This window comes from Paenibacillus sp. 203 (genome assembly GCF_037027525.1).
In the GTDB taxonomy this organism is placed as follows: Bacteria; Bacillota; Bacilli; order Paenibacillales; family Paenibacillaceae; genus Paenibacillus; species Paenibacillus polymyxa_B.
The window spans coordinates 1-409,537 of the sequence record NZ_JAXCHD010000006.1; the positions used below are offsets into that span (position 1 = coordinate 1).

At 45.7% G+C, this 409,537-nt stretch carries 391 protein-coding genes, 16 tRNA genes, 1 rRNA gene, 10 pseudogenes, 5 riboswitches and 1 other annotated feature; of the genes and pseudogenes, 306 read left to right on the forward strand and 112 right to left on the reverse strand.

What is annotated here, in order from left to right; all coding sequences use genetic code 11:
• The first annotated feature begins 35 nt into the window (after window positions 1-35).
• The 14 genes from WA407_RS14800 to WA407_RS14865 all read left to right on the forward strand — a co-directional run bounded on the left by WA407_RS14800 (window position 36) and on the right by WA407_RS14865 (window position 1,366).
• Window positions 36-127: transfer RNA gene (locus WA407_RS14800), tRNA-Ser, on the forward strand.
• Between the two features lie 17 nt (window positions 128-144).
• Window positions 145-216, forward strand: a tRNA-Glu gene (locus WA407_RS14805).
• 68 nt (window positions 217-284) lie between these two features.
• Window positions 285-360: transfer RNA gene (locus WA407_RS14810), tRNA-Val, on the forward strand.
• Window positions 361-386: 26 nt separating this feature from the next.
• Window positions 387-463: transfer RNA gene (locus tag WA407_RS14815), tRNA-Met, on the forward strand.
• 15 nt (window positions 464-478) lie between these two features.
• A tRNA-Asp gene (locus WA407_RS14820) sits at window positions 479-555 on the forward strand.
• Between the two features lie 37 nt (window positions 556-592).
• A tRNA-Phe gene (locus WA407_RS14825) sits at window positions 593-665 on the forward strand.
• 22 nt (window positions 666-687) lie between these two features.
• A tRNA-Thr gene (locus tag WA407_RS14830) sits at window positions 688-763 on the forward strand.
• Window positions 764-768: 5 nt separating this feature from the next.
• Window positions 769-854, forward strand: a tRNA-Tyr gene (locus WA407_RS14835).
• Window positions 855-861: 7 nt separating this feature from the next.
• Window positions 862-935, forward strand: a tRNA-Trp gene (locus tag WA407_RS14840).
• A 17-nt stretch (window positions 936-952) separates the two neighbouring features.
• Window positions 953-1,025, forward strand: a tRNA-His gene (locus tag WA407_RS14845).
• A 10-nt stretch (window positions 1,026-1,035) separates the two neighbouring features.
• A tRNA-Gln gene (locus WA407_RS14850) sits at window positions 1,036-1,110 on the forward strand.
• A 7-nt stretch (window positions 1,111-1,117) separates the two neighbouring features.
• Window positions 1,118-1,189, forward strand: a tRNA-Gly gene (locus WA407_RS14855).
• 12 nt (window positions 1,190-1,201) lie between these two features.
• A tRNA-Cys gene (locus WA407_RS14860) sits at window positions 1,202-1,276 on the forward strand.
• 11 nt (window positions 1,277-1,287) lie between these two features.
• Window positions 1,288-1,366, forward strand: a tRNA-Leu gene (locus WA407_RS14865).
• Between the two features lie 257 nt (window positions 1,367-1,623).
• Here WA407_RS14865 and WA407_RS14870 read toward each other — a convergent pair.
• A complete protein-coding gene (locus tag WA407_RS14870) occupies window positions 1,624-2,121 on the reverse strand; it encodes a tyrosine-type recombinase/integrase (protein WP_231109440.1) in 498 nt (165 codons plus the stop codon).
• 697 nt (window positions 2,122-2,818) lie between these two features.
• Window positions 2,819-3,064 (reverse strand): hypothetical protein, encoded by a 246-nt coding sequence (locus tag WA407_RS14875; RefSeq protein WP_336077665.1) that lies wholly within the window; start codon window positions 3,062-3,064, stop codon window positions 2,819-2,821.
• A gap of 159 nt (window positions 3,065-3,223) precedes the next feature.
• Between WA407_RS14875 and WA407_RS14880 the strand changes: the two genes are divergently transcribed.
• The 14 genes from WA407_RS14880 to WA407_RS14945 all read left to right on the forward strand — a co-directional run bounded on the left by WA407_RS14880 (window position 3,224) and on the right by WA407_RS14945 (window position 14,946).
• Entirely contained in the window at window positions 3,224-3,745 is a 522-nt protein-coding gene (locus WA407_RS14880; protein ID WP_023990248.1) for a MarR family transcriptional regulator, read from the forward strand.
• On the forward strand, window positions 3,726-4,502 hold the full coding sequence (sufC, locus tag WA407_RS14885; RefSeq protein ID WP_023990247.1) for a Fe-S cluster assembly ATPase SufC: 777 nt from the start codon (window positions 3,726-3,728) through the stop codon (window positions 4,500-4,502). The genes WA407_RS14880 and sufC overlap by 20 nt, the downstream gene beginning before the upstream one ends.
• Before the next feature lie 23 nt (window positions 4,503-4,525).
• A complete protein-coding gene (gene sufD / locus WA407_RS14890) occupies window positions 4,526-5,833 on the forward strand; it encodes a Fe-S cluster assembly protein SufD (protein WP_442952036.1) in 1,308 nt (435 codons plus the stop codon).
• A 43-nt stretch (window positions 5,834-5,876) separates the two neighbouring features.
• Window positions 5,877-7,274, forward strand: a complete 1,398-nt coding sequence (sufB, locus tag WA407_RS14895) for a Fe-S cluster assembly protein SufB (protein WP_336077666.1) — start codon at window positions 5,877-5,879, stop codon at window positions 7,272-7,274.
• 325 nt (window positions 7,275-7,599) lie between these two features.
• On the forward strand, window positions 7,600-7,839 hold the full coding sequence (locus WA407_RS14900; RefSeq protein ID WP_336077667.1) for a NifU family protein: 240 nt from the start codon (window positions 7,600-7,602) through the stop codon (window positions 7,837-7,839).
• A gap of 261 nt (window positions 7,840-8,100) precedes the next feature.
• The gene (locus tag WA407_RS14905) at window positions 8,101-8,652 is read left to right on the forward strand and encodes a TetR/AcrR family transcriptional regulator (protein WP_039272741.1); all 552 of its coding nucleotides are present in this window, start codon (window positions 8,101-8,103) and stop codon (window positions 8,650-8,652) included.
• Window positions 8,653-8,765: 113 nt separating this feature from the next.
• The gene (locus WA407_RS14910; RefSeq protein WP_336077668.1) at window positions 8,766-10,031 is read left to right on the forward strand and encodes an MFS transporter; all 1,266 of its coding nucleotides are present in this window, start codon (window positions 8,766-8,768) and stop codon (window positions 10,029-10,031) included.
• 127 nt (window positions 10,032-10,158) lie between these two features.
• On the forward strand, window positions 10,159-10,470 hold the full coding sequence (locus WA407_RS14915) for a LiaF transmembrane domain-containing protein (RefSeq protein ID WP_013311898.1): 312 nt from the start codon (window positions 10,159-10,161) through the stop codon (window positions 10,468-10,470).
• A gap of 83 nt (window positions 10,471-10,553) precedes the next feature.
• Window positions 10,554-11,225 (forward strand): PspA/IM30 family protein, encoded by a 672-nt coding sequence (locus WA407_RS14920; protein WP_061829900.1) that lies wholly within the window; start codon window positions 10,554-10,556, stop codon window positions 11,223-11,225.
• A 7-nt stretch (window positions 11,226-11,232) separates the two neighbouring features.
• Window positions 11,233-11,721 (forward strand): PspC domain-containing protein, encoded by a 489-nt coding sequence (locus WA407_RS14925; RefSeq protein ID WP_013311896.1) that lies wholly within the window; start codon window positions 11,233-11,235, stop codon window positions 11,719-11,721.
• The gene (locus tag WA407_RS14930; protein ID WP_336077669.1) at window positions 11,721-12,425 is read left to right on the forward strand and encodes a PspA/IM30 family protein; all 705 of its coding nucleotides are present in this window, start codon (window positions 11,721-11,723) and stop codon (window positions 12,423-12,425) included. Before WA407_RS14925 ends, WA407_RS14930 begins: the two co-directional genes overlap by 1 nt.
• A 149-nt stretch (window positions 12,426-12,574) precedes the next feature.
• A complete protein-coding gene (liaF, locus tag WA407_RS14935; protein ID WP_061829897.1) occupies window positions 12,575-13,222 on the forward strand; it encodes a cell wall-active antibiotics response protein LiaF in 648 nt (215 codons plus the stop codon).
• A 16-nt stretch (window positions 13,223-13,238) separates the two neighbouring features.
• A complete protein-coding gene (locus tag WA407_RS14940; protein WP_023990236.1) occupies window positions 13,239-14,318 on the forward strand; it encodes a sensor histidine kinase in 1,080 nt (359 codons plus the stop codon).
• A complete protein-coding gene (locus WA407_RS14945; protein ID WP_013372995.1) occupies window positions 14,296-14,946 on the forward strand; it encodes a response regulator in 651 nt (216 codons plus the stop codon). The genes WA407_RS14940 and WA407_RS14945 overlap by 23 nt, the downstream gene beginning before the upstream one ends.
• 75 nt (window positions 14,947-15,021) lie before the next feature.
• Here WA407_RS14945 and WA407_RS14950 read toward each other — a convergent pair whose 3' ends face one another.
• Complete coding sequence (locus WA407_RS14950) at window positions 15,022-15,486, reverse strand: hypothetical protein (RefSeq protein ID WP_336077670.1); 465 nt, start codon at window positions 15,484-15,486, stop codon at window positions 15,022-15,024.
• Between the two features lie 247 nt (window positions 15,487-15,733).
• On the opposite strand from WA407_RS14950, the gene WA407_RS14955 reads away from it, so the two are divergent.
• From WA407_RS14955 to WA407_RS14965, 3 genes are all read left to right on the forward strand, one after another.
• The gene (locus tag WA407_RS14955; RefSeq protein ID WP_336077671.1) at window positions 15,734-16,498 is read left to right on the forward strand and encodes a YwmB family TATA-box binding protein; all 765 of its coding nucleotides are present in this window, start codon (window positions 15,734-15,736) and stop codon (window positions 16,496-16,498) included.
• 187 nt (window positions 16,499-16,685) lie between these two features.
• Window positions 16,686-18,242, forward strand: coding sequence for a glucose-6-phosphate dehydrogenase (zwf, locus tag WA407_RS14960; RefSeq protein ID WP_069290361.1), 1,557 nt, complete (start codon window positions 16,686-16,688; stop codon window positions 18,240-18,242).
• A gap of 308 nt (window positions 18,243-18,550) precedes the next feature.
• Window positions 18,551-20,131, forward strand: coding sequence for a peptide chain release factor 3 (locus WA407_RS14965; RefSeq protein ID WP_013311888.1), 1,581 nt, complete (start codon window positions 18,551-18,553; stop codon window positions 20,129-20,131).
• 151 nt (window positions 20,132-20,282) lie between these two features.
• Here WA407_RS14965 and WA407_RS14970 read toward each other — a convergent pair whose 3' ends face one another.
• Window positions 20,283-20,516 (reverse strand): small acid-soluble spore protein SspI, encoded by a 234-nt coding sequence (locus WA407_RS14970; RefSeq protein ID WP_016819939.1) that lies wholly within the window; start codon window positions 20,514-20,516, stop codon window positions 20,283-20,285.
• A gap of 160 nt (window positions 20,517-20,676) precedes the next feature.
• Between WA407_RS14970 and WA407_RS14975 the strand changes: the two are divergent.
• The 4 genes and pseudogenes from WA407_RS14975 to WA407_RS14990 form a co-directional block, all read left to right on the forward strand.
• Window positions 20,677-21,342 (forward strand): annotated as a pseudogene (locus WA407_RS14975) (potassium channel family protein); the annotation flags it as partial.
• Between the two features lie 78 nt (window positions 21,343-21,420).
• Complete coding sequence (locus WA407_RS14980) at window positions 21,421-22,209, forward strand: TrmH family RNA methyltransferase (RefSeq protein ID WP_061829893.1); 789 nt, start codon at window positions 21,421-21,423, stop codon at window positions 22,207-22,209.
• 635 nt (window positions 22,210-22,844) lie between these two features.
• Window positions 22,845-23,138, forward strand: coding sequence for a hypothetical protein (locus WA407_RS14985; RefSeq protein ID WP_209940431.1), 294 nt, complete (start codon window positions 22,845-22,847; stop codon window positions 23,136-23,138).
• 276 nt (window positions 23,139-23,414) lie between these two features.
• Window positions 23,415-23,750, forward strand: a complete 336-nt coding sequence (locus WA407_RS14990) for a hypothetical protein (RefSeq protein WP_209940430.1) — start codon at window positions 23,415-23,417, stop codon at window positions 23,748-23,750.
• Between the two features lie 138 nt (window positions 23,751-23,888).
• On the opposite strand, the gene WA407_RS14995 is transcribed toward WA407_RS14990, so the two are convergent.
• The 4 genes from WA407_RS14995 to WA407_RS15010 all read right to left on the reverse strand — a co-directional run bounded on the left by WA407_RS14995 (window position 23,889) and on the right by WA407_RS15010 (window position 26,028).
• Window positions 23,889-24,299 carry a hypothetical protein gene (locus WA407_RS14995; protein ID WP_336077672.1) on the reverse strand — a complete coding sequence of 137 codons (411 nt, stop codon included), beginning with the start codon at window positions 24,297-24,299 and terminating at the stop codon, window positions 23,889-23,891.
• Window positions 24,300-24,363: 64 nt separating this feature from the next.
• Window positions 24,364-25,464, reverse strand: coding sequence for a recombinase family protein (locus WA407_RS15000; protein ID WP_336077673.1), 1,101 nt, complete (start codon window positions 25,462-25,464; stop codon window positions 24,364-24,366).
• A gap of 186 nt (window positions 25,465-25,650) precedes the next feature.
• Window positions 25,651-25,818 (reverse strand): hypothetical protein, encoded by a 168-nt coding sequence (locus WA407_RS15005; protein WP_155985470.1) that lies wholly within the window; start codon window positions 25,816-25,818, stop codon window positions 25,651-25,653.
• A gap of 99 nt (window positions 25,819-25,917) precedes the next feature.
• Complete coding sequence (locus WA407_RS15010; protein WP_336077674.1) at window positions 25,918-26,028, reverse strand: JAB domain-containing protein; 111 nt, start codon at window positions 26,026-26,028, stop codon at window positions 25,918-25,920.
• Here WA407_RS15010 and WA407_RS15015 point away from each other — a divergent pair.
• The 3 genes from WA407_RS15015 to WA407_RS15025 all read left to right on the forward strand — a co-directional run bounded on the left by WA407_RS15015 (window position 26,021) and on the right by WA407_RS15025 (window position 29,107).
• Complete coding sequence (locus tag WA407_RS15015) at window positions 26,021-26,509, forward strand: GmrSD restriction endonuclease domain-containing protein (RefSeq protein WP_336077675.1); 489 nt, start codon at window positions 26,021-26,023, stop codon at window positions 26,507-26,509. The genes WA407_RS15010 and WA407_RS15015 overlap by 8 nt on opposite strands.
• A gap of 21 nt (window positions 26,510-26,530) precedes the next feature.
• Window positions 26,531-27,247 carry an SMI1/KNR4 family protein gene (locus WA407_RS15020; RefSeq protein WP_336077676.1) on the forward strand — a complete coding sequence of 239 codons (717 nt, stop codon included), beginning with the start codon at window positions 26,531-26,533 and terminating at the stop codon, window positions 27,245-27,247.
• Window positions 27,248-27,691: 444 nt separating this feature from the next.
• Window positions 27,692-29,107 carry a helix-turn-helix domain-containing protein gene (locus WA407_RS15025; RefSeq protein ID WP_442952037.1) on the forward strand — a complete coding sequence of 472 codons (1,416 nt, stop codon included), beginning with the start codon at window positions 27,692-27,694 and terminating at the stop codon, window positions 29,105-29,107.
• A gap of 636 nt (window positions 29,108-29,743) precedes the next feature.
• Here the strand turns inward: WA407_RS15025 and WA407_RS15030 are convergent.
• Window positions 29,744-31,426, reverse strand: a complete 1,683-nt coding sequence (locus tag WA407_RS15030) for an amidase family protein (RefSeq protein ID WP_254329934.1) — start codon at window positions 31,424-31,426, stop codon at window positions 29,744-29,746.
• A 720-nt stretch (window positions 31,427-32,146) separates the two neighbouring features.
• Here WA407_RS15030 and WA407_RS15035 point away from each other — a divergent pair.
• The 4 genes from WA407_RS15035 to WA407_RS15050 all read left to right on the forward strand — a co-directional run bounded on the left by WA407_RS15035 (window position 32,147) and on the right by WA407_RS15050 (window position 34,257).
• Complete coding sequence (locus WA407_RS15035) at window positions 32,147-32,485, forward strand: deaminase domain-containing protein (RefSeq protein WP_336077678.1); 339 nt, start codon at window positions 32,147-32,149, stop codon at window positions 32,483-32,485.
• Window positions 32,486-32,508: 23 nt separating this feature from the next.
• Window positions 32,509-32,859, forward strand: a complete 351-nt coding sequence (locus WA407_RS15040) for an Imm3 family immunity protein (RefSeq protein ID WP_254329931.1) — start codon at window positions 32,509-32,511, stop codon at window positions 32,857-32,859.
• Window positions 32,860-33,454: 595 nt separating this feature from the next.
• Window positions 33,455-33,592: a hypothetical protein gene (locus WA407_RS15045; RefSeq protein WP_209940425.1), complete on the forward strand. Its 138-nt coding sequence runs from the start codon at window positions 33,455-33,457 to the stop codon at window positions 33,590-33,592.
• 11 nt (window positions 33,593-33,603) lie between these two features.
• Complete coding sequence (locus WA407_RS15050; protein WP_209940424.1) at window positions 33,604-34,257, forward strand: hypothetical protein; 654 nt, start codon at window positions 33,604-33,606, stop codon at window positions 34,255-34,257.
• Window positions 34,258-35,010: 753 nt separating this feature from the next.
• Here WA407_RS15050 and WA407_RS15055 read toward each other — a convergent pair.
• The 5 genes from WA407_RS15055 to WA407_RS15075 are packed head-to-tail and all read right to left on the reverse strand — an operon-like array spanning window position 35,011 to window position 39,688.
• Window positions 35,011-35,460 carry a GNAT family N-acetyltransferase gene (locus WA407_RS15055; protein ID WP_336077679.1) on the reverse strand — a complete coding sequence of 150 codons (450 nt, stop codon included), beginning with the start codon at window positions 35,458-35,460 and terminating at the stop codon, window positions 35,011-35,013.
• A 44-nt stretch (window positions 35,461-35,504) separates the two neighbouring features.
• A complete protein-coding gene (locus WA407_RS15060; protein WP_209943531.1) occupies window positions 35,505-36,692 on the reverse strand; it encodes an aminotransferase class I/II-fold pyridoxal phosphate-dependent enzyme in 1,188 nt (395 codons plus the stop codon).
• Entirely contained in the window at window positions 36,692-37,720 is a 1,029-nt protein-coding gene (gene dmpG, locus WA407_RS15065) for a 4-hydroxy-2-oxovalerate aldolase (RefSeq protein WP_209940422.1), read from the reverse strand. Before dmpG ends, WA407_RS15060 begins: the two co-directional genes overlap by 1 nt.
• Window positions 37,717-38,616 carry an acetaldehyde dehydrogenase (acetylating) gene (locus tag WA407_RS15070; protein ID WP_209940421.1) on the reverse strand — a complete coding sequence of 300 codons (900 nt, stop codon included), beginning with the start codon at window positions 38,614-38,616 and terminating at the stop codon, window positions 37,717-37,719. The genes dmpG and WA407_RS15070 overlap by 4 nt, the downstream gene beginning before the upstream one ends.
• Window positions 38,617-38,668: 52 nt before the next feature.
• Entirely contained in the window at window positions 38,669-39,688 is a 1,020-nt protein-coding gene (locus WA407_RS15075) for a ThiF family adenylyltransferase (protein WP_209940420.1), read from the reverse strand.
• A gap of 199 nt (window positions 39,689-39,887) precedes the next feature.
• Between WA407_RS15075 and WA407_RS15080 the strand changes: the two genes are divergently transcribed.
• The 4 genes from WA407_RS15080 to WA407_RS15095 are packed head-to-tail and all read left to right on the forward strand — an operon-like array spanning window position 39,888 to window position 43,085.
• Window positions 39,888-41,045 (forward strand): aminotransferase class V-fold PLP-dependent enzyme, encoded by a 1,158-nt coding sequence (locus WA407_RS15080; RefSeq protein WP_209940419.1) that lies wholly within the window; start codon window positions 39,888-39,890, stop codon window positions 41,043-41,045.
• A gap of 37 nt (window positions 41,046-41,082) precedes the next feature.
• On the forward strand, window positions 41,083-41,637 hold the full coding sequence (locus WA407_RS15085) for a hypothetical protein (protein WP_209940418.1): 555 nt from the start codon (window positions 41,083-41,085) through the stop codon (window positions 41,635-41,637).
• A gap of 25 nt (window positions 41,638-41,662) precedes the next feature.
• Window positions 41,663-41,938, forward strand: coding sequence for a MoaD/ThiS family protein (locus WA407_RS15090; protein ID WP_209940417.1), 276 nt, complete (start codon window positions 41,663-41,665; stop codon window positions 41,936-41,938).
• A gap of 43 nt (window positions 41,939-41,981) precedes the next feature.
• Complete coding sequence (locus tag WA407_RS15095) at window positions 41,982-43,085, forward strand: threonine aldolase family protein (protein WP_336077680.1); 1,104 nt, start codon at window positions 41,982-41,984, stop codon at window positions 43,083-43,085.
• Between the two features lie 101 nt (window positions 43,086-43,186).
• Here the strand turns inward: WA407_RS15095 and WA407_RS15100 are convergent, their stop codons facing one another.
• Entirely contained in the window at window positions 43,187-43,453 is a 267-nt protein-coding gene (locus WA407_RS15100; RefSeq protein WP_209940415.1) for a hypothetical protein, read from the reverse strand.
• 210 nt (window positions 43,454-43,663) lie between these two features.
• On the opposite strand from WA407_RS15100, the gene WA407_RS15105 reads away from it, so the two are divergent.
• The 17 genes and pseudogenes from WA407_RS15105 to WA407_RS15185 all read left to right on the forward strand — a co-directional run bounded on the left by WA407_RS15105 (window position 43,664) and on the right by WA407_RS15185 (window position 64,235).
• On the forward strand, window positions 43,664-44,902 hold the full coding sequence (locus WA407_RS15105; RefSeq protein WP_209940414.1) for an MDR family MFS transporter: 1,239 nt from the start codon (window positions 43,664-43,666) through the stop codon (window positions 44,900-44,902).
• Complete coding sequence (locus tag WA407_RS15110; RefSeq protein WP_336077681.1) at window positions 44,895-46,106, forward strand: ATP-grasp domain-containing protein; 1,212 nt, start codon at window positions 44,895-44,897, stop codon at window positions 46,104-46,106. Before WA407_RS15105 ends, WA407_RS15110 begins: the two co-directional genes overlap by 8 nt.
• A gap of 22 nt (window positions 46,107-46,128) precedes the next feature.
• Window positions 46,129-47,382, forward strand: a complete 1,254-nt coding sequence (locus tag WA407_RS15115; RefSeq protein ID WP_209940412.1) for an ATP-grasp domain-containing protein — start codon at window positions 46,129-46,131, stop codon at window positions 47,380-47,382.
• 2,001 nt (window positions 47,383-49,383) lie between these two features.
• A pseudogene (locus WA407_RS15120) lies at window positions 49,384-50,057 on the forward strand (hypothetical protein).
• A pseudogene (locus WA407_RS15125) lies at window positions 50,054-51,399 on the forward strand (phage baseplate assembly protein V). Before WA407_RS15120 ends, WA407_RS15125 begins: the two co-directional pseudogenes overlap by 4 nt.
• 62 nt (window positions 51,400-51,461) lie before the next feature.
• On the forward strand, window positions 51,462-52,754 hold the full coding sequence (locus tag WA407_RS15130) for a pentapeptide repeat-containing protein (protein ID WP_209940410.1): 1,293 nt from the start codon (window positions 51,462-51,464) through the stop codon (window positions 52,752-52,754).
• 14 nt (window positions 52,755-52,768) lie between these two features.
• Window positions 52,769-53,275, forward strand: a complete 507-nt coding sequence (locus WA407_RS15135) for a hypothetical protein (protein WP_336077824.1) — start codon at window positions 52,769-52,771, stop codon at window positions 53,273-53,275.
• A 15-nt stretch (window positions 53,276-53,290) separates the two neighbouring features.
• A pseudogene (locus WA407_RS15140) lies at window positions 53,291-53,706 on the forward strand (DUF4280 domain-containing protein).
• Window positions 53,707-53,782: 76 nt separating this feature from the next.
• A complete protein-coding gene (locus tag WA407_RS15145) occupies window positions 53,783-56,752 on the forward strand; it encodes a contractile injection system protein, VgrG/Pvc8 family (RefSeq protein WP_336077682.1) in 2,970 nt (989 codons plus the stop codon).
• Between the two features lie 20 nt (window positions 56,753-56,772).
• Complete coding sequence (locus WA407_RS15150) at window positions 56,773-57,294, forward strand: hypothetical protein (RefSeq protein WP_209940409.1); 522 nt, start codon at window positions 56,773-56,775, stop codon at window positions 57,292-57,294.
• 595 nt (window positions 57,295-57,889) lie between these two features.
• The gene (locus WA407_RS15155) at window positions 57,890-58,438 is read left to right on the forward strand and encodes a DUF1643 domain-containing protein (protein WP_209940408.1); all 549 of its coding nucleotides are present in this window, start codon (window positions 57,890-57,892) and stop codon (window positions 58,436-58,438) included.
• A gap of 224 nt (window positions 58,439-58,662) precedes the next feature.
• Window positions 58,663-59,277, forward strand: coding sequence for a hypothetical protein (locus tag WA407_RS15160; RefSeq protein WP_336077683.1), 615 nt, complete (start codon window positions 58,663-58,665; stop codon window positions 59,275-59,277).
• Entirely contained in the window at window positions 59,278-61,941 is a 2,664-nt protein-coding gene (gene drmA / locus WA407_RS15165) for a DISARM system helicase DrmA (protein ID WP_336077684.1), read from the forward strand.
• Window positions 61,942-61,943: 2 nt separating this feature from the next.
• Window positions 61,944-62,231 carry a hypothetical protein gene (locus tag WA407_RS15170; RefSeq protein WP_336077685.1) on the forward strand — a complete coding sequence of 96 codons (288 nt, stop codon included), beginning with the start codon at window positions 61,944-61,946 and terminating at the stop codon, window positions 62,229-62,231.
• Window positions 62,218-63,342 carry a DNA cytosine methyltransferase gene (locus WA407_RS15175; RefSeq protein WP_336077686.1) on the forward strand — a complete coding sequence of 375 codons (1,125 nt, stop codon included), beginning with the start codon at window positions 62,218-62,220 and terminating at the stop codon, window positions 63,340-63,342. The genes WA407_RS15170 and WA407_RS15175 overlap by 14 nt, the downstream gene beginning before the upstream one ends.
• A gap of 467 nt (window positions 63,343-63,809) precedes the next feature.
• Window positions 63,810-63,989 (forward strand): stalk domain-containing protein, encoded by a 180-nt coding sequence (locus tag WA407_RS15180; protein ID WP_336077687.1) that lies wholly within the window; start codon window positions 63,810-63,812, stop codon window positions 63,987-63,989.
• Window positions 63,990-64,052: 63 nt separating this feature from the next.
• Window positions 64,053-64,235 (forward strand): stalk domain-containing protein, encoded by a 183-nt coding sequence (locus WA407_RS15185; RefSeq protein ID WP_336077825.1) that lies wholly within the window; start codon window positions 64,053-64,055, stop codon window positions 64,233-64,235.
• Between the two features lie 858 nt (window positions 64,236-65,093).
• Here WA407_RS15185 and WA407_RS15190 read toward each other — a convergent pair.
• The 3 genes from WA407_RS15190 to WA407_RS15200 all read right to left on the reverse strand — a co-directional run bounded on the left by WA407_RS15190 (window position 65,094) and on the right by WA407_RS15200 (window position 66,373).
• On the reverse strand, window positions 65,094-65,627 hold the full coding sequence (locus WA407_RS15190) for a DUF4238 domain-containing protein (protein ID WP_336077826.1): 534 nt from the start codon (window positions 65,625-65,627) through the stop codon (window positions 65,094-65,096).
• Window positions 65,593-65,745, reverse strand: a complete 153-nt coding sequence (locus WA407_RS15195) for a hypothetical protein (RefSeq protein ID WP_336077688.1) — start codon at window positions 65,743-65,745, stop codon at window positions 65,593-65,595. The genes WA407_RS15190 and WA407_RS15195 overlap by 35 nt, the downstream gene beginning before the upstream one ends.
• Before the next feature lie 295 nt (window positions 65,746-66,040).
• Window positions 66,041-66,373 carry a hypothetical protein gene (locus WA407_RS15200; protein WP_209940402.1) on the reverse strand — a complete coding sequence of 111 codons (333 nt, stop codon included), beginning with the start codon at window positions 66,371-66,373 and terminating at the stop codon, window positions 66,041-66,043.
• A 1,539-nt stretch (window positions 66,374-67,912) separates the two neighbouring features.
• Here WA407_RS15200 and WA407_RS15205 point away from each other — a divergent pair.
• The 17 genes from WA407_RS15205 (at window position 67,913) to yunB (ending at window position 90,556) form a co-directional block, all read left to right on the forward strand.
• Window positions 67,913-68,677 (forward strand): hypothetical protein, encoded by a 765-nt coding sequence (locus tag WA407_RS15205; protein ID WP_336077689.1) that lies wholly within the window; start codon window positions 67,913-67,915, stop codon window positions 68,675-68,677.
• Entirely contained in the window at window positions 68,674-70,752 is a 2,079-nt protein-coding gene (locus WA407_RS15210) for a Mu transposase C-terminal domain-containing protein (RefSeq protein ID WP_336077690.1), read from the forward strand. The genes WA407_RS15205 and WA407_RS15210 overlap by 4 nt, the downstream gene beginning before the upstream one ends.
• On the forward strand, window positions 70,749-71,690 hold the full coding sequence (locus WA407_RS15215; protein WP_209940399.1) for a TniB family NTP-binding protein: 942 nt from the start codon (window positions 70,749-70,751) through the stop codon (window positions 71,688-71,690). The genes WA407_RS15210 and WA407_RS15215 overlap by 4 nt, the downstream gene beginning before the upstream one ends.
• Before the next feature lie 56 nt (window positions 71,691-71,746).
• Window positions 71,747-73,585 carry a TniQ family protein gene (locus WA407_RS15220; protein WP_209940398.1) on the forward strand — a complete coding sequence of 613 codons (1,839 nt, stop codon included), beginning with the start codon at window positions 71,747-71,749 and terminating at the stop codon, window positions 73,583-73,585.
• Window positions 73,586-73,609: 24 nt separating this feature from the next.
• Window positions 73,610-75,709 carry a TniQ family protein gene (locus WA407_RS15225; protein WP_209940397.1) on the forward strand — a complete coding sequence of 700 codons (2,100 nt, stop codon included), beginning with the start codon at window positions 73,610-73,612 and terminating at the stop codon, window positions 75,707-75,709.
• A gap of 468 nt (window positions 75,710-76,177) precedes the next feature.
• Window positions 76,178-77,107: a hypothetical protein gene (locus WA407_RS15230; protein WP_336077691.1), complete on the forward strand. Its 930-nt coding sequence runs from the start codon at window positions 76,178-76,180 to the stop codon at window positions 77,105-77,107.
• Between the two features lie 1,583 nt (window positions 77,108-78,690).
• Window positions 78,691-80,130, forward strand: coding sequence for a 6-phospho-beta-glucosidase (locus WA407_RS15235; protein WP_336077692.1), 1,440 nt, complete (start codon window positions 78,691-78,693; stop codon window positions 80,128-80,130).
• Between the two features lie 276 nt (window positions 80,131-80,406).
• A complete protein-coding gene (gene licT, locus WA407_RS15240; RefSeq protein ID WP_061829908.1) occupies window positions 80,407-81,237 on the forward strand; it encodes a BglG family transcription antiterminator LicT in 831 nt (276 codons plus the stop codon).
• Window positions 81,238-81,487: 250 nt separating this feature from the next.
• Window positions 81,488-83,377, forward strand: coding sequence for a beta-glucoside-specific PTS transporter subunit IIABC (locus WA407_RS15245; protein WP_061829881.1), 1,890 nt, complete (start codon window positions 81,488-81,490; stop codon window positions 83,375-83,377).
• Between the two features lie 218 nt (window positions 83,378-83,595).
• Window positions 83,596-85,086, forward strand: a complete 1,491-nt coding sequence (locus WA407_RS15250; RefSeq protein WP_336077693.1) for an alanine/glycine:cation symporter family protein — start codon at window positions 83,596-83,598, stop codon at window positions 85,084-85,086.
• A gap of 188 nt (window positions 85,087-85,274) precedes the next feature.
• Window positions 85,275-85,880 (forward strand): bifunctional transcriptional activator/DNA repair enzyme AdaA, encoded by a 606-nt coding sequence (locus WA407_RS15255; RefSeq protein WP_336077694.1) that lies wholly within the window; start codon window positions 85,275-85,277, stop codon window positions 85,878-85,880.
• On the forward strand, window positions 85,861-86,403 hold the full coding sequence (locus WA407_RS15260) for a methylated-DNA--[protein]-cysteine S-methyltransferase (protein WP_061829878.1): 543 nt from the start codon (window positions 85,861-85,863) through the stop codon (window positions 86,401-86,403). Before WA407_RS15255 ends, WA407_RS15260 begins: the two co-directional genes overlap by 20 nt.
• Window positions 86,393-87,208 carry an SPL family radical SAM protein gene (locus tag WA407_RS15265; protein ID WP_336077695.1) on the forward strand — a complete coding sequence of 272 codons (816 nt, stop codon included), beginning with the start codon at window positions 86,393-86,395 and terminating at the stop codon, window positions 87,206-87,208. Before WA407_RS15260 ends, WA407_RS15265 begins: the two co-directional genes overlap by 11 nt.
• 63 nt (window positions 87,209-87,271) lie before the next feature.
• Window positions 87,272-87,889: a DNA-3-methyladenine glycosylase family protein gene (locus tag WA407_RS15270; RefSeq protein WP_336077696.1), complete on the forward strand. Its 618-nt coding sequence runs from the start codon at window positions 87,272-87,274 to the stop codon at window positions 87,887-87,889.
• Window positions 87,890-87,908: 19 nt separating this feature from the next.
• On the forward strand, window positions 87,909-88,598 hold the full coding sequence (locus WA407_RS15275; RefSeq protein WP_061829875.1) for a DNA alkylation repair protein: 690 nt from the start codon (window positions 87,909-87,911) through the stop codon (window positions 88,596-88,598).
• An 89-nt stretch (window positions 88,599-88,687) separates the two neighbouring features.
• Window positions 88,688-89,620: an aldo/keto reductase gene (locus WA407_RS15280; protein ID WP_254326693.1), complete on the forward strand. Its 933-nt coding sequence runs from the start codon at window positions 88,688-88,690 to the stop codon at window positions 89,618-89,620.
• A 129-nt stretch (window positions 89,621-89,749) separates the two neighbouring features.
• Complete coding sequence (gene yunB, locus WA407_RS15285; protein ID WP_442952038.1) at window positions 89,750-90,556, forward strand: sporulation protein YunB; 807 nt, start codon at window positions 89,750-89,752, stop codon at window positions 90,554-90,556.
• A gap of 46 nt (window positions 90,557-90,602) precedes the next feature.
• On the opposite strand, the gene WA407_RS15290 is transcribed toward yunB, so the two are convergent.
• Window positions 90,603-91,709 carry a M23 family metallopeptidase gene (locus tag WA407_RS15290; RefSeq protein ID WP_336077698.1) on the reverse strand — a complete coding sequence of 369 codons (1,107 nt, stop codon included), beginning with the start codon at window positions 91,707-91,709 and terminating at the stop codon, window positions 90,603-90,605.
• 247 nt (window positions 91,710-91,956) lie between these two features.
• On the opposite strand from WA407_RS15290, the gene lipA reads away from it, so the two are divergent.
• Both lipA and WA407_RS15300 read left to right on the forward strand, forming a co-directional pair.
• Window positions 91,957-92,859 carry a lipoyl synthase gene (gene lipA / locus WA407_RS15295; protein WP_069290345.1) on the forward strand — a complete coding sequence of 301 codons (903 nt, stop codon included), beginning with the start codon at window positions 91,957-91,959 and terminating at the stop codon, window positions 92,857-92,859.
• Between the two features lie 24 nt (window positions 92,860-92,883).
• The gene (locus tag WA407_RS15300) at window positions 92,884-93,735 is read left to right on the forward strand and encodes a YutD-like domain-containing protein (RefSeq protein ID WP_336077699.1); all 852 of its coding nucleotides are present in this window, start codon (window positions 92,884-92,886) and stop codon (window positions 93,733-93,735) included.
• Window positions 93,736-93,793: 58 nt separating this feature from the next.
• On the opposite strand, the gene WA407_RS15305 is transcribed toward WA407_RS15300, so the two are convergent.
• A complete protein-coding gene (locus WA407_RS15305) occupies window positions 93,794-94,597 on the reverse strand; it encodes an NAD kinase (RefSeq protein ID WP_336077700.1) in 804 nt (267 codons plus the stop codon).
• A gap of 66 nt (window positions 94,598-94,663) precedes the next feature.
• On the reverse strand, window positions 94,664-95,962 hold the full coding sequence (ylbJ, locus tag WA407_RS15310) for a sporulation integral membrane protein YlbJ (RefSeq protein ID WP_336077701.1): 1,299 nt from the start codon (window positions 95,960-95,962) through the stop codon (window positions 94,664-94,666).
• 412 nt (window positions 95,963-96,374) lie between these two features.
• Between ylbJ and WA407_RS15315 the strand changes: the two genes are divergently transcribed.
• A complete protein-coding gene (locus WA407_RS15315) occupies window positions 96,375-96,752 on the forward strand; it encodes a globin domain-containing protein (RefSeq protein WP_023990208.1) in 378 nt (125 codons plus the stop codon).
• A gap of 42 nt (window positions 96,753-96,794) precedes the next feature.
• Entirely contained in the window at window positions 96,795-97,505 is a 711-nt protein-coding gene (locus tag WA407_RS15320) for a DUF2225 domain-containing protein (protein WP_172828271.1), read from the forward strand.
• 93 nt (window positions 97,506-97,598) lie between these two features.
• On the opposite strand, the gene WA407_RS15325 is transcribed toward WA407_RS15320, so the two are convergent.
• Together WA407_RS15325 and WA407_RS15330 are read right to left on the reverse strand one after the other, a co-directional pair.
• Window positions 97,599-97,835: a hypothetical protein gene (locus tag WA407_RS15325; protein WP_023990206.1), complete on the reverse strand. Its 237-nt coding sequence runs from the start codon at window positions 97,833-97,835 to the stop codon at window positions 97,599-97,601.
• Window positions 97,832-98,002: a YycC family protein gene (locus WA407_RS15330; RefSeq protein WP_013311864.1), complete on the reverse strand. Its 171-nt coding sequence runs from the start codon at window positions 98,000-98,002 to the stop codon at window positions 97,832-97,834. The genes WA407_RS15325 and WA407_RS15330 overlap by 4 nt, the downstream gene beginning before the upstream one ends.
• Before the next feature lie 97 nt (window positions 98,003-98,099).
• On the opposite strand from WA407_RS15330, the gene WA407_RS15335 reads away from it, so the two are divergent.
• Both WA407_RS15335 and WA407_RS15340 read left to right on the forward strand, forming a co-directional pair.
• Window positions 98,100-99,887 (forward strand): M3 family oligoendopeptidase, encoded by a 1,788-nt coding sequence (locus WA407_RS15335; RefSeq protein WP_235308409.1) that lies wholly within the window; start codon window positions 98,100-98,102, stop codon window positions 99,885-99,887.
• 261 nt (window positions 99,888-100,148) lie between these two features.
• A complete protein-coding gene (locus WA407_RS15340; RefSeq protein WP_013311862.1) occupies window positions 100,149-100,550 on the forward strand; it encodes a hypothetical protein in 402 nt (133 codons plus the stop codon).
• A gap of 122 nt (window positions 100,551-100,672) precedes the next feature.
• Here the strand turns inward: WA407_RS15340 and WA407_RS15345 are convergent, their stop codons facing one another.
• Both WA407_RS15345 and WA407_RS15350 read right to left on the reverse strand, forming a co-directional pair.
• Complete coding sequence (locus tag WA407_RS15345) at window positions 100,673-100,909, reverse strand: alpha/beta-type small acid-soluble spore protein (RefSeq protein WP_013311861.1); 237 nt, start codon at window positions 100,907-100,909, stop codon at window positions 100,673-100,675.
• Window positions 100,910-100,999: 90 nt separating this feature from the next.
• Window positions 101,000-101,965 carry an aldose 1-epimerase gene (locus WA407_RS15350; RefSeq protein WP_235308410.1) on the reverse strand — a complete coding sequence of 322 codons (966 nt, stop codon included), beginning with the start codon at window positions 101,963-101,965 and terminating at the stop codon, window positions 101,000-101,002.
• Window positions 101,966-102,416: 451 nt separating this feature from the next.
• On the opposite strand from WA407_RS15350, the gene trpS reads away from it, so the two are divergent.
• A complete protein-coding gene (gene trpS / locus WA407_RS15355; RefSeq protein ID WP_061829859.1) occupies window positions 102,417-103,406 on the forward strand; it encodes a tryptophan--tRNA ligase in 990 nt (329 codons plus the stop codon).
• A 43-nt stretch (window positions 103,407-103,449) separates the two neighbouring features.
• On the opposite strand, the gene WA407_RS15360 is transcribed toward trpS, so the two are convergent.
• Window positions 103,450-103,617 (reverse strand): hypothetical protein, encoded by a 168-nt coding sequence (locus WA407_RS15360; protein WP_007431986.1) that lies wholly within the window; start codon window positions 103,615-103,617, stop codon window positions 103,450-103,452.
• 121 nt (window positions 103,618-103,738) lie between these two features.
• Between WA407_RS15360 and WA407_RS15365 the strand changes: the two genes are divergently transcribed.
• Complete coding sequence (locus WA407_RS15365) at window positions 103,739-103,960, forward strand: alpha/beta-type small acid-soluble spore protein (protein WP_013311857.1); 222 nt, start codon at window positions 103,739-103,741, stop codon at window positions 103,958-103,960.
• Window positions 103,961-104,212: 252 nt separating this feature from the next.
• Here the strand turns inward: WA407_RS15365 and WA407_RS15370 are convergent, their stop codons facing one another.
• Window positions 104,213-105,196: a metal-dependent hydrolase gene (locus WA407_RS15370; protein WP_061829858.1), complete on the reverse strand. Its 984-nt coding sequence runs from the start codon at window positions 105,194-105,196 to the stop codon at window positions 104,213-104,215.
• 203 nt (window positions 105,197-105,399) lie between these two features.
• Here WA407_RS15370 and cyoE point away from each other — a divergent pair, with 203 nt between their 5' ends.
• Window positions 105,400-106,344, forward strand: a complete 945-nt coding sequence (gene cyoE, locus WA407_RS15375) for a heme o synthase (protein WP_013311855.1) — start codon at window positions 105,400-105,402, stop codon at window positions 106,342-106,344.
• A gap of 86 nt (window positions 106,345-106,430) precedes the next feature.
• Here the strand turns inward: cyoE and WA407_RS15380 are convergent, their stop codons facing one another.
• Both WA407_RS15380 and WA407_RS15390 read right to left on the reverse strand, forming a co-directional pair.
• The gene (locus WA407_RS15380; protein WP_235308411.1) at window positions 106,431-106,775 is read right to left on the reverse strand and encodes a toprim domain-containing protein; all 345 of its coding nucleotides are present in this window, start codon (window positions 106,773-106,775) and stop codon (window positions 106,431-106,433) included.
• 420 nt (window positions 106,776-107,195) lie between these two features.
• Entirely contained in the window at window positions 107,196-108,368 is a 1,173-nt protein-coding gene (locus WA407_RS15390; RefSeq protein WP_235308412.1) for an MFS transporter, read from the reverse strand.
• A 221-nt stretch (window positions 108,369-108,589) separates the two neighbouring features.
• On the opposite strand from WA407_RS15390, the gene WA407_RS15395 reads away from it, so the two are divergent.
• The 7 genes from WA407_RS15395 to WA407_RS15425 all read left to right on the forward strand — a co-directional run bounded on the left by WA407_RS15395 (window position 108,590) and on the right by WA407_RS15425 (window position 117,738).
• On the forward strand, window positions 108,590-109,072 hold the full coding sequence (locus tag WA407_RS15395; protein WP_029518209.1) for a hypothetical protein: 483 nt from the start codon (window positions 108,590-108,592) through the stop codon (window positions 109,070-109,072).
• 16 nt (window positions 109,073-109,088) lie between these two features.
• Window positions 109,089-110,240 (forward strand): transglutaminase domain-containing protein, encoded by a 1,152-nt coding sequence (locus WA407_RS15400; protein ID WP_336077702.1) that lies wholly within the window; start codon window positions 109,089-109,091, stop codon window positions 110,238-110,240.
• A 20-nt stretch (window positions 110,241-110,260) separates the two neighbouring features.
• Window positions 110,261-112,342 carry a peptidoglycan D,D-transpeptidase FtsI family protein gene (locus tag WA407_RS15405; RefSeq protein ID WP_235308415.1) on the forward strand — a complete coding sequence of 694 codons (2,082 nt, stop codon included), beginning with the start codon at window positions 110,261-110,263 and terminating at the stop codon, window positions 112,340-112,342.
• 181 nt (window positions 112,343-112,523) lie between these two features.
• Window positions 112,524-114,602 carry a peptidoglycan D,D-transpeptidase FtsI family protein gene (locus WA407_RS15410; protein ID WP_336077703.1) on the forward strand — a complete coding sequence of 693 codons (2,079 nt, stop codon included), beginning with the start codon at window positions 112,524-112,526 and terminating at the stop codon, window positions 114,600-114,602.
• 82 nt (window positions 114,603-114,684) lie between these two features.
• Window positions 114,685-115,434 carry a Cof-type HAD-IIB family hydrolase gene (locus WA407_RS15415; RefSeq protein WP_061829851.1) on the forward strand — a complete coding sequence of 250 codons (750 nt, stop codon included), beginning with the start codon at window positions 114,685-114,687 and terminating at the stop codon, window positions 115,432-115,434.
• A gap of 51 nt (window positions 115,435-115,485) precedes the next feature.
• A complete protein-coding gene (locus WA407_RS15420; protein WP_061829850.1) occupies window positions 115,486-115,965 on the forward strand; it encodes a DUF456 domain-containing protein in 480 nt (159 codons plus the stop codon).
• Window positions 115,966-116,103: 138 nt separating this feature from the next.
• Entirely contained in the window at window positions 116,104-117,738 is a 1,635-nt protein-coding gene (locus WA407_RS15425; protein WP_336077704.1) for a putative polysaccharide biosynthesis protein, read from the forward strand.
• 17 nt (window positions 117,739-117,755) lie between these two features.
• Here the strand turns inward: WA407_RS15425 and WA407_RS15430 are convergent, their stop codons facing one another.
• On the reverse strand, window positions 117,756-119,045 hold the full coding sequence (locus tag WA407_RS15430) for a DUF2515 family protein (protein WP_336077706.1): 1,290 nt from the start codon (window positions 119,043-119,045) through the stop codon (window positions 117,756-117,758).
• A 236-nt stretch (window positions 119,046-119,281) separates the two neighbouring features.
• Between WA407_RS15430 and WA407_RS15435 the strand changes: the two genes are divergently transcribed.
• The 8 genes from WA407_RS15435 (at window position 119,282) to WA407_RS15470 (ending at window position 127,363) form a co-directional block, all read left to right on the forward strand.
• Entirely contained in the window at window positions 119,282-119,626 is a 345-nt protein-coding gene (locus WA407_RS15435; RefSeq protein WP_013311844.1) for a thioredoxin family protein, read from the forward strand.
• A 219-nt stretch (window positions 119,627-119,845) separates the two neighbouring features.
• Window positions 119,846-120,775, forward strand: coding sequence for a COX15/CtaA family protein (locus WA407_RS15440; protein ID WP_165179076.1), 930 nt, complete (start codon window positions 119,846-119,848; stop codon window positions 120,773-120,775).
• Window positions 120,776-120,904: 129 nt separating this feature from the next.
• Window positions 120,905-122,671 (forward strand): UbiD family decarboxylase, encoded by a 1,767-nt coding sequence (locus tag WA407_RS15445; protein ID WP_336077707.1) that lies wholly within the window; start codon window positions 120,905-120,907, stop codon window positions 122,669-122,671.
• 51 nt (window positions 122,672-122,722) lie between these two features.
• Window positions 122,723-123,448 (forward strand): Cthe_2314 family HEPN domain-containing protein, encoded by a 726-nt coding sequence (locus WA407_RS15450; protein ID WP_336077708.1) that lies wholly within the window; start codon window positions 122,723-122,725, stop codon window positions 123,446-123,448.
• 125 nt (window positions 123,449-123,573) lie between these two features.
• Window positions 123,574-123,713, forward strand: a riboswitch (SAM riboswitch).
• 136 nt (window positions 123,714-123,849) lie between these two features.
• Window positions 123,850-124,872, forward strand: coding sequence for a methionine ABC transporter ATP-binding protein (locus WA407_RS15455; RefSeq protein ID WP_254329243.1), 1,023 nt, complete (start codon window positions 123,850-123,852; stop codon window positions 124,870-124,872).
• Window positions 124,869-125,537, forward strand: coding sequence for a methionine ABC transporter permease (locus tag WA407_RS15460; RefSeq protein WP_013311839.1), 669 nt, complete (start codon window positions 124,869-124,871; stop codon window positions 125,535-125,537). The genes WA407_RS15455 and WA407_RS15460 overlap by 4 nt, the downstream gene beginning before the upstream one ends.
• A 74-nt stretch (window positions 125,538-125,611) precedes the next feature.
• The gene (locus WA407_RS15465) at window positions 125,612-126,454 is read left to right on the forward strand and encodes a MetQ/NlpA family ABC transporter substrate-binding protein (RefSeq protein ID WP_254329242.1); all 843 of its coding nucleotides are present in this window, start codon (window positions 125,612-125,614) and stop codon (window positions 126,452-126,454) included.
• A 144-nt stretch (window positions 126,455-126,598) separates the two neighbouring features.
• Entirely contained in the window at window positions 126,599-127,363 is a 765-nt protein-coding gene (locus WA407_RS15470) for an SDR family oxidoreductase (protein ID WP_336077709.1), read from the forward strand.
• A gap of 92 nt (window positions 127,364-127,455) precedes the next feature.
• Here the strand turns inward: WA407_RS15470 and WA407_RS15475 are convergent, their stop codons facing one another.
• Complete coding sequence (locus WA407_RS15475; RefSeq protein WP_013311836.1) at window positions 127,456-127,701, reverse strand: NifU family protein; 246 nt, start codon at window positions 127,699-127,701, stop codon at window positions 127,456-127,458.
• Window positions 127,702-127,788: 87 nt separating this feature from the next.
• On the opposite strand from WA407_RS15475, the gene WA407_RS15480 reads away from it, so the two are divergent.
• A complete protein-coding gene (locus tag WA407_RS15480; RefSeq protein ID WP_023990179.1) occupies window positions 127,789-128,046 on the forward strand; it encodes a YuzB family protein in 258 nt (85 codons plus the stop codon).
• A 111-nt stretch (window positions 128,047-128,157) separates the two neighbouring features.
• Here WA407_RS15480 and WA407_RS15485 read toward each other — a convergent pair whose 3' ends face one another.
• Both WA407_RS15485 and mqnE read right to left on the reverse strand, forming a co-directional pair.
• Window positions 128,158-129,225 carry an NAD(P)/FAD-dependent oxidoreductase gene (locus WA407_RS15485; RefSeq protein WP_254329241.1) on the reverse strand — a complete coding sequence of 356 codons (1,068 nt, stop codon included), beginning with the start codon at window positions 129,223-129,225 and terminating at the stop codon, window positions 128,158-128,160.
• A 204-nt stretch (window positions 129,226-129,429) separates the two neighbouring features.
• A complete protein-coding gene (gene mqnE / locus WA407_RS15490; RefSeq protein ID WP_336077710.1) occupies window positions 129,430-130,536 on the reverse strand; it encodes an aminofutalosine synthase MqnE in 1,107 nt (368 codons plus the stop codon).
• A 372-nt stretch (window positions 130,537-130,908) separates the two neighbouring features.
• Between mqnE and WA407_RS15495 the strand changes: the two genes are divergently transcribed.
• The 5 genes from WA407_RS15495 (at window position 130,909) to WA407_RS15515 (ending at window position 134,321) form a co-directional block, all read left to right on the forward strand.
• Window positions 130,909-131,268 (forward strand): HesB/IscA family protein, encoded by a 360-nt coding sequence (locus WA407_RS15495; RefSeq protein WP_013311832.1) that lies wholly within the window; start codon window positions 130,909-130,911, stop codon window positions 131,266-131,268.
• Window positions 131,269-131,493: 225 nt separating this feature from the next.
• Window positions 131,494-132,528, forward strand: coding sequence for a tyrosine-type recombinase/integrase (locus tag WA407_RS15500; protein WP_336077711.1), 1,035 nt, complete (start codon window positions 131,494-131,496; stop codon window positions 132,526-132,528).
• A 140-nt stretch (window positions 132,529-132,668) separates the two neighbouring features.
• Window positions 132,669-133,643 carry a tyrosine-type recombinase/integrase gene (locus WA407_RS15505; protein ID WP_336077827.1) on the forward strand — a complete coding sequence of 325 codons (975 nt, stop codon included), beginning with the start codon at window positions 132,669-132,671 and terminating at the stop codon, window positions 133,641-133,643.
• A gap of 8 nt (window positions 133,644-133,651) precedes the next feature.
• Entirely contained in the window at window positions 133,652-133,933 is a 282-nt protein-coding gene (locus WA407_RS15510) for a type II toxin-antitoxin system HicB family antitoxin (RefSeq protein ID WP_336077712.1), read from the forward strand.
• 121 nt (window positions 133,934-134,054) lie between these two features.
• Window positions 134,055-134,321 carry a hypothetical protein gene (locus WA407_RS15515; RefSeq protein WP_336077713.1) on the forward strand — a complete coding sequence of 89 codons (267 nt, stop codon included), beginning with the start codon at window positions 134,055-134,057 and terminating at the stop codon, window positions 134,319-134,321.
• Between the two features lie 471 nt (window positions 134,322-134,792).
• Here WA407_RS15515 and WA407_RS15520 read toward each other — a convergent pair whose 3' ends face one another.
• Window positions 134,793-135,002 carry a hypothetical protein gene (locus WA407_RS15520; protein ID WP_149034894.1) on the reverse strand — a complete coding sequence of 70 codons (210 nt, stop codon included), beginning with the start codon at window positions 135,000-135,002 and terminating at the stop codon, window positions 134,793-134,795.
• A 333-nt stretch (window positions 135,003-135,335) separates the two neighbouring features.
• Complete coding sequence (locus WA407_RS15525; protein ID WP_336077714.1) at window positions 135,336-135,596, reverse strand: helix-turn-helix domain-containing protein; 261 nt, start codon at window positions 135,594-135,596, stop codon at window positions 135,336-135,338.
• Between the two features lie 416 nt (window positions 135,597-136,012).
• Here WA407_RS15525 and WA407_RS15530 point away from each other — a divergent pair, with 416 nt between their 5' ends.
• From WA407_RS15530 to WA407_RS15540, 3 genes are all read left to right on the forward strand, one after another.
• Entirely contained in the window at window positions 136,013-136,294 is a 282-nt protein-coding gene (locus tag WA407_RS15530; RefSeq protein ID WP_336077716.1) for a hypothetical protein, read from the forward strand.
• 93 nt (window positions 136,295-136,387) lie between these two features.
• Entirely contained in the window at window positions 136,388-136,588 is a 201-nt protein-coding gene (locus WA407_RS15535; protein ID WP_336077718.1) for a hypothetical protein, read from the forward strand.
• Window positions 136,589-136,590: 2 nt separating this feature from the next.
• Window positions 136,591-136,947 (forward strand): hypothetical protein, encoded by a 357-nt coding sequence (locus WA407_RS15540; RefSeq protein WP_336077719.1) that lies wholly within the window; start codon window positions 136,591-136,593, stop codon window positions 136,945-136,947.
• A gap of 60 nt (window positions 136,948-137,007) precedes the next feature.
• Here the strand turns inward: WA407_RS15540 and WA407_RS15545 are convergent, their stop codons facing one another.
• Window positions 137,008-137,226, reverse strand: a complete 219-nt coding sequence (locus WA407_RS15545; protein ID WP_336077720.1) for a hypothetical protein — start codon at window positions 137,224-137,226, stop codon at window positions 137,008-137,010.
• A gap of 486 nt (window positions 137,227-137,712) precedes the next feature.
• On the opposite strand from WA407_RS15545, the gene WA407_RS15550 reads away from it, so the two are divergent.
• From WA407_RS15550 to WA407_RS15630, 17 genes and pseudogenes are all read left to right on the forward strand, one after another.
• On the forward strand, window positions 137,713-138,006 hold the full coding sequence (locus WA407_RS15550; protein WP_336077721.1) for a hypothetical protein: 294 nt from the start codon (window positions 137,713-137,715) through the stop codon (window positions 138,004-138,006).
• 67 nt (window positions 138,007-138,073) lie between these two features.
• Window positions 138,074-138,535, forward strand: coding sequence for a hypothetical protein (locus WA407_RS15555; RefSeq protein WP_336077723.1), 462 nt, complete (start codon window positions 138,074-138,076; stop codon window positions 138,533-138,535).
• Window positions 138,536-138,939: 404 nt separating this feature from the next.
• Window positions 138,940-139,239 carry a helix-turn-helix domain-containing protein gene (locus tag WA407_RS15560; RefSeq protein ID WP_336077828.1) on the forward strand — a complete coding sequence of 100 codons (300 nt, stop codon included), beginning with the start codon at window positions 138,940-138,942 and terminating at the stop codon, window positions 139,237-139,239.
• Between the two features lie 412 nt (window positions 139,240-139,651).
• Complete coding sequence (locus WA407_RS15565) at window positions 139,652-140,587, forward strand: hypothetical protein (protein ID WP_336077725.1); 936 nt, start codon at window positions 139,652-139,654, stop codon at window positions 140,585-140,587.
• Window positions 140,588-140,836: 249 nt separating this feature from the next.
• Window positions 140,837-141,118 carry a hypothetical protein gene (locus WA407_RS15570; protein WP_336077726.1) on the forward strand — a complete coding sequence of 94 codons (282 nt, stop codon included), beginning with the start codon at window positions 140,837-140,839 and terminating at the stop codon, window positions 141,116-141,118.
• Window positions 141,118-141,471, forward strand: coding sequence for a hypothetical protein (locus tag WA407_RS15575; RefSeq protein WP_336077727.1), 354 nt, complete (start codon window positions 141,118-141,120; stop codon window positions 141,469-141,471). The genes WA407_RS15570 and WA407_RS15575 overlap by 1 nt, the downstream gene beginning before the upstream one ends.
• The gene (locus WA407_RS15580) at window positions 141,468-141,788 is read left to right on the forward strand and encodes a cold-shock protein (protein WP_336077728.1); all 321 of its coding nucleotides are present in this window, start codon (window positions 141,468-141,470) and stop codon (window positions 141,786-141,788) included. The genes WA407_RS15575 and WA407_RS15580 overlap by 4 nt, the downstream gene beginning before the upstream one ends.
• A gap of 20 nt (window positions 141,789-141,808) precedes the next feature.
• Window positions 141,809-142,510 (forward strand): hypothetical protein, encoded by a 702-nt coding sequence (locus tag WA407_RS15585; protein ID WP_336077729.1) that lies wholly within the window; start codon window positions 141,809-141,811, stop codon window positions 142,508-142,510.
• Window positions 142,511-142,739: 229 nt separating this feature from the next.
• Entirely contained in the window at window positions 142,740-143,186 is a 447-nt protein-coding gene (locus WA407_RS15590) for a hypothetical protein (RefSeq protein WP_336077730.1), read from the forward strand.
• A 66-nt stretch (window positions 143,187-143,252) separates the two neighbouring features.
• The gene (locus WA407_RS15595; protein WP_336077731.1) at window positions 143,253-143,630 is read left to right on the forward strand and encodes a phage tail assembly chaperone; all 378 of its coding nucleotides are present in this window, start codon (window positions 143,253-143,255) and stop codon (window positions 143,628-143,630) included.
• A gap of 174 nt (window positions 143,631-143,804) precedes the next feature.
• Complete coding sequence (locus WA407_RS15600) at window positions 143,805-144,149, forward strand: hypothetical protein (protein ID WP_336077732.1); 345 nt, start codon at window positions 143,805-143,807, stop codon at window positions 144,147-144,149.
• Window positions 144,150-144,224: 75 nt separating this feature from the next.
• Window positions 144,225-146,234, forward strand: a complete 2,010-nt coding sequence (locus WA407_RS15605) for a phage tail tape measure protein (protein WP_336077733.1) — start codon at window positions 144,225-144,227, stop codon at window positions 146,232-146,234.
• A 54-nt stretch (window positions 146,235-146,288) separates the two neighbouring features.
• Window positions 146,289-146,792, forward strand: coding sequence for a hypothetical protein (locus WA407_RS15610; protein WP_336077734.1), 504 nt, complete (start codon window positions 146,289-146,291; stop codon window positions 146,790-146,792).
• Window positions 146,789-147,241 (forward strand): phBC6A51 family helix-turn-helix protein, encoded by a 453-nt coding sequence (locus WA407_RS15615; RefSeq protein ID WP_336077735.1) that lies wholly within the window; start codon window positions 146,789-146,791, stop codon window positions 147,239-147,241. The genes WA407_RS15610 and WA407_RS15615 overlap by 4 nt, the downstream gene beginning before the upstream one ends.
• A gap of 777 nt (window positions 147,242-148,018) precedes the next feature.
• Window positions 148,019-148,117 (forward strand): annotated as a pseudogene (locus tag WA407_RS15620) (iron-sulfur cluster assembly accessory protein); the annotation flags it as partial.
• 640 nt (window positions 148,118-148,757) lie between these two features.
• Window positions 148,758-149,174, forward strand: coding sequence for a hypothetical protein (locus WA407_RS15625; protein ID WP_336077736.1), 417 nt, complete (start codon window positions 148,758-148,760; stop codon window positions 149,172-149,174).
• Between the two features lie 142 nt (window positions 149,175-149,316).
• Entirely contained in the window at window positions 149,317-150,894 is a 1,578-nt protein-coding gene (locus tag WA407_RS15630; protein ID WP_336077737.1) for a sigma-70 family RNA polymerase sigma factor, read from the forward strand.
• Window positions 150,895-151,135: 241 nt separating this feature from the next.
• Here WA407_RS15630 and WA407_RS15635 read toward each other — a convergent pair whose 3' ends face one another.
• Window positions 151,136-152,014, reverse strand: a complete 879-nt coding sequence (locus WA407_RS15635; protein WP_322160397.1) for a LysR family transcriptional regulator — start codon at window positions 152,012-152,014, stop codon at window positions 151,136-151,138.
• 148 nt (window positions 152,015-152,162) lie between these two features.
• On the opposite strand from WA407_RS15635, the gene WA407_RS15640 reads away from it, so the two are divergent.
• The 6 genes from WA407_RS15640 (at window position 152,163) to WA407_RS15665 (ending at window position 155,444) form a co-directional block, all read left to right on the forward strand.
• Entirely contained in the window at window positions 152,163-153,092 is a 930-nt protein-coding gene (locus WA407_RS15640) for a DMT family transporter (RefSeq protein ID WP_235308427.1), read from the forward strand.
• Window positions 153,093-153,176: 84 nt separating this feature from the next.
• Window positions 153,177-153,791, forward strand: coding sequence for a hypothetical protein (locus tag WA407_RS15645; RefSeq protein WP_235308428.1), 615 nt, complete (start codon window positions 153,177-153,179; stop codon window positions 153,789-153,791).
• 9 nt (window positions 153,792-153,800) lie between these two features.
• Window positions 153,801-154,145, forward strand: coding sequence for a YkvA family protein (locus WA407_RS15650; protein ID WP_235308429.1), 345 nt, complete (start codon window positions 153,801-153,803; stop codon window positions 154,143-154,145).
• 29 nt (window positions 154,146-154,174) lie between these two features.
• Window positions 154,175-154,501 (forward strand): hypothetical protein, encoded by a 327-nt coding sequence (locus tag WA407_RS15655; protein ID WP_254326715.1) that lies wholly within the window; start codon window positions 154,175-154,177, stop codon window positions 154,499-154,501.
• A gap of 18 nt (window positions 154,502-154,519) precedes the next feature.
• A complete protein-coding gene (locus tag WA407_RS15660) occupies window positions 154,520-154,810 on the forward strand; it encodes a hypothetical protein (RefSeq protein WP_013311821.1) in 291 nt (96 codons plus the stop codon).
• 313 nt (window positions 154,811-155,123) lie between these two features.
• Window positions 155,124-155,444 carry a hypothetical protein gene (locus tag WA407_RS15665; RefSeq protein ID WP_014277849.1) on the forward strand — a complete coding sequence of 107 codons (321 nt, stop codon included), beginning with the start codon at window positions 155,124-155,126 and terminating at the stop codon, window positions 155,442-155,444.
• A gap of 157 nt (window positions 155,445-155,601) precedes the next feature.
• Here WA407_RS15665 and WA407_RS15670 read toward each other — a convergent pair whose 3' ends face one another.
• The 3 genes from WA407_RS15670 to WA407_RS15680 form a co-directional block, all read right to left on the reverse strand.
• Window positions 155,602-156,459 (reverse strand): 1,4-dihydroxy-6-naphthoate synthase, encoded by an 858-nt coding sequence (locus tag WA407_RS15670; RefSeq protein WP_336077738.1) that lies wholly within the window; start codon window positions 156,457-156,459, stop codon window positions 155,602-155,604.
• Window positions 156,460-157,122, reverse strand: coding sequence for a futalosine hydrolase (locus WA407_RS15675; protein WP_336077739.1), 663 nt, complete (start codon window positions 157,120-157,122; stop codon window positions 156,460-156,462).
• Between the two features lie 201 nt (window positions 157,123-157,323).
• Window positions 157,324-157,569, reverse strand: a complete 246-nt coding sequence (locus tag WA407_RS15680; RefSeq protein WP_007431922.1) for a hypothetical protein — start codon at window positions 157,567-157,569, stop codon at window positions 157,324-157,326.
• 307 nt (window positions 157,570-157,876) lie between these two features.
• Between WA407_RS15680 and ppk1 the strand changes: the two genes are divergently transcribed.
• On the forward strand, window positions 157,877-159,985 hold the full coding sequence (ppk1, locus tag WA407_RS15685) for a polyphosphate kinase 1 (RefSeq protein WP_025724043.1): 2,109 nt from the start codon (window positions 157,877-157,879) through the stop codon (window positions 159,983-159,985).
• Here the strand turns inward: ppk1 and WA407_RS15690 are convergent.
• On the reverse strand, window positions 159,945-161,480 hold the full coding sequence (locus WA407_RS15690) for a Ppx/GppA phosphatase family protein (protein ID WP_069290324.1): 1,536 nt from the start codon (window positions 161,478-161,480) through the stop codon (window positions 159,945-159,947). The two genes, ppk1 and WA407_RS15690, sit on opposite strands and share 41 nt — an antisense overlap.
• Before the next feature lie 217 nt (window positions 161,481-161,697).
• On the opposite strand from WA407_RS15690, the gene WA407_RS15695 reads away from it, so the two are divergent.
• A complete protein-coding gene (locus tag WA407_RS15695) occupies window positions 161,698-162,354 on the forward strand; it encodes a YheC/YheD family protein (protein WP_336077740.1) in 657 nt (218 codons plus the stop codon).
• Window positions 162,355-162,636: 282 nt separating this feature from the next.
• Window positions 162,637-162,780: a sporulation histidine kinase inhibitor Sda gene (locus tag WA407_RS15700; protein ID WP_007431918.1), complete on the forward strand. Its 144-nt coding sequence runs from the start codon at window positions 162,637-162,639 to the stop codon at window positions 162,778-162,780.
• 160 nt (window positions 162,781-162,940) lie between these two features.
• On the opposite strand, the gene WA407_RS15705 is transcribed toward WA407_RS15700, so the two are convergent.
• The gene (locus WA407_RS15705; protein ID WP_023990157.1) at window positions 162,941-163,945 is read right to left on the reverse strand and encodes an NAD(P)/FAD-dependent oxidoreductase; all 1,005 of its coding nucleotides are present in this window, start codon (window positions 163,943-163,945) and stop codon (window positions 162,941-162,943) included.
• Between the two features lie 244 nt (window positions 163,946-164,189).
• Between WA407_RS15705 and WA407_RS15710 the strand changes: the two genes are divergently transcribed.
• Entirely contained in the window at window positions 164,190-165,380 is a 1,191-nt protein-coding gene (locus tag WA407_RS15710) for an NAD(P)/FAD-dependent oxidoreductase (RefSeq protein WP_025724040.1), read from the forward strand.
• 202 nt (window positions 165,381-165,582) lie between these two features.
• Here the strand turns inward: WA407_RS15710 and hemQ are convergent, their stop codons facing one another.
• A complete protein-coding gene (gene hemQ / locus WA407_RS15715; RefSeq protein ID WP_023990152.1) occupies window positions 165,583-166,362 on the reverse strand; it encodes a hydrogen peroxide-dependent heme synthase in 780 nt (259 codons plus the stop codon).
• A gap of 344 nt (window positions 166,363-166,706) precedes the next feature.
• On the opposite strand from hemQ, the gene WA407_RS15720 reads away from it, so the two are divergent.
• The 4 genes from WA407_RS15720 to uvrC all read left to right on the forward strand — a co-directional run bounded on the left by WA407_RS15720 (window position 166,707) and on the right by uvrC (window position 171,900).
• Window positions 166,707-168,224 carry a helicase DnaB gene (locus WA407_RS15720; protein WP_336077741.1) on the forward strand — a complete coding sequence of 506 codons (1,518 nt, stop codon included), beginning with the start codon at window positions 166,707-166,709 and terminating at the stop codon, window positions 168,222-168,224.
• Between the two features lie 40 nt (window positions 168,225-168,264).
• Window positions 168,265-169,212: a primosomal protein DnaI gene (dnaI, locus tag WA407_RS15725; protein ID WP_235308437.1), complete on the forward strand. Its 948-nt coding sequence runs from the start codon at window positions 168,265-168,267 to the stop codon at window positions 169,210-169,212.
• Window positions 169,213-169,337: 125 nt separating this feature from the next.
• Entirely contained in the window at window positions 169,338-169,655 is a 318-nt protein-coding gene (trxA, locus tag WA407_RS15730; protein WP_010347861.1) for a thioredoxin, read from the forward strand.
• A 160-nt stretch (window positions 169,656-169,815) separates the two neighbouring features.
• On the forward strand, window positions 169,816-171,900 hold the full coding sequence (uvrC, locus tag WA407_RS15735) for an excinuclease ABC subunit UvrC (protein ID WP_336077743.1): 2,085 nt from the start codon (window positions 169,816-169,818) through the stop codon (window positions 171,898-171,900).
• Here the strand turns inward: uvrC and WA407_RS15740 are convergent.
• Window positions 171,869-173,599 carry a CPBP family intramembrane glutamic endopeptidase gene (locus WA407_RS15740; RefSeq protein WP_061830112.1) on the reverse strand — a complete coding sequence of 577 codons (1,731 nt, stop codon included), beginning with the start codon at window positions 173,597-173,599 and terminating at the stop codon, window positions 171,869-171,871. The genes uvrC and WA407_RS15740 overlap by 32 nt on opposite strands.
• Window positions 173,600-173,860: 261 nt before the next feature.
• Window positions 173,861-174,013, forward strand: a riboswitch (cyclic di-AMP (ydaO/yuaA leader).
• A 408-nt stretch (window positions 174,014-174,421) separates the two neighbouring features.
• On the opposite strand from WA407_RS15740, the gene WA407_RS15745 reads away from it, so the two are divergent.
• The gene (locus tag WA407_RS15745) at window positions 174,422-175,762 is read left to right on the forward strand and encodes a TrkH family potassium uptake protein (protein ID WP_061830111.1); all 1,341 of its coding nucleotides are present in this window, start codon (window positions 174,422-174,424) and stop codon (window positions 175,760-175,762) included.
• A gap of 18 nt (window positions 175,763-175,780) precedes the next feature.
• A complete protein-coding gene (locus WA407_RS15750; protein ID WP_028541455.1) occupies window positions 175,781-176,458 on the forward strand; it encodes a potassium channel family protein in 678 nt (225 codons plus the stop codon).
• Between the two features lie 5 nt (window positions 176,459-176,463).
• Here WA407_RS15750 and WA407_RS15755 read toward each other — a convergent pair whose 3' ends face one another.
• On the reverse strand, window positions 176,464-177,369 hold the full coding sequence (locus WA407_RS15755) for a LysR family transcriptional regulator (RefSeq protein ID WP_028541456.1): 906 nt from the start codon (window positions 177,367-177,369) through the stop codon (window positions 176,464-176,466).
• Between the two features lie 226 nt (window positions 177,370-177,595).
• On the opposite strand from WA407_RS15755, the gene WA407_RS15760 reads away from it, so the two are divergent.
• The 9 genes from WA407_RS15760 (at window position 177,596) to WA407_RS15800 (ending at window position 187,204) form a co-directional block, all read left to right on the forward strand.
• Window positions 177,596-178,270 carry a succinate dehydrogenase cytochrome b558 subunit gene (locus WA407_RS15760; RefSeq protein ID WP_016820038.1) on the forward strand — a complete coding sequence of 225 codons (675 nt, stop codon included), beginning with the start codon at window positions 177,596-177,598 and terminating at the stop codon, window positions 178,268-178,270.
• A gap of 93 nt (window positions 178,271-178,363) precedes the next feature.
• Window positions 178,364-180,109, forward strand: a complete 1,746-nt coding sequence (gene sdhA, locus WA407_RS15765; protein ID WP_013311796.1) for a succinate dehydrogenase flavoprotein subunit — start codon at window positions 178,364-178,366, stop codon at window positions 180,107-180,109.
• A 19-nt stretch (window positions 180,110-180,128) separates the two neighbouring features.
• Complete coding sequence (gene sdhB / locus WA407_RS15770; protein WP_013311795.1) at window positions 180,129-180,896, forward strand: succinate dehydrogenase iron-sulfur subunit; 768 nt, start codon at window positions 180,129-180,131, stop codon at window positions 180,894-180,896.
• A gap of 161 nt (window positions 180,897-181,057) precedes the next feature.
• On the forward strand, window positions 181,058-181,867 hold the full coding sequence (locus WA407_RS15775; RefSeq protein WP_254329222.1) for an aminoglycoside N(3)-acetyltransferase: 810 nt from the start codon (window positions 181,058-181,060) through the stop codon (window positions 181,865-181,867).
• A 65-nt stretch (window positions 181,868-181,932) separates the two neighbouring features.
• Complete coding sequence (locus tag WA407_RS15780) at window positions 181,933-182,877, forward strand: metallophosphoesterase (RefSeq protein WP_336077745.1); 945 nt, start codon at window positions 181,933-181,935, stop codon at window positions 182,875-182,877.
• Window positions 182,878-182,982: 105 nt separating this feature from the next.
• Window positions 182,983-183,723, forward strand: coding sequence for a metallophosphoesterase family protein (locus WA407_RS15785; RefSeq protein ID WP_025724028.1), 741 nt, complete (start codon window positions 182,983-182,985; stop codon window positions 183,721-183,723).
• Between the two features lie 51 nt (window positions 183,724-183,774).
• Window positions 183,775-184,383 (forward strand): GNAT family N-acetyltransferase, encoded by a 609-nt coding sequence (locus WA407_RS15790; RefSeq protein ID WP_165179098.1) that lies wholly within the window; start codon window positions 183,775-183,777, stop codon window positions 184,381-184,383.
• A 182-nt stretch (window positions 184,384-184,565) separates the two neighbouring features.
• Window positions 184,566-185,570, forward strand: a complete 1,005-nt coding sequence (locus tag WA407_RS15795; RefSeq protein ID WP_235308443.1) for a helix-turn-helix transcriptional regulator — start codon at window positions 184,566-184,568, stop codon at window positions 185,568-185,570.
• Between the two features lie 182 nt (window positions 185,571-185,752).
• Window positions 185,753-187,204: an MFS transporter gene (locus WA407_RS15800; protein WP_336077746.1), complete on the forward strand. Its 1,452-nt coding sequence runs from the start codon at window positions 185,753-185,755 to the stop codon at window positions 187,202-187,204.
• 98 nt (window positions 187,205-187,302) lie between these two features.
• Here WA407_RS15800 and WA407_RS15805 read toward each other — a convergent pair whose 3' ends face one another.
• Window positions 187,303-188,190: an NAD-dependent epimerase/dehydratase family protein gene (locus WA407_RS15805; protein WP_336077747.1), complete on the reverse strand. Its 888-nt coding sequence runs from the start codon at window positions 188,188-188,190 to the stop codon at window positions 187,303-187,305.
• 97 nt (window positions 188,191-188,287) lie between these two features.
• On the opposite strand from WA407_RS15805, the gene WA407_RS15810 reads away from it, so the two are divergent.
• Window positions 188,288-189,043, forward strand: a complete 756-nt coding sequence (locus WA407_RS15810; protein ID WP_069290312.1) for an alpha/beta fold hydrolase — start codon at window positions 188,288-188,290, stop codon at window positions 189,041-189,043.
• A gap of 173 nt (window positions 189,044-189,216) precedes the next feature.
• On the opposite strand, the gene WA407_RS15815 is transcribed toward WA407_RS15810, so the two are convergent.
• The 3 genes from WA407_RS15815 to WA407_RS15825 form a co-directional block, all read right to left on the reverse strand.
• A complete protein-coding gene (locus WA407_RS15815) occupies window positions 189,217-189,957 on the reverse strand; it encodes a GTP pyrophosphokinase (RefSeq protein ID WP_254329217.1) in 741 nt (246 codons plus the stop codon).
• Window positions 189,958-190,116: 159 nt separating this feature from the next.
• Entirely contained in the window at window positions 190,117-190,926 is an 810-nt protein-coding gene (locus tag WA407_RS15820; protein ID WP_235308446.1) for a histidinol-phosphatase, read from the reverse strand.
• 60 nt (window positions 190,927-190,986) lie between these two features.
• Window positions 190,987-191,889, reverse strand: a complete 903-nt coding sequence (locus WA407_RS15825) for a LysR family transcriptional regulator (protein ID WP_023990132.1) — start codon at window positions 191,887-191,889, stop codon at window positions 190,987-190,989.
• Window positions 191,890-192,318: 429 nt separating this feature from the next.
• Here WA407_RS15825 and WA407_RS15830 point away from each other — a divergent pair, with 429 nt between their 5' ends.
• The 5 genes from WA407_RS15830 to WA407_RS15850 all read left to right on the forward strand — a co-directional run bounded on the left by WA407_RS15830 (window position 192,319) and on the right by WA407_RS15850 (window position 197,101).
• Complete coding sequence (locus WA407_RS15830; RefSeq protein WP_061830098.1) at window positions 192,319-192,777, forward strand: chemotaxis protein CheX; 459 nt, start codon at window positions 192,319-192,321, stop codon at window positions 192,775-192,777.
• A 39-nt stretch (window positions 192,778-192,816) separates the two neighbouring features.
• On the forward strand, window positions 192,817-193,596 hold the full coding sequence (locus WA407_RS15835; RefSeq protein ID WP_254329216.1) for an SDR family NAD(P)-dependent oxidoreductase: 780 nt from the start codon (window positions 192,817-192,819) through the stop codon (window positions 193,594-193,596).
• 122 nt (window positions 193,597-193,718) lie between these two features.
• Window positions 193,719-195,110 (forward strand): DEAD/DEAH box helicase, encoded by a 1,392-nt coding sequence (locus WA407_RS15840; RefSeq protein ID WP_336077748.1) that lies wholly within the window; start codon window positions 193,719-193,721, stop codon window positions 195,108-195,110.
• Window positions 195,111-195,128: 18 nt separating this feature from the next.
• Window positions 195,129-195,875, forward strand: coding sequence for an ABC transporter ATP-binding protein (locus tag WA407_RS15845; RefSeq protein WP_013311782.1), 747 nt, complete (start codon window positions 195,129-195,131; stop codon window positions 195,873-195,875).
• A 2-nt stretch (window positions 195,876-195,877) separates the two neighbouring features.
• A complete protein-coding gene (locus WA407_RS15850; RefSeq protein ID WP_061830125.1) occupies window positions 195,878-197,101 on the forward strand; it encodes an ABC transporter permease in 1,224 nt (407 codons plus the stop codon).
• A 116-nt stretch (window positions 197,102-197,217) separates the two neighbouring features.
• Here the strand turns inward: WA407_RS15850 and WA407_RS15855 are convergent, their stop codons facing one another.
• The gene (locus WA407_RS15855; RefSeq protein ID WP_216637468.1) at window positions 197,218-197,334 is read right to left on the reverse strand and encodes a YjcZ family sporulation protein; all 117 of its coding nucleotides are present in this window, start codon (window positions 197,332-197,334) and stop codon (window positions 197,218-197,220) included.
• A 206-nt stretch (window positions 197,335-197,540) separates the two neighbouring features.
• On the opposite strand from WA407_RS15855, the gene WA407_RS15860 reads away from it, so the two are divergent.
• The gene (locus WA407_RS15860) at window positions 197,541-198,818 is read left to right on the forward strand and encodes a sensor histidine kinase (RefSeq protein ID WP_061830091.1); all 1,278 of its coding nucleotides are present in this window, start codon (window positions 197,541-197,543) and stop codon (window positions 198,816-198,818) included.
• 101 nt (window positions 198,819-198,919) lie between these two features.
• Here the strand turns inward: WA407_RS15860 and WA407_RS15865 are convergent, their stop codons facing one another.
• Complete coding sequence (locus WA407_RS15865) at window positions 198,920-200,218, reverse strand: aminotransferase class I/II-fold pyridoxal phosphate-dependent enzyme (protein WP_061830089.1); 1,299 nt, start codon at window positions 200,216-200,218, stop codon at window positions 198,920-198,922.
• Window positions 200,219-200,397: 179 nt separating this feature from the next.
• Between WA407_RS15865 and WA407_RS15870 the strand changes: the two genes are divergently transcribed.
• Entirely contained in the window at window positions 200,398-201,183 is a 786-nt protein-coding gene (locus tag WA407_RS15870) for a helix-turn-helix domain-containing protein (RefSeq protein ID WP_061830088.1), read from the forward strand.
• A gap of 156 nt (window positions 201,184-201,339) precedes the next feature.
• Here WA407_RS15870 and asd read toward each other — a convergent pair whose 3' ends face one another.
• Both asd and WA407_RS15880 read right to left on the reverse strand, forming a co-directional pair.
• Window positions 201,340-202,152: an archaetidylserine decarboxylase gene (gene asd / locus WA407_RS15875; protein WP_235308450.1), complete on the reverse strand. Its 813-nt coding sequence runs from the start codon at window positions 202,150-202,152 to the stop codon at window positions 201,340-201,342.
• 88 nt (window positions 202,153-202,240) lie between these two features.
• The gene (locus WA407_RS15880) at window positions 202,241-203,368 is read right to left on the reverse strand and encodes a YheC/YheD family endospore coat-associated protein (RefSeq protein ID WP_250266596.1); all 1,128 of its coding nucleotides are present in this window, start codon (window positions 203,366-203,368) and stop codon (window positions 202,241-202,243) included.
• A 205-nt stretch (window positions 203,369-203,573) separates the two neighbouring features.
• Here WA407_RS15880 and WA407_RS15885 point away from each other — a divergent pair, with 205 nt between their 5' ends.
• Both WA407_RS15885 and WA407_RS15890 read left to right on the forward strand, forming a co-directional pair.
• On the forward strand, window positions 203,574-204,737 hold the full coding sequence (locus tag WA407_RS15885) for a glycosyltransferase family 4 protein (protein WP_336077749.1): 1,164 nt from the start codon (window positions 203,574-203,576) through the stop codon (window positions 204,735-204,737).
• Between the two features lie 113 nt (window positions 204,738-204,850).
• Window positions 204,851-205,630 carry a WIAG-tail domain gene (locus tag WA407_RS15890; RefSeq protein WP_336077750.1) on the forward strand — a complete coding sequence of 260 codons (780 nt, stop codon included), beginning with the start codon at window positions 204,851-204,853 and terminating at the stop codon, window positions 205,628-205,630.
• Between the two features lie 130 nt (window positions 205,631-205,760).
• Here the strand turns inward: WA407_RS15890 and WA407_RS15895 are convergent.
• Window positions 205,761-205,982 (reverse strand): annotated as a pseudogene (locus WA407_RS15895) (M4 family metallopeptidase); the annotation flags it as partial.
• Between the two features lie 280 nt (window positions 205,983-206,262).
• A complete protein-coding gene (locus tag WA407_RS15900) occupies window positions 206,263-208,041 on the reverse strand; it encodes a M4 family metallopeptidase (protein ID WP_235308453.1) in 1,779 nt (592 codons plus the stop codon).
• 561 nt (window positions 208,042-208,602) lie between these two features.
• On the opposite strand from WA407_RS15900, the gene WA407_RS15905 reads away from it, so the two are divergent.
• From WA407_RS15905 to WA407_RS15990, 18 genes are all read left to right on the forward strand, one after another.
• A complete protein-coding gene (locus WA407_RS15905) occupies window positions 208,603-209,541 on the forward strand; it encodes a glycosyltransferase family 2 protein (RefSeq protein ID WP_235308454.1) in 939 nt (312 codons plus the stop codon).
• Window positions 209,538-210,473 carry a glycosyltransferase family 2 protein gene (locus WA407_RS15910; RefSeq protein ID WP_165179110.1) on the forward strand — a complete coding sequence of 312 codons (936 nt, stop codon included), beginning with the start codon at window positions 209,538-209,540 and terminating at the stop codon, window positions 210,471-210,473. Before WA407_RS15905 ends, WA407_RS15910 begins: the two co-directional genes overlap by 4 nt.
• Complete coding sequence (locus tag WA407_RS15915; RefSeq protein WP_336077751.1) at window positions 210,470-211,270, forward strand: glycosyltransferase family 2 protein; 801 nt, start codon at window positions 210,470-210,472, stop codon at window positions 211,268-211,270. Before WA407_RS15910 ends, WA407_RS15915 begins: the two co-directional genes overlap by 4 nt.
• Entirely contained in the window at window positions 211,267-211,998 is a 732-nt protein-coding gene (locus WA407_RS15920) for a sugar phosphate nucleotidyltransferase (RefSeq protein ID WP_165179112.1), read from the forward strand. Before WA407_RS15915 ends, WA407_RS15920 begins: the two co-directional genes overlap by 4 nt.
• A gap of 72 nt (window positions 211,999-212,070) precedes the next feature.
• The gene (locus WA407_RS15925; RefSeq protein ID WP_336077752.1) at window positions 212,071-213,531 is read left to right on the forward strand and encodes a glycosyltransferase family 2 protein; all 1,461 of its coding nucleotides are present in this window, start codon (window positions 212,071-212,073) and stop codon (window positions 213,529-213,531) included.
• Window positions 213,532-213,650: 119 nt separating this feature from the next.
• On the forward strand, window positions 213,651-213,938 hold the full coding sequence (locus tag WA407_RS15930; RefSeq protein ID WP_013311765.1) for a hypothetical protein: 288 nt from the start codon (window positions 213,651-213,653) through the stop codon (window positions 213,936-213,938).
• 29 nt (window positions 213,939-213,967) lie between these two features.
• The gene (locus WA407_RS15935) at window positions 213,968-214,300 is read left to right on the forward strand and encodes a hypothetical protein (protein ID WP_029518277.1); all 333 of its coding nucleotides are present in this window, start codon (window positions 213,968-213,970) and stop codon (window positions 214,298-214,300) included.
• Window positions 214,301-214,305: 5 nt separating this feature from the next.
• Complete coding sequence (locus tag WA407_RS15940; protein WP_254350177.1) at window positions 214,306-214,650, forward strand: hypothetical protein; 345 nt, start codon at window positions 214,306-214,308, stop codon at window positions 214,648-214,650.
• Window positions 214,598-214,957 (forward strand): hypothetical protein, encoded by a 360-nt coding sequence (locus WA407_RS15945; protein ID WP_061830076.1) that lies wholly within the window; start codon window positions 214,598-214,600, stop codon window positions 214,955-214,957. The genes WA407_RS15940 and WA407_RS15945 overlap by 53 nt, the downstream gene beginning before the upstream one ends.
• 181 nt (window positions 214,958-215,138) lie before the next feature.
• Entirely contained in the window at window positions 215,139-216,230 is a 1,092-nt protein-coding gene (locus WA407_RS15950; RefSeq protein WP_061830075.1) for a CgeB family protein, read from the forward strand.
• A gap of 33 nt (window positions 216,231-216,263) precedes the next feature.
• Window positions 216,264-217,397 carry a CgeB family protein gene (locus WA407_RS15955; RefSeq protein WP_165179117.1) on the forward strand — a complete coding sequence of 378 codons (1,134 nt, stop codon included), beginning with the start codon at window positions 216,264-216,266 and terminating at the stop codon, window positions 217,395-217,397.
• Window positions 217,398-217,457: 60 nt separating this feature from the next.
• Window positions 217,458-219,119 (forward strand): glycosyltransferase, encoded by a 1,662-nt coding sequence (locus WA407_RS15960; protein ID WP_336077753.1) that lies wholly within the window; start codon window positions 217,458-217,460, stop codon window positions 219,117-219,119.
• Window positions 219,120-219,240: 121 nt separating this feature from the next.
• Window positions 219,241-220,332, forward strand: coding sequence for a non-hydrolyzing UDP-N-acetylglucosamine 2-epimerase (wecB, locus tag WA407_RS15965; protein WP_336077830.1), 1,092 nt, complete (start codon window positions 219,241-219,243; stop codon window positions 220,330-220,332).
• The gene (locus WA407_RS15970; RefSeq protein ID WP_069290300.1) at window positions 220,325-221,311 is read left to right on the forward strand and encodes a polysaccharide biosynthesis protein; all 987 of its coding nucleotides are present in this window, start codon (window positions 220,325-220,327) and stop codon (window positions 221,309-221,311) included. Before wecB ends, WA407_RS15970 begins: the two co-directional genes overlap by 8 nt.
• A complete protein-coding gene (locus tag WA407_RS15975; protein WP_165179120.1) occupies window positions 221,308-222,162 on the forward strand; it encodes a dTDP-4-dehydrorhamnose reductase family protein in 855 nt (284 codons plus the stop codon). Before WA407_RS15970 ends, WA407_RS15975 begins: the two co-directional genes overlap by 4 nt.
• Window positions 222,123-223,121: an NAD-dependent epimerase/dehydratase family protein gene (locus WA407_RS15980; RefSeq protein ID WP_336077754.1), complete on the forward strand. Its 999-nt coding sequence runs from the start codon at window positions 222,123-222,125 to the stop codon at window positions 223,119-223,121. Before WA407_RS15975 ends, WA407_RS15980 begins: the two co-directional genes overlap by 40 nt.
• Window positions 223,118-223,834, forward strand: coding sequence for a glycosyltransferase (locus tag WA407_RS15985; protein WP_336077755.1), 717 nt, complete (start codon window positions 223,118-223,120; stop codon window positions 223,832-223,834). The genes WA407_RS15980 and WA407_RS15985 overlap by 4 nt, the downstream gene beginning before the upstream one ends.
• 28 nt (window positions 223,835-223,862) lie before the next feature.
• Window positions 223,863-225,062 carry a glycosyltransferase family 2 protein gene (locus WA407_RS15990; protein ID WP_235308466.1) on the forward strand — a complete coding sequence of 400 codons (1,200 nt, stop codon included), beginning with the start codon at window positions 223,863-223,865 and terminating at the stop codon, window positions 225,060-225,062.
• Here the strand turns inward: WA407_RS15990 and WA407_RS15995 are convergent.
• On the reverse strand, window positions 225,059-225,436 hold the full coding sequence (locus WA407_RS15995; protein WP_029518289.1) for a hypothetical protein: 378 nt from the start codon (window positions 225,434-225,436) through the stop codon (window positions 225,059-225,061). The genes WA407_RS15990 and WA407_RS15995 overlap by 4 nt on opposite strands.
• A gap of 136 nt (window positions 225,437-225,572) precedes the next feature.
• Between WA407_RS15995 and WA407_RS16000 the strand changes: the two genes are divergently transcribed.
• Genes WA407_RS16000 through WA407_RS16015 form a run of 4 tightly spaced genes read left to right on the forward strand, consistent with a single transcriptional unit; the run spans window position 225,573 to window position 229,538 of the window.
• The gene (locus WA407_RS16000) at window positions 225,573-226,853 is read left to right on the forward strand and encodes a sialidase family protein (RefSeq protein ID WP_336077757.1); all 1,281 of its coding nucleotides are present in this window, start codon (window positions 225,573-225,575) and stop codon (window positions 226,851-226,853) included.
• Window positions 226,853-228,079 carry a sialidase family protein gene (locus tag WA407_RS16005; protein WP_336077758.1) on the forward strand — a complete coding sequence of 409 codons (1,227 nt, stop codon included), beginning with the start codon at window positions 226,853-226,855 and terminating at the stop codon, window positions 228,077-228,079. Before WA407_RS16000 ends, WA407_RS16005 begins: the two co-directional genes overlap by 1 nt.
• Window positions 228,080-228,112: 33 nt before the next feature.
• Window positions 228,113-229,333, forward strand: coding sequence for a glycosyltransferase family 4 protein (locus tag WA407_RS16010; protein ID WP_336077759.1), 1,221 nt, complete (start codon window positions 228,113-228,115; stop codon window positions 229,331-229,333).
• A gap of 31 nt (window positions 229,334-229,364) precedes the next feature.
• A complete protein-coding gene (locus WA407_RS16015; RefSeq protein ID WP_180984648.1) occupies window positions 229,365-229,538 on the forward strand; it encodes a hypothetical protein in 174 nt (57 codons plus the stop codon).
• An 87-nt stretch (window positions 229,539-229,625) separates the two neighbouring features.
• Here the strand turns inward: WA407_RS16015 and WA407_RS16020 are convergent, their stop codons facing one another.
• Entirely contained in the window at window positions 229,626-230,021 is a 396-nt protein-coding gene (locus WA407_RS16020; RefSeq protein ID WP_336077760.1) for a hypothetical protein, read from the reverse strand.
• A gap of 25 nt (window positions 230,022-230,046) precedes the next feature.
• Window positions 230,047-230,394, reverse strand: a complete 348-nt coding sequence (locus WA407_RS16025; RefSeq protein WP_165179127.1) for a hypothetical protein — start codon at window positions 230,392-230,394, stop codon at window positions 230,047-230,049.
• Between the two features lie 236 nt (window positions 230,395-230,630).
• Between WA407_RS16025 and WA407_RS16030 the strand changes: the two genes are divergently transcribed.
• The 3 genes from WA407_RS16030 to WA407_RS16040 all read left to right on the forward strand — a co-directional run bounded on the left by WA407_RS16030 (window position 230,631) and on the right by WA407_RS16040 (window position 232,961).
• Window positions 230,631-231,278, forward strand: coding sequence for a DUF1796 family putative cysteine peptidase (locus tag WA407_RS16030; RefSeq protein ID WP_134903945.1), 648 nt, complete (start codon window positions 230,631-230,633; stop codon window positions 231,276-231,278).
• A complete protein-coding gene (locus tag WA407_RS16035) occupies window positions 231,271-231,897 on the forward strand; it encodes a DUF1796 family putative cysteine peptidase (RefSeq protein WP_254329198.1) in 627 nt (208 codons plus the stop codon). Before WA407_RS16030 ends, WA407_RS16035 begins: the two co-directional genes overlap by 8 nt.
• A 131-nt stretch (window positions 231,898-232,028) precedes the next feature.
• On the forward strand, window positions 232,029-232,961 hold the full coding sequence (locus WA407_RS16040) for an NAD-dependent epimerase/dehydratase family protein (protein ID WP_061830060.1): 933 nt from the start codon (window positions 232,029-232,031) through the stop codon (window positions 232,959-232,961).
• Between the two features lie 68 nt (window positions 232,962-233,029).
• Here WA407_RS16040 and WA407_RS16045 read toward each other — a convergent pair whose 3' ends face one another.
• The 5 genes from WA407_RS16045 to WA407_RS16065 all read right to left on the reverse strand — a co-directional run bounded on the left by WA407_RS16045 (window position 233,030) and on the right by WA407_RS16065 (window position 238,625).
• Window positions 233,030-233,356, reverse strand: coding sequence for a PTS sugar transporter subunit IIB (locus WA407_RS16045; protein ID WP_061830059.1), 327 nt, complete (start codon window positions 233,354-233,356; stop codon window positions 233,030-233,032).
• A 30-nt stretch (window positions 233,357-233,386) separates the two neighbouring features.
• Window positions 233,387-234,823: a glycoside hydrolase family 1 protein gene (locus tag WA407_RS16050; protein ID WP_336077761.1), complete on the reverse strand. Its 1,437-nt coding sequence runs from the start codon at window positions 234,821-234,823 to the stop codon at window positions 233,387-233,389.
• Between the two features lie 70 nt (window positions 234,824-234,893).
• Window positions 234,894-236,189 carry a PTS sugar transporter subunit IIC gene (locus tag WA407_RS16055; protein WP_336077762.1) on the reverse strand — a complete coding sequence of 432 codons (1,296 nt, stop codon included), beginning with the start codon at window positions 236,187-236,189 and terminating at the stop codon, window positions 234,894-234,896.
• 18 nt (window positions 236,190-236,207) lie between these two features.
• Window positions 236,208-236,531 carry a PTS lactose/cellobiose transporter subunit IIA gene (locus WA407_RS16060; RefSeq protein ID WP_043882570.1) on the reverse strand — a complete coding sequence of 108 codons (324 nt, stop codon included), beginning with the start codon at window positions 236,529-236,531 and terminating at the stop codon, window positions 236,208-236,210.
• Window positions 236,532-236,699: 168 nt separating this feature from the next.
• Entirely contained in the window at window positions 236,700-238,625 is a 1,926-nt protein-coding gene (locus tag WA407_RS16065) for a BglG family transcription antiterminator (protein WP_336077763.1), read from the reverse strand.
• Window positions 238,626-238,783: 158 nt separating this feature from the next.
• Between WA407_RS16065 and WA407_RS16070 the strand changes: the two genes are divergently transcribed.
• Together WA407_RS16070 and WA407_RS16075 are read left to right on the forward strand one after the other, a co-directional pair.
• A complete protein-coding gene (locus WA407_RS16070; RefSeq protein WP_254329194.1) occupies window positions 238,784-239,188 on the forward strand; it encodes an Rrf2 family transcriptional regulator in 405 nt (134 codons plus the stop codon).
• Between the two features lie 105 nt (window positions 239,189-239,293).
• The gene (locus tag WA407_RS16075) at window positions 239,294-240,199 is read left to right on the forward strand and encodes an NAD(P)/FAD-dependent oxidoreductase (protein ID WP_336077764.1); all 906 of its coding nucleotides are present in this window, start codon (window positions 239,294-239,296) and stop codon (window positions 240,197-240,199) included.
• Between the two features lie 111 nt (window positions 240,200-240,310).
• On the opposite strand, the gene WA407_RS16080 is transcribed toward WA407_RS16075, so the two are convergent.
• Window positions 240,311-241,339 carry a LacI family DNA-binding transcriptional regulator gene (locus WA407_RS16080; protein ID WP_336077766.1) on the reverse strand — a complete coding sequence of 343 codons (1,029 nt, stop codon included), beginning with the start codon at window positions 241,337-241,339 and terminating at the stop codon, window positions 240,311-240,313.
• Window positions 241,340-241,583: 244 nt separating this feature from the next.
• Between WA407_RS16080 and WA407_RS16085 the strand changes: the two genes are divergently transcribed.
• Genes WA407_RS16085 through WA407_RS16100 form a run of 4 tightly spaced genes read left to right on the forward strand, consistent with a single transcriptional unit; the run spans window position 241,584 to window position 246,912 of the window.
• On the forward strand, window positions 241,584-242,864 hold the full coding sequence (locus tag WA407_RS16085; protein WP_336077767.1) for an apiosidase-like domain-containing protein: 1,281 nt from the start codon (window positions 241,584-241,586) through the stop codon (window positions 242,862-242,864).
• 33 nt (window positions 242,865-242,897) lie between these two features.
• The gene (locus WA407_RS16090; RefSeq protein WP_336077768.1) at window positions 242,898-243,932 is read left to right on the forward strand and encodes a Gfo/Idh/MocA family protein; all 1,035 of its coding nucleotides are present in this window, start codon (window positions 242,898-242,900) and stop codon (window positions 243,930-243,932) included.
• A gap of 11 nt (window positions 243,933-243,943) precedes the next feature.
• On the forward strand, window positions 243,944-245,053 hold the full coding sequence (gene eutH, locus WA407_RS16095) for an ethanolamine utilization protein EutH (protein ID WP_336077769.1): 1,110 nt from the start codon (window positions 243,944-243,946) through the stop codon (window positions 245,051-245,053).
• 5 nt (window positions 245,054-245,058) lie between these two features.
• Window positions 245,059-246,912: a beta-glucoside-specific PTS transporter subunit IIABC gene (locus WA407_RS16100; protein ID WP_254329282.1), complete on the forward strand. Its 1,854-nt coding sequence runs from the start codon at window positions 245,059-245,061 to the stop codon at window positions 246,910-246,912.
• A gap of 83 nt (window positions 246,913-246,995) precedes the next feature.
• Here WA407_RS16100 and WA407_RS16105 read toward each other — a convergent pair whose 3' ends face one another.
• The 4 genes from WA407_RS16105 to WA407_RS16120 form a co-directional block, all read right to left on the reverse strand.
• Window positions 246,996-248,090, reverse strand: a complete 1,095-nt coding sequence (locus WA407_RS16105) for a glycosyltransferase family 4 protein (protein ID WP_235309843.1) — start codon at window positions 248,088-248,090, stop codon at window positions 246,996-246,998.
• A gap of 51 nt (window positions 248,091-248,141) precedes the next feature.
• Window positions 248,142-249,236: a tetratricopeptide repeat-containing glycosyltransferase gene (locus WA407_RS16110; protein ID WP_336077770.1), complete on the reverse strand. Its 1,095-nt coding sequence runs from the start codon at window positions 249,234-249,236 to the stop codon at window positions 248,142-248,144.
• A gap of 58 nt (window positions 249,237-249,294) precedes the next feature.
• On the reverse strand, window positions 249,295-250,386 hold the full coding sequence (locus WA407_RS16115; protein ID WP_235308480.1) for a glycosyltransferase: 1,092 nt from the start codon (window positions 250,384-250,386) through the stop codon (window positions 249,295-249,297).
• 191 nt (window positions 250,387-250,577) lie between these two features.
• The gene (locus WA407_RS16120; RefSeq protein ID WP_336077771.1) at window positions 250,578-251,663 is read right to left on the reverse strand and encodes an NTTRR-F1 domain; all 1,086 of its coding nucleotides are present in this window, start codon (window positions 251,661-251,663) and stop codon (window positions 250,578-250,580) included.
• Between the two features lie 884 nt (window positions 251,664-252,547).
• Here WA407_RS16120 and WA407_RS16125 point away from each other — a divergent pair.
• The 4 genes from WA407_RS16125 to WA407_RS16140 are packed head-to-tail and all read left to right on the forward strand — an operon-like array spanning window position 252,548 to window position 256,714.
• A complete protein-coding gene (locus tag WA407_RS16125) occupies window positions 252,548-253,663 on the forward strand; it encodes an ABC transporter ATP-binding protein (protein WP_336077772.1) in 1,116 nt (371 codons plus the stop codon).
• Window positions 253,660-254,382, forward strand: a complete 723-nt coding sequence (locus WA407_RS16130; RefSeq protein ID WP_013311725.1) for an ABC transporter permease — start codon at window positions 253,660-253,662, stop codon at window positions 254,380-254,382. Before WA407_RS16125 ends, WA407_RS16130 begins: the two co-directional genes overlap by 4 nt.
• Window positions 254,383-254,387: 5 nt before the next feature.
• The gene (locus WA407_RS16135) at window positions 254,388-255,779 is read left to right on the forward strand and encodes a GldG family protein (RefSeq protein WP_336077773.1); all 1,392 of its coding nucleotides are present in this window, start codon (window positions 254,388-254,390) and stop codon (window positions 255,777-255,779) included.
• A complete protein-coding gene (locus WA407_RS16140) occupies window positions 255,776-256,714 on the forward strand; it encodes a DUF4340 domain-containing protein (protein ID WP_336077774.1) in 939 nt (312 codons plus the stop codon). The genes WA407_RS16135 and WA407_RS16140 overlap by 4 nt, the downstream gene beginning before the upstream one ends.
• Window positions 256,715-256,787: 73 nt before the next feature.
• Here WA407_RS16140 and WA407_RS16145 read toward each other — a convergent pair whose 3' ends face one another.
• Window positions 256,788-256,985, reverse strand: a complete 198-nt coding sequence (locus WA407_RS16145; protein WP_442952041.1) for a hypothetical protein — start codon at window positions 256,983-256,985, stop codon at window positions 256,788-256,790.
• Between the two features lie 192 nt (window positions 256,986-257,177).
• Here WA407_RS16145 and WA407_RS16150 point away from each other — a divergent pair, with 192 nt between their 5' ends.
• Genes WA407_RS16150 through WA407_RS16160 form a run of 3 tightly spaced genes read left to right on the forward strand, consistent with a single transcriptional unit; the run spans window position 257,178 to window position 258,432 of the window.
• Window positions 257,178-257,534, forward strand: a complete 357-nt coding sequence (locus WA407_RS16150) for a sigma-70 family RNA polymerase sigma factor (RefSeq protein ID WP_336077776.1) — start codon at window positions 257,178-257,180, stop codon at window positions 257,532-257,534.
• A complete protein-coding gene (locus WA407_RS16155) occupies window positions 257,477-257,719 on the forward strand; it encodes a helix-turn-helix domain-containing protein (protein WP_081330688.1) in 243 nt (80 codons plus the stop codon). Before WA407_RS16150 ends, WA407_RS16155 begins: the two co-directional genes overlap by 58 nt.
• A 53-nt stretch (window positions 257,720-257,772) precedes the next feature.
• Entirely contained in the window at window positions 257,773-258,432 is a 660-nt protein-coding gene (locus WA407_RS16160) for a hypothetical protein (RefSeq protein WP_336077778.1), read from the forward strand.
• Window positions 258,433-258,547: 115 nt separating this feature from the next.
• Here WA407_RS16160 and WA407_RS16165 read toward each other — a convergent pair whose 3' ends face one another.
• Window positions 258,548-260,125 carry an esterase/lipase family protein gene (locus tag WA407_RS16165; RefSeq protein WP_336077779.1) on the reverse strand — a complete coding sequence of 526 codons (1,578 nt, stop codon included), beginning with the start codon at window positions 260,123-260,125 and terminating at the stop codon, window positions 258,548-258,550.
• Window positions 260,126-260,320: 195 nt separating this feature from the next.
• Here WA407_RS16165 and WA407_RS16170 point away from each other — a divergent pair, with 195 nt between their 5' ends.
• A complete protein-coding gene (locus tag WA407_RS16170) occupies window positions 260,321-261,334 on the forward strand; it encodes a YhcN/YlaJ family sporulation lipoprotein (RefSeq protein ID WP_336077781.1) in 1,014 nt (337 codons plus the stop codon).
• A 105-nt stretch (window positions 261,335-261,439) separates the two neighbouring features.
• Here the strand turns inward: WA407_RS16170 and nagA are convergent, their stop codons facing one another.
• Genes nagA through WA407_RS16185 form a run of 3 tightly spaced genes read right to left on the reverse strand, consistent with a single transcriptional unit; the run spans window position 261,440 to window position 264,253 of the window.
• Window positions 261,440-262,660, reverse strand: a complete 1,221-nt coding sequence (nagA, locus tag WA407_RS16175; protein WP_336077782.1) for an N-acetylglucosamine-6-phosphate deacetylase — start codon at window positions 262,658-262,660, stop codon at window positions 261,440-261,442.
• Window positions 262,657-263,385, reverse strand: a complete 729-nt coding sequence (gene nagB / locus WA407_RS16180; protein ID WP_235308488.1) for a glucosamine-6-phosphate deaminase — start codon at window positions 263,383-263,385, stop codon at window positions 262,657-262,659. The genes nagA and nagB overlap by 4 nt, the downstream gene beginning before the upstream one ends.
• A 1-nt stretch (window position 263,386) precedes the next feature.
• The gene (locus tag WA407_RS16185; RefSeq protein WP_069290270.1) at window positions 263,387-264,253 is read right to left on the reverse strand and encodes a MurR/RpiR family transcriptional regulator; all 867 of its coding nucleotides are present in this window, start codon (window positions 264,251-264,253) and stop codon (window positions 263,387-263,389) included.
• Between the two features lie 357 nt (window positions 264,254-264,610).
• Between WA407_RS16185 and WA407_RS16190 the strand changes: the two genes are divergently transcribed.
• From WA407_RS16190 to WA407_RS16245, 12 genes are all read left to right on the forward strand, one after another.
• On the forward strand, window positions 264,611-264,889 hold the full coding sequence (locus WA407_RS16190; RefSeq protein WP_013311713.1) for an acyl carrier protein: 279 nt from the start codon (window positions 264,611-264,613) through the stop codon (window positions 264,887-264,889).
• Between the two features lie 49 nt (window positions 264,890-264,938).
• Window positions 264,939-266,132 (forward strand): radical SAM/SPASM domain-containing protein, encoded by a 1,194-nt coding sequence (locus WA407_RS16195; protein ID WP_061828875.1) that lies wholly within the window; start codon window positions 264,939-264,941, stop codon window positions 266,130-266,132.
• Window positions 266,133-266,187: 55 nt separating this feature from the next.
• Window positions 266,188-267,564, forward strand: coding sequence for a peptide ligase PGM1-related protein (locus WA407_RS16200; RefSeq protein ID WP_336077783.1), 1,377 nt, complete (start codon window positions 266,188-266,190; stop codon window positions 267,562-267,564).
• Window positions 267,565-267,581: 17 nt separating this feature from the next.
• Window positions 267,582-267,827, forward strand: coding sequence for an acyl carrier protein (locus WA407_RS16205; RefSeq protein WP_023990061.1), 246 nt, complete (start codon window positions 267,582-267,584; stop codon window positions 267,825-267,827).
• 37 nt (window positions 267,828-267,864) lie between these two features.
• Window positions 267,865-268,950, forward strand: a complete 1,086-nt coding sequence (locus WA407_RS16210; protein ID WP_254326768.1) for a hypothetical protein — start codon at window positions 267,865-267,867, stop codon at window positions 268,948-268,950.
• 62 nt (window positions 268,951-269,012) lie between these two features.
• Entirely contained in the window at window positions 269,013-270,005 is a 993-nt protein-coding gene (locus tag WA407_RS16215) for an ABC transporter ATP-binding protein (RefSeq protein ID WP_336077784.1), read from the forward strand.
• On the forward strand, window positions 269,977-270,801 hold the full coding sequence (locus tag WA407_RS16220; RefSeq protein ID WP_237166303.1) for an ABC transporter permease: 825 nt from the start codon (window positions 269,977-269,979) through the stop codon (window positions 270,799-270,801). Before WA407_RS16215 ends, WA407_RS16220 begins: the two co-directional genes overlap by 29 nt.
• A 1-nt stretch (window position 270,802) precedes the next feature.
• Complete coding sequence (locus WA407_RS16225) at window positions 270,803-271,615, forward strand: ABC transporter permease (protein ID WP_235308495.1); 813 nt, start codon at window positions 270,803-270,805, stop codon at window positions 271,613-271,615.
• 49 nt (window positions 271,616-271,664) lie between these two features.
• Window positions 271,665-273,203 (forward strand): hypothetical protein, encoded by a 1,539-nt coding sequence (locus tag WA407_RS16230; RefSeq protein ID WP_336077785.1) that lies wholly within the window; start codon window positions 271,665-271,667, stop codon window positions 273,201-273,203.
• Window positions 273,204-273,220: 17 nt separating this feature from the next.
• Window positions 273,221-274,381 (forward strand): UDP-glucuronosyltransferase, encoded by a 1,161-nt coding sequence (locus WA407_RS16235; RefSeq protein WP_235308499.1) that lies wholly within the window; start codon window positions 273,221-273,223, stop codon window positions 274,379-274,381.
• Complete coding sequence (locus tag WA407_RS16240; protein WP_336077786.1) at window positions 274,378-275,466, forward strand: Gfo/Idh/MocA family protein; 1,089 nt, start codon at window positions 274,378-274,380, stop codon at window positions 275,464-275,466. Before WA407_RS16235 ends, WA407_RS16240 begins: the two co-directional genes overlap by 4 nt.
• A gap of 83 nt (window positions 275,467-275,549) precedes the next feature.
• Entirely contained in the window at window positions 275,550-276,998 is a 1,449-nt protein-coding gene (locus tag WA407_RS16245; protein WP_336077831.1) for a type III PLP-dependent enzyme, read from the forward strand.
• A gap of 97 nt (window positions 276,999-277,095) precedes the next feature.
• Here the strand turns inward: WA407_RS16245 and WA407_RS16250 are convergent, their stop codons facing one another.
• The 3 genes from WA407_RS16250 to efeO are packed head-to-tail and all read right to left on the reverse strand — an operon-like array spanning window position 277,096 to window position 281,191.
• Window positions 277,096-278,919, reverse strand: coding sequence for an FTR1 family iron permease (locus WA407_RS16250; protein ID WP_336077787.1), 1,824 nt, complete (start codon window positions 278,917-278,919; stop codon window positions 277,096-277,098).
• 24 nt (window positions 278,920-278,943) lie between these two features.
• A complete protein-coding gene (gene efeB / locus WA407_RS16255; RefSeq protein ID WP_336077788.1) occupies window positions 278,944-280,308 on the reverse strand; it encodes an iron uptake transporter deferrochelatase/peroxidase subunit in 1,365 nt (454 codons plus the stop codon).
• A 4-nt stretch (window positions 280,309-280,312) separates the two neighbouring features.
• A complete protein-coding gene (gene efeO, locus WA407_RS16260) occupies window positions 280,313-281,191 on the reverse strand; it encodes an iron uptake system protein EfeO (protein ID WP_235308507.1) in 879 nt (292 codons plus the stop codon).
• A 306-nt stretch (window positions 281,192-281,497) separates the two neighbouring features.
• Between efeO and WA407_RS16265 the strand changes: the two genes are divergently transcribed.
• Window positions 281,498-281,725: a helix-turn-helix domain-containing protein gene (locus tag WA407_RS16265; RefSeq protein ID WP_007431813.1), complete on the forward strand. Its 228-nt coding sequence runs from the start codon at window positions 281,498-281,500 to the stop codon at window positions 281,723-281,725.
• Between the two features lie 216 nt (window positions 281,726-281,941).
• On the opposite strand, the gene WA407_RS16270 is transcribed toward WA407_RS16265, so the two are convergent.
• The 3 genes from WA407_RS16270 to WA407_RS16280 form a co-directional block, all read right to left on the reverse strand.
• Complete coding sequence (locus WA407_RS16270; RefSeq protein WP_254350211.1) at window positions 281,942-282,190, reverse strand: hypothetical protein; 249 nt, start codon at window positions 282,188-282,190, stop codon at window positions 281,942-281,944.
• A 128-nt stretch (window positions 282,191-282,318) separates the two neighbouring features.
• A complete protein-coding gene (locus WA407_RS16275) occupies window positions 282,319-282,720 on the reverse strand; it encodes a retropepsin-like aspartic protease (RefSeq protein WP_103050086.1) in 402 nt (133 codons plus the stop codon).
• Window positions 282,717-282,977, reverse strand: coding sequence for a hypothetical protein (locus WA407_RS16280; RefSeq protein WP_023990050.1), 261 nt, complete (start codon window positions 282,975-282,977; stop codon window positions 282,717-282,719). Before WA407_RS16280 ends, WA407_RS16275 begins: the two co-directional genes overlap by 4 nt.
• A 492-nt stretch (window positions 282,978-283,469) precedes the next feature.
• Here WA407_RS16280 and WA407_RS16285 point away from each other — a divergent pair, with 492 nt between their 5' ends.
• The 3 genes from WA407_RS16285 to WA407_RS16295 all read left to right on the forward strand — a co-directional run bounded on the left by WA407_RS16285 (window position 283,470) and on the right by WA407_RS16295 (window position 285,153).
• The gene (locus WA407_RS16285; RefSeq protein WP_165179168.1) at window positions 283,470-283,952 is read left to right on the forward strand and encodes a hypothetical protein; all 483 of its coding nucleotides are present in this window, start codon (window positions 283,470-283,472) and stop codon (window positions 283,950-283,952) included.
• Window positions 283,953-284,118: 166 nt separating this feature from the next.
• Window positions 284,119-284,610 carry a hypothetical protein gene (locus WA407_RS16290; RefSeq protein ID WP_013311697.1) on the forward strand — a complete coding sequence of 164 codons (492 nt, stop codon included), beginning with the start codon at window positions 284,119-284,121 and terminating at the stop codon, window positions 284,608-284,610.
• A 156-nt stretch (window positions 284,611-284,766) separates the two neighbouring features.
• Complete coding sequence (locus WA407_RS16295) at window positions 284,767-285,153, forward strand: hypothetical protein (protein WP_180984650.1); 387 nt, start codon at window positions 284,767-284,769, stop codon at window positions 285,151-285,153.
• Window positions 285,154-285,222: 69 nt separating this feature from the next.
• Here the strand turns inward: WA407_RS16295 and WA407_RS16300 are convergent, their stop codons facing one another.
• From WA407_RS16300 to WA407_RS16320, 5 genes and pseudogenes are all read right to left on the reverse strand, one after another.
• Window positions 285,223-285,837, reverse strand: coding sequence for a methyltransferase domain-containing protein (locus tag WA407_RS16300; RefSeq protein WP_336077832.1), 615 nt, complete (start codon window positions 285,835-285,837; stop codon window positions 285,223-285,225).
• Between the two features lie 123 nt (window positions 285,838-285,960).
• Window positions 285,961-286,092 (reverse strand): annotated as a pseudogene (locus WA407_RS16305) (putative RNA methyltransferase); the annotation flags it as partial.
• A gap of 244 nt (window positions 286,093-286,336) precedes the next feature.
• Window positions 286,337-287,692, reverse strand: coding sequence for a dipeptidase (locus tag WA407_RS16310; protein ID WP_336077789.1), 1,356 nt, complete (start codon window positions 287,690-287,692; stop codon window positions 286,337-286,339).
• 190 nt (window positions 287,693-287,882) lie between these two features.
• A complete protein-coding gene (locus tag WA407_RS16315) occupies window positions 287,883-288,059 on the reverse strand; it encodes a YjfB family protein (RefSeq protein WP_235308518.1) in 177 nt (58 codons plus the stop codon).
• Between the two features lie 56 nt (window positions 288,060-288,115).
• The gene (locus WA407_RS16320; protein ID WP_336077790.1) at window positions 288,116-290,095 is read right to left on the reverse strand and encodes a methyl-accepting chemotaxis protein; all 1,980 of its coding nucleotides are present in this window, start codon (window positions 290,093-290,095) and stop codon (window positions 288,116-288,118) included.
• Window positions 290,096-290,259: 164 nt separating this feature from the next.
• Here WA407_RS16320 and WA407_RS16325 point away from each other — a divergent pair, with 164 nt between their 5' ends.
• Window positions 290,260-290,676, forward strand: coding sequence for a hypothetical protein (locus WA407_RS16325; protein ID WP_023990042.1), 417 nt, complete (start codon window positions 290,260-290,262; stop codon window positions 290,674-290,676).
• A gap of 224 nt (window positions 290,677-290,900) precedes the next feature.
• On the opposite strand, the gene WA407_RS16330 is transcribed toward WA407_RS16325, so the two are convergent.
• Entirely contained in the window at window positions 290,901-292,028 is a 1,128-nt protein-coding gene (locus WA407_RS16330; RefSeq protein WP_336077791.1) for an SGNH/GDSL hydrolase family protein, read from the reverse strand.
• A 259-nt stretch (window positions 292,029-292,287) separates the two neighbouring features.
• Entirely contained in the window at window positions 292,288-293,001 is a 714-nt protein-coding gene (locus WA407_RS16335) for a GT-D fold domain-containing glycosyltransferase (RefSeq protein ID WP_235308526.1), read from the reverse strand.
• A gap of 216 nt (window positions 293,002-293,217) precedes the next feature.
• Here WA407_RS16335 and WA407_RS16340 point away from each other — a divergent pair, with 216 nt between their 5' ends.
• From WA407_RS16340 to WA407_RS16360, 5 genes are read left to right on the forward strand one after another with little or no spacing between them, the layout of a single operon-like run.
• Entirely contained in the window at window positions 293,218-293,925 is a 708-nt protein-coding gene (locus WA407_RS16340; RefSeq protein ID WP_235308528.1) for a glycosyltransferase family A protein, read from the forward strand.
• A gap of 19 nt (window positions 293,926-293,944) precedes the next feature.
• On the forward strand, window positions 293,945-294,925 hold the full coding sequence (locus tag WA407_RS16345) for a polysaccharide biosynthesis protein (protein ID WP_235309846.1): 981 nt from the start codon (window positions 293,945-293,947) through the stop codon (window positions 294,923-294,925).
• Window positions 294,926-294,927: 2 nt separating this feature from the next.
• Complete coding sequence (locus WA407_RS16350) at window positions 294,928-296,277, forward strand: nucleotide sugar dehydrogenase (RefSeq protein WP_235308530.1); 1,350 nt, start codon at window positions 294,928-294,930, stop codon at window positions 296,275-296,277.
• A complete protein-coding gene (locus WA407_RS16355) occupies window positions 296,270-297,145 on the forward strand; it encodes a class I SAM-dependent methyltransferase (protein WP_336077833.1) in 876 nt (291 codons plus the stop codon). The genes WA407_RS16350 and WA407_RS16355 overlap by 8 nt, the downstream gene beginning before the upstream one ends.
• On the forward strand, window positions 297,142-298,257 hold the full coding sequence (locus WA407_RS16360; RefSeq protein WP_336077792.1) for a tetratricopeptide repeat-containing glycosyltransferase family 2 protein: 1,116 nt from the start codon (window positions 297,142-297,144) through the stop codon (window positions 298,255-298,257). Before WA407_RS16355 ends, WA407_RS16360 begins: the two co-directional genes overlap by 4 nt.
• Here the strand turns inward: WA407_RS16360 and WA407_RS16365 are convergent.
• Window positions 298,249-299,127, reverse strand: a complete 879-nt coding sequence (locus tag WA407_RS16365; RefSeq protein ID WP_336077793.1) for a DUF72 domain-containing protein — start codon at window positions 299,125-299,127, stop codon at window positions 298,249-298,251. The two genes, WA407_RS16360 and WA407_RS16365, sit on opposite strands and share 9 nt — an antisense overlap.
• Before the next feature lie 343 nt (window positions 299,128-299,470).
• Between WA407_RS16365 and WA407_RS16370 the strand changes: the two genes are divergently transcribed.
• The 5 genes from WA407_RS16370 to WA407_RS16390 all read left to right on the forward strand — a co-directional run bounded on the left by WA407_RS16370 (window position 299,471) and on the right by WA407_RS16390 (window position 303,757).
• Entirely contained in the window at window positions 299,471-300,256 is a 786-nt protein-coding gene (locus WA407_RS16370; RefSeq protein WP_039272606.1) for a class I SAM-dependent methyltransferase, read from the forward strand.
• Window positions 300,257-300,278: 22 nt separating this feature from the next.
• A complete protein-coding gene (locus WA407_RS16375; RefSeq protein WP_039272604.1) occupies window positions 300,279-301,289 on the forward strand; it encodes an MBL fold metallo-hydrolase in 1,011 nt (336 codons plus the stop codon).
• A 77-nt stretch (window positions 301,290-301,366) separates the two neighbouring features.
• Window positions 301,367-302,002: an NAD(P)-dependent oxidoreductase gene (locus tag WA407_RS16380; RefSeq protein ID WP_336077834.1), complete on the forward strand. Its 636-nt coding sequence runs from the start codon at window positions 301,367-301,369 to the stop codon at window positions 302,000-302,002.
• A 219-nt stretch (window positions 302,003-302,221) separates the two neighbouring features.
• Window positions 302,222-302,860: a TetR/AcrR family transcriptional regulator gene (locus WA407_RS16385; protein WP_061828860.1), complete on the forward strand. Its 639-nt coding sequence runs from the start codon at window positions 302,222-302,224 to the stop codon at window positions 302,858-302,860.
• 105 nt (window positions 302,861-302,965) lie between these two features.
• Window positions 302,966-303,757 carry an SDR family NAD(P)-dependent oxidoreductase gene (locus tag WA407_RS16390; RefSeq protein WP_103050104.1) on the forward strand — a complete coding sequence of 264 codons (792 nt, stop codon included), beginning with the start codon at window positions 302,966-302,968 and terminating at the stop codon, window positions 303,755-303,757.
• Window positions 303,758-303,900: 143 nt separating this feature from the next.
• Here WA407_RS16390 and WA407_RS16395 read toward each other — a convergent pair whose 3' ends face one another.
• The gene (locus WA407_RS16395) at window positions 303,901-304,338 is read right to left on the reverse strand and encodes a GNAT family N-acetyltransferase (protein WP_235308545.1); all 438 of its coding nucleotides are present in this window, start codon (window positions 304,336-304,338) and stop codon (window positions 303,901-303,903) included.
• Between the two features lie 77 nt (window positions 304,339-304,415).
• Window positions 304,416-304,973, reverse strand: coding sequence for a phosphatidylglycerophosphatase A family protein (locus WA407_RS16400; RefSeq protein ID WP_039272599.1), 558 nt, complete (start codon window positions 304,971-304,973; stop codon window positions 304,416-304,418).
• A gap of 151 nt (window positions 304,974-305,124) precedes the next feature.
• Here WA407_RS16400 and WA407_RS16405 point away from each other — a divergent pair, with 151 nt between their 5' ends.
• From WA407_RS16405 to WA407_RS16415, 3 genes are all read left to right on the forward strand, one after another.
• Complete coding sequence (locus WA407_RS16405) at window positions 305,125-306,183, forward strand: GerMN domain-containing protein (RefSeq protein ID WP_023990027.1); 1,059 nt, start codon at window positions 305,125-305,127, stop codon at window positions 306,181-306,183.
• 93 nt (window positions 306,184-306,276) lie between these two features.
• A complete protein-coding gene (gene rph / locus WA407_RS16410; protein ID WP_013311675.1) occupies window positions 306,277-307,038 on the forward strand; it encodes a ribonuclease PH in 762 nt (253 codons plus the stop codon).
• A complete protein-coding gene (locus WA407_RS16415; RefSeq protein ID WP_013311674.1) occupies window positions 307,038-307,670 on the forward strand; it encodes an XTP/dITP diphosphatase in 633 nt (210 codons plus the stop codon). Before rph ends, WA407_RS16415 begins: the two co-directional genes overlap by 1 nt.
• Window positions 307,671-307,839: 169 nt before the next feature.
• Here the strand turns inward: WA407_RS16415 and asnB are convergent, their stop codons facing one another.
• A complete protein-coding gene (gene asnB, locus WA407_RS16420; RefSeq protein ID WP_254329161.1) occupies window positions 307,840-309,684 on the reverse strand; it encodes an asparagine synthase (glutamine-hydrolyzing) in 1,845 nt (614 codons plus the stop codon).
• 163 nt (window positions 309,685-309,847) lie between these two features.
• Here asnB and WA407_RS16425 point away from each other — a divergent pair, with 163 nt between their 5' ends.
• The gene (locus WA407_RS16425) at window positions 309,848-310,207 is read left to right on the forward strand and encodes a hypothetical protein (RefSeq protein ID WP_013311672.1); all 360 of its coding nucleotides are present in this window, start codon (window positions 309,848-309,850) and stop codon (window positions 310,205-310,207) included.
• A gap of 319 nt (window positions 310,208-310,526) precedes the next feature.
• Here WA407_RS16425 and WA407_RS16430 read toward each other — a convergent pair whose 3' ends face one another.
• Window positions 310,527-310,820: a DUF4870 domain-containing protein gene (locus WA407_RS16430; RefSeq protein WP_016324668.1), complete on the reverse strand. Its 294-nt coding sequence runs from the start codon at window positions 310,818-310,820 to the stop codon at window positions 310,527-310,529.
• 174 nt (window positions 310,821-310,994) lie between these two features.
• Between WA407_RS16430 and WA407_RS16435 the strand changes: the two genes are divergently transcribed.
• The 4 genes from WA407_RS16435 to WA407_RS16450 all read left to right on the forward strand — a co-directional run bounded on the left by WA407_RS16435 (window position 310,995) and on the right by WA407_RS16450 (window position 313,515).
• Window positions 310,995-311,068 (forward strand) — tRNA-Arg (locus WA407_RS16435).
• Window positions 311,069-311,453: 385 nt separating this feature from the next.
• Window positions 311,454-311,678, forward strand: a complete 225-nt coding sequence (locus WA407_RS16440; protein WP_235308547.1) for a hypothetical protein — start codon at window positions 311,454-311,456, stop codon at window positions 311,676-311,678.
• Window positions 311,675-312,280 carry an IS4 family transposase gene (locus WA407_RS16445; protein ID WP_235308549.1) on the forward strand — a complete coding sequence of 202 codons (606 nt, stop codon included), beginning with the start codon at window positions 311,675-311,677 and terminating at the stop codon, window positions 312,278-312,280. The genes WA407_RS16440 and WA407_RS16445 overlap by 4 nt, the downstream gene beginning before the upstream one ends.
• Before the next feature lie 332 nt (window positions 312,281-312,612).
• A complete protein-coding gene (locus WA407_RS16450; protein ID WP_235308551.1) occupies window positions 312,613-313,515 on the forward strand; it encodes a PhzF family isomerase in 903 nt (300 codons plus the stop codon).
• Between the two features lie 162 nt (window positions 313,516-313,677).
• On the opposite strand, the gene WA407_RS16455 is transcribed toward WA407_RS16450, so the two are convergent.
• A complete protein-coding gene (locus tag WA407_RS16455) occupies window positions 313,678-315,021 on the reverse strand; it encodes a 6-phospho-beta-glucosidase (RefSeq protein WP_013311670.1) in 1,344 nt (447 codons plus the stop codon).
• 186 nt (window positions 315,022-315,207) lie between these two features.
• Between WA407_RS16455 and WA407_RS16460 the strand changes: the two genes are divergently transcribed.
• The 3 genes from WA407_RS16460 to WA407_RS16470 all read left to right on the forward strand — a co-directional run bounded on the left by WA407_RS16460 (window position 315,208) and on the right by WA407_RS16470 (window position 318,224).
• A complete protein-coding gene (locus tag WA407_RS16460) occupies window positions 315,208-316,182 on the forward strand; it encodes a LacI family DNA-binding transcriptional regulator (RefSeq protein WP_061828852.1) in 975 nt (324 codons plus the stop codon).
• A 140-nt stretch (window positions 316,183-316,322) separates the two neighbouring features.
• Window positions 316,323-317,759: a helix-turn-helix domain-containing protein gene (locus tag WA407_RS16465; protein ID WP_442952039.1), complete on the forward strand. Its 1,437-nt coding sequence runs from the start codon at window positions 316,323-316,325 to the stop codon at window positions 317,757-317,759.
• Window positions 317,760-318,056: 297 nt separating this feature from the next.
• On the forward strand, window positions 318,057-318,224 hold the full coding sequence (locus WA407_RS16470) for an aspartyl-phosphate phosphatase Spo0E family protein (protein ID WP_080682975.1): 168 nt from the start codon (window positions 318,057-318,059) through the stop codon (window positions 318,222-318,224).
• On the opposite strand, the gene thiE is transcribed toward WA407_RS16470, so the two are convergent.
• The 5 genes from thiE to WA407_RS16495 form a co-directional block, all read right to left on the reverse strand.
• Window positions 318,169-318,882: a thiamine phosphate synthase gene (thiE, locus tag WA407_RS16475; protein WP_254329151.1), complete on the reverse strand. Its 714-nt coding sequence runs from the start codon at window positions 318,880-318,882 to the stop codon at window positions 318,169-318,171. The genes WA407_RS16470 and thiE overlap by 56 nt on opposite strands.
• Window positions 318,879-319,709, reverse strand: coding sequence for a bifunctional hydroxymethylpyrimidine kinase/phosphomethylpyrimidine kinase (gene thiD, locus WA407_RS16480; RefSeq protein ID WP_061828849.1), 831 nt, complete (start codon window positions 319,707-319,709; stop codon window positions 318,879-318,881). Before thiD ends, thiE begins: the two co-directional genes overlap by 4 nt.
• Window positions 319,706-320,548, reverse strand: coding sequence for a hydroxyethylthiazole kinase (thiM, locus tag WA407_RS16485; protein ID WP_336077797.1), 843 nt, complete (start codon window positions 320,546-320,548; stop codon window positions 319,706-319,708). The genes thiD and thiM overlap by 4 nt, the downstream gene beginning before the upstream one ends.
• A 74-nt stretch (window positions 320,549-320,622) precedes the next feature.
• Complete coding sequence (gene tenA, locus WA407_RS16490) at window positions 320,623-321,312, reverse strand: thiaminase II (RefSeq protein WP_254329149.1); 690 nt, start codon at window positions 321,310-321,312, stop codon at window positions 320,623-320,625.
• Between the two features lie 138 nt (window positions 321,313-321,450).
• Window positions 321,451-321,553: riboswitch (TPP riboswitch) on the reverse strand.
• Window positions 321,554-321,645: 92 nt separating this feature from the next.
• Window positions 321,646-323,367: an NAD-dependent malic enzyme gene (locus tag WA407_RS16495; RefSeq protein WP_336077798.1), complete on the reverse strand. Its 1,722-nt coding sequence runs from the start codon at window positions 323,365-323,367 to the stop codon at window positions 321,646-321,648.
• 397 nt (window positions 323,368-323,764) lie between these two features.
• On the opposite strand from WA407_RS16495, the gene WA407_RS16500 reads away from it, so the two are divergent.
• Genes WA407_RS16500 through WA407_RS16515 form a run of 4 tightly spaced genes read left to right on the forward strand, consistent with a single transcriptional unit; the run spans window position 323,765 to window position 328,237 of the window.
• Window positions 323,765-324,886 carry a glycosyltransferase gene (locus tag WA407_RS16500; RefSeq protein ID WP_061828845.1) on the forward strand — a complete coding sequence of 374 codons (1,122 nt, stop codon included), beginning with the start codon at window positions 323,765-323,767 and terminating at the stop codon, window positions 324,884-324,886.
• Between the two features lie 4 nt (window positions 324,887-324,890).
• Window positions 324,891-326,156, forward strand: a complete 1,266-nt coding sequence (locus tag WA407_RS16505) for a transporter (protein ID WP_336077799.1) — start codon at window positions 324,891-324,893, stop codon at window positions 326,154-326,156.
• Window positions 326,140-327,366: a glycosyltransferase family 4 protein gene (locus WA407_RS16510; RefSeq protein ID WP_336077800.1), complete on the forward strand. Its 1,227-nt coding sequence runs from the start codon at window positions 326,140-326,142 to the stop codon at window positions 327,364-327,366. Before WA407_RS16505 ends, WA407_RS16510 begins: the two co-directional genes overlap by 17 nt.
• The gene (locus WA407_RS16515) at window positions 327,326-328,237 is read left to right on the forward strand and encodes a glycosyltransferase family 2 protein (RefSeq protein ID WP_336077801.1); all 912 of its coding nucleotides are present in this window, start codon (window positions 327,326-327,328) and stop codon (window positions 328,235-328,237) included. The genes WA407_RS16510 and WA407_RS16515 overlap by 41 nt, the downstream gene beginning before the upstream one ends.
• Here WA407_RS16515 and WA407_RS16520 read toward each other — a convergent pair.
• Window positions 328,205-328,909, reverse strand: a complete 705-nt coding sequence (locus WA407_RS16520; RefSeq protein WP_069290230.1) for a response regulator — start codon at window positions 328,907-328,909, stop codon at window positions 328,205-328,207. The two genes, WA407_RS16515 and WA407_RS16520, sit on opposite strands and share 33 nt — an antisense overlap.
• 45 nt (window positions 328,910-328,954) lie before the next feature.
• Here WA407_RS16520 and WA407_RS16525 point away from each other — a divergent pair, with 45 nt between their 5' ends.
• The 3 genes from WA407_RS16525 to WA407_RS16535 are packed head-to-tail and all read left to right on the forward strand — an operon-like array spanning window position 328,955 to window position 335,615.
• Complete coding sequence (locus WA407_RS16525; protein WP_235308568.1) at window positions 328,955-329,404, forward strand: hypothetical protein; 450 nt, start codon at window positions 328,955-328,957, stop codon at window positions 329,402-329,404.
• Window positions 329,401-331,134: an ATP-binding protein gene (locus WA407_RS16530; RefSeq protein WP_336077802.1), complete on the forward strand. Its 1,734-nt coding sequence runs from the start codon at window positions 329,401-329,403 to the stop codon at window positions 331,132-331,134. The genes WA407_RS16525 and WA407_RS16530 overlap by 4 nt, the downstream gene beginning before the upstream one ends.
• A gap of 50 nt (window positions 331,135-331,184) precedes the next feature.
• Window positions 331,185-335,615: a hypothetical protein gene (locus WA407_RS16535; RefSeq protein WP_336077803.1), complete on the forward strand. Its 4,431-nt coding sequence runs from the start codon at window positions 331,185-331,187 to the stop codon at window positions 335,613-335,615.
• A 42-nt stretch (window positions 335,616-335,657) separates the two neighbouring features.
• Here the strand turns inward: WA407_RS16535 and WA407_RS16540 are convergent, their stop codons facing one another.
• Window positions 335,658-336,353, reverse strand: a complete 696-nt coding sequence (locus WA407_RS16540) for a response regulator transcription factor (protein WP_336077804.1) — start codon at window positions 336,351-336,353, stop codon at window positions 335,658-335,660.
• Between the two features lie 159 nt (window positions 336,354-336,512).
• Between WA407_RS16540 and WA407_RS16545 the strand changes: the two genes are divergently transcribed.
• Entirely contained in the window at window positions 336,513-337,871 is a 1,359-nt protein-coding gene (locus tag WA407_RS16545; RefSeq protein ID WP_336077805.1) for a sugar phosphate nucleotidyltransferase, read from the forward strand.
• A 196-nt stretch (window positions 337,872-338,067) separates the two neighbouring features.
• Here the strand turns inward: WA407_RS16545 and WA407_RS16550 are convergent, their stop codons facing one another.
• From WA407_RS16550 to WA407_RS16565, 4 genes are all read right to left on the reverse strand, one after another.
• Entirely contained in the window at window positions 338,068-338,583 is a 516-nt protein-coding gene (locus WA407_RS16550; protein WP_336077806.1) for a thioredoxin family protein, read from the reverse strand.
• Window positions 338,584-338,721: 138 nt separating this feature from the next.
• Window positions 338,722-340,578 carry a beta-glucoside-specific PTS transporter subunit IIABC gene (locus WA407_RS16555; RefSeq protein WP_336077807.1) on the reverse strand — a complete coding sequence of 619 codons (1,857 nt, stop codon included), beginning with the start codon at window positions 340,576-340,578 and terminating at the stop codon, window positions 338,722-338,724.
• 234 nt (window positions 340,579-340,812) lie between these two features.
• Window positions 340,813-341,655 (reverse strand): BglG family transcription antiterminator LicT, encoded by an 843-nt coding sequence (gene licT, locus WA407_RS16560; protein ID WP_235308579.1) that lies wholly within the window; start codon window positions 341,653-341,655, stop codon window positions 340,813-340,815.
• A 233-nt stretch (window positions 341,656-341,888) separates the two neighbouring features.
• The gene (locus tag WA407_RS16565; protein WP_336077808.1) at window positions 341,889-342,860 is read right to left on the reverse strand and encodes a LacI family DNA-binding transcriptional regulator; all 972 of its coding nucleotides are present in this window, start codon (window positions 342,858-342,860) and stop codon (window positions 341,889-341,891) included.
• Between the two features lie 259 nt (window positions 342,861-343,119).
• Here WA407_RS16565 and WA407_RS26760 point away from each other — a divergent pair, with 259 nt between their 5' ends.
• The 3 genes and pseudogenes from WA407_RS26760 to WA407_RS16575 all read left to right on the forward strand — a co-directional run bounded on the left by WA407_RS26760 (window position 343,120) and on the right by WA407_RS16575 (window position 345,423).
• Window positions 343,120-343,233, forward strand: a complete 114-nt coding sequence (locus WA407_RS26760) for a family 1 glycosylhydrolase (protein WP_442952040.1) — start codon at window positions 343,120-343,122, stop codon at window positions 343,231-343,233.
• A pseudogene (locus WA407_RS26765) lies at window positions 343,223-343,489 on the forward strand (family 1 glycosylhydrolase); the annotation flags it as partial. The gene WA407_RS26760 and the pseudogene WA407_RS26765, both read left to right, overlap by 11 nt.
• Before the next feature lie 166 nt (window positions 343,490-343,655).
• Window positions 343,656-343,732: riboswitch (glycine riboswitch) on the forward strand.
• Between the two features lie 18 nt (window positions 343,733-343,750).
• A riboswitch (glycine riboswitch) is annotated at window positions 343,751-343,845 on the forward strand.
• Between the two features lie 159 nt (window positions 343,846-344,004).
• Entirely contained in the window at window positions 344,005-345,423 is a 1,419-nt protein-coding gene (locus WA407_RS16575) for an alanine/glycine:cation symporter family protein (RefSeq protein ID WP_235308583.1), read from the forward strand.
• Window positions 345,424-345,522: 99 nt separating this feature from the next.
• Here the strand turns inward: WA407_RS16575 and WA407_RS16580 are convergent, their stop codons facing one another.
• The 6 genes and pseudogenes from WA407_RS16580 to WA407_RS16605 all read right to left on the reverse strand — a co-directional run bounded on the left by WA407_RS16580 (window position 345,523) and on the right by WA407_RS16605 (window position 350,772).
• Window positions 345,523-345,663, reverse strand: coding sequence for a hypothetical protein (locus WA407_RS16580; RefSeq protein WP_268820006.1), 141 nt, complete (start codon window positions 345,661-345,663; stop codon window positions 345,523-345,525).
• 36 nt (window positions 345,664-345,699) lie between these two features.
• Window positions 345,700-345,840, reverse strand: a pseudogene (locus WA407_RS16585) (NADH-dependent alcohol dehydrogenase); the annotation flags it as partial.
• Between the two features lie 211 nt (window positions 345,841-346,051).
• Window positions 346,052-346,879: a carbohydrate ABC transporter permease gene (locus tag WA407_RS16590; protein WP_061828831.1), complete on the reverse strand. Its 828-nt coding sequence runs from the start codon at window positions 346,877-346,879 to the stop codon at window positions 346,052-346,054.
• 22 nt (window positions 346,880-346,901) lie between these two features.
• Entirely contained in the window at window positions 346,902-347,777 is an 876-nt protein-coding gene (locus tag WA407_RS16595; protein WP_235308586.1) for a carbohydrate ABC transporter permease, read from the reverse strand.
• Window positions 347,778-347,810: 33 nt separating this feature from the next.
• Complete coding sequence (locus WA407_RS16600; protein ID WP_336077809.1) at window positions 347,811-349,094, reverse strand: ABC transporter substrate-binding protein; 1,284 nt, start codon at window positions 349,092-349,094, stop codon at window positions 347,811-347,813.
• 196 nt (window positions 349,095-349,290) lie between these two features.
• Window positions 349,291-350,772: a PTS transporter subunit EIIC gene (locus tag WA407_RS16605; RefSeq protein WP_336077810.1), complete on the reverse strand. Its 1,482-nt coding sequence runs from the start codon at window positions 350,770-350,772 to the stop codon at window positions 349,291-349,293.
• Window positions 350,773-351,089: 317 nt separating this feature from the next.
• Here WA407_RS16605 and WA407_RS16610 point away from each other — a divergent pair, with 317 nt between their 5' ends.
• Both WA407_RS16610 and glpK read left to right on the forward strand, forming a co-directional pair.
• On the forward strand, window positions 351,090-351,914 hold the full coding sequence (locus WA407_RS16610; protein WP_061828828.1) for an MIP/aquaporin family protein: 825 nt from the start codon (window positions 351,090-351,092) through the stop codon (window positions 351,912-351,914).
• A 32-nt stretch (window positions 351,915-351,946) separates the two neighbouring features.
• Window positions 351,947-353,440 carry a glycerol kinase GlpK gene (gene glpK / locus WA407_RS16615; RefSeq protein ID WP_336077811.1) on the forward strand — a complete coding sequence of 498 codons (1,494 nt, stop codon included), beginning with the start codon at window positions 351,947-351,949 and terminating at the stop codon, window positions 353,438-353,440.
• An 85-nt stretch (window positions 353,441-353,525) separates the two neighbouring features.
• Here glpK and WA407_RS16620 read toward each other — a convergent pair whose 3' ends face one another.
• On the reverse strand, window positions 353,526-354,566 hold the full coding sequence (locus tag WA407_RS16620) for a LacI family DNA-binding transcriptional regulator (RefSeq protein WP_235308593.1): 1,041 nt from the start codon (window positions 354,564-354,566) through the stop codon (window positions 353,526-353,528).
• Window positions 354,567-354,861: 295 nt separating this feature from the next.
• Here WA407_RS16620 and WA407_RS16625 point away from each other — a divergent pair.
• The 5 genes and pseudogenes from WA407_RS16625 to WA407_RS16645 form a co-directional block, all read left to right on the forward strand.
• Window positions 354,862-355,364: pseudogene (locus WA407_RS16625) on the forward strand (carbohydrate ABC transporter permease); the annotation flags it as partial.
• 23 nt (window positions 355,365-355,387) lie between these two features.
• Complete coding sequence (locus tag WA407_RS16630) at window positions 355,388-356,734, forward strand: GH1 family beta-glucosidase (RefSeq protein WP_336077812.1); 1,347 nt, start codon at window positions 355,388-355,390, stop codon at window positions 356,732-356,734.
• Window positions 356,735-356,772: 38 nt separating this feature from the next.
• On the forward strand, window positions 356,773-357,213 hold the full coding sequence (locus WA407_RS16635; protein WP_336077813.1) for a hypothetical protein: 441 nt from the start codon (window positions 356,773-356,775) through the stop codon (window positions 357,211-357,213).
• A 49-nt stretch (window positions 357,214-357,262) separates the two neighbouring features.
• The gene (locus WA407_RS16640) at window positions 357,263-358,273 is read left to right on the forward strand and encodes a hypothetical protein (RefSeq protein WP_336077814.1); all 1,011 of its coding nucleotides are present in this window, start codon (window positions 357,263-357,265) and stop codon (window positions 358,271-358,273) included.
• On the forward strand, window positions 358,260-358,409 hold the full coding sequence (locus WA407_RS16645) for a hypothetical protein (RefSeq protein WP_336077815.1): 150 nt from the start codon (window positions 358,260-358,262) through the stop codon (window positions 358,407-358,409). Before WA407_RS16640 ends, WA407_RS16645 begins: the two co-directional genes overlap by 14 nt.
• Window positions 358,410-358,528: 119 nt before the next feature.
• On the opposite strand, the gene WA407_RS16650 is transcribed toward WA407_RS16645, so the two are convergent.
• Together WA407_RS16650 and WA407_RS16655 are read right to left on the reverse strand one after the other, a co-directional pair.
• Window positions 358,529-359,293 (reverse strand): exodeoxyribonuclease III, encoded by a 765-nt coding sequence (locus tag WA407_RS16650; RefSeq protein WP_061828824.1) that lies wholly within the window; start codon window positions 359,291-359,293, stop codon window positions 358,529-358,531.
• A gap of 405 nt (window positions 359,294-359,698) precedes the next feature.
• Window positions 359,699-359,772 (reverse strand) — tRNA-Arg (locus tag WA407_RS16655).
• A gap of 257 nt (window positions 359,773-360,029) precedes the next feature.
• Here WA407_RS16655 and WA407_RS16660 point away from each other — a divergent pair.
• The 46 genes from WA407_RS16660 to WA407_RS16885 form a co-directional block, all read left to right on the forward strand.
• On the forward strand, window positions 360,030-360,938 hold the full coding sequence (locus WA407_RS16660; protein WP_013311626.1) for a hypothetical protein: 909 nt from the start codon (window positions 360,030-360,032) through the stop codon (window positions 360,936-360,938).
• A gap of 143 nt (window positions 360,939-361,081) precedes the next feature.
• Window positions 361,082-362,395, forward strand: coding sequence for a trigger factor (tig, locus tag WA407_RS16665; protein ID WP_028541569.1), 1,314 nt, complete (start codon window positions 361,082-361,084; stop codon window positions 362,393-362,395).
• Between the two features lie 410 nt (window positions 362,396-362,805).
• Complete coding sequence (gene clpP / locus WA407_RS16670; RefSeq protein WP_016324659.1) at window positions 362,806-363,396, forward strand: ATP-dependent Clp endopeptidase proteolytic subunit ClpP; 591 nt, start codon at window positions 362,806-362,808, stop codon at window positions 363,394-363,396.
• Between the two features lie 12 nt (window positions 363,397-363,408).
• Complete coding sequence (gene clpX, locus WA407_RS16675; RefSeq protein ID WP_013311623.1) at window positions 363,409-364,665, forward strand: ATP-dependent protease ATP-binding subunit ClpX; 1,257 nt, start codon at window positions 363,409-363,411, stop codon at window positions 364,663-364,665.
• A gap of 110 nt (window positions 364,666-364,775) precedes the next feature.
• Window positions 364,776-365,894, forward strand: coding sequence for a flavodoxin-dependent (E)-4-hydroxy-3-methylbut-2-enyl-diphosphate synthase (ispG, locus tag WA407_RS16680; RefSeq protein ID WP_025718670.1), 1,119 nt, complete (start codon window positions 364,776-364,778; stop codon window positions 365,892-365,894).
• Window positions 365,895-366,109: 215 nt separating this feature from the next.
• The gene (gene lonB / locus WA407_RS16685) at window positions 366,110-367,837 is read left to right on the forward strand and encodes an ATP-dependent protease LonB (RefSeq protein WP_336077816.1); all 1,728 of its coding nucleotides are present in this window, start codon (window positions 366,110-366,112) and stop codon (window positions 367,835-367,837) included.
• 110 nt (window positions 367,838-367,947) lie between these two features.
• Entirely contained in the window at window positions 367,948-370,284 is a 2,337-nt protein-coding gene (gene lon, locus WA407_RS16690) for an endopeptidase La (RefSeq protein ID WP_134903684.1), read from the forward strand.
• Window positions 370,285-370,302: 18 nt separating this feature from the next.
• Window positions 370,303-370,914 carry a ribosome biogenesis GTP-binding protein YihA/YsxC gene (gene yihA, locus WA407_RS16695; protein ID WP_061828820.1) on the forward strand — a complete coding sequence of 204 codons (612 nt, stop codon included), beginning with the start codon at window positions 370,303-370,305 and terminating at the stop codon, window positions 370,912-370,914.
• A gap of 289 nt (window positions 370,915-371,203) precedes the next feature.
• Window positions 371,204-371,791 (forward strand): non-ribosomal peptide synthetase module, encoded by a 588-nt coding sequence (locus tag WA407_RS16700; protein ID WP_336077817.1) that lies wholly within the window; start codon window positions 371,204-371,206, stop codon window positions 371,789-371,791.
• A 269-nt stretch (window positions 371,792-372,060) separates the two neighbouring features.
• Window positions 372,061-372,459, forward strand: coding sequence for an adenosylmethionine decarboxylase (gene speD, locus WA407_RS16705; RefSeq protein WP_025365654.1), 399 nt, complete (start codon window positions 372,061-372,063; stop codon window positions 372,457-372,459).
• 249 nt (window positions 372,460-372,708) lie between these two features.
• Window positions 372,709-374,103 carry a glutamyl-tRNA reductase gene (hemA, locus tag WA407_RS16710; RefSeq protein ID WP_069290219.1) on the forward strand — a complete coding sequence of 465 codons (1,395 nt, stop codon included), beginning with the start codon at window positions 372,709-372,711 and terminating at the stop codon, window positions 374,101-374,103.
• A gap of 16 nt (window positions 374,104-374,119) precedes the next feature.
• Window positions 374,120-374,947, forward strand: coding sequence for a cytochrome c biogenesis protein CcsA (gene ccsA, locus WA407_RS16715; protein ID WP_235308606.1), 828 nt, complete (start codon window positions 374,120-374,122; stop codon window positions 374,945-374,947).
• Entirely contained in the window at window positions 374,944-375,603 is a 660-nt protein-coding gene (locus tag WA407_RS16720; RefSeq protein ID WP_237166291.1) for a precorrin-2 dehydrogenase/sirohydrochlorin ferrochelatase family protein, read from the forward strand. Before ccsA ends, WA407_RS16720 begins: the two co-directional genes overlap by 4 nt.
• Window position 375,604: 1 nt before the next feature.
• Window positions 375,605-376,531, forward strand: coding sequence for a hydroxymethylbilane synthase (hemC, locus tag WA407_RS16725; RefSeq protein WP_336077818.1), 927 nt, complete (start codon window positions 375,605-375,607; stop codon window positions 376,529-376,531).
• 4 nt (window positions 376,532-376,535) lie between these two features.
• On the forward strand, window positions 376,536-378,092 hold the full coding sequence (cobA, locus tag WA407_RS16730) for a uroporphyrinogen-III C-methyltransferase (protein ID WP_061828814.1): 1,557 nt from the start codon (window positions 376,536-376,538) through the stop codon (window positions 378,090-378,092).
• A 47-nt stretch (window positions 378,093-378,139) separates the two neighbouring features.
• On the forward strand, window positions 378,140-379,138 hold the full coding sequence (gene hemB / locus WA407_RS16735; protein WP_235308613.1) for a porphobilinogen synthase: 999 nt from the start codon (window positions 378,140-378,142) through the stop codon (window positions 379,136-379,138).
• A gap of 30 nt (window positions 379,139-379,168) precedes the next feature.
• Window positions 379,169-380,473 (forward strand): glutamate-1-semialdehyde 2,1-aminomutase, encoded by a 1,305-nt coding sequence (gene hemL, locus WA407_RS16740; RefSeq protein ID WP_235308614.1) that lies wholly within the window; start codon window positions 379,169-379,171, stop codon window positions 380,471-380,473.
• Window positions 380,470-381,384, forward strand: coding sequence for an RluA family pseudouridine synthase (locus WA407_RS16745; RefSeq protein WP_250266510.1), 915 nt, complete (start codon window positions 380,470-380,472; stop codon window positions 381,382-381,384). Before hemL ends, WA407_RS16745 begins: the two co-directional genes overlap by 4 nt.
• Before the next feature lie 126 nt (window positions 381,385-381,510).
• Window positions 381,511-382,839 carry a LysM peptidoglycan-binding domain-containing protein gene (locus tag WA407_RS16750; protein ID WP_336077819.1) on the forward strand — a complete coding sequence of 443 codons (1,329 nt, stop codon included), beginning with the start codon at window positions 381,511-381,513 and terminating at the stop codon, window positions 382,837-382,839.
• Window positions 382,840-383,248: 409 nt separating this feature from the next.
• Complete coding sequence (locus WA407_RS16755) at window positions 383,249-385,915, forward strand: valine--tRNA ligase (RefSeq protein WP_336077820.1); 2,667 nt, start codon at window positions 383,249-383,251, stop codon at window positions 385,913-385,915.
• Window positions 385,916-385,951: 36 nt separating this feature from the next.
• On the forward strand, window positions 385,952-387,328 hold the full coding sequence (locus tag WA407_RS16760; protein WP_336077821.1) for a bifunctional folylpolyglutamate synthase/dihydrofolate synthase: 1,377 nt from the start codon (window positions 385,952-385,954) through the stop codon (window positions 387,326-387,328).
• A gap of 6 nt (window positions 387,329-387,334) precedes the next feature.
• Window positions 387,335-388,714, forward strand: a complete 1,380-nt coding sequence (gene murC / locus WA407_RS16765) for a UDP-N-acetylmuramate--L-alanine ligase (RefSeq protein ID WP_013311605.1) — start codon at window positions 387,335-387,337, stop codon at window positions 388,712-388,714.
• Window positions 388,715-388,880: 166 nt separating this feature from the next.
• A complete protein-coding gene (locus WA407_RS16770; protein ID WP_235308619.1) occupies window positions 388,881-390,074 on the forward strand; it encodes an SPOR domain-containing protein in 1,194 nt (397 codons plus the stop codon).
• A 121-nt stretch (window positions 390,075-390,195) separates the two neighbouring features.
• Window positions 390,196-390,438 carry a DUF4321 domain-containing protein gene (locus WA407_RS16775; protein ID WP_023989955.1) on the forward strand — a complete coding sequence of 81 codons (243 nt, stop codon included), beginning with the start codon at window positions 390,196-390,198 and terminating at the stop codon, window positions 390,436-390,438.
• A gap of 22 nt (window positions 390,439-390,460) precedes the next feature.
• Window positions 390,461-391,069 carry a Maf family protein gene (locus WA407_RS16780; RefSeq protein WP_061828812.1) on the forward strand — a complete coding sequence of 203 codons (609 nt, stop codon included), beginning with the start codon at window positions 390,461-390,463 and terminating at the stop codon, window positions 391,067-391,069.
• 13 nt (window positions 391,070-391,082) lie between these two features.
• Window positions 391,083-391,775 (forward strand): RadC family protein, encoded by a 693-nt coding sequence (radC, locus tag WA407_RS16785; protein WP_025722728.1) that lies wholly within the window; start codon window positions 391,083-391,085, stop codon window positions 391,773-391,775.
• Between the two features lie 105 nt (window positions 391,776-391,880).
• On the forward strand, window positions 391,881-392,915 hold the full coding sequence (locus WA407_RS16790) for a rod shape-determining protein (RefSeq protein ID WP_013311600.1): 1,035 nt from the start codon (window positions 391,881-391,883) through the stop codon (window positions 392,913-392,915).
• A gap of 55 nt (window positions 392,916-392,970) precedes the next feature.
• On the forward strand, window positions 392,971-393,792 hold the full coding sequence (gene mreC / locus WA407_RS16795; RefSeq protein ID WP_023989952.1) for a rod shape-determining protein MreC: 822 nt from the start codon (window positions 392,971-392,973) through the stop codon (window positions 393,790-393,792).
• The gene (mreD, locus tag WA407_RS16800; RefSeq protein ID WP_023989951.1) at window positions 393,792-394,322 is read left to right on the forward strand and encodes a rod shape-determining protein MreD; all 531 of its coding nucleotides are present in this window, start codon (window positions 393,792-393,794) and stop codon (window positions 394,320-394,322) included. The genes mreC and mreD overlap by 1 nt, the downstream gene beginning before the upstream one ends.
• Before the next feature lie 82 nt (window positions 394,323-394,404).
• On the forward strand, window positions 394,405-395,067 hold the full coding sequence (gene minC / locus WA407_RS16805; RefSeq protein ID WP_254329127.1) for a septum site-determining protein MinC: 663 nt from the start codon (window positions 394,405-394,407) through the stop codon (window positions 395,065-395,067).
• A gap of 3 nt (window positions 395,068-395,070) precedes the next feature.
• On the forward strand, window positions 395,071-395,868 hold the full coding sequence (minD, locus tag WA407_RS16810) for a septum site-determining protein MinD (protein WP_061828810.1): 798 nt from the start codon (window positions 395,071-395,073) through the stop codon (window positions 395,866-395,868).
• 255 nt (window positions 395,869-396,123) lie between these two features.
• A complete protein-coding gene (locus WA407_RS16815; protein ID WP_254350257.1) occupies window positions 396,124-396,969 on the forward strand; it encodes a peptidoglycan DD-metalloendopeptidase family protein in 846 nt (281 codons plus the stop codon).
• Window positions 396,962-397,840, forward strand: coding sequence for a M50 family metallopeptidase (locus WA407_RS16820; protein ID WP_165179233.1), 879 nt, complete (start codon window positions 396,962-396,964; stop codon window positions 397,838-397,840). The genes WA407_RS16815 and WA407_RS16820 overlap by 8 nt, the downstream gene beginning before the upstream one ends.
• Window positions 397,841-397,888: 48 nt before the next feature.
• Entirely contained in the window at window positions 397,889-399,073 is a 1,185-nt protein-coding gene (locus tag WA407_RS16825; protein WP_061828807.1) for an Rne/Rng family ribonuclease, read from the forward strand.
• A 98-nt stretch (window positions 399,074-399,171) separates the two neighbouring features.
• Window positions 399,172-399,259, forward strand: a sequence feature (ribosomal protein L21 leader region).
• 13 nt (window positions 399,260-399,272) lie between these two features.
• Window positions 399,273-399,584, forward strand: coding sequence for a 50S ribosomal protein L21 (rplU, locus tag WA407_RS16830; protein WP_013311592.1), 312 nt, complete (start codon window positions 399,273-399,275; stop codon window positions 399,582-399,584).
• A gap of 13 nt (window positions 399,585-399,597) precedes the next feature.
• Window positions 399,598-399,936, forward strand: coding sequence for a ribosomal-processing cysteine protease Prp (locus WA407_RS16835; RefSeq protein ID WP_013311591.1), 339 nt, complete (start codon window positions 399,598-399,600; stop codon window positions 399,934-399,936).
• A 5-nt stretch (window positions 399,937-399,941) separates the two neighbouring features.
• Window positions 399,942-400,259, forward strand: a complete 318-nt coding sequence (gene rpmA, locus WA407_RS16840; protein WP_039272574.1) for a 50S ribosomal protein L27 — start codon at window positions 399,942-399,944, stop codon at window positions 400,257-400,259.
• Window positions 400,260-400,404: 145 nt separating this feature from the next.
• Complete coding sequence (locus tag WA407_RS16845; protein WP_061828886.1) at window positions 400,405-401,142, forward strand: Spo0B domain-containing protein; 738 nt, start codon at window positions 400,405-400,407, stop codon at window positions 401,140-401,142.
• A 13-nt stretch (window positions 401,143-401,155) separates the two neighbouring features.
• Entirely contained in the window at window positions 401,156-402,466 is a 1,311-nt protein-coding gene (gene obgE / locus WA407_RS16850) for a GTPase ObgE (protein ID WP_322160120.1), read from the forward strand.
• A gap of 157 nt (window positions 402,467-402,623) precedes the next feature.
• On the forward strand, window positions 402,624-403,061 hold the full coding sequence (locus tag WA407_RS16855) for an ACT domain-containing protein (RefSeq protein ID WP_013311587.1): 438 nt from the start codon (window positions 402,624-402,626) through the stop codon (window positions 403,059-403,061).
• A 43-nt stretch (window positions 403,062-403,104) separates the two neighbouring features.
• Window positions 403,105-404,391 (forward strand): homoserine dehydrogenase, encoded by a 1,287-nt coding sequence (locus WA407_RS16860; RefSeq protein WP_069290208.1) that lies wholly within the window; start codon window positions 403,105-403,107, stop codon window positions 404,389-404,391.
• Window positions 404,392-404,418: 27 nt separating this feature from the next.
• Window positions 404,419-405,387 (forward strand): homoserine kinase, encoded by a 969-nt coding sequence (gene thrB, locus WA407_RS16865; RefSeq protein ID WP_069290207.1) that lies wholly within the window; start codon window positions 404,419-404,421, stop codon window positions 405,385-405,387.
• The gene (pheA, locus tag WA407_RS16870; RefSeq protein ID WP_029518431.1) at window positions 405,384-406,283 is read left to right on the forward strand and encodes a prephenate dehydratase; all 900 of its coding nucleotides are present in this window, start codon (window positions 405,384-405,386) and stop codon (window positions 406,281-406,283) included. Before thrB ends, pheA begins: the two co-directional genes overlap by 4 nt.
• Before the next feature lie 17 nt (window positions 406,284-406,300).
• Window positions 406,301-407,185 carry a branched-chain-amino-acid transaminase gene (gene ilvE, locus WA407_RS16875; RefSeq protein ID WP_061828802.1) on the forward strand — a complete coding sequence of 295 codons (885 nt, stop codon included), beginning with the start codon at window positions 406,301-406,303 and terminating at the stop codon, window positions 407,183-407,185.
• 159 nt (window positions 407,186-407,344) lie between these two features.
• Window positions 407,345-408,931: a LysM peptidoglycan-binding domain-containing protein gene (locus tag WA407_RS16880; RefSeq protein ID WP_336077822.1), complete on the forward strand. Its 1,587-nt coding sequence runs from the start codon at window positions 407,345-407,347 to the stop codon at window positions 408,929-408,931.
• Between the two features lie 490 nt (window positions 408,932-409,421).
• Window positions 409,422-409,537 (forward strand): 16S ribosomal RNA (locus tag WA407_RS16885); the annotation flags it as partial.

Here is a 409,537-nt window from a genome sequence, read left to right on the forward strand (position 1 = left end):
TGTCACAGGTTCGAGTCCTGTTCGGGGAGCCATATGGAGAGGTGTCCGAGTTGGCCGAAGGAGCACGATTGGAAATCGTGTAGGCGCCAAAAGCGTCTCGAGGGTTCGAATCCCTCTCTCTCCGCCAGAATTATTTTATTGCATGGCCCGTTGGTCAAGGGGTTAAGACACCTCCCTTTCACGGAGGTAACAGGGGTTCGAATCCCCTACGGGTCATAAAAATATCATAAAAGGGCTTGCAATAAAAAGTTCATTATGGTATAATATGAGAAGTGCTTAATTGTGGAGGCTTAGCTCAGCTGGGAGAGCATCTGCCTTACAAGCAGAGGGTCGGGGGTTCGAGCCCCTCAGCCTCCACCATTTGAAAAATTAATATTTATTATTGTCGCGGGGTGGAGCAGTTCGGTAGCTCGTCGGGCTCATAACCCGAAGGTCGCAGGTTCAAATCCTGCCCCCGCAACCAATTAAAATTTATTGTGGAACTGTGGTGTAGAGGCCTAACATGCCTGCCTGTCACGCAGGAGATCGCGGGTTCGAATCCCGTCAGTTCCGCCATTAGTATTATAACGTGTAATGAAGAGCCTTATTCTAAGGCTCGGTAGCTCAGTCGGTAGAGCAGAGGACTGAAAATCCTCGTGTCGGCGGTTCGATTCCGTCCCGAGCCACTTTTAATTGAATATTTTATGTGCCGGTGTAGCTCAACTGGTAGAGCAACTGACTTGTAATCAGTAGGTTGGGGGTTCAAGTCCTCTCGCCGGCACCATTTTTGGAGGATTAGCGAAGTGGCCAAACGCATCAGACTGTAAATCTGCTCCCTTACGGGTTCGGTGGTTCGAATCCATCATCCTCCACCAGTTTTATAGGGGCATAGTTTAAAGGTAGAACAACGGTCTCCAAAACCGTTGGTGTGGGTTCAATTCCTGCTGCCCCTGCCAATCATTCATTACTTGCGGCGGTCGTGGCGAAGTGGTTAACGCACCGGACTGTGACTCCGGCATTCGTGGGTTCAAGCCCCATCGGCCGCCCTTTACTTATTGGGGATTAGCCAAGCGGTAAGGCAACGGACTTTGACTCCGTCATGCATAGGTTCAAATCCTATATCCCCAGCCATCTTTATGCGGACGTGGCTCAGCGGTAGAGCATCGCCTTGCCAAGGCGAGGGTCGCGGGTTCGATTCCCGTCGTCCGCTTTGTTATACTCTGGCGCCATAGCCAAGTGGTAAGGCAAAGCTCTGCAAAAGCTTTATTCCCCAGTTCAAATCTGGGTGGCGCCTCCATAATTAAATATGCCGGCGTGGCGGAATGGCAGACGCGCTCGACTCAAAATCGAGTGGGAAACCGTGGAGGTTCGAGTCCTCTCGCCGGTATTAACTAAAAGAGTTCATTAGAGATAGTCTCTAGTGGGCTTTTTTTATTTGAGCTTTAGTACCCCACTCATTGTTTGAGCTGAAGATACTTTCGAGTTGTATTCCAAATGCGAATAAATATTGGCTATTATTGCGTAATCACTGTGACCCGGCCATTCCTGAACTTCTTTCATGCTTACCCCTAATACATCTACATAAATATAATCCAGGTATTCAAGACAATAAGAATTGTCAGAAGATAAGCGATAGGATTCCTGTTATTCCTTCATACGGATCAGAAGCTCATAGAACGTGTCCACCAGTGGCAGTATACGGCGACTGGCTTTATTCTTGATTCGGTCCTTTTCAATTTCAATATATCTATCATTCAAATTGCCCGATGTGACGGTATGTTTAATATTAATAGTCCAATTCAATAAATCAATAGCCGACCAGTTTAATCCTACGACCTCGCTTCGGCTTAGCCCATAAAAGGCAGCCAGGATAACGGAAAGCTCAATTCTTTCGCCTCGGATTACTGCGAGGAGTTGATTCAGCTCCTCGGCATTGTAGAAGTTCACGTCGTAATTGTTCTTTTTTGGGCTTTCAACTAAGTCAGCGAGATTCGCCACAATCGGCTTTATTTTCACGGCATACTGAAGGGCTCTGCAAATGTTCGCGTGGTAATGAATAACGGTATTGGCGCTGACACCTTGCACATTCATTTCATGGGTATACAAGGTCTGAAAATCCTCTGTAGTTAAATCATCAAGCAATACATCCCTTCTTTCTCTCGGAAAAAGGATCTACGCGGCCTTTTACAATGTCGGAATAGGAGATATAGGAGATAAGCCCGATACTGTTTTTCATCATCTCTAGCCATTGAAGCATAAAGTCTCCGAACAGATGGAGTAGCCGCTTTTACTCTTACAGCATATCTTCGTTTTCAACCGCGAGTGCTTGTCCTTTCATATGATAATTCTTCCTGGCTTCCTGAAGCAAGATTTCGGCTCTTTTCTTGGTTCCTTTTATCTTAAGCCCCATTGGGATCCATTTTGGTTATCGTTTACCATTCTCATCTTTACAGTTAGGCTGATGTCCCGTTGCGCTTTCTCCTCTTCCAATAACTCCAGAGGGTGAACCCGATCCTTTTTCAAATACCGGTTGGGCTTCGGAATGGATTTGCTACAAAAGTGGTAGCTGAATCCGCCGATGGATTGCTTTAGCGCCCAGAAGGTGCATTTGATTTTGAATCGGGCGGTATAAAGTTCGATGATCTAGGTCGCCTCCAGTGTCAGATCGGTGCTGGCTAGAATGGAGCATCGCCTGTTCGGATTCACCAGCAAAAACTACAGTTTTTGGTATACTCTTTGGCCCCATAACATATCCAGACACAGGTAACTGACGGATTATTCATTGCCATACATGCTCACGATAGCGTACCCAAACGCGACGGTACGGCTTTAAAACAGCTCAGCCAAGCACCACCTTTGTCGTCTTTTTACGGTAGCGACCCCGGTCTGTGGCAGGTGTACCATGACGTTCATAGGCAACGGTATTGGACTTGGCTTCGGTTACCAGATCCATCCGGGTGCTGCCGAATGGGTTCCATTGTTCAACCCCCGCAAAGCAGGATTGATCAGAGTAGGCAAAACCATTTCCGGGACGTGCCCTAGTCAAAACACAGCATGAGGCCGATGACAATGACAACAAACCCATGAAAAGCGCCTCCAAAATTGCGTCACATTTAACACAATTGATATTGATTATCAATATCAATTGTGTTAATATGATTTTGTTCACTAGTGAACAAAAAATAATCTAATGGTGACACTGATCTTGGTCTGCAACTACTACAAGAGAGGGGAGATTGGGAAATTGGAGTTTCAAAATCATTTTAAAGGTCATCTTTACGAGCAATATATTAAAATGCTACATCTGAATGAGCTGTATACTGAACAAGAATTTAACTCGTTTCGGCAACAGGCCAGAAAGTACCAGATTGACATGCTCTCTAACAATATTACTAGTGTACACGTTATTGATTGCATTGGTGATTATGAACCGATAAATCATACCGGGATTGTGGAGAAGATGGGGTTGTCCAAAGCTAGCATTACTAAAATTAGTGCAAAGCTGCTGGAAATGGGCTTCATTATGAGAAGTCAACTGAACAGCAATCGTAAGGAGATATACTTTAGTTTAACGGATAAGGGAAGACACGTTTATCATTTGCATAAAGAACTGCACAAAGAAAAAGAAGAAAGGTTTTACCAATTCATTGAATCCTATTCAGAGGTTGAGCTGCAGACTATTGGAAAATTTATGAGTGATTTGGTGGCGCGTGCCGAAGAATACTCCGAAGGGAAGTTTACGATAAATGACGACATTAAAGATTGAGGAATTAAGATCCAAGATTGAAGGGAAAGAAATTTTAAAAGGGCTCACACTGGAGATTCATGGCGGAGAGATTCATGCGATTATGGGGCCTAATGGGACGGGAAAAAGTACATTGGCTTCAGCTTTAATGGGCCATCCCAAATATGAGGTTACTGGCGGTAAGGTGACATTGGACAATGAAGACCTTCTGGAGATGGAGGTGGATGAGCGTGCCCAGGCAGGCTTGTTCCTCGCTATGCAATACCCAAGTGAAATTGCTGGCGTGACCAACTCGGACTTTCTCAGAAGTGCCATCAATGCACGGCGTGAAGAAGGCGATGAGATATCCTTAATCCGTTTTATCCGTGAAATGGAGAGCAAAATGAAGGGGCTGGAGATGAACCCGGAATTTGTGCATCGTTATTTGAATGAGGGATTCTCTGGCGGTGAAAAAAAGCGGAATGAGATTTTGCAAATGATGCTACTTGAACCCAAGTTTGTGATCCTGGATGAAGTGGACTCAGGGCTTGATATTGATGCACTGCGTATTGTGGCCAATGGCGTAAATGAGATGCGCAGCCCGGATAGAGGCTTTTTAATCATCACCCATTATCAACGACTGTTGAATTATATTACCCCGGATTTTGTGCATGTCATGATGCAAGGCCGGATAGTTAAATCTGGCGGTCCGGAGCTTGCACACCGTTTGGAGGCTGAAGGGTACGATTGGGTGAAGGAGGAACTTGGAATTACGGATGAGACGGTAAGGGAAGCTTAAAAGCCGGAGAGGAGGAACAGCACGTGGATATACAAGCTAGAGTTTCAATGAATGTGGACGATTTACGCGCATGGTCAAGCGCTAAGGATGAACCCCGTTGGCTGATTGAACGCCGCGTTCACGCACTCGAACTGGCAGGGACGCTGGAGTTGCCTAAAGTGGAGAAAATCAATCTCGAAAAATGGGATATCTACGAAAGTGGAGATTACAAAGCTGAGAATGCGTGGTCTAGTTTGGAGGAAGCGCCGGAGGTTGTTCGAGGTTTGGTTGCTTCTCCGGTGAAAGGCGGACTAATCGTTCAGTTCAACTCGGATGTAGTGTATACGAAATTGTCCGAGAGCTTAGCCGCCCAGGGAGTCATTTTAACGGATCTGCATACTGCGGCAAAAGAGCATGAGGAGCTGGTTCAACGTTATCTCTTTCAGGCAGTAAAGCCAGAAGAACATCGTTTATCTGCTGCACACAGTGCCTTATGGAGTGGTGGCGTTTTTCTATATGTCCCAGACGGTGTAGAGGTTGAAGCACCTATTCAAGCTATCTTTCTTAACGATACAAGCGGTGTGTGTTTTGCTCCTCACGTCTTAATTGTGGCAGGGAGCAACAGCAAGATCACTTATGTGGATAATTGTGTATCGAGTGGTGATGATGTCAAGGTATTGCATAACGGTGTGACGGAGGTCTTCGCGGGGGCGGGCTCAAAGGTGCAAGTAGCTTCGGTTCATCAGCTTGCTGCAACTACAACAGATTTCACCCAGCGACGGGCGGTGGTTCTTGCTGATGGGGGTGTGGAATGGATTATCGGTGAGATGAACAATGGTTATACCGCCAGCGATACCAAGACTTTGCTACAAGGCAACGGGGCGGTCTCCGACAATAAGGTGATTGCTATTGGCACGAGCAATCAAAAATCGAGCTATACAACTCAAGCTCAGCATTTTGGCAGAAGCTCGGTAAGCCAGATGATTACGCGTGCAGTCATGCTTGAAGAAGCTACGGCCATTATCAACGGCATTACAAAGATTGAAAAAGGTGCAACCCATTGTGATGGTCAGCAAACAGAACGCGTGCTTATGCTAAGTCCTAAAGCTCGCGGCGATGCCAATCCGATCCTGCTGATAGATGAGGATGATGTAACCGCGGGTCATGCTGCATCCGTGGGGCAAGTAAATGCAGAGCAAATCTATTATCTGATGTCGCGCGGGATATCACGGAGTGAAGCCGAACATCTTGTTATTTTCGGATTTCTCGCTCCTGTCATTTCGGAGATCCCGCTGGAAGGTGTTCGCAGTCGCCTAAAAGATTTAGTGGAAAGCAAGCTCGGCAGATCATAGCAAATCAAAATGAATCTTGAAAGGTTAAAAAGGAGTGATACTAATGGCTAAAAAAGCACCAGATATGGGCGAATATAAATATGGGTTTCGCGACAAGCACCAGTCTATTTTTCAATCTGGAAAAGGTCTGACGGAAGAGATTGTCCGGGAAATTTCCCGGATCAAGGAAGAGCCGGAGTGGATGCTCAATTTTCGGTTGAAAGCTTTGAATCAATTCTACAAAATGCCGATGCCTGAATGGGGAGCGGATTTGACCGGGCTAAATCTTGATGACATCCAGTATTACGTTCGTCCTTCTGAAAAACAGGGAAAGACCTGGGAGGAGGTTCCTTCCGAGATCAAAGCAACCTTTGACAAGCTGGGAATCCCTGAAGCGGAGCAAAAGTTCCTGGCGGGCGTATCCGCTCAATATGAGTCGGAAGTAGTTTATCACAGCATGCGGAAAGAACTGGAGGATCAGGGCGTTATTTTCCTTGATACGGATAGTGCATTAAAGCAATACCCTGAAGTGTTTAGGCAACATTTTGGGACGATCATCCCTCCCGCCGACAATAAATTTGCGGCGCTTAATAGTGCGGTTTGGTCAGGCGGTAGCTTTGTATACATTCCGAAGGGTGTTCAGTGCAAGGTTCCTATACAAGGTTATTTCCGTATTAATTCTGAAAATATGGGTCAATTCGAGCGGACATTAATTATTGCCGAAGAGGGCAGCTTTGTCCATTATGTTGAAGGATGTACAGCACCTATTTATAGTACCAGTTCTCTGCATAGTGGAGTTATTGAAATTATTTGCCGGAAAGATTCCCGTGTCCGTTACACGACCATTCAGAATTGGGCTCCTAATATCTACAACTTGGTAACCCAAAGGGCTGTGGCAGAAGAAAATGCGACAATGGAATGGGTGGACGGCAACATCGGCTCCAAGGTAACAATGAAGTATCCGGCAGTATTATTGAAAGGACGGGGAGCCAAGGGGTCCATCCTGTCTATTGCCGTAGCCGGTAAAGATCAGCATCAAGATGCTGGCGCGAAGGTAATTCACCTTGCTCCCGAGACAACATCAACGATTATATCCAAATCCATCAGCAAGCAGGGCGGAAAAGTAAACTACCGAGGGTTGTCCAGCTTCAGCCGCGATTCCGCAGGGTCCAAGTCCAATATTAAGTGCGATACGTTGATATTGGACAACATGTCAACATCAGATACGATTCCGTACAATGAAATTAAAAACGATCAGATTACTTTGGAGCACGAGGCAACAGTATCCAAAGTGTCCGAGGAACAATTGTTTTACTTAATGAGCCGCGGGCTTACAGAACAAGATGCTACACAAATGATTGTAATGGGCTTTATTGAACCGTTTACCAAAGAATTGCCAATGGAATATGCCGTTGAAATGAATCGGTTGATTCAATTTGAGATGGAAGGGAGCATCGGTTGATTCATTAATTTAATAGATCAAACCTTTATCATTCTTTAAAGAAGTGCGAGGTGCGTGCTAGTAATGAAGAAAAATAATTCGGACGATTCAGAACTAGCTCAAATTGCCCGAGAGATACGAAAACTTCGGTTCTGCTTCTATATGCTGTCAGGATTGAGCGCAAGTTGTGGTGTGATGATACCTTTAGACTCTATTTATACGCTTATAAGGGAACTTTCGGATCAAGAGGTCACTCTTAGGCAAAAAGCAAAGGATCACTCAGACGATCTAGGGTGAAAAAAGGTCTGAATTGACGGTTGGTAAAACAATGGGAGGAGTTGACATAATGGATGAAAATGGAGTTTTATTCGATGAAGTATCGGAAATTCTTCTCAAACTACGTCCTTTCTTACTGCGTGACGGTGGAGATGCTGAACTGGTCGAGGTTGAGAACGGCATAGCAAAATTAAGATTTTTGGGAGCTTGCAATGGTTGCCCAAGTGCTACGATTACGTTAAAGGTTGCTATTGAGCGCGCAATTCTTGAGGAAATTGATGATATTAAAGAAGTTGTACAAGTATTCTAAAATTCTTACTTCATCAAACAAGGTGTTATCAAGATTGTATTCGACATCGAGTGGGAAACCGTGGAGGTTCGAGTCCTCTCGCCGGTATACACAAAAGGGTGATAAAATGCTTAAAGGCATTTTATCATCCTTTTTATTATATATTCATGATTTTGGCAACAAGGTTAACATGGATTTGACCAGATCTTTGATCTTATAGTAAGATGGTGGTACTGAAAAAACATTTTCAGTTTATTAAGTACGAGAGAAATGAGGACGAATATGCAGGAAAGAATTTTGGAGGCTTTTGTAGATGAAGTTCATGAAAATGGATTGAAATTTACTATGGATGATCTTGCGAAAAGACTCGCTATTAGTAAGCGTACATTGTATGAAAATTTTTCGTCTAAGACGCTTATTTTAGAAACACTTATTGAGCGTACAAATGATGATATGATTCGAAAAACTGAGCAGATTATCGAAAATAATGAGTTATCTTTGTTAGACAAGATTAAGCAGTCGATTAGGGTCATGCCTCTGTATTATAAGTTTTACGATTTAAGAATATTGGACCAGATGAAAAAGTATTATCCTGAGCAATGGAAAAGGGTACATGCCGATTTAAATGACTGGTCTCCGATTAGAACATTAATTCAGGAAGGCATCCGAGAAGGAATTATTGTGAACAAAAATGAGGCTCTGATCATGAAGCTTATTATTGAATCTGTAAATTTAACGCTTGATCAGCGTTTCTTTCTGGATAACAGTGTGACGGTAGAGGAAGCAACTTATTCTATTGTAGATATTTTGTTGTTCGGATTGGTCGAAAAATAAAAAATAGCCTCATCAATATGCTGCATATTTGAAGAGGCCATTTTTTTATATGAAAACTAAGAAAACAATTTTAGTTTCAATTGTTTTTGAAAAAGAATAATGAAGTTTACCTAATGTTGAATAAAGAGATACGGAAAAGGAAGGGTGGAAATATGTCTATACTCACAAGAAATCGAGGAGCAATGCTGTTATTGATGCTTAACATTTTTTTGGCATTCATGGGGATTGGATTGGTTGTCCCTGTGTTACCTAAGTTTATAAGTGAGCTAGGGATGACTGGTTCCTCGATGGGACTGATGGTAGCAGCTTTTGCGTTGACACAGCTTTTGTTATCACCATTGTCAGGAAAGTTGTCTGATCGTTATGGACGTAAAAAGTTAATTGTTTCTGGGATGTTCATCTTCATGTTATCAGAGCTTGTTTTTGGACTGGCGAATTCCATTCCTACCCTGTTCATAGCACGAATCATGGGTGGAGCAGGGGCAGCGTTACTTACTCCTTCTATTATGGCCTATGTTGCTGACGTGACCTCGTTTGAGGAAAGAGGCAAGGGAATGGGAATGATCAATGCAGCGATCAACACAGGCTTCATAATCGGGCCAGGGATTGGCGGATTGCTTGCCACATATGGAATACGCATTCCCTTTTTTGCGGCAGCAGGAGCTGCGGGAATAGCAGCTATCTTGTCTCTGTTAGTACTGCCTGAGTCTTTAAGCAAGGAAAAGCAACAATATAATAGAGAGCTTCCACGTCAAAAAGAAAATCTTTTGCAGCAATTTGCCAAGTCATATCAATCTCCATATTTCATGGGTTTACTCATTGTATTTGTCGTTGCTTTTGGGTTAGCGAACTTTGAAACAGTATTTGGACTGTTTGTTGACCATAAATATGGTTTTACACCGATGGATATTGCCATCATCATAACGACAGGCTCCATTTTGGGAGCAGTTGTCCAAGCGACTATATTTGGATGGATCATTAATCGTTTTGGAGAGAAAAAAATAATTCACCTCTGTTTGGCTATTGGGGGCCTGTTCATTTTTCTAACCCTATTTGCTGAACAGTACGTGATGATTATGCTGACGACCTTCATCATTTTTCTGGCTATGGATATCCTTCGTCCGGCAGTAAGCACTTCTCTATCGCGGCAGGCTGGAGATGAGCAAGGCTTTGTGGCAGGCATGAACTCGTCCTATACCAGCTTGGGTAATGTGATTGGACCGCTTGTTGCGGGATTGCTATTCGATGTTCATATTAATCTGCCTTATATGGTTGCAGCTATAGCGTTACTGGCTTGTCTCGTCCTTTCACTACGTTCCAAGCAAGCGGGTGAGCAACACTCGATAGCCCATGCAGCAGAACAGCATAGAGGAGGATAGCCGCAGGTCTATACTCATCCCCGACTTAGGTCTAGGTTCAAAAACCGTCTGGGGTCCGTTTTGTCAAACGCTTGTTCAGCGTACAATAAGGACATAAGCAAGACACAGTGAAAGGCGGTGAGAGATGATGAGAGTTAACAAAGGGAATGGGTTAGCCATTGTACTGATCGTGTTGGGTTCGATTATGCTGCTCGGTAAGTTTACTCCGTTTTTCGGTCACTTTTTAGGACATCTGATTGGTTACTTAATTCCGATAGCTATGGTCATGCTAGGCTACTACGGTGTGAAAAAAGGAAATGCGCTCTTCGGCTGGATCGTACTTGTACTTGGGGTACTGATTTTGCTTGGCAAACTGTCCTGGCTTCTGGGACCGCTACTGGCAATCGGGTTAATCATATTTGGTGTTTCCCTGCTGAGTGACCGCAGAAGACGTTACTGATTTTAGCAGTTTGGCGAATGAAGAAAGATTACAGCAAGAAGTGATAATTATGGGGATACGAATTGTGAAAGGAGCAGATGCAAATGAGTGTTTTTCGAAGAATGCGCGATATCACGGTAGCGACCTTCAATGAGCATTTGGAACAAAGTCAAGACCCAGTGCAACTGATTGACCAGTTCTTGTATAATACCCGCCAGGAAATTGCCGAAGCGGAAAAACTCCATCAACAGTATGCGATGCATACAAGACAGATGAAGCAGCAGTTGGATCATGCATTGTCCATGCAGACCAAACGGGAGGAACAGGCGCTACTGGCTTTGAAGGCTGATGAAGAACATATCGCGAAGCTGGCCCTTCAGGAGAAAATGCTATATGCAGAAAAAGAAGAGCAGTATAGAGAACTGTGGGAGCAGAGCCGTGAATCACTACGTGAGCTGGAACAACAGCTAGATACATTAAAGACAGAATATCAAACGGTACACAGCAAGCGTCAGTATTATGCGGCACGTGTACAAACGTTGAGACTCCAGCAGCAAATGAACGAACGGGCTGGTACATACGGTGGACGGAATGTTCCCCGAATGTTCAACCGCTTGGAAGACCGGGTAGCCGATATGGAAGCAGAAACGATGAGTCTGCGTGATTTACGTCGGAGTGAGGGCGACCATGCACAGGATGCCCAAGGCGGTGGATCGCTGCTCGAACAAGAGTGGGCGAGACTGAAAAGCAAGCTGAACAACAGCGGGAAGGAGTAATTTGATAATGACCCGAATTTACAGATCAAGCCGGGATAGAGTAATAACAGGTGTATGTGGCGGTCTTTCTGACGCAACAGGAATGGACTCAACATGGATTCGTATTCTGGTTGTGATCAGTTTCTTTATTACAGCAGGAACCACATTTATGATTTATGTGATTGCGGCCCTAGTTATCTCCAAGGAGCCGAGATCTCCTTTCGATGGAGGATTTGGCCCTGACAGCGGTCCCTACAATCAACAGGATCCACGCTATTATGGCAGTAACAATACAAGATCGCAGTATGGGCAGGGAACTGGTTACAACCAGGGCGGTGCATATGGAAATTCGAACCCGTTTTTTGGTCAAGATGCCCGCAACTCATCTAAATTTAACACAGGTCAGAACAGTGACCTGGATTCCATGATGGAAGATATCGAGAAAAAGGCAATGAAAAAAGAATTGGCAGAGTTACGCAAAAAAGTAGAGCAATTTGAGAAGGGAGATCGTAAATAATGGGGATCTTTAAAAGAATGAAGGATATGACAAGAGCATCGGTGAATGAAGTGTTGGATAAAGTGGAAGATCCGATTATTATGTTGAATCAATATCTGCGCGATATGGAGGCGGAAATTCACGAGGCTGAGGTAACGGTTGCCAAGCAAATGGCGAATGAACGACGTATGAAACAGCGTTTGGAGGAAGCGGTACGTGTATCCAATGAGCGTGAGAAACAAGCTGAATTCGCATTACGAAATGGTCAGGAAGAAGTAGCGCGCAAGCTGTTGGGAGAGAAGATTTATTTTGTGCAGAAGCAGGACGAATACCGCGACTTGCATACACAAGCTGAGCTTCAAGCAAAAGAATTGGTACAGCAGCTTCACGACATGAAAGATGAATTCTATAAAATGCGCAACAAGCGCAATGAGTTGGTATCCCGTGCTCAAATGGCGAAAGCCAAAAAGCAAATGTCTCAAATCAATAGTTTGCACACGATTGAAAGTGGGTCTGCTTCATTGGGCTTCCACCGTATGGAAGAAAAAATCATGCAAATGGAAGCTGAAGCTGACGTACTGCGTGCTCCTTACCGTCAAGCTCCAGGAGAAGCATATGTTAATCCGGCTGAGGCTGAAAAACAGTTTAAAGTGGATGAGCAGCTTCAACAGCTTAAGTCCAAAATTCAGACAGGTGCTAAACCAGTCGATATGAAGAAGGACTGACTACTCGGAAACAAGACATTATGATATGCTGTATGGAATGGACATTGGTCGATGATCGTGCCTAATCTGTATGGTTCAGGAAAGCCATATGGCGGAATGTTGCGCCACTATGGCTTTTCCGTCCTGTATAAACAAAAAGGGGGTGCAGCATGGAGAGAAGAAAATCAGCCTTGGCACTGGCAGGGATTGGCATCGGGATTATCATTTTATTCGGTCAGTGGATTGGGTTCCTCTCCGTGGTTGCACTGATCCTAATGTTGGCCGGAATATATAAGATCCGCAATTCCAAAATCAAAAAGGGCTACACGATGCTCGCGATTGGTGCTGGATTGTTAGTGCTGGATCATTTGTTCCTGTTTGTTGTAGTTACACTAGCATCATTAGCTGTATTCTATTCACGTTCAAGGAAGCTGCATAAAGGTCAAAGCTCCATATTCAAGCACAATTTTATATCCAATCATAAATGGGATGAAGTGCCTTGGAGCCTGCGCAGCACAAGCATATGGCATGTGGTGGGGGACGTGGATGCCGACCTGACGTTGGCTCTCCCAGAGGAACGTGAGCCCGTCATATTTTTGCAGGGGATCTTCGGTGACATTGACATCACCCTACCGGATAATTACGGTGTAGAGGTGGAGATGTTCATATTGTTCGGACAGATTCAGTTTGACCGGGATCATGAGGCGGGGATGCTCAATCGACTGGTTTGGAAGTCTCCCCATTTTGAGCAGAGTGAGTATAAAGTGAAGTTTGTCGTTTCGTACTTGGCGGGCGATGTCCGCGTCCGATTTTATTGAATCAGGAGGAGCCGGGATGAATCATAAAAAAACGTCCAACATGGTAACCCGCAGTATGGGTGAAGGTATCCTCCTGTGTGTTGTTGTGGGCGTAGTTGTCTTTTATATGCTGTATACATATGGATATGTGAAGTCGTTCCCAACCTGGGGAATGATATTGAAAGTTGCAGGAGCCGTTATACTGGTGTTGATTGGTACAGGGGCAATGTACGGATTTTATGAAAGCTACCGCTTTAAAAGCAGACTGGAAATGTTGAGAGAGACGTTGCTGATGTGGGAAAAGGGAACGCCTGCACGTGAGTTGCCACCCCTAGGGCATGATGAGCTTGGCAGGTTGGGAGAGCAGCTGGAACGGATTGGGCGTAAATGGCAGGAACAAGTTACGTCTTTACAACGCTTATCCACGGATAATGCTCAGCTGGCAGAACAGGCACGGATGACTGCGATTGTGGAGGAGCGACAGCGGCTGGCCAGAGAGTTGCATGACGCCGTATCACAGCAATTATTTGCTATTTCAATGACGGCGACGGCTGTGGGGAGGACGCTGGATAAGGATTTTGATAAAGCGCAGCGGCAAGTTGCGCTAATTGAAGAAATGTCTTCCGTGGCACAATCCGAAATGCGGGCGTTACTACTTCATCTGCGGCCTGTCTATCTGGAAGGGAAACGGCTTGAGCAGGGTTTGCGTGATTTGGTACAAGAGTTGCAGGCAAAGGTACCGATGGAGATTGATTTTGAGATTGAAAGCGGAGTACAGTTGGTTAAAGGCATTGAGAACCACTTGTTTCGTATTGTTCAGGAAGCGATGTCTAATACATTGCGCCATGCCAAAGCAACCCGCATGGAAATTCGTATCGTGCAACGCCCGGATTCTATCAGGCTGACGATTCGGGACAACGGTATTGGTTTTGAACTGGATGAGAAAAAGCAGACTTCATATGGATTATCCACAATGCAGGAGCGGGTCAGTGAGATTGGGGGAGCTATTCAGTATATAACGGCTCCGGGAAAAGGAACACGGATCGAGGTGTCCGTGCCAGTTATTAATGATGAAAGCGGAAGGAACGATGATCATGGAAACGGAATTACCGATTAGCGTACTGCTGGTAGACGACCATGAAATGGTACGGATTGGTCTTGCGGCGGTGCTGGGGACGGAAGAAGGTATTGAAGTGGTCGGCGAGGCCGGAAGCGGAGAAGAAGGCATACGGTTGGCTTCTGAATACAAGCCAAATGTGATTTTAATGGATCTGGTCATGGATGGCATGGATGGCATCGAAACGACACGCCAAGTAACTCGCCTGCTTCCAGAGACCAAGGTGATTGTGCTGACGAGTTATTTGGACGATGAGAAAATGTATCCGGTCATTGAGGCAGGGGCATTCAGCTACTTGCTCAAAACGTCTCGTGCTTCCGAGATAGCGGATGCGATCCGTGCAGCTGCACGTGGACAGTCCGTACTAGAGTCACAGGTGGCCTCTAAGATGATGAATCGATTCCGCCAACCACAGGCTGAGGCACCCGCGCATACGGAGCTGACTGATCGTGAGATGGAGGTGCTTCGCCTGTTGGCACAAGGGAAGTCTAACCAGGATATCGCAGATGAGCTGATTATCGGGATTAAGACGGTAAAATTCCATGTCACGAACCTTCTCGCTAAATTAGGAGTGGAAGACCGTACACAGGCGGCGATCTATGCCTATAAGAACGGATTAGCAGAGTAGAAGTAGAATAAACGAATACAAAGAACCGGAGACGACAATAGTCCTCCGGTTTTTTTGTGTTCCATAACAAGTTGTTTAGATCAGGAGGAATAAAAAGGCGATTAAAGCCAGATCTAATGCAAGCCCTGCCCCGTATCCATATCCGCCGTACCCACCGCGATAGCCTGTTCTGCCATTTCCATAATTACTATAGCCATTTCCAGCAAATCCGCCTGCGTCATAAGGAAAGGATGGACTCAGAGGTGCGTTGGGCGGCTTAATTAAGGCATTTAGTTTGGCCGAGGTACGAGCTTTGTTTTTAGGATTCTTTTTTTTCTTTTTAGAGGAAACCTTTTTCGGGGATTGTTTTCCTTTGTTACTGTAGCTCCCGGCATAGAGACTGCCAGGAAAAGAAGGTGGATATCCGTTCAACATCAGCTTGCCTTTGCTACACCCACTTAAGATGCCGATGTGTCGTGTACCATCACGCATAACGGCACAGACCAGACGTCCACCATGAGGTGCCACATTGGCTTCATTTACAGGATAAATCGGAAACATGATTTCACCTCTTTTGGTGTAAGATGCATTGTGATCATAGTCTATTCTTACGGTGCCTACGATGTATGGTCGAACACCCAGTAGGCAGATGAATATTTTAGAAGGGCTTGGCCGTAGTGCTGTGTGTATAAAACCTCTGACAATGGGAATGCTATTGATAGATTCATAGATTTCAATCCAGCCGAAAAAGAAAGTATCCAGAGCGTAGGTGTGGGAATCGGATGGTTGTGGAGCGGGGGGAACGATAATGTTAAAATCAGAGCTGATTAAAAAGGGGATTATTGCAATTTTGGTATTAGGAACGGTGCTGGTACTAGCTGGCTGGCGTTACGGAACCTTTCAGACAAACCGAAATGACTCCCGCGAGGCAGAAACGGCTTTACGCTCATTGTTAATCATCTCGGATCAGACCCCGGGTACGTTGGATAAGCTGGTTGTGAAGTGGCAAGGCGATTGGATTTCTAACCATGAAGAGCCAGCAGATGTGGCGGCACAGATAGCTGATCAGCTGAATATACCCACAGTAAACAAACTCGTAGAAAATGGACACACGGTTTATCGTTCTGTTCGTGATAGTGAGGATCTGAGAATCCGCTTAAATGTGATGGAACGTCAAACTGGACAATGGTATGTAGTTGTTCAACTGGAGAGCAATGATGCAGGACGTGAGCGGTTGATTCAGCTTCATAAGCTTTGTGCTGAGCAATTAAAGTCTATGGGAATTCAAGCACAGTGGAACACGGCCCTTCAGCGTTCGCTGCATACAGAGGAATCCAAAGATCAACTGTTGAAACTGACAGAGGCGAGCTTAGCATGGAATATCTCGATGCAGGCCAAAGAAAGATATACGGATGCGACTACTGTGGCTATATCCTATGAAGCTCCAGAGCTGCCGTTAATGATTCAAAGCGGTGAGCATCAGGTCCGGATGCAGATGGCTGTACATGAAGATAGGGAGCAGCAGGATACACGTATAACACTCGGTTTCCCGCTCATCACGATTGAATACTGACTTATAAGGTAAATTTATGATTCATCGGATAGCTTATCCATGTAGGATATGATAAAATATCATCAAATCTTTAGTTCCATGTTTTTCGAAAATCAAGTATGATCTTGTATAAATATACACAATACTACATGCAGATTTCGGGGATTGTGGATTGCGGAATCTTGACATGGGAAGAATGAGGTACTTCATGGCTGACATACCTGTTAAAGAATCTGTTGTGACGCAAGGCGCAGTTCTGTTTATTTTTGGCGCTACGGGCGATTTGGCTCGTCGCAAGCTTTTTCCTGCTATTTACAGCTTGTACCGCGAAGGCAAGCTTGCTGACGATTTTGCCGTTATTGGTGTAGCAAGGCGTCCTCGCACAGAGGAAGAATTCCGTAATGACCTGTACGCTTCCATACAGGAGTTTAGTCGCTACAAAGCAGAAAATGATCAAGAATGGCAGGCATTTGCCGAGCATTTTGAATATAAATCGCTGGATATCAACAATGTCGAAGGGTTCCATGAGCTGAGACAGCAGACGGAGTCTATAGAAAGCAAGTTTAACATACCGGGAAATCGGTTGTTTTATTTGGCCTTGGCTCCTGAGTTATTCGGAAGCGTGTCGAAGAGTTTGAAAGATGGCGGCATGATGGATGGAAAGGGCTGGAATCGCCTGGTGATTGAGAAGCCATTCGGTTATAACCTCGAATCTGCACAAGAATTGAACGTTGAAATACGAGAAGTATTTGCCGAAGAAGAAATTTATCGGATTGATCACTATCTTGGCAAGGAAATGGTACAAAATATTGAGGTGATCCGCTTCGCGAATGCCTTCTTTGAACCACTGTGGAATAATAAGCATATTGCCAATGTGCAAATTACGCTTAGTGAAACGGTAGGGGTGGAGGAACGCGGAGGTTACTACGATCATTCCGGCGCCTTGCGGGATATGGGACAGAACCATATGTTGCAAATGCTAACGATGATTGCGATGGAGCCACCTAGTCGTTTGTTGCCTGAGGATATCCGTGATGAAAAGGTAAAAGTGTTGCGTTCGCTGCGCCCTTTTGAAACGTCTGAGGATGTGAAAACCAATGTGGTGCGTGGTCAATACACCGAAGGCAGTTATCGCGGTCAGCAGTTGCCGGGGTATCGCCAAGAAGACAAGGTTGATCCACAATCGAACACAGAGACTTATTTTGCTTCACGCGTGTTTGTTGATAATTTCCGTTGGTCTGGCGTACCGTTCTATATCCGTACGGGCAAACGTCTCCCTGTAAAAACAACGGAGATTGTTGTGGAATTTAAGAGCATGCCAACGAACGTGTACCTCGGTCAAAAGCATAAGCTGGAACCGAACTTGCTCGTGATTCGGGTCAATCCAATGGAGGGCATTTACATTAAAATCAATGCCAAGAAACCCGGTTCGGAATCAGATATTGAGCCACTGGCTATGGATTTTTGCCAAAGCTGTATGGTGGGTATCAACTCACCGGAGGCTTATGAACGGTTGCTGATGGATGCAATTGAGGGTGATTCGACGTACTTCACGCGTTGGGATGAGGTTGCCACGGCATGGGGATTCGTCGATCGAATCGCCAAAGCATGGCAGCAGACCCCGGATACGCTGGAAACCTATGCTGCAGGTTCATGGGGACCGGAAGGTGCTCACAAGCTATTGGAGCAGGATGGCTTCAAGTGGTGGCCGGTTAGCGGTCAGGATGAAGATAATGTCATCTGGCGAGTAGGCGGCGTTCAGTAATCCCGATTTGTCCTGCATCCCCCTATGTCCTGTTCAGGACGTAAGGGGATGCTTTGCGTTCGGAGTGTGCTATAATAGCTTAGTCTCAGGTTTTCAGTTTGCAACTGATTATAAGTTAAAGGCAGGCTAAAACATGTAAATAGATCGTATTTTTAATGAATATGGTAACGGAGTACGCCGAATACTGGAGCTAACGGCAATATAGCCGATAGAGCCGATGAACTTATGAAAACAGGCGTGCATCATGGCCTTTTTATGAATAGCTTGAGCAGTAATGCAATGGATTTGATCATGAAGGGATATGTGAAATGAGTAAAACAACAGATATACTTCAACAGGAAGTCGACAAACGGCGTACGTTTGCGATTATTTCTCACCCGGATGCGGGTAAAACGACACTGACGGAAAAGCTGCTGCTGTTCGGGGGCGCGATTCGTCTTGCGGGTTCAGTTAAAGCGCGTAAAGCAAGCAAACACGCTACGAGTGACTGGATGGAGATTGAAAAACAGCGGGGGATCTCTGTAACATCCTCAGTAATGCAATTTGATTATAATGGTCACCGCATCAACATTCTGGACACCCCAGGTCACCAGGATTTCAGTGAAGACACGTATCGTACATTAACAGCAGCAGATAGTGCAGTCATGCTGATTGACGTGGCGAAAGGTGTGGAAGCACAAACGATTAAACTGTTTCAGGTTTGTGCGAAGCGTGGAATTCCGATTTTCACCTTCATTAATAAACTGGATCGTGAGGGACGCAGTCCTTTTGATCTAATGGAGGAGCTGGAGCAGGTGCTTGGCATCCGTTCGGTGCCTATGAATTGGCCGATTGGTACAGGCCGTGAGCTGTGTGGTGTCTATGACCGTGTCAAAAATCAGGTCGAGCTGTTTCAGGGAGATGACCATTCCACGATCAAAGTACAGAAAGTGGAAGATTACAATGATCCGATCATTCGTGAGATGGCGGGCGAATATCTGCATGACCAATTATGTCAGGACTTGGAGTTGCTTGACGTTGCGGGTGACCCTTTTGACATGGAGAAAGTACAGCGCGGAGAATTGACACCTGTATTCTTCGGCAGTGCGATTAATAATTTTGGTGTACAAACATTTTTGGAAAACTTCCTTCAGCTTGCTCCTAAACCGGAGCCGCGCCGTAGTACAGCTGGGGAAATTGAGCCAACAAACGAAAAGTTTACCGGCTATGTATTTAAAATTCAAGCAAACATGAACCCGGCTCACCGTGACCGTATTGCATTTTTGCGTATTGTCTCCGGTAAGTTTCAACGCGGGATGAGTGTTAAGCATGTACGGATGGGCAAGGAAATTAAGCTGTCCCAGCCACAACAGTTCCTGGCACAGGACCGTGATATTGTCGAGGAGGCTTTTCCTGGCGATATTATAGGATTGTTTGACCCGGGTATTTTCCGTATTGGTGATTCACTCAGCCAAGGTAGTGAGGTTGTGTTTGATGAATTGCCGACCTTCTCGCCTGAGATTTTTGCCAAGGTAACGGTGAAAAATGCCTTGAAGCACAAACAGTATCTGAAGGGTATTGATCAGTTGACCGAGGAAGGTATGATTCAGGTGTTCCGTACGGTAAGCTTTGACGATACGCTATTGGGTGTTGTCGGTCAACTGCAATTTGAAGTATTTGAGTACCGAATGAAGGGTGAATATGGCGTTGATGTACAGCTTCAGCGTATGCCATTCCAATTTGCACGTTGGATTGTGGATGATCAGATTGACCCAAGCAAGTTCCGTATTAACTCTACGCTGGTAAAGGATAAGAAAGGCAATTATGTCGCCTTGTTCGAAAACGAGTATGCGATGCGTACGGCTATGGAGAAAAATCCGACAGCTAAGTTCTTAGAAATGGCTCCATAAGATTGAATAAGCAGAACAGTTTGATCTCAGTCATTTAGTGTATACCACGAATAGTCCACTCGATGTTAATGCGAGTGGACTATTCTCATTTTCGAATACCGGTAAAATAATGAGCACAATTAAATCGGAACCAAATGTTAAATAGCTAGAGCTAGGTTAAGGGTACGGGTTTGATTTTATCGATTTGTTCATGTGCCAAATGGACGAAATCGTGCTGCTGGTTTGGACTCATATGCTTCCAAGCAATTTCAAGAATGACACCCAACCCAGGCAAAGCGGCCTCCGGTCCGTCCACTGACCCAATAATCATGTCCGTAAGATCAGCTTCTGATTTGCCGTGTACTTTGTGAACAATTGCTTGTCGTAAATCCATTGTAATGGGCATGTGTACCTCCCGTATGTTGTAGTAGTGGTCGAATGTATTATGGCTTGGGCTGTTGTCCAGTATACATGGAGAAGCATTTGGCATAAGTATGTCAAAATTTATGTTTGTAGCATGATATGCTATACTATGACGGACAGTATGGTGATCGGGAGGTAAAGAAGGAATGGCAAAAAAACAGTATGCGGTCATTGGTATGGGCCGTTTTGGTTCCAGTGTTGCCAGTGCGCTGAGTGAGATGGGTTTTGATGTGCTGGCTATTGACTCGGACGAGCAGCGTACACAGGAAATGTCGAATATTGTGACGCATGCGGTGTCTGCCGACTCGACGGATGAGGAAGCGCTGCGAGCGCTGGGTATCCGTAATTTTGACGTAATCGTGGTTGCGATTGGTGAAGATATACAGGCCAGTATTCTGACAACATTGATTCTCAAGGACATGGGCGTACTCGCTCTTGTGGTCAAGGCACAAAATGAACTGCATGGGAAAGTGCTGCAAAAGATAGGTGCGGATAAAGTCGTTTATCCTGAACGGGATATGGGGTTGCGGGTAGCCCATCATTTGACATCTCCCAACATTTTGGATTATATCGAGCTGTCCAAGGACTACAGTATTTTGGAGATGAGAGCTGCCGATTCCATGATTGGCAAAAACCTGAAGGAGCTCGACATACGCGCACGCTTCGGCTGTAATGTGATGGCGATTCGCAGAAATCAGGAAATGAACATTTCACCTTATGCCGAAGATCGTCTGGAGTCGGGTGATGTGCTGGTCATTGTAGGCCACAAGGATGATCTGACCAAGCTGGAGCTGGCTTTTGCAGCCTAATGAGGCTTGGTGTTAAAGCAAAAGTGATACATCATTTATGTTTAAAGAAAAGGACCAAAGAAACGGAAGGTTAAACGAATGGAAATCATTTCACCGAATAATGCGCGTGTAAAAGAGTGGGCGCAACTGCTCGAGAAAAAGCATCGCACACGGCAGCATAAATATATTGTCGAAGGTATTCATTTGGTGCAGGAAGCGCTGCGTTCGGACGTGGCTGTCGAAACCGTCGCCTATGATTTGGACAAGGGCATTCCCGCCGAGCTGAATGGCCTTGATCAAGCCGACCAGCCGGTGGAATGGGTTCCCGTGTCAGCGGCGGTCATTGCAAAATGCACCGATACGAAGACGCCGCAGTCGGTCTTTGCCATCGTGCGTAAGGAGGAGCGCAGTGCATTCCCGGCATTGCTGGAGCAGCCGGATGCACTGGTGATGGTGCTGGACGGGGTGCAGGACCCCGGCAATGTAGGCACTATCATCCGCAGCGCGGACGCTGCTGGAGCCGCAGGCGTAATATTGGGTCATGGCTGCGCCGACCTGTACAATCCCAAAACGATCCGCTCCACGATGGGATCGTTGTTTCACCTGCCGGTGATTGAAGGCAGCCTGGAGGAGCTTTTACCGCAGGCCAAAAGTAAAGGTGCCCGCTTGCTCAGCACCTCGCTGGATGCGAGCTTGTCATGCTATACCATAGATTTGCGCGCTTCCACTTGGCTTGTGATCGGAAACGAAGGCCAAGGTATTTCTGCTGCTACCGCGCGCATGGTGGATGAGTCGGTATTCATTCCGATGCAGGGGCAAGCGGAATCACTAAACGCAGCGATGGCTTCTACAGTGCTATTATTTGAGGCGATGAGACAACGAAACTAAGAGAAGAACACGGGTGCATGTGTGTGGGTTATAACATCAATTGAGACAATTTATAATACTAAATGAGACTGTTTATATCATCTAAATGAGACAGTCAATATCCCCGAAAACCCAGTGAAAACGGGAATAAAGACTAAGTAAAATCAAAATTATCTGTTAAGATTGATCTAAATTATCTTATTTTATGGTGAAAAAGGACAGCCATTTTTTATAACAAGAAGTGAGACAAACATTATCTAAGGGAAAATTACCTTTGCTCGGCTATAATAAAATTTATATACATTCTTACCTACAGGACAATTTAATATCTAAAGTAAACAGTCTCGATGAAAGCTCTTTATTTCGGGGCTGTTTTTACGTTATGGATGGCAGGTGAAATGATAACCCATTTTTGGGAAAGTGTTACCCTCATTCAAATCTCTTTCTGCTTTTTGGAAGATACATCCGTCGATACTCAGACAAAGTTTGTCTTTAGCTTTTGAGGATATTTAGATAATTAGCAAACCTGTTTTTAGATTGTATTTGTTAAGCTAGGATGAAAAAGTACCCATCTGTTATTTCATTTTGTTTATTAATTTCTGAGAAATATTATATTGATGTAAATTGTCTATTTCGTTTGATATACGGGTATACTGATGATGAAAATAAAAAGGGAGGAGATTAAGATTAATTATAAAGATATATATAATTTACATATTCAGCTTCTTGATGTATATGAGAGGAACCAAAAGGATCGCCACCCTTATCAAAAGGATATTAATTTTTATAATCGACAGCTCAACTTTTTCAGTGAAAATATTGTACAAAAGATTTTTGTTTTAAACCAACTAATAAAAATTTATGAGAAGAATAGAGAGCCTCAAATTAAGTGGTGCTCAGAGATTTATTATTCAAAAAAACATAAGGATATTGAAAAAATAACAGATTGAAAGATGGTAAGTCCAGTGAGTGGTATCATTTCATCGTAATTGAAATGTGATTCTACATGAAATAAACAGACAAGCCAAAGGAAAATATTCAAGAAAGCAAGATCACAGATGAGTTCCCAGTTTGGGATCGATTGTGTGATTTTTCTTTTGTTTCACGAATAAACCCTAACTAAATAATGAATTTACAGCTTCATAATGTTCGAATATGAGGACTATTATAAAAATTTACAATAAAAGTTACCAATACCAGTATGCGAAATTGCTGCCTAAGACTGTATGCTTCTAAAAGAGCAGAATGAGGATGATTCACCTGGGTTATTAATTACGGATAACATGTTTGGGGAAATGTCGGGGCCGGAATTGATTGAACCACTCTTCGTTGCACTTGAGTTGCTCAAAGTTCAAGGGATTACATTATGTCCGCCGAACATCAAGCTGGACCTTACCAGCAAATTTAATACCGTATATAGCCTCGACATTGAAGCTAAGAACGGAGTGAACAGTATTACCAGCAAGGTACAGAAATATCAGATAAAGTATTTACATTCTCGTTCAGCAATCAGCCAAGCGAAAATGGAACAACAGCTCGACGTGGATGAAAGTGTTTCGTAGTAGAGCCATCCGTCACAGCTAAAGACAATTGATTTTAATATAAGATCGAAATTGATATGAAGACACGAACTGGTTCAGGTCAAAGGAATCTACACTCGGAAGTTTATTTGTCCTAGGATGAAAAAGTTTAAACTTTACTTAACCTAACTTTTTCAAAATGAAATCAATATGTGGACTCCCCTCGCCTCCATCGATCAAATCCACAACTTGTAGCTTAAAGATGACTTCTACGTGTTCTTTGTAGACGATCACCTTTTCTACATAGCTGCCGATGAACTTCTTGATCTCAGGAAGGTTCCGGCTGGTGATGTGGTCCTGAAAGCCAGAAAGCAGTTGTCGCAGAGCATCCTCTGTGATGGCTGCTTTTTCTTTTACCTGCTGAGCCTCAAGCAGTTTCGTTTCTAGCTCAATCTTTTGCTGTTCCAGTGAGGACAACTTTTCAAGAATGGTAGGATTGTTCAGACCGCCAGCCACCGCATTTACAATGTTATCAATCTGGCGCTCCACACCTTCCAGACTCTTGGTCAGGCGTTGTTGATCGGCTTTCACATTTGTTTGCTTGGATTTCTGGTAATCATTAAGCTGTTTAGCCAGAACAGGGATAGCTTCATCGTTAAAAATCTTCTCTTGGGAGCTGGGCTAGTACATAGGCTTCAATATATTCGCGGCGCAGCTCAGGGTTTTTACATGCCTTTGTCCGATCACGGTTGCCGCAACGGTAGGTGACATATTTCAGTTTGCTTCTACCACTGTATTTGGTATTGCCCATCATGGCATACTGAATACCTACGTTTTTTAAACATTCCCCACAAACAATGAGTCCGCTAAGCAGGTACATTTCTTTTGCCTTGTAAGCACCAGGCTGACGTTTGTTTTGATTCATCTTTTCCTGTGCTTTCTGGAAATCTTCCTTGGTTACAAGTTGTGGCATACCACCTTCGACACGAATTACGTCTTCACTATTTTTATGCCGATTGCCGTTTCGTTTACCAGCCGCATCCTTGCTATCGGTGAGGTTGAAAATGTAAGTGCCTGTATACTTTTCATTGCGAAGAATGGTACCTAAGGTTCCTTTGCTGATCGGTTTCCCATAACGTGATGTGTAGCCTTGCTCCGTCAGTTCCCGAATGATCTGATTATAGCCGTGGCCAGCGAGGAACATAGAAAAAACAGTTTCGACGATGCCGCGTTCCTCTTCATTAATGATGTACTTTTTTGTTACAGGATCTACAGCATAGCCGATGGGAGGTAAGCCGCCTGTATGTTTACATTGGTATGCTGTTTCTTTCATCCCCTTCATGACCTCACGGGCCAAGTTTTTGGAATAGTACTCAGCCATACCTTCCAGCAAAGATTCCATAATGACACTTTCGGGAGAGCCATCTAGGTTTTCGGTGACGCTGTACAGTTTAATACCGTTCAATTTCAGTTTGCGTTTGTATTTAGCACTGTCGTATTTATCCCGGCTAAAACGATCCAGCTTATGAACGATGAGCACATCAAAAAGGCCTTTTTCACTATCGACAATCATTTGCTGGAACTGTGGGCGTTTGTCTGTGGTGGCGCTTTTGGCGCGGTCGATATAGATTTTAACGAGTTCAAAGCCTTTTTGTTTGCAGTAGGCTTCAATGGCTCGAACCTGAGCGTCGATGGATTCATCCCGTTGGTTGTCACTGGAAAAGCGAGCGTAAGCTGCGGCGCGTTGAATAGTCATTGGTATGATTACCCCTTTCAATGTAGGCGAATGATGATGGTGATGAATCTGATATAGCCCCTCTGTAAAAAGGAGAGGCCACAGATTGATATAGCGAAAAAAAGCGTTAAAGTATTAAAGTGTATGGATGTGTTCGCGTTCTGAAAAGTCTACCGCTTAGGTATCATCAGGAACGTAACTGTGAGCCTATCGTTTTCGCTTCAAAATGGTATCCAGCATTTCAACGGCAGGTTGGTAGTATGAAATAGTCGTTTCCCGTACCTGATCGGCAGTAATCCAGGAAGAGGCATCGGGATCAGTGCAAAATTGTTTGAGCTTGCGTCTGGAAATACGAGTCGAGTAATGCATTGGCATGAGAACAAAAACTCCTTACTTATCTTTTTTTAGATTGGGCGATGATTTCGAATGCCAACTGAGCAGCAGCGACGATCAACGTGAGTATGGCTTGATTCATTACATGAGCCCCCTTTGCTTGAGGCTGACAAACGAGTTATCGCCCAAAATGATGTGATCCAGCAGTTCAATACCTAAAATAGCACCGCTTTGTTGGAGCCGCTTGGTCAAAACTGGGGGAACGGATGGAGTTGGGACTCCTCCTCGCTATGGTGAAAGAAGGATTTCTAAGGAATTATACAAAAAGCTTAGGTCTAAAACCCCGACAAAAGAGTTACAGGATAAAATGAATGAAGGTGTTATACTACCAATAGATGATCCTGTACTAGCAGGTAAAAAAGTTGAAACAGCATTAGAGGCTGATCATATTGTGCCAATGGACAAAATAGCCAAAATGGAGAATTTTGATAAACTCACTTTTGAACAACAAGTTAAGATTCTGAATAATCCTGAGAATTTCACAGCTTTAAGTAAGTCGGCAAACACTTCTAAAAAGGCAAAATCTTATGAAGATTGGACACATTATAAAAAAGGAAAACCGGGTGAGATCGAAGTCAATCCAGATTTTAGAAAAGAAATGATAAAGAAGGAGAAAGAGCTGGAACGGAAAATACAAAAGCTAATAGATGATCTTTTAAATACGGATGAGTAAAAAGGGGGATAAACAGTAATCATGGTGCAAAATGGAAAATTAGACTATCTAAGAAAATATACAAAGAAAAAAAATGGATCTGTAAAACTGATAAGCGATATGGATCTTCACAATTTGGATGTGCTTACGAAAGAATGGTATAAAATATTTGAAGAGAAGAGTGTTGAAAAAAGAATTAAACTTATTCTTCAACGATGGGAGCAATATGTTGGAAGTGAACTAAGAAATACAATCTCATATTTGAAAGAGTATTTAGATAATGTTGAGCTTATTGAAGTTAATGAGCGAATATCTGTGTTGTATACGGTAAAAGATAACTCAGGTCAGGTTGCTTATTATGAAGGAAGATTACCTCAAACAGAAATCGTGAATAACGAAATAAAAAATGTATGGGATAAACTTCCAGTATCAGTTCGTTCCTTTTATGAAAATGTACACAATGGTTTTTATTATTATGCTAGTGGTTCAATGGGGTTAGTATGCTTGGAAGAAGTAGCCTTCTTAGGCGATGATGATTTTGATTGGAGTATTATTGATGACCTAGATGAACCCTTGCAAATTAATTTGGATACTTCATTTGGTTTTTTCAGTAATGGAATGGGTACTTATGTTGCGATAGATTATAATAATTGTGAAAATGATAATGCTACCCTGTGGTCAGCAAAAGATGAGCCAGAATACAATCTTAATTTTTGGGATGTAGTGGATGAATGGATCTTAATAGGACTTGAAGGGTGATTGCCTGTCTAATTCATTATAAATTTTTGGTGCAGGTTGATGTCAGACCAAGGTGATAAAATCCTTAATTGGTTCTTAAATAAAGGTGTTTCTTTGACAATTGTTAATTATATGCGGAATGTTTCTACGTTCTCAATAAAGTTGATATGTTATAGAGTTCATCTCCCCTATATGTATAGAAAGAAAGCGACGATACTGACTTTGGCGTAGGTTGACGCTGTCGTCGGTATCGTCGCTTTTTGAGTTAAAGGGGTACTTTTCTGCGAGCTTGAGCTTAATTAAAGAGTGGAAACGAACATAAAAAGTAATCTATTGAAAGGTATATGACAATATTCCAAAAGATGGTATGATGGATTGCGGAAGGGCTGTTCTCTCATTGAATTGCATTAGTTTCACTTGAGATCGGTTACTTCCTTATACAGTTACTTTAAGGGGTGGTCTATGTTGTCCAATACAACCGCGATACTCACAGAGATAACGAAATATATGGAAGATAATCAGTTGATCCTTAGCGATTTAGCCAGAAAAGCAGACATGAATCCAGGTACCATGAGTAGCATTATCAATGGGAACCGTACGCTTTCAGTTGACCAGTTGGATCGAATTACGGAAGCGATGGGTCATCCTGTTGGCCATTACTACGAACGATATGTGACTGAGTATTTAACGGAGGCCAATCCAAATTGGCGACGAATGAGTCCTTTTATACATAATTGTGCGAAACTAAATAAATTGGACTGTATTCATGAAGTAGTCAACCTATTAATGGATAAACTGGGCTATTTGGAATCTTTATTTGAGCTTGCTGAAGAACTATTTAAAGAGGAACTTCACGAGGCAGCAGCCATACTATTTGAAAACGTAGCAGTTAGTGAAAAGAAGCAATATTCGGAGCGGTTGGCGTTTTGCCAGTATCGCTTGTTTACAATTCGTATTGGGAACGATCAGAGCCGAAATTTCGAAGTTGCATGTTATTTTCAACCTTATGTGGAACGATTGGATGAAGTCGATCAGCTGGATGCGCTGAAGGATTTGACAAATGTGTATCGTTCTCTACGTGAGTGGGATAAAGTTGAGGAAAACGCTAAAAAAATAAAGATAAAAGCGGAAATCCAGTACACACTCAGTCATGAGGAGAAACGAAATCATAGGGGGCCTATAAAGAAGACAAGGGGCCTACTATTTGGATATATCGCCTATGCGGATCTGTTGTGTGCAGCTTCCTGTGAAGCCCGAGAAGATTATGAACGGGCATTGCAATATACATATGCTTACACGGATTTAGGCTGGGTCAAGGAAACAGATGCGGAAACTCGACACTGGGTCAGCTTATTCCAACATTGGGCACAAGGGAACATGTATGTTTACAAGCTTTTGTCAGGGGATACTAGCGTACTTCAAGAATATGTGGAGTACGTAAATACTTCGTCAAATGAATCAGAAAGAGAACTGATTGCCAAGCTAATGAACATTATGATCGTAGCTAACCAGCATGGGATTAAAGTGGATGATATACTTCAGCGATTTAAAACGAAAATTGATTCTTTCATGCATCAATCGACTTCTACTGGTATGTATGCTCAGCAGGTTGTTCCAGAACAGTTAGCGCGTTTGGAGTATGAACTAGCTTACTACTACTTGAATCAAGGAATGTACAGTGATGGTTTTAAATATTTGATGAATGCTTTAACAAAAGCGAATATACTAAAGAATGAGGCATATCTTATAAATTGTATAGGATTGTTTTCCCATTTCTGGGCTCAAGCGGTTCCTGAGACTAAAGAAGAGTATTTCAAATTTATTGAAGAGGTGTGGTTGGGTAATGCTAAAAAGATCGGTTCTACTCGTCATCGCAACTAGCTTTTTGTTTATGTTGACTGTACCTATACAAAATTATAGTCATGATCCAATAGTACAACTTCAAGAAACGATTGGAGGGTTTTAAGCTGACTAATGGATAAGGAATTTGTTAATTATTTGTTTTGTAGTATATATTTTGAATGTTAGACTGCTATTTAAATCAGCAAAAGAAAAAAGTGACGGTACCAACATTGGCGTTAAATGACGCTTTTGTCAGTGCCGTCGCTTTTTGAGGTTCAAAGAGTATGAATACTTTCCTAAAGAGCGCGGTTATTCTAGTGCGGTGTCGTGTTAAATGATTTGGACATAAAGATGGCTGTCGAGACTTTCTCGACAGCCTAAAGACCTGCCTTCCGGCAGGTTCAGAGTGTCGAGAAAGTCTAGAGGACTTTTCGACACTTCTATATTTATATGGGGAGACGCATCTTTTAAAACAAAAATCGATTTAAAACGATCTGAGGACCCTAGTTTTTAGACCACTAAGACAGTTTTAAACCCCCTGCAAAAAAACAGGGGGTTTCTCGACAGCCTGGACCTGCCTTCCGGCAGGTTTTTATTTTGAACGATAAAGTGAAGACAAAATAGATAACCAAGCAGGGTCCGTTTGTTCTTGAGCATTAAGAGCAGTTAATAAGATTATGGCGTCGTCACTAAAGAAGAAGTGGTGAGACGAGGTGTATTATCAGGTATGGTTCTTGCCTTAGTCGCTTGCTCAAAGGAATAGGCAAGATTTAATAAAGACTGTTCGCTGTAAGCCGTTCCCAAGAAGGAAATGCCTACAGGCACCTTAGCCTCCGATACGCCAGCTGGAACGGTAATCTCAGGATAGCCTGTTGCAGAAGCAACATACCCTGCGGCGTAAGTATCAAATGCGTCGCATGCGTAGGTCGGATCCTGGATATCGAAACGAGGAGAGGCAGGGCAGGACATCGTAGGAAATACAATCGCATCCAAATTGTTAACCTTCATCAGCTTTTGTACCTCTGCTCTTGCAGCCGGAATATCTTTGCTTATGATCGATTTATAGCTTGCCGATTCTTTCTGGCTTACCGCCTTGATTGCGTCTTTCATTCCTTCAAGGCGCGCAGGATTGACAGGTGTAGCCGAGTTAAGGACCTCCGGTGATTCACTGATCTGAATAATCTCCTCTAAAGTTTTTGGTTGATCTTGTCGGAGGAGGGTGAGATATTTCTCTAACTGAACCTTGAAGTCAGCATCGCCGATTGGTCCAAGAATCGGCGTCCACAAATACTGCGTCTTGTCCGTGAACGATACCTGTACGAATTGAGCACCTTGTTCCTTCATAGCAGCTATAGCCCGATTGGTTATCGCGTCAACCTCACTGTTTTCGCCAAAGAAGTCACCCGCAATACCGATACGAGCGGTTTTAAGTGCATCGGTACTGAGTGCTTTACTATAATCCGGCTCAGCGAGTTTATCCGACATTCTTGTTGAATAATCATTCTTGTCCGTACCGGCCATATAACTGAGCGCGATAGCTGCATCCTTGACACTCCGTGCCATTGGTCCGGTTGTGTCAAACGTCAGAGAAGAAGGGATGACTCCGCTGCGGCTGGTTAGACCAAGCGTAGGTCGAATTCCGACGAGCCCGGTGACGTTCGCCGGTCCGCGAACTGAACCTGAAGTATCCGTACCGAGCCCGAAAACAGCAAAGTTGGAAGCGACAGCGGCGGCGGAACCGCTGCTGGAGCCCGATGCGTCGCGATTAAGATTGTACGGGTTCAACGTCAGCCCCCCGAGGGAACTATAGCCAAGTCTGCCGTAGGAAGCAGCAAATTCGGACATATTCGTCTTGGCAATCACGATAGCTCCGGCATCAATCAATTTCTGGACCACAAAAGAATTTTTAGAAGGATATGCGTTTTTCAGGGCAACAGAGCCGGCCGTAGTCGGCATGCCCACCACATTATAATTATCCTTAACGACGATTGGGATTCCGTGAAGCTCGCTTCTAGGGCCTTTCAACTTGCGTTCCTTATCCAGCTCCTTGGCCAATTCAACGGCTTTAGAGTTTATTGTAATGACCGCATTTATTTTTGGCCCTGCTTTGTCATAATCTTCAATTCGATTCAGATAATATTGAACTAATTGTTCGGAAGTGGTTTGACCGCTATTCAATGCATCCTGAATTTCCTCAATACTTTTCTCAAACGGGTCGAACGTATGTACCTCCCTCTCTTGCGCAACTGGTGTCGCTGTTTCTGCAAGAGCAGAATCGGTTGCACTTAAGCTGACCACGATCATCGAACCTACCATTATTGAGATCGATAGTACTAGCCTTGTCCATGTTTTCCTCATGTTAAGACCTCCTTGATGATGTTCTTGTCATATTATATACCATAGATTAAATCAAATTACTTAAATAATCAATATTAAAAATTTATATATCAGGATAATGGGATTTAACTTGAAGATAAAATCTATAATCATACTCTTTTATGCATAAATGTGATTTTATACTATTTATTATGATATGAAATATGACATGATCGAATGCGCCTATAACCGGCCAAGAATTCATTATTGATGCCGGCAAATATGTGTTACCTAAGTTCGCCAAACGAGCTAATTCTAATAGAGGCCGGCTAATGACGGTGGATCTCAAGATTGAGAAGATCAATATATCTACCATAATATATATATTTTGTATTATAAGGGAAAAAAGTAATTGTTGGATGGTTGGACTAGACACCGGCGGCGAAAAGTGCAGCAAGCAGCAGTACAGGGGGAAGCTCCAATTCAAGCGTTACATCGAAAGATAGGGGAGTCGTTAAGTCAGCTGTAAACACTCCTAGCTCACCGAAGTAGTCTACTGGATGGTTTATTGGGATTAGCCCAGAAAGTATGTGATGTAGCTGCGTCTATTCCTGTATTGGGGGCCATTCCGAAGGCAGCAAGTCAAAAAATAGCTTCGATTCGTTCCGAGGTCGCTTCCTTTGGACCGTCATCCATAGTTAAATATGCGGTAGCCGGTTTGTCCATGATTCCAGCGTACCTTCCCATGGTTGGGGAGTGGTGTTGGGGAAGACGGCCAAGGTTGCTGCTCAAACCTTACATGCGCACACGGAGGAACAGAGGGCCCGTGAACGGCATGCGATGATGGATTTTCTTGGTAAGGTATGGACGAGTGCCAGAGGGTATGGAGAAGTACAATCCGCACATGACTTCATCAACTATGTAAAGGGAGTCAATCAAGCTTCCGTACAAGCCTATAGCGATATTCCCAAGGGGACAATTAATCTATTTACTGAGCGTCTTACATGCCAGAGTTGTACTGATGTAATTATGGACTTTAGAAGAGAGTATCCAAACATTACAGTAAATGTTCTTACAAACGACGGAAAGGTAGTAAAATAGGAAGAAAGGGAAGGGGGGACTGTATGCAAGAATGGGATTATAACGAACTAAGCGAATATGTCAACGAGGTCTTCTCTAATTCTATAAGCGATGGACTAAACGCTCTTCAAGCAGGGGGGCGATGCTTATATGAGTTTGCCAATGTAATTGAGGAGGGGGAAACCGAGAAGATTATATTTTATATTACCTTAGCTTTTTTGCAGATTGAAAAAGGGGTACTATCTCAACGAATCTATGATGAAGTGAAAAGCATTACTAGGGAGTTTGATATAGATAAATTCGTCAGCGAGTTAGGTTTTGATGATGCTAAAGACTTAAGTAAGCGTGTCAAATCAGTAGAAGCAAAGTTTCATATTGTTGAGGTTATTAGTTGACTAGTGTTTTTTCTTGATTTGGGGAATTGTTGTGGGGCTACCCAGTGCCGAATGAATCACTTCACCTCATGATTGCAAACATAACCCTTGTTCTACCTATACAATATTTTTCGTGAAATGAGATGTACGCACATAAAGTCTTGAATAAGTACACCTAAATAACGTAATACCGTTACGACAAACAGGTTGATTATGGTCAGATACCACCATGATTGACCTGTTTTTTGTTATCTTCGTTTTCTCACAGGTTTTTCAAAATGCTACGCAACTGTAGAATACTCCTGACCCTAGAGGATATGCTTATAAATGGAAAGACTCAGAAAGATTTGTGGCTTATATTGGTGAGAGAGTAATCAGTTTGTCAGAAAAGGGAAACGTATTCTTCTCAAGTACCGACAGTACTGATATTTAAAACCTTATTACTAAGCTGCATCCCCAAATAATCTCAACATCATCACCCGCCGAATTGTGGATTTACCGTGCCACGGTTCGCCTCCATTTAAAAAACCCGCTCACTGAGTGAAGTGCACCCCTTAGAATAGACATTGGAATAAACCCCTAGTTTATCCGATGAAATCTAGGGGGTGCATTTTTTATGCCAGCGAAAAAAGGAACAAAGTTTAATGAGTATACGTTTGAAACCAAGGTAGAGGCTATACGACTCCATATCGAAGAAGGTTGGACGTATCGTAGACTCATGGAGAAGTTTGGGATCGCAGATCGACATATTTAAGGGATTCTGGCGTGCCTGATGTTTTAGTTCTAGTTTTCGTTAAACTGATTAAGTGTAAGTGTGGGTATGGAAGACATGCGAGGGATGGAAATAATCCGGATGCCAGTATTTTTGATGAGCAGGATGATGTGTACACTAATCAAGAGGTTGAAAGCATGCTTGGTTTTGAGATAGAAGCTTTCTCGGAATTTGCGGAGAAATATGAAGAAAGTATCTCTGAAAAAGATTTGTTGAAATTTCGGGATGTCCTCAGAAAGCAACCAATGCTGGCGTTTAAGAATAAGACAGGAGCAGCCATATACAATGTTCTAAAAAAACATTACGATGCTGGAGAGTACGACATATTAAAAGCTTCAGAAGTAAAGCTATTTAGAGGTAGAACAAGAGCAGTGGACTCCAGTAAGGCTTACACAGTTGAGGAGTTGTGGATAGCTCTGCTAGGCAAGCCTTCACATGGTCGGTATAACTCTATTGGTGTACCTGTACTGTATGTAACGAATCAAGAACGCGCCATTCCTTATGAGATTAATCCTTCACATGATCAACTTATTGATATCGCTACTTTTGATATTCTCAAGAAGAAACTAAAACTGTTTAACTTGGGGGCGTTTGATTCGAACTTCGAAGTTTTTTTAGCGAAGTTAATGAAGATACGAATATCGTAAAAACAGCATATTTATTACCCAATTATATTGGAGCATGTTGTAATGAGTTCTGGCGGATCATTATCAGTGAGTCCAGCACACGCAATTGGTAATTTCGGTTGTTTCCTATGTTCTATGCCATTCCAATAATAATTCGCTGGGTTTTTGAGACATTGGAGCTTGCCATGCAATCCGAACCGAAGGGGCGTCCACTGCTCACGGCGACCGTGGATATCAGTATACTTCTTTGAAATTTAAGGAGAGGTTAGACGAATCGAGGCTGGAACAAGGCATGTCCCGAGTGAGCTGTTGTATTGATAACGGGCCGATGGAGTCCTTCTGGGGGATATTGAAATGTGAGAAGTACTACCTGCATAGTTACCGAACCTTTGAAGAACTCCAACGGAGTACATCCATTTTTACAATAACGAACGATTACAGGCCAAACCAAACGGCCTCAGTCCGTGGAATTCAGGACCAAGGTCGCTTAAATATCTCTTATTATTTATACTGTCTACTAGACGGGGGGCAGTTGAAATTGTATTGAAACCAGAAATATGGCATGACACATCGAAATATTTAAAGTAATTTGTCAATAATATACTCCAGACTTGGAACAGACATATCTTTGTATGGTTATATACTCATACCTTCATCAGAACGATAGATATTGACAGGCTGCACTTGTATATAAAGAAAAGAGAACAACAGGGGAAGGTTACCTGTTTCCCACTTTGCTTGCTTTGGTGTGTATATACCAAGTATTCATATTTTTTATAGAGGTAATTTATGCGTGTAATGTTCTGTTTGCGGATCAAAGATAAAGCCTAATGAATGATAAAAAGCTCTTCCTTCATTTGTTAATGTTCTTAAGACCAGTATTTTAAAATATTGTCTGGCGTGGGTGATAATATACTCCACTAACTTACGGCCAACTCCATGGCGTCTGTAAACAGGTGATACATAAACTCTGCGTAAACGCGATACATACTTATCATTTAGGAAAGGATCTTGATTCAACCCACATATGCCAATCAACTTTTCTGAATGATATGCACCGATTAGTAGTTCGCCTTTTTTATCAAAACGGTTAATGTTATGTTTGTATTCTTCAGTTAACCGTCTTAAATAGGAAAAACCCTCTAATTCACTTGATTTTACCAAAGGTAGAATTTCTGAAGCGACTAAACAGTGTATGATTTTGATTTCAATAACTTTTAGCATCACTATACCTCCTTGTAGCATTTTAACTTAAGAAAAAAAGGCAATTAATATAAGTGTAGCTTATCAATACGGTGAACGGCTTCTTCAAGAAGTTTGTCCGAGCTCACAAGACTGAATCGAACAAAACCCTCACCCGAATTGCCAAAACCAGAACCCGGAACAGTTACCACATGAGCTTGGTTTAGCAATATCTCACTAAAATGCATAGAAGAGAATCCTTTAGGTGTAGGGATCCAGCAAAAAAAAGACCCTTTTGAAGGGATTGCTTCACAATTGATGCTATGAAGAGCATTATAAAATACATCTCTTCTTGTTTGATAAAGGGATACTAAATCTTTTACACAATCTTGTGAGCCGAGCAGTGCCTCACAAGCTGCTTTTTGAATAGGTCCAAAAATTCCACAATATTGGTGGTTCTGAAATTTATTTATCATGTTTATAATTTTGGAGTTTCCTATTATAAATCCTATTCTCCAGCCAGCCATATTGTATATTTTAGAGAGTGTATATATTTCAACTCCTACTTTCTTGGCACGGGGATGCTTAAGAAAACTCTCAGGCTTCAGTCCGTCGAAGACAATGGGACCATAGGCAAAATCACTGGCAATCACGATATTATGATAGAGTGCAAATTCTATCAACCTGTCGTAGAATTCTGAAGTTGCTACAGCTCCTGTCGGATTATTCGGATAATTCACAAACATTAGTTTACTTCGCCTTGCTTGCTCGTATGAAATAAGATCTAAATTCGGCAAATAATTTGAATTTTTATCTAGTGGCAATGAAATCATTTCTCCACCTGTTAGATCAATTCCTGACCAATAGTCAGTATATCCTGGATCTGGAACTATGCATGCATCTCCTTGATTTAGCAGGCACTGACAGAGTTCTATGATCCCGGTTTTCCCTCCGGGGATCACTGCTATTTCATTTTCTGGATCTAAATGAACTTTGTAATCTTCCCAATATCGTTTTGCAACAGCTTGTTTCAAAAAGAAATAGCCTTCAAAGGGCGGATACCGATGATTTTCACTCAATTCAGCTTCTTCCTGGAGTTTTCTCACAATATGTGTAGGCGTTGGGAGGTCATGATTTCCCGTACTCAGATTAATTATATCCGCGCCACTTTCTTTCATAGTCGTGGCATTTCGTATAATCTGCTGAAAAAAATGGACGGGTAGTCTTTCGAATGCATTGGAAGGTACTATTTTGAATTCACTTTTGGTCCTCATCACTGTAATACCTTATCCTTGATAATTAGCGGCGCACTCTGCAATTGAAGAGCAACCTCAATAATTGTATCTTCCTGACCAGCGACGACTTTCCTTTTGCCAAGTTCCAGGAAAAGCTCTAGCGGATTAACGTGATACTCTTCGGCAGCTCTTTCAATTGGTTTTAAGAATGTGGATACGACACCGGAAATTCCACACATTATAGCATTTGGGGCAATCAGCGGGTGCTCAATTTCTAGGATTTTACGCAATTCGGGAATGCGTTCAATCAACAGATTGCTGTTAATACCTGTAGTGTATTTCATTTTATCCAGTAGCATAACTAATAACTCTATTTGGGTGTTGCCTGCACCAGCACCATATCCTAGAAGTGTTCCATCTATGATTGAAGCTCCTGATTCAATTGCTGCAAGAGAGTTAGCGATGGCCAAACCAAGATTGTTATGGGCATGAAAGCCAACAGGAATGTTTAGCTGGGAGGAAAGCAGTGAAATTCTTTGCTTCACTTCATCCGGTAACAGAGCACCCGCTGAATCCATTAGAACAATCCCATACGCTCCGTAAGACTCCATCTTATGCGCTTCCTGAAGTAGTCTTTCCGGTTGAGCCATATGGCTCATCATCAGCACTCCGTAAACTTCGGAATTTCTCTTTCTTACAAATTCAATATGTTTCTGAGTAACATTTGCTTCGGTACAATGTGAAGCGATTCGAAAAATATCAACGCCTGCTTCGAATGCTGGTTCCAAATCTTTATGAATAGTTGCAAATCCAGGTATGACATGCACTGCTAGTTTAGAAGTAGTTAGCATAGCGCGTGCTGCTGTCAGCATTTCATAATCAGAAGTTAATGATTCTCCTAATTGTAAAGAAGAGGCCCCAATACCACAGCCATGCCCTACTTCAACTACAGGAATACCAATAGAATTTGCAGCTTTGCAGTATTCTTCAATTTGAAATGGGTTAAACCGATGACTGTTAGCATGTGAGCCGTCGCGTAATGTGGGATCATAGACAGTAACATTCATTGACCAACCACCTCGCTTCTATAAGAATTGAGTACATATTCTTCAGCTATTTTGATTGCCGCACAATTAATAATATCTAGATTGCCGGAATAGGAAGGGAGAAAATCTCCCGAACCTTGAACCGAGGCCATCAATACTATTCGCTCATTATCAATTACAGGAGGAGATATGATACGGTATCCACTTGCGTACTCTTGGATTTTGGCTACCATAGTTTGGACTTCCTGATTAAGTTTGTCCAAATGGTAATCTTTAACTTTAGCAAAAACTGTAGTTTGCATATTAATCGCAGGAGAAGCCGGATTAAGAATTAGAATAGCTTTGACTTTAGTGCAGCCCGTAAAATATTTTAACGCCTGTTCTGTCGTTTCGATATATTCATCTAAATTTGAACGAGTAGCATTACCTGCACTTAAAGAAGAAATAGTTGTAACTACTTCTATATATTGAGTATTTTTGTGGGTTTCGCTGATTGCATAAGCCAAGGGAATCGACACTTGTCCCCCACACGTAATCAGTCCCACATTATTATGTAGAAGACTTTCAGCAGTGTTTAGGGCAGGAATACAAGGAAACCCGAGATTTGACGGAGTAATATCAATTATTTTTTTATTAAGGGCTTTTAAAATCGGGGCATGCTTGAAATGGTTTTCTGCCGAGCTTGCATCAAACACCAGGTTACAAGAAGAAGGATTCTCAATAATCTCCTGAATCCCCCTATGGGAGGTTTTTATACCAATCTCTTGAGCGGTTCTGAGACCATCGGATTCTGGGTTTCTGCCTATAAAGACACTGCATTCAAGATATGGCGACTTTATAATTTTCCTCAGTAGATCTGTACCTATTTTCCCACTACCAATTATTGCACATTTTAATTTTGGAAATGTAGTTAGCATAAGTTTCTCACGTCCTTTCAATAAACTGTAAATGGTTTCTGCGGGTCTAGCATTACATACCGACGTACTTGGAATAAAGCGATTTTGCTTGAGAAAGATCGCTTGTACCCTGAACTAGTACACGACCATCTTCAAAATATATCAACTGATATGAATCTACATGAAGCTTTACAAGAAACTTATTGTAATCAACAGTCCCCAGATGTCCAATTTTATTTGATAGTGCTTCTAAGTTTACCTTTTTAGGATTTGATGGAGTGATTTGAATGGTATTTCTACCGCAAAGAGAGGTGAAGTTATCATATGTTTTCGCTGGGTCTAGAAAATTAAATTGATGCTTTCCGCAACATGGACACTCTGGGTTTATTGGTCCAATCTCGAAATGTTCAACTTCATTATGCCAAATATCAAGATGTTGAATAAAAGAGCTAAGCATATGCTCATTAGCTGTCAGAATCTTCAGAGCCTCAGTGGCTTGATATGAAGCTACAATGTTTACTAAAGGTCCCAAAACCCCTGAAGTATCACAAGTTTCACCGTGGTTAAGATCAGAAGAATATTCATAAAGACAGCAAAAGCAAGGTGTAATATGAGGGCGGATCACAGAAAACATTCCGTTTGAGCTAACTGCACCGCCATAAATCCATGGCGTATTACTTTTTACGCATACATCATTAATGAGAAACCGTGTTAAGAAATTATCAGTTCCGTCCAATACGAGATCAAATCCATCCAAAAGTAATTCGGCATTACCGGAATTGATGTCAGCGACAACAGGATCTATTTTGACAGAGGAGTTAATTAAGTTTAGTTTGTTAAATGCTGCAACTGCCTTTGGCAAAAACTGCTCAACATCGGTTTCATCATAGAGCATCTGCCGTTGCAGATTACTGGTTTCAACGAAATCCCTGTCAATAATTCGAATGTACCCTACCCCCGATCGAACCATATGGTTGGCTAACACCGAGCCTAACGCCCCCAAGCCTACAATCGCTACTCGGCTACTCAAAAGCTTGCTCTGTCCTGATTTCCCAATAGGTGAAAATAGTGTTTGTCTTGAATACCTGTCCATAAAGCTACCTCCTAGTATCTTTTAAATGACAAGATGGTTCTACAAGAAGAAATAAAAAATTTCTGGAAATTTAGTATGGTAAAAATCCCCTCTCTATGATAAGCTAACTAAAAAAATACGTCAATCTACTATAAATGTTAAAAATTTTAAATTATTAAAAAATTTATAAGTGTAATATTTTAAGAGGATGGTTATTTATATGGAAATTATTTATTTAGATAATGCAGCTACGACTTGGCCTAAACCCCAGAGTGTAATTGATGCAGTTCATGGACATCTCTTATACGGCGTTAATCCTGGAAGAGGAAACTACAAAATGTCGGTAAAAACTGGGGATTTATTGTCTGAAACGAGAATTAAATTAGCAAAATTGTTTAATATAAACAATTATAATTCCATTATATTCACCTTAAATGCCACTCACGCTTTAAATCAGGCAATCCATGGTTATCTCAAGGCTGGTTCCCATATTATTACGACTACTCTTGAGCACAATTCTGTTAGACGTCCTCTGGAAAAATTGCGAAAAAGCGGACTGATTGAGATTACTTATATTTCTCCTGAGAAAGATTGGACATGGGATTTAGATAAATTTAAAGCTGAAATTAGAAAGGATACCGCACTTATTATCGTTTCCCATGTTTCTAATTTGACTGGGTCCATTACACCGATAGAGAAAATTGGTTCTCTATCTAAAGAATTTAATATTCCTTTTTTAGTGGATGCTTCGCAGTCTGCAGGGGTTATTAAGATAGATGTACAAAAAATGCATATTGATATGCTTGCCTTTCCTGGACACAAAGGTTTGTATGGCCCACAGGGAACTGGGGGGTTATACCTTAATCCGAAATTGAAGTTGGAACCATTAATGCAAGGGGGAACAGGTAATCATTCCGAAGATTCAGATCAGCCACAATTGTTGCCTTTCCGGTATGAGAGCGGTACACAAAATACTTTAGGTATCAGTGGACTTTTAGCGGGTGTGAATTTTGTAATGGAACATACGGTAGAGTACATATATGAGAAGGAGATGGAATTAGCCAAACTTCTAATTGGAGAATTGAAAAACATAAAACAAATAAAAGTATACGGTCCAGACGATTTACGAATGCGTACGGGAGTTATTTCCTTTAATGTGAATGGAATTGAGCCTATTTTGCTAGGGCAATTGCTTGATGAGCATTTTGGAATTGCTCTTAGAACAGGCTTCCATTGTACCCCATTAGCCCATCAAACAGCTGGTTCGTTCTCAACAGGTTCGCTTCGGGCTAGCTTTGGTTTTTATAATACGAAAGAAGACGTATATGCACTTGTGACTGCCTTAAAAGATATTATTGAAAGCTTCAATATTGTATGAAGTAGCTTAAAAGAAGTTTGGAAAGGAGGTGAGAAAGTTGGACATGATGAAGGTTGCTAATGTTATTTTTATGGATAAAATGGTGGAAAATGAAATATACTCACACTGCATTCGAAAGCTCAACTGTCATTATATGCCTGAAGAAACCATGGAACAGCAAGCTTTTGGATTGGTTGGAGGAAGGATAGACAATAATGTGCTTTCGGTACAAATGGTTATACCATTATGTGAAAATTTTCGCTATGACCAATCAATGCGAGATGATATGAATGAGGCGATAATAAACTATTCAATTCCTGCTGAACTTGCTGTCGAAGAACGTGCATGGACTGCATCTCCGAAAGAAGTGCAGAAGGCGTTGGCATTATTTGATAAGTACGACTTATCTTTAATCGGCTCGTATCACATGCATCATGAAAATTCGTGGAATGGAATTCAATCAAAAGAACTTCCGTCGAAGTTAGATGAATACTTGGCTCGTGATTCTGAAATGGTAATGTTTATTGTCTATATATCTGATACTGGAGAAGCAAAGGTGCGGGCATTTTATGAAGGTAAGCTTGGAGAAGAAATTAAGATTTTCCTTAAGTAATTTGAAAATGGGGGAGAAAAACTCGATGGAAATTACCGTTAAGTATTTAACTGCAGTGAAAAAAATAACAGGAATTTCTTCGGAAAAATTTAAAGCTCCAGTAAATTGTAATTTGGAAAATTTGTTTCTTGATCAAATATGTAGTAGTTATGGAGCATTCAAGGGTTATGTCGATAATATGTTAAACAGCAATGGAAAAATATTGTTTTTTTTGAATAACAATATTGTCAATGATTTGCGGGGAACGTTTTTGAACGACGGAGATGTGATTACTATTATGTCGCCTATTGCAGGTGGTTAATTTGTGAACCAGCATAATGAAAAAATTAGAGGGAGTGAGAAAGTTGAACAACCATAAAATCGAGTATGTTGATCTGAGAAGCGATACCGTTACTTCTCCAACTCAAGAAATGCGTCAAGAGATCTATATGGCTAGAGTTGGGGACCACGGATACGGTGAGGATGAAACGACCATTGAGCTGGAACAATATTGTGCCAGATTGTTTGGTAAAGAAGCTGCGCTCTTTATGCCTTCAGGTACAATGAGTGATCAGGTATCTATTCGATGTTGGACAGAATCAGGAGATGAAGTCATACTTGACCGGAGCTATCATATTAATTACTTCCAAGCAGGTCCATCAACTGATCTGGGGAAAATACTATTACATACGTGCGAAACAGAAGATGGAGTACTCGGAGTTGAACAGATTGATAATGCTATCACGCAAAGAATCCGAGGCAATTTATTTAGTAGGCCAGCTTTGATTTCCTTAGAAAATACAATTAACGGACATGGTGGACGTATCTTTCCTATAGAGGCTTTAAAGGATGTTTACAGCTATGCCCAGGCCAAAGGGATACCAGTGCATATAGACGGAGAACGATTCTTAAACGCTTGTGTGGCTACTAACATTCCTGTAAATGAATATGCCTCATTCTCTGATAGTATTTCTTGTTCATTTTCGAAGGGATTGGGTGCACCGTTTGGATCGATCATTATGGGGAAATCAGAGTTTATTGAAAAGGCAAAAAAATACCGCAGATGGTATGGAGGTAGTCTCCATCAATCGGGATTCATGGCTGGAGCTGCTTTGTATGCTATTACCAATAATATTTCTAGATTGAAAGAAGATCATGATCATGCAAAATTATTGGCAACTTTGATCCAGTCCAATTGTGAATGTGAGTTAGATATAGAGCCTCCAGAGACGAACATGATTATGCTGGATACGAGAAAATTAGGAATTAAAGCAGTTAACTTTGCAGGAAAATGTAAAGAAATGGGTGTTTTGGTCTACCCGTGGGCCCCATACACTATTCGGGCTGTAACCCACCTCGATATTAATACGGAAAAGATCAGACTGGCATCTAATGTAATTGCTAATTTATGTTCGCAAGCAATGCAACATAGCCAAACAGAAAGAAGATTACAAGGTGTTGAACTTTAAAATCCTATATTCGGCACACTTGCTTGGAATATTGTTTTTGGCATACTAATTAGTAGGATCGCGTTCTTTATGAGTATGCTGTTTATTTAAATTGATCATACTCAAATTAAAGGAATATCACCTCCAATGACAGGGCTAATTTTAGGCTCAAGTTCACTTGGAGGTGTAATAGTAAGTTTTTCTGCTGATAAGTCTATTCCTATAAGTCCTGGAACAAAAAATAATGTTGCTATCTTCATATTTGAAGAACCTATTCTGTCATGTGGAGCGCCTAAAAGATGACCATGATAATACAAAGCTATTTTCAAAGCGAATAAATCTAAATTTTCAAAATTAGAGATTAGTGATACAGAGATAAAAATTGTCATGATTCATACAAAAACTTAGGAATGACGGCCATGTAGTTGGTATAGTCCTTAAAAAAATAAATTTATGGTTATATCCCTATGGAGAATATGTTGTGAGGTAGATTATAAGTGTTAATGTAAACGGAGAAGATATTGTAAGTGTTGCAAATTTAGTGAAAAATGCACTTCAGAAAATTATAGTTACTGAGAGTGTGAGTAAGGGGGCGTAAGGTGATTAATAAATTTCTAACGATACGACCAATAACTTGGAATATCTTGATAGGAACTCTATTTAGCCGCATTGCATATTTTATGTGTATGCCATTTCTTGCTATTTATCTCACGTCAATAAAGGGAATTCCAGCAAGTGTAGCAGGGATAATTTTAGCGTCTAGTGCTTTGGTGGGAGTCATCACAAGCTTTTGGGGCGGTGTATTGACCGATCAATATGGTGCCAGAAAGATATTAATTAGTACAGCAGTGGTCTGGGCTTTAGTCTTTTTTTCATTTACGGTAGCAAGCAGCGCATTACAATTTTTTATAATAAATGTTTTAAATGGTATTTGTTATTCCATATTTGAGCCAGCAACGCGGAAGGTTTTATCTGACTATGCCAGTGAAGGAAATAAGCTAATGGTTTTTAATTTCCGATTGACGGCATTGAACTTGGGCGCCATTATAGGTCCAATACTCGGTATTGCTCTTGGCAAAAATTCGAGTATCCTGCCATTTGTGTTATTAGGCACTATGTATCTGCTATATGGCTTTTCGATTTTGTTGACATTGAAGGAAAATGGCACAGTAGAGAAGGGCACTCAAAAGAGTGAAGTCAAGCTAGTACCTGCCCTCAAGGTTATCTTTACAGATAAGGTGTTCATGTGGACTTTAGTGGGGACTATTTTTACATTTACTGGTTACTCGCATTTGACGTCAACACTCCCTCAATACTTTAGCGAACCCAGCATTTTTACGAAAGGTGTAGAGACATTTTCAATTTTGCTCTCTGTAAATGGATTTGTGGTGATTTTAATTCAATATCCTGTCGTTAACCTCATGAAGCGCTTTACACCCTTCATATCTATTGCATTAGGTAACGTACTAATCAGTTTAAGTTTAGTGATGTTTTCACTATCCCATCATTTTGTTTATTTGATTGCGACCATGGTGGTATTTACTGTAGGTGAGCTTTTGTTGGGGGCAATGATAGATTTTCTGATTGATGAGCTCGCTGTAGAGTCGCTAAAAGGCACCTATTTTGGTGCTATAAGTTTTATGAGGTTAGGTAATGCCCTAGGACCGATGCTCGGAGGCGTTGGTATCAGTGTTTTAGGATTTGGGAAATCAACCCTTCTATTTTCTATTCTTGCAGTAATTACATTATTTGGAGTTTTGGCTCTATTAGTATCAAGGAATTTGTATTTAAGAGAAAACGATATGAAGATAATGGAGGCTCTGAGGAAAAATGCATAGTAAAAAACGATTGTTTCTAGTGGGAATTGCACCAGATTTAACAAAAAGAGCTGTTTTGAGAGCAAAGCAAATGAATTATGAGGTTATAGTTGGTGAGACGCCTACAGAAATGCAGAAGAATAGGGCTCTGGTAGAGGCGGCAGATCAAGTTATTGAAGTTAATATTAATGATTTTAATGCTCTGTATTCTGTGGCAGAACAACTTCATCATGAGAAAAAAATTGATGGGATGTACACGTTTAGAGAATTTTCTTCTGAACCGACGGCTAAAGTGATTGAAAAGTTGGGATTGTATGGCTTGCCGTTTGACGTTGTAGAAGCCTGCAACGATAAATTTAAAACAAAGGCTAATTTTGAAAAGCAGGGTGTTTTATCTGCGAAGTATCAATTGTGCAGCACTTTAGAAGAAGTAGAGGACTTTTTTAAAAGTATAGCTGCACCTATCATAATTAAGCCTTTAAAAATGCAAGGAAGCTTAGGGGTATTTAAAATTACCAAAGAAGAAGAAATTCATCTTTTTTTTGAGCGTTGCAAAACAGAAGGCAATGACGGAGTTGTCTTAGCAGAAGAGTTTATTGAAGGGCAAGAGATTTCATTTGAGGTCGTCGTGTGTAATGGTAAAGTTTACGTTTTAGGCGTGACTGAAAAGTTATTATTCCCAGGGACATTCGTTGAGAGGGGGCATACCACAGCCTATGAATCAGAAGTGTTAGATGCTGAAGACTTCCAAAATATCGCTGAAAACATTGTAAAAGCTGCAAGTGTTTTTTTTGGTGCCATGTTTATAGAAGGATTTGTTACACCAAAAGGTTTTTATTGTGGTGAAATACACACACGTTACGGTGGAGATCAAATTAGCACAATTACAGAGTTAGGGAATAAGTATGATCTCATTACGCCTATTTTTTCAGAGCTTATGGGAGAAGTAGTTGAAGTTGTACCAGTGGGAGAGAGAGAGATTTCTGGGGCGAGATTTATTTCTGCAAAGCCAGGAAAGATTGTTGAAATAGAAGGTGTTGAAGCGATTAAACGGATGGACGGAGTACATTCTATCGATTTATATTGCCAAGTAGGAAATGTTGTAAATGAATTATGTTGGAATCGTGATCGATTAGGGTGTGTGGTTGCCAAAGCCCCATCTAGGGAGGCTCTTGAATCGATTTTTAATGATGTATTTAACGTTTTAAGAATTGAAACGGTTTAAAGGGGAAGAGAGGAGAGTTATTATGAAAAATATTTTAATTATTCATCTACCTAACCCAAGTCGAAAAATGCATTTTCAGCAGGCAAAGGTCTATGGTGCAACATTATATTTGATGATGGAAAACCCAACATGGGAACTTGAATATGTGGACCACGTCGTATGTGCCAACGTTAGAAAAATAGAAGAGGCGGTACAAAGCGCTAAGGCTTTATCGCAAAAAGTTGCCATAGATGGGGTTGTCACATTTGTAGAACATGCAGTGCCTACTGCAGCGGCAGTTGCTGAAGCGCTAGGTCTGCCTTTTATTTCTCAAGAAGCTGCCTATAAGTCGAGAAATAAATATGAAATGCGTCAGCAGTATGAAGCGTTTGGTATAAAGTGTCCCGAATATGCTCTTGTAGATAGCGTTGATGAAGCAAGAGCATTTACTAAGCAATCTGGGTATCCTGTTGTGGTTAAGCCAATAATAGGGGGCGGCAGCCTAGCTGTTCTTAAAATAAATAATGAAAAGGAATTGAGAGCGCATTTTGAAAGTATGAGGCTTTCAGTATGGGCGACTTTTAAGGAGGATGCGGTGTATCCTAAAGCGTGGGCAGTTTATGGTGGAAAGATACTTATCGAGGAATACATAAAAGGGATAGAAATTAGTGTCGAGTCATTAACTTATGAGGATGTGACTGAGGTATTGGCGATACACGATAAGCAAATGCCAGAAGAGTCCAATTTTTTTCCAGAGGTGATGTTTTCAACACCAACCTCCTTCCCTCAAAATATTGAAGAAAAAGTCATTCAGACGACTCAAATAGCCAATAAAGCGCTTGGAATTCATTGTGGTGCAACGCATACGGAATATAGAATTACCGATGATAATGAACTGTACATCATAGAAACAGGGGCGAGAATAGGGGGCGGACCTATCTTTTTATCCGTCCTGAACTCTACAAAGATTAATATGATACACAAAATTATGGATATCGCTCTAGGGATAAATCCTAAAATCAAAAAAATCCAACCAGACCCAATTGCTTTTTATCAACATTTCATTGATGCAGATGGGATTGTGGATGAGGTTGATGTTGTGGGTATTGAACGTATTCATCAAAACCCTAATCTCGTAGAGCTACATATTTATAGAACAAAAGGCGATCGAATTATTTCAGAAAGGCGAACCTTAGCGCATGCCCATGTTATTGCTAAAGGCGAGACGGTTGAATTGGCCTTAAAAAATGTGTGTGAGATGGCGCAAAATATTCATTTTAGACTTACAGACGGGTAAATATGAAAGGGTTGATGGGCGTATTCAAGGGAAAAGTGCTTGAATGTTGCGATTATAGGTACGGGCAATATAGGAGCGAGTCTATTGTACAAAGTACAGAAAAGTTCTTATTTACATTGCACGCTATTTCTCGGAAGAAGAGAAAGCTTCCCAAATCTTCAAAATGCTGAACGTATAAATCATTTGATGAAACTCGAAGATACATGCGTAATGGGAAACATGCATAATTGTATCTCTTATTTACAATCGACTTTTAGACGTGAATTGTCTCAGAATCTCTTTAACATCATTGGATTCTTAAACACATAATAGGTGAAATCACCAGATTAAATTTTATTCACCACGAAGAATTACGAATAGCTAGGTTAGACCGAGGAAATTGCCCGTAATTGCGGTTCCAAGCGAACAAAGTCTCTCTGAGTGGTTTATGAAGGCACAGAAAGAGTGCTTAGTAGTGATAAGATTTTTAATGATAAACAACAAAAGGAACTATTAAAGCAGTTTCGATATCATGAATAATTTATTTATGCAAAAAGGTATAATCCGTTTTCAGACTAAGCTATGTGCACTCTTAATCGACCAATTAGAATTCGACAAGGATTTTTGGGAATATTATTTTTTAATTGGTTCCCTTGTGACTTTTGCCACTTTGAGGACCGGTGGAAAATTCAATACTTATCAGGAACCACGTTGCACATAACAAGTTGATTTATAATTAATTGTTTGGGAAATTTAAAACTAGCATGGGCCAGTTATTAAAAGTTATTACCGAGGTTGAAGAGAAACTCTTAACTTATCTGGAAGATGAGTTAAGAGTTTTTCAATTAATTGGAATAGATATATGAAGCCGTTTCCTTTCATGGAGACCTTGATTCAATAAGTCTTATCAAGGAAAAAACCGTGTTAATATTCTCGAATCCGATTCGATAGTGAAATATTTTAAGAATATATTATTTACACTTTGATAATCCTCTAAAACAACAACTATATTACAGAGCTACTTTAGAAGGCACTTTTTTGCAAAACTATCAGTAGGAGATTCAAATTGTTACCGGATTGCCTCGAGTTGCACTTAGCGCAGGAAGGAAATTGATATAGGGATACTAAAGGGAGAGCCAGTTTGATCTTCATATAGTGAGCTATCATGGTTGTCCTGTGAAATTTATAGTCCTCTCTGTTTCATTTGTGCAGACATCAAAAGCTAGTCACATGATTTTTTTTGGGATATTGTAACGGGTAGCTATTCATATTTCAATCTAGATCGTAAAGGCTCTTTAGAGTATAGATTGTGGTTACTGTCATTAATGTAACTGAGAAATAAGGGTGTATTATTAGTTACCAACATTAATGTAATTCAAAATATTGATGAATTACCCGAAATTACTTGTAAGTATGGGATTTCTCAGTTACCAACTTTAATGTAACTAAACACATGAAATTATTAAGGGACAAATTGTACTAGAACTTGTAGACATCATGTCTACAAACTTGGATTATAAATTTTATGCACTGCATATAACTGAATAGTATTGATTTTTCATTTACATAAGTTTAATTTGAAAGGGAAAAGAGCAGGTAGAAAGAATGCTTGGCAAGCAGTTTGAAAGGGAATTTGTTCCATTTCTTAAAGAAAAATAGCGACAGTACCGATGTTGGCGTAGAATGACGCTTTCGTCGGTACCGTCAATTTTTTTAGGTTCAATGGGGATGATTATTTGCCCTTAAAAAAGAAAAGGAACATCTGGTGTGTGCTCTCATGATAATTTCTTTTTTTTTGGCTAAGACGGATTTAGTTTGATCGGTAGTCCGTTCCTATTCATCCTCATTTCTATATTAATTTCAGAAATATACATTGAAAATAACGCTTCGTATGGTTCTTTCTGTAAACATAATCTCTATTCTGGCCGATACATACATAAGATGGGCTATTGTTAAATATCCCCTCTTACTTTCGTATTTTGAAGTAAACTCTCATCCTTTTAAGAAGAAGGGACTACCTCTATGAACTATATGGACGAGCATATCCTAAGTCTCAAAAATAAGCTTAATCATGATGCAGCATCAATAACGTAAATACGAACCTATCTCAAGCTGATGTACCCGATCAGGACAACTCCGTTGCTGAACAAAACAGGGTGCTACGGATGGGTGATGAGCTGATCCCGTTGGAATGGAAAACGATTTTGGATGGACAAATGGCGGTTAGCATCCCCAAATTTTTTAGCCTGATGCCACTGGAGCAAGCCCGATTTAAATATCCCTCGGAACAACGTCCGCAGATCATTTATACCTCTTTGGACGGTACGGTGAACATCACCTTTAATCCGACAGAATCGGCTTTGGAGGTGGACGAGCTTCTCGAGTTTGTAGAACAAATGGCAGATGTATTGCGGTCTGTACAACCGATTCGTAACTGGATCGGTACGGAAATGATTGTGAATCCTTCCGGGCTGGCCATCGGGCTGATTCGTTTTGTGGCAGCAGGTGTGGACGTTAATCTGTACAACGAAATGCTGTTGTTTGTCCATGAGGGACAGGTGACGATGGGTACGTTTAACTGTATGGAATCGGACATGGAAGCGTGGTTGCCTGTGGCAGAAAATACAGTGCAATCGCTCCATATTGTTCCGTCACCTTCGGATTCCACATTTGAGAAAGGAGTGGCTTTCCTATGAGCCTCGGTTACGATCAAATTCAAATCTATCCCTTCGAGTTGGTTGAGCTGGAGCAGCTTACCCTCACAAAAAAATCAATGAGCATACCCGGCTCTATTTTACAGGAATTATCCCCGAGGATATGCAGGACAGCTATGTGGAAACAACGGAAAAGAACACCGCCATTCAGGTGAGCCAACGGGATGAATCGGGCGAAAGCAAGCCGCTCTTCAGCGGAATGGCTCTATCAGTCGAAGTTAAGGTCGTGCGGGACGTGTACTATCTGGAAGTGGAGGCAATCTCCCATACCTACAGGATGGATATCCTAAAGCGTACTCGCTCTTCAATATACCAAAATGACCATTCCTCAGATGCTGGAGCAGATTGGCAAGGACTACGAAGGGCTGGATGTGATTGATGGAGCGACAGGTGGAGAGCAAATCGGAAGGCTTGCCATCCAGTATCAGGAGACGGACTGGGCGTTCTTGAGACGTATAGCCTCCCGGTATCATACGAGCCTGATGCCTGTGGCTCGTTTTGACAGTCCTAAATTTTATTTTGGCATTGAGGATAGCCCTGCACAGGTCGTGCTGGATCATACCCGTTATACCGTGCGCAAGCAGATGCTGCCTTTCCGTTATTTTCAGGAAAATGAGCAGGCGATGGTGACAGAAAATGACTTTATTTTATATGAGGTAGAAACGGACGAGGTACTGGATTTGGGAGCTCAGATGGCCTTTCAGGGACACAGCTTGTATGTAGTGGAAGCCTATACCGAAAAGGGCTGCTGCGGCATCAATATGTGCTTGCCTCGTACAAAGGCTTACGGCAAAAAAGCTACTACCAGGAAAAGCTGGCGGGAGCCTCTTTAAGCGGTATGGTTGTGGACGTCCGCCAGGATCAGGTGCGCATCCATCTGGATTGCGATGAGAAGCAGGATGTAGATAAGGCACACTGGTTCAACTATTCGACGGTGTATAGTGCTGGGGGCCATACTGGCTGGTATGTGATGCCGGAAAAAGGTGATCCGGTTTCACTCTATTTTCCGGGCAGTCGTGAAGAAGATGGGATAGCGGGGAGGGCGGTTCGACGTGCAGGCAGAGGGGACGGACACAACAAGTTTTCCAATCCGCAGATGAAAATATGGCGAACACCCCATTTTATCAAGCTGGACGACAAGGAAGGCATTCATATCGTAAGCAGCAAGCAAGTAAGTATCTCAGCGGGTGGAAATTTGAGTCTATCTGCTGGGAAAACGATGAGTCTGTCCGCAGGCAGTGAGCTGCGTATGGATTGCAACGGCAGTCATATTCAATTGAGCGGATCAGTGGATATGAAGGGCAGTGAAGTGAAGTCGAATTAGGCTGTAGTGCGGCAGTATGATGATATGACATATGAAGAGCTTCAACTAGTGGAGGAATGCAAATGGAGAAGCCTATAGATGAGCTAAACCCGCAGCAGCAAGTCATCTTAAATCAGGCGTGGTTCCTGATCCGCAGAGACTGGGCGCTGAAGTTCAAAGCGAAGCAAGATCAGCGGATTCAAGCCTGTGTCGAGGAGTTTCGGGGATATTGCCGGGACATTCGGCAAGAGCAGCTTCAAGGAAGAAAAGAAAAGATCGGTTATATCACGTACTCCATGCTACGTACCACATGGTTGGAGGAGCGGCCTACCTATCTGGTGGAGGCAGCGAACGCTTTATGGGTACTTGATCCTGAACCGATCCGATTCGAATGGGATACAAGCTGGACATATTCCTATTGGACCGATTTGCAACAAAAATTGCGAAGGGAGGTAGAGAAGCAGCATGTTTCTCTACCGGAGCTTGAATGGGAGCAGGTCATGCTGGAGGCAGCGGTACATATTCATGTACTTGTTGTAAATATAATGCGGCTGGCGATGAAATATGCGGTGCACTTACCTGAATTTCAGGAGCTGGATCGGGAAGAAACATTTGAGATTCGTGTGGGGGAATATATGGACCACACTGTATCGGTGTATAAAGAAGATCGCAGAGCGTTGGAGGCGAGCGAAATCCGGTCGTGGCTGGAGGAACAAGAAGAGCATGCCTATAGCTATCAGGCGTTGGAGAAAATCCAGCTTTCGGACGGAGATTATAGTCAGTTGGATTTCCGCTATACGGCTTTTCGCCAAATCGAGATGGAACATAGTCGCTTGCATGGCTGTGTCTTGGTTGGAACGATGTGGCAGGAAAGTCAACTCGATGGAATCGACTTAACGTACAGCTTGCTTCATGGAGCCGATTTTAGCGGATGCTCGATGAAAGGGGCGATACTGGATGTCGTTATGGGTAACGCCGGATATGGCTCGGATGCTTCTTTAGATTGGGAGCCATTGGGTTTTGCTGGCGTAGATTTCACAGGGGCGAGTTTGCAGGGGGCCCGTTTTCAAGATGCACAGTTGCGAGGAGCCGTATTTCAAAATTCGTTACTACAAAGGGCGTTCTTGAACGGGGCGGATCTTACGGATGCCTGCTTTGCTGGAGCGGATGTGTCAGGTGCTTCCTTTAAAGGGGCTTGTTTGATCGGAACTGATTTTACGGACGCCAATGTACAAGGAGTCATATTTACCGATGCACAGCGTAGAGGAGCCATTGGATTGGAATGGGCAACTCTTGAGGCTTCCCTTTCATACAAAGAGCCGTCTGCGTCTGCACAGGCGAGGGATGCCGTTAGAAAAAGGGAGTGGCTGCATTGAGATATTTTCGACTGATGGTAGACGAGCGGGTAAAACATCGGGTGGAGCCTGCTGCGCTGACTCCTCTGCAAGTAGAAGACATCTTGACAGAGACCCAGGGACAGAAACAGCAGGATGATCCTCTTTTTCTGGCTGTACATACCGATTCACGAACAGTGTACCCGGACTTGTTGGAATTTCCTCTGCCGCTGGTGTCGGATCGGCTGAAAGCATTATTGGAAAAATATATGCCGGGACTGAAATGGAAAGCGGCCGTCCTTACTAATTTCCAGCAGGTCAGACAGGAGGTGTACTGGGTGCTTCGTCCGCCGATGGTGGACTGTTTGTCCGCACAAACGGAATGGTACCCCAATGATACGTTGAAGCATTTAGTGCTCAAACCGGGAGATATCCCATCGTCCGTTTTTCGGATTGTGGGATTGATCGAACCTCATATCTATATCGATTTGGCTGTGGCAGAAAGTCTGCTGCGTCGATCTTTTACAGGCATTCGAGTACAAAGAATCGAGATGGAGCACTAAGGAGGAAGGAGTAAGGTGGGAGAAGCCCAAGTGAAACCAGGAACGAGTGCAAAAAAGAGCTATGTCGTGGCAGGAGCAATTTTAAGCTGTAGTTATGGCACGCAGCCTACCCGTTTGAAACGACCTTTTAGCCCTGGGGTCTACGTGAAAAACAAAGCGCAAATGAACATTGGAGATTACGTGCCTAGAGTGAACATTCAGTCTTTTGGGAATTGCTCCAGTCTTCTAAATCCAGCCGTACAGGCTAGTGAGATGGTGGACATCTATGGCGTGAAGAAGGCTCCGTGTGTTCCGGTCCTGACCATGCCGTGGCTGAACGGGAAAAGTGACGTGAAGATCGAGGGCAGCCCGCCTTGACACAGAACTGTACCCATCAATGTCTGTATTGTGGTCATATCCGAATTGAAAATGACGGGCAGGAGCTGGATTAAGGGCCTGTTTCAAAGCCGTTGGGTTTCGGAAGCGGCCTCGCGGCTTTAAGCCGCCTGAAAGGAGACATGAACTCACTTGAGTGTATTACAAAACGGAATCGGGTATGAAAGCCTGCGTTTTTACGGTTCCTTTCAGCCTCAACATATAGAGAAGCTTCAAATTACAAGAGCCATCAACGATCATGCATATTTGATGGTAAGTGGCATGCTGTCGGAAGAACAGGGAGCCGCGTGTATTGGGCAGAACATGGAGGAGGAGCCGATTGTCATCCGCCAATTGGATGAGCAGGGACAGTCGATAAGACGATTGTTCCATGGGATTGTTAGACGTATGTCGGTGCATTGCAGGCGAGGGGTGTATACCTTTGAACTGGAGGCAGCTTCACATTCGTATCAGATGGATATCAAGCTGAAAAAGCGATCCTATCAGGATATTCATCGTACCTATGATGATCTGGTCACAACAATGGTTCGAAAATACCAGTATGGAGATGCCATTGATACCGTCACGAACTATGCCAAACTAGACACTTTTGTTTTACAATATGAGGAGACAGATTGGGCGTTTTTAAAGCGCCTTGCCTCTCGCTTTGGGTCGGTGCTGGTGCCGGAGATCACCGCAGCTTCGCCCAAGGTTTTTTTCGGGATGCCGGAAGGCAAACCGTACAGGGTGGAACGGGATGTATTTTACCGGGTACGGAAAACGTTTCATGAGTTGGACGAGGGAAAGCCGGGAAAACGTGCAGGCTCGTATGTGACTTACGTGATCGAAAGCCTGCAATACTATGCGCTAGGAGATCTCATTACGTTACCGATTGGATCAGGAAAAGAACTGGTTGTCGTTCGGGCGGTGACACGGTTAGAGGATGGCTTGTTGCTCACTCGTTACGATCTCCAGGCCGAACAGGATATCCGCTATGCCCGTTATGAAAACGATAAGGTTACGGGCATTACACTTACGGGTAGTGTGTTAAAGGTACAGCAAGACTTTGTACAGCTCCAGCTAGATATCGATCCCAAACAAGACCCAGCTAAAGCATGCTGGTTTCCGGTGGTCACTCGTTATGTAGCGGAAGAACACAGCGGCTGGTATGATATGCCGGAGATCGGGGAGCGTGTGGAGCTTTACTTGCCGACGAGCCGGGAACATGAAGCGTATGTGACGGATTCGCTACGGCAGCAGCGACACGCAACGGGGCAGCCAGACGTCAAAGTATGGAGACATGCGCAAGGAAGTGGCGTGGACATGTCGGAGCAAGAGCTAACTCTGTCCACCTCGGGGGCATTTTCCATTACACTCCATGAAGGGAGTGGTATAACCGTCAGCAGTCCGGGAAATGTGCAGATTCAAGGCGGTCATGTGAAGCTGGATGCAGGTCAGGAGCTGTCACTTGAGGCGGGAAGTGCATTGTATCTAAAGGGCGGAGCCAGCAGTATGGTGCTGGATGGTGAAACGGATGTTAAAGCCCCAGTGATTGATCAAGAGGGTACGGTGAAGGCTCCAGTGTTCGTCATGGATCTTCCTCCCGTGCCGGAACCGCCGCTGATGAGTATTAAGGCATATGAAGCAGCACAATCCGAAGCAGCGAAGGTTTCATCCAACAGCACAGCAAAGCCCCCGACCGCGAAAATCACGAGCCCGGCAGCTCAAAAACAAGCCGATGCGATGCTGGGTACGGTGTCCAAGCTGTTAGGCTCCATTCCGGTGATGGGAGTAGTGGCGGGAGTTGCGATGGGAGCAGCAGCGCTAATCGGACCTATGGGAATAGCAGCGGGTTCGATTCTGCTCGCAACCGCAGCTATTCCTGTTCGTAGCACAGGAACGAGTCGTGCTGGAGGCGGAGGTGCTAAAGGTGGGTTGCACCCGCTGAAATATTTGGCTGGTTTAGCACTGGAAGGACTCATCAGTCAGTACGAGCACGAGAAAGCCAGGGATGCCTATTATAGCAAGTGGATACTGGGGAAGGTGTTTACGAGTGCACGTGAATTAGGGTTACCCACATCAATGGAGGATATAGTACCCTATATACGGCGGCTTGCAAATGAAGTGGGGGAGGCATACCAACAGATTCCTGCGGATTTGAGACAACGCTGGAAGGTGAATTCCGAAAATTACATGGCCCAACAGTCGAAGCCAAAGGAAGAAGAAAAAGAGCAATCATGGTGGGATCTTATGACGGCAGGCCAGCTCCAGAATGCCGAAAATGAAGCCATTATGGCGAAGCAGATGGCGAACGAGTTGGAGTATACGGCAGATGTGAGTGGAGAAGTGGTATTAGGAGCAGGAGCAGCGGTTGTAACAAATTACTCGTTTGGAATAATGAATAAGGAATATGCTTCAGATCATCCGAAGGCGCGTAAAACAGGTGAAGTGATCGGACATGCCTTGACAACTGTAGCCGGAGTCGTAGAAATGGCTGGTGCTGTGGGGGAAGGATTCTTAGGTGGTTTGGTAACGACCACGGGAGTAGGGGCACCTGTAGGCGTCCTTGCTATGGCACAATCTGCCCTTTTGGGAGCACATGGGGCAGCGGTAACGTATACCGGAGCATCCAATAGTGTGGAAAGTACTAAGGATCTTTATCGAATGTTTAAAAGCGAGGGGCCAAGTAGCTCAGCGCCGTCTAAACCCTCTAGTGCGAAGTCAGGCAAGAGTGAAGGCACACCTTCCTCGGAGAAACCAAGTAAACCAAACGAAAAGCTTCCTGAAACTAAAACTACTGGTGAAGTTGGAAAAAATGTAGTTACTGCAGGTAATAATTTCAAAAAGCATTTTCTCAAACACAAAACACTTTTAGAAAAGAAGCTAGGTACAAAATATCCTAAACTCGAAGCAGATGGGCCTAGATTTTTGCAGGATATTCAAAAAAATATTGATAATGGGACATTTGAATTTGTTGGTAAGGGGACAATAAATAGAGATTCTGGAGTACTTAACATATATAGGGGAGAGGGGCTGACAGTGGTAACAAAGCCTAATGGTGAATGGGTCACGCTTCTTGAACAAGGTAAGGCAATGGACCTGAATATAGTTTTTGTCCCATAAAAATTGGAGGGTATTATATTATGTTAGAAAAAATGAAAGAACTGATAGGGTATAATTCAATAGATGATATCCATTTAACTGGTGTTGTACATGTGGAAGAGGATGGGGTTTCTGAATTTGTTGCTAATACGAATTTTGTATACTTTGAGTTTGGTGATCAGTTTATTGAACTTGAAGCAATAGATGGTTATGGTAGACTTCGTATCACAATAGTTGATTCCTTCAAATATGAAAATGATATTGAAGATATGACTCCTAGTAAAGCTAAGATCGGTGATTTTATATTCACGAACCCATTAGCAACTAATGAAGTGAGTTGTATGATATTTTTCAATTTGGAGATGGAGCATGATGCGTTAATATGTGATGTTTTGCATATTAAATTGATTAACGGGCAGGATTTATTTATTGATCCCTCATTTCTCGGGATTAATATAGGTGGTATAGAACAGAAGCATTTTTGGGAAGAAAACTTTGTGGAGAGAGTCCTGCCAAGAGTGGGGGCTTACCCAAAAGAAACTTGTATTGAATTTAATCATTAAAGACGGTGGAATTGTTTTGCATCAATATGAGTTAGCCGCATGATGGTATCTTTTTTATGTAACGTACGTTATTTAAGTAGGCCCAGTTTTGACCAATTCAGGTCGAAGCTTGTTAGTGTTTCTAATGGACACATGTGATAAATAGCAAAAGAGAAGCTAGATAGATGCGTGTTCTACCTCCTTTTTCCATTAAGAGTAAGAATGACGGGACTCTCTCCATTTCTACAGAAAGAAAGCGACGATACTGACTTTGGCTTAGTTTGACGCTTTCGTCGGTATCGTCGCTTTTTGAGATTAAAAAGGGGATGGTTATTTGTCCTTAAACAAAAAAAAGGGTCATCTTGTGTTGTATTCTGCATGAATATGATACGTTGCTATGACGTATGGATCGGCTACACTAAGTTGGACAGAAAAAATAAGGGCTTGTAGAATAAGGTTTTGGGGAAACCTTAACAGGGTTCGACTCCCTTCGTCTCCATACTAAAAGCCCTCTCATAGGGCGGATTTTTTTCATTGTTAGTATTAAGACTGTAGACATCTTATAGACCAAAGATGGTAAGATACAATCATAAATATGAATTAAGGAGAATTCAGTGTGAGGTTTTGGTCTGAAGAAGAAAAGGAAAATGTTAATGTAGTTTTTGACACTAAACTAAAGTCTAAACGCAAATACAGATATTATTTTGAATATGCTTGGAGCGAGTCTTCCTTAAATAAAATAACTACTTTAATAATGCTCAATCCTAGTAAAACCGACGAAGATGTTGTTGATCCGACAATTGATAAATGTATTAATGCTATCCATAGACACTTAAATTGCAAAGCTGTAATTATTGTGAATTTATATCCCTGGATAACCCCTAAACCAACTGAGTTATTTAAGCTCAATTACAAACAGATTAGTGGTGGGAATAAGAATAACATGGAGATAATTGAAAAATCTATAGCTAAATCAGATTATGCAATTTTAGCGTGGGGTAAAGATGGGGAGAAATTTCATATGAATCATAAGGTTTTACGTCTTCTAGAACAACAAAAAGAAAAAGAAATTATGTGCTTTGGAGAAACAAAATTCGGTCACCCAGTCCATCCAGGACGCTTGCCAGATAGTATGTTGATACCCCAACCGTTTAAGTTGAAGTGATTTAATGTTAAAGACTACATAAAAATGTATCGATTTGGTTGAAAGCGCTTATTATGATTGGTTTTTTTGATATGGAAAAAGACTTTGGTTTGATAGGTTTGAAAAAAATAGGGTATAAAGTATGGTTTTTTAGAACTAATTTATACTATTCAGTGTTATACTCAATCATATAACATACAAATCGTACCATTCTGGGTGAATTTTTATTAAGGTGGAATAGAACTATGAGAGATGGATATCGAAAGCTAAGAGAAGAGTTTGTGGAAAATTTAAGGAAAGACTTGATTGGTCCTTATGAAGAAAATGAAGTGCTTTATGAGAGTCCTACATCAAGTTACATCATGGGAAGGCTAAGTCCTATTACAGAAAATGTGATAATTGATGAAGTAGATGATAGTTTCTTTGAAGAAAATCAAGAAGAAGATGACGATAATGAGTTTGAATCTATAGAACTTTCAGAGGAGCTATATCCAAGTAAAAATAAACAGAGTTCTGCAGGATTGAAAGTATTTTTACCAAAGGAAACAGATGTAATATTGGCGAAAATAAGATGGGCTGATTATATAGTGCAAGAAACGAATGGGGAAGAATCAAACTCTCGTAAATATAAAAGAGTACCTAAAGAATTCGTAAGAATAATAAACATTACAAATGGAAATATTGAAGGTGAATTGTTAGAGAAAGATGTATATATAAGTTGGATAACTCATAGGTTGCATAATAATAATAAAATGATCTCGATTTACGTTGAAAATAGAAGAAGACAAGAAGAAATTAATGATCCTACTAAGCATGTTTATCAAATTGAACTAATATTAGAATCTACCGATAATACATAGGTGTTTTTATCCGAATCTCTTGCATATTCTAAGACCGAGGAAGAGGATTATTTTTATAATAAAAAGCCTATTTTCTCTAGAGGATATGGATGTGCTGCTGTATGGGAAGATGTAATTGGTCATACGGCAAAAAGAATATTAACAAGTTTTGTTCCATCCAAGGAGATCAATGGAGTAGATGCTGAGATTTCTAAATTCAGTGGTTATTTTTCAATGTTAAAATACTCAGAGAGCGATAATAAGGAAGAAATTATAAGGGAGTTGCTTGATCTCCTAGGAGACTACAAGATTTGGATTGAGAGACTAAAATCACACGAGTATATGAAGGACCCAGCATACAAGGACATTGGAGATAATAAAATAAAAATCTGCGAAGAGAACTTATCTAGAATGTCAGAGGGGGTTAATATACTCCAAACTAATGATAAGGCATTTTATGCATTTATTTATATGAATAAGTCATTACATTTATCTAGAAGCATGGGAGAGTATTCGAAAAGTACAGAGGAAAATAAAAAATTTAATTATTACAAATATAATCATTCTTTTTGGAGACCTTTTCAAATTGGTTTTGTTCTTCTTAATATTCAAGGGATTGTTTATCCAGAAACACCTGACCGTAATATTTTAGATTTGCTATATTTTCCTACTGGCGGTGGTAAGACTGAAGCCTATTTGGGTGTTATTGCTTTCCTACTCTTTCATAGAAGAATTACTAAAGAAAATTCTGCTGAGTTTGAGAAGGATGGTGGTGTTACAGTAATTGTTAGGTATACACTTAGACTTCTAACAACTCAACAAAGAGATCGGATGTTAAGACTAATCTCTGCATGTGAGATGTTAAGAAATGAAAATACTATGTCTTTCGGAGATAAAGAATTTTCAATAGGATTCTGGGTAGGGAGCACTGTTACGGTAAACAAGTATGCAGATTTAGTTGAAAGTAAATTCAATCAGTCCTATAAAATTGAAAACAAAATAAAAAACTTGAAAGGACAGATACTTAAATGTCCATGCTGTGGTTCAAAACTTGATAATGCATCTTATAAACTTGACATAATTAATAAGAAATTTGAAGTTTTTTGCTCAAACAACGATTGTTATTTCAATAATACCCATATTCCTGTCTATTTGATAGATGAAGACATTTACAAAAAAACGCCTACTGTAATAATTGGCACTGTTGATAAATTTGCTAGAATTACTTTTGAAGAGAAGACAAATCTGTTGTTTGGAAAAAGAAAAATGGAGTGTCCAGATTGCGGAAGTATGTTGGATGCAGAATCTATTAAAAGTTGTACTGACAAAGGCCATAAAATAGGAGACAAACAAAAACAAGCCCAACCATTTTATCCACCAGAACTTATATTACAAGATGAACTTCATCTAATTACAGGACCGCTAGGAACTATTTACGGTAGTTATGAAATGGCTATCGACGAGTTGTCGAAAGTATATGAAAACAAAAAAGTGATTCTTCCTAAGTACATCGCTTCAACAGCAACAATAAAAAATGCTGATAAGCAAATCACTTCTTTATATGCTAGATCAATGTTTAATCAATTTCCTTCTAATGGCCACGATTCTGACGACTCTTATTTCTCGCTTGAAAAAAGTATAAGCGAGCATCCATTTAGAGAATACATAGGAATCAGCTCGCCATATACATCTATGAAAACAACCATTTCACGGGTATATGCTGTTTTACTACAAACAGCGGAAAGATACAAAAACGATCCTACTTATAAGGATTTCATTGATCCTTTTTGGACGTTGGTCGGTTATTACAACAGTAAGAGAGAACTAGGAGGAGCTGTGAGATTAATACAAGATGACATTCCGGCTAGAGCTCTTATATTAAAACAGAGAAATGGTGATAAGTGGGCTAGAAATAGTTTAGTCTACGATGAAATAACCTCACGAAAGAACTCAAGGGAGATTCCTAAAGTTTTGGAAAGATTAGAAACTTCTTTCAACGGAGATGGGTATCCCTATGACGTCGTAGTGGCGACTAACATGATACAAGTAGGTATGGATGTTGAAAGGTTAGGGTTAATGGCGGTAACAGGACAGCCGAAAACAACAGCAGAATATATACAGGCTACTTCTAGAATAGGAAGGAAGACACCTGGCCTAGTGGTAACTATTTATAATGCATATAGATCGAGAGATTTATCGCATTATGAAAACTTCACAACCTATCATTCTCATTTGTATAGGTATGTTGAAGGTAATTCAGCCACGCCTTTCTCTGCAAGATCTAGGGAAAGAAGTTTGCATGCAGCGTTAATAGCAATTTTAAGAGGGAGGTTTGATGAATTAAGGGACAATAAAATTGGCGCTAGAGCTATTGAACGATTAAGTCAAGAAGATATAAATGAAGTTCTCCGTATAGTTAAAGATAGAGTTACAATAGTTGATCATAATAACTGGGAAAAAACATTAGAAGATATTAGATATTTCTATGACGAGTGGATTAACTTGGCTAGAAAACACAAAAATTTATATTATCATGTGTCTTCGTTTAATAGAGGATATAAAATGAAAACCGTCCACCGTTTATTAAAAGTGTTTGGAGAAAACGGTGTTAACCATGAAAAATCAACATTGAATAGCATGAGGAACGTACAAAAAGAAGTAGGGCTTTATTTATGGGAGGAATAAAGGTGGATATCGGAGAACTCAGTCAAAGTCAAATTATTACAACATTCGGTCCTGGTTCAATAATAGATGCAAAGTTAGACTCTGTTGTACCACTCGACATAAGTTATTGGTATAACATTGGAGAAAAAAATGGTAAGAAAATATATTTTAATAAGCTTGCATCTTACCTGAATGTTAAGTATTTTATGGAACCCAAGCAGGGGAAGTCCTCAATACCAGTTATCATTTTTCCTGACTGGCATGTTTGTTCGAAAGACGCGTGCAGCCTTTCATTATTTGAAACAAAATAAGCAACTTGATTTTTATTACGCTTATCTAAGAGGCGAGATAGATCAAGATAAACTCTATAGTGAAGTAGATGCTAGGATTATAAATTCTGTGATGAATATGGAAATCTCAGATTCAACTATTGATGAAATCTTCAAAATCATTGACGATAATCTTGTAAGTAATGGGATAAATTCAATTGATGTTCTTATAGGAGGACCACCTTGTCAAGCATATTCGTTGGTTGGTAGGGCTCGTGACCCATACAAAAAAGAAAATGATCCACGAAACTATCTTTATCAACAGTATGTTAAATTTCTTAGAAAATATGAGCCAAAGTTATTTTTATTTGAGAATGTCCCTGGTATTTTAACTGCTGGAAAAGGACATTTATTTGAAGATGTACAGAGGATTATGAATGAGGCTGGATATAATATTGAAGCAAAAGTTCTTGACGCAAGTTTTTTCGGTGTGTTACAAAAAAGAAGACGTGTTATCTTAGTTGGATGGAAAAAGGGCAGTGATCTCTTTTATCCTAAATTCAATAAAGTAACCCATAATTTTTCAGTAAACGATTTGTTGTCTGATTTGCCAGCACTTAATCCGGGCGAAACTAGAGATTATCACTATAAATCTTCTCCCAGTAGATATCTTATAGATTTCGGTATTCGTGATGATACTGATATTTTAGTGCAGCATATTAGTAGAAATCACAACAGTCGGGATAGGGATATATATAAATCAGCGATTGAGAAATGGAACAAAGAAAAAAAACGGTTGAAGTATACTGATGTACCCGAGGCTAAAAGAACTCATAAAAACGTTACTTCTTTCTTAGACCGTTTTAAAGTGGTAGCCGGTGATATTGGCTATTCACATACTATGGTTGCACATATAGCAAAAGACGGGCATTACTATATTCACCCAGACATTAATCAATTACGTTCTTTGTCCGTAAGAGAAGCAGCTAGAATTCAATCCTTCCCTGATAACTTCTTTTTTGAAGGGCCGAGAACAGCGGTGTTTACGCAAATCGGAAATGCAGTTCCACCTCTTATGGCAGAAAGTCTTGCCAAAAAAATAAATTTATTATTGCAAGGCAAACTTCCCAGACAAATTGAGTTAATTATATGAAACGTTAATTGGTAAGTTTCGGATATACATTGTGGTTCGAGGGCCATTAAGAAGGGTATCTTGAGAATTCTCAAGATACCCTGTTTTATTTGTTTTGAATGAAAGGAGAAAATTATTATGAGTATAGTTGATGGAGAAATAATGAGTTTATTATCACAAGCTTTAATGAAAGAGGCGAACAGTAGAATTATATATTGACAATTAAGTAATTTCCCTACTTTGCTAAATTTAATGGATACATTCGAATCAGAACTTAGTAATATTGCTGGTATAGATACCGAACGAGCAAAATAAATTATTTTATAAATTTAGGTGATGATGTTTGGAATCATGGTGGAGAAATTGATTATGTTAAAAATTCTAGCCGTATAGATAAGTACACTTTCTACAAATAATGAGTATTATTCAACTAGAAAAGGAATAATGTTGTATGTTAAAAAAAAGCAGTTAATGCGATACTCTTTGCAGTGATTTTCTTTGTAACAGCAGATCAGACTAATGCTGCTCTTCCTAAGTACTTGTTTAATCTTATTCTTAAAGTAAACAATGTTGAAGTCACATCTGATGCAAATCCTTATATCGAACGAACAACAAATACAACGTATGTTCCAATTAGATTTGTATCAGAGAATTTTGGAGGGAAGTAAGTTGGAATAGAGGAAAACAGGAGGTTACAATCCGTTCCGAAAAGGTAATACGTAAGTCTGACTATTAGAAGTAAAGTGGCGTATGTAAACGATAAAGAAAAGTTGATGCCTAGTTCACCTGTTATGCCAGTATTGCCTAACCGTGTTATGGTGCTTCTCAGATTTGTTTCAGAGGTTATGGGCGCTACTGTCGACAGTACCAAAAAGGATGAGACTTTGTGTATAAACATTACTAAGCCTAATTAATTATATTGCTCCTGTATTTGAAACGTCAGGTATAAAAATGGATAAACAAATGATAAGTTAACAGGGTAATCTCAATTAATAGGAAGGCAATTTTATTAAATGTCCCGTCCGTTTCTGTAGACGAATAATAGACCGGAGCCTCAATACTTTCTAAAATATTATAAAGTTCATTAATGTCGAATAACGAACTGATTTCCCTCAATGCCTTACCCCGTAAGACTTGAAGGAGAATGATGACTTTATTTAATTCAAGTTAAAAAATGAGGGACAGGGGTTCGACTCACCTTACTCCATATTCAGTACCAGACGGACACCATTTGGTGTACTTTTTTCTCGTTCGTACTACCACCTCAGGCTCTAGGGTTTTGTCTTATCTGACGTCGAATGGGACAGATTTCTAATGAGGTACATGGTAGTACCTCTGAATGCAGTAGCCCCGTCGCTAGATTTCCTTCGGGTCAGTCTGTTTGTCTTCTTTTGTCTTTCTCAGTCGAAGACAAGTCAGCGCTTCCCGCCTAACAGTGCGGCTAGGGCTTCTTCATCGTCTTAGTTGTCCCTGTTCTCAAGTATTGTTTTGGTTAAATCATCTGTTGCTCCAATACAATTGTTTCTTGTATACCAAATAAAATCCCTGTCACTCGAATATACATATCTTTGAGAGTCGCTAGCGGTATAGCTGTTCATGATTGCAATAGCCTAGCTTCAGGCGAAAGGTACTGAGTTGGCAATTCTTCTTCGAATCTTCCAAGCAACAAGACATTCTTGCTTAGCGGTGACATCAGTTTTTCTTAATCCAAAGCCCGGCCCCCAAATCGTTTCTTGAGGTATTGTACAGTGCAAATTCACGGGAGAATCAGATCAAATGAAATATCCGGTCTGTTCATCCGCCAGAAGAACAGACCATTTTCGTTCCAGAAGCAAAGGAATGATGGTATTTAGAGAAGTCATCATATTGTTTAAATGGATATGGTTATGGAACGAAATTGTGTATTGGGAGTTGGTGTTTACGAGTTCTTTCATTTCCTCATATATTGTTGAGTTATCTACTTCATTACCGGATTCAATCATCTTTGTACGGTAGGACTCGTAATGTTCAGGACTCTGGAAAATCATCTGCATCCACACCTGCATCGCATCACTCATTGCTTCATCAAAAACTTCACGCCTTGAAGGAACTCTGCATGCCAACAAAGCTATGAAGTTGATAAGAATGACATAGTCATCCCCTTCAGGCATTGTTTGGTTCTGAATCAGATTTTTGATTATGGGTCCTCCCATAGTCTCAAATTGAGCAAGAGCCTTCTCAAAATCATCGGATTCACCGTCTGGAACTTCAACACGGTAAAAATTGTTCTGATTATGCCACGTTTCGAGGTTTAGCTCCCCATTGATTTACCGTAGTCTGATCAAACACCCAGAAAAGACTATCCTTTGCTCCTAAATTGGTGAAACCGGCCAGATAAAACTGCGGCAAGAAATGATGTTTACGCGCGGTTTGTTTGCCATACATAACACCTCGTTACATTATGTTTTCATACCAAGTTCTTTAAAAGGCTGTATTGGTAGTAAATTTACACAAAATCTATTGACTTTGTCTCTCTACCTCGAAGTTTCTTTATTTTACTATGTCTAGGGTTCTTCATTCTATATAAAGTAATATGAGAAGAACATAGTATCTGAAATGTAATACAACTCCTATATGAAGAGAACGACAATTCCTTTGACAGTGAGTTCACGTTATGGGAATATGGGTGCATCTCGTTTCAGAATATTGAATGTTTATCGTCCGAGTTTTAAAAGGGAAATCATTTTTTTAAACGTAATACTTGTTGTCTGACTTTATTTCGTTGTGATTCATATTGTTCTGTCACTTCGTGATGATGTCTTTTTTGCTCGTTGTGATTCCTGTTTTTAAAGCTTTCTATGGCTTTACTGATTTCAGAACGGTAGCCATCTGGATCAAGTTGTTTTTTCATCTCATTCTTTCCCCAAGACTCTCCATCTAACCAAGCCATTTGAAGTTGCACAGCGACTTCATCCGCAAGTGCTTCGGTTGGAAGCTCTATAATTAATTTTTCAACGACCCCATCTCTTAACACCACACAGTACCTATTGTTTTCAACTATTGAATAGTACAATAATAGTTCCTCCTTTTAGAATGTTGTTTATCGCACGAAAATCTCAATAAAAGACAAAATTCAATATGATAGCTGATTTTATGCAATTAAAGTGTTAAATACATTCTTGTGGTGAATCATCCAATATTATTGCCATTCGGAGATTCTAATATTTAATGAATATAAAAAATCCTATTGTCAATAAATAGAGACGTAAGCTAAAGGGAGAACAATGATGCCCCTAAAATCGGATTCTTTAAAAAATGTATGATTATGCTTCGGTGACATCCAGTTTCAGCATGTTAAATTATACTTGTTCTAAAGCGATACGAGAAGGTTGGTTTGAGATTGCCCAACATAATGGGGCATGAAACGTTTGTATTAGGTAGAACCCAAAAGGATATGAAATCTATTTATACTTGACAGAGTGTGTGGAGGGAGAAGATTGCAGGGGTCTTCAGGGTTTAGACCAAGAGATTTATTTGCAAAGTTCACCTTATGAAGTTGGCAAACAGATGATGGAATAAATAACGGATTCTTTTTTTTGGTTATGATTTGATTTCTACGGAGACATTGTACTTTAGGAGGATGAAAGGTGTATCTAGTTTAGCTTCAATTATTTATTCTGAAGGGAGAATTCAAAAGCTAAAAAAGGTGCCTTGCATCCTGAATATCAGGGGAGGACTGGATTAGAGAGCAAACATAGGAAAGCAATGGTTGTTGGAATGTCTACTAAAGTGCACATCTATCAGGAATATTAAGATCGTCCGTAAAAGGAAGTGTGATCGAACATTTGGATAGTGGATTTGTTTACGAAAGGAGTATTCACGAGATCCAGAAATCAATGTATCATCAAGGAGCTTCTAAGTTGTTGGACTACATCCACTGATTAAAGCTATCATCATTATGGAGCAATTGAATGTTTCTGGTTTAAGCCGTTCGGGCTCTGTTAATTATGAAAAGGTAATGTAGTTTGCAGCAAAAAGATACTTTAATAAAACTGAAATTGATCAATACCGCGAAGCTAAAAATATATCTACCGGATACAATTACACTGTGCTCTATAAGAAAATAAAAGGCATGAATTTTTAAAAGATAAGTAAGAATATTGTCTGAATTGAGTCCGTATCGTTAAATTACTTTAGATATTCTGAGGAAATAAAGATAAACGTGTTTAATTCAAGCTATATGTGGTTAATAACCGCCATAAGACGCTTTGAAACAACAATTAAAAATAACACTAACAAGACGACACTGCAGAAAATATGTAGTGTCGTTTTTTTAGAGGTTACATGTGAAAATCTCTATTCTTAATTTTATTTATGAGAAGATAAAAATAGATCAGCTAATTAATTCGTTTCCCGAAAGGAGAAGGAGATATATTTCCAAAGAGGAAAACCGCATTTTCAGCACGGTGTTTCTTGTCGAGCAACCATATCTGATAACGGACTGTGGGCCAGAAGTCAAACTTAGCATTGGTTTTTATATCGATTATTATAGCCGAGTGATTTACGCTTTGGAGGTTGGTAATATTGATTACCAGGAAGGTAGGTTTTCTTCATGGAATCTTTGATGTGGAATAATAAAAACTGGCTACAAGAAGACCAAGAATTCTCACCAAAACGGAGAGTAGATAATAAAATCAGCTGGCAAAGGCCTCACATCATCGGAAGTTTTCACAGTAGAAAGATGAAGCGTACTGTCGAGTACCACTCATTGAATGAGTGTTTATTTTATTATTTTCTAGAGGTGGATGTTTCAACATTATATTACTATGTTCAACCCATTGAAGTCCCCATTCCATGTAAAACAAAAAAATTAGAGGGGGAATTTTGGTTACATGTGCCTGATGTTCTGGTATTTCGAAATGGTTGTCCTCCTTTGTTATATCAGATAAAAGAGGCACCAGACGACCCTAGTAAAACGTTTCAGCAATGCAATGAGTTTTGTGAGAAGTTTGCTGCCCATAAGGGCTGGAACTATGATGTGATTTATCCTAAAATTTTGCCGCAAACAGTGCTAAACAATATACAAATGCTTCAAGGCCATCTTCGGGAGCGCAGACTATATCCATCAATTAGAAAGGATGTCATGTTCAAGATGATGATGAATGGTCCCGTGTCAATTGAAGAATTATCTTGTAGCTTTCCTTCGTATTCTTCAGCTGATATAAAACCATTTTTGTACCACCTGATTGCAACAGGAGAGGTGGAAACAAATATGAATATAGTCATTTCTCAACATACCGTAATCGAGCTAAATGTAGCTACGACCGCCCATCCCTTAAATGAGTTATATCAAATAGCTTTTGGTAATCGAATATGAAGATTACTTTGAATGTGAATGAAGAAATCCACTTCATGGGAAGGAAGCATAGATTAATTGCTATTAAGGGGAGTCATGTTGTACTGCAGCGTTCGGATGGAGATAATGAAACCTTTAAATATAGTCTTGAAAAACTTGTTTCCGATTCGACCTTTCGGGGTGGGAAAACGATCGCTCGTGTCGAACAGAGAAAGTATGAATCCATACTTGAAAAGTTACCTGAGCATAAGCGCGAAGAAGTATCGTGGAAGTACGAATTAATCCGTCCCATATTACTTCTTTCCAGAATCAAGCAAAATGATATGAAAGCACTGCTTGAGTTTTCAGATAAATACCTAAAAACATACGTGAACAAAAACGAGAACATTACAAAGTTGTCTCAAGAGGAGCTGGCTACAAGAATATTAGTGAACAGCAAGAACGAAGGGAAAAAACTGGCACGTTCAACGCTCATGAGGTATGTGAAGGCTTACCGCGATGGAATGAAACAGGGTGTACCCATGGCATTGGAGTGTTTTGTTAAAGCTACAGATATTAATTACATACAGAGAAAAGACACAATAGCTATTGAGATCTGTAGCCCACGACACCCTGAAGTTGTGGTCGATGTTGTCTATACCAAGTATGCAGATGAATACCACTCCATTATTAAAGAAACGATTGAGAAAGATTATTTAAACACTAGACGTCTTAAAGCTAGTGCGATATTTCGCATTATGGAGGCTAAATGTACAAAAAGTGGTTTGAAACCGATTCCCGAAATTACAGTTCGTTCTCTTTTAAAACAGTTAAGTCCAAAGACGGTTGCAATTTTTAGAGACGGAAAGAAGGGAATTGAGTCTTACAGCACAACGCAACGTGGGTATTCGGAAACCGCAGCCCAGTATCCTCTACATATGGTACAGATCGACCATACGAGATTGGATATTATTGTGGTTGATGAAAAGACAGGTTTGGCTATTGGTAGACCTGTTATCACGCTGGGCATTGATGTTTTTACAAGGATGATCTGGTGCATGCATTTGTCATTTGATGAGCCGTCAGCCAATAAAGTTCGAAAAGCGATTGAACATGGTATATTCCCTAAGGGGGCCAAAGAACGCTATGGCACGACCAATGAATGGTCTATATTTGGTATCCCTTCAGTCATTTTCTTAGATAACGGTTCAGACTTTACAAGTGTGAACGTTAAAAGAATGATAAACGAAACGCTTGAATCGGAAGTCCGCTATCGTCCTAGAAAAACTCCCCATTATGGTGGAGTAATTGAACGACTGATGGGCTCAATCAACACACAGATTATTCACAACCTCCCAGGTTCCACAGGTTCTAATGTCATGGACAAAGGTGATCGGGATCCAGTTAAAGAAGCGAAACTTACACTAGCTGAATTGGAGAAGATCGTAGCCAAGTATATCGTTGACATCTACCATTTTGAAAAACATAGGGGCTTGCCGGATGACTGCAACGTTCCTATCCTCAAGTATGAAGATGGTGTGGACATTTATGGTAATCCACCTATTGTAGAACCTCAACTAAGAGAATTTTACCACATCGAATTGTTACCAACCGAGCTTAAACCCTATACCCGCAAAGATGGAATCACAATGGATCATATCCATTATAGGGCCGATCATTTGGCACACCTTGTGAATAAGAGGGAGGTCAAATATAAAATTAAATACGATGATGATGATATATCACATATATTTATTCAATTACCTGACTCGAAAGAATATGTTGAAGTGGTTGCTTCCTCTCCTCCTCCAGAGGTGCTTCAAGATATAAACCGCTATACCTGGAATAAAATCAAAGACAACCTTCGGAAAACAGGTTATCTAAAACGGAAAAATCGATTGGATAATGAGACAGTTCAAAAAGCCAAAGAAGAATTACAGGATTTAATTGCTAATTCTTACAAACCAAAACTTACTGCGCGAAAAATGAATGAACGAATGGGGGGGGAAATAGCGATCTCTTTAACGAATAATTTAATCTTAGAAGGAAACAACGATTTGGATGAATTACTATTGGGGGCTAAAGCCATTTTTGCCGAGATGGAGGATATAAAATGAAAAATATAGTAGAACAAAAGGAAACTCAATCTTTAGCCTATAGAGTTGCGAATCTACATGTTCGTTTTCCGAAAATTGAACAAGTATGGTATGTACTCGACTCCATCCGAACTCAAAACAAGTTTAAACAAGGTACAACACAGTATGGTAAGCGGCATATATCTGTTATCGGTCCCTCTGGAGTTGGAAAGTCGCAAGCATTATTAAAATATGAAGAGCTCAACATGGGATACACCGAGGTGAGTCCAGATAACTCTAAAGAAGTTGATATTAAGCCAGTTGTATATATGGAGTTGCCAGATCCCTTCACCATTAAAGAGCTATATCAGCAGATCTCCTATGCTTTGGGTTTTCCAGAAATGCCACGACGCATATCTATTGGTGATGCACAACGTCAGGCATTTCATTTGCTTATGGAACAAAAAGTAGAAGTACTTATTTTAGATGAGATGGACTATATTCTTACCTCCAATGTCCCTCATAAAGCAGCCATGAATGCACTCAAGAAAATAGCCAATAAAGCAAACATCACTCTTGTACTGGCAGGAACTCCTGAAGTGGAGACTCTACTAAAAATAAACTTTCAGAACTATCGACGGTACCCTAAATTGTACATTAACCGGTTTGAAAGGTGTGATGAAGAGTGGTGCCGATTACTGTCAAGAATAGAGGAAAGTCTGGCACCTGAAAAACCTATAGGTTTGGGGGACCCTGCGACAAAACTGCCACAGATTTTACACACCATGAGTTCTGGATTGATGGGGATCCTCACGCCCGTACTTCAAGAAATGTACAGCCTCCTTGGTGTATTCGACGGAGAATATGCGGATGTAACGTTCACATCAGAAACGATAGAAGTACTCAGGAGAGCTTATCAGAATATAAATGGTGATTTACCAATAGAAGAGTTTAAAACGATGTTGGCTAAAGGCTATTAATATATGCTTTCTGGGAAATAATGATAGTATCATTATTTTCCGGAAGGTGATTTTTCTTGAAAACTAAAGGTAACTGTGCACTTCCCTCTAGAACTTTTTATATTGAAGGAGAGTCTCTGTTTAGTTATCTCCTACGAACTGCCGAAAACAATGGAGTTACATTGATTTTATTGATGAATATGATTAGAAAAAATGAGAAGTACTTACTTCACGCAGGAGATATTCGTAGGATTGATTACTATCCTGAAAGTGTATTTAATATTGAAAAGTTATCTAAACTTACAGGCATCAGTCAATCTGATGTGAACAAAGGTAGCTTCACGAATGTTGTAAATACCTTTGGATATTCTACAAATGGAGAGCAAGCTCGTTTTACAAACGATATGATACGTGCAACTCTTCATTTCTGCCCTCAATGCTTGAAAGAAAATCGAGGTTACGATTTGTTATGGAAGGTAGAAGGAATTGATTCTTGTCAAAAACACAATCAAAGGCTCGTAAATAAGTGCAGTTACTGTAATCATCGGATAAATTATAACGAGATTACGAGCTTGAGACGCTGTCCCCACTGCGATCAACTTTTAACAGACATACCAGCAGAGCCTACACATGAGGGAAATAGTATAGCACGTCAGAAATCCGTACGAACCAATATGAATCAACTTATCTACGGGGATAAGTTGCATTTTGAAGTTCAGAGTCTTGCGCAGAAATTGTTATTTTTGTTAAATGATTCTCAGTCTATGTATCATCCTGAAATAGTTAAAAAGTCATTGGATGGATACACTTTAGCCCACCTTCTCCAATACGCACGAAATACTATTAAAGCCAAAAAGATTTTAAAACTAAATTTTGTATTCAACGTTCTATACAAGAATAAGGTATGTATAAACGACCTGTACAAAATGAAAATACCTCCAGAATTCTTAGAGTCATTATTAAAGGATACATCTACTCAGTGGACTCGAGGGCATATGTGCATAGCCCCATGGTGTAAACAAAAAGATCAACCAGGTAGCCTTGTATCTACAAACACTAAACATACCCATAAGTCAGGCAAAGGTTTGTCCCATTATTTAATTTGTAAAGAATGCTTCTGTGAGTATGCTTTTAATCAGGAGAAGAAATTAATTGAACGAACCAGTTTTATTGCTGTGTATGATGTTTTGACCAAGCGTGATATAAGCAATATGAGTTGGTTGGATAAAAAGAAATGTTTCTTTATGAATAAAGAGCGTATTAGGCGAGGAGTGGCATATTTTAATGTAAGGCAAATCTTATTGGAGAAAACGGCTAAAGCTCAATATGAAGTCAACGAATTATTGTTAGAAATGTTCATATCAGCGTTGAAACAAGGACAAGATATAGCCCAAATCCGATTTTGGCCGAAATGGAATGGGTATGGCCAATATCTTTTGCACCGATACCATCCAGCAGTGATGAGAGAATTATTTAATAGAAGATATAATAAAGAGAAAATGATATTCAGTGATCATACCTTTGAACATGAAGTTCAATTTATATGTGAACAACTAATTGTCTTGGATATTTCTATTACTCTACCTAATGTATCTAAAGAGTTAGGAATCTCCACATCCACCCTCTATAAAAGAGGTGGAGCAAGGGTAGTGCATAATCATAAAGAGATTCAATTGAAACGAAGAAGAGAACATTTGTTCTTGAATATATCAAAAAAAGCAATTTCATATATCGGTGAATGTTCAGAACATGTTTATTCGCAAAAACTATACGCTTTTCTTGGTATAAGGCACGGTTACCTAAAAAAAGTTATACCAGAGCTAGTTGAGCAAATTGAAGAATGGCGGGAGGAGCGTAACAGCGAGATACAAAGGTCAGGGGATTTGGTTTTCTCAATAAACATTCCAGATTATTAAAATATCTAATGATGAGGGAGAGAGATGAAGGACAAAAATATTTTCCCAATCAGACCGAGAATCGAAGAAGGAGAGGCGTTAACCAGTTACTTATTTCGAATAGCAGAAGCCAATCGGACAACATTTCACCAGATACTTCAAGTCATTCACAATCAGAAAAAAGAGAAAATTACATCTAGAGAGTATCGTTATTTGGATTTGCTGCCCCAATGCCAAGCGGATATATATCTATTAGGAAACTTATTAGGTATGAGTGAGGATGAAATCCTTTCTCATACCTATTATTCAGCAGTAGAAAAAATTTCAAAAATTTCTGGTGAAGAGCTAGACATCACTTTACATCAACTGAGCTTGTTAGTGGAAACGAAAAAACGATTGTTTTGCAGAAAATGCTTAGAAAATAAAAAAGGGTTTAGTTTAATATGGCAAATTAAAGGTTTACAAATATGCGAGATTCATAAAACAAATTTGGAATCCAGTTGTATAAATTGCGGAAAACTACAGCCGTATACAAGGGACCAAATGAAGGAATCCTGCTGTGTGCTCTGTTCTTATTCACTTAGTTATGGAAGTATCGACGGAAAAATAGCAGAAGAACAAGAAACGGAGTACACACACCAATTGAAAAAGTATAAAATTTGGAAACAACTATTAGGAAATAATTGTTTGTCACCACAACAAAGTATCAGACAATTCAATTTAAAACAAACGCTGGCCTTAAAGTTGATATTTCTTTCTCAATCAAAGGAAAGTAGATATAGATCGAATCGAGTAAAGTATTTAACTCGAGGTAATATAAAAATTTTAATGCGGTTAATAAGAGGGAAAAGGGATAAGCATTATTCAATTGTGGGTATGTTAATTCGTTTTTTTTTAAATAGTAACAATTCTGTTGAGGACTTAGAAAGAGTCGAAGTGAGTCAGGAGTATATTCAATCTATTCTTGAGGATAAGCCAACTAAGGAGCATGGCCCTTGTTTAACGCCTTGGTGTAAATATAAAAATACGAATGTTCATATGACAAACCATTATTTTAAAGCTAGTCACACTCATCGGGAACCATCAATTTGTACTTCTTGCTTCATACCATATGGGTATGACCGGAATTCTGGAAATTGGTGTGAAATTGGTAATACAATTAATTTGGTTTCCAATCATTTTTTACTACTCTTAAAATCTGGAGTATCCAGAAAAAGGATACAACATATACTCAATATTTCATCTCAAAAGGTTAATGATGTTATCGGTTATATGTACAACCAGAATTTAATTCCCGAAGGTTATAAGTTTGTAACAAGACCAAAATCTGAATCAGATCTTATAAATAAGTTCAAAACATTAAGTGAGCATGTTGGTGGTTTATTTAGATTTAAAATGATTCCTGCAGCAAAAAAAATATTTAATTGGAACGTATTAGAATTTCATCAGTATTACTATACTTTTGAGATTCAGATGTATTGGATTCATAATAAGAAAAAGGTGGAAAGGATACCGAGGTATCATAAGAATTTATCAAAGCAAATTGTGGAATATCGAGAATTGTGTCGACAACAGGGAAAATCATTCTCAAAAAAGGATTTCGAACAAATCTATGGGGTATCGAGAGGTGTCCTAAAGTATCATAATTTACATGATGAGGCTACTTCTGCTCGCCAACTCCAAAACAAGTCGATTTTGTCATATCAAATTCAAACTTGTTGGTTTTTGGCTAGGGATTACACAGAGAAATTACTTAGGGAGGAACGGGCTTTCAATTGCCAAAATGTATACAGTTATATTAGAAGGAATCGAAAGTGGCTAACGAAAAATTGCCCAGAATTAGGAGAGTGGATACAAGAACAAGTTGTTGTTTCAAAGGAGCAACAAGCTACAAAGAAATTGAATGAAGAAAAGAAAAAGCTCAAAGAAACCATTCACTACTTATTCAAACATGACATCAATTTGTCTAAATCTAATCTTGGTAAGTATTCTAATATTAATGTAGGTAAGTTGTGGGGGCAAACAGAACTGGGACTATTTTGCGATAAAACTATTGAAGAATTAGTCTGGGAGACAATGCCTTTGAAAGAGGTTGAGTCTGAATTTTCAGAAGACTTTATAGAACAAATTTATGAAAATAATTAACCATTAAAGTGAGCTTGCCAGAGGAACGCGAGCAGCATGGTTTCATGAAGAGATGGATACCGGAGCGTTCCTCTGTTTATAAGTGTTACTAGGATCAAAAGCTTATCAGGAAATACTAAATCGAGTCACCCATACCGTGGTGATTGATAGCAACGTCGTAAATCTCCTACGTCTGCGGACGGATGAAAAAAAATTTGCTACAAGATTGAGGAGAGGGTTCCACAAAACTAATCACTAGCAGATTGAAAATACTTCAAGCTTGGAGAAAAAGTGCCTAACAATAAATTTTTATAAGTTGATTAAATAACTAACTATAGTTTTAGTCCATATGTACCAATTAGCCTGGTGCAATGTCTTGATGAGCGCTTATAGCATAAGACTATATTTATAAGCTAGGAATACAAAGTTAGAATGTCTGAAGCTCAATAGCAAATGATATCTATGATCAAAAGATGGGGAGTGACCAATATGCAAGACGAAAATCCGAGACGTTTAGAAGGAGATGAAACTTGGTTTAGACTGAAAGAATGGACTAAAGGGCAAAAAGCTGCTGAGCGACTAGCAAGCCATATTTTGAACTCAGAAGGCTTTGAATCCATTGATCCATCTCATCCATTAGGTGGAAGGGACGGGACAAAAGACTTTATATGTTTTAAAAATAATGAGAAGTGGATAGGAGCAGTATACTTTCCAAGAGGGCAAAAAACATATAAAGTTATCAAAGAAAAATGCATTGAAGATATTAGAGGTATTAGTAAGAATGGGGCTTTTGGGTTAGCCTTTATAACAAATCAAGAGATAACAGTTTCTCAAAGAGAAGATTTAATGACCAGTACATCATATGAAATAAAAATCTACCACTTGGAAAGGTTAGTTAATATTTTGAATAATCGTCTGAATTATGGCGTTAGAAGAGAGTTCTTAGGTATTTCACTAACGACGGATGAAAAATTTGCGTACTTAGCAGATTCGAATATAGAGGTTAATGGAATAATAGACCAAGGGCATAATTACTCCAAGAAGATGTTCATAATTAAGGATCTAATAGATAATTTACAGGAAATTTGGGAAGAAATTGATGATCCAGTTAGTTTGTATGATGACGATTTAGCATGGCTTACTGTAGTTGCTCATAAATCATATTTATGCAACGTTAAAAATGTAGTTTTAAATGAAATAAGTGATGATATTGCGCTTCATTTATACGACCACTTGCAAATTATTTCTTCTATAAATAAAATGCAAAGTGATATTGAAGAAGCAAAGAAATATGGACATAAACATTTACGAAGCAAAAAACAACTTCAGGATCACTACTCTCAGGTAATTCAAAAAGCTTTATTTAATATTATATCGGATCTAGATAAATATGAAGATCACATTACAAAAGGTGCATAAATAAAGGACTGCTCTCAGAGTGGAAAAACTTGTACTCATAAGAAGGCGTGATAATCGCGTTTTTTTTTGATTTAGCGTTATAGTTCTTGTCCAGACCTATGGACAGGGACATAAGTTCAAAACCAATTTGTCATTGCTCAAATTTTTAAAAAATATATAATTCCAAAAGGTGAGTTTGAAATTAAGTTTGAAGGTGAGTGGATATATCAAATATTATCGCAGGCATCTATCTATGAAAATTAGAAACAGACGGGTATCTAGTCGGTTATTACGACTATAAATTAAGAAAAGCAACTATTGTTTGTAATAGTGATGCATAAAATGACTCAAAGCAAAGTAGGAATAGATTTCATAGGGGCATGTATGAAAATTTGACTTTAGGAAGAATGGACACGGAAAAAATATTTATGTGAGGGAGTAGTACTTTGTTCTGTATGCATCATCTAAAATGAGTATGCTTGATCGTAGTCAAGTGAATTAATTTCACTGATAGATCTATTCATTTTCCAAAATCAATATTACTTAACATTTACGTATTGGTAACAATTAATGGAAAATACTTATCTCAGTTTATTTTATAGAAAAGGTACGTTTATCCTACTAGATGTTATAAATATCTTTGACTAATGTTATAGAAACAACGATTGTAAGCATGTTATAGTCTCAATTGATGATATAACCCACAATGTGTGCGGTTAACATCAATTGAGACTATTATATTGTCAAATGAGATTAGGAACATCTACGCTTATATAATATATTTGCTCTTATCATAAACAATTGGAATTTTGAATAAATATTCTAAAAAGCTATTTCATTTGAATTCCAAATAGAAAGGTATTTGATTATGATATTCATTAACAAAAAAACTATTAATAAGCTAACTGAATCGCATAGAGAACCTAACATGCTTATCTGCTATTCAACTCCTCAAAGCCTTTCGGCTTGGACAAGTCGAGCTATATTACTCCTAAATAATGATAAAATTATTATCCTTTTCCTGAATCTATTTTCCACTAAAGTAGTACAAAAAGTTGAATTTGAAGTAGCTGATTTACAAGAACAAAAATATCATTCCATATATCTGTCTTCTGCAATATGGTCATTTAACAGTAAAGGACAGCATTGGAGGTTCAAGATAATCAAAAAAATTATACCTCTTGGCTCTATGCAAAGGGATTTTCTAAATTTCTTGCAACAAAATATTTTAAATTAGCGACTGAGTAGATCGCCGATCTTCGAAAACATGTGCCCTTCCAGACGAAGGCGAACAGCCAGGTATCTTTCGTAAAGTCGTTTATCTGAGGTCTCTTTCATGGTTCTTTTCATTACCCAATAGGCGATTGAAATAATGTTGTTGGTTTGTTAATTGCGTGTTATTATATCAAATGAATTTGACAGGTTCCCAAATCTTTGTTAGAGTTTCAATCAAATACGTATAACCTTTTCATGGGATGTTACCGATAGGGCATAACCTGAATTGGCTTGTTTACACTTTAAGTGTATACAGGCTGGTTTGGGTTTTTTTATTGTCTATCACCCTTCGCTACCCCTTTTATCACACATTTGGAAGGAGAATGTTTATGTCCAGTTATATTTTTCCTAAAGACTTTTTATGGGGCGGTGCTCTTGCTGCCAATCAGGCTGAGGGTGCTTATTTGGAAGACGGTAAAGGATTGAGTCTGGTGGATCTGCTGCCTACCGGAGAGAAGAGAAGAAGCATAATGAAAGGAAATGTTCCCTCGCTGACTCCACTTGAAAGCGAATTCTATCCTTCCCACGAAGCCATTGATTTCTATCATCACTATCGCGAGGATATTGCGCTATTTGCAGAAATGGGCTTCAAGGCGCTGCGTGTTTCCATTGCCTGGGCTCGTATTTTTCCAACGGGAGAAGACGCAGCTCCTAATGAAGCAGGTTTGCAATTCTACGATGATTTGTTCGACGAGTTGCATAAACATGGCATTCAGCCAGTCGTTACCCTCGCTCATTTTGACGTGCCGGTAGATCTGGTCGAGAAATATGGAAGCTGGCGGAGCCGGAAGCTGGTAGGCCTGTTTGAAACCTATGCCAAAACAGTATTCACCCGCTATAAGGATAAAGTGAAATACTGGATGACATTCAACGAGATTAACATGCTTCTCCATTTGCCGTTTCTCGGTGCCGGGCTTGTTTTTAAAGAAGGTGAAAACGTTAAACAAATTCAGTACCAGGCTGCACATCATCAGCTTGTCGCAAGTGCGCTGGCTGTTAAAGCGTGTCACGAGATTATCCCGGATGCCCAGATTGGCTGTATGCTTGCTGCCGGCAGCTTCTATCCGTATACATGTAATCCCGAAGATGTATATCAGGGCATGGAAAAAGACCGCGAGTCCTACTTCTTTATTGATGTACAGTCACGCGGCGAATATCCTGGTTATGCGAAGCGCTTCTTCAAGGACCATGGATTAAACATTGAGATGGAATCAGGCGACGCAGCCATTCTGAAAGATCATACCGTTGACTATATCGGATTCAGCTATTATTCGAGCCGGACGACCAGCACAAACCCGGAAATCGTCAAGAACATGACCAGTGGTAATGTATTTGGTTCCGTAGCCAATCCATATCTGGACAAGTCCGAATGGGGCTGGACGATCGATCCCAAAGGTTTCCGCATCACAGCCAACCAATTGCATGACCGTTACCAAAAGCCACTGTTCGTAGTGGAAAACGGTTTTGGTGCCAATGATGTGGTTTCGCCTGAAGGAGAAGTTAACGACGATTACCGGATCGACTATCTCAAGCGGCATATTGCCGAAATGGGTGAGGCTCTTCAAGATGGAGTCGAAATTATCGGTTACACAAGTTGGGGACCTATTGACATTGTCAGCGCTTCCTCAGGAGAGATGAAAAAGCGCTATGGTTATATTTATGTGGACCGTGACAACGAAGGCAACGGTTCGTTGAAACGTATTAAAAAGAAAAGCTTCCACTGGTACAAAAATGTAATTCATTCCGACGGCGAAAATCTGGGCGAATAATCGTACTACAAGTAAATAGGATCGGACGTCCCGGGCCCACGGGGATTTCCGATCTCCGTTTCTTCATTGAAAGCGTTGACAATCGTTCCTCTTCGGGCTATACTTGACGCAATTCCATCATTTTTAGGATTGTTACTGCGTAGCAGGCAAAACCTAAGCCACGAATAAGCGGATGTTACAGTCTTGTTTATTTGGCGTGCTTCGGTTTTTTTCTGTTTACAATAAAGAGGATGGAGCATGTGTGGCTCTTGCTGGCATATGGAACGGGGGATCGAGATGAACATAGCAAAGGTCATTAACAACAATGTAATCAGCGTCTACCAGACGGACGGCACCGAACTCGTGGTGATGGGTCGGGGGATTGCTTTTAAGAAAAAGCCTGGAGACAAAGTAGACGAAACCAGAATTCAGAAGGTATTTGCTCTGAAAAACAAGCAGACGTCCGATAACTTTAAAATGCTGTTGCGTGAGGTACCGCTTGATTTGATTGTGATTGTGGAGGAAGTCATTAATGACGCCAAGCATAATCTGAATAGAAAGCTGAACGAAAATATTTATGTTTCACTGACCGATCATATCAATTTCGCTGTTGAAAGATACCGGGAAGGATTGGAAATCAAAAACGCGTTATTGTGGGAAGTCAAGCAACTGTACAAAGAAGAATTCGCGATGGGTCTGAAAACGTTGGAACAAATTAAACAAAGGCTCGGTATTGAACTGCCTGTGGACGAAGCGGCTTATATTGCGATTCACATCGTGAATGCTGAAATGAACGAGGAAGTCATTACGACCATGAGTATCACAAAGTTTATCCAGCAAATTATCAATATCGCAAAATATCATTTTAAGGTGGAGTTCGACGAGGACTCTCTGAGCTATTTCCGTTTTATTACGCATCTGAAATTTTTCGCCCAGCGCGTATTTAAGGGAAATCACTACGAAAATAACTATGATCATTTGTATGACATGATTAAGGAAAAGCATAAGGAAGCGGCTGCTTGTACAGAGAAAATCGGAGCTTTTGTGCAAAAAGAATACAACCACGAATTGACGAACGAAGAAAAATTATATCTAACCGTGCATATTGAACGGGTGGTGAACAGATAAGTCGAACGTTTTCAACGAAAAAGGACCAAGAATAGACGATTAAAAGTTTTTGTTGACAGATATGGTAGAATGATTATATTATGAGAGTAACAGGAATTTAATAAGTTTTAACTGGGATTGTTACTGGTTATGCAGGCAAAACCTAAGTCATGAAAAATTGCGGGAATAAAGTGCCCACCATTTTTCAAGGCTTAGGTTTTTTGTGTGCCTAAATATGTAAAAAGCCCCTTAGAACATGGAGGTGTCCATCATGAGTTATGAAAAACTGGCTAAGGAAATTGTACACCTGGTAGGTGGCGAAAAAAATGTAGTATCGCTCGTTCACTGCGCCACACGCCTGCGTTTTGTGCTAAAAGATGAGGCAAAAGCGGACAAGGGAAAGTTGGAAAAAACCGACGGAATTATCACTGTGAAGCAGAGCGGTGGTCAGTTCCAGGTTGTAGTCGGCAACAAAGTACCAGAGGTATATAATGCAATCGGCAATGTATCCAATATCTTGAATGAAACTGGAAAAGAAGATCATTCAGCTAAAGGAAACAAAGGATTTGGTGCCGTAATCGACGTGATTTCCAGCATTTTTGCACCTTTGCTCGGAGTTATGGCGGGGTCCGGTATTTTGAAAGGTCTGCTGCTGATTGCGAGTAACCTTGGCTGGTTGCTACCGAAAGACACTACCTATATGATTTTGTATGCTGCGGCCGACAGCTTGTTTTATTTCCTCCCTCTCTTGTTAGCGGTTACAACGGCACGGAAATTTGGAGGTAATATCTTCGTTGCCCTGACCATTGCCGGAGGGTTGCTTTACCCGACCATTGTCACGCTAAAAACGGAAGGTACACCTACGGACTTTTTCGGTATTCCTATTGTTATGATGAGTTATTCATCTACCGTTATTCCGATCATTTTAGCCGTCATCGTCATGAGTAAGCTGGAAAAATGGTGCAATCGAGTGATCCACGAGAGCGTCAAAAACTTTATTACACCTTTGATTCTACTTGTAATTATGCTTCCTCTAACCCTGATCGTGTTTGGTCCAGTCGGGGTGTATGTGGGCAACGCGATCGCTACTGCACTCGTTGCTGCATTTAGCTTTAGTCCATTGCTAGCTGGAGCAATCCTTGGTGCTTGCTGGCAGTTGCTCGTTATTTTCGGTGTTCACTGGGGTCTTGTACCTGTATTCATTAATAATATTGCTGTTAATGGCAGAGACGGAATCAAGCCTTCCGCTGCGGCTTCCATCTTTGCTCAAACCGGCGCTGCGTTCGGTGTTATGCTGAAAACCAAAAATAAGAAGCTGAAAACTTTGGCGGGTTCCGCTACACTTACCGCTTTATTCGGCATCACGGAGCCAGCAGTTTATGGGGTTACGCTGCCGCTGAAACGTCCGTTTATTGCAGGTATTATCGGTGGTGCTGTCGGTGGTGCCATTATCGGTCAAGCGGGAACGCAAGCATTTGCCTCCGGCGCACCTGGATTGCTAACCTTGCCGATCTTTTACGGCCCTGGTGGACAAGGATTCCCGGGATTGATTTTAGGGATTACCGTTTCATTCCTGGTGTCGGCCATCTTGACTTATATTTTAGGTTTTGAAGATCCAGTTGAAGAAGAGGAAACTACTAACAATTCGGCTAAAGAATCGACCTCTACAGTTGTTGTTTCTAATGAAGAGGTACTCAGCCCAATTGAAGGAACTGTGGTCGCTTTGTCGGAGGTTCCCGATCCTGCATTTGCTTCGGAAGCTATGGGCAAAGGGATCGCCATCCAACCGACAACGGGCAGAGTCGTGGCCCCGTTCGATGGAACCATCACCGTGGCGTTCAAGAAAAAACATGCGCTTGCAGTTGTTTCGCATCATGGCGCAGAAGTTCTGATTCACGTCGGAGTAGATACGGTCAAGCTGGACGGTAAACATTTTACGTCCCATATCAAAGAAGGCGATCAGGTAAAAGCTGGGGACCTACTGCTTGAGTTTGATGTTGAGCAAATCAGGGCAGAGGGTTATCCTACGATTACGCCAGTTATCATTACGAATTCTTCTGAATATACTGAAGTCCTTCCAATCGCTCAAGGAGAGGTAACGGAGCAGGCCCCGCTGTTGAAACTGTCTAGCGCTCTGAATGAGAAAGAAAGCATTGCCTAAATGTCTTAAGGACAAGGCTCTGATGATCCATATTCTCGGATCATCAGAGCTTTTTTGTCGTCATTTTATGTACTGGTAAGCCTACTTGTAATTGACAATATGTCAATTAAATTAACTTGTATGGGGGTAAAAACTAATCTATAATTTTTTGTAATTATGCAAATTTTCTGAAAACGTAGACTAGAAATCAATTGATTGATCAGGGGGAAATACAAGGAATGTTAGAGCAGTGGGCAGAGGCAGTAAACGGCGTCATTTGGAGCAATCCTGTGGTATATGTCTGTTTGGGTGTGGGACTATTATTTTCGATCATGACTCGATTCCTGCAAATCAGGCATTTCAAAGAGATGATCCGCCTAGTATTTAAAGGGAAAAGTTCCGAGGCAGGTGTATCCTCCTTTCAGGCCTTTACGATGGCACTATCGGGGCGTGTAGGGACGGGGAATATTGCTGGGATTGCTTTGGCGGTTGGTATGGGTGGACCTGGGGCGATATTTTGGATGTGGGTCATGGCCTTTATCGGGTCGGCTACAGCTTTTGTAGAATCCACACTGGCTCAGGTGTATAAGGTAAAGCGCGATGGTCAGTACCGGGGCGGTCCAGCCTTTTATATTGAAAAAGGGACAGGCTTAAAATGGTTTGCCGTCATTTTTGCGGTTACTGCGTTGGTCGCGATGTGTTTACTGATGCCGGGAACTCAATCGAACTCCATTGCTGTAGCTTTTCACAGTTCGTTTGGCATGGATATGAAGGTTTCGGGGATTTTAGTAGTCGTGTTGCTGGCGCTTATCATTTTTGGTGGTGTAAAAAGGATTGCCAATGTGGCTCAGGTTGTCATTCCGTTTATGGCACTCGGTTACATCCTCGTTTCTTTCTACATTATGATGACGAACATTACTGCACTTCCCGATGTATTTTCGCTGATCTTTCGTAGTGCCTTTGGCGTGGATTCTGTGTTCGGCGGTATGGCAGGGACGGCGATTGCTTGGGGTGTAAAGCGGGGGATTTATTCCAACGAAGCCGGACAAGGCTCTGGTGCGCATCCGGCAGCCGCCGCAGAAGTGTCCCATCCAGCAAAACAGGGGCTAGTTCAGGCGTTTTCCGTGTATGTGGATACCTTTTTAGTCTGTACGTCTACGGCTTTTATGGTCCTGTTTACTGGTATGTATAATGTGAAGGGACCTGGTGGCGATTTTATTGTGCAACATCTTCCGGGTGTTGAAGAGGGAACCCAATATACACAGGCTGCTATTGAATCGGTATTTCCCGGTTTTGGATCGAGTCTGCTGTCCATTACCTTGTTCTTTTTCGCATTTACGACCATTATCTCTTATTATTACATCGCAGAAACAAATATGGCCTATCTGGTTGCAGATTATAAAGCAAAGTGGCCCATGTTCGTCTTAAAGCTGGTTATTCTGGGTTCGACGTTCTATGGAACGGTCGTCAAGGAATCGGCTCTGGCGTGGACACTGGGGGATATGGGTGTCGGCATTATGCTTTGGGTGAATCTGATTGCTATGATTCTGTTGGCCAAGCCTGCTCTTCTTGTGCTTAAGGATTACGAACAGCAGCGGAGGCAAGGGCTGGACCCGGTGTTTGACCCGAAGAAGGCAGGTATTTCAAATGCCGAGTACTGGTCAAAGGAATATCAGCCTCCTTCAGATGAGTTGACGATCACCGCCAAACCGAGCAAGCTTCAAGCCTAAATATAAGATAGATAAGTAAGATCAAAGGTGGCTCCGCGGGGAGTCATCTTTTTTTCGTTATCTTGCCTTTACATCCCAAGAAGGGTACATATGTTCACTATTTAGTCTATAATTTAGACAGAAGGATTTTGAATAATTCTGCCATGGATATGTGGGGAGGCCACATTTGCATTAGAGAGGTGATTTGAATGAGTACATCCGATTTATCCATAACTGACGACAAGTGGAACGCTATCGTAGAAAACGACAAGTCATATGATGGGGTATTTTTGTACGCTGTGAAGACAACGGGAATATTTTGTCGCCCCTCCTGCAAATCCCGACCTCCCAAAAGAGAGAACATCCGTATATTTAAAACAGTAGAGCAGGCATTGGTCGAGCATTTCCGTCCATGCAAAAGATGTAAACCGACAGGACAACGATTGCCTGATTATGAATGGATCGCACTGGTTACAGAATACGTGAATTCTAACTATATGAAGGATTTAACATTGCACATCCTAGCTGAAATAAGCCATGGAAGTCCGTATCATTTACATCGTACCTTCAAGCGGATCATGCATCTAACTCCAATGGAATATATACAGCAGACCAGGTTGGAACAAGCGAAGAAGCTGCTCATTTGTTCAGATATATCTGTTGCGGAAGTGGGGGAGAACGTAGGTCTGTGCAATGCACCTTACTTTATTACGTTATTTAAAAAGAATACAGGCTACACCCCATTGCAATATCGCCAACTCAAATTGAAAGCAACACAAAATGGAGGTACACAGCATGGCACAGCAAATAAATAAAACGATCTATTGGTCATTGTTGACACATGAGGATTGGAATTTATATATTGCAGCTACATCGGAAGGACTATGTTATGTAGGTTCGCCCAATCAACCTGTAGAGGAATTGTTTTCATGGGCGGGAAGACGATTTCCCGGCAGTCCTTTAGTTGAAGAGGATGCTGCTTTACAGCCCTATGCCAAGGAGTTGATTGAATATCTCCAAGGGAAGCGCGCCCAATTTACATTGCCCTTTGATTTTCATGGGACTGCGTTCCAGATGGCGGTTTGGAATGCGTTGTGTGATATTCCGTATGGGGAAACACTATCCTATTCAGACATTGCCAACGCTATTCAAAAGCCAGCCTCTGTTCGTGCGGTGGGGGCTGCCATCGGTGCTAATCCGATTTTGGTCACAGTCCCTTGTCATCGGGTCATCGGTAAAAATGGAGCTATGACCGGATATCGTGGTGGTTTGGACATGAAGGTGAAGCTTTTGCAGCTCGAAAAGGAAAGTGTGGCATCGGTTCAGTATGAAAAATGAGTATTACAAATCCCCCAAGACTCTTTTGAATAAAGGGACCGGCTTCTTGTCAGGATATACACATTCGTTGAACCCGTATACAGGTTGTACCTTTGGTTGTTCGTATTGCTATGTACGCCAATTGCCAGTCTCCACATTTCGGAAGGAAGCGTGGGGGACATGGGTTGATATTAAAAATCAGGCGGCAGATATTCTTCGCAAGGAGCTTCGTAGAGCCAAATCCAAAGGTAAAGTCACGATTTTCATGTCGTCAAGCACAGATCCTTATCAGCCTGCCGAGTATAAGGAAGAGGTGACCCGGTCTCTGCTGGGGGTGATGGTGGAGGATCCCCCGGATTTTCTCTTTTTACAGACGCGCAGTCCACTGGTACGGCGGGATACTGATTTACTGCTCCGATTGGGGGATCGTGTTCGTGTGAGTATGACTGTAGAAACAGACCGAGAAGATATACGCAAACATTTTACCCCGGAGGCTCCTCCCATCCAGGCTCGTCTCCAAACGCTACATCTCTTAAAGGAGGCAGGTGTGCCTACGCAAGCTACGATTGCTCCGATGCTTCCAAGCAGTGAACATTTTGCAGACAAGCTTTTGCCTCTGGTCAACCGTGTCTGTATTGATGATTATTTTATGGGAGATGGGAGTGGGGGGAGACGAACGCGTAGCTTGAAAATGGGTGTGCTGTACGAGTCATTGGGGCTGGAAGAATGGTATCATCCTGCTGCCTATAAGGCGGTTTATGAGCGTTTTCTTCATGTTTTTCCGAAGGAACAGCTCTACGTGAGCAAAGAAGGTTTCGAACCTTGATGTAAAAGCAGTCCATGCCATTGAATCAAGAGTGAACCATATAAGGGGGCAGCGGGAGAACGAATGCAAACCGTAATGACCAAAAACTTTGACTATGGGGAAAAGGAAATCAGTTATCTAAAAAACGTAGACACCGTACTTGGTGCAGCGATGACGCAAATGGGCAAGGTAGAACGTGTGATCATTCCCGACCTGTTTGCAGCGCTCGTTCATGCGATTGTGGGACAGCTTATATCGGCCAAGGCGGTTCAGACCATATGGGCAAGGATGCAGGAGAAGTTAGGCGTGATCACTCCACAAAATATAGCTGTTCAGTCGGCTTTAGATATTCAAAGCTGTGGCATCACCATGAAAAAGGCCACATGTATTCTTAATATAGCCCAAACGATCGGGCAGGGCCTGTTGGATTTACAGGAATTATATGAGCTTTCCGATGCACAGGTGATTCAGAAATTGTCCTCGCTGCAAGGAATAGGACCTTGGACGGCTGAAATGATGCTGATTAATTGTATGGAGCGTCCAGATGTCGTCAGTTGGGGTGATATGGCTATTCGACGGGGAATGATGAAGTTGTACCATTTAGATACCTTGACCAAGCAGCAATTTGAGGAGTACCGCCGAGTCTATTCGCCTTATGGTTCGGTGGCCTCCATTTATTTATGGAGTATTTCATCTCGTTAAGAATCAGGGAGTGGAAATGATGGAGAAAACAATTAGAGAACAGATACTGTCATATGTGGATGCAGATTTTCAGAAATTTACGGCTGCATTGCTTCCGACGATTAATAATGTGCTGGGTGTACGTCTGCCAGTGCTGCGTAAGCTTGCTCAAGATATTGCCAAAGGGGATTGGCGCCTCTACCTGGAGACCGCTGAAAGTGAACACTTCGAAGAAGTAATGCTGCAAGGTATGGTGATTGGTTCTGTAAAAACGGATATAGAGGAAGTTTTGAGTTATACCGCCAAGTTTGTTCCTAAAATTGATAATTGGTCCGTATGTGATAGTTTCTGTGCCGGATTGAAAATCACGAAACATCATAAAGAACGGGTGTGGGAGTTTATTCAGCCCTATCTATTCTCCAAGAAAGAATATGAAATTCGGTTTGGTGTAGTTATGCTTCTTAATTTTTATATTGAGGAACAGTATATGAAGCGGGTGTTTACTTTACTGGATCAGACCCATCGCGAGGATTATTATGTACAAATGGCGGTAGCATGGGCGATATCGATCTGTTATATCAAGCTACCAGAGGTAACCATGGCGTATTTAAGTCATAATACATTAGATGATTTTACCTTCAATAAAGCACTGCAAAAAATCACGGAATCATATCGGGTGGATCAGGCCACAAAAACGACCATCCGCAGTATGAAGCGAAAAAGAAAATAGGATCGGGCTCAGCAGCCAGGTACGCACTTTGCTTTTTTTGGAATCTAATAATAAAATGGAAGTAACTTTCGAAAAGGAGATGACGTGAATTGGCAGAGCAAGTGCGTCTTGGTAAAACAGATTTATATGTAAAACCAATCGGTTTGGGTGCAAATAAAGTGGGAGGACATAATCTCTTTTCCGATTTGAATGATGAAACGGGCAAAGAAGTTGTTCGCACAGCTTTGGATAACGGCATCAATTTTCTGGATACGGCTTTTATTTATGGACCTGAGCACTCGGAACGGTTGATTGGTGAGGTATTGAAAGAGCGTGGTCAGCGTGATAAAGCTGTTATTGCCACGAAGGGTGCCCACAAATTCGTAAACGGAGAGGTCGTTTTTGACAACTCGCCTGCTTTTTTGCGTGAATCCGTCGAATCCAGTCTGAAAAGATTGCAGACCGATTATATTGATCTGTTTTATATCCATTTCCCGGACGAAACTACACCAAAGGCAGAGGCAGTCGGAGAACTGAAGAAGCTCAAGGACGAAGGCAAAATCAAGGCCATTGGTGTATCTAACTTCTCCATTGAACAACTTAAGGATGCGAATAGTGACGGTTATGTAGATGTGCTTCAATCCCAATATAATTTGTTTCAACGGGAAGCTGAGAAGGATCTGCTGCCTTATACCAAGGAAAATGGCATTTCGTTTGTGCCTTATTTCCCGTTAGCTTCGGGATTGCTGGGGGGGAAGTATACGAAAGACATGACCTTCTCGGACATCAGAGCGAAAAATCCATTGTTTCAGGGCGATGCATTTGCTCGTAATTTGGACAAAGTGGAGCAGGTACGGGAGATTGCCAATGCGTTGAATGCAGAGGTTGCTCATGTTGTACTCGCATGGTATTTGACCCGTGATTCGATTGATGCCCTCATTCCAGGCGCGAAGGGGCCGGAGCAGGTGCTGGCGAATCTGAAGACGCTAAATGTCCAATTGAGTCAGGCTGATATCGAAAAAATTGACCATATTTTCAAATAATGAGTGCACCTTATATTTGCAATTATATATTTGTTCCATCTAGAGAAGCTGCCGGACGGGCGGCTTCTTTTTCGTGTACAACTCGCATATCCTTGTAGGGTAAGTTCAACGCTGCGGGGGGATCGGATGATGAGAAGACCGCAATGGCACAGCGCACCCAACAGAAGGCGACGCGGCAGACATAGGTTTTTTTTTATTGTGGCACTGGCGCTGCTGGTAGGGATCATACAAATGGCTGCTTATGTGGAGCAGCATTTGAAGCCGCCCATGATGCACCTGGCAAAAGTGCGGGTTAAACAAATGGCGACGGAGGCTATTAATTCAGCAATTACAGCACAGGTAGAGCAGGGGAAGACAGCTGATAATTTGATCGAATGGAGAACGGATGCACAAGGGAGAACCTCCGGTTTTGTTCTGAATTATGCGGAACATATGAGAATTACGTCAGACACGCTCAAAGCAGTCAAGGCAACGATGGACAGCATGAGCCATTTTGATGAGAGTGTTCCGATTGGTCAGGCATTGGGCAGTCCACTGTTGGCAGCTTATGGACCAACGGTCCCCCTAAAGGTGGAGCCGCATGGAGCAATCAAGGTGGATTTAAATACCCGTCAACAGGATGCGGGCATAAACATGATCTTGGTGGAAGTGTACATTCGGATTACGACGGAAGTGTCCGTGGTTATACCGTTTGAGATGCAACCTCAGATTGTGGAGACGGAAATTCCGGTTTCTTATTTATTAGTGGTAGGCAACGTTCCGATGTACTACTATGACAATCAGGGTAAACCAGTGGGTAAAAATGGTGCAGCCGCTCCGCAGTTGGCGTTGCCTCCCCATTCCATAGAGAGTAGCGGCGCTATAGATCCCACCATAGTAAGTGTTCCAGAGGCACAGGAAAACCAAAACACCTCTAGCCAGTCCCCAACGCCATAGAGCGGAGGAGACTGACGCGAGCTGCCTAGGAAAAACAAAAGGGCCCCTATGAGGAGGGCCCTTTTGTTTTTCCTGTTTTGAGCGCTTTGCGTTCGGACTGCTCCCACTGTCTTAATAACGGATACGGGTCAAAGGACCAATCTGCCCAACCATTGTCCCGATATATACCATAGTGCAGATGCGGTGGAAACTTGCCTTGGGTACCGGGTTTTCCATAGCCCGAGCTTCCGACCCAGCCAACCGTCTGGCCGGGTGTAACGATGTCACCGTTGTGGACGGTTTTGTCAAAGCCGGAAAGATGCGCATAGTAGTGATAGCGGTTGTTGAGATCTCGGATTCCGATTCGCCATCCGCCGAAGGGATTCCAGCCCTTCATTTCAACTACACCGTAGCAGGTACTGCGAACTGGAACTCCATAGCCAGCAAACAGATCAGTTCCTTCATGTATCCGGAAGCCGCCCCAGCTGCGACGGCTTCCCCATGTGCTACGGTAGCTATAAATGCTGCCTAAAGGAAGGGGGAAAGCTTGACTGACCAGATCCAGCTTGCCATACGTCCGATACAGCTTAGCAAACTGCTGAACTCTTTGAACTGCGCGGCTGTTATGGTAATATTCCCAAACGGCAATACCAAATTCATCCTCGTTGTTTCCATAATTTCCGAGATAAGAAGCGATGCTAAACAGCAAATCCTTGTCATTATTGCGGTCAGCGATTCCATCACCCGAACCGTCTTGTCCCAGCCCGGAAAATAGTTCAATGGAACGCGGATTTTGATCCTCCGAATCAGGGTTCATCAGGCCGGACCAGACTGGTCCCGTGATGAAAATACCTATGATTCGTTCCGCATGCTTCCGATCCTTGGGATGGGCCACCGTAAGTGTGCGTTCATACTGGTCGATGGCGGCCAGCCTGTACCAAGGAACTCCAGTCAGGGCTTCGATGGAATGATATAAAGCCAGCCTGGACGTATACGACGAAGACTGAGCATGTGAAGCATCTACATTTGCGGTCAGGCTGCTTCTGGCGGACGAGGACTGTAAGTGATTGGCAAAGGCATGGGCAGGAAGCGGACAGGCCGTTGTCAGTGTAGTAGCACATAACAGCAGCGATAACAAACGAACAGCTCGGGCTGTCCGCGTAGGGTAAGGCACGTGAACCGACCTCCTATAGAAGGGCTTGATCGCCCGATAAATTCTAGGCCCGTATACAATAGCGTGAATAGGGCGCTTTTGTTTAGATTGAGCCATATCCGCCGCTTTTATCCATGTAAAGAGTTTACTTTTTCCGGCATCAATGTCATATCAAAAAGGGAACAATGAATGGAGGTTTTTCCATGGCTTTCATGTTATAATGTATGGCAATGACAGCTTAAGCTTATCAGAAAGAAGGTCTATGCCATTGTCTAGAAAAGTAAAGGAAGCTAAGCCCGACTGGATTCGTATTAAACTTACGACAGGCGATAACTATCAGGAAATCAAGAGCATGATGCGTTCCAAGACATTACATACCGTATGTGAGGAGGCACGATGCCCTAATATATATGAATGCTGGGCCAATAGGACAGCTACATTTATGATTTTGGGTGATATTTGTACGCGTGCGTGTCGTTTTTGCGCAGTAAATACGGGAATGCCTACGGAACTGGACTTGCAGGAGCCTGAACGCGTCGCGGAAGCGGCTGAAAACATGAATTTGAAGCACTGTGTCGTTACCAGTGTGGCTCGCGACGATTTGAAAGATGGGGGCGCTACTATATTTGCAGAAACGGTTCGTGCGATTCGCCGCCGATTACCTCTTTGCAGTGTAGAAGTACTGATTCCCGATTTTATGGGCGATATTGAATCGCTGCGAATCGTCATGGATGCCAAACCAGATATTCTGAATCATAATATTGAAACGGTGGAGCGTATGTCCGACAAGGTTCGGGCTAAAGCGAAATACCGTCGCTCTCTGGAGCTGCTTCAACATGCGAAGCAATTAAATCCGGCTATTCCAACGAAATCAAGCATCATGCTAGGTGTCGGAGAAGAGTGGGACGAGATCTTACAAGCCATGGATGATCTGCGTAAAGTCGATTGTGACATTCTGACAATTGGTCAATATTTGCAGCCGTCCGAGAAACATTTATATGTGCAAAAATATTATCCACCGGAAGATTTTGCGAAGTTAAAGGAAGAGGGATTACAGCGGGGATTCAGCCACGTTGAATCTGGACCGTTGGTCCGCAGCTCCTACCAAGCGCATGAGCAGGTGAAGTCAGCCGCTCAGCATAAGGAAGAAGGCGCCCTTTCGCAGGCTTGATCCGGGAAAGGCGGTCAGAATAGCTTGTTTCAAATCGGTGGTAAAAACTATGAATTGTTGCAGGATCACAAGAACGGGTGGAATCCCGAAGCGTTTCGTGATCGGTATAGTGAAGTGCTGGATCGCTATGATTACATTATTGGTGATTGGGGTTACAATCAGCTACGTCTGAAGGGCTTTTATCGAGACGGTCATCCCAAAGCAAATAAGGATACATCTATAGTGGTACTGGACGATTACATTAATGAATACTGCAATTTTGGCTGTGCCTATTTTGTGTTGCAAAAAAGCCGTGAAGTGGTTAATAAAAACGGCGTCAATGATGAAATCATTGCTCCAGATATTCAGCAGTTGGTAGATGCTCAAAGGGAACAAGCGGGAACGTTAGAACCCGAAGAGCAGCAAGAAGTATTGCAACATACAGCTGGAGAACAGGAGTGGCCGCAACCACAGCAGGATTCCACAGCTACAGAGGAATCGCGAGTGGAGCAGCCTCGAGAATCCCGAGAACCACGTGAGTTGCAACGTCGGGAACCGAAGGATGCCCAGGAAGTACGTGAACGACAGCCGCGTGAAGCTCGCGAAAGCCGTCCATCCAGAGAAAGACGTGAAGCAAAGGATGGACGGAATCCGGGTGAAGGGCAGCAAACCCGTGAACCACGTAGACAGCGCAATCAGCAGGGAAGTTTCGATAAAAAAGAATCCCGTGGATCACGCTATGAGCGCCAATCAAAGGAAAGTCGGGAGGGACGGCAAGTTCGTGTCTCTCGTGAACCTGAGGGCCAGCGTCAGACCCAGCCAGCTGCTAAAGCCGAAAGAGCTGAGGGTAGTAAAAAGAATAAACCATTTACAGCTCCACAACAAAACGGTTCCTGAATTTTCAGGAACCGTTTTGTTTGTAAAAAAAGAGCCAGAGTCGGCTCTTTTATAGGTTCTAATTAAGAAAAGCGTTGCGTACTCGATCCCAAAATGGGAAAGGACGGTAACGAGCGAAGCTGATCTTCTGACTTGAGACCTGACATCGAACAGAGATTAAGTCATCGACAGGAAAGTTCAGGTGATCTACTGTCAATAAAAGACGCTGATCTTTCCGTGAAAAAATATCACAATGATGGTGTTTGGGCAGTAGCAATGGCGATCCCAGTGTCCGATACACGCGGTTATTAATGGAAGCGATCTCAGTCAATTGCAATGCTTCAATGGTGGGGTGAACCATAGCTCCGCCAAGTGCTTTATTATAGGCGGTCGTTCCTGAGGGGGTAGAAACACATATACCGTCACCGCGAAACATTTCAAAGGTGATATCGTTAATATCTACTTGGGCAACGACAGTGCCATCCACCCCTTTTAACGTAAACTCATTCAAGGCAATAAAAGAAGCATTGCCTGACTTCTTGTGAATTTCCAACTCAATCAGTGGATACTTAACGATTCTCGGGTTAAGCGGTCCCTCAGATCCGCTTTGGCTCATCAGGTGGATTAGCTCCTCCAGCTCGTCCGCACGCCAATCAGCATAAAAGCCCAGATGACCGGTATGTACACCAACAAAGGCAATATCCGGAATGCGGTCGATGAAGGTATGAAACGCATGAAGCATCGTACCATCGCCTCCAATAGACACGACGATTTCCGGCGATTCGGCATCCAGCTTGAAATTCTTTTCTTGGGCAAGACGGTGAAATTGCTGACTCAAGTCCATGGAGTGCTGATCCCCGCGATCCAGAACATAATATCTCAAGATGAAAAGCTCCTTTGTCATGGGTATATATCGATCATAATCAATTATGAGCAAGAACACAATCGTTCATTGCCTATGTGTTCTTCTCAAACGTACGTATAAGCGACTTGTACCCACACTCAACCATGAGAGACTAAGCATTCCAGCCAGTATAAAGGCAAGAACTAGCAGACTTTGCAACAGCATGGCGGACGAGAAGCCAGGAGACCACGCGATGTCGTATATTGGAGAAAAGACGGGAGAGCTTCCCTGTCCCATCAGAGGTCGCCATAACACGAGAGCTAGCAGTGCTGAGATGATGCCATGCGCAGCCCGGGCCAACAAAAATGGCATATAGCGGAGATTTGTCATATTTAAAATACTTGCAACCTGCGCATGAACCGACAGCCCGCCCCAGGAGAGAACAAAAGCGGCTGCGGCTACCTTGAATGGTAACGCTGCTGCCGTGGCTTCACCTGCGGCTTGCGCTCCTAAAGTGACTTCGAAAATACCACCCACGATGGACTCCGTTAACGTAGGAGGAAGACCACATGCAGTCAATAGGCTTGCCGTAAGCAGATGAAGCCCGCTCATTAAACCGGAGTTCGTCAAAGCTTCTAAAATGACGCAGAAGAATACAACTAGCCCTCCTACGACAATAATAAGGCGTAGGGAGGAAGTAATCGCCTGACGAAGTAACTCACCCAATGGGCGACCATCTTCCAAACGAGCTGTATGCATGGCATATAATGCTTGGCGTAGGGGGCCAGGCTGCCTATTGCGACCTGCTGCTTTTGTATTCGTGGACTTCGACCAGGCTTTTTGAGTAGGTTGAGGCCGGTCGCTGCGAGTATCTGTTTCTCCTGAACGGGAACCGTGGAAGCGCATAAGCAGCCCGATGATGAGCACGCCACCATAATGGGCCGCGCCCAGTACGAGTGCAATTTCTGGTTGATGGAAGAAGCCAACGGAAACCGCACCGATTAAAAATATCGGATCAGAGGAAGTGGTAAACGCGACCAAACGCTCTCCTTCAATGCGTGTGATCCATTTTTGCTCCCACAGCTTGGCTGTTAGTTTAGCTCCAATCGGGTAACCGGATGCGCAGCTGACCGCAGCGACAAAACCCCCACAGCCAGGTACACGGAATAGGGGCTGCATCAGCGGATCCAACAGCGCACCTATGAAATGAACAATTCCGAAACCGAGGAGAAGCTCGGAAATAACGAAAAACGGGAATAAAGACGGAAACAGCACGTCCCACCAGATGGCAAGCCCCCGAAGTCCGGCATTCAGAGAAGATTGCGGGTATACAGCTATAAGCATAAATAGGAATAGCAGTGTAAGGATGAGCAGAGGAAGCGAGTAACGACGGTATAGCGACATAGAGGCCCCTCCTTTGGAGTTGTACTAATATACCTATGTCGGGGATGGACAAAGAGTACAAAAAAATCAAAGAAAACGATTACATCTAATGCTGTATTTTTGTAAATAGTATGTTAAAATAGGAAAACAACGATCCCATAACCTTAAGGATGGAGTGATCAGGATGAGTATCGTTGCCGGTCTGTTCGTATGTGCTTTTGTGTATGTTATTCGTGTCTCTCTCGTCCATCCCGGTGAAGAGGATTGGCGGAGTTATTAGTTGTGTTTATAGAATGACGAAGCTGTGTGCAACGAAGCACACCCTCTTCATATGTTAAATTGATAAAATGACGCTTATTTTTAGCGTCATTTTTTGTTTTTTGTTATAATACGGGTGTATATTTATTACCATAGCACAGAAAGTTGGAGAAAAGTGAATCCTAGCCTAAGCATTTATGACAACCTTGGGGGTGCGGAAGGTGTTCGTGCTATTATTGAGGCCTTCTACCCGAGAGTTTATAAAGATCCGTTGTTAAGTCCCCTGTTTCCTAAAGACATGGAACCGGTTAAGGAAAAGCAGTATATGTTCCTGAGCCAGTTTTTTGGAGGACCGTCTCTTTTTTCTGATGCATATGGTCATCCGATGTTACGTGCCAGACATATGAAGTTTCCCGTAACGGAGGAGCGAGCAGAGGCATGGTTGTCTTGTATGGCAGGTGCGTTAACGGATACGGGCATTGAGGAGCCGCTTCGTTCAATCATACTTAACCGTTTGTCTGGTCCTGCGCATCATTTTGTAAATACCCCGTAAGCTTTCGGGGATTGCCGAATTTTGGAGAGGGTTGTAAAAACATTGGAACTTGAACCGTTATATCAGATCAAAATCGCTTGCCCACATTGCGAAGAAGAATTTCAGACATCCCGTGTCAGACCAAGCCTAAAGAAGGCCATTCGTACGGATTCAGATTTTTGTGCTTATTATAAGAATGAAAATCCGGATTTTTATGTCGTAAGGGTCTGTCCTCATTGTGGATTTACCTCGACAGAGCACTCTACCGTTCAGTTAAGCGATCAGCAAACCAAGATATTTAAGGATAAAATCGGTAACCGCTGGCAGTCTCGCGAATATGGCGGGCATCGTAGCTGGGAAGAGGCATTAGAAACGTATAAACTGGGTTTACTCTGTGCCCAGGTCATCGGAGAAAAGGAACGCGTAGTAGCCAGTCTATTACAGCATATCGCATGGATGTACAGATACCAGGGAAATGAGGAGCAGGAGCTTCGCTTTCTCAAATTTAGTCTGGATTCGTATGTTCGGGTCTATGAGCTGGAGGGTGTCGGGGCGAATAATGCCAAACTGCTTTATCTGATTGGTGAACTGCATCGACGTACAGGCAACTTTCACGAAGCGGTACGCTGGTTTTCGCGTGTCATTAATGACAAAAAGATTATGGATGCAGCCATGATCCGGGCTTCCCGTGAACAGTGGTCTGTACTGCGAGAACAAATGTTGGCTAAAAATTTCCAACTGCCGGAGGAAATGCAGGACGCAAGCTCCTCTTGAAGAAATAAAGGTGTGCACTATGGCCGATTTAGGCTCATGGTTCACACCTTGTTTGTAAAACGGGTTATCTTATCTTAACAACTGCCTCATGAATTAATGATGACGCAATGTGGTATCTGACAGCAAATAATCGTCATCACAATCCACCAAAGTAACCTTGTTATGGCAGCATGGAAACACAAGCAACTTTTTCATACCTTCGTGTATGAGCTTAAGTTCTTTTGGCTTCAGGGGCAGCAAAACATTATCATGGTCGCAAAATGGACAAGACTGTACATAAACGTCTCCCATGACGATGTCATAAGGCCAGGTTTTATGAAAAGGGATCATGATTTGTTCGATTCTCCGCCGTTCGGGTCAGCGGTTTCTTCTTTAGCCAGTTCGGCCAGCTTTTGCATCAAAATGTGCTGGGGTGTATGCATAAGGTGTTCCAGCGGAATGCCGAGCTTTTCGGATAATTTCACAGCCGTTTCCGGCGAAATTTGTAAGGGTCTCATCCTGTTTTCCTCCCAATTGTAGTGATTTACTATCACGATGTAGCTTTATTGTATATGAAACCACATGAATTCGCCAAAAAAGAAAGGTGGAACTATTATGAAAACGCCGTTAAAGCAAACATGGGATCTGGAATCTATTTTTAGCGGAGGATCTTCCTCTGCCTCATTTCATGCATTTTTGGAAGAAATGGAGAGCAAGGTTCAACAGCTGCAATCCCAGCTTAAAGCAGCCAAAGTACCACAGACGGTATTGGATACCGAGCGTCTGGATAGTGTACTGAATAGCATACAGGAGCTGTTTAATGGTGCGTCGCAGGCGGGTTCCTTTGTCTCTTGTCTAACTGCTCAAAACCAGCACGACAAGCTGGCTGTTCAATTGGGGGCGCGTGTCAACACGCTGTATGCCCAAGGGAAAAGTGCTTTAGTATCTTTCCAGAACTTGCTGGCACAAACCAGTGAAGACATTTGGCAGAAATGGATGGAGCGCGAATCTATCCAGCCGATTTCTTTTGTCCTGACTGAATATCGGAACGAAGCACGTGAAAAAATGGCTCCTGAGCTGGAAAGCCTTGCATTGGATCTCGCAGTGGATGGCTACCATGGCTGGGGTGACTTTTATGATACCATTGTCAAAAATATGACGATCCCCGTGCCGGAAAATGGCGAGATCGTAAACCTGTCTGTAGGTCAGGCTGCTAATAAGCTGGATGAAGCAGATCGCAGCGTACGTAAAGACGTGTTTGCACGTTGGGAAGAGGCATGGACTCAGGTAGAGGACTATTGCGCGGATACATTGAATCATTTGGCAGGCTTTCGTCTGAAGCTATATGAAAAACGAGGCTGGACAGATGTGCTTAAGGAACCGTTGGAAATCAGCCGTATGTCTGCACAAACGCTAGATACGATGTGGCAGGTTATTAATGAAACAAAGCCTATTGTAGTCCAATACTTGGAGCGGAAAGCAAAACTGCTGGGCTTAGAGAAGCTTTCCTGGCATGACGTTGAAGCTCCGCTGGGGACGTCAACTACTAAAATCCCTTACGACGATGCTGCTGTAACGATTGTTGAGCAATTTGGTAAATTTAGCTCAAGAATGGCTGACTTTGCCCAAATGGCTTTTGAGAAAAGCTGGATCGAAGCAGAGGATCGTCCAGGCAAACGTCCGGGCGGTTTCTGTACATCTCTGCGTCTGAGCAAAGAGACCCGTATTTTTATGACCTATGCCGGATCACCATCCAACGTTTCGACACTGGCCCATGAGCTCGGACACGGTTATCATCAGCATGTGATGAATGAATTGCACCCATTGAATCAAAACTATGCCATGAACGTAGCTGAGACGGCATCAACGCTGGCAGAACTAATTGTATCAGATGCTTTGCTGGAAGCTGCGGAGGGTCAGGAGAAGGTCGCTTTGCTGGAGGATAAAATTCAGCGTGGTGTAGCCTTCTTTATGAACATTCATGCTCGTTTCCTGTTTGAAACCCGTTTTTACGAGCTGCGGAAAAAAGGAGTTGTAGGAGCGCAACAATTAAGCGAGTTGATGGAACAAGCGCAGCGTGAAGCGTTTAGTGGTATCCTGGATGAGGCTCATCCTCATTTTTGGGCATCCAAGCTACATTTCTATATTACGAACACTCCTTTCTACAACTTCCCGTACACATTCGGGTATATGTTCAGTGCAGGAATTTACGCTTTTGCGAAGGAAAATCCTGACGGCTTCGCCGACCAATATGATGCCTTGCTGCGTGATACGGGGCGCATGACAGTCGAAGAATTGGCTTCCAAGCACTTAGGTACCGATTTAACACAGGCTGACTTCTGGCGTAATGCTGCGCAAGTTACTGTTCAGGATATTGAGCAATTTTTACAAATGACAAAATAACGGATTTACACTTTTGAAAGGTCTCCTATAAGGGAGGCCTTTTTTGTGATTTTTGCAGAAGATGATGAACAAAGTCGCAAAATGTCGAAGTATAATTAACATTACCTGTTGGCGAAATTTAAAATGATGGATATACTTAGAAAATAGTTATAAATACCCAATTATGTTGGTTTTGATTGTAAGGTTAAAAATCTTCGCATATAATTGAGCCGTAAGACCTATTAATTATTTCTTGATAAGGTATATAGGAGGGTTTTTGTAATGGACGAAGTAGGTCAATTGTCGTTAGCAAGGCAGATGGATATCGTTTTAAAAGAACTGGATAATGAACTCGCAGGTTTGTCGTCAGGTATCGTATTTGTACAAATACGTAACAATGTAGTTGGGAAATTTGGGATTCGTCATAATCCGCTTGCAGGTAAAGGGGGCACATTTGCAGCAGTAGAACCGGGGTTATCAGCAAAGCATCGGGAGGATTTTCGGCGTATGGCTCTAGAAACGCTAAATCATAAGCGTAGCTGGACTCATGGTGAGATTGCTTTCGATTTTGCCATTAGACAAGGAACGATTTTGGTAGATGCAACACTGGAGTCCAACTACAACATGGCGAATCTCATGATCCGCTACAACAAGCCTACATACCGAGCGGCTAATTCCGAATAATTCAATTAAAAAAAGTAAAGAAAAGGCGGCCTTCCTAAGGGAAGACCGCCTTTGTTATATACCCGTTATAACACATTTTGGTAAATTACGATGAACGGAATGCTCATGTGGAATAATGACGCTTATTGACCTGAACGACCTGATAATTGCTGTTCGGCCAGCTGTACCAAGCGTTTAGTGATATAGCCTCCCAGAGAACCAGCTTCACGGGATGGCATGTCACCGTAGTAACCATCTGCCGGAATGGTGATGCCCAGCTCTTGTGCAGCTTCATATTTCAATTGTTGCAATGCGTTGTTGGCTTGAGGAACAACTAGGTTGTTACTGCGACGGCTTCTGCCTTGATTAGCTTCATTCATGTGTAGTCACCTCCTTCGGCTGTGATGAGGTTAGTATGCGACAGAGTTATGAAAATATGCGCCGAAGGAAGAAAAGTGACTAGAGGAAAATTACGGATATATGATATGAATCTGAGTTTTGAGATCGATGGATTGCTGAGGCTCCAAACGGATCAGTCCGGCTTCCCCGGCAGGATCAGGTGAATTGGGCGCATCAGGCAGACAGGTATAAGGCTCAATGCAAAGATACTGGTCGCATTCACCTTTGGTATATAAAACCCAATACTTATAGTATAGCTCATCTGCTGTGTAGCGGATTTGATAACCGTCGTCACGAGTCAAAAGGGCTTCAGCAGGGCCTTCCGTTGCCCGCAGCAGAGTGTCTAGATTTGTTCCTTTCAGAGAAAGTCCCGAAGAGAGCTGTTCCAAGTCATCTAACGAAGAAATGATACCTGTAGGTAGCTGTTCAGCATCCTGCTCATATACGCCGTTCACAGGTAGCTTTAGGCGCCAGCGCTCAGGTTCTCCGTCCACCATAAACCAAGTGTGATATCCCAAGCCAAATGGGGCTGCTTTTTCACCCAAATTCGTTACGCGCAGCGTTTGACTTAATACAGCTCCCTGCAAGCGATACGTCATCTCCAGACGTAAAGGAATGGGGAATTGTTCCATCCAGTGCGGATCACTTTCTGTTAAAAGCTCGGTAGTAACACTGCAACCTTCTTCATCCTCTTCAATATCACTGCAGCGCCAGGACTGATTACGATGCAGACCGTGTATATGATTGTCATTGGCTGTATTTCGGTCGAACTGATATGGAACACCGTCAAACTCAAATTGTCCCTTGCGAATTCGGCCTGGAGGAATCAAAATGGGCAAGCCAAAATGATAAGGCTTTTGTAAATAGAAAGCCAATTCTTCCTCACCGGGCCGACGTACGATATCCCGGTTGAGCTTCAGATCACGCACTGAAATAATATTATTCCCGAGGCGAGGGATCATCGTAACTTCCAGTTCACCACTATGTAGAACATACGTGTCGTAACCGTTCCAGTGTTCTTTGGTCACTTGTTTCATATCCATGCTCCTTTGTCCACTATAATCGGTTGAAGCTTCGTGTCATTATGATAACAGATTTTTGGTCGTAGGGCACAATCGTCATTTGACAATAACATTATGCGGAATTATCATTAATGTAGTTTAGAAAGTAATGACATGGATAACGCGATGATGAGGACAAGTAAGCTTTCGCATAAGCTCTTCAGAAAGCCGGTGGTGGATGGGAACCGGTGAGCCTGCACTGCTGAATGGACCTTGGAGTGCCGCACAGAACAGGAATTTACTGTCCTCAGTATGACGGCCGATTGCTCCCCGTTAACGGAGCTTTAAGATTGCAGGCAGCCACGGAGCATAGCTCCGACAAGTAATAGGCTGACGGCAATGAATAAGGGTGGTACCACGGTCTCGCGTCCCTTGAGGATGCGGGGCCTCTTTGCGTTCTAATTTTGAAATACTGAGGAGGAAGAATATGAAAACTGTACTTTCAGGTATTCAGCCTAGCGGACAACTTACTTTGGGCAATTACATTGGTGCCATGAAAAACTTTGTCAAATTGCAAGAGGATCATCAATGTTACTTTATGGTCGTAGACCTTCATGCAATTACCGTACCGCAGGAACCGGCTCAATTACGTGAGCAGTCGGAGGCGGTAGCAGCATTATTTATCGCAGCAGGTATTAACCCGGAGAAATCCAATGTCTTTTTACAATCCCATGTTCCTCAGCACGCTGAGTTGGGATGGTTGATGACAACACTGACGAATATGGGCGAGTTGGAACGTATGACTCAGTTTAAGGACAAAGCAGCAGGCAAGGACTCTGTAGGAGCAGGGCTGTTCGTATATCCATCGTTGATGGCAGCTGACATTTTGCTCTACAATGCGGATCTCGTCCCGGTAGGTGACGATCAGAAACAGCATCTGGAGCTGACACGCGATTTGGCGGGTCGCTTTAATCACCGTTATGGAGATTATTTTACTGTTCCTGAACCGTATATCCCTGAAGTAGGGGCGAGAATTATGTCCCTGGATGATGTATCCAAAAAAATGAGCAAGAGCAATCCGAATGCAGGCAGCTTTATTGCGCTACTAGACGAACCGAAAGTCATACGCAAGAAAATCAGCCGCGCTACTACCGATTCCGGTAGTGAGGTTAGATATGATCCGGCCAATAAACCGGAAATTAGTAATCTGATGGGCATCTACAGCCAGTGTTCCGGTTTGTCACTCCAAGAAGTGCAGGATCGCTATGAAGGTCAAATGTACGGAACATTTAAAAAAGAACTGGCAGAGACCGTTGTAGCTATGCTTGAACCGATTCAGCAACGCTATCGCGACATCCGGGAATCCGGTGAGATTGGACGTATTTTAGCCCAATCCGCAGAGCGTGCACAAGAAGCGGCTGAAGTCACGCTGTCTGCGGTCAAAGAGCGCATGGGCTTTCTGCCACGTGTACGCTAAAGCATATTGAGACGAAACGGATTAGGCCTTTTAAAGGATTGGATTAGGAGCGGCGTTGTCGAGCTTTGACCACGAAACCCCAGCCGATATTGCCGACAGATAATAGCCCCAGTAGAATGGCAAGCCATGCGGAATAACTAATGGATATTGCGGCCGCGGTCAGCAGGACAATGGATGAAACGGCGAACCATAGGGATAAACCTTTGCTCATTGGTAAAAACCTCCAGTGTTCGAATGTTGAATTTCAGGAATAAGTAGTTGTAAGCGAGCCATAATAATCTTGCAAGCTTGCAATGAACCTCACTCACAAAGAACTGAAAGGAGATTCAAATATGAGCAGACGTCGTTCAAACAACCTGCAAGTACCGCAGGCCAACGCCGCTTTACAACAATTAAAATATGAGGCAGCTCAAGAACTTGGCATCACGATCCCTCAGGACGGTTACTTCGGTAATGTCGTTTCCCGCGAAACAGGTTCTCTTGGGGGATATATCACGAAAAAGCTGGTCCAACAAGCAGAACAATCCTTGTCGGGCAGCAGCCGTTTGCAGTAATACACATAAACACTCCATCTTGGAAGCTGTATTATGAGCAACTGTGATGAAGAAAATCCGGAGCGATCATGCTCCGGATTTTTTTACGCATGGCTTATCACCATTTTGAATCACGCAAGTCCGCTTCGTCAAGAGGGCGCTTTCATGAGAAGTGATTTTTTACGCGAGTGGCCAAAAAAACAGCAAGCTCCAGATGAAGGGAGACTTGCTGTCTGTTGTTCATACGGCTTGTTGTTAGCTTGTAGGCAGGTTTTAATTCGTATGCAGGGAAAGGCGTTTTTGCATCTTTTCGTCACTGAGCCATCCAATATAGCTGTTGATCAGTCCGAACTGCTTATCCATCGCGACCACAGCCACGAATGGATATTGTCTCCGGTGTCGATACCTGACGTCTCCCCATCGCACAATGTAGCCCCATTCCAGTTCCTCCACCTCGGCAACGGCAAAGGAGGAAAAATAGCGAAATGCCTGCACATCGCGATAGGATTTGGATGCTTCTACGGCAGGATGTGTGGATGGAATCGCATGTTTAGTCCAAAATAAATGTTTGCCATTTAATCCGCCAATGTCATAACTTCCATTCTGATGAGCTTTTACCACATGCCACCGGTTCCATGATACGGTGGGAATGATATAATAGATGTCGCCCTCCTGACGCTCATTGTCCATATCACGTACCGCTTTTCTGGTTATAAAATGACTCCAGGTTCGCCAAATGTAATATAGGCCAATAATAACGTACAGCGTAATAAATAAGGGAGCGGGTGGAATCAATCCGGTGACCCACAGCATAATCGCAGCAACATGGGTGCCAAAAATAAAGGGATCGAAAATATGGATGATATTCCAAGATATCCACTTGTTTGTAAACGGGCGGAATGCCTGTGTTCCGTACGTATTAAATAAATCTGTGAATACATGCAGGCAGACAGCAATCGTTACCCATAATGCTACATGACCTGGGGGCACATCTCTGAAGATCAGGCAAATCAGTCCTGTTATGGACAAGATCCATATCAACCAGAAGGGAATTGAATGCGACAGTCCACGGTGATTGCGAATGTAGGCTGCATTGTTTTTCAACCGAAGCAAAGTGTCAAAATCCGGAGCTTGTGACCCTACGACTGTAGCGAGCAGTACGACTGCGGCCAACTTTGGATCTCCGGCGACGACAGGATCAGTGTAGGCCAGCCCGGCCAATCCGATTCCCATGACAAAGTGTGTGGCTGTATCCATATCTGTCGCTCCTTTTGTATTGTTTCCTGTACTTATTACTACCCAAATTTACTGTAAACGATCAACAGGGGCGATTTGCCATCGGAATTGTGAACGTTTTGTGCGTTTTCTGTCAAACTTTTTGGGGTAGGTATATGATAAAATTTATATCGGAGTTCAACTTACTCCCGAATTCATACATCTCTAAGGGGGAGTTACTCACAATGGATAATATAAGTTATAAGACTTCTTCGGATGCGGCTACCTATTCTGTAAAATCTAAACCACCCGGCAAAGCGGGCACTTGGAAAGATTTTATTACAGTTACCAAGCCAGGCATCCTTCGTACCAATCTGGTTGCAGCCTTTGGTGGTTTTTGGTTAGCATCGCAATGGGACGTTGATTATATAAAGCTAATTCTTACACTTTTAGGTACAATGCTGGTTATGGCGTCTTCTTGTGTTTTTAACAACTATTTTGACCGTGAGCTGGATTTGAAAATGGAACGTACACGTAATCGCTCACTGCCAACAGGGCGTCTGACCCCTACAACGGTGTTGTCATACGCTATTATTTTGGGTGTTGTCGGGTTAGCTGTTCTATTCTTCTTCTCTGGTGTAAAGGCAGGATTACTGGGATTACTTGGTATGTTCGTCTACGTCGGTATTTATACACTTTGGTTAAAACGTTCGTCTACATGGAGCACATCCATCGGCGGTATTTCTGGTGCAATGCCTCCTGTGATTGGTTATGTGGCCGCTTCAGGTCGTATTGATATGGGCGCTTGGCTCTTATTCGCTCTCCTGTTCTTATGGCAGCCGCCTCACTTTTGGGCACTTGCTATTCGCAGAGTCGAGGAATATCGCGCAGCAGGATTTCCGTTGTTGCCAGTCGTAAAAGGTATCCATCGGACCAAGATCCAGATGATTCCTTATATTGTATTGCTGATTCCGGTACCCATCCTTATGTATGCTTATGGATATGCCGGTATGATTTTTATGATCGTGTCCGTGTTATTGTCCGTGCTGTGGGCATTCTACGCCTTTAAAGGTTTTACGATTAAGGAAGAAGAAACGGATTCCTGGGCAAAAAAAGTATTTTTCTTTTCCATTAACCATCTGACACTCAGCTTCTTGCTGATGATCGTCGATACGGTTCATAAGTTCTAATATTATTTTAGAGGCATTTTATAGTGCACCATATAGCTGTCCAACAGGCAAGCAGCCTTAGGACAGCTTTTTTGTTATTTTCAAGACTAAAGAACAGGTGGCGGGTATATAATATATTCTTCCAACCCTGCTTTTTCCAATTGAGCGATCACATATTCGTCTGGAGTGCCTTCTACGCCAGCGTATCCTTTGCGGGTATACATATGGCAGGCATCCGGAAAAGAGTCTGCAAGCACACCCCTTATTTTCTTCCCTGAGCTGTCATTGTCCATAAATAAAAATATTTCGTCGTGCTTGGCCCGCTTGTGGAGGGATTCCAGTTTTATAGAGTTGAGTGTACCGAAGGTGCATAAAATGTGGACCTCCGGGTCAAGTAATCGGCGAAGTTTGCTGCGGTCATTTTTCCCTTCAACAATCACGGTTATCGCCATTTAAGCTCACCCCTTGTATGATACATATGCTCGAAATTCCCCGGGAAATGAAGAATATGTGTATAGTGTAGCTCCAAATAGGGTTCTCATGCAAAAAATAACAAAACAGCCTGCCAGAAGTGGCAGGCATGGGTACAAAGGGACAACATGTTAGGGCAATTCAGACATTAAATCCAGCAAGTACGGAGAATGATGACGAGCAAAATATAAAGAACAAGAATGGTGCCAGTTGAAGTTCCAAAAACAGGGCAAGGGCTTACAGGATGACAGTGGCTCACAGGCTGCACCTCCCTTTGTTAGTGAATGTTCAGTCAAAATAGTCTATGTGGATAGGGGGATAGTGTACTGTGCATTTGCCCTCTGAAACGACATTTTGGGCTTTAAAGGTAGCATATTAGCATACCACTGCCCTCAGACTAGCTAGGAATGATAAGGTCCTGAGGCAGACAGTGGCGGCGTCGGAGATAATCGCTTAATAGGAACGAATAGCAGGCCAGCCATAAGAATTAGAAATGCGATGAAAAAAGGAGAAATGTGATCGGGTAGCTGACCTGCCAGTACAGGCCCGGCAAAGGAGCCGATAGATGTTGCAATAGACTGTAGTGCAAAGGTTTTGCCCAGTCGCGCACCTCCAATTCGTATGAAAAGGGAGGCTAGCGCTGGGAAAATGATACCTTTGGCAGTTCCCAAAATAAAAAGTATAATGCCAATCGCCGCTTCGGGCGTGGTGGCGAGTGCGTAAAAACTTAGAGACATCAAAATAATGCCACAAAGTAGTCGCACCATTGGTGAATATTTGTTCAGAAACAGCAAGCTGAGCGTACAAAGTGCTCCCAAACTGATGATGGAAAAGAGCAATCCGGTGGACATCATGGAAGCAGAACCGTTATTCCGTAATGGAATTTCGTAAAATAAAATGCCTTGTGCACACGCCAAAACAAAAGGCAGGAGCAGGTAACGCCAATTGAATGGTAAGCGAGTCTTTTGTGCTCCCGATAGCGGAGTAGGTGTCGCATGACCATCAGATAATTGGGCCTGTGGAGCGGGTGCTGTTTTGGGCAAGGTGAAATAAGCCATAAGCCCCGTGACTACGAGAATGATGCCAAGGGAACTAAACGTCTCACTAAAGCCGAAACTGGCTACGATAAAAGCGCCGGCGGCTGGAGACAGGACAGAGGCCAACGTATGAACGACACCATGTCCCGACATATATTTGCCCTGCGTAACTGGATGATCGGATAGCTGTGCCAACATGGCTAGACAGGCCGGAGATAAAAAGGCTAACACAAAACCGCTAATCGCCCGAAGAAAAAGTAATTCCCACGGTGTGTGGATGTATGATTGAATGACAAGAATGATGCCTGCGGCTGTTAGGCTGAACATAATATATCGGCGGCTGCCGTGTTTGTCGACCTTGGGGCCGGCCATCAAATTACCAGGCAGATGAGTTAGGGAGTAAATCCCCATCATCCAGCCAATAAAAGTAGGTGCCGCACCCAAGGAGATAGCGAATGGTGTCAAAATAGGATATTGTGCATGCAGATCGAAAAAAGCAATGAATAAAAAGAGATACAGCCAGAGGGCTGTTTTCATGGGATGACCCCCTTCCCTAATGTAAACTTTCATGTTACTTCGTATTGGCCCTTCCTAAGTTGTACGCTGGATTGGACGAACATAGACCACTTTGTATGGACAAGAATTGAAAGACAAGGTATGTATAAGACCTAAGCTGACAGGACATTGCGTAATCATGTATAATTACAGAGACAATTTTGCAATTCGAATCATGTAGTTGAAAACGGGAGTGTAGCGAAATGGATAAGGGCGTCTGGAGAGAGTTTTTGGAACATAATTGGCAGATTGTTCAAGATAATTGGCTGTATATATTAATTGGGCTTGTCCTATTGTTAGTCATATTGAAGGTTGTAAGAACTCTCATAAAATGGCTGATTGTCATCGTCGTAATTGCAGGCTTACTTATCTACAGTGGCATTTCCTTTGAACAGGTCGGCAAGGTCGTTACTCAGGCAAAGGATGATGCGATTAACAAGGTTCAGAGCGAGGCCTTGAACATGATGATCAAAGAGGGACGGGATGCCCAATACACATCCAACGCGGATGGTACGTTTTCGGTAACCAGCTCCAACTTGGAAGTTAAAGGTCCATTTGATGGTGACAAGGTCAAGGTATGGTTTCAGGGGATGTCGCTGGGCGAGTGGAGTATGGGCGATACCGTCAAGAAATATATCGAAGGTGCGAAAGGCTCGGCTGTAACACAGTCGCCACAGTCGCCGTAGAGACAGGAGGAACACAATGAAACCATCCTGGCTGGAGCCTATTCTTCATTGGAATGGCGTGACGGTGTTTTTGATTGTCATTGTACTGCTGTCGTTGATTCAGGGCTGGAGACGAGGAGCTTCCAGATCTGTAGGGGCGCTGTTCAGTCTTATTGTGGATGGCATACTGACTGTGGCGGGTATTTTGTGCTCGCTCGGATTAGCCATGTGGCTTTCACCGAAGGTACAACAATGGCTGGCGGCTTACATGGAACATTTGCCTCAGCGAGAACTAAGTGGGATTGAGCAATTTTATTATACGTTGGTGGCGGGGTTAGAGGGGTTTCCCCTGCTGCGGTTCGCCGTATTGTTTATGCTCAGTTATGCGATCGCCCAATTTGTACTACGTGCAATTTATGTGTTGATGGTAGGTGGCAAGTCAGATTCTTCTTTCCATGAGCATGAAAAAAAATCAGGCTTTTTCAGCAGGGTGGCAGGGGCTGGAATAGGTACTCTTATTGGTGGAGCACGCGCTATCATGGTTATAGCCCTGCTATTCATCGGCGTAAGTCTGTATCCAGACAGCGGGTTTAGCAGCTACGTCCAAGCTTCACCGATTTATAAGCAAGGTGCGCAATCGGTCATTGAACCGTTGTCCGGGACTCTGATTAAGGATAAGCTGCCCGTATTTACGCAGGCTGTTACCAAGGAACTGAATGGCATCATGCAGCGCAAATATGAAATAATCGACCGGGACATTCCAAGCGATATCGTTCAGGCAGCGGCCAAGATTACAGAAGGGGCTAGCGGTGACGAGCAAAAAGCTAGAGCGTTGTATGAATGGGTAGGCACCCGTATTAGCTATGATTACAGTAAGGTGGAAGCCTATGAGCAACGTGGTGACTGGCATGAACAGACTCCTAGAGATACGTTTGATACACGTAAAGGAGTGTGCATTGATTATGCCCGCCTTTACTCAATGATGGCTCGTTCGCAGGGGCTACAGGTCAAGGTGGTGACAGGGCTTGGTTATAACGGACAGGGAGGCTACGGTTCCCATGCATGGAATGAAGTATATTTGAGCGCACAGGATCAGTGGGTACCGCTAGACCCGACCTGGGCGCAAAGTGGGGACTGGTTTAATCCGCCTGGTTTTGCCCAAACACATATCAAGGATAAAGTGATTTAATAAGGAGTGGAAAAGGGCACATGAGAAAGATAGACAACGAGCAGGGAAAAGACAATGAGACGTCTGATCGGAAAAGATTTAGCTTTCGGATCAATCTGTTCTTTTTCAGCTCGTTCATTATATTTACGGTCATTATTGTAAGATTGGCGATACTTCAATTTGTAGATGGACCTCAGCTTAAGCAGCAGGAGGCCAGTAATGTTACCAAAAATGTACCACTTACGCCGATTCGCGGAACGATTTATGATTCCACCGGGCAGAATAGACTGGCGTATTCTACACCTGTACAATCGCTGTATATCACGCTCTCCAAGAATTATAGTGACAGCCTGGAAGAAAAGCGTAATCCAGATAAAAAGCTGTTGCCTGAGCTGGAAAATATGACACAAAAGCTAGCAAATCGGTTTGCTCAATATGGTAATAAAGATGAGCCGAAAATGACGGCAGAGCAAATTATGGACGCTATGGACCGAAACTATCAGAGATTTAGCGGTTTTACGCCGCGTCTGATTAAAACGAATCTTAATAAAGATGAAGTTGCCTATTTTATGCAGCATAAGAGTGAGTTCCCGGGCGTAGATGTCGTAGAGGAAACGGTACGTCATTACGATCCAGATACGGTGGCTGTTCAAACGGTTGGCTACATTAAAAGCTATAAAAGTGCGCGTGAAACGTTGGATAAATATAGAAATATTCAAAAGTCTATGTCAGCTGAAAATGATCCGGGTCTCATCTATATGGACAACGAATCGGTTGGCTTTGATGGGCTGGAATTCCAATATCAGGAACAGTTACGAGGGAAAAACGGATATAAAACAGTTCCAATTGATCCACGGAATATGCCGGAAGGCGTAGATTCTGTTACACCTCCGCAAAAAGGGGATAATGTCTATTCCACGATTAACAAAGAAATTCAGGTGAAGACTGAAAATGCTATTATGGATCAATTGAGATGGCTTCATACACACGCTGTATCTGGCAGGACTCATCCTTATGCTAAAACAGGCTTTGCTGTGGCTATGGAAGTGGATACAGGAAATGTGGTGGCGATGGCTAGTATGCCGGATTATGATGCGAATTATTGGCAAACGGGTACGATTTCAAAAGACAAATATGAAGAAATAAAACATGTGTATCAAAACGCTACAATTAAGAATGTTGGCTCAGGCCAATCTGGACAGCACCCAGATTCTACCGTGCTTCTCGGATCAACTATTAAACCGCTGTCTGTTCTTATTGGATTGGAAGAAGGACTGTTTACAACAAATACGTATTATCAAGACACAGGAGCAGCCTATTTCGGACGTAACAACTCTGCACGGGTGCGGAACTCATCTGGTCATGTGTACGGTTCAATGGACCCGGCTACCGCTATACGTCATTCCTCTAATGCTTTCATGGTCGATATGGTTGGCAAGCGCTTATATAATAAATACAGAAATAATGCTACAGAAGACCAGGGCGTTAACGTATGGGATCGTTATATGAAGGAGTTTGGATTAGGTGTTTCTACTGGAGTAGACTTGCCCGGTGAGTTCAAGGGGCTTTTAGAATATACGAAAAAAGACGAGTCAGCCCTCTCCAAACTGGCATATGCTTCCTTTGGTCAACAAGGTAAATATACACCTATGCAACTTGCCCAGTACACAACGATGATTGCAACAAAGGGCAAACGGATGGAGCCACATTTGGTCAGCCAAATTAAAGATACCAACGGTAATGTAGTTCAAACGTTTAAGCCGAAGGTGCTGAATGAAGTGAAATTCCCAGATGCTTACTGGAATGAAGTCATACGCGGGATGGCAACAGATGTTAGCGCATTTAAAGGTTTCCCTTACGACTTTGCTCGCAAAACGGGGACATCGCAGCAAAGTGTTGGCAGAGAATTGAAAGATAATGGAGTATTTATCGCCTTTGCACCACGTCAGAATCCCAAACTTGCAGTAGCGGTTGTTATTCCTGAAGGGGGCTTTGGGGCCTGGAGTGCTGGGCCTGTGGCACGCAAAATCTTTGATGCCTACGATGAAGTATATGGTTTGGACGGGGTACCTAAGAAAAAGGTTGAAACAGCAACCGATTCTAACGCAATCAAACAGCCATAATCATTTTATACGATATCATTTCATTAAAGCTTCCCTTAGCCTTTGGGCTGAGGGAAGCTTTTTTATGTTTTTTCTACGTTTTCTTACAAAATTGTCATCTTAGAATTCATCGTTTATTGCTTTCGATATGGTAGGATCAGGAATATGGAACCCTAATCGGAAGGAGTAATGACCAGCTAATATGGACAGAGGTAGTTTGGATAAAAAGTTTTCATTTAAAAAGAAAAATGTTGAAGAGAATGAAGGGTCACGAAAAAAACAGACGGTTTTACGAACCAACCTACTGTTTTTTAGTGCTTTTGTGCTGTTTGCCCTGATCATTACCAGACTAGCTGTATTGCAGTTTGTACAATCGGAGGAGCTGAAAGGGCAGCAGCAATCTGTAAATACGAAAAATGTCCCGTTAGCCCCGAGTCGCGGCACGATTTATGACTCCACAGGTACGGTTAAGCTGGCGTATTCGACTTCAGTACAGTCCTTGTATGTAACTTTATCTAAGGATTATAGCAAACGTACGGAGAAAGATCGCAAGCCGGGGGAAAAGCTGCTCCCTGAGCTCAATGCATTTGCTGCCAAGCTTGCTGCCAAATTAAACGAACTGGGTCGTACCGAAGGAGAGCAGCTTAATGCAGAGGAAATAAAAAAGAGACTGGACCCGGACTATAATCAATATAGGGGATTTACCCCACGTTTGGTCAAATCCGACCTGAGTCGGGAGGAAATCGCTTATTTTCTGGAGCATCGGACAGAGTTCCCTGGTGTAGAGGTTGTAGAAGAAAGTGTACGCCATTATGACCCGGATCGGGTGGCGGTACAAACGATTGGATATATGTACAAGTTCAAAGGAGCTCGAACGAACCGGCCCAAATATAAAGAGCTCTATGAAGCGAATTCGGAGGTTTTAAAACCGGCACAGGTTTATTCGGAAAGTGAAACGGTCGGATATGATGGCTTGGAGCTTCAGTACCAGGACGAGCTGAGAGGAAAAAACGGATATAAAACGGTAGAGGTCAATCCTCGCAGCATGCCGGAGGGCATTGAATCCATTACTCCTCCTGAAAAAGGACATCATTTATATTCCACCATCAACAAGGAAATTCAGCAGAAAACCGAACAGGCCATTATGGATCAGCTTCGCTGGCTTCATACTCATGCCGTATCGGGGAAGCTTCATCAAGACGCAACCACTGGCTTCGCTGTAGCGATGGAGGTAGAGACCGGAAATATCGTGGCAATGGCTAGTATGCCGGATTATGACTCTAATGTATGGAAAAGTGGAAGTACCTCACCTTCGGTATATGACGAAATTCAGCACAAAATGGGAAATGGAACAATTAAATCTGTACCTAGCGGAAAAGCGGGTCCACATCCAGAATCCTCGGTGCTTCTGGGTTCAACCATTAAACCGCTGACCGTGCTGATCGGGTTGAAGGAAAACCTGTTTTCTCCCGGACAGACTTATCAGGATACGGGAAGTGCGTACTACGGCAAAAATCGCTCCAGCCGGGTTGGGAATTCTAGCGGACATGTGTATGGTTCTTTGACACCTAGCAGGGCAATTGAGGTCTCGTCGAATACGTTTATGGTAGATATGATCGGCAAGCCAATGTATGACAAATACGGAAGTAATGCAGGGGTGCATCAGGGAATTGACGTATGGGACAAGTATATGAAGGAATTTGGATTAGGCGTACCGACAGAAGTAGATCTGCCGGGTGAATGGGCGGGGAGACTTGAGTATACGAGCAAGCATGAAAGTGCGCTGACACGATTGGTGCAGGCATCCTTTGGTCAGCAGGGAAAATATACAGCCATGCAGTTAGCCCAGTATACAACTGTGCTGGCAACAAAGGGCAAGCGTATGCAGCCTCATTTGGTCAGCAAAATTGTAGATGATCAGGGGAATCTCGTACGTGAGTTTAAGCCGCAGGTGCTGAATGAGGTCGCCTTTTCAGATACGCACTGGAATACAGTGATTCGGGGTATGGCTACGGATGTTAAAGCCTTTAACGGATTTCCTTATGATTATGCCCGCAAAACGGGAACTTCTCAGCAGGTGGTGGGGCGTACGGTTAAAGATAATGGGGTGTTCATCGCTTTTGCTCCCCGTCAAAATCCGAAGCTGGCGGTAGCGGTCATCATTCCTGAAGGGGGCTTTGGTGCGACGTGCGCGGGGCCAGTTGCACGTAAAATATTTGATGCGTATGACGAAGTATATGGGCTAGATGGTACTCCTAAAAAGCCTCTGGTAGCAAAGTGAGGACTTGAATACTTTTGTGGGCTTCTCTTTTTCATGGTAAAATGTCGTTGGACATAAGGGACATACAGGAGGAAGAGAGACTATGGGAGAAAACCAATATAAATACAAACTGCTTGCGCTCGACATGGACGGAACTTTACTGAATGATAATCATGAAATTTCCTTGGAAACGATTAACTGGATTAACAAGGCGATTCAGGAAGGGATTCATGTATGCTTGTCCACCGGACGTGCAGCCATGCATGCTCTGCCGTACGGTCAGCAGCTCGGTTTGGAGACGCCAATGGTAACCGTCAACGGCAGTGAGGTGTGGAAATCACCCCACGAGTTGTGGCGCCGTTATTTACTTGATAAGGAGCTCGTTCGCAAGATGCACCAGATTGCTGTAGAAACAGGCTCCTGGTTCTGGGCGTACTCAACAGAGGAATTATATAACAGGGATCGTTGGCCGGATACATTGGACACACAGGAGTGGCTCAAATTCGGTTATAATACGGAAAATGACGAAATTCGCCACCAAATTTTGCTTAAGCTTCAGGACATGGGTGGACTTGAAATTTCCAATTCTTCGATGACAAATCTGGAAATTAACCCGGCTGGTATATCCAAAGCCAGTGGAATCGCTGAAGTGTGCGATCTGCTTGGCATTACTCTGGAGCAGGTGGTTGCCGTTGGCGACAGTCTGAATGATCTGGCAGTGATTCAAGCGGTTGGACTGGGTGTAGCAATGGGAAATGCTCAGGATACGGTTAAAGAAGCCGCTGATGTGGTCGTGGCTTCGAACAATGACGACGGTATTGTAGAAGTGATCCGTGATTATGTGCTTGTGTAATGAAACGAATGATGCAGCAAGCAGGATGAATGAACGAGAAGGAGGAGGCCCATGGACGTTGTAGGCTGGATTGTTGTCATTGTGCTGTTCATTGTGGGCATGGCTGGGGCGGTATATCCCGTATTGCCGGGGGCGCTCGCCATCTATTTTGCATTTTTTGTTTACGGCTGGTTTTTCTCGTTTGCTCCATACAATGCATTGTTTTGGATTATACAAACACTAATCGTGGTTGCCCTTTTTGTTGCAGATTATGCTGTGAATGCCTGGGGAGTCAAGCGATTTGGCGGCTCGCGTCTGTCGGCGATCCTCAGCACTGTCGGAATTATTATTGGTCCCTTCGTTATTCCGGCATTTGGTCTGATTTTGGGGCCATTTATCGGCGCTGTACTGGGTGAGCTAATTGGCAAAGCCCCGCTGGACCGAGCTATTAAAGTGGGCTTTGGCTCTGTATTAGGCCTTTTTACCAGCACCGTGATGAAAGTGATTTTGCAGCTTGCCATGATTATTGTATTCTTGATTTGGGTGTTATGACCCGAGATTCGTTTTCGTTTATTATGATTTGCAGAGACAGAATCGACATGCGGCTCCGCACCGGTGATGGCTCAGGCCATGACTGTTTGTGCGGGGCTTTTGCATGCGTGTGAACAGCAAGAAAGAAGGGAACGTATTTTGTCCAATAAAGAAACATTCCTTAAAGGTACGCTTATTTTAGCCGCTGCTGCCTTGGTGGCCAGAGTGCTTGGTCTGGTACAGCGTGTTCCATTGGAGCATCTGCTTGGTTCCGTTGGGAACGCCTCGTTTACCATTGCGAACAACGCTTATTTGATGCTGCTCACGGTGGCTACGGCCGGTATTCCAAGCACATTGAGCAAAATGGTTTCAGAACGTTATGCACTGGATCGGCCTTCGGAAGCACGACGTGTGTATCGTGCGGCTTTGATATTCGCGGCAGCGGCAGGCATTATCATTACAGCGCTACTGTATTTTGGAGCACCTTACTTTGCCGAGCATGTAGCAGGGGTTCCGCAATCCGCTTTGGCCATTCAGGCTTTGGCACCAGCATTACTGCTGTTCCCTGCCATTGCCATGATGCGTGGATACTTCCAAGGGCGCGGTAATATGACCGCAGGCGGTATTTCACAAATTGTGGAGCAGGTTGCACGTGTAGCGACTGCTATTGTACTCGCTTTTATTATTTTGAAGCTGGGTTATGGAGATCGCGAGGTTGCGGCCGGGGCCTCCTTTGGAGGTGTCATGGGAAGTCTTGGCGCTCTAGCGGTCATGTTGTACTACACGGTGAAATTGCGCCGCCAGGATCGACAGGACCGCCAAGATCAATTCCAAGAGGAAAGCTCCGCGCTACCGATGATGCGCATTTACAAAGATATTTTCAAGCTTTCCATTCCCATTGTATTGTCGTCTCTGACAGTTCCGGCGGTCAACTTTATTGATACGTCGATTGTGGTGAGACTGCTATCTGGTCAAGTGGGATTGGATCAGGCGACTACTCAGTTGGGTTATCTAGGCTCTCGGGCACAGAGTGTGGCGGGAATTCCGCCGATTTTGGCCATTGCGCTCAGCCAATCGCTCATTCCGATCATTTCAGCGGCATTTGCCCGTAAAGATGAGCAGCATTTACAAAATCAGATGACGCTGGCCTTGCGTATCTCTATTTTGACTGGAATGCCAATTGTGCTAGCTTTATGTGTAACCGCCTATTCTATTAATGGTTTACTGTTCAGCTCGCTTGGAGGCAGTGGTATCATCGCTGTTCTGACACTCGGAACGATATTTCAGATTACGATGATGACTTCTAATTCAATACTGATCGGTATGGGCAAGCCGCGTATTTCAATGGTTAATGTCATGGTCGGTATCGTCGTCAAGTTTGCAGTGAGCTGGCTGCTGGCAGGTTGGCTTGGGATTTACGGGATCATTGCCGCAACCGGATTATGTTTCCTCGTGATCACGTTGCTGAATTTGCGTGTGCTTAAAGGGATCGTCTCCTTTTCCATCATGGGCCGTCGCTGGGCAGGGTTCTTAACCGCAGTCGTCGTCTCGGGAGCTATCGGATACGGTGTAAATGAAGCCTGTATTCTGCTGGTGCATCTGATGCCTGCGCGTGTGGCCTTCTTGATCGCGTGCTGCATTGCCGGGGCAGCTGTACTGGTATGCTACTTGCTGTTGCTGGTTGTACTGCGCGTATTGCGCAGGGACGAGCTGGGGAACTACCCACGTATGTTGCAAAAGGTACTGCGTCCGTTAATGCGCCTACAGCGTGAATCCACAGGACAACAAGGCTAAAAGAGTCCTCCAGTCTATCAGTGGAAAGGTTGCAAGCTGTTATGGGCAACGTGGGCCATTGCTGTTTTTTGGATGCCGTGGCGATGCTCATGGCGCATGGCAAATAACAGGGGTCGCCTTGGTTCGCTCAGATGCCCAAGTGTGGAGCCGTCCTGAAACCAGTCATAACGGGGGATTGGATCATAAGCTGTATCGGACCAGACGGCGTTCAGCTCCGGGCTGTATAGACGTTGTCCTGGCGGTAGCCATTCATGTGCTAAAAGCGTTGCACTTTCATCTGGAGAGTGCAGCGCTTTTTGTTCATTCGGGGTGAACAATCCGGGCCAATAGTCGCTGCGTGAACCCGTATGTGGCACACTGTTAGCGAATGCTGATACCTGGTCCAGCACCTGCTGATGGCCGAAGAGCATAGCATAGAGACTTTTGCCAAAGCCGATCCGCTCGTCCAAATGGCCGAAACGCTCCATCACTAGTCCAGCAAGTCCACCGTTCAGCCCAAGTGGAAATATAACCTGATTAAGCTGGAGCCAGTCATGCAAATAAAAGCCCGGCTTGTGTGTCACAAATTTTTGAAAATACGGATCTTTTACCACACGTCCTTCAATATAGTTTTGTTCATTAATGATGAGCGCCACAGTTAACAGAGAGCTATCCCGCCAAGCCCAAAAACGTTCCCAAAAGGGCTTCATGAATGGCGAAACATGAAAATAAGGCAACAAATGAAAGCAACTCCGACCCAAATGACGGCTGTGCATGTAAAGTTGCAACTGCGGATAAGCGTCTTGAAAAATAAGGGCATTACAGCGCTCCAGTAGCCGATACAGCCATTCCTTTTCCTGTTCGTCGAACAGGTTGCCAATTAGTCCCCCTTTCAGATCGGTCATATTATAGCCGCCATTACGAGAAACCAGGTGGGCCAGTAATGCCCAGTGTAACTCCGGGTAGCCACGATAGCATTCAAGGTAAGCGGCCGTGCGGGTGACGTTGCTGCGATTCTCCTGTGCTGTATCATTTTTGATCCGCTCCAGCAGCTCACAGTCTGTTTCGCATAAGGGCATATTCAGAGAAGATGGACGCGTAGCGGGTCCGTTCACCAGCATTAACGCTTCAGCTTCATTCATAGCGGCCTGTGCTGTATGATAATCCCACGCTAGTTCACGCAAGGGGTAGCGTAATTTGCGGGATTCGGTCCAAGCCGCCCGTTTGCCCTCCCAAGCTTCCTCTGCAACACGGGGAACGGAACCCAGTAGTTTTAGCCCTCCTTGAAGCTGTCGAGATGCTGTATGGAGCCATTCGGTAAGAGACATGACTAAATAACCTCCTTTCCAATCGCAAGCATCCCCGTATCCTGCCAAGTATGTTGGGTATGCTGTTAGGATGTCGTCGCTTATGTGGATTCTTAAGTATATCTTTAGTATGCCTCAATGAGAGGGCTTCCAATCGGCATGTGAGCAGAATGGGGGAGTGTGCAAAAGCTTCACTTGGCGTTACAATAGAAAGTGCAATCTCTACAGCATAAAAAGAATTTAAGGAGGAATCATCCATGCAAAAAATCGTCTCTCATGAAGACTTTAATAAGGCAATATCTACTTCCGGCGTAACGGTGGCTGTATTTAAGGCGGACTGGTGTGGGGATTGTCATTTCATTGATCCGTTCATGCCTGATGTGGAACAACAATATGCAGATAAGCTTACATTAATTGAGATTGATGTAGAACAGGCTGAAAGCGTCAGTCAAGAGCAGAATGTATTGGGTATTCCTAGCTTTATCGCTTACAGTGAAGGCAGGGAACTGGTACGTCTGGTGAACAGACTGCGCAAATCCCGCGAGGAGATTGAGCAATTTTTGGATCGGGCTGTTGAAGTCCATGCGAGCTTGGCAAAATAATGAATGCTGTGCATGCATGCATGAAGGTTACAAAGTGAATTTTAAACATCAAGACATTCAGAAAGCCGCTTCCTTCTAAGGGGGCGGCTTTCTCACGGACACGTTCACATTTTGTCAACAAAGCTCGTATGTCAAGGAACGATATATCAGTTATAATTACTATAAGTGATCATTTCACAACATATAAAGTGAATAAATATTATATTTGGAAGGATACGGGTGAATTTGAATAACAAAATTAGAATATTAAAATGGCTGGCACTCGTAACATGTATTGTCATGTTTTTGGCTACCTTCGGTGGAGGTGTCGTGACGCGGACGGATTCGGGTCTTGGCTGTGGCCGGGAATTTCCGCTTTGCAATGGCAAGCTGGTTCCGGCACACACGATTGCATCCCTTATTGAGTTCTCTCATCGCTCTGTCAGTGCCATGGCCGGGATTCTTTCTATCGCCTCATTTGTTGGCTTTTTGCTGTTTATGAAGCATCGGAAGGATTTACAGCTATTCTCGCTGCTCACGCTCTTGTTTGTCATCATACAAGGTGCCATGGGGGCGTTGGCTGTCATCTTCTCCCAATCGGCTGCTGTCATGGGACTGCATTTTGGCTTTGCGCTTATCGCCTTTGCCAGTGCAACTATGATGACGCTGGGGGCCTGGCAGGAGCACGCGGACTCACGCCACACTCCGCGTCTGATTCCTGGGCGTGTCAGTCGGGGCTATCGCAACTTTATATGGCTATCGACGATCTATACCTATATTGCTGTTTATTCAGGGGCGTTGCTTAGTCACTCGGTCATCCAGAAGGTTGTAAATATTGGGGGCTTCATATCTCCACTGCTGCTTCATCAGATTTCAGCCGGTCTGCTGTTCGTCATTATCTTGGCTGTGGGTCACTACTCATACCGTTATCACCCTAATCACCGAGATATCCGTATATTGGGTGTCGTATCGGTCTTGTTAATTTTGCTTCAAGTGGTGATTGGAATTATCTTGTTGTACGTCAACAGACCTGAAATCTATATGTTTATCGTGCTGGGACATATGCTGGTGATTGCATCGTTGTTCTCCATTTTGGCTTATCTGAGCTATCGTGTATGGCAATTGTCACCAGACCGCAAGCTTGTTCCGACCCAAGCACAACGTACCTAAGCATTTCATAGATCATAGTGAAACGGATTTTTGCCCAAGAGGCGTTTAAACACGTATAATAGCATATAAGAAACAAACCAGGCCCACGAGTTTCTCGAGGGCTTGATTTGCTTAGGAGGAGTCGTCCAGTTGATCTACCAGAATTTGCGCCAATTTATTGAAGCGCTGCGTAAAGAAAATCATCTTAAAATTATAGAGGCACCTGTCGATCCTTACTTGGAGCTGGCTGAGATTCATCGAAGAGTCATTGAGGAAGAAGGGCCGGCACTGCTGTTCACGAATGTAAAAGGAACCCCGTTTCCTGTAGCCAGTAATCTGTTTGGCACGAATCGCCGTGTGGATATGGCTTTTGGCCCGCGACCAGAGCAACTGATGGATGCGATTGTCGGAGCCACCAAAACATTGTTTCCACCTACACCCAAAGCATTGTGGAATGAACGTGGCCTGATTAAGGACATGCTAAAAGTAGGGCTAAAAACAGTATCTCATAGCGAGGCCCCTGTATTGGGAGTTCGCCGTACAGAGGCTCCGTTAGCGCCACTGCCTAAAGTGATCAGTTGGCATGAGGACGGGGGGCCGTTTATTACGCTTCCACTTGTGTATACCGAGAAGCCAGGTCAGCCCAAGGATCATAATCTGGGGATGTACCGCATTCAGATTTATGATGATCAGACGACGGGCATTCACTGGCAAATTCATAAAGGCGGCGGTTTCCATTATCATGAAGCGGAGCTGCGTAATGAGCCATTGCCTACGACGATTATCATTGGTGGCCCGCCTGCCCTGATTGCGTCTGCCATTGCTCCAGCACCAGAAAACTTACCTGAGCTGCTGCTGGCTTCGCTTATTATGGGAGACAAGCTGCCCATGACAGAAGATCCGCTTGGGGGTCACCGGATTCCAGCAGAAGCAGAATTTGCAATCAGCGGTTATGTGCCGCCTCATGAACGCCGTCCAGAAGGCCCGTTTGGTGATCATTTTGGATATTATTCATTACAGCATGATTTCCCTGTATTTCATGTCAAACATATGCATCACCGCAAGGATGCCATTTATCCGGCAACCATTGTAGGTAAGCCTCGGCAAGAAGACTACTATCTCGGTGAGTTTTTGCAACGTCTGCTGTCGCCTGCTTATCCGCTTGTGATGCCTTCCGTAAAGTCCCTGTGGGCGTATGCGGAAACGGGCGTACATGCGCTGGCAGCGGCAGTCGTACGAGAAAGCTACTCCCGTGAAGCGCTTGTATCCGGTTTTACTATTTTGGGTCAAGGTCAATTATCCTTGACCAAGTTCCTGATGCTGACGGATCGAGTAATTGATTTATCTGACTTTAACCTGCTGCTGGAAACCATTCTGGAGCGATTTAATCCAGCAACGGATTTATTTATTTTCAATCACACGTCACACGATACACTCGATTACACAGGCCGCAAGCTGAATCATGGTAGTAAGGCGATCCTGATGGGGATAGGTGAGCCTGTACGTGAATTGCCTCGTGCTTATGAGGGAGGCGATCTGCCGGGAATTCGTGAAATTGAGCCCTATTGCGGAGGATGCCTCGTCGTATCGGGTGCGTCCTTTGAGCAGGAGCCTGAGCTGGCGGCACGTGTTTTGGAGCGATTAGCCGCAGGTGAGCAAGAGTGGCCGCTCGTCTTCATTGTGGATGATGCCAAAGAAGTTGTTCGCTCTCAAGCCTCGTTCCTGTGGACGGTGTTCACACGCTTTAACCCGGCTACGGATATGTACGCGGACAGCGAAGTGCGTTTGCATCATCTGAACTATAAGCTGCCGATTGTAGTGGATGCGCGTATGAAGCCGGGGTATCCGGATGAGGTGTTACCGCGTGAGGATATTGTTAAGCTTGTAGATCAACGATGGACGAGTTATTTCGCTTGACGCCCTAATGAAACCTACAGCCGGATTTTACATTTATAAGGAGGCGTAAGCATGATACGCAAGCTACTGGGTGAGCCGCCACGTGTGAACAAGGGCATCTTGCTGGATGCCATGAATAGCATGTCAGATATGTTGAACCTGCTGGAGCGGCAAATTCAGGCTGGTGGAGATCCGACCCACGATTTTCGGAAGGCGGATATTTTGACACGCGGTCTAATGTCATCTCTGGATGAACTGGAGCAGAGCCATCATGCTGCCGCCTTTTTCCGTATGAATGTGAAAGCCGGATATGCTGAAGATATGAGCGAGGATGAAAAATCCGACTATGCATTATATGTTTTCTTTTATAAAGATGGGTTTGTGAGGGTATTCTCCATTTTAGATAAGCTGGGCAACTGGCTAAATGATCTGTGTGATTTAAAAACAGGGCAGTATAAGGCTCATTATTCGTATTTTACCGTGTTGCGGCAGCTCAAATATCTCAAAATGCATCCTGTATTGACCGATAATTTAATTGATATCAAGGACACATACAACGATGCCATCAATCGGCTGCGTAAGCGTCGGAATACGGAGATACACTATATGAATACGGAAATGCAGGATGATCTCTGGCAACGACACCGAGCTTTGTATGGAAAAATCCAACTGGAGGACCTCAATCACCATTTGGAAGATTTGCAGCAGGGCTTGGAAATGGTGTGTCGGTCGCTGTCAAACGCCTTTACTTATACTGCGAAACAATGGGAGAACCGGGCAGTACGCCCAAAAATATGATAGAAAATATCCTTTGACAAAGCTATGTAAACTATCTATACTGAAACCTAGTTTCAGAAAAATGCTTGAATTATATTTTTTTATATAAACTTAACGGACAGCTAAAGCTGGAGTTTAACATATTTTTCTTATCCAGAGAGGTGGAGGGACTGGCCCGATGAAGCCCGGCAACCCGTTCTTTCCCGGTGTAATACACTGGGAGGGAACATGATGGTGCTAATTCCTACAAAACCGCTAGAGTTATAGCGATTTTGGCAGATGAGAAAAGGTTCGCAAGGTGGGGCCCTTTTCATTCTGTGAAAGGGGCTCTTTTTTGTATAAATAAATAGCGATTTTATACAATCCTGAGAGATGACAACTGGTTAAAAGGGTAAGGAAGAAGTGAAGGGGGTCGCAGCACGTTGATAGAGCTTAAGCAGTTAACCAAGCATTATGGCAAAGGCAACCGACGCGTTAATGCGCTGTCTGGGTTGAATCTTTCTATAAAGCGTGGAGAAATATTCGGAGTGATTGGTCACTCCGGGGCGGGGAAAAGTACATTGATCCGCTGTATTAATTTATTGGAACGCCCTACTTCAGGTGAAGTATGGGTAGACGGGGTAAACCTCACCACTGTGAGTCAATCCCAGTTACAGAAGCAACGTCGAAAAATCGGAATGATTTTTCAGCATTTTAATTTGTTGTCTTCGGCGACGGTGTATGACAATATTGCATTTCCATTGCGTCTCGTAAACACTCCCAAGCAGAAGGTGGACATGAAGGTTCGTGAGCTGCTGGAACTGGTGGGTCTGGAAGAACATAGTAGAAAGTATCCGTCACAGCTCTCAGGTGGACAGAAACAGCGGGTAGGAATTGCACGGGCGCTGGCTAGTGATCCTCATGTATTGCTGTGTGACGAAGCGACTTCTGCGCTTGATCCGCAGACGACGGGGTCTATCCTGAAATTGCTGCTGGATATTAATCAACGTTTTAATTTAACCATCGTGCTGATTACACATGAAATGCATGTCATTCAAAGCATTTGTGATCGAGTTGGTGTTATTCATCAGGGCGACATCGTGGAGCAAGGTCCGGTAGCGGAAGTATTTTTGAAGCCGCAGCACCAGGTAACCAAGGACTTTATTCAACGGGAGTCAGAACATCCCGAGGAGCTGCAAGCAGCGATTGCGGCAGCAGGTGGCGGCGAGTCAGCGCAGGTGGTGCGTATCTCCTTCTTGGGCAGCAAAACATATGATGCGATTCTGTCGCGTACGGCTCGAAGTACTGGTGTTGATTTTGCGATCTTGCAGGGAACTATATCTACGATTAAAAATGTACCCTATGGACAGCTAATCGTTCGTTTTGAAGGAAATCATGAGGATATAGAGCATACGTTGCGCGAAGTGTCTGGGCAAGGGCTTGATGTGGAGGTGATTGGACAATGAGCGAACTTGATTTTTCACAAGTGAGTTGGGAAGAGCTAGGGAATTCTACGCTGGAAACCCTTCAGATGCTTGGGGCATCTGCATTGTTCACCCTCGTTATTGGTTTGCCGCTTGGTATATTATTGTTTCTGGCGAGCCGCTCCTCGTTGACTCTGATGAAGGTGATATACATTGTATTATCATTTATCGTTAACATTTTACGTTCCGTACCCTTTATCATTTTGATCGTTGCACTTATTCCTTTTACACGATCGCTGGTAGGTACCTCGACCGGGGTGCTGGGAACCATTCCGCCATTGGTTATCGGGGCTGCCCCATTCTTTGCACGTCTTGTCGAAACGTCTCTGCGTGAAGTGGACAAGGGCGTCATTGAAGCCGCACAAGCGATGGGTGCCTCGACAGGACAAATTATCCGGCGTGTGCTGTTACGTGAGGCACTTCCGGGTCTGCTCGCCGCATTAACCATTACCGTCGTTACACTCGTATCCTACACGGCAATGTCCGGGATGATCGGGGGCGGTGGACTGGGTACACTGGCTATCAACTACGGCTATTATCGTTATGAAACGGCTGTCATGATCGTTGCGGTCGTGCTGATGGTTGTATTGGTACAATTGCTGCAAATGGCGGGAGATCGGCTCGTGCGGCATTATACTCGAAAATAGGGAAAACATATAGATATCCTTATTGATCAGGACGTCTGCTCCTGAATATTACAAATTATTGGAGGGGTAATAACATGAAGAAATGGGTATTGGCTATATTAAGCTTGACATTAATTGCGGTGCTGGCTGCTTGCGGCACAAAGAGCACAACATCGGATACAAACAATGCGAACGAGAATACAGGCGGATCACCACGTGAAGTGGAACTGAAAGTTGGAGCTTCTCCTGTGCCGCATGCGGAAATTTTGGAAGCGATCAAGCCTCAGTTGGAAAAAGAAGGGGTTCGTCTCCAAGTCGTTCAGTTTAACGACTACGTACAGCCGAACGTTCAATTGTTTGACAAGCAGCTGGATGCTAACTTCTATCAACATGTACCTTACTTGAATGTGATGAACAAAGAGCGCAAAATGGATTTGGTTTCTGTGGGCGCGGTTCACCTGGAGCCTTTCGGCATCTACTCCCAAAAATATAAAAAGCTTGATGAACTTCCAGATGGCGCAACTGTAGCCATTCCGAACGATGCGACAAACGGAGGCCGTGCTTTGCTGTTGTTGGAAAAACAAGGTCTGATCAAGCTGAAAGACGCAAGCAACATTGAAGCTACGGTAAAAGATATTACTGAAAATAAGAAAAACCTGGAATTCAAGGAGCTGGAGGCGGCTATGCTGCCACGTCAGTTGCCTGAAGTGGATATTGCGTTGATCAACACGAACTACGCTTTGGAAGCGAAGCTGAACCCTACGAAAGATGCACTGGCACTGGAAGACAAGGATTCTCCATATGCTAACGTTCTGGTAGCACGTCCTGATAATAAAGATTCCGAAGCGATTCAGAAGTTGCTTAAAGCTTTGCAATCTCCAGAAACTAAAAAATTCATTGAAGATAAATACCAAGGCGCAATTATCCCGGCATTTTAAGTAGGGAACGAGAACGCATTGCACGCAACCCCCAGATTCTCTTGAACAAGAGGACTGGGGGTTTCTTTTTGGATGGAGTTGTAGGGGAAGCTTAAATATTTTATACTTGGGGGTGACCGTTCTCTGTGAACAGGAGGAAAATTGTTGAGAGATAAAGTCGCATTCATAACGGGCAGTGCCAAAGGTCTAGGTAAAACGACCGCTCTGCGTCTGGCGGATGAAGGCTGTAATATTGCACTGAATTATGTGCATAGCCAAGCAGAAGCTGAAGCGCTTAAGCGGGTGATTGAGTCTAAGGGAGTACGCTGCTTGTCTTTACAAGGGGATATCTCTGTTCAGGAAGATATTAGGAGGCTGATTGGTGAAGTACAGGATCGGCTAGGCGGAGTCGATATTATGGTGAACAATGCCGGACCGTTCATCCGGGAACGCCGTCTGTTTGCGGATTACAGTGTAGCTGAGATTCATGCTATGATACAAGGGAATCTGGTCGGTACCATGTTGCTGGATCATTTGGTATTGCCTCACATGCGTAGCCAGCAATGGGGACGTATTATTCATTTTGGCTTTGGTCATGCTGGAGAAGCAAGGGCTTGGCCTCATCGCGCCGTCTACGCAGCCGCTAAGGTGGGGCTGGTGTCTTTTACGAAATCACTGGCTGTGGAGGAAGCTCCTTATGGCATTACGGTCAATATGATCTGTCCAGGGGATATTCGAGGAGCAAATAAGGAAATGTCAATTGCCGATGTTATCGGCATGCAGGATAAAGAGACACCGCGTGGACGTCCGGGGAGTGGAGAGGACATTGCGCGAGTGATCGCCTATTTGTGTGAGGAGCATTCGGATTTTATAACAGGTAATATTATGGATGTATCGGGAGGATTGGACCCCATTCGGCCAACCATATAAGCTTGAGTGCTCCCTCAGACGCTGTAACACAAAAAAGAGTCTTGAGCTTCGTTACCGAAGTCAAGACTCTCATGATCATTATGCATCAAGCATTAGAATACTTGTACCACTTCTTGGACGCCGTCGACTTCTTCGAGAAGAGCACGTTCAATCCCTGCTTTCAGCGTGATTGTGGAACTTGGGCAACTGCCGCAAGCGCCTACCAGCTTCAGCTTAACGATGCCGTCTTCAACGTCAACCAGCTCAACGTCGCCACCATCGCGTTGCAGGAACGGACGGAGCTTATCCAGTACATCAGCTACTTCATCATACATTTGAACGCTTTGTGTTTCGCTCATTAGAATTCAACTCCTTTCCTATACCTTTATTATTATATTACAAAGCGGGCCAAATTAAAATGCCCGTCATCCAAAGCAGGTGAAAAAATGTTAAGACCTATTATTGAGTTTTGCACCAGTAATATGCATTGGGGTACCGATGAAATCATGTCCAAGCTGGAACAGAATCCAGATTATGATGTGATTGAATACGGCTGCCTAAGCAATTGCGGTCAGTGCAACGCCGAACCCTATGCGATGGTCAACGGCGAGATTGTATCCGCAGATTCAGCAGAGCTTCTGTATGAAGTGATTATGAACAAAATTAAGGAAGCTGAAGCATGGGATAACCTAGATTTGGATTGAAAGGCTCTGTTAGCCAGCTCCTTTTTGTAGAGAATATACATGATGCAAACAATCAAGAAACAAAGAAGACCTGCTCTGAGAGCGGGTCTCCTTTGTTTGTTTAGCATACGTTTAGCCAAAATGGCGTTTGGACTTCCAGAGCACACCGCTTTTAAGCAGGCGTGGTACTCGTCCACGCAATGAGGTACTGCCCATAAAGCCATAGCCGAACCCGGCCTTCTTGCCAAGCGCGCCTAATGTACCGCGCAGCTTTAAAGGATGCGGATGAGGCGTTTGACCTTTCCACAGGTCGCGTACAATGTGTGCGATCTGCTCCCCTTGCACTTCTGCCGCTTGAGCGCTTGGAGAGTAGGGAAGGCTCGCACAGTCTCCGACCACATACACCTCAGGATGGTCCGGTATTTGATAATATTCGTTGAGCACGATGCGGCCCTGAGGGTCTTTAGGGACGGCTAAATCCTGCACAATTTTTACCGGCTGAATCCCCGCTGTCCATACTACTGCATCCGTTACAATTTGCTCGTCACGGTTATAAATAGCCCCCGGCTCAATACGGGAAACCGCAACATGATTCAGGGCATTAACCTGATGCTCCTTGAACCAAGCATGTACATAGGCAGACAAACGTTGCGGGAATGCCGACAGCACCCGCTCGCCCCGATCCATAATGGTAATATTCAAATCCGTACGGCTTTCGCGTAACTCCGCAGCAATCTCAACACCGCTAAGACCACCGCCTACAATATGAACATGTCCATATGGCTTGATTTCGTTCAAGCGCAGATAGGTTTGGCGGGTATGGTTAAACGACTGGATTGTACAGCTGTATTCTTCAGCCCCGGGTGTATTGTGAAAGCGGTCGGTACAACCCAACGCAATGACAAGCTGATCATAGGGCAAGGGTTCACCGTCTTGAAAATGGACCATTTTATTCTCCAGATCCATCGAGGTGACTTCTCCATATTTGCGAATAAGACGTTGTTCATCTGGAAAATGCACCCGCAAATCAAAATCAGATACCGTACCTGCCGCGAGGGCATAGTATTCTGTTTTCAACCCCTGAAAGGGCATCCGATCCACTAAAATAACTTGAACATCGTCGGGAATGTGTTTATCCAGCAATTCTTTGGCAATGGTAAGGCCGCCATAGCCGCCTCCCAGAATAACGAAATTTTTCATCAAAATCCGCCTTCCTTTCGCTACCGTGTCCCCGGCAAATGGTCTGGTGTCTCGTTGATCTAACACAAGCTTTTGTTGTTATAAAACCCGAGAATCGGGCCTGCCTTTGGCAGGCAGACCAGCGTATTCCGAGGCAGCATGATGCTGCATGGTGTGAGTAATGGGGATGAAATGCTCGCGGGAAATCTGAATCCGATATTACATTTATTCGAAAACTTCGATTTCGTTATAGAAGGTGTCCCGTTCTACAGGTATGCGTCCGGCACCTTTGACCAGCCAGATCAGCTCTTTACGGGTCAATCCGGCAGGGGTCAACGCACCTGCGGCGTGGCTGATTTGCTCGCGTACAATCGTACCATGGACGTCTGATGCGCCAAAGGTGAGAGCGACCTGCGTCAATTGCGGGCCAATATTAATGAAGTAAGCTTTGACATGGTCGATATTGTCCAGCATCAGGCGGCTGATCGCAATCGTTTTGAGATCCTCGTAAGCGGAGTTGCGGCGCATGATGTTGGCATTTTTGCTTTTCGGCTGCATGGACAGTGGGATAAATACCATGAATCCGTTCGTTTCGTCCTGCAATTCACGAATTTGCAGCATATGTTCAATACGATCCTGGTACGTTTCAACGGAACCGTACAGCATGGTCGTATGAGTTTTCATGCCGAGATTGTGGGCCGTGCGATGTACTTCGAGATAGCGGTCCACGTTGGCTTTCGTAACACGCATCTTCTTCCGATATTCGTCGGACAAGATTTCTGCGCCACCACCAGTCAGGGATTGAAGTCCAGCCTTTTGCAGCTCCTGAAGCACTTCTTTAATACTCAAGCCGCTTATGCGTGTGAAAAAGTCAATTTCCGCTGCTGTATAAGCTTTCAGTGTAACGTGGGGATATTTTTCATTCAGAGCCTTCAATGAGTCTACATAGTATTGGAAAGGCACATGATTATTATGACCACCGACGATATGGAATTCTCTTACTCCCGGATGGATGTGTTGCTCTACATAATCAATCATTTCCTGCCCGGACAACGTATAAGAGCCGTCCTCCCCCTGATCCTTGCGGAAATTGCAGAACGCGCAGCGCGCTTCGCATACATTGGTGAAGTACAGGCTCATGTTTTCGATAAAATAAACCTTTTTTCCGTTCTTGCGTAAATTAGCTTCGTTAGCCAACTGACCCAGTGTGAGGATATCGTCAGTTTCATACAAATATATACCGTCTTCAAGGTTCAAACGAATACCGTTCTGTACCTTTTCTACAATTTCCGCCATTCTGCGGTCTGTAAAAGGTGTAACTAATGTGGACATGCCTATTCCTCCTTCAAGTTGCTCTGTGCGAGGCTGTCCGCCAAATCAGCGGCACAAGCGCTAAGTGCGCACAGGATGTCCCGTTCCGTCGGTAAGAATCCGGCAGCGCGGATATACGATATGTGAAAAATGTTACAATGCCAGGCTACAATGATGAATATCTCAAAATATCGCCTTTGAAATGACAAATTTCCGACAGTTTCTTTTACACACTCTTCACCTATTATAAACCTCACACCACCGGTGTTCAATACAAACGAATAGAAAAACAGGTCTTTAAGCCTGTAAGGGAAGGACATTCCATGACTTGAGCACCTGCAAATAGTGGAGTATACTGAAGGGGAACATGAAGTAAAAGAGGAGGATGGAGCTATGATTAACATCACCGATTCCGCTGCTGAGCGTTTGAAGGATATGCTGGAGCAGCAGGAAACGCCGAATATGTTTTTACGTCTGGGTGTTACGCCGGGCGGTTGCACCGGATTTTCGTATGCAATGGGCTTTGACGACAACGAGACGGATCAGGATATATATATGAACGTACAGGATATGAAGATTGTAGTGGAAAAGGAAAGCATCCGCTACCTGGACGGTCTGGAAATCGACTTTGAAGAGTCTGGAATGTCAGGCGGCTTCACGATTCATAATCCGAATGCTGTAGCTACATGCGGCTGCGGTTCAAGCTTCCGTACGGCTACGGATGCCGGAAAACCGAACGAAGAGCCTTGTTAAACCGCGCTATATCAACGTTTTGTCTTCCGATGATCTGTTCGGTGGCCGACACGTTAGCCTAGCGGAATAGATATTCGGGATTGCGGATTGTAAGCGGGAATTTGAGCGTTAACAATCCCGTATGATGAACGTTAACAACCCCAAAACATGCGATTTAGGGTTGTGGATTACGGCCTCTACGGCGGTATAGTTACGTACTATACTTATGTGGAGGTCTTCTTTATTATGGCGTTAAAGAAACGTGAAAGACGGGTACCGGCTGGCGGAAGGTTAGCGCGCGAGTATCCGCAGATATCGCTAGAGCAAGCGATAAATCTCGTTATAAGTACGAAGAAGTCGGAGGGCTTACGTGAACGTTCGCTCAAGGACTACGCGAAGCACTACGGGTATTTCGTCGATTGGCTACGCGAGAAACATCCGGATATTCAATATGTCGAGGATATTACGACAGAGATTATCCGTGACCACGTTGCGTATATGAAATTTGACAAGGTGCGTTATTCCGGTCATAAGCACATTCCTACGGAGAATCAACCCGTCGGACTGTCCGATACAACGGTCAATATACGCCTTCGTACGTTAAAAGCGATATTTAATCAGTTGGAACGAGATGAGCTTATTGAGGTCAATCCGGTCGGTAAAGTGCGGTTATTGCGTCAGGACGTTGACCTCACGAATTGTCTGACTGACGACGAAGTAAAAGCGATATTGGCGCAACCTAAACAGCGGGATTTCGTTGGGTACCGGGATTACGTGGCAATTGCGCTACTACTTGACTCGGGTTGTCGCGTATCGGAAATGCTTAGTCTCCGTATATCTGATATAGACTTTCAAACACGATTTATCACGTTGAGCGGTGAAGTGAACAAGAACCGTAAGCCTCGGATGGTCCCTATATCCGCGCATGTGGCAAAATTGTTATTACAGTTAATAGAGGAGAACCGCCAGTATTTCACAACGGATCGCATATTCATGTCTTGTTACGGTGATCCGGTAAGCGCGAACCACTTCAATAAACGACTGAAACATTATGGAGAAAAAGCGGGTGTAGCCGGTAAGAAGATGACGGCACACGTTTACCGCCATACTTGGGCTCGTGCGATGATACTTAACGGGGCCGATCCATTCACCGTACAGAAAATGGGCGGGTGGTCCGACATACGTACGATGCGTCGGTACATTCAGATGGATACGAACGATATACGGCGAAGTCATGACGAGTATTCGCCAACATCACGCTTTATTAAGAAGCGAGTTTGATAACGACGCTCATCTCTTCGGAGGTGGGCGTTTTTCTGTTATCATTAACCCCGTATTTTATATCAGGGGGAGTAGAGTTGGATAAACGGATAGGAAAGAATTATAAGTTTTCGAGAGCAAAAAAAGCGCCTAAAAATTCATTGTGGGAGTTATTCGAAATATTTCATAATGCAAAGGTATCGGAAGGGCGCTCACCTCGAACGTTGGAGATGTATGGAGATTGTTTACGATATCTATGCGAATATATGGAGTTAGAGTGTTTAGAACTTACGATAACTGCGGTTACTCCGGAGGTGATTCGTTCATATATGAGTTGGCTTCTACACAGTAAACGCAAATGGGAAGGACACGCACATAAAGGGGAAGCGGACAAGACTGTCGGACTGTCACCGGTTACTGTGAATACTCGGATTAAAGGATTGCGGACAATGTTTCGGTTCTTGAACGAAGAAGGTCATATTTCTTCGAATCCGTGTTCGCGTGTGGGAAAAGCAAAAGAGCCAGTCAAGAAGATACGAATATTAACGGTAGATGAGCTTAAGCGGTTGCTCGCTGTCCCTGACCGCCGTTCGTACGCGGGATTTCGGGACTACGTGGCTATAAACGTTTTGATTGACTCTTTTGCGCGCATCGGAGAAATTCTGTCACTAAAGAAATCCGATATTGATTTTAAGCTTGGTATGGTGTGGCTGGATGAAACGATAGTTAAGACACGACGAGGTCGAGGCATCCCATTAACTAAACGCACTATACGTCTTTTAAAAGAGTTAATTGAGGAAAATGCGGACTTTAGTTCAGAGTATGTTTTTCTAACCAATTATGGAGAACCGATACGTGACGATCGACTACGGGATCGTATCAAACAACACGCGAGGGAAGCGGGGATTGAGGTTAACGTTCATCCGCATCTATTTCGTCATACTTCAGCGACAATGTTTCTTGAAAAGGGTGGTGACTTACGTCATCTTGCGTCTATACTAGGACACACGGACTTGCGAATGGTGATGAAATATACGCATCTATCTGACCGCTCAATCAAAGCGCAGCACGAAGTATACTCGCCTATTCACGATGTAGTTGGGAAACTCGGTCAGGATCGCAAGACAAGACGATAGAAACGGAGGTGTCACTTATTAAAAACAGATACGTATACCCGGCCATATTCGATTACCCAGGCGAAGGATCAGACGACGGGATCTTCGTCAGCTTCCCGGACTTACCTGGCGCCTACACTTGCGGCGGCACAGACGAAGAAGCGCTATATATGGCGAAGGATTGTCTTGCGTTGCACCTTTACGGAATGGAAGCGGATGGCGACGATATTCCAGAGCCTTCACGCTTGGTAAGCGTCGTAACAGAGGCGAACCAGTCCGTCGTGTTGATTGACGTATGGATGCCGAAATAATGGTGATAACAACGGACTCATTTATGCAGAGATGGGTCCGCTTTTTCGAATATCCGTAGTGACAGAGGCCTAGTCCGATGGTATTATTTAGGTAAACGTTAGATGGCGGAGGGGATACGGTTTGATTAACGGTGTCGTAAAGAACGATGCGCCGACGGAAAGGCAAGAGCAGCGAAAGGGAAGTGCGCTCGCGTTCCTCGGCTGGACGTTTGTTGTACTCTCGTTGTTGTGGCTTCCTGTGGTAACGTCGCCGATTGCGGTTATTCTCGGGTTCCTTACGAAAAAAGTCGAAGGTCGCGATATACAAGGGCCGGTAATTATGATCGCGGCGATTGCGTGTGGTGTGCTTGGGGCGTTGGGCGGTCTTTATGCTATTACCAAGGGGTGATTAAGTGCTACAAGAAACTAATATGAAAGAAACTGAGTCAAAGAATGCAAGCGAAGAGGAAGTCAATAACGATCCGAGTTTTTGGGACATGTTTCCGGTAGATAAACAAGTTGCGAGATTAATTTCCGGTTTGATAATCGGAGGCATCATACTGTGGTTCTTGTACGGGCTATTACGTTATGGGCTCGTATTCAATGTAATAATAAACTAGGTAGTTTTACCCTTCTTTCACCGTATATCAGCGTTGTTTTAGCATCTTGAATACATACGTAAGCAACACGAATAGAAAGCCTAATTTCACGTTAAAAGCCCGTGTCCTCAACGCGAGGGATTACGGGCTTTTTCGTCGTTTATAATGATAGTATTCGCTCTAAGTTTCTTAGTGCGTTCGTAGTCGACCTCCGCTTTTTCCGTGCTTCACGCTCCGCCTTGAATGCTTGATTTCGGCAGTTATCGTAGGTAATTCGGGAACTATGGAGTAGTTAGAAAAACGTGATCCTTCATCTCGTAAACTGTCCCATTAACGACAATAAAGTTAGCATCTGCGTTTGGTTGTTCTATGAAACCCGAATCAATGGGATTTTGTAAATCTTCAAGTGAAAAAACATAGATAATGATATTAGCGGCATGACAGAAAGCAATATCCTCTGGCTTTTGTAATTGCTCAGGCACTTGTTTCAAGACGGCACCTCCTATTCTTCTAACAAGAGTATACCACACTTGATGAATGTTCTGTCGCAATGTTTACCATAAAATCAACGTGTATCAGGACACTAAAGCCTGCGTTAAGGGATACGGAAGGGTACGATTGGGGGCGCTAATTTAACGCTGATTTCACGTAATTACAAAGGGAATTGATTTCGCGTATGCCCTCGCTTATTGAGTCTATGCGTGCGTTAACGTTGTCGATCTTATTTATCGTAACGCGTTGCTTGTGATTTAGTTCGAGGACGAGTGCGTGAATTTCGTCGTTCATTTCCATAATAGGCCTCCTACGTAAAAAAGACCGCGAGATTAACGGTCTTCTTTTTTTGGTTCGGTACTTTCTTTGGTACTCGTTATGTATTCAATACGAATTAGCTTTGCTATATCGTCTATTTCCAGAACGTTAATAATTTTCTCTAGTACCTGACGTGGAAACATTTTATTCTTGTTTCTAACCATCTCCGAAATTGTCGCCTCTCGAATACCAGTTAATTCAGAGAGCTTTTTCTGCTCCCATCCTTTCTCAAGTAGAAGATTTTTCAAATCACAGACAAGTGTCCTATTACTCAAAAATTTCCCCCTCTTTCTTTTATAAACGTTGATTTTAAAATATCGAAAAACGTAATTTAAGTATTGACAATAACGAAAAACGTAATTATAGTTAAATTACGAAATACGTAATCGAATATAAAAAGTTTCATTTACTTACCGAGCAACATCGTACCGTAACGAAGCATCACGCAATTCATACTATATATCCCGCTAGGAGGCGCAATTATATGTCAATCACGTTAGGTTTCATCCGTAATCGTCGCGAAAGTAACGTCATCCTCACGGTCGGAAGCGGCCGCACTCGCCAAGAACTCCGCGTTACATCGGAATTATTCTTCACCATTATACCGCAAGCTAATCCGTATCTCTACGGTGACATTGTCCGAGCTACCCCGGCACAACTCGTCGAACTCGGCTTTGAGTTGGACGCAGAAATGAAGCGCGAAGTCTTCCGTGTTGTACGCCCGCTAGTTACTCCGGCTCAAGTTCGCTACGTACTCGATCCGATCACAGGGAACTACATAGTTCGGTACGTCGGCACACGTCAGGAACTCGTCATACAGCCGCGGGCGTTCTCGAAGATAACCGGAGTCAGTCGGCGGTCACCACTCGGGAGTTTAACGCTATCAATGGACGTAATGAAGGAACTCGGATTCATCGTCGGGAAGGGAGGCGTGCAGATTGAACGCAGTAAGCAATTTATTAACTATGCGTAACATCGTACTATCGCGTAAGAACCGCAAACGTATTGTCGCAATTCTTAGGTTTATTTACGCTGTCGTGTTGATAGCGCGAGAGGTGTTGACGTAATGTCTTACTTGGAAATTTTCACGGATTATCGGCTGGGTTCCGAAACGACGGGCGAGGCGTTAATGATCGCGTTTCGGTTCTATGTTCTCGCGGTCGGCAACGTATTAGGGAGTCCGCATTTCACCGATGCCGAACGAATTGAGACGTTAAAAGAACTAGATACGGCATTTAACAACGTATTTCCGAATGGAGGCGTTTGAGTATGAATGGTATCGCTGTTCTCGAAAAGATCGTTATTTTGCACGTATGGGAAGACGATGACCTCGATTACGACATGAGCGAGGGCTTCCTCGTCAAACCGGGATACGCCGCTTTTGTACTGGAGGGAACCGTCTATCTATCGAAGGTTGAGCGGATATATCAGACGGGTATCAGTCGGTTTTATATCGAAAACCGAAACACGTCTAGCGTTAGACTCGCAACCAACGTCACGCGAGATCCGGCTGTAGTCATACCGGAGATCGTTACCAAACTGCAAGGCCGTGATGTCATCGAATGGTTGACGCAAGACGTCCTCAATCATATGGTCGGAGAGTTTCCGTTTCAGGTTCTCCGATGAACCTACGTTTTGTTCGAAATGACGCCAATCATTTCGGGCATTCAATGGGGAGGAGACGGTTTAATATCCTACCAGGTCGGCTGCCTCGCGCCAACGAGCGGTCAAATCTAATGTCCGTACTTTCCGACGCCAATCGGAGGGAACAATCGCTGAGTAACGCCAATTGCTCGGTAAACTTCGGTCGGTAGCGAAAGGACGCGCCAACGTCCCAACTACCGGCCGGCTTCGATAATTCCTACGTCCGGATACGGCAATATCCGTCAGGCAGGCGTAGTTCATATAGATTTTTTCACACTAGGACGATCGGCCGGTAAATCCGGTTCAGGCACCGGTCGTCTGCTTGTTATATCGAGTAATACGAACGTAGGTTCCATTGGTTTCAGAAATTGCAAAAAAGTTATTAGCGTGCCCCATTTTGGCGATTTTGTGTCCTTATCATATATAGGGGGAAAAATTCTCACAGGACTGTGCGGAATCAAAATTCGTTGTAGATAATACGGTATCCGATGTGCGAAACGGCCATCGACCAACGTGTTATCTATGACGGACGAAATAAATTTCCGCAAAAGTGTGTCACGAGAGGTTGAGCGGCGTTGAAGTAGGTGTAAGGCGGAAAACATTACGCTCAACTGTGTGAAACTCATTCCGCCGGAAACAAACGTAGTGTAAGTGTGCATAACGACGTCGCGTATTCGGTTAAGTAGGTAGACCGCGGTTAACCGCATCTCATAAAACCAAACGAAAAGGGAGCGATTTTATATGTTTATGAACATCAAACAACGCAAAAACGGAAAAACAACGGTGTATATCTATACAGGATACGCAAGCGATACCGTCCTGTCTGATATCCTATCCCAAAGCAGAAACGCAGGTGTGTCGATACGTCCGCTACGTTCCGGCAAAATTGCTATTGATATTCGTAACACGCCTGAAGGAATACGTTTGGTTACTGAACTCCTCCGGAAGTACGGTGACTATGAGGAGGCGGTATACGCAGCGTATGAGGCAGAAGACCAACGGCTAAGGGAAAGCGGTCTCTACCTTGTTTCGGAAAGATGAATAACATTAAATGCGGCGGCTCCGTTGTGGGCTGCCGCTCAATTATTTTACGGGAGGGAGGTACGCCATGGAACCGGGAGAAGGCGCAGTCGATTACGCAAAGTCATTAACGGAAGGGCTGACGCGAGAGGAAGCCGCTTCTATTATACATACCATAATGATAGGACCGTTTGAGGACCCGCGTGTTAAACGGTGTGCTGTCTGCGGATATCCATTTTACGATAGAACAAGAAACAGGTGGGCGGAGGTATGTGGACCATCGTGCAAGACAGTTCGTAAATCGGCGCAGAGAAGGGAGCAACGCCAAGTCAAATCGGGACGAAGCGTCTCAATTAAGACGAATAAACCAATACGTTATCTGTGGTGGTTGGAGTATCCATATTGGACGTCGGAACGCTGGATGAACTCACATGTCGGAAGCTACGAGCGTCCACACGATCCAGACAAGTTGTTGACTATAGCTGCGGCCAAACAACGATATGAGATGATGGGCGGACGGCGGAAACCCGTGCGGAAGGCTGAATATTAGGTGGCGACATTCTCCTATATATGAGAGAACCGCGTAAATTCCTCCGTTTTATGGTTGTTTTTTTAGAGGTTTCATGACTATATACATTGAGGAAGTAGAACGCTGCGGATAAAATCCGAATGTCTTTTTCAATTGTGAATTTTGTGTGACTTTTTTAGTTTGTACCCTGTATTTTCTGTCGTTTTGCGGCTATACGTTATGAGGGAGTAGAATGTTGCGGGTACACTCGCGAATCTCTTTCTAATTGTGAATTTTATGTGAACATTCAGTCTTTCACCCTGTTTTTTATGCCTTTAGTTATCCTCTTGTTATGAGGAAACTTTTTAGGTTGAGGTTGTTTTTCTTGTAATTTCAAAGACATATACGTAGAAGTAGAATCGCTCTCGTGTCGATTGCCTAACGACATGACGGCGATCTTTTTATTTACACTACACGCAAGAAATCTTGCGCAATTAAAGGAGGCTGACGTAATGATTATCGACTTTACCACCGTCAAAAAGCTGCGGCTGATCTACCGTCTATCCCTTGCGGAAATGGCGGCCTTACTCGGCGTGTCCGAATCGCATCTATGGCGCGTGGAGAAAGGAGAACGCCCGATTAATGAAACGATGCGCCAGCGCTGTGTTGAGGAACTCGAACTTACGTCCGATAAATTAACGCGCCTACTCGATATGTACCAGGATACGTTACTACCGGGAAAGTAGACGCTACAACGGTAGATATGACGTGCTCATTCGCTTTACCTTCCGCGTCGCTACGCTCCTGCGGACATCCGCCCCTACCGGGACGTCTGTACATATTCTAAACGCGAGAAAGACTTTGGTAGAGATACACTTTCATCGTGCCATCTTTTGGGCGCGGTGAGGCAACGACCGAAGGGAGGCGGCAGCATGGTGTTATGGTATATTCACATGTATTCTGCGCGTCCAAGAAGAAAAAAAGAATAAGACTTACTATAGGGATAGAATCTCCGAAAAGTCGATAAAAACAGAGGAAAGCCGCGCCAGACGTGGGTTTTTAGCCTCTAATCACCAAAAATTTATGTAACTGAAAAGCATGATATCTTGCCGATTTTGTAACTGAAAAGCATGATATTTTTTATCTGGGAGGGGTAACATGAGCAATTCTGATAAAAGATCACGTGCCAATCGAGTTTGGAGAAACCTACCGCAAAAGACGAAGGGGGCTGCGATCGTAGCGCAGGAGCGTGCCGATAAACTGCTAGCAGAAGCCGGACTTTCCTCTACGATTGACACAGTCATCCGGACAACTGAGGCGCAGGCACGCGGGGCGCGTAACGTCACAGTACTCGGCCAATGGGCGGAGGAGCACGGCGGTTTTGTGTTCGCGCTCTTTAAAGGCTGCGAAACATTTATCGAGCGGTTCCCGTCGCTCAGTCAATCCGATTATGCTCGTGTAATGTTCCTCGGGACTTATACGAGTTACGACGGCGGCAGGCTCCAGCACGACAACGGGCGGCCCATTAAACGCGCCGGCCTTGCCAATCTCCTCGGCATGCACCGTGTTAGATACTCCGAACTACACAGGAAGCTGGTCGCGGAATCAATCATCTCGGAGGACGAGGAGACCGGGGACTTATACATGAACCCGTCAATATTCTATCGTGGCGAGATCAAGAAAGAGAACACATACGATCTTTCCGAGTACCGCTATATCTGTATGTTCCGCAATACTGTACGCGGCTTGTATGAGACTTACGGAAAAGGCCGTGAAGTCAAACAATTAGCGATCCTCTACGCGGTGCTTCCGTTTATCAACTTCAACACTAACATCGTATGTTTTAATCCTGAAGAGACGCAGGAAGACCGGCTGCAACCGATGGACGTCGAGAGACTCGCGGCATTACTCGGTTATAAGGACGCGCAGAAACTTCGCAAAGCACTCGACGCGGTTAAGCTCAACGGCAAGAACGTTTTCCTGCTCGTGCCCGACGTCCATGATAAACGGAAGCGCCGGGTTATAGTTAATCCGCGTGTTGTCTTCGCAGGGTCAGCGGAAAAGCTGACGGCGATTAAAGTTCTCTTCAATTAAAAACGCATCACCAAGGCGGCCCGAATTTCGAGGCGGCTTATTTGTCGTGCTTTCAGGAGGTGAAACAGATTAGCGCTAAAGATGACGCGAAAGCCTATTGCCCGTATTTCAAACCGGATTCAAGCTGTGTGCTACTCCACGCGATGGCGAAAACGGATAGGCGCTGCAAGGTGTGGCGCGGAGACTCTTCAATCCCGTGTCGCTATCTAAGTACGCAGGTTGCTAGACGATAATGAGGAGGCAACGAGTATGAAAACCAAATCACTAAACGTGAGGCACACGCTAATTAAAGTTGGCCCTCAATGTAACGAGCGTGTCGAAATATTCCGCGAAGGCCAGGCGGAGCCCATTCACGTACTGGATCGGGCGTTTCCCGTTCAATTTGGGGACGAGGTCGAATGCGCAATCCAAAGCCTGACGTTCGGCGGAGTCGTTGCGAGAAAGCTGACGAAGAAGGACGAGGCGATCGAGTACGAGTCGAATGTGCCGGAGGCTGTTGCGCTATACCTAGCCGCAGAGGAGGCGATTTGATGAAAGCGACCGTTTATCAGCATGTGTATGTATCAGGCGACAAGACGATGACGCTCGTTATTCTCGCGGACGAGAACGGCAGCGTCATAGATCGCCATAACGTAACTTACGAAGCTTATCCGCTTATTGACGTTGCTTGGTCTAATTTTGAGCATGTGACGCGCATAGTTCATCGATGCCTCGGAGCAGATATCGTCGACTATCACTGCAATGTACTCGGCCATTATCACCTTACCAAAAGAGGGAGCGGATATGGTCGCAAGCTTGTACAAAATCGGCTGACGGGAAAGCAGAGTACAAAGATATCATGGTCAAACGCGACGGAGGAAGAACAAGAGGAGGAATCAGCGTGAGTAAATTCATCAATTCAAAAACGTGGACAGGCGGCATCGGTACGGGTGATGAGATCGCCAACATCGGCCCGTCACTCGGATATAGTCGCCGCCAGTCGGACGAGCCAGCGAAGGTAAAACGTAAATCCGGTGTAGTTTCGTACTTTAGCGATCGCGGCTACGGATTCATTTCGTCCGGTGAGGATCGCGTGTTCTTCCACATAGCCGACTGCGAATCTTTCGATACGGCGGAAGTACCGGTCGGCTTGCGCGTGAGTTACGTGCTAACGGAAGGTAGGGGCGGCAAGCCTGCGGCGAAGGACGTACAAGCAAACTAAACTAAAAGGGGAAATGAACAATGACAACTTACAACGATACTATCCAAAAAGTAAAAGATTTGATTTATGGAGATGGCTCCATCATAGCCTCTCATGATATCTTCACCCGTGTAAAAAAAGAGGTTAAAGAAGCGCAAGAAGACCCGACTTTATCGGGCATAGGCATCGCACAAAAGGCGCGCGGAATACGCGAAAAAGGGGCTGTCGAACTGGCAAAGATTATCCGCGCCAATAAAGCCGCTATAGATGCCGAGTTGGACGTAGCGGAAAAGAGCGTTCGCGCTGTGATTAGCGCTCCGAATCCCCAACCGTCCGCCGAGCAATTACGGGAGTTCACCGATAAGTACGGCTCTCTAAAAACGGAATTGCTCGTATTCAATAACAAACGCGCTGCCCAACAGCTCCTAGAATTTATGGAGGACATCCGCGATCCGTACATTGCCAAAATCATCGTAGACGACTTTGCAAATACCGGGGTCGAGCTGAACAAACACATAACCGATCCGTTACGATTGCGGACTTCATATGAGCAAATAAAGGCTACGGCAGAGACTGACGCGAAGACACAGGCAAGACAGAATCTTGACGAGATTGCTCGACTTAGGGCTGCGCAGCCTGTTAACTCAATGGTCCGATTAGGAGCCGCCCCTACATTGGGCGAAGAACTCACGGACAAGGTGTTGCGGGATCACGAGTCGTTTTTACAAGTACATGGAGAGTGACCGGATAGTAGAGAGGATGGTTTAAATGGTTAAATTACCGCAGAAAGTACAAGACGCAATTAAAGCGTATCATGACGTCAAGGCACAGATAGACAGGGTAGTGGAGGCTCATTATTCCCATGCCGTCGAGCTGTCTACAGAACTCGAAAAAACCAACGCAGAACTTCGGAAAGCGGGGGACGCAACGCTAGACGATCCGACACCCAGAAATGTACATCGTGAGGCCGAGTTGCAACGTAAGGTTGCCGAACTCACCAGTGATCTCGCGGCGGCCAAAGCACGAGCGTCTAAGGCGTCCGTACGGTCATCCGATGAGAGGAGCGCACTTGCGGAAGTGGCAATGCGTACCGGGCGGGCTGAGGCGCTGGACTATTTCCAACGACATTATGACGATAAATTGAGAGCAATTGAGGATGCCAAGTATGTGTATTTGAGGGCGCTCTTAGACTTGTATACTCTGAAAAAAGATGCATCTGATATCTACAAGAATACCGTAGAGGCGACAGAGCCCGGTCGAGAGAAATGGGAAAACCGGCCCAGCTTTCCGGAAACGGCGTTGCACTGGCGCGGAGGCGGACGTCAGGTGTGGGGGATTTCCGATATGGAGATCACGAGGGCATACAATTACGGCAAGATACTTCGGACAAGCGTAGCGCCTGGCAGAGAAATCGAATAGCGATAGCACGGAGGTCCTTCGGGGCCTCTTTTTGTTTCCCAAAAATACCATACGGAGGCTGATTATATGACAACAAGCAGACTTGAAGCGTTACTCGGAGCCACTACGGATTTACAGGAAGGCGTGTATATTCCGCGTTTGGGTACGGACTTCATCGTCAAAGCACTAGACGAGGATATGCTCGAAAAAGCTCGCGCACAGGCAACGACGGGTAAGGACGGCAGTGTCGACGAGTCGCTATTTAACCGTTTGCTCATCTCAAAAGCCGTAGCTGATCCGGATCTTAACGATAAGGCGCTAAGGGACCATTACGAAGCTTCCGACGCAGCCGACGTCGTTAAAAAGGCGCTGTTACCCGGGGAACAATCCCGCATCGTACAAGCGTTGCTGAGACTGTCCGGATTCGTGGGAGACGCGGAGCTTATCCAAGACGCAAAAAACTAATCAAGTCGGGCGGAGAAGCTTACGTGCTGCATGAAATCTTTCAGCGTCACGGCATCCCGCCCGACGAGGTTTACGCGAAAGACCGGAGACACCGGATGTTTATGTACGCGTCGATGATGCTCCAGTTCGAACGGGAAGCGAAGGCGGCGCAACAAAGATAAAGGGGGAATACGAATGAGCAAGTCTAAACTACCGGACAGCGTTCTCGCAGATATGGAGCGCGTAACGCCCATAATTCGGTTGATTGAATCGGTCTTAACGCACAAGCGTCCCGGTTCGTATGATTTCGCAGATAGTTTTCCTGAGCAGGCAGCGATATGGAACGAAGTGGCCGCAAAGTTTGAAGCTTCAGACATGGTGCGTGTACAAGCAATGGGCTTCCGCATGAGGAAGCTACTTCCCGCGATCGACGACGTAGACGAAGCTGTCCGGGCTGGAAAAGGCGTAGTAGGACCGGCTATGGCGGTTTACAAGGTGTTGGGACTCCTGGTGCGTGCGATCGAAAGGACGGCGATTTAAATTTCATTCGATCTGGTAGGACACTTACGTTTAGTAGATGACTTGAGCCGCCCGCTACGTAAGGCATTCGGTAATATGACGAAATTTGGCGTGGCAGCAACGGGGATTGGTGTTGCGACTACGGGGATTGCTTTCGCGGCGGATTCCGTTAAAAAAGCGATGGATTTCGAGTCGCAGATGAAGACGGTTCAGGCGTTAACAGGCGCGACCGACGAGCAAACGAAAGCCATGCAACAACTCGCGCTCGAGCAGGGGGCGTTAACAAAATATAGCGCGCTCGAGGCCGCACAAGGGATCGAGGAGCTTCTGAAAGCGGGCATGTCCACCGCGCAGGTCCAAGCGGGCGGACTTAACGCAGCGCTCAACCTCGCAACAGCGGGCGGACTCGGCCTAGCGGAGTCTGCGGAAATTATGTCGACCGCGCTTAACTCGTTTAAGAAAGACGGCTTAACTGCGGCGCAGGCTGCTGATATCTTGGCGGGCACAGCGAACGCCTCAGCTACGGACGTACACGATTTACGATATTCCCTAGCTGAGGTTGGCTCCGTAGCTGACGGTGTTGGTATGTCGTTTAGAGATACGAATACGGCGCTCGGTTTGTTTGCGAATAATGGTCTGAAAGGGGCATCCGCAGGTACATCGCTGAAGACGATGCTATCGAACCTGACTCCCATGACTGATAAGGCATACGGCTTGTTCGAGGACTTCAACTTACTGACTGTTAATACTACGGATGCTCTGGCGTTCATGTCCAAAAAGGGAATCAAATCTACGGGAATGTCTGTACAGGCGGTTACGAAGGACATCGAGAAATACGTTGCAGCTCAGACGGGGCTCAAGGTTGGGACGGCTAAGTCGGCAAAGGAAACGAAGAAGTTCCTGACAGCGAGTAACCTCATTCACTCCGCGTTCTACGATAATAAAGGCGAGATTAAAGACCTGGCACAGGTAGCGGATTTGCTGAGAAATCGGTTCAGTAAATTAACCGCTGAACAGCGTCAAACCTACATGTATGATATGTTCGGGTCCGATGCGATTCGTGCGGGTAACTATCTATTCAAAGAGGGTGCGGCCGGCGTTAAGAAATTCCAACAAGAGATGGCGAATGTCACCGCATTACAGGTCGCAACCAAGAAGATGGATAACGCAGCTGGTGCGGTCGAGCAGTTCCAGGGCGCGATTGAAACGTTGCAAATATCTGCGTTGCTTCCGACGATGCCGATCTTAAAACGACTGGCGCAAGCTGCCGCAGACTTCGTCGTTAAGTACACTCCGCAGATTACCGCAGCGGTAGAGAGCGCAGTAACAACCGCTAAAACGTTCCTCAAGGATAACTTTATTAATAACCCTGAGTTTACGAAGCTTCCAGACATTAAAAGTAAAGTCGCGTTCGCCTTCGAAAAGATAGAAAAGGCGTTCTCCAATTGGTGGAATGGTGGGGGGCGAGACGCTGTAGAGAAATTGACAGCACAGGTCGTTCAGTTCATGGCATCGTCTCTCGAAGCAGCCGTACCAACGTTTGTGAGTGTCGGGTTAAAACTTGGGTCTGGATTAATTGACGGGATACAGAAAGCGATCGCTAATGACCCTATCGCTAGTGCGGTGCTTAACGGTGGTGGCGGGGCAATAGTCGGAGGTTTATTTGGTCCTGGTGGTGCACTCGCGGGGGCTGCAATAGGAGCAGGGGGCGGTGCATCTAATGTTTACATTGGTCAGGGAGCGAAGTCTCTTGGATCGAGCGACGCTGTGAATGGATTCTTTGACTGGACGAATAAGCACTTGCCTACGTGGATGGGCGGTGTTCCAGACGACCAGTTGGCGGCACATAATGCGGAGCGGCGGAAAAAGCTTGGCAATAAGCACGCGGGCGGACTTGACCGGGTACCTATGAACGGTTATCCCGCTACACTTCACCGTGATGAGGCGGTCTTAACGAAGCACGAAGCATCCGAATGGCGCGACCAGCAGCGTGGTAAGGGTGGTTCAGGAGGCGTGAACATATATCTCGGCGGAGTCACGATTAACAATGATTCTGACATCGAGGTACTGTGTGGGCGGCTTGTAAAGGCGCTGTCACGTGCTTAAACTTACGGGCGTGCTTCGGCTCGCTCTTTTACTTACGAAAGGGGATATGATTGTATGAACGGCGTCACACGTTTAACGGAGCGCATACGTAAACTCCGTATTGAACAAGGGTTAGACCCGTACCCGAAACCATTACCCGAGCTCGTCAGCACTCCGCTGGCGCTCGCTATAATTGACCGACTCAAACCTTTTACCGCGATCATGGTCAAGTACGCGCGGATACTGGCCGAGGGCGAGGTTACACGTATTGATACGGATAGACTATCTCAATACGTGGTTTATGCGAAGCTACTGAAACACGCGGGGGAGAAGCTTTGCAGCATACCGGGCTTGGGCGTTGAGCTGTCTCTTGGAGTTATTAACCGCGTAAACAACGCAATAGACGAGGATAAGCTGGATACACTCGACATTAATACTCAAGTGCGGAGCCTTCATATTGCGCTCAATTGGTTGACGAGTAGGGACACATTGAAAAAGGCGGAAGCGTTTAGCGATGAGGAAACGTTTCAAGCCGCAATAGCTGATGTGAGGAAGCGTATAGAGGAGGAGTCCGAATGAGTTCACAGCGTATACGACTGGAGGAACAGCTTACACCGCAGCAGCAACGAGCCGCGCAATTACTCGTATCTAACGAGTGGGGCGAACTACTTTCCGACGGTGGAAAGAAGCGCACAATGCAGGAGCTTGCGGACGAACTCGGCATAGCGCGTTCGACGTTGTACGAGTGGAAGGCGCAGACGACGTTCGCTGCCTACGTCAACTACTTAGCCGAGCGTCAACTTGATTCGATGCGGTCGACCGTGTACACTCAATTGATGAAAGCAATCATGGGCGGAAATAACGGTATGCCTTCCGTAAAGGCAATCGACCTGTTCATGCGTAGATACGGATTGCTAACGGATCGGACGGAGGTTGTCGATATGCGTGAAGAGGTCGAGAACAAACGTAGATCGGACGAAGCTATCCGCAAAGACATCGAAGAACTGGACCGAATGCTCGCGGGATAGTCCGACGATTCCGGACAGATAGCCCGTTTTACCTACACGAAGCTTCTGACGCACACCCGCCTTAAAACTCGGGGGTTGGCTGGCGCGGGAGCTTCCGTAGTAGCGGATTTAAGTGCCGCATCCTACGTTGGTTAAACGAGATATTTATGCATCTACCTCCATGCATAAATTACCAGCGTGTATACCCGTTAGGCCGCGCTGTTATGCGGTTTTCTCGCGTATTAACTGGAAATGTATATACGGTGTATACGGTACGTTTTCGTAGCTGTCCGTTAAACGTAGACGGGGCGCGGGATTCGGACGTTTACACAGGATTGCGGATTGCAAATTAACAATCTCCAGTGTATACACCCGTTGTATATTTATCCGGCACGTGGGCCAGTGCGTCCGAGTGTCCGATTCAAAAGCTAACGTAAATGAGTCGGTGAAAAACGCTGAGTAAACCGAAGACAGAGCGCTATGAGGATTAACCGCGTACCCCCAAGCGCCCCCTCGCGCGGCTCGGAATCTGGAGTACGAAAAATCCAGACAGTATTTTTTATCTCGGGGATAACCTAACATAACGATAAACTAAGCGCTTGTCTCTTCGGAGGCAGGCGCTTTTTCTTCGTTTATAGGCGTTGCGTTACGCCTTCCATTAGGGTAGAATACGATTAACGTGATTATGCGCTGTAGAGGCGTGTGATTAACAAGTAGTCATACGAATTAACAATCCTGTCCAACGCTCAAAAACGTTGATCTGACGCGGTTTTGGCCGAACGTGAGCCTAACGCCAGATTCACGATTCATAATCCGAATGCTGTAGCTACATGCGGCTGCGGTTCAAGCTTCCGTACGGCTACGGATGCCGGAAAACCGAACGAAGAGCCTTGTTAAGATAGTTTAAAAGGGTACAATGAAAATGAATTGTCTGCAAACCTTCATGATGGGGCGTTAAGAATTCGAAAATGTAAATCAAGACCTCCAGAACGGTATAGTCACGTACTATATTCGTCCTGGAGGTCTTTTTAATGTGTAAAGATTACTTTACTTAAGATCATTATCACTACGTATGGATTGGACCAATTTACTCAGGGCATTAAAAAACGCGAATACAACTGTAAAAAGTAAGAGAACTACGGGTTTAATTTCAATCTCCGAAAAGACACTATATAAAACTAAAAATGCAAAAAAGAGTACTGAGCTATTTACGTTTTGTTTTGTGTAAATAGATTTTATAAAATCCATCGTATCACTCTCCATTTTAATTATAAGAATTCAAAACATATACTATGAGTACCTCATTAATATAATAGAAGTTAACTCGGTATATATACCATATTGCGGATGATTTTTGAGAGAGAATATATGCGGATGTATTTAATGAACGACTTCTTATACATAAATTACAGTATTGCATACAAACATCCAGGACTTATCAAATAAAAAGTTCACATTATTTAAATTAGAGTTTTACTTCACTAAAATTTCAAGTATAGGAATTTACAATTACAATTCTGAGGGGGTGAAAGTATATATGAGCAATCCAGTTGGCTTAAAAAGAGTTGTCATGGTATATGGACTTGATGATAACCCTCATATGTATGAATTATTTGAGGGAGTTCTGTATGATCGTAGCTATTTTTTTTATCTTGAACATGGGATATTGTGTCTGCGGCATGTACGAAAGATAGATCAACCGGATCATCCATATCTTTATGTGGATGGGGAAAGTGGGGGCCTCCAACTAGCGAAGAATATACAGCGTGAGATTATGGAAGTCGTTACAGAACTGATCGAGCGTTTGCGTAGTAAGGATGGATTGGCGTTTTTACTGGATGAACTGCTATGGCTACATGGTCGAAGTCATATTGAACTTAACCTCGTAAAAAATAAAGGATGGTATATTTCTATTGAAAACCAACAACCTGTGGCTACATTATGCTTCTTTTGAGATAGAGTCTGTTAATATGGTTGCTGTATTCAGTGACGCTATTTATCAATCATTTCATTTTTCCATCAACATGATTTGTAACCTTCCCCCACGGAGTTGGCACTTAAGAATAAGAACACGAAAGAAAAGAGGCTAGGGACGTATGAGGGAGTGGGTTGAAAAGGCGCGGCTAGGGGATGCAGAAGCGTTCGGGCAGCTGATGCTGCATTTTCACGGAATGGCATATGCCGTGTCCTATGACATGCTGAAGGATGTCCATCTCGCGGAAGATGCCGTGCAGGATGCGTTCATAGAGGCTTATCAGAATCTGGAGAAGCTACAGAACCCGGCAGCTTTTCCAGGCTGGTTCAAGACTATTGTCGTAAGACAGTGCCAGCGGATGCTGCGTCGCAAGCATCATTCGATGCTTCCTCTGGATGAAGCTGTGCAGGTATCGGGAGGAGTACCGGGTTTGGCAGAAATTGCGGAGCGTAGAGAGGAGAGCCAAGTTCTGCAACAATCGGTGAAGGCACTGTCTGCCAAGCTGCGCGTGCCTCTGCGGCTGTTTTATTTTTACGGCTACTCTCTTCAGGAAATTTCCGATTATTTGGGCACTCCGGTCCCGACGCTTAAGAAGCGGCTGCACGATGCCCGCCGAAAATTGAAAGGTACACTCCCGGTGGCCGACCTCGTCTCCGTGTTCAATCATTTGTATGAGGGAGGGCAAAACATGCTACATATTGTTAACGGTGATGTTGTAGGTGACATGTTGAAGCAGGGTGTTGTACAAGGTGACGTGCTTGTATGGAGAGAGGTATATCCGGCAGGACCGATATTTGCAAATCCAGCGGGGGCGGAAGAACGGGCATTGCGGGCCAGGGTGTTGGAAGAAACGATGGGTATTCCGGCCAGCGAATATATTACGGCATGTGAGGAACAAGAGCAGAAACTTCGTGAATTTATCAAGTATGATGAAGTCGTATTGTGGTTTGAGCATGACCTGTTTGATCAGAGCATGCTCGCCTATCTGCTCCACTGGTTCAAGAGACAGAAACTGGGCCGCACGAAGCTGAGCCTACTCTGTATTGGGGAGTTTCCGGGAATCGAACGGTTTCATGGTCTGGGACAGCTCACTCCGGCACAGCTTCAGACATTATCCGGGACCTGGCGAACTATTGAACGGCAAGAAATGGAGCTCGGAAGCGAGCTTTGGCAGGCGTATGCTTCTCCTGATCCTGCTCAAATGGCTAATCTGCTGGAAGACAAGAAGGCAGAATTGGCAGCCTCCGGCCTGCCTTTTGCCTATGAAGCTTTCACAGCGCATCTCAAGCGGTTGCCCTCGGAGCGGAATGGTCTGGGCATTGTGGAACAGACCACGCTTCAGACCGTTCATAATGGAGTGGATACACCATTGAAATTATTTCGTCAGGTAACTGACATCCTGCATGTGCTCGGCATGGGTGATCTCGAATACTGGAAATTTATTCGTGCTTTGGCGCAAGGCGAACATCCTTTGCTGATCATTGACGGGGATGAGGTCGGCTTGGATTTCAGACAAATTCCAGATTTTCTGAACCGAAAGGTAATTCTGACAGAGTTGGGTAAAGAAGTACTGAATGGATCAGCGGACCGCATTGCAGTTCAAGGAATCGACGAGTGGTTTGGGGGGCTGCATCTCCATGGACATGAGGTTTCTTGGCGCTGGGATGATGTAGCCGGAGAATTGGTGGTCCGACATTGAACAAGCTGTAGCAGTAAATAGCTTAACGTGCGAAGGAGTTTTCCGTTTATGGAAAACTCCTTTTTATTTTTTTAAGTACACCATATTAAAACAAGAAAAAATCACCGGGAATAGGTTAGGAACTTAGCTATCTGGTCCAATGAATTGATTTTCCTGCATATGAAAAGACACCTCTTATAATATGATTTAAGTAATATTTAGGAAACATTATAGACCTGCCAAAATCTCGTTACCAATGCTTCTACTGCTTCGAATCTGTAAACAGCTCCTGCGCGGTCCGCACAAATAACTGTACAGCAAGTGAAGCATTGTGCAGGGACGGTACAGCTATACCGATTTGACGTGTGATCAGAGGCGAAGTTTCCTTGACGGTCAGATTATGAGGGAACGTGGACAAGGCAAGCGAAGAAACAATACCCATACCTAGTCCCTGTCGAACCATGCTGACCAAGGTGCTGATATTATGAGTAATGAACTGTGCCTGCAACTGACTTTGCTCGCGTTCAAAACCTTCCATAATGGCGACTTCATGTCCACCTTTACAAAAGATCATATCCTGCTGATTCAAGTCTCGAATGGCGATTTTATTGTGCGATTGCAAAGGGTGACCGTCTGGCAGGAGAATAACCATGTCATCCTGACATAATGGGATTACATCTACCTGAGGGTCTGGCAACAGGATGATACCCGCCTCGATTTCTCTGGTATGCACCCACTCCTTGACTTCATTCGTGGAGCCTTCATGTAGATCGAAAACAAGGTTCGGATAATGCTGACGAATATGATGAATAATCGGGGGCAGAAAATAGGCTGAAGCAGAAGGAAAGGCACCGATCGTGATTGTGCCCACGTCTAGACCTTTTTCAGCAGCCACCTGCTGCTGTACCTTTTCCATGCTTTGCAGCATCATACGAAATTCCAGCAGTACTTTGTGCCCGATATCGGTCAGCAGCACTCCTTTTTTTCGGTCGCGCAGCAATAGCTGGACATCCAGTTCGTTTTCGATGCTGGCGATGGCATGGCTGACCGCGGGCTGCGTCATATGCAGCTCATGGGCAGTTTGGGTGAAGTTTAGCGTTTCAGCTACGCGAACGAAGATCATAATTTGAGTAATGGTCATAAGTGAAAAGTTATCTCCCTTATTGAAAACATTCATTTTATTTATTAGTGACCACAGTATAAGCTAGTAAAGCAAAACTTTGCAAACGGCTATTCAGATTTTAGTCGTAAGCAATGAGCGATGAAAATCTAAGGGAGAGAAGACATCTATGAAAAAATTAACACCTAAAGCTACGCTGTGGCTTGTCTTGATATTAGTAATGGTATGGGGGATCAACTGGCCGTTGACCAAGCTGGCTCTGCCAGATACGCCGCCGATATTTTTTTCAGGAATCCGTACCCTACTGGGTGGTGTGATTCTGCTGTTGTTCGCTATGCGTAACCGGGAAACCTTACGCCTTAGACAGAATGGGTGGACTTATCTGGTGCTGGCCATATTTAATATTGCAGGCTACTATGGCTTACAGACGGTAGGGCTGCGTTATTTGCCTGCTGGGTTATTTTCCACTTTAGTATTCCTTCAGCCGATCCTGTTGGGATTATTCTCCTGGATGTGGCTAGGGGAGCGTATGTTTCCCCTGAAGGTGGTTGGACTGGTACTGGGTTTTGGCGGAGTGATCGTGATTAGCTCTGGTGGAATGGCAGGACATTTGTCTGTACTGGGCATTGTGTTGGGGCTAGCTTCAGGACTATGCTGGGCGCTCGGAACAATTTATATGAAGAAGAAAAGCAAGCAATTAGACTCCATTTGGGCGGTGACGATGCAACTCATTTTTGGGGGGATCATACTCAATGGCATTGGATTTACGACCGAGAAATGGAGTGACATTCACTGGACGACCTCCTTTATCGCAATTTTATTGTTTATTTCGATATTCGTGATTGCGATGGGCTGGATGATTTATTTTAAACTAATCGACAACGGAGATGCGGGAACCGTCGGCTCCTATACGTTTATGATACCGGTGTTGTCCACGGTCTTTAGTATGGTAATGCTCAAGGAATCACTTACTTTGACGTTTGTTGTGGGGCTGGTGCTGATTGCAGGTAGTGTGTATCTGGTAAATACAGCATCTCCCGGAAAACGGAGGAACCGAAGCTCCAAGGCTGATGAAACGAATTCCTGTACAAATGCATAGAAATACGGGATTAGGAAAAATATACTAGATTAACAGAGAGGAGAATAGTAAAATATGACTATATAAGTAGAGAGGAAGTTTGATATGGGAGAATTAAGCATTCATACTCAGTCTGTGGAGCCGCAACCACATTCTGTTCGTAAGCTCGCAGTTGTAGCAACAGTCATTTCAGGAGTAGCGGTACTAGGATGTATAGCCTTGACGGTATGGAATTATAATCTGAATACGAAGGTAAATACTTTAACTTTAGCGAACGCATCACTAAATAAGACAACACAAGCATTGGCGAAGCAACAAAACGATACAGAGGCGCTGCTGCAACGGGTTAGATTAGCAGCCAACCTGTCATCTATATCGCATCAATTGGAACAGACATCTGTCGTTACTGATGATTTTGTATTGGAAAAAGTGACCTTTGATGTAGCAGAGAACGGTACGTTGCAGGGTGTGCTTTTAAATGTGAATAATCAACCAAATCTTGGTTTTGGCGGTGCCTATCAAGGTTATGGTAAATATAATATGGCTTCTGCTACTTTGACGAAGAAGGCGGAGGAAGTCATAAATATAGCTATGAAAGAGTACGGTACATCTGACAAGCTTCCGCTATGGGATAAGAATACGAAGGTGGAATTGACGGTTCAAAATTATCCGCTTGGTAAGCGGGAAGGCGGCACTTTCAAACTCACCGGTCAGCAATAGGAGGAACCTATGAAGGATTTTGACGTAACCAAAGCCAAGTATGACCCAAAACAGGAAGAACAGGTGAAAAAGGGATTTTTCAAAAAGGTAAAGTCTACGGCTGGAAAAGTGCCCTTTTTGAAGGATGCTGTAGCCATGTATTATTGTGCAATAGATCCTGAAACGCCTCTTTATGCCAAAGGGGTAGCATTCGGAGCCTTGGCGTATTTTATTTCACCATTGGATGTGATTTCGGATGTTATTCCGATGCTAGGGTTCACGGATGATGCGGGGGTTGTGCTAGCAGCTTTGAAAGTGTTGGATATGCATATCAAGCCTGCCCATCGGGAGAAGGCGAGCGAATTTTTTTCTTAAGGATTGCAAGATGATGCGGGGGAGAAGGAATGGACAGATATACACCTACAGCGAGGGAACGCTGGCAGATGAAGCAGAGTGAGCCGCAGCAGCAAGGATGGCTGCTCGCTTTCTTTGGCTGGATTTTTGCAGGTTTGGGGTTCATATTTAGTTTTTTTGTCTTTGGAGGCTTGTTGGGGATCATAGGTCTTGTTTTCGGAATTTTGACTAGAAAGATGGAACAAAGAAACACGCAGGGTATCTTCATTATCGTAATCAGCTCCGTAGCTATTGGTATTGGACTATTGATTTTTATGATTTTTTTTGCGCAAGGTTTTGTAGAGGGTCTGAGAGAAGGGTATAATGAGCATTATTAGGTCAGGGAGGTAACAGCATTGAGCGTCATTATTTCACAGCAGATCTCGGCAACGGGCGTGAAGGAATATACGAAGGTGATGAAAACATTTGATTCCCAGTTTACACCTTTGGTTGGACAGAAAATCAGGGATACGGCATTTGGCGATATGCAATATTACGATGTCGAGGACGTATTTATTGATCTAGCGGAGAATGAATATTGGGTAATTCTACCTGCCGTTTTGCTGCATTCTGATGATATTGAGGATATACGAGACGCTGTGCGTGAGTATCGTTCACATGGTTGGGAATGTACGAAGCCTCTGTAAATGCATACCACTTGGGCATCTATACGGAAACGTCTTTCTTTTGCGAGATAGGCGTTTTTTTGTGTATTTGTGTATAAACTATTTCTAATTATTGGCATGAAAAGAAAGAATTTATGCTGAAAATGCGCAAATTGTATCATTTTTTATCATAAAACGACAAGTTGGGAAATGAAAACGGCCTTAATGTGTTATACTTAGTATATCAAAGGACAAGAGTCTAAAACGACCGGTAAGGCCCTTTCTTTGAAGAGCCTCTGAAAGGTTCAACGTTTATCCAAAATAAATGGTCAAAAGGAAAAGGGGAAATGCTAACGTGAGAGTGAATTTGAAATTTACTAACAAAGGGCAAGTTGCAGTTGAGAAGTTCAACAATGAGGAGCTTATCGAAATCTTTACCCGCTACATTAAAACGTTAAGCAAGAAGTATGATATCTCGGTTACCGTACCGGAGGATCTGAATGAGCAGATCTTGGCAGAGGGCACCGTGAAGGTCGTGTTGGATAAGATTAATTGTGACATGGACGCTTTTTTCAAGGAGCTGAGCCGGGATATCAAGGTGCCGCTGGTCAAAAGATTGGGTACCAAACTGGATAACGTATTTAAGACCGAGGTTGTGGAGCAGGAACAGAACTAAGAATAAGGATCAAGCGAGTCCGAATGAGGATTCGCCATATGAAATGATAAAACCTCCCGAATGGGGCGCACGGCTAGGCCATGTGCTCGTTCGGGAGGTTTTATATGTTTAAACTACTCTATTCAGCAGAAAAACATGCATGGCATGTCTGTCCCTTTTAACGTGTTGTTGTGGAAGTAGGGCGCAGTTGGGCTAAATCAAACGAAGGTACCAGCCCTTCCTGCGCAGCGCGACCAAGCAAAGCTTCGATGGCGGCATATCCGCTGTCGCCCAAATTGGCGGTAAAATCGTTAACATACAGGTCGATATGAGATTGGGCGACAGCGGGTGAAAGCTCCTGCGCATGAGACAATACATATTCACGCGAAGCTTCTGGATGCTTCCAAGCGTATTCGACAGAGGCGCGTATCCAGTTTGTGATCGCATCCAAATCCAGCGTACGTCGGGCAATAATGGCTCCGAGCGGGATTGGGAGCCCTGTATCTTCTTCCCACCAGTTCCCCAGATCGACTTGCTTACTAAGTCCGTAGGACGGATACGTGAACCGTGCTTCATGAATGACCAGCCCGGCATCTATCTCCCCGTCACGGACAGCAGGCATGATTTGGTCGAACGGCATCACGACGATCTCGCCGACACCCCCAGGCACATGCTTGGCTGCCCACAGGCGGAACAGCAGATAGGCAGTGGAACGTTCACTCGGAACGGCTACACGCTTGCCGGACAGGGCCTCCGGGCCTTCGACGGTGGAACCTTCCTTGGTCAGCACGAGCGGACCACACCCCCGACCTAGTGCGCCTCCGCAAGGCAGCAGGGCGTATTCATCCAGCACCCAAGGAAGTGCAGCATACGAAATTTTCATGATATCCAGTCCGTCTGGTGTGATCGCCAGATTGTTGGTGATGTCGATATCGGCAAATGTAATGTCCAGCGCGGGTGCGCCCGGAATCAATCCATGCGCCAGGGCATGGAAGACAAAAGTGTCGTTGGGACAAGGTGAAAAAGCAATTTGCATCTATATAACCTCCGTCAATGTAGAAAATGCGGCTTCCAACGCTTGCAAAGCCTCTTTGATCCGCCAGGCTGCACGGTCACGTGGACCGACAGCATTGGAAACCGTGCGGATTTCCATCGTCGGCAGTTCCAGTCTATTTGCCGCCACGGCTACGCCGTAGCCTTCCATCGCTTCGGCAGCAGCTCCGGGAACGCGCTTGGCCAGCCGTTCCGCTGTTGCCGCCGTACCGGTGGCTGTGGAGACGGTCAGGATCGGCCCCGCGACAGCCGTCTGTCCAGCGGCACGCAACGCCTGAACGAATCGCTGCGCGGTAGCAACGTTCACGGTAATCCGGCTTGAGCCGAAACCCAGCTCGTCCACGCTGCTGAAGCCCTCTGCCGTCTCTGCCCCCAGGTCGGCGGCAATGATCGCGTCAGCAACAACGACGCTCTCCAGTGCAGCGACCTCGACGAAGCCGCCACCAATTCCGGCGCTGATGACCAGACGGTAGTCACCGGCCGCCGCCAGTGCTAGCGCGGTTGAAGCCGCTGCGGACGGTGCGCCCACGCCAGCCAGCTCGACCACAAAACGGGTATCGCCTTTCAGGCCCCGCAGTACAGCTTCCCGTTCGGCTTCAACCGCGGTCATAACCAGGATGCGCCCATCTGATGTTGTATGCTCCATCGGTTGATTCCCCTTTAAATTTAGGTAATATGCTCCCTTATCATACTGCTTTTCGAAACGATGTTCAAAAAAAGTCGACAAAAAAAGCGCTCTGAGGCGCTTTTTGGAAAAACTGCAAGATTAGCAGATATGAAAAATCGATAGTTGTAAACATTAAACAATTCTAATCTGGAAGAACAGCGCAGGCATAGCATATAATAATTATATCGGCTGATCCTTCGTGATTAACTGAAACATGGTGATATTGCGGTCATAATGGCTTGGGGTTCCATCTTGATTGCGCACCCGAATCATCTCGCTACTGAATAACTCGATATATCCACAGCCAATCTCACAGTATACACCTGTAGGGTCCTCTTGCCAGACCGAAACGAGGTGTTGAGATAGCGCCGCGGTGAAAAATTCGATGTTTTTTTGCAGTACGCGTGGCGTTTTCTTGGGTTCCATAACGTAAATCCTCCCTATATCATGCCATTTGAAAATCAGCAATTGAACGTGGCTACTAAATGATTACTACACATCATAATGAACATAAACAACTGAAAAAGGAACGGTTTGTTAATCTACTCTATGAAACAGACGTAAACACTGTACCGCTTAATGCTATTTTTGTAAAGCGTCCGATTGACCTTTTCAAACATCCAGATTGTGTTTACACACATTTTACATTGCGTTTACACTGCTGTGATGCTAGTGCGTTTCATCTAATAGTACAATAAAGGGATACTATACTGCATGAATTGATGGAGGCCATATGTTGATAGAGAGTCAGAATAAGGATAAAGCCGGGTCAGAACGTTACTTTAACCGAGATTTAAGCTGGATTGAATTTAATCGCCGTGTGCTTCAGGAAGCTCAGGATGCAGATACACCGTTGCTGGAGAGAGCCAAATTTTTGGCGATTGTATCTAGCAATTTGGATGAGTTTATGGCTGTTCGTGTTGCAGAGACGCGCGAGAAGATCAAGGCGGGTTTTATGCAAAAGGATTTTACGGGATATACCCCCTCCGGTTTGTACAAACGACTGATCAAGCGTACCGTCTCGATGGTATCAGAACAATACCGGACCTATCGTGATATTTCTCGCCTCTTGACGAAAAAAGGTCTTTTACTGCTCGAATATGAAGACTTAAATACAACACAGCGCAAGTCGCTGGATGCATATTTTCATGAAATTATATTTCCGGTACTCACGCCGATGGCGGTCGATCAGAGCCGTCCTTTTCCACTCGTTCACAATAAATACGTATATTTAGCGGTCGTCTTGAGACGTCCAGGGGATACGGAGGAGGATAAACCGCTTTTTGCCATTGTGCAGGTGCCTTCGAATATTCCACGTGTTGTTACCGTGCCTTTGCGGTCGAACAGCAAGAAGAAATCATTTATTTTAATTGAGGAACTAATCAAGCATCACATCCAAACGCTGTTCACCGGATATGTTCCAGAGGCGGTTCATGCCTTTCGTGTTACGCGTAACTCCGATTTATCCATTAATGAAGAAGAGATCGAAGATTTGCTCGAAGAGATTGAAAAAGAGCTGCGTCGAAGACGCCGGGGGGCGCCGGTTAGACTGGAAGTAGAAAAAGGGATTCATCCCTATGCCCTGATGGAGCTTCAACGCGAATTCAAGCTGTTCGATCATGTGTTTGAGATGGACGGGCCGCTCGATCTGACATTTTTGTCGTCTTTTGCCGATCATTTGGAGGGGTATTCGCATTTGAAATTTCCGGCAATCAAACCACTGTATCCAGAAGAACTGCCCCCACAAGAGGATATTTTCAACGTACTTCGTAAACGAGACGTGCTCGTGTACCATCCATATGAATCATTCGATGCGGTAACTGATTTTATCATTGAGGCATCAGAGGACCCGGATGTGATGGCAATCAAAATGACCCTGTACCGTGTCAACGGGGAATCGAAGCTGATTCCGGCATTGGCACGTGCGGCCGAATCGGGCAAGCAGGTAACGGTGGTGGTAGAGCTGAAAGCCCGTTTTGACGAGGAGCGTAATATTGCCTGGGCGCGTACGCTTGAAAAAGCAGGCTGTCACGTAGTGTATGGATTGGTTGGCTTGAAGACGCACGCCAAAATCATTCTTGTCATACGCCATGAGCGTAACGCACTCAAACGATATGTGCATGTAGGTACAGGCAATTATAATGAAAGCACGGCGCGCGTGTATACGGATATCGGATTGTTTACGTCGGATCCGGTACTGGGAGAGGATGCCTCCGAACTGTTTAATGAAATTACGGGATTCTCTGCGCTCAAGACTTTGCAAGCTTTTACGGTGGCTCCAACGGGAATGAAGAACAAGCTGTTTGAGCTCATCCGTAGGGAAGCAGAGCAAGCATTGGCAGGTAAGCCCGCCCGGATTATTGCCAAGATCAACTCCTTATCCAATCAAGAGATGATCGATGAACTATATGCGGCTTCCCAGGCAGGTGTGAAGATTGATCTTATCATTAGAGGGGTCTGCTGTTTGCGTCCCGGTGTGGAAGGATTCAGCGAGAACATACGTGTCATCAGTATTGTAGACCGCTTCCTGGAGCATTCCAGATTGTTTTATTTTGAAAATGGAGGGAACTCCGAGTTATTTTTGTCCAGTGCGGATTGGATGACGCGCAATTTGACCCGCCGAATTGAACTGATGTGCCCGATTTATGATGACGGGATCAAAGAAATGCTGGCAGATATTCTGCATTTATCGTTAAGGGATAATGTGAAGGCACGCCAGCTTTTACCTAACGGCAGCTATCAATTTGTGTCCAGAAACGACAAAGAGGCTCCCATTAGGAGCCAATCTGAAGCGATGAAGGTTAGAAATTGGAAGAAGGTAGAATGGACCACGACAATGTAAGGTTCCACGCCTTTTGAAAATCCTTGGCAACCGATTCTAGCTCCCGTTGTTCTAATATGGGTTCACTCTTGCTTTCCAGACGAAGATGCAGTGCGTCATCCCCAGTAGTGGGATTGATGCTGGTAATCATTCCCGACTCACTCCGATCCATGCCAATCGCGAGCTGGAGCAGCGAGCCGAGCCGATGTACACGTTCCTCGTCGGAAGGCTCCAAAATATCGGCATGTGTGCGTAGCAAACGGGGAGTCCGGTTCTTGGGATGGTAATCCGCGATCAACGCGGCTAGTACCGTTTCCCTATGGGACAGACCGCCAATGCCTGCATGTAAAATCCAGAATACGGAATTCTGGCGGAAATGATAGTAATTCAAGGCAGCCCCCGTTTTGTAAAGAGTTGCTGCGGTCAGTAACAAGCGCTTGTCCATAGCAGCTGAGGTTCCGTTAGCCAATGTGTCATAAAGACGGACGGCGTACTCGTTAACCCGCTTGACATGCGCTTCGCTAACCGGGACAGCAAACGAAAGGATATTGCGAATGGATGTGATAAGCGGATTAGCTACCACGGGCTGTTCAGCGTTGACCAGCTCATGAAATAGGCCGTCTCGCAGACCCGCTCCACTGACCAAATACGCGGAGCCTTGAGCAGCTTCAAATATCGTTTTCAATATAATAAGACCCGGTACAATGATGTCGGCTCTGTCCTTGGACAGGCCGGCTGTTTTTTTGCGTTTTTCATAGGGAAGATGGGGCAGACTGCCATAGAAGTAATCGACATCTTCTATCGTCATTTCGTAATGGTGTGTCACAGGAAGTGAGTAATCCTGCCGCTTCTGATTGATTTTAGCCAAAGTACGCAGGGTTCCGCCCAGCCCGATGAATGGCAGACCCGGATTGGAGAAGATCCAATCATGATTTTGCAGTGAAGAACGGACAAAGCTCTCCATTTCCTCAATCTGCTGAGGAGACCATTCGCCATTCTTAACCTCACGTCCAAAGCGCCAATTCATATTGACGGCGCCAAAGGGAAATGACACCGTATGCAGTCGCTTTCGATCGCGGAACAGCGTAATTTCGGTACTGCCACCCCCGATGTCAATAATGATTCCGTCACTTACATTCATAGTGTTCACTACGCCCAGAAAACCGGCATAGCCTTCTTGCTCCCCGCTCAGTATTTCCAGTGTTAAATTTGTCTCCTCCGCGATCCATTGGACGATTTCGTCCGAATTCGTGGCATTGCGGATGGCTGCCGTTGCTGCTGCACGCATACGGACCACCCCGTGCATATGGCATACCGCCATAAATTGGCGTAACAATGGAGCGATGCTTCGAATCGCCTCCCGTTCCATACGGCCGTTGGCCCCAACCTTTTCGCTCAGTCGGGCAGCTTCTTTGCATTCCTGCACAATTCGATAGGCTCCTGTCTCTGTCATTTCATAGATCACCAGACGTATGGAGTTTGAGCCAATGTCCATGATGCCAATTTTGCTATTCATGAGTTGACCTCCTTGTTGAAAAAACGATTTGCCGGTAATTTCCGTTGCTCCGTGCAAATGGTAGTAGATTATTGTCATTGTACCAGTGATGTTCGGTGCATGCTACCGTTCGCCATGATCTTGTCGAAATAGGCACATGCCGCGGACAATCATCCAAGAATAGAACATTCCTGTTGAGTATGTATAAGTATACCTGACGGCGAAAGGAGAGGGTTAGATGAGACAACTTGCAAGCAAATGGCTAAAGACGAAGGCGCTGCTCCACCATCCACATACCGCCGTTTATATACCGGAAACCTGTCTATATAGTGAAGAACAATTGCGCATGATGCTGCGGCGGCATGCTTTTGTATTTATAAAACCTGTGAAAGGAGGCGGAGGAGTCGGAGTCATGCGTGTGGCAAAGGAGCGTAGGGGATACACCTGTACGCGTATGGAGCACACGCACCGGTTCAGTCATTTTAAAGCGCTTGTAATCGGAATTAATAAGCTCAGAATCCAACGTCCATATCTCATTCAACAAGGCATCCAACTGGCAAGTATTCAAGGTAGACCTGTCGACTATCGAGTCAAAGTTGTGAAGGAAGGGCAGAGATGGGTTTTCCGTGCGGTGGTTGCACGTCATGCTCGGCCTGGGCTGGTCATTACGAATCTGTGCAAAGGGGGAACTTTGCTGAAGGGAACAGAGGCGCTTCGGATGATATATCCCCGGCGGCTTGCTACTCAAAAGCGGCGAGAGATCATTGAACTTACACGACGCTGTATTCCTGTACTGGAAAGAAGATTTCCTGGGATCGGACAACTGGGATTTGATTACGGGCTTAATCAGAGTGGACGGGTATGGATTTTAGAGGTTAATACAAGACCGCAATAAATTTCTGATTTCTTTAAAAAAATTCCAATATAATCTATTAACAAGACGCTAAATATAATATATTTGTATAAATAATAAAAATATTTTTTTTGTGTTCGAGCGTCAAAATTCTGTGTATAAATATTGTCCACATTATCCCCTGTCACATATATGGGTTAACGACACTTACCAACAATTTATACACAGGATTTCCACAATTGACTGTGGATAACATAACGCTTGTTCCGATTTTGGTATTTTGATAGAATAGATTTTGAAATAAAAGGAAAGGTTGTGTCGAGGATGGCTATGCTGACGGATGAAATGCTTTTGGATTCCTATCAGATGGCAATCGAGCTTAAACTTGAATGTGACTTCATTGCACTGTTGCTGGCTGAGATTCACAAAAGAAATCTAGAGATGAATACAGCCGTAGTCCTTCATTAGACCGGACAAGCTCTCGTACTGCGACTGTAAAGTCATTCAGGGTTCGGATGACTTTACGGACAATCACTGCAACGAATAGGCACACCGTAAAAAAGGGTATTTCACTCCAAAGAATCAAATTTGGAGTAAAATACCCTTTTTTGTCATAGTCTAAACTAGACTACAATTTCATGTTACTGCTGTGCCCGGGAGACAACTTGGCATCTGGATCTACATAGACCTTGGCGTTGTTGACTGCCGTAGGAGCTTCACCAAAGCCGACCGCAATCAGCTTGAGCTTGCCTGGATAGGTCGTAATGTCCCCTGCGGCGAAAATGCCGGGAATATTTGTTTCCTGGCGAGAGTCGACCACGATAGAGTTACTTTCGATTTCAATTCCCCATTCAGCAATCGGGCCAAGTGTGGATACAAATCCAAAGTTAACGATCACATCGTCCACTTCAATTTCCTGTGTTTCTTTGGTTTTTACATGAGCAAGAGTGACTTTAGTAATCGTGTCTTCTCCATGCAATTCTGTAATTTCCGTTGGTGTAATAACGTTTACTTTGGAAGCGAGGAGGTTTTCGACACTGTGTTCATGCGCACGGAATTTGTCACGGCGGTGAATCAATGTAACCTGTTCTGCAATCGGTTCCAGCATAAGTGCCCAGTCTACAGCAGAGTCACCACCACCACTGATAAGCACTTTTCGGCCTGCAAATTTGCTCAGGTCGCTGACAAAGTAATGCAGGTTCGTTTTTTCAAAACGCTCGGCACCTGGAAGCTCCAGTCTGCGCGGCTCGAAAGCACCAACACCAGCGGTAATAATAACCGCTTTACCATGATACTCGCCACCTTTGTCTGTTTTTACAATGAAGTGGCGTTCTTCCTTTTTCTCTAACGATACGACTTTCTCTTCTAGCTGCACCTCTGGATTAAAGTGGTTCATTTGTTGAACCAAATTGTTAACCAGTTCTTGTGCAGTCACTTTAGGAAAGCCAGCAACGTCATAAATATATTTTTCAGGATAAAGGGCTGCAAGCTGGCCGCCCAGTTGGGGCATACTTTCAATTAAGGTGACGGATGCCTGACGCATTCCTCCGTAAAAAGCGGCGAAAATACCGGCTGGACCGCCTCCGATAATAATCAGATCGCGGATCTCCGCACCTGTGGATTGAGCTGTCACTCTAAAAACACCTCCGAAAGGGATAGTATGGGATTTGTAGATATTGAATCAGCCGCATAGAGGTTCAGATAGCCGCCGAACGCATGATTCACTGTTTATCATTATAAACTGCTGGGTTCCGCTTGCAAAGTTAAAGCGATTAATATTTGATGAAGACTTTTCTGTGAGTATCAATTAACCGTTTTGAGAGAACAGCTGTGAACAATTAATGATTATGATTATGTATATCGGAAGGGGTAGAAGCATGAGCAGTATTCCCAAAATTGTCATTGTGGGCGCCGGATATGGCGGTATATTGACGGCTCAGCAATTGCAAAAGGAGCTCAAGCACAATGAGGCGGATGTCACGCTAATCAACCGTCATGATTACCACTATATTACGACACATCTTCATATGCCTGCGGCAGGTACAGATACGATTGAACATTCAAGGATTCCGATTGCTCAGCTAATCGATGAGTTCAAGGTGGATTTAGTCAAAGGAACGGTTAAGGAAATCATACCAAAGGAGAAAAAAATCGTGCTGGAGGATGGCTCGCTGTCCTACGATTATTTGGTCATCGGACTAGGCGGGGAGCCAGAAACATTCGGTATTCCGGGGATGGATAAGTTCGCGCTGACGATTCGCAGTATTAACTCGGTTCGCCTGATTCGTGAGCATATTGAATACCAACTGGCCCTGTATAAAAATGACGGTAAGCCAGGTCGCCTCAATTTTGTCGTTGGGGGCGCTGGTTTCAGCGGGATTGAGTTTGTAGCGGAGTTGGCGGATCGTTTGCCACAGCTCGCTAGAGCGTATGACATCGATTTTAACCGGATTCAAATCATTAACGTCGAGGCAGCTCCTACGGCACTGCCAGGGTTCGATCCTGAACTGGTGGAGTATGCGATGGATGTCCTTAAGCGTAAAGGGGTCACCTTCCGCATTGGAATTCCGATTAAGGAATGCTTGCAGGATGGTGTAATTGTTGGTGAGGGTGAGAAAATCGAAGCCTGCACGGTGGTGTGGACGGGAGGGATTCGTGGGAACGGATTAATTGAGAAAGCCGGATTCGAAGTGATGCGCGGAAGGGTGAAAATCGACGATTTTCTGCGTGCACCCGGCCACGATGATATTTTTATTATCGGGGACAGCTCCCTGATGTTTAATCCCGAAGGACGTCCTTATCCACCGACTGCCCAAATTGCGATGCAGCAAGGGGTCCTTTGTGCTAAGAATCTGGCCGCTACTCTTCGCAAAAAGGAGCTGCACAAGTTCGTATTTTCCAACAAAGGGACGGTTGCTTCGCTTGGAAAAGGCGAAGCCGTCGCCGTGGTGGGCAAACGTAAAATAAAAGGCTGGGTGGCCGCACAATTGAAAAAAATTGTGGATCTCCGCTATCTGTTCATCATTGGCGGAATTCCACTGGTACTGAAAAAGGGACGGTTTTTCTAACCTCAGACGAGTAGTCAACATGCAAAAACAATACGAGCAGAAAAAGGTTTCCACAGCTCTTATACAGGAGCTCGGAGGCCTTTTTTTCATTGTTCTTGTTATCATTATAGTTTTAGATCTTATAAAAAAGGATTCCGTCGTCCCGAAAGTGGGAGTTCACGAAATCCTCGGTTTTATTCAGTAAAGAGTTGATGTCTGCATCTTACAGCTTCAACATGTCTTCAAATGTCTCTTCATTCAACACGCTGCCGACATAGAAGGAGCCGAATTCACCGTAACGGGCACTGACTTCATCAAAACGCATTTCGTAGATTAGCTTCTTGAACTGAAGTGCGTCATCGGAGAACAGTGTTACGCCCCATTCCCAATCGTCAAAGCCGACGGAACCGGAAATGATTTGCTTTACTTTGCCAGCATAGCTGCGTCCAATTAAACCGTGGCTGCGCATCAAGGTGCGACGCTCGTCCATCGAAAGCATATACCAGTTGTCGTCCAAGTCACGTTTTTTGTTCATTGGATAGAAGCAAATATAACGCGCCTTGTTTAATACGGGCTTCAATCGTGCGACGATTTGTGGATTTTGCATTGGATCTTCATCTTTGCTCAAATAATTACTTAGTTCCACCACACTCACATAAGAATAGGTTTTGGTTGTATATTTGGCGAAGGTTGTTTTGTTAAAGTCATTTTCCAGTTTATTGAGGTCTTCCAGCGTTTCGCGCAGGTGCATCATGACAAAATCAGCCTTTTGTCCGACTACAGTATAGACAGCTGAGCTGCCCAGACCCGCTTCCTCTGTAACGTTCCATTCCTTCATAAACTCTTGAAGCTCGTCCAGTGCTCCGGCGCGCTCTTCATCGTCTGCGGTCTTCCATGCTGTCCAGTTGATGGACCGGAAATCGTGAAGCGCATACCAGCCTTCCAGTGTGGAGGCTACTTCGTTGGGTGTTGCTGGGGTTTGTTGTGGTTGATGTTGACTCACGATCTACACTCCTTTACGATCTGTAAATGATAATCGGCTTAGCCGAAATATGTGTACTTCCTTATATCTTCCTGTATCCAAATACGTGATGCTTACCATTATATTGTAGCTCAAAGTAAAGCTTTTCACCAATGAAAGAAGTGTGAAGAATTTTATTTTTACCATGATGCAGGTCACAAAGTCATAAAATAGTTAGTATTCTCGAAAAAAGTAGAACTCAGACGAATATGGCTGCCAAAAAGGAGAACAATTGCCCTTATTTTGTTGGTCCCACGAGAAGGCAAGTATGATAGAATAGAAAAACATCTTGGAGACCGTTATGTCAGGAAAGGAAGAATGTTGGAATGCGGATGAAAAACCTGCTGCACTATACTGAGAACCACCGCTATTGCGTTTATCGGGAATTTGGCTTGAGCGCACTGGATGAATTGATGCTGGGAAGCGTCTATCAGCCGATGGTAGGCGCATTTGCGGTCAGTCTGTATCGACTGTTGTTCCAGCATGTGCCAGTTGGACAAATCGGTTATTCGCCGCTGGAACAGCAGCGTCGCCTTTTTCTGACACTGGGACTGGAGCCGAGTGAGAAGGGACGCAAGTATTTGATTGAACAGACCTCCAAGCTGGAGGCCGTCGGTCTGTTACAGACGTCCAGGCTGTATGCACCCGAAACGGACGACTATATGTACGAATATGAGATGCAGCCACCGCTTGCACCTGCTGAATTTTTCAGAACACAGCATCTCACCCTTTTGTTGAGAGACAAAATCGGTAAGTTTGCAGTGCTCTCTCTGAGAGAATCGTTGTGGAGCAGGGAATCTAGCGAATGGTCGCAATCTTCCTATAATAAAGAGAATATTTCGATTCCTTTCTACGAGTTATTTGAACTGAATACCCATGTTATAGATTATGAACTGGAGCAGGCGCTGTCCGAGGTGTCCACTAGCCGTCAGACTGGAGCACTAGCGTCAGAATCGGAGGAAGCATTGAATTATGCAGATATTATTCTCCGTTTTCCGCGTGAATCTGCCAATCGTAAGCACGTGGAGCGTCTTCGGTTTGAGCACGAGCAGTTAGGCATGGTCAATTACGTTGTTCGCAAATTTGACCTCTCTGTACAGGATATTAGTCGCTTGCTGGATGAGGATGGTATTTTTACCGAAGCAGGCGATTTGTTGCTCGACGAGCTTCAGCTTCGAGCTAGTCAGCACTCCAGACAGGATCGGAAGCGTCAGGAGGAACAGCAGGTACAGGCCGCCAAAGTGGTCGCCTTGCGTCAGAGGGAAACTTCCGCATCTGAAGAGCCGCCTGCAGAACAGGCTGTGGAAATGGAATTTTATGTGGAGGTTCCACCACAATTCACAGCCAAATGTGACATTCACCAGTATAATATGATGTTGCGCAACGAGCCTTATCGTCGTTTGCTGCAAACCTTTTTCCCCGGCACGGTTCCCGGTAACCTGCTGGATATATTCGAGAAAATTGATATCAGCTATAAGCTGCCCGGTGAAGTCATCAACGTACTGATCCATTATTTAATGTCACTGCTCGTATCTGGGAGCGATCAGCGGATTAACCGCAACTTTGTCGAGGCCGTTGCTTCCAACATGCTGCTTAAGCAGGTAAATACTTACGAAAAAGCCGTTCAATATATAAGGGATCAAGCCAAGGTAAAAGGAAAACAGTCCTCTGCTTCTCCTTCCGGCGGCCGATCCCGCGCATATGCCAAAAATAACGGGCCTGCCAAGCCATCCATTCCAATCGTACAGGATCACCCTTCCGAGGAGTCTGTATCTGAGGAAGAATTGGATGAACTGCTGCGTCTGGCCGAACGAATGCAATCCGGTAAACAGAAAAAGGTGTAGGTGTCCATAACTCTGCACATTTTAGAAAGGAGGAGCGTTCTTGGAATCACTGGGCGATTTGCTACAGCAGATGCAGAACCCTTCGTTTCGCCAGCGCACTCGCAATGTAGCCGATCAAGTTCTAAATGATCCGCTCGTGCAGGAGTTTTGTGCTGCTCATCCTGATGTGGACGAAACACAATTGCGACTCAACATGAGCATGCTCTTTCAGTATGCCCGGGATCGTCGAAATTGCGACAATTGTCCGGGGCTGGAACGATGTCCTAACGATTTTCAGGGCCACTTTTGCAAGCTGGGCGTGGAATATCCGAATGGAATAGCCGAAATCGTGGACATTCGGACCCCATGTGCGAAGTTGGTTGCTTCCCAACATGAACAACGGGTGCGTCAGCGAATTAAAAGCTTCTATGTGGATGAACGCGCCCTTCTGGAGGGATATAACGCTCTTGAAATTGCGCGCAAAGATTCACAACGTATGCCTGCCGTCACACAGCTATTCCGTTACATTGAAGAGACGAAAAGTCAGGGTCTATCCAAAAAAGGACTGTATCTGGAAGGTACATTTGGTACGGGTAAAACTTTTTTGATGGGCTATCTATTGCACGAGCTGGCCCTGTCGGGTCTGAACGGTGTGATCGTGTATATGCCTGATTTTGTGGAGGACTTAAAGTCCATGATTCAGGACGGGCAGAAGCTGAAGGAAACGACCGAAATGCTCAAAAATTGTGATCTGCTCGTATTTGACGATATTGGTGCCGAAAATTTAAGCCCGTGGGTACGGGACCATGTGATGGGCTCCATACTGAATTACCGAATGAATCGCAAACCGACCTTTTATACTTCCAATTACTCATTGCAAGGGCTGGAGAAGCATCTCAGCTTTACGAGCAAGGACGGAGAGGAAATGTACAAAGGACAACGCTTGATGGACCGGATTCGTCCTTTTGTAGATGTCATTACCGTAAAGGGAAAAAATCAGCGGGGGTAAGCGTTTTTCCGTCTGCTATTTTGATATCTTACAATTAAAAGACTATTGTGATATAATTAAAAGGTGTCGAAACAGACATTACAGGTTATAATAATCTTGACTTTTCTATAAAGGAGGAACATACAATGGCAATTGTTAACGTGTCCGATCAATCCTTCAACGCAGAAGTCGAAGGCACAGGAACCGTTTTGGTTGATTTTTGGGCGCCATGGTGCGGTCCTTGCAAAATGATCGCTCCTATTCTGGAGGATCTGTCCACAGAAGTTGGCGATAGCGTCAAAATCGCAAAGGTGAACGTGGATGAAAATCCAGAGTCTGCTTCCCGTTTCGGCGTGATGAGTATTCCTACCCTGATCGTCTTCAAAGACGGACAGCCTGTCGATAAAGTGGTAGGTCTGAACTCCAAAGAAGCACTGAAAAGCATGCTTACTAAACACCAATAATCATCGCATGTGACCCATGCTCCCGCGGGGGCTTGGTGGAGCGGCCATGAAAGGTCAATGCCTCCGGTTGTAAATACCGGGGGCGTTTTTGTGTATTATTCCTATATATTCTAAGTAGTTAGTTGAGTAATCATTAAGAATGGAAGGAGGAACCGGGCGAATGAAACCTTATGCGGAGGACTTGCAGAATCAGGAAAAGGCGCTGGAGAACATACGGCACAAATTAGCGTTACTGCCGGATGCATCAGGCTGTTACCTGATGAAGAATAGCGAAGGCACCATTATTTATGTCGGCAAGGCCAAAGTGTTGAAAAACCGGGTCCGTTCCTATTTTACAGGTAGCCATAACGGCAAGACGCAGCGACTGGTTTCCGATATCCGTGATTTTGAATATATCGTTACAGGCAGTAATATGGAGGCGCTCATCTTGGAGTGCAACCTCATTAAAAAGTACCAGCCGCGTTATAACGTGCTATTGAAGGATGATAAAACCTTTCCGTATTTGAAAATTACGAACGAGGCACACCCCAAGCTGGAGGTGACCCGTCGCGTTCTGAAAGATAAAGCAAAATATTTTGGACCGTACCCCAATTCCTACGCGGCACATCAGACGAAGAAGCTGCTGGATCGTATGTATCCGTTACGCAAGTGTGGTGTAATGCCCAAGGAAGTGTGTCTGTATTATCACATGCATCAATGTTTGGGGCCTTGTGTGAAAGAGGTCGAGAAGGAAACGTATGACCAGATTGGTCAGGAGATTGGTTCCTTTTTGAGCGGGGGACATGAGGAAATTAAAAAGGATCTTCAGCGTAAAATGCAGGAGGCCGCAGAGGAATTGTATTTTGAGCGGGCCAAGGAGCTGCGAGATCAGATTATCAGCATCGACGCGATGATGGAAAAGCAGAAAATCACCACATCGGATGCGAAGGATCGAGATGTATTTGGTTTTTCAGTAGATAAGGGCTGGATGTGTGTACAAATCCTATATGTCCGCAAAGGTAAAATGATCGAGCGCCATATGTCGACTTTTCCTTTCTACGGTGAGGCTTACAGTGATTTTATGTCCTATGTGACGCAATATTATAGTGACAACCCGGCAGTGCCGCAAGAAATATTGCTTCCAGATTCTCCTAAGCTGATGCAGGCCGAACAGGTCAATGTCGATCAACCGGTTGCGGCAGAAACTGTACTCCACAGTGCAGCTACAACCGATGCTACCGGACAGACAGATGAGAAAGCGATACAAACGGAGACAGAGCCTTCTGCTGACTCATTGCTGGTGGCTGAAGAACGGGCAACTTATGCAGCAGCAACAAATCAAGACCAAGTTAGTGACCAAGATACCGGAGTAAAGGAAACAGAAACCCAACTATCCGGTGGACTGGAGGACCCGAGTACGGCGGCTCTCGCTCTGGCTGAATGGTTGGATGTAAAGGTACTTGTACCGCAGCGTGGACTGAAAAAGCAAATGACAGGCATGGCGACGGAAAATGCACGTGTTGCTTTGGATGAGAAGTTTAAGCTGATCGAGCGGGATGAGGAACGGACATCCAAAGCTGCAAGCAATCTCGGACGTGCCATTGGACTGGATAGCTTGCACCGGGTGGAGGCGTTTGATAACTCCAACATCCAGGGTTCCGATCCAGTCTCAGCCATGATCGTGTTTATTGATGGCAAGCCTGCCAAGAAGGAGTATCGAAAATATAAAATCCGTTCTGTGCAGGGACCCGATGATTATGAAACAATGCGTGAGGTTATCCGACGTAGATATGAACGTGTGCTTAAGGAAAATTTGGAACGTCCCGACTTGATCGTTGTCGATGGTGGACGTGGACAAATTAAGGCGGCGACCGATGTATTGCAAAATGAGCTGGGTTTGTTCATTCCTGTGTGTGGTCTGGTGAAGGATGCCAAACATAGAACTTCCCAACTATTAGTGGGAGAGTCCTCTGAGGCCGTGACACTTGCACGCAATAGCGAAGAATTTTATCTGCTGCAACGGATTCAGGACGAGGTTCACCGTTTTGCCATTACGTTCCACCGCGAGCAACGCGGCAAATCTATGGTAACTTCCCGGCTGGACTCTATTCCAGGCATCGGCGAGAAACGGCGTAAGTTACTGCTTAAGCATTTTGGATCGCTCAAAAAAATAAGAGAGGCCAGTGTCGAAGACTTCCGGCCTCTCTCTATTGGGGATAAGCTTGCGCGTCAGATTATAGCTGCCCTTCGGGAGGAGGAGTCGTAGAATACGGCTCCTCTTTTTTTATAGGTTCAAACATAATTCGATTTGGCTTTTTAGGACTAAACCAATAAATGATGTAACCCACGATGGCTGGAAGTAAGATCCAGAATAGACCAGCGCTCACATTCACAGTGTCTCCCAGACTCATCACACTAAGTCCCATTAGAATGCTGTCAAAAATAACGTGGCTGAACATGGCGGCAATAAAGCCGTAACGCAGGAACACAAAACTGAACAGCAAACCAAGAAAAGTCAGCTCAATAGGTCTGGAAATCACCGGATAGATCGGATAAAGCGTATGTCCCAGTGCCCAAATCAGCGTGGTGATCAGACAAGCAACAAAAGTGTTTTTCACTATTTTTTTGACCATCGGAATACCAAACAGACGGTAGACAGTCTCTTCTCCAATACCTGCCATCCACGCCATAATCGGCAGTAGCCATGGATAAGCCATATTGTAAGGGGATTGTGTGGCATCTGTGGTGGAGAATGTATTAAATGTGCGCTCCAGTATAAAGAATAAGATGGATTGTACCCCGAGTAAAATAAAGGCCCACAAGTAGCCAACATACATACTGCGAAGCACATACAACCCGTAGCCCGGCTCTTTTGCACGCGGCCATGCATTCAGTCCAACCTGACGCATAAGCCCGTCACCGCCGACCAAGGAGAAGTAGAGCGCTACAGCCATGAAAAAGGTAACACCAATCTGGAAAACCATAAGAAATATAAGCATGCCCTTACCGCCTGCTTCTGCTTGCAATAAAGGCAGCATGTTCATGGTCCCAGCTATACTAGCAATAAAGTATACAACGGATAGAACAATGCCGCGTACAAATGAAGTATGTCGTCGGGTGAGTGACGCATACACAATGGCAAGTACACCCAGTACAAAGCTAAATAGGGCATAACCCGCATAGGTCATCAAATTCGCCCAAAATGTTTGCTTTTCGATATAATCGGTATAGGACGACGGGGCCGAAAAGCTTTGGGTGAAGGAGCGAACATCACCGTCTTCAAAAGTAAAAGCCAGTGTAAGTACCGAGGCGCCGATTTTTTTATCGTCTACGGTATACTTTAATCCGCCTTCTTGTTCAGTGGTCGCAAGCTTCAAATCCGACGGCTTAAAGCCAAAGCGCTTGACCCATACTGCGGCCGCCTGCTCCTTGGCTTCGAGCGTCATGCCGTCCTCAGCCACACGTACAAGCCTGTTACGTGCTTGTTCATCCGTAGAAATATCAGCCTGTGTGTAATTGGTGCTGGAGGTGATCCGTTTAAAGCTAACGACCTTGCCAGTGGATAAATCCACATGAATTTGCAGTTTACTCTTCGCTGAGGATTCAGGCAGATCGACCCGAAAGGTTTCGTAAGGGTAACTTTTTTTCCATGTACGGTCGTACTGTTGAAGTAGTTTTTCTCTAGATAAATAACCGTACAAATCTGTTTCGGCCTGATAGGTCACGACAGGCTCCTCAGGCTGTGATTCAGTATAGCCCAGCTCGGAGCGGGCGAAGTCCAATGCGTGTATGACCGCTTCTTGTTTGCTGATGACCTTTGCGTTCATTACTGATTCTGGACTCGGATTGCTAAGCGAGGGAATAAGCAATTGAAAGATAAAAAAGCAAATCAGGCCAATCCCGCCCAGCAAGCCTAATTTTTTGAAGTTGGCCGTGAGCACGACCGGTTTCCCGATAGGATTCATGAGTTTCCTCCTTAATCTGTAAATAAGAACATCCATTAAAGATATCATACTGCACAGGTTCGCGCCAACAGACAAGCGATATTCATGAAAATAGAGTGAAAGCACTTTAAAGTTCCAATAAAATTAGATAAGCTGCGATTAAACGATGCCCATTCGCAAAATAAAGCCAATTTCACGTTTTTTCGGCGAAATCGGTTTTGTGATCTGGATATAGAAGGATTATAATCTTGAGGCAATGCCTATGAAATACATAGGTAATGATATACAGTTGAGCCGAATTTCTATGGGAAAACGGGGGAACCATGTTACTGGGGTGAATTTTACAACCGATCCTGCTGGATCGGAAGTGTAAATAGGGCATACTGTGCTGCCCGAATCCGTCAGCTAACCTCGTAGGCTATGAGCAGGAACCAAGTCAGGCACTCGGTTTTCCGGTGTCTTTTTTTGTGCGTATAAAAGTGTTTGGATTGGTTAGACCGCTGCGGGTGCAGATTATTCTTCCGATTGCTGTTATCCCCGGATTTTTTTATTGTATACCCCCTTTAATGGTTAAAATCCGGAGATAAAGGCAAACGCTTCGCTTCTTCAGAACAATTCTGCCCCCTTCGCTACTGCCCGCCAATAGCACAGGGGGCCGAGTAGTGCTTGACATGCATTCTTCCTGTATTCAGGGAATGCTAATTATAGTTAACTAAGGTTTGGAAAAATCAAAAAATTCAGGGGCAACGACGATCGAAAGATCAAATGGAACGCGTAGCGAGCTTACACCGTATTAAATCACTGATTTATAGTTTTAAGGATTAGGAGAGAAGTGATGAATAGATGAATCCCAATGCAAGCTGGCTTCGGCTTTCTCCACCGCAGATATTCGTTGCGGGCTTTGCCATTATCATTCTAATAGGTAGCTTATTGTTAATGCTGCCGATCTCCAATACAACAGGAAAGCCACTTGCGTTTATAGACGCTTTGTTTACTGCCGCGTCCGCGACGTGTGTAACAGGGCTTGTCGTTAAGGATACAGGGACCTTTTTCACAACCTTTGGTCAAGTCGTCATCGCTGCACTCATTCAGATTGGCGGTCTCGGCTTTATGACTATGGCTACCTTGATCGCGCTGGTGTTCAAACGTCGGATTTCCTTGCGGGAGCGCCTCATTTTGCAGGAAGCGATGAATCAGACTTCTGTAGAGGGAATTGTCGGGTTAATCCGTAAGGTATTGCTGTACTCACTGGTTATTGAAGGCGTATGCGCTACGATATTCTCGGTTCGCTGGTCCTTTGATATGCCCGTAGGCAGGGCGATTTATTTTGGAATCTGGCATGCCATCTCCATGTTTAACAATGCTGGTTTTGATTTATTCGGTGAATTTCGCAGCTTGACAGGTTATGTATATGATCCGATTGTTAATTTTACCGCAATGTTTCTAATTATTTCTGGCGGCATTGGTTTTGTAGTGATGTCAGACCTGGCAGAATATCGCAAGCGCAAGAGACTGTCCTTGCATACCAAGGTGGTACTCAGCATGACGGGCGCAATGATTGTAGTCGGCACGCTCGTGATTTTTGTATTTGAGTTTACGAATCCAAGGACTCTTGGCTCGCTTGATTGGGGTGGTAAGCTACTGGGATCTTTATTCCAGTCCGTTACTCCCCGTACCGCAGGTGCCAATACGCTGGACATCGCAGGCTTGCGGCAGGCTACGCAGTTTTTTATCATCATACTCATGTTTATTGGGGCTTCTCCTGGTTCCACTGGAGGCGGGATTAAGACCACAACATTCGCCCTGCTCATTGGAGCGGTGATTTCGATGCTGCGGGGGCGGGAAGATATTGTACTGTTCAAGTACCGACTTGCGCAGGGACGAATTTACAAGGCTTTGACCATTACACTGCTGGGGTTGCTGTTCGTGATCGGGGTGACCATGATTTTGTCGGCAACCGAAGATCATCATTTTCTGATGATCTTGTTTGAGACGGTGTCTGCGTTTGGTACGGTGGGGCTGTCGATGGGGCTTACACCTGATTTGACAGTCATAGGAAAGTTGGTGATTACCCTGACGATGTTTGCAGGTAGACTGGGGCCACTCACGCTAGCTTATGCACTGGGGCCGAAAAAGGGTAAAGAATTGTATCGTCATCCGGAAGGCAAAATGATTATAGGATAAGGGAGTTTTCGAGTAGATATGAAAACGCAGCAGTTTGTAGTTATTGGCTTGGGGCGGTTCGGCTCAAGCCTGGCTTTGCAATTGGTTGATATGGGGTGCGAGGTGCTAGGCATTGACCGGAATGAGGATGTTGTGGACAGTATGAGTGAGATGTTGACACATACTGTCGTGGCGGACGCTACCGATGAAGATTCGTTGCGATCACTGGGCATCCGTAATTTCGATTGTGGCATTGTTGCTATTGGTGATGACATTCAGGTAAGCATCCTCACCGCCATTTTGCTGAAGGAGCTGGGTGTGAAAAAAGTTGTAGCCAAAGCCATATCTGTGCTGCACGGGCGTGCGTTAGAAAAGCTCGGTGTGGACCGGATTATTTATCCAGAACGGGATATGGGTATCCGGGTGGCTCACCAGCTAGTCACGCCTAATTTGCTCGATTATTTGGAGTTGTCTAAGGAATACAGTATTGTGGAACTCAATGTACCTGCATGTCTGAATGGCAAAACGCTAGCAGAGCTAAATGCCCGTACCCGCTTTGGTTGTAGCGTCGTGGCGCTTCATACAGCGAACGGTATCCTGATCGCACCGACGGCTATGGATCGGCTAAAAGCAGACGATATCATGGTCATCATCGGCTCGAATGACAATATCGGTCGCTTTGAGGATGAGGTTGTTAATGTTAATGAAGAGGATTAAACCCTCTACACCATACGGTAGCCTGCAAACGACGCACGTGTCTCGCTAATCCAGCGTCGTGCTGTCGGACCGAGATCGGTCGTCTCCGAGTAAATGAGGGAGGTCGTTCGGCGTGTCTCCTTCAAATCGGGCAAGTATAATGCAGTGAGTCCATTATCCCGTAATAGTTCGCTACGCAAATAGGATTTGGGCAGCAAGGCAGAAGCCTTACAGGTTGGAAGCAGGCGTACAATTGCCTCGAAGGAGTCGATTTCCATACGGATATCCGGCATGATGCCGCTGCGCTGGAACAAGTCATCCGTCAGACTGCGGTACCAGGTTCCTTTGGAGAAAATAATCATCGGCAATCCTTGCAGATCTTTCATCGAGGCCGTTCCTGTCTTGACGGTTAATTCATGTCCAATGGGAACAACGAGCTCCAAATGATCATCAAATAGCGGAATGCAACGCAGTCCGGCTTCATGAATGGCAGACCCGACAATACCGGCGTCTGCTTTTTTGTCACGTACAAAGGCGACGATTTCATGAGTTTTACCGGTGAGCAGCTTTAGCTCGGTTTGAGGATGCTTGCTCATGAAAGCTTCGACGAGGGTAGGCAGCGTCGTTTGGAGTGTCGTGAGACTAGCCCCGAGTGTAAGCATACTCTGGGCTTCATTTTTGTGCTGGGACAGCTTTTGTAAGAAGCGAAGCTGTCGTTGCCGTTGCTCTAGCGCGAATGTATAAACAAATCGGCCAGTGGACGTAATTTCGAGCCGTTTGCCCCGACGATCAAAAAGATTCACACCCAGCTCTTCCTCCAGCTTCGCAATTTTGCGAGACAGGGCAGGTTGGGACAGATTCAGCAGTTTGGAGGCTTTATTCAGGCTGGACTGCTCGACAATGACGGCAAAAGCGTTCAAATCCTCAAACAAATCATCCACTTCCTCTCTATATGCAAAAAAGACATAATAATTAATACGTATATTGCAATTCCATTATAAGCCGAAAAGGAGTAACATGAAAGCGACACAAGATGTTCACACTTTTGTTTTTCCTTATAAGGGACACCTTGTTGGACATTTCCTGTCGGAAACTGTCAATTTATATGTTATATTACTATTGAAAACGCTATTATTAGGAGAAGGGAGCATGACCTAGATGAGAGGATTTTATTCCAGAAAGCTGCATTCGCTTCTTGGCGTCATTCCGCTGGCTCTATTTTTTGTTGAGCATTTGGTGACGAACTTCACAGCGGTGGAGGGCGGCAAGGAAGGATTTAATCGCAGCGTGGCCTTCCTGAATGGTTTGCCACTGGTTATTGTGCTAGAAACGTTATTCATCTACTTGCCATTACTGTTCCACGGAATTTATGGCTTGTATATTGCGTATCAGGCTGACCCGAATGTCAAAAGATTCGGCTATTCACGTAACTGGCGCTTTCTGTTCCAGCGTATTTCTGGCGTTATTACGTTTGTATTTATTATCTGGCACGTATACGACACGCGCTTTCAGGTGGCTCTGGGTAATGTAACCCATGAGGAGCTAGGCGGAGTCATGCATGGCATCGTGACGAACCCGGTTTATTTCATTTTGTATTTAATCAGTGTCGTTTCGGCATCCTTTCACTTTGCTAACGGACTGTGGGCATTTATGGTCAGTTGGGGGATTACTGTGGGACCACGTGCGCAAAAAGTATCTTCTTATATCTGCATGACCCTGTTCGTGGTGGTGTCTATCGGCTTCGTCGCTTCCCTGCTTGCATTCCGCAGCGCGGAATTTCAGGAAACGGCAACTGCCTTGGTGCAATGCAGCGCTTTTAAACAGCTACTATAAACGACTCATATCAATTATACATCGTGTCGAGATTCTATTTTCAAACGTAAAAGGGGATTTGGTTAAAATCCTGAAAAAAAGGAGTGAGCAGAAATGGCAGCATCCAACATTATTGTCGTGGGCGGCGGTCTGGCAGGTCTAATGGCTACGATCAAGGCGGCAGAGGCGGGAGTTCACGTTCATTTATTTTCTTTGGTTCCGGTCAAAAGGTCCCACTCCGTTTGTGCTCAAGGCGGCATCAACGGTGCGGTTAATACCAAGGGTGAGGGAGACTCACCCTGGATTCACTTTGATGATTCAGTTTATGGTGGGGACTTTCTGGCCAACCAGCCTCCGGTAAAAGCGATGTGCGAAGCGGCCCCGGGGATCATTCATCTCATGGACCGCATGGGCGTCATGTTTAACCGGACACCGGAAGGACTGCTGGACTTCCGCCGCTTCGGCGGTACCCAGCATCATCGGACCGCCTTTGCCGGTGCGACGACAGGACAGCAGCTTCTGTACGCTCTCGATGAGCAGGTACGGCGCTGGGAATCTGCGGGTTTGGTGACCAAGTACGAGAACTGGGAGTTTTTACAGGCTGTACTGGATGATGAAGGCATCTGTCGAGGGATTTGCGGGCAGGATTTGCGTACGATGGAAGTGAAGACTTTTGCGGCGGATGCAGTTATTTTGGCGTCTGGTGGCCCCGGGATTATTTTCGGTAAAACCACGAATTCCGTCATTAATACGGGCACAGCTGCTGGTGCGGTGTATCAGCAAGGCGTACGCTATGCGAACGGTGAGTTTATCCAGATTCATCCGACGGCTATACCAGGTGATGACAAGCTGCGTCTCATGTCCGAGTCGGCACGGGGAGAGGGCGGTCGTATTTGGACGTATAAGGACGGTAAGCCATGGTATTTCCTCGAAGAAAAGTATCCGGCTTACGGAAATCTGGTCCCTCGCGATATTGCGACACGTGAAATATTCAGTGTATGCGTTGATGATGGACTGGGTATTAATGGCGAGAACATGGTCTACCTCGATCTGTCCCACAAGGACCCGAAAGAACTGGATGTAAAGCTGGGCGGCATTATTGAAATTTATGAAAAATTTGTCGGTGACGATCCGCGCAAAATCCCGATGAAAATATTCCCGGCTGTTCATTATTCAATGGGCGGCATGTGGGTCGATTACAATCAGATGACGAATATACCGGGCTTGTTCGCGGCTGGTGAGTGTGAATTCCAATATCACGGTGCGAACCGTTTGGGTGCGAACTCGTTGCTGTCAGCCATTTACGGCGGGATGGTGGCTGGACCTAAGGCTGTGGAATACATTAAAGGCTTGAAAAAATCTGCACAAGATATAGCTACCTCTGTATTTGATGCGGCAGTCAATCAGCAGACGGAGAAGTATGAGCGTATTTTGCATATGGACGGAAAAGAAAATGCCTATGTTCTTCATAAAGAGCTGGGTGAGTGGATGACGAACAACATGACTGTGGTTCGTTATAATGACAAGCTGGAAGCTACGATCCACAAGATCAAGGAGCTGAAGGAGCGTTACTCTAACATTAACATCAATGACGCTTCGCGCTGGAACAATGCGGGTGCGGCGTTTACACGGCAACTGTGGAATATGATGGAGCTGGCTGAAGCGATGACCAAAGGTGCGCTACTGCGCAACGAAAGCCGCGGGGCCCATTACAAACCAGACTTCCCGGATCGCAACGATGAGGATTTCCTGAAAACAACGATTGCGGACTGGACACCGGAAGGACCACAAATCTCGTATGAAGCGGTGGATGTTTCGCTGATCAAGCCGCGTATACGGGATTATTCCAAGAACAAATAACGGAAGGGAGTGTATTTAGATGTCGGAGCAAGCAGTGAAGTCGAATAAAACAGTGAAGTTCGTTGTGACCCGTCAAGCTGATCCTAAAGCCAGTCCCTATACGGAAGAATTCGAATTGGCTTATCGTCCGGGGATGAATGTGATTAGCGCGCTGATGGAAATTCAGCGTAACCCGGTGGACAGCCACGGTAAAGAGACGGCCCCGGTATGCTGGGAGTCGAATTGCCTGGAGGAAGTATGCGGAGCATGCTCCATGGTGATTAACGGCAAGCCGCGTCAGGCTTGTGCAGCGCTCGTCGATAAGCTGGAGCAGCCGATTACGATCGCGCCGATGAGCACGTTCCCGGTAGTTCGGGATTTGGTCATCGACCGCAGCCGGATGTTTAATGCGCTCAAGAAGGTCAAGGCGTGGATTCCGATTGACGGTACCTACGATCTGGGCCCTGGTCCTAGAATGGCAGAGAAAAAGCGTCAGTGGGCGTATGAGCTGTCCAAGTGCATGACCTGCGGTGTCTGTCTGGAAGCTTGCCCGAACGTCAACGAGAAGACGACGTTCATCGGACCTGCGGCGATATCTCAGGTTCGCCTGTTTAACAGCCATCCGACAGGGGAAATGAATCAGGAAGAGCGGCTGGAGGCGTTGATGACGGACGATGGGCTGGAAGGGTGCGGGAACTCGCAAAACTGCGTACGCTCTTGCCCGAAAGGCATTCCGTTGACAACTTCCATTGCCGAAATGAATAAGGAAACGACCAAGCATATGTTCAAGCGCTGGCTGACTGTATAGCAAATAGGTTATGCCCAAACAGGCTTTTTCTCAAACTGGAGAAAGCCTGTTTTTTTGCGCTCAGAAAAGATGGAGGGTAACATGGAGGAAGGAGCGCGGATAGCAGTTATGGTATAATTATGGTATTGTGTATCGTTTTTGGAGAAAAGGAGGCTGGACAGGTGACTGTGCAACCGATAACGAATCGACCTGTCACTAGGTCGGATGTCATGAAGGGATTAAAGGAGCTGGGAGTTCGGAGCGGCATGACATTGCTTGTTCACTCGTCGATGCGCAGCTTTGGACGCTTTATTCCAGGCGGGGCCTCGGCCATTCTTGCCGCGCTAACCGAAGCGGTTGGCCCGGAAGGGACGCTGGTGATGCCGACACAGTCTCATGACTTGACTGATCCTTCGACCTGGATGAACCCGCCTCTGGACGAGTCATGGTGGGAATTGGTACGCGAGGAAATGCCCGCTTATGATCCGGCCTGGACGCTGACCGGGGGGATGGGCATCATTGTAGAAACGTTCCGTGGCCTGCCGGGAACCAAGCGCAGCGGGCATCCGCATGTTTCTCTGGCGGCACGTGGACCTGCTGCTTTGGGATTACTGACAGATCATCAGCTCGACTATGGTCTGGGTGAGCATTCGCCTTTGGCAAAGCTGTATGAGGCAGATGCCTATGTGCTGCTGTTGGGCTGCGGACATGACAGCAACACGTCCTTGCATTTGGCGGAATATCGAACAGCCTATAATGGACGAGAAGTGATCACGCATCAAGCTCCTATGATGGTGGATGGAGCAAAAGCGTGGGTATCTTTTCAGGATTTTAATATTACCTCAGATGACTTTGAGAAGCTGGGACTTGATTTTGAACGGGACTGTCCCTCAGCTTTTACGCGAGTGAACATTGGAGAGGCTTCATGTTTTTTCGCGAGGCAACGTGATTTGGTAGACTATGCGGAGCAGTGGTTGTCCACCCATCGCTAAAGCTTCTGGACAGTAAGAATTTCTAAAAAGTGAGATCAAGGAATAGATCGCAAGGGGGAACGCATATGGAGAAGACGCCGCACACCCGCCGCGAGAGTCAGGATGGCCCGCATCAGGGGGCCGCTATCCCTCCCGGTTCTTCGCGGCGTTCCATTTCAAATGAACCCGCTAATCCTTCGCGCCGTCATTTTTTGAAAAAGGCGGCTTTAGCCACAGCCGGAACCGCGCTTCTGGCTGGAGGATATGCTTCCTTATGGGAGCCTAATCATTTGGAAATTACACGCTTCAACTTGACTCTCCCTCGTCTTCCGTCTGCTTTTGACGGAATCAGGGTCGTACATTTCAGTGATGTGCACTTGGGTTTTCATATGGATGAGCAGGATCTGCGCGAGCTTGCGGACCGTATAGCAGGTCTGAAGCCAGATTTGCTCTGTTTTACAGGCGATATTGTAGATGACTATGCAGTATCCATGAAGGCTGCTGTTCCAGTTATGGCTTCGATGCACGCCACACTTGGCAAATTTGCTATTCTGGGCAATCATGATTATAGAGGCTTACCAGCCGGAGTTCAGGAATTATACCCTAAAACCGGATTTACACTGCTGAGAAACGAGCATGCGATTGTAGAGCTTTCGGGACAGCGTGTAGCCATGGTCGGTTTAGAGGATAACATCATGGGCAAGCCCAATCCGCAGCGTGCCATTCACGGGCTACCTGATGAGATGTGCAAGCTGCTGCTGATGCATGAGCCGGACTATGCAGATATAGCGGCGCAAATGTCCTTTGATCTTCAACTGTCGGGGCATACGCATGGAGGACAGGTACGCTTGCCGGTCATTGGAGCACCAATGCCGCCTCCGGGTGGACGCAAGTACATCCAGGGATTATTTCATGTGGGAACAGAGAGAATGCCGCTGTATGTCAGCCGAGGCATTGGCATGACACATTTGCCGATTCGCGTGCTGTGCAGACCAGAGCTTAGTGTCATTACGCTAAAATCCGGCCAATAGGCCATGATCTTTTTTTCATCTTTATCATATATGTTGGAACTACATAAAGATGGCTTGAATGTAGTGTAGAGATGTAGTCGTTTCGGACAAAGGAGTGAGGTTCAGATGGATCGTATTGCTGTCATTTCAGATATTCATGGCAATTGGCCTGCCTGTGAGGCGGTGCTGGAGGATATTGCTTCCCGAGGCATTAGCCGTGTGTTTTGTTTGGGGGATCTGATCGGCAAAGGGCCTAGCCCGTGCGAGGTTCTGGATGCTGTCCGTCAACGTTGTGAAGTGGTCGTGCGGGGGAATTGGGATGAGCTGGTTAGTATTACGGATGATCTCAATTTTAGCTGGCAAGCCGAGCGCTTGGGGGCAGAACGAGTGCAGTATTTGGCACAGTTACCGTTTCATTATGATTTCAGAATGAGCGGACGCCGTATCCGTCTGGTGCATGCCTCGCCGCAAAGTGTATATCACCGTGTGCAGCCATGGGATGAGCCGGAAAAACGGCTTGCCATGTTCGATCCATTAGCAGAAGAAAATGGAAAAGTTGCTTTTGCTCCAGATGTTGTGGGATATGGTGATGTGCACAATGCTTTTATCCAGCATTTTCAGGGAAAAACCCTTTTTAACGTCGGCAGTGTCGGGAATCCGTTGGATGTTACGCAGGCTTCCTACTGCATTTTAGAGGGCGAGATGGGAGAGGAGCAGCCTACGTCCTTCTCCATTCATTTTGTACGTGTACCTTATGATATAGAACTGGCAGTAAAACAAGCGGAGGAAGCTGCTGTGCCTTCTTTGCCGTATTATATTCGAGAGCTGCGCACAGGAATTTACCGCGGGATTCAGGACCTGGATTAAGTATGGAAACATTCATTTCTAAAAGCCAATCCATCCGCAGGGGGGAACATTGTGCTGACCAGAGAAATGCTTCGTCTTGGGCTACCGGAGCTTTACACCCGCCGAGTCCGATTGCGCCAGCTAAGAACGGAGGATTATCCCGCGCTGGAACGGATTCTATCCGATCCATTGGTGATCCAATATGTGAATCGAATTCGCAAACCAGTCAATACACGAATGCGGCGTCTGGTTGCGCAAATTAAAATATCTGCTGATTCACTAGATTCCCTGCATTTTGCGGTGGAATGGCATCAGAGAAATACAGGAGAAAGCAATCTACTTGGTGAATCCAATGAGCTTACCTCCTCACCGTTGCTCGGTATCGTCTCTTTTCAGCAATGGAATGAAAGAACGGGTGAGGCACAACTGGGCTATATTCTGGATCGTCCTTTTTGGGGACAGGGGCTGGCTACAGAAGTGGTGGGAGAAATGCTGAATTTTGGTTTCGGATCTTTGAAGCTCAAGCGGATCGAAAGTCGTTGCCAAGAGGATAATCAGGCTTCCATGCGCGTACTTATTAAAAATAAGATGCGCCTGCTGCGTACAATTGGTGCTTATGATCCCTCAGGAGAGGTGCCGAGTGTATTGGTATTTTCGATGAACCAAGGAGATTATGCATAGAAATGGCAGTGGAATATTTTGTTACAAAGATGAAATATAACTGCAAAACAACTCTAACACAGGACGGGTACAATACAGACATGACCCCCTTTTGAATAATAAATGTTGCTGGGACCCGATGATTCGGGTCCTCTTTTTTTGTTATTCTATAGTTAGGACTGAACAGGAAAGAAGGGCTGATATTGGCTTTGAATATATGGAGTGCAGACATACATCATTTATTTGACCAATTCACGGAGCTTGTGGATGGTCGTATTCATCATAAAAAATGGGAGCAACAACTCACGCTTCCCCCGCATATGGGCAAGGGAAGCATGACACGCACACAGATTCGCCCAGGTATGGAAATCGTGGTCACGGATCTCACCTTTGAACAGAATATGAAGCTTCATATTCAGGAGGCTTGTCCGCTCTTTGAACTCAGCTATTGCTTAAACGGTGAAATATACTGTGAATGGAACGGCAAAGAAAGTCATACCAATCGTTTGACCGGGAATGTTTTATATTTAGAGGATGAACTGGTTTATGAGGAAAAGAAGGCAGGAGTTCGCCATCAAATGCTGGAAATACGATGTTCTCCACAAGAGCTTTTTCATTATGCCGGAGATATCGCAGAAAAGCATAGCATGGAAACATGGTTACAGCGTTACAAGGGGAATATCGACTCTTATGCGGATACGCCAGCCATGCATAAGTGTGTTTTTGACATGATACATTGCAACTACAATGGGACGATGAAACGGTTATACATGGAAAGCAAGGCAATGGAGTTTATTGCATTATTTGGGGAGATGGATGGACATGAAATAAGGGGTACAAGCCATTTTATAAGTCGTGAAGATATATCCAAGCTCCAAAAGGCTCGTGAATTCGTCATTCTTCATTTTGAACATCCCCTGTCTATTCAAGCGCTGGCCCGAAAGGTTGGGCTTAATGAATTCAAGCTAAAGAAGGGATTCCCCCATTTATTCGGAATGACTATTTTTGAAATGGTGCGTAAGCAAAGAATGGAAAAAGCACTCTGGTACTTGGAAGTTGAACAATTAAACATTGGAGAGACTGCCTTTTCAATTGGGTACAGCAACGCCAGCAATTTTACGACAACCTTTCGAAAGTATTATGGTTGTAATCCTAGCGAATATATCAAGAAAATACGTAACCCAGATACATTTTCGAATAAATCTTAATGAAACCAATCCTTCAAGCATATCCATCATGTTTGGAGGATTTTGCATTTGTGCTCCTTCTATAGGGATAGAAAATACCTCCGTAGGTAGAGCCTCCTTCCTTTATAGATGATAATGGTTATCAAGTTGAGATGAGAAATGAAAAGATCAAAGATAACCATTATAGAGTTGGAGGAACTACCATGAAAGATCGTTTTGCCATATCCATGACTAATCCTCAAGCAGTACAGCAGGTAGACTCGCGTCGCTGGTACGCATTAGCTCTTATTTTACTTCCCACTTTGTTGATTTCATTGAATACCTATATGATGCAGGTTGCCCTTCCGATGATGCAGGCGGACCTGCACGCCAGCTTTTCGGAGGCACAGCTCATATTTACGGGCTATTCTCTGGGATTGGCTGTGGCCTTGATATTGGGTGGCAAACTAGGAGATATGTATGGTAGAAGACGCATGTTATGCATCGGGGTGTTGGGTTTTACATTAATGGCTTTGTTAGGAGGGATCGTATCGCACCCTACATTAATCATTATGATCCGTGTGCTTCAAGGGATATCAGCTGCCATGATTCAACCTCAGGTTCTATCTATCATGCAAAGCAGCTTTCTTCCCAGAGAGAAAGGGCTGGTATTTGCGATTTATGGAGCTATCATTGGGGTTGGGTTTACACTTGGTTTAATTCTGGGTGGATTTTTGGTAGACTGGAACCTTTTTGGTCTGGGTTGGCGTATTATTTTCTTTTTTAATGTTCCCTTTGGGCTGTTAGTGTTATTCTTTTGTCCTATTATTTCGGAATCCTATGGCAGATCCGTGCCAAACATGGATTGGGCAGGGGCCTTTCTGTTGCTTCTTGGTTTATTGTTGTTTGTCTATCCGTTGACAACCGGACAAAAGCAGGGCTGGGCTTTAGGGACATGGGGTTGTCTGCTGTTGTCCATTCTGGTTTTGGTTGCTTTTATAGTTACGCAAATGGGAAAAGAAAAGAAGGGAGGCTCGCCTTTTATTCGTCTATCTATATTTAGAAAGAGTTCATTCGGCGCAGGGATATTGACGGTAATTGTCATCTATCTTAGTATGTTTTCGTTCTTCTTTATTTTGAATTATTATGTACAATCCGGTTTGAAATACAGTGTTCGATCCACAAGTATGGTCTTTTTACCGCTAGGTGTTGGCTTTTTTCTTACCTCATTATGGTCGTCCAGGCTGGTTAAGAGGTGGGGGAGCAAGGTGCTGAAATCAGGTATGCTAATCATGGGGATTTGTAGCTTTCTGCTCATTGGATCGTTACATCTAGATGCGTTCCACCTATTTCATATTCAAAATATCATGATATTAGGTGTATATGGTTTGGGTCTCGGGATGGCCACAACGCCACTGGCTCATGTCGTCCTAGGTGCTGTATCGGCTGAAGAGGCAGGAACGGGCTCAGGCTTGTTCACGACCTTTATGTACTTGGCTAATTCGTTGGGAGTCGCTTTGATTGGGTTCTTGTTCTCTTCCTCGCTTCATCACACGCTTTCAGAAGCTAAATTGTCAGATTATATCAGGGCATTCTCTATCTCTGTGGCGGCGAGTGGCCTTCTTGCCTTGGCTGGGCTCATTTGTATTTCAGTTTGTTACAAAAATGAAACATAAATGCAAAGTTACTTTAACATAGAGTGGGTACAACATAGACATGACCCCCTTTGAATTATATATATTGCTGGGACCCGAAGCTTCGGGTCCTCTTTTTTTTATGATTTATAAGAACGGTTCAGGCTAGTTACCAGTTCTGGAAGCCATTCATGTAGGGAGAGAAATGAGTATCCCTCTGACTGGGCTTTGGACGTATCCATGTACCACGATTGTGTAATACCAAATGGAGACATGTGCTCGTCTGCTGTTTTTTCTTTCATCACAGCTTGTTTTGCCGTTACCTGCTCAATGATCGAAATGATCTCTCTAATCCTCACTGTACCGTCGGAGCAAGCATTTACGGGACCAGTTAAATGAGTGTGACCAAGCCAAAACAGAAAATCTGCGGCTTCATCGGAACGAATAAATGAGATTTGTGCTGCGGAATTAGGGACTCCGATTTCTATCCCTTCACGAATATGTTCGATATGAAAATGAAGTCTTTTCGTATAATCGTCTGTCCCCAATACAATCGGAAAACGAACAGCAACTACAGGGAATGTAGCTTGCTGCATAAAAACTGCTTCTGCCTGCCGTTTAGCCTCCTGATATGTAAAATCGTCCTTCCCGCCCTTGCGAACCGGATAAGCCTGAGGGTCAAAGATGCTCTCTGTCAGCACTTCCGGGCTCGAATCATAGACGGATAGGCTGGAGGTCACAATATACCTCTTAGCTTTAGCATCAAAAATGCGGCAGGCTTCGCTTGCTTCATCTGGAGAAAAGCAAATATTATCATAAACAACGTCCCACACTTGCTCACCTACCGCCTCAGCGAGCGCTTGCCGATCGGTACGGTCTGCACAGATCCGCTGAACGCGGTCACCAAACGAATCGCTTGCTTGGCCCCGTGTGAGGATGGTAACGGAGTTCTCGGAACTCTCCAGCAGACGTTCCACCAGTCTCTTGCCAAAAAAACGCGTTCCACCCAATACAAGTATCTTTTTCATACTTACATCACTCCTCCTGAAATGGTTTTCATTTATATTAAGATAGACGAAATAATGATTGTAAATGATACGGAGCGACTGAAAAGAGGAGGATCATATGCCATACGTAGAGATTCAGAACTTAGAAATGTATTATGAAAAAATGGGGGCAGGAGAACCCGTCATATTTTTGCACAGTCATTATTCAAGAGGAATTCTAGCTTTTTCATCTCAATTACTTGATTTTCAGCAAAAGTATACATGTTATTTTCCCGACCACAGGGGTCATGGCAGAACAAAATGTGATAGCCTGGAATGGAGCACCCCTCAACTCGCAGAAGATGTAATTGATTTTATGGAGGCGCTACATATTTCCAAAGCCCATCTTATTGGGTACAGCTGCGGAGGCAATGTGGCTTTATACTGTGCGGTGAAGCACCCTCAAATGTTCGCTACCGTTACGACCATAGGCTGTAGTGGAGTCGCATGTCCTGAGGGGGCAGATGAATTTGAACCAGAGTGGCTCATCAAAAACGAACGTTATGAAATGATCCATCAAATGATGGATCGGCATGAGGAGGCACATCAGGGGAATTGGCAAGAATTTATGCGTCAGAGCGCACAGGATTGGCGCCAATATCCGCAATTGACACGTAGTGAGTTAAGCAGCATTACGTGCCCTGCATTATTTATCGCGGGTGAACATGATGATTTCGCCACAGAAGAGCAACTTCTGGAATTATGCTCAAGGGTCCAAGACTCACGTTATCTAATTGCTCCGGGTTGTAGTCATCGACCGCACATGCTTAGAGAGAAGCCGATCTTAATCAATGATTCTATTCTTCAATTTTTGAGCAAACACGCGATTCGTTGATCATAAATTTGTATCCTGCAGGCGGAGTGGAGAATTTGAATCTGGAGAAGCGCAGACGTTCGCCTTTGCAATGGGATTCTACCCTTTAAAGGGCTTATACCATCCAGTGAATCCCGTTGCAACAGCGATCATAAGATCAAATCATTCGCATAGTGGTGGAGCACCGCCTAATCTTACTCTCCTAGAAGCTTCAAGAAATTGGCCGGCACCGTAATTTGCTGATTATTAATCATAATCTTCCGAAGCTCCTCTATGGAGTCCTCTTCACCTCTAGCGTCTTTAATCTCCTTAATTTCACGATGCAGTCGCTCCATTTGAAGATCGAGAGCATTAGCGGAATCTGCTGCGTTCTTTAATTCACGTGTCAGGTTTTCGGGCACAGACTGGTTGTATTTATAAAAGATTTTATGCTCCAGGCTGGCCCAGAAATCCATCGCAATGGTTCGAATTTGCACTTCTACGCAGACTAGCTCCTCACAATCCGACATGAATACAGGAACTTGAACCAGCAAATGCAGGCTCTGGTAACCGTTCGGCTTGGGATTCTTGATGTAATCCTTAATTTCCAGTACCTTCAAGTCACTTTGTCTCTGAAGCATGTTACTGACATCATAAATGTCAGAAATAAAAGAGCAAGTAATACGCAAACCTGCGATATCCTTAATATGATCTTTGATAGCATTCAGCGATAACTCGCTATTTTTACGAATCATTTTATTCATGATGCTCTCAGGAGATTTAAGGCGTGATTTGGTATGCTCAATAGGGCTGTAATCGTGCAATGCTTGGAATTCCTGCTTTAATATTTCAATCTTGGTTTCCATTTCGTCGAGCGCAAATTTATAGATGAGCATAAATCGCGTGATATCATGTTTTAGCTTTTTAAGCTTGCCCATAGGATCTTCCAAGTGCATATGTAATTCTCCTCACACATAGATGTCATAATCTTGCTAAGCGTTCGCCTTTGCAATGGAATTATCACCTTATAAATTATAATCCCCAACAATCCCATTGCAGCAGCGTTCGTAAGATCAAATGATTTGCGGAGCGGCGATCCCCAACTTAAACAAATTTTAAAGCGCCACAGGAATTTTACGTTTTTCTTTAAAATAGACCCATTCCCGGAAGCCGATATCCTTCAGCATTGCCTTTACTTCTTCCCAGTCATCGCCTACCCGCGAAGGCTTATGGGCATCCGAACCAAAAGTAACCTCCACACCAAAATGGTGCGCTCTTTCTAAAATAGAAGCAGACGGGTACCATCCGCCACTCAGCTTGGTTTTACCCGAAGTGTTAATTTCAATCGCCACATTGGATTCCGCAATTACCTGCAAGGTTTCATCAATGGCTTCATCGGCAGGAATGTCTGAAAAGGCAGGAAAGTTTCCCTTCATTGCGTCAATATGACCCAAAATTTGGAACATGCCGCTTCGCGCAGATTCCTGAATGAGCGCATAGTAGGCTTGTTTGACCTCGATTTTACGAGCGTCGCTTAATTTGTTCCAACGGTTACGGTTAAAAATGCTGTTCCCTTCGACATTGTGAATCGACCCAATGAGGTAATCAAATGGATAAGGAGCCAGAGTGGAACGATATAATTCAGCAAAATCAGGAAAATAATCCGTTTCCAATCCAAGGAGCACGTCAATACGGCCTTCGTATTCCTTTTTAAGCTGTTGTACCTCTTCTACGTATTCAGCAAGCTGTGACTTAGCCATATAAATTTTAGGAAAAGCCTGATCCTGTTCGCTGCCCAGGAAAGGGGAATGGTCCGAAATACCAATCGCTTGTAAGCCCGACTGAATGCCTGCTTCAATGTAATCTCGAATGTTTCCGTCTGCATGACCGCAGCGGAAATGATGGGTGTGCAGATCAAATTTCATAGCCTGTCTTCCTTTCGTAATCAGGGTTTATATTTCGTATGGTGTTCATAGCGAATTACGTTATTCAGAACTGGTGAAATTCGTCTCCGGCATCCCCTTCAGATCACTTAAAAATTGCTGCATGGCTGAGTTTAGATATCGGCCGGATTTATAAATCACTCCTACCGGATGACTAACTTCCAGCTCGGGAATATGGATCATTTTTAATGTGCCTGCACGCAGTTCAGAAGTGACCGACAGTCTGGAAATAATGGCAGCACCGAGATTAATTTCGACCATCCGTTTGACTTCCTCACTGCTGGACAACTCGATCACGACATGAGGTACGATTTGGTGCTTTTTAAATACATCATCCACGAATTTTCGTCCCACCGTATCGGGAGAGAGCAGAATCAACGGAATTTCCCGAAGGGCTTCAATGGTAGCATGTGGTTGTGAGGCCAGTGGATGAGTAGGAGACACGACTAGCTCAAAGGAATCGTAGTACAGAACCGAAGTGCTTAAATTGGGATTACGTTCAATCAGATAACCGATGCCAACATCAATAAGTCCGTTCTCCACCTGTTGATAAATCATTGAGGAAGCCATGGATTGAATGGAGGTTTTGATGAGAGGGAACTGATCCTGAAAGTAGGAAAGCACGCGCGGTAAAATTTGAATAGCGATGGATGTTGTGGTGCCCAACGCAATGTGGCCCTGCGGTGTTTCGTTTAGATCGTATAATTTTTGTCTTAATTCCTCAACAACCTCTAATATGCGCTCGGCGTGTTCCAAAAAAACAGCTCCCCTGTCGGTCAGGGTGACAGGCTGGTTGCGGTCAATCAGAATGGTTTTGAACTCATCCTCTAGACTTTTAATTTGAGCGGACACCGCCGGCTGCGTCAAATTGAGAAGTTCTCCGGCTTTGCGGAAGCTCATCGTTTTGGAAATCATGATAAGTGTTTCAAGTTGACTGATGTTCATGAAGTTCCTCCTCTCTTTTCTTAATCTTGTCGCAGCTGTATAGAATGAATATTTTTAGCCAATCCATAGGTTCATATGTAAAACCGTCGTTATGCTTTATTTCATTAAATTATAGGTTATTCGAGCAGGAAGGGCAATGAATCGAAGCAGAGTACCTTAAAGTGTGGTATATTGGGAAATAAAGACTAAAGTCCTTATATCCTTCAAAAATAATCAATCTAAAACCGGCAAGAAGTAAAGATATAGGACATTATTCACATTTTTTGTGATTTAGCTATAAAAAATTACCGGGTAGCTGTCGATAAGTGATATATAGAGCATTTTATTGAGGATTGATTCGTTTTACAGTGATATTTAATTAAAAAATTCTAATTTAAATGGGACTTTTGTTGTATGTCTAAAAGCCCATCGTAAAGGGGCGCTTTGATCGTGAAGGCAGAAGTGATAAATCCTTTTTTGGAGTCGGCGCGACGGGTCATTGAACAATTGATCCAAGTATCTCCTTCACCCGGAAATCTTGGTGTAAAAAATGTCGAGCTGGTGGACGACCACATCTGGATTATGATCGGGATGACCGGACAGCTTAGCGGAAATATTGTGTTCGGCCTGAATGAACAGGTGGCGCTACGTATGGTATCAGCGATGATGGGCGGATTTGTGTTGACTGAAATTGATGAGATGGGAAAAAGCGCAATTTCAGAATTGGGCAATATGATTAGTGGGAATGCCAGTACGATTTTGTCCAGTCAGGGAATTGTCGTGGATATTACGCCTCCGCAGGTCATGAAATCAGAAAACTTGACCACTTTTGTGCCTCAGCGTGCCCTTTATATTCCGCTTACGGTGGAAGGAATCGGTGAGCTGGATATTCAGGTGATGATCTCTTAATATTAAAGGAGCAAGTTTCTTTAATGTGGAGGGATGACCGTGAATATACTACAGGACAAGATAGTTGTGATTACAGGTGCATCCAGTGGAATTGGCGCCCTTTGCGCTCAGTTGTTAAGCGAAAAGGGCGCGATTCCTATTTTAACAGCACGCTCGCAGGAGCGACTGAAGCAAGTATCTGCGGGAATCAGCGGCAGACATGAGCTTATCCAACTGGACGTCACCCGCCAGGAGCAGGTAGAGGCTGTTGCTGCACGAGTATTGGAACAGTACGGACGGGTCGATATATTGCTTAACAATGCGGGCTACGGAAAGTTTGAGTATTTTAATGAAACCGATCTGACGGAGTTTGAACAAATGATGGACGTGAACTACATGGGTGTTGTTCGCTGCATCAAGGCGTTTCTGCCGCAAATGACAGAGCGGGGCCATGGACAGATTGTCAATGTAGCATCAATGGCCGGAAAAATCGGGACAGCCAAATCGTCTTCTTACACGGCGACGAAGCATGCGTTGCTCGGTTTCAGCAATGCGCTTCGGCAAGAGCTGCGCGGGAGTGGAGTGACTGTAACGACGATTAATCCGGGGCCGATTGACACACCCTTTTTTGAGCTGGCAGATCCTTCAGGAGGATATGTTCGAAATGTAAGCTGGTTTATGCTACAACCAGATAAGGTAGCACGGCATATCGTAAGAGCGATGGAGCTTCGCAAGGAGGAGGTTAATCTGCCACGGTGGGTATCTCCTTTTCTCAAGCTGTATCAGTTAGCTCCCAGACTGACCGATAGGCTGGGTCATGGTGTGATGAATAAGAAATAAAAGATGTCCCGTAAGCCATTAGCTATGGTGAGGGACATCTTTTATTTTTGTGATTTGGTAACAGGGCTATTTTCGCATATAATGGAGAGTAACGAATTTACGTATAGGGGTTGGACCTTTTCATGACATTGAATTTTGAATCGCTCGGCGTTGAACAAGATCTGTTGGACAAACTGACTGAGCATGAAATTACACAGCCTTCGCCAGTTCAGGCAGAGGCTATACCGGAAATAATGAAGGGAAAGCATGTATTGGCGCGCTCACAAACTGGCACAGGTAAAACACTGGCTTATTTGCTGCCGCTGCTGCAAGCGATTGACCCACAGAAAAAGGCTACGCAAAAGCTGATACTGGCTCCAAGCCAGGAACTGGCCATGCAAATTGTACGTGAGGGTCAGCGCTACGGAGAGCATCGCGGAATCCGTGTACTCGGTCTGATTGGTGGAGCGGCTATCAAACGTCAAATCGAAAAGCTTAAGGATCATCCACAGCTTGTCGTGGGTACACCAGGACGTGTACGTGAACTCATCGCTTCGAAAAAGCTGAAAATGCACAATATTACTACCATTGTCATCGATGAGGTGGATCAGATGTTCCAGCTTGGCGGAGCAGGCGATGTAACCAACATATTGGGCACCGCCCAACGTGATCGTCAATTGGTATTCCTGTCCGCAACGCTGAACGATGAGATTCAGTCGCTGGCAAAACGGGAGATGCGTGAATACGTAGAAATTGGGATTGATCCCGACCAAAAGACGGCTAGTGGACTGGAACACTATTACTTTGTATCTGAAGAACGGGATAAGGTGGATATGCTGCGCCGTCTGGTGCGTCATTTTAATCCGAGAAAAGCGCTGGTGTTCGTGAATACGACCAATGCCATTGGGGAGATTGAAGCCAAGCTCAAGCATATGGGGCTGACTACGGCGTCCTTGTATGGAGATGCGGATAAAGTTACGCGTAGCAACGTGTTGGCCAAATTCCGCGAGGACAAGCTCAAAGTACTGGTCGCTTCGGATGTGGCAGCTCGTGGTCTGGATATTGAGGGACTTGAAATGGTCATTCATTTTGACCCGGCTACGGATAGTCAAGCTTATGTTCACCGTGCAGGACGGACAGGACGGATGGGACGCAAAGGATTAGTGGCATCGGTTGTCACCGACCGTGAAACGTTCATCATGCGTAAGTTCTCCCGTGAACTGGGCATTGACATCGCAGAGCGTGCGTTGCATGGAGGTCGAGTAGTTGTGCCGCGTCCGGCGGATGCCAAGCGTGCACCTGTAAGACCATCCGAGGCCAGATCCTCATCTAACGGAGCACTGACAGAAAACCGTAAGGCACCTGTTCGTGCCGAAAACAGACGTCCTGGCAGAAATTCCGCGAACGGTTCAGCTCCAGGCAAGAGCAAAGGAGCAGCCTTGTCCAAAGCAGGAAAAGCACAGCGCGAGCGTGATCGCAAAAACAAGGGTGCACCAAGATGGCTGAAGGAAAAAGGATCAAAACCGAACGAGTAAGGGAGAAGAGGGGGAGCCATGGAACAACAGCCTGTGTTGCAAATTAACGGACTTACCGGCGGATATAGCGCCAAGCGCCCGGTGCTGCATCAAATTTCGCTGGATGTGAAACCGGGTGAAATGGTAGGACTGATCGGTCTGAACGGTGCCGGGAAAAGTACGACCATGAAGCATATTTTGGGCCTGATGACACCGCAGGCCGGAGAAATCCGTGTGCAGGGGCATAAGCAGGATGAGAATCCCGAGGAATATCAGGGAGCCATTGCTTTTGTACCTGAATCTCCAGAGCTGTATCCTGAAATGACGGTGATGGAGCATATGGAATTCACGGCCAGAGCGTACGGAGTTAGCGAAGCAGATTTCCGCACGCGCAGTGATCAAATGCTAGACTTGTTCCGTATGCGGGATAAAAGTGGGAGTATGTCGATGCACCTGTCTAAAGGGATGCGCCAGAAAGTGATGATTATGTGCGCATTTTTAGCGGGACCGCCGTTGTATGTCATAGATGAACCTTTTTTGGGTTTGGACCCGCTGGGTATTCGTTCCCTGCTTGACTTTATGTTAGAGATGAAGCGTTCGGGTTCGTCCATTCTGCTCAGTTCTCATATTTTGTCCACGATTGAAAATTATTGTGATCGTTTCATTGTACTTCATCAGGGTGCCATCATTGCGCAGGGTACGCTGGACGAAGTGACTGCACAGGCGGGTAAGCCGGGCATGCCGCTGGAAGATGCATTTTATGAGCTGGTACAGGGCAGGGAATGAGCATGGATTTGCAACGTTTGCATAAAGAAAGACGTGTAGCGTTCTGGGGACAGGTGCTGCCCTATCTGGGCTATGTCATTCAAAGCGGTCTGGCGGTGGTCTTCGGCTTTGCGCTGATTGCCTTTGCCGCATGGTACACGTCGCTACTGATGCATACTCCACCGGATTTGCCCATCCGCTGGATCATGCTTATTGTGGCTATTCCGATTGCTCATGCGAGCTTTCGTACGTATTTAAACGCAGCGGATATTGTTTTCCTCCGTCCACAGGAGCACGCGATGCACCATTATTTTAAGGCCAGCCGGATTCGGGGTGTGGTGTATAAAATATTCGGTTTGCTATTGCTGTCTATTATCGTGTGGCCGCTGTATATTCGCAGTGATGCGGCGCCTAAGCCGTTGCTACTGACCCTGCTACTGTTTGTGCTGTTAAAGCTGCTATTCAGCTACGGCGGCTGGCAAGAGCTTCGCATGGTATCGATTGGCGGGAGTGTAGGCTATCGTCTGCTTCGGTGGGTGTTGGCTGTGCTGATGGTAGCCGCATGGCTATGGCAGCCTCCACTACACAGCGTGCCATTTATCATATTGGTCGGTGTGGTGTACGTGCTTGTTCTGCGTTTTCCGGTCAAGCTGCTAGTGGCTTGGGAAAAGCTGATTCGTACAGAGGGTATGCAGGCTGCTCGGGTGATGCGCACTTTGGGCTGGTTTGTCGATGTGCCCGCCCTTACGCAGAGAGTGACGCCACGTCGTTGGCTGTCCTGGTTGGGAGGTAACATACCTTGGAACAGAAGGGGAGCGTATCGTTACCTGCTGTTTAAGACATTCCTGCGTACAGAGCCAGCAGGTATTGTCATTCGGCTTGGAATTCTGGGGTTGTTAATTATATATATCACCCATGCTAGCTGGATTGGGATTGCGGTATATTTATTTTTCATATTCCTCATTGGTGTACAGGTTACTTCACTAAAGCAGTATCACAAGGATTCGTTGTGGCTTCAGTTATATCCGATTCCTGCGCATAGTCGTCGTGCGTCTTTTCTCGACTTTGTTGTTCGGTTGACGTTGCCGGCTGCTGTGGTTCTGTGGCTTCCTTTTCTGGCAAAAGGAACGGAAGATCTACTGTCTACACTGCTCACGCTGCTTGGGGGAGTTGCAGTAGTGTTCTTGTTACGAGGCGCTCAAGCCAAAAAATGGCGTTTGGACGGTCAGGATGAGGAAGAAGTGTAATTTGTATCTATGTGAATAAAGTAAAGGCTAATTCGCAAGCAGCAAGAGCTGTCTGCCAATTAGCCTTTTTTGTACGCTCGCTGTTATCGTAGCCGTGGGTGCAGATTTCCGCCTGCTTATATAAAGAGCGTTTTGCTGATGATAACTAATAAAATGAACAGTACCAGAATTGTTCCTGTGCTTGTGAATGCGCCGTAACCACCGTAACCGCCTCTTGTTTCTTCTGCTCCCATGCTCATTCTCCTCTCGGTCATTGTGATAAAGGATACATCGTATCTTATGAATTGGATTTTCAGATTGCGTGGGCCAATGCTCAGGTATGTTGCCGAATCGCCTTATATTTTTCATCAGATGTAGGGGAGGATAGAGGAAAAGACACGTATTATCGAGAATAGAAGAAGTACGTAGTCATTATCACTTGGAAAGTGGGAAAGACGAGATGCTGGTAGATAAGCTGCTCGTGAACATATTTCTTGTGTTTGTACCGTTATTGGTATATAGCGCTTTGTCAGATCATCGGCATAGGAAACATACCCCGTTGCTTATGGGAGGGGTGCTGGGTGTGTCTTCTGTGCTTTGCATTATGTTTTCGTACATTTGGTATGGATTATATTGGGACCTTCGATATGTTCCTCTGATCCTTTCTGTTTTATATTTTGGTCCAAAGGCAGGGCTTCTGAATATAACGCTGATGGTGATGGCTCGTATGTATATAGATCCAGAGTCTATGGTGGTGAGCTTTCCCAGCATGATGTTGTGTTATTTGGGGCCTCTCTTGGTGAGAAGAAAGTTTATGCAGCTCAATAGTATGTTGCTTCGGGTGGGCATGAATATGCTAATGAGTATATGGACCAATATTGCCATGCTTATATTTTTGTTAATACATTCCTGGGCCAATGGCAGGCTGGATAAGGATGAGGTCGAGCTGATTCGGGCAATACTCTGGTTCGGTGTGATTCAATTCCTAAGCATTGGAGCCTCCTCTTTCTGGATGGAGTTTAGTTTGGAACGGGAAGAAATGAGAAGAAAGATTAAATATGCTGAGCATCTGAATACCTTAGGTGAACTGGCTGCCTCTATGGCTCATGAAGTAAGGAATCCGTTGACCGTGGTTAAAGGGTTCCTGCAAATGGTTCAGTCAGGGCTAGAAGGGAAAAATCGCAGATATATTGCTTTGGCACTAGCAGAGGTTGATCGGGCTGAAAGAATTATTAGCGACTATCTGAACTTATCCAGACCGCAGATTGGGAACACAGAGCTGATGGATTTGTCTGGCATGGTTCAACAGATTGTTTTGCTTTTGAAACCGATGGCGACCAAGCAAGGCGTAAGACTGTATACTGAGCTAAGGAATGAAATATACGTACATATGGATCGTAATCAGCTGTTACAGGCGTTAATACATGTGACGAAAAATGCGATCGAAGCTGCGGATGATGGGGGCAGGGTATACATAAAGCTGGCGATTCAGGAAGAAAAGGCATGTCTGCATATTAGGGATACGGGAAAAGGCATGAGTCAGGAGCATCTGGAGCGAGTGGGTACTTTGTTTTTTTCAACCAAAGAGGTAGGAACGGGACTGGGAACGGTCGTCTCCTTTCGAATCATTGAAGCTATGAACGGAAGTATACACTATGAGAGTGAGCCGGGAGTCGGAACCGAGGTAGTCATCCTGCTGCCACTCGCACAGAAATCTTTGCTCGCTGCTGAAGGATAGTTTGTTGCGAAGTGTGACTTACAATGGTTCAGCTCATTAAAAAGCGGTATGCCACAACATCCGGCATACCGCTAATGATGCTATATTTAATCTGTTACATATTAGGCGTTCAACAAATCTTGTGCGCCACGGTAAACAATGTCATACAGGTCTTCCAGATACTCTTCCTCGATACATGAGAATGCGATTCGGAGATCATATTCACCCAGCGCAATCGTCCCTACCCCATATTGTTCCAGCAAATGTGTGCGCAGTCGTTCAGCGGACAAGCCGTTCAGCTTGAGGCACATAAAATAACCCGAATTGAAAGGATAGTAGCTCCATACATCTCCGTATTTTCCACTATCGAGTAACGCTTTGACTTTATTAGCCCGACCCTTCATAATCTGGAACTTTTCTTTCTTCTGTTGTTCAAAGTCTGTTGACTTGAGGGCATCCAGGACGAAGGTTTGAGATGGGTGAGGACCGCTCGAAATCGTTGCCCGAATAATCCCTAATGTTTTTTGTTCTAGTGCGCTCAGTACATCCTGATGTTCCGAAGCAAAGGTAATAAATCCGACACGGAAGCCCCAAACAAATTCTTCCTTGGTAGCTCCGTCAATTTTGACGGGTAGAATTCTCGGATGAAGTCCAGCTAACTGACCGAATAGTGATTCGTGCAGGGAGTCCTCGAAGAACAGACCAAAATAAGCGTCATCCGTCACAACTACGACATTGATGCCTGCTTCCGCGGCTTCCTGGATGGCAGCAACAATTGCTTTACCCTCTTCGACTCCCGGTGTGTAGCCCGTCGGGTTATTCGGGAAGTTCAGTACAACGATCGCTTTGCCGTATTCTTTCTGTGCCAGTAGAGCGTCGCGTAATCCTTCACTATTAAAACGTTGATCCTCTGTGAACAACGGGAAATTCACCAAACGTCCATGACGGCGAATACCGAAAGTCAGCTCATAGTTTTCCCAGTTTTTGTCTGGGTAAATGACAGCATCCCCTTCATCCGTGAACAGGTCGGCAACGATGCTCAAACCGTGGGTCAGCGCGTTCGTAACTACGGGAAGGCCGTAACTTTTTCCAGCCAACGAAGGGTTTTCCTTCAGCATTTTGTCGCGCCATACACTACGTAGTTCAGGTTTGCCCGCAGGGGGAGCGTAAGGGTATAAATCCTTGGGATTGTAAGCGGACAGCTTTTCCTGAATGACCTCCAAATGCATAGGACCATTGCCTTCTGTAGCAATGCCAATCGTAGCGTTGTACTTTTTAGCAAGCTTCCCTGCTTCTGCGGATTGACTCAAAATCCCTTCTTTTGGGAAATAAATTTCTTTCCCTAAAAGAGAAAGCATTTGATATACATGCTCGTTGCCTGTCTGAATGTTTTGGTTTAACTGCGCTGCCAGTGGATTCATTCCCGTTTCATCCTTCCAAGTCATTTTGATTACATATTATAGCATTACACACGGTAAGCGTCACGCAAAAGCATCTGGAACATAAAAGCGCATTTTTTTGCTTAATGACGGCGCTGAGCTTATATTATAAATTAACGGGATAGAGGACAACCAAAGATTAACAAAAGGAGGTGCAGATTTTGCTGGATACATCTGCGTCATCGTTTATCCTGTTGTCGGCCTTCGCCAAAATTGTGTGCGAGCCGGGCTGGAAGTGGCAGGTACGCGAGAAGCCGATGCCAAACTATGATTTATTTTATGTATGGAGCGGAGAAGGAACAGTGGTCTTAAACGGGACGTCGTATCCGGTGAGCAAGGGGAGCTGCTTCCTGTTCAAGCCGGGGGATGATACCCGTGCCACACATAACCCGCAAAAGCCGCTCATACTTACCTATATTCATTTTGATCTTATCGAACAACCAAAGCTAATTCCTGCAAGCTACCGTATGCTGGAGGAAACGTTCGAGGTAGAGCATATGCTTGCCAGATACGTTAGACTACGCCTAGAGCGTGCTTACGGAGCTGACGAGGAAGGCAAGCTGATCCTGAAACAACTGATGATTCATCTGCTGCGTGCGGACCGTAAGGAGCCTCAGGAGCAACAAGCCAGTAACCAGCTCACCGAGGTCATTCGAGAAACGGCCAACTACGTGCGTCAGCATCCGGGACTTCCTCATCGCGTCGAGGATTTGGCAGCACGAGCGGGGCTGTCACCGCGTTATTTTTCAATTAAATTCAAGGAGCTACTGGGTGTTTCCGCGCAATCTCATATTATCAGCATGCGGATTGAGCGTGCACAGCATCTATTACTACATGCCGGAATGAATGTGACCGAGGTGGCAGAGGCTTTGGGGTACCGTGACATCTTTTTTTTCAGCCGCCAATTCAAGCAGTACACGGGGAAAAGTCCGTCTGAGATCCGGTAATGCTATGGACGGTGGTCAAGCTGTTTCGGATTTAGGCGTGAAGAATATAATGGATAAATTCCAAAAAAGGACCCGGGCAGTTACGCCGGGTCCTTTTTTATATGAGCAATTTAACATCATCCGATCCCAATGCTCATATGTGTAGCTAAAATCCTGTTACGATAAATTCACTTTTGCTTTGGGATCATGTCGAAAGCAACCCAGACGTTGTCCCATTTTTACCGCATCCCCCAGCTTCAATGCGGGGTCTGGCTCAAACGTGCCGTTTTCAGTTAGCAAAACGACAGTTGATCCAAATTCGAAATAGGCGAGATCGTCTCCTTTTGTCCATGAGACGGCCTTATCATCCGTATATTTGATGCTACTCACATTCATTGCGCCAACCTTGACGACCGCCACCTCACCATATTCGTGGGCAATGTACGTAATCTGTCGTTCATTGCGGCTAAGAACTGCTCGCATATGTTGCAAGCCGAAGTCATTCACTGGGTATACCTTGCCGCGCAGATGCTCTTTTTCTACCAGCGTACCGGATACTGGTGCATGAATGCGATGATAATCCGTCGGGCTGAGATAGAGCACAAAAGCATAGCCGTGTGTGTATTTTTCAAGACGCGGAGAGCGGTTAAGAAGCTCTTCCAGCGTATAGTCCTGCCCTTTGACATTTAAAAGAGTGCCGGACGTAATTGGGCCAGTGAAAGTAATCCGTGCATCCACCGGACTGGTCATCACCTCGGCGTTCGTATCAATCGGGCGCATGCCCGCTTTTAATTTGCGTGTAAAATAGGCGTTTAGAGAACGGTATTCCTTCCATTCCTGTTCCGCCTCATGCGTCTGGATCTGGTACGTACGTATAAAGGTGGGGATAAAAAGTCGGCTTGCACCGCTTTGCGCGAAGGAGCCTACAATCCGGCACACCCACTTGCGCGATGATAGCTCCGTCATGAGCCGCAGCCACTGTTTTGCCATTACAGATCCCCCTTGTTCATTTCCGAGCCGTCTTGGCCGGAACCTGTCCGGCCGCTCTGAACTATATTGACACAGAATGTGACGTAAATCAATACAGTGGACGGCTTGGTGAACGTTCGGTGTCTGACGAAGGCATCCGTTCGAGAAGCCAACGAGCGTAAGCCATCGGCTGAGAGTATGTTTCTTTCCAGACATTGTGCATGCCCGCCTGGCTGAAGCCATAGCGCTGGTCACGACCGTTGCATTCAATAAAAACAATCTTGCCTTCATGGGTAATTCCCAGATCCAGACCGACGTCGGCGAGACGGGGAAGGGTTTGTGCCAGTCGGTGCACGATTTGTAATGAGAGTCGCTCCAGTTCATTCATCAGCCGGACTGCGTTCGAAGTCTGAACTGTCTCTGTTTGTGATAACACTTCTAGTAAGGAACGGGCCGTACCGCCCTGTGCCACATTGGAGACGAAGGTGTGGGAAGGAGCAATTTTAGCATACATGCCTGTCACACCCCAGATACCGCCATATCCGCGCTGAACCGACACACGGACATCAAACGGACGATTGTTGTACAAAGCAAGCGGTATGGTTTCCTGTACGATATGAGGCACCTGCAGCAGTCGCTTGTGCAGAAATAATGGGAGTTCTCCGACATTCAAACGTAGGGTGGACCAACGCTCAGGTATAGCCGGATGAGCGCATTGCAAAGTCCAGCCTCCGCGGGAATGCCGCAGACGCATAATTCCTCTACCCACGCTACCGCTACTGGGTTTAATTACAACATCTCCGGTTTCTTCCAACAAGGTATGGATGGAGGAAAGGTTGCCTTGCAATGTTGTGGGGAGATGGATGCGTAGCAAAGGGTCTTCCTGCAGAATTGCATGTATATGGTCTTTGTGGAAACGGTTTTGTTCATTAAAAATATAGAACCCCTTTTGTACAAGCTTGCTGATATCTCTAGCATTTTCATTTTGCCGATAGAGAGTCCGATTGTGGATGACCGGCGGCAACGGAAGAATCATCTGCCGATACTCGTTGCCGTGTTTAACATAAGCCCGGCATGTTCCGGTCGCTATATGAATATCCTCCAGACGAAGAAAGCAGGGGATGAGCTCGTAGCTTAACCCGGCGTCCTCGTAATTGGCGATAGATTCATATCGCGTCCTCATGGCGGGGATGCCCCGGTAGGTTGCCGGGTTGAGCATGACGCCGACATGCAACATGAGTATGTCCGCCCTCCTTGTAGTCACTCCAACTGATCATACTGTGATTCTAGTCCATCATATGTATCAAAGATCGGCCAGGCATGGACGCTTGCCTTGCGGTAAGCCCAAAGTTAGAAGCGAGGCACATTTCAGCGAGGCAGACGATATGATACAGGATGAGTGTTGAAGAGTGTTGGAATAAGCTCAGAAAGTAGGTGAGGTGATGCAGAGGCCGAAGGTAGCAGTCGTTACACCGGGCTCCTTTGTTATACCTTCGCCCCGCAGCAGTTCTGTGGAGCGGGTAATTGCCCGCATGGTACCGCTGGCTAGTCATGAGCTTCAAGCGCAGATCTATGGCATAAAGGGAGCAGAGGCACCGGATCATGGCGATGTCGACGGAATTCCCTGCATGCGTTATACGCGGGGAACAGGCTATATTTCTGATGTGATTGCCGATTTAAAGAGATGGTTACCAGCGGTAGTAGATGTACACAACCGCCCGGCAGTTGCGAATGCAATTCGCGAGGCTTTACCCGATAGCCGAGTTGTGTTGACTTTGCATTCGACCACGTTCATCCGGGAGCCTTACCTCAAACGGAAGGATATGGGCAGGCTGCTGTTGTCGATGGATCGCATTATCGTGAACAGTGCATATTTAGGGGCAATCGTAGCTTCTGACTGTCCCGAGGCCGTCAGAGAGCGTATCGTCATAAACAAGCTGGGTATCCATCCCGGCGATTTCCTGCCACGGTGGACTCCAGCAGCAGAAGCAGCCAGATCGGCGCGATTGGACGATTTCGGCTGGTCAGGCCGCCAAATCATGTTATTCGCGGGCAGACTGATGCCAGGGAAGGGCGTTCACCGGCTACTGAAGGCCCTGCGGCATGTGGTCCGCGCCTGCCCGGACGTACTGCTGCTCATTGCAGGTAGTGCCTATTACGGGCATGACCGCCTCACGCCGTACACGGCGTCGTTGCATCGGCAGATGCGTAAACTAAGGTTGGAGAAGCATGTGCAATTCCTGGACTATGTTCCGCATCCAGCATTGGCCTCGCTATATCAGCTAGCCGATGTGACCGTTGTTCCTTCAATGAAGGATGAGGCCTTCGGGCTGGTCAATCTGGAAGCCATGGCGGCAGGAGTGCCTGTGGTCGCTTCACGAATCGGCGGTATTCCAGAGGTTGTACAACACGGCGAGACAGGCTGGCTTGTATATCCGTCTCACGGTGAGCAGGAAATGGCCGATGCCATCATCAGGCTGCTCCAGCAACCAAGCTTGCGACGACGGATGGGAGAAGCCGGGCTTGGCGAGGTACGGAGACGATTTTTATGGCAACACTCAGCACAACGCTGGGCACAAATCATAACGGACTGCGTAGCGGAGTGACGTAGGCGCTGTTACGCGCATAGGCTATCTTATAGGCATTAGCCATGATTCCCAGCCGGGTGAATGAAGCGGAGCGACCGCTGGTTCACTCCTGTGCCAAAGGAGCGGTCACCATGAACCATCGTACGAACCATAGCCCTAAGGATAAAAGAACAGCACGGCGTAACCTTTCCCATGCGGTTCCCTCCCCCCGTGTTAACAAGGAGAAAGCGGCTTCGACTTCCGGCAGTCATAAATCGAACCAGCGTGGAACGGCAACGGTCCCTGCCCCCGTAGAGAAGGACACATCGGTTCAAGCTATAGAGGAAGCGGCATGGAAGAAGCATAAGCTCCCCAAAACGCTAGAGGAAGCGATGCAGATGAATCGAGCATCTGTACTGCTGTTGTCAGTGCCTGAGTCAGATACGGAATACAGGTTGGATAACGACAAACCGTCTATTACGACGGAAGATCAGGCAGAGCAAGATTCGTTACTGGATTGTTCCATAACCAGTATTCACATTGCTGAAGGAAGACCACGCCCAAAGCAACGCGTGGTTTTGTCTGAGCGAGATATCGATCTAGCTTTCGATACGGAGAAAGAATTAAACTTGAATGTCATTCACGACGGATCAGCGACCAGTGACGAGGCTTCTGACGGTCATATAGTTTCACCTCAATATGGGAGCATTCCTTTTCACCTCCCCGCACAAGCGGATAGGGGTGAAGTGAGCGTTGTATTTGAGAAGCCTTTTATAGATACACAGTATGTAATCACTGCCAATGGGAGTATACCGGGAGTGATGGTATCCGTCACACAACGTCAGAGGTATTCAGCAGTACTTACTGTGGAACGCATACACTCAGGTCCGCTATGTGAAGGGTTGGTCCTTTGGATTGCGATGGGGCAATAATAAGAAGCCGAAAATATAATTACCAATAATCAACTTTATACTAGAAAAAAGGCGTCCCATAGTGGGACGCCGTATACATAAGAGAGAAGGGGGGAGACTTGTAATACCGGGGAAATTTATATTATTTCACTTATCTCACACCTACAGCGTCAAAAGACTTCATAGCAGAGGTTACGGCTATTGAATTTTCACCATAACTATCTTTGGCCGCTTGGATCACAGCGGCACGCGCGGTGGAGAAGTTAGACGTGGAAGTCAGATAATTGGTGAAGGCATTATAATAAATATATACGGCTGCATCACGTCCAATTCCATCTACCTTGACACCATGGAAAGTGCCTCCTTGTGCCAGAGAGGTTGTCGAACGAGAAGATTGATTTTACAAAATACCCCAAAATGAATCTTTAGTCCCTGATTTACTGTTTATTTGTCTTATCTAGTCGAAAATGATCGGGAGAGACTCAATGAACAAGAAAAGGGCGCCCCTTTGAGGGGACGCCATAAATAAGGGGGAAGGGGCGCAGACTTGTACACTGCACCCCTATTTTTTCGTCCATTATGAGCAGCCTAAGTGACAGTTGCACAACGGCGAAGGTCTATGGACGGGATATGAGGATTATAGCGTATATGATTTAGTTTACGCCTACAGCGTCAAAAGATTTGGCAGCTGCAGTTGCTTGTGCCGAGTTTGCACCGTACAGATCATTTGCTGCTTGGATCACAGCAGCGCGTGCGTTGGAGAAATCGGAAGAAGAAGTCAGGTAGTTCGTAAAGGCACTATAGTAAATTTGGACCGCTGCATCGCGGCCAATTCCATTTACAGCTACACCATGGAAAGTACCACCTTGTGCCAACAGATAGTAGGCTTTATTGATAATGCCGCTGTTCGTATGAACGCCACCGTTATCGGAGCTGCCTCTATACAAGTCGGAATAGTGATCTGGTTGATCATACAGCGTAGGATTGGACATAGAGCGCAGAGCATCGCCTGCAATGTTTGGCGTATAAATATCATCGCCTACAAGCCAGTTTTTACGCTGAATGTCATTGCCGATGACGTCCGAGAAAGCCTCATTCAATGCACCGGACTCTCCGTAATATTCCAAATTCGAAGTGTACTCTGTGACACCATGAGTAAGTTCATGACCTACCACATCGGGGTCCCCACTGAATGCGATAAATGTGCTACCGTCCCCATCTCCATAAGTCATTTGGGAGCCATTCCAGAAGGCATTGTTGTAGCGGCTACCGTAATGGACTGTCGAACGGAGTTGCAGCCCGCGTCCGTCAATGCTGTTGCGTCCAAATTTGGACTTATAGTAATCATATGTTTTGGCAGCATATGCATGGGCATCCACGCCGGCTGGATCATTCCATACATTATCGGCATCGGTCAGAAGGGTACCTGGGATGCTTTGACGGTTGGAGGCCGTGTAGGTCACAATACCATTACCGCGTGTTGTATCTTTTAACTGGTAGCTACTACCGGAAGCCGTCGTGGTGAATGATTTGCTATCACCAAGCACACCTTTACCTGTGCCTGTCGCTTCATTAATGATGTCATACTGGAATACGATGCTGCCGTCATTGGCATCAATAATGTAGCGAGTACGCAGTGGGGCAGGTTCTAAAACATTGACTTCTGTTACATAAACCAGCTGCAGGTCATCCCCTTTAGGATAGAAGTACAGATCAGCTTTAGGATCTACTTCTGGCTGCAGATTAGCGATTTTGGCAATGGAACTTTTTTCTGTCTCCACCGCCTCAATTTTGCTATCTTTCATGGCAGATGCTTTATCAAGACTCAGCTCGTCCTTATCAGTAGATAGCGTTTTTCCGTTGTTAGCTGCTTCGGCGTAAGTGTCTTTGCTTACACTGCTTTGTTCCTCAACATCTTTAGAAATCGTATCGTCGGAGGTAGGGAGGGCTTCAATCCGTGCAGCTGCTTCTTTATATGCAGTGTAGACTGCTTCAGAAGCGCTGATTTTTGGAGTCGTACCTTGCGTAGCTTCAGCTTGCTGATCCTCAGTAACCACCGCTCCTAAGTAAGAGGTGACCTCACCAGATTTGCCCACATGAATAGTCTGTTCAGCTCCATATACGGGAATCCCGTTTACATACTGTTTCAGCCGATAATGGCTCACACCGGACTTGTCGCTTGAGCGATCAACGATTCGGAATTGTTCACGTACACTAGAGTTGTCCGCACCCAGTAACGATTTCTTTTGCCGATTCAAATAGCTCCATACAATGTCGTCCCCGGATACCGAGGAAGGGGCTTTCCATTGCTCGGCGTGAAAGGTCGGTGTAAGCTGAGTTGGCCCCGAAACGGAACTCTCCGCTGATGCACCAGACGCGACCGACCCTAATAACATAGCTCCTCCAAGAAGCGAAACCCATACTTTTTTCATTAAAAATTCACTCTCCTCGATTAATGTCAGGATGAATTATCCTGTCTTGAATAAGGCATCGCGCCATTTATGTAGGTCGTGTTGTCGTCTGGAATAGAAGAAAATGGAACATGAAGAGAAATACCGAAGTGTTTTTCATGAAGCGTACGTGAAAAGAGGGTACTGCAATATGAAGCATGTAGCTTAAAAAGGTGACAAACTCCTCCTTTCCTGTCGTATAAAAAGAAAATAGAATAATGGTGGATAATGGAAAAATATTGACTTATGCAAAAAAAGCAATTGTTGATTTTTTGAACTCCCATCATCTGGCTCTGATATTAGCACAGAGAATGACGGACGAGAAGATCTATGTCACAAATTTATCCAAAATGATTCTTTAGACCCTAATAACTCATTTATTTAATAGGATTAATGAGTTATGTAAAAATAAAGTCGAAAATTGCTGTGTCGAAAAGACTCCACGATTGCCGTTACACACGGCTTTTGGACCGCATAGGTTATGTTGAACTGTCCTAATCATGCTGTCCATCTATACAGCAGGAAGGGAGGTGAGACGGGAGCATGAAGAAGCAGGGAAGAGCTGGATACAAGATCAAACGGAGGCGGCATTCCGGCGCTTACTATCATTCTAAGATGTGGCTGCCGTTACGAATGCCGAACATGCATAAGAATCCGGTAGCCCCTGCCATGAGGGAGGTACTAGACACGGAGAGAGGGGCACAGATCGGCGAAGAGCGACCATCTGAACCGTCATCAGTGGGAAAGTTTTTCGTATCTGTCATTATTCCGGCCATGAATGAGCAAAAAACAATCGGAGCTGTGATTCGCGAAGCGCGCCGTGTCCATCCACATACAGAGGTTATCGTCGTTGAGAACGGATCACACGATAGAACGGCGAAGGTGGCAGCAGCGGCGGGAGCTCGTGTGCTTTCCTTTCCGGAACCGCTCGGACATGATGTTGGCCGTCGTATTGGAGCGGAGGCGGCATCCGGACAGATCCTGCTTTTCCTGGATGGGGATATCGTCATTCCCTGCGTTAGACTCCGGCCGTTTATACACGCCATATGTGCAGGGGCGGATGTGGTGCTGAATGATTACCATGGACCTGTGAATCGTACGCCCGTACACCCTGTAGTGGAGGCAAAGCATGTATTGAATATCTTGTCGAATCGTGCTGATTTAGGGGGAGCATCTATGACTGGCATTCCACACGCCATAAGTCAAAAGGCTCTAAATAAAATAGGTCTAAAGCCCTTGGAGAAGCCTCCTTTATTTCAAGCTATGTCCATTGCCTCCGAGTTACGAGTGGTGACTGTATATGGAATAGCTGTCGGAAAAATAAATGCGACACGTAAAAAACAGAACGGCAAGGACCCGCTGGCAGATGTAATTGTTCAGGATCATCTGGATGCCATTGCCTGGCTTACATCGCGTCTGGGAACGCGTGCGGGATATACGGATTTGGAGCGCAAACGGATCAGAGACGAGGTGAAACTGTGAATAGACAGTATCGCAGAGGGAAGCGTGAAGAACCGAGTTGGGGCATGAGACGTGTTCAGCGAAAACGAGGAACGACGACTTCAATGCATAGCCGTAGGATGAGAAAGCCCACACCTCGGGCGAAAGGAATGACCGAAGTGACTCCGCCTGTGGAACGCGAAGTTCCGGGGGATATTGTGTTACAGGGAACGGCAGCGGCCGTAGTCAGCGCCTGTAATGAAGAGTCAACGATTGACCGGGTACTGGGCGAGCTGGAAAAACTTCCACTTACGGATATCATTGTCGTATTGAACGGCTGCACGGACGGCACGCGCTCCACCGTAGCCAAACATCATCCCAGTGTGACTCTTGTCAACGTGCCGGATCGACTGGGGCATGATGTTGGCCGGGCGGTAGGCGCGCGTATGACGCAGGCTGATATTGTGCTGTTCGTGGACGGAGATTTGCCGATTCCAGCATCTGATTTGCTGCCTTTTCTCCACGCGGTGGATCAGGGAACGGATGTTGCGCTTAATGATCTGGGCAGACATTTGCCGCCCTATGCCCAGCAGGACAGCGTGACACGGTGCAAAGCATTCCTGAATCGCGTACTGCGCAGGCCGGATTTGGGAGCAAGCTCATTGACCGCCGTACCGCATGCATTATCTCGGCGTTTACTGGATCAGCTTGGCTCAGCCGTGCTTGCCGTACCGCCAAAAGCCCACGCCATGGCAATTCTGCATGGCATGATCGTGGCGGCAGTACATGCTGTCGACGTCATTAAAACAAACCGTAAGCGGACCTTCAATGTTGGCAAAGGGAACGCTATGGAACAGTTGATCGTCGGTGATCATGCAGAGGCACTGACGGCGGTGTTTCAGGTAGCCGGGTATTCCCCGCTCGGGCCTGTTCCAACACGGGTAGACGTTGCCAAAGGGAGGAATGCACAATGAGTCTGACGAGCATCATTATTCCGACTTATAACGGCCTACATCTGTTAAAGCCGTGTATTGAGGCAATTCGGACACATACGATAGATGTACCGTATGAAATCATTGTTGTGGACAACGCTTCGAATGACGGAACGGATGATTTTTGTGCATCCGAGCGGCTGATCAGCATACGTCTTCCTGAAAACAGGGGCTTTCCAGCAGCATGTAATATGGGGCTCCGGCTGGCTTCGGGTGATCAGTTCGTTATTTTAAACAATGATGTGACGGTTACGCGGGGATGGCTATCGATTATGTTGGCTGCATTGCAGAGCGAAAGCATGGTGGGATTGGTGGGACCGGTGACGAATTACGTCAGCGGTATTCAGCAGATACACGGATTGGAAGGAGATTTGGCCAGTTGTCTGAGATATTCGGAGCAGAATAATGCAAGTAATCCCTCCAGATGGCAGGAGGTCAAGCGGTTGGTCGGGTTTTGTTTGCTGTTCCGGCGCGATCTGATGGAACGGATCGGGTTGCTGGATGAACGGTTCAGCCCCGGACATTATGAGGATGACGATTATTGTCTGCGCGCACGCGTGCATGGCTACAAGCTGCTCATGTGCAACGACTGTTTTGTCTATCACGAGGGGAATGCGAGCTTCTCACACTCGGAGACTTCCTGGATTGAAGAGCTGATCGAGCGGAACTATCGTTTGTTTATAGAGAAATGGAGCATAGATCCCAGAATGTTCATTGAAACTGGAAACACTGGGGTTGCATGCACTGAACATGCTGTCGAAGGAGGAAGGAAGATATGAAAGGGGTTATTCTCGCAGGAGGAACCGGATCGCGCCTTCATCCGTTGACTACATTACTCAACAAGCATCTGCTTCCGGTCGGCAAGTATCCCATGATCGTATATGGTATCGAGAGGCTACGACAGGCTGGAATCACCGATATGCTTATTATTATTGGTAAACAATCGGCCGGTCTGTATACCGATTTTTTGGGCAGTGGCAGTGATTATGGTGTCCAACTGACATACCGGATTCAAGAAAAGGCGGGCGGCATTGCGGAAGCACTCGAACTGGCAAGAAGCTATATGCAATCAGAAGAGAAATTCACTGTTTTGTTAGGTGATAATTTGTTCAAGGAAGACTTGGGACCTGTGATCGAACGGTTCAAGCAACAGCCCCCAGGGAGCGCCAGAGTGTTGTTGAAAAAGGTGGCAGATGCTCGTCGTTACGGGGTACCTGTATTTGATCCTGAGCGCCCGGAGAGCATTACGCGGATTGAAGAAAAGCCGCAGCATCCCCAATCCAAATATTGCGTTACGGGTATCTATATGTACGATACTGCCGTGTTCGATAAGATCCGGCAAATTACACCTTCGGCACGCGGTGAGCTTGAGATCACGGATGTTAACAACTGTTATGCCGCTGAAGGCAAGTTGGAATATGATATTTTACGGCGCTATTGGAGCGACGCAGGAACCTTCGATTCCCTTCAGGAAGCTGGAGTGAAAATGAAAGGACTTCTACCCTGATCTCAACGAAACACCATCCGGCCGGGCCAGGCATATAGTATAGGCATAATGCCACCCGGAGGAGTGAACGGCATGAAACGTCTGAGTATGCAAAGGAAACACAGCAAGCGGCTCGGAAAGAAAGGCTATTGGTCAGGATATAAAAGGGGCCAGGAGCAGGGCAACAAGTTGGGCCAGGCTTCGTTCGGCAAGGTTTTTGAAGGTGTCAGTATTATCATTCCGTCCTGCAATCAGCTTCAGCAGCTCCGTGCATGCATTCACCGTATTGAGGAGAATACGAGCCATCCTCACGAAATTATTGTGGTGGACTGCGGATCGACGGACGGGACATCCACCTATTTGCTCCGTAAAAGCATCGCTGTGCGTTATGCGCTGTTAAAAAAGGATGTTCAAATGATAGGTAGCCTGAATCAGGGGCTGATGATGGCAAAAGGCACAACTATTGTGGTACTGGATCAAAACTCTATGGTGACCCCCGGCTGGTTGGATCGGTTGTTAGGGTGTTTATACAGCGATCCGCGTATTGGTGTTGTTGGGCCTGCAACGAATGGTCCATTCAAAGAACAGCAGATTGAGGTTCCTTATATGAACGAAAATGGAGCCCGTCCATTTGCCATGACCTTCAATATTCCCAATCCGGATGCATGGCGGGAGACCGAAAGCTTAGCCGGATTTTGTTTATTGCTGCGCAGAGAGACATTGGAAAAAACGGGCTACTGGGACGAAGGCTGCCACAGTACTGAGGAAGCCCATGCAGATTGGCTATTGCGTGTGCGTTTGTTGGGGATACGAATGGCAATTGCCGGAGATGCTTTTATCCATTATGAAGAAAGAGATCGGGATACGGTGTATGGTTTTCCTCAAACGACCGAAAAAAGCGGTTCAATGGAGGAAAGCAGCCGGAACCGATCCTTTTTTGTACAAAAGTGGGGGGACGCGGATAAGCTGTTCCGCAATCTGAAATTCAGTACAGCGGAGACGGACGGCCAGATATCAACAGGTAAGGAAACACGCGTATCAACGGCAAGCTTTTATCCCATCGGAGCGGTTGTTCAGGGACCGTCCGGTGCAGTATTTCGGTTAGAGCCGGGAAGAAGGCGATATCTGCATGGAGTCAGTGCTGCGGGAGGTGAAAATGTGCGCCCTGTTAGAGTGTCTCAGCTGGATTTGTTGGTGCTTCCCTTGGTAGGGAAGCCGGAGGCTACAGTTTCCGGCAACATTGATGCACCTACAGCTGAGCTGCGAGAGGAACCCATTCCTGTACTGGCGGCTCCCGATCTGGAGAACATGTCCATGCTGCCCACACTGAATATACCGGCTCAACGCAAGCGATGGATCGAGGTATTGTATGCTGAGGGCGGGCAACTGTATCAAATCGGTAACGGCTGGAAAAGGCCGTTCCTTACCCTGTACGCTGCGATGAGCTGGCGGGCAGAGGACTACCGAATTCAGCTTTTGTCTCCCGGAGATTTGTCGGCTTTGGTGGAGAAACAGCCTATTATTGCTCCACCGGTGCTGCACGGGCATCTGTAATGATCTGAATAGGCGCTTTTAGGCGGAACCGACTACTCGCTGCGGCATACGCTGTAGTAGCGGAAAGCCCGTAGGTAATTCGTGCGTTCCGCACGGCGGAGCACATAAAGGAGGGGCTTATGCATAACGAGTTAGATGATTTGCTGATCCACATTTCGCACTCGCAGCAACAGATGTCAAGGTTGTTGGATGCGGAACGGCAGGTGGTTGTGCGCATGGCGCAGATCATACATGAACTGCCAGATGAGGAGCCGCGTTTTGATGGAATTCCGGGCATTCTCGACAGCTCGGGACAAGTAAACAAAAGCATTGTGGCCTATCTGAACGGTATTGCCGATCTTCAGGAAGCAATGGCTGAAATGCTCGTTCGTGTCGTGAAAGAGACGGCATACCCGGAAGAGGAGTAACGTACCAACCGAGGGCAGGGAGTGAACACATGAGTAGGGAACAAGCAATGATTCACATGCTGGACGCAGCCTCCAAAATGCAGCGGAATGTGTCTATGATCCTGGAGGCCAAGGCGGTCGAAGCAGAAAAAGTGCGTAATTGGGCGTTGAACCATCTGGCACCCCACGCATTTGACACCGATGAAGAGCAGTTGGGACGGCCTTTGGAAATTCACGAGCAGATGGTGGAAATGCTGGAGGGATTAACGCGGCTTCAGACTGGACTTTGCAGCAATCTCAAAGCATTGCTGGATCAGGATGAGCAGCAGGGTGGCGGCATGGAAGGGATGATGGGGGGAATGGGCTCGGGGGATATGAACTAATGAGCATGAGGCGTGAACGTGAGATCAAGCTGGATATGATGGAGTCTATTGCTGCCAGCCAGCACGCCGTTGCTCGGATGCTGACCAGTCTTGCGGACTTGACGCCCCATGCGGATATGTCGGCTACCCGTCTGGAAGAAACCATTCGTATACTCAGCAACTACCAGGGAGAAATCACGCAAATGTTGGCGGGTATTCCATTAAGACGGCAGGTATATGGAAAACCGACTAAGCCGTGGCTCCATGTGCCTGTTCAGAAAAATGAAACCACCACGAGAAAGCAAAGGAGGAATGGAAATGAGTACAAGGTGGGAACGCGCCACTCGGGACAAAGCCCGCAAAAGACGTAAAGATGCCCGGCGTTCCAGCATTCGCAGATTAAAACGGAGAAGAAGACGTCTGCTTGCTCTAAGACGCCGTAAAAGGGGACTTTATTCTGCACGTAGAAGACATCCTCATTTGCGGCGGCGGAAAAAACCTCAAGCTAACCCGGTGGCAGCCCCTTCTGCGGAGAATCCACAGCCCGGGACTGTTGCATTGGAGCATGATCCGCAGGCATTTCAGCAGGGATATGATGCAGCTTACAACGAGGGTTTCAATTCAGGTTTTGCCAAAGGTTATGAAGATGGACACCAGCTCGCTTATAAAGCTCAGTAAACTGGGCAAATCATTCTATTACTGTTCACCCCCGAAGCTAACAGCTTTGGGGTTATTTGCGGTTCGGCAGTTGGACGGGCAAACGCCAATTTTGTCCGGGCAGTGGCAGTCGTCCATGATGCGTTTGACCCCTCCGCATATAGTTTAGGAGTGACAGAAGTTTATCCTACAACAGGACAGGGTGAAGGATGTGAACGATCAACAAAGCGGAAATGAACGCGAAGCGTACCGATGCGGCTATCGGGAAGGACGCAGAATGGGCGGTTGCACGGCTGCTCTGTCACAGGTCGTGGCAATACAGCCTGCTGTTCGTCATTTGAAAGTGTTGTATATTCCGCAAGGTTTCGCAGCTATAGACACAGGTGTGCAAGAGGCATTAGGCCAAATATGCAGCTCTTGCGTCATCGGTACGCCTGCTACGATGCTAGCTGACGCCGAGGCTCAACGTCCAGACCTCGTGCTGGTCATGAACGGGCTGCATGTTTTTCCGGCGGATCATCTGGAGCAGGTGCAGCAAATACGAGCCCTAGGCATTCGGACGGCCATATGGTTTGTAGATGATCCTTACTTTACGGAGGATACGGCGTTGATCTGTCAATCCTACGATGTCGTATTTACGCACGAAATTTCTTGCCTGCCGTTTTATCGCGATCAGGGAGTAACGAGGGTTCACTATTTGCCGCTGGCTGCGTCAGCTCGTATCTTTTATCCCCGAAGGGTAGAGCGGGAGCATCAGCATGATATTTGCTTCATTGGAAATGCCTTCTGGAACCGTGTGAAGCTGTTCGACCATCTTGCTCCCTTCTTGGCGGACAAAAGAGTGCTGATCGTAGGTGGGCACTGGGATCGGCTGACCCGGCGGGATGTGCTGGAACGCTTTATCCGTCCGGGTTTTATGGAGCCGGAAGAGACCGCTCAATATTATAACGGCTCCAAAATTGTCATCAATATGCACCGCCCGACAGACCCCGGACTGGATAATCGGAATACACACCAGCTTTCAGCGGAGTCCATCAATCCTCGGACATACGAAATTTCTGCTTGCGGCACGCTTCAAATGACGGATGTTCGGAAGGATTTGAGCCGTTATTACCGACCAGGCTATGACATTGAAACCTTCTCTGGAGCAGAGGAACTGAAAGTGAAGCTGGACTACTATCTCAAGCATGACTGGGAACGCGAACGCATGGCCTGGCGCGCATTGTACACGACTATGCAAAAGCATATGTACTCCAATCGCATGGAAGAACTGCTGGACAAGGCGATGGCCTAAAGTAAACACCATAAACAGTGAGGAGTGAAAGTGATGACGATATCTACGACAGGACCGTATGACCCGGCTGTTCACCAGACGGCGGCAGCCTCCTGGGAAAGGGGGAGAATTGCGGGAGTGCATGACGGATACGACGAAGGATATCTGCGCGGACGTGCTAACGCAATTGTTGCACGGATGAAAGCAGTTTTCCCTTTTCGACAAATCCATGTATTGTATGTCGTCTCAGGCAAAGGCCTTCCGTATTCTCCGCTCGATGAGGCGGTCATTACCACGTTGCAAAGCATGACGGCTCAGGTTACCGTAACAGACCCACGTCAGCCGGTAGGAGATATTGCCGCTCAGCTCCGTCCGAATCTGATGCTGGCACTGGATGGAATGGATCTTCCGTTGGAGCAAGTTACTGCGGTACGCCAGTTGGGCATCCCCACCGCCATCTGGCTAACGGACGATCCATATTACACCGACACGACGACCAAAATTGTTACGAATTATGATTATGTGTTCACGTTAGAAATGAACTGCATGGAGCTGTACCGTCAGTTGGGTTGCACGTCTGTGCACTATTTGCCCTTTGGAGCATTTCTGACTCACTATTTCCCACTCAGCTCGCCCGCTTCGGTACGACGTGAGATTGGGTTTACAGGCTCAGCCTACTGGAACCGCATCTATTTCTTTAATCCGATTATGCCGCAGCTCATGGCTCGTAACATTAAAATCAACGGAATTTGGTGGGATCGTCTCCCGGATTATCAGTCGTATGGTGACAAAATTGAGCTGGGTCGCTGGATGTCTCCGGTCGAAACCAATGATTCGTATAACGGCAGCAAAATCGTAATTAATCTTCATCGTTCCCATCAGGATGATTCGGTGAACAACAACTCACTGAAAATTCCGGGGGCTTCGCCCAATCCGCGCACATTTGAAATTTCTGCCAGTGGCACGTTGCAACTGACAGATACAAGAGATGATCTGGCTCGTTTTTATAAGCCGGGGGAAGAGATAGAGACCTACAGCTCTCAGCAGGAATTGCTGGAGAAGGTTGAGTTTTATTTGACGCATGAAAAAGAGCGCCATGAAATTGCCCTACGTGCTCTGGAACGAACCTTGCGGGAGCATACGTATGGTCACCGGATTGACCAACTGTTGTCGGTCATATTTCCATAAGGTGATTCACACGTCCGATGGTTGCTATTTTAAAGGAGGTGAACTCCGATCAAGCCGAAAATGATGCTATTCAGCCATGTTAGCAACGTCCGCAGTATTACGGGGGCAGAGAAGCTGCTATTGCAATTTTGTCTAGACATGAGTACGTACTTCGATTGTATTCTCGTAACGCCTGGTGAAGGGCGGCTGACCTCAATGGCCCGCAAGCGCGGAATTACCGTTCTGACACAGAACCTGTTCATGCTGCATGGCATGTATACCCCATATGAGGGATTGGCGCAGGATGCGGAGAATTTGCGGACCCATGTGGCGTATGCACCGTTGTTCCAGATGCTTCGGCATGCTCGACCTGATGTGGTGCTGGTCAATACCTGTGTGAACGTCATGCCTGCAATGGCTGCCCAAGAGCTTAATATTCCGGTGATCTGGAAAATAACCGAGGTCATTAACCAGAATGCGTATACGCCAGTTTCTGTTTCTATCATTGAGCGCTATAGCCAATGGGTCATCGGCATTTCGCAAGCTGTAATGCGTCCTTTGCATGGTGGGGGACTGACACGTCCGCATACGGTGTTGTCTCCCTGCCGGGATATGGATATGCCGTCTCCCAAAGAGCATGTGCTGGAACGGAAAAGGAAACGTGAAAAACTGGGGCTGCGGGATTTCCATATTTGTATTGGTTATATTTCTTCCTTTATTTACGAAGCCAAAGGGCTGTTGCCTTTTGTCCAAATGGCTCTAAAGCTGTGCGAAACCAATTCACGGTGTCGTTTCTGGATCATCGGCAGCTCGGTGGACTCGGAATATTACGTAAAATGTGTCTCTTTAATCCGCCAATCTCGTTATAGCCGCCGCTTCCAGTTCAATTCATTCGAGGAATCCGTATCAACGGCCTATAGCGCAATGGATATTGTTGTAATCCCAAGTATGGTGGAGGAAGGCTTTGGCCTGACCGCCCTGGAAGGGCTGGTCTACGGTAAGCCCGTGGTAGCCTTTGCGCAGGGGGGACTTGTGGAGTTGATGGAGGCGACCGGAAATACAGATTTTTTGGTAGAGCCGGGCAACAGCGACATGCTGGCGCAAAAAGTGGGCTATCTGCTCGATCATCCCGAAGAAGTGGAACGGATTGGTGTGCGTAACAACAGTGCGGCTACACGTGTATACGGACCTGATTCCTACCGAGGTAGTTTACACCTCATGGTCAGTCAATGGGTATGTCATCATCCGCATTGGTTCCCGTTGATTCAGCAGCCGGGTGGACCTGTATGGACGAGGGAAGGCGAAGGGTTGCGTCAGGTCACCGCTATACCGGAGGGATATACCAGCACGATTCGAGAATTTCCCGAATCGGTGGTGTGTCAACTGCCTGTGCTGGGCCTGCCGCCAATCGAATATGCAGCTATTCAAGGCTTGCCACAACCAGTATCCCCTTTACCTGACTCACCACCCGAATTGCCTCGCGGCAAGCGTAGTATTCGGGCGAGATGGCCAAAGGGCCGCAAGCGTACCCGACTGCGGAATCGCAGGTATAAGAGAAGCGGCGGCAAGAGTCGCTTCAAGAAAATTCACGGGTCCCCGTTGTCGAAGGGACTTTATCCGAAAACCAAGTCCAGACAGAAACTCAAGCGGAAATTCAAGCACCGGTCACGGCGACACAACACGCACAAGCAGAAGCGAGTCACGCTCAAAGCTGGACAGCATACAAAACAACGGTCCGGGTGAACCTACGCCGGACCGTTGAGATGAACGTTAAGCTGGAGCACAGCCAGTCTGCTGGATGGCTATCCTTCATTGAACGCCACAATTCAATGAAACAATGACAGCAAAGGTGGGTTCCAAAACCATGAAAATATTGACCGTGCTCGGCACAAGACCGGAGATTATACGGCTCAGCCTGATCATTCCAAAGCTGGACCGCCATGCAGATGAACATGTGCTTGTGCATACGGGCCAAAATTACACCGAAAGCCTGAGCGGGCAGTTCTTTCGCGAGCTGGGACTGCGTGCCCCGAATTATGTACTTCAGGAGAAAGCGGGGACACTGGGCAAACAGTTGTCCGCCATGTACTCGCAGATGGAGGATATTTTAAACAAGGAACGCCCCGATCATGTGCTATTGCTCGGTGATACGAACAGCGCTTTATGTGCCTTACTTGCGGAACGTATGGGTTATCCGGTCGTGCATATGGAGGCGGGGAACCGCTGTTATGACCTGGATGTGCCGGAGGAGAAAAACCGGCGTGTCATTGATGCGATATCTACCATTAATATGCCTTATACGGAGCAAAGCAAGCAGCACCTACTACGCGAAGGCTTCCCAAGCCAACGAATTATACTGACTGGAAATCCGATCTACGAAGTGATGCAGCACTATAAGAAAGAGATATCGGGCAGTGGGATTTTGAAAAAGTTGGGACTGTCGCCGGGAGAATATTTCCTGGTCACTGCCCACAGAGCTGAAAATGTGGACCATCCACCGCATTTGCTGGCTATTTTAGATGGTCTTAACCGGGTAGCCCAGCAGTTCGGACAGCGGGTCATTTGCAGTATTCATCCCCGCACTGCCGCCCGAATCGCAAGCCATCCGCTGATCCAGCTTGATCCGCTAGTGGAATTTCACGAACCGTTCGGTTTTTTTGACTTCGTTCTGCTGGAGCGGCATGCCCGCTGCGCTTTGACGGACAGTGGTACCGTACAGGAAGAATGCTGTGTCATGGGGGTGCCGACGGTTACGATGCGCCGGACGACTGAACGGCCGGAAACGGTAGATTGCGGCAGCAATATCGTGTCTGGTCTTGATGGCGAGGTTATAGCAAACGCGGTAGCCATAATGACCGGGATGACCCATAAGTGGCAATGTCCCGCGGGCTATCTGGCGGAAGATGTGTCGGATAAGGTAGTTAAATTTCTGCTTGGAGGGAAACGGCATGTTTGAAAACCAACGTATCTTGGTTACCGGCGGTACCGGCTCCTGGGGGCATGAGCTGGTTACCCAGTTACTGCCGCGTAACCCCAAAGAGGTTATTATCTTTTCACGTGGAGAATCCAGTCAGGTTGCAATGAACAGGCAGTTTGAGGATGAACGGCTCAGCTTCTGTATTGGAGATATTCGGGATAAGGATGCACTGACCACCGCTTGTCAAGGAGTGGACTATGTATTTCATTTGGCAGCGCTCAAACACGTTCCCGTCTGTGAAGATCAGCCCTACGAGGCACTCAAAACCAATGTCGTAGGCACCCAAAACGTGATCGAGGCCGCTGTTGCCAATCAGGTAAAGAAAGTCATTTATATATCGACTGACAAGGCAGCGAATCCGTCCAATTTTTACGGCATGACGAAGGCGATTGGAGAAAAACTGATTGTTTACGCCAATCTGCTGAATAGCGATACACGTTTCGTGACGGTGCGCGGCGGTAATGTTTTGGGCACCAACGGAAGCGTGGTGCATCTGTTCCAAAGTCAGATTCGTCAAAAGGGCAAGGTTTCGATCACAGATATGAACATGACCCGCTTCTTCCTGACCTTGCGTGATGCGATCAGTCTCCTGTTCAAAGCTTCGGTGGAAAGTGTCGGCGGGGAAATTTTTATCATGACCATGCCAACCTGCCGTATTTTGGACTTGGCTGAGGTGCTCATTGAGGATTCAGGTGTGGAAAACGTAGAAATTGTAGAAAAAGGTGTGCGTCCCGGCGAGAAAATTCATGAGATTTTGATGAGTGACTTTGAAAGTCTGACGACGGTAGTCTATGACGAGCAATATTTGGTCATTCTCCCAACGCTGAATATTCCTCAATTAAAGGACCGCTATAATCAGTGCCCTCCCGTGTCATTCAGCAGCTTTAGTTCGGAGTTTAATTTGATGTCAAAAGAGGAGATTCGCAGCATTCTCCAAAGCGGGGGGTTCATCAAATGAAGCTGCTTATTTTGGGTGGTAACGGCATGGCGGGCCATGTTCTGGTTAAGTATTTCCAAAACCAGAGCGGGTATAACGTGTTCTACACCACCCGTGATCCCGAAAATAAAGGCGGTCTGCTGCTGGATGTAAAGGACAGCTTTATGGTGGAGCAACTGGTACGGAGTGTACGGCCAGACGTTATGATTAACGCGGTAGGCGTACTGAATCAGCATGCCGGAGAGGATCAGATTGCAGCATACCAAATCAATGGCTTGCTGCCACATCTTCTCCGGCGGATAGCGGACAGTATTGGTGCCCGATTGATTCATATCAGCACGGATTGCGTATTCGAAGGAAATCGGGTACCTGGTTTATATAAGGAGACGGATCAACCCGATGGGACAAGTGCCTATGCTTTGACGAAAATACTTGGAGAAGTAAAGGCCGCAGGGCATCTGACTATCCGTACCTCCATTATCGGGCCGGAAATTCGGCCGGGAGGCATTGGTCTGCTGCACTGGTTCTTGCAGCAGAGCGGAGACGTTAACGGGTATCGCCGAGTCTTTTGGAACGGGGTTACGACGTTAGAATTAGCGAAGGCGATACAGGTGCAGATGAATGAGCCGCTGGACGGACTCATTCATCTGGTTCACCCTGAACCGATCAGCAAGCATGATTTGCTGCTGCTGTTCAAAGACATCTGGAAAAGGGAGGATATTCGGATCGTGCCGAAAGATGAGCCGGTGCAGGACCGGACGCTTCGTTCTACCCGGGCCGATCTGCTCTACGATGTTCCTCACTACAGCATCATGCTGAAGGAGCTGCTGGAATGGACGGAAGCACAGCGGAACAACGTCGGCCTGTCATAGTCATTACCGGAGCGGCGGGCTATACCGGGATGCATGCCTGCCGCCATTTTGCAAAGCTCGGTTGGGAGGTAGCGGCGCTGACTCGCACTGCCGCTTCCGTCCCAGAACTGATCTTACTGGCTCACGATGATGAAAATAACAACCCAGAGGCGGAGACCCGTAGCTGTATTACGCCTTATGTGTGTGACTTGCTCGACAAGAAACGTCTAGAAGAAGTATTTAGACAGATTGCTCCAGATTACGTGCTTCACCTAGGTGGTAAAAATTCTGTCCCTGAATCTTGGCAAAGCCCCCTGCTATACATGGAATCCAATGTACTGTCCACTCTGTATCTGCTCGATGTACTGCGACCTTTTCCCAAAGCCAGAATTGTCGTGGCGGGTTCTCGGCTAAAGACGGCTTTGCAAGCACCGTATCATCCAACGCATCCATACAGCCTTAGCAAAAGCCTTCAAGAGGCAGTCGCGCTCTCGTGGGGCGCGCTGTTCGAACAATCCGTCATGCTGGCAGAGCCTTGCAACTTGATCGGTCCGGGTCCATCTACCGGATTTTGTGCATTACTCGCGGGGTATATCGTTCAGACGGAACGTCTGGAGGGGCAGTCCGTAACTGAAATTCCCCCGTTCCGGGTATCTTCCCGACATGCGCAACGTGATTTCCTCGACGTTCGTGATGCCGTTCGCGCATACGGGGTGCTATTGGAACAGGGTGTGCCAGGCCGAGTTTACTCGGTCTGCACAGGCCGCATTGTGGAACTGGGCAATATCGTAGAACGTATGGTTGGGCTGGCCAAAACATCTATTCCCATACAATGGGGGGATGTGGCAGAGTCAGCACCCACCGAGGCATACCGTGCGAAAGAGCTGGAGGACATGGGCTGGAAGCCTACCATACAGCTGGGGCAATCGCTGGAGGATATGATTCAATACCGCCGAGCTGGAAAGGAAGGAACGATATGAGACCGAAAGTAACGATCGTCATTCCCTTTTATAACTGTGCATATGTGGATCAGGCTTTGCAAAGTGCATTAGAGCAAACTTATGGACCCCTCGAGATTATTGTCGTCGATGACGGGTCCACGGAACATGTTGATATGCTTCAGCCCTATCGTCCATATATACATTATTTAGGAAAATCCAACGGTGGAACAGCCAGCGCCCTGAATCATGGTATCCGACATGCCAGCGGGGAATATATTGCGTGGCTCAGCTCCGACGATACCTATCATAGGGACAAAATTAATAATCAGGTTTCTTTTATGGTGGAAAACGGTGCGTACATCTCCCATACCAATTTCAATTTCATCAATCAATACAGCCAAGTCACAAGCTACCAGGCAGCCGCCGTGTTTCCGTCTATGACGGAGTTTTACCGTTTTTTTCAGCAAGGAAATCCGGTCAATGGATGCACGGTTATGTTTAAAAAGGAGCTGTTTGCACATATCGGTTTGTTTGATGAACTGCTGCCGTACACACATGATCTGGATATGTGGTACCGAGTGATGCTGGAGGGATATCCATTTCCTTTTCTGAACGAGTCCTTGGTTAACTACCGCTGGCATGATGAAATGGGAACCAAAAAACATTGGCCCGCTGTGGAGCGGGAGTACAACATAACCCAAGCACGTTATCGAGATCGCTTCAGTCAGGTGTTGAGTGGTTTATCCTCATGAAGCCGAAAGTCTGTCAGGGGGGATTGATATGGTAGATACGGGGATTGTTATGCCACTGTACAAACAGGATATCGGCTATCTGCAAGCCGCGATCTCATCCGTACTAGCCCAGAGCTACAGGGCATTTCGCTTCATCATTGTTATTGACGGAGCGCCGGAAATGGTGGGACCAGCGCTCCACGCAGCAATGGGAGACCCGCGCGTTCAGTTGGTTACACTCCCTCAGAACAAAGGAGTATCCCACGCCCTTAACTGGGGATTCGATGAGTTGTTTAAAGATCCAGCGATCAAGTATGTGACCTGGGTATCCAGCGACAATGTTTATAATTCTTCCTTTATTGAACGATTGCGGCAGGAGCTGGAGCAGGGGCCGGACTCACTCGGTCTTGTGTTCTCTACCTTCCGCCAGGTTGACGCATATGGGAACCCGTTGTATGACGAGCAGCATCAACAAGCTTTGATCCGGTACCAAAGCCAGCCGCATCATGAATTGCTGAATGCCAGCATTGTCGGGGTTTCATTTATGTACAAAAGCAAATATGCCCGCCAGATTGGCGGCTATCGGCTGCAACCAGTTGAGGATTATGATTACTGGCTGCGGCTAACCGAGACGTGCAGCATGAAATTCATCCCGGAGATCCTGATGGATTACCGGGTGAATTCCACATTCAGTGTATCGGCTGGTTTGCACAGCCAGAAGGAGCACCGACGCTGGCGGCGCGCATTCCAAATCGCCAAGCATGAGGCGAGAGCACGTCGGGGCATCCCACTTGAAATGACGGTTTTAATGCCTGTCACGGATATGGCTCAAGCTGAATCATTGCTGGATAATCTGCTGGAGCAGCACTACAGCAATTGCGTGGTACGGTTGCTGGATTTAACGCCAGAACAGGGAGCCAGCGCTTTCCTGTCGATGATGCTCGATCCTCGGTTAATCGTAACGCCACGTCAGCATTATTCGGTCCAAGAAGCACTGGTTCAGGCTATTGGTGAAACCACGACCCGCTTTGTTGTATGCTTCGGTGTCAAACCTTATATTGCCGTGACGGATCTACTGTATCTCACGGATTTGTTGCGCCCATTACAGGATACACATGCCTTTTCCTACTACACAGATGACCACTCAACCATCGGCAGCGGCCGAGGGGTTCAGTCTGTACCACCGGAATGGAATTACGTGTATTACACCCACAGATTGCATCAAGCACTGGAACAGGGTAGCTTTTAAATAACAGGAGACAGCGCCGGGATTGTGGTCAGCTCTGACTGAAGAACACGGTGTTCCTGTACAACATTACCAAACTGATCCAGTCCAAAGTTGGAGAGCACAACATTCGCTGGAGCAGCGGAGGCCACGTTGTATTGTACCTCATAGGCAAGAACCCCTTGTATAAAGAAGGTACGGCGGGCAATGGAGTTTGCAGGTAAGTTAACCGATGTCACATATAGTGGTGTCTTGGTATCCGGTACAAGCGAGAAAAAAATTTGGATGGTCACGGTTGCCGCATTCACTGTATCCTCGTTGACCAAATTTACAACGACATTGGAGCAGGCAGTACCAAAGTCTCTAGTGTTGGTCATATATCCGGTTGTAAAAGCCAATCGAATCATCCTCTCAAAAAACAGAATATTGGAAAACCCCTGAAGGGATGCTTCTATACTATGAATCTATTGAAAAGAAAGCTTGTATGGTTGTCTGTAGGCTATGCTGAAAAAAGTACATTTTAATAGAAATAGCATGTCCATTTATATAATGAAGGGAATGCTCGCGATGCCTTTGAATTTTCAGGTGACACCCAGCGGGTTGCCCAAATTTGAGCCCAGTGTCGCCGTTAATTTGTTGAATCCGAATATTGTTGTGGCTGTCGCTGTTGACTTTAGCAGCGGGCCCCCGCTGATTGGACTGTATCGTTCCTTGGACGCCGGGGCGAACTGGACTGATACTTTACTGCCAATTCCACCGGGATATACAGGAGCCGAGGCAGGAATGGTAGCCTATCTATTCCCGAATATTTTCATCATATCCGCACATGTGTTTCCGGGAAATGAGAACGGGGCTGTCGTGATCTATCGCTCTACGGACGATGGAGCCACCTTTGATCCTCCAGTGGTCATTAACCCGGGCTATGGAGACTACATTAATAATGACTGGACCAATATTACGACGGATAACGCCGGGGCAAGTCCCTATCTTGGGCATGTCTATGTCACGTATAACCGTCAATATAATGTGGATTTTAATGCTCGTTCTGCGGCGTTCTACCAGCGTTCCATCGATGGAGGACTAACTTGGGATCGACCGTTATTGCTTTCGAATATCCAATCTTCTACAGAACGACCTGAACCTGCGGTCGACAAATTTGGCAGTGTCTATGTCAGTTGGATTCGTACGGGGCCACAAACACCGGCTTTTTTTATTCGGAGATCCTTTGATGGAGGGGCAACTTTCAGTGGGGATATTCTCGTATCCAATATAACGCTGGTGCCCAATCCTTTGCCCGTCCCCGGATATGACTTTCGAATATTGAACTTCCCCAGCTTGGTTGCAGACTGCTCGGGTGTGCCTTCCACAACAAATACGCTATATGCCGTTTGGCAGGATTTTGGTCAGGGATACAGCAATATTTTGTTGTCCAAATCAAGCGATTTCGGCGGTACCTGGAGTGCTCCGATCATCGTGACGGACAGCCCGCCAGGCTCGCAAAATTTCTTTCCTGCGATTTCGGTGTCGCCTAAGACGGGACTGGTCGTTGTCGTGTACTATACCAATCGCTTGGACGGCTTTAATCTGGATGTGTTTGCCGCCCAATCGTTAGATGGAGGCAACACCTTTACGAACAGTCGTCTCACCACGACCTCCTTTAACCCGAATGTCGGGGGCGGTGGCGAAGAATCAGAACTGATCGGCGACTATATTGATGTCGCCATTGTACCGCCGAATAGTTACATTTCCGTCTGGACGGATACGCGCACAGGCAGTTTGACAATTTTTGCTGGTGTACCGGGAGGTGGGGACTGATGCCGAACGTACAGCTTACGCCGAACGGAAGGCTGGCGCAGGAGCCGAGTGTAGCTTTCAACCTGCTCGACGGTACCATTGTGTCTGCGGCGACTGATTTTACGACAGGGCCGCCGTTGACGGCGGTATACCGTTCAGGTAACGGCGGTGTCTCTTTCACCCAGCAGATTTTACCGCTACCAGCCGGCTATGTAGGGGCGGAATCCCATAGCGTCAGCTACGGTTTTCCCAACTTGTTTGTCATAGCCTGTCACGTATTTACCGCAGACGGCTTGAGCGGTACCATCGCTACCTATGTATCCAGAGATAACGGTAATACATTTGATCCGCCTGTGATTACCCAGCGAGGGTATGGGACATTTGTCAATAATGTTGAGATCATCATCAAATTTGATACTTCTCAGGTCAGCTCCTATACCGGAAACATCTATTTATGTTATACGCATCAATACAATCCTGACTTTTTTGGCGGATCCGTCATGTTTTTCCAGCGTTCGCAGGATGGAGGGATCACGTGGGATACACCCGTGGTGCTCACCGCTGGCTCTAATCAGATTACGCGTGGGGAAATCACCGTGAGCATTACAGGGGTGATTTATGTCGGGTACATTGTGACGAATCCGGTTAACCAATATCAGGTCATTGTATCCTTCAATGGGGGGACAGCATTCAGTTCTTCGCTGCCTGTGTCTTCTGTTGTCCCGGTTCCGAGTCCGTTGCCCGTGGCCGGTTTTGGCTTCAATGTGCTGCCGATGGCCAACATTGCGGTAGATCGCTCTACTAGCCCGAATCAGGGAACACTTTATGCGGTCTGGCAGGATAATCGGGCAGGGTATGCGGATGTACTGCTCGCCCGGTCGGTGGATGGTGGATTAAGCTGGACTGCACCGCAATCGGTGACAGGAGCCAGTGCCGGAGCACAGCATTTTTTCCCGGCTATTGATGTTTCGCCTGTGACCGGCGTGATTAAGATCGTATATTATACCAATCAAATAACGACCTCTTTATTAGACGTATTTGTGGCCGAATCAACGAACGGAGGGAATACATTTACGAACCTCAGAATAACAGACAGCTCCTTTAATCCTAACGGGATTAGTCCGGTTCCAGTCGTTACAATCGGTAATTTTATTGATGTAACGATCGTGCCGAATAATGGATTTTTTGCGGTCTGGACAGATGCGTTATCGGGTTTCCAGCAAATTTACGGAAGTAGCGGAATGTAGCTCAGCGTACGAGACAGAGGAGGTGAGGCTGTTTTGAAAATTTTGTTGGCTACGTACTGGCCGATTCCTCATTTGGGTGGCGTATGGCCCTTTATGCTGCAAATTAAACGGAGACTGGAGCTACTGGGTCACACGGTAGACTTGATGGGGAACGGACCGGATACACCTAAATACCATATTGTTTTTGAAGATAGGGAGCTACTGAAGGATCAACTGCTGCCCCTGTTGCATACGAAGCTAAATGAATCGGCTGTCCCTGTATTACATCTGGATTCATGGGTGCAGACGGTGGAAAAGGATCGATACTGTATGGAACTGGCAGCGGCGTATTTCGGGGTTGAGCAGTATGATGTTATTCACACGCAAGATGTTATTGCGACGCGTGCTCTAAGTCGGGTCAAACGTAAGGACAGTGCATTGGTAGCGAATATTCATGGCTCGTTGGCTCGTGAAGTCATGATGGCTCTGGAGCGGGATCATGAGGAGGGTTACCGTGAGACGCTGATGTGGAAATATTATTGGGCGCTGGAGCACTATGGCGCTCTATCCGCGGATATTACCATTACGTCTACAGAATGGATGAAACAGACGCTCGTGCGTGAGTTCGAAGTGCCTGAGCAGCAGATTGCTACTTTCCAATACGGATTGGATACCGAGCACTTCTGGGAAGTCCACGCCCGGGGAACGGACGTCGTACGACCTGAGGGGAAAAAAGTTATAATTTGTCCTTCACGGCTAGTCTATATCAAAGGGCTGCATTATTTAATAAGCTCTCTTGGCCTACTGAAAGCAAGTCGTACGGATTGGGTTTGCTGGATTGTCGGGGAGGGAGATAAAAGGGAAGAGCTTCAAACACAGGCGAAGGAGCTAGGGCTGGAGGAAGATGTGGTTTTTTTGGGGCATCGTGAAGATGTACCTGCTCTTTTACAACTGGCGGATCTTTTTGTTCATCCGAGCATACAGGACAATCAGCCGTTTTCGGTCATGGAGGCGCAGATTTTGGGGCTTCCGGCAGTGGTATCGGATGCGGGTGGACTGCCGGAAATGGTCAAGCATGAACACACCGGACTGGTCTCCCCGGTTGGCGATGTGGAGGCACTGGCAGCTCATTTGCAGCATTTGCTGGCTCAGGATGAAGTGCGGATAGCTATGGGAAAACGTGCCAAAGCATGGGGGACCGCGCATTGGTCTCTGGATGTTATGATTGAGCGGCTCGTGAATATTTATGGGCAAGCGCTGAATCAAGTACGTTGAATACGTTGATTCTATAGTTAGGAGGGAGAGCATGACTTTTCCTGTCGTTGGAGACTTGTACAACCGTATTTTTGAAATCCAGCAGTCGCACCCAGATCTGAAGGTCGATTACGCAATATGGAACCGAATTAACACCTCATTGCCGGAAGATTATAAGTTGCCAGACGCTGACATTTTGGAACGTCTGAGACAATCCGCACCATGAGGGTACAGACCATATAAAAAGGCAGGTCGGGCTTAAAACTCCCACCTGCCTTTAGTTTATTTCAGTTCATTGTCCATCCAGTTTTCGTCAATCTTCATAAACGGAGCCTCGAATTATGAGCGGTCCCGTAACAACAGCACGGCGGTCAGCTGATTGTACGGTCAAGCAGTATACATAAGGCTCTGCCTGTTTTCCCGTTTCCTCATATCTTAACTCGGCAAATCCCTCCTGATAACAGGAATCCTGCAACCAATCCAGCATAGGTCCCCGCTCATCATTGCGACGCAATCGAATGTCTAGCTCCCCGATATCCCAGTTGAGCAGCGGATTTTCCCATGCCAAGGAGACTTCAATGACAATATGTCCTTCAGATTCACTTGCAGGAATGATTAATGTAGAGAGCACGCTCTCCTGCTCGGTGACCTGAAAAGGCAGTGCATATGTGCCTGGCTCAGCTTTATTTTGAACTGAATATTTCAACATACCTTCTTCCTCCTCTGCCCGTTCATTAGGGCGTCACGGTAAAATGACTGGCTGTACGTTTAGCGACAATGTTCCCGTTTTCCAAAAATTCAGCCAGGATAAACAGCGTTTCCGGGTTGTAAATACTCGTCACCACTCGCAGGTAAAAAGGATTTTGGGCGGTCTCCATATCCTTGAGTTCTAGCACGGAGCCAGCTTCAGGAGAAGGGCTCAATCGAAGGAGCTGCCGTCGGAAAACACCACTGTCATTTCCCATTTCCAGCAACACATCGACGGCTCTCTTTTCACGATTGAAAAAGGTCACATGGCAGCTTTCTATATGGGCGCTGTGGTAAGCGAGATGATGATCGACGGTTAAAAGAAACACGGACATATGATGATGCCTCCTTGAATTCCGTTAGGTTATCAGCCTTAATATGATATGAAAAATAACCGAGATTGGACTGGATAGTTGTACGCCTCTTTGACAAAAAGCGCATTGGTGTCCAACCCTTTTCGCCGTGCTGTGCATGTAATGAAGAGTGGAACATACTACGGCCTGAAGTCCCTTTTCGACTACAGAAGAAGGGTCGCTGAGGGAAGGGGCGTATTAAAAAAGGAGGCACGGCTATGAGACTCGCACAGCTGGCTGGGGAATATGAAGCGGTCTTCAGTCTGGGACAAAACTGTACACCTGCCATTCAATTGGAAAAGAACCGTTTGCGGCCGTTTGCCGGGGTACTGGATTGGATGATGTCTGACACGCTGTCCGATGTGAACCGCTTGCTAGAAAATCGGTTTGCCGGATTTATGGATTTGCCCAATTTAAGTGTCGTTGGTACGAGCCAACTGAATTATATGGTCAGAGATATCGCTTATAATGTGATCTCGGTGCATGATTTTCCGCAGGAACGCAATACGTCCTCAGATCTGGTGACCTATCCCGAGTTCAGGGAAAAGATAGACCGTCGTATCGAACGTTTTTTTGCAAAAACACAGATGGCGAAGCGCAGCTTGTTCGTCCGTATGCTGGGAACCTATGAAGAAGTAGAGGAACTGGAACGTATCTTGTCAGGTATGGTAGCGAATGAATTTCGTTTGTTGGTGGTGAATTGTTCCGGTGTAACGGAGTTGACGGAGGTGGATTGGCAGCTTCCACATGTATGCGCGGTGGAAATGCCTTTTGCCGATGTATGGAATTACAAAAGTGATCCACACTGGCGTACCCTTTTTAAAGGGATGACCTTGTCCTCGGAAAGGGGAGGGCGTCGTGCTTGAGCGGTTGCAGGGGAATTATGATGCTGTATTCAGTCTGGGTGGACATTGCTTGCCTTCCATTCAGCTGGATAAAAACGGACTGCGTCCCTATGCGGGTCCGCTGGACTGGATGATTTCCGGTAACTTGTCACAGGTCAGTCGCTTGCTGGACGCCCGTTTTGCCGGTTTTATGGATGTTGATAGTCTGCGTGTCACGGGGCACGATTACGGCGAGCATAACTTCATGGTCGAGGATGCAAACTATGAGATTACAGCGGCACACCATTTTCCGGTTAGAGAGAATACATCGGAGCAGCTGACTTCCTATCCTGCATTCAAAACGACGCTTGATCGTCGCATCGCACGTCTACTGGATCAATTCACGCTTGCGTCCCGTCTGCTACTGGTTCGTGTCGGGGGCAGTCGGGAGCAAGCGGTGGGACTACATGATGTGTTATTGCAGAGGATTACACATGATTTTCGCTTGTTATACGTGGATTATACAGGGAATGATGGTGTGACGGAGCTGGATTGGGGATTGGAGCGGCTGGTTTCAGTGGAGCTGCCGCCTGAGGATATATGGAAGGGTCAAGATGAGATGTGGAGTTATATGCTGGAAAATGTCAGGCTGCATGTCTGAGGTTCTGAGATTCTAGAGACACACTATAGATTGTCTTCGGACTGTGCTTGTGCCTGCGCCAAGCTATAGGGAGTCGCATAACATGATGCGAAGGGAAGTCATATGCTTCGGTTCAAAAGGAGGGTGAGCTAGTGAAGGCTTTGGTCACCGGGGGAGCCGGATTTATTGGTTCTCAGCTGGTACGTGCGCTTGCTGATTCGGGCATCAGAGTGCATGTGCTGGATAATCTGACGACCGGGAATATCGCAAATGTGGACCCGCGCGCAGTCATGCATATTGCGGATATTCGCAGCTCTGAAGCTAGGACGCTGCTGATTCGGGAAAGCCCGGATATTGTGTTTCACTTGGCCGCACAGGCGGATGTACAGCAATCCATCCATCAACCCGATGAGGACGCGGATGTGAACGTGCTGGGGACGATCCATTTGTTGCAGGCTTGTCATGAAGCCGGTGTGTCAAAATTTATATTTGCGTCCACGTCCGGTGTATATGGAGAGCTACAAAAGCAATGTATACAGGAAGACGATCCCGTGGAGCCGATTTCAGGCTACGGACTGTCCAAGCTGACCGCAGAATCGTATATTCGACTTTTTTATCGGCTGTACGGAATGAACTACACGATTTTGCGTTATGGAAATGTGTATGGTCCCGGTCAGGCTGCGAAGGGAGAGGGTGGTGTAGTCGCTCTCTTTATGGAGCGGCTGAAAAAAGGAAGCCCCTTGCTCATTCACGGTGATGGGACACAAACCCGCGACTTTGTGTACGTCAAGGATGTCGTTCGAGCGAATATGGCGGCTATTCATGCAGCGGACCAACGCACAGTACATGTAAGTACGGGACGAACGACGTCCATCAATCGACTGGCCTACGATTTACTAAAGCTGCATGGTTCGTCTGTCCGTCCTGTATATTCACCGGCGCGAGCGGGAGACATTCACCATAGCTGTCTTAGTAATGCAGTCGCCAGACATTGGCTTCGTTGGGAACCGCTATACGGCATTTCTGCCGGTTTACAGGAAACGTATGTGAGCAGTATGGGCTCAGGCAAAGAAGGTATGTCTTGATCAAAAGCGCGCGGATATCAAGAAAGAGACTGAGGAAATACTCAGCCTCTTTTTCATTTGAATAGCAATTAGATGTTCTCGCCAGCCAGCTTCAAGGCTTGATCCAGGACTGCTGCACCGTTTCCTCTACCATAAGCCAACGTGTCAATGACATCTACAGGAATGCTATAGGGAGCAGCAATTTCGGTTACTGCCTTTTTACGCATCCGTACTTGAGGTCCGAGCAAAATAGCAATCACAGAATCTGTAATGCCTTCCAGCTCTTCCTTAATGGTGCTTTCGGGGATGGCTTCGATGTTCAGCTCTATGGATCTTGCTGCTGCTTCTTTTTTCATTTTAGAAACCAAAATGGATGTGGACATACCCGCAGCACATGCCAGAATAATTTTTTTCATCGTTGAGCGCCTCCAGAAATTCATTTTTAACTACTTATACTCTTCACCCAGATCAGCAACAAACGAGCGTTCCTTGATAACAGCTTGATACCAGTAGCCGGATTTCTTCAAATGCCGACTTCGATCATTGTCTAGGTTAATTTCCACCAGTCCGTAGCGATTTTTAAAAGCATTCATGGGAGAAACGTTGTCTGTAAAGGCCCACAGCATATAACCTGTACAGTTGGAGCCTGCTTCTACAGCTTGTAACGTGTAGTATAAATGCTCAGTTATAAAGTCAATACGATAGTCGTCCTGAATGATGTGCTCCTCATTTTTGAAGGCAACCTCATTCTCAATGCCCATACCATTTTCTGCGACAAACCACTCGATATTGTGATATTCGTTCTTAATACGCATTCCCATATCGTAAATGATTTTCGGATAAATCTCCCAGCCCCGTGACTTGTTCATTCTTTTACCCGGAAGATCAAAATGCTCATAGTAGTAAGAGGGGTGGAAGGGGGTGTTTTCATTCCACGCTTTACTCTGCGCTTTGACCCGGTGGGGATAATAGAGATTGATTCCGACGTAGTCAACGGTATTTTTCTTAATCACGGTCAGCTCTTCCGTTGTAGCTTCAAATGCAATATCATGCTTGCCCATGAGATCGAACAATTCTTGTGGGTATTCGCCTTTAATAAGCGGGTCCAGAAATACTCGATTGTAAAATAAATCATACACATGCGCCGCGTATTGGTCATGAGGGGCGCTTGATCGGGCATACGTGACTTCGGGATTTAGAATCACGCCTATTTTAGCCCCGTGCTGACTATAGTTTTTTGCTTTGAAAAGCTGTACGCATTTCGCGGTAGCCAGCGTTTTATTATAGTTCCATTGCATCCACTTTCGCGTATTTTGTTCATAGGGATAGCGGAGGGCATCTAGATAGACACGCGTTTGTACAACAATGGGCTCATTAAACGTAAACCAGTGCTTGACCCGATCCCCGTACCGTTCAAACACTTTTTCCGCATATTTTACAAACAGTTCCACTACATGCTTGGAGGACCAGCCCTCATATTTATCCATCAAATAAGCGGGTACCTCATAGTGCTCCAGACAAATCATCGGCTCGACTCCACTTGCAATCAGCTCATCAATGACTCGGCCCATATAATCCGCATACGCTTCATCCACCACTACATTCTCATAATCCGTTAAGAAGCGGGACCAATTAATAGAAGTACGATAATGGGTTAAGCCAATCTGCTTCATCAGCGCAATATCTTCGGTATAGCGATTATAAAAGTCGGTTGCAACCGCGGGTCCATATCCATTGTGCCAGACATAGCGGTCATTTTTGTACCATTGGTCTAGGTATGAGTCCTGACCTTCTTTTTTACCGCTCCATCCCTCTGTCTGCCAAGCGGAAGCCGCTGCACCCATGATGAAATTCGACGGAATTTGTATCGTATGTTTAGCCATGACATGTTTCTCCTTTTCATTGTATAAAGAATGCGTTTTCAATTAATTGATGTATTTCTATAGTAACGCATTATTCAGCCGTTCGCTTGTTGGCAATTTTGACGAACGGGAAATAAATGATAATGGCTACCACAATACAAATGATCTGAGTTACGACGGCGCCAATGCTTCCACCTGTAGACAGGTAGGCATTAATAATAGGCGGAGTAGTCCATGGAACCATGACGACGGCTTTACCTGCAAATCCAAGCAACGTCGAGAAGTAACCAATCGTTCCTGTGATGAGCGGAGTAATAATGAAAGGGATAGCCATCAATGGATTCAACATAATCGGAAGTCCAAAAATGACAGGCTCATTAATATTAAACAGACCCGGACCCAACGAAAGCTTTGTTATTTCCTTCATATCTTCACGCTTGGAAGCGATCATAATACAAATCAAGAGAGCCAGCGTAATTCCTGAACCACCGATACTCATGTATACGTCCCAGAAAGGCATCGTAATAATGTTCGGAATGGGCAGTCCTTGCTCATAAGCAGTCATGTTGACGGTAATCGCGCCAAGCAGCAGGGGTTCACGAATGGGCTTTACCATTTGGTTCCCGTGAATACCGATCACCCAGAAGATTTGCGCAACCAGCATCAGCACCAGTATACCTGGCAGTCCCTGTACTACGGTCTCCAGAGGTTTTTGTACCACATTATAGACGGCATCGTACAGGTAGAGACCTGTAAACTTATGAAAGAAAAATCCGAGCATTGAGAAGACTGTCACCGTAATGATGGTTGGTATCAATGCAGAAAAAGAAACGGCCACATTGCTGGGAACACTTTCAGGCATTTTGATTTTTAGCTTATCGGACTTGCCCAACTTACTGTACAGCTCAACGGATAGGATGCTTATGAAAATACCTGAAAACAAGCTCTTGGTATCCGTAAATTGACGGGCTAAGACGTCTGTTACTTTTTGCATGTCACCGTTAACCATCAACTCTATCGTGGTTGGTGTCACAGAGATAAAACAGATTAAAGCAAGCAAACCGGGGAAGAGATTTTTCTCACCGTTAATTTTTCCTAGCTCCAGACCAATCATGAAAATAGCCAGAATGGTAAGGATATTCAAGCTGGCATAGTTAATGCCCGAGAAAATCGGTTTGTACTCAGCCAGGAATGAGAACGGCTTAAAATGCGCAAGGCCATTGACCGGGTCCATGACCATATTAGAAATCAATACAGCAAAGGCACCGACAATAATAACAGGCATTAATGTGATAAAAGCTGATTTGATCGCTATAATATATTTAAAATTATTGATTGCATTTGCTACCGATGTGAGGCCATCGACCAGTTTGTCTTTGAATGCCATGGGATCGCGTCCCTCCCTCTACGATTTCGGTACGAATTGATCAATGCGTTCATACAGGTCTACAAACTCTGAGGCCATATCGCGAATGGTGATGGCATTCATCAGATGATCTTGAGCATGTACCATCATGACGGACATCTCTGTTTTTTCACCCGCTGCTTCCTTGCGGATAATTCTGGTTTGAATTTTGTGGGAGGACACCAGTTCTTTTTTTGCTGTGGCTAATTCATCTTTGGCTTCCTGAAATTTCCCCGCCTTTGCAAGCTCAATCGCCTCCATGGCCGAACTGCGTGCATTCCCTGCGTATAATATAATTTGGAATACAATCTCTGTATCATCCATGTCCTCCATGTTTACGTCGTGCTCTGTAGATTCATCATTATTCACGTGATCCTCTCTCCTTTCAATCATCCTCGTCGTATGGCTATTATAATTTGGAATCGCTTTCAACATAACGTACATTATTTCCTCTTCTTAACGGAAATAAATCGTTCTTCATACTCCTTATGTTCAACAATTTTTGTGCAACACTTCTATGAATTCTGTATACGATTTGCAGCGAATAAGCTGCTGGACGAGCTGTTCATTATTTAAAATTTCAAGCAAAATATGATACATAGTCTGTAAATCTTCTGATTTGGTGCGCTGTATACAGAGCATACAAATAAACTGTACCGGCTTGCCATCCCAGTCGATAGCTTTTTGTAATGTACAGATGGCCCAAAACGTAGAATCTGCGAAAGGTTCCATCGGATGCGGGATCGCGACCAAGTTGCCAAATGAAGTGGGGGAAACGGCTTCACGCTCTATTACAGATTGCAGCAGGGGGCCTTTTACAAGATCTGCTTCGTGTATTTTTTCGGCTATAAATTCAAGCACTTGGAGTTTGTTCTCAAACTTCTGCTGAAGAAAGACCAATTTTTTTCGTACATACTGCACAGCAGGAAGTCTGGTCTCAGAAATGGCTTGCTCAATTTTAGTAATATCGGAACCGCCTAAAAATGTATTCACATGGATCATGGGGATAGAAAGCGGTTCTGAAATGGGGATCGTGCTAATGACAAAGTCCAATGTATCCAACGGCATTTGTTTCAGCTTATAAAATTCAGTGGTTCCTACGATATCCAACCTGGAACCGAAAACCGATTGAAGCTTATAATACAGCAGCTTAGCGCTGCCGAGTCCAGAAGCACATACGATCATACATCTTTTGGGCGCGTCCTCCATTTTCTTTCTTTCCATCGCGACTCCGATATGAATAGCTAAATACCCAATTTCATTTTCCTCGATGTGTATATGAAGCCGCTGCTTGATGACTTCCGCAGCAATGATACCTGCTTCAAAGGCAAGCGGGTAATTGGCTTTGATTTCATCCAGCATAGGATTACGCAAATTCATTCCGTATTGATAACGGTTGATCACCGGTTTGAGGTGAAGGCAAAATGCAATCAGCAATTCTTGATCGTTATGAATGTTCATCTTCAACTGCTGATCAATTTGGTCTAGTATTTCGATAGTCAGTTCGTAGATATCTTTATCAATGATCTTTTTAATCTCCACCTCATCCATACGGGCACTAACGACGGTCCTTACACCCAACAGGTGAACAGCAATGTACGCAACTTCAACAAGTGGAAAGGAGTGCTTCATGATTTGTTCCAAGGCGGATACGATCTCAGTCGCCACCCTAAACTCTTTCTGCGCTTCAATTTTTTTCATCTCTTGCGGATAATACGACACATACCTTTCTTCGCGAATACGCTTACATGCTATAGCGATATGAATGACCAGATTGTTCAGGGCAATGTCCGACAACTGAATATCATGGATCTCAATACGATCCAGAATCACTTCTCTTATGAATTCCATCTCTTCGTTAGAGATCAGAAGAGGGGGGGACACCTGCTGCTCGCCTATTTCATCTAACCTGTTAAATAAATAGTCGGAAATGCAATAACGCAGCTTGGCCTCATTACCCTTGACTCGAATACCATGATAGGGTCTATTCTCCAGAGATAGTCCGTAAGTTGCCAGCAGCTTGCGCAGTTCTTTGAGGTCATTCTGTAAAGTAGATCGACTAACATACAGGATCTCGGCTAAATCATCAAGTTTGACATATGCATTGGTAAGCAATAGCTTTTTCATTAAAAAACGGTTTCTAGCTTCAGAAGAACTCGCTAATGGATAGGGCACATGATGATCATAATCCTTTAATTGCTTCAGTAGATGATGAAATGCTTGTTCGTCCCGAACCTCTAACTTGTAGCCTGTCCCTTTAAGGGGCTTAACTGCTGCTCCATGCTTTGACAACAGAGCACCCAATTCCTTTAAATCCGTTCGTATCGTTCGAGAAGATACCTTCAATGCATTTGCCAAGTGTTCTCCTTTGACCATCTGTTCTGCAACCAATATACGAAGAATATCAAAAATACGCACAACGAGCCCCCTTTCTTAGCTGTTCTGATGAACAGTATACAACGGTTAGAACGTAACCAAAAGAAGGATTAACAGCAGCGTGAATGCTAGATGACCTTGACACACTAGCAGATTCGGGGATATAGTGGATACAATAAGTCTTTGATTGAGGTGTAGTTATGAAATTTACAAAAGCAACGAATTATGCTCTGCACACTATGCTCATGCTCGTTACTGATTCGTCGGTGAAGCCGGTAGGTGTTCAGCAACTAGCCGAATCCCAAAAAGTTTCACCAACTTATCTTTCGAAAATTTTGACAAGGCTTGTGAAGGCTGGGATGATCGAATCGGTTTCTGGAGCCAATGGAGGCTATCGACTTTCTCGTCATAAAGAGGACATTACCTTTTTGGATATTATCCATGCCATTGAAGGAACGAATTCTTTGTTTGAATGTGATTTTGTCCACGGCTCCGAGTGCCTGATTCAAGCTGTAATGAGGGAAGCAGAGGAGAAAATGGAACGACATCTTAAAAATACGAAATTGGTCGATTTGGCGCAAAAGCAAACGCAAGTTTCAAAGTAAGCGACTTTATATAGAAAGAGGGTGGTTGCCAGTTATGTAAAGCTTTTTTTTGTTTTATTGAAGATATAAAGAGTCTCTAATATCTTTTAAAGGGAGTTGGGTGTTATGCTGTACGATTGCGCTATTATTGGCGGAGGGCCCGCCGGATTGAATGCAGCCCTCGTGCTTGGCAGGGCCAGAAGAAGTGTGGCTTTGATTGATAATAATCGGCCCAGAAATGCGGTTACGCATGCGTCGCACGGTTTTATTACGAGAGACGGCGTAACGCCGGCCGAGTTCCGCCGTGTAGCTTATGAGGAAGTGTTGCGTTATCCGTCTGTCCATCATCTGCAAACCGAGGTTGTTTCGATTACAAAAAACGAATCTGGATTTGAGGTACTTGATTCGTCAGGCCATCGCGTTCAAGCGCGGAAATTGATATTGGCGACGGGCGTAAAGGAGATATTCCCCGAGATTGAAGGTTTTTATCCGTTATACGGGAAAAGTTTATTTAATTGCCCTTATTGCGACGGCTGGGAGTTGCGGGATCAACCGCTTGTCCTCGTCTCTGAATCGGCAGCTATATTTCATACAGCCAAACTACTCCTTAACTGGAGTAAGGATTTGATCGTCTGTACGAATGGTCAGGCATCCCTGTCGGACGAGCAAAAAGAACGGCTCTATTCTAAAGGAATCATCGTAATGGAGCAACCTGTTGCGGCGTTCATCGGTCACAATGGAAAGCTTGAGCATGTGCGCTTTACGGATGGCACTCAAGTCCCGAGGATCGGCGGCTTTGTGTCTCCCCAGTTTGTACAAAATGCACCGTTTGGAGAACGTTTGGGCTGTGAAAGAACGGAGTCGGGCGGGATCAAGACGGATGAAGCGGGGAGAACCTCCATACCTGGTGTATATGCTGCCGGGGATTCATCGTACTTCATGCCTTCCCAGTTGATTTTTGCCGCGGCCGACGGCAGTCGAACCGCTGCGAGCGTAAATATGGATTTGACAGAGGAAGATTTCAACGAATAACCATAAATTTGAATATCCCATATGGAGTTCGTAATAGAAAAGGCCGCCAACACGGCGGCTTTATTCTAAAATCATAGAGACAGCAAGCAATAATAAACCAATGATCATAGGTTATTCTGAGGCTAAACAAGATCTTCTTTTAATAACCTCTGTATTCACAAGAACCTGGGTATGATGCCCCTGATGATGGTTAAGCCTCTCCATAAGCAAGTTTACAGCAGTTCGGGCCAAAATATCCTTTTTCACATGAATGGTTGTGAGTTCCGGGCTAATGACCTTGGCTTCATGAATATTATCAAATCCCATGACGGAAATTTGCTCAGGCACTCGGATGTTCATTTCCTGAAACGTTTTAATGGCACTGATCGCCATATAATCATTTTCGCAAAATAGGGCCGAAGGTAGCTCATTCAATTCATGAATAGCTGTTTTAAATGCGTCCTGTGACATCACAAGCATGGGATGCATATCAAATGTAAGCCCATTTTCTATGGAAAGATTGTGCTCCTCTAAAGCCGCCATAAACCCTTCCTTTCGTTTTGTAAAGTTAAGAATCCTCGTACTGGATTGTACGTATCCTATCTTTCTGTGTCCTGACTGCATTAAATATTGGCCTGCCTGATACCCACCAAGATAGTTGTTAATAGATACGAAACTGGCATCGACGTGTTCAAAGCAGGTATCCAACACCACGATATTGGAATGAATGGACTGTATGGAATGAATAATCTCAGAAGTTAAATTGGTACCAAGCAGAAGTATGCCTGAAGAAGGCTGATCTTTTTCCAAAGCAGATAATTCTTCTTCGAGGCTATGGCTATCAAAAGACGAAAAAATCAAGGTGTTTCCATGTTCTCTCACCTGATTGGTAATATGATGAATTAACTCATTGAAAAATGGAAGTGAATCATAATGCTCTGTTACGATGTCTGTATTTTTACAGGCCACAAAGCGTATCACATGATGATTTTTAATAACTTCCTTGCTTGTCTTCATGGTGCGTGGTTTATATCCATGCTCTTGAGCTATTTTTAGAATTTGCTCCTTGGTTTCTTCACTGACTCCGGGTTTGTTATTAAAAGCAAGAGAGACAGCAGATTTTGAAACACCTGCAAGCCTTGCAATATCATCAATTTTCAATGTGGAACCCCCTATTGAACTAAACTACATAAATTATATCATTACTCTGCAAGAAAGTTTAGCTTATAAACTAAACTAAACTAAATAACTAAAAATAAAAAAAAGTTGACCATTTATGATTTATAGTGTTAATATTCAGGTGTAAAGCGCTTTAATTTAGTTTATTTTGCGAAACAATCATATAAATTTAGTTATTTATTTAGTTTTGTTTAGGGAGTATTGTGAATGCAGCAAGAGAGGAATGGTGATTCATTTGAGTTTAAACATGGCTGAAAGTCAAAGAAGTTTTACAAAAGAGGAAAAACCTTTTTTTTATTTGGCAGATACGGTTTGGAGTGTATTTACCAACGCGACGTTAGAGGAGTGGAGCGATTATCTTGACTATCGGAAGATGCAAGGTTTCAATGTGTTGCAAATCAACATGCTCCGACAATGGGATGCAAGTGAATCGGATCTGAATCTACAGCCATTTGCATTACTGGAAAATGGGGATTTCGACTACCATACATTAAATGAAGCTTATTTTGACCGGGCAGAAATCATGTTGAAAATGGCTGAAGAGCGTGGGTTTGTTCCGGCCCTGGTTCTATTGTGGTGTAACTATGTGCCGGATACATGGGCTGAAATGTTCCAAAAGGGTAATAAAATGCCGTTTGAATGCGTTGAACCCTATGTAACGTACGTCGTAAACCGTTTTTCTCCATTGGATCCTATTTTTCTGATCAGCGGGGATAGTGATTTTCCGACCGAACGTGCCAATTCCTATTATTTAAAAGCACTGGATATTGTACAACAATTAAGCCCTGCAAGCTTAACTACGCTGCATATTCAAGGAAGATTGAGAGAAATTCCTCAAGCCTTTGAGAAACACAAGGGTCTTGGATTCTATATGTATCAATCAGGACATAACTCCCAGTTTCAACATGTAGCCCATGAGATTGCTCAACATTTCTATCATAAGCCGGATATACGGCCTGTCATTAATGGGGAGCCATGTTATGAACAAATTAGTTACAGCCGCAATGTGTATGGCAGATACACTGCTCTGGATGCCAGAAAAGCGGCATGGCAAAGTCTCCTTGCAGGCGGGGGAGCGGGAATCACCTACGGGGCGCATGGAATTTGGAGCTGGCATAAAAAAGGCAAGAAATTCGGTATTGTAGAAGGGGAAGGATTCGATAGTCCCTATGATTGGAGAACGGCCTTACGATTTGAAGGTGCGTGGGATTATTCCTTTATTAAATATTTGTTTGAAATCTATAACCTGATTGGCGTTAAGCCATTGGATATTGTTTTAAACAAGACAGAGGAAATCAGAGCTGCGGGGAACGAGAATTCCATTATCTTGTATGTCCCATTTAACACGAAAGTACGACTAAGTATCAACGTGCAGGATTACAAGTTTACAACGATTGATTTAGCCGGGAAGCGGTTTGCCCAAACTGATGTGTCTGTCCAAAAGGATCAATCGGTGCTAGACATGCACAGCTTTGAAAGTGATGTTGTCATCATTGGAACGAAATAAAAACAGAGAAGAATGTGGATGGAGTGAAGCAACATGTGGAAAATCGGCGTCATTGGAACGGGATATTGGTCGGAAAAACATATAAAAGCATGGCAGTTTATCTCGGATGTAGAAATCCAAGGATTTTGTGATCGAAATCAAGGTTTACTTTTTGAAAAAGCAGCTCAATTCCATATACCTACTGAATATTGTTATACCGGCCTTGAGGAGATGCTAAGCGAAGCGGATGTTGATGTCGTGGACATCATTACACCTCCTGAGACACATCTGGAACTGGTTAGACTGGCGGCCGCAGCCGGAAAACATATTATGTGCCAAAAACCTTTTGCACGTTCTGTGGAGGAAGCTGAGCAGATTGTAGGTATTGCTGAAGCTGCGGGAGTCAGACTTATGGTGACCGAAAATTGGCGTTGGCTTGAACCTTTTCAAATCATTAAAAAACTGCTGGCAGAGAATATCGTTGGGAATATGAACGTTATACGTTATACGCATACTGATTTTTATTCGCCGAGGTTCGCCCCGGAAAAAGAGCTGCCGCAGCCATTTTTCAGAGATATGCCCAAGCTTTTGTTTTATGAAATGGGAGTTCATTGGCTGGACACATGGCGTTTTTTATTTGGTGAACCCCAACGTCTATATGCGGAAACCAAACGAGTCAGCCCTTATACAAAGGGAGAAGACACCGGCATCATCATGTTAGGTTATGAACATTATTTCGGTCTCATGGACATGAGCTGGGCGACTCGTAGGGAACTGAATGAGCAACTACCGGAGCAGGTCCTTCCCGATCATAAAGAACAGCTGGTGATTGAAGGCGATCAGGCCACCCTAAAACTGTATAACACAGGTAAATTATGTCTCATTAATAATCAGGGAGTCGAAAAAGTATTGGTTGAAAAGACTGAATTAAACTATGAGGAAAGCCATAAAAGGCTACAGGCTCATTTTATAGATTGTCTCAACACGGGAAAAGAATTTCAAACGAGTGGTCACGACAATATCAAGACCCTTCAGCTTGTATTCGACACCTATGACAGCGCAGAAAATCATAAAGTTCATGTGTATTAAGAGGCATCAGGATGTCCATTAACGATATTGTGATGTATGTTATCGCTCTTTTTTTAGTGCTGGGTGCATTGGATCAATGTTTGGGAAATCGCTGGGGGTTGGGACAAGCCTTCAACAATGGGCTCATGACCATGGGTTCTCTTGCTCTGGTCATGATAGGAATTGTTTCCTTGGCTCCTGTACTCGCCTCATGGTTGATTCCTATTGTTTCACCATTATATGTGGCCATGGGTGCCGATCCGGCATCCTTTGCCAATACGATATTGGCGGTAGATATGGGAGGATACGCGCTTGCGGCAGAAATGGCACACAGCCAGCAAGCGGGTTTGTTTTCATGGGTTTTTCTAGGGACCATGTTTGGCCCAACGCTCGTATTTACGATTCCGGTTGCCCTCGGCATTTTGGGAAAAGAGGATCATCCATATTTTGCAAAAGGAATCTTGATCGGTATCAGTACAATTCCCTTTGGTTGTTTCATAGGGGGAATAACCGCTGGTTTTGACGTGATGATGATTTTAAAAAATCTGATCATCCCCATGCTTCTTTCAATAATCATTATGCTGGGTTTACGTCTATTTACGGAGCTTACGATCCGATTGTTCACGTGGTTTGGTAACGGCATTAGACTTCTATCCCTTGTCGGTTTGGCAGCGATTGGGGTCGAAACCTTAACTGGATTTGTGATCATTCCCAATATGGCTCCGTTGTCTGTCGGTGTGCAAACGGTTGGAACGATTGCTATTGTATTGGCGGGTGCGTTTCCGTTGGTTGCTTGGATTACAAAAATATTTAAAAATCCGCTTCAACGGGCAGGACATTTGCTAAACATAGATCCATCGGCTACTGCGGGTCTGGTAGCTAGTCTTGCTCATAATATTCCTACGTTCACTTTAGTTAAAGAGATGGAGCCCAGAGGCAAAGTGATTAGTATTGCTTTTGCTGTCAGTGGATCTTTCGTTCTGGGGGGACATCTTGGCTTTGTAGCAGGGATGGACAAGAATATGGTGATTGCCATGATCGTGGGTAAACTTGCAGGCGGAATCAGTGCCGTAATTGTCGCAGTTATTGCACATCCGACTACTACGAATAGAAAAATAGAAAGCGCATCCAAGAAGGAGTGAACATGATGGATCATAAAAAAACAGCCAAAGAAGTATGGAGTGCCGTGGGCGGAAATGAAAATGTGAACAGTGTCATTCACTGTGTCACTCGATTGAGATTTAAACTGAAGGATAATCAATTGCCAGATAAAGAAAAGATCAAGCAGATTGACGGTGTCATTACCGTCGTGGAAAGTGGTGGCCAATTTCAGGTGGTCATCGGGAATGAGGTTCCCAAAGTTTATGAAGCTCTTTTGGATATAATGGGAGTAAAGCATGGAGATCAGATGGTTGAAGAGGATCAAAAGAATGAAAAAGCGAGCCTATTCAGCCGATTTGTCGATGTAATTTCAGGTGTGTTTATGCCCGTTGTAGGTGTGCTCGCTGCTGTGGGGATTCTAAAAGGACTATTGGCCTTATGCACATCCCTAGGCTGGATGACTGATCAGATGGGCACGTATAAAATTTTATATGCGACAGCGGACGCTATGTTTTATTTCTTTCCGGTTATTCTAGGGTTTTCAGCAGGTAAAAAATTTGGAGGAAACCCGTATCTGTCTGCCGTTTTGGGAGCAGCGATGGTGTACCCGACCATTACTTCCGCCTTTACGGATAAAACGGCGTTGTCCTTTTTGACCATACCTGTCGTTCTGATTAATTATACTTCTTCTGTTATACCTATCATTATTGGAGCGTTCTTGGCAGCAAAGGTCGAAAAAATGATAAGTAAGTTTGCACCTGCCTCCATTAAAATGTTCATGGTGCCTTTTCTGACCTTGGTCATCATATCACCGCTTGTTTTTCTGGTTGTCGGACCGATAGCAACTATAATCAGCGATGGGTTAGCCAAAGGCTCTATGTGGATTTACCAGTTAAGTCCGGCTGTTGCTGGTCTCGTTCTGGCCGGGTTCTGGCAGGGCATCATTATCTTCGGTCTGCATTGGGCATTCATTCCAATTCTACTGAATAATGTAGTCACGAACGGGTTTGATCCGATTAACGGTATGCTATTCTGTACGACATTTGCGCAAACAGGTGCGGCATTTGCCATCGCTTTGAAATCACGGGACCCTAAATTAAAACCCATCGCCACTTCTGCCACAATTGCGGGTTTGATGGGGGTTACTGAACCAGCTATTTACGGAGTTACGCTACCCGCCAAAAAACCGTTTATTTTAGCTTCGATCGCTGGAGGTATAGGAGGAGCTGCTGCAGGCTTACTCGGCTCAACGGCATATGGATTTGCCTCAGGTGGCATTTTTGGTATACCTCTATTCATTAATCCAAAAGGCATGGATGCAGGCTTTATCGGCTTTATCATATCTTTGGTTGTAGCTTTTGTAGTCGCATTTATTTTGACCTATCTTTTCGGTTATAAAAATGCAAAACCTGCGTCTGAGATTAAAATTGCAGATGAAAACAAAAAAGAAGAAAAAGCGGTATTCAGTCCTCTACATGGTGAATTGATTCCTTTAACCGCAGTAAAAGATGAAGCTTTTTCCAGCGGTTCGATGGGCCGGGGGGCCGCAATTATTCCGAAAGAAGGAGTAGCCTATGCGCCATTTAACGGAACTGTTGTTACCGTTTTCAAAACCAAGCATGCCATCGGGCTTATTTCTGAGGATGGGGTTGAACTGCTCATTCACATTGGAATTAATACGGTCAGCTTGAAAGGAAAACATTTCACTTCCTTTGTGTCTGAAGGGGATACGATTCAAAAAGGGGACAAGCTGGTTGAATTCGATCCCAAAGCTATAGAGGATGAAGGATATGATATTATCACATCCGTCATTGTAACCAATACAGCCGTGTACACGGATATCTTAGTTGAAGGCTCCAAGGATATTCATGCAGGAGACCGCTTACTAAAGATTAGATAGATTCCAATATTCCATAATAAAAAGGCAAGTTAAAGCTGACGGTGACCCGTATATAAAAAGGGTTGTCGTCAGCTGTTTTTTAGTTACCTCACACCCAGCGTGTTCATCATCTGCCGGAAGGAGCGCACATATTTATCCGGTGCCAACAGACTAACGATTCGCTCCAGCCCTTTCCTGCGGATAGATTCGCGTTGAGGTACGTTGTTCATCAGGTCTAGTCCTTGCAGTATCGCCTGCAAGATGTCCCCCTGCTGATAAAATTTACCGGTTTCGTTGTGGTCAATGAATGCTCGTACTCCGTCTGAATCAGAGCTTAATACCGGGCAACGACAGGCCATCGCCTCAGCAACCGCATAGCCGAAGCCCTCTACCAGCGAGGTCGATAGCAGGTAGCCGCCTGAGTCGCCAATCATGGAGTAGTACAGGGGCATTTGGGCATGAGGTACGCTTTTAAAACGCTCGATAATGGAGGACATGCCAAGCTGAGCAAGCATGTTCTCGAATTGTATTTTATCCTCCGGCTGAGACAAAGTGTCATCATAAAACATCCAGATTCGAAGATCCGCACGGTTTTGCAGCATCCAGTAAGAAATGTCGACAAAATGCCTCCAGTTCTTGTTGGGCTCCAACCGCCCAACCCAGGCAATAATCGGATTGATCGGAGGAGTGTTAGGTACATAATTAAATACGCTGGTATCCAGTACGTTTGGAAATACATAACGATTAAGCCATGGACACATGTCGGTAAATAGCTGCACCAGATGAGTTGTATTGGGCAAGAGCACCGCGTTGGCATGTTTCTGAAGATACGGAACTGCATCCGCGACCACCCAAGCAGCCTCTTCGTGAGAACCAAAGCCCTGCGATTCATAGATTAATATCCCCTGATAACCCAACATTCGCAGTCTGGGGAGCATAGGATAATCCGATGATACGATAATTGCATCATAGCGGTTAGTAATTACCAGCATTCGAATTTCTTCTTCAGAGGAAGTCATGAATACAGGAATATCGCCGTTCAGGTTTTGCATCCCTGTACCTTGCTGATAATAGAGAAGATGACATTCAATCCCGTCCTGCATGAGCACTTTACAGCGTTGGCGGTTCAAGGTTTCTACGCCGCCACTGGGTATATAAAAAGTAAATAGAACTTTGATCTCAATAACCTCCTTTGCCAGTCACAAGCTCCTATACCAAGTTATTCAACCTACAGGACGGGGTGTGGGTTTCTATGCAAGCCTAGATTGAATTAGCGCATAATTATGGCTAAGGCGAGAATCGTCCGGGGAGCGCTCTGTTGCTTCTCTCGCAAATTCACAAGCTTTGTGTAAAAGGCCTAACTCGTAGCAAGCGAGGGCACCAAGATCATACAGTGTGGCGTCCCAGCAAAAATCTTCTTGCATGTACGTATCGGGTCGTGTTGAAATACGCAACGCTTCTTCAACCATATGATAGACGGCGGACCAGTTCCGTGTATGATAAGCCAGCTGAGCCATTTCCGTGTAAGGTTCACGTAAATACGGCGCTTCCGCAATAGCCCGGTATAACCAACGTGTTGCCTCCTGCCATTGTTCACTTGCTTTATAGGCTCTAGAAATAAAGCGCATCGAAGCGCTGCGTTCATCTGCCCAGCGTGCCTGCGGCATGGTAAGATGTCGTTGCAATGTAGTAATGCACTCATCCCAGCGGCCATGATACATATATTCTCGCCCCAAGTAATGCATGTTGCGGTCATCCTCGGGAAACTCGCGCACAGACTGCTCCAGCAGCGGAAGGTATTGGCTGCGGGATTTGTGTGGATCGGGATCATGATACAAGCGGAGCTGATCGGATCGAATGCTACGTTCTTCACTTTCCCCGATATATTCAAGCACCTCGTGAACCGGGCGTACCCAGCGGTAACCGTGACGAGTGTGTATTTTTTCTTTCCAGAACCATGTATAGACGGTATCTTGCCCAGGCTGTCCATGCGTAAAGGCATATAGCATCCGGGTAGTTCCTTCCTTCCAGTTACGTTCCAGCCGCGACCGCCAACCTTCCTCCCAGACTTCGTCCAGATCCGTACAGACACAAATATCTATATCGTCAGGGACCAGTCGTAGGGACTCATTGCGAGCCTTGTCAAAACGCCAAGGATTTACCTCGATACGATGCACCTCTGCACCCGCTTCGCGTAGCAGGGAAACAGTATCGTCTGTAGAGCCGGTGTCCGCTACAATGACAACATCGGCTTCACGCATGGTGTGCATCCAGCGTTTGGCGAATCGGGCTTCATTTTTGCTAATGGCATAGACAGCTATCTTGTACCGATTCGATTGTTGCATTCCGCTTGCTCCTCCTTTGACTTACTTAAAGATTGAGGGGTGAGTATGGGAGACATCTCTATTGGGGAGGATTCAGGATTGAGCTGAAAAATTGCCGATTATGCAGGACATGCGGGTCGTTGGGAACGTACATTGCAGCTTGTTCGTTGTGCCAATCCGCACGTGTGTAATCCTTCATCCGAAAATGGCAAATGCATAGCTGGATATGAGGAAACCACGTTTGGTACGCGTCCTGTACCGGGCCCATCGTGTCGGGAGGATTCAGAGTGGTAGCCATGTCGTACCAATAAATAGCCTTGGAGATCTCATTTTTATGCAAAAAATAATGACCTATCCGACAGCATAGATCTGCCCTGGGCGTATCGAAGGTCAAACTATGGAGAGCCGCGGTAATACTTTGCTCCAGCTTGCCAAGTTGTTGCAGACAGTCGGCCATTTTGCTACATGCACTAATCGCGTCCTCTACCCAGCACTGTCCGGTATCCAGAAAATTCTGGTAAGCCTGCACGGCCTGCTCATATCTTTCATTATCTCTTAACTCGTTAGCGTAATAGTAGAGGTCACGAGGAGAGAAGGTATGACCTTGGGCGAGCAACTTCTCATAAATTCGCAGATTTCTTCCTGGAGAGACTGTATGTGTTCTGGTATGAGTTATGGCGATATCGGCATGTTGAATATTCCCGTCTACGGCGAGGTACTCATGCACAGCTCCGTGCCAACGGAATCCGGCTGACCTTCTGATCAAGCGGTTTCGGCGAAAATGTAGGGTGACATTGCCATGATCATCAAAGCCATAATGATAATTCATAGACACGGAATCGACGGTTGGTACGGCTGAGGAATCAAGGGTTTGCTTCAGCTCAAGCAGCTTGACGGCATCCTGCTCCTTCAAAATATCATCGGCATCAAGCCAGAGAATGTACTCCTGCGTAGCTTGCTCAAACGAATAGTTACGTGCAAGGGCAAAATGATCTACCCATTCAAATGGAAAAATTCGATCTGTAAAGTTGCGACATATGTCAATGGTCCGATCCTGTGAACCTGTGTCCACGATGTTGATTTCATCCACAATAGGATGGACCGATTCCAGACAACGGCCAATTGTATTTTGATCATTTTTGACGATCATGCACAGGCTGATACTGATCAATTGAGCATCACTCCTTTGGGAACCATCTAAGAGTTCAGGTCAAACATAAAGTTGGATTTAAAAGAGGTCTGATTTATAGAAGCCCTGCCACAATCGCGGCAGGGCAAGGATGACAAAGCTTTTAACATGCTGTGCGGCTTTGTCCATAAGGTATGGTACATCGCTTAAACATGATGTGGTAGAAAAGGAGCTTAGAGTCCGGTAGGCCCCGTAGGTCCAGTCGGCCCCGTAGGTCCTGTAGGTCCAATCGGGCCAGTAAATCCAAACGGTCCGGTAGGTCCAGTCGGCCCTGTAGGTCCCGTGTCGCCCGTAGGTCCGACAGGTCCAGTAGCGCCTGTGTCGCCGATAGGCCCGATAGGCCCGATAGGTCCAGCAGATCCTGTATCACCCGTAGCGCCTGTAGGTCCGACAGGTCCGGTAGCACCTGTATCACCCGTGGCACCCGTAGGTCCGACAGGTCCAGTAAATCCAAGGCCAAATGGTCCAGTAGGTCCAGTCGGCCCCGTAGGCCCGGTATCGCCAGTAGGCCCGATAGGTCCGGTAACACCTGTGTCGCCCGTGGCCCCCGTAGGCCCGACAGGTCCAGTAACACCAGTGTCGCCCGTGGCACCCGTAGGCCCGACAGGTCCGGTAACACCAGTGTCGCCCGTGGCCCCCGTAGGCCCGACAGGTCCGGTAACACCTGTGTCGCCCGTGGCCCCCGTAGGCCCGACAGGTCCGGTAACGCCAGTGTCGCCCGTAGCGCCTGTAGCACCAGTTGGGCCGGCAGGTCCGACTGGACCCACAGCTCCAGCTGCACTTGCTTTAACAAGAGCAACGGCATCAATAGCTACATCAGCGGTGTTAGCCAAGGCGTTTTTACTAATAACCAAAAAGGCATAGGCTGCGTTGGCTGGTACAGGAGCTGTTACTTCGTATAGGCTTTGCCATGTCCCATTCACAGCGTCTGGTAATGTACCTGCACTCAAATAGGTAGTTAGCCCCGTGCCAAGGAAGCTAAAGGTTGCGTCATAGTAATACAGAAAAATGTTAACTTGAGGACTGGACAGACTTCCTATTTTTGCAGCTGAAAGGCTTAACGTATAACTTTCGCCTGGTGCAGCAAAAACGACCTGGGAAAGAGATGCATCTACTGCGCCTCCTGTCAGGATCGCACTATAAAAGTTTGTCTTTTTTACAGATAAGTTAGTGACAGTCACATTGACAGAGCTCCAAAAAAGGGTTGATCCGATCTCGAAGTCGCCGTTAGAAACTAGATTGGTAAACAATACACTCATCGCTTTTATACACTCCCTTCACACGTTGTAATGATAGTAGATGCGAATCCATACCTTAGCGAACCGTACAAGTTTCTGAGGGTAGATGTGTAATTTTATGTTCACATTTCAGACACATTATTTTAAGCTTCTATTTAAGTGACGTTAAGCTGGAGTTATATGTGGGGGATTATTATTAGAATTTAAAAGTGTAGCATAAGGTGCGAGGGGACCGCTCCGCGAAGGCTTTGGGCTTCCGATCGCTGTTGCCGTGGGATTTTTCTGTGATTAAATAAGACATGTAAAGGTAAAAATCCCAAGGCAAAGGCGAACGCTGGCGCTTCTCCAGCTCCAAATCCTCCGCTCCGCTGCTACCCACTACTGATGCAACATTTTAGGGGGAGGGAAGTAGGAGGAGACCGCTCCGCGAAGGCTTTGGGCTTCCGATCGCTGTTGCCGTGGTATTTTTTTGTGATTAAATAAGACATGTAAAGGTAAAAATCCCAAGGCAAAGGCGAACGCTGGCGCTTCTCCAGCTCCAAATCCTCCGCTCCGCTGCTACCCGCTACTGATGCAACATTTTAGGAGGGAGGGAAGTAGGAGGAGGCTGCTTCGCGAAGGCTTTGGGCTTCCGATCGCTGTTGCCGTGGGATTTTTTTGTGATTAAGTAAGACATGTAAAGGTAAAAATCCCAAGGCAAAGGCGAACGCTGGCGCTTCTCCAGCTCCAAATCCTCCGCTCCGCTGCTACCCACTACTGATGCAACATTTTAGGTGGGAGGGAAGTAGGAGGAGGCCCGCTTCGCGAAGGCTTTGGTCTTCCGAACTTATCGCTATGGAATTCTTTTGATATGTGTGTGTAGTTCGAAATGATTTGTCAATACGATAAAGGAAAGGGTGGAACATGTGCTCAAAGTGCAGCAGGTGAGCAAGTGGTATGAGGGCAACTGGGGTGTACATAAGCTGGATTTTGAAATGCAGCGCGGTGAAATTGTTGGTTTCCTGGGGCCGAATGGTGCGGGTAAAACGACGACGATGCGCATGATTACAGGATATCTTCAACCCAACGAGGGAGTGATTACGATTGATGGTATCCCGATTCAGGATAAGGGTAGACAGGCCCGTTCCAAAATCGGTTATCTGCCGGAGACTCCCCCTTTGTATGAGGATATGTCCGTAAGATCCTATTTGAAGTTTGTAGCTAGTATTCGGGACGTGCCTGCGAGAGAGCAGAAGCTGCGTATTTCGGAGATGATTTCCAGGCTAGGACTGAATGGGCGGGAAAAACAATTAGTCCGCAGTTTGTCCAAAGGGTATAAACAGCGCTTGGGACTGGCAGGTGCGATTATTCATAACCCGGATTTACTGGTACTGGATGAACCGACTTCGGGTTTGGACCCCAATCAGATTTTGGAGATTCGTCAGCTCATTCAGGAGATTGGCGAAAATCATACGGTATTGCTAAGTACGCATATATTGCCTGAGGTGGATGCGTTATGCAATCGTGTTCTCATCATCCATGAAGGGAAACTGGTCATGGATGGGCGCCCTGACGCGCTCGGCGGTTCGATGGAAGATGGATTCAAGGTGAAGGTGGAGGTCAGAGGGAAGTGTGAGCAGGTGCTGGATGTCCTGCGTACTTGGGGAAAAGTAGAGGTTGAATCTATGGCGGCCACGCAGCCTCCAGCGAACACGAAGCTGACTGCCGCAGAGCCAGATATGACCGGATTGCTACTCACAGGAGCCTCCGGTGAGGATTTTCGCGAAGAACTATTTTATGTGCTGTCTGATGCGAAGCTTCCGATTTTGGAGATGAAAAAAGAAAGCCTTAGCTTGGAAAATATCTTCCAGCAGTTAACGACCCGCGAGACGGAAGAAGGTCAGGTCAGCGATCCAGCAGTACAAGACCTACATTCCTCGGAGAATGCAGCTCCTACGGCTATCACGGTGGAGCATGGAGATGCTGCGTCCGGCGACGATAAGGCTGAAGAAGATAAGGATACAGGAGGTAATCGGTCATGAGGCGTTTGTTCGCGGTCTGTCAAAAAGAGCTGCAAGCCTATTTGTGGACACCAACGACCTATTTTGCGCTTGCAGTGTACATGCTGCTGACGGGGTTACTTTTTTATACAAATTTTGTTATGTATCAGCCTAGCATTCTGGACTATCGGCTGGTACTTGGTGACACCTTGTCCATGCTGGTGTTCGTCGTCCCATTACTCACGATGAGGCTGGTTGCGGAGGAATTCAGGCAAGGTACGGATGAACTGCTACTTACCTCACCTGTGAGTGTGACGGAAATGATCGTGGGTAAATTTTTGGCGTCGCTGGGCATGTTGCTCATATTAGTGCTGTGCAGTCTAGCGTATCCGGTCGTGATGTCCTTTTATGGGTCGCTGGATTGGACACTGGTATTTACATCTGTGATCGGTCTGTTTATGCTTGGCGCAGCCATGATGGCGATCGGCTTATTCGCTTCGACGCTTTCACAGCATCAGATGATGTCAGCGGTCGTCGGTTTTATTATTTTACTTGTGTTCTGGATGCTGGATTCGTTTGGTGGACAGACGGGTGCATCTGCGGCGGTGCAGCAATGGCTGGAACCTTTTTCACTAACCGCACGGTTTGATAGTTTCACCAAAGGGTTGCTGAATGGAGCCGATGTGATGTACTACGTGACAGTGGCGGTGCTCTTTTTGCTATTCAGCATCCAGGTGGTTGAACGGAAACGGTGGAGGTAATGAATATGAAAAAATGGCTGGGTCATACCAATAGTGTGGTACTATCAATTGCTGCTGTAGGGATTTTTATTTTATTGACGTTATTTCTGCGGTCGTTAGGGGGCTTTCAACTGGATCTGACGGCAGGCAAGCAGTATACGCTGTCTGACCAAACGTTGACGACCATCCAGGGGGTAAAGGAAGACGTACGGCTCATTGCTTTTACCGTATCTACTTCACAAAATCAGAAGCTGAACCGGGATGTTACGGACATGCTGAATGAATATGCCAAGCGTAACAACAAGCTCAAGGTCGAGCAATACGATCTGAATCAGGAACCGATACTGGCCAAGCAATATGGTGTTACTTCGGCATCTATTGTGTTGGTGCAGGGGGAGAAGAAGCGGGTTATAGATATTGGGAGTCTATTTACGCAAGCTCAGGGGAGTGGTGAAGGGGCATACCAATTTACCGGGGAAGAAAAGCTGACTAGTGGACTGCTGGGATTATCATCTACCCGTCAAGGGAAAGTGGTCTTTCTAACTGGACATGAGGAAATCCCATTGTCCCAAATGACTGAATTAAGCAGCTCACTGTCACAAGATAATGTGAAAACAGAGGAAGTTCAGCTTAATCAGGCTGGTAGCGTGCCTAAAGATGCGTCTGTATTGGCTATTGTCGGACCAGAACGTGATATCAGTGCAACGGAACTGAAGAGTATTCGTACGTATCTGAATGATGGCGGAAAGCTTTTTATGGCACTAGGCTTTCACCCGAACATGGGGTCCGATTGGAAAAACCTTGATGCATTAGCAGCTGATTATGGAGTGAAGGACACTCATGCCATCGTGGTGGATCAGGAACAGACGAATACACTTGGACCTCTATGGACGGTCCCTACCTTCGGCAGTCATGCGATCACCGATAAGTTGGCAGCTTCCAATCTGTACCCGGTTCTTTCACTGTCTATTGCTTTGCAGGCAGGAGAGCAGAAGGATTGGAAGACGACGCTTTTGATGAAATCTTCTTCAGCCAGCTATGGTGAAACGAATATCCAAGGACTGCTGAACAACGAAACGCAAAAGGATGACAAAGACCCGCAGGGGCCGCTGAATCTCGGTTATGCGGTAGAAGGGAAAGACGGCAAGCCCAAAGCCGTTATTCTCGGAACGTCGGCCCTCTTAAGTGACACTGAGATCAGCACAGGAGGCAATCGAGACTTTGTGCTGAACAGTCTGAATTATGTGCAGGAACACTCTGATGGGCTCACCATTCGTCCTCGTCAGGAGCAGGATTATAAGGTAGCTTACTTGACTCCTGCACAAGCGAAAACGATATTGACCATATCTGTCATCGGATTGCCGTTGCTGTTCGCGGTCATCGGAATCTTATTATGGTGGAGGCGAAGAAGAGCATGAGAAAATGGATACCCACAGTGCTACTGTTAGTTGTATTGGGAGCGGGTATAATCTATGCGAAGAGCCAAAACTTCTTTCGTGAACAAGCGCCGGCGGCTCGCCAGCTGGTTCAGCTTACGCAAGGGGATATTACGTCTTTCGCGATCACTGGAAAGGACGGCAAGTCGGTGGAACTTGAACAACATGATGGTCAATGGAGTATGAGCAAGCCACGGACTTACCCATTAAACCAATATACAATAGACAATTGGCTAGCAGCGATTGAAAATGTAAAGTTGGGTGAAGTGGTGGAATCTTCTCCTACAGATGTAGCCAAATATGGGATCAGCGCTACCAATGATCAGATTGAGATTAAGACCAAGAAGGGTGACGTTCGTACCTTTGCCTTCGGTGAAACGTTGCCTTCCGGAGATACTGTTTATGTATTATCAGACAAAAAAGAGATAGCTTCTGTACCTATCGATACACTTTCAGGGTTGTTGCTGGGTGCTAATGATTTTATAGATACAACACCGTTCGATTGGGACGATACCAAGCTGAGCGGAATAGAGTGGGAAGGCCAAAATGCTTCATGGATGCTCAAATCCTCCGGTAACAGCGGAACCGGAGACAGTGCTTCCACATCTTGGACGCTGAACGGAAAGTCAGTAGCCAGTGACACGGCGACTTCCCTCTCGCAGCAAATCAAAAACCTAGCCAGCAGTCAGGCCTTGCGCAAAGCCTCTGAGCTGAACAAGCCTGTTCACCGCTTTACGCTGAGCGTATCGCTGGGTAAGGATGATTCCCAGTTGGTCTATCAGGGCTGGACGCTTAACGATGATCCAGATACCGTATGGATTGTACCGCCACAAAGTAACTGGGCTTATGGTCTGTCAGTATCTGACGTGAACCGTGCTGAACAGAATGGACACGACCAAGCTCAGACTGGAAAATAATCATTAGAATTAAATTAGCGCACAAAGAGGCTCCAACGGCGGATGATCGTCGTCTGGAGCTTCTTTGTGTTCGTTACTCGTCAGGTTTGCTGCTTTTGGAAGAAGAATTGTTAGTGTCGTTTAATTCTTGGATAACCAGAATCAGCTCATGAAGTGAGAGATCCAGCTTGTCCAGCTTTTCCTCCATCGTGTGCAGGATGTGCCGCAACAAAATAAAACAAAGTCCAGCTGGAAAGCCTACGTTGGTAACCAGAGAAAGAGCATCATCCATTTGCAATGTATTCCCTCCTTTTTAGCCATATATAAAGGAAGGTAAATTAAAAGAACCATATACAACTGATTGTAAAAATAGTATAATAAATAAGAACAAGTGTTCTGATTTTGGTTGTAAAATAGGTTTGGAAATTACCCTATAGTATGAGGATTAGAAAAAGTCAAATCCAAAGAGAAAGGGTGATTTACAATGGATCAGTCTCAGCTAACATTGGTAGAACAATATCGAAAGAAGCTGTACCGCATTGCTTGGAGAATCCAGTATCGTGCTCGGGTACAAACCAATCATGAATTTGTAATGGAAAAGAACGAAGCCGTCAGCGCCCCATCTTTTACAGAATCTTCAAACTCTAATATGTACACACTACAGCTTATCAACTCTCTATCTTCTGAGATCGGAAAAATGATCATCTTTGACCTTTACATACTAGATAAAACCGAAGCACAGATTGCAAAAGAGTTAAAGCTATCCCAACAGGCGGTGAATAAATGGAAAAAGAAAATGCTCAAAGAGTTATTTCAGATGCTGAGTTCGTCCAACTGCTAAAATTAGTACGAAGTGGAGATCAGGAGGCCATGTATAGGATACTTCAATTGTTCGAGGAAGACATTCAAAAGACCAGTCGGTATATCCGTATGTCCCGTGAAGATGCTGTCCAAAGCATTGTGACTGATTTTATAGAAGAACTGCGACAAGAGTTAAAGACAGTAAAAAGTGGACAATGGATATAGCCTTGGCTATCCTTATCCGTAGGTTTACTTATTAACGGAGGGCTTATAAGTTTATGAGTGATAACAGGGCTTCTTTTGAGAAAAGTATGAAGATGTACCCAGTCAACAGTATTCGTTCCAATGTCATCATTCTTGTTTTATTACTGTTAGATCTGTTTCTGGTTATCCCCTTAGTGGGAAATCCATACATTGCAGTTTACGTTTATGTACTGTTGCCACCGATTGTTATGATAAACATTTGGGCTCTAGTACTGGTCATCATGCCACGCAAATTGCAGTTGAATTACATTTTATTCCGTGGTGTATTTGGTTTGATTTGTTCTATGGGCTTCATGATCATGACACAAAAGTTTGCTTATGGCATGTTGGGTCTGGATACTTCATGGTATTTTATAGGTTCCTTTGCCCTTTATGGAGTCGCCTTGTATTCCTTTATAAAATATAATTTGGCGAAATTCAAAGATCCTTCAAAACATAAGAAGAAACCAAAAGTTAAGGAAAAAAACAAGAGAGCGCCTGTAGTGACGATCACCACATTTGCTGGTTATCTGATAGCTAATGTTTCCCTCGGATTTGCTACACAACAATTAGTTGCCACAGTATTGATCAGTGTATACTCCATGCTGGCATTTGTTCTTTTCCATTTTATTATGGATTTACACCGCTACTATTGGCTTCATAAGCTGAGGAATCAGAATCAAACAACCGATTGAACACAAGAATGGGATTACAAAGTATTACCACTATCAAGAAGTTTTGTAATGAATAATAGCCTGCAAACGCCCCATATATGTAGGGGTTCGCAGGCTTTTTAGGTTGTAGATTTATTTAGTCAACATACTTATTGCCGTCAGCATCAATATAGATGGATTGAACAGCTGTGCGCCGGTACGGATAACCTGCCTCTGTGGTGCCGCTAATTTCATAGGTTACAGAATAGATGCCGGGCTTGTCCGCTTTGGATAGCTCTATTTGTCCGGTAGGGTTAACGGTTTTTTGCTGTACCGTCAAACCTTTGGAGGCAGAAGTGACTCCTTGCTGCGGATCACCATAATATTGAACTTGGTAGGTGACTTGTGTAACGCTGTCCGGGGCATCCTGTGGTTTCAGGTTTAGCTTCGGGCCCACTGCATTCAGATTGTATTTCAGCTCAGGAACTTGAACAGCCTGGTAACGTGCAATCAGGAGATATGCTCCTTGATCAGGAACCGTGACGTTCAGTTTATAGGTGCCCGGTTTTGGATTTTGAATGACGGCGTTATGATGCCAGGCACCAGCGAAAATATCGTCATCATAGCCTGCTTTCAGATTAATAATTTCACTGGTACCGTCAGGCTTGGTTAGTTCCAGCTTACTCACACGTTTATCGCTGATCCAGTCCAGATCAATGGATTTGACACCATTTTCAACAGTGAGGGTTTCTGAGGCTTTTCCATTATAATCGCCGCCTCGGATAAAGTATGAATTATCGATCTCGTTATAGGTGGATTGTACAGCAGAAGCAGTCAGGGAAGATGCTGAAAGTGCTTCAGTTTCCTGATTCAATGCTGGAGTGTTCGCTTGGAGGTAGGGTTGGATCAGGGAGAAGACGTAAGAACCGGTACGAACCTTGGCATGATCCCAAGATCCGATTTTAACTACACGTCCGCCGGGGAGCTTAGCGTTGTCGACTGTGACCACCCCATCATTTTTACCAAAGGTTGAGAGGTAAAGTCCGCCGAGTATGTAGGAAGCAGTGCCGTCAGACCAGTTATCACCAGCAAACGTGAAGAATGGAATTGTAGTTGCGTTGCTGAGTGCATCGGTCTTGGATCGGAAATACTTCATATAAGATGTTTGTAAAGTAGAGGTACCGGGATTTTGTGAGCCGACGATGTCTGCCAGCCATCCGGCCCAGCTGCTATAGGCGAGATCTGCAAGTTGTGAGCCATGATGGGGACTGCTGAGGGTGATGACACGTTGAACATAAGGAGCAGCTCCGTTATATACGAGAGCGGTTTGAGTATCCACTCCACCTTTGCTGTGGGCGATGACAATGAGCTTTTTTCCAAAGTGATTACTGATGACCTTGATTTTGTCGGCTAAAAGCTTACCATTGTCCCACATATCCTGGGATGTACCATTTGTATCGTACAGATTAATGGTGGCCGTCTGGTATCCGGCGTCACGTGCGCGATGAAGCATGTCGTTATTATTTTTGGTCCAGACTTCAGCGCTACTGTTCAAACCATGTACGAATAATAATGCAGGTTTGGCAGGATCAACGCGATTAGGTGGTGGGCCTTCTGCCCAGCTTCCGGCGGGATCTTTCGGGGGTTGGGGTGTAGTGGAGCCTGCAAAAGCGCCGACGGGTACAAGGGTAACTGATAACAAAAAAATGAGCATCAAAACAGTGATCTTTTTCAAATCGAAAATCCTCCTTTGTAAAATAAAGTATTTTTCAAGCTTATTATACATGCCGTCTTGTGGTAAATCATCAATTGTATTTCATATTTACATTAAAATTTTATTTTTTTAGTCATTTTTTAGTCAGGATATCCCTATGATTCATAGCGCATGATAATCTCGTCACACATTTTATAATGTATGGAGGATGAGTTCATGCCAGGAACTAAGAAGGTCATCAGTTTTACGATTTCTGCTGCTTTACTCGCCAGTATGGCTGCTTTGACCGGGTGCGGAAATGCCGATCATAACGTTCGTACGAACAGTACACGCTATAACGCGCAAAGCACACATCATATGGATGGTGTGAACCGTAATGGTATGGATGGTGTGAATCGTTATGGGGTTAAGTCCAATGGTATGGACGGGATGTCATTGAATGAAAATGGCAACCGAACCGGACATCCAGTCCGTAATCTGCAAGTCGATCGCAGTTTGTCCAAACGTATATCTGAGATGCCGGATGTAAAGTCTGCGACAGTGCTGGTCGGTGAACGACATGCCTATGTAGCCGTTTCCTTGAAAGACCAAGCCAACGGAACAGGTGTCGGTGCTCCAAGTATTGACGGTACTCCAAGTATTGACGGTACTCCAAGTATTGATGGTACTCCAGGTGCTAATAGTATTGGACGTAACGGTAATGTACCGAGTGTGAATGGCGTTAATGGCACTAGAGGAAACCGTACTACGGATACTACGACGCCTGGAATGACAGACAATGGAGTTGCCGGAAATGGAGTTACCGGGAATGGAACACCTGCGCGTCGTGATGACGGTTTATTCGGTACGATGGGTACAGGCTCGTACGGTATGTTGCGTGGCTTGACGGACAACAATCGCGGAGATAACGGAAACACCACAATCGAGGGAGCAAGAACTGCATATGAACCAAGTGATGCAGTCAAGAGCCGTATCGCGAATAAAGTTAAGCAATTTGCACCTTCGATTGAACAGGTACATGTATCCGCTAACCCGGACTTTGTCAAACAAGCCACTGACTTTACACACAGTGTGCAAAATGGTCATCCGATTAGAGGCTTGAGCAATGAAATGGTGGATGTGATTGAACGTGTATTCCCGACCTCGGCGGCTGATACAAACCGTCCAATGGAAAATACAGCACCCACACGCCCACAAAATCATACGCCCGCGCCGATGAATCATCGCTAATTCAAACCCTATAAGTGTGTGCAATGCCAAAGAAAGAGCTATCCATCTCAGCGAATACGCTGGTGGATAGCTCTTTAGTTTTGGGGGAAGATAATTATAACTGAATTATTTGCGCAATCCTTTAATCCATACACCTTGCAGCCTTAAGTCTCCATCCAGTAACAGGATATCTGCTTGTTTACCTGCTTCAAGCGAACCTGTACGATCAGCAATGTGCAAGGATCGAGCCGGATTCAGGCTGGCCATTTGTGATGCCGCGGGAATACTCATACCCACATGTTGAACCAAATAGCGGAAGCCTTCAATCATCGTTAGTGTGCTTCCTGCCAAAGTGACCCCATCCTCCAGTCGTGCTACACCGCCCTGCACGATCACCGGCAAATCGCCGAGCGTATATTTCCCGTCTTCCAGACCCGTAGCAGACATGGCATCTGTGATGAGAATGAGATTATGAGCCTGCTTTAACCTAGCGAGCAGGGAAATGGCGGCGGGATGCACATGAATGCCGTCCGCGATGATTTCTGCTTCAATGCGCGGATCAGCAAGTACGGCTCCGGCGGCTCCCGGCTTGCGATGATGCAGCGGAGTCATAGCATTAAACGCATGCACCGCATGGTTCAGCCCCGCCGTCGCTGCCTGTTCAACCTCTTCATACGTAGCATCTGTATGACCGAGAGCCGCGGTAATGCCATGGCTGCAAAGCCATGCAATCAGTTCCAGCGCTCCTTCCCGTTCGGGCGCAAGCGTGAGCTGGCGAACAAGGCCTGGATAGCGCTGCTCCCATTCTGCCATCCATGACAGATTCGGTGGCACGATATGTTCTGGGTTTTGCGCTCCCGGCCAGTTCGGACTGATGAACGGCCCTTCTAAATGTACGCCCTCCAACTGAGCATAAGGCATAGGTAGTGCCATATAAGCGTGAACTTCACTCAATACTCGGTCAATCTGTTCCTTGGGCGCGGTCATGGTGGTAGCCAGCATGGCCGTCGTTCCTTGTGAACCGTGAAAGGAGGTGATCGTATCCAGCACCTTTGGACTGGAGTCCATAAAGTCCTCACCGTTACCGCCGTGAACATGAATATCAATAAAGCCTGGTAGCAGATAGCCTCCTTCCAGACGCACAATTTTTACCGCTCTCGCTGCACTTTCTTCCTGATTTTCCAAGACTACCGATGTCCAATCGGCGGGCAAATTTCCCTCGGAACCAGCATAAACAATGGACTGCCCCTCAATGACGACAACCCCTTTTTCAATGATGTCATTTCCAACGACAACTTGCCCATACAGTAGCTGGGGTACGTTACCACTCATTTCATGTGACTTCAATTGAACCATCCTCCCGCTTTCTGATCCAGTAAAATAAGTACGTTGGGGTGACATTGCAGCAAAGAAGCCGGACACTCAGTCGTGACAGGTCCAGTTAAAGCCTGCTTTATAATGTCGGCCTTATCCGCACCAAAAGCCACCAGTATAATTTGCTTCGCCTTAAGAATCGTGCCTACTCCCATCGTAACTGCTTGCCTGGGTACAGCATCTATTTCGCCAAAAAATCGAGCATTTGCCGAGCGCGTACTTTCTTTCAAATCTACAACATGTGTGGCTCCAGCCAAGCTGGGACCGGGTTCGTTAAAGCCGATATGCCCATTATGACCAATGCCAAGCAACTGCAGATCCACGGGGCCATGATCCTGAATAGCCTGCTCGTGCGCTGCACATTCTGCTGCCAGATCTACTGCATTCCCGTCAGGAACACGTGTATGGGACATGGGAATGTCGATATGCTGGAACAAGTGCTCATTCATAAAGCTTCGATAGCTCTGCGGATGTTCTGGGGGAAGACCAACATATTCATCAAGATTCACGGAATAGGCGCGTGCAAAACTGACCTGTTCCTTGCGGTACATATCTGCAAGATGTTGGTAAATGCCAATCGGCGTACTACCGGTGGCCAGGCCAAGCATAGCCTGTGGTTTGGATAGCAGCAAGCTAGCGATCACAGCGGCGGCAGTAGCGTTCAGGTCTTCACGGCTGTTCAAAATGCGTATGTTCATCTTAGTGACCCCCTGGTTGTTTTTTGAGCTTGCTCACTTGTTGATATGAACCTTCCAATCTTGGAATATATTTGTCAAAATCCGCGCTCACCATACCTGTAAACAGAATATCTATAATATGAAGCTGGGCGATGCGAGAGGCCATATCCCCACGTCGCATTCCTTCCTCCAATGAAGAGGAAAATAGCGCAATATCCGCAAGGCCTGCCAGCGTATTGTTTCCGAAGGAGGTTAGGGATAGTGTCTTGGCCCCCTGTTCCTTTGCACAGCGTAGAGCCGCAATGGTCTCCTGGGTTTCCCCTGAATAAGAGACGGCAAAGGCGACATCTTCCGCTCCGAGCGAGGAGGCAGAGGTGATCTGCATATGGGAATCTGCAAAGGCAGTGCTGTTCTTGCCAATACGGATGAGCTTCTGGTAAAAATCCTGGGCCACAATCGACGATGTCGCCATGCCATAAAGATCAATGCGGCTCGTGGCTGACAGCCATGCAATGGCCTGCTCCAGCTTGTCGAAATCCAGCAGTCGGGTCGTGTCTGCAATGGATGCGGTATGGTTCGCCTGAATAGCCTGCACGATTCGGGAAAGTGAATTTCCGGCGACAATATCCTGATAGGATTCTTCACCATTACGGTTGGAATGAGACAACTCGGCGGCCAGCTTCATTTTGAAATCGGGATAGCCTTTAAAATGTAGTGATTTGCAAAACCGCGTAACGGTCGCCGCACTTACACCACAACGCTCTGACAGCTCCCGAATACCCAGATGCAACACATCTTCCGGGGATTGCAGGATGGATTCCGCCAGCTTGCGCTCTTGTACGGGAAGCTGCTCCAGTCTATGGGCTAATGTATGAAGAATGGGGGACATGAGCTGTGCTCCTTTGGCTGTAGAGTGTTTGTGTGAAAATAAGTATCGTATATAAGGAGAATATAAAGAAAAACATTTTCGCGTGTATTGTAAAATAATTCTGCTGCTCATGCAAGAGATGTGAGAAGAATTTTTATTAGATTTTGCGAAAAAATAGCCAGCGAAAATTGTAGAAGTTATCATACATTAATTTACATATTGCGAGTTTTACTTACAAAACAACCTATTGACTTGTCTCTTCATTGGAGGAGTATAATTGAATAAAGTTCCAGTGAAGGAATTTTCCTAGGAGCTTTCTTTGCAGAGGGCATCGTTGGGTGGAACGAACAGAATCTCATTCACAAGGAGGAGTTTGCTATGCAAAGCCAAGTGATTGAAATGATCAGCGCGGTTAAGGAAGATCCTGAACTGGTCGCTAAGCTGGATGGACATTCGGACATTATTCATGATGCGGGACTGGATTCGTTGCAGTTGGTTCATTTCATGCTGCAAGTGGAGGATGCGTTTGATGTGGAGATTGATTTTGATTCCTTTGAGCTAGAGCATTTGAGCTCGGTAGATGCGTTTTGTAGCTACATTCAGGGGATCAGCGATGCGGAACAAGCGCCGCATCTGGAGGGAATGGAGACGGTCTGACGTACAGCTAGGTACATGTGCCTGAAAATCCATTAAACGAGGTGTTAGCATGCAGCCCAAAAGCAATGTGCTGATTGATGAGAAAGCGTTCAAGCTCATCAAGCGTAACCTGAAAAACGCTTCTGTATCTTACCGTAACGCCACACAGGACCCTACTTTCAAAACGGACATGCCCCAGACGATCGGCATTAAGCTGACTAACCGCTGCAACCTGAGATGTACACACTGCTTTGAATGGAACGAGGAAGGCTACCATCACCAAATGGATAAAGAAGAACAAAACATGGATCTTGCTCCGGACATGCTCCGGCAAATTTTGAGCGAAACCAAGGAAGCCAAGTCCAGACTGTACATGTGGGGCGGCGAACCGATGTTTCATCGACGTTTTGATGAAATTTTGGACGTGCTGGCGGAAGATCGGCGCGAAATGACCTTTTGTACAAATGGGTTACTTATTGATAAATATTTGGACCGGATTTTGGATTTGTCCGAAAATCTGGAGTTATTAATAGCGATTGAAGGTTTTGAAAGAGAACACGATTTAATCCGCGGTAAAGGCACTTTTCAAAAAACAATGCGGCAGATGGATAAGCTGATTGAACTGCGCGACCAGGGATTGTACAAGGGACGGGTAACTGTCCATGCGGTCATTAACGATAACATGATCGGACGGATGTACGAATTTCTGCAAATGCTGGAGGACAAAAGGCTGGATCTGGTGCTGCTGACGTTCCCCTGGTACATTTCCAAAGAAACCTCCCTCAAAATGGATGAATATTTTACACGTAATTTCTCCTGGCTCCGACAACTTGAAGAAAAAAATATTAGTAGCTGGCATGCTTTCAAATATAAAATCAACCCGGATAACATCGATCCTCTGATGCAGGAACTACAGCGGATCAATGAGCGAGTATGGAACATTCGCGTGCGCTATCAGCCTGGTTTGGATTATGAGGAAATTGATAAATTTATCCATGGCGAGGAAATGGTCAGCCGTTGTTCCAATCATTGTTTGGCGCTCACCTCCAGAACAGATATTTTACCAGACGGGAAGGTCATGCCTTGCAAATTTTTCAGTGAATTCACGATTGGAAGCATGCGTGAGCATAGTCTGAAGGAGATATGGAACTCGGATGCGTATGAGAAAACTCGTCAAAAGATTAATCATGAAGGATTGACTCCGGTGTGCTCCAAATGCAGCGTATTGTATCTGCATGGGGCAGGCTCTCTGAAGTACATTTAGTTTTCTATGGATGTTGTTTGTTACTGGATGGAAGAGAGAGGGATGATGACAAGACGTGACGACTAAAACGATTAACCTTGTGGAAGCGCTTGCGCATGAACGAGACCATGGAGTCCTGATTTGGCTGTTTAATATCGGCGCAGAGCAAGTGTGGCATCCATCCCCCCGCAAGGGGGGCATGGTAGACCGGGATGAACAGCAAGTCGTAAACCGGATGGAGGAAATGAATCTCCTGCTATGTCGAAGTCAGGATGTCATTGTACTTCGGGAACAGCCGGATGAGGCGTTTCTGGACATGCTTCAACGGTTGGGCTTTAGCCTGCCGCGTATTGAGGTGCCGGATCCTTCTGATCCGCTAACGCCGATTTCAGAGCTGGTGCTGGCGGATGAGGCGCTTTTGGCACGACTGTGTACGGTTGCAGATGCAGGCCACAGCAGCAGCGGAGCCAAAGCGTGGCTCGTCCCCTATGCGGTCACACCGCAGGAGGAAGCGATCGCGGAGCTTTGCGGGCTGGAGCTGATCGGCGCTCCATCCGCGGTCAGTGCTCAGGTGAATGATAAAATATTCAGCCGCCTGACCGCGCAAAAGCTTGGTTTTGCTGTCAGCGAAGGCGCTGTATGTGCAGACGAATCGGCGATCCGCAGGGAGTGTGCCAGACTGGCTGACTTATCGGATGGACCTGTGAAGCTGATTATCAAGCAGCCGCACGGTGCCTCGGGACAAGGCATGTATATGCTGGACGAGCTGTCCAAGCTGGACACGCTGCTGAGTGTGATGAGGCGCTTTGGCGGCTCGTCGCCATCTTCCGGCGGCTGGCTGGTGGAGCGCTGGCACAATAAGCAGATGGATCTGAACTACCAGCTCTGCATTGACGAGGGCGGTGGTGTGACGATGTTTTCGCTAAAAAGACAAAACGTGGATGGCACCGTATATATCGGATCTCAAGTGCCGGCTGAGATTGGTGATGCGCTGGAGGAAGAAGTGAGACGTTGCGCCTATCAGCTGGGTACGTATCTCTATTCCATTGGGTACACAGGAATGGCCTCTATTGACGGTTTTGTTGACGAAGAAGGTTTGCTGGTTCCAGTTATTGAGATTAACGGTAGGTTTACGTTATCTACCTATATTTCATTCCTGTCATCCGTTCTGGGAGAACAGCATAAAACATTATCCCGTTATTACCGCAACGTTACCGCTACACCTCTCACTTACAGCCGCTTGTGCGGGTTGCTCGCGGAGGAGGGCTTGCTCTATACGCCCGAACGTCCAGAAGGGGTGTTTGTGTATACGGCGGGTACATTGTCTGGTATCCCTGTGAAGCGGGGCTATGTGAACCGGATTTTCACACTTATTTTGGCAGACAGCTGGCAGGAAGCTGATGCGTATGCGCACAAATTGGAAGGTATCATTGCTGGATTAGGATGCTCATAAATTGGAGGGAATCAAAAATGAAAACAGATGTATACCATGTAGTACCCTTGCTGGAAAAGATTTTGAAGCTGGCTCCGGGAGAACTGGAACAGTTGACTCCGGATCAGGATCTGCGAACCTTGGGGCTGAATTCCTTATCGGCTGTGGAATTAATTGTAGAGTTGGAAAATGAGCTTGATATTACGATGGAGGACGACGATCTAGTGCTGGAGCATCTATCTACACTGCAAGGCATTGAGCGTCTGCTGGGCAAATATGCATAAGGGCGCCGAAAAGACAAGGTTGATGCAGGGATCCGATATGGAGACTCGTCATGATTCCGTTGTGGACTATGGTGCAGAAGAAGTGGCAAACGCTCTTCCAGGGAAACATTGTGTATATTCTTCCCTGCGTACCTCATTGCGGAGGTACGGGGTGAACATGGCCGAATCCGAGCTATTCATGCTGTGTGGGAGTATGTGCGCAGAGTATGGTGGAGATTTGAAGCGCTTCGGACCTGAGAAATATCCAGAGCAGCTTCAAGAAATGGCAGCCAGTGGCGGACCTGTTATTCGGGTGGAACCGTGGGTCGCAGGTGTCAGCGATGAAACCGACCTGTTGCGGGTACTCACATCGGGCTACGGTACCATGCTGCATACGTCGAGCACTGCTTTAACCTATCACGATGTATATGTGAAAAATTACCCAAGGGGCCACGTGATTGAGTTGTGCGGGTTGGACTTGCAAGAACGGACAGCACAGGTGAATGATAGCTTTCTGCTCGATTCCTCGGGACATGCCATGACTTATGTGGGCTCAGCCCGGCTCGACGATCTGATGCAGGGTATTATTGAGTATGCATGGCTGGTGGAGCAGCCTGCCCCGCTTTCGCCAAGTGAGATGCATGCTGCGTGTGCTCATCATATTCGACAGTATTTGACTGGACACGAAGCCATCTGGAGAGGCGTACCTACGTCTAATGAGTCGGAAAGTCAAACGGGGAAAGCTGTAACAGGCAAGCAGGTCAAGCGGGGAGATGAGGGGTACCGGGCATTTGTCGGTGACTTCCGTCTGTTGGCAGACATGGAGGATCAGGATTTTCGGACGTACTGTCATGAAATCTATTACAATCTGCGATTGGGCAGTGCCCTTCATTTGACGGATTATACAGCTGATTATTGCCTGCTGCATCAAGCTACGCTGGGGCCACAAACACAGCATGTAATTGAATTGGCACAGGGGCTGTACGCGGATTGGCACAAGCTTAATCTGCATATTTACAAAACAGGGCTTCAACTGCGTAAGCATCGGATGCCTGAGATTACGGAACGAGCTTTGCATTTAATTGAAAGACAGCGGCATATGCTGGAGGAACTGATGATTTTAGCAGAGCAAGCAGCCGAGTAGACCAAGCATTCGGCCGTATCAGACACAGGTGTCCTGCACAGAGGAAAGAGGAGGGGAATTGATTGCCGTCCATTACATTAAACCAATTGTCGAAAACATTTACGTACTACAAAAAGGAGCCGGGCGTGCGCAAATCGTTACAAAACTTGTTCAGGCGTGAGCAGCTGACCAAAGAGGCTGTACAAAATGTCAGCTTTAGCATTGAGGAAGGCGAAATTGTCGGATTCCTCGGTCCAAATGGAGCGGGCAAAACAACGACACTCAAAATGCTGTCTGGCATTCTCCATCCCACGGACGGGGAGGCATCGGTACTCGGCTTTACGCCGTGGAAACGACAAAAAGAGTTTAAACGTCAGTTTTCCATTGTAATGGGACAGAAAAACCAGCTCTGGTGGGATTTGCCTGCAAGCGAGTCATTTGAACTGAACAAGCTTATCTATGAAATCGATGACAACCGTTATAAAGAGGCGCTGGATGAACTGGTCACTCTGCTTGGGGTGGAGGAGCAGCTCCATGTGCAGGTTCGGCGGTTGTCTCTTGGCGAGCGTATGAAAATGGAACTGATCGCCGCGCTGCTGCATCGTCCACGGGTCATTTTGCTGGATGAGCCGACCATCGGACTGGACCTTGTTTCTCAGCGGCGGATTCGAGAGTTTTTCAAAGCCTATAACCGAACGCACCGGACGACCATCCTGCTGACAAGCCACTACATGAAGGATATTGAGGATTTGTGCAGTAGATCCATCATTATCAGCGGGGGCAGATTGGTCTATGACGGAGACTTACACAAGGTGAATGAGGTCATCGGTGCCCGTAAATTACTTAAGGTTCGACTGGAGTCCCCTGTATCCAACCTAACATTGGCGAGCCTCGGCAAACTTCGCTCCAATTCGGAGCTGGAGGCGGTATTTGAACTGGATGCAGAAGATACCTTGGCTTGGTCCAAAAAGATTTTGGACGCACTGCCTGTCGTTGATTTTACGATTGAGGACGTCCCGCTGGAAGAGGGGATAGCCAATTTGTACGATGGGGGCAGGCTGGCCGATGCGAAATAACAAATATGTGAAGGTACTCCAGCTTGGCATGCAAAACGAAATGGAGTATCGGGCTAATTATTGGCTCCAAATGGCGGGATTTATGCTGCCGATCATGACGCAAATTTTTCTCTGGCTAGCTGTATTCGGTTCTTCGGGACAAGCAAGAGTGTTGGGCTATTCTCTGCCAGAAATGCTGGTGTATGTGGTCATGGCGGGAGTAACTGGAAAACTGATTGCTACGGGCTTTGAATACGAAATTGCTACAGATATCAAGGAAGGTGGACTGGCAAAATTCATGGTACAGCCTGTGCATTATTTCGCTTACCGTTTTTGCCGGTTTATCGGAGGCAAAGTCATACAGTCCGCGGTCGTGCTGCTGGCGGCTGCTATTTTGCTGTTATGTCTTAGCTTGGAAGGACAAATCAGCTTCGGGCTATCGTACATCTTGCTTTACATATTGGCGTTGCCGGGAGCGCTTGTGCTTAATTTTGTGGTCTATTATGCGCTGAGCGGCATAGCCTTTTGGGTGACGGAATCGGCGGGGCTATTTTATACACTGTCGCTTGTCATTTACGTAGCTAGCGGTACCGTGTTTCCGCTGACGATTTTTGGAGATGTTTTGGCCCGTCTGTTCAGTCTGCTGCCGTTCAGCTACACCGTATTTTTTCCGGTGAATGCGTTAACGGGCAAGCTGACTTTGCTGGAAGCCGCTAAAGGCATTGGCGTGCAATGGCTCTGGATTGTAGTACTGGCGGCCGTATCACGCTGGGTGTGGCAAGCCGGGGTCAAACGCTTTGTCTCGGTGGGAGGTTAACATGAAAAATGTTTTCCGAAACGTTAGACGCTACATCAGACTGTACTGGAAGTTTGTCCAGTTTTCCGTCATGTCGCAGATGGAATACCGCATTAATTTTATAACGGCATTTCTGGTTGAAACGGCTTATTTGCTTATCAAGCTGCTGTACGCATCGGTTCCATACCGCGCCGGGACGGACATTAACGGCTGGTCTCCTGACGCCATGTTGTTATATATCGGCGTGTTTACGATGATGAGCGGATTTTATAGTGGATTGTTCTACAGTAATTTTACAAGCCTGCCTGACAAAATTCGTACCGGCTCACTGGATGTGCTCATGACCAAACCCGTATCGCTGCAATTTATGGTGACACTGCGTCAATTTGAGCTGGGCTATACCGTGCCGAATGTAATTGGCGGCGGAATTATGACAGGCATCGGCTGGTATCGGCTCGGATTGCCATTTAATTTTGAAACCGCAGGAGGGTTCTCTGTGCTGCTCGGATGCGGAGTGCTTACGGCATACTCCGTATTTTTGCTCCCCCAACTGCTAGCCTTCTGGATTATCCGCACGAACGGCGTTACGGAGCTGTCCAACAGCATTTTCGAGACAAACTATGTGCCGATGGCCGTGTACAGTAATCTGATTCAGCGTATCGGTTTGTTCGTGCTTCCAGTGTTTGTCATTTGTAATTTTCCGCCCATGTTCATTCTCGGCAAAATGGATACCGGGTTGGTGGTATGGGCATTTCTCGCACCTCTCTGGCTGCTGGCGATCATCCGCCTGATATGGCAGTTTGCTCTACGTGATTATACGAGCGCGAGCCAGTAGCGCTACCGTGTAGTGGGCCAATAATGAAGCAGGAAAGGAAGCGAATCATATGAATGCGATACCGAATCAGCGTCATTTGTATATGGGAACGTTCGAAGCGGAGGCTTACTGGCGGGATGCCCAGTTAGCTTCCCTGCCAGCCCTGCCTGACCGGGCTTCTTCTGCGATTGTAGCAGCCATGGATGAACTGCTGTTCAGCTTTTGCCAGCCAGGAGATGCGTTATTGACCCGTTATGCTATTTCGCCTGTACATCGTCAGTATATCGCGCAGTTGGGCTTTCATCCGGCTGTCAACGAACGAGATTTGACCGACGGCATGGAGCGTGCAGGCAACGTATCGTCCGCTTCAGTATTCGAACTGCTGGGCAGTCGTAAGGCCGATGCTGGAGAGGGGTTTCCTCAACTGGAAGGCTGTGTACTTAGCCCGTTTGCGGGTTTACCGCATGTGGAGGAGGCTGCACGTGCTTGGGGTATAACACTGCATCAGCCACCGCTGGAAACGATTCGCAAGGTAAATGCCAAAACGTATTCCTCTGATCTGAAACGCAGTCTCGGTCTGCGCAACCCGGGCTATATCGTGACTTCGTTTGCAGATGTCGCTGAGGCGGGGCGTAAGCTGCTGCGGGATGGAAGCTTTTTAATCAAGGATGATTTTGGCGTATCGGGCAAAGGAAACCTGCACATTACCTCGACACAAATGCTGGACCGGATCGTATCGTATTTGCGTGGACAGGAGCGCAAAGGCAAACAGGTGCTTTTCCTTTTGGAGCCTTTTCAGGAGAAAGAGCGGGATTTTTCATGCCAATTTACGATTGGTGATGATGGAAGTGTCGATATCCTATCTGTACAATGGCTAGCAAATACTCAATTCTCTTATCGGGAATCCTTGTCGCCGGACGGGGCTTTTTTAGAGCGGCTGGAGCGCGAGGGCTATTTTAGTTTAATGCAGGATGTGGGACGGCAATTGTATCAGGATGGTTATTACGGCGATGTATGCATTGATTCCATGACACTTCGTGGTGGGAAGCTGGAGCCTATTATCGAAATTAATGCCAGAAAGTCGATGAGTTTGATCAAGCATCAGCTCGACACCTTTCTGGCCGGGAAAAATATGCGTGGCACGCTGACGAATTATTCACTGTCCCATGATGGCAGTCTATCCTATGAAGAACTGCTGGAAGGGCTGAAAGGTGAAGGATTGCTGTTCACAGGTGAACGGGAAGAAGGTATCATGCCTCTGGGTGCCAATACATTATATGTGAACACCGGTGGACGAGATGGCGAGAACAAGATTGTGGGCCATACAAGCACGCCAAGCAGAAATGCAAACGGACGCGGAGGCAGATCATCTGCCAAGCAGGTTCGTGTGAGCGGGATTAGTGCTGGTGCTGGTGATGGCGGATCAGAAGGGAACGGCGTGGGTAAGCCGGACTTGAATGGTAACAAAGAAACTGCTGGAAGCGAACGGGCACGAGGCAAGGGGCGTCTTTATTTAGAGCTGGTTGCTGCGAGCGATGAGGATAAAATGCGGTTGACTACAAAGCTGGAGCGCTTTTTGGCAGAACATCATCTTACAGTGCTGAATTAAACGGGAGGCGTATGAGCATGCGTAAGAGTACGGATAAGCTTATGAAGGTAACGATTTTGTGTTCCGGTTTCGGATTGGGCTTTTATACCCCTGGCTTGTTGTTGCAAGCGGGTCTTCGCAGGCTGGGCGTGGATACGGCGATTCATGTATTTGAAAATGTGCTGCCAGAATCGGCTCGTCTCAAGGTCGACAAAAGCCGCAAAGCTTACCATGACAATTTTGCGGTGGCCTTAATGTCACAAAAGGTTCCGCAGGATATGCGTAATTCACTGGATCTCGCTGCGATGGAAGTGCTGCTGAACCAATGGATGGAGGAGGATCGGCGGTATTTTATATGCTTATCCGGTCATTGGATGTATGTACTGGAGGAGTATCGTAAGCGCAGAGAACCGGAGTCGGTGCATGTGGACATCGTGTACATGGATTCGACACCTTCTCCTTCCTGGAAAAATCTAGCCAAGCATAACCCGCGTTTTGCGGAGGGCTGTGGAGAAATGACCTTTTTTGAAAATGATAACAATAGAGTCAGCCACTATATTGATGTGCCAGCTGTGGAGTATGTACCGTTTGAAGCACGGCAATCCCGCTTATTCGTACATGGCGGCGGTTGGGGGATGGGCACATATCGTGACAAGGTTGGACGGTTGGAAGAAGCGGGCTGGGAGCTGGATCTGCTGTTGTATGATCAGGATCAACCGGATGAACAGCGGGAAAGTATACGCTATTTTCAGATGGACCCGCAGTGGAGGACATGGCAGCGTAATGAAGCCGGAGAGCATACATTTCCACCTTTCGGAGAGGTAAAAAGAGGCGAGAAGACAGTGTATCAGGTTGGACCGGATTACCATAGCATGCTGGACCAAGCATGTCGTGTCCAGGCCATTGTCAGCAAGCCAGGTGGTGGTAGCCTAACCGACTCGTTCGCTACGGCCACTCCACTCATTATGCTGGAGCCATTTGGTGTGCATGAAAAGCATAATGCAGATCTATGGGAACGGCTGGGACTTGGTATGCGATACGATACGTGGATACAAACCTATGACGGCAGTGCTCAGATCCTGGAGGATATGCATCGCAGGATCGTAGAGCTGCGTAGTCGGACGCCGCGTTATATAGAGTCCTATGTGAATAGTATCCAATTGCCAGTAAGCTCCCCAGGAATGGAGCAGGGATTATGAACGCTGCCGCGGCTGCGCAAGAGCCTGCGATGCGAGATATTCGCTTTGGGATCATTGGCTGTTCTGCCATTGCTCCCCGTGCGTTGCTGGAACCGATCCGACATGTTGCAGGGGCACGCGTGACCGCGCTTGCGAACCGCACGGTTGCCAAGGCAGGAGAAATGGCAGATCGTTTTGGCGTCAGTGTCATTTATCGGCATGCTGAGGATATGCTAAAGGACCCGGAGATCGATGCTGTATATATTGCGCTCAGCAACGACTTACATGCTGAGTGGATTGACAAAGCATTACGGGCTCATAAGCATGTGCTGGTGGAAAAACCGTTATGCCTGAATACGGCTGATCTGGCTCCCTTGGCAGCAACAGTCGAACAGAGTAGGGCTTACCTGCTGGAGGGAGTCATGGTGCAGCACCATCCTTGGCAGCATGAACTACGGAGGATCGTAGAATCGGGGCGTTATGGTCGCTTACGCTCCATAGAGACGAGTCTATGCATTCCGGCAAAAGAAGGACATGCGGACAATTACAGATCTCGTCCAGAGCAGGGTGGGGGATGCTTTTGGGATCTGGGCGTGTACTGGCTCCAGCTGCTTCAAGCCGTCGTTGGATTAGAGCAGGCGGAATTCCACAGTCAATCGGATTTCGATGGTCCTCATGGCTGTGACTGGACATTTCGTGCGCAAGCCCGTTATCCGAGTGGATTGGAGGCATCTGCCCTCTTTTCATTTGAGCGCCCTTATCGCTGTGCTCATGTACTGACCTTTGATTCGGCAGTAGTCACCTTGAAGGACTGCTTTCGGGCCAATTTAGGTTTTTATAAAATAACACTCAGGACGGAAATAAAGAAGGATATCATGCCGAATATAACAGATGTGGACGCACTGCCTGGGTTATCACAGACATCTTCGCATACCAAAACGGTTTTCGAGCCTATGAACTATTATGTCAATCAGTTGAATACCTTTTGTAGCATCATCCGGGGAGAAGCGGAGCCCATTCCATTTCGCGAGGCGGCTGAACGCGTCAGACTGCTGGCAGCCATTCATGAAGCAGCACGCTCGGGCGAGACGACTTATGCAGTATGAGTATGATTGTGTATTCGAGCGGAGGGAAGCGAATGATGCAAAATACTGAGTATCAAGGCATAGAGAGGAGGAGAACTCAGGTGATGGATAAAAAGGACGAAGCCTTACTGGAGCGTTTCGGCGAGCATCCGACGCCATTTTACTATTATGACGGAGACGCGCTACATGCCCACGTCAGCTCGTTGCTATCCCGATTGCACCCGGCCGTGCGTGTACATTATGCACTCAAGGCTAATGGTAACGTAGCCTTGGCTGGATTGCTGCGTTCGTTAGGTTGTGGTGTTGAGATTGCTTCTGCTGGAGAAATGTTCGTCGCTATGGAGGCCGGGTATGTTGCGGAAGACGTGCTGTACGCCGGACCGGGAAAAACAGTAGCTGAGCTGAACGAGGCGATAGCCTATGGAATCGGCTGTATTCATGTCGAATCGGTGAGGGAGCTGCGTCTGTTGGAGGACATTGCTGCCCAAGCGGGCCAGCTTGTCAGAGCAGCGGTTCGTATCAATCCCGATAACGACCTATCTGGAGCAACGATTAAAATGGGCGGTGTTCCGCGCCCCTTTGGAGTGGATGAAGGGCAGCTGGATCACTTTTTTAAGGTGCTGGAAGATTGCCCACACGTCCATTTTCAAGGTATTCAGGTATATACAGGTACGCAAATGTTGAAATCGGATCAGATTTTAGCTTCATTTGCGAATACGCTGCAGCTGGCAGAACGGGTACAGGCTCAGTATGGTGTGGCAATGCATACGGTCAATTTGGGCGGCGGGTTTGGTGTACCTTATTTTGCTCATGAGCAACCGCTTGATATGGATCACGTCATTGACGGACTGAACGCACTCGCGGAGCAGACCCGAACCCGCATGCCCGGGGTTAAGCTAATCATCGAAAGCGGCAGGTATCTGGTTGCTCAATCGGGCATGTATGTCTGCCGAGCATTGTATACAAAGGAATCCAAGGGGGAGAAGTTTGTCGTGGCTGATGGTGGCATGAATCACTACGCCGCAGCTACTTTTCGAGGACGCCGTATTAGAGACAACTACCCAGTGCGAATTATGCGTAGGCAAGCGGGAGAATCAAAAGAACCCAAAGAACCCAAAGAACCCAAAGAACCCAAAGAACCCAAAGAACGAGAAGTGGAAGCAACCCTACGGATGGGGCAGAGAGATGCTTCTGCTCAAACGGCTGTTACTGTCGAACAATCATTAGAAGAGGTCGCAAGCCGAATAGGGGGGCCTCCGGAGGAAGCATCCTTGGAGCTTGAAACGGTAAGTATTGTTGGTCCGCTTTGTACACCCGAGGATTGTATTGTGAAAAAAGCGCAGCTTCCTCCGATTCACGAGGGCGATTATATTGCCTTTCCGAATGCAGGTGCCTATGGATTAAGCTATAGTCCACTACAATTTCTGGGACATGCTACCCCGGCGGAGCTGCTCGATTTTCGTGGGGAGGTGCATGTCATTCGTGAACACGGTGACCGCACAGACCTGCTGCATCATCAGCGCATGATTCCGTTGCCTGAGGATGCGTTGTAAGTATGTAAAAAAACGCCAAACTCATGGGAACCGATACAAATCGGACCTGTGATTTGGCGTTTTTTACATGATGAGTAGGGTAGTATCGACTTCATTGTTACTTGGAGCTGTGCATTTCTTGACGCACAAGCTGCCATACCATAAAGATCAGTACAGCGATTTGTGGGACAAAGGTTTCCCAAGTTGGATACATTCCCAGCCAGCTAATGGACGGAAGCGAGGAGGCAGTGTGCCCCGGAAGCTTGCCAGCCACCTGAAGCGAATGAATACTTTCGCCCAGAAATCGGAATACGAGATAGTAAATCAGTACAGTCGCAGTCAGGAAAAAGGCACGAATCGGCAATCGTACACTGAACTTAATGATCGCAAACGCCAGAATGACTAGAACAACCGTCGCCGAGCTAATGCCGAGCAGCAATTGCGAGGTTTCGATGGCTGGAGCCATACCGACATAAAAGATAGCTGTCTCGGCTCCTTCACGCAGAATTGCGAGCGCAGAAACCGCAAATAGCGACCACAGACTTCCCCGTGCCAGCGCGTTGCCCACGCTGTTTTCCACAAAGCGGTTCCACGCGGCAGCATTAGATTTGCTATGCAGCCAGCTACCAACGGTCAGCATCAGCACGACCGCCACCAGCCCGGTGACACCCTCCAGCAACTCACGCATGCTGCCTGATGCGGCAGCTGCCACCAGTGTGGTGAACAGTACTGCCAGAATTCCGCTCAGCACCAGCCCCGTTCCGGCTCCTGCCCATATCCACCGTCCAGCCACGGCTTCGCCGCTTTTTTTGGCATACGCCAGCAGAGCTGCGAGCACGAGAATGGCCTCCAGGCCCTCACGCAGCAAAATCAGCGCAGCATCCCACGCAGTGTAAGAACGTTCTTCCGTCAACGGACGGAGTCTGTCCAGCATCTGATCAAGAGTCTGAATGGCTTTGTCCGTATTCGGTGGAGAAGACAGCAGATATCCTGAAGTCTCGGTCATTTCATTTTCAATTGCAGTGTAAGACGTCGGATCGGCAATTTGTACATGTCCTTCGACAGAAGGCCACAGAGCGATAAACTGTACTACCTTGTCAGCCGCTTGCTCTGATTGATTAGCTACAGCATCTTGGCGTGCGGATTCGAGCAAGGTGACTGCATCGCCTAGGGAAGCAGCCGAACCATTCGCCGTTCCGGCAGCCGTATTGCCTGCATTCGTTCCTTGACCTGTGTTCATAGATTTACCCTGACTATAATCAGACAGCAGAGTCGTTAATTCCTGCATTTCCTTGAGAGCCTGTTCTTGGCGAATAGGCTCAGCTTGCATGGAGATGCGGATGAGACTGATTTTAGTTTCGAGCGAACTGTATACCGGGAAATTGTCCAAACGAATCGGTGTTTCTACCTGATACCAGTCTTTGACGATTCGATCGTAATCCACCCGGGCAGCAGCCCAATCGCCTTTTTGCATGGCGGCCAGACTGCCCTTCGCCATGGGAAGCAGTTTTTCCGCTGCTTTGGCTCCAGCCGGGGCTGGTTTGTCCCCCTCGGCAGCAGTGACGTACTCATTGACCGAGCGCGCCAGCACGGATAAGGCAGCTTTCGCTGGTTCCCCGCCACCACTGGCGAGTGTTTGTTCCGCATCGGTGAGTGCTTGATCTACAGCCGCGATGTGAGCTGAATCTCCGCCATTTGCTTTGGCGGTCTCCCACAGCGTGCGGAATTCTTTCAGATCCTTGGAGGCTTCCGTCCATTGGGATTGTCCCGCCTCCACCAGTGCTCCGCCCACTACAGGCATTAGCTGATCATTGGTGACAGCTTTCGCATCTGTTTGTGCAAAAGCGACCGACCCGGAGCCGGAAATGAACGGAGTTACGGTCAGCAGCAGAGCTGCCACCAGCACAAACACCCATCCCAAGCTTTTATTGCGCCGATTCATATTAATCCCCTTCCTAGCCTGCTGCTAAAATAACGTATCCCCGATGTAACCGCCTTGCGATACACCTGGGAAGCAGGCGAACACCGCACTGCCTTTGTGTACAATGTATTCGTTCAGCTTGTCATTGCGTGCAAGCTTCTCCTGAATATGAACGAACTGCTTGAACAGATCACGCTGGTAGCTGATGAACAGCAGCCCAGCATCCAGCTGTCCTGTTTGCTTGTCCAATCCGCTTGAATACGAATAAGACCTCCGCAAAATATTAATGGTTCCGTCCCCATGAGCCAAAGCCACATGAGAGGTGGGAGGTGTAACCGGCTTGCCTTCCGGATTTTTGGCCGCCAGATCAAGCTTGTCGAACTCCTTGACCTTACCGAGTGGGGCACCGCTGCTGCGATGACGTCCAAAAGTATCCTCCTGGTCGCCCAATGTTGAACGATCCCACACCTCTACCCGCATGCGTACACGGCGAACAGCCATATAGCTGCCGTTGCCCATCCATGCTGGTCCGTCACTGGTCTGTGTCCACACCAGCCGATTCATTTCGTCTGCCTTGGAGGTGTCGGGGTTCCCTGTACCGTCCTTGAAGCCCAGCAAATTGCGTGGTGTGCTTCCCGCAGGATCGGCCTGTGCTGTCCGCTGGAAGCCTTCCTGCGTCCAGCGAAGCACCGCCGTTCCTCTGGCGATACGTGCCAAATTGCGCAGGGCATGGAAAGCTACCTGCAAGTCATTGGCACATACCTGCACTCCGATGTCGCCGCCGCACCATTGCTCCTCCAGGGCATCCCCTTGAAAACGGGGCAGCTCACGGAACCCGGCAGGTTTAAGCCCTGCCAGGCCGTATCGTCCATCAAAAAAGGATGGGCCTACACCGAAGGTGATCGTCGTGCGGGATGGCGACAATCCTGCCGCCTCGCCCGTATCGGAAGGAGGGAGGTTGAGGTTTTCATTATCGTTGCCAAGCAGCACGCCAGAGGTCATTGTAGCGCTTGCTTCCGTCCAGGCTTTGAAGAGAATACGTACCTGTTCCTTGTCGCTGGTTGTTAGATCGAAAGCGGCGAAGCAGATGAAATCCTGCGCCGGAGTCACAATACCTGCCTGATGCTTACCGTAAAAAGGGATTACATCTTTGGTATCCGCATCCGTCATCATGCTTTCGAGACGTTGACCGGCTGACAGCACGGCTCCCACGCCCCCGCCGCCAAGCAGGAGGCCTAGTCCACCTACCCCAGCCAGCTTCAATAGGTCTCGGCGTGATACGGATTTGCTTTTTCCTGACAGCTCATCTTCCACTAGCTTCGCATCCTTTTTTACCAGATCGGCCTGTTCATTATGGGATTCCGCATACTGCGGCTTTTCTTGCCCTTTTTGCCGCTTAAAGCCTTTCATATCATTACACTCCTAACAATTTCCCCATTTGGGACAACGGTTCTGCCAAGGCATCGAGGTTTTGGCTCAGCTTTTTAACTTCTTCCGGTTTCAGTTTTGTATACGATACATAGCCTTCTCCGTCCTTAAAAGGAGCCAACTCCTGCTGCAAGGCCGTAAAGCGCTCACCAATTTGTTTTTCCAACGCCGCATCTTTTTGGTTCAGATCTGTTTTTAAAATGTCATATATCTTTTGTGCGCCCTCCACATTGGCTGCAAAGTCGTACAAATCTGTATGAGAATATCGTTCCTCCTCACCCGTCACCTTCGAGGTAGATACTTCATTCAACAACTCTACTGCACCCGTTACCATCAGGCTGGCGTCAATATTAACTGTTTCTACTTTGGCACGCAGCAGCTTGGCATCACTCAGCAGTCGGTCGGAAAACTCGTCCATTCCTTTGGTTGTGTTTTCTTCCCATAATGTTTTTTCAATACGGTGAAAGCCGCGCCAATCCGCTGCATCCACATCACCGTCACGTGCATCAATATTCGGGTCAAGATCACCCAGCGCTTCTGCAATCGGTTCAATCCGTTCATAGTACATACGTGCAGGGGCGTACAGTGCCTTGGCTTTATCCAGCTCGCCAGCTTTGACCGCGTTCGTGAATTCTTCTGTCTTCTTCACAAACGTATCGCATTGCTCGATGGCATAGGTGCGGTAAGCTGTTACCGCTTGATCAAAATTGGGGGCAGAAGCGGCAGGAGTCGTTGTCTGTGTTGTTGCTCCTGCATCTTTGGTCGTTGCGGCAGGCTGCTGAGTAGCAGTTCCGGTTTGTCCGCAACCTGCGAACAGAATAGAAGAGATCAGCACTCCGGCCGGTACGGCATAACGTAGTTTCATAATCAATGAACACCCTTTCTGGCCAAACTGGCCTTGAACCATAGTCTGTTGCGCGATATCTATATCGAATTTTTATTTTGATAATGATTATCAGTCGCGGTTTTTCTTATCATAAGGCTGGCCCATATGCCTGTCAATACATAAATTAGACGCAGAGTCCAACCCTCCATCGAAGGGAGTTAGTAAGGTGCCTATGCCCATTTTTATCCGCATATTGAACCATACCTGAGCACATGACATAAAATGTGTTGACTGTATCCCTTAACCTTGTTACACCACACAAAACCCGAGCAAGGAGGGGTGAAATTGACGAAGGGTAACGACCACAAAAACAAGTTTTTGTTAACTCACCGTGAACGTGAAGTATTTGAACTGCTCGTGCAGGACAAAACAACACGTGACATCGCCGGACAGCTATTCATTAGCGAAAAAACGGTCCGAAACCATATTTCCAATGTAATGCAGAAACTGAACGTAAAAGGTCGTTCACAGGCGGTCGTGGAATTAATCAGGCTTGGAGAATTAAAAATCTGACCTCTTGTTCCTTGCGGGGTACAAAGTCTTCTCGATGATCCTTCGACAGCGAAGGGTGGTCGGGAAGGCTTTTGTTTTGTGGTATGTTAGCTGATCAAACCTAGTAAGTTTATTCTATATTTCAAATTGAGGAGAGAAGCTGGAAAATCTATTGTAAACGTAAAACAAGCGAGTGTCATAGCAATGGACATTCGCTTGTTTTGATCGTTTTTTAGTTTAGAAACGATAATCTTGAAGCTGTTCCTGGCAGTTATCTATTCTTGCTAGCTCTGATTTGGGATAGCCCAGTCGTTTTGTTTTATTACTGCACATCCAGCAGGAACAATGGATTTTTCCTTTGGAGAATACACCATCGAATTTGATGACCCATCCCCGGTGTGCTGAAAGCCGTTTTTTACGCTGAATAACACGTTTTCTGTGGTGCCTAAAATAAGCTCGATTACGATTTTTTTGATTAGGTTTCATTACCATCACGCTCCCTTGGGCAAAGGCTCAGCCCGCAGGAGAAACCAAGGGTATAAGTAATACTTCTACGGGCTGAGCATGATGGTAAACAGATTTAAAGGAAGAGACATGTGACCACCTGCTTGGAATTATTTTAAAGGTGAAAGTGGGGAGTGGATGTTCATTAAATCAAAGTCAACAATTAATTTTGTTTTTAGCATAAAATCAATGCCTAATATGCCATCAAATCCATACGGCTCTTGAATAGAGCTTAGTTGAATTGGAAATGTATCTAATTGAATATGACCGATTTTTAGATGAGGAATTACCTGTTCGTAGCAAATTTCACTTGTACCGCCCACCCCGTACATCCGCTTTGCTCTCCCGTTAATGAAATCAATGTGAATGCCGATTTGGGCAAGTAAATCCGTATCAAACACTGTTGCAGCGCACCCTGTATCGAACAATACGTTTGGTAATAGAGCAGTTTGGTCGTGATGTCTCAATGTTAAGGAAACAATTGGCAAACCATTATGAAGGTTAATCTTCATGTACGCTGCCGTACTCCTGAGAAAAACTCTTCTACAACCTCGACATCGGATCGACTGGTATGGAACACATACAGTTCGCGTGACGGATACAGTTTGTGAAAATGTTTATACCCGCTCCATGCATCTTTTGGGTTATCGTAATCCTGAATAACCGCCATGTCTTCAAGATTGCGCACGCGGTTATTGGAACTGGCTTTTATAGCCTCAACCAACACAAATCGCCTTGGATGTGATTCGGCAATTTCTTCCCATTTCATCGACTTCACCTCGCTCTTTTTGCTTTATTTTATTATAACATAATCGGGGGGGCGGCAAGGAAGCAGTAACCTCTACCATGTGATCAGTCCCGTATCCCTTTTAAAAAGGATGAAGGCTTTTGTTTTACAGAATAACCACTGAAATATGTGGGAATTTGCGTGTAAATGATGTACTATATATAGAAGGAAGAAACTACCATTAGGGATCATAGTGCAACTAACAGGAGTGATCAAAACATAAGACTGTACCACAAAGTTATACTAAGATAGAAATGCATCTGGTGATAGTCTAAGAATATAAATCCCTACAAAAGCAGTATTCAGCATGACGACAGGATGGAAGATGGATCAGGTTTTGAGCTATACTTTTATATATAGGTGTTGAAGAAGAATCACAAGGCAGAAAAAGCTCATTGCTTCAGGTAGTAGGAAGTAGCTTTTGCCTAGAGCTACCTGTGGTATATTCTTGATCGGAGGTGAATGTTAAGACATATGACACCCAACCAACACTTGATGACTTATACGCTGAACAGCGGTATAAAGGGAACTGTCGACCTAACCAGTAAGCAGGTGCAGGAATGGATCAAAGCATATCGAATTGGCAGCAAGTTTGTAACGGTTGTGGGGAAACAGTATTTTGGTTTAAACCCTGAGTTGGTAGCAGATTTCAAGGTACATAATGAATACTCGGAGCAGAGAGAACACATATCCATAATACAGCCTGTAATGGAACGCAAAGCTGTAGATCTGGACCCATTGGTAGAAGCGTACAGCCAGTATAAAACATTAATTCAGGTGGAATGTAAATGTGGTGCTTCCTATATAGAAGAGTCACCGCACAAAAGAACCAAGTGGTCATGCAAGGAGTGTAATAACATTGTGTTCCTGGATCGTAAAAAGGGCATGGTGGATACAGATAAAGGCAAGGCATGGTACATGACCAACAAATACTATGTGGAAAGACAAAGCAACTGACAGATTGTCAGTTGCTTTCTAACTAGACTCGAACACGTCTTTGTGTGCTTGTCACCATGTATTAAATCCATACTTGGAAATGATACTAAATCTTTTGCCAAATAATAAAATTGATGTTTTTTACGCTTTGTAGTACATTATCAAGTGTATTATAAGGAGGCTTCTCATGTACGGACATAGACAAGATGATACTTTATACATCATGACTTACACATTAAATAGTGGTATCAAGGGCACAGTGCCTTTGTCTAATCAACAGATACAGGAATGGCTTGAGTGTTACAGAATCGGCAAGAAATTTGTAACCGAGATTGGCAAAGAGTACTTTGGACTGCATGCGGAACTGGTGGCTGATTTTAAGGTGCATAATCAGTATTCAAGCTATCAGGAGGTTATTATCCCGATTCAACAGCCGGATACTGGCCTAAAAGAGTTGTCCCAGGCTTACAAATCAACTGAAACCTTAATTAAAGTAGATTGCAAATGTGGTACATCGTATGTAACAGAATCTCCCTTTAAGCGGACCAAGTGGTACTGCACCAAATGCCGGGAGATTGTTTTTCTCGACAACAAAAAGGGAATGGTGGATACTTCCAGAGGCAAGGCCCATTATATGACCAATAAGTATTTTGTGGAACGGGAAACAACTGGCGTATAAGCCGGTTGTTTTTTTGTTCGCAAGGTTTGTGTACGTCCTGACTTTTCAAAGCCGATTGCGCTATAGTGAAAAAGGGGAAAGATAAAGCTTGATATAAACGATAGTCAGGTGGTGAACGTCATACGGGAAGATCATACGAATGGTGCAAGAAACCGCATGAGCACAAACAATGTGTACATAAACGAAACGCTTCATTTGGAACAAATCATAAGTGACCTGCGGGTGATGGGTTATGTGGCTTTTCATCATCATCCGCAAATCACAGGTGAGATTGAAGAGCTGGAGGCGTTAAAAAAGCAACTATTATCGTTTTTTCAACAGCATCATGTATTGTGGATTGAGCTTGACCCGCTAACGCAATATGTGGTGGTGAATAACATGGGGAAGGCAACGGTGCTCAAACTCATGGGTCGAAAAATGAACCCGCTACGGGATCTGAGAGCAAACGCTGCTTTGGCTGGACAGCCGCTGCATGAGTTGGATCGGGAGATAGAACGGCTCAATCGGCTGGCTCACCTGTTGCGCTACACCCGTTTTTCTTAAGCGACGAAACTAACGTAAAAAGCATTCACGAAGTATGGATGGTTCCATGCTGTGAATGCTTTTTAGTATCTATTTTTTACCGCATAAGATGAGCAAATCTACTGTGACATACGGTAAATTTATTTCCTCCACTCGCTGCCAGTCTGCTTCCGTAGCTCCCCACGATAAGGGAGTCATATGGAGCAAAGGTTTCAAGAGGTCGGCATTTAACATAAAACGATAGGTTACCCGTTCGGCGGATAGAAGTTTAAAATGATCTTTAAATCGGCTTAATATATTATCATTCGAATAAGCAGGCTTGTTCTTTTTCTGTTCATACAAGCATCTCAATTCCCGAAGATAATATCGTTCGGGAATAACTTTCAGGACGCAGCCGTCTTCCGAAAGAATTCTTGTAAATTCAGCATAATTAGAAGGGGATAAAATATTGAGTACACCGTCAAATTGTTGATTTGAAAACGGACAATGAGCCAGATCGGCAACACACCAAAGGGTATGAGGATATTCTTTGGCTGCGGCCACAATACCTTCTTTAGACAGATCCATACCTACGCTTGTAAGCTCGGTGATTCCCTTCCAAGTCAGCTTATCCTGAATGTGGCTCAAATGAGTGCCTTCCCCGCAACCTGCATCGAGCAAGTAAAGGTGTGATTTTTGATCAAACAGCGGCATCATAAATTTCATTATAGTGCTGCTTATCGCTTCATTTAAGGGATCGAAAAATCCGCTATTGCACATCATTCTTCTGGAGGAAAATAGTTGTTTATCATACTTGGTCTTATAGGACCGGGCGGCTAAATGTAAATACCCGTATTTTGAAAGATCATAGCAATGCTGACTCGTACATAGGAGGCTTTTACCTTCCACCATACGCATCGGTTGAGAGCATAGAGGACACCTAAAGAGATGTTCATGCTTACCAATCAGGCCAGCCTTCATCTCGTGTTTATTCCATTTGGACACAGAAAAGCACCCCGTTCATTCGTATTTGGTGAATGAAAAAAGGCACAGCCAAATAGACCCAACCCATTTTCGGAAAAATGGTTGAGTTTTCATGAACTGTACCTCACATTACCGTAAACGAATAAACTGAATAATCATATTATATAGCGCTCCTCCAAAAAAAATAGAAAGGGCTTTCGCCCTCTCTATTGTAACTTAGCCATAAGAAGTTGTCATGTGCTTACACCGATTTCAAAAACTCTACAATTGTCAGTAGACCCTTGTCAAAATTATCCAAGTTAAAATGTTCGTTAGGCGCATGCAGGTTCTCATCTGGCAAGCCGAAGCCCATCAGCACGACTGGGGCAGTCAGCACACGAGAGAAGGTTTCCACGATTGGGATGGAGCCTCCATCCTTGGTAAAGAGGGCACGTACACCGTATACCTTCTCAAAAGCATCGGCTGCCGCTTGCAGAAACGCGTGGGACGGGTCGATGTTAAAGGCGTTTGCTTTTTCACCCTGTTGAATATCCAGAGTAGCTCCTGCCTGAACATGAGCGCACAAATGGCGCTCGATTTTGTCCAGAATGTCTTGCGGATTCTGGTTAGCCACCAAGCGGCACGTGATTTTAGCATGAGCTTCTTTCGGAATGACCGTTTTCGTGCCTTCCCCTTGGAAGCCACCGTATACGCCGTTCAGCTCCAGTGTCGGACGCGCCCCAACACGCTCAACGAAGCTGAATCCTTCTTCGCCATAGAGGGAATCAAGTGCAAGATCTTGTTGCAGCTTGCTCTCATTGAAGCCTTGCTTCACGAATTCTTCTCTCATCTCTGCCGATAATGGAGCGACATCGTCGTAGAATCCTTCGACGCTAACGCGGCCTTTGTCGTCATGCAGGGTTGCCAACAAGGACACCAGAGCATGCAGAGCATTCGGCACGCCGCCACCGAAAGAGCCGGAATGTAGATCTGTGTTCGCCGTGTGAATGGCGACTTCCAGTGAACATAGTCCACGCAAACCTGTGCAAATGGCAGGCTTCCCTTTTTCGATCAAGGAAGTGTCGGACACCAGTACAGCATCGGCAGCCAGACGTTCAGCTCCAGTTTGTAAAAACTCAAGCAAGTTCGGACTGGACACTTCTTCCTCGCCTTCAATGCAGAATTTGATGTTCAGCGGCAATTTGCCTTCCTGCTTCAAAATGGCCTCAACTGCCTTAATGTGCAAGAAAACCTGTCCTTTATCATCTGTCGCTCCGCGCGCATACAATTTTCCATCACGGATGGATGGCTCAAACGGCGGCGTTTCCCACAGGTGAAGCGGGTCTACGGGTTGTACATCATAGTGTCCATACACGAGGATCGTTGGTTTACCAGGTGCGTGCAAATGATCGGCATATACCAGCGGGTGCCCTTTGGTTGGAATGATTTCAACGTTTTCCAGACCGGCAGCAGTCAGTTTGGCAGCCAGCCAATCAGCTGCTTGGTTAATGTCCTTTTTGTGCTCCGATAATGCTGAGATACTCGGAATGGACAACCACTCCTGTAACTCGCCCATGTGTTGCTCTCTGGCTTTTTCAAAATATTCGGAATAACTCATAAACTATGTATCCTCCTTTTTCAATGTAAATCGTGTGAATGTTGCGCTATCCTCCGAACCGAGGTTGTGGACGATATGTCTAGTTTACTACGTTTTGTGCTGAACGAAAAATAGGGAGATAAAAAAACGATTCTACCCGGGTCTGTTCAGACCTGAGCAGAATCGCCCCTAACCAAGCATATGGATGCACTTATGCGCGAATGTCCAGTTGACCCCCGAGATGAGGCTGTACGCTTTTTTCCATCATCTGCACTAAAGCCTGTCCTTGTTCACCGGCCTGATCTTTAGCCATACTTAATACTTTCACACTTACGGCTTGAGCTAAGCTGGCCTGACTCATACCTGTTGATAATGCTGCGATATCCATGTTCCAACCCTCCTTCATTGTGAAGACTCTTTCTCTGTATTTATCGGTTGGAACGGTTATTTTGTTTCATCCAATTGGAATTGTGTCAGTAAATCTTGAAGCTGCTCTGCCAGACGGGTCAAATCTGCGGCAGACGAACCGATCTCTTCCATGGAGGCGAGTTGCTCCTCTGCGGCTGCGGACACGGTCTCTGTATGGGATGCCGCTTCTTCAGCGATGCGTGTAATTTCCTCCATGCTGCTGACGACTGTACTCGTTCCATCTGCGACGCCAGCGGTAGAAGCTGCGACGTTATCAAGCTGCTTCGCTGATTTGGCTACTGCTCTACGGATACGAGAGAAGGAGCGACCGGATAGGTCAATGGAATTGATACCATCATTTACGCGTTCCTTCGCTGATTCCATAGCAACCAGAGCTTCAGACACACCGTTCTGTATCCCTTGAATTTGTTCACGAATTTGTTGTGCGGAATGAGCTGAGTTTTCAGCCAGCTTGCGGACCTCTGTCGCCACGACAGCAAAACCTTTGCCATGCTCTCCTGCGCGTGCTGCCTCAATGGAAGCATTCAATGCGAGCAGATTAGTCTGGCTGGCAATTTCCGTAATGACAGTGACGATCGTTCCAATTCGTCCAGATCGGTCACTCAAAGCACCGATAATCGTATCCAGTTCTTCCACGGTAGTACGAATGCCGTCAATGGAGACGACGCTGTTGCCGATATGCTCACTGCCTGCATCCGACGCTTGAATGGCCTGTGTGGAGTAAGTGGTCATTTCAGCCATAGTTTCAGTCATCGCGGTGATGTCTGTTGCCATGTCGCTAACCCGTGTCTGATTAGCTTTAGCGCTGCCCACTTGGCGTTCGCTGCCTGCGGCCACATCTTGAATGGCTATGGTCACATGCTCGATAGCCCGGGTCGTTTGTTCTGCACCTGCTGCAAGCTCCTGCGAGGATGCCGACAAATTGCCTGTCATCGCTTGAATTTCTTTAATCATATTACGAAGGTTATCTACCATTTGTTGAAAATATCTTGATAATTCACCAATTTCATCTGTGCTGGTCGTAGCTACGTTAATCGAAAGATTACCTTTGCTGATGGCATCCATAGAATTACGTAATCTTTGGATGGGCTTAAGTATACTGCTGATTAGCCACATTGCGAGTACACCAATGATGATGGCTGCAATCACCAACACGATGATCGTCGTGATAAGAATCGGCTGGGCGGAGGCACTGGTTTCTGCTTTGTCCATCGTCCCGGCAATTTTCCAGCCCGTCAGCGCATTAGTTTTGAAAATCAGGTGTTTGTCTACGCCATTAAAATCGTAACTAAAGCTACCTTCCTCGGAGGCAAACAGTTTGGGTAACGTTTCCCCCATTTTGGTACTTCCGCTGACTTCTGTCGGGTGAGTTACGATACGTTTGGTACCATCCAATATCATAACAAAACCATTTTGTCCGATTTTTAACTTTGTGATTTCTTTTAAATTATTCAGGTTCAGGGAAAGACCGAGAACGCCGCTGTTGTCGGGAAGTGTGCGTGAAATATACACAACGGGGACCTTAGCCGTATTGAGTCCAACCGGGCTGATTACGGTTTGTCCGGGTTTCTCCATAGCCTGTTTGTACCACGGACGCTCACGAGGATCGTTTGTGGAGCCTACGGCTTTGCCAATAATGAGTTTACCTTCGGGAGTTCCGACAAACATATCAACAGCTTCTGCATGCATTTTTAAATATACTTGTAATTTTTTCAGAATGGCATCATCTGCTTCAGCACTATTATCACTAACCGTCATCGTTGTAGAGTAATATTCGAGATCAGCAATTTTGGCCTGAATCGTTTGAGTAACAGCACGATCAGATGCGGTAACGCTAGACGTTGCACTGTCCAGTAATTGGCGATCTGTCTCGTTGTACGCTGCCTGATAGGAGAAAGAGCCCACAATAATACTAGGAACAAGCATGACCAGTAGAAATGCTGCTGTCAATTTCTTGCGTAGTGTTAATGTTTTCAGTCGTTTCAGTTGTTTCATCAAACCCCTGCTTTCTATCTACATATTCATTTCTAATATTTATACCATATGTATTTACTATCGGTTATTTTGAGCTGAATTGATAGATTTATTACTAATTTGTCCAATACGCTAAAGAATTTCTTGCATAGCATGGAGTATCTTGCAATTTGGAGGGATAGGGTATGGGTTTTTTTCTGGATATGAGAAGCTCCACCAATTCATCAAAAACAGGTGAGGGTCCCGATATACAGCTGGGTCCTATACCGGAGCGGTTCGGTTTGATCACCCTGCGAACCTTTCTTGTGCCGGGTCCGATTGTAACTTTTAGTGGTTCTATTGGTCTGATCGGAGAGCTTGGCGATACGTATGCGGTTGAAATCGTACGTGGAGCCGACTATGATCCGAGCGAGGTAGTCTACCGCGCCGAGGGAGTACTGGGCGTGACTGGAGCTAATGAAACGCAAGCTTTTAATGCACAGGATCTGTCCGCTCCCTGGGCAATACAGACCGTATATTCTTCTTATATTTCTGGTGTATCGACCACTGTTCGTAATGGTCCAGAGGTGTTCACGGGCATCGCTTCGACTCCGTTTTTGTAAATATATCAGACAAGGATTTTTTATTAAGAATTCACTGACTGTTCATAGTTCTCCTGTGATTAGGTCGCTGCGCTCTGAGCTTATCACCTACGAGTCTGGGGCAGACATTTGCCGCAGGCTCGTGGCCATGATTTTAACCACAACACCCAGAACACAATGGACCTAGTTGTTGTAATTTCCTTTATGAGCGTGTTCAACAGAGAGTTGATTGTGTTTCTCGGATTCTATTTCTGTAGAATCTCTCGCAAATACACTGTCAACTCGTCTGCTGCTTTGGCATGGGCTGAGAGCCCGGGATGGCTGCGAGATCCTATCGTTTCTTCCGTCGTGTTAGGCAGTTGGAATACGGACACATTCCGATCCATCGTTCTTTTCTTGTATGCGTCTACCGCTCGGTAGATTGAGGGCATCATCGGAGTACCCAGCATCCCATAGGCCCACACAATATGGGCAGCAGGATTGTAGGTCCGAAGCTTGACAAGAAAACGTTCGATAGCGCTTTCAAAATCTTGTAAATCCTCTTCATTGAATGTACCGTCTTCGTTCAAGCGTTGCTTGTACACTTTCCCGCTTGCTGGGTCCGTCCATGCAGGAGAATAAAAGGCTCCCCCGTCATTAGTCCCCAAATTCACTACGACCACGTCCGGCTGCCATGAGGTAAAATCATGATCTGAAAATGCCCCTAATGCTTCATTTCTCTCACCGGTTAGCACACCACATACCTGCTCATAATATGCGGGTATGTTTGCATGCGGATTATTATCCCAGCTTGTTAGGACACCCCATCCGCTTTGTGATAACACTCGGTAGTCCGCATTCAGTGCTTCGGCTGTTATGGCTGTATAATTGCGTAGTGCTGTGAACAGCATGGGAACCCAGTCTGTCTCCTCCTTCGCTCCAATCGTTCCTTCTCCCGAGGTAATGCTGTCACCGATAAATTCCACCTTGAGGGACTTATCAGTGACTGGCAGCAATTCCCCGTCAACCTTCAGGGCATAGATTTGCAACAAGCAGCGCGAGTCCGAACTCATAGGCTGGACATCCTTGACCACACGGACATTTTTGACCGTATCAGGGTTCAACCCTCTCAAAACACAGATCCAATGTCGTCCCGCGGTCACCATCAGGCGACTCATCGGAACACCATTGATGACAATACTGATCCAGGGTTCATACACCTGGTAATCGGCCTCAATTTCAATCCAAAGCTCTGAGCCTTTGATATTCAATTCAATGCCACTGCCTGTCCAAAACAGAGTAAGAGGTGAACGTGTTTGCGTAGTTCGGCCATGAACCTTTACATGCTTTGCTTTTGTAAGTTGGTATGTCTTCAATCTCTTGTTATGTGACATTTCAACACCCTCCTCATGATATATAAATGAATGCTAGTTTCTGTAATATTGTAAAAGAAGTGACAGGGAATCTCAAATTCTATTTCTAAACAAGCAAGGGTCCAAGGCTTTATATAGATTATTCTTTTCGATCACGGACTTTAGAACAACATATGATATCAAAGAAGCACCAGCCCATTGAATTTTGCTGGTGCTTCTTTGATATACGGAGCAAAGATTACTTGCTAAGTGGATTTTTTCACAAATATTATTTTATCTATTAATTAGCTTTGCCAAACATGACGATATTAATCGCCTTGCCGAAGTCTATACCTATTTTGCCAGTTAACTCTGCTGTTTTTTGTGCTAACACGACTGCATTGACACCACAAGAGAACAGCGCAATATCAAAGTCATCTTTATGTGCTGCGATCCATTGGAGTGTTTCGGGCATTTGTTCATATTGATGAAATGCCAGCGTGTGGGCGATATGCAGCTTGTACGGATCGGCCTCAAGAACAGGCTTTACTTCAGCAGCCGCTCGGGTGACTAGCAGAATGCGTCGATTTTTCAGCATGTCCCAGAAAGCGGGTGTCTCAGCCAAATACCGATTCAGGCAGGCATGGCAAGTCAGCGCGGGGGAAAGAGCATAGTGAGCAAAAACCTGATCGGTCAGCTCCCGCTTCATATAGGATGGTGCTTTAATAGATTCGTCATCATATGGCAAAATGCCAGCAATGCTGGCTTTGCTCACTGCCTCAGCCACCGCGTCCCGTAGTTCCGTATTCGGTAGAAACAGTCCCTTTTGACCGAGATTGGCTTTGACCGCCCAACGTTCCTGTAATACCTTTTCCATCGGCCAGACGGTGTCCTGCGACAACACCAAATTTTCACCATCCCCAATACGAATGAGCGAAAAGGACTGGTGCTGATCGAGTGCCAGCTTCAATCGTTTCAGTACCTCGTCAATCTCCAGATACCTTGGATTCGTCATATCATGTTACCTCCCTGTCGTTCCCTGCTTGTTCAACTTTTCAGATGGAGTAAAAAACTTTGTAATCTATCATATGTCGAAAGCGAAAAGGTTTTTGTATGAACGGCTATTCTTTTTGGATTCTACCTATTTTTACAAGATTCGTTGCATCTGTACGTGCCGTTTCAAAAGCGTCTTCATAACTTGAGAGAAGACGGTTGAAAGGGAGGAAGATCAATGAATCGCAAGATTGTAATTGAAATTAATTTTAATAACTATGGGATGAACCCCAACCGCCTGACACGTGAGTGGATCAGTGAGCGACTGGATATATTCAGAACCTTTACGCTGCGTAGTTTACTCAGTCAGACAAATACGGATTTCTTATCTGTCGTCAAGCTGGCGGGCGGATGCAGTGACATTGTGGAAGAGGAGCTGGCCAAGCATGAGCCCATTCCCGACCATATTCGTTTTGGTACGAGCATCGAAAGTAAACGTCGTATCAATGCGTATATCGAAGACGCGGACGAACTGCTCATTGCTCGAATTGATTCTGACGATTTGTATCACCAGTCATTTGTACAACAGTTGCATGATTACAAGTTTCAACCGGAGACGGTTGCGTTGGTGAACCAGATGGGTTACCTGTGGGATGCCGTTGAGGGGCAGATGGCACCGGTGTTTCACCGTTCGCCTTCTTTTTATGTGTTTCGCTATCAAGTGGAGGATTTTCTAAATGATTACCGTGTCGTCATACCTGGGAAGGGTACGCACGGATATGTAACGGAGCTGCCGCATGAGGTCATTCCGCTTCGCAACTATGTGAACGTCATTCATGCCGCCAATACTTCGGTGAAAAAAGTGCCAGAGAAGGATCGGCTGTCAGAGAATGAAATGAATGCTGTGCTGGCTGAATTTCTGGGAACAGGCATTGCCAATTCATAACGGTCAGGAGGAGATTATATTGTTCAAAGGAAAAAAACTGCTGGTGACCGGAGGAACAGGATCTTGGGGGCAACGCCTAACTGCTGAATTGCTAAAGGAGGGACCGACGGAAATTCGCATTTTCTCACGCGGTGAATTTGCACAGATTGCCATGCAGCGGCAATTTCAATCTGATCCGCGCCTGAATTTCATTATTGGAGATATTCGAGATCTTCAGGCATTGCAGGAGGCATGTCGCGGAGTGGACTATGTTTTCCATTTGGCGGCATTAAAGCATGTCCCCGTGTGTGAGAGACAGCCGGAAGAGGCTTTCAAGACGAACGTACACGGTACGGAAAATGTGATCCGGGCCAGTATTGAACAGGGAGTCGCCAAGGTAATTGATGTCTCTACAGACAAGGCGGTAGACCCGGTGAATGTATATGGCATGACGAAGGCGATAGGTGAAAGACTGATGATCCGCGCCAACACTTTAAGTGAGCGTACTCGCTTTGTGTGTATTCGTGGCGGCAACGTGCTCGGAACAAGTGGAAGTGTCGTGCCCCTGTTCAAGCGCCAGATCGCGGAAGGGCAGGATTTAACGCTGACGAGTCCAGATATGACACGCTTTTTCCTCACGCTCGGAGAGGCGATTGGCTTGCTGCTGAAGGCTTCTGTCACGGCGATTGGGGGAGAGACACTTGTGATGAAAATGAAGGGCTGCAATATTGCAGATCTGGCAGAAGTGATGAAAGAACAGGCGGGGCAGCCTGCGTTGAAAGTGAAGGAGATTGGTATACGTGGTGGAGAAAAGCTGCATGAGGTGCTGATTTCGCCCTATGAGGTGCCGCACACGTATCGCTATGATGATCGTTATTTTGTTATTCTTCCCCAGCAAGCAGACGAACGCTTACTGAGCCAATATGGTGGATTGGAACGAGTGAGCTTCGATCAATATCGCTCGGACGATGAGTTGATGAACCGCGCTGGAATTGCTGAGCTATTGAGAGGCATGGAGTAACGATGAAAGAGGTGGGTATTTTGCAGCTTATGGAGAAAATAACTAAAGGAACTGTAAAGGTTGCGGTCATCGGCCTCGGTTATGTAGGGCTGCCCATGGCAGTGGAAATGGCAAAGGCTGGTTATGATGTATATGGTGTAGATTCCGATCCCGTCAAAGTAGCCAAGCTCCTTCAAGGAAAGTCGTACATCATAGACATTGGCGATGATGCATTGGAAGGTCTGATCGGGCAGCAATTGCATCCGGTTACGGATATCAAGGTGCTGGAGCATGCGGATGTCGTTGTGATCTGCGTGCCTACGCCACTGACGGACGGACACCAGCCGGATACGTCCTATATTGAAACGGCTATTGATCAGGCCATACCTCATTTGCGTAGACAAACACTGTTGATTCTGGAAAGCACCACCTATCCGGGAACGACCGAGGAACTGATTCGGCCGGTGATAGAGCAGCGCAGGGGCTGGACAGTAGGTAAGGATTTTTATGTGTGCTTTTCACCGGAGCGTGTTGATCCGGGCAGCGTTCATTTTAACATTCGCAACACACCCAAGGTGATCGGCGGTTGCACACCGGATTGTCTGGCGGCGGGAGTAGGTTTTTATGGGTCCTTTTTGGACCAGATTGTACCAGTCAGCTCGACAACCGTGGCGGAAGCCGCCAAGCTGTTCGAGAATACATTCCGCAGCGTCAACATTGGAATGGTTAATGAGCTGACAGCCGCCTGTGAGAAAATTGGCATCAATATATGGGAGGTACTGGATGCGGCGGCAACCAAGCCATTCGGTTATATGCCTTTTTATCCGGGACCTGGGATCGGGGGGCACTGTATCCCGGTTGATCCGCTATACTTGTCATGGAAATCCGAGCAGCATGGTTTTCCACTGGAATTCGTGGACTTGGCAGATCGCATGAACCGGCGTATGCCGCTGTATATCGCGGAGCGAATTGAAGCCATGCTCGCTCAGAAAGGTAAAGCCATAAACAAAGCCAAAATTATTCTGGCAGGTGTGGCCTACAAAAAGGACATTGATGATGTTCGGGAATCCCCAGCTCTTGTCCTGTTTGAACATCTAATAAAAATGGGAGCTTCGGTGAGCTTCACTGACCCATATGTATCGAGCTTTAAACTGAACGGTGAAGCAATCTCCTCTCGAACGGCAAATGCCCAGTTATGGGAAAGTGCAGATATCGTAGTCATCACGACAGACCATTCTGTGGTGGATTACCAACAGCTGGTCGACCATGCCCCGCTGGTCTTCGATACACGTAATGCGACTGCACATTGTACAGGTGGACATGTCGTCATCTTGGGGCATCCCGGTGATGGAGGGGGCGCCGCTGTTGGCTAACCGTGATCAGGTAAATGAACGTTATTACGGGCAAATCAATTCGGAAGAGTCCCATGAAGCCACTCGCAATAGAATTCACTGGATTTGCCGCCATGTACAGGGCCATACTGTGCTGGATGTTGGGTGCAGTCAGGGCATAACGTCCATTTTGCTTGGGCGGGAAGGATTTAAGGTAACAGCCATTGATTTGGAAGAGGGCAGCATTTCTTATGCGAAAAAAGAACTTCGCCAGGAATCCGCACCCGTCCGGGGAAGAGTCCACTTTCAGTTAAAGGACATTTCACAATTCGAGCGTCCTCCCGGTGGATTTGACACCATTATTTTAGGGGAGATTTTGGAACATTTTGCGCATCCCCACACCCTGCTGGCTCATGCTTATCGCTTGTTGAATAAAAAGGGAACGCTCGTCTTGTCTGTACCTTATGGATACCATCCGTTTCATGATCACAAGCGGACTTACTATGCCGGGAGCCTCTCCCGTGTGTTGTATCCTTATTTTGATGAACAAGCGCTGGAGGTGCATCACAAATATTTGTGCTTTGCCGGCCGCAAGAAGTCGAAAGAACTGCGTGAGGCCAAACCAGGGGTAGAGCATCTGAATGAATGGATGAAACTGGACGAGGAGCAATTTCGACTGGTGGAGCAGCAGCATGTTCGCAAAATGAATCAGCGAAAGGCCGCACTCGACAAGGCGGTACAGCGAATCCGGCATATGGAGGAACAACTTTTGCCGTTGCACAGGTATGCACGTGTCGAACAGCTAGACAAGACGCAGGCTGAAAGGAGAGGTGCATATACTGATGGCGAGTCTACCGGAAAAGCGACGGCAGAATCAGCCAAAGGTAAAGGGGATGACGTGAAGTCATGATTGAGCATCCAACGACTATCAGCTTGTGTATGATCGTAAAAAATGAGGAGCAGACACTGGCCCGCTGTCTGGATTCGGTCGCAGACCTGATGGATGAAATCATCATTGTGGACACGGGATCGACGGATCAGACGAAGACGATTGCAGCCCGCTATACGGATCGGCTATACACGTTTGTATGGAGGGATGATTTTGCAGCCGCCCGTAATGAATCGTTTGACAAGGCGACGTGTTCCTACATCATGTGGCTGGATGCGGACGATGTGCTGCTGGAGCCGGACCGTGAGCGCCTGCGTGCCTTGAAGCAGCGTTTGTCTATGGATATCGACGCAGTGGTAATGCCACTTCATCTGGCAGAGGGGGAGCAGGGTGAACTGTTGTTCACCTCACGCCGTATCCGTCTCGTGAAGCGTGAGCGACAATACCGCTGGGAAGGGCGTCTGCATGAGGATCTGGTGATACCTCAGGGGCAAATCGTGCATTCGGATGTGGCAGTAACTCACCGCCGAATGCAAGACCACACGCTCCGTAACCAACGTATTCTCGCCCGGTGGATCAGCGAAAGCGGCAAGCTGGAGGGGCGTCTGCTGTATTTGCACGCCAATGAATGTTTTGACCGTAAAGAATATGCCGAGGCGGCAGAGGCGTTCAACCATCTGTTAGAGGAGCCAAGCGGCTACCGTGAGGATCGGATTACCGCTTGTGCGCGGTCGGCGGAATGCTATCTTCACCTCGGGAAGCCGGAGCAACAGCTGGATAATCTGTTACGCTCCTTTCGATACGGTGTACCGCAATCAGACTTGTGCTGCATGATCGGTGACTGGTTTTTCACACGAAACGAATGGACCACCGCCGCATACTGGTATGAAAAGGCATTAGAGCAACAGCATCACCTTCCGGGTATGCGACCTGTTTCACTACCATGCTACTCCTGGTTACCTCATGTGCGGCTTAGCCATTGCTATGCCCATGTAGGTCAGCTGGACGCTTCGTATGAGCATAACCAAACCGCTTTACGCTATTTACCCGACGACCCGCATTTACTGGATAATGCACGCAAGCTCAAGGAGGCTATTTGCAACTCCCCACCCTCAGCCCGTTCCTCAAAATAGTTCAAGCTGTTCCGGTCCGTTATCCTCTTCGGGTGGCTTGCGAAGGGGAAAAGGTTTAGGGTCCATGCCAAGCATGGTCATGAGCTGCCTGGCGTTAGCAGCGGCGTCTCCACCTGAATTGTTATTGAAAATAACACACACCTCACGGCTTTGCTGCTCCAGCTCCAGCAATCTGTCTCTCCATTCGGTCAACTCTTGTGTATTGTATCGATACAGATAACGAACCTCCCGCCAATTAGGCGCGGATCTTTGATTCCAGCCCGATATGTTCCGTCCGTGGAGACGTACGATTGTCAGATTGCCGTCTGTAGCCAACGGCACAATAGGAACCGACCCCGGTCCCGCCTGCGGCTCGTCGCATACGCTGTGTATCCAGCCTTCTTCACGGATGAATGCCAGCGTTTGTTTCCGAAAATCGGGTGTGAACCAGCTTTGATGTCTGAATTCAAGTACGGATGGGACCTCTTCCATCCTTTTTTTCGTGTCTCTCAATACAGCGACATTCTCACGTGTACAGTCGAACCAGGGTGGGTACTGAAACAGCACGGCTTTGAGCTTGCCCGCTTCGCGAAGAGGCTGTATAGATGCATGCAGTGCTTCGTACATGGCATCTATTGTTTTGAAGTAAGGCTGCTTGCCGCGGGTATGTCCAGTCATGCCTTGATAGGCTTTGACGAGAAATGAAAAAGAGTCAGGGGTTTCCGCCGCCCAGCGTGCCATACGATCTGTGGGCTGCACCGCATAGAAAGAACTATCCATCTCTACTACCGGAAAATGGCTTCCATAGACGCTTAGTTTTTGGTTAGCTTTGGTGCCGGTTGGATACAAGTCATCATGATCGCCCCAACCCGTAAGTCCAATTTGAATCATAACTTCCCCGCTCCTTTCTCTTATGAATCCTTCTAAAGGCGTTCCCATGAATCATTTTAATGATAAAATGGGGTGAATCACATGAAGTTGGTATGAAGTTCCTATGAATATTTAAGCTCAAATGAATCCATTTCATAAATGATTAAACCATTTTGATCTATATGTACTCTTTATTAAAGCTACTGAAGGTATTATGAAATGGATTCAAATAACGATTATTGTAACATGTTTGTTGTTCAGGATTTTTTGTAAAACTCTTATTCGTAATGCTTTTGAGTTTCCAGTTTGAAAAAGCTAATATAGTATGTAATAGAGCGAAATGAGTTCATGGAGGAGAAACGATATGGCAGAATGGTACGAGCAAAGCTTTGGGGAAGATTATTTATTGGTATACAAGCATCGCGACTTTCAGGGAGCCTATCAGGAAGTGCAAAAAATGATCTCCTGGCTCAAATTACCGCAAGGCTCCAGCGTATTGGATTTATGCTGTGGGATGGGCCGTCATTCGCTTGCGCTCGCAGATGCAGGTTATAAGGTGACAGGTGTAGACCTTTCCAATGTGCTGCTGAGAGAGGCTCGTGCAGCTGATTCCGAAGGGCGGGTAAGTTGGCATCAAGGGGATATGAGAGAGGTGCCGCTGGATGAAAACTATGACGCGGTGATGAATTTGTTCACCTCCTTTGGTTATTTTGAAAAGGATGAGGAGCAGCTTAAAGTATTAAAGGAAATATATCGGCTGTTGAAGCCGGGAGGACGCTTTATCATAGATTATTTGAACCCTGCTTATGTAACCGCTCATTTGGTACCGCATTCGTCACGGGAGGATGAAGGGAATTGGATTGAGGAGCATCGGGTCATTGAAGATGGCTTTGTGAAAAAACAAATTGCGATTCGGTCAGCTGCATCCGTTGCGGGCACTGAGGTAGCCTCTGCTCTGGGCACGACTCCTACTGAGGGAGAACCTGCGCGTGTGTATCATGAACGAGTGAAGCTATATCCATATGAAAAGTTTCGTGGATTGCTAGAGCAAGCCGGACTATCTGTAGAGCAGGTACACGGAAGCTATAATGAAGATCAATATATTGAAGATGCTTCGCCTCGAATGATTTTTGTCGGCGTGCGGGCTTAAAACAGAAAGGCGGATGGAAGCCATGAAATTGCCAGAGCTTACACCGTGTGAGCGAATAGACGGAGGCTTTCAGGTCAAAATATCCATGTCCTTTCCGCTGCGCTGGGTGAATAGCTATGTGCTCAAGGGACAGCACGGTTTTACGATTGTAGACCCGGGGCCGCGCAATATGGACACTGAGGCAGAATGGGCGCATGTCTTCCAACAGCTGGGGATGTCTTTTGGGGATATCTCTGACATTGTGGTGACTCATCATCACCCCGATCATTACGGATTGGCGGGCTGGATGCAGCAGCAAAGTCAGGCTCGTGTACATATGTCAGCTCGAAGCCATAAGGAAGCGATGATGATGTGGGACGCTCCAGAGTCGACGGTCGCTATGGAGAACAGGCTTCCCAGCTTTTTTGTCCAGCATGGCTTTCCTTTGGAGCAAGTGTCGGCCTTGGAATTACATATGCGGCAGGCATATTTGCAAGTAAATCCACAGCCTGAAATTACCGTTATTCCTACCGGGATGGACGCTCGTCTGGAATGGGGTGAACGCAGTTGGCTCCCCGTCGAGACAGGAGGACATGCGCCCGGACATGTGTCCTTATATGACCCGAATAGCGGCGTTATCCTCTGCGGTGACGCAGTTTTGCCGCAGATTTCTCCTAATATCAGTCTGCTGCCAGACAGTGATGCCCAGCCGTTGAAGTCTTATGTAGACGGCTTGCAGCGTCTAGGCGAGCTGGAGGTAGCGTGGGCATATCCGGGGCACCGCAATCCGTTTGGTTATTTTCGGGAGCGGACGCAAGCGTTGCTGGCGCATCATGAAGAACGGCTGGAGAAATTTCAGCAGCTGATCCAACCGGAGGGCAGCACAGCCTATGAGCTGTGCATGGCCATGTTCGGTGGCAAGCTGGGTATTCACCAGCTAAGGTTTGCCATGTCCGAGACGCTGGCTCATCTGGTGGAACTGGTGCGCCGTGAACGGGCCTCTATGAGCGAGACGGACTCAATCACGCGCTTCTATCCCCTTTGCCGTCAATAGTCGCGGAAAGTCAACCAACAAAGTGACATGACAAGAGCAACATGACAAGCGGCATGCATGCCGGAAAAGAGGATTTTATGAATTTGCTGCTGCTGGGAGCTACCGGACGCGTAGGACGGTACATATTAGATTATGCATTAGCGGACGGCCATGCCGTTACGGTCCTTGTTCGTTCACCGGACAAGCTGGAGGATTACGCACCCGGATACGGGAATCAGCTGCAAATCGTACAAGGCGATGCCACTAATGCAGAGGACGTAGCACAAGCGCTGAAGGGTAGGGCGACGGTTGTGATCAGTGCGCTGAATACGGATGGAACGACTACCTTATCCGCTAATATAGCCCTGCTGATCCGGCTCATGCAGGAGCAGTCCATTTCCCGGCTCATTACGGTAGGAACGGCAGGGATTTTACAAAGCCGGACCGAACCGGACCTGTATCGGTACGAGTCCTCCGAGACCCGGCGACGCAGCACTCGTGCGGCCGAGGAACATCGGCGAGTGTACGAATTGCTGCGTGAATCAGCACTAGACTGGACAATCGTATGTCCAACCTATCTGCCAGATGGAGAGCATACAGGGATTTATCGTGTGGAAAAAGATTTTTTGCCTGAAGGTGGCTCACAAATTACCACCGCGGATACGGCTGATTTTACCTATCGTCAATGCAAGAGTTACGAATTTATCCGTACACGGGTAGGCATTGCCTACTAATCATAGAACGCAAAAATAGCTTCATTTTTAAGTATTCAACCAGAGCGCGGTAAGTGTACCTACTCATTGCGTTCTTTTTTTCATTTGACAAATACTCAAGCTTAGAATACTATGATTCTTAACGGAAACACTGTTTCCTAAAATCTTGTGTAGATCTTTAATTTATTATAGTAGCATCAAGCGACAGTTCTTAATAAGCAAAAGGAAGTGTATTGAATCATGTCCGAGCCATCGCATCCCTATAAAACCTATTCGGAAGTGAAGCTACAGCAGCAGCAATTGCTACGTAAAAATGTCATCGATGCGGCATGCATCCTTCTTGCGGAAGAAGGGCCAGAGGCCGTGACCGTGCGGCGAGTTGCGCAGAAATTAAGCTGTTCCACCAAGATCATTTACAGTATTTTTGGCAGTAAGGACGGTCTTGCCAATGAGATGTACCTGGATGGATGTCGGCTATTGGCTGAATCCTTCCAGCAAGTACCTGTTACCGAAAGCGTACTCGCTGATCTTGAAGCTCTATGCTGGGCGTACTGGGAATTTGCGCAGCTTCATTCAGCTTATTACAAAATGATGTTTGGCGGTGCATTATCTGATTTCAAGCCGGATGAACAGAGCTTGGAGGGTACCACAACGGCATTGTCACGAATTCTGCACACCGTCACACATGCTATGGAGATAGGGGCACTGAAAGAGGAAGATCCGCTGTTGGTTGTCCGAATGCTGTGGTCTGCTTTACATGGAGTCATACATCTTCAGTTTGCAGGTCATTTTTCAGATGTAGATATGGCTCAAGGAGTGTATACATTTACACTGAAGAATACGCTCGTAGCATTTAAAACATCCTCATCCCCATCGTAAATATGAAGTGTACTGAGGTCGTCATAGTAGATGACTTCAGTTCATTATAGAGTAGTGGTAACGATGTTTCTAAAATAAAACTATGGTACTATGGAGGTTATCATCATGTTTATGTACGCAAACAAAACAGCTCTGATCACAGGGGCTTCATCAGGGATTGGCGAGGCCTTTGCCTATTCGCTCGCAGCTAAGAAATGTAATCTCATTTTGGTAGCACGCAATGAAACCAAATTAGAGACGCTGGCTAAAGAACTCTCAGCTAAATATAACGTAAAAGCAACGGTGATTGCGATGGATCTTTCCACACCAGGAGCACCACAAGCATTGCATCAGGAGGTTCAAAAGCAACAGCTAAAGGTAGATCTCTTGATTAACAACGCCGGTTTTGCCACCTATGGATACTTTGAGCAGGTTTCAGGAGAACGACAGCATGAGGAAGTGATGCTCAATGTGGCTGCTTTAGTCGACATCACACATGCATTTATGCCTGATTTATTGCGTAAGCGGGATGGTGGATTAATCAATGTTTCTTCCACAGCTGCATTTCAGCCCGATCCTTATATGGCGGTGTATGGGGCAACCAAAGCATTTGTGCTTTCTTTTACTGAAGCGCTATGGGCCGAAAATCGGAAACGGGGGCTTAAAGTTCTGGCCCTTTGTCCAGGCTCAACAGAAACGCCTTTTTTTGATATTGTTGGCGCAAGTGAAGCGTCAGTTGGAATTAGGGAAACTCCCCAAACCGTTGTGAAGAACGCGTTGAGAGCATTTGAAAAGGGGCGTAGTCACATCATTTCCGGTCGCCAGAACTATTGGGTAGCTCAGGTGTCCCGGTTATTCTCTCGTCAATCCACGCTGGGAATTGTAGAACGTGCACTGCGTCCAAAAAATGGATTGTAATTTATGAATGAAGGTAATCTGGGCTTGAAATGTCAGGATTGCTAATCAATATGTTGTGAGTTTTATGCACCGGGTCTGATCGTTTCTAACTCGACTTGAATCAGACCCGGCGTTCCTATTTGTATAGATCAAGCACTTAGACCTTATTCAAGCCCTCGGGAATATAGTAAAATTCCATCCCGTTTCTCCCAGCCGTTAGCTGACCAGAAGCGTTGCCCCCCTGCGTTATGCTCCATTACAAACAGATGACATTTATCAATGCCTTCTCTCAGCAAAGCAGATAACGCCTTATCCACCAGTCTGGGCGCGATCCCTTGACCACGATGTGCTGTGGCTACACCCAGATGATACAAAAACCCCCTGCGAGAATCGTGACCCGCTAAAATCGTGCCTATAATGTTTCCATTGTACTCACAGACAAAGCTAAGTCCTTCGTTCCGTTGTAAAAAGCGTGCAATCCGCTCCGGTGAGTCAGCCTCGCTTAATCCTAATCCGTCTAAGCCATTCCAAAGCTCAATGACCTGATCATAATCGTCAGCCTGCATCGTACGGAATGTATATCCTTCAGTTACGTTTGCCATGTCTAGTTCTCCTCTAAGCTTGTCTATATCTGTTATATTCTAACGTGTTGTTTATAATTTAGGGTGTTATTGTTTTTTTAACGGGTTGTATTCGGTGCACTTTCTTCCCCAAGCTCCTGCTCGCGTTCTGCCTGTTTGCGATGGGCGATACGGCTGCTGGCCGAAGCTGCGATAGCGCCCACGATGTCGTCCAGGAACGTATGGATCGGCCCGAGGCTTTTATCGTTCAGGCGTTCCAGCACACCCGGTTTAAGCTTATCGACATAACCGTAATTGGTAAATCCAATGCTGCCGTACACATTTACGATGGAGAAGGCCAGAATCTCATCCACTCCGTATAATCCCTCATCATTCTCAATCATGTCCTGCAATGGGGGAAGAAGAGCGCCCTGTTCGGCAAGGATGTCCAGTTGGATGCCCGTGAGCACTGCATTTTGAACCTCGCGCTTCATCAGCACCTTGTCCACATTCTCAATACATTCTTCCATCGTTAGGGTCGGGTAATATTTTTTTTGTAAAAGCATGACCAGTTCTGCGATTTCAGTCAGGTGTACACCACGCTTGTGCAGCAACTCGCGGGTGGCATCGGCTACCTTTTTACTATTCAGGCTGTATGGTGCTTTTTTCTTGTCCATAAAGTTGAAATTCCCTCCTCGTATAGATCCTGATTTCTACTGCAATTATGACCAGTGTGTCCAGTCTGCTGAAAAAGTAGTTATTTTTTACGCGAGGCTCGTATACATATTAGTACAATCTGTACAAAATTGTTAGGGAGGAACTTCACTTATGAATATAAAACACCCATGGCGTATGACCTCTGTAGCTGGACTGCTATCCCTACCCCTGTTGTTGTCGGGCTGCAGCCTTTTCGGCAACGAATCGGCATCCATTGACCCCCCGCCGTCCACGACAGAGCAGTCCATGATTAAGGCTGTAACCGGAAAAGCACCTGCCAGTACAGGTCAACTGAGGGCTGTTTTTTTGCAAGACCATAACGGTTTGCTGGCCCCGGTATCTTTACCGATTGCTACAGGTGATGTGCAGGCAGATGCCAAGTCAGCGTTGGAAACATTGGTTGAGGGCGGGCCGTATGCTGGATTATTACCAGAGGGATTTAAAGGGGTCATACCCCAGGGTACAGAAGTAAAAAGTGTGACAGTGGACAAGAACAACAAGCTGGCTGTTGTCGAATTCAACAAATCTTTCGCCAACTATAAGCCACAAGAAGAACGAAAATTAATGGAGAGCTTGACCTGGACCCTAACCGACCGTCCCGATATTGAGAGCGTACAGATCTGGGTGGATGGCAAAAAACTGAACGAAATGCCTGTTGGCGGCACACCGCTAGATCATCCATTGACGCGTGCAGTAGGTATTAATTTGGAAATTGGTCATGGCGTGACACCCCTGGATTCCAGTCCAGTCACTGTGTATTTCTCTTCTTCTTCTCCTGCTGGAGTTCAATACTATGTACCTGTAACCCGGTTGGTTAGCCCTGAGAAAGATCGTGTCCAGTCAGCACTGCATCAATTGATTCAAGGGCCGCAGACCAAAGATGGGTTACAAGAAGTGATGACAGGGGAGACGGCGCTGAAATCGGTAGAACGCTCCAAAGACAACGTAATTACGGTATCTCTCTCAGATGATATGTTTGCTAAAGGAGAAGCTGTGCCTGCTGAATTTTTGGAATCGGTTGTGCTGACAGCGGCAGACAATTCAGATGATGCGGTCAAAACAAAAATTCGGATTGAACTGAATGGTGAAAAAAGCGTAATTGGACAAAATAATCAAAATTATGGAGAGCCTGTAGCCAAGCCGCAACATATTAACGAAATCCCTCTTTAAGGGCGGAAAATCGTCCTTGGGGTGCTTTTGCCTGCACACTTTGGTAAAATAAACATATAAGAACAGGTTGCATACGACGTAGGAGGAAAAAGCATGAGTAGATCTAACGGACGAAACGGTGATGAGCTGCGCCCGATGAAATTGACAGCAGGAGTAAATAAATACGCGGAGGGCTCTGTTTTTATAGAGGTTGGCGAGACGAAAGTCATTTGCACGGCTACTGTAGAAGAACGCGTACCCCCCTTTATGAAGGGACAAGGAAAGGGCTGGGTGACCGCAGAGTATTCCATGCTTCCGCGTGCGACTCATAGCCGTAATCAGCGTGAAGCTGCTCGTGGCAAGCTGACAGGCCGTACCATGGAAATTCAGCGTCTGATTGGAAGAGCGTTGCGTTCGGTGGTCAATTTGCAGGCGCTTGGTGAACGGACGATTACGTTGGATTGTGACGTCATTCAGGCGGACGGCGGAACACGCACAACCTCAATTACCGGTTCTTTCGTAGCGTTGGCGATTGCGGTCAATAAAATTGCCACCCAGCACAAGTTGCCTGTTTTTCCAATTACCGATTTCCTGGCTTCCGTCAGCGTAGGGGTTGTTGGTGAAAAAGCGTTGCTTGATCTGAACTATGAAGAGGATTCCAAGGCCAAAGTAGACATGAATCTTGTCATGACTGGCAGTGGAAAATATGTTGAGCTGCAAGGTACAGGTGAAGAAAGCCCATTTGACCGTAACGAATTGGATCAACTGCTTAGCTTGGGCGAACAAGGGATTCTGCAAATGATTGAGCGCCAAAAAGAAGTGCTTGGACCGATTGCTGATAAGATCGGTGCTGGACGTACAGGAGCTGGCGCCTAATGCGGCTGGATGGCCCGGTCGTCATTGTCGCTACGAAAAATAAAGGAAAGGTACGGGAATTTGCGCATGCTTTTGCGCCGTTTGGCAAGGAAGTCAGAAGCATGTACGATTATCCCGACATTCCTGATGTCGTTGAAGATGGCAAAACCTTTGCCGAAAATGCACTGAAAAAAGCTAAAGCGGTTGGAGATGTGCTCGGTTTGCCCGTACTAGCCGATGATTCCGGCCTCTGCGTGGACTTGCTGGACGGTGCACCGGGGGTATACTCTGCCCGTTATGCTGGAGAAGGTGCCAGCGATCACGAAAACAATATTAAGCTGCTCGACGTTCTAGAATCGAAGCAGCTGGGTGATGATACGGGACAGCCTTTGCTAAGCCCGGCTCAATTCGTCTGTACCTTGATTCTATATAATCCGCAGACTGGCGAGACGTTGGAATCGACAGGCTCTGTGGAGGGCTGGATTACTACTGAAACCGCCGGCAGCGGCGGGTTTGGGTATGATCCGCTGTTTTATTTGCCAGAGTTTGAAAAGACAATGGCCGAGCTGACGTTGGAACAAAAGCAGGCTATCAGTCACCGAGGGATAGCTCTGCGTGATTTGGCAACAAAACTGGGTAATCCACAGGCATAGCATTGGTAACAGGGGCGAAATCATCCCCCATTCACATAACGAAAAAAAGGCTATCCGTCAGTCATAAACTGCGGATAGCCTTTTTGGTACTTTCTGTTCCCCATAATGTACACAGCGAAAAATTGCGGCTGCCGCTTAGAAGCTCTATTGCTTCAGCATTCAGCGTAGCTTATCGAATAGCAACCTTGTAAGTGCGCAACCAGTTATCCACTTGAGCCAAGTAGGCGAACAACTGGGGACCCGACATCAGCTGACCAAACCAAGGCAGGTTGGTGGATGCCTCCGGTGAGGCGGCAATATCACGTACCTTTTGCGCATCGATCAGCTTGAGCAGTGGGGAAGAGGAATCATCCAGTAGCTGCAGCGCCTGCTTTTTCACAGCCTCAAGATAGGAAGGGTTATGCGTTTTGGGATATGGGCTTTTTTTGCGATACAGCACATCATCCGGCAGTACGCCCTCCAGCGCCTTGCGTAAAATACCTTTTTCACGTCCGCCTGTCATCTTGATACTCCACGGAATGTTCCATACATATTGTACCAATCGATGATCGCAATACGGCACCCGCACTTCCAGTCCGGCTCCCATACTCATCCGATCCTTGCGATCCAGTAGAGTAGGCATAAAGCGGGTGATGTTCAAATAGGACATGACGCGCATTTGCGCAGCTTTTCCTGTTTCCCCCGGTAGCTTCGGCACTTCTCCTACCGCTTCTGAGTAGCGATCGTTCAAATACTCCAGCGGCTTGATCCAGTCCCGTACCTCAGGAGACAACAGACTGGCTCTCATATCGGGTGCAACTGCCCACGGGAATGTACCCGAATTCAGCATATCCTCCCGGTGGAACCAAGGATATCCGCCAAAAACTTCATCCGCAGCCTCGCCGGAAATAGCGACCGTAGCTCCTTTTTTAATCTCCCGGCAAAAGAGATACAGCGACGAATCCACGTCCGCCATTCCGGGTAAATCACGCGTTAGTGTGGAGTTGTTCAGAGCTGCTACGACTTCTGGCGTATCGAATTCAATCCAGTGATGATTTGTCCCTAATTCATCCACCATCCGCTGAATCCAGGGGGCATCGGCTCCGGGTTGAAACGCATGGGCTTTAAAATGCTTGTCGTTATCCACATAATCGACCGAATACGTATGAACTTGTCCCTGCCCGGTACGTTTGTAATAATCGACAGCTAATGCGGATAGAGCGCTTGAATCCAGCCCGCCAGACAATAAGGTGCAGACTGGAACATCCGAAATGAGCTGCCGCTCCACCGTATCCAGCAACAGTTCTCGTACCTTAAGTGCCGTTTCTTCGGTGTTATCCTCATGCGCAATGCTTTCCAGTGTCCAGTAGGCTTGAATGCGCACGCCGTCGCGGCTGTAGGTTAGCGTATGCCCGGGGCGTAGCTCCTTCATGGACGAATAGACGCCGTGTCCGGGGGTACGTGCAGGCCCGACGATAAAAATTTCGGCTAATCCCTCGGCGTCCACTGCTGCCTCTACCGCTGGATGCTGGAGCAGTGCTTTGGGTTCTGAGCCAAATACGAATACTTCTTCGGTCTGGCTATAAAATAACGGCTTCACGCCCAGCCGATCCCGTGCCAGAAATACCTGCTCCCGCTCGCTATCCCAGACCGCAAACGCAAAAATGCCGTTTAACCGATCCACACATTCAGGGCCCCATTCGATATAGGATTCGAGCAGCACCTCCGTGTCGCATTGTGTACGGAAAAAATGCCCGCGCTGTTGCAGCTCTTTTTTCAGCTCAGGCGCGTTATATATTTCCCCGTTATATACAATCGTATAAGTGATATCCTCTAGCTGCCGGATCATGGGCTGAGCGCCATTTTCCGGGTCCATAACGCTCAATCTTCGGTGTCCGAAGGCACACGGGTTGGATATCCAGGTACCCGCAGCATCCGGTCCGCGATCAGAGAGCGTCTGTGTCATATTCAGCAGCAGCTCAGATTGATGCATTAAGTCTCCGTTCCACTGTATGAAACCTGTAATTCCGCACATGTCTGTTCATCCTCTCTTTGTCGTGTTCATCCAGTGTTGGAATGAATCAAAAACTAAATCCCCAGTTCATCAGTATATATGCCGAAATGAAGCATAAAATGTCTGTCCGTTCCGAAAACTACAGATGGGGCAACCCGTCTACTCGCAAGGAAGGAGGGAGACCATGTACTACATCAAGGATGCCAAAATACGCCGGTTCACTGAACTTGACGGAGTGCGCTGTGCTGAGGTAGAGGTGCGGCCCGGTGCTGCAGATGACCCGGAACTGCTGGTCTATATTACGGCCAAGGATCAGACGGATGGTCAGCATGACTATGACATGGTACGGATCATCCGCAATGACGCCGATCTGGAGCTGGATTGGTACGACAATAATCTGCATTCGGCATTTGAGGAAGTGACAGACAAGGCTTTTACCGACTCTACACACATTACTGCTGGTGAGGAGCGAGAGAAGTTTAAAAAAGAATTGCTCTCCTATGGGCAGCTCAGCACAGAGTTCGCCAAGGAGTTCGGGGCATGAGGATATGGTGTGCTATGCCTCGGCTTTTGTTGATTTGGGCCCCGGCGCCATCGCCGGATCAGCGTGAAAGGAGGGGGAAATCATAGACGGCAAAGCGAATTATAAGAAAAACAAAGGCAGCAGTTATATTCATAACAATGAGTTCGCGGAAGAAGTGCTGGAGAAAAACGTAAGACATGAAGTACGGAGAAGTCCTAAACGCTTTGGGAATAAATAAGCAGCCATTGAACCCAATAGCAACAGCAACTCATCAAAAATGACCCTAAAGAAGCCTCCGTATCCCGCCAAATTAGCGGTATGTAGGAGGCTTCTTTTTGAACTAAGCCGCTTCACGCAGCGTCATAATCCCTTTGTAGATGTTATAAACAAAAACCCCGAGATAGACCACTACGAATAGCAGTACAAAACCGATCACTGAACCTGCATGATTCGCCGTAATAATAAAATACACGAGCGGAATTGCCGCAATAATGGGGAAAATATGCGATAAAATAGCTTTTTTTGCATGTCCCTGAACATATTCGTCCCGTACTGCAATCCACACAATGACAGGCACTAGAAAAGGTGCGAAGAAAATGCTGAAATAACAAAGTGACGACAAAAGACCTCTCACAGATTAACCCCTCCTTTATGCATGGTTCTTTGTACATAATACCCCGTTAGCGTCCAAATGATTCCTTTTGCAGCCCACTTCCCTATATCATAAAAAAATGCTTTTGACAGTTGCCCGAAATGTGATATAATAATCAATGCGCTGAATACATAAGGTTTTATTGATTTACATCTTGTCCCAGTAGCTCAGCTGGATAGAGCAACGGCCTTCTAAGCCGTCGGTCGGGGGTTCGAATCCCTCCTGGGACGTCGAAGCGTTCAGATATGTAAAGTTTGAACGAAATTAAAAATGCTTCAAATCCTTGATATATAAGGGTTTGGGGCGTTTTTTATTTTATTGGGGTTACGATAGAAAACGTTAGAAAAAGGTGTGATCAATACACCTGCACGCTATATAAACGTTCAAAAATGTCTGTTGTTTTGAATCCTGTTCACGTAGCTCTTTCATAAGGTGGGCATATGTAGAGGTAGTGATATCTAATGAGGCGTGACCAAGCCGCTCCGAAACATACAGTAAACTAATACCTTTATATAGTAGCATGCCTGTTGAATAACCACAAAATGGTAGAAAAAAGATCTTCTTTTCTGTAGAATCGTTGGTACCATCCAAACGAATCCGAAAGAAGACGATCTCATGAAAAATTCTATCACGATTACACCTATCCTTGAATCCATGCTGACTCCTGAAGAAGTTCAAAGGGTTGTGAAGTTAATAGGCCCAAAAGAATTATTACTCATCGATTCAACCACGATGACGGTGGGAAAAACGCGTTTGCCTTGGGCTCCTTATCACGGGGAGCGTGCAGGTATTAAACTTCAAGTCGCTTTACGAGCAGAAAATGGGCAACCCTTCAGGTGATCGAAACGCTGGGCTTCAAGCATGATGGCCCCATGAGTGAAGCGTTGGCTCAACCGGACTACATTTTGGTGATGGACCGTGCTTATGGGAAACTGGAGCGTCTGGATCACTTCAAAACCCATGGACAATCGTTTGTCATTCGGCTTCGCGATAACGTCCATTTGGAAAAGCCTCATGCGCTACGTCGCCTTACGAAGCCAGATTCATCTGTCATTCGGGATATCACTTGCCAGTTGGGGACCCCTCAGTGTCGTTCCAGACAACGTCATCGTGTGGTGATGTTTCGGGATTTTGAAGGTCGGGAAATTCGGGTGGTTACCGATTTAATGCAGGTGACCGCAGAACAAATCGCACAGATCTATAAGGCTCGATGGCAGATTGAAGTCTTCTTTCGTTGGATCAAGCAACATTTGAATATTCCATCGCTGTTTGGTACGACTGAAAATGCGGTCTATGGGCAATTATTCTGTGCTCTAATCGTCTATGTCCTGCTCAATTGGCTATTTGTTGCTGCTCAGACTTCATGGTCCCAACATGCCGTTCTTTCCTTTGCGCGATTTTCTCGTCTATTTCTTCTTCAAAACTACCTGTTGAATGGCTGATTCAGATTCAGCGTGTTCTTCTTCAGTGCACCTCTTGTTTCATGAATTGAGTTACTTATTTTGGTTATTCAACAGGCGTGGCAGAATCTAAAAGTATCTATAATCATAAAGATTTATTCCACTTTTAGATAAGGATTGAGAAGACCATTTCAGCTAACTGCGGCTTTAGTTTAATAACAATCTTCCATAAAAGAGCGCGATTCTATAATAAGGATCAGTTCGTTTTCATTAAAGGGCCATATTATATCTTTTAATTTAAGTGAAACTGCCTAAAAAGTATGTTAATATCAGATTTAACAGACAGACAAACTAGTATTTATAGAGGCGAAATTATGAAAAAATATAGAATATATCAAGTAGACTCATTTACAAAAAATAGATTTCATGGTAACCCTGCTGGGGTTGTTCCAAATGCAAATGGACTTACAGATGAGCAGATGCAGAGAATTGCAAGAGAATTAAATAATTCGGAAACTGCATTTATTTTTGAAACAGATTCTTCAAATTATGATGTTGAAGTAAGATTTTTTACTCCAACAACAGAGGTTCCAATTTGTGGTCATGCAACAGTAGCAGCGCATTATATTTATGCAATTGAGAGAAAAGCTGAAACTGGAAGAATTATTCAAAAAACAAAAGCAGGTATATTGCCTGTTGATGTTATAAAGTATGAAGATGACTATTCTATTGTAATGACACAGGGAGAACCTTCTGTATCAGAGCCTTTAAATGATGAAATAAGAAGTCAGATTGCAAATGCGTTAGGTATTTCTTGTAAAGATATTTGCATGGAATATCCAGTTGCAATATCTTCAACAGGTCATTCTAAGGTAATGGTTCCGATTTACTCCAATAAAATACTACATAGTTTAAAACCTGATTTGCAGAAGCTTACAGAAATCAGCAAGCATATTGGATGTAATGGATATTATGTTTTTACATTAAATCCACAAGAGGATATATTGGTTCACGGAAGAATGTTTGCTCCTGCAATTGGAATAGCTGAAGACCCGGTGACAGGAAATGCAAACGGACCGCTTGGAGCCTATTTGGTACACTATAACATTTTGCAAAATGAGAATGAGCAGTCTTTTGATTTTGATATTTTACAAGGTGAGGCAATCAAAAGAGAGGGAACAATGCATGTTCATGTGAAAAAGGAACAGGGAAAACCCGTATTAGTTCAAATTACGGGGAAAGCGGTTATTGCTTTTTCAACGGAGATCATACTTTAAAAAAGTCTAACAAATTTATCAATAAGCTTAATGACGGATTGTCAAGCCAAGTACAAACCCAATAACACCAACGTCCCAGCAAGTACTCCTGGGACGTATAGCAAAAAGCTTCCTACATGGAGGAAGCTTTTTTGTGTTCCAGCAGGATAATTGATTCTAGCTTTATACCGTCGCCTTCTCCTTATGAGCAAAGAATTGAGGTAGATGCTCTTTGTGTGCTTCTAGCAATTCATCCAGTACGGTTTGAGCAATGTCCCCGCTTGGTACGAGCGGATTCAGGGTGAAGGCTTGCAGTGCTGTTGCATAGTCACCGGTGACCGCCGCTTCAATCGTCAGCTCTTCCATTGCCTTCATTACTTGCAGCAAGCCCCGCTGTGCAGGTGGGAATTTGCCAAAGTTGACAGGTTCGGCACCGTGGGCGCGAATAACACTGGTCACTTCGATGGCGCTATCATAAGGAACATCATCAATCGCACCATTGTTACGTGTACTAACGACCATCAATGTGCCTTTGTTGTTATAAATGGAATTAATGATTTCACAGGCTGCATCGCTGTAATGCGCACCACCGCGTTTGGATAATTCCTCTGGTTTGTAATCCAGATTCGGATCTTTATACAGTTCGAACAGACTTTCTTCCAGACGTTTGACCACTTGGCCCCGAGTTCCTTCGTTTTTGGCTTCCTCTAATTCTTCCTTGAGCATGTTATCCGTCATATAGTAATACCGATGGTAAGGACAAGGCAGCATTTTCAATTGACGAACTTGATCATACAGGAAGCGCATGTTCTTAATATTTTCAACGACTTTCTCTGGTTTTGCACCCGGAGCGTACAGTCCTTCAATAACTTGCTCTGTTAATTCGGCCCCTGTTTTGTCATAAACCTTGTGCCAATGAAGGTGGTTAATCCCTGCAAATTTAAAGAACAGCTCTTCTTCCGGTTTGTCCAGCACAGCTGATGCACTCTTGATCGCGCCGATTGGAACATTACATAATCCGATGACTTTATCCCACTGACCATAACGAAGCACGGCTTCGGTGACCATACCCGCAGGGTTGGTAAAATTAATCAACCATGCATTCGGACATAGTTCTTTCATATCTTCGACGATACTGAGGATAACGGGTATGGTGCGAAACGCTTTGAACATTCCTCCGGCCCCATTGGTCTCCTGACCGATCATGCCATGTTTTAACGGAATACTTTCATCCTTAATCCGGGCTTCCAGCAAGCCTACCCGAAATTGGGTCGTTACAAAATCGGCGTCCTTCAACGCTTCCCGACGATCCAGCGTCAAATGTACCTCACAATCAATGCCTGCAGCCTTCACCATCCGTTTGGCCATAGCACCTACGATCTCCAATTTTTCACGTCCTGCCTCAATATCTACCAGCCACAATTCCCGAATGGGAAGCTCTGCATAACGTTTGATGAAGCCTTCTACTAATTCTGGTGTATAGCTGGAGCCTCCGCCAATGGTTGCAATCTTTATGCCTTTTTTCATAGTTAGTGCCTCCTAAGTATGTTTTGTAAACCGCTTTCTTAAGCACAAATTCACTGTAATCCCTGTAATGCATTACAGGTCAAGCGCTTTTAAAAAACTTATTTTGGGAAGGTGACAATTATAGGGCGGACACTACGAACATGCTAAACACGAACATGCTAAAATAGAAAGAACGAGGTGAGAAAAATGGCGAATATTCATGAAATTGCAAAGCTGGCGGGGGTATCCTCGGCTACGGTGTCCCGTGTCATTAACAACCATCCGTACGTGAGTGAACCCACAAGGCAGCGCGTGCAGGAGGTCATAGATCGGCTGGATTATGTTCCTAATTTAAATGCGGTATCTTTAAAAAAGGGCATGACCAAGCTCATAGGGATTATTTCACTTTCTTTTAATGATTCATTGGGTTTATTTGTGCGTGGATTTACAATGTATGCCCAGGAGCATGGCTTTAATATAGCGCTGTTTATTACGAATGGGGAGAAGGGGCGAGAACTTGAGGCGCTGGAAATGTTGCGGAGAAAGCAACTGGACGCCTTGGTCTGCATGATTCGTGTCAATGAGTGGAGTGTGATTGAGCATTATACAAAATATGGTCCGATTGTGACCTGGCAGCGTGTAAACATTGAGGCAATTCCGTCTGTATTTATGGATCAGTATCAGGGCTATACGCTGGCATTGGAACATTTGTACGCCCGAGGATATCGGAAAATTGTGAATGTGTACGGCAGCATGCGGGGGTTGAATACAAAAGAACGCATTCGAGCTTATCATGACTTTTGCGAAAAATATGATTTGGACGCTGAGGCCTTCCCGCATTTTTATGATTTAAATTCAATAGCAGCTGGTGAACAAATAGCTCATTGGTGGGCAGAACGAGCACAAACTGACAGGCCGGACGCCTTTGCCTGTTCTACCGATTATTTGGCAGCAGGTCTTTTGACTGAAGCGCGTAGGCTAGGTGTTTCTGTACCGAGTGATTTTGCAGTAGTAGGCTTTGACAACACCGAAATCTCGCATTTGCTTGATTTAACTACGATCCATTACCCGATAGACAAGCAAGCTGAGAATGCGTTCATTATGATTCGAAATGCCCTCGAAGGGCTGGATGAAACGATACATCATCTGGAATTCAAATTAGTAGAGCGAGCGACCACCTGATTCCAAAAGGGACCTCATGTTAGTGGTTATTAATTTCCATATTAAAGTTTATATAGTAGGAATAATGGAAGAAAAATGTTGACACATGTTAAAACTTGGTGAATAATTTGAGGTGAAAGTATAAAATTTGGATTTTTTGTATGAAGGGTGGTTATGACTTGGGACATACACCTACGATTTTGACGAAGTTAGAGGATTATTTAGGGGAAAACAATTTGACGCTGGCACAATTTGCCGAACATTCAGGTGTTCATCAAAGAACACTTAATAATTGGATTGCCAAGCATCGTCCTGTTGCTATACATCAGCTTGATCGAATCACTTGGGCTATGGGACTACCAGAAGGTTTTTTTTACGAACTATACATAGATAACTACATCATTGAGCGTTCCCCGGATTGGAGGCGAATTGAGCCGTTGTTGTTTCGCTGTGCGGAACTGGACAAGTTGGATGCTATCCAGCTTGTAGTGGGACATATTATGGACAACCTTCTATATTCCCCAAAGTTATTTGATGCAGCAGAAAAATTATTCGCACAAGGTCAGCACAATGCTGCATTGTTGCTCTACGAAGGGATTGCGGAAGGCGAGAAGTACCAGCATTCTGAACGTTTGGCTATCTGTCAGTATCGTCTGTTTACCATTCAGGTGGGTAACAATCAGATCCGAAATCTCAAGGCGGCTACACGATTTGAACCCTTTGTCGAACGTCTGAATGAAATAGATCAACTCGATGCGTTAAAAGATTTGGCGAATGTGTATCGTTCTCTGCGTGAATGGGACAAGCTCGATGCAACTGCTCGAAAAATGAGAGCCAAAGCGGAGATCCAATACTCTTTGAAACATCAACAGAAAAAGCGAGAGTGGGAGGAGTCTGAAAAGAGGCTGAGTCGCCCGATGTTTGTGTACATTACCTATGCTGATTTACTGTGTGCGAGTGTCTGTGAAGCCCAAGGCGATTATCAGCAAGCATTACAATTTACAAATGCATACGCAGATTTAGATTGGGTGATCGAGACAGACCAGAAAACTCAACACTGGGTCAACTTGTTCAAGCATTGGGCAGAAGGTAATACTTATGTAAATAAACTCCTATCTGGAGATACGAATGTGCTTCCTCATTATGTTGAATATATTGCATCCACATCAATCACTACCGAGAATGAAAAGCTATCCAAGTTGCTGAACGTTATGATAGCTGCTAACCGATATGCAATAGATATCAATGATGTCCTTTCACGTTTTGAAGTGGAGATTAATTCTTTTGCTCTGCTATCACAATCCACTGATATGTACACTCAACAAGTGATGCCGGATTATTTTGCATGGTTTGGTTACGAACTGGCTTATTACTATTTAAGACGGGGAATGTTCAATGATGGCTTTAAACACTTAATATATGCATTGGTAAAAGCCCACATACTAAATAATGAGACTTATTTTATAAACTGTACGGGACTTTTTGCACATTTCCAAGCACATGCGCTTCCCGAAACAAGGGAAGAGTATTTCAAACTATTAGAAAAGGTGTGGTTAGACAATGTTGAAAAAAATGATTCTGCTGGTCATCGCAGCTAGCTTCTTGTTTATTTTAGCAATGCCTGTTCAGTCACATAACCAAAATCAAAGAATAACGCCTCAAGTACAAATTGGAGGTGCTTAAAACGGTTAGGTTGTATGTTCTAATATTCATTGAATCTTTTTATGGAAAGAGCCTCGGTCCCACTTTATTAGTGGAGACGGAGGCTTTTTTACGTGGATTTTGAGGCTTCGCTGTTTATGCAAACTTTTGGAATGTTCTTTTTTTGTTAGGCGCATCATTTGAAAATCCAAAAAACGTCTTTTTGTTATAAAATATGACATATAGGAGGGATCATGCTGATGAATCAAAGTGTGACTTTACTTTGTGTCGAAAGAGCTAGGAAGAAACTGTACCAGGTCCAGAAAAAGTATGGATTTTTAACACATCCCAAAGTAATAGAACAATCTAAAAAGCTGGATGATCTGTTGAATCAATATCAAACGTGTAGATCGGATCATTGAGAAATGAGAGCATATTTTTCTTTAATTCCTTGACCGCACCTCTAACCTGCTCTGTCTGTGTCACGGCTGAAATCACCGCTACACCATCTGCACCTGCACGTGCGACTTCCTCAACACGGTCCACTGTAATACCTCCGATCCCAACAATCGGCACATCAATTCCCGCTTTACGCATCTCATATAAAATTGCCGGTCCCTGTACGGCATGGGCATCATCTTTCGAGATGGTGGGATAGATGGGCCCAACGCCGAGATAATCAGCACCTTGCAGGATGGCTCGACGTGCTTCCTCAATGGTATGGGCGGAGACGCCTAAAATTCGATTTCCGATACGCTCGCGGACGGAATCGGCGGATTCATCGTCCTGACCGATGTGAACACCGTCGGCGTCGAGTTCAAGAGCCAACTCCACATCGTCATTGATGATGAAGGGGACACCAGCGTGACGGCACAGTTCCTGTAGCTGGCGCGCAAGTTCGAACATAGGAACGCCCGTTAACGCGCCGAGACCCTTTTCCCGGAACTGAACCATAGTTGCCCCGCCAGCCAGAGCCTCCTGCACGACCCAGCCTGGTTCCGCGAGGCAATTCACGCTTCCAAGCACTAGGTATATCTGTAGATGGCGGCGCACCACCTCTGACAATATTCTACCGCTCATAAAAGCATCTCCTGACGACGTCGGTAGGCCCAATGATTGGTTGGGCCGTGTCCCTGTCCCAGAGACAACGTATCCTCAATCGCCGCCTGGATGAAGGCTTTACCATTCGAGATAGCCTCCGGTACAGACATCCCTTTCCCTAATTCCGCGGTAATCGCTGCCGAGAAAGTGCACCCTGTTCCGTGTGTATGGACAGTCCGTACTCGCTTGCCGCTCAGCTCTATAAAGGCGGTTCCGTCAAAAAGCAGGTCAACAATCTGTCCGCTGATCTCGCTCTCGTCAGCGTGGCCACCCTTAATCACAACGAATTTTGGTCCCATACTGCTAATATGTCTCGCAGCCTCGCGGCGATCCTCCATCGTATGGATACTGATCCCTGTCAGGGCTTCCGCCTCCGGGATATTCGGTGTAACGACCAGGGCCAAGGGGAGCAGGTCGTCCTTCAAAGCCTGCACCGCTTCCAGCTGCAGCAGTTCAGCGCCTCCCTTGGCAATCATCACGGGATCGACGACGACCTTTTTCCAGCCGAACTTTCGGATCTGCTCGCTCACAAGACGGATGATGCCGGCATTAAACAGCATGCCAGTCTTCAGGGCATCCACTCCAAGGTCTAATCCTACGGCTTCGATCTGTTCCGCTGTTGCTTCCTCTGGTAGCGGATATACGCCGTGGACCCCTAAGGTATTCTGTACGGTAATGGCCGTAATAGCCGACATGCCGTACACGCCAAGTTCTTGAAAGGTTTTGAGATCAGCTTGAATTCCGGCCCCGCCGCCACTGTCCGAACCAGCAATCGTCAGCGCTCTGGGTACACGAACGTCTGTCATCGCGCACCACCTGCTGCTGTTGTTCCGGCTTCATGGATCGAGACATGCCCTTCTAGTGAACCTGTGTGCAGTTTGGCCAGCTCGTCGAGAAAGGCAATCTGGAAGCTGCCGGGCCCCAGCTCTGCGGTACGTGTTGCGGCTCGAGAAGCTGCTGCACCGTAAAATGCCAAACCTGCTGTACCTGCGAGCAGCAGGTTAGGTTCAACAGCTGCAAAGGCACCTAACACAGAGGTCAGCAGACAGCCTGCTCCGGTTACCTTCGTGAGGAGCGCGTCTCCGCCGCTAATCATTCGTGCTTCGGCCCCATCGGTGATGACGTCCTCTTTTCCAGTAATGACAACCATCGTATTGAGCATTCGAGCAGCCCGAATTGCCAGATCGACATGGCCGCTGTCAGCACTGTCACCGGCATCTACGCCTTTAATGTCACGCGCTTCTCCAACAAGATGTGCGACTTCGGCTGCATTGCCCCGCACCAATGAGATTTTGACTTCACTCAGGATTCGCAGTGCCGATTCAGTTCTAAAGCTCGTTGCTCCCGCACCGACCGGATCTAGCAGCACCGGAACACCGTGTGCATTCGCCGATTGTCCAGCAATGATCATGGCATCCACCAGTTCGCGGTTCAGTGTACCGATGTTTAACACGACGGCGCCTGCTATTTTTGCCATATCTGCTACTTCCTCGGGTGCATAGGCCATCACCGGGGAGGCGCCCAATGCATACAGACCGTTGGCCGTAAAGTTGGTGACTACCACATTGGTCATATTGTGAACGAGGGGTTTGCTGTTTTGTACCTTCGTCAGGAGATCCGAATAACTTTTTTCCCATGTACTCATAATGATTATCCTCTCTATAGTTGGTGGTTCAACAGGGCATTAACCGTACTTCACGCATCGAATCGCCAGGCTGACTATTCCAAGATCGCTGCCTGCATTTGGACCGGCCATTCTTCCTGCTTATAAGCCATATCCCAGAACTTATATTCCAGCTGGCAGCTCAGTATAAAATGCTCAATCATCCGCTCCCGCTCAGCAGCCGTTGCGTCTTCCGCCCAAGCATCTACACGTTCTCGGAACTTGAGTGTTGTATCATCAAGCTGGTCTCCATAGAAGCCAATCCATTCATAGAACGGATGAGACTCATCCGGCTTTACTTCATCCAGCAGCCTGCGGCCAATCTCGGCATACGTCCACATACATGGCAGCAGCACAGCCAAGATCTCGCCCAGGCTACCCTCATGCGCAACCGTCAGCATGTGACGGATATAGTGATGAGCCGACGGAGCGAGCGGATATCCCTGCAACTCTTCATAGGTCACCCCTGCGACAGCACAGAAATTTTGATGCGGATGAACCTCGCTGTGGAGAATAAAAGAGATTTGTTCATTAAATACAGCCATATCCTCCCGATTGGTGCATTTGGAGATTGCGATGCCGTATATCCGCATGTAGGCGTTCAAATATTCAAAGTCCTGTTTTACATAGTGAATCAGCTGTCCCCTTGTCAAACTTCCTTCAGCAATACCTCTCACAAAGGGGTGCTCAAAAATCGCTTGAAAAATGCCGTCCGCCTGCCGACGGAGTTCTTGTGTAAAACTCAATTTCCCCACCTCCATCAAATTGAAGAGCAAGAAGTCCTGTAAGAATATAATTCCGGAACAACGCTAAAAAGCCGCCCCGGAAAAATGGGAGCGGCTTCAACAATAGGCCCAATACGCAAAAAAACGTTTGAAACCTTATATACGAAGGCTCCACTTTCCTACGCTAGTACGAACTAGATCAGGTTCAAAGGGTCCAAGATACGTTCTTGTCTCAGCCATAGCGGCTCCCCTAGTGGACTTCTATTCTTTTGACTATTACTGTACATACGTTCATACGCTATGTCAAACATAGTGTGCAAAATATGAAATTTCCTCTAGTTAGGTGTTTTGGGCTTAGTGAGGGTGATGAATTACATTTTCCACAGCTTTGACCTTGGCATATTCCGGTTTCCACATTGCATCTCGTATAGCTTGTTCCACATCTGAAATGTGCGCCTGAGCTACCTGATCCTGTATCGCGGCTTTTGCAACCGCAATCGCAACAGCGTACGAAACTTCGCGTAATTTTCGGATATGAGGGAGTAGTGCACCGCCAGGCGTATTCGAATCTACACCATTGGCAACAGCAACTGCTGCCGCTGTAAACATCGCAGGGGTAATCCTTTTGGCTTTAACCACAATCGCACCCAGACCCAGTCCCGGAAAAACAAAGGCATTGTTCGCCTGTCCAATCTCAAATTTCGTACCGTTATAGGTGACGGGCTCAAAAGGACTTCCGGTTGCAATCAGTGCTTTGCCATCGGTCCATCGGATCAAATCCTCGGGTACTGCTTCTGCAAGGTTTGTAGGATTGGACATGGGCATAATGATCGGGCGTTCTACATGTTTCGCCATCTCCTTGATGATCTCTTCAGAAAAGGCACCTGCTACACCGGAAGTTCCAATCAATATCGTAGGCTTCACCTGACGGATGACCTCCAGCAGTGGTATTTTGCCGTCACCCGACCGGGTCCATGAACTGACTTCATCCTTATTGCGCACATACGGTTTCTGATACTCTAATACGTCTTCCATATCTTCCATTAACAGCCCGCGATAATCAAAGGCCCAAAAGGACTTGAATGAATCTTCTGCGGAAAGGCCGTCCTCGATCATAGCACCCCGAATTTGATCAGCATTACCGATTCCTGCTGCCCCTGGGCCGAAAACAAGTATTTTTTGTTCAAGCAGCGGAGTCTTGGTGACACCCACCGCCGAAAGAATCGCAGCCAAGGTCACCGCTCCTGTACCTTGTATATCATCGTTGAAGGTGAGTATACTTTGACCGTATTTTCCTATAATATGGCGTGCATTTACGCTACCCACGTCTTCCCAATGTAAAAGCGCCTTTGGGAATTGCGCTAACGTTTTGCTGATAAAAGTATCAATAAACTGGTTATAGGCTTCTCCGCGAACCCGTTTATGGCGGTTTCCGATGTACAGTGGATCATTCAGCAGCTTTTCATTATTTGTACCTACATCCAGTACAATTGGCAGCACCCGCCCGGGATGAATGCCTGCCGCAGCCGTATACACTGCAAGTTTGCCGATAGCAATGTTAATCCCCCCAACGCCCCAGTCACCAATCCCTAAAATACTTTCGGAATCTGTCACGACGATCAGATCCACATCATGGCCGCTCAAACCAGAATTATGGAATGCTTGTCCAATACCGTTCGGGTTATCTATCGACAAATATATGCCTCCAGGGCGGTTGTACTCGTGACTATATTCTTGAATCGCGGTTCCTACGGTCGGCGTGTAGACTACGGGCAGCATTTCACTCAAATGATCGGTTAGCAGCCGGTAGTAGAGTACGACATTTCGGTTGTGAAGGTCGTTGAGAGAAGCATTTTTTCGCAGCATGGTGGGTTGTGCCAGAAACTGCTGATATGCCCGTACGCTCTGTTTCTCCAATGAAAGGACGGTTGGAGGAAGGATTCCTTCCAAACCCAGCTCTTTGCGTTCTTCTTCTGTAAAAGCGACACCTTTGTTCAAAAGGGGATTTGCCAACACATCCTTTCCCCGTAATGGAGTAGATAATGACCCATCGCGATTGACATAAAATGCTTCCATAGAAAGACCTTCCTTCTCTTCATTTTCATAACTATTCATAACGAAAGATGACATGTTGTCCATAGTATGGACGTGCAAATATGTTTTATTCTTGCATTTATCTATGACAAAATAACCATATTTGTTTCTTTCTAATGATATAAAAGAACTAACTTTCAATATAGATTCGCTAACCATTCCTGATGATTTTGGTTCTAATGAATCAGGTCTAAATGCTCTGTTTTTATCAAATATGAAAATTAGTTTTTCTTCTCTTATCTCCATATATATCATGGAGTGTCAGTTATTTTGTTAAGGAAATATGAAGTATTTGGACATTAATTTAACTCCTATAAGCAAACATTCTTAATTCTTTTTCAACAAAATAGAACTATTCGGAGGAAAAGGAGAGGTTTGTGTGCAGGGACCTATAGCCATTTTTAGCGATAACGACAGGGCTATTGATTATCCCAATGTGATTTGTTTTTACCAATATATACAGTGCGAGGACACGGAGGCAGCTTCAGTCTACGAGAACGCATGTTGTTGCCTGATTGATTATAGGGAGCCGGGGCAGGCAGTGCGGAAAGCCAATCAGATCCGTAGCCAATTTCCGCAAATGCCATTGTTACTGGTGACGGATGTAACATTTCCGTTCAGTGATCAGCATATGGTGCAAATCATCGGAGTAGGTCGTTTGCGGCTGCTATTTTGGCAAGCCAATGACAACGAAGAAATGCTTTCGGAAATACAAAGCTTGCTCTATCCCGAGTATTCGACCAAAAGCCAACATATTGCATTTATCTTGTCTGTATATAACGAAGAGCAACGTTTTGTTCATGTCAAAACCTTTGCTGAACGATTGCAGGTCTTTATCCGCAGCCATATTATTGAAGGTTCGATTTATCTCATTGATGATGGCAGCTACGATGGTACGAATGCCTTGATTAAAGCGCTGGAGGCAGCCACGGACTTGTCCGTAAACCGGATTAATCAGAATCTTAGCCCGCTGCTTCAAACAAGGGAATTGGGACGCAATACACGTAAGGCAGGGACGTATCTGGAAGGGATGCGGACCATTGGTGCGGATTACTACGTATTTGTGGACGCAGATGACTCCTTTTTTATTGAGGATATTGCCAGAATGATTAATGTTGTTCAGCAGGGCTATTATGATGTCGTGATCGGAACCAAGGATATGACCGCTGAGAATCGATCTTTATTGCGATCTGTCGTCAGCTTTGGTAAACGGGTCATTTCCCGTCCTTTTTTACCCACAGGTGTGGTGGATTCCCAGACTGGGCTTAAAGTGATGAGTTCGGTTGCAGTGAAGCGAATGTTTCCGCATTTAAAGGAACAGCTCGGACTGGCGTTGGATTTGGAAATGATGTTTATTGCCAAGCGACTCCAGCTTCGTGTGCTGCAATTACCCGTCAAATGTATTGACCGGGATGGCTCGCACATCCATGTCTGGAAGGATTCTATTCGTTTTTTGCGCTCCATCATTGATATTTGGCGACTGGATCGGCGGGTGAGATAACAACGTGAACAACCGATTGCGATCGTTGATGTTTCCTCTCTTTAATGTGCTGCTTAACGGATTTAATTTTTTCTTTCACATTGCAGCGAGCTGGTATCTTACCGGACAAGCTTATGGCCAGGCGAATGCGCTGCTGGCGCTTTTTGCGCTTTTATCCGTTTTGGGTTTATCCATCCAGCTATTAACTGCCAAACTGGTCTCTAAGGGAGACCAAAAGCTTGCGCTACGAAGCTTACCGCTCGGTTCTCTATTACTCAAAGCACCTTTGGTGCTAACCGTGCTTGCCATGATCATTTTACTCATCTTTCATCCGTTACTGTGCTCGCTATTAGGCGTCGAATCCGACCCGCTGTTCATGCTGTATGGCTTGATCGGACTGCATATTCTTGTGAGTTCGTGCCGCGGAGATTTACAGGGCAGGGAACGCATGTTGGCGCTCAATGTGAACTATTACATTGAGGTATTAGGGAAGCTGAGCCTGTTTTTTGTTCTGGCTGCACTGGGGTTAAAGCTGGAAGCCCTACTGTTAGCGAGCTGTGGAGGAATGTTGCTGTCGCTGCTCCACGGCTGGATCGTTTCGGCTCGCGGCTTGTCCCTTTTCACATACGGTAGAGAACATATCCCTTCTGGGCTATGGAAATCATTGAGTCAGGATTTCACCGATAGCCTTATGACGAATTTATTTATTTTGTTTTGTATCTCCATCGACATGTTGTATGTACAGCATTACTTTCCCGAGCAGGCCAGCAGCTATGCCATTGCGCTGAAGTACAGCCAGTTGGTCTATTACGTTTCGTATAGCCTCATTGCTGCCTTTATTCCAAAGATCGGTGCGCAGGGGCATGACCGCCAAGCTTTGGGCAAGTTGATTGCCGTCTATGCCGGATTAATGGCTGTAGCTGCGATCTGTGTATATGTAGGCACGACCTTTGTGTTCCCATCCTCTATTCCCATATTATTCGGAGCCTCTTACCAATCGGCTGACGCCTATATTCCATGGGGTGGCTGGGTGTACTGGCTATTTTCCATCGTGCTGTTTTTTGTACATGTGCACGTATTGGTGGGCAGACGCAAATTTATGTTTAGTCTGATGGCAGGAGCCGCGGCCTTATTAGTAGCCTTTCATATTGCCCACACAGACCCGGTAGATTTTTTGCTATCTGAGTTCATTGTTTACGGAGCTATGGCTCTCTACTTTGTGATAGACGCCTATGTGCATTTGTTTAAAATAAAGATAAAGGGGGATTTACCCCATGAATACCATACATGAACAGGACGGTAAAACCGTAGTTCTATTGCTTTCCTGGCGTGACATTCGTTCACCTAAAAGCGGGGGAGCAGAAATTTTCACCCACGAAATGCTTAAACGTTCACAGCAAGGCCGCTTCCAGTTCATTCATTTTTCACCTCAATTTGAGGGGATGCCTGAGCATGAAGTTATTGACGGTATTACGTATATTCGAAAAGGGAACATATACAGTGTTATTTATTATGCGATGCGCTATTACCGTCGTCATCGAAGGAAGATCGACTATGTGATTAACCAGGCGAATACGCATCAATTCTTTACCCGATTTTGGGTGGAGGCATCCAAGCGGATTTTTTTCATACATCAGCTAACAAGGGAGATATGGTTTGAGAACGCCAAATTCCCGCTAAATCTTATTGGGTTTCATATGGAGCCCTTGATGCTTAAGCTGGCTCGTAAGGATCGGACGCTTACGGTATCTCCGTCTACTAGATACGATCTACTTAAGCTGGGCTTTCACCCGGATCGTGTCCATCTTTTGCCGGAAGGCATTGAGTTTGATCATTGGCCGCGCGAACAATTTTTAACGAAGGAGCCTAATCCGACCTTCATGTATGCTGGGCGCTTCGTCAAATATAAAGGCATTGATCTGGTTGTTGAGGCCTTTGGGCAGCTCAAGGAAAAGTTCCCTCAGGCTATGTTATGGATTGCCGGAAAAACCGATAAAACCTATGTGGCAGAACAATTGTTGCCGATTATGAAACGATATGGATTAACATACGGAGAACCGGATGAACAGGGGCAATCGCAAGCCGATATTACCTTTTACGGATTTGTTTCAGCAGAGCATAAGCTGGAGCTGATGAGTCGTGCCCACGCGCTGGTGTTTCCTTCCTTGCGTGAAGGCTGGGGATTGACGATTACCGAAGCCGCAGCCGTTGGAACGCCCAGCATTGTCAGCAATTCACCGGGGCTGGTGGATGCAACGGATTTCGGAAAAAGCGGGTATCTATGCTTTCACGGCGACATCCGGGGATTATCTGAACAAATGGAAAGAGCAGCGAAGGGCGGCGAAGATTACATGGCCATCCGTGAGCGGGCGTATCAATATGCGTTAAGATTCCATTTTGATCATACGGCTGCTACGTTTGAGCAGTTGATGGAAGATTGGGTAGAGGAGGCAGAACAGAGTGGACAAAGTGGTCATACTCTTCTCCACGTACAACAATGAGCGGACGATAGAGCCTTGTTTGCGAAGCTGTATGGGGCAAAATTACAAGGATCTGCATATTGTAATTGCTGATGATGGCTCCAATGATCGGACCGTCGAGACGATTCGTATGCTGTCGACAGGGAGTTCAGTACCCGTAACGGTACTGGAGCTTCCCCATGGGGAGCGGGGAGTCGCCAGGGTCAGGGCGGTTGAGGAAGCAAAACACTTGGGGGCCGAATACATATTTGTATTGGATTCCGATATGATTTTAGCCGAACATCTGATTCAGCAGAGCATCGACTTTTTTGACGATCATCAGGATATTGGCGCCTTGGTCATTCCGGAGGAGGCGTATTCGGAAGCGGACAATTTTTTTTCCAAAGTGAAAGTTTTTGAGCGAAATGTGATTAACAATGCGGGTGAAACCTTGGGGAAACGCTCCATTGAAGCGGCACGCTTCTGGCGAATGAGCGCTTATGAATCGACGGGCGGGTTTAATGCGGAGCAGATTGCTTTTGAAGAAATACAGCCAACCTTGCGTTATATAGAGTCTGGCGGAGTTATTCGCCGGGCGGTATTTACACGGGTATACCATGATGAAAAACAGGTGTATCTGCACGATGTATTACGTAAAAAAGCCTATTACTTTTCGGTGATGGATCGTACGGTGTCATCTGAAGAGGGCGGATTGCGAAAGGCGCTGGAACGTTGGTACTTCTTCCGTCCGGTGCTGTATACATGGGGGAATTTGAAAAACTATATCCGTCACCCCTTGCTGACGATAGGGATGTTGTGGATGTATGTATGCCTGACTGTGATTGGGGTAGCCGCCGTGTTAAAGGGCGGCACCCGTCACTCAGGCGATCTCGCTAAGGCGGATAAGGCGTAACGATGAATGGCCGAGGGTCAGCGTATCCAGCGTGTACAGGTCGGGATCGGAAGATTCCGACTCCTCATACGGTATATATAATGAATGCGTGGTTAACTGAATACCTTCCCCGTCAGGATGACGTAGTGAGCAGCCGACAGGATACAGCTCAGCGAGTGCAATGTGTACAGCGGTTACGATATCTTGTTCATTCAGTAGCACATAGGGTCGGTACGGAGCGTTCAAAATGCTGTCTATAAATGCTGACAGGTCGGAAGCTACGTTTTGTTCTGCATGCAGGCTATTTCGGTTGAGTTTGGCCTGATCAAGCGCCTCATACAGTATTTTCTTTAGCGTATCATCATCCAGCTCCAGTGGTTTCGTCAAAAAACGGAACACACCGACTTGATTAATCGCCGATAAAATGGACTGCGTATGCAGGTGACCAGACAAAATGATTCGTACGATATGTGGATAATCCTTCTTAATCATGCGAAGGAAGGTAATCCCATCCAGACCAGGCATGAGCAGATCGGAAACGACCACATCGATCGGGTGCTGTTCCAGCACTTGTAAGGCTTCTTTGGGCGTGTGAGCGGTATGTAAGGTAAATGCTTCTTGCGTCAAGGTCCGTTCGAGCAGGGACAGAACCATAGGGCTGTCGTCAACAAATAGAATGTTTTGGGGTGTCATAAGAACTGCGCAACTCCAATCAGGAAGTAAGAAATGAGGAACTACATGTATAATATCAGCGTTTTGGCATTTTTGAAAGATGTCAATACAGAACGGGCGTTGCGTCTTTTTTGTGAACGATTTGATTCGGCTGAACATGCCCTCTGGGAAAAAGGTATGCGTCTCCTTCATCAGTATCATGCTGCACGGCATACAGGAGTGACCCTGGCTGTCTCCAGCGCACTTCAGCATATGGACGATCGTCATGATATTTACGTTGTTGATCTGCGAGAATACGGCGAGGAAGAGCTGGATCGCTTATATATCGCAAAAACATGCGAGTTGATCCTACTGACGGACGGTGCAACGGAAACCGCTGCAAGGTTTGCTGCCCTCCAGCGTCGCACTCCCCGGTTGCTGTGCGCACGGCTACCGCTGGTCAGCTACGAGCTGGAATGCCTGATGCAGGCTATTTTGAGCCGTCTTGAACAAAATGGAGGGGACAGGAAAGCATGAAACAATGGGCTTTGTTGAAACCAGGTTGGCAAAAGCTGATCCTGTACCTGATCGTTCTGGGTGTGACAGTGTTTTTGGCCGCTGTGCTTCAATGGTTTGTCGTGCGACAATTCAGTGTTCACTTGGCGGAGATTCAGAACGAACAGCTCCAGTATGAGGTACAGGAACTTTCTAGCAGCATAACCGAGCGTTATGCCGCATGGCAGGCTGAACTGAAGGAGCTGTCGTCCAGTCTGGGCAGAGATATGCTGAATCAGGGAACACGCCAGTATCCTGAGGGTTTTAAGCGTGAAAGCGGGGCCTTTTATGTGCTGGATGAGCAGTATCATGTGATGGTCGGACGAGACAATCGTGAGATGAAAAGTGTAGTCCAGCAGATTAAATGGCTGCAAAATGGTTGTGCAGTAAGCTCTTTTGTGACAGAGGATCATCAGCCTGCCCAGTATATAGCATGCAGGATTCAAGGGGCGCAGATGGGCGGTTTTATGGTGCGCACGGTTGACGCTGATATGCTCAGCGGGATTATTAAAAGTAAACTGATTAACCAGCATGAGACTTTATTTTATAACGGTCAATTTAAGGTCGTAGCTTCCCGAAGTACTTCGGATATTAACCGAACGGACATCACGGGCGTAACCCGTAGGCTGCTGGAAGGCAATACAGGTATCATCGAAGATGGCGGAGAGAAACACGGAATAGGATTCAGCCGCATTGGGGAAGAGGCTCTTTACATATCGGTTAAGGATGTCAGTGAGGATACAGCTCAGCGAATCAGCTCCTTTCGCAAACAGTTATGGATGGTCATGGTTTTGATATTGTTCATTCTGTGGGCCATGCTCGTACAGTTCCGCAAACGGATTGTAAAGGATGCCATCGTGAACAATCAGGTGCGTGACCAACGGCGAGATGAAGATATGCGACAGCAGCAGGACACCTATTATTTGCCGTTAATGCAGACGATTGAGCAGCAGCTACAAGAGTTGCAGGAGCAGACTAGCCGTCTCACGGGCGGCGACGATTTGAAACTGCTGGGATTTTATCATGATCTAGCAAACCGCTTTGAAGCGGCTTCGAGTCAGGGAAAAGGAGCCTCTCATGAGGAACTGGAGTATTTTCGCGAGTTGAATGAAAATTTCATCCAGGGTCGTCTCAGACAGGAATCCTCACTGGGAGAGTTACTGACGGGAGTTCGTAGCTTGCGCGATGAGCTGGAAGAGAAGATGCATGATAATAGTGGAATTAGCTTTACAGATATGAATGAAGTATTGTCTGAGTCGCTGAAATGGGCGAACCGTTCATTGAACATGAAGAACATTCAAGTGATCTTGCGGCAAGAGCCTGTTCCATCCATTGCAGCACAAGCACCCATGCTGTACAAAACGATTCAGGGGCTGCTGGAAAATGCAGTGCAGGCCATGGGCCAAGGTGGGGAGCAGCCTGAGAATCAGGAAAAGGGCCGAACAGGTCTGCGGTCCAAGCGGCAATCTCAAGTGCTTAAGGTTAGTTCACGGCTGGAAGAAGGAGAAATTATTATTAACATTGAAGACACGGGCGGCGGGATTGATGATAAAATGCGTTGGAGCTATTTCCAGCCAGACTATTCCCAAAACTCACAGGAGCATGCGTTAAGCCTGTATCATATGGATGCATACCTGAAGACCATAGGCGGTCGTTTAAAGCTGCGTAATACCGATCAGGGCTTGCAGGCAATCGTTCGTTTGAGAAGATAGGCCCAAGATAACCGACAGATATACGAGAAGTTCAAGAGAGGGGGACAAGCATGAAAAAATGGATATTTCGCTACCGCTACGATATGGCGGCAATGATGTTGATGCTGATTGCGATTGTTGCATATCTTGCACCCATCTATGGACCAGGGCAAATTGTGTTTAGCGACATTGCTTTTGGAGCCACCTCTCATCGGTATCTGGAGGAAATAACCGGAGTATGGAACGAGCGATGGTCTACCTCGACCTTGTTCAATGCTCCACGTATCCTGTACATCTTGCCCTTCTATGGACTGTCACTCTTATTTGACGAAAGCGGCCCGGTCTTGCTCAAGTCGTTTATTACAGGCTTGTTATTTGTTTCGGCATTTTCGATGTATGCCTTTGCCAAGCGACTGGTCAGTGTGTATTATTCACCAAGCTTTACGAAGACCCGTATTTTTGCCATCATGGTCGGCTCGTTGTTTTATGCGCTGAATCCGTGGGTTATTTTCCGCATTCAGCATATTTATTTGCTCTGTGGATATAGTCTGTTTCCGTTAATGCTGCGATTCTTCTTTAGTGCGGTGGACCCCAAGTTTCAAATTCAACAAATTAAAAATTATCATCCCCACAAGCTTTATCAACGGAACTGGATCGACCTGTTCCTGTTGGCTGCGGTATTCACCGTTAGTGCTGCGGCAATTCATTATTTTTTCTTTGGCATGATTTATTTGGGATTGTTCACCTTGTTGCTACTGATCAAACTAACCTGGACCCACCGAAAGGCTGGTCGCAGCTATTTGCAGCCGTTATACGGCAATTTTTTGCGTAAAGGGATCATTTTTGGCGTCTTTTTTGGTCTGCTCAGTTTTTATTGGTTGTCTCTATATGTCGGTAGCATGTTGATGGACGCTCAAGCGTCTCAGCATAATATCAACGTCGTGGATACCTTATCTCTGTTCAGCCGCAACAGCAGTTTATATAACGTAGGTTATTTACTGAGCTATTGGTGGCCCATGTTTTCCTTGTCCTCACTGCCTAGCATGTTTTATGTAGGAGGGGGATTTTTGTTGCTATTGATCGGGTATGCGATGGTGACACGTTCACATAAAAATCCGATCATTCTGATCTTCTCGCTACTTACGCTGCTGTTTCTGGTTGCAGCTACCGGGACGACGTTCCCATCCATTGCCAAGTGGTTTGTCATTTTGGTTACGAAAACCCCTGTGATTGGTTCGGTTTTCCGTGACCCTAACAAATTTATTGGACTGATTGCCCTTAATTTCGGGGTGTTGCTGACCTTTGGTGTCATTCAATTTATGGAATGGTTCGGATCATCCCCGTTGCAGCGTGTATATAAAAGGCTGGCGGTTGTTATCGTTGTCTTGTGCCTCGGGGTATATTTTGCTCCCTTGCGTACTCAGTTCATAGAGGGGTACTACAAGCCGGTACAAGTGCCGGAGGCTTATAGTCAAATGGCTGAAAAGCTGACTGACCCGGATCGTTTCGATAGCAAGGCATTATACTTTCCGATTGCTGACAATATGATCCAGAGCTATAACGGAGTAGCCACGCCCAAATGGAATAAAGGGAAGACTGCAAACGAAAAGGCAACTGGAGATTTTCAGGTATACTCTTCTCCTAAAAATACGATCTTTCATCATGAGGGGAATGATCCCGGCATTACATACTATATGAATTTTCTGCAGTATGTTATGGACAACGGATTAAGCTCCCGATTAGGCTGGTTGTTCTCTACCTTTGGGGTCAACCAGTTGGTCTACCATGATGAATATGTGGGCCAGGAGAAGCGGCAGGATTTCCACCTGTCTCAGCTGGAAGGTCAGACCGGGCTGAAACGTACGTACCAAAACGGGCTATTTTCCATATTCAATCTCGATCAGACACCGCCCTATATGAACATCCTTGCGAGTAAAATTGTAACACCTTACGGTTTTAGCCGACTGGAGAGCTACAGTCATCTGCCTGGTTTTGATTTTAGCCGCTTTGGAGTGCTGTTCAGTGCGTTAAGGCCTGAGCTAAAAACCATCCAGACGATTAACAAAGGGGATTATGTGGAAGCGGCGTCCTTTAATGACTTGCTGTTGTCACAGCTTCCAGCAGAGGATTACTTACGGCCTTTTGATGCCATTGAGGATGGTAATGCCTTTTTAAAATGGTCCAAAACCTTTGCCTCGACCAACGATTGGTTATGGTATTTATCCTCCCAAAATATACGGAACTTTCCGTTCGATATGGAAATGGATGCAGGGATTGCGGTTACCTTTGCCAGTAAGAAGCTGGATGTGGCCCCGTATCAGATGAGCAGCATCGCTGGGAAGACGGTCGTGGACTTTGATTCCATGTTGCGAACAGAAACCTTCTTCAAGCCGGATAATCCGCAGTTGTTCAGTGTGCAGGCTAATCCCCGTGAGGAATTGAATGATGTGCCCACTCTGCACGGCGAAATTATGAAGGGAGACCCGAGTAATATATGGCAGGTCGCTAGATCGGGTTTGCTGGAAGCCAAGGAAAATAATCCGTATCAGTTCCAAATTACTGTTTCTGGCCGCGGGACGAACAAAATGCATGTAAAAATGAGATTTTACGATAAGCAAATGCGTGAGCTGGGGGTTAGCTATGTTGTGGCGCCCTCGGAGGGATATAATTTTGACAGTGTGAAATTTTACGGGGAATACGTTTCGCCGCCAGGCAGCTATTGGATGCGAATGGATTTGTTAACCTTACAGCGTCCACAGCAAAAAAATTACTGGTGGATTCATGATATCCAGCTGCGTGATTTGGGGCAATACAGCAAGCCTAACACGTTTACGATGCACAAAAAACTGGATCAGCCTCAAACCTCGCATGTATATGCTAGAGTGTTTATGAATAAGGCAGGCGGGAAATTGCAAGTCACACTGCCCGACAAAGTGGTTAATATCAAAACTCAGGATGATGGTTTAAACCAATTCCAATGGGTCGATCTGGGAGTGCATGCCTTTCCCAAAGGAGATACCCCGGTCACGGTTAATAACCTGCAAGGCTTTAATGCGGTCAATCAATTTGCGATTGTGCCTGTGGATCAGCTAGATCAGCTATCTTTTCCCGTGGAGCAGGCATTAAAGCGGGGCAAGCTCTTTTTCACCTTGGAGGCAGAGAACGATTTTAACGCCGAAGGAAATGTGCAGACGGAGCGTGCTTCACCAAGACTTAGTATGGGGCGGGGAATCAGCTATCAGAAGGGGGCGTTAAGCAGGGATGTGGAAGTCGCCAAAACGGGAACCTATGCCACAGCTATTTTGGCTAATCTCCCCGCCGGGTACCAGGGGTCATTAACGATGAAGTGGACGAATGAAGAGACTGGAGAGGTGTTGACCAGAACGATTCATACGGGGGAGTCGTATAAGCGGTTACCCGCTACCTCTTTATCCGAAACACAGGTTATTGAAACGGTGCCCAATCAGGATGGTTTTGCCAAGAAAATCATACAAATTCCCGGTCTGCTGAATGACTATGGTCGAGTGGAATTCAAAAATCTGTTCCTAACCAAGGGAAAGTATCACTTAACCCTTGTGCTGGACAGCCAAGTACCGTCATTAAGTAGTTTTGGAGATATTCATCGAATGGGCGGGCAGGAAGTGACGGTGATGCCTGGGGAGGATACGAAGGAATCATTGAGCACGACGGATGTCGGATGTGTGGCGGATATTCGACCTGGTCAGACGAATATGTCAATCAAGGACAAAGAACTGTCTATTCGTTACGCACCTAGCTATTCCTGTGACTGGAATATTTATGCGTCCAAGAAAATGAAGGTAGAGCCGCTGCAAGAGTATGCCGTGCAGTTGGATGCGCGATCAGAACAAATTGGAAGTCGGCATATGAAGGTCATTTTTTTGAATAAAGCGTCACAGGTTCTCCAAACCTCCTATATTGATGAGGTGGAGGAAAGAGATAAGGAACAATGGAATCATTATGATCAAATTGTGAAGGCTCCGGCAGGAACCGCCATGATGCAGTTTCAGATTTTAGCGCATGCGCACAAGAAGCAGTCAGGCTTATTTCAGATGAAGCAATATTCCATCATCCCTTATCAAGCGATGATCACTGTGGATCAATTTACGTTGTTTGAGGGAACGGATATGGATACCTTTTTTATGGCTCCCCATGCTTCGGAAAGCATTCAGGCTACTCGTGAAAATTCCATGGAACGCAGTTTTACGCTATATAATCCAACGCATCAACAGGTGCTGATCCGGGAGACCGAATCACCCAATCCACTGTGGGAGTTCAGGCTGGGTAGCGAAAATCAGCGAGCCCGTCTGTCCGTCAATGGAGTGACTACCGGATTCATCACCGATGGTAACGGAAACGGGAAGGTCGTCGTTATTCTGGCTTCCGCCTACCGTTTCGGCTGGGTGCTGTTCCTCATAGGGATACTGGGTGGGGCAGCTTGTTTTCTTCCTTATCGGCGGTGGAAGAAGCGAAAACTTCCATAAAAAGCAAGCTGCTCTGTGGGGAAATGGGTAGCCATGATACAGCTACATCTCATATTTGTAGCCTCTGCCCCATACAGTACGGATGTGCTGAGGATTTTTAGGGTCACGTTCTATTTTTTTGCGGAGGCTGGAAATATGTACATCGATAGTGCGATCCAGATAAGCGCCATCTCCGCCTTTGATCCGATCCATCAGCTCACTGCGGGTAAAGACTTTACCTGGATAGCAGGACATCTCTTTTATAATAGAAAATTCGATTTGAGTAACTTCTATTTCTTGGTCATCGACTAACAGACAATGACGGTAATCATTCACCCAAACCCTTACTTTTTTAATCTTTTGAGTTACCGTTTGCGATTCAGTGAGCATGTTGCGGCCGCAGCGGCGCAGCAGGGCTTTGATGCGGGCATTTAACTCTATCAGACTGAACGGCTTGCATAAGAAGTCATCTGCTCCGTCATCCAGAGCCTTTACTCTTATATTCAGCACGTTGTTATTAGAGATGACCAGTATAGGGACTGTGGTAAATTGACGGATTTGGCTGATCAGCGCACATTCGACTTTACCGGAAAACATCAGAGCGGTCACAATAATATCCGGCTTAAAACGCATAAGTGTAGGAATTGCAAGTTTAGAGTCATAAATAAGCTCGGTATGATAGCCTTCCTCCTGAAGATGAAGAGCAATCATATCTGCCAAACTTTTTTGATCTTCAATGACGAGTATTTTTATGGGCATGACTGACATCTCCTGTACAGACAAAGATACAATAGCATTGCATAATCATGTATTTGCCACGATAATACATACTTATGTATTCGGCAGAAATGCGAAAATTGAACAGTCCTATAATGTAAGAAAGTATTAATTTACAGGAAGAAGGTTGCATCTTTGCGAATGATTTTATTATCTGGAGGTTCGGGTAAACGTCTGTGGCCCTTATCCAATGTGAACCGTCCCAAGCAGTTTCTTTCGATACTACGTCACGACGAACGGCCCGAAAGTATGCTGCAACGAATATGGAGGCAATTAGATGAGGCGAATTTGGTAGATGAGGCCTATTTTTCGACGAGTGGAACTCAGGCCGAGCTGATCCGGGGGCAAATTGGCGGAGGTGCTGTAGTCATTGAGGAGCCTACTCAGCGGGATACCTTCCCGGCCATTTCCCTGGCTACAGCCTACTTGCATGACGTTGCAGGTGCATCACGCGACGAGATCGTAGGGGTCATGCCTGTGGACGGGTATGCGGGGGATGAATTTTTTGAACATCTGCGCAGGCTTCCTTCAATATTAGAGCAATCAGGAAGCCATATCGCATTAATGGGGGCTGCGCCAACGGAGCCTTCTGATAAATACGGATATATTGTGCCTTCAGCCTCTTCTTCACTTGACCAGCCATATTACAGAGTTAGTTCATTTGTAGAAAAGCCGGATCTGATCCGTTCAGAAGCGTTGATCCGCGAAGGGGCCTTATGGAATTGCGGGGTGTTTGCTTTTAGACTGGGCTTTTTGTTGGATATTCTGGAGCAAATGGGTTTACCAGTCGACTACAATTCTCTTTCGACAAATTATGCAGACTTGCCTAAAACTAGCTTCGATATTGCAGTAGTAGAGCATACTCATAAGCTCTCCGTGCTTCCATATCATGGAGAGTGGAGAGACTTGGGTACATGGGATTCGTTGGTGCGGGAAGTAAGTTCGAAGCTAAGTGGCCCGGGATATATTTCAGAAGCTTCCCATGACTCGCATATCATCAATGAACTGGAGATTCCGGTTAGCATCTGGAATGTCCCGGACATTATTGTCGTTGCCGGTCCAGATGGCGTGCTGGTTACGGATCGACAGTCGTCAACAGGAATTAAGGATATGGTGGCGGAAATTGAAATCGGCCCGCGTTTTGAGGAGCGCTTCTGGGGAAAGCAAACTGTATTATCCCATCAACAGGCGGCAAGTGGATTGCAGACAGTGACCAAACGCGTGGTCATATCGAACGGAAGATTTATCAGCTATCATGAGCACCAGTACCGTAAAGAAGTTTGGACCATAGTTTCTGGAACTGGAAGTGTCTCTATCAATGGCGTGACACAGACAGTCAGCCCAGGTGAGGTTATCGTCGTAGAACCCGGTACAAAGCATTTTATAGGGGCAGTAGAGGGAGATTTAGAATTCATTGAGTCACAAATCGGACATATCGTATCCGAAACAGATATTATCCGATATGAATTTCCTGATTCGATTGACGACCATACTCTATGAAGTGTCTACAATATAGGGACTGATAGATATGAATGAGCGTTTATCAGAACGCAGTGAAGAGTAGGAGGAACTATTTTTTATTAGAGCTTGGAAGACCTTTGCATTCTTAAAAAAGGTATTCATGCGCTACGCGAATGAATACCTTTTTTGCATAAACAGTTCTTTGTGTTTGTAATAAAAGGAATAGAAAAGAGACTTATAAAATAATTTTCTTGGAAGTCAGCCACTCTTTTACGGCCTCCGTACTGAGGTCTCTTTTAGGTGTCCATTCTATTTTATCAACCAGTTTGCCGTTTCTGAATTCTGCAATGGTGGGGGTGTATTTTATGTTGTAATCCTCTTTGAATTTATTCCATTGGGACTTGTCCTTATGGATTTTGTGAACGTTCAAAAAAGTAATTTTAGAGCCTAGATTATACTGCTCAATCATCTTGTTAAAGTTAGGCTCAAACCGGTTGCAGTCGCCACAACTGGGTCTGCCGACATAGACAAGTACACTTCGATCCTGTTGAATTAAACTCTTAAAATTTTCAAATGTAACCGCATTCAAGTGGTCATATATTTCCGGGTAATTGCTTTTGCTCGCTTGGATTTCTTTGTCTTTTTGTTGAACAACCTGCTCTAGGTCTTGAAATTTAGCTACAGCTGAAATAGCGATACCAATGATAAGTAATACAATGACACTTAACCCGGCGATATATCCTTTTTTCACAGAAATCCTCCTTTTTTTACAAACTTACACTTACAGTAAATGATATTTCCATTTCTAGCTGTAACACTTGTCTCATTATGTATAAAAAAAGAAGCTTTCCATTGTTGGGAAAGCTTCTTTAGTCTGATAGTTAAAACGTTAGACCACAACAGTCAACAAGTAATCCTCTCGCTTCACTTCAGTTTCCATTGTGTTCAACACATCCAGGTATTGAGCGGAATTTGTTACGATAATTGGTGTAGCTGTAATATAGCCTGCCGCCTTAATTTGCTCGATATCAAATTCAAGCAACAGTTGTCCTTGCTTAACCACATCGCCTTCCTTAACGCGCTTGTCAAAGAATTGTCCTTTTAGTTTCACTGTATTCACACCCACGTGAATCAGAATTTCTGCTCCGTCATTGGAAGTAATACCGATTGCATGTCCGGTCGGGAATACTGTCGTAATCGTTCCATTGACAGGAGATGTCAGCACACCCTCTGTAGGATCAATGAGGATTCCTTTTCCCATAGCACCTGAAGCAAAAGCAACATCAGAAGATTGTTCCAAAGGCAATACTTTACCTTGCAGTGGGCTTACGAGAATTTCTTTCTCGATTGCCACTTCTTTCTTTACGGGTGCAGCTTCTGTTTTTGCAGTTTCTTCTTTTGGATCTTCAAAGCCCAAAATCATAACCAACACAACTGCGAGTACAAAGGCAACGAGCAAACCGATGACTACCCACAAGAATCCAGTTCCAAAATAAGTTGGCAACGCCAGCAAACTAGGCAGGGAGAAGGATTTTGCAGTCGCTCCGCCAGAAGCGATAATGGCGCCCCCAATACCACCGGAAATACAAGCATAAATGAAAGGCTTTTTCAATTTCAAAGTTACACCATAAATCGTTGGTTCAGTAATCCCGAATACAGCTGCCAGTGTAGAGGAACCAGCCAAAGCCTTCATCTGGGTGTTCCGGGATTTCAGGAATACCCCCAGTGTTGCACCGGCTTGAGAAAGTACAGCTGCTGTAAGCATCGGAAGCATCGTGTCATAACCCAATGTTGCAATATTGGACAGCATGATTGGAACAAAGCCCCAGTGTACGCCGAAAATAACAAATACTTGCCAGAATGCTCCGGCAACAGCTCCGGCGATCAATGGGCTTAAATTGTATACCCATGTAAAACCGTTCGCCAAGCCCTGACTGATCAGGTTACCGACTGGACCAAAGGCCAAAAACGTCAACGGAACAACGACCAGTAGTGATAGCATAGGTACGATAATGTTTTTAACCGATTGATGGATAAAGGAATTGAACCAGCGCTCCACATAGGACTGTACCCATACCGCGAGAATAATTGGGATTACGCTGGAACTGTATTTAATTAAAATGATTGGAATCCCGAGAAAAGCCAGTTTTGCCGGATTGTCCACCGCCGCAATAACATCCGGGTAGACAAGGGCTCCAGCAACTGCGACAGATACAAAGGCATTTGTCTTAAATTTACGGGACGATGTAATAGCCAGAAATAGAGGCAAGAAATAAAATACACTGTCTGAAGCGGCGTTCAGAATCAGATACGTACCGCTTGTATTATCAATCCAATGGAGCGACAAAATTAATGCCAGAATCCCTTTGAGCAAACCTGCCCCTGCAAGAGCTCCCAAAAGAGGAGAAAAAATGCTGGAAATGATATCGACCGCTTTTCCAAGGAAATTCGTTTTTTCGGTAGACTCTTCCTTTTTCGCATTTGGATTGTCAGCATCCTGTAAATTTGTTTCTGCCATCATATGCTCAAACACTTGACCTACATTGTTGCCGATAACCACTTGAAACTGGCCGCTGCTTTCCACTACTGTAATGACACCAGGGGTTGCTTCCAGTGCGGCTTTGTCTGCTTTTGTACGATCATTTAATTTAAATCTCAAGCGTGTAGCGCAATGGAATACCGAATTGACATTCTCTTCGCCACCAACGAGGGTCACTATTTTTTTAGATAGTTCTTTATCACTCATGTTCAGAACTCCTTATGGGTTATTCTTGCTACTGATAGGATTTACTGTTTACAGCTGTTGCTAAGATACGCCGGCGTGCATCTTTTTTTAAACTTGTAAACAAGAAAAACCTAAACTCGTGGTGAAAACTACGCACTCTCTCCTATAGAGGAACGTCGATTTCACCATCAGTTTAGGTTTTGCCTGCCTTACCAGTCACAATCCATGAACGATGAAGGTATGAAGTTGTTAGTCTTATATGTTATTACGTTCAGTTACGCGATGAATATGGATAGTTAGATATACGTATTCATCCTTGCTTAAATATTGATCGTATGTTTTTTCCAGATACTCATTGATCTTTTGAGCACAAGCAAAAGCTTCGGTATACGTCTGCTTCACCTGGTTGTACAAAAATTCTTCACCACTGTGAATGACTTCTTTGCGAATCACTCGCATCGCAAAATATTGCAAATGTGTCAAAAATCTCGAATAGCTAAAAGAAGACTCATCCAGCACAATTCCGTAATGATACGTAATAATGTTCAAGATATGTTGGACAATCTCGGTCATTTTTAGTGTGGATTTCATTTCGTTACCGTCGATCCGTGCATTCACCACATGCAATGCAATAAATCCCGCTTCATCTTCGCCTAATTTTACTCCGAGCGTATTTTCAATTTTTTGGAGAGCATCCAGCCCAACTGCAAATTCTTTTTTGTAAAAGCGTTTAATTTCATACAGCATCGCGTTTTGGAGTGCCAGTCCTTTTTCTTGCCGTTGTATGGCAAAATGAATATGGTCGGTCAACGTTAAATAAATATTATCGCTTAACTCCGTATCCAATACTTCCGTTGCATGCTTTACAATTTCATTCACGACCTCCAGATGAGATACAGGAATATCGTTCAGCAACTCGGTTAGTTTGGCCGTGAACTCGTTTTCATTTAACATGAAAATCTTATCTATTTTATCATCATCGACTTGATCGCCAGCCACCTTTTTGAAGGAAATACCTCTTCCCATCACGATGACCTCTTTGCCTTTATCGTTTTTAGTCAATAGGACGTTGTTATTGAGCACCTTCTCAATAATCATTGAAGTTCCCCCTCCCATCCTTTACCAATAAAAAATGCCTAAGCACAATTCAATACTATTGTTAGCAATAGCACTCAATTGAACTCAGGCATTGCCCGCATCACCGGTCACAATCCTTCGATATAGTGCTATTGTAGCACAAAAAAAAGCGATTTCAACATATTTTATTCTGTTTCGACAAAAAATATTTCTTATCAAGGCCCTTTTGCCTAATTTGCAAGTACATCGTTACCTTATGTAGTCGTACGTTCAATGAGGCTGTACTCTAGCGAATGAAGCTTCATTTGGCGTCCAATCAGCTGAGGGGAAAGCATGAAAAAGGCATTTTGTGCTTGAGCCATGATAGGATTTTGAATCGTTGTAATCCCCAGCGTATGCGCCAGCTCCGTGTTATCGAATCCAACAATTGCCAGATCTTCCGGTACGTTCAGTTTTTGTCTGCGTGCTTCGCAGAGAATGCCCACTGCTACATAATCGTTAGCACATAAAATAGCCTCTGGAAATTCGTCCGGATGCTGTAACAAATCCCGTACGACCTGTTCGCCATCACGGATATTATAAATAGAAGAGTGATTCCAGTGTTGCAACACGGGCAGATTGTGCTCACTCATGATCTGTTCGTAGGCTCGTTGTCTACTATGGGTATTAATACTGCTCGGACGGCCAAAAGCATTGGCTATACGAGTATAGCCTTTTTGTATCAAATGCCTGAGCGCTAACATATATCCTTTATACTGATCCATAGCGACGGAGCGAATATCGGTATGCTCCATTCGTTGCCACGACACGATCGGGCCATATTTGCAATAGGTGCTCAAAAAATCGGTGTCATTCACGCAGGAAATGATGACCAGCGCATCGACTCTTTTTCTTTTTAAATCCTCAAAGGCTTGAAGCTCTTTCTTTTTGTCTTCTCCCGAAGTATAAATAATGGTTTGAAATTCATATTGGCCCGCTACTTCCACAAAGCTGTCCAGAAAAGCGAGAACAATTTCATTAATAGTTGAAGTAATGATACCGATCTGAAGCGTCTGACCCTTGGATAGAGAAATGGCATTTCGATTAGGAACATAATCTAATTCCTGCATGATTTTCAAAATTTTAGCTCTTGTTTCATGACTAACATGGGGGGACTGATTTAATACTCTGGATACCGTAGCTTTGGAAAAGCCCGCCAGTTTTGCAATTTGATCAAGATTCGACATGGTGCTTCTCCTCACATAAAAAAAATACTTGACATGAAACGCGTTACAACGATTAGGATGCTTATGAAGGCATTACGTCTATTTTAAGGTATCTGTCAATGCATTTCAAAGGAGAACGGTTATCGTTAGGTTGCATTGTTCGCTGAAATGGGCTTTAAAGTATTATTGTCACATTATGAAACACCGCTAGGTCTGATTCAGAAGTATAATGGCTGGCTGGGACGTGAAGTCATAGCATTACGTAAATTATGCCGAAACAGTGTTTACACGCTATAAGGATAAAGTAAAATACTGGATGACCTTTAATGAAATCAATGTAATGACCATGAGTCTGTTCACCGGTGGCGGTGTGGTTATTGACCTCTGTGCATGACACGTATCGAATTGATTACTTGCGTCAGCATATTGCCCAAATGAAGGAAGCGATTGCCGACGGTGTTGATCTGATTGGTTACACCAGCTGGGGCCCTATCGACCTTGTGAGCATGTCTACTTCCGAAATGTCCAAGCGCTACGGATTTATTTACGTTGATCTGGATGATGACGGTAACGGAACGCTCAAACGCTCCAAAAAGGACTCATTTAACTGGTATAAAAATGTGATAGCAACCAATGGTGAAGAATTGTAATTCCATCATCTCGGGCGGGTATAGCAGAGGACATCCTAAGGATGCAATCTGCTGTACCCGCTTTTTCGATAGACACAATAATAATATTTCAGAGGGCTTCACAAACTTTTCACTTGTAATAAGCTGAAAGTTTTCTGTATAATGAATAAAAATTTCATATGTCTGGTTGATGTTTGCGGGAGATGGAACGAAAGTTCCGACCGAAGGGGCAAAACTCTCAGGTGCTTAGGCTGATTACAGCAACAAGCGGGGACCGTAAACGGACAGAACTCTGGAGAGACCCTTAATTGGGCGCCGAAGGTGCACCGCAGAGAACATCTGCTTAAACTCTCAGGCAAAAGGACAGAGACGCGAATAACCTGTGACAGGGAATGCCCTAGGCTTTTTTATGAGCTATTAGAGGTAGAAACCTGCACAAGATGGTTGTATTTTTTCGTGCCTTTAACCTCTCCAGGAGTCGAATCAGCGGATTTGACTCTTTTTTGTTTTCTAATATGCTGGAGGAGCGGGTTGAAATGAATTTGGTACATGTATTAGAAACGATTGACAGCTGGATATGGGGAGCGCCGCTTCTTATTCTCGTAATGGGCACTGGGTTGTGGCTAACGATCCGTTTGAAGCTACTTCAGGTTATTCGATTGCCTTTGGCGCTCAAGCTAATTGGTAAAGCGCCGGACGAAGGTAGCGGAGATGTAAGCAGCTTCGGAGCATTGAGTACGGCACTGGCAGCTACTGTAGGTACAGGAAGTATCGTCGGCGTGGCAACAGCGATCAAACTGGGTGGGCCCGGTTCATTATTCTGGATGCTGGTTGCAGCTTTTTTCGGGATGGCAACCAAATATGCGGAAGGATTATTATCCGTTAAATACCGTGTTAAAGACCGGAACGGACAATTTTCGGGTGGTCCGATGTATTATATTGAAAACGGGCTTGGCCGCCGTTTCAAGCCGCTGGCGATGTTGTTTGCCTTTTCTGGTGTTCTTGTAGCCCTATTTGGAATCGGTACTTTTCCGCAAGTAAAGGCTATCGTTTCTTCGACGGAAAGTAGCTTTGGAGTGCCAACGGTAGTTACAGCGATCATTATTTCCGTGTTAACGGCTGTTGTTACGATTGGAGGACTCAAAAGTATTGCCAAGGTATCCACAAAGATTGTTCCATTCATGTCGGGGCTCTATATCGTAGTTTGCTTAATTGTACTCATTAAGTTTGCAGGAGAGCTTCCTCATGCGATTGCTTTAGTATTACAAGGGGCCTTCTCGACCACATCTGCAACGGGTGGATTTGCCGGAGCGACGATTATGTTGGCGATGCGAAGCGGAGTTGCCAGAGGTATTTTTGCTAATGAAGCCGGTTTGGGAAGTGCGCCAATTGCAGCAGCAGCTGCTAAGACGAAATGGCCTGCAGAACAAGGGCTGATATCCATGACAGGCGTATTTATTGATACGATGATTATTTGTAATCTGACGGGATTTACGTTGCTGGTTACGGGAATATGGAGTGGAAATGACGATGGAGGTCTGATGACCCAGCATGCGTTTTCCAGTGCCTTTCCGGCTGGTGCAGAGCTCGTGACGATTAGCCTTATTTTATTTGCGTTCACAACGATACTTGGCTGGAATTACTACGGAGAACGTTGTGTTGAATATTTACTGGGTGTCAAATGGATTAAACCATACCGTTATCTGTTCATCGCACTTGTAGCAGGAGGTGCGTTCATCAAGTTGGAAGCCATTTGGCTACTGGCAGATATCTTTAACGCAATGATGGCTTTCCCGAATCTGATCGCACTGCTTGGCTTATCGGGAATCGTAGTTGCAGAAACCCGAACCTATATGGATTCTTTGTATCCTAATAAGAAAAAGGGCATTCTTGCAGGTGCCAATGTAGGGGCTGCTATCCAAGTAGAAGAAAAAGGACAAACGGTTAATTCATAAAATCAAAAAGGGAGTGCCCTCAGCCATCATAGGCTTGGGGACACTCCCTTTTTGATTTTTAAAGTGATGCGCGTAAAGAAGCCATAATATATGCCTGATTCAACTTTTACCAAAGCCTCCATATTCCATTTCACCGGCTGCAATGTTTACGATTTTTTCTGATTGCTCATCATTAATATTGTAATCGACCAGGGTGGAAGGGGCACCGAGACTTGTCCAGAATGCACTCGTATGCGTCACCGCGCTGCCCCATACGTATTTTTCGTTCGTTTCTCAGTTGGTGATAACAGAATCCGGGTTCATTTCTGAACCGGTGGGGGCGAGTGTGTGGATGTTGCCGAATGGCAGAGCCTGGGTCGGCATGTGCTTTTTGTTGATAACATCCGACACATCGCCGTCATCTTTAGCCCCTGCTGCAGTTCTTCAATTTGATGGTCTCCAAAATTAATCTGGTGGGGTTATAATATGTGAATTTGTTCATCTGGAAAGTTCCCCTCAGTTCATAGTTCATGTCCAATCGTAACTTGCTTAACCTGATTGTCTGTCGAATAGCTGACTTCATCATGTAAGCTATTTGAAATGACGATTAACTATTAAACATGAAATGAATAAGGGTATTCAGGTAAATCTAATCTTTGACCGCTCCGGCGGCAAGATCGGAAATAAACTGGCGGCTAATGAAAAGAAACAAAATAATAAGTGGAAGTACAGCCAGCAGGGTGCCCGCAATGACCATCGCATAATCCGTATTGTAAATTCCGTTCAATTGTGACAGTGCAATCTGGAGCGTGAATTTACGCTCATCCGTTAAGACGATTAGCGGCCATAAATAATCATTCCAAGCTCCTATAAAGGTAAACGCGCCGAGAAAAGCGAACGCAGGACGTAGAATAGGCAGTGCTACATTCAAGTACAGTCGAAAAAAGCTGCATCCGTCCATCCGGCCCGCATCCAGCAGCTCCTTTGGGATGGATTCTTCCGCATATTGACGAATCCAGAAAATGCCGAAGGCATTTACCATCCCCGGGATGATAAGCGCTTTGAACGTACCTACCCATCCAAAGGAGGCCATCATGACAAAGGAGGGGACAAGCGAAAGTTGTGAAGGGACCATCATCGTAGCTAGCAGAACGATAAATAGCACTTTTTTGCCCGGAAAATCAAACTTGGCGAATGCAAAACCTGCCAGTGAATCGAAAAACAGAACCAATAGGGTAACAGAACTGGCTACAAAAAGGGTATTAAAAAAGGCTCCGGCAAAATTAATCTGCTGTAATACTCTCGTTATGTTATCCAAGAAGTGGCTGCCAAACCACAATTGCGGTGGAAAACGGTAAATGTCTGAAGTGGTACGAGTTGCCATGACGATCAGCCAGTAAAATGGAAACATCGACAGGATGATTCCCACCAACAATCCGGCATATAAAACAAAGGATTTTGCGCGTGTCTGCATCATGTTGTGAAGCTCCTTCCCATCGTTATTTTTTACCTTGAACGAGTTTCCAGTTTATGATGGAGAATAGAGCAATGATGAGGAACATGCCCCATCCGACGGCTGCACCATATCCAAAATAGTTGTTAATGAACGACTCGCGGTACAGGTATAAAACGATGGTCATGCCACTTGCCCCGGAACCGCCGTCATTACCGACCAGGACCTGTGGCTCGGTGAAGAGCTGCATACCGCCGATGGTGGACGTAATGACCGTAAACAGAATGACTGGGCGCAGCATGGGGATAGTGATGCGGAAAAAAGCTTGCGCTCCGGTTGCCCCGTCTATTTTGGCGGCCTCATACAGCACATGCGGAATACTCTGGAGTCCGGCCAAATAGATGATTGCGTTATAGCCCATCCATCTCCATACGACCATAGAAGAAATGGCAATTTGGATACCCCATGGCACATTCAACCATTGAACCATGGGTAGTCCCAAGAGTTGCAGAATGTAGTTAAGAAATCCAAAATTGTTGGCAAATAAGGCACCAAATATGATGGCAACAGCCACAATGGACGTCACATTGGGCAGGAAGAATCCAACTCGCCATAAGGTGCGCATTTTCACAAAAGGGGCATAAAGCAGAAAGGCAATAATCAGTGCGAAGAATAGCATCGGAATCGTTGCATACACCCAGATCACAAAGGTGTTGCCTACAGCCTGCCAAAATTCATTGTCTGTTACAAGGTAGCGAAAGTTGCCCCAGCCGTTGTAGGTCATGTCTCCGATCCCGTCCCATTTGTGAAACGCCAGGTATAATGAAAAGCCAATCGGAAACAGTCCAAAGATGCCAAACAGCAGATAAAACGGCGAGATCGCAGCATAAACGGCACGGTGCTTCCAGATTTCTCTCAGCATATTGTCCACACGCCTTTTTTGAATTTTGTTTTTTTACCGCTGTAATTCCCGTTCGATTCGATCCATGGTTTCCGTCCATAATATATCGGGATTGGCATCCTGCTTGGCGACATTAGCAAGGCGACGGGTCACAATGCCGTGGATGACAGGATAGCGCTCGCCGAAATAGCTGCTTTTCACATGACGTGCGGAGGTAGCAAAGATGAGTCCGGTGGCCTGACCACCAAAGAAAGGCTCGGGTGTCTCCATGATAGGATCGTCATAGACGCCGGGAGTGGACGGGAACAGTCCGATTTTGTGGTAGGCTTCCAGCTGGTGTTCCGGGTTTTGCAGCCAGGTCAGGACTTCAAAGGCTTCTTTGGGATGTTTGCTGGATTTGAGGATAGAAATGAAAGAACCACCCAGGTTGCCGTCTCCTCCAGGAGCACGGGCGACTCTCCATTTGCCCGCTGTATCCGGCGCGGCCTCTGTGAGAACTTGCTTCATCCAGATAGCCCCTACAAAAGAGGCAATTTTGCCGTTATTGACCGAAGCGTTCCATTCGGGAGTCCAGCCATCCGCATTGGCGAGCAGATGCTTCTTGTGGAAATCGACAGCGGTTTTCCAGCCCAGACGGATATCAGGAGATTGATTGCCGATATAGCTGCCATCCGGCTTGAAGTAGAGGTTTGTGTGCTGAGCGAGTACCTGATTGTAAACGTTTACAATATTATCAGCCAAAAATGAACGGCTTCCGAATTTCTGCTGAAGTTGTTCTCCGGCTGCCATGTAATCATCCCATGTGCGGATGGAGGCACTAACCTTTTCAGGATCACTAGGCAAGCCTGCTTGTTCAAACAGATCACTTCGGTAGAAGAGGGCGGTAGGCCCAGTATCCATGGGAAATGCAATCATTTTACCATCAGGAGTGATCCCTTGATTCCATTTCCATTCCAAATATTGATCCTTCAAGCGGTCTGCTCCAAGTTCCCTTAAGTCGTAAAAACGATCCGCACTGGGGAACAGCTCCACCATCCAATCGTTCAGAGCTACGATGTCTGGTTCACCGGAACGAGCTGCGAGCGTTGTCTTCAGTTTGGCTTTGAAGTCACCGCCTATTTTTTGAGTTTTTAATTCAATGTTGGGAAAATGTTTTTCCGCCTGGGCGAGTAGTTCATCGTCAATGGAACGGTTCCAGTACCACAATGTAAGCGTTATCTTTTTTCCGTTTGACAAATTAGTTTCAGATGATTGACTTTCAGAGGACGAGGGTTCACTACAAGCACTGAACATCGTGAGAAAAGCAAGACATAATACCAGCCATTGTACTGTCTTCACATCATTTCCCTCCTTGCTGTCTGAGATAATCTACCTGCCTAACAAGTTGTAAATGGTTTAGCTCCATCATATGAAGCTGTTACCCATTTATGTGCATTGCCTTAACCAAAAACAAAAAATTTGAAACGTTTATTACTAAAAAAAACACGCGCGTCTGTTATATGAAGAACGCACGTGTTTAAGTTAGGGATTCAGCCTATGACATCAGCCGCTGTATTTCATCTTTCAGAATTTCGGACCGAGTCCCGAAAATAACCTGTAGGGTACCATTACCAAGCCTGATGATTCCCGACGCTCCGAGCTGCTTGAGAGCTTGATCGTTAACCGCTTTGTCGTCTTTGACGACAAGACGCAGCCGCGTGATGCAGGCATCAATGCTTTGGATATTGTCTGAACCGCCGAGATAGGTTAGTATTCTGCCTGCCTGACTGGACTGAGTGTTGGATGTGGTGCTTGCCTTTCCATCGGATATAGTTTCGTTAACGTCAGACAGGAGACTGTCTTCTACATCATCTTCACGCCCAGGAGTTTTTAGGTTGAATTTGAGAATGATAAATCGGAACAGAAAGTAATAGATGAGGGCGAAGACAAGCCCGACCGGGATCATTCGCAATGGGTGGGTGGAGAGTTTCATATTGACCAGATAGTCAATGAGTCCTGCTGAAAAAGAAAAGCCAAGTTTGACATCCAGTAGGTATACGACCAAGCCACTTAGGCCTGTCAGCAGAGCATGAACGCCGTAAAGTAATGGTGCAATGAACATAAACGAAAATTCGAGGGGCTCGGTAATTCCGGTCAGGAATGATGCCAGCGCGGAACCGATGAAGATGGAAGCGACGGCTTTACGTTTTTCCGGTTTGGCGGTATGGATGAATGCGAGGGCTGCTGCTGGCAGCGCGAACATCATAATGGGGAAGAAGCCGGACATGAATATACCCGCCGATGTATCGCCTGCAAAAAAACGCGTCAGGTCACCATGAACGACCTCACTGGCAGCATTGGTGTAGTCACCAATTTGAAACCATGCGATCGAGTTCAACACATGATGCAAACCGAGTGGGATCAGCAGCCGATTGGCAATCATGAATACCATTGATCCGATTCCGCCAAAGCCGACAATCCAGTTGCCGAAGACTGCAATCCCATCTTGTATCGGACTCCAGATCATTCCGAGCAGAATGGCCAGAATCATGGTCGTAAAGGCGGTGATCATGGGGATAAAACGTTTGCCTGAGAAGAAGCCAAGCCAATCCGGGAGCTGAATATTGTGATATTTTTTAAACAGAAAAGCAGACCATCCACCGATAAAAATACCCCCCAATACGCCCATGTCCAGCTTGACGTCGTCTGGAATATATGCAAATATACCCGGCACTGCCGCCAAAATACGGGTCAGCACCATATAGGCAATGACTGCCGATAATGCGGCTACTGCGTCGCCTGCCAGACCAATGGCAACACCAATGGAGAAAATGAGCGCAAGGTTACCGAAGATGGCCCCCGCCCCCTCGTTCAGAAAAGGAGTGATATAATGATTCAGAAATCCGCCAACTCCGGGACCAAGTGGTATATCCGTTTCATAATTAATCAGAGCTAATCCTTGCAAGATCCCTGCAGCGGGTAGAGTGGCTACTGGAAGCATTAACGACTTGCCGATTTTTTGCAGAAATTTCAGCATAACATTCTTCCCTTCTTCATCGAGTTTGGGAGTGTCGTATTCATCCTGAAATCCTCACATTAAACCATTTTTTCACATCATAAATCGGGGAATCTAACATGGTCAACGATTATTTTAAGCTATGAAAAAACGTAAATCCGCAGTTGACATCGCTTACATGCTTATATAGTATCAAATTTAAGTTAATAATCGTGACGGAGACAAGAGAGCCACGCAGACATCCCATGGTACAGCACAGGGTTGGTTTGTGATGGCTTTTCTTTTTTTGTGCGATGAAAGCGATCAAAATCGGATGATCTATTGAGGAGGTAGGTTGTATGTCGCCATACGCAGCCGAATTCATAGGGACAATGATTCTTATTGCCCTAGGTGGCGGAGTGTGCGCAGGGGTGTCCCTGAAAAAGTCATTTGCCCACGCTTCCGGCTGGATTGTGGTCGGAATGGGTTGGGGGCTCGCGGTAGCTATTGCGGTGTATGCAGTGGGTCAAATCAGCGGAGCGCATTTGAATCCGGCAGTTACACTGGCGTTGGCATTTCAGGGTAGTTTTCCATGGCAAGATGTTCCCGGCTATATTGTGGCTCAGCTTCTCGGGGCCATGGCGGGTGCAGTGATCGTTATTTTGCATTATTGGCCCCACTGGAAAGAGACGGAGGACACAGCAGCCAAACTCAGTGTATTTGCGACAGGACCAGCTATTGATCATCCGTTTGGCAACGTGCTTAGTGAAATGATAGGTACTTTCATCTTTGTTCTTGCTTTACTGTCGTTTGGCGCCAATTCATTTACAGACGGCCTGAAACCGTTGATTGTTGGTTTTTTAGTTGTCAGTATCGGTTTATCCCTTGGAGGCACAACGGGCTATGCCATCAATCCAGCGAGGGATTTTGGGCCGCGTCTGATGCATTATTTACTACCGATTCCCGGTAAGGGGGCGTCCAACTGGAAATATGCATGGGTGCCCGTTATAGGACCGCTATTGGGGGGATCTTTCGCAGGGCCATTTTATCAGGCCGTTTTTAAGGGGAGTGTGACTCCGGCTTTTTGGATTTTACTAGGGATCATCGTGATTGTACTCTTGATTACCTTCCGTATGAGTCGAACTTATAAAAATCATAAAATGGATCACAAACTTACAGCGTAAAAACGATGGATTTACACGGGGAGAGATGAACAATGGGAAAATATGTTTTGTCACTAGATCAGGGAACGACAAGCTCAAGAGCAATTTTGTTCAATAGCGAAGGAGATGTAGTGTACTCGGCTCAGCGAGAATTTCCGCAGTATTTTCCTCATCCCGGCTGGGTAGAGCAGAATGCGAATGAAATCTGGAGCTCTATTCTCGGGGTCATTGCCTCCTGTCTTTCCGAATCCGGTGTAAAAGCAAATCAAGTGGCTGCCATCGGCATTACCAATCAGCGAGAATCGGTGGCTGTATGGGACAAAAATACAGGAGTGCCCGTGTATAACGTACTCGTATGGCAATCACGCCAAACCTCGGACATCTGTGAAGAATTGAAGCGGCAAGGGCACGAGGAGCTTTTTCACAGCAAAACAGGGCTGTTGATCGACCCGTATTTTTCAGGCACTAAAGTAAAGTGGATACTGGACCATGTGGAGGGCGCGCGGGAAAAGGCGGAACGAGGTGACCTGTTATTCGGTACGATTGACTCGTGGCTGATCTGGAAACTATCCGGCGGAACGGCACATGTAACGGACTACTCCAATGCAGCCAGGACGCTGATGTACAACATTTATGAACTAAAGTGGGACGAAGAGCTGCTGGACATTCTGGGTGTTCCGAAAATCATGCTACCTGAGGTAAGACCTTCTTCCGAGGTATATGCGCACACTGTGGATTATCATTTCTTTGGTCAGAATGTACCGATCGCCGGTGCAGCAGGTGACCAGCAGGCAGCCTTGTTTGGTCAGGCATGTTACGAAAAAGGGATGATCAAAAACACTTACGGCACAGGCTGCTTCATGCTGATGAATACGGGGGATCAACCAGTGGAATCCAAGCACGGCCTGATTACGACCATCGCTTGGGGACTGGAGGAAGGCAAAGTGCAATACGCACTCGAGGGGAGTGTATTTGTAGCGGGGTCGGCGATCCAGTGGCTGCGAGACGGGCTGCGTATGTTCCGTGAAGCGAAGGACAGTGAACCTTATGCCGCCCGTGTTTCGTCTACGGAAGGAGTGTATCTTGTACCCGCTTTTGTCGGACTGGGCAGCCCCTACTGGGATAGCGAGGTGCGTGGAGCGATGTTCGGTTTGACACGCGGGACCACGAAGGAGCATTTTATCCGCGCCACATTGGAGTCACTCGCTTATCAGACCAAGGATGTGCTTACAGCCATGGAGATTGATTCAGGTATTGCAGTGAAATTGCTGCGGGTGGATGGAGGAGCTGTATTGAACAATTTTCTGATGCAATTCCAGAGCGATATTTTGGATGCAACAGTGGAGCGGCCAGTTATCCATGAGACGACGGCACTGGGGGCTGCATGTCTGGCAGGTTTGGCTATTGGATATTGGAAGAGTACGGATGAACTTCGCAAGCGGGTGAGAGTGGAAACCTCTTTTGCCCCGAATATGGATGAAGCAACACGTGAAAGCTTGTATGAAGGCTGGAAAAAGGCTGTGAATGCGACGATGGCCTACAAGTAATAGATTAAGCGATGGGTCTCAGAATATTAAACTGCAAAAAGATGACTTCTGAATTTATCAGGAGTCATCTTTTTTAAGGCATATGCTAACTCTTGACCTTCGTATGGTCCCAATGTTGCCGGGCTCCGCAGGAGCTACGAATGACTAGTTCCGGCTCTACTTTAATACATTTCGTATCCATTTGTTTATTCATCAGGTCAAACAGCACCATAGCGGCTAGACGACCTATTTTTTGCTTGTCTTGTTTCACAGTCGTCAGTGGAGGTTCGGTATAACGACAGGCTTCTATATCATCACATCCCACTACAGCAATATCCTCGGGTACCCTTAAGCCGCTTTCCTTGAAAGCACGTATGGCACCAAAAGCAAGCAGGTCGGTCGCCGCAAAAATAGCTTTTGGTAAATTTCCTTGCTGTATCCACGCCTTCGCGACCTGGTATCCATCTTCTGCCGCGTAGTCCTTACCATACACGACCCATTCAGGTCTAACGTCAAGACTAAACCGTTTTAGTGAGGCGATAAAGGCTTCCTCTCTCTCTTTAATAACCAAAGAGGGGCGTTCAATGCCTATAAAACCCATTTCGCGGTATCCATTCATGTAAAAGTGCTCAACAACCTTCATTGAAATCTTCTGATTGTCGGACATGATATAGCAGGAACTAGCTCCGGTTAGCTCAATATCGACACCGATGCAGGGGATAGGGCTGGCATCGAGATCAAAAACACTCTTCTCCACCTCATCTCCAGCAATAATAATGCACCCGTCCACTGAAAAATATTTCGAGCGAGCCAAATAGTCCTCTCCATTATCCAGAAATTTCTCATTTGAGAAAAATAGCAGATCGTAACCGAGCAAGCCAATCTGTTTTTTGAAGACATTAATGATATCAACAAAAAAAGGATGACTAAAATCAACATTCAGCTTGCCGGCAAATATAACGCCTACCAGATTAGATTTTTTGGTAGCAAGCGTTTTAGCCGAGGAGGAGGGTCTATAGCCTGTTTCCTCCATGATTTTAAGTACCCGCTGTCGGGTTTCCTCACTGATGTCTGTGTAATTGTTAATGATTTTCGAAACCGTTGCCACTGAAACGCCTGCCATGCTAGCTATTGTTTTTATATTCATGGAATCCTCCGTAACTAAACTGATTTAGTTAAATTGACTTTTCTTTTCAAACTTAATGATTACCCGTATTCTATGCTACCTCATAGAAGTGAGTCAACAGTGTGAATAAAGGATGTTGCCTAATATTTTAAGGAGTAAAAACGGTGATTTATGTTTTATTTGATAATTTACAATTCTCTATTTACAAATACAGGCTATCCGATACATAATAGTAGCTGTAATCAACTAAACCGCTTTCGTAAAAGTGAATGCATTTATTCTAAGAGTACAGGGGGAATTTTACAATGCTGAAAAAGTGTTTTTCCTGATATCCATGTATCTCCCGAATCCGGCTGATTCCGCAATTTGCTCTCATTAATAGCCTGGGACTTTACAATACCCAGCTTGGGTTTTATTTTGCTGAAAACAACAGGTACCGGCATCGCTTTTCTGATGTTTGTGGGGTATATCAAGTCTGTCTCCCGAGAGCTGGATGAAGCGGCTGCCATGGACGGGTGCGGATATTCATGATATTTGTTTACAATTCTTGTCCCGCTGATGAAGCCGGTGTTGGCAACAGGCATTATTTTGACAGCTATAGGGGCGTGGAATGACATTATAGGTCCTACTATTTATTTGTCTGATCCTGCTTATCAGCCAGTGACCAAGGGATTGTTCTCTTTCTACGGACAATACATGAACAACTGGCCGCTGCTCGCTTGCGGCATTCTGATTGTTACACTACCGCTCGTTATTTTGTATATTTTCCTCCAGCACTTTATTGTCGGCGGTGCAATGGCCGGAGCTGTGAAGTCTTGATTCCTGAAAGGATGATACCGAGTATGAGTGAGAATACCTATACATTCCCCACCACGTTTATGTGGGGAACTTCGACCTCTTCTTATCAAATTGAAGGTGGCGTGGATGAGGAAGGAAGAGCGCCTTCTATTTGGGATACTTTCTGTCGAGCACCTGGAAAGGTGATAGGAGGGGACTGCGGAGATGTGGCTTGTGACCATTTTCACCGCTTTAAGGAAGACGTGCAATTAATGAAGCGACTTGGCTTTTTACATTACCGTTTTTCCGTGGCCTGGCCGCGCATTATTCCCGCACCCGGCGTGGTTAACGAACAGGGGTTGCTCTTCTATGAGCGTCTGCTGGATGAGATTGAGTCGGCCGGGCTAATTCCAATGCTGACGCTGTATCATTGGGATCTACCGCAGTGGATTGAGGACGAAGGCGGTTGGACGCAGCGAGAGATTATCCAACATTTTAAAACGTATGCTTCTGTAATCATGGATCGATTTGGACAGCGTATAAGCTGGTGGAATACGATAAATGAGCCCTACTGCGCCTCTATTTTGGGCTATGGCACAGGAGAGCATGCCCCCGGCCATGAGAACTGGAGGGAAGCCTTTACTGCCGCTCATCATATTCTGATGTGTCACGGGATAGCCATGAACTTACACAAGGAAAAGGGCCTGACGGGCAACATCGGTATTACGCTGAACATGGAGCATGTCGATGCAGCCTCTGAACACCCCGAAGATGTAGCCGCTGCTGTCCGGCGGGATGGTTTTATTAATCGATGGTTTGCCGAACCATTATTTAACGGGAAATACCCTGAGGATATGGTGGAATGGTACGGGGCGCACTTGAATGGATTGGATTTTGTACAGCCTGGTGATATGGAGCTGATTCAGCAGCCAGGGGATTTTTTGGGCATCAACTACTACGCCCGCAGTATCATTCGAGCGACTACAGACGCTTCGTTGCTTCAGGTTGAGCAGGTTTCCATAGAGGAACCGGTAACGGATATGGGATGGGAGATTCACCCTGAATCCTTTTATAAGCTGCTAACGCGGATTGAGAAGGATTTTTCCAAGGGGTTACCCATCCTGATTACGGAAAACGGAGCAGCGATGAAGGACGAACTGGTGAATGGAAAGATTAAGGACATTGGACGTCAGTATTACATTGAGGAACATTTAAAGGCATGCCATCGCTTTATTGGGGAGGGAGGTCAGCTTAAGGGCTATTTTGTCTGGTCATTCCTCGATAACTTTGAATGGGCCTGGGGATACAGCAAACGTTTTGGTATTATACACATCAATTACGACACGCAGGAACGGACACCCAAACAAAGTGCGCTGTGGTTCAAGCAAGTGATGGCGAATAACGGGTTTTAAATAGAAAAGGCGTCGAAGACTTGGTTTCACAGCAGCCTGTGACGACGAATAAAGTGCCTTGTGGGTTTAGCGGCTACACAGCACGACTGGCGGCAGGTACTGCCGTCAATCACTGTACGATCATCGGGCATGTGAATGATATTCACTCTATCAATGAACGGATTACGGAAATCGCAACCATGCCTTATATCGAGCGGAAGGCGGAGGAAGCCAAAGCGTTGATCGAAGAGTTGACGGATGAAATGGCAACCCGGACATCCATTCCGTTATTTGACGAATACTGCCGTCAGAACTATCTGGATAACCTGTTACGTGGTGGTTATCCATGCTGCTGGAAAACGGCACGGAGCAACCGTTTGTATATCATGTATTTTCACGCAAGCATGGGGATCTGGAACCGTTGCTGGGACAGGTGGAGGTGGCAGATCATTCGTCTTTGCGTGCTTTTTTTCAATCGTCGTTCACCCCGGGTGAGCTGATTCAACATATCATTCATGACAACATCGCGCTAAAGCAAACGGTTGAGACTTGTTTGTAACCGAAGCTCCCAAGCATTCCGAACAATGCTATGAGGCTGATTTTGGTGAAGGCTTCTGGATCGACCATTGGACATATAACATGGATCTAATCGAAAGTTATCTAAGTATCTATCCAGACAAACAAGAGGAACTCTTGCTAACGACCCGAGAGTACATGTATTACGACAGTCCGGCATGGGTACAGCCACGTCGAAACAAATACGTGCAGATGAAAGACGGACGTATCCGTCAGTACGGGGCGGTCGTAGAGAGCAAGGAGAAAGAAGCTCAGCTGCACGCCCGGGATCGCGATGTTCATTGGGTTCGAACCGAACATGGAAGCGGAGAGATTTATAAGTCAAATTTATATGAAAAGCTGCTGTCATTGGCAGCCATCAAGCTGTCCACGCTGGACCCGGAGGGCTTAGGAATTGAGATGGAGGCGGGCAAGCCGGGATGGAATGATTCCATGAACGGACTTCCGGGGCTGTTTGCATCTGGATTCAGTGAACTGTGTGAATTACAGCGACTTGTAAGATTTTTAATACATGCACAGGTGAAGCTTTCGGGCGATTCTGTGCTACGGTTGCCGCGAGAAGTTGCTAAGTTGATCCAACAGCTGAGGCTCGCAATGGAGGAATACTACCACGATTCTGATGAGGCTGATTGCAGGGATGAAAGCAAGGATTACAGCTTCTGGTCACGGATTTCCTTCTTTTATTATGAAGCCAGAGAATTCGAGGTACAGGAGGATGACTGCGGGGGCAAGCTCGTAAACATACATTCCTTCGAACGTAAGGATACCCCATATTTTCTAGAGGGACCGACCCGGGCTATGAAAGTGGTTGGCGACATTGTAAATGGGCAGGAGCTATATCGGCAAATCAGGCAGAGTGGGCTTTACGACAGGAAGCTGGGCATGTATAAGGTGAATGAAAGTCTGGCGGGGCAGCCGTTTGGCAACGATCATAGGGGCCTATCCTTGAGGCTGGAGCCCAAGCTGCCAGGTGACTTATTTTAATACGGATCGTAAGGATACTTATGCAACGGAATGCAGAGTGACCCAATATGTACTGCATTACGTCAGTGGCGAAAAGAAGACGATATGCCAGGCTGTATTAGATCAAAAAGAAGCGCAAGATGTGAGAGTCGGTTGATTTCTCGTATCGAGGTATATTTGGGGGCATAGCTCCATTAATTAAAGCCGTCATGCTGCCATAACAGAGCATAACGGCTTTTTAAGATTTCATAAATCCTTGTGTCAGGGCAGGGAGACCTATGCTGAAATATCTTGTAAATCCAATATCACAGGGCAGTGGTCACTGCCTGTAATATGACAATCAATGCTCGCATCCATCAATAGCGGACGAAGTCTCTCCGAAACGAGGAAGTAATCAATCCGCCAGCCGATATTCCTTTCTCTCACCTTTGGCATGTAGGACCACCAGGAATAAACATCCGTCCGGTCAGGATAAAAGGATCTGAAGGTATCTATAAATCCGGCGTCTAGCAGCTGTGACATGCGTTCCCGTTCCTCAGGCGTGAATCCGGCATTTCCGTAGTTAGCTTTGGCATTTTTGAGGTCAATCTCCTGATGAGCTACGTTCAAATCTCCACAAATGATGACAGGCTTCAAAGCATCCAGTTGTTGCAGGTAGCTGCGAAAACGGTCTTCCCATTCCAGTCTATAGGGCAGTCGGGATAAGTCCCGTTTGGTATTCGGTGTGTACACATTGACGAGATAAAATTTTTCGAATTCCAGAGTTATGGTTCGGCCCTCTGGTTCTTCGTTTTCCTCAAGTCCATAATGCACAGAGAGCGGCTTGATTTTGGTGAAAATAGCCGTGCCGGAATATCCTTTTTTCTCAGCGTAATTCCAGTATTGTGTGTATTCCTCCATGTTCTCCATGAGGATTTGACCTTCTTGAAGCTTCGTTTCCTGTACGCAAAAAATATCGGCATTTGTTTCTTTTAGATAAGTATAAAACCCTTTGGTCACACAGGCTCTTAAGCCGTTTACATTCCAAGATATTAATTTCATTTGATTAATCTCCTTGCTAATTCACGCGGTCAAGCGATGTGATTTGTATATCCTTTGTTGACATAAGCTTATAAATGTCTTCTATCTGGACTTCATAGGTTTTTCATTAAAATGGTCCTGAAATGGTGCAACATGAATAGATGATAGCAATTTCTGCCCTTTTTTGAAAGAGTAGAGACTTGAAACCAGCGCCTAAAGTAGTGATGGGCAGACTAATCTTTCTACATTATTTATAATGAAAAAAGCTCCCTTGCGGAAGCTATTTTTGATGTAATTTATCAAGAGAGATACTCTCCCTATGGTCGGCTGCGAAGTATAGGCTAACGATACCGATGACCCGACGTTCCCCCGTGGTTTATCTCAGAGAACAAAAAAAGCCTCCATTATGGAGGCTTCTTGTTATGACGTCCCAGGAGGGATTCGAACCCCCGACCGACGGCTTAGAAGGCCGTTGCTCTATCCAGCTGAGCTACTGGGACATAAAATTCAAGCGAATATTAATATATCATATGGATAAAAGAAATTCAAGTCTTATTTTGCATATATCGCTTATTTAGGCTTTATACAGCATAAATTCTGAGTAGACGTAGTTTTTTTTGCCTTATAAAAGGGTATGTTAGAATACAGGTGAATATGTGTAAGACGAGTGGTTGGACTTCGGCTACTGTTTCTCATATAATCTACAAATACTTGAGCTTGCGAAGGAGAGGGGGTGCCTTGAATAAAGGACTCCAAGGTGACGACAAAAGAAAATAATATTGTATTGTTTCCGAAGACACTGGACTATTATCAAATTCAACTTACTGTGATGCTTGAAAACGAACGTTACGGAGAGGCGATGGCGATGCTGCGTTTTTTAATGCAGTGTCAGGGACAGGAGCAGAAGCAATACGATGAATGGAACGCTTTATTACAATGGCTGGAGGCTGCATTTCCACAGTACGCTGACAGCGGGGCGGTAACGGACGCTGTGGAAGAAGAAGTCAGTGAAGTAGAGTTAGCTCGCCGTCATGCACGCTTTAAGCAGGAGCAGGATGCAGGCTACGGCAACAAGCTGTTGCGGATGGCTATGGATGAACCCTTATCCGAACAGACGATTTTAGCGTTGGAGCAGTTGTCCTATCTGGAACTGCCAGAAATCGACGATGCCTTGCTTCGCTGGATTACGGAACGGGAAATCCATCCTTTACTTCAATTCCGTGTTCTACAGACAATGCGACGACGCGGAATGGAAGGGACGATAGAAATCAGACGGGGTGATGAACAAGCGGAAATCGACATTGAAACGGTTCCGTTACAGCCAGGTGATTTTCCAGAGTCGATTATGCGTATTTTGGAACGGGTGGCCGATCAGACTGAGGTGCACGAGCCTACACTATTCTATTTCGCACAGGAGCTGTGGTCACAGTTTGTGATGGCAGTATACGGTACGAAAGATTATAGATCAATGTTGGTGGAAGAGGACGGGATGCCGGATATTTGGGCTGCAGCACTCCATCAGACGGTTTCGGAAAGTTTGAACGGAAATAATAATGAGGAAGAAACCCGTGCTATATATGGCATTACAGATGCGCTTCGCTTCCGTTTTGAGCAGGCGTATCGGTCGATGCGACTATTCGTAGCGGCGGGAATGAACACTCCTTAATGACCGGAAACGTTTACCTGTGAAGCATTCAAAGGGCTGCTCTTGAAAAAGACAGTAATGTTAGATATACTATAGTGGTTATTTTGTGTGCGTTGATTGTAATGAAAACTAAGTGAAGATTTTGTTGGAGGGGAAAGCATAAAATGAAAGCAACTTGGGAGAAAATAGAGAAGAACCTTGGGGTTCTTGAAGTTGAGGTTGACGCGGATCGTGTAGCCGCTGCACTCGACAAAGCTTTTAATAAAGTGGCAAAACAAGTAAGTGTACCAGGATTCCGTAAAGGTAAAGTACCACGTCCTATCTTTGAAAAACGCTATGGTATTGAAAGTCTGTACCAGGATGCAATTGACATCCTGTTGCCAGAAGCTTACAGCCAAGCTGTAGAGCAAACAGACATCTTCCCGGTTGACAGCCCTGACGTTGAAATTGATCAATTTGCTAAAGGCGAATCTTTCAAATTCAAAGCAAAGGTTACTGTTAAACCTGAAGTGACTTTGGGCGATTACAAAGGCGTAGAAGTGCCAGTAAGCAAACTCGAAGTAAGCGACGAAGAACTGGCTCAAGAACTGGAGCGCCTGCAACAACGTCATGCTGAATTGGTTGTCGTTGATGAAGATGCTGCTCAATCCGGTGATACAGCTATTATTGACTTCGACGGTTCCGTGGATGGTGTACCATTCGAAGGCGGACAAGCTGAGAAGTATTCTTTGGAACTGGGCTCTAACACATTTATCCCTGGTTTTGAAGAGCAAGTGGTTGGTTTGCACACTGGCGATTCCAAGGACGTTGAAGTAACGTTCCCTGAGAACTACCATTCTGCTGACCTCGCTGGCAAACAAGCGGTATTCAAAGTGAAAGTTCACGAACTGAAACGCAAAGTTCTTCCTGAACTGGACGATGAATTTGCTAAAGATGTAAGCGAATTTGACACACTGGCTGAATTCAAGGAAGACTTGAAAAAGCAATTGTTGGATCGTAAGGAAAACGAAGCTAAAGCAGCCCGCGAGGGTGCTGTAGTGGAGAAAGTTGCTGAGAATGCAACAATCGACATTCCTGAAGCAATGGTGAAGAGCGAAGTGCAAAACATGGTTCGCGATTTTGACAACCGTTTGCGTAGCCAAGGTATGAACCTTGAAATGTTCCTCGGATTCTCTGGTCAAAGCAAGGAAGACCTGGAAGAGCAAATGAAAGCTGATGCTGAGAAGCGCGTACGTAACAACCTCGTGCTGGAGCAAGTGGCTAAAGCAGAAAACATCGAAGTTTCCGAAGCGGAAATTGATGAAGAACTGAAAAACATGGCTGAAGCTTACAAACGTTCAGTTGAGGAAATCCGTAGCATTCTGGAAGGTAACGGCTCGTTCGCTAACCTCAAAGAAGAAATTTCACTGCGCAAAACGATTGCTTTGTTGGTGGAAAACAGCAAAGAAGTAGAAGCGCCAGTTGAAGCTGCTGAATAATTCAGACGATAAAATATACGGAGTATGCTGTAACAAGCTGCAACGTAGCAATTAGATAGGGATAAGGCACGTAGTGAAAGTTACGTGCCTTATTTTTACCTTTGGTAACCCAAATTTTAGTCGTTTATGGAAAGTGCTGTGAGTCGTGTTTTTTGTTTTACATAAGTCACTACCGTATATTTGCACATACATACGAAACATGGTTAAATATGAGAAGGTCTCGGCAGAGTGTACTGTAAACAGCCCGCACTGCATATATGAGCGCATGCAAATATGACACGAGACTCTGAACATGTTAAAATATTTTGTAAGGTGTTCACGTTTCATGCTTGCTGCTTCCGTTTTAATGGGACATAAGGAAGCGGATGAATACAGGTGTTCATTTTAATAAAGAAAAGAGGTTGGTCGTGATGAGTCTCGTCCCTATGGTTGTGGAACAAACGAATCGAGGAGAACGATCTTACGATATTTACTCGCGGTTGCTTAAGGATCGTATTATTTTCCTAAGTGGCCCGATTGATGACGATGTCGCCAATCTCGTCATTGCACAGTTATTGTTCCTTTCTGCGGAAGATCCAGAGAAGGATATTAATTTGTACATTAACTCGCCAGGCGGTTCTGTAACTGCGGGCATGGGTATATATGATACAATGCAATTCATTAAGCCGGACGTATCGACGATCTGTGTAGGCATGGCTGCAAGTATGGGTTCGTTGCTGCTCACAGCGGGTGCGCCAGGCAAGAGATACGCGCTTACCAACAGTGAAGTCATGATCCATCAGCCGCTCGGTGGCATTCAAGGGCAAGCCTCCGATATGCTGATTCATGCGGACTGGATTATCAAAACACGTGCTAAGCTGAATCAAATCTATGTAGAGCGTACGGGTCAGCCCCTCGAAAAAATCGAACGTGATACTGACCGGGATTTCTTCATGGAAGCGGAAGAGGCAAAAGCATACGGTATCATTGACCAGGTGCTGTCTAAACCGATTAATCTGTAAAGGGGTGGCTCTATGTTTAAATTTAATGATGAAAAAGGACAATTGAAATGTTCTTTCTGCGGTAAATCTCAGGATCAGGTTCGCAAGCTTGTTGCTGGACCGGGCGTATATATATGTGATGAATGCATTGAGTTGTGCACGGAGATTGTAGAAGAGGAATTGGGGCATGAAGAGGAAGTAGATCTGAAAGACATTCCGAAACCAATGCAAATCCGTGACATTCTGGACCAATATGTCATTGGTCAGGATCAAGCGAAAAAATCGTTGTCTGTAGCGGTATATAATCACTACAAACGTATTAATACTCAAAACAAAATTGATGATGTGGAACTGCAAAAAAGTAACATTTTGATGCTTGGACCTACTGGTTCGGGTAAAACGTTGCTTGCGCAAACCATGGCTAAAATTTTGAATGTTCCTTTTGCTATCGCAGATGCCACTTCCCTTACGGAAGCAGGTTATGTGGGTGAAGACGTTGAAAATATTTTGTTGAAACTGATTCAAGCTGCCGATTATGATGTGGAAAAAGCCGAACGCGGCATTATCTACATTGACGAAATTGATAAAGTAGCCCGCAAATCCGAAAACCCGTCCATTACGCGTGACGTATCGGGTGAAGGTGTACAGCAGGCGTTGCTTAAGATTTTGGAAGGCACAGTTGCTTCTGTACCTCCGCAAGGCGGTCGCAAGCATCCACATCAAGAGTTCATTCAAATTGACACCACGAATATCCTGTTCATTTGCGGTGGTGCCTTTGATGGTCTGGAGCAAATGATCAAACGCCGTATCGGTAAAAAGGTTATCGGCTTCAACGCTACTAGCGAACAAAAAGATCTGAAACCAGGCGAATATACTTCAATGGTATTGCCTGAGGATCTTTTGAAATTCGGCCTGATTCCGGAATTTGTAGGACGCTTGCCAGTAATTTCTACGCTCGAGCCGCTTGATGAGAACACATTGGTTCGTATTCTGTCCGAACCGAAAAATGCGTTAACCAAGCAATACCAGAAGCTGCTTGAGCTGGATAATGTGCAACTGGAGTTTAAGCAAGATGCTCTGGAAGCCATTGCTCGTGAAGCGATCAAGCGTAACACGGGTGCCCGTGGCCTTCGTGCGATCATCGAAGGTATTATGCTGGACGTAATGTATGAGGTTCCTTCCCGTGAGGATGTGACTACTTGCGTCATCAATGAGCAGGTTGTAAAAGACAAAATTGCACCGGAACTCGGTGGTACAGATAAGGATAAAAAACAAGAAGAGAGCGCCTAAGGATTGATACTTCGCGATCTCTAAAACATGAGAAGCCGGATCTCCACTTCACTAAACCTGTATGAGGTTTTAAGGGGTGGAGGTTTGGCGTTAATGGGAGAGAAAAGTACATGTTCTTAAGACAAGACACACGTCCCGTTAAAGTCGGGAATCTGACGATTGGCGGCAGCAATGAAGTCATCATCCAAAGTATGTGTACAACCAAAACAGCAGATGTGGAAGCGACTGTAGCCGAGATTCTTCGCTTGGAAGAAGCTGGATGTCAACTGGTGCGGGTTACCGTCAACAATGAGGAAGCTGCCGCAGCCATTAAGGAAATAAAAAAACGGATTCATATTCCGTTGGTTGCAGATATTCACTTTAATCACAAGCTGGCTCTACTGGCCATTGAAAACGGAATTGATAAGGTTCGCATTAATCCAGGTAACATTGGACGACGTGAAAAAGTGGAAGCTGTCGTGAAGGCATGTAAGGAAAAAGGGATTCCGATTCGGATTGGTGTGAACGCCGGATCATTGGAACAGCATTTACTGGATAAGTATGGCTACCCTACGCCAGAAGCGATGGTAGAAAGCGCACTGTATCATATCGGGATACTGGAAGAACTTGATTTCCATGACATTATTGTGTCACTGAAAGCGTCTGACGTTCCTATGGCGATTGCAGCTTATACGAAGGCCGCTGAAATTATTAAGTACCCGCTCCATCTGGGTATTACCGAAGCGGGTACGCTCTTTACTGGTACGGTCAAAAGCGCGGCAGGTATGGGCGCTTTGCTGGCCTCAGGCATCGGCTCTACAATGCGTATTTCGCTCAGTGCCGATCCGGTGGAAGAAGTGAAGGTAGCACGTGAGTTGCTCAAGACTTTTGGATTGATCACAAACGCAGCTACACTAATTTCTTGTCCGACTTGTGGACGTCTGGATATAGATCTGTTCTCTATTGCCAACGAGGTGGAGGACTACATTGCAAAACTCAAGGTACCGATTAAAGTATCAGTACTGGGTTGTGCAGTAAATGGCCCGGGTGAAGCGAAGGAAGCTGATATTGGAATTGCTGGGGCACGCGGTGAAGGCCTTTTGTTCCGTTATGGAAAAATGATTCGTAAAGTACCTGAGGCCGATATGGTCGACGAATTGAAAAAAGAAATTGATATCATCGTCAAGGCTTATGAGGAAACAGGGAAAATCCCTGGACGTGAAGAACGTCATACCGCCGAGAAGGTGTAGGCAAAGCAGTTATATAAATAGGCATAGTCATAATCTATTTTCATCATTTAAACGCCGTGGAGAGCAGCTCTGCTACAGAACTGTTCTTCACGGCGTTTTTGTATTTCTCTCTGATCTTTTGAAAGACCGCCGTTTAGCTATCGCGGAAAAGGAAATACTGTTTTTCATAGAGCGGCATTTTTCAAATTGCTGAGATGAGAAACGGAGGAAATACGATGGACTTGACTATGATTTTGTTATTGGTGCAAATGTTTTTCGGGATTGTAATTGGTCTGTATTTCTGGAACCTCCTGCGGAGCCAGAAAACGAACCGTAGTGCGGTGGATCGGGAATCCCGCAAGGAATTGGATAAGCTGCGCAAATTGCGCTCTATTTCGCTTACTAAGCCGTTGGCTGAACGCACACGTCCTGCCACATTACAGGATATCGTGGGTCAGAAGGACGGACTGCGCGCACTCAAGGCAGCGTTATGTAGTGCGAATCCGCAGCATGTCATTATTTATGGCCCGCCGGGTGTAGGGAAGACGGCTGCTGCACGCGTGGTGCTGGAAGAGGCTAAGAAGAATCTGTCCTCCCCGTTCAAGGGAGATGCCAAATTCACGGAGATTGATGCTACGACGGCCCGCTTTGACGAGCGCGGTATTGCGGACCCGCTGATAGGTTCAGTGCATGATCCAATCTATCAAGGGGCAGGAGCGATGGGGGTGGCGGGAATCCCGCAGCCTAAGCCCGGAGCTGTGACGAAGGCGCATGGGGGGATGCTGTTCATTGATGAGATTGGTGAGCTGCATCCAACGCAGATGAATAAACTGTTGAAAGTACTGGAGGATCGCAAGGTATTTTTGGAGAGTGCGTATTACAACTCGGAAGATTCGAACACTCCTGCTTATATCCACGATATTTTCCAAAACGGTTTGCCAGCCGATTTTCGTTTGGTAGGTGCGACGACCCGTTCGCCGCATGAACTGCCACCTGCGATTCGCTCCCGGTGCATGGAGATTTATTTCCGTGCCTTACAGCCACAGGAGATTGCTCGTATTGCAGAGGATGCTGTCCACAAGCTAGGCTTTGGCCCTTGCCCTGAGGCGGTAGAAGTTGTACAGCGTTACGCAACGAACGGTCGGGAAGCGGTCAATATGATCCAGCTGGCTGCTGGTTTGGCACTTACCGAGAAAAGGGAACGTCTCAATGCTTCCGACGTGGAATGGGTAGCGGGCAGCAGTCAAATTCAACCACGTCCTGACCGAAAAATACCGGGCTTGCCGCAAATCGGATTCGTTAACGGATTAGCTGTATATGGCCCGAACATGGGGATGCTGCTGGAAATTGAAGTTACAGCAGTTCCGGTTCCTGAGGGAAAGGGAATTTATAATATTACGGGGGTCGTGGATGAGGAAGAAATTGGAGGTGGGTCCCGCACGCTGCGCCGTAAGAGCATGGCTAAAGGTTCTGTGGAAAATGTTTTAACCGTTTTGCGTACGCTCGGATTGTCTCCATCGAATTACGATTTGCATATCAATTTCCCAGGGGGTACGCCAGTAGATGGCCCGTCCGCAGGAATTGCGATGGCAACAGCCATTGCTTCCGCGATGCGGGGAATTCCGGTGGATCATGAAATTGCTATGACTGGCGAAGTTAGCATCCATGGTCGTGTCAAACCGATTGGTGGTGTATTAGCCAAGGTTGAAGCCGCTTTTCAGGCTGGAGCCAAAAAGGTGATCATTCCGCAGGACAACTGGCAAGCTCTTTTTGACGGTATTGAGAGTTTAAAAGTCATTCCTGTACAGTCAGTTACCGAAGTGTTCCGACATGTGTTTGGGGAAGAGATGACGTCAGATTTGCCTGTGCATGCGCCAATTGAGACTTTTCGCTCATCCCAATCTTCCTTGTTACAGGCTGATGGAACGCATAGCGGGACGATATCAGATACAGGATCTTGCTGATGAACCACCCTTTCATTGGTTTTTTCATAAAACATTTGATAAAATATGAAAGATAACAACGTGAGGATTGTAAAATCCGGAACCTGAGAATCACTGGAGGTGCGAAAGCGATGGGACCCACCAAGACAAAAGGTCGTCGTTTTCCTTTGCTGCCTTTAAGAGGACTTCTGGTCTACCCGAGCATGGTTCTGCATCTCGATGTGGGCCGGGAAAAATCGGTCAAGGCTTTGGAAAAAGCGATGGTTGAAGACAATTTGATTCTCCTGTGTTCTCAATCAGAAGTAAATATTGAAGAACCTACACAAGAGGACATCTTTCGAGTCGGCACGGTAGCCAAGGTGCGCCAGATGCTCAAGCTTCCTAATGGAACTATTCGAGTATTGGTGGAAGGGCTGGAACGCGCCGAGATTATTCAATATACGGACAATGAAGAATATTACGAGGTAATGGCGAAGGAGCTGCACGAGGCAGAAAACGTACAGCCTGAGACGGATGCGCTTATGCGCACTGTATTAACTCAGTTCGAGCATTATATCAACTTGTCCAAAAAGGTAACACCAGAGACTCTCGCTGCGGTATCCGATATTGAGGAGCCGGGACGACTTGCAGACGTGATCACAAGTCATCTTACGCTCAAAATTAAGGAAAAGCAGGATATACTGGAGACGATCGACGTTACTCAGCGTCTGGAGAAGCTTCTGGATATTTTGAACAATGAGCGTGAAGTACTGGAGCTGGAACGTAAAATCAACCAGCGTGTGAAGAAGCAAATGGAGAAGACGCAGAAGGAGTATTATCTGCGTGAACAAATGAAGGCGATTCAAAAGGAACTTGGCGAGAAGGAAGGCCGCGCAGGAGAAGTTGAAGAACTGCGCAACCAGCTAAGTGAACTGGAGCTACCTGTTCCGGTGAAGGAGAAGGTTGAAAAGGAAATCGATCGTCTGGAAAAAATGCCGGCAAGCTCTGCCGAGGGTGGCGTCATCCGTAATTATGTTGATTGGTTGTTAAGCTTGCCGTGGAACAAGTTTACCGATGATGATCTGGATATCGTCAAAGCTGAAGAGGTACTCAATAACGACCACTACGGACTCGATAAACCCAAGGAACGTGTATTGGAGTATTTGGCTGTGCGTAAGCTGGTGAAGACCATTAAGGGACCGATTCTGTGTCTCGTAGGCCCGCCAGGGGTCGGCAAGACCTCGTTGGCCCGTTCGATTGCCAAATCCATGGGTCGGGAATTTGTTCGCATTTCTCTCGGAGGTGTGCGGGATGAAGCGGAAATCCGTGGTCACCGCCGGACTTATGTTGGCGCGATGCCGGGACGGATCATTCAAGGGATGAAGACCGCAGGAACGTCTAATCCGGTATTTTTGCTGGATGAGATTGATAAAATGGCTTCCGATTTTCGGGGGGATCCATCGGCAGCATTGCTCGAAGTGCTTGATCCTGAACAAAACAATACGTTCAGTGACCATTTTGTCGAGCTGCCGTTTGATCTGTCCAATGTGATGTTTGTAACGACAGCCAATGCTGCACACAACATCCCGCGTCCGCTAATGGACCGTATGGAGACACTCTATATTCCAGGCTACACCGAACTGGAGAAGCTGGAAATCGCCAACCGGTACCTATTGCCCAAGCAGAAGAGAGAGCATGGCTTGAACGAGGAACAGTTGGTCATCGGGGAGGATACGCTCCTGCGTGTCATTCGTGAATATACCCGTGAATCCGGTGTGCGGAATCTAGAACAGCAAATGGCTTCTCTGTGCCGCAAGGCGGCGAAGTCCGTTGTATCTGGTGGCGAAGGGCCGATTCAAATCACACCGGATAATCTGAAGGATTATCTGGGTATCGCTAAATTCCGTTACGGTGTTGCAGAACTGGAGGATCAGATCGGTACGGTTACAGGCTTGGCATGGACAGAGGTCGGTGGTGAAACACTGATGATTGAAGTGACGGTCGTACCTGGTAGTGGTAAACTGATTCTTACGGGTAAATTGGGAGACGTTATGAAGGAATCTGCCCAGGCGGCATTCAGCTACACTCGTTCCAAAGCAGTTGATCTGGGCATTGAACTGGACTTTTATGAGAAAAATGATATCCACATTCATATTCCTGAGGGTGCGATTCCGAAGGATGGCCCATCTGCGGGAATTACTATTGCTACCGCATTAATTTCAGCTTTGACCAACCGTCATGTATCCAAGGATGTAGCTATGACGGGCGAAATTACTTTGCGCGGCCGAGTATTGCCGATTGGTGGTTTGAAAGAGAAGTCGCTGGCTGCCCATCGGGCAGGCTACAAAAAAATTCTGCTCCCCAAAGATAATGAACGGGATTTGAAGGATATTCCCGACAGTATCCGGCAGGATGTTGAATTTGTCCCCGTTGCCCATATGGATCAGGTGCTAAAGCATGCTTTGGTTGAGCAGGCAAGGGTACATTAGAGAGGAATTAAGAACACAATGAAAGTAACAAAAGCAGAATTTATAATAAGTGCGGTTGGCCCCGATCAGTTTCCTGTGGACGCTTTGCCAGAGATTGCTCTGGCGGGGCGCTCCAATGTAGGAAAGTCTTCACTGATTAATCGGTTGATTAACCGTAAAAATTTGGCGCGTACCAGTTCTACGCCAGGTAAAACCCAGCAACTCAATTATTACCGGATTAATGATGACCTCTATTTTGTCGATTTTCCCGGTTATGGTTATGCCAAGGTATCCAAAACGTCCCGCAAGGCTTGGGGGCAGATGATTGAGTCTTATTTGCTGGAGCGTGAGCCACTCAAACTGGTGCTTCAAATGGTAGATTTGCGTCATCCGCCGTCCAAGGACGATATCATGATGCACGATTGGCTGCGCCATCACGGGCTTCCAGTCTGCGTTGTAGGTACTAAGGCAGATAAAATCCCTAAAACGCGGCGAGAAAAGCATTATAAGGTAATCAAGCAGGAACTAGGAATACTTCCCGGGGGATTGTTTATCCCCTTTTCATCCGAAGAAGGTATGGGCAAGGAAGAGCTGTGGTCTGTCATCTCCAGCTATATAGAGAATGACGACGAAGAGCAGACGGAATTGTAAGGTTAGGGACGTCCTTGAGGGCGTCCCTTTTTCATGATTCAGGCTTCAAAAAAAATAAACTCACTAAATGGGTAGGAATAATATATAATAACTAAAGGAACTGATAGAATTTAAGCAGAAAAGTGAGGATATGGGGGATAATGCAGTCTCAACCCCATCATTTTCTGTTTATTTCCGATGTATGGCGGAAATTTATGATTTGATGTGCAAGAAAAGCGTTGTAGGTCTGATGTATAATAAAGCATAAAGCTTAAACTTATAGGTTCAGGAAAGAATTGAGGAGATTGGTATGGCTCGGCGGTTAGCCACAGAGTATGTTAAAACCACTTTGACCTTGTCGGAAACTCAAATGGACGAATTTTTGCGGGCAGTGGATGATCCCCAGGTGCATTACTATATTAAAGTTCTAGATAACGGAAGACAGGAAATCGTTCTGGAGCATAATGCGGGTGAGGAAGTTCATTTGTTTTTTGAAGCCCAAGAGGGAGCGTTTGTGTGTGAATTGACTTGCCGCTTAATTCATCCGCAACTAACCCTGTTTATACGCAAACTTTTTGTTCGTTTTAAGGGCGAAGGCATCGTTTACCGAATGTATCAAGGATTCACTATGGTGTATTTTTATAATGAAGGTACGGTTCGTAAAATTATGGAGAAGAATGCCGTAGGCTCCAGGCTGGTATTTGAATATAAAAATACGGTTCAGGAACTGCAACAGCTTTTTCAGCATCAGAACGTCGAAAATGAAATATCAGACGTATATCATCTCATTAATTCGTTGCTTGACCAGCGGAATTTGGCGCGTACTTTCTCGGAGTTGGAGCAGATTGACCACAAGCTTCGAATGAGTTGCTCGAAATTATTTGCACTGGAAGCCTAAAAAAGACTTGAACATCTAGAATGAATCGTTATGCAGTGTAGTCCCTTTCTTTACCGAAAGGGGCTTTTTTATTCCAAAAAAATGATTGCATTTGCTGCACATAGATGTTATTTTTAATCTCGTTGAAAATGAATATAGGAACCAGGATTCACTCAGGACATTGAATGTTGCGAGAGGTTATTCCCTCGGGAAGTGAATGACGTAGGTCCTAGCGGATGAAATTTTTTCAAACATTTTATTCCTAGGAAGGGGGGAACCGAAAGATGGAATTGGAGTACTCAACTTTCGGAAGACACGTTGCCGTAGATACTTGGGGTGTTGAGTTTGAATTACTGAATGATGCGCAGTTTTTGGAGGCTCAATTAGTTGAAGCAGCTGAAGCTTGCGGAGCCACGGTGATGTCCGTGCAATCCAAGCAATTCGAACCACAGGGAGCTACCGTGCTTGTACTGTTGTCGGAGAGTCATCTCTCTATTCATACGTATCCTGAGAGAGGATTTGCCGCTATTGATTGTTATACTTGCGGTGAGACTGTCGATCCACAGCTGGCTATTGATTACCTGGTATCCGTTCTAAAACCGAAAAAAACATATGCGAAGAAGCTGATTCGCGGCTTGGGAGAACTTCAGGTGGAATCACCGGAGTGCAAGTTGGCTGAGTTGGTGTAAATCGTTCTTTTATGGAGCCCTTTGTGCGTCCTATATTATAACCATGGAACATTTCCATGGTTATTTGTTTTAAAAGTGGTTTACACTAAATCAAATCATACAGAACGTGCTAGATGTTCATGAACGCCATCCAATTTTCATAAACAATTCATAAAACAGCCGAAGGAGATTCGGACTTCTGTGATATAATTAACATAGTTTATGATAACAGTGGTTATTCTTATTACAGTTTAGGCAGGTGAATTTGCAATGCACATCGTCGTTGTTGGGTTGAATTATCGTACGGCGCCTGTGGAAGTCAGAGAGCGTTTTACATTTGCAGAAGAAGATTTGCCAAAAGCGCTGGAACAACTCAAACTTACCAAAAGTGTGTTGGAGGGCGTAGTTGTCGCAACCTGCAATCGGACTGAAATATATGTTGTGGTGGACCGCCTTCACATGTGCGGTTATTTTATACGCAGTTTTATGGAGCAATGGTTTGGCATTCCGCGTGATCAATTTACACAACATTTATATATATATGAGGACGAGCAGGCGATTCGGCATTTGTTCCGTGTGACTTGTGGCCTTGATTCTATGGTAATCGGAGAAACACAAATTTTGGGACAGGTAAAGAACGCTTTTCTTCAGGCTCAATCCCAGAAAATTACGGCAACGTGGTTTAATATGTTGTTTAAGCAGGCCGTCACATTGGGCAAGCGTGCCCATTCGGAGACGTCTATTGGAGAAAGTGCCGTATCTGTCAGCTATGCAGCAGTTGAGCTGGGCAAACGGATTTTCGGGATGTTTACCGATAAAAAGGTACTGATTCTCGGTGCTGGTAAAATGAGCGAGCTTACTGTTAAGCATTTGTACAGCGGTGGAGCAGCTGAGGTTATTGTAGCAAACCGAACCCTGTCCCGTGCGGAAGACCTTGCCTCCAAGTTCCATGGAACGCCGGTTACGATGGAGGAAGGCATGAATCGGTTGGCGGATGTGGATATTGTCATTAGTTCGACAGGTGCCCAGGGTTATATTCTGGATCGGACTCGGGTTGAAGCAAGTATGAAACGTCGACAGTCCCGTCCTTTGTTTATGATTGATATTGCGGTTCCGCGTGATCTCGACCCGGCTATTGGTGAATTACAGAATGTTTTCCTGTACGATATTGATGATCTGGAAGGGATCGTGGAGAGCAATTTGGAAATGCGCCGTACCGAAGCTACAAAAATCGAGCATATGATCGAAGATGAGCTTAGCGAGTTTTATCAATGGTTGAAAACGATGGGAGTGCGTCCGGTGATTCGTGCATTACAGGAAAAAGCGGAGTCTGTACATCAGGATACGTTGGAAAGCTTGTTCAATAAGCTTCCTGAGCTGGATGAACGGCAACGCAAAGTGATTAGCCGCTTGACGAAAAGTATGCTGAATCAGATGATGCATGATCCGATCAATCGGGTAAAAGAACTGGCTGTTCAAAAGCAGGGGAATGAGGCCCTAGACATGTTTAGCCATATTTTTGCTTTGGAGGATCGTTTGGATGACGCCGCTCAGAAAGTAGATAAAAGCGATGCATCTGCGTTAATGAAACCGGAAGCCGGTGTTCATGAAAAAACCGTTCAGGCTCAGGCTTTGCCAGCGTCGTTTGCGCCGGCTAGCCTGTAAAGGTGGGTGAACAGAAGTGGCTTCAGGCATGCTTATATATGATTCAATGATTTATGTTTTTGCCCTGAGCCTTCTGTTTGTATTCTCGGATGGGATTCGTCGCAATGCGAATGCTAAACGGACAGGTACAGGGCTTCTTGTTGTCGTTCTGGTGCTCCAGCTTGCTTATATGGGGATAAGAACCTGGAATGAAGGGCATCTCCCTATTTTCGTGACCTACGATTTTCTATTTCTGTTCTCAGTTATTTTGGTACTGATTTCTTTGATTCTGACACGTTATCAGCGATCCGAATTTGCGGTATTGTTGCTTGATATTATTAGTTTTGCAGTGCTAGTGCTCAACAATATATGGATGGAGCCTCTCGACAACCCGCTTGGAAATTGGCATACCGTGCATGGTCTGCTCCTGATTCATATTGCGCTGGCTAATCTTGGTTTTGTAGCAATGACGGTAGCAGCTGTATTTTCGGGGTTATATCTGTTTTTGCATCGTAAATTGAAAGTAAAGAAATGGAATGACACGATCAGACGCCTGCCGAGTCTGGAAATGATGGACCGGTATACGCATATGGCGCTGTTGATTGGTACTCCTTTGTTGGGGGTCTCTATTGTAGTTGCCGTTATTTCTATTATTGCCGAGGAACGCTGGCGTCTCTTGCTAGATACCAAGGTGCTGATGACAGCGATTGCCTTGTGCGTGTATATTATATTTTTAGTGAGCAAAAGATTGAATCAGCGTTCAGGGCTTGTAATGGCAAAGTGGGCATTGGTGGGCTACACGCTATTGATTCTTAATTTTTTGCTGAATTCCTGGTCTGTATTTCATCAGTGGACGGGAGAGTGAAAAGCCTTTTGCAGCATTTTGTCCCGATTTCGTTGAATTGTAAGAATAAGATCTGTTGTGTTGTAGGTGGCGGTAGGATTGCGGAACGAAAGGTAAAGGGGATGATGGAAAGTGGGGCATTCATTACCGTCATTAGCCCGAATATAACGCCGGATTTACAGGTTCTGGCGGATCACAAGCAGCTCCACTGGGTAAATCGCGTATATCGCGAGGGTGACCTCCAGGGAGCCTTTCTTGTATATGCGGCGACGAACCAGAGAGAAGTGAATTATGAGGTTGCGCATGAGGCCAGACAAAGGGGTATACTGGTAAATGTGGCGGATCGATCGGAAGAGGGAGACTTTATAACGCCGGGTACCATTCGACGAGGAAGACTGACGATTAGTATTTCCACAGAAGGGGCTGGCCCTGCTGTAACCACTGATATTACATCAGCTTTGAATACGTTGTTTGGTAGCGAATACGAGCCATATCTGGATTTCATGCACGATATGCGACAGATCATCAAACGTAAGATAAGTTCCCCACAGCAAAGGACCAAACTACTGAGGCGCCTGGCGAGTAGCGGGATTTTGGATCAAATACGGCGTCATGAATTTATGGCTTGGACCGAAAAAGAAATAGACCTATGGATTGCGCAAAATCAGGAGGAATAACATGCGAACAATTGTGGTAGGCAGCAGACAGAGTGCGTTGGCGTTAACTCAGACCGGGCATGTCATTGAAGATTTGAACGCGCTGTGCGCGAAGCATGGAATGGATTTGCAATTTGTCGTGAAGAAAATCCTGACCAAGGGTGATCGAATATTGGATGTAACCTTGTCCAAAGTGGGTGGCAAAGGGCTTTTTGTCAAAGAAATTGAACAGGCCATGCTGGCTGGTGAGATTGATATGGCAGTACATAGTATGAAGGATATGCCTTCCGAATTGCCGGAAGGGCTTGTCAACGGCGCTGTGCCGCGCCGTGAGGACCCACGTGATTGCCTGATCACATTGGGCGCCAAGAGCCTGGAGGATTTGCCTCAAGGGGCAAAGGTGGGCACGAGCAGCCTGCGCAGAGCCAGTCAAATCAAGTCCATGCGACCTGATCTACAATTGGAGCCTGTGCGGGGTAATATTGATTCCCGTCTGAAAAAGCTGGAGACGGAAGGTTTTGACGCTATCATTTTGGCGGCAGCAGGCTTGCATCGGATGGGCTGGAAAGAGCGAATTACGTCCTATATACCGGAAGAAGACTGTTTGCCGGCGGTTGGGCAGGGAGCGCTAGGTATTGAATGTCGTGCGAGCGATGAAGAGCTATTGGCCTTGCTGCGCCTTTACAACGACCGAGATACCTCGGCTACCGTTGCGGCAGAACGAACCTTTCTAGGCGTGTTAAATGGGGGGTGCCAAGTGCCGATTGGGGCTCATGCGGTCTGGGCTGATCAAGAAATCAGCCTCACGGGCATGGTAGGCTCGCCAGATGGCGAGGTTATTTTGAAGGAAACGCTCCAGGGAAATGATCCGCAAAAGCTGGGAGAAGCGGTGGCGGCCAGTTTGATAGCCAAAGGAGCGGAACAGATTCTGGCGCAGGTGAGGGGATGATAGCATGGCAGGAAAAGTATATTTGGTAGGTGCAGGACCTGGAGACGCAAGATTAATTACGGTCAAGGGTTGGGAATGCATTCAATTGGGCGATGTCATTGTGTACGACAGACTGGCAAGCCCGCGCCTCTTGGGATTGATGAAGCCAGGTGCCCAAAAAATCTATGTCGGCAAGTTGCCAGATCGTCACACCATGAAGCAAGAGGAAATTAATCAGCTGCTGGTGGATTTGGCCTTGGAAGGAAAAACAGTTGTTCGTCTTAAAGGGGGAGACCCCACTATATTTGGACGAGTCGGCGAGGAAGCCGGGCTACTGCGTAAACATGGTATTTCCTATGAAATTATACCCGGCATCACATCAGCAATCAGTGTGCCCGCCTATGCGGGCATTCCAGTCACACACCGGGATATGGCCTCATCGCTGTCTATCATTACAGGTCATGAAAGTCCCGATAAACTCGACAAAAGTATTCATTGGGATAAAGTGACGAACGCAACGGGCACACTGATCTTTATGATGGGTGTAGCCAAGATCGGCTATATCAGTGAACAGCTGATAAAACACGGCAAGCCGTCAAATACTCCTGTTGCCTTGATCCGTTGGGGGACCCGCGCCGAGCAGGATACGCTGGTGGGTACGCTGGCGGATATTGAAGCTAAGGTGAAGGCCGCGAATTTTCAACCTCCCGCCGTCATCGTTGTCGGAGAAGTGGTCAATCAACGTGAACAGTTAAAATGGGCTGAGGACATGCCTTTGTTTGGCAAACGGATTTTGGTTACTCGCGCGCGCGCGCAGGCCAGCAGTCTGGTTCGCCGGATTGAGGAGCTTGGTGGCGAGCCATATGAATTTCCAGTTATTCAGACGGTCGCCCCCTCGGACGAGCCAACCAAACAGGAAATTAAAGAGGCATTTGCGCGACTACCTGAATATGATTGGGTGTTTTTCACCAGCGTTAATGGAGTTGAATACTTTTTCACGCACTTAAAGGAACAGGGCAAGGACGTACGCATGCTGTTCAAAGCTCGTATTGCCGCAGTCGGACCAGCTACAGCAGCTGCGCTTCGGACACATGGAATTGTGGCAGAACAGATCGAAGGCCCTTTTCAGGCAGAAGGCTTGCTCGAAGGATTTGAGCAGGATTTGCAGGCAGGGCAGAATGTATTTCTACCTAGAGGTGATCTAGCTCGGCCTTGGCTGCCAGAAAAGCTGAGGGAGATGGGGCTTCATGTGACCGAGGCTGATTTGTATCAAACTGTGCTGGCAGCCAACACACAGGATGACGAGCTCCTCAAGCTGCTTGAGGAACGAGCCATTCACGCGATTACGTTTACGAGTTCCTCAACCGTCACCTTTTTTCTGGAAGCGCTCAGACAAATGGGAATCCATGATCCGTTGTCGCTGCTGGAGGGAGTTACGATTGCTGTGATAGGTCCTTTGACCGGTGAGACAGCTACCCAAGCCGGTTTGACTGTGAGTTTTATGTCAGAGAAGGCAACCATTGAAAGTCTGATCCAATCGTTATGTGACTGGAAACGATCAAGTACTCTTATGACATTATAATTTTTTGTTTTTGCTAATGAATGTATAAAAAATGGAGGTTTGTATTCATGAGTGTTCCTTTTACTAGGCATCGTCGTTTGCGCCAGTCGGCTGCAATCCGCAGCATGGTGCGTGAGACGGTATTGAATCCCGCTGATTTTATCCAACCGATCTACGTAACATTTGGCACTGGGGTGAAACAGGAAATTAGCTCTATGCCAGGTGTATACCGTTTTTCTCTGGATCGGCTGGAGGAAGAACTGAAAGAGATTAGTGAGCTTGGCATTCCCGCCGTGCTCCTGTTTGGCATACCGGAAACAAAAGACAGTGTAGGGACTTCGGCTTTTGTGGACGATGGTATTGTTCAGGAAGCTACTCGTTTGATCAAGTCGCGTTATCCCGAACTGCTGGTTGTGGCTGACACTTGTTTGTGTGAGTTTACGGACCATGGACACTGCGGTATGGTACACATGCATGAGCACGATGGTGAGATATGCGGTGAAGTATTGAATGATGAATCTCTAGAGGTGCTGGTACGTACAGCCGTTTCTCAGGCCAGAGCTGGTGCGGATATTATCGCGCCATCTAATATGATGGACGGTTTTGTACAGGCGATTCGGCAGGGGCTGGATCTGGAAGGCTTTTCACATATTCCGATTATGTCGTATTCCGTCAAATATGCGTCTGCTTTTTATGGTCCTTTCCGGGAAGCCGCAGACTCTGCGCCGCAGTTTGGTGACCGCAAATCCTATCAGATGGACCCTGCCAATGCACGTGAAGCATTGCGAGAAGCGGAGTCTGATGTGCTGGAGGGTGCGGATATGCTGATGGTGAAGCCTTCTCTTTCTTACCTGGACGTGATGCGCACGATTAAGGATCAATTTGATCTGCCTATGGTGGCTTACAACGTTAGTGGTGAATATGCCATGGTCAAGGCAGCCGCTCTCCAAGGCTGGATTGATGAAAAAGCAATGGTGCTGGAGATTTTGACAAGCATGAAGCGTGCGGGTGCAGATATGATTATTACCTATTCGGCCAAGGATGCGGCAAGATGGTTGAAGCAATAAGTCTATTTTTAGAAGATAGGAGTGGTCAGATTGATCGACGAACAACGGAAAGTGCGCAAGGATACGAACTCCAAAGTAGCCTTTGATGAGGCAAAACAATACATTCCGGGTGGCGTTAACAGCCCGGTACGGGCTTTTAAATCTGTTGGGATTACACCTGTATATATTGACCATGGCGAAGGATCGCGTGTATATGATATTGATGGTCAATCCTATTTAGACTATGTATGTTCATGGGGACCGCTTATTATGGGCCATGCACATCCCGAAGTGGTTAAAGCTTTACAGGCTGCTGTTGTAAAAGGAACCAGCTTCGGCGCACCAACGTTGGCAGAAACCGAAATGGCCAAGCTCGTATGTGAGCGTGTTCCTTCTATGGACATTGTACGTATGGTTAACTCCGGAACTGAGGCGACTATGAGTGCGATTCGACTCGCACGCGGATTTACGAGCCGTAGTAAAATTCTTAAATTTGAGGGATCATATCACGGTCATGCGGACAGCTTGCTGATTAAAGCAGGCTCTGGGGTTGCGACATTAGGTTTGCCCGATAGTCCGGGTGTACCTGAAGTCGTAGCCACCCATACCATCACCGTTCCTTATAATGATTTGGCTTCGGTGAAGCTAGCTTTTGAGAAATTTGGCGAAGAGATTGCCGCAATTATTGTCGAGCCAGTAGCAGGCAATATGGGAGTTGTACCGCCACAGCCTGGATTTTTGGAAGGTTTGCGTGAGGTAACCCAGCAGTACGGAAGTCTGCTGATTTTTGATGAAGTGATGACTGGATTCCGGGTTGGACTTCATTCGGCTCAAGGTCGCTTTGGTGTGACGCCGGATCTTACCTGTCTGGGTAAAGTGATTGGTGGTGGACTCCCTGTAGGTGCTTACGGCGGACGTCGCGATATTATGGAGCAGATTGCTCCATCGGGGCCAATTTATCAAGCGGGTACGCTTAGCGGAAATCCGCTGGCTATGGCAGCAGGTTATTCGACACTTAAATTGCTGACGCCAGAAGTATACGATCGCCTGGAAGAGCGGGCAGCAAGACTTCAAGCCGGATTCGAACGTAATGCGAGCGAGCTGGGTATCCCTGTCACGATCAATCGCGTGGGTTCCATGGTTTGTCCATTTTTTACAGAAGAAAAGGTTGTCAATTTTGACACAGCTAAAACGAGTAATCAGGACCACTTCCGCCGTTACTTTACTGAAATGGTGAATGAGGGAGTCAGTGTGGCACCATCTCAATTTGAGGGTATGTTTGTGTCGGGCGTGCATACGGTAGAGGATATTGATGCCACCATTGAGGCGAACTATCGCGCGCTCAAACGTCTATGAGCTGGCAAGGTGGCTGGAAAAGAAGAGGACCGTGGCTGGAAGTCACGCCAGGACGGGAAATCACAGACGGGGAAAAAAACAATGCTGATGCTGTAGATCAGTGGTTGCTGAATCGTTTGGAATTACCGGAAAAGCTGTGGCGCAGACTGCGTCATGCAAAAGAGATTGAACTTACAGGGGACCGGCTGCGGCTGGCCCTTTTTCCTGTAATGAACCTTGGAATCACCCCTCGTTGGTATGATTTGAAGGTACTGTATGAAGATGATTTTTGCCTGGTAGTGCATAAACCGGCAGGTATGGCAGTACATCCGGATGGCGCTGTGCAGGATGGTCCGCTGACGTTGGATCATGCTGTCGCATCCTACTATGAGATGAATGGCATTCATGCGGCGGTACGGCATGTACATCGTCTGGATGTGGATACGACGGGCCCAGTGCTATATGCCAAAAATGAATTTGCGTTGCTCAAGCTGGACGAGCAAATGCGAGCTAAGGATATAGGCCGCAGGTATGTGGCTTTGGTACGAGGGAAAGTACCCCCATCGCTGCGAACGTTGGATTGGCCGATTGGCAAGGACAGGCATCATAAGCAGCGCCGTCGTGTATCTCCAACTGGGCAAAAGGCGGTTACCCATATTGAACTCGGAGAAGTATGGGGAAGCGGTCCAAGTGCAGTGAGTCTCGTATATCTGACGCTGGAGACAGGCCGGACGCACCAGATTCGCGTACATCTTAGTCATGCTGGCTACCCATTGCTTGGGGATGTATTATACGGGGGGCGGGCTACTGATTTTGGCAGGCAGGCGCTGCACGGAGAGCGTCTTACTTTCTGTCATCCGCTGAGTGGCGAAACGATTACCGTGGAGGATGCTTGGCCGGATGATTTTCAAAAGCTACACAAACAGCTATAAAAGATGGCATGCCTTCTATTTTGGCGCATATACTTGAACCTAGAAACGGTTTGCAATATGGAGTTTCCGTGCGCCTGACCAGAAGTCAGAGGATGTGCGGAGACTGCCCAAAGGAGGATGCCATCCTTGAACAAACAACAGAATGATCAGCCGCAAGGCTTGCGTTTTGATATTTATGAACGCATTCATTTGACGGAGGAAGCTGCCGGGATTGCTGAGTTGGAGGAAATTGAGCTTCTGCCACGCATTCAGGTTGTAACCCACGGCGACCATGCCGCTTTGCGAGGGCATTTGCTGCTGGAGGGCGTGTACCGCACACCTGAACAGATCACGAGCGAGCTTCATCATTTGATCCCTGTGGAAATTACCATTCCGCTAAACCGCGTAGGGAGATTGGAAGATATCTCTGTCGAGATTGAAAATTTTGATGTGGACCTGCTTTCTTTACGTAGTCTAAACATTACAGGCGTTCTTTCTTTGCATGGCGTGGAAAGCTCGCACGCGGAGGAGACGGCGGTTTGGCTGGATGAGGAATTTACCGTAGTGCATGCACCTGAGCATCCGGTTCAATCCCTTTCCGCCGATGGAGAGCATCATGCAGAGGCCTATTCTACCAATGACTCGTCCTCCGATTACGTTACAGATCCTGAAACTTCCTACAGGGTGCCAGCACAACAGGAGTCCGTTTCTTGGGAACAGCCGTCTGAGGAACATGAGGAACAGAAGTCATTGTCGGAACAGCAAGCTTATGAGTCGGCAGTAGATCCTAACCGATTCTATGAGCCTTGGACGGGCAAAGCAGTTGAAGACAGCTCTCCCGAGGTCAAGCATGAGCATGGGTCTCCGGAAGTGTGGGGATTTCAGCAAGAGGAAGCATGGGCAGGGGGAAATGAGCCCAAAGTATCTTCCGCATCTCCTAATATAGTATATGAACCTTTGCTGTCTGAACCGCATCCTGCCACGGAGTCCGAGGTCTATCTGGAGCCACAGTTGGAAGCGAGTCAAGTAGATAACTTCGACTTCAGGCCTGAAGCGTCAGAACAGGTTAACCACGAGGCCCATGACACCTTTACTGAGGATAAGCCAGAGATGCGTGTAGCGCTCAACAGTAAAAAGGATGAAAGGGCAGACGAGCCAGACCCGGTTGTCTACTCATCATTACTCCAATCCAGCCGTTCGGTGAAGGAAGCCGAATACCAGCAGCAGTTGGAGCAGGAGCCGCAGGATCAGGATCAGAAAGCCGAAGAAGAGCGAGAGAATGCCAAGTGGAAGAACCTTTTTTTTCATACACAAGATGAAACACCTTTTCGCAAGGTGCGGTTATGCATTGTACAGCGCGAGGATACACTGGAAACCATAGCTGACCGTTATCAGCTCAGCACACGTGAGCTTCAACTGTATAACAGATTGGCGGAGCATCATGTGGAAGAAGGACAGGTATTGTATATCCCTTGATCCGGTTGCTGAAAAATGCACGGCGGGTGTTGACTATAGTCAATGGGAAATGTATGATGTGGTATAGTTATTGAAAGACTGAGATCGGGAAGAGTAGGCAGCAAGCCCTTCAGAGAGTGGAATTGCAGCGCTGTGAGGTTCCGCAGGAAGCTACTGGCCGAAGTCACCCGGGAGTCGCCTGTTTGAACGGTTCCTCATTTAATTCCTACGGAAGATAAGAGGCTCACGGTAGAATAAGGCCGGTCCGCAACCGTTATCTGCATAAAGTGTCACACCATGTGTAATGGATCAGTGGATACATACACTAGGGGTGAAACAAAGGTGGTACCGCGAGAGAACAGCCTTTCGTCCTTTGAGGATGAAAGGCTTTTTTTGTTTGCCAATTGAAAAATCATGGAGGTATCCTGATATGTCAGAACAAGACAACAAGACAACCTTGGAAATGCCAACAACGTACGATCCAAAATCAGCAGAACAAAAATGGTACAAAACGTGGATGGAGAAGGGCTATTTCCGCGCTGGGCAACATCCAGAGGCAGAGCCTTTTACAATCGTTATTCCACCACCGAATGTTACAGGTATGTTGCATATAGGACATGCTCTTGACTTTACTTTGCAGGATATTATTATTCGCGCCAAGCGGATGCAGGGGTATGATGCCTTGTGGCTGCCAGGGGCAGACCATGCGGGTATTGCTACCCAAACAAAGGTAGAGCAAAAGCTGCGTGAAGAAGGCCTGACACGTTATGATTTGGGCCGCGAGAAGTTTTTGGAGAAAGTGTGGGAGTGGAAGGATCTTTATCTAGATAATATCCATAACCAATGGGAAAAGATGGGCTTTTCTCTCGATTATTCTCGTGAGCGTTTTACGCTGGATGAGGGACTGTCCCAAGCGGTACGTGAGGTATTCGTTAAACTGTACAAGAAGGGTCTGATTTATCGCGGTAAACGTATCATTAACTGGGACCCTGCTGCACGTACTGCATTATCGGACATTGAGGTGGAATACAAAGAGGTGAACGGAAATCTGTATCACCTGCAATATCCACTGAAAGACGGTAGCGGATTTATTACGGTAGCCACTACACGTCCTGAAACGATGCTGGGCGATACAGCTGTAGCTGTACACCCGGAAGATGAACGCTACAAGCAAATGATCGGCAAAACACTTGTGCTCCCAATCATCGGACGGGAAATTCCGATCATTGCGGATGACTACGTTGATAAAGATTTCGGTAGCGGCGCGGTTAAAATTACACCGGCTCACGACCCGAATGACTTTGAAATGGGACAACGTCACCAGCTGCCACAAATTACGGTGATGGACGAAACGGGAACGATGAATGCCGAAGCAGGCAAATATCAGGGCCTTGATCGTAGCGATTGCCGTAAGCAAATCGTCGCTGATCTGAAAGAGCAGGGCGTGCTGATTCGTATTGAAGAGCACGTACATCAAGTAGGCCACAGCGAGCGTACAGGTGTAGTTGTAGAACCTTATCTGTCCACACAATGGTTTGTGGAAATGAAGCCTCTGGCAGCTAAAGCCATTGAAGTGCAGAAGGCTGGCAACGGGGTAAACTTTGTACCGGATCGCTTTGAACGTACTTATCTGCATTGGATTGAAAATGTGCGTGACTGGTGTATTTCCCGTCAATTATGGTGGGGACACCGTATTCCGGCTTGGTACGACGAAGAAACTGGAGAAGTTATTGTATCGGCGGAAGACCCTACAACTTTGCCTGAGTATGCTGGCAGAAAGTTAAAACAGGATGAGGATGTGCTGGATACTTGGTTCAGCTCGGCTTTATGGCCGTTTTCGACACTGGGCTGGCCTGAGCAGACAGAGGACCTCAAACGCTACTATCCGACTAATGTCTTGGTTACAGGCTATGACATTATTTATTTCTGGGTATCGCGTATGATTTTTACCGCGTTGGAGTTTACGGAAGAGATTCCGTTCAAGGACGTACTTATGCACGGGTTGGTTCGCGATGCGGACGGTAGAAAAATGTCCAAATCCCTCGGCAACGGTGTTGATCCGCTCGACGTGATTGACCAATATGGTACTGATGCCATGCGTTATATGATTTCCACCAGTAGCACGCCTGGGCAAGACCTTCGTTTCCGCTGGGAGCGGGTGGAGCAGGCCCGTAACTTTGCCAATAAAATCTGGAACGCGTCACGCTTTGCGCTGATGAATCTGGAAGGCGTCACTTCGGCAGATATAGACATTACTGGTGACTTAAGCACTGCTGATCGTTGGATTTTGCATCGTCTAAACGAAACTTCACGCGACATCACGCGTCTAATAGATGCTTATGAATTTGGCGAGACAGGCCGCCTTCTGTATAACTTTATTTGGGATGATTTGTGCGACTGGTACATCGAGTTTGCGAAGCTTTCCCTATACGGCGAAAATGCAGAGGCGAAAAAGAAAACGCAGTCCGTACTTGCATATGTATTGGATCGGACACTGCGCATGATTCATCCGTTCATGCCGTTTATCTCTGAGGAAATATGGCAGCATCTTCCGCATGAGGGAGAGACGATTACACTGGCCGCTTGGCCTGTTTATGATCCTTCTTTTGAGGATAAGGATGCAGTTGCAGAAATGAATTTGCTGATCGACGTAATTCGCGCTGTGCGCAATATCCGTGCTGAAGTCAACGTGCCGATGAGTAAAAAAATTGAATTACTCATAAAACCCGGTGATCAAGCCGTTCTCGATATCATTAACCGCAATGGGGAATATGTCCGTAGATTCTGTAATACGTCTGAATTCGACGCGGGATTAGAATTCACCGTTCCAGATAAAGCGATGACATCTATAGTTAGTGGCGCAGAGCTATACCTGCCGCTGGCCGGACTGCTTGATATTGCCCAGGAAATTAGCAGACTGGAAAAAGAACTTCAGCATTTGAACAGTGAAGTGGAGCGCGTGGAGAAAAAGTTATCTAACCAAGGCTTTGTGGCGAAGGCACCAGCTAAAGTCATCGAGGAAGAGAAGGCCAAGCAAGCCGATTACTCAGATAAGCGCGCTAAAGTTATCGCACGTATTGAAGAACTCAAGGGATAATTTCACTCACAATAAAATGACCTGAAGGTGAAGAGGATGTCAGATACGATCAGGGGCGGAGACACGGCTCCTTTACAAAGCTATGATGAAGTAGTGGAATGGATTAACGGCTTGATTCCGTTTGGTATCAGACCTGGATTGGAACGAATTGAACAGCTAATGAGTAAATTGGGTGATCCGCAACGACATCTGAAATTTGTGCATATTGCGGGAACCAACGGTAAAGGCTCAACTTGTGCCTTTCTGACCTCTGTGCTACTGAAATGTGGGTACGATGTCGGAACTTTTACGTCTCCGTACATCACCCGATTTACGAACCGTTTTCAATTCAATGGGACCGATATTCCCGATGAAACGCTGGTTTTGCTTGCCAATCGCTTGTATCCGTTGGTGAAAGAAATCGCAGATAGTGAATTGGGATCACCTACAATGTTTGAGGTATCGACAGCATTGGCTATTTTATACTATGCTACGGTATCTTTCCCAGATGTTGTGGTATGGGAGACAGGTCTCGGGGGAAGGATGGATGTAACTAATATCGTGAATCCAATCGTCTCAGTTATTACGAATGTCGGCTATGACCATACGGATATTTTAGGAGATACGCTCGAACAGATTGCAAGGGAAAAGGCCGGTATCATCAAACCGGGTGTACCTGTCGTCAGTTGTGTTTCCCAACCCGAGGCTATTCAGGTTATACGTGAAACGGCGACAAAGCAAGGAGCTACCTTGTACCTGGCAGGAGAACAGTTTACGTATGAACGGCTAAATGGGAATGAAACAGCTCAGACCTTTTCATTCGCGGGGCCCTTCCGACATATGGAAATTGACATCACGTTGTTAGGCGAGCACCAATGTTCTAATGCGGCAGGAGCTATGATGGCACTTGAGGTCCTACGTCAGTATATGGCTTTTGTGTTGGATGATGCAGAATTGCTGGAGGGCTTTAGGCAAACTGCCTGGGCAGGGCGTCTCGAACAAGTCAGTACCTCGCCGAGGATTGTCCTTGATGGAGCTCATAATCCAGAAGGAGCACAGACGCTGGCTAAGAGTCTTCCTCAAGTGTATTCGTACAGAAAATTGGTTTTAATGATGGGAATGCTGTCAAACAAGCATCATGAAGCATACTTGCAGCATATACTGCCACTAGTGGATACGCTTATCCTGACCGAGCCCGATTTTCGCCGCAAAATGAATGCCGCTGAATTGGCTCATCTCGTGGAGAAGCTGCGGCCGTCTTATGCCAAAACGGATTTAAAAATAATTGTAGAAGGTGACTGGAAAAAGGCTCTAGGCCTGCTTCAGTCACATACGGAAGCGGAAGATCTGGGGGTGGTGTCCGGCACGCTGTACCTTATTGCGGATGTACGGGCTACCCTTATGTATCAAACCGATTCGGAAAAAGGTTGGTGAAATTTGTTGATTACTTCGGAACATGTTCATTTTATCGGTATCGGCGGCTACGGGATGAGCGCGATTGCTCGGGTCATGCTGGAGATGGGTTATACCGTGACTGGCTCAGATGTGGCATCACAGGAGCTGACAGAAAAACTGGCGGCAAAAGGCGCAAAAATATATATTGGACACACACCTGAGCATATTGCAGGCGCGGATATCGTTGTCTATTCAACAGCATTGTCACGTGACAATGTGGAGCGGGTGGCAGCGGAGGAATTGAATATTCCAACTCTGCATCGTTCGCAGATGCTGGCTCGCTTGCTTAACGAACGTAAGGGAATAGCTGTTGCGGGTGCGCACGGTAAAACGACAACCTCTTCCATGATCGCTCTGGTTATGGAAAGATGTAACGTTGATCCAACGTATATTATTGGCGGCGAAATCACGAATTTGGGGACGAATGCCAAAGCAGGTAAAAGCGAGTTTGTCGTTGCTGAGGCGGATGAGAGTGATGGTTCTTTCCTGCAATATCATCCTTGGCAAGGCATTGTAACCAATATTGAAGCGGATCATTTGGAAAATTACGATGGCGACTTTAATCGTCTGAAAAGTGCCTATGTACAGTTTTTGAGTCAAATTCGACCGGATGGGGCGGCTATTGTATGTGCAGATGATCAGAACATCCGGGAAATGTTGCCTCAGCTCCAGACTCGGGTCATTACTTATGGAGTGGAGCATGAAGCGGATTATATGGCGACAGATATCCAATTAGGTGACCGTCGATTAAGCTTCACTATGAGCCGTAAAGGAACAGCACTCGGAACGATCGAACTATCAGTGCCGGGTAAACATAACATGTATAATGCGATGGCTACTGTGATTTCCTGTTTGGAAGCAGGGATTCCATTCGATCAAATCGCTGCTACTATTGTAGAATTTCACGGAGCGAAGCGTCGCTTTCAAGTACTAGGTGAAAGCAATGACATACTGATTATTGATGACTATGCGCATCACCCAACAGAGATTGAGGCTACGATTAGCGCAGCGAGAGCGACTGGCAAGCGTATTATTGCTGTATTCCAGCCGCAACGCTATAGCCGAACCTTTTTCCTGCTCGATGCGTTTAGCCGTGCGTTTAGCGAGGCTAGTGAAGTCATCATTACCGATATTTATTCACCAGCGGGAGAAAAACAGATTGAAGGCGTGCATTCTTCCAAGCTCGTGGATTTAATCGTCCAAAACAGCAATGCTAATGCAATCTATTTGCCGACCAAAGAAGCCGTGATCGAGGAGTTGAAAGATCGATTACAGCCGGGTGATCTTGTGCTGACGATGGGAGCGGGAGATATCTGGAAAGCAGGTGACGCGTTAGCGCGCCATCTTCGCGGACAGCAAGTGTAATACGTATAATAATGAGTTGTTACGCCAATGAATTACATTTATTCAAGGGTATTCCGAACACGACTGTGTTTCGGGATACCTTTTTTTGTAATGCTGGGGCATATATTCTTAGCTTGACTCATACAACAGACTATGAGGAAGTATGGGACAAGGAGGGAGTGCATCCATGAACAAGACCAAGATGACATTCCGGTTCGACCAACAGTTGCCGGAGACAAGCCGGGAGGATAAGCTACAGGTGCTTCCGTACAAAAACGAGTCGATTACGAACGAACAGCGTGAAACGATTAGAGGAATGAATAAAAATGCTGTAGCTACGCAAGAAGCAGAGCTCAATGAGCCTGAGGATCTGAATAAACGCATTTCAAGTCGGCGCTTTGCTCCGACATTAAGAGTACAAGAGGGATGGGATGACCCCTTTGGCCGTTCGGCGGCTTCTTGGTCAGATGCGGACGTTCTACCAGATAGCCTAGAAGAGAATGAGGAAGCTTATCATTCTGGCCAAGAGTACAGAAAACGTCCGCCCCACCCTTCTAGATGGAAACTGGTTGGTTCTGTAGCCAGCGCACTGGTGACCGGGGGGATGTTTGGATATATTATGTTGTTACTGTTTAACGGAGGAGGCATGGTCCCGGGAGCAGATCCCTCAGTAGAGGAGGCTGTACCGGTCTTTAAAGAATCCGTTGGTGTGGATGCAATATCTGCAAAAGAGAATTCTGTCCCTGTCACTGTCATAGAGGCTCAGGTACCTCCACAAACCTACTATTTGCTGCAATATGGGGTTTTCAGCACTCCAGAACGGGCCTTACAAGCAAAAGAAGAACTGTTGAAGGCAGGCATTGCAGCAGGAGGGGATACCGAGGACCAAAACCGGGTATATGCAGGAATATCACCGGATAGGGAGCAAGCTAAGTTACTCAGCAATCAGTTGAAAACACAAGGAGTCGAATTGTATGTTCGTGAGCTTGAATTGCCTGGATTCGAAAAAGCGGCTTACGGAGGCCAAGGCGATAAACTCACTGGCTTTTTTCAGTTAAGTAGTTTATTGGTGGGTAAGTTGAGCGGACTTTCCTCAACCTTGCTGGGAGAAGGAGGTCCGAATACGGTGCCAGCCTCCGACATGAAGGAGCTGAACGACCTGCATCAGCAGTGGACACAAAATATCACTGCACTTCCTACCGGTCTTCCAAAGGAAGCGGTTGCTTCCGCAACCTCACTTGAAAAGGCGATGAACAGCGCGATCTCTGCACTTGGGGAATATAATAAGAATACAGCCAAGGAACACATTTGGGAGATTCAGTCCTCCATGATGGAATATGTTTTGCGTGAGAAGGAATTTATCCAATTCATAAAACAATAGACTAACCATATTTTCCGGCAAGGAACTGGAAATAGTTCCCCATGCCGGATTTCTGTTTGTATTGCAGTACAAATCACCGTATAATAATGAAGGTGTCAAAAAATGGCGAGGGAAGATCAGGATGAAAAAAAATGTAGGAATGCTTATACTGTTTTTGTTGCTCGGTTGGCTCTTGGGTGCATGGATTGCCAAAGCCCTTCAATCGATCAAATTCCTTTCCTTTCTGACCCACCCCACTAGGATATCTTGGTCGCCGAGAGCGGACCTGGATATTATCAGCTACAACATAACGATAAATTTTGAATTGAGCCTGCTTAGTCTGATCGGCATCATTGCCGCGTTCTGGCTGTACCGCAGGCTCTAACTGATGAAAAGGAGCTTCCCTTATGGACGGGAAAATTACGCCCCGCATTATTCTGGCATCGACTTCACCAAGAAGGAAGGAATTGCTCGCATTTTTGAGACTCCCCTTTGAGGTGGTGCCGAGTCATGCGGATGAGAGCACGCCTGAGAGCTGGACGCCTCAGCAAATCGTGGAGACCCTTGCGGCACGCAAAGCCGAAGCGGTCGTGAACACCGCCACTCAGTCGAAGGAAGCCGGACTGGTGATTGGCAGTGATACCATTGTCGTGCTGGATGGTTCGGTACTGGGCAAGCCTGCCGACCATGCGGACGCGGTTCGCATGCTGACTGCATTGCAGGGAAGAACACACCGTGTGTACACCGGGGTAGCCTGCATACATACCGGAACCGGCGAAATGCTTGTCAGACATCGCCAAACGGAGGTTACAATGAAGCCTCTGAGTCAAGAGCAAATTGTGGCATACGTGAATACTGGTGAACCGTCTGATAAAGCAGGAGCGTATGGCATTCAAGGCATGGGTGCTACGCTGGTGGAATCTATTCAGGGTTGTTATTTTAACGTCGTAGGATTGCCGCTTTCCTTGCTGTCGGACATGCTGTCCGATTTTGGAGTGAATGTGTTGCGTCCATAAAGGGGATAAACATATGCTGGAGTCGCCAATACTGATGCTTCGCGACCTCCCCCATGAAGAACGACCAAGAGAGCGCATGATGACATATGGGGCGGATGCCTTAAGCAACGCGGAGTTGCTGGCAATATTGCTGCGTACAGGAACGCAAAATGAGTCTTCGGTGCATTTAGCGCAGCGTATTTTGCAGCAGGCAGGAAATTTGCGTCAACTGGTGGATATGAGCTTGAGCGAGTTGACCCAGATTAAGGGCATTGGGGATGCTAAAGCGATACAGCTAAAAGCGGGTATCGAACTGGGGCGTCGATTAGCATTGTCTCGCCATTTGGAGACCCCGGTGATTAGTTGCCCGCGGGATGTGGCAGATCTGCTGTTTGAGCAGCTTCGTTATTTGCAGAAAGAGCATTTTGTATGCTTGTTCCTTAATACTAAAAATCATGTCATTGCTCAGGAAACACTATCTATGGGTAGCCTGAATTCTGCCATCGTGCATCCTCGTGAAGTATTTCGGGCAGCAATCAAATGCAGCAGTGCTTCAATAATTTGCGCTCATAACCATCCGAGCGGTGATCCGAAGCCAAGCCCGGAGGATGTTCAGTTGACTCGCCGCCTGATGGAAGCGGGCAACATCGTGGGTATCGACGTGCTTGATCATATTGTGATCGGGGACGGGACCTTTGTAAGTTTGAAGGAACAAGGTCTGATATAATATAATATTTAAATCAAACATTTAAACACGACCGGATAATCCGGCCTGAATAAACCGTTTATACATGGATAACAGATTTCAGGGAAGAGAAAAGGAGATTACATCATGCTGGGTGGCTTTACAAAAGATTTGGGAATAGACTTGGGGACGGCAAACACGCTTGTATACGTAAGAGGTAAAGGAATTGTGGTTCGTGAACCATCTGTAGTTGCTTTGCGTACAGATACAAAAACCATTGAGGCTGTTGGTGAATCTGCGAAAAAAATGATCGGTCGCACACCGGGAAATATCCGTGCGATTCGTCCGATGAAGGACGGTGTCATTGCTGATTTTGATACAACAGCAACGATGATCAAATATTTTATCCGTCAGGCGCAAGCCCAACGCTCTTTGTTTCCACGTCATCCGAACGTGATGGTTTGTGTGCCTTCAGGCATTACTGCAGTGGAGCAGCGTGCTGTTGAAGATGCGACGAAGCAAGCAGGTGCAAGAGAAGCATATACGATAGAGGAGCCGTTTGCAGCAGCAATTGGCGCTGATCTTCCTGTATGGGAGCCAACAGGAAGTATGGTTGTCGATATCGGTGGTGGTACAACCGAGGTGGCAGTCATCTCCCTGGGCGGGATTGTAACAAGCCGCTCCGTGCGTGTGGCAGGTGATGAAATGGACGAGTCCATCATCCAATACGTAAAGCGTCAATACAATCTGATGATTGGTGAACGGACTTCAGAGCAACTGAAAATGGAAGTTGGCTCAGCTATGCCATTAGAGCAAGTGGAAACCTCGGAAATCCGCGGACGTGATCTGGTAACAGGTTTGCCGAAGACGATTACGATTACTTCTGATGAAATTAGCGAAGCATTATCGGATACAGTCAATGCAATCGTGGATGCGGTCAAAGTAACACTGGAAAAATGCCCTCCCGAGTTGGCAGCGGACATCATGGATAGAGGAATTGTACTGACTGGTGGTGGAGCACTTCTGCGTAATCTGGACAAGCTGTTGGCAGGTGAAACCGGAATGCCGGTGATCGTAGCAGAAAATCCTCTGGATTGTGTGGCAATCGGTACAGGCAGAGCGCTGGAAAATATTCATTTGTTCAAATCGCGCAGCAGTTCTGCCGTCCGTTCCAAACGTTGAATCGGGGGTGTAGGAACTGTTTAAGCTGTTTGGCAATAAAAGACTATTTGTTCTATTGATCGGAATCGTTCTGTTTATTGCCCTTATGGGGATTACACTTGGACAGAGAAATTCCTTAACCTGGCCCGAGAAGTTCGCCAGAGATTCAATTGGCTTTGTGCAAGGTATCTTTTACAGGCCCGCTTCAGCAATAGCGGGCTTCTTTGAAGATATCGGAAATATGCGCAGCATCTACGAAGAAAATGAACGATTAAAAATTGCTGTAGCAAAGCTGACTCGTGACCAGATTCAGACCCATAATTATGTTGAAACAAATGCCAGACTGCAGAATGAACTGAAGTTCACCCAAACGCAAAAGGCGAAAAATAATTATGATTATCGTGTTGCTCAAGTGAACAGTGTCAGCAATGATTCCAAAACGCTTGTGATCGATATTGGTGAGAAGGACGGAGCGAAGGTTGGTCAGGAAGTCAGTTCGCTTGAAGGATTTGTAGGAGTCATTAGTCAAACGGGGAATTTTACGTCCACCGTTACACTGTTGACTACACTGGATCCTAAAAATCCGAATTCTTATGCCATTGCAGCGACAGTCTTGGGCAAGGAAAATCAATCGTTTGGTATGATTGAAAGCTATGATCCAGGTACGAACAGATTTCAAATGACTCGCATTGAGGAAAAAGATCCAATTGCAAAGGGTGATCAGATTATTACGTCTGGTGCAGGCGGGAAATTCCGCAAAAACCTAATGATCGGAACGGTAGAGAAGATTCAGGTTGGGGAGTTTGGCAAAACACGGACAGCGATTATTAAACCGGCAGCCAGCTTTGTGGATTGGAAAGAATTGCTCATCCTCTACACTCCTGAGGTACCGGAATAATGAAGATGCGCGGTCAGGTTCTAATACTGCTGCTGTTTGTACTGTTTATAGCTGAAGGGACGATTCTTCCGTGGCTTCTTCCGGATAGTTGGCATTCAAGAATGGTTCCGAATTTTGTGTATGTCGTGATCTTGTTTGTGTCTGTGTATTACAGCCGTCATACAGCATTGGTGCTAGGTATTGTTTTTGGACTTATTCATGATGTAGTGTTCTACGGGTTTATCATTGGACCTTATTCTTTTGCAATGGGGTTGTCTGCATACTTATTGGGGCTTGTTTTTACAGCTCGACGTGCGCAGATGCCCATTATGATGGCAGCCGTGTTGATTGGTAGTTTCCTGCTGGATTCTATGCTATTTGCCATTGATCAGCTGTTCCAGCTGAATCATCAGACTTTCAATTGGGCACTTGCTCAATATATGATTCCTGATTTATTTATCCATTTTCTGTTCGCCCTCATCATTTATGTCCCAGTTCGCAAACAATTGCAGCGTTTGGGCACCCGTGTGAAAAAGGAAGAGGCCGTCTAGGTCTTTTTACACACATTTTGTCCGGGTTAGCAGGGATTTGACGTCCCGGGGACGAAATGATTGAGATAGGAGGGACAGGCTAATGGCGGCGAAATCGAATCATGTCACGATTAAAGGCATCAAAGATGGCCTGGTATTCCTGCTGGACGATCAATGCGAGTTTGAGGATTTGTTAGGTGAGCTGCGTTTTAAGCTGGAGCACAGTCATCAAAATATTTTAACAGGCCCGATCATTCATGTGGATATTAAGCTGGGAAGCCGAGAAGTGACAGAGGAACAGAAGGAAAGTATTCTGGAGATCTTGAAGCAAAAGGGGAATTTGCTCATCAGGTCTGTAGAATCACCTGGACTGCCTGTGGAAGTGCAGGGAAAGCCCCCTATTCACACGGTGACAGGGATTATCCGTTCTGGTCAAGTGCTTCATCACAATGGGAACCTACTCTTTTTGGGAGATGTAAACCCGGGCGGAATTATAACATGTACTGGTGATATTTATGTCCTCGGCGCTTTGCGAGGCATGGCGCATGCAGGGATGGAGGGGAATAGTGAAGCGATTATTGCGGCTTCCTATTTTGCACCGACACAGCTGCGAATTTCCGAAATGATCAGCCGTCCACCAGACGAATGGGAGACACGTGAATCCGGTATGGAATTTGCGTATCTCAAGGATGGCGCTATGCAAATAGATAAAATGAGCAATATTGTGCGTCTGGGCCGCGATTTTAACGTGTTCAAAGGGGTGTAGCACATGGGAGAGGCTATCGTCGTCACTTCAGGAAAAGGCGGCGTCGGCAAAACGACGACGTCGGCCAATATAGGAACAGCGCTTGCACTGCTCGGCAAAAAGGTATGTTTGGTGGATACGGATATCGGGTTGCGTAATCTAGACGTTGTGATGGGTCTGGAAAACCGGATTATTTATGACCTTGTTGATGTAGCGGAAGGTCGTTGCCGTTTAAATCAGGCACTGGTTAAGGACAAGCGTTTTGAGGAGCTGTATATGCTGCCAGCCGCTCAAACCAAGGACAAGAGTGCTGTTACGCCGGAGCAAGTTAAGGATATTATTTTGGAGCTTAAAAAGGATTTTGAATATATATTGATCGACTGCCCTGCGGGTATTGAACAGGGCTTTAAAAATGCCATTGCCGGGGCCGATCAGGCCATTGTTGTGACCACCCCGGAAAATGCAGCCGTACGCGATGCAGACCGGGTAATTGGTTTACTGGAAAGCTCACATGTGGTATCACCCAAGTTGGTGGTTAACCGCATTCGCAATAGCATGGTTAAATCCGGAGATATGTTGGATATTGATGGGATTTTACAAGTGCTTAGCATAGACCTTATTGGGATTGTGCCGGATGATGAAATGGTAATTAAAGCCGCTAATACAGGGGAGCCTACCGTTATGAATCCAGATTCACAGGCCGCGATTGCTTATCGTAACATTGCGAGACGAATCTTGGGCGATACAGTGCCCCTCATGCAGCTGGACCAAAAGAAAAGCGTGATGACACGCTTTAAGAAGTTTTTTGGTATGGGTGGATGAGAAAATTGTAATACTAGACACTTAAATAAGTGATAATCTTATTTAAGTGTTTTTGGTTTATCTTTTTAAATTCCAATAATACGGTTTCTCAAAATTTAGGGTCACTACATAGATATCATAAATACAAAACATATCCGGTGCGCCTAGCGCCGGTTTTTTTGATTTTTAGGTGCGTAATCCCGAACCGGACAACATAAGTTGAAGCCCGTCCTCATAAGATGTATCAAACATACCTCGCTGAGGGGGCTGAACAGGATGAATAAAAATTCCGGAATCAAGCAGCGCAGAGAAGAACGTATACAGCAGCTAATCGCGGGAAGCAAAGCGGAGACGTATCCCTCTGGCATATATCAGAACAGGCACGGGGATAAAGATATGAAGTCGATGCCTATAGTAAGTGCCAACTCGCCCAGAGACCCAGAAACTGAGTGGAAAAATGAGCGGCAACGCTGGCAGCAATCTTTTGGGACGAATCGTGGTCCGTCTTTTTGGACTTCCTTTTGGCGAAGATCAGTCATAGCAACGGTGTTATTTGGAATGGTATGGGGAATGTTTCGTTGGGATATTCCCTATGCAGTGAATTTGAGAATGTTTATTGCGGATGCCTTGAATAAGGATATGGATTTTGCAGCCGTCGGACAATGGTATGAAACTTATTTTGACGGAGCACCTTCCTTTTTGCCGATTTTTGGCGAGGAGCATGAAACGCACAAGGTAGACGCAAGTCGAAAGGGCTCTCCACCGATTGAAGGCAATATAACACAACCTTTTGTACTGAGCCTTAAAGGGGTAGAAATTACGCCGAATGTTACCGATAACGGGGCAATCGCTGTTAAAAGTATAGATGCAGGTCGAGTATTAGACATATTAAATCATCCCAAAAGCGGGATTTCGATTACAATTCGACACACTGGCGGTATCACAGCAACTTACGGAAGGCTTTCCCGCTCTACCTTAAAAGTGAACGACTGGGTTCAGGAGGGAGATGAGATCGGTGTACTGCCAGCAAGTCACAGCGGCAGCGAGGCGGCGACTTTGTTTTTGGCAGTTCAGAGAGGGGATCAATACATTGACCCGTCGGAAGTGGTAGCCCTTGATTAATGTCCGAGGGGTGACCTTATCACTACATCCACTGTTTGTATTGGTTATGCTGACCTCTATATTAACGGGACATTTTATCGAGATCATAACTTTATTTACATTGGTATTTATTCATGAGCTAGGCCATGCGACAGCTGCTTCGTTGTTGGGTGCGCGGGTGCTTTCCATACAGATGTTACCCTTTGGAGGAGTGGCGGTCATTGAGGATCAGGGGAAGCTCAATGCGTGGAAGGAGATTGTCATTGCGCTAGCGGGGCCCCTGCAAAACGGAATCATGATCATCATCCTTTTGTGGTTCAGAAATGTGAGTGGACTGGAGTATGATTATGTAAATTATATCATTCAGGGGAATGCAGTTATTGCACTGTTTAATTTGCTGCCCATTTTACCACTTGACGGTGGAAAAATATTGCAGGCACTGATTAGCTTATCTTGTTCTTATCACCGCACATTAGTGTGGACTTTTAGAGCCAGTATCGTAACGAGTTTGCTATTTTGTATATATGGTATTTCGCCGTTGTTAAGGCAAAATGGACCTATCCATTTAAATCTGCTGGCGGTAGGGATTTTTTTGCTTTATTCTAATATTGTGGATTATCGGAATATCCCTTACCGTTTTATACGGTTTTTGCTGGGGAGGGACGAGCTTTTTTACCACGAAGTAGCTAAGGGAAGTATTGCCTTACCTATTGTATCCCTGCCAGTGAAACATTTGGAGCCTATTTTGCGTCTTTTCAGAAGAGATCGGTATCATATGGTTTATGTTATGAATGAACAGGGACGGATTGTAGCCGTACTGCCGGAGCAACGTCTTATTCGCTCTTATTTTGCGACACGCCCGCCAGATGGTGGAGAACCCAAGCCCAAATAATGTTTTATGATTTAAGGAAGAGGCTTTATCCAGAGAGGTTGAAAAACCATGAAGCAAATGATTGTACAATGCCAGCAGCAGATGACCCAAATGGCGCTGTTGGAAGAGGGACGATTGGTTGAATATGCGGCTGAACTACCGCGAAAACGGGGAATTCTAGGTTCTTTTTTCAAAGCGAGGGTGGTCAATGTGCTACCAGGTATGCAAGCCGCCTTTGTTGACATTGGACAGCGAAAGAATGCCTTTCTGTATGTAGATGACGTACTTCATGCTCATTTGGACAAGCAGCCGGAGGTAAAGCCATCCATTTCTGAAGTGTTAAAGGTAGGGCAGGAAATTGTAGTGCAGGTATTAAAAGAGGCTGTTGGTAGTAAAGGAGCCAGGGTCACCACTCATTTTTCACTTCCGGGTCGCTGGATCGTATATATGCCCCGTGCTGATTATGTGGCCGTATCTAAGAAGATCGAACGTGAGGGCGAACGTACCCGTTTGAAAGCAATGGGAGAGCAGCTACGCACAAGTGAGGAAGGACTCATAATCCGTACCGTTTCGGAGGACATGAGTATAGAGGCGATTGAAAATGATTTAAATCAACTGCGTAAGCAGTGGGTGGCTATTCAGCGTAAAGCTGGTGAACACTCGGCTCCGTGCGAATTACACCGGGATTTAAGTATTGTTCAGCGGTTGATTCGGGATGTGTTTACACCTGAACAGGATGAACTGGTCATTGACAGTGAAGAGCAAGCAAAGGATGCAGAAATAATGCTGCAACAGATTGGTCCTGCGAAAGCTCATGTAAGTATATTTCGTGGTCCAGAAGAAACAATTTTCAAAGCTTATGGCGTTCATGAGCAGCTGGAACGCGATTTTGCGCGAAAGGTATGGCTGCAGGGCGGCGGATACATTGTCATTGATCATACGGAGGCATTAACCGTCATTGATGTGAATACCGGGAAGTTTACGGGAGGCAGTAATCTGGAAGAAACGGTGACCCGGACTAACATTGAAGCAGCTGAAGAGATTGCCCGCCTGGTACGTGTGCGTGATATTGGTGGTATCATCATCATTGATTTTATTGACATGGAACAAGAGGAGAACCGTCGGGAAGTATCCTCTGTGCTGGAAGCAAGATTGAAGAAGGATCGGACCAAATCTTATGTTGTCGGTTGGACGCGGTTAGGTTTGCTGGAAATGACCCGCAAAAAAGTGCGTGAGGAAAAGACGCTCGTGTAGAGCGATGCGTAACCAAAAATCATTTTAAAACTAAAGGTTGAATGTGTACAAAGCTTGTGCTACAATCATTTAGTATGTGTGATGCGTAAGATTGGCTGCACATGCTGTAACCGCTCCAATCAGGTACTGAAGTGCAGTATCCTAAGGGAATCTGCCACCTGCTATTAGGCGAGTCTGAGACATAAGGAGGTGCAAGCAAATGTACGCAATTATCGAAACAGGTGGTAAGCAATACAAAGTTCAAGAGGGCGACGTATTGTTCATCGAGAAGTTGGAAGCTAATGATGGTGAAACTGTAACGTTCGATCGTGTTCTGGCAGTGTCCGGCGACAATGGCTTGACAGCAGGTACACCGCTTCTTTCTGGAGCTTCTGTAACAGCTAAAGTTGAGAAGCATGGTCAAGGTCAAAAGGTCATCGTATACAAATACAAACCTAAAAAGAACTACCATGTGAAGCAAGGTCATCGTCAACCGTACACGAAAGTGACGATTGAAAAAATCCAAGCGTAAGAGGGTGCGATAAGTGATTATCGTGCGTATTACACGACTGGAGGATGGCAGCATACAGGGGTTTTCCGTTAAAGGACATGCAAATTTCGCTAAATCTGGCGAGGATATCGTATGTGCTGGCGTTTCGGCGGTAACAGTAGGAACTGTCAATTCGATTGGAGCTCTTACGGACGTTGAGATGGAAACGGAAATGGAAAACGGCTTTTTAAGCGCGTATCTTTCTCCTGAAAGTTATCATGATGCGAACGCACAGGTTCAACTGTTGCTGGAGTCCATGGTGATTATGCTGACAAGTATTGCTGAATCATACGGTAAGTATATTCAAATAGAAAATAATCAAAGAAGGAGGTAGACATCATGTTGAAATTGACATTGGATCTTCAATTATTCGCATCGAAAAAAGGTGTAGGTTCCACAAAAAACGGACGTGACAGTAAATCGAAACGTCTTGGAGTGAAACGTGCTGACGGTCAAGCAGTTACCGGCGGTAGCATCCTGGTTCGTCAACGCGGAACGAAAATTCACCCGGGCACGAACGTGGGCATCGGTAAGGACGACACTCTGTTCGCGAAAGTGGACGGCGTTGTGAAGTTCGAACGTTGGGGCCGTGATCGCAAAAAGGTGAGCATCTACCCGATCGACGTTGCTCCAGTAGCAGCTACTGTAGAAGCTTAATAGCGGCTTAGACACGCTGAAAAGCCTCCGGCACTTTTGTCGGAGGCTTTTTTGCATGATGGTAATGAACTGGAAAGTTAGTCTGTGCTATACTGGATTAAGGTTCTTTAATAATCCATTTAATTTCGCAGAACGGAGAGAAGCCATGTTCCAGCGGATAAGAGCGCCTTATCTGGCGTTGGGTTCCATTCTGATTCCTTTGGTTTTTTCACTGCTCTATCCTAAAGTATTAACGATTATCTTATTAGCAGTATGGTCTGTAGTTGCTGCATGCTTTGGTATGTGGTATACGCAAAGACAGGTTGAGTATGAACGGAAAGCTGCTTTGCGTTCTTTTGAACGTACTGCGATTTCAATGCTTAACCATCATCGGCATGACTGGATGAATGACTTGCAGGTGCTTTATGGATATATTCGTATGAATAAGCATGATAAATCTGTTGCTTATGTGGAAACAATAAAAGGGCGCGTGGCGGAAGACAGTAAAATATCTAAGTTGGGTATTCCCTCACTGGTGTTTTATTTGCAGTCTTTTCGCGTGAACGCCGGTAATTTACAGTTGTCGGTACAGGTTGAGGAGCAGTTAAAGTTAGACGCTGTCATGTCTCCCGAAGACGGCGAGTCGCTTGCCTCGGCCGTCATAGAAACGGTGCGTGCGTATCAATATGGCGGGGGCCGGTCGTCCTGGGGAGAAGTGCGCAGATTGACACTTTTTTTCGGTATGGATCAGAATGATGTTATCGTCCGTTTTGAAGGAAGTGACATACCTGCGGATTTGAATATCCTAAAGCAGGTCAGATCCGTACCCGGAAGTAAACGCATTCGAACAGAGAAGCTTCCTACGGGCGAAATGCTTCAAATTCGGATGCAGTGCCAGACATAAGGAAGGTGTAACCATGTTTGTAGATAAAGCGAAGATTTTTGTTAAAGGCGGTGACGGTGGAGACGGATTAATTGCGTTTCGCCGTGAGAAATACGTTCCTGAAGGTGGCCCAGGTGGTGGTGACGGAGGGAACGGTGGAGATGTAATTTTCCGTGTAGATGAGGGTTTGCGTACCTTGATGGATTTTCGGTACCAACGTCATTTTAAAGCCCAGCGTGGAGTAAAAGGTCGCAACAAAAGCCAACACGGAGCCAATGCGGAGCACATGATCGTACGTATACCACCGGGAACGGTCATCATAGATGATGATACTGGTGAAGTAGTAGCAGATATGACACGTCATGGTCAACAAGTCGTCGTAGCTAAAGGAGGACGCGGAGGACGCGGGAACATCCGTTTTGCTACGCCGAGTAATCCAGCGCCTGAGTTGGCTGAGAACGGCGCAGAGGGACAAGAACGTTATATCACGCTTGAGTTAAAAGTAATGGCTGACGTAGGCTTGGTCGGGTTCCCTAGTGTTGGGAAGTCTACCTTGTTGTCGGTTGTATCTTCTGCAAAACCGAAAATTGGGGCCTACCACTTTACAACGATTACTCCGAATTTGGGTGTTGTGGATGTGGGTGATCATCGTAATTTTGTGATGGCAGATTTGCCTGGTTTGATTGAAGGAGCTCATGAAGGTATTGGGCTGGGACATGAATTTCTGCGGCACATTGAGCGGACGCGTATTATTATCCATGTCGTGGATATGGCGGGCTCCGAAGGACGTGACCCGTTTGAAGATTGGACTAAAATTAACGACGAATTGAAGCAATATAATGCAGCATTGGCTGAGCGTCCGCAAATTGTGGCGGCCAATAAAATGGATATGCCAGAAGCTGAAGAAAACTTGGCTCACTTCAAAGAGCAGATTGCTTCTATACGTCCTGATCTTGAAGTCATGCCTATTTCCTCACTGACACGTCAAGGTGTGAAGGAACTGCTCTACCGGGCTGCTGATTTGTTGGATCAAATACCGGACGAGCCAGTTGTTGAGGAAGTAGCAGAAGTCAATGAACGTAAGGTATTTAAGCTGGATACAGCAGAAGACGATGGCTTTACAATTGTACGTGAAAACGACACATTCGTGGTGCAGAGCCCTAAAATTGAGCGCATGATGAAGCGCATGCAGTTGAACTCGCATGATGCCATTTTGAAATTAGCAAGAACGTTACGCCACATGGGTGTGGATGCTGAGTTACGCAAGCGTGGCGCCAAAGATGGTACATCTGTACGCATTGCTGATTTCGAGTTCGAATTTGTTGAAGGCAGCAGCTATTACTAAAAATCAAATAAAGGTCTAAAACCTGAACGGTTACTGTACTATAGGAAACTCTATAGAAGGCAGTAGCCGTTTTTTGCATTGTTAGCTTGCCGATTTTCATGAGTTTCGATATAATGTCCTCTATACAAAAACATAAGTCTTTGAGGAGAGGACGTTCTTGAAAGAGCGCTATTACTTGGTACGGGAAGATATTTTGCCTGAAGCTATTGTTAAGACCATACAGGTGAAACTGCTGCTGGCTTCAGGAGATGTTAAAACCGTGCATGATGCCGTGGAGCAAGTTGGGCTAAGCCGAAGCGCCTTTTATAAATATAAGGATGGCATACATTTGGTTAACCAGCTGGAGCGTGAGCGAATTGTCAATATCTCTATTGATTTAGAACATCAATCCGGAATGTTGTCCAGGGTGCTTGGCAGAGTGGCTGATTTCGGAGGCAATGTGCTGACGATCCAGCAAAGCATTCCACTGCAAGGCAGAGCCAACGTAGTTATCTCGGTAGAAATGTCCAGACTCAGTGAAGAGTTGGGTGTTCTACTGGAGGGCTTGGAGGACATCTCTGGAGTCAAACGTGTTCGCCTGATTGGGCAAGGTTAAGGCAATACAGTTCATTAGATATAAGTTTGCGGGAGGGGAATGGATGAAACCGGTCAAAGTAGGATTGTTAGGTTTAGGGACGGTAGGAACGGGAGTCGTTCGAATCGTAGAAGGCAATCAGGAAGATTTGAGCAGACAAGTCGGTTCACCGATCATCATTGAAAAAATAGCTGTAAAAAACATAGAAAAATATCGTTCCATTGAAGTGGACACGGCCAAGCTTACTGAGGACCCATGGGAAGTTATTCGAGACCCTGAAATTGATGTAATTATCGAAGTCATGGGCGGGGTTGATCAGACGAAGGAGTACATTCTTGAAGCGTTGGAGCGGGGTAAACATATCGTAACAGCTAACAAGGACTTAATGGCTTTGCACGGTTCTGAAGTATTGGCAAAGGCGCAGGAAAAGCAATGTGATATTTTTTATGAAGCTAGTGTAGCAGGCGGTATCCCGATTATTCGTACACTCATTGAAGGTTTCTCCTCCGACCGTATTACCCGAATTATGGGGATTGTGAACGGTACGACCAACTTTATTTTAACAAAAATGAGTCAGGAAGGGGCCTCGTACGAGGAAGTTCTCAAGGAAGCACAGGAGCTTGGGTATGCTGAATCCGATCCGACCTCAGACGTGGAAGGGCTGGATGCAGCTCGTAAAATGGCAATTCTCGGCACGCTCGGTTTCCGCTCTAATGTAGAGCTCAAGGATGTAAGTGTCAGCGGCATTTCAAAGGTAACCAGTGAAGATATTGCTTTTGCTAAAAAACTAGGATATGAAATGAAATTGCTCGGCATTGCAGAGCGCCAGGGTGATGAATTTACGATTAACGTTCAGCCGACCATGGTACGCAAGCAGCATCCATTGGCTTCGGTGAACGGGGTATTCAACGCGGTGTATGTGCATGGTGAAGCAGTGGGTGAAACCATGTTTTATGGTGCGGGTGCAGGTGAAATGCCGACGGCAACATCGGTTGTAGCTGATTTAGTAGCTGTAGTGAAAAATCTCAAACTTGGTGTCAATGGGCTTAAAGCCATCGTTCCTTACAACCCTAAAAAAATTAGTAACGACGAAGATGTGTATTTCAAAAACTTCGTGCTTCTGCATGTGGATGATAAAGCAGGGGTGTTGGCACGGATTACGCAAGTATTTGCTGAATTTAATGTCAGTCTGGCATCTGTTGTGCAGCAACCGAATGAGGTTAACCCCGATGCTGAAATTATTATCGTGACTCATTTAGCCAGTAAAGCGAGTATGAAAAAGGTTTTGGAGCATTTTGAAACTTTAGACGTCATTCGTCGTATCAAGAGCGTATATCGAGTAGAGGGATAGTCAATAAAAGCAGGAGGAATTGTCTGTATGACCGTTTTAAAAACAGCAAGAGTGCGTGTGCCTGCGAGTACGGCCAACTTGGGTCCCGGCTTTGATACATTGGGCATGGCATTGTCCTTATATGCATGGATTGAAATGAAAGAGGCCGAACAGACGGCTTTTCATTTATACGGAGATGAAATGAATGGTGTTCCCCAAGATAAAACTAATCTGATTTTCAAGGTAGCACAAATGGTTTTTCGGGAAGCAGGTGTATCTGTTCCTGAACTCGATATTTCAATGTACTCGGATATTCCGCTCACTCGTGGTTTGGGCAGCAGTGCTTCTGCTATTGTGGGCGCCTTGGTCGCTGCCAATACGTTGATTGGCTCGCCTCTGCCGAATTCCAAGCTGTTCGATATGGCAAGCGCCATTGAAAAACATCCGGACAATGTTGGGGCTTCCCTGTTTGGTGGTATTATTACAGCGATGTGGGACGGCGAGCATGCTAGGCATTTACGGCTTGAACCAGATGCCAATCTGGAGGTTATGGTAGTTATTCCAGATTTTCAGCTGTCCACGTCGAAAGCCAGAGAGGTTCTACCCGCTCATGTATCGTTGAAGGATGCTGTATATAATATAAGTCATGCTTCCATGCTGGTAGCAGCATTGGCGTCAGGACGAACCGATTTAATCGCCGAAGCGATGCGTGATCAGCTTCATCAGCCTTACCGCGCGGCACTTGTGCCAGGTATGACAGAGATCTTGCAGGATGCTCACCATTATGGTGCTTTGGGTGTGGCTCTAAGTGGGGCTGGACCAACGTTGCTGGCATTGACAGATCGGCGGGAAAATCGGAAAGCAGAGCTGGAGCAGTATTTAACGGATACCATGAACAAAGAGGGGATCACTGCTTCTGTTTTAAAATTGCGCCCTGAGAATGAAGGAGTTAAAGTATATACAGAAGGGAATACTCTCCCTTTTATGGATATGATTAAAGGGGAACTTACGATATGAAACGAATTGCACTTCTTCCTGAGGGGACTGTTTCTCATGAAGCGATTAAGTATTTGTTAGGAGATACGTCCCATGAATTACTTTTTTACAAACATATTGCGGACGTATTTCAGGCAGTAGACAAGGGTCAGGCAGACTATAGTGTAATTCCCATTGAAAATACGATTGATGGCTCTGTAAGTTTGCATATGGATTGGCTTGTACATGAAGTAGACATTCAAATGCAGGCGGAATGGGTTTATCCTTCAATTCAAAATCTTATTGGTCATCGTAGTGAATTTACGAAGGATTTGGACAAGCTGGATTTGAGCAAAGTGGTCAAAATTATGTCTCATCCTGTGGCGCTTCCCCAGTGTAAAGAATTCATACAGGCTTCCGCTCCTCAGGCCGAGTTGGAGAGTGCAGGAAGTACGGCAGAAGCCGTCGAAATTGTTAAACATAACCCCGGTAAAGGCTGGACCGCTCTCGGAACCAAGCTTGCGGCTGCCAAACACGGATTGGATATTTTGGCCAGCAAAGTGACGGATCACGATAACAACTTTACCCGCTTTGTCTTGATCGGTCATCAACCCATAAGTCTCCCGGGTACGCCTGAAGGTCAGCGAACCAGTATTTTGGTCACGCCGCCGCAGGATTTCCCGGGAGCGCTGCATCAGGTTTTATCCGCATTTGCATGGCGCAGGTTAAATCTGTCCCGTATTGAATCGCGTCCGACCAAAAAGCAATTGGGGAATTATTATTTTTACATTGAAGTTTTGGAATCTCTGCATTCCGTGCTGCTTCCGGCAGCCTTTGCAGAGATCGAGGCTTTGGGGTGCCATGTACGTGTTCTTGGCTCTTATCCAAGCTACAAGTATGTTGAAGCAGCGATCGAACCTATTTTAAAGGAACATTAATCGGAGGTGTGGTTTTAATGGCAGAACAATGGATCTATCTGGATGGGCAGCATGTGACTAAGGAAAACGCAAAGGTTTCCGTATATGATCATGGATTCTTGTACGGAGACGGTATATTTGAGGGCATTCGTATCTATAACGGGAATATTTTTAAATGTAAGGAGCACTTGGAGCGTCTGTATGATTCTGCTAAATCCATTCAGTTAAACATTCCTTTGTCTCCTGATGAAATGTTGGAAGCAATGGCTGAAACGATTCGTCTTAACGAAATGCGTAACGGATATATCCGTCTGATTGTATCCCGAGGTGCAGGAAATCTAGGTTTAGATCCTCTTCGTTGTGCGAAGGCGAGTGTCATCATTATCGTGGAGCAGCTCGCCATTTACCCGGAAGAAGCTTACTTGACTGGCCTGAAGACAATTTCTGTCTCTCAGCGTCGCAACATCCCAGACGCTTTGAATCCGAAGATTAAATCATTGAACTATCTCAACAATATCCTCGTGAAGATCCAGTCTAACTATGCTGGTGTAGGTGAGGCTATTATGCTCAATTCCCAAGGGTATGTGACGGAAGGCTCTGCGGACAACATTTTCATTGTCAAAAACGGAGTGCTATATACACCTCCTTGCTATTTGGGGGCGCTTGAGGGGATTACTCGTAATGCTATTATCGATTTGTGTGCTAAGCTTGGATACCCCCTTAAGGAACAACCTTTTACACTGCATGATGTATATGTTGCGGACGAGGTGTTTTTTACAGGAACTGCGGCAGAAGTTATTGCAGCTTATGAAGTGGATGGTCGTACGATCGGCTCCGGCGTTGCTGGCCCAGTGACTTTGGAGCTCCTGTCTGAGTTCCGAAAGATCGTGGATCAGGATGGCTACAAAGTGTGGCAGGACTAAAATAAAACCGAATCCTTTTAACTGAATGCTCGCGTGAGTATTCGGTTGAGAGGATTTTTTTGTTTGTATGGGGTCATTCGCCCGGGAGGTGCATAGGATGTAATAACAGAAGCCGGGCGTTTATCCCGCCCGAACGAAAGTCTAGGAGGTTTGTGACCTGTGAAAATACACATCGTCAAAAAAGGTGACACTCTGTACTTGCTGGCACAGAAGTATAATGTGACGCTGGAGAAAGTTATTGCCGCCAATCCCCAATTGGCAGACCCTAATCAGTTGAGTATCGGCGAGAAAATTAAAATTCCAACAGACCCTGTTACGATGGAAACACAGCCGTCAACGGTATATCAACACAAGGTTAAGCAAGGAGATTCATTGTGGAAATTGTCCAAGGCGTGGAACGTACCGCTTAAGCTAATTATTGATGCCAATTCCCAGCTTAAAAACCCGAACGCACTTCTGGTTGGAGAAACAGTTAATATTCCACACTACAAAGAAGAGACGTCTGATTTTACGGAGAATAAAAAAAATACCGCAGTCAAAGAAGAGATGACACAGCCTAAACCTGAATCCCCAACCAAGCAAGAACTTACCCAGCCCAAGGAGGAGTTGACGCAGCCTAAGCAGGAGAATATGCCTAGTCCTAAAGAAGAGATGACACAGCCGGAAGAAACAGTGAATCCTCCTAAGCTTCCTGAATTAAAACTGCCTGAAGTTCCTATGGCACCCGTAAATCCTGCTCCACCTCAAATGCAGCCCATAGTTACTCCACCTGCTCCACCTCAAATGCAACCTATAGTTACCCAACCGATTGCATCTAAGCCACAGCTTCCTACAACTGTTGTGAAGCAACCTGTAGCTGAAAAATTTTGCGGCTGCACAAAATCGGAGCCGATGGTAAATTCCGAGTGGTCGATACAACAGCCGACATTTGATTATAGCCCACAAATAAATGCAATGCCGAACTCGTGGTATCCGGGGATTGAGTCTCCTCAAACTTGGGGGAATGCGCCTATAAATACCTCCTTAGCAGAACACGCCTCTCCTACTGTAGTTTCTGATCAGGGCTATCATCATGATTGTGAGCATCCATGGTGCTGGGGGCCTGTGCAGACACCACCTATAAATGCCCATCCAACACCTTATCCTGCCTATTCAGATTGCTGCGCCCCTGGATATTATCCGAGTCATGAGGCGTCTGAAAATGCATCCTACCCTGTCTATCCTCCATTTATCCATCAAGGGCATCCACAGCAGTATCCAGAGAGTACAGTCCAGGGCAGTCAATGGAGCCAGACATGGGGAGGACCTCCATATGGTTCGCCTGCGGGTGGGCACGTGTCCGATTATAGCCAACTACAAGGACAACAATCTGCGAATTCCCCTTATCATCCGTTTGCGCATGGGAATGCACCTATGTATCCATTAGAGGGATATACAACACCCTATATGTTTATGCCAGACTGTGGATGCCGGGAAGAGAACGTACAGTCGGCACCAGCAATTCCAGGATCGCAGGAGATTGGTAACAATCTGACTATTGCATCCCAAAATGAAGTTGGCTCTTCTTCTAAACCAAAGGATCGTAGCGTACGTAAAGGTAAATCAAAAGACAGCTCTGGCAGTACATCCAAAGAAGAGACATCCAAAGCCAAGGTTTCTAGTAAAAATGGTACTAATAAAAAGCAAAAATCCCGTTCCTCATCTTATAATGCTCGTTCGCGTAAAAATCCGTGGATTAAGGACTGACCTGGCTATATGTAAAAGGAGAGGAACCTCCTGGTAGTGCCCGGCTTTATTATTCATTAAGAGGAAGAAATGAATGTTAAAGAGACTGTTATTCTGCTTGTGGGAATAATGGTCTCTTTATTTAAATGCAGTGATTTTAAAGATGAGAAAAAAACTAAAAAAAGGTGTTGCCTTCTAGCGTAATTTTGTGGTATATTCTTATAGCTGTCTTTTGCAAGATAGTTAGCAACACGAAAACAAAGCAGAATTGATTAAAAAATTCTTTTGAAAAAAAGTGTTGCAAAGACGTAGAAAACATGATATATTATTTAAGTCGCCGCTGAGATGCGGTGGTGAAACAAAGTAAGGCATTATGCAGGTTTGATCTTTGAAAACTGAACAACGAGTGAGTAAAACGATTTTGTTCGCAAAATCAAACAGGAGATATTTTTATCTCGTCAGTTTCAACATGAGCTTATCGCTCTTTCTATAAACCAACCTCGGTTGGTCTTTAATGGAGAGTTTGATCCTGGCTCAGGACGAACGCTGGCGGCGTGCCTAATACATGCAAGTCGAGCGGGGTTATGTAGAAGCTTGCTTCTACATAACCTAGCGGCGGACGGGTGA

Bases quoted from the DNA above. Each gene is read 5' to 3' on its own strand.
- WA407_RS14875 (WP_336077665.1), bottom strand. From the start codon at position 3,064: ATGGGTTTGTTGTCATTGTCATCGGCCTCATGCTGTGTTTTGACTAGG.
- sufC (WP_023990247.1), top strand. From the start codon at position 3,726: ATGACGACATTAAAGATTGAGGAATTAAGATCCAAGATTGAAGGGAAA.
- sufB (WP_336077666.1), top strand. From the start codon at position 5,877: ATGGCTAAAAAAGCACCAGATATGGGCGAATATAAATATGGGTTTCGC.
- WA407_RS14900 (WP_336077667.1), top strand. From the start codon at position 7,600: ATGGATGAAAATGGAGTTTTATTCGATGAAGTATCGGAAATTCTTCTC.
- WA407_RS14905 (WP_039272741.1), top strand. From the start codon at position 8,101: ATGCAGGAAAGAATTTTGGAGGCTTTTGTAGATGAAGTTCATGAAAAT.
- WA407_RS14910 (WP_336077668.1), top strand. From the start codon at position 8,766: ATGTTGAATAAAGAGATACGGAAAAGGAAGGGTGGAAATATGTCTATA.
- WA407_RS14915 (WP_013311898.1), top strand. From the start codon at position 10,159: ATGAGAGTTAACAAAGGGAATGGGTTAGCCATTGTACTGATCGTGTTG.
- WA407_RS14920 (WP_061829900.1), top strand. From the start codon at position 10,554: ATGAGTGTTTTTCGAAGAATGCGCGATATCACGGTAGCGACCTTCAAT.
- WA407_RS14925 (WP_013311896.1), top strand. From the start codon at position 11,233: ATGACCCGAATTTACAGATCAAGCCGGGATAGAGTAATAACAGGTGTA.
- WA407_RS14930 (WP_336077669.1), top strand. From the start codon at position 11,721: ATGGGGATCTTTAAAAGAATGAAGGATATGACAAGAGCATCGGTGAAT.
- liaF (WP_061829897.1), top strand. From the start codon at position 12,575: ATGGAGAGAAGAAAATCAGCCTTGGCACTGGCAGGGATTGGCATCGGG.
- WA407_RS14940 (WP_023990236.1), top strand. From the start codon at position 13,239: ATGAATCATAAAAAAACGTCCAACATGGTAACCCGCAGTATGGGTGAA.
- WA407_RS14945 (WP_013372995.1), top strand. From the start codon at position 14,296: ATGGAAACGGAATTACCGATTAGCGTACTGCTGGTAGACGACCATGAA.
- WA407_RS14950 (WP_336077670.1), bottom strand. From the start codon at position 15,486: ATGTTTCCGATTTATCCTGTAAATGAAGCCAATGTGGCACCTCATGGT.
- WA407_RS14955 (WP_336077671.1), top strand. From the start codon at position 15,734: ATGTTAAAATCAGAGCTGATTAAAAAGGGGATTATTGCAATTTTGGTA.
- zwf (WP_069290361.1), top strand. From the start codon at position 16,686: ATGGCTGACATACCTGTTAAAGAATCTGTTGTGACGCAAGGCGCAGTT.
- WA407_RS14965 (WP_013311888.1), top strand. From the start codon at position 18,551: ATGAGTAAAACAACAGATATACTTCAACAGGAAGTCGACAAACGGCGT.
- WA407_RS14970 (WP_016819939.1), bottom strand. From the start codon at position 20,516: ATGCCCATTACAATGGATTTACGACAAGCAATTGTTCACAAAGTACAC.
- WA407_RS14980 (WP_061829893.1), top strand. From the start codon at position 21,421: ATGGAAATCATTTCACCGAATAATGCGCGTGTAAAAGAGTGGGCGCAA.
- WA407_RS14985 (WP_209940431.1), top strand. From the start codon at position 22,845: ATGATGAAAATAAAAAGGGAGGAGATTAAGATTAATTATAAAGATATA.
- WA407_RS14990 (WP_209940430.1), top strand. From the start codon at position 23,415: ATGCTTCTAAAAGAGCAGAATGAGGATGATTCACCTGGGTTATTAATT.
- WA407_RS15000 (WP_336077673.1), bottom strand. From the start codon at position 25,464: ATGACTATTCAACGCGCCGCAGCTTACGCTCGCTTTTCCAGTGACAAC.
- WA407_RS15005 (WP_155985470.1), bottom strand. From the start codon at position 25,818: ATGCCAATGCATTACTCGACTCGTATTTCCAGACGCAAGCTCAAACAA.
- WA407_RS15020 (WP_336077676.1), top strand. From the start codon at position 26,531: ATGGTGCAAAATGGAAAATTAGACTATCTAAGAAAATATACAAAGAAA.
- WA407_RS15030 (WP_254329934.1), bottom strand. From the start codon at position 31,426: ATGAGGAAAACATGGACAAGGCTAGTACTATCGATCTCAATAATGGTA.
- WA407_RS15040 (WP_254329931.1), top strand. From the start codon at position 32,509: ATGCAAGAATGGGATTATAACGAACTAAGCGAATATGTCAACGAGGTC.
- WA407_RS15045 (WP_209940425.1), top strand. From the start codon at position 33,455: ATGCCAGCGAAAAAAGGAACAAAGTTTAATGAGTATACGTTTGAAACC.
- WA407_RS15055 (WP_336077679.1), bottom strand. From the start codon at position 35,460: ATGCTAAAAGTTATTGAAATCAAAATCATACACTGTTTAGTCGCTTCA.
- WA407_RS15060 (WP_209943531.1), bottom strand. From the start codon at position 36,692: ATGAGGACCAAAAGTGAATTCAAAATAGTACCTTCCAATGCATTCGAA.
- dmpG (WP_209940422.1), bottom strand. From the start codon at position 37,720: ATGAATGTTACTGTCTATGATCCCACATTACGCGACGGCTCACATGCT.
- WA407_RS15070 (WP_209940421.1), bottom strand. From the start codon at position 38,616: ATGCTAACTACATTTCCAAAATTAAAATGTGCAATAATTGGTAGTGGG.
- WA407_RS15075 (WP_209940420.1), bottom strand. From the start codon at position 39,688: ATGGACAGGTATTCAAGACAAACACTATTTTCACCTATTGGGAAATCA.
- WA407_RS15080 (WP_209940419.1), top strand. From the start codon at position 39,888: ATGGAAATTATTTATTTAGATAATGCAGCTACGACTTGGCCTAAACCC.
- WA407_RS15090 (WP_209940417.1), top strand. From the start codon at position 41,663: ATGGAAATTACCGTTAAGTATTTAACTGCAGTGAAAAAAATAACAGGA.
- WA407_RS15100 (WP_209940415.1), bottom strand. From the start codon at position 43,453: ATGACAATTTTTATCTCTGTATCACTAATCTCTAATTTTGAAAATTTA.
- WA407_RS15110 (WP_336077681.1), top strand. From the start codon at position 44,895: ATGCATAGTAAAAAACGATTGTTTCTAGTGGGAATTGCACCAGATTTA.
- WA407_RS15115 (WP_209940412.1), top strand. From the start codon at position 46,129: ATGAAAAATATTTTAATTATTCATCTACCTAACCCAAGTCGAAAAATG.
- WA407_RS15130 (WP_209940410.1), top strand. From the start codon at position 51,462: ATGGAGAAGCCTATAGATGAGCTAAACCCGCAGCAGCAAGTCATCTTA.
- WA407_RS15135 (WP_336077824.1), top strand. From the start codon at position 52,769: ATGGTAGACGAGCGGGTAAAACATCGGGTGGAGCCTGCTGCGCTGACT.
- WA407_RS15150 (WP_209940409.1), top strand. From the start codon at position 56,773: ATGTTAGAAAAAATGAAAGAACTGATAGGGTATAATTCAATAGATGAT.
- WA407_RS15160 (WP_336077683.1), top strand. From the start codon at position 58,663: ATGAGAGATGGATATCGAAAGCTAAGAGAAGAGTTTGTGGAAAATTTA.
- WA407_RS15195 (WP_336077688.1), bottom strand. From the start codon at position 65,745: ATGTATGGCAAACAAACCGCGCGTAAACATCATTTCTTGCCGCAGTTT.
- WA407_RS15205 (WP_336077689.1), top strand. From the start codon at position 67,913: ATGGAATCTTTGATGTGGAATAATAAAAACTGGCTACAAGAAGACCAA.
- WA407_RS15210 (WP_336077690.1), top strand. From the start codon at position 68,674: ATGAAGATTACTTTGAATGTGAATGAAGAAATCCACTTCATGGGAAGG.
- WA407_RS15215 (WP_209940399.1), top strand. From the start codon at position 70,749: ATGAAAAATATAGTAGAACAAAAGGAAACTCAATCTTTAGCCTATAGA.
- WA407_RS15225 (WP_209940397.1), top strand. From the start codon at position 73,610: ATGAAGGACAAAAATATTTTCCCAATCAGACCGAGAATCGAAGAAGGA.
- WA407_RS15230 (WP_336077691.1), top strand. From the start codon at position 76,178: ATGCAAGACGAAAATCCGAGACGTTTAGAAGGAGATGAAACTTGGTTT.
- WA407_RS15235 (WP_336077692.1), top strand. From the start codon at position 78,691: ATGTCCAGTTATATTTTTCCTAAAGACTTTTTATGGGGCGGTGCTCTT.
- licT (WP_061829908.1), top strand. From the start codon at position 80,407: ATGAACATAGCAAAGGTCATTAACAACAATGTAATCAGCGTCTACCAG.
- WA407_RS15245 (WP_061829881.1), top strand. From the start codon at position 81,488: ATGAGTTATGAAAAACTGGCTAAGGAAATTGTACACCTGGTAGGTGGC.
- WA407_RS15250 (WP_336077693.1), top strand. From the start codon at position 83,596: ATGTTAGAGCAGTGGGCAGAGGCAGTAAACGGCGTCATTTGGAGCAAT.
- WA407_RS15255 (WP_336077694.1), top strand. From the start codon at position 85,275: ATGAGTACATCCGATTTATCCATAACTGACGACAAGTGGAACGCTATC.
- WA407_RS15260 (WP_061829878.1), top strand. From the start codon at position 85,861: ATGGCACAGCAAATAAATAAAACGATCTATTGGTCATTGTTGACACAT.
- WA407_RS15265 (WP_336077695.1), top strand. From the start codon at position 86,393: ATGAAAAATGAGTATTACAAATCCCCCAAGACTCTTTTGAATAAAGGG.
- WA407_RS15270 (WP_336077696.1), top strand. From the start codon at position 87,272: ATGCAAACCGTAATGACCAAAAACTTTGACTATGGGGAAAAGGAAATC.
- WA407_RS15275 (WP_061829875.1), top strand. From the start codon at position 87,909: ATGGAGAAAACAATTAGAGAACAGATACTGTCATATGTGGATGCAGAT.
- yunB (WP_442952038.1), top strand. From the start codon at position 89,750: ATGAGAAGACCGCAATGGCACAGCGCACCCAACAGAAGGCGACGCGGC.
- ylbJ (WP_336077701.1), bottom strand. From the start codon at position 95,962: ATGTCGCTATACCGTCGTTACTCGCTTCCTCTGCTCATCCTTACACTG.
- WA407_RS15325 (WP_023990206.1), bottom strand. From the start codon at position 97,835: ATGATCCCTTTTCATAAAACCTGGCCTTATGACATCGTCATGGGAGAC.
- WA407_RS15330 (WP_013311864.1), bottom strand. From the start codon at position 98,002: ATGAGACCCTTACAAATTTCGCCGGAAACGGCTGTGAAATTATCCGAA.
- WA407_RS15335 (WP_235308409.1), top strand. From the start codon at position 98,100: ATGAAAACGCCGTTAAAGCAAACATGGGATCTGGAATCTATTTTTAGC.
- WA407_RS15340 (WP_013311862.1), top strand. From the start codon at position 100,149: ATGGACGAAGTAGGTCAATTGTCGTTAGCAAGGCAGATGGATATCGTT.
- WA407_RS15345 (WP_013311861.1), bottom strand. From the start codon at position 100,909: ATGAATGAAGCTAATCAAGGCAGAAGCCGTCGCAGTAACAACCTAGTT.
- WA407_RS15350 (WP_235308410.1), bottom strand. From the start codon at position 101,965: ATGAAACAAGTGACCAAAGAACACTGGAACGGTTACGACACGTATGTT.
- trpS (WP_061829859.1), top strand. From the start codon at position 102,417: ATGAAAACTGTACTTTCAGGTATTCAGCCTAGCGGACAACTTACTTTG.
- WA407_RS15360 (WP_007431986.1), bottom strand. From the start codon at position 103,617: ATGAGCAAAGGTTTATCCCTATGGTTCGCCGTTTCATCCATTGTCCTG.
- WA407_RS15365 (WP_013311857.1), top strand. From the start codon at position 103,739: ATGAGCAGACGTCGTTCAAACAACCTGCAAGTACCGCAGGCCAACGCC.
- WA407_RS15370 (WP_061829858.1), bottom strand. From the start codon at position 105,196: ATGGATACAGCCACACACTTTGTCATGGGAATCGGATTGGCCGGGCTG.
- cyoE (WP_013311855.1), top strand. From the start codon at position 105,400: ATGGATAATATAAGTTATAAGACTTCTTCGGATGCGGCTACCTATTCT.
- WA407_RS15380 (WP_235308411.1), bottom strand. From the start codon at position 106,775: ATGGCGATAACCGTGATTGTTGAAGGGAAAAATGACCGCAGCAAACTT.
- WA407_RS15390 (WP_235308412.1), bottom strand. From the start codon at position 108,368: ATGAAAACAGCCCTCTGGCTGTATCTCTTTTTATTCATTGCTTTTTTC.
- WA407_RS15395 (WP_029518209.1), top strand. From the start codon at position 108,590: ATGGATAAGGGCGTCTGGAGAGAGTTTTTGGAACATAATTGGCAGATT.
- WA407_RS15400 (WP_336077702.1), top strand. From the start codon at position 109,089: ATGAAACCATCCTGGCTGGAGCCTATTCTTCATTGGAATGGCGTGACG.
- WA407_RS15405 (WP_235308415.1), top strand. From the start codon at position 110,261: ATGAGAAAGATAGACAACGAGCAGGGAAAAGACAATGAGACGTCTGAT.
- WA407_RS15410 (WP_336077703.1), top strand. From the start codon at position 112,524: ATGGACAGAGGTAGTTTGGATAAAAAGTTTTCATTTAAAAAGAAAAAT.
- WA407_RS15415 (WP_061829851.1), top strand. From the start codon at position 114,685: ATGGGAGAAAACCAATATAAATACAAACTGCTTGCGCTCGACATGGAC.
- WA407_RS15420 (WP_061829850.1), top strand. From the start codon at position 115,486: ATGGACGTTGTAGGCTGGATTGTTGTCATTGTGCTGTTCATTGTGGGC.
- WA407_RS15430 (WP_336077706.1), bottom strand. From the start codon at position 119,045: ATGTCTCTTACCGAATGGCTCCATACAGCATCTCGACAGCTTCAAGGA.
- WA407_RS15435 (WP_013311844.1), top strand. From the start codon at position 119,282: ATGCAAAAAATCGTCTCTCATGAAGACTTTAATAAGGCAATATCTACT.
- WA407_RS15450 (WP_336077708.1), top strand. From the start codon at position 122,723: ATGATACGCAAGCTACTGGGTGAGCCGCCACGTGTGAACAAGGGCATC.
- WA407_RS15460 (WP_013311839.1), top strand. From the start codon at position 124,869: ATGAGCGAACTTGATTTTTCACAAGTGAGTTGGGAAGAGCTAGGGAAT.
- WA407_RS15465 (WP_254329242.1), top strand. From the start codon at position 125,612: ATGAAGAAATGGGTATTGGCTATATTAAGCTTGACATTAATTGCGGTG.
- WA407_RS15475 (WP_013311836.1), bottom strand. From the start codon at position 127,701: ATGAGCGAAACACAAAGCGTTCAAATGTATGATGAAGTAGCTGATGTA.
- WA407_RS15480 (WP_023990179.1), top strand. From the start codon at position 127,789: ATGTTAAGACCTATTATTGAGTTTTGCACCAGTAATATGCATTGGGGT.
- WA407_RS15485 (WP_254329241.1), bottom strand. From the start codon at position 129,225: ATGAAAAATTTCGTTATTCTGGGAGGCGGCTATGGCGGCCTTACCATT.
- mqnE (WP_336077710.1), bottom strand. From the start codon at position 130,536: ATGTCCACATTAGTTACACCTTTTACAGACCGCAGAATGGCGGAAATT.
- WA407_RS15495 (WP_013311832.1), top strand. From the start codon at position 130,909: ATGATTAACATCACCGATTCCGCTGCTGAGCGTTTGAAGGATATGCTG.
- WA407_RS15500 (WP_336077711.1), top strand. From the start codon at position 131,494: ATGGCGTTAAAGAAACGTGAAAGACGGGTACCGGCTGGCGGAAGGTTA.
- WA407_RS15530 (WP_336077716.1), top strand. From the start codon at position 136,013: ATGAAGCGCGAAGTCTTCCGTGTTGTACGCCCGCTAGTTACTCCGGCT.
- WA407_RS15535 (WP_336077718.1), top strand. From the start codon at position 136,388: ATGTCTTACTTGGAAATTTTCACGGATTATCGGCTGGGTTCCGAAACG.
- WA407_RS15540 (WP_336077719.1), top strand. From the start codon at position 136,591: ATGAATGGTATCGCTGTTCTCGAAAAGATCGTTATTTTGCACGTATGG.
- WA407_RS15545 (WP_336077720.1), bottom strand. From the start codon at position 137,226: ATGAACTACGCCTGCCTGACGGATATTGCCGTATCCGGACGTAGGAAT.
- WA407_RS15550 (WP_336077721.1), top strand. From the start codon at position 137,713: ATGAACATCAAACAACGCAAAAACGGAAAAACAACGGTGTATATCTAT.
- WA407_RS15555 (WP_336077723.1), top strand. From the start codon at position 138,074: ATGGAACCGGGAGAAGGCGCAGTCGATTACGCAAAGTCATTAACGGAA.
- WA407_RS15560 (WP_336077828.1), top strand. From the start codon at position 138,940: ATGACGGCGATCTTTTTATTTACACTACACGCAAGAAATCTTGCGCAA.
- WA407_RS15565 (WP_336077725.1), top strand. From the start codon at position 139,652: ATGAGCAATTCTGATAAAAGATCACGTGCCAATCGAGTTTGGAGAAAC.
- WA407_RS15570 (WP_336077726.1), top strand. From the start codon at position 140,837: ATGAAAACCAAATCACTAAACGTGAGGCACACGCTAATTAAAGTTGGC.
- WA407_RS15575 (WP_336077727.1), top strand. From the start codon at position 141,118: ATGAAAGCGACCGTTTATCAGCATGTGTATGTATCAGGCGACAAGACG.
- WA407_RS15585 (WP_336077729.1), top strand. From the start codon at position 141,809: ATGACAACTTACAACGATACTATCCAAAAAGTAAAAGATTTGATTTAT.
- WA407_RS15595 (WP_336077731.1), top strand. From the start codon at position 143,253: ATGACAACAAGCAGACTTGAAGCGTTACTCGGAGCCACTACGGATTTA.
- WA407_RS15600 (WP_336077732.1), top strand. From the start codon at position 143,805: ATGAGCAAGTCTAAACTACCGGACAGCGTTCTCGCAGATATGGAGCGC.
- WA407_RS15605 (WP_336077733.1), top strand. From the start codon at position 144,225: ATGACGAAATTTGGCGTGGCAGCAACGGGGATTGGTGTTGCGACTACG.
- WA407_RS15610 (WP_336077734.1), top strand. From the start codon at position 146,289: ATGAACGGCGTCACACGTTTAACGGAGCGCATACGTAAACTCCGTATT.
- WA407_RS15615 (WP_336077735.1), top strand. From the start codon at position 146,789: ATGAGTTCACAGCGTATACGACTGGAGGAACAGCTTACACCGCAGCAG.
- WA407_RS15625 (WP_336077736.1), top strand. From the start codon at position 148,758: ATGAGCAATCCAGTTGGCTTAAAAAGAGTTGTCATGGTATATGGACTT.
- WA407_RS15630 (WP_336077737.1), top strand. From the start codon at position 149,317: ATGAGGGAGTGGGTTGAAAAGGCGCGGCTAGGGGATGCAGAAGCGTTC.
- WA407_RS15635 (WP_322160397.1), bottom strand. From the start codon at position 152,014: ATGACCATTACTCAAATTATGATCTTCGTTCGCGTAGCTGAAACGCTA.
- WA407_RS15640 (WP_235308427.1), top strand. From the start codon at position 152,163: ATGAAAAAATTAACACCTAAAGCTACGCTGTGGCTTGTCTTGATATTA.
- WA407_RS15645 (WP_235308428.1), top strand. From the start codon at position 153,177: ATGGGAGAATTAAGCATTCATACTCAGTCTGTGGAGCCGCAACCACAT.
- WA407_RS15650 (WP_235308429.1), top strand. From the start codon at position 153,801: ATGAAGGATTTTGACGTAACCAAAGCCAAGTATGACCCAAAACAGGAA.
- WA407_RS15655 (WP_254326715.1), top strand. From the start codon at position 154,175: ATGGACAGATATACACCTACAGCGAGGGAACGCTGGCAGATGAAGCAG.
- WA407_RS15670 (WP_336077738.1), bottom strand. From the start codon at position 156,459: ATGCAAATTGCTTTTTCACCTTGTCCCAACGACACTTTTGTCTTCCAT.
- WA407_RS15675 (WP_336077739.1), bottom strand. From the start codon at position 157,122: ATGGAGCATACAACATCAGATGGGCGCATCCTGGTTATGACCGCGGTT.
- WA407_RS15680 (WP_007431922.1), bottom strand. From the start codon at position 157,569: ATGGAACCCAAGAAAACGCCACGCGTACTGCAAAAAAACATCGAATTT.
- ppk1 (WP_025724043.1), top strand. From the start codon at position 157,877: ATGTTGATAGAGAGTCAGAATAAGGATAAAGCCGGGTCAGAACGTTAC.
- WA407_RS15690 (WP_069290324.1), bottom strand. From the start codon at position 161,480: ATGAATAGCAAAATTGGCATCATGGACATTGGCTCAAACTCCATACGT.
- WA407_RS15695 (WP_336077740.1), top strand. From the start codon at position 161,698: ATGAGACAACTTGCAAGCAAATGGCTAAAGACGAAGGCGCTGCTCCAC.
- WA407_RS15700 (WP_007431918.1), top strand. From the start codon at position 162,637: ATGGCTATGCTGACGGATGAAATGCTTTTGGATTCCTATCAGATGGCA.
- WA407_RS15710 (WP_025724040.1), top strand. From the start codon at position 164,190: ATGAGCAGTATTCCCAAAATTGTCATTGTGGGCGCCGGATATGGCGGT.
- WA407_RS15720 (WP_336077741.1), top strand. From the start codon at position 166,707: ATGCGGATGAAAAACCTGCTGCACTATACTGAGAACCACCGCTATTGC.
- trxA (WP_010347861.1), top strand. From the start codon at position 169,338: ATGGCAATTGTTAACGTGTCCGATCAATCCTTCAACGCAGAAGTCGAA.
- uvrC (WP_336077743.1), top strand. From the start codon at position 169,816: ATGAAACCTTATGCGGAGGACTTGCAGAATCAGGAAAAGGCGCTGGAG.
- WA407_RS15740 (WP_061830112.1), bottom strand. From the start codon at position 173,599: ATGAATCCTATCGGGAAACCGGTCGTGCTCACGGCCAACTTCAAAAAA.
- WA407_RS15745 (WP_061830111.1), top strand. From the start codon at position 174,422: ATGAATCCCAATGCAAGCTGGCTTCGGCTTTCTCCACCGCAGATATTC.
- WA407_RS15750 (WP_028541455.1), top strand. From the start codon at position 175,781: ATGAAAACGCAGCAGTTTGTAGTTATTGGCTTGGGGCGGTTCGGCTCA.
- WA407_RS15760 (WP_016820038.1), top strand. From the start codon at position 177,596: ATGAGAGGATTTTATTCCAGAAAGCTGCATTCGCTTCTTGGCGTCATT.
- sdhA (WP_013311796.1), top strand. From the start codon at position 178,364: ATGGCAGCATCCAACATTATTGTCGTGGGCGGCGGTCTGGCAGGTCTA.
- sdhB (WP_013311795.1), top strand. From the start codon at position 180,129: ATGTCGGAGCAAGCAGTGAAGTCGAATAAAACAGTGAAGTTCGTTGTG.
- WA407_RS15780 (WP_336077745.1), top strand. From the start codon at position 181,933: ATGGAGAAGACGCCGCACACCCGCCGCGAGAGTCAGGATGGCCCGCAT.
- WA407_RS15785 (WP_025724028.1), top strand. From the start codon at position 182,983: ATGGATCGTATTGCTGTCATTTCAGATATTCATGGCAATTGGCCTGCC.
- WA407_RS15800 (WP_336077746.1), top strand. From the start codon at position 185,753: ATGAAAGATCGTTTTGCCATATCCATGACTAATCCTCAAGCAGTACAG.
- WA407_RS15805 (WP_336077747.1), bottom strand. From the start codon at position 188,190: ATGAAAAAGATACTTGTATTGGGTGGAACGCGTTTTTTTGGCAAGAGA.
- WA407_RS15810 (WP_069290312.1), top strand. From the start codon at position 188,288: ATGCCATACGTAGAGATTCAGAACTTAGAAATGTATTATGAAAAAATG.
- WA407_RS15815 (WP_254329217.1), bottom strand. From the start codon at position 189,957: ATGCACTTGGAAGATCCTATGGGCAAGCTTAAAAAGCTAAAACATGAT.
- WA407_RS15820 (WP_235308446.1), bottom strand. From the start codon at position 190,926: ATGAAATTTGATCTGCACACCCATCATTTCCGCTGCGGTCATGCAGAC.
- WA407_RS15825 (WP_023990132.1), bottom strand. From the start codon at position 191,889: ATGAACATCAGTCAACTTGAAACACTTATCATGATTTCCAAAACGATG.
- WA407_RS15840 (WP_336077748.1), top strand. From the start codon at position 193,719: ATGACATTGAATTTTGAATCGCTCGGCGTTGAACAAGATCTGTTGGAC.
- WA407_RS15845 (WP_013311782.1), top strand. From the start codon at position 195,129: ATGGAACAACAGCCTGTGTTGCAAATTAACGGACTTACCGGCGGATAT.
- WA407_RS15850 (WP_061830125.1), top strand. From the start codon at position 195,878: ATGGATTTGCAACGTTTGCATAAAGAAAGACGTGTAGCGTTCTGGGGA.
- WA407_RS15855 (WP_216637468.1), bottom strand. From the start codon at position 197,334: ATGGGAGCAGAAGAAACAAGAGGCGGTTACGGTGGTTACGGCGCATTC.
- WA407_RS15860 (WP_061830091.1), top strand. From the start codon at position 197,541: ATGCTGGTAGATAAGCTGCTCGTGAACATATTTCTTGTGTTTGTACCG.
- WA407_RS15865 (WP_061830089.1), bottom strand. From the start codon at position 200,218: ATGAATCCACTGGCAGCGCAGTTAAACCAAAACATTCAGACAGGCAAC.
- asd (WP_235308450.1), bottom strand. From the start codon at position 202,152: ATGGCAAAACAGTGGCTGCGGCTCATGACGGAGCTATCATCGCGCAAG.
- WA407_RS15880 (WP_250266596.1), bottom strand. From the start codon at position 203,368: ATGTTGCATGTCGGCGTCATGCTCAACCCGGCAACCTACCGGGGCATC.
- WA407_RS15885 (WP_336077749.1), top strand. From the start codon at position 203,574: ATGCAGAGGCCGAAGGTAGCAGTCGTTACACCGGGCTCCTTTGTTATA.
- WA407_RS15890 (WP_336077750.1), top strand. From the start codon at position 204,851: ATGAACCATCGTACGAACCATAGCCCTAAGGATAAAAGAACAGCACGG.
- WA407_RS15900 (WP_235308453.1), bottom strand. From the start codon at position 208,041: ATGAAAAAAGTATGGGTTTCGCTTCTTGGAGGAGCTATGTTATTAGGG.
- WA407_RS15905 (WP_235308454.1), top strand. From the start codon at position 208,603: ATGAAGAAGCAGGGAAGAGCTGGATACAAGATCAAACGGAGGCGGCAT.
- WA407_RS15915 (WP_336077751.1), top strand. From the start codon at position 210,470: ATGAGTCTGACGAGCATCATTATTCCGACTTATAACGGCCTACATCTG.
- WA407_RS15920 (WP_165179112.1), top strand. From the start codon at position 211,267: ATGAAAGGGGTTATTCTCGCAGGAGGAACCGGATCGCGCCTTCATCCG.
- WA407_RS15925 (WP_336077752.1), top strand. From the start codon at position 212,071: ATGAAACGTCTGAGTATGCAAAGGAAACACAGCAAGCGGCTCGGAAAG.
- WA407_RS15930 (WP_013311765.1), top strand. From the start codon at position 213,651: ATGCATAACGAGTTAGATGATTTGCTGATCCACATTTCGCACTCGCAG.
- WA407_RS15935 (WP_029518277.1), top strand. From the start codon at position 213,968: ATGAGTAGGGAACAAGCAATGATTCACATGCTGGACGCAGCCTCCAAA.
- WA407_RS15940 (WP_254350177.1), top strand. From the start codon at position 214,306: ATGAGGCGTGAACGTGAGATCAAGCTGGATATGATGGAGTCTATTGCT.
- WA407_RS15945 (WP_061830076.1), top strand. From the start codon at position 214,598: ATGAGTACAAGGTGGGAACGCGCCACTCGGGACAAAGCCCGCAAAAGA.
- WA407_RS15955 (WP_165179117.1), top strand. From the start codon at position 216,264: ATGACGATATCTACGACAGGACCGTATGACCCGGCTGTTCACCAGACG.
- WA407_RS15960 (WP_336077753.1), top strand. From the start codon at position 217,458: ATGATGCTATTCAGCCATGTTAGCAACGTCCGCAGTATTACGGGGGCA.
- wecB (WP_336077830.1), top strand. From the start codon at position 219,241: ATGAAAATATTGACCGTGCTCGGCACAAGACCGGAGATTATACGGCTC.
- WA407_RS15970 (WP_069290300.1), top strand. From the start codon at position 220,325: ATGTTTGAAAACCAACGTATCTTGGTTACCGGCGGTACCGGCTCCTGG.
- WA407_RS15975 (WP_165179120.1), top strand. From the start codon at position 221,308: ATGAAGCTGCTTATTTTGGGTGGTAACGGCATGGCGGGCCATGTTCTG.
- WA407_RS15980 (WP_336077754.1), top strand. From the start codon at position 222,123: ATGGACGGAAGCACAGCGGAACAACGTCGGCCTGTCATAGTCATTACC.
- WA407_RS15985 (WP_336077755.1), top strand. From the start codon at position 223,118: ATGAGACCGAAAGTAACGATCGTCATTCCCTTTTATAACTGTGCATAT.
- WA407_RS15990 (WP_235308466.1), top strand. From the start codon at position 223,863: ATGGTAGATACGGGGATTGTTATGCCACTGTACAAACAGGATATCGGC.
- WA407_RS16000 (WP_336077757.1), top strand. From the start codon at position 225,573: ATGTCCATTTATATAATGAAGGGAATGCTCGCGATGCCTTTGAATTTT.
- WA407_RS16005 (WP_336077758.1), top strand. From the start codon at position 226,853: ATGCCGAACGTACAGCTTACGCCGAACGGAAGGCTGGCGCAGGAGCCG.
- WA407_RS16015 (WP_180984648.1), top strand. From the start codon at position 229,365: ATGACTTTTCCTGTCGTTGGAGACTTGTACAACCGTATTTTTGAAATC.
- WA407_RS16020 (WP_336077760.1), bottom strand. From the start codon at position 230,021: ATGTTGAAATATTCAGTTCAAAATAAAGCTGAGCCAGGCACATATGCA.
- WA407_RS16025 (WP_165179127.1), bottom strand. From the start codon at position 230,394: ATGTCCGTGTTTCTTTTAACCGTCGATCATCATCTCGCTTACCACAGC.
- WA407_RS16030 (WP_134903945.1), top strand. From the start codon at position 230,631: ATGAGACTCGCACAGCTGGCTGGGGAATATGAAGCGGTCTTCAGTCTG.
- WA407_RS16045 (WP_061830059.1), bottom strand. From the start codon at position 233,356: ATGAAAAAAATTATTCTGGCATGTGCTGCGGGTATGTCCACATCCATT.
- WA407_RS16050 (WP_336077761.1), bottom strand. From the start codon at position 234,823: ATGGCTAAACATACGATACAAATTCCGTCGAATTTCATCATGGGTGCA.
- WA407_RS16055 (WP_336077762.1), bottom strand. From the start codon at position 236,189: ATGGCATTCAAAGACAAACTGGTCGATGGCCTCACATCGGTAGCAAAT.
- WA407_RS16060 (WP_043882570.1), bottom strand. From the start codon at position 236,531: ATGGATGATACAGAGATTGTATTCCAAATTATATTATACGCAGGGAAT.
- WA407_RS16070 (WP_254329194.1), top strand. From the start codon at position 238,784: ATGAAATTTACAAAAGCAACGAATTATGCTCTGCACACTATGCTCATG.
- WA407_RS16075 (WP_336077764.1), top strand. From the start codon at position 239,294: ATGCTGTACGATTGCGCTATTATTGGCGGAGGGCCCGCCGGATTGAAT.
- WA407_RS16090 (WP_336077768.1), top strand. From the start codon at position 242,898: ATGTGGAAAATCGGCGTCATTGGAACGGGATATTGGTCGGAAAAACAT.
- eutH (WP_336077769.1), top strand. From the start codon at position 243,944: ATGTCCATTAACGATATTGTGATGTATGTTATCGCTCTTTTTTTAGTG.
- WA407_RS16100 (WP_254329282.1), top strand. From the start codon at position 245,059: ATGGATCATAAAAAAACAGCCAAAGAAGTATGGAGTGCCGTGGGCGGA.
- WA407_RS16110 (WP_336077770.1), bottom strand. From the start codon at position 249,236: ATGCAACAATCGAATCGGTACAAGATAGCTGTCTATGCCATTAGCAAA.
- WA407_RS16120 (WP_336077771.1), bottom strand. From the start codon at position 251,663: ATGAGTGTATTGTTTACCAATCTAGTTTCTAACGGCGACTTCGAGATC.
- WA407_RS16130 (WP_013311725.1), top strand. From the start codon at position 253,660: ATGAGGCGTTTGTTCGCGGTCTGTCAAAAAGAGCTGCAAGCCTATTTG.
- WA407_RS16135 (WP_336077773.1), top strand. From the start codon at position 254,388: ATGAAAAAATGGCTGGGTCATACCAATAGTGTGGTACTATCAATTGCT.
- WA407_RS16140 (WP_336077774.1), top strand. From the start codon at position 255,776: ATGAGAAAATGGATACCCACAGTGCTACTGTTAGTTGTATTGGGAGCG.
- WA407_RS16145 (WP_442952041.1), bottom strand. From the start codon at position 256,985: ATGGATGATGCTCTTTCTCTGGTTACCAACGTAGGCTTTCCAGCTGGA.
- WA407_RS16150 (WP_336077776.1), top strand. From the start codon at position 257,178: ATGGATCAGTCTCAGCTAACATTGGTAGAACAATATCGAAAGAAGCTG.
- WA407_RS16155 (WP_081330688.1), top strand. From the start codon at position 257,477: ATGGAAAAAGAAAATGCTCAAAGAGTTATTTCAGATGCTGAGTTCGTC.
- WA407_RS16160 (WP_336077778.1), top strand. From the start codon at position 257,773: ATGAGTGATAACAGGGCTTCTTTTGAGAAAAGTATGAAGATGTACCCA.
- WA407_RS16170 (WP_336077781.1), top strand. From the start codon at position 260,321: ATGCCAGGAACTAAGAAGGTCATCAGTTTTACGATTTCTGCTGCTTTA.
- nagB (WP_235308488.1), bottom strand. From the start codon at position 263,385: ATGAACATACGCATTTTGAACAGCCGTGAAGACCTGAACGCTACTGCC.
- WA407_RS16185 (WP_069290270.1), bottom strand. From the start codon at position 264,253: ATGTCCCCCATTCTTCATACATTAGCCCATAGACTGGAGCAGCTTCCC.
- WA407_RS16190 (WP_013311713.1), top strand. From the start codon at position 264,611: ATGCAAAGCCAAGTGATTGAAATGATCAGCGCGGTTAAGGAAGATCCT.
- WA407_RS16195 (WP_061828875.1), top strand. From the start codon at position 264,939: ATGCAGCCCAAAAGCAATGTGCTGATTGATGAGAAAGCGTTCAAGCTC.
- WA407_RS16205 (WP_023990061.1), top strand. From the start codon at position 267,582: ATGAAAACAGATGTATACCATGTAGTACCCTTGCTGGAAAAGATTTTG.
- WA407_RS16210 (WP_254326768.1), top strand. From the start codon at position 267,865: ATGGAGACTCGTCATGATTCCGTTGTGGACTATGGTGCAGAAGAAGTG.
- WA407_RS16220 (WP_237166303.1), top strand. From the start codon at position 269,977: ATGGGGGCAGGCTGGCCGATGCGAAATAACAAATATGTGAAGGTACTC.
- WA407_RS16225 (WP_235308495.1), top strand. From the start codon at position 270,803: ATGAAAAATGTTTTCCGAAACGTTAGACGCTACATCAGACTGTACTGG.
- WA407_RS16230 (WP_336077785.1), top strand. From the start codon at position 271,665: ATGAATGCGATACCGAATCAGCGTCATTTGTATATGGGAACGTTCGAA.
- WA407_RS16235 (WP_235308499.1), top strand. From the start codon at position 273,221: ATGCGTAAGAGTACGGATAAGCTTATGAAGGTAACGATTTTGTGTTCC.
- WA407_RS16240 (WP_336077786.1), top strand. From the start codon at position 274,378: ATGAACGCTGCCGCGGCTGCGCAAGAGCCTGCGATGCGAGATATTCGC.
- WA407_RS16245 (WP_336077831.1), top strand. From the start codon at position 275,550: ATGGATAAAAAGGACGAAGCCTTACTGGAGCGTTTCGGCGAGCATCCG.
- WA407_RS16250 (WP_336077787.1), bottom strand. From the start codon at position 278,919: ATGAATCGGCGCAATAAAAGCTTGGGATGGGTGTTTGTGCTGGTGGCA.
- efeB (WP_336077788.1), bottom strand. From the start codon at position 280,308: ATGAAAGGCTTTAAGCGGCAAAAAGGGCAAGAAAAGCCGCAGTATGCG.
- efeO (WP_235308507.1), bottom strand. From the start codon at position 281,191: ATGAAACTACGTTATGCCGTACCGGCCGGAGTGCTGATCTCTTCTATT.
- WA407_RS16270 (WP_254350211.1), bottom strand. From the start codon at position 282,190: ATGAAACCTAATCAAAAAAATCGTAATCGAGCTTATTTTAGGCACCAC.
- WA407_RS16275 (WP_103050086.1), bottom strand. From the start codon at position 282,720: ATGAAGATTAACCTTCATAATGGTTTGCCAATTGTTTCCTTAACATTG.
- WA407_RS16280 (WP_023990050.1), bottom strand. From the start codon at position 282,977: ATGAAATGGGAAGAAATTGCCGAATCACATCCAAGGCGATTTGTGTTG.
- WA407_RS16285 (WP_165179168.1), top strand. From the start codon at position 283,470: ATGACACCCAACCAACACTTGATGACTTATACGCTGAACAGCGGTATA.
- WA407_RS16290 (WP_013311697.1), top strand. From the start codon at position 284,119: ATGTACGGACATAGACAAGATGATACTTTATACATCATGACTTACACA.
- WA407_RS16295 (WP_180984650.1), top strand. From the start codon at position 284,767: ATGAGCACAAACAATGTGTACATAAACGAAACGCTTCATTTGGAACAA.
- WA407_RS16300 (WP_336077832.1), bottom strand. From the start codon at position 285,837: ATGAAATTTATGATGCCGCTGTTTGATCAAAAATCACACCTTTACTTG.
- WA407_RS16310 (WP_336077789.1), bottom strand. From the start codon at position 287,692: ATGAGTTATTCCGAATATTTTGAAAAAGCCAGAGAGCAACACATGGGC.
- WA407_RS16315 (WP_235308518.1), bottom strand. From the start codon at position 288,059: ATGGATATCGCAGCATTATCAACAGGTATGAGTCAGGCCAGCTTAGCT.
- WA407_RS16320 (WP_336077790.1), bottom strand. From the start codon at position 290,095: ATGAAACAACTGAAACGACTGAAAACATTAACACTACGCAAGAAATTG.
- WA407_RS16325 (WP_023990042.1), top strand. From the start codon at position 290,260: ATGGGTTTTTTTCTGGATATGAGAAGCTCCACCAATTCATCAAAAACA.
- WA407_RS16330 (WP_336077791.1), bottom strand. From the start codon at position 292,028: ATGTCACATAACAAGAGATTGAAGACATACCAACTTACAAAAGCAAAG.
- WA407_RS16335 (WP_235308526.1), bottom strand. From the start codon at position 293,001: ATGACGAATCCAAGGTATCTGGAGATTGACGAGGTACTGAAACGATTG.
- WA407_RS16340 (WP_235308528.1), top strand. From the start codon at position 293,218: ATGAATCGCAAGATTGTAATTGAAATTAATTTTAATAACTATGGGATG.
- WA407_RS16350 (WP_235308530.1), top strand. From the start codon at position 294,928: ATGAAAGAGGTGGGTATTTTGCAGCTTATGGAGAAAATAACTAAAGGA.
- WA407_RS16360 (WP_336077792.1), top strand. From the start codon at position 297,142: ATGATTGAGCATCCAACGACTATCAGCTTGTGTATGATCGTAAAAAAT.
- WA407_RS16365 (WP_336077793.1), bottom strand. From the start codon at position 299,127: ATGATTCAAATTGGACTTACGGGTTGGGGCGATCATGATGACTTGTAT.
- WA407_RS16370 (WP_039272606.1), top strand. From the start codon at position 299,471: ATGGCAGAATGGTACGAGCAAAGCTTTGGGGAAGATTATTTATTGGTA.
- WA407_RS16375 (WP_039272604.1), top strand. From the start codon at position 300,279: ATGAAATTGCCAGAGCTTACACCGTGTGAGCGAATAGACGGAGGCTTT.
- WA407_RS16380 (WP_336077834.1), top strand. From the start codon at position 301,367: ATGAATTTGCTGCTGCTGGGAGCTACCGGACGCGTAGGACGGTACATA.
- WA407_RS16385 (WP_061828860.1), top strand. From the start codon at position 302,222: ATGTCCGAGCCATCGCATCCCTATAAAACCTATTCGGAAGTGAAGCTA.
- WA407_RS16390 (WP_103050104.1), top strand. From the start codon at position 302,966: ATGTTTATGTACGCAAACAAAACAGCTCTGATCACAGGGGCTTCATCA.
- WA407_RS16395 (WP_235308545.1), bottom strand. From the start codon at position 304,338: ATGGCAAACGTAACTGAAGGATATACATTCCGTACGATGCAGGCTGAC.
- WA407_RS16400 (WP_039272599.1), bottom strand. From the start codon at position 304,973: ATGGACAAGAAAAAAGCACCATACAGCCTGAATAGTAAAAAGGTAGCC.
- WA407_RS16405 (WP_023990027.1), top strand. From the start codon at position 305,125: ATGAATATAAAACACCCATGGCGTATGACCTCTGTAGCTGGACTGCTA.
- rph (WP_013311675.1), top strand. From the start codon at position 306,277: ATGAGTAGATCTAACGGACGAAACGGTGATGAGCTGCGCCCGATGAAA.
- WA407_RS16415 (WP_013311674.1), top strand. From the start codon at position 307,038: ATGCGGCTGGATGGCCCGGTCGTCATTGTCGCTACGAAAAATAAAGGA.
- asnB (WP_254329161.1), bottom strand. From the start codon at position 309,684: ATGTGCGGAATTACAGGTTTCATACAGTGGAACGGAGACTTAATGCAT.
- WA407_RS16425 (WP_013311672.1), top strand. From the start codon at position 309,848: ATGTACTACATCAAGGATGCCAAAATACGCCGGTTCACTGAACTTGAC.
- WA407_RS16440 (WP_235308547.1), top strand. From the start codon at position 311,454: ATGAAAAATTCTATCACGATTACACCTATCCTTGAATCCATGCTGACT.
- WA407_RS16450 (WP_235308551.1), top strand. From the start codon at position 312,613: ATGAAAAAATATAGAATATATCAAGTAGACTCATTTACAAAAAATAGA.
- WA407_RS16455 (WP_013311670.1), bottom strand. From the start codon at position 315,021: ATGAAAAAAGGCATAAAGATTGCAACCATTGGCGGAGGCTCCAGCTAT.
- WA407_RS16460 (WP_061828852.1), top strand. From the start codon at position 315,208: ATGGCGAATATTCATGAAATTGCAAAGCTGGCGGGGGTATCCTCGGCT.
- WA407_RS16465 (WP_442952039.1), top strand. From the start codon at position 316,323: ATGAAGGGTGGTTATGACTTGGGACATACACCTACGATTTTGACGAAG.
- WA407_RS16470 (WP_080682975.1), top strand. From the start codon at position 318,057: ATGCTGATGAATCAAAGTGTGACTTTACTTTGTGTCGAAAGAGCTAGG.
- thiE (WP_254329151.1), bottom strand. From the start codon at position 318,882: ATGAGCGGTAGAATATTGTCAGAGGTGGTGCGCCGCCATCTACAGATA.
- thiD (WP_061828849.1), bottom strand. From the start codon at position 319,709: ATGACAGACGTTCGTGTACCCAGAGCGCTGACGATTGCTGGTTCGGAC.
- thiM (WP_336077797.1), bottom strand. From the start codon at position 320,548: ATGAGTACATGGGAAAAAAGTTATTCGGATCTCCTGACGAAGGTACAA.
- WA407_RS16495 (WP_336077798.1), bottom strand. From the start codon at position 323,367: ATGGAAGCATTTTATGTCAATCGCGATGGGTCATTATCTACTCCATTA.
- WA407_RS16510 (WP_336077800.1), top strand. From the start codon at position 326,140: ATGAATACCATACATGAACAGGACGGTAAAACCGTAGTTCTATTGCTT.
- WA407_RS16520 (WP_069290230.1), bottom strand. From the start codon at position 328,909: ATGACACCCCAAAACATTCTATTTGTTGACGACAGCCCTATGGTTCTG.
- WA407_RS16525 (WP_235308568.1), top strand. From the start codon at position 328,955: ATGTATAATATCAGCGTTTTGGCATTTTTGAAAGATGTCAATACAGAA.
- WA407_RS16530 (WP_336077802.1), top strand. From the start codon at position 329,401: ATGAAACAATGGGCTTTGTTGAAACCAGGTTGGCAAAAGCTGATCCTG.
- WA407_RS16535 (WP_336077803.1), top strand. From the start codon at position 331,185: ATGAAAAAATGGATATTTCGCTACCGCTACGATATGGCGGCAATGATG.
- WA407_RS16540 (WP_336077804.1), bottom strand. From the start codon at position 336,353: ATGCCCATAAAAATACTCGTCATTGAAGATCAAAAAAGTTTGGCAGAT.
- WA407_RS16545 (WP_336077805.1), top strand. From the start codon at position 336,513: ATGATTTTATTATCTGGAGGTTCGGGTAAACGTCTGTGGCCCTTATCC.
- WA407_RS16555 (WP_336077807.1), bottom strand. From the start codon at position 340,578: ATGAGTGATAAAGAACTATCTAAAAAAATAGTGACCCTCGTTGGTGGC.
- licT (WP_235308579.1), bottom strand. From the start codon at position 341,655: ATGATTATTGAGAAGGTGCTCAATAACAACGTCCTATTGACTAAAAAC.
- WA407_RS16565 (WP_336077808.1), bottom strand. From the start codon at position 342,860: ATGTCGAATCTTGATCAAATTGCAAAACTGGCGGGCTTTTCCAAAGCT.
- WA407_RS16575 (WP_235308583.1), top strand. From the start codon at position 344,005: ATGAATTTGGTACATGTATTAGAAACGATTGACAGCTGGATATGGGGA.
- WA407_RS16590 (WP_061828831.1), bottom strand. From the start codon at position 346,879: ATGATGCAGACACGCGCAAAATCCTTTGTTTTATATGCCGGATTGTTG.
- WA407_RS16595 (WP_235308586.1), bottom strand. From the start codon at position 347,777: ATGCTGAGAGAAATCTGGAAGCACCGTGCCGTTTATGCTGCGATCTCG.
- WA407_RS16605 (WP_336077810.1), bottom strand. From the start codon at position 350,772: ATGCTGAAATTTCTGCAAAAAATCGGCAAGTCGTTAATGCTTCCAGTA.
- WA407_RS16610 (WP_061828828.1), top strand. From the start codon at position 351,090: ATGTCGCCATACGCAGCCGAATTCATAGGGACAATGATTCTTATTGCC.
- glpK (WP_336077811.1), top strand. From the start codon at position 351,947: ATGGGAAAATATGTTTTGTCACTAGATCAGGGAACGACAAGCTCAAGA.
- WA407_RS16620 (WP_235308593.1), bottom strand. From the start codon at position 354,566: ATGAATATAAAAACAATAGCTAGCATGGCAGGCGTTTCAGTGGCAACG.
- WA407_RS16630 (WP_336077812.1), top strand. From the start codon at position 355,388: ATGAGTGAGAATACCTATACATTCCCCACCACGTTTATGTGGGGAACT.
- WA407_RS16650 (WP_061828824.1), bottom strand. From the start codon at position 359,293: ATGAAATTAATATCTTGGAATGTAAACGGCTTAAGAGCCTGTGTGACC.
- tig (WP_028541569.1), top strand. From the start codon at position 361,082: ATGAAAGCAACTTGGGAGAAAATAGAGAAGAACCTTGGGGTTCTTGAA.
- clpP (WP_016324659.1), top strand. From the start codon at position 362,806: ATGAGTCTCGTCCCTATGGTTGTGGAACAAACGAATCGAGGAGAACGA.
- clpX (WP_013311623.1), top strand. From the start codon at position 363,409: ATGTTTAAATTTAATGATGAAAAAGGACAATTGAAATGTTCTTTCTGC.
- ispG (WP_025718670.1), top strand. From the start codon at position 364,776: ATGTTCTTAAGACAAGACACACGTCCCGTTAAAGTCGGGAATCTGACG.
- lonB (WP_336077816.1), top strand. From the start codon at position 366,110: ATGGACTTGACTATGATTTTGTTATTGGTGCAAATGTTTTTCGGGATT.
- lon (WP_134903684.1), top strand. From the start codon at position 367,948: ATGGGACCCACCAAGACAAAAGGTCGTCGTTTTCCTTTGCTGCCTTTA.
- yihA (WP_061828820.1), top strand. From the start codon at position 370,303: ATGAAAGTAACAAAAGCAGAATTTATAATAAGTGCGGTTGGCCCCGAT.
- WA407_RS16700 (WP_336077817.1), top strand. From the start codon at position 371,204: ATGGCTCGGCGGTTAGCCACAGAGTATGTTAAAACCACTTTGACCTTG.
- hemA (WP_069290219.1), top strand. From the start codon at position 372,709: ATGCACATCGTCGTTGTTGGGTTGAATTATCGTACGGCGCCTGTGGAA.
- hemC (WP_336077818.1), top strand. From the start codon at position 375,605: ATGCGAACAATTGTGGTAGGCAGCAGACAGAGTGCGTTGGCGTTAACT.
- cobA (WP_061828814.1), top strand. From the start codon at position 376,536: ATGGCAGGAAAAGTATATTTGGTAGGTGCAGGACCTGGAGACGCAAGA.
- hemB (WP_235308613.1), top strand. From the start codon at position 378,140: ATGAGTGTTCCTTTTACTAGGCATCGTCGTTTGCGCCAGTCGGCTGCA.
- WA407_RS16745 (WP_250266510.1), top strand. From the start codon at position 380,470: ATGAGCTGGCAAGGTGGCTGGAAAAGAAGAGGACCGTGGCTGGAAGTC.
- WA407_RS16755 (WP_336077820.1), top strand. From the start codon at position 383,249: ATGTCAGAACAAGACAACAAGACAACCTTGGAAATGCCAACAACGTAC.
- WA407_RS16760 (WP_336077821.1), top strand. From the start codon at position 385,952: ATGTCAGATACGATCAGGGGCGGAGACACGGCTCCTTTACAAAGCTAT.
- WA407_RS16770 (WP_235308619.1), top strand. From the start codon at position 388,881: ATGAACAAGACCAAGATGACATTCCGGTTCGACCAACAGTTGCCGGAG.
- WA407_RS16775 (WP_023989955.1), top strand. From the start codon at position 390,196: ATGAAAAAAAATGTAGGAATGCTTATACTGTTTTTGTTGCTCGGTTGG.
- WA407_RS16780 (WP_061828812.1), top strand. From the start codon at position 390,461: ATGGACGGGAAAATTACGCCCCGCATTATTCTGGCATCGACTTCACCA.
- radC (WP_025722728.1), top strand. From the start codon at position 391,083: ATGCTGGAGTCGCCAATACTGATGCTTCGCGACCTCCCCCATGAAGAA.
- WA407_RS16790 (WP_013311600.1), top strand. From the start codon at position 391,881: ATGCTGGGTGGCTTTACAAAAGATTTGGGAATAGACTTGGGGACGGCA.
- mreD (WP_023989951.1), top strand. From the start codon at position 393,792: ATGAAGATGCGCGGTCAGGTTCTAATACTGCTGCTGTTTGTACTGTTT.
- minC (WP_254329127.1), top strand. From the start codon at position 394,405: ATGGCGGCGAAATCGAATCATGTCACGATTAAAGGCATCAAAGATGGC.
- minD (WP_061828810.1), top strand. From the start codon at position 395,071: ATGGGAGAGGCTATCGTCGTCACTTCAGGAAAAGGCGGCGTCGGCAAA.
- WA407_RS16815 (WP_254350257.1), top strand. From the start codon at position 396,124: ATGAATAAAAATTCCGGAATCAAGCAGCGCAGAGAAGAACGTATACAG.
- WA407_RS16825 (WP_061828807.1), top strand. From the start codon at position 397,889: ATGAAGCAAATGATTGTACAATGCCAGCAGCAGATGACCCAAATGGCG.
- rplU (WP_013311592.1), top strand. From the start codon at position 399,273: ATGTACGCAATTATCGAAACAGGTGGTAAGCAATACAAAGTTCAAGAG.
- rpmA (WP_039272574.1), top strand. From the start codon at position 399,942: ATGTTGAAATTGACATTGGATCTTCAATTATTCGCATCGAAAAAAGGT.
- WA407_RS16845 (WP_061828886.1), top strand. From the start codon at position 400,405: ATGTTCCAGCGGATAAGAGCGCCTTATCTGGCGTTGGGTTCCATTCTG.
- obgE (WP_322160120.1), top strand. From the start codon at position 401,156: ATGTTTGTAGATAAAGCGAAGATTTTTGTTAAAGGCGGTGACGGTGGA.
- WA407_RS16860 (WP_069290208.1), top strand. From the start codon at position 403,105: ATGAAACCGGTCAAAGTAGGATTGTTAGGTTTAGGGACGGTAGGAACG.
- thrB (WP_069290207.1), top strand. From the start codon at position 404,419: ATGACCGTTTTAAAAACAGCAAGAGTGCGTGTGCCTGCGAGTACGGCC.
- pheA (WP_029518431.1), top strand. From the start codon at position 405,384: ATGAAACGAATTGCACTTCTTCCTGAGGGGACTGTTTCTCATGAAGCG.
- ilvE (WP_061828802.1), top strand. From the start codon at position 406,301: ATGGCAGAACAATGGATCTATCTGGATGGGCAGCATGTGACTAAGGAA.